General features: G+C 52.4%; 411 protein-coding genes, 6 tRNA genes, 1 other RNA gene, 8 pseudogenes and 1 other annotated feature (1 of these 427 only partly in view). Of the genes and pseudogenes, 178 read left to right on the plus strand and 248 right to left on the minus strand.

Annotation, left to right across the window (positions count from 1 at the left end):
* Positions 1-282 precede the first annotated feature (282 nt).
* Positions 283-762: a GNAT family N-acetyltransferase gene (locus FY046_RS00005; RefSeq protein WP_133841993.1), complete on the minus strand. Its 480-nt coding sequence runs from the start codon at positions 760-762 to the stop codon at positions 283-285.
* A gap of 93 nt (positions 763-855) precedes the next feature.
* Here FY046_RS00005 and FY046_RS00010 point away from each other — a divergent pair, with 93 nt between their 5' ends.
* Entirely contained in the window at positions 856-1773 is a 918-nt protein-coding gene (locus FY046_RS00010; protein WP_244874652.1) for a LysR family transcriptional regulator, read from the plus strand.
* Here FY046_RS00010 and FY046_RS00015 read toward each other — a convergent pair.
* A complete protein-coding gene (locus tag FY046_RS00015; protein ID WP_133841992.1) occupies positions 1770-3107 on the minus strand; it encodes an LLM class flavin-dependent oxidoreductase in 1338 nt (445 codons plus the stop codon). The two genes, FY046_RS00010 and FY046_RS00015, sit on opposite strands and share 4 nt — an antisense overlap.
* Positions 3108-3334: 227 nt before the next feature.
* On the opposite strand from FY046_RS00015, the gene FY046_RS00020 reads away from it, so the two are divergent.
* The gene (locus FY046_RS00020) at positions 3335-4252 is read left to right on the plus strand and encodes a bestrophin family protein (protein WP_133842155.1); all 918 of its coding nucleotides are present in this window, start codon (positions 3335-3337) and stop codon (positions 4250-4252) included.
* A 115-nt stretch (positions 4253-4367) separates the two neighbouring features.
* Positions 4368-5396 (plus strand): Gfo/Idh/MocA family protein, encoded by a 1029-nt coding sequence (locus FY046_RS00025; RefSeq protein ID WP_446185571.1) that lies wholly within the window; start codon positions 4368-4370, stop codon positions 5394-5396.
* A gap of 106 nt (positions 5397-5502) precedes the next feature.
* Here the strand turns inward: FY046_RS00025 and FY046_RS00030 are convergent, their stop codons facing one another.
* Positions 5503-6507 (minus strand): Gfo/Idh/MocA family oxidoreductase, encoded by a 1005-nt coding sequence (locus FY046_RS00030; protein WP_446185572.1) that lies wholly within the window; start codon positions 6505-6507, stop codon positions 5503-5505.
* Between the two features lie 111 nt (positions 6508-6618).
* Between FY046_RS00030 and FY046_RS00035 the strand changes: the two genes are divergently transcribed.
* The gene (locus tag FY046_RS00035; protein ID WP_133841989.1) at positions 6619-7650 is read left to right on the plus strand and encodes a LacI family DNA-binding transcriptional regulator; all 1032 of its coding nucleotides are present in this window, start codon (positions 6619-6621) and stop codon (positions 7648-7650) included.
* Between the two features lie 16 nt (positions 7651-7666).
* Here the strand turns inward: FY046_RS00035 and FY046_RS00040 are convergent, their stop codons facing one another.
* A complete protein-coding gene (locus tag FY046_RS00040; RefSeq protein ID WP_133841988.1) occupies positions 7667-8044 on the minus strand; it encodes a hypothetical protein in 378 nt (125 codons plus the stop codon).
* 243 nt (positions 8045-8287) lie between these two features.
* Positions 8288-9172, minus strand: coding sequence for a LysR family transcriptional regulator (locus tag FY046_RS00045; RefSeq protein WP_133842154.1), 885 nt, complete (start codon positions 9170-9172; stop codon positions 8288-8290).
* Positions 9173-9276: 104 nt separating this feature from the next.
* Here FY046_RS00045 and FY046_RS00050 point away from each other — a divergent pair, with 104 nt between their 5' ends.
* Positions 9277-9783, plus strand: a complete 507-nt coding sequence (locus FY046_RS00050; RefSeq protein ID WP_446185573.1) for a phenolic acid decarboxylase — start codon at positions 9277-9279, stop codon at positions 9781-9783.
* 112 nt (positions 9784-9895) lie between these two features.
* Here the strand turns inward: FY046_RS00050 and FY046_RS00055 are convergent, their stop codons facing one another.
* The 3 genes from FY046_RS00055 to FY046_RS00065 form a co-directional block, all read right to left on the minus strand.
* Positions 9896-10453 (minus strand): hypothetical protein, encoded by a 558-nt coding sequence (locus FY046_RS00055; protein WP_446185574.1) that lies wholly within the window; start codon positions 10451-10453, stop codon positions 9896-9898.
* A gap of 184 nt (positions 10454-10637) precedes the next feature.
* Positions 10638-11837 (minus strand): enoyl-ACP reductase FabV, encoded by a 1200-nt coding sequence (gene fabV, locus FY046_RS00060; protein ID WP_446185575.1) that lies wholly within the window; start codon positions 11835-11837, stop codon positions 10638-10640.
* A 164-nt stretch (positions 11838-12001) separates the two neighbouring features.
* Positions 12002-13342 (minus strand): D-serine ammonia-lyase, encoded by a 1341-nt coding sequence (locus FY046_RS00065; RefSeq protein WP_227534537.1) that lies wholly within the window; start codon positions 13340-13342, stop codon positions 12002-12004.
* A gap of 400 nt (positions 13343-13742) precedes the next feature.
* On the opposite strand from FY046_RS00065, the gene FY046_RS00070 reads away from it, so the two are divergent.
* Complete coding sequence (locus FY046_RS00070; protein WP_159336605.1) at positions 13743-15017, plus strand: Glu/Leu/Phe/Val family dehydrogenase; 1275 nt, start codon at positions 13743-13745, stop codon at positions 15015-15017.
* 716 nt (positions 15018-15733) lie between these two features.
* Here the strand turns inward: FY046_RS00070 and FY046_RS00075 are convergent.
* The 3 genes from FY046_RS00075 to FY046_RS00085 all read right to left on the minus strand — a co-directional run bounded on the left by FY046_RS00075 (position 15734) and on the right by FY046_RS00085 (position 17650).
* Positions 15734-16159 carry a hypothetical protein gene (locus FY046_RS00075; RefSeq protein ID WP_133841981.1) on the minus strand — a complete coding sequence of 142 codons (426 nt, stop codon included), beginning with the start codon at positions 16157-16159 and terminating at the stop codon, positions 15734-15736.
* A 48-nt stretch (positions 16160-16207) separates the two neighbouring features.
* Positions 16208-16654 carry a DUF441 domain-containing protein gene (locus FY046_RS00080; RefSeq protein WP_212815436.1) on the minus strand — a complete coding sequence of 149 codons (447 nt, stop codon included), beginning with the start codon at positions 16652-16654 and terminating at the stop codon, positions 16208-16210.
* A gap of 69 nt (positions 16655-16723) precedes the next feature.
* Entirely contained in the window at positions 16724-17650 is a 927-nt protein-coding gene (locus tag FY046_RS00085) for a helix-turn-helix domain-containing protein (RefSeq protein ID WP_421504468.1), read from the minus strand.
* A 120-nt stretch (positions 17651-17770) separates the two neighbouring features.
* On the opposite strand from FY046_RS00085, the gene FY046_RS00090 reads away from it, so the two are divergent.
* The 3 genes from FY046_RS00090 to FY046_RS00100 are packed head-to-tail and all read left to right on the plus strand — an operon-like array spanning position 17771 to position 21923.
* Positions 17771-19753 (plus strand): TonB-dependent receptor, encoded by a 1983-nt coding sequence (locus FY046_RS00090; protein WP_446185576.1) that lies wholly within the window; start codon positions 17771-17773, stop codon positions 19751-19753.
* The gene (locus FY046_RS00095) at positions 19750-20742 is read left to right on the plus strand and encodes a methyltransferase (protein ID WP_167863830.1); all 993 of its coding nucleotides are present in this window, start codon (positions 19750-19752) and stop codon (positions 20740-20742) included. The genes FY046_RS00090 and FY046_RS00095 overlap by 4 nt, the downstream gene beginning before the upstream one ends.
* The gene (locus tag FY046_RS00100) at positions 20739-21923 is read left to right on the plus strand and encodes an MFS transporter (protein WP_133841976.1); all 1185 of its coding nucleotides are present in this window, start codon (positions 20739-20741) and stop codon (positions 21921-21923) included. Before FY046_RS00095 ends, FY046_RS00100 begins: the two co-directional genes overlap by 4 nt.
* Here FY046_RS00100 and FY046_RS00105 read toward each other — a convergent pair.
* The gene (locus FY046_RS00105) at positions 21915-22547 is read right to left on the minus strand and encodes a hypothetical protein (RefSeq protein ID WP_167863829.1); all 633 of its coding nucleotides are present in this window, start codon (positions 22545-22547) and stop codon (positions 21915-21917) included. The two genes, FY046_RS00100 and FY046_RS00105, sit on opposite strands and share 9 nt — an antisense overlap.
* Positions 22548-22800: 253 nt before the next feature.
* Here FY046_RS00105 and hpxO point away from each other — a divergent pair, with 253 nt between their 5' ends.
* Complete coding sequence (gene hpxO / locus FY046_RS00110; RefSeq protein WP_133841974.1) at positions 22801-23958, plus strand: FAD-dependent urate hydroxylase HpxO; 1158 nt, start codon at positions 22801-22803, stop codon at positions 23956-23958.
* A gap of 763 nt (positions 23959-24721) precedes the next feature.
* Here hpxO and rhaM read toward each other — a convergent pair.
* From rhaM to rhaB, 4 genes are read right to left on the minus strand one after another with little or no spacing between them, the layout of a single operon-like run.
* Complete coding sequence (gene rhaM, locus FY046_RS00115) at positions 24722-25036, minus strand: L-rhamnose mutarotase (protein WP_167863827.1); 315 nt, start codon at positions 25034-25036, stop codon at positions 24722-24724.
* Positions 25026-25868 carry a rhamnulose-1-phosphate aldolase gene (gene rhaD / locus FY046_RS00120; RefSeq protein ID WP_133841972.1) on the minus strand — a complete coding sequence of 281 codons (843 nt, stop codon included), beginning with the start codon at positions 25866-25868 and terminating at the stop codon, positions 25026-25028. Before rhaD ends, rhaM begins: the two co-directional genes overlap by 11 nt.
* A 9-nt stretch (positions 25869-25877) precedes the next feature.
* Positions 25878-27134, minus strand: coding sequence for an L-rhamnose isomerase (locus tag FY046_RS00125; RefSeq protein WP_133841971.1), 1257 nt, complete (start codon positions 27132-27134; stop codon positions 25878-25880).
* Entirely contained in the window at positions 27131-28603 is a 1473-nt protein-coding gene (gene rhaB / locus FY046_RS00130; RefSeq protein WP_167863826.1) for a rhamnulokinase, read from the minus strand. Before rhaB ends, FY046_RS00125 begins: the two co-directional genes overlap by 4 nt.
* Before the next feature lie 298 nt (positions 28604-28901).
* On the opposite strand from rhaB, the gene rhaS reads away from it, so the two are divergent.
* Positions 28902-29723, plus strand: a complete 822-nt coding sequence (gene rhaS, locus FY046_RS00135; protein WP_133841969.1) for an HTH-type transcriptional activator RhaS — start codon at positions 28902-28904, stop codon at positions 29721-29723.
* Between the two features lie 11 nt (positions 29724-29734).
* Complete coding sequence (gene rhaR, locus FY046_RS00140; protein WP_133841968.1) at positions 29735-30598, plus strand: HTH-type transcriptional activator RhaR; 864 nt, start codon at positions 29735-29737, stop codon at positions 30596-30598.
* Positions 30599-31369: 771 nt separating this feature from the next.
* Here the strand turns inward: rhaR and rhaT are convergent.
* A complete protein-coding gene (gene rhaT, locus FY046_RS00145) occupies positions 31370-32404 on the minus strand; it encodes an L-rhamnose/proton symporter RhaT (RefSeq protein WP_133841967.1) in 1035 nt (344 codons plus the stop codon).
* A 137-nt stretch (positions 32405-32541) separates the two neighbouring features.
* Complete coding sequence (locus tag FY046_RS00150; protein ID WP_167863825.1) at positions 32542-32712, minus strand: hypothetical protein; 171 nt, start codon at positions 32710-32712, stop codon at positions 32542-32544.
* A gap of 73 nt (positions 32713-32785) precedes the next feature.
* On the opposite strand from FY046_RS00150, the gene aldA reads away from it, so the two are divergent.
* On the plus strand, positions 32786-34225 hold the full coding sequence (aldA, locus tag FY046_RS00155; RefSeq protein WP_167863824.1) for an aldehyde dehydrogenase: 1440 nt from the start codon (positions 32786-32788) through the stop codon (positions 34223-34225).
* A gap of 160 nt (positions 34226-34385) precedes the next feature.
* Positions 34386-35336 (plus strand): sulfonate ABC transporter substrate-binding protein, encoded by a 951-nt coding sequence (locus tag FY046_RS00160; RefSeq protein WP_167863823.1) that lies wholly within the window; start codon positions 34386-34388, stop codon positions 35334-35336.
* Positions 35337-35426: 90 nt separating this feature from the next.
* On the opposite strand, the gene FY046_RS00165 is transcribed toward FY046_RS00160, so the two are convergent.
* Both FY046_RS00165 and FY046_RS00170 read right to left on the minus strand, forming a co-directional pair.
* A complete protein-coding gene (locus tag FY046_RS00165) occupies positions 35427-36632 on the minus strand; it encodes an acyl-CoA dehydrogenase family protein (RefSeq protein WP_167863822.1) in 1206 nt (401 codons plus the stop codon).
* On the minus strand, positions 36625-38088 hold the full coding sequence (locus tag FY046_RS00170; RefSeq protein ID WP_133841963.1) for an MFS transporter: 1464 nt from the start codon (positions 38086-38088) through the stop codon (positions 36625-36627). The genes FY046_RS00165 and FY046_RS00170 overlap by 8 nt, the downstream gene beginning before the upstream one ends.
* A gap of 245 nt (positions 38089-38333) precedes the next feature.
* On the opposite strand from FY046_RS00170, the gene FY046_RS00175 reads away from it, so the two are divergent.
* Complete coding sequence (locus FY046_RS00175; protein WP_159336590.1) at positions 38334-38702, plus strand: hypothetical protein; 369 nt, start codon at positions 38334-38336, stop codon at positions 38700-38702.
* A gap of 45 nt (positions 38703-38747) precedes the next feature.
* On the opposite strand, the pseudogene FY046_RS00180 reads toward FY046_RS00175, so the two are convergent.
* Positions 38748-39050: pseudogene (locus FY046_RS00180) on the minus strand (MetQ/NlpA family ABC transporter substrate-binding protein); the annotation flags it as partial.
* A 94-nt stretch (positions 39051-39144) separates the two neighbouring features.
* Here FY046_RS00180 and FY046_RS00185 point away from each other — a divergent pair.
* Both FY046_RS00185 and FY046_RS00190 read left to right on the plus strand, forming a co-directional pair.
* A pseudogene (locus tag FY046_RS00185) lies at positions 39145-39513 on the plus strand (CHAP domain-containing protein).
* A complete protein-coding gene (locus FY046_RS00190) occupies positions 39513-39974 on the plus strand; it encodes a YbjP/YqhG family protein (RefSeq protein WP_167863820.1) in 462 nt (153 codons plus the stop codon). The pseudogene FY046_RS00185 and the gene FY046_RS00190 overlap by 1 nt, the downstream one beginning before the upstream one ends.
* Positions 39975-40015: 41 nt before the next feature.
* Here FY046_RS00190 and FY046_RS00195 read toward each other — a convergent pair whose 3' ends face one another.
* The 7 genes from FY046_RS00195 to ssuD form a co-directional block, all read right to left on the minus strand.
* A complete protein-coding gene (locus tag FY046_RS00195) occupies positions 40016-40891 on the minus strand; it encodes a MetQ/NlpA family ABC transporter substrate-binding protein (RefSeq protein WP_133841960.1) in 876 nt (291 codons plus the stop codon).
* The gene (locus tag FY046_RS00200; protein WP_171148429.1) at positions 40888-41592 is read right to left on the minus strand and encodes a methionine ABC transporter permease; all 705 of its coding nucleotides are present in this window, start codon (positions 41590-41592) and stop codon (positions 40888-40890) included. Before FY046_RS00200 ends, FY046_RS00195 begins: the two co-directional genes overlap by 4 nt.
* Entirely contained in the window at positions 41589-42602 is a 1014-nt protein-coding gene (locus FY046_RS00205; protein WP_133841958.1) for a methionine ABC transporter ATP-binding protein, read from the minus strand. The genes FY046_RS00200 and FY046_RS00205 overlap by 4 nt, the downstream gene beginning before the upstream one ends.
* Complete coding sequence (locus FY046_RS00210; protein ID WP_446185577.1) at positions 42599-44008, minus strand: LLM class flavin-dependent oxidoreductase; 1410 nt, start codon at positions 44006-44008, stop codon at positions 42599-42601. Before FY046_RS00210 ends, FY046_RS00205 begins: the two co-directional genes overlap by 4 nt.
* 193 nt (positions 44009-44201) lie before the next feature.
* A complete protein-coding gene (locus FY046_RS00215; RefSeq protein ID WP_446185578.1) occupies positions 44202-45593 on the minus strand; it encodes an FAD/NAD(P)-binding protein in 1392 nt (463 codons plus the stop codon).
* On the minus strand, positions 45586-46677 hold the full coding sequence (gene sfnG / locus FY046_RS00220) for a dimethylsulfone monooxygenase SfnG (protein ID WP_133841955.1): 1092 nt from the start codon (positions 46675-46677) through the stop codon (positions 45586-45588). The genes FY046_RS00215 and sfnG overlap by 8 nt, the downstream gene beginning before the upstream one ends.
* A gap of 10 nt (positions 46678-46687) precedes the next feature.
* Complete coding sequence (gene ssuD / locus FY046_RS00225; RefSeq protein ID WP_167863815.1) at positions 46688-47860, minus strand: FMNH2-dependent alkanesulfonate monooxygenase; 1173 nt, start codon at positions 47858-47860, stop codon at positions 46688-46690.
* Positions 47861-48134: 274 nt separating this feature from the next.
* On the opposite strand from ssuD, the gene FY046_RS00230 reads away from it, so the two are divergent.
* Positions 48135-50024 carry a sigma-54-dependent Fis family transcriptional regulator gene (locus tag FY046_RS00230; protein WP_213202056.1) on the plus strand — a complete coding sequence of 630 codons (1890 nt, stop codon included), beginning with the start codon at positions 48135-48137 and terminating at the stop codon, positions 50022-50024.
* A gap of 476 nt (positions 50025-50500) precedes the next feature.
* Positions 50501-51541, plus strand: a complete 1041-nt coding sequence (locus tag FY046_RS00235) for an acyltransferase family protein (protein WP_133841953.1) — start codon at positions 50501-50503, stop codon at positions 51539-51541.
* Between the two features lie 35 nt (positions 51542-51576).
* Here the strand turns inward: FY046_RS00235 and FY046_RS00240 are convergent, their stop codons facing one another.
* Entirely contained in the window at positions 51577-52848 is a 1272-nt protein-coding gene (locus FY046_RS00240; protein ID WP_171148426.1) for an MFS transporter, read from the minus strand.
* Positions 52845-54269, minus strand: coding sequence for a M20 family metallopeptidase (locus FY046_RS00245; protein WP_133841951.1), 1425 nt, complete (start codon positions 54267-54269; stop codon positions 52845-52847). The genes FY046_RS00240 and FY046_RS00245 overlap by 4 nt, the downstream gene beginning before the upstream one ends.
* A 160-nt stretch (positions 54270-54429) precedes the next feature.
* Here FY046_RS00245 and FY046_RS00250 point away from each other — a divergent pair, with 160 nt between their 5' ends.
* Positions 54430-55353, plus strand: a complete 924-nt coding sequence (locus FY046_RS00250) for a LysR family transcriptional regulator (RefSeq protein ID WP_159336580.1) — start codon at positions 54430-54432, stop codon at positions 55351-55353.
* A gap of 586 nt (positions 55354-55939) precedes the next feature.
* On the opposite strand, the gene FY046_RS00255 is transcribed toward FY046_RS00250, so the two are convergent.
* A complete protein-coding gene (locus FY046_RS00255; protein WP_133841949.1) occupies positions 55940-57532 on the minus strand; it encodes an ABC transporter substrate-binding protein in 1593 nt (530 codons plus the stop codon).
* Positions 57533-57659: 127 nt separating this feature from the next.
* On the opposite strand from FY046_RS00255, the gene pepT reads away from it, so the two are divergent.
* Positions 57660-58892, plus strand: a complete 1233-nt coding sequence (gene pepT / locus FY046_RS00260) for a peptidase T (RefSeq protein ID WP_167863813.1) — start codon at positions 57660-57662, stop codon at positions 58890-58892.
* Positions 58893-59283: 391 nt separating this feature from the next.
* Here the strand turns inward: pepT and FY046_RS00265 are convergent, their stop codons facing one another.
* The 4 genes from FY046_RS00265 to FY046_RS00280 form a co-directional block, all read right to left on the minus strand.
* Positions 59284-59652: a VOC family protein gene (locus tag FY046_RS00265; protein WP_133841947.1), complete on the minus strand. Its 369-nt coding sequence runs from the start codon at positions 59650-59652 to the stop codon at positions 59284-59286.
* Positions 59653-59714: 62 nt separating this feature from the next.
* Positions 59715-60416: a helix-turn-helix transcriptional regulator gene (locus FY046_RS00270; protein ID WP_133841946.1), complete on the minus strand. Its 702-nt coding sequence runs from the start codon at positions 60414-60416 to the stop codon at positions 59715-59717.
* A gap of 70 nt (positions 60417-60486) precedes the next feature.
* The gene (locus FY046_RS00275) at positions 60487-61263 is read right to left on the minus strand and encodes a transporter substrate-binding domain-containing protein (protein WP_133841945.1); all 777 of its coding nucleotides are present in this window, start codon (positions 61261-61263) and stop codon (positions 60487-60489) included.
* 24 nt (positions 61264-61287) lie between these two features.
* Positions 61288-62457, minus strand: coding sequence for a pyridoxal phosphate-dependent aminotransferase (locus tag FY046_RS00280; RefSeq protein WP_212815442.1), 1170 nt, complete (start codon positions 62455-62457; stop codon positions 61288-61290).
* 132 nt (positions 62458-62589) lie between these two features.
* On the opposite strand from FY046_RS00280, the gene FY046_RS00285 reads away from it, so the two are divergent.
* The 4 genes from FY046_RS00285 (at position 62590) to FY046_RS00300 (ending at position 64973) form a co-directional block, all read left to right on the plus strand.
* The gene (locus FY046_RS00285) at positions 62590-63441 is read left to right on the plus strand and encodes a LysR family transcriptional regulator (protein WP_133841943.1); all 852 of its coding nucleotides are present in this window, start codon (positions 62590-62592) and stop codon (positions 63439-63441) included.
* A gap of 238 nt (positions 63442-63679) precedes the next feature.
* The gene (locus tag FY046_RS00290; protein WP_446185579.1) at positions 63680-64510 is read left to right on the plus strand and encodes an RNase A-like domain-containing protein; all 831 of its coding nucleotides are present in this window, start codon (positions 63680-63682) and stop codon (positions 64508-64510) included.
* A gap of 4 nt (positions 64511-64514) precedes the next feature.
* Positions 64515-64802, plus strand: coding sequence for a contact-dependent growth inhibition system immunity protein (locus FY046_RS00295; RefSeq protein WP_167863810.1), 288 nt, complete (start codon positions 64515-64517; stop codon positions 64800-64802).
* A 48-nt stretch (positions 64803-64850) separates the two neighbouring features.
* Positions 64851-64973, plus strand: a complete 123-nt coding sequence (locus FY046_RS00300; RefSeq protein WP_277950370.1) for a hypothetical protein — start codon at positions 64851-64853, stop codon at positions 64971-64973.
* On the opposite strand, the gene FY046_RS00305 is transcribed toward FY046_RS00300, so the two are convergent.
* Positions 64970-66622: a methyl-accepting chemotaxis protein gene (locus FY046_RS00305; protein WP_446185580.1), complete on the minus strand. Its 1653-nt coding sequence runs from the start codon at positions 66620-66622 to the stop codon at positions 64970-64972. The genes FY046_RS00300 and FY046_RS00305 overlap by 4 nt on opposite strands.
* Before the next feature lie 234 nt (positions 66623-66856).
* A complete protein-coding gene (locus FY046_RS00310) occupies positions 66857-68386 on the minus strand; it encodes a carboxylesterase/lipase family protein (protein ID WP_446185581.1) in 1530 nt (509 codons plus the stop codon).
* A 165-nt stretch (positions 68387-68551) separates the two neighbouring features.
* On the opposite strand from FY046_RS00310, the gene FY046_RS00315 reads away from it, so the two are divergent.
* Together FY046_RS00315 and FY046_RS00320 are read left to right on the plus strand one after the other, a co-directional pair.
* Complete coding sequence (locus FY046_RS00315) at positions 68552-68986, plus strand: DoxX family protein (RefSeq protein WP_159336720.1); 435 nt, start codon at positions 68552-68554, stop codon at positions 68984-68986.
* A gap of 89 nt (positions 68987-69075) precedes the next feature.
* Entirely contained in the window at positions 69076-69366 is a 291-nt protein-coding gene (locus FY046_RS00320) for a hypothetical protein (RefSeq protein ID WP_446185582.1), read from the plus strand.
* A gap of 281 nt (positions 69367-69647) precedes the next feature.
* Here the strand turns inward: FY046_RS00320 and FY046_RS00325 are convergent, their stop codons facing one another.
* Positions 69648-70973, minus strand: coding sequence for an MFS transporter (locus tag FY046_RS00325; protein ID WP_133841940.1), 1326 nt, complete (start codon positions 70971-70973; stop codon positions 69648-69650).
* A 346-nt stretch (positions 70974-71319) separates the two neighbouring features.
* Between FY046_RS00325 and FY046_RS00330 the strand changes: the two genes are divergently transcribed.
* Positions 71320-72243, plus strand: a complete 924-nt coding sequence (locus tag FY046_RS00330) for a LysR substrate-binding domain-containing protein (RefSeq protein ID WP_446185583.1) — start codon at positions 71320-71322, stop codon at positions 72241-72243.
* Between the two features lie 4 nt (positions 72244-72247).
* On the opposite strand, the gene smrA is transcribed toward FY046_RS00330, so the two are convergent.
* A complete protein-coding gene (smrA, locus tag FY046_RS00335) occupies positions 72248-72814 on the minus strand; it encodes a DNA endonuclease SmrA (protein ID WP_133841938.1) in 567 nt (188 codons plus the stop codon).
* 356 nt (positions 72815-73170) lie between these two features.
* On the opposite strand from smrA, the gene FY046_RS00340 reads away from it, so the two are divergent.
* Together FY046_RS00340 and uspE are read left to right on the plus strand one after the other, a co-directional pair.
* Positions 73171-73926 (plus strand): FNR family transcription factor, encoded by a 756-nt coding sequence (locus tag FY046_RS00340; protein WP_133841937.1) that lies wholly within the window; start codon positions 73171-73173, stop codon positions 73924-73926.
* Positions 73927-74042: 116 nt separating this feature from the next.
* Positions 74043-74993, plus strand: a complete 951-nt coding sequence (gene uspE, locus FY046_RS00345; RefSeq protein WP_133841936.1) for a universal stress protein UspE — start codon at positions 74043-74045, stop codon at positions 74991-74993.
* Between the two features lie 48 nt (positions 74994-75041).
* Here uspE and FY046_RS00350 read toward each other — a convergent pair whose 3' ends face one another.
* Positions 75042-76448 (minus strand): PTS fructose transporter subunit IIC, encoded by a 1407-nt coding sequence (locus FY046_RS00350; protein WP_133841935.1) that lies wholly within the window; start codon positions 76446-76448, stop codon positions 75042-75044.
* Between the two features lie 279 nt (positions 76449-76727).
* Between FY046_RS00350 and FY046_RS00355 the strand changes: the two genes are divergently transcribed.
* Positions 76728-77225, plus strand: coding sequence for a DUF2946 domain-containing protein (locus FY046_RS00355; RefSeq protein ID WP_446185584.1), 498 nt, complete (start codon positions 76728-76730; stop codon positions 77223-77225).
* A 181-nt stretch (positions 77226-77406) separates the two neighbouring features.
* Positions 77407-77673 (plus strand): DUF2534 family protein, encoded by a 267-nt coding sequence (locus tag FY046_RS00360; RefSeq protein ID WP_133841934.1) that lies wholly within the window; start codon positions 77407-77409, stop codon positions 77671-77673.
* A gap of 86 nt (positions 77674-77759) precedes the next feature.
* Here the strand turns inward: FY046_RS00360 and pntB are convergent, their stop codons facing one another.
* Both pntB and pntA read right to left on the minus strand, forming a co-directional pair.
* A complete protein-coding gene (gene pntB / locus FY046_RS00365; protein ID WP_133841933.1) occupies positions 77760-79148 on the minus strand; it encodes a Re/Si-specific NAD(P)(+) transhydrogenase subunit beta in 1389 nt (462 codons plus the stop codon).
* 10 nt (positions 79149-79158) lie between these two features.
* The gene (pntA, locus tag FY046_RS00370) at positions 79159-80688 is read right to left on the minus strand and encodes a Re/Si-specific NAD(P)(+) transhydrogenase subunit alpha (RefSeq protein ID WP_167863807.1); all 1530 of its coding nucleotides are present in this window, start codon (positions 80686-80688) and stop codon (positions 79159-79161) included.
* A gap of 518 nt (positions 80689-81206) precedes the next feature.
* On the opposite strand from pntA, the gene ydgH reads away from it, so the two are divergent.
* Positions 81207-82157, plus strand: coding sequence for a DUF1471 family protein YdgH (gene ydgH / locus FY046_RS00375; RefSeq protein ID WP_133841931.1), 951 nt, complete (start codon positions 81207-81209; stop codon positions 82155-82157).
* A 210-nt stretch (positions 82158-82367) separates the two neighbouring features.
* Positions 82368-83759, plus strand: coding sequence for an amino acid permease (locus FY046_RS00380; protein WP_133841930.1), 1392 nt, complete (start codon positions 82368-82370; stop codon positions 83757-83759).
* 3 nt (positions 83760-83762) lie between these two features.
* Here FY046_RS00380 and FY046_RS00385 read toward each other — a convergent pair whose 3' ends face one another.
* Positions 83763-84194, minus strand: coding sequence for a hypothetical protein (locus FY046_RS00385; RefSeq protein ID WP_133841929.1), 432 nt, complete (start codon positions 84192-84194; stop codon positions 83763-83765).
* A 177-nt stretch (positions 84195-84371) separates the two neighbouring features.
* Between FY046_RS00385 and rstA the strand changes: the two genes are divergently transcribed.
* The 6 genes from rstA (at position 84372) to FY046_RS00415 (ending at position 90961) form a co-directional block, all read left to right on the plus strand.
* Positions 84372-85100: a two-component system response regulator RstA gene (rstA, locus tag FY046_RS00390; RefSeq protein ID WP_133841928.1), complete on the plus strand. Its 729-nt coding sequence runs from the start codon at positions 84372-84374 to the stop codon at positions 85098-85100.
* A complete protein-coding gene (gene rstB, locus FY046_RS00395) occupies positions 85097-86386 on the plus strand; it encodes a two-component system sensor histidine kinase RstB (RefSeq protein ID WP_133841927.1) in 1290 nt (429 codons plus the stop codon). Before rstA ends, rstB begins: the two co-directional genes overlap by 4 nt.
* Before the next feature lie 19 nt (positions 86387-86405).
* A complete protein-coding gene (locus tag FY046_RS00400) occupies positions 86406-87890 on the plus strand; it encodes a carboxypeptidase M32 (RefSeq protein ID WP_167863806.1) in 1485 nt (494 codons plus the stop codon).
* Between the two features lie 441 nt (positions 87891-88331).
* The gene (asr, locus tag FY046_RS00405) at positions 88332-88853 is read left to right on the plus strand and encodes an acid resistance repetitive basic protein Asr (RefSeq protein ID WP_133841925.1); all 522 of its coding nucleotides are present in this window, start codon (positions 88332-88334) and stop codon (positions 88851-88853) included.
* A 289-nt stretch (positions 88854-89142) separates the two neighbouring features.
* Positions 89143-89949: a trypsin-like serine peptidase gene (locus FY046_RS00410; RefSeq protein WP_159336566.1), complete on the plus strand. Its 807-nt coding sequence runs from the start codon at positions 89143-89145 to the stop codon at positions 89947-89949.
* 121 nt (positions 89950-90070) lie between these two features.
* Positions 90071-90961 carry an N-acetylmuramoyl-L-alanine amidase gene (locus FY046_RS00415; protein WP_212812813.1) on the plus strand — a complete coding sequence of 297 codons (891 nt, stop codon included), beginning with the start codon at positions 90071-90073 and terminating at the stop codon, positions 90959-90961.
* Positions 90962-91016: 55 nt separating this feature from the next.
* On the opposite strand, the gene hrpA is transcribed toward FY046_RS00415, so the two are convergent.
* The gene (gene hrpA / locus FY046_RS00420) at positions 91017-94916 is read right to left on the minus strand and encodes an ATP-dependent RNA helicase HrpA (RefSeq protein WP_446185585.1); all 3900 of its coding nucleotides are present in this window, start codon (positions 94914-94916) and stop codon (positions 91017-91019) included.
* A gap of 237 nt (positions 94917-95153) precedes the next feature.
* On the opposite strand from hrpA, the gene FY046_RS00425 reads away from it, so the two are divergent.
* Positions 95154-95759, plus strand: coding sequence for an FMN-dependent NADH-azoreductase (locus tag FY046_RS00425; protein WP_133841921.1), 606 nt, complete (start codon positions 95154-95156; stop codon positions 95757-95759).
* Between the two features lie 67 nt (positions 95760-95826).
* Here FY046_RS00425 and FY046_RS00430 read toward each other — a convergent pair whose 3' ends face one another.
* The 3 genes from FY046_RS00430 to FY046_RS00440 are packed head-to-tail and all read right to left on the minus strand — an operon-like array spanning position 95827 to position 98967.
* On the minus strand, positions 95827-96150 hold the full coding sequence (locus FY046_RS00430) for a YdbL family protein (protein WP_446185586.1): 324 nt from the start codon (positions 96148-96150) through the stop codon (positions 95827-95829).
* Between the two features lie 11 nt (positions 96151-96161).
* The gene (locus tag FY046_RS00435; RefSeq protein WP_133841919.1) at positions 96162-96353 is read right to left on the minus strand and encodes a YnbE family lipoprotein; all 192 of its coding nucleotides are present in this window, start codon (positions 96351-96353) and stop codon (positions 96162-96164) included.
* On the minus strand, positions 96337-98967 hold the full coding sequence (locus FY046_RS00440) for a YdbH family protein (protein WP_159336562.1): 2631 nt from the start codon (positions 98965-98967) through the stop codon (positions 96337-96339). Before FY046_RS00440 ends, FY046_RS00435 begins: the two co-directional genes overlap by 17 nt.
* 190 nt (positions 98968-99157) lie before the next feature.
* Here FY046_RS00440 and FY046_RS00445 point away from each other — a divergent pair, with 190 nt between their 5' ends.
* The gene (locus FY046_RS00445) at positions 99158-100150 is read left to right on the plus strand and encodes a 2-hydroxyacid dehydrogenase (RefSeq protein WP_133841917.1); all 993 of its coding nucleotides are present in this window, start codon (positions 99158-99160) and stop codon (positions 100148-100150) included.
* Between the two features lie 169 nt (positions 100151-100319).
* On the opposite strand, the gene lapB is transcribed toward FY046_RS00445, so the two are convergent.
* The 3 genes from lapB to pgpB form a co-directional block, all read right to left on the minus strand.
* Positions 100320-101489, minus strand: coding sequence for a lipopolysaccharide assembly protein LapB (lapB, locus tag FY046_RS00450; protein ID WP_133841916.1), 1170 nt, complete (start codon positions 101487-101489; stop codon positions 100320-100322).
* A 6-nt stretch (positions 101490-101495) separates the two neighbouring features.
* Complete coding sequence (locus FY046_RS00455) at positions 101496-101804, minus strand: LapA family protein (RefSeq protein ID WP_446185587.1); 309 nt, start codon at positions 101802-101804, stop codon at positions 101496-101498.
* 176 nt (positions 101805-101980) lie between these two features.
* Positions 101981-102748, minus strand: coding sequence for a phosphatidylglycerophosphatase B (gene pgpB, locus FY046_RS00460; RefSeq protein ID WP_133841914.1), 768 nt, complete (start codon positions 102746-102748; stop codon positions 101981-101983).
* A 228-nt stretch (positions 102749-102976) separates the two neighbouring features.
* Here pgpB and ribA point away from each other — a divergent pair, with 228 nt between their 5' ends.
* Positions 102977-103567 (plus strand): GTP cyclohydrolase II, encoded by a 591-nt coding sequence (ribA, locus tag FY046_RS00465; protein ID WP_159336561.1) that lies wholly within the window; start codon positions 102977-102979, stop codon positions 103565-103567.
* 63 nt (positions 103568-103630) lie between these two features.
* Here the strand turns inward: ribA and acnA are convergent, their stop codons facing one another.
* The 5 genes from acnA to topA all read right to left on the minus strand — a co-directional run bounded on the left by acnA (position 103631) and on the right by topA (position 111513).
* Complete coding sequence (gene acnA, locus FY046_RS00470; RefSeq protein ID WP_171148412.1) at positions 103631-106312, minus strand: aconitate hydratase AcnA; 2682 nt, start codon at positions 106310-106312, stop codon at positions 103631-103633.
* Positions 106313-106857: 545 nt separating this feature from the next.
* Positions 106858-107025: an AraC family transcriptional regulator gene (locus FY046_RS00475; protein WP_133841911.1), complete on the minus strand. Its 168-nt coding sequence runs from the start codon at positions 107023-107025 to the stop codon at positions 106858-106860.
* Between the two features lie 2 nt (positions 107026-107027).
* Complete coding sequence (locus FY046_RS00480) at positions 107028-107186, minus strand: YmiA family putative membrane protein (protein WP_133841910.1); 159 nt, start codon at positions 107184-107186, stop codon at positions 107028-107030.
* Positions 107187-107687: 501 nt separating this feature from the next.
* Positions 107688-108662 (minus strand): HTH-type transcriptional regulator CysB, encoded by a 975-nt coding sequence (gene cysB / locus FY046_RS00485; protein WP_062743153.1) that lies wholly within the window; start codon positions 108660-108662, stop codon positions 107688-107690.
* Positions 108663-108915: 253 nt separating this feature from the next.
* Positions 108916-111513 carry a type I DNA topoisomerase gene (gene topA / locus FY046_RS00490; protein WP_133841908.1) on the minus strand — a complete coding sequence of 866 codons (2598 nt, stop codon included), beginning with the start codon at positions 111511-111513 and terminating at the stop codon, positions 108916-108918.
* A 613-nt stretch (positions 111514-112126) separates the two neighbouring features.
* Here topA and FY046_RS00495 point away from each other — a divergent pair.
* The 5 genes from FY046_RS00495 to FY046_RS00515 are packed head-to-tail and all read left to right on the plus strand — an operon-like array spanning position 112127 to position 122569.
* Positions 112127-115945, plus strand: coding sequence for a DUF4132 domain-containing protein (locus FY046_RS00495; protein ID WP_446185588.1), 3819 nt, complete (start codon positions 112127-112129; stop codon positions 115943-115945).
* A 29-nt stretch (positions 115946-115974) separates the two neighbouring features.
* The gene (locus tag FY046_RS00500; protein WP_133841906.1) at positions 115975-117054 is read left to right on the plus strand and encodes an ATP-binding protein; all 1080 of its coding nucleotides are present in this window, start codon (positions 115975-115977) and stop codon (positions 117052-117054) included.
* 32 nt (positions 117055-117086) lie between these two features.
* The gene (locus tag FY046_RS00505) at positions 117087-119399 is read left to right on the plus strand and encodes a DUF5682 family protein (RefSeq protein WP_446185786.1); all 2313 of its coding nucleotides are present in this window, start codon (positions 117087-117089) and stop codon (positions 119397-119399) included.
* 9 nt (positions 119400-119408) lie between these two features.
* Positions 119409-120545 (plus strand): vWA domain-containing protein, encoded by a 1137-nt coding sequence (locus tag FY046_RS00510; RefSeq protein WP_167863802.1) that lies wholly within the window; start codon positions 119409-119411, stop codon positions 120543-120545.
* A gap of 5 nt (positions 120546-120550) precedes the next feature.
* Positions 120551-122569 carry an SWIM zinc finger family protein gene (locus FY046_RS00515; protein ID WP_446185787.1) on the plus strand — a complete coding sequence of 673 codons (2019 nt, stop codon included), beginning with the start codon at positions 120551-120553 and terminating at the stop codon, positions 122567-122569.
* A gap of 35 nt (positions 122570-122604) precedes the next feature.
* On the opposite strand, the gene sohB is transcribed toward FY046_RS00515, so the two are convergent.
* Positions 122605-123654: a protease SohB gene (gene sohB / locus FY046_RS00520; RefSeq protein WP_133841904.1), complete on the minus strand. Its 1050-nt coding sequence runs from the start codon at positions 123652-123654 to the stop codon at positions 122605-122607.
* A gap of 220 nt (positions 123655-123874) precedes the next feature.
* On the opposite strand from sohB, the gene FY046_RS00525 reads away from it, so the two are divergent.
* Together FY046_RS00525 and cobO are read left to right on the plus strand one after the other, a co-directional pair.
* Positions 123875-124636: a YciK family oxidoreductase gene (locus tag FY046_RS00525; protein ID WP_133841903.1), complete on the plus strand. Its 762-nt coding sequence runs from the start codon at positions 123875-123877 to the stop codon at positions 124634-124636.
* Positions 124636-125229 carry a cob(I)yrinic acid a,c-diamide adenosyltransferase gene (gene cobO / locus FY046_RS00530; RefSeq protein WP_133841902.1) on the plus strand — a complete coding sequence of 198 codons (594 nt, stop codon included), beginning with the start codon at positions 124636-124638 and terminating at the stop codon, positions 125227-125229. The genes FY046_RS00525 and cobO overlap by 1 nt, the downstream gene beginning before the upstream one ends.
* 62 nt (positions 125230-125291) lie before the next feature.
* Here cobO and rluB read toward each other — a convergent pair whose 3' ends face one another.
* From rluB to FY046_RS00550, 4 genes are all read right to left on the minus strand, one after another.
* Complete coding sequence (gene rluB, locus FY046_RS00535) at positions 125292-126185, minus strand: 23S rRNA pseudouridine(2605) synthase RluB (protein WP_159336557.1); 894 nt, start codon at positions 126183-126185, stop codon at positions 125292-125294.
* 203 nt (positions 126186-126388) lie between these two features.
* A complete protein-coding gene (gene arsC, locus FY046_RS00540; protein WP_133842147.1) occupies positions 126389-126814 on the minus strand; it encodes a glutaredoxin-dependent arsenate reductase in 426 nt (141 codons plus the stop codon).
* Positions 126815-126827: 13 nt separating this feature from the next.
* Positions 126828-128117 (minus strand): arsenic transporter, encoded by a 1290-nt coding sequence (locus FY046_RS00545; protein WP_446185589.1) that lies wholly within the window; start codon positions 128115-128117, stop codon positions 126828-126830.
* A gap of 54 nt (positions 128118-128171) precedes the next feature.
* Positions 128172-128495, minus strand: a complete 324-nt coding sequence (locus FY046_RS00550) for a metalloregulator ArsR/SmtB family transcription factor (protein WP_272952604.1) — start codon at positions 128493-128495, stop codon at positions 128172-128174.
* Between the two features lie 85 nt (positions 128496-128580).
* Here FY046_RS00550 and FY046_RS00555 point away from each other — a divergent pair, with 85 nt between their 5' ends.
* A complete protein-coding gene (locus FY046_RS00555; RefSeq protein WP_272952599.1) occupies positions 128581-128706 on the plus strand; it encodes a hypothetical protein in 126 nt (41 codons plus the stop codon).
* Between the two features lie 711 nt (positions 128707-129417).
* Complete coding sequence (locus tag FY046_RS00560; protein ID WP_159336556.1) at positions 129418-130044, plus strand: serine protease; 627 nt, start codon at positions 129418-129420, stop codon at positions 130042-130044.
* 56 nt (positions 130045-130100) lie between these two features.
* Here FY046_RS00560 and FY046_RS00565 read toward each other — a convergent pair whose 3' ends face one another.
* Both FY046_RS00565 and rnm read right to left on the minus strand, forming a co-directional pair.
* The gene (locus FY046_RS00565; protein WP_133841897.1) at positions 130101-130721 is read right to left on the minus strand and encodes an L-threonylcarbamoyladenylate synthase; all 621 of its coding nucleotides are present in this window, start codon (positions 130719-130721) and stop codon (positions 130101-130103) included.
* On the minus strand, positions 130721-131632 hold the full coding sequence (gene rnm, locus FY046_RS00570; RefSeq protein WP_133841896.1) for an RNase RNM: 912 nt from the start codon (positions 131630-131632) through the stop codon (positions 130721-130723). The genes FY046_RS00565 and rnm overlap by 1 nt, the downstream gene beginning before the upstream one ends.
* Positions 131633-131788: 156 nt before the next feature.
* Positions 131789-131887: a sequence feature (Trp leader region), on the plus strand.
* Positions 131888-131910: 23 nt separating this feature from the next.
* Here rnm and FY046_RS00575 point away from each other — a divergent pair.
* The 6 genes and pseudogenes from FY046_RS00575 to FY046_RS00600 all read left to right on the plus strand — a co-directional run bounded on the left by FY046_RS00575 (position 131911) and on the right by FY046_RS00600 (position 138905).
* Positions 131911-133473, plus strand: coding sequence for an anthranilate synthase component 1 (locus FY046_RS00575; protein WP_167863800.1), 1563 nt, complete (start codon positions 131911-131913; stop codon positions 133471-133473).
* Positions 133473-135064 (plus strand): annotated as a pseudogene (trpD, locus tag FY046_RS00580) (bifunctional anthranilate synthase glutamate amidotransferase component TrpG/anthranilate phosphoribosyltransferase TrpD). The gene FY046_RS00575 and the pseudogene trpD overlap by 1 nt, the downstream one beginning before the upstream one ends.
* Before the next feature lie 2 nt (positions 135065-135066).
* Entirely contained in the window at positions 135067-136428 is a 1362-nt protein-coding gene (gene trpCF / locus FY046_RS00585) for a bifunctional indole-3-glycerol-phosphate synthase TrpC/phosphoribosylanthranilate isomerase TrpF (protein WP_159336554.1), read from the plus strand.
* 14 nt (positions 136429-136442) lie between these two features.
* Positions 136443-137633, plus strand: a complete 1191-nt coding sequence (trpB, locus tag FY046_RS00590; protein ID WP_133841891.1) for a tryptophan synthase subunit beta — start codon at positions 136443-136445, stop codon at positions 137631-137633.
* Positions 137633-138439, plus strand: coding sequence for a tryptophan synthase subunit alpha (gene trpA / locus FY046_RS00595; RefSeq protein WP_133841890.1), 807 nt, complete (start codon positions 137633-137635; stop codon positions 138437-138439). The genes trpB and trpA overlap by 1 nt, the downstream gene beginning before the upstream one ends.
* A gap of 151 nt (positions 138440-138590) precedes the next feature.
* Positions 138591-138905: a BON domain-containing protein gene (locus FY046_RS00600; RefSeq protein WP_133841889.1), complete on the plus strand. Its 315-nt coding sequence runs from the start codon at positions 138591-138593 to the stop codon at positions 138903-138905.
* Positions 138906-138967: 62 nt separating this feature from the next.
* On the opposite strand, the gene ompW is transcribed toward FY046_RS00600, so the two are convergent.
* Positions 138968-139603: an outer membrane protein OmpW gene (ompW, locus tag FY046_RS00605; protein WP_446185590.1), complete on the minus strand. Its 636-nt coding sequence runs from the start codon at positions 139601-139603 to the stop codon at positions 138968-138970.
* 370 nt (positions 139604-139973) lie between these two features.
* Here ompW and FY046_RS00610 point away from each other — a divergent pair, with 370 nt between their 5' ends.
* The 3 genes from FY046_RS00610 (at position 139974) to yciA (ending at position 141827) form a co-directional block, all read left to right on the plus strand.
* The gene (locus FY046_RS00610; protein ID WP_446185591.1) at positions 139974-140711 is read left to right on the plus strand and encodes a YciC family protein; all 738 of its coding nucleotides are present in this window, start codon (positions 139974-139976) and stop codon (positions 140709-140711) included.
* Positions 140712-140785: 74 nt separating this feature from the next.
* Positions 140786-141325 carry a septation protein A gene (locus FY046_RS00615; RefSeq protein WP_159336551.1) on the plus strand — a complete coding sequence of 180 codons (540 nt, stop codon included), beginning with the start codon at positions 140786-140788 and terminating at the stop codon, positions 141323-141325.
* Positions 141326-141398: 73 nt separating this feature from the next.
* Positions 141399-141827 carry an acyl-CoA thioester hydrolase YciA gene (yciA, locus tag FY046_RS00620; RefSeq protein ID WP_133841885.1) on the plus strand — a complete coding sequence of 143 codons (429 nt, stop codon included), beginning with the start codon at positions 141399-141401 and terminating at the stop codon, positions 141825-141827.
* Positions 141828-141991: 164 nt separating this feature from the next.
* Here the strand turns inward: yciA and tonB are convergent, their stop codons facing one another.
* Positions 141992-142717 carry a TonB system transport protein TonB gene (gene tonB / locus FY046_RS00625; RefSeq protein WP_446185592.1) on the minus strand — a complete coding sequence of 242 codons (726 nt, stop codon included), beginning with the start codon at positions 142715-142717 and terminating at the stop codon, positions 141992-141994.
* Positions 142718-142919: 202 nt separating this feature from the next.
* Here tonB and FY046_RS00630 point away from each other — a divergent pair, with 202 nt between their 5' ends.
* Positions 142920-143216: a YciI family protein gene (locus FY046_RS00630; protein WP_133841884.1), complete on the plus strand. Its 297-nt coding sequence runs from the start codon at positions 142920-142922 to the stop codon at positions 143214-143216.
* Between the two features lie 43 nt (positions 143217-143259).
* On the opposite strand, the gene FY046_RS00635 is transcribed toward FY046_RS00630, so the two are convergent.
* Entirely contained in the window at positions 143260-143433 is a 174-nt protein-coding gene (locus FY046_RS00635) for a YciY family protein (RefSeq protein ID WP_133841883.1), read from the minus strand.
* Between the two features lie 171 nt (positions 143434-143604).
* Between FY046_RS00635 and cls the strand changes: the two genes are divergently transcribed.
* Together cls and FY046_RS00645 are read left to right on the plus strand one after the other, a co-directional pair.
* Positions 143605-145065, plus strand: a complete 1461-nt coding sequence (gene cls / locus FY046_RS00640) for a cardiolipin synthase (RefSeq protein WP_133841882.1) — start codon at positions 143605-143607, stop codon at positions 145063-145065.
* Between the two features lie 45 nt (positions 145066-145110).
* A complete protein-coding gene (locus FY046_RS00645) occupies positions 145111-145434 on the plus strand; it encodes an HI1450 family dsDNA-mimic protein (protein WP_048915935.1) in 324 nt (107 codons plus the stop codon).
* A gap of 25 nt (positions 145435-145459) precedes the next feature.
* Here the strand turns inward: FY046_RS00645 and FY046_RS00650 are convergent, their stop codons facing one another.
* From FY046_RS00650 to FY046_RS00680, 7 genes are all read right to left on the minus strand, one after another.
* Positions 145460-146317, minus strand: a complete 858-nt coding sequence (locus tag FY046_RS00650; RefSeq protein ID WP_133841881.1) for an ion transporter — start codon at positions 146315-146317, stop codon at positions 145460-145462.
* 141 nt (positions 146318-146458) lie between these two features.
* A complete protein-coding gene (gene oppF / locus FY046_RS00655; protein ID WP_133841880.1) occupies positions 146459-147460 on the minus strand; it encodes a murein tripeptide/oligopeptide ABC transporter ATP binding protein OppF in 1002 nt (333 codons plus the stop codon).
* Positions 147457-148473, minus strand: coding sequence for an oligopeptide ABC transporter ATP-binding protein OppD (oppD, locus tag FY046_RS00660; protein ID WP_446185593.1), 1017 nt, complete (start codon positions 148471-148473; stop codon positions 147457-147459). The genes oppF and oppD overlap by 4 nt, the downstream gene beginning before the upstream one ends.
* A gap of 11 nt (positions 148474-148484) precedes the next feature.
* Positions 148485-149393: an oligopeptide ABC transporter permease OppC gene (gene oppC / locus FY046_RS00665; RefSeq protein ID WP_133841878.1), complete on the minus strand. Its 909-nt coding sequence runs from the start codon at positions 149391-149393 to the stop codon at positions 148485-148487.
* 14 nt (positions 149394-149407) lie between these two features.
* On the minus strand, positions 149408-150328 hold the full coding sequence (gene oppB, locus FY046_RS00670) for an oligopeptide ABC transporter permease OppB (protein ID WP_062743122.1): 921 nt from the start codon (positions 150326-150328) through the stop codon (positions 149408-149410).
* A gap of 83 nt (positions 150329-150411) precedes the next feature.
* Entirely contained in the window at positions 150412-152049 is a 1638-nt protein-coding gene (oppA, locus tag FY046_RS00675; RefSeq protein WP_133841877.1) for an oligopeptide ABC transporter substrate-binding protein OppA, read from the minus strand.
* A gap of 786 nt (positions 152050-152835) precedes the next feature.
* Positions 152836-153483: a YchE family NAAT transporter gene (locus FY046_RS00680; protein WP_133841876.1), complete on the minus strand. Its 648-nt coding sequence runs from the start codon at positions 153481-153483 to the stop codon at positions 152836-152838.
* Positions 153484-153957: 474 nt separating this feature from the next.
* Between FY046_RS00680 and adhE the strand changes: the two genes are divergently transcribed.
* Positions 153958-156648: a bifunctional acetaldehyde-CoA/alcohol dehydrogenase gene (gene adhE / locus FY046_RS00685; RefSeq protein WP_446185594.1), complete on the plus strand. Its 2691-nt coding sequence runs from the start codon at positions 153958-153960 to the stop codon at positions 156646-156648.
* Between the two features lie 129 nt (positions 156649-156777).
* On the opposite strand, the gene tdk is transcribed toward adhE, so the two are convergent.
* On the minus strand, positions 156778-157404 hold the full coding sequence (gene tdk, locus FY046_RS00690) for a thymidine kinase (RefSeq protein WP_133842145.1): 627 nt from the start codon (positions 157402-157404) through the stop codon (positions 156778-156780).
* A 361-nt stretch (positions 157405-157765) separates the two neighbouring features.
* Between tdk and hns the strand changes: the two genes are divergently transcribed.
* The gene (gene hns / locus FY046_RS00695) at positions 157766-158173 is read left to right on the plus strand and encodes a histone-like nucleoid-structuring protein H-NS (RefSeq protein ID WP_133842144.1); all 408 of its coding nucleotides are present in this window, start codon (positions 157766-157768) and stop codon (positions 158171-158173) included.
* 135 nt (positions 158174-158308) lie between these two features.
* Here hns and FY046_RS00700 read toward each other — a convergent pair whose 3' ends face one another.
* The 5 genes from FY046_RS00700 to rssA all read right to left on the minus strand — a co-directional run bounded on the left by FY046_RS00700 (position 158309) and on the right by rssA (position 163819).
* Positions 158309-159316: an NAD-dependent epimerase gene (locus tag FY046_RS00700; protein WP_133841874.1), complete on the minus strand. Its 1008-nt coding sequence runs from the start codon at positions 159314-159316 to the stop codon at positions 158309-158311.
* 15 nt (positions 159317-159331) lie between these two features.
* Positions 159332-160672 carry a UDP-glucose dehydrogenase family protein gene (locus tag FY046_RS00705; protein ID WP_133841873.1) on the minus strand — a complete coding sequence of 447 codons (1341 nt, stop codon included), beginning with the start codon at positions 160670-160672 and terminating at the stop codon, positions 159332-159334.
* A 26-nt stretch (positions 160673-160698) separates the two neighbouring features.
* Positions 160699-161607, minus strand: a complete 909-nt coding sequence (galU, locus tag FY046_RS00710) for a UTP--glucose-1-phosphate uridylyltransferase GalU (protein WP_133841872.1) — start codon at positions 161605-161607, stop codon at positions 160699-160701.
* A gap of 194 nt (positions 161608-161801) precedes the next feature.
* Positions 161802-162815 carry a two-component system response regulator RssB gene (rssB, locus tag FY046_RS00715; protein WP_133841871.1) on the minus strand — a complete coding sequence of 338 codons (1014 nt, stop codon included), beginning with the start codon at positions 162813-162815 and terminating at the stop codon, positions 161802-161804.
* Positions 162816-162910: 95 nt separating this feature from the next.
* Entirely contained in the window at positions 162911-163819 is a 909-nt protein-coding gene (rssA, locus tag FY046_RS00720) for a patatin-like phospholipase RssA (protein WP_159336549.1), read from the minus strand.
* A 106-nt stretch (positions 163820-163925) separates the two neighbouring features.
* Here rssA and FY046_RS00725 point away from each other — a divergent pair, with 106 nt between their 5' ends.
* From FY046_RS00725 to xthA, 6 genes are all read left to right on the plus strand, one after another.
* Positions 163926-164387, plus strand: coding sequence for a YchJ family protein (locus tag FY046_RS00725; RefSeq protein ID WP_133841869.1), 462 nt, complete (start codon positions 163926-163928; stop codon positions 164385-164387).
* A gap of 39 nt (positions 164388-164426) precedes the next feature.
* Entirely contained in the window at positions 164427-165275 is an 849-nt protein-coding gene (purU, locus tag FY046_RS00730) for a formyltetrahydrofolate deformylase (RefSeq protein WP_133841868.1), read from the plus strand.
* 144 nt (positions 165276-165419) lie between these two features.
* Positions 165420-165504, plus strand: a tRNA-Tyr gene (locus FY046_RS00735).
* A 71-nt stretch (positions 165505-165575) separates the two neighbouring features.
* Positions 165576-165660: transfer RNA gene (locus FY046_RS00740), tRNA-Tyr, on the plus strand.
* 40 nt (positions 165661-165700) lie between these two features.
* Positions 165701-165829, plus strand: a non-coding RNA gene (locus tag FY046_RS00745) — RtT sRNA.
* Positions 165830-165963: 134 nt separating this feature from the next.
* Positions 165964-166767 (plus strand): exodeoxyribonuclease III, encoded by an 804-nt coding sequence (gene xthA / locus FY046_RS00750; RefSeq protein ID WP_133841867.1) that lies wholly within the window; start codon positions 165964-165966, stop codon positions 166765-166767.
* A 67-nt stretch (positions 166768-166834) separates the two neighbouring features.
* On the opposite strand, the gene FY046_RS00755 is transcribed toward xthA, so the two are convergent.
* Genes FY046_RS00755 through FY046_RS00770 form a run of 4 tightly spaced genes read right to left on the minus strand, consistent with a single transcriptional unit; the run spans position 166835 to position 170700 of the window.
* The gene (locus FY046_RS00755) at positions 166835-167152 is read right to left on the minus strand and encodes a YnjH family protein (RefSeq protein WP_133842143.1); all 318 of its coding nucleotides are present in this window, start codon (positions 167150-167152) and stop codon (positions 166835-166837) included.
* A complete protein-coding gene (locus tag FY046_RS00760; protein WP_133841866.1) occupies positions 167152-169074 on the minus strand; it encodes a DNA topoisomerase III in 1923 nt (640 codons plus the stop codon). Before FY046_RS00760 ends, FY046_RS00755 begins: the two co-directional genes overlap by 1 nt.
* Before the next feature lie 18 nt (positions 169075-169092).
* Complete coding sequence (gene selD / locus FY046_RS00765) at positions 169093-170139, minus strand: selenide, water dikinase SelD (RefSeq protein ID WP_166653689.1); 1047 nt, start codon at positions 170137-170139, stop codon at positions 169093-169095.
* Between the two features lie 9 nt (positions 170140-170148).
* Positions 170149-170700: an NAD(P)H nitroreductase gene (locus FY046_RS00770; RefSeq protein ID WP_446185595.1), complete on the minus strand. Its 552-nt coding sequence runs from the start codon at positions 170698-170700 to the stop codon at positions 170149-170151.
* A gap of 193 nt (positions 170701-170893) precedes the next feature.
* Here FY046_RS00770 and sppA point away from each other — a divergent pair, with 193 nt between their 5' ends.
* From sppA to pncA, 3 genes are all read left to right on the plus strand, one after another.
* The gene (gene sppA / locus FY046_RS00775; protein WP_446185596.1) at positions 170894-172750 is read left to right on the plus strand and encodes a signal peptide peptidase SppA; all 1857 of its coding nucleotides are present in this window, start codon (positions 170894-170896) and stop codon (positions 172748-172750) included.
* A gap of 102 nt (positions 172751-172852) precedes the next feature.
* The gene (gene ansA / locus FY046_RS00780) at positions 172853-173866 is read left to right on the plus strand and encodes an asparaginase (RefSeq protein WP_133841863.1); all 1014 of its coding nucleotides are present in this window, start codon (positions 172853-172855) and stop codon (positions 173864-173866) included.
* 16 nt (positions 173867-173882) lie between these two features.
* The gene (gene pncA / locus FY046_RS00785; protein ID WP_446185597.1) at positions 173883-174497 is read left to right on the plus strand and encodes a bifunctional nicotinamidase/pyrazinamidase; all 615 of its coding nucleotides are present in this window, start codon (positions 173883-173885) and stop codon (positions 174495-174497) included.
* A 76-nt stretch (positions 174498-174573) separates the two neighbouring features.
* Here pncA and FY046_RS00790 read toward each other — a convergent pair whose 3' ends face one another.
* Positions 174574-174852, minus strand: a complete 279-nt coding sequence (locus FY046_RS00790) for a YeaC family protein (RefSeq protein ID WP_133841861.1) — start codon at positions 174850-174852, stop codon at positions 174574-174576.
* 8 nt (positions 174853-174860) lie between these two features.
* Positions 174861-175271 (minus strand): peptide-methionine (R)-S-oxide reductase MsrB, encoded by a 411-nt coding sequence (gene msrB / locus FY046_RS00795; protein WP_159336546.1) that lies wholly within the window; start codon positions 175269-175271, stop codon positions 174861-174863.
* Positions 175272-175612: 341 nt separating this feature from the next.
* On the opposite strand from msrB, the gene gapA reads away from it, so the two are divergent.
* Complete coding sequence (gene gapA / locus FY046_RS00800; protein ID WP_166653688.1) at positions 175613-176608, plus strand: glyceraldehyde-3-phosphate dehydrogenase; 996 nt, start codon at positions 175613-175615, stop codon at positions 176606-176608.
* Between the two features lie 70 nt (positions 176609-176678).
* A complete protein-coding gene (locus FY046_RS00805; protein ID WP_446185598.1) occupies positions 176679-177557 on the plus strand; it encodes a D-hexose-6-phosphate mutarotase in 879 nt (292 codons plus the stop codon).
* A 53-nt stretch (positions 177558-177610) separates the two neighbouring features.
* Here the strand turns inward: FY046_RS00805 and FY046_RS00810 are convergent, their stop codons facing one another.
* Positions 177611-178462, minus strand: a complete 852-nt coding sequence (locus FY046_RS00810) for an aldo/keto reductase (protein ID WP_446185599.1) — start codon at positions 178460-178462, stop codon at positions 177611-177613.
* Positions 178463-178544: 82 nt separating this feature from the next.
* Positions 178545-179294 (minus strand): MipA/OmpV family protein, encoded by a 750-nt coding sequence (locus FY046_RS00815; protein ID WP_133841856.1) that lies wholly within the window; start codon positions 179292-179294, stop codon positions 178545-178547.
* A 432-nt stretch (positions 179295-179726) separates the two neighbouring features.
* Between FY046_RS00815 and yeaG the strand changes: the two genes are divergently transcribed.
* The 5 genes from yeaG (at position 179727) to FY046_RS00840 (ending at position 188289) form a co-directional block, all read left to right on the plus strand.
* Positions 179727-181661 carry a protein kinase YeaG gene (gene yeaG / locus FY046_RS00820; protein WP_133841855.1) on the plus strand — a complete coding sequence of 645 codons (1935 nt, stop codon included), beginning with the start codon at positions 179727-179729 and terminating at the stop codon, positions 181659-181661.
* A gap of 70 nt (positions 181662-181731) precedes the next feature.
* Positions 181732-183012: a YeaH/YhbH family protein gene (locus FY046_RS00825; protein WP_133841854.1), complete on the plus strand. Its 1281-nt coding sequence runs from the start codon at positions 181732-181734 to the stop codon at positions 183010-183012.
* A 309-nt stretch (positions 183013-183321) separates the two neighbouring features.
* A complete protein-coding gene (locus FY046_RS00830; protein WP_133841853.1) occupies positions 183322-185049 on the plus strand; it encodes a potassium/proton antiporter in 1728 nt (575 codons plus the stop codon).
* A 428-nt stretch (positions 185050-185477) separates the two neighbouring features.
* Positions 185478-186947 (plus strand): undecaprenyl-phosphate galactose phosphotransferase WbaP, encoded by a 1470-nt coding sequence (gene wbaP, locus FY046_RS00835; protein WP_133841852.1) that lies wholly within the window; start codon positions 185478-185480, stop codon positions 186945-186947.
* 151 nt (positions 186948-187098) lie between these two features.
* Positions 187099-188289 (plus strand): multidrug effflux MFS transporter, encoded by a 1191-nt coding sequence (locus tag FY046_RS00840; RefSeq protein ID WP_446185600.1) that lies wholly within the window; start codon positions 187099-187101, stop codon positions 188287-188289.
* Positions 188290-188291: 2 nt separating this feature from the next.
* Here FY046_RS00840 and dadX read toward each other — a convergent pair whose 3' ends face one another.
* Both dadX and FY046_RS00850 read right to left on the minus strand, forming a co-directional pair.
* Positions 188292-189362: a catabolic alanine racemase DadX gene (dadX, locus tag FY046_RS00845; protein WP_133841850.1), complete on the minus strand. Its 1071-nt coding sequence runs from the start codon at positions 189360-189362 to the stop codon at positions 188292-188294.
* A 29-nt stretch (positions 189363-189391) separates the two neighbouring features.
* Entirely contained in the window at positions 189392-190693 is a 1302-nt protein-coding gene (locus FY046_RS00850) for a D-amino acid dehydrogenase (protein ID WP_133841849.1), read from the minus strand.
* 509 nt (positions 190694-191202) lie between these two features.
* Between FY046_RS00850 and FY046_RS00855 the strand changes: the two genes are divergently transcribed.
* The gene (locus FY046_RS00855) at positions 191203-192741 is read left to right on the plus strand and encodes a SpoVR family protein (protein ID WP_133841848.1); all 1539 of its coding nucleotides are present in this window, start codon (positions 191203-191205) and stop codon (positions 192739-192741) included.
* Between the two features lie 104 nt (positions 192742-192845).
* Here FY046_RS00855 and fadR read toward each other — a convergent pair whose 3' ends face one another.
* Positions 192846-193565: a fatty acid metabolism transcriptional regulator FadR gene (gene fadR / locus FY046_RS00860; RefSeq protein WP_133841847.1), complete on the minus strand. Its 720-nt coding sequence runs from the start codon at positions 193563-193565 to the stop codon at positions 192846-192848.
* 285 nt (positions 193566-193850) lie between these two features.
* Between fadR and dsbB the strand changes: the two genes are divergently transcribed.
* A complete protein-coding gene (dsbB, locus tag FY046_RS00865; protein WP_446185601.1) occupies positions 193851-194381 on the plus strand; it encodes a disulfide bond formation protein DsbB in 531 nt (176 codons plus the stop codon).
* Between the two features lie 54 nt (positions 194382-194435).
* Here the strand turns inward: dsbB and FY046_RS00870 are convergent, their stop codons facing one another.
* The 4 genes from FY046_RS00870 to FY046_RS00885 form a co-directional block, all read right to left on the minus strand.
* Positions 194436-194885 carry a YcgN family cysteine cluster protein gene (locus tag FY046_RS00870; protein ID WP_446185602.1) on the minus strand — a complete coding sequence of 150 codons (450 nt, stop codon included), beginning with the start codon at positions 194883-194885 and terminating at the stop codon, positions 194436-194438.
* 64 nt (positions 194886-194949) lie between these two features.
* Complete coding sequence (locus FY046_RS00875; protein WP_133841844.1) at positions 194950-195609, minus strand: fumarylacetoacetate hydrolase family protein; 660 nt, start codon at positions 195607-195609, stop codon at positions 194950-194952.
* A 69-nt stretch (positions 195610-195678) separates the two neighbouring features.
* Positions 195679-196719 (minus strand): lytic murein transglycosylase, encoded by a 1041-nt coding sequence (locus FY046_RS00880; protein WP_167863792.1) that lies wholly within the window; start codon positions 196717-196719, stop codon positions 195679-195681.
* Positions 196720-196809: 90 nt separating this feature from the next.
* The gene (locus FY046_RS00885; RefSeq protein ID WP_133841842.1) at positions 196810-197085 is read right to left on the minus strand and encodes a YcgL domain-containing protein; all 276 of its coding nucleotides are present in this window, start codon (positions 197083-197085) and stop codon (positions 196810-196812) included.
* A 156-nt stretch (positions 197086-197241) separates the two neighbouring features.
* Between FY046_RS00885 and minC the strand changes: the two genes are divergently transcribed.
* From minC to minE, 3 genes are read left to right on the plus strand one after another with little or no spacing between them, the layout of a single operon-like run.
* Complete coding sequence (gene minC, locus FY046_RS00890; RefSeq protein ID WP_133841841.1) at positions 197242-197937, plus strand: septum site-determining protein MinC; 696 nt, start codon at positions 197242-197244, stop codon at positions 197935-197937.
* Positions 197938-197979: 42 nt separating this feature from the next.
* A complete protein-coding gene (minD, locus tag FY046_RS00895; protein WP_062746173.1) occupies positions 197980-198792 on the plus strand; it encodes a septum site-determining protein MinD in 813 nt (270 codons plus the stop codon).
* A gap of 3 nt (positions 198793-198795) precedes the next feature.
* Complete coding sequence (gene minE / locus FY046_RS00900) at positions 198796-199071, plus strand: cell division topological specificity factor MinE (RefSeq protein ID WP_133841840.1); 276 nt, start codon at positions 198796-198798, stop codon at positions 199069-199071.
* 54 nt (positions 199072-199125) lie between these two features.
* Here the strand turns inward: minE and rnd are convergent, their stop codons facing one another.
* The 5 genes from rnd to FY046_RS00925 all read right to left on the minus strand — a co-directional run bounded on the left by rnd (position 199126) and on the right by FY046_RS00925 (position 205583).
* Entirely contained in the window at positions 199126-200235 is a 1110-nt protein-coding gene (rnd, locus tag FY046_RS00905; RefSeq protein WP_133842141.1) for a ribonuclease D, read from the minus strand.
* A gap of 120 nt (positions 200236-200355) precedes the next feature.
* A complete protein-coding gene (fadD, locus tag FY046_RS00910) occupies positions 200356-202041 on the minus strand; it encodes a long-chain-fatty-acid--CoA ligase FadD (RefSeq protein ID WP_446185603.1) in 1686 nt (561 codons plus the stop codon).
* Between the two features lie 216 nt (positions 202042-202257).
* A complete protein-coding gene (locus FY046_RS00915) occupies positions 202258-202854 on the minus strand; it encodes a Slp family lipoprotein (RefSeq protein ID WP_133841838.1) in 597 nt (198 codons plus the stop codon).
* 58 nt (positions 202855-202912) lie between these two features.
* Positions 202913-203614: a tRNA (adenosine(37)-N6)-threonylcarbamoyltransferase complex dimerization subunit type 1 TsaB gene (gene tsaB, locus FY046_RS00920; RefSeq protein WP_133841837.1), complete on the minus strand. Its 702-nt coding sequence runs from the start codon at positions 203612-203614 to the stop codon at positions 202913-202915.
* Between the two features lie 49 nt (positions 203615-203663).
* Positions 203664-205583 (minus strand): ATP-dependent DNA helicase, encoded by a 1920-nt coding sequence (locus FY046_RS00925; RefSeq protein WP_159336542.1) that lies wholly within the window; start codon positions 205581-205583, stop codon positions 203664-203666.
* 132 nt (positions 205584-205715) lie between these two features.
* Here FY046_RS00925 and FY046_RS00930 point away from each other — a divergent pair, with 132 nt between their 5' ends.
* Positions 205716-206060 carry a RidA family protein gene (locus FY046_RS00930; protein WP_133841835.1) on the plus strand — a complete coding sequence of 115 codons (345 nt, stop codon included), beginning with the start codon at positions 205716-205718 and terminating at the stop codon, positions 206058-206060.
* Between the two features lie 36 nt (positions 206061-206096).
* Here FY046_RS00930 and FY046_RS00935 read toward each other — a convergent pair whose 3' ends face one another.
* Positions 206097-206327: a YoaH family protein gene (locus tag FY046_RS00935; RefSeq protein ID WP_133841834.1), complete on the minus strand. Its 231-nt coding sequence runs from the start codon at positions 206325-206327 to the stop codon at positions 206097-206099.
* A 116-nt stretch (positions 206328-206443) separates the two neighbouring features.
* Between FY046_RS00935 and pabB the strand changes: the two genes are divergently transcribed.
* From pabB to FY046_RS00955, 4 genes are all read left to right on the plus strand, one after another.
* Complete coding sequence (pabB, locus tag FY046_RS00940) at positions 206444-207811, plus strand: aminodeoxychorismate synthase component 1 (protein WP_446185604.1); 1368 nt, start codon at positions 206444-206446, stop codon at positions 207809-207811.
* Positions 207801-208373 (plus strand): CoA pyrophosphatase, encoded by a 573-nt coding sequence (locus FY046_RS00945; protein WP_133841832.1) that lies wholly within the window; start codon positions 207801-207803, stop codon positions 208371-208373. The genes pabB and FY046_RS00945 overlap by 11 nt, the downstream gene beginning before the upstream one ends.
* Before the next feature lie 192 nt (positions 208374-208565).
* On the plus strand, positions 208566-209930 hold the full coding sequence (locus FY046_RS00950; protein ID WP_133841831.1) for an L-serine ammonia-lyase: 1365 nt from the start codon (positions 208566-208568) through the stop codon (positions 209928-209930).
* Positions 209931-210170: 240 nt separating this feature from the next.
* A complete protein-coding gene (locus FY046_RS00955) occupies positions 210171-211733 on the plus strand; it encodes an EAL domain-containing protein (protein WP_133841830.1) in 1563 nt (520 codons plus the stop codon).
* A gap of 81 nt (positions 211734-211814) precedes the next feature.
* On the opposite strand, the gene FY046_RS00960 is transcribed toward FY046_RS00955, so the two are convergent.
* Positions 211815-213377: a TerC family protein gene (locus FY046_RS00960; protein ID WP_159336538.1), complete on the minus strand. Its 1563-nt coding sequence runs from the start codon at positions 213375-213377 to the stop codon at positions 211815-211817.
* 517 nt (positions 213378-213894) lie between these two features.
* On the opposite strand from FY046_RS00960, the gene manX reads away from it, so the two are divergent.
* From manX to FY046_RS00980, 4 genes are all read left to right on the plus strand, one after another.
* On the plus strand, positions 213895-214854 hold the full coding sequence (manX, locus tag FY046_RS00965; protein ID WP_167863789.1) for a PTS mannose transporter subunit IIAB: 960 nt from the start codon (positions 213895-213897) through the stop codon (positions 214852-214854).
* 57 nt (positions 214855-214911) lie between these two features.
* Positions 214912-215712, plus strand: a complete 801-nt coding sequence (locus FY046_RS00970) for a PTS mannose/fructose/sorbose transporter subunit IIC (RefSeq protein ID WP_133841827.1) — start codon at positions 214912-214914, stop codon at positions 215710-215712.
* 15 nt (positions 215713-215727) lie between these two features.
* The gene (locus FY046_RS00975) at positions 215728-216576 is read left to right on the plus strand and encodes a PTS mannose transporter subunit IID (RefSeq protein ID WP_133841826.1); all 849 of its coding nucleotides are present in this window, start codon (positions 215728-215730) and stop codon (positions 216574-216576) included.
* A 118-nt stretch (positions 216577-216694) separates the two neighbouring features.
* On the plus strand, positions 216695-217153 hold the full coding sequence (locus tag FY046_RS00980; protein ID WP_133841825.1) for a DUF986 family protein: 459 nt from the start codon (positions 216695-216697) through the stop codon (positions 217151-217153).
* Here the strand turns inward: FY046_RS00980 and rlmA are convergent.
* The 5 genes and pseudogenes from rlmA to FY046_RS01005 all read right to left on the minus strand — a co-directional run bounded on the left by rlmA (position 217134) and on the right by FY046_RS01005 (position 220360).
* A complete protein-coding gene (gene rlmA / locus FY046_RS00985) occupies positions 217134-217991 on the minus strand; it encodes a 23S rRNA (guanine(745)-N(1))-methyltransferase (protein WP_159336536.1) in 858 nt (285 codons plus the stop codon). The genes FY046_RS00980 and rlmA overlap by 20 nt on opposite strands.
* Before the next feature lie 163 nt (positions 217992-218154).
* The gene (gene cspE, locus FY046_RS00990) at positions 218155-218364 is read right to left on the minus strand and encodes a transcription antiterminator/RNA stability regulator CspE (protein ID WP_001062678.1); all 210 of its coding nucleotides are present in this window, start codon (positions 218362-218364) and stop codon (positions 218155-218157) included.
* An 88-nt stretch (positions 218365-218452) separates the two neighbouring features.
* A pseudogene (locus FY046_RS00995) lies at positions 218453-218521 on the minus strand (DUF2627 domain-containing protein); the annotation flags it as partial.
* Positions 218522-219060: 539 nt separating this feature from the next.
* Positions 219061-220065 carry an MBL fold metallo-hydrolase gene (locus FY046_RS01000; protein ID WP_133841823.1) on the minus strand — a complete coding sequence of 335 codons (1005 nt, stop codon included), beginning with the start codon at positions 220063-220065 and terminating at the stop codon, positions 219061-219063.
* A 19-nt stretch (positions 220066-220084) separates the two neighbouring features.
* A complete protein-coding gene (locus FY046_RS01005; RefSeq protein ID WP_133841822.1) occupies positions 220085-220360 on the minus strand; it encodes a YebO family protein in 276 nt (91 codons plus the stop codon).
* 230 nt (positions 220361-220590) lie between these two features.
* Between FY046_RS01005 and FY046_RS01010 the strand changes: the two genes are divergently transcribed.
* Complete coding sequence (locus FY046_RS01010) at positions 220591-220827, plus strand: YobH family protein (RefSeq protein ID WP_133841821.1); 237 nt, start codon at positions 220591-220593, stop codon at positions 220825-220827.
* 38 nt (positions 220828-220865) lie between these two features.
* Here the strand turns inward: FY046_RS01010 and kdgR are convergent, their stop codons facing one another.
* Positions 220866-221657 carry a DNA-binding transcriptional regulator KdgR gene (kdgR, locus tag FY046_RS01015; protein WP_133841820.1) on the minus strand — a complete coding sequence of 264 codons (792 nt, stop codon included), beginning with the start codon at positions 221655-221657 and terminating at the stop codon, positions 220866-220868.
* Between the two features lie 188 nt (positions 221658-221845).
* On the opposite strand from kdgR, the gene FY046_RS01020 reads away from it, so the two are divergent.
* Positions 221846-223219 carry an MFS transporter gene (locus FY046_RS01020; protein WP_446185605.1) on the plus strand — a complete coding sequence of 458 codons (1374 nt, stop codon included), beginning with the start codon at positions 221846-221848 and terminating at the stop codon, positions 223217-223219.
* A 51-nt stretch (positions 223220-223270) separates the two neighbouring features.
* Here FY046_RS01020 and htpX read toward each other — a convergent pair whose 3' ends face one another.
* The 4 genes from htpX to FY046_RS01040 all read right to left on the minus strand — a co-directional run bounded on the left by htpX (position 223271) and on the right by FY046_RS01040 (position 227692).
* Positions 223271-224152, minus strand: coding sequence for a protease HtpX (gene htpX / locus FY046_RS01025; protein WP_133841818.1), 882 nt, complete (start codon positions 224150-224152; stop codon positions 223271-223273).
* A 185-nt stretch (positions 224153-224337) separates the two neighbouring features.
* Positions 224338-226383, minus strand: a complete 2046-nt coding sequence (gene prc, locus FY046_RS01030; RefSeq protein ID WP_167863786.1) for a carboxy terminal-processing peptidase — start codon at positions 226381-226383, stop codon at positions 224338-224340.
* 19 nt (positions 226384-226402) lie between these two features.
* The gene (gene proQ / locus FY046_RS01035) at positions 226403-227095 is read right to left on the minus strand and encodes an RNA chaperone ProQ (RefSeq protein WP_133841816.1); all 693 of its coding nucleotides are present in this window, start codon (positions 227093-227095) and stop codon (positions 226403-226405) included.
* Between the two features lie 96 nt (positions 227096-227191).
* A complete protein-coding gene (locus tag FY046_RS01040) occupies positions 227192-227692 on the minus strand; it encodes a GAF domain-containing protein (protein WP_133841815.1) in 501 nt (166 codons plus the stop codon).
* Positions 227693-227915: 223 nt separating this feature from the next.
* On the opposite strand from FY046_RS01040, the gene yebS reads away from it, so the two are divergent.
* The 3 genes from yebS to rsmF all read left to right on the plus strand — a co-directional run bounded on the left by yebS (position 227916) and on the right by rsmF (position 233366).
* Entirely contained in the window at positions 227916-229160 is a 1245-nt protein-coding gene (yebS, locus tag FY046_RS01045; protein ID WP_133841814.1) for a membrane integrity lipid transport subunit YebS, read from the plus strand.
* The gene (locus FY046_RS01050; protein WP_159336532.1) at positions 229129-231762 is read left to right on the plus strand and encodes a PqiB family protein; all 2634 of its coding nucleotides are present in this window, start codon (positions 229129-229131) and stop codon (positions 231760-231762) included. The genes yebS and FY046_RS01050 overlap by 32 nt, the downstream gene beginning before the upstream one ends.
* Positions 231763-231929: 167 nt before the next feature.
* Positions 231930-233366 (plus strand): 16S rRNA (cytosine(1407)-C(5))-methyltransferase RsmF, encoded by a 1437-nt coding sequence (gene rsmF, locus FY046_RS01055; RefSeq protein ID WP_446185606.1) that lies wholly within the window; start codon positions 231930-231932, stop codon positions 233364-233366.
* Positions 233367-233650: 284 nt separating this feature from the next.
* Here the strand turns inward: rsmF and FY046_RS01060 are convergent, their stop codons facing one another.
* On the minus strand, positions 233651-233944 hold the full coding sequence (locus tag FY046_RS01060) for a hypothetical protein (RefSeq protein ID WP_133841811.1): 294 nt from the start codon (positions 233942-233944) through the stop codon (positions 233651-233653).
* Positions 233945-234246: 302 nt separating this feature from the next.
* Here FY046_RS01060 and FY046_RS01065 point away from each other — a divergent pair, with 302 nt between their 5' ends.
* Together FY046_RS01065 and FY046_RS01070 are read left to right on the plus strand one after the other, a co-directional pair.
* Positions 234247-235041 carry a spermidine synthase gene (locus tag FY046_RS01065; protein ID WP_159336531.1) on the plus strand — a complete coding sequence of 265 codons (795 nt, stop codon included), beginning with the start codon at positions 234247-234249 and terminating at the stop codon, positions 235039-235041.
* Positions 235042-235167: 126 nt separating this feature from the next.
* Positions 235168-236298 (plus strand): AI-2E family transporter, encoded by a 1131-nt coding sequence (locus tag FY046_RS01070; protein ID WP_446185607.1) that lies wholly within the window; start codon positions 235168-235170, stop codon positions 236296-236298.
* Positions 236299-236451: 153 nt separating this feature from the next.
* Here the strand turns inward: FY046_RS01070 and FY046_RS01075 are convergent, their stop codons facing one another.
* The 5 genes from FY046_RS01075 to copC form a co-directional block, all read right to left on the minus strand.
* Positions 236452-236811 carry a bleomycin resistance protein gene (locus FY046_RS01075; protein ID WP_212812869.1) on the minus strand — a complete coding sequence of 120 codons (360 nt, stop codon included), beginning with the start codon at positions 236809-236811 and terminating at the stop codon, positions 236452-236454.
* 67 nt (positions 236812-236878) lie between these two features.
* On the minus strand, positions 236879-237133 hold the full coding sequence (locus tag FY046_RS01080) for a hypothetical protein (protein ID WP_421504430.1): 255 nt from the start codon (positions 237131-237133) through the stop codon (positions 236879-236881).
* A gap of 463 nt (positions 237134-237596) precedes the next feature.
* Positions 237597-237935, minus strand: a complete 339-nt coding sequence (locus FY046_RS01085; RefSeq protein ID WP_133841807.1) for a YebY family protein — start codon at positions 237933-237935, stop codon at positions 237597-237599.
* Between the two features lie 62 nt (positions 237936-237997).
* Positions 237998-238888 carry a copper homeostasis membrane protein CopD gene (copD, locus tag FY046_RS01090; protein WP_446185608.1) on the minus strand — a complete coding sequence of 297 codons (891 nt, stop codon included), beginning with the start codon at positions 238886-238888 and terminating at the stop codon, positions 237998-238000.
* Position 238889: 1 nt separating this feature from the next.
* Complete coding sequence (gene copC, locus FY046_RS01095) at positions 238890-239252, minus strand: copper homeostasis periplasmic binding protein CopC (protein ID WP_167863775.1); 363 nt, start codon at positions 239250-239252, stop codon at positions 238890-238892.
* Positions 239253-239419: 167 nt separating this feature from the next.
* Here copC and FY046_RS01100 point away from each other — a divergent pair, with 167 nt between their 5' ends.
* The 3 genes from FY046_RS01100 (at position 239420) to exoX (ending at position 241155) form a co-directional block, all read left to right on the plus strand.
* Entirely contained in the window at positions 239420-239650 is a 231-nt protein-coding gene (locus tag FY046_RS01100) for a DNA polymerase III subunit theta (protein ID WP_133841804.1), read from the plus strand.
* 68 nt (positions 239651-239718) lie between these two features.
* Positions 239719-240477, plus strand: a complete 759-nt coding sequence (locus FY046_RS01105) for a carbon-nitrogen hydrolase family protein (protein ID WP_167863774.1) — start codon at positions 239719-239721, stop codon at positions 240475-240477.
* 12 nt (positions 240478-240489) lie between these two features.
* Positions 240490-241155, plus strand: coding sequence for an exodeoxyribonuclease X (exoX, locus tag FY046_RS01110; RefSeq protein WP_133841802.1), 666 nt, complete (start codon positions 240490-240492; stop codon positions 241153-241155).
* On the opposite strand, the gene FY046_RS01115 is transcribed toward exoX, so the two are convergent.
* Positions 241152-243212 (minus strand): S9 family peptidase, encoded by a 2061-nt coding sequence (locus tag FY046_RS01115; protein WP_446185609.1) that lies wholly within the window; start codon positions 243210-243212, stop codon positions 241152-241154. The two genes, exoX and FY046_RS01115, sit on opposite strands and share 4 nt — an antisense overlap.
* 144 nt (positions 243213-243356) lie before the next feature.
* Positions 243357-244010, minus strand: coding sequence for a tellurite resistance TerB family protein (locus FY046_RS01120; RefSeq protein WP_159336498.1), 654 nt, complete (start codon positions 244008-244010; stop codon positions 243357-243359).
* Positions 244011-244210: 200 nt separating this feature from the next.
* Between FY046_RS01120 and FY046_RS01125 the strand changes: the two genes are divergently transcribed.
* Entirely contained in the window at positions 244211-245029 is an 819-nt protein-coding gene (locus tag FY046_RS01125) for a sugar phosphate isomerase/epimerase family protein (RefSeq protein ID WP_167863771.1), read from the plus strand.
* 48 nt (positions 245030-245077) lie between these two features.
* On the opposite strand, the gene FY046_RS01130 is transcribed toward FY046_RS01125, so the two are convergent.
* Positions 245078-245374: a YebG family protein gene (locus FY046_RS01130; protein ID WP_133841798.1), complete on the minus strand. Its 297-nt coding sequence runs from the start codon at positions 245372-245374 to the stop codon at positions 245078-245080.
* Positions 245375-245512: 138 nt separating this feature from the next.
* Here FY046_RS01130 and purT point away from each other — a divergent pair, with 138 nt between their 5' ends.
* Entirely contained in the window at positions 245513-246691 is a 1179-nt protein-coding gene (purT, locus tag FY046_RS01135; RefSeq protein ID WP_446185610.1) for a formate-dependent phosphoribosylglycinamide formyltransferase, read from the plus strand.
* A gap of 46 nt (positions 246692-246737) precedes the next feature.
* On the opposite strand, the gene FY046_RS01140 is transcribed toward purT, so the two are convergent.
* On the minus strand, positions 246738-247376 hold the full coding sequence (locus FY046_RS01140) for a bifunctional 4-hydroxy-2-oxoglutarate aldolase/2-dehydro-3-deoxy-phosphogluconate aldolase (protein WP_446185611.1): 639 nt from the start codon (positions 247374-247376) through the stop codon (positions 246738-246740).
* Between the two features lie 223 nt (positions 247377-247599).
* Entirely contained in the window at positions 247600-249075 is a 1476-nt protein-coding gene (zwf, locus tag FY046_RS01145) for a glucose-6-phosphate dehydrogenase (protein ID WP_133841795.1), read from the minus strand.
* A 386-nt stretch (positions 249076-249461) separates the two neighbouring features.
* Between zwf and FY046_RS01150 the strand changes: the two genes are divergently transcribed.
* Together FY046_RS01150 and FY046_RS01155 are read left to right on the plus strand one after the other, a co-directional pair.
* Positions 249462-250334 carry a MurR/RpiR family transcriptional regulator gene (locus tag FY046_RS01150; protein WP_133841794.1) on the plus strand — a complete coding sequence of 291 codons (873 nt, stop codon included), beginning with the start codon at positions 249462-249464 and terminating at the stop codon, positions 250332-250334.
* A 616-nt stretch (positions 250335-250950) separates the two neighbouring features.
* On the plus strand, positions 250951-252894 hold the full coding sequence (locus FY046_RS01155) for a methyl-accepting chemotaxis protein (RefSeq protein ID WP_133841793.1): 1944 nt from the start codon (positions 250951-250953) through the stop codon (positions 252892-252894).
* Positions 252895-253608: 714 nt separating this feature from the next.
* Here FY046_RS01155 and FY046_RS01160 read toward each other — a convergent pair.
* Positions 253609-254196, minus strand: a complete 588-nt coding sequence (locus tag FY046_RS01160; RefSeq protein ID WP_446185612.1) for a hypothetical protein — start codon at positions 254194-254196, stop codon at positions 253609-253611.
* Between the two features lie 672 nt (positions 254197-254868).
* Positions 254869-255285 (minus strand): hypothetical protein, encoded by a 417-nt coding sequence (locus FY046_RS01165; RefSeq protein WP_446185613.1) that lies wholly within the window; start codon positions 255283-255285, stop codon positions 254869-254871.
* Between the two features lie 185 nt (positions 255286-255470).
* On the opposite strand from FY046_RS01165, the gene FY046_RS01170 reads away from it, so the two are divergent.
* Complete coding sequence (locus FY046_RS01170; RefSeq protein WP_446185614.1) at positions 255471-256556, plus strand: DUF4297 domain-containing protein; 1086 nt, start codon at positions 255471-255473, stop codon at positions 256554-256556.
* A gap of 59 nt (positions 256557-256615) precedes the next feature.
* The gene (locus FY046_RS01175; RefSeq protein ID WP_446185615.1) at positions 256616-258340 is read left to right on the plus strand and encodes a hypothetical protein; all 1725 of its coding nucleotides are present in this window, start codon (positions 256616-256618) and stop codon (positions 258338-258340) included.
* 211 nt (positions 258341-258551) lie between these two features.
* Here FY046_RS01175 and FY046_RS01180 read toward each other — a convergent pair whose 3' ends face one another.
* The 8 genes from FY046_RS01180 to FY046_RS01215 all read right to left on the minus strand — a co-directional run bounded on the left by FY046_RS01180 (position 258552) and on the right by FY046_RS01215 (position 265523).
* The gene (locus FY046_RS01180; protein WP_446185788.1) at positions 258552-258797 is read right to left on the minus strand and encodes a phage protein; all 246 of its coding nucleotides are present in this window, start codon (positions 258795-258797) and stop codon (positions 258552-258554) included.
* 299 nt (positions 258798-259096) lie between these two features.
* A complete protein-coding gene (locus FY046_RS01185) occupies positions 259097-260293 on the minus strand; it encodes a hypothetical protein (protein WP_446185616.1) in 1197 nt (398 codons plus the stop codon).
* A 100-nt stretch (positions 260294-260393) separates the two neighbouring features.
* Positions 260394-260831, minus strand: a complete 438-nt coding sequence (locus FY046_RS01190; RefSeq protein ID WP_446185617.1) for a DUF6971 family protein — start codon at positions 260829-260831, stop codon at positions 260394-260396.
* 38 nt (positions 260832-260869) lie between these two features.
* The gene (locus tag FY046_RS01195) at positions 260870-261052 is read right to left on the minus strand and encodes a hypothetical protein (protein ID WP_311976501.1); all 183 of its coding nucleotides are present in this window, start codon (positions 261050-261052) and stop codon (positions 260870-260872) included.
* A gap of 5 nt (positions 261053-261057) precedes the next feature.
* The gene (locus FY046_RS01200; RefSeq protein ID WP_446185618.1) at positions 261058-261366 is read right to left on the minus strand and encodes a hypothetical protein; all 309 of its coding nucleotides are present in this window, start codon (positions 261364-261366) and stop codon (positions 261058-261060) included.
* A gap of 675 nt (positions 261367-262041) precedes the next feature.
* Positions 262042-262632 carry a BRO-N domain-containing protein gene (locus tag FY046_RS01205; RefSeq protein ID WP_446185619.1) on the minus strand — a complete coding sequence of 197 codons (591 nt, stop codon included), beginning with the start codon at positions 262630-262632 and terminating at the stop codon, positions 262042-262044.
* A gap of 914 nt (positions 262633-263546) precedes the next feature.
* Positions 263547-264824, minus strand: a complete 1278-nt coding sequence (locus FY046_RS01210; protein ID WP_446185620.1) for a tyrosine-type recombinase/integrase — start codon at positions 264822-264824, stop codon at positions 263547-263549.
* 369 nt (positions 264825-265193) lie between these two features.
* Entirely contained in the window at positions 265194-265523 is a 330-nt protein-coding gene (locus FY046_RS01215; RefSeq protein WP_446185621.1) for a hypothetical protein, read from the minus strand.
* 161 nt (positions 265524-265684) lie between these two features.
* On the opposite strand from FY046_RS01215, the gene pyk reads away from it, so the two are divergent.
* Both pyk and FY046_RS01225 read left to right on the plus strand, forming a co-directional pair.
* Complete coding sequence (gene pyk, locus FY046_RS01220) at positions 265685-267166, plus strand: pyruvate kinase (protein WP_446185622.1); 1482 nt, start codon at positions 265685-265687, stop codon at positions 267164-267166.
* Between the two features lie 238 nt (positions 267167-267404).
* Positions 267405-268631 (plus strand): MFS transporter, encoded by a 1227-nt coding sequence (locus tag FY046_RS01225; RefSeq protein ID WP_133841791.1) that lies wholly within the window; start codon positions 267405-267407, stop codon positions 268629-268631.
* 43 nt (positions 268632-268674) lie between these two features.
* Here FY046_RS01225 and lpxM read toward each other — a convergent pair whose 3' ends face one another.
* The 3 genes from lpxM to znuA form a co-directional block, all read right to left on the minus strand.
* Positions 268675-269646: a lauroyl-Kdo(2)-lipid IV(A) myristoyltransferase gene (gene lpxM / locus FY046_RS01230; protein ID WP_133841790.1), complete on the minus strand. Its 972-nt coding sequence runs from the start codon at positions 269644-269646 to the stop codon at positions 268675-268677.
* 135 nt (positions 269647-269781) lie between these two features.
* Positions 269782-271107, minus strand: coding sequence for a murein DD-endopeptidase MepM (gene mepM / locus FY046_RS01235; protein ID WP_133841789.1), 1326 nt, complete (start codon positions 271105-271107; stop codon positions 269782-269784).
* A gap of 12 nt (positions 271108-271119) precedes the next feature.
* The gene (gene znuA / locus FY046_RS01240; RefSeq protein WP_133841788.1) at positions 271120-272079 is read right to left on the minus strand and encodes a zinc ABC transporter substrate-binding protein ZnuA; all 960 of its coding nucleotides are present in this window, start codon (positions 272077-272079) and stop codon (positions 271120-271122) included.
* Between the two features lie 77 nt (positions 272080-272156).
* Here znuA and znuC point away from each other — a divergent pair, with 77 nt between their 5' ends.
* Both znuC and znuB read left to right on the plus strand, forming a co-directional pair.
* Positions 272157-272915 carry a zinc ABC transporter ATP-binding protein ZnuC gene (znuC, locus tag FY046_RS01245; protein WP_133841787.1) on the plus strand — a complete coding sequence of 253 codons (759 nt, stop codon included), beginning with the start codon at positions 272157-272159 and terminating at the stop codon, positions 272913-272915.
* Complete coding sequence (gene znuB, locus FY046_RS01250; RefSeq protein ID WP_133841786.1) at positions 272908-273693, plus strand: zinc ABC transporter permease subunit ZnuB; 786 nt, start codon at positions 272908-272910, stop codon at positions 273691-273693. Before znuC ends, znuB begins: the two co-directional genes overlap by 8 nt.
* Positions 273694-273736: 43 nt before the next feature.
* Here znuB and ruvB read toward each other — a convergent pair whose 3' ends face one another.
* The 6 genes from ruvB to aspS all read right to left on the minus strand — a co-directional run bounded on the left by ruvB (position 273737) and on the right by aspS (position 279171).
* Positions 273737-274747: a Holliday junction branch migration DNA helicase RuvB gene (gene ruvB, locus FY046_RS01255; RefSeq protein ID WP_133841785.1), complete on the minus strand. Its 1011-nt coding sequence runs from the start codon at positions 274745-274747 to the stop codon at positions 273737-273739.
* Positions 274748-274760: 13 nt separating this feature from the next.
* Entirely contained in the window at positions 274761-275375 is a 615-nt protein-coding gene (gene ruvA / locus FY046_RS01260; protein WP_133841784.1) for a Holliday junction branch migration protein RuvA, read from the minus strand.
* A gap of 96 nt (positions 275376-275471) precedes the next feature.
* Complete coding sequence (ruvC, locus tag FY046_RS01265; RefSeq protein WP_133841783.1) at positions 275472-275993, minus strand: crossover junction endodeoxyribonuclease RuvC; 522 nt, start codon at positions 275991-275993, stop codon at positions 275472-275474.
* Between the two features lie 31 nt (positions 275994-276024).
* The gene (locus FY046_RS01270) at positions 276025-276768 is read right to left on the minus strand and encodes a YebC/PmpR family DNA-binding transcriptional regulator (protein ID WP_133841782.1); all 744 of its coding nucleotides are present in this window, start codon (positions 276766-276768) and stop codon (positions 276025-276027) included.
* Between the two features lie 181 nt (positions 276769-276949).
* Positions 276950-277384, minus strand: coding sequence for a dihydroneopterin triphosphate diphosphatase (gene nudB, locus FY046_RS01275; protein WP_259150499.1), 435 nt, complete (start codon positions 277382-277384; stop codon positions 276950-276952).
* Positions 277384-279171, minus strand: coding sequence for an aspartate--tRNA ligase (aspS, locus tag FY046_RS01280; protein ID WP_171148390.1), 1788 nt, complete (start codon positions 279169-279171; stop codon positions 277384-277386). Before aspS ends, nudB begins: the two co-directional genes overlap by 1 nt.
* A 311-nt stretch (positions 279172-279482) precedes the next feature.
* Between aspS and FY046_RS01285 the strand changes: the two genes are divergently transcribed.
* From FY046_RS01285 to FY046_RS01310, 6 genes are all read left to right on the plus strand, one after another.
* Entirely contained in the window at positions 279483-280052 is a 570-nt protein-coding gene (locus FY046_RS01285; protein ID WP_159336490.1) for a hydrolase, read from the plus strand.
* A 106-nt stretch (positions 280053-280158) separates the two neighbouring features.
* Complete coding sequence (locus FY046_RS01290; protein ID WP_133841778.1) at positions 280159-280983, plus strand: DUF72 domain-containing protein; 825 nt, start codon at positions 280159-280161, stop codon at positions 280981-280983.
* Positions 280984-281069: 86 nt separating this feature from the next.
* Positions 281070-281465: an MAPEG family protein gene (locus FY046_RS01295; protein WP_133841777.1), complete on the plus strand. Its 396-nt coding sequence runs from the start codon at positions 281070-281072 to the stop codon at positions 281463-281465.
* 84 nt (positions 281466-281549) lie between these two features.
* Positions 281550-282290 carry a carboxy-S-adenosyl-L-methionine synthase CmoA gene (cmoA, locus tag FY046_RS01300; protein ID WP_133841776.1) on the plus strand — a complete coding sequence of 247 codons (741 nt, stop codon included), beginning with the start codon at positions 281550-281552 and terminating at the stop codon, positions 282288-282290.
* Positions 282287-283255: a tRNA 5-methoxyuridine(34)/uridine 5-oxyacetic acid(34) synthase CmoB gene (gene cmoB / locus FY046_RS01305; RefSeq protein ID WP_133841775.1), complete on the plus strand. Its 969-nt coding sequence runs from the start codon at positions 282287-282289 to the stop codon at positions 283253-283255. The genes cmoA and cmoB overlap by 4 nt, the downstream gene beginning before the upstream one ends.
* A 211-nt stretch (positions 283256-283466) precedes the next feature.
* The gene (locus tag FY046_RS01310) at positions 283467-284564 is read left to right on the plus strand and encodes a glycerol dehydrogenase (RefSeq protein ID WP_339457901.1); all 1098 of its coding nucleotides are present in this window, start codon (positions 283467-283469) and stop codon (positions 284562-284564) included.
* Positions 284565-284619: 55 nt separating this feature from the next.
* Here FY046_RS01310 and FY046_RS01315 read toward each other — a convergent pair whose 3' ends face one another.
* Positions 284620-285456 carry a hypothetical protein gene (locus FY046_RS01315; RefSeq protein WP_234472326.1) on the minus strand — a complete coding sequence of 279 codons (837 nt, stop codon included), beginning with the start codon at positions 285454-285456 and terminating at the stop codon, positions 284620-284622.
* A gap of 192 nt (positions 285457-285648) precedes the next feature.
* On the minus strand, positions 285649-286404 hold the full coding sequence (cutC, locus tag FY046_RS01320) for a copper homeostasis protein CutC (RefSeq protein WP_200642379.1): 756 nt from the start codon (positions 286402-286404) through the stop codon (positions 285649-285651).
* A gap of 99 nt (positions 286405-286503) precedes the next feature.
* On the opposite strand from cutC, the gene FY046_RS01325 reads away from it, so the two are divergent.
* The gene (locus FY046_RS01325) at positions 286504-287649 is read left to right on the plus strand and encodes a MalY/PatB family protein (protein WP_446185623.1); all 1146 of its coding nucleotides are present in this window, start codon (positions 286504-286506) and stop codon (positions 287647-287649) included.
* Positions 287650-287651: 2 nt separating this feature from the next.
* On the opposite strand, the gene FY046_RS01330 is transcribed toward FY046_RS01325, so the two are convergent.
* On the minus strand, positions 287652-288218 hold the full coding sequence (locus FY046_RS01330; protein WP_446185624.1) for a VOC family protein: 567 nt from the start codon (positions 288216-288218) through the stop codon (positions 287652-287654).
* Positions 288219-288880: 662 nt separating this feature from the next.
* On the opposite strand from FY046_RS01330, the gene argS reads away from it, so the two are divergent.
* Positions 288881-290611 (plus strand): arginine--tRNA ligase, encoded by a 1731-nt coding sequence (gene argS / locus FY046_RS01335; protein WP_421506192.1) that lies wholly within the window; start codon positions 288881-288883, stop codon positions 290609-290611.
* A 160-nt stretch (positions 290612-290771) separates the two neighbouring features.
* Here argS and flhE read toward each other — a convergent pair whose 3' ends face one another.
* The 11 genes and pseudogenes from flhE to FY046_RS01390 form a co-directional block, all read right to left on the minus strand.
* Positions 290772-291164, minus strand: a complete 393-nt coding sequence (gene flhE / locus FY046_RS01340; RefSeq protein WP_159336488.1) for a flagellar protein FlhE — start codon at positions 291162-291164, stop codon at positions 290772-290774.
* Positions 291164-293254, minus strand: a complete 2091-nt coding sequence (gene flhA / locus FY046_RS01345) for a flagellar biosynthesis protein FlhA (RefSeq protein ID WP_133841767.1) — start codon at positions 293252-293254, stop codon at positions 291164-291166. The genes flhE and flhA overlap by 1 nt, the downstream gene beginning before the upstream one ends.
* The gene (gene flhB / locus FY046_RS01350; protein ID WP_446185625.1) at positions 293247-294398 is read right to left on the minus strand and encodes a flagellar biosynthesis protein FlhB; all 1152 of its coding nucleotides are present in this window, start codon (positions 294396-294398) and stop codon (positions 293247-293249) included. Before flhB ends, flhA begins: the two co-directional genes overlap by 8 nt.
* A gap of 176 nt (positions 294399-294574) precedes the next feature.
* Positions 294575-295219, minus strand: a complete 645-nt coding sequence (cheZ, locus tag FY046_RS01355; protein ID WP_200642372.1) for a protein phosphatase CheZ — start codon at positions 295217-295219, stop codon at positions 294575-294577.
* A gap of 9 nt (positions 295220-295228) precedes the next feature.
* Entirely contained in the window at positions 295229-295618 is a 390-nt protein-coding gene (gene cheY, locus FY046_RS01360; protein ID WP_133841764.1) for a chemotaxis response regulator CheY, read from the minus strand.
* Positions 295619-295654: 36 nt separating this feature from the next.
* Positions 295655-296704, minus strand: coding sequence for a protein-glutamate methylesterase/protein-glutamine glutaminase (locus tag FY046_RS01365; RefSeq protein ID WP_446185626.1), 1050 nt, complete (start codon positions 296702-296704; stop codon positions 295655-295657).
* On the minus strand, positions 296704-297576 hold the full coding sequence (cheR, locus tag FY046_RS01370; RefSeq protein WP_133841763.1) for a protein-glutamate O-methyltransferase CheR: 873 nt from the start codon (positions 297574-297576) through the stop codon (positions 296704-296706). Before cheR ends, FY046_RS01365 begins: the two co-directional genes overlap by 1 nt.
* 80 nt (positions 297577-297656) lie before the next feature.
* On the minus strand, positions 297657-299213 hold the full coding sequence (locus FY046_RS01375) for a methyl-accepting chemotaxis protein (protein WP_159336487.1): 1557 nt from the start codon (positions 299211-299213) through the stop codon (positions 297657-297659).
* Between the two features lie 106 nt (positions 299214-299319).
* Positions 299320-300999 carry a methyl-accepting chemotaxis protein gene (locus tag FY046_RS01380; protein WP_133841761.1) on the minus strand — a complete coding sequence of 560 codons (1680 nt, stop codon included), beginning with the start codon at positions 300997-300999 and terminating at the stop codon, positions 299320-299322.
* A gap of 205 nt (positions 301000-301204) precedes the next feature.
* Complete coding sequence (locus FY046_RS01385) at positions 301205-302872, minus strand: methyl-accepting chemotaxis protein (protein WP_133842138.1); 1668 nt, start codon at positions 302870-302872, stop codon at positions 301205-301207.
* 293 nt (positions 302873-303165) lie between these two features.
* A pseudogene (locus tag FY046_RS01390) lies at positions 303166-303327 on the minus strand (IS5/IS1182 family transposase); the annotation flags it as partial.
* 1829 nt (positions 303328-305156) lie between these two features.
* Here FY046_RS01390 and FY046_RS01395 point away from each other — a divergent pair.
* From FY046_RS01395 to FY046_RS01470, 16 genes and pseudogenes are all read left to right on the plus strand, one after another.
* On the plus strand, positions 305157-305648 hold the full coding sequence (locus FY046_RS01395) for a LuxR C-terminal-related transcriptional regulator (protein WP_159336484.1): 492 nt from the start codon (positions 305157-305159) through the stop codon (positions 305646-305648).
* Positions 305649-305739: 91 nt separating this feature from the next.
* Positions 305740-306870, plus strand: coding sequence for a polysaccharide export protein (locus tag FY046_RS01400; protein WP_159336712.1), 1131 nt, complete (start codon positions 305740-305742; stop codon positions 306868-306870).
* Positions 306871-306978: 108 nt separating this feature from the next.
* Entirely contained in the window at positions 306979-309135 is a 2157-nt protein-coding gene (locus FY046_RS01405) for a polysaccharide biosynthesis tyrosine autokinase (RefSeq protein WP_167863764.1), read from the plus strand.
* A gap of 110 nt (positions 309136-309245) precedes the next feature.
* Entirely contained in the window at positions 309246-310292 is a 1047-nt protein-coding gene (locus tag FY046_RS01410) for an EpsG family protein (RefSeq protein ID WP_159336482.1), read from the plus strand.
* 74 nt (positions 310293-310366) lie between these two features.
* Positions 310367-311473, plus strand: a complete 1107-nt coding sequence (locus FY046_RS01415) for a glycosyltransferase (RefSeq protein WP_167863763.1) — start codon at positions 310367-310369, stop codon at positions 311471-311473.
* A gap of 3 nt (positions 311474-311476) precedes the next feature.
* Positions 311477-312352 (plus strand): glycosyltransferase, encoded by an 876-nt coding sequence (locus FY046_RS01420; protein ID WP_159336480.1) that lies wholly within the window; start codon positions 311477-311479, stop codon positions 312350-312352.
* Between the two features lie 32 nt (positions 312353-312384).
* On the plus strand, positions 312385-313371 hold the full coding sequence (locus tag FY046_RS01425) for a cellulase family glycosylhydrolase (RefSeq protein WP_446185627.1): 987 nt from the start codon (positions 312385-312387) through the stop codon (positions 313369-313371).
* 16 nt (positions 313372-313387) lie between these two features.
* Complete coding sequence (locus tag FY046_RS01430) at positions 313388-314245, plus strand: hypothetical protein (RefSeq protein WP_192933164.1); 858 nt, start codon at positions 313388-313390, stop codon at positions 314243-314245.
* A gap of 44 nt (positions 314246-314289) precedes the next feature.
* Positions 314290-315324, plus strand: a complete 1035-nt coding sequence (rfbB, locus tag FY046_RS01435) for a dTDP-glucose 4,6-dehydratase (RefSeq protein ID WP_159336711.1) — start codon at positions 314290-314292, stop codon at positions 315322-315324.
* Between the two features lie 38 nt (positions 315325-315362).
* Entirely contained in the window at positions 315363-316244 is an 882-nt protein-coding gene (gene rfbA, locus FY046_RS01440) for a glucose-1-phosphate thymidylyltransferase RfbA (RefSeq protein WP_167863762.1), read from the plus strand.
* On the plus strand, positions 316231-316767 hold the full coding sequence (gene rfbC, locus FY046_RS01445) for a dTDP-4-dehydrorhamnose 3,5-epimerase (RefSeq protein WP_159336477.1): 537 nt from the start codon (positions 316231-316233) through the stop codon (positions 316765-316767). The genes rfbA and rfbC overlap by 14 nt, the downstream gene beginning before the upstream one ends.
* A complete protein-coding gene (rfbD, locus tag FY046_RS01450) occupies positions 316764-317612 on the plus strand; it encodes a dTDP-4-dehydrorhamnose reductase (protein WP_159336476.1) in 849 nt (282 codons plus the stop codon). Before rfbC ends, rfbD begins: the two co-directional genes overlap by 4 nt.
* Entirely contained in the window at positions 317609-319090 is a 1482-nt protein-coding gene (locus tag FY046_RS01455; protein WP_446185628.1) for a lipopolysaccharide biosynthesis protein, read from the plus strand. The genes rfbD and FY046_RS01455 overlap by 4 nt, the downstream gene beginning before the upstream one ends.
* 66 nt (positions 319091-319156) lie before the next feature.
* Complete coding sequence (wbaP, locus tag FY046_RS01460) at positions 319157-320614, plus strand: undecaprenyl-phosphate galactose phosphotransferase WbaP (protein WP_167863760.1); 1458 nt, start codon at positions 319157-319159, stop codon at positions 320612-320614.
* 83 nt (positions 320615-320697) lie between these two features.
* The gene (locus FY046_RS01465) at positions 320698-321213 is read left to right on the plus strand and encodes a hypothetical protein (RefSeq protein WP_159336473.1); all 516 of its coding nucleotides are present in this window, start codon (positions 320698-320700) and stop codon (positions 321211-321213) included.
* Between the two features lie 39 nt (positions 321214-321252).
* Positions 321253-321402, plus strand: a pseudogene (locus FY046_RS01470) (IS5/IS1182 family transposase); the annotation flags it as partial.
* A 70-nt stretch (positions 321403-321472) separates the two neighbouring features.
* Here FY046_RS01470 and FY046_RS01475 read toward each other — a convergent pair.
* From FY046_RS01475 to FY046_RS01520, 10 genes are all read right to left on the minus strand, one after another.
* Positions 321473-323143, minus strand: coding sequence for a methyl-accepting chemotaxis protein (locus FY046_RS01475; protein ID WP_133841760.1), 1671 nt, complete (start codon positions 323141-323143; stop codon positions 321473-321475).
* A gap of 143 nt (positions 323144-323286) precedes the next feature.
* Positions 323287-323784, minus strand: coding sequence for a chemotaxis protein CheW (cheW, locus tag FY046_RS01480; RefSeq protein ID WP_133841759.1), 498 nt, complete (start codon positions 323782-323784; stop codon positions 323287-323289).
* A gap of 24 nt (positions 323785-323808) precedes the next feature.
* Positions 323809-325815 carry a chemotaxis protein CheA gene (gene cheA / locus FY046_RS01485; protein ID WP_133842137.1) on the minus strand — a complete coding sequence of 669 codons (2007 nt, stop codon included), beginning with the start codon at positions 325813-325815 and terminating at the stop codon, positions 323809-323811.
* Between the two features lie 10 nt (positions 325816-325825).
* Positions 325826-326857, minus strand: coding sequence for a flagellar motor protein MotB (motB, locus tag FY046_RS01490; RefSeq protein ID WP_133841758.1), 1032 nt, complete (start codon positions 326855-326857; stop codon positions 325826-325828).
* Complete coding sequence (gene motA, locus FY046_RS01495) at positions 326854-327738, minus strand: flagellar motor stator protein MotA (RefSeq protein WP_133841757.1); 885 nt, start codon at positions 327736-327738, stop codon at positions 326854-326856. Before motA ends, motB begins: the two co-directional genes overlap by 4 nt.
* Positions 327739-327868: 130 nt before the next feature.
* Positions 327869-328447, minus strand: coding sequence for a flagellar transcriptional regulator FlhC (gene flhC, locus FY046_RS01500; RefSeq protein WP_133841756.1), 579 nt, complete (start codon positions 328445-328447; stop codon positions 327869-327871).
* Entirely contained in the window at positions 328447-328800 is a 354-nt protein-coding gene (flhD, locus tag FY046_RS01505) for a flagellar transcriptional regulator FlhD (protein ID WP_133841755.1), read from the minus strand. Before flhD ends, flhC begins: the two co-directional genes overlap by 1 nt.
* Before the next feature lie 964 nt (positions 328801-329764).
* Complete coding sequence (gene otsA, locus FY046_RS01510) at positions 329765-331195, minus strand: alpha,alpha-trehalose-phosphate synthase (RefSeq protein ID WP_133841754.1); 1431 nt, start codon at positions 331193-331195, stop codon at positions 329765-329767.
* A 4-nt stretch (positions 331196-331199) separates the two neighbouring features.
* Positions 331200-331979, minus strand: a complete 780-nt coding sequence (gene otsB, locus FY046_RS01515; protein WP_446185629.1) for a trehalose-phosphatase — start codon at positions 331977-331979, stop codon at positions 331200-331202.
* 185 nt (positions 331980-332164) lie between these two features.
* Positions 332165-333388 carry an HD-GYP domain-containing protein gene (locus FY046_RS01520; RefSeq protein WP_133841752.1) on the minus strand — a complete coding sequence of 408 codons (1224 nt, stop codon included), beginning with the start codon at positions 333386-333388 and terminating at the stop codon, positions 332165-332167.
* Positions 333389-333758: 370 nt separating this feature from the next.
* Here FY046_RS01520 and FY046_RS01525 point away from each other — a divergent pair, with 370 nt between their 5' ends.
* The 4 genes from FY046_RS01525 (at position 333759) to FY046_RS01540 (ending at position 339288) form a co-directional block, all read left to right on the plus strand.
* On the plus strand, positions 333759-334490 hold the full coding sequence (locus tag FY046_RS01525; RefSeq protein ID WP_133841751.1) for a YoaK family protein: 732 nt from the start codon (positions 333759-333761) through the stop codon (positions 334488-334490).
* 218 nt (positions 334491-334708) lie between these two features.
* Positions 334709-336208, plus strand: coding sequence for a PTS transporter subunit EIIC (locus FY046_RS01530; protein ID WP_133841750.1), 1500 nt, complete (start codon positions 334709-334711; stop codon positions 336206-336208).
* 59 nt (positions 336209-336267) lie between these two features.
* Positions 336268-337284, plus strand: a complete 1017-nt coding sequence (gene malI, locus FY046_RS01535) for a Mal regulon transcriptional regulator MalI (protein ID WP_133841749.1) — start codon at positions 336268-336270, stop codon at positions 337282-337284.
* 528 nt (positions 337285-337812) lie between these two features.
* A complete protein-coding gene (locus FY046_RS01540) occupies positions 337813-339288 on the plus strand; it encodes a sugar porter family MFS transporter (protein ID WP_133841748.1) in 1476 nt (491 codons plus the stop codon).
* 40 nt (positions 339289-339328) lie between these two features.
* Here the strand turns inward: FY046_RS01540 and FY046_RS01545 are convergent, their stop codons facing one another.
* The 3 genes from FY046_RS01545 to FY046_RS01555 are packed head-to-tail and all read right to left on the minus strand — an operon-like array spanning position 339329 to position 343942.
* On the minus strand, positions 339329-340915 hold the full coding sequence (locus FY046_RS01545) for a carbohydrate porin (protein WP_167863757.1): 1587 nt from the start codon (positions 340913-340915) through the stop codon (positions 339329-339331).
* Between the two features lie 23 nt (positions 340916-340938).
* Positions 340939-342333, minus strand: a complete 1395-nt coding sequence (locus tag FY046_RS01550) for an MFS transporter (protein ID WP_159336471.1) — start codon at positions 342331-342333, stop codon at positions 340939-340941.
* Between the two features lie 34 nt (positions 342334-342367).
* Entirely contained in the window at positions 342368-343942 is a 1575-nt protein-coding gene (locus FY046_RS01555; protein WP_446185630.1) for an alpha-L-rhamnosidase-related protein, read from the minus strand.
* A gap of 206 nt (positions 343943-344148) precedes the next feature.
* On the opposite strand from FY046_RS01555, the gene FY046_RS01560 reads away from it, so the two are divergent.
* Together FY046_RS01560 and FY046_RS01565 are read left to right on the plus strand one after the other, a co-directional pair.
* A complete protein-coding gene (locus FY046_RS01560; RefSeq protein ID WP_133841745.1) occupies positions 344149-344973 on the plus strand; it encodes a helix-turn-helix domain-containing protein in 825 nt (274 codons plus the stop codon).
* Positions 344974-345046: 73 nt separating this feature from the next.
* Positions 345047-345349 carry an EthD family reductase gene (locus tag FY046_RS01565; protein WP_133841744.1) on the plus strand — a complete coding sequence of 101 codons (303 nt, stop codon included), beginning with the start codon at positions 345047-345049 and terminating at the stop codon, positions 345347-345349.
* A gap of 40 nt (positions 345350-345389) precedes the next feature.
* On the opposite strand, the gene hemB is transcribed toward FY046_RS01565, so the two are convergent.
* Positions 345390-346370, minus strand: coding sequence for a porphobilinogen synthase (gene hemB, locus FY046_RS01570; RefSeq protein ID WP_133841743.1), 981 nt, complete (start codon positions 346368-346370; stop codon positions 345390-345392).
* 225 nt (positions 346371-346595) lie between these two features.
* Between hemB and FY046_RS01575 the strand changes: the two genes are divergently transcribed.
* Both FY046_RS01575 and FY046_RS01580 read left to right on the plus strand, forming a co-directional pair.
* Positions 346596-347156 carry an NADPH-dependent FMN reductase gene (locus FY046_RS01575; protein WP_133842135.1) on the plus strand — a complete coding sequence of 187 codons (561 nt, stop codon included), beginning with the start codon at positions 346596-346598 and terminating at the stop codon, positions 347154-347156.
* Positions 347157-347265: 109 nt separating this feature from the next.
* The gene (locus FY046_RS01580; protein WP_446185631.1) at positions 347266-348600 is read left to right on the plus strand and encodes a cation:proton antiporter; all 1335 of its coding nucleotides are present in this window, start codon (positions 347266-347268) and stop codon (positions 348598-348600) included.
* Between the two features lie 8 nt (positions 348601-348608).
* Here FY046_RS01580 and FY046_RS01585 read toward each other — a convergent pair whose 3' ends face one another.
* Positions 348609-349907: a flippase gene (locus tag FY046_RS01585; protein WP_133841741.1), complete on the minus strand. Its 1299-nt coding sequence runs from the start codon at positions 349905-349907 to the stop codon at positions 348609-348611.
* 28 nt (positions 349908-349935) lie between these two features.
* Entirely contained in the window at positions 349936-350907 is a 972-nt protein-coding gene (locus FY046_RS01590) for a glycosyltransferase family 2 protein (protein ID WP_159336709.1), read from the minus strand.
* Between the two features lie 940 nt (positions 350908-351847).
* Between FY046_RS01590 and FY046_RS01595 the strand changes: the two genes are divergently transcribed.
* Entirely contained in the window at positions 351848-354028 is a 2181-nt protein-coding gene (locus FY046_RS01595; protein ID WP_242462125.1) for a putative bifunctional diguanylate cyclase/phosphodiesterase, read from the plus strand.
* A gap of 57 nt (positions 354029-354085) precedes the next feature.
* Here FY046_RS01595 and exaC read toward each other — a convergent pair whose 3' ends face one another.
* Positions 354086-355606: an acetaldehyde dehydrogenase ExaC gene (gene exaC / locus FY046_RS01600; RefSeq protein ID WP_167863853.1), complete on the minus strand. Its 1521-nt coding sequence runs from the start codon at positions 355604-355606 to the stop codon at positions 354086-354088.
* Positions 355607-355845: 239 nt separating this feature from the next.
* Complete coding sequence (locus tag FY046_RS01605; RefSeq protein ID WP_446185632.1) at positions 355846-356568, minus strand: glutamine amidotransferase; 723 nt, start codon at positions 356566-356568, stop codon at positions 355846-355848.
* A 238-nt stretch (positions 356569-356806) separates the two neighbouring features.
* Between FY046_RS01605 and FY046_RS01610 the strand changes: the two genes are divergently transcribed.
* Entirely contained in the window at positions 356807-357718 is a 912-nt protein-coding gene (locus FY046_RS01610; RefSeq protein WP_133841738.1) for a DMT family transporter, read from the plus strand.
* Between the two features lie 20 nt (positions 357719-357738).
* On the plus strand, positions 357739-359139 hold the full coding sequence (locus tag FY046_RS01615; protein ID WP_446185633.1) for a CoA transferase: 1401 nt from the start codon (positions 357739-357741) through the stop codon (positions 359137-359139).
* Between the two features lie 204 nt (positions 359140-359343).
* Here FY046_RS01615 and FY046_RS01620 read toward each other — a convergent pair whose 3' ends face one another.
* The 40 genes and pseudogenes from FY046_RS01620 to ghrA all read right to left on the minus strand — a co-directional run bounded on the left by FY046_RS01620 (position 359344) and on the right by ghrA (position 394778).
* Positions 359344-359895: a TorD/DmsD family molecular chaperone gene (locus tag FY046_RS01620; RefSeq protein ID WP_446185634.1), complete on the minus strand. Its 552-nt coding sequence runs from the start codon at positions 359893-359895 to the stop codon at positions 359344-359346.
* Between the two features lie 36 nt (positions 359896-359931).
* A pseudogene (locus FY046_RS01625) lies at positions 359932-360279 on the minus strand (phosphatase); the annotation flags it as partial.
* 348 nt (positions 360280-360627) lie between these two features.
* A complete protein-coding gene (locus tag FY046_RS01630) occupies positions 360628-360921 on the minus strand; it encodes a hypothetical protein (RefSeq protein ID WP_446185635.1) in 294 nt (97 codons plus the stop codon).
* Positions 360918-361229, minus strand: coding sequence for a hypothetical protein (locus FY046_RS01635; protein WP_446185636.1), 312 nt, complete (start codon positions 361227-361229; stop codon positions 360918-360920). Before FY046_RS01635 ends, FY046_RS01630 begins: the two co-directional genes overlap by 4 nt.
* Position 361230: 1 nt before the next feature.
* On the minus strand, positions 361231-361794 hold the full coding sequence (locus FY046_RS01640; RefSeq protein ID WP_446185637.1) for a hypothetical protein: 564 nt from the start codon (positions 361792-361794) through the stop codon (positions 361231-361233).
* Entirely contained in the window at positions 361791-362222 is a 432-nt protein-coding gene (locus FY046_RS01645) for a hypothetical protein (protein ID WP_446185638.1), read from the minus strand. The genes FY046_RS01640 and FY046_RS01645 overlap by 4 nt, the downstream gene beginning before the upstream one ends.
* Entirely contained in the window at positions 362215-362667 is a 453-nt protein-coding gene (locus FY046_RS01650; protein ID WP_446185639.1) for a glycoside hydrolase family protein, read from the minus strand. The genes FY046_RS01645 and FY046_RS01650 overlap by 8 nt, the downstream gene beginning before the upstream one ends.
* 57 nt (positions 362668-362724) lie before the next feature.
* Positions 362725-362985 carry a hypothetical protein gene (locus FY046_RS01655; RefSeq protein WP_446185640.1) on the minus strand — a complete coding sequence of 87 codons (261 nt, stop codon included), beginning with the start codon at positions 362983-362985 and terminating at the stop codon, positions 362725-362727.
* Between the two features lie 34 nt (positions 362986-363019).
* Positions 363020-363676, minus strand: a complete 657-nt coding sequence (locus FY046_RS01660; RefSeq protein ID WP_171149337.1) for a hypothetical protein — start codon at positions 363674-363676, stop codon at positions 363020-363022.
* Positions 363677-363970, minus strand: coding sequence for a hypothetical protein (locus tag FY046_RS01665; protein ID WP_171149336.1), 294 nt, complete (start codon positions 363968-363970; stop codon positions 363677-363679).
* Between the two features lie 18 nt (positions 363971-363988).
* The gene (locus FY046_RS01670; RefSeq protein WP_446185641.1) at positions 363989-367192 is read right to left on the minus strand and encodes a phage tail tip fiber protein; all 3204 of its coding nucleotides are present in this window, start codon (positions 367190-367192) and stop codon (positions 363989-363991) included.
* Complete coding sequence (locus FY046_RS01675) at positions 367176-367577, minus strand: DUF6950 family protein (RefSeq protein WP_171148700.1); 402 nt, start codon at positions 367575-367577, stop codon at positions 367176-367178. The genes FY046_RS01670 and FY046_RS01675 overlap by 17 nt, the downstream gene beginning before the upstream one ends.
* Positions 367577-368200, minus strand: coding sequence for a DUF2163 domain-containing protein (locus tag FY046_RS01680; RefSeq protein ID WP_171148701.1), 624 nt, complete (start codon positions 368198-368200; stop codon positions 367577-367579). The genes FY046_RS01675 and FY046_RS01680 overlap by 1 nt, the downstream gene beginning before the upstream one ends.
* On the minus strand, positions 368200-368757 hold the full coding sequence (locus FY046_RS01685; protein ID WP_171148702.1) for a hypothetical protein: 558 nt from the start codon (positions 368755-368757) through the stop codon (positions 368200-368202). Before FY046_RS01685 ends, FY046_RS01680 begins: the two co-directional genes overlap by 1 nt.
* Positions 368758-368829: 72 nt before the next feature.
* The gene (locus FY046_RS01690; protein WP_446185642.1) at positions 368830-371283 is read right to left on the minus strand and encodes a hypothetical protein; all 2454 of its coding nucleotides are present in this window, start codon (positions 371281-371283) and stop codon (positions 368830-368832) included.
* A complete protein-coding gene (locus FY046_RS01695; protein WP_446185643.1) occupies positions 371270-371629 on the minus strand; it encodes a hypothetical protein in 360 nt (119 codons plus the stop codon). Before FY046_RS01695 ends, FY046_RS01690 begins: the two co-directional genes overlap by 14 nt.
* Before the next feature lie 32 nt (positions 371630-371661).
* Positions 371662-371958, minus strand: a complete 297-nt coding sequence (locus FY046_RS01700; protein WP_446185644.1) for a hypothetical protein — start codon at positions 371956-371958, stop codon at positions 371662-371664.
* A gap of 52 nt (positions 371959-372010) precedes the next feature.
* Entirely contained in the window at positions 372011-372469 is a 459-nt protein-coding gene (locus FY046_RS01705) for a hypothetical protein (RefSeq protein WP_446185645.1), read from the minus strand.
* A 54-nt stretch (positions 372470-372523) separates the two neighbouring features.
* Positions 372524-372973: a tail fiber assembly protein gene (locus FY046_RS01710; RefSeq protein WP_446185646.1), complete on the minus strand. Its 450-nt coding sequence runs from the start codon at positions 372971-372973 to the stop codon at positions 372524-372526.
* A complete protein-coding gene (locus FY046_RS01715; protein ID WP_446185647.1) occupies positions 372973-376437 on the minus strand; it encodes a beta strand repeat-containing protein in 3465 nt (1154 codons plus the stop codon). Before FY046_RS01715 ends, FY046_RS01710 begins: the two co-directional genes overlap by 1 nt.
* Positions 376438-376446: 9 nt before the next feature.
* Positions 376447-376839 carry a hypothetical protein gene (locus FY046_RS01720; protein WP_446185648.1) on the minus strand — a complete coding sequence of 131 codons (393 nt, stop codon included), beginning with the start codon at positions 376837-376839 and terminating at the stop codon, positions 376447-376449.
* A complete protein-coding gene (locus FY046_RS01725; RefSeq protein WP_171148710.1) occupies positions 376839-377162 on the minus strand; it encodes a hypothetical protein in 324 nt (107 codons plus the stop codon). Before FY046_RS01725 ends, FY046_RS01720 begins: the two co-directional genes overlap by 1 nt.
* A 6-nt stretch (positions 377163-377168) precedes the next feature.
* On the minus strand, positions 377169-379043 hold the full coding sequence (locus tag FY046_RS01730; RefSeq protein ID WP_446185649.1) for a phage major capsid family protein: 1875 nt from the start codon (positions 379041-379043) through the stop codon (positions 377169-377171).
* Positions 378982-380496: a phage portal protein gene (locus tag FY046_RS01735; protein WP_446185650.1), complete on the minus strand. Its 1515-nt coding sequence runs from the start codon at positions 380494-380496 to the stop codon at positions 378982-378984. The genes FY046_RS01730 and FY046_RS01735 overlap by 62 nt, the downstream gene beginning before the upstream one ends.
* Entirely contained in the window at positions 380496-381044 is a 549-nt protein-coding gene (locus FY046_RS01740) for a hypothetical protein (protein ID WP_446185651.1), read from the minus strand. Before FY046_RS01740 ends, FY046_RS01735 begins: the two co-directional genes overlap by 1 nt.
* Positions 381045-381055: 11 nt before the next feature.
* On the minus strand, positions 381056-382852 hold the full coding sequence (locus tag FY046_RS01745) for a terminase gpA endonuclease subunit (RefSeq protein ID WP_446185652.1): 1797 nt from the start codon (positions 382850-382852) through the stop codon (positions 381056-381058).
* On the minus strand, positions 382839-383429 hold the full coding sequence (locus FY046_RS01750) for a hypothetical protein (protein ID WP_446185653.1): 591 nt from the start codon (positions 383427-383429) through the stop codon (positions 382839-382841). Before FY046_RS01750 ends, FY046_RS01745 begins: the two co-directional genes overlap by 14 nt.
* Positions 383430-383677: 248 nt before the next feature.
* Entirely contained in the window at positions 383678-384043 is a 366-nt protein-coding gene (locus tag FY046_RS01755; RefSeq protein WP_446185654.1) for a hypothetical protein, read from the minus strand.
* A gap of 548 nt (positions 384044-384591) precedes the next feature.
* Complete coding sequence (locus FY046_RS01760; protein WP_446185655.1) at positions 384592-385167, minus strand: hypothetical protein; 576 nt, start codon at positions 385165-385167, stop codon at positions 384592-384594.
* 337 nt (positions 385168-385504) lie between these two features.
* The gene (locus tag FY046_RS01765) at positions 385505-385747 is read right to left on the minus strand and encodes a hypothetical protein (RefSeq protein WP_446185656.1); all 243 of its coding nucleotides are present in this window, start codon (positions 385745-385747) and stop codon (positions 385505-385507) included.
* A 119-nt stretch (positions 385748-385866) separates the two neighbouring features.
* Positions 385867-386121, minus strand: coding sequence for a hypothetical protein (locus FY046_RS01770; protein WP_446185657.1), 255 nt, complete (start codon positions 386119-386121; stop codon positions 385867-385869).
* A 4-nt stretch (positions 386122-386125) separates the two neighbouring features.
* A complete protein-coding gene (locus tag FY046_RS01775) occupies positions 386126-386323 on the minus strand; it encodes a hypothetical protein (RefSeq protein ID WP_446185658.1) in 198 nt (65 codons plus the stop codon).
* 421 nt (positions 386324-386744) lie between these two features.
* Positions 386745-387107 (minus strand): hypothetical protein, encoded by a 363-nt coding sequence (locus FY046_RS01780; protein WP_446185659.1) that lies wholly within the window; start codon positions 387105-387107, stop codon positions 386745-386747.
* Positions 387104-387322 (minus strand): hypothetical protein, encoded by a 219-nt coding sequence (locus tag FY046_RS01785; RefSeq protein ID WP_446185660.1) that lies wholly within the window; start codon positions 387320-387322, stop codon positions 387104-387106. The genes FY046_RS01780 and FY046_RS01785 overlap by 4 nt, the downstream gene beginning before the upstream one ends.
* 283 nt (positions 387323-387605) lie before the next feature.
* Complete coding sequence (locus FY046_RS01790; RefSeq protein ID WP_446185661.1) at positions 387606-390473, minus strand: DEAD/DEAH box helicase family protein; 2868 nt, start codon at positions 390471-390473, stop codon at positions 387606-387608.
* Between the two features lie 24 nt (positions 390474-390497).
* On the minus strand, positions 390498-390734 hold the full coding sequence (locus FY046_RS01795; RefSeq protein WP_446185662.1) for a hypothetical protein: 237 nt from the start codon (positions 390732-390734) through the stop codon (positions 390498-390500).
* Complete coding sequence (locus FY046_RS01800) at positions 390734-390886, minus strand: hypothetical protein (protein ID WP_446185663.1); 153 nt, start codon at positions 390884-390886, stop codon at positions 390734-390736. The genes FY046_RS01795 and FY046_RS01800 overlap by 1 nt, the downstream gene beginning before the upstream one ends.
* Before the next feature lie 685 nt (positions 390887-391571).
* Positions 391572-393362: a recombinase family protein gene (locus FY046_RS01805; protein WP_446185664.1), complete on the minus strand. Its 1791-nt coding sequence runs from the start codon at positions 393360-393362 to the stop codon at positions 391572-391574.
* 52 nt (positions 393363-393414) lie between these two features.
* A pseudogene (locus tag FY046_RS01810) lies at positions 393415-393822 on the minus strand (PHP domain-containing protein); the annotation flags it as partial.
* Between the two features lie 17 nt (positions 393823-393839).
* Complete coding sequence (ghrA, locus tag FY046_RS01815; RefSeq protein WP_446185665.1) at positions 393840-394778, minus strand: glyoxylate/hydroxypyruvate reductase GhrA; 939 nt, start codon at positions 394776-394778, stop codon at positions 393840-393842.
* Positions 394779-395060: 282 nt separating this feature from the next.
* On the opposite strand from ghrA, the gene FY046_RS01820 reads away from it, so the two are divergent.
* A tRNA-Ser gene (locus FY046_RS01820) sits at positions 395061-395148 on the plus strand.
* Positions 395149-395486: 338 nt separating this feature from the next.
* Here FY046_RS01820 and FY046_RS01825 read toward each other — a convergent pair.
* A complete protein-coding gene (locus tag FY046_RS01825; RefSeq protein WP_421506217.1) occupies positions 395487-396641 on the minus strand; it encodes a low temperature requirement protein A in 1155 nt (384 codons plus the stop codon).
* 113 nt (positions 396642-396754) lie between these two features.
* Between FY046_RS01825 and FY046_RS01830 the strand changes: the two genes are divergently transcribed.
* Positions 396755-397747 carry a hypothetical protein gene (locus FY046_RS01830; RefSeq protein ID WP_446185666.1) on the plus strand — a complete coding sequence of 331 codons (993 nt, stop codon included), beginning with the start codon at positions 396755-396757 and terminating at the stop codon, positions 397745-397747.
* Between the two features lie 48 nt (positions 397748-397795).
* Here FY046_RS01830 and phoA read toward each other — a convergent pair whose 3' ends face one another.
* Complete coding sequence (gene phoA, locus FY046_RS01835) at positions 397796-399199, minus strand: alkaline phosphatase (protein WP_133841731.1); 1404 nt, start codon at positions 399197-399199, stop codon at positions 397796-397798.
* 247 nt (positions 399200-399446) lie between these two features.
* Here phoA and FY046_RS01840 point away from each other — a divergent pair.
* Together FY046_RS01840 and FY046_RS01845 are read left to right on the plus strand one after the other, a co-directional pair.
* Positions 399447-399534: transfer RNA gene (locus tag FY046_RS01840), tRNA-Ser, on the plus strand.
* Between the two features lie 488 nt (positions 399535-400022).
* Positions 400023-400763 (plus strand): NADPH-dependent oxidoreductase, encoded by a 741-nt coding sequence (locus tag FY046_RS01845; protein WP_133841730.1) that lies wholly within the window; start codon positions 400023-400025, stop codon positions 400761-400763.
* 73 nt (positions 400764-400836) lie between these two features.
* Here FY046_RS01845 and phoH read toward each other — a convergent pair whose 3' ends face one another.
* The 5 genes from phoH to putP all read right to left on the minus strand — a co-directional run bounded on the left by phoH (position 400837) and on the right by putP (position 407249).
* The gene (gene phoH / locus FY046_RS01850; RefSeq protein ID WP_133841729.1) at positions 400837-401625 is read right to left on the minus strand and encodes a phosphate starvation-inducible protein PhoH; all 789 of its coding nucleotides are present in this window, start codon (positions 401623-401625) and stop codon (positions 400837-400839) included.
* Between the two features lie 548 nt (positions 401626-402173).
* Complete coding sequence (gene efeB, locus FY046_RS01855; protein WP_446185667.1) at positions 402174-403457, minus strand: iron uptake transporter deferrochelatase/peroxidase subunit; 1284 nt, start codon at positions 403455-403457, stop codon at positions 402174-402176.
* A gap of 6 nt (positions 403458-403463) precedes the next feature.
* Positions 403464-404591, minus strand: a complete 1128-nt coding sequence (efeO, locus tag FY046_RS01860) for an iron uptake system protein EfeO (protein WP_159336462.1) — start codon at positions 404589-404591, stop codon at positions 403464-403466.
* Between the two features lie 56 nt (positions 404592-404647).
* Positions 404648-405481: an iron uptake transporter permease EfeU gene (efeU, locus tag FY046_RS01865; protein ID WP_133841726.1), complete on the minus strand. Its 834-nt coding sequence runs from the start codon at positions 405479-405481 to the stop codon at positions 404648-404650.
* Positions 405482-405764: 283 nt separating this feature from the next.
* Complete coding sequence (gene putP / locus FY046_RS01870; RefSeq protein ID WP_133841725.1) at positions 405765-407249, minus strand: sodium/proline symporter PutP; 1485 nt, start codon at positions 407247-407249, stop codon at positions 405765-405767.
* A 442-nt stretch (positions 407250-407691) separates the two neighbouring features.
* Between putP and putA the strand changes: the two genes are divergently transcribed.
* Entirely contained in the window at positions 407692-411639 is a 3948-nt protein-coding gene (gene putA, locus FY046_RS01875; protein ID WP_446185668.1) for a trifunctional transcriptional regulator/proline dehydrogenase/L-glutamate gamma-semialdehyde dehydrogenase, read from the plus strand.
* Between the two features lie 52 nt (positions 411640-411691).
* Here putA and FY046_RS01880 read toward each other — a convergent pair whose 3' ends face one another.
* From FY046_RS01880 to FY046_RS01910, 7 genes are all read right to left on the minus strand, one after another.
* On the minus strand, positions 411692-412765 hold the full coding sequence (locus FY046_RS01880) for an acyltransferase family protein (protein WP_446185669.1): 1074 nt from the start codon (positions 412763-412765) through the stop codon (positions 411692-411694).
* Between the two features lie 168 nt (positions 412766-412933).
* Positions 412934-414028, minus strand: a complete 1095-nt coding sequence (locus FY046_RS01885; RefSeq protein WP_446185670.1) for an acyltransferase family protein — start codon at positions 414026-414028, stop codon at positions 412934-412936.
* A gap of 186 nt (positions 414029-414214) precedes the next feature.
* Positions 414215-415195: a D-cysteine desulfhydrase gene (locus tag FY046_RS01890; RefSeq protein WP_446185671.1), complete on the minus strand. Its 981-nt coding sequence runs from the start codon at positions 415193-415195 to the stop codon at positions 414215-414217.
* 84 nt (positions 415196-415279) lie between these two features.
* Positions 415280-415783, minus strand: coding sequence for a flagella biosynthesis regulatory protein FliZ (gene fliZ / locus FY046_RS01895; RefSeq protein WP_062742545.1), 504 nt, complete (start codon positions 415781-415783; stop codon positions 415280-415282).
* A 43-nt stretch (positions 415784-415826) separates the two neighbouring features.
* Positions 415827-416549 (minus strand): RNA polymerase sigma factor FliA, encoded by a 723-nt coding sequence (locus tag FY046_RS01900; RefSeq protein ID WP_062742546.1) that lies wholly within the window; start codon positions 416547-416549, stop codon positions 415827-415829.
* Between the two features lie 167 nt (positions 416550-416716).
* The gene (locus tag FY046_RS01905) at positions 416717-417685 is read right to left on the minus strand and encodes an HNH endonuclease signature motif containing protein (protein ID WP_446185672.1); all 969 of its coding nucleotides are present in this window, start codon (positions 417683-417685) and stop codon (positions 416717-416719) included.
* 72 nt (positions 417686-417757) lie between these two features.
* Complete coding sequence (locus FY046_RS01910) at positions 417758-419434, minus strand: FliC/FljB family flagellin (RefSeq protein ID WP_446185673.1); 1677 nt, start codon at positions 419432-419434, stop codon at positions 417758-417760.
* Positions 419435-419713: 279 nt separating this feature from the next.
* On the opposite strand from FY046_RS01910, the gene fliD reads away from it, so the two are divergent.
* The 4 genes from fliD (at position 419714) to amyA (ending at position 423533) form a co-directional block, all read left to right on the plus strand.
* Positions 419714-421120, plus strand: coding sequence for a flagellar filament capping protein FliD (gene fliD / locus FY046_RS01915; RefSeq protein ID WP_446185674.1), 1407 nt, complete (start codon positions 419714-419716; stop codon positions 421118-421120).
* A 16-nt stretch (positions 421121-421136) separates the two neighbouring features.
* Positions 421137-421535: a flagellar export chaperone FliS gene (gene fliS, locus FY046_RS01920; protein WP_167863745.1), complete on the plus strand. Its 399-nt coding sequence runs from the start codon at positions 421137-421139 to the stop codon at positions 421533-421535.
* Positions 421536-421547: 12 nt separating this feature from the next.
* Positions 421548-421913 (plus strand): flagella biosynthesis regulatory protein FliT, encoded by a 366-nt coding sequence (gene fliT, locus FY046_RS01925; RefSeq protein ID WP_167863744.1) that lies wholly within the window; start codon positions 421548-421550, stop codon positions 421911-421913.
* 141 nt (positions 421914-422054) lie between these two features.
* Positions 422055-423533 (plus strand): alpha-amylase, encoded by a 1479-nt coding sequence (gene amyA / locus FY046_RS01930; RefSeq protein WP_167863743.1) that lies wholly within the window; start codon positions 422055-422057, stop codon positions 423531-423533.
* A 35-nt stretch (positions 423534-423568) separates the two neighbouring features.
* On the opposite strand, the gene yedD is transcribed toward amyA, so the two are convergent.
* Positions 423569-424054, minus strand: a complete 486-nt coding sequence (gene yedD / locus FY046_RS01935) for a lipoprotein YedD (protein ID WP_446185675.1) — start codon at positions 424052-424054, stop codon at positions 423569-423571.
* Between the two features lie 254 nt (positions 424055-424308).
* Here yedD and FY046_RS01940 point away from each other — a divergent pair, with 254 nt between their 5' ends.
* The 3 genes from FY046_RS01940 to FY046_RS01950 all read left to right on the plus strand — a co-directional run bounded on the left by FY046_RS01940 (position 424309) and on the right by FY046_RS01950 (position 427613).
* Complete coding sequence (locus tag FY046_RS01940) at positions 424309-425874, plus strand: methyl-accepting chemotaxis protein (protein ID WP_446185676.1); 1566 nt, start codon at positions 424309-424311, stop codon at positions 425872-425874.
* A gap of 13 nt (positions 425875-425887) precedes the next feature.
* Positions 425888-427189, plus strand: a complete 1302-nt coding sequence (locus FY046_RS01945; RefSeq protein WP_238337012.1) for an ABC transporter substrate-binding protein — start codon at positions 425888-425890, stop codon at positions 427187-427189.
* A 100-nt stretch (positions 427190-427289) separates the two neighbouring features.
* The gene (locus tag FY046_RS01950; RefSeq protein WP_133841712.1) at positions 427290-427613 is read left to right on the plus strand and encodes a DUF6388 family protein; all 324 of its coding nucleotides are present in this window, start codon (positions 427290-427292) and stop codon (positions 427611-427613) included.
* A 92-nt stretch (positions 427614-427705) separates the two neighbouring features.
* Here FY046_RS01950 and FY046_RS01955 read toward each other — a convergent pair whose 3' ends face one another.
* The 4 genes from FY046_RS01955 to FY046_RS01970 all read right to left on the minus strand — a co-directional run bounded on the left by FY046_RS01955 (position 427706) and on the right by FY046_RS01970 (position 429445).
* A complete protein-coding gene (locus tag FY046_RS01955; protein ID WP_133841711.1) occupies positions 427706-427885 on the minus strand; it encodes a YodC family protein in 180 nt (59 codons plus the stop codon).
* Between the two features lie 192 nt (positions 427886-428077).
* Positions 428078-428212 carry a hypothetical protein gene (locus FY046_RS01960; RefSeq protein ID WP_259151748.1) on the minus strand — a complete coding sequence of 45 codons (135 nt, stop codon included), beginning with the start codon at positions 428210-428212 and terminating at the stop codon, positions 428078-428080.
* Between the two features lie 34 nt (positions 428213-428246).
* On the minus strand, positions 428247-429158 hold the full coding sequence (locus FY046_RS01965; RefSeq protein WP_133841710.1) for a DUF808 family protein: 912 nt from the start codon (positions 429156-429158) through the stop codon (positions 428247-428249).
* Positions 429159-429169: 11 nt separating this feature from the next.
* Positions 429170-429445 carry a hypothetical protein gene (locus FY046_RS01970; protein ID WP_133841709.1) on the minus strand — a complete coding sequence of 92 codons (276 nt, stop codon included), beginning with the start codon at positions 429443-429445 and terminating at the stop codon, positions 429170-429172.
* A gap of 166 nt (positions 429446-429611) precedes the next feature.
* Between FY046_RS01970 and yedA the strand changes: the two genes are divergently transcribed.
* Entirely contained in the window at positions 429612-430532 is a 921-nt protein-coding gene (yedA, locus tag FY046_RS01975) for a drug/metabolite exporter YedA (protein WP_133841708.1), read from the plus strand.
* Positions 430533-430723: 191 nt separating this feature from the next.
* On the opposite strand, the gene FY046_RS01980 is transcribed toward yedA, so the two are convergent.
* Both FY046_RS01980 and FY046_RS01985 read right to left on the minus strand, forming a co-directional pair.
* Positions 430724-431194: a very short patch repair endonuclease gene (locus FY046_RS01980; RefSeq protein WP_446185677.1), complete on the minus strand. Its 471-nt coding sequence runs from the start codon at positions 431192-431194 to the stop codon at positions 430724-430726.
* 72 nt (positions 431195-431266) lie between these two features.
* The gene (locus tag FY046_RS01985) at positions 431267-432676 is read right to left on the minus strand and encodes a DNA cytosine methyltransferase (RefSeq protein ID WP_446185678.1); all 1410 of its coding nucleotides are present in this window, start codon (positions 432674-432676) and stop codon (positions 431267-431269) included.
* Between the two features lie 156 nt (positions 432677-432832).
* On the opposite strand from FY046_RS01985, the gene FY046_RS01990 reads away from it, so the two are divergent.
* A complete protein-coding gene (locus tag FY046_RS01990; protein WP_159336454.1) occupies positions 432833-433489 on the plus strand; it encodes an epoxyqueuosine reductase QueH in 657 nt (218 codons plus the stop codon).
* Positions 433490-433615: 126 nt separating this feature from the next.
* A complete protein-coding gene (locus FY046_RS01995) occupies positions 433616-435217 on the plus strand; it encodes a methyl-accepting chemotaxis protein (RefSeq protein ID WP_212812925.1) in 1602 nt (533 codons plus the stop codon).
* A gap of 49 nt (positions 435218-435266) precedes the next feature.
* Here FY046_RS01995 and FY046_RS02000 read toward each other — a convergent pair whose 3' ends face one another.
* Complete coding sequence (locus tag FY046_RS02000; protein ID WP_133841703.1) at positions 435267-435515, minus strand: hypothetical protein; 249 nt, start codon at positions 435513-435515, stop codon at positions 435267-435269.
* 63 nt (positions 435516-435578) lie between these two features.
* Entirely contained in the window at positions 435579-436292 is a 714-nt protein-coding gene (locus FY046_RS02005) for a phosphohydrolase (protein WP_133841702.1), read from the minus strand.
* 593 nt (positions 436293-436885) lie between these two features.
* On the opposite strand from FY046_RS02005, the gene FY046_RS02010 reads away from it, so the two are divergent.
* The 3 genes from FY046_RS02010 (at position 436886) to FY046_RS02020 (ending at position 438648) form a co-directional block, all read left to right on the plus strand.
* Entirely contained in the window at positions 436886-437542 is a 657-nt protein-coding gene (locus tag FY046_RS02010; RefSeq protein WP_133841701.1) for a hypothetical protein, read from the plus strand.
* Positions 437543-437678: 136 nt separating this feature from the next.
* Positions 437679-438473, plus strand: a complete 795-nt coding sequence (mtfA, locus tag FY046_RS02015) for a DgsA anti-repressor MtfA (RefSeq protein WP_446185679.1) — start codon at positions 437679-437681, stop codon at positions 438471-438473.
* A gap of 99 nt (positions 438474-438572) precedes the next feature.
* Positions 438573-438648 (plus strand) — tRNA-Asn (locus FY046_RS02020).
* A gap of 116 nt (positions 438649-438764) precedes the next feature.
* On the opposite strand, the gene FY046_RS02025 is transcribed toward FY046_RS02020, so the two are convergent.
* The 4 genes from FY046_RS02025 to FY046_RS02040 form a co-directional block, all read right to left on the minus strand.
* Positions 438765-439010, minus strand: coding sequence for a YmjA family protein (locus FY046_RS02025; protein ID WP_133841689.1), 246 nt, complete (start codon positions 439008-439010; stop codon positions 438765-438767).
* 146 nt (positions 439011-439156) lie between these two features.
* Entirely contained in the window at positions 439157-439753 is a 597-nt protein-coding gene (locus tag FY046_RS02030; protein ID WP_446185680.1) for a hypothetical protein, read from the minus strand.
* Between the two features lie 124 nt (positions 439754-439877).
* On the minus strand, positions 439878-440648 hold the full coding sequence (locus tag FY046_RS02035; RefSeq protein ID WP_446185681.1) for a VOC family protein: 771 nt from the start codon (positions 440646-440648) through the stop codon (positions 439878-439880).
* A 270-nt stretch (positions 440649-440918) separates the two neighbouring features.
* On the minus strand, positions 440919-442379 hold the full coding sequence (locus FY046_RS02040) for a methyl-accepting chemotaxis protein (RefSeq protein ID WP_167863738.1): 1461 nt from the start codon (positions 442377-442379) through the stop codon (positions 440919-440921).
* 650 nt (positions 442380-443029) lie between these two features.
* Here FY046_RS02040 and FY046_RS02045 point away from each other — a divergent pair.
* Genes FY046_RS02045 through FY046_RS02060 form a run of 4 tightly spaced genes read left to right on the plus strand, consistent with a single transcriptional unit; the run spans position 443030 to position 446431 of the window.
* On the plus strand, positions 443030-443941 hold the full coding sequence (locus tag FY046_RS02045; RefSeq protein WP_200643305.1) for a metal ABC transporter substrate-binding protein: 912 nt from the start codon (positions 443030-443032) through the stop codon (positions 443939-443941).
* Positions 443938-444741: a manganese/iron ABC transporter ATP-binding protein gene (locus FY046_RS02050; protein ID WP_446185682.1), complete on the plus strand. Its 804-nt coding sequence runs from the start codon at positions 443938-443940 to the stop codon at positions 444739-444741. The genes FY046_RS02045 and FY046_RS02050 overlap by 4 nt, the downstream gene beginning before the upstream one ends.
* The gene (gene sitC, locus FY046_RS02055) at positions 444741-445595 is read left to right on the plus strand and encodes an iron/manganese ABC transporter permease subunit SitC (RefSeq protein WP_259151216.1); all 855 of its coding nucleotides are present in this window, start codon (positions 444741-444743) and stop codon (positions 445593-445595) included. The genes FY046_RS02050 and sitC overlap by 1 nt, the downstream gene beginning before the upstream one ends.
* Positions 445595-446431: a metal ABC transporter permease gene (locus FY046_RS02060; RefSeq protein ID WP_167863850.1), complete on the plus strand. Its 837-nt coding sequence runs from the start codon at positions 445595-445597 to the stop codon at positions 446429-446431. The genes sitC and FY046_RS02060 overlap by 1 nt, the downstream gene beginning before the upstream one ends.
* 45 nt (positions 446432-446476) lie before the next feature.
* Here FY046_RS02060 and FY046_RS02065 read toward each other — a convergent pair whose 3' ends face one another.
* The gene (locus FY046_RS02065; RefSeq protein ID WP_200643307.1) at positions 446477-447913 is read right to left on the minus strand and encodes a glycoside hydrolase family 1 protein; all 1437 of its coding nucleotides are present in this window, start codon (positions 447911-447913) and stop codon (positions 446477-446479) included.
* 362 nt (positions 447914-448275) lie between these two features.
* Between FY046_RS02065 and FY046_RS02070 the strand changes: the two genes are divergently transcribed.
* A tRNA-Asn gene (locus FY046_RS02070) sits at positions 448276-448351 on the plus strand.
* 348 nt (positions 448352-448699) lie between these two features.
* Here the strand turns inward: FY046_RS02070 and FY046_RS02075 are convergent.
* Positions 448700-448951: a hypothetical protein gene (locus tag FY046_RS02075; protein WP_159336428.1), complete on the minus strand. Its 252-nt coding sequence runs from the start codon at positions 448949-448951 to the stop codon at positions 448700-448702.
* A gap of 137 nt (positions 448952-449088) precedes the next feature.
* On the opposite strand from FY046_RS02075, the gene ccdA reads away from it, so the two are divergent.
* Positions 449089-449307: a type II toxin-antitoxin system antitoxin CcdA gene (gene ccdA, locus FY046_RS02080; RefSeq protein ID WP_133841674.1), complete on the plus strand. Its 219-nt coding sequence runs from the start codon at positions 449089-449091 to the stop codon at positions 449305-449307.
* A gap of 2 nt (positions 449308-449309) precedes the next feature.
* Entirely contained in the window at positions 449310-449615 is a 306-nt protein-coding gene (ccdB, locus tag FY046_RS02085) for a type II toxin-antitoxin system toxin CcdB (RefSeq protein WP_133841673.1), read from the plus strand.
* 156 nt (positions 449616-449771) lie between these two features.
* Here the strand turns inward: ccdB and FY046_RS02090 are convergent, their stop codons facing one another.
* Genes FY046_RS02090 through FY046_RS02100 form a run of 3 tightly spaced genes read right to left on the minus strand, consistent with a single transcriptional unit; the run spans position 449772 to position 452325 of the window.
* A complete protein-coding gene (locus tag FY046_RS02090) occupies positions 449772-450209 on the minus strand; it encodes a hypothetical protein (protein WP_133841672.1) in 438 nt (145 codons plus the stop codon).
* 50 nt (positions 450210-450259) lie between these two features.
* The gene (locus FY046_RS02095) at positions 450260-451648 is read right to left on the minus strand and encodes a sensor histidine kinase (protein ID WP_133841671.1); all 1389 of its coding nucleotides are present in this window, start codon (positions 451646-451648) and stop codon (positions 450260-450262) included.
* Positions 451648-452325, minus strand: a complete 678-nt coding sequence (locus FY046_RS02100; RefSeq protein WP_227534686.1) for a response regulator — start codon at positions 452323-452325, stop codon at positions 451648-451650. The genes FY046_RS02095 and FY046_RS02100 overlap by 1 nt, the downstream gene beginning before the upstream one ends.
* 204 nt (positions 452326-452529) lie before the next feature.
* Between FY046_RS02100 and FY046_RS02105 the strand changes: the two genes are divergently transcribed.
* Positions 452530-453366 carry a MipA/OmpV family protein gene (locus FY046_RS02105; RefSeq protein ID WP_421506251.1) on the plus strand — a complete coding sequence of 279 codons (837 nt, stop codon included), beginning with the start codon at positions 452530-452532 and terminating at the stop codon, positions 453364-453366.
* Between the two features lie 140 nt (positions 453367-453506).
* Here the strand turns inward: FY046_RS02105 and FY046_RS02110 are convergent, their stop codons facing one another.
* Both FY046_RS02110 and FY046_RS02115 read right to left on the minus strand, forming a co-directional pair.
* Entirely contained in the window at positions 453507-454772 is a 1266-nt protein-coding gene (locus FY046_RS02110) for an MFS transporter (protein ID WP_213202071.1), read from the minus strand.
* Between the two features lie 53 nt (positions 454773-454825).
* Entirely contained in the window at positions 454826-457933 is a 3108-nt protein-coding gene (locus FY046_RS02115) for a beta-galactosidase (RefSeq protein ID WP_446185683.1), read from the minus strand.
* 205 nt (positions 457934-458138) lie between these two features.
* Here FY046_RS02115 and FY046_RS02120 point away from each other — a divergent pair, with 205 nt between their 5' ends.
* Entirely contained in the window at positions 458139-459209 is a 1071-nt protein-coding gene (locus FY046_RS02120; RefSeq protein ID WP_133841665.1) for a LacI family DNA-binding transcriptional regulator, read from the plus strand.
* 32 nt (positions 459210-459241) lie between these two features.
* Here FY046_RS02120 and FY046_RS02125 read toward each other — a convergent pair whose 3' ends face one another.
* Positions 459242-460900 carry a glycoside hydrolase family 13 protein gene (locus tag FY046_RS02125; RefSeq protein WP_446185684.1) on the minus strand — a complete coding sequence of 553 codons (1659 nt, stop codon included), beginning with the start codon at positions 460898-460900 and terminating at the stop codon, positions 459242-459244.
* Positions 460900-461373: the final stretch of a glycoside hydrolase family 13 protein gene (locus FY046_RS02130; RefSeq protein ID WP_446185789.1), read on the minus strand. The gene runs 1173 nt beyond the window's last position; only the last 474 of its 1647 coding nucleotides appear in the window; its start codon lies off the right edge, out of view; its stop codon occupies positions 460900-460902. The genes FY046_RS02125 and FY046_RS02130 overlap by 1 nt, the downstream gene beginning before the upstream one ends.

The raw sequence follows: 461373 nt of genomic DNA on the forward strand, positions 1-461373 counted from the left end.
TGCGCTGAGGAAGTGATGTGAACCAGGATGAACCGCTAGGACGGCGGTGAAAGCTCGGGCCGGCACAGGGAAGTGCCGTCACGAGCGGTCCGTCGGTGAACGGAACTGACGAAGGCACCCGTGAAACGGGCGCGGCGCCTGCCGCAAGCCCGGGGTCAAGGGGCGGCGGCGACTGGCCGCCCCTTGTCGCTCAGCCCGCGACAGCGGGAAAGCGAAACGCCCTTGACCTGGAACTTGACCTTAACGCAAAGCGTTAAGCGTAAAGCGCAGAGCGCAAAAAACTCAGGATTCAGCAAAATCCGTCAATACCTGCCCTTCCATCCGGTAACGCACCCACTCATCCTGCGGCGCAGCCCCAATGCTTTTATAAAAGTCGATGGCAGGCTGATTCCAGTCCAGCACGCTCCATTCCAGGCGGCCGCAGCCGCGCGCCACCGCAAGTTGTGCAATATAGCGCAGCAGCGTTTTACCGGCTTTCTGACCGCGAAAACGCGGGCTGACATACAGATCCTCCAGGTAAATACCGTTTTTCCCCAGCCACGTAGAGTAGCTGGTAAAGAACACCGCGTAGCCCGCTGCAACACCATCCACTTCACAAATCAGCGCTTCACTGGTGGAATCATCAGCAAACAGTGACGTTTCAATATCCTGCTGACTGGCGACCACTTCGTGCAGCGCTTTCTCATATTCAGCCAGTTCGGCGATCATCGCGAGGATCAGTTTGGCGTCCTGGCGTTCGGCGCGGCGGATAACGGTATTCATAATCATTCCCTGGAGCAGACAGTTGATGGTCGCCAGCATAACCGCTAATCTCTGCTGAATGAAGTGCATTATCCTCAGCGAATAGTGAATACCATGCATCTTAATCTTCGTTCCCTCGACCTGAATCTGCTGCTGGTGTTTGATGCGGTGTACCGCCATCAATCGGTGACGCGTGCTGCCAGCGAACTGGCACTCAGCAACTCGGCAATAAGCCATGCGCTGGGCCGCCTGCGCCGCTACTGCGACGATGAGCTGTTCTACCGCGTCGGCCATCAGATGCAGCCTACCCTGTTCGCCAGCGACCTGGCCGTGACGGTACACGACAGCCTGCACCTGCTGAATCAGGGCGTACAGAAACGCCCGCGCTTTGACCCGGCCAGCAGTCAGCACAGCTTTACCTTTGCCGTGACCGATTTTACCGCCTTCAGCCTGTTCCCGCGGCTGATCGGTCACTTACAGCACGTGGCTCCGGGGCTGCGTTTTCAACTGGTTCACAGCCAGCAGAAAGTGGCCCTGCATGAGCTGATGTCGGGCCGCGTGGATTTTGCGCTGGGATTCAGTGAGAATCACGACCGAAAATGGCCGGAAATTGATGAGCTGGACTGGCTGGAGGATGAGTATGTCACCATAGCCAATCCGGCGTTTTTTCCCGCTGACCCGCCGCTGACTCAGCAGCAGTATATCGCTGCACGTCATCTGGTGATCACCCCGTGGAATGAGGAATCCGGGTATATCGATAGTGAACTGGCCGCCATCGGTCTGAAGCGCGAGGTGGCGCTCAGGATGCCCTCAATGCTGGGCGCGCCGTTTATTATTGCCCAAAGCCCGCTGCTGCTGACGCTACCGCGCCACGCCGCGCAGACGCTGAATGCCAGCGCGGACTATGTGATCCACCCCCTGCCGTTCCGCATCCCTCCGTTCAGGGTGAAGGTCTACAGCTGGCAGAAAAACAGCCAGCGCGAGGCCTGCCACTGGCTGCTGGCGCGTCTGCGTGAACTGAAAATGGCTTAACCCGCCTCGCGCAGATGCTCGCGGGCCTGGCTGTAACGGTTCGGCCGCGCCGGAATATCCAGGCGCTCACGCAGCGTACTGCTGTCATCCTGATGCCAGTAACCCCGCGCTTCGAGGATCGGCAGCACATAGCGCACCACATCCTCCAGCGCTTCATTCAGCACCGGGCCACAGATAATAAAGCCGCTGGCACCGCCCTGTTCCACCCAGCGAATAAAGGTATCGGCCACCTGTTCCGGAGTGCCGAAGAACTCGCCTTTTGGCAGTGTGGTACGGAAAGCCACTTCGCGCAGCGTCAGCTTTTCTTCTACCGCCAGGCGTTTGATCTGATCGGTGGTGGAGCGGAAACTGTTCTCCCCCAGGTTACCCAGCTCAGGGAACGGGCCGTCAGGATCGTACTGGCTGAAGTCGTGATGGTCGAAGAAGCGGCCAAGGTAGTTCAGCGCCTGCTCCAGTGATAACAACGACAGCAGATAGCGGTATTTCTCTTCCGCTTCCTGCGCTGTGGCACCGACAATCGGGCTGATGCCGGGGAAGATCCCCACCGGTTCGCGTCCCTGCTGCTTCACCTGTTGATTCAACTGGGCCGCATAGGTTTGCGCCTCTTCCAGCGAACGCGCATTGGTAAACACGGCATCCGCCGAGGCCGCCGCCAGACGAATACCTGATTCTGAAGCGCCCGCCTGGAAGATCACCGGCTGGCCCTGCGAGGAGCGCTGAATATTCAGCGGACCTTCTACCGAGAAGTGTTCGCCCTGATGATTGAGTTTATGCAGTTTCTGCGCGTCAAAGAACTCGCCGCTCTGCTGGTCACGAATAAACGCGCCCTCTTCCCAGGAGTCCCACAAGCCCTGCACCACCTCGATATACTCACGGGCAATCTGATAACGCTGCCCGTGTTCAGGGTGATCTTTACCAAAGTTACGCGCCGATCCCGCCAGCGGTGAGGTCACCACATTCCAGCCCGCACGACCGTTACTTAACAGATCGAGTGATGCCAGCTGCCGTGCCACGGTAAAGGGATCGCTGTAAGAGGTCGAGATGGTTCCCGCCAGCCCGATACGCCGGGTCACCGCCGCCAGTGACGACAGCAGTGCAACCGGCTCAAAGCGGTTCAGAAAGTGCGGCAGTGATTTTTCGTTAATGTGCAGACCGTCGGCAACGAACAGAAAATCCAGACCGGCCTCTTCCGCCTGATGTGCTAACTGGTGATACCAGTTGACGTTAACACTGGCGTCGGCGGGAACGCTGCGGTGCCGCCAGGCATTCATAAAGCCGCCTGCGCCCTGTAACATCAGGCCGAGTTTAATCCGTTGTGGGGTTTTCTGGCTCATGTGTGCTGCTCCCTGTTCGATGGAATATGACCTCAGATTTTCATAAAACCCCGATGGAATTAAATACCAATATCGGCTTTGTAATGCCGCTTTGTGGCAAACCCCGTGACGGTGGGTCGCGCGTGTGGAAAGAGGTTCCCATTTTCCTGACCCGGCCAGAGGCGTATGATGCTGCACTTTGGTTATACAAATGTTGTTTGCCTGCACCTTATTCGGATACCTTCGCTATGATCGTTCGCCCCCATCAACACTGGTTCCCGCGCCTTTTCTCCTGGCACGGTGCGGTGTTATCAAAAATTCTGTTCCGCCTCAGCCTGAATCTGATGATGGCCATCTTCGCGGTGATCTGCTTTCAGTGGTATGAAACGCTGGGCATTCGTCTGACGACAGCACCTTTCAGCCTGCTGGGCGTGGCGATTGCTATCTTCCTCGGGTTTCGCAACAGCGCCAGCTATGGCCGTTTTGTTGAAGCGCGCACCCTGTGGGGCGGGCTGCTGGTGGCGCAGCGTTCGTTGCTGCGCCAGGCGAAGGGGGCTTTGCGCCGCGACCCGGCAGCGGTACGCGAGTTTGGCGGCTTGCTTATGGCCTTTAGCTGGAGCCTGAAACATCAGCTACGCGGCACCGATGCCAGTGACGATATCCGCCGTCTGGCACCGAAAAGTGTGCAGGATGAGGTGCTGGCCAGCCCGTTTCGCGCCAACCGTCTGCTGCTCTGTATGGGACGCTGGCTGGCGGATAGACGGGAAGAAGGGGCGATTTCCGACCTGCTGTATAACGGTATGGACGGCAACCTCAATGAACTGGCGCATATTCTTAGCGGCTGCGAACGCATCAGTACCACACCGATTCCTTTTGCCTACAGCCTGATTGTGCACCGTACCGTATATCTGTTCTGTACCCTGCTGCCGTTCGCGCTGGTGGCAGACCTGCACTACATGACACCGCTGGTGTCGGTGTTTATCTCTTACACCTTTCTGTCGCTGGAATCGCTGGCTGAAGAGCTGGAAGATCCGTTCGGCACGGCGGCTAACGATCTGCCGCTGGATGCTATCTGTAACACCATTGAACGCATCCTCAGCGAAATGAACGATTTGACGCCGCTGCCCGCCGCCCATCAGCCGGACGCGCGTTTCAATCTCATTTGATGGCTTTCCATCATCAAAGCGTTTTCCCCTGCCATTCTGGCTATTTATAGTGAAAGGATCGCCGCCGGGCATGACCCGGCGGTGGCCCTACTCTCTATAATAATCAGGAGCCTCCATGTTTCCGTCACAGTTACCTCAACCGCGTATCCTTGACCCCAAGGCTGTCCCTGTCCTGCGCTGGGGCATTATCGGACCTGGCTGGATTGCTGAACGTTTTGCCAAAGCGCTAAAAGAAGGCACCTCGCAACGGCTGGTGGCGATCGCGTCACGATCACAGGAACGCGCCGCTGCATTTGCCGATAAAATGGGTATCCCACAGGCCTTTGGTAGCGCTGCTGAACTGCTGGCACAGCCGGATATCGATGCGGTGTATATCGCCACGCCGCATAATCATCACTACCCGGACGGGCTGCAGGCATTGCAGGCCGGCAAGCATGTACTCATTGAGAAACCGCTGGCACTCAACGCGCAACAAGGCCAGGCGCTGGCCGAGCTGGCGCAGGCGAAAGGATTGCTGTGTATGGAGGCAATGTGGTGTGATTTCCTGCCAAAATACGATGTGATCAGCCAGTTGCTGGAAGATGGCGTGTTGGGGGACCTGCATACGCTGCTGGCCGACCACGGCGAGTTTTTCACATCCGATCACCGTATTTTTAATGCCGACCTCGCCGGTGGCCCGATGCTGGATCTTGGCAGCTACCTGATTGGCTTCAGCATCAAGGTCGCCGGTGCGCCTGCCTCGATTTATGCCGCCGGGCAGCAGGTCCCTGGCGGGGTTAACGGCCAGGCATCGATGCTGCTGACGCATCACAACGGCATGCATTCCGTGCTGAATACCACCCTGTTCAGCAACACACCGGGAGGCGCAGTGATTGCCGGAAGCGATGCGTCACTGAATATTGCCGGATCATTCTATGCGCCGGGGCCATTTACACTGACGGCCAGCCAGGGTGGCAACGTGCTGCATTTCGACGAACCGCGCAACCGTTATGACCAGCTGTTCCACGAGGCGGTACATTTTGCCTGGTGTGTCGGTCAGGGGAAAACCGAGTCGCCGGTACGTCCGTTGTCGGCCTCGCTGGCAACGTTAAGTGCGATGGATGAAGTGCGGCGACAGATTGGCCAGGTGTTCAATGAGGAGTAGCCGTTAACCCGACGTGGCCGACCTTTTGTTTCGGTCGGCCTGTCAGGTGCCTGCTTCGGCATGGGACGACCGAAAAAAGGGTCGTCCCCGACGATAAAGCGATCGGTTACAACCTCTGAACCTGACAAAAACGCCCCGTCTCCAGCGATTTCACCGCAGCCTCAGCAATTGCCTGCGCCTGCAAACCATCCTGTAACCCCGGCACAGACACTGACTCACCGTTCAGCGAACGCACAAACGCATCCAGATGCAGGTAATACGTCTCTTTCACCCGGTTAAACCAGTCGGCATACAGCGCAGGACGGGTAATGCCCTCAGTGGTATATAACGTGGCGCCCGCAGGGCTTTGCGCACCGGACTCTGACATCCCTTTCGCCCCCAACAGCGTAATCCGCTCCTCGTAGCCGTAACCAGTACGACGTGTGTTATCGAGCTGTGCCAGTGCCCCGCTGTGCATCTTCATGATCAGCACCGAGGTATCCACATCGCCAAACTGAGTGATCTCCGGCATCGCCAACGCCGAACCCAGCGCACCAATGGTGTCGACTTCATCCCCGGTGAGCCAGCGCAGCAGATCGAAGAAATGGATCGCCTGGTCGCGCATCTGCCCGCCCGAGGTTTGCAGATAGCTTAGCGGGGGCAATTCAGACGCGCGGCACACCATCTGAATCAGTTCGGCTTTGCCCAACAATCCCTGCTGAAAATGCTGTTTCAACTGATTGTGGCTGGGATCAAAGCGCCGGTTAAATCCGACGGTGACGGCAGCCTGATAACGTGACACTTCATCCACGACTCTGCGTGCTTTATCCAGCGACAGATCAATCGGCTTTTCGCAGTACACCGCCTTGCCTGCGGCCACGGCGGCCGTCAGAAACTCGGCATGAGACGGCGTGGAAGTGGCGATCAGCACGCTATCTATCGCATCGCTGTTGATAGCGTCCAGCACGCTGCCCACCCGGGCGCCGTAGCGGGTGGCAATCTCATCCGCACGAGCGCTGTCCTGATCCGCCACCATTACCAGCTCACTATCCGGATGTGCCGCCAGGTTTTTTGCATGGACCTGACCAATGAATCCTGTGCCCAGCAGGGCAAACTGTCTTTTCTGTGCCATTGTTGCGACGCCTGTATCGGTTGAATGTTAACGTTTCGTTGCCAGGATAGCGTTCGCGAATATACTTGCTGAAACGACATTTTGATGGAAAGCCATCATGCGGAGTAAAAAGTGAAGAAGATCACGCTGGAAGCGGTGGCCAAACAAGCTGGCGTGGGCGTCGCCACCGTTGACAGAGTCATGAACGAACGCGGAGGCGTTTCCCCTGCCACCACCCGACGGGTATTGCAGGCAGCAAAGGACGCGGGGCTGAAGCGCCTGCTACCGGACGAACATCGCCAGCCGTGGAAAATTGAGCTGCTCCTCAGCAGTAGCGATGCCTTTTTTTTCCACCAGCTTTCTCAGGATTTCAGCCAGCTCGCCGGGCACCTCGGTTACGGCCACATCACACTGCACCGCACGCTGATTGCCGAAGCAGAACCCGAAAAATTGGCGGCGCAGATCCTCAAGGCTGCCGCACAGCGCGATGGCATCATCATTTTTGCCCATGAGCATCCGGCCATTTTTGCCGCGCTGGAACAGTGCCAACAGCAGCAAGTTCCGGTGATTACCCTGGTCACCGATCTGCCCGGCGCGCCGCGTTTGTGTCATGTGGGCATTAACCAGCGCCAGGCCGGGCGCACCGCCGGGTTACTGATGGGCAATATGCTGAATTCGCCTGGCGATATCATCATTATCAGCGGGCGTTTTGACTATCTGGCACACCGCCAGCGGGTGGAAGGTTTTAGCGAAGTGATCGCCAGCAAATTTCCGCATCTGCGCGTCCACAAAGTGCTGGCGGCGCTCGACGAGCGTCAGCAGGTCGGCCGCCTGCTGGAGGAGCAGATCTATCAGAACCGTAAGTTGCACGGCATCTATAACACCGGGCTGGGCAACAGGGAGATCGCTGACGTCCTGGCGCGCCATCGTCTGCTGAAAAAATCGGTATTTATCACCCACGAACTCTACCCCACCACGCGTCAATTGCTGGCGGAAGAGGCGGTGGTACTGACGCTGGATCAAAATACCCGGGAACATGCACAGCGCGCGCTGACACTGATGCTGGAAAAACTGGAATGGCAAAAGAGGCCTGATGAATATCAGGACGGGAAAGTCGAGTTTATGCTTTATACGCGGGAGAATATGTCACCAGGGCCGGAATAACCGGCCCTGACGGGAATCACACTTCTTTGATGATCAACTGCATCAGCGTACTGCGAATTTCTTCACACACACGGCGCACGTTGTACTGATATTTAGGTGTGGCGATTTCATCAATTTCACTGCCCACCTTGTCCTGGATTTCACGATATTTTTCCAGTTGACCATTCGCTCGCAGGAAACGTTGGTTGTATTGCTCGAATACCGTGACGTTATAAGCCTGCATCACCTGCAATTCTTTGCGGCACTGTTCGACGCGTGCGTCAAAGCTGGACAGAGACTTCTGCTCAGACACGACAGGTGGCGGTGGTGGATTATGAGATGGAGCACGTTCAGGAGGCATGGCACAACCCGTTGCCAGCAATGCGGCAATCAATACCGGTGCAAATTTCGTCATTATATCACCCGAGTTAGGGTCCTGCTTTTGGCAGGATATAGTTACGTTCTCAGGGAATAGTAGCAAATTATATCGCGTGATTACCACTTAGCTGTTTAGCACACATAAAATTTTATTTTTAATACCTTGGCGATATTTTAACCTGACGCTAACGCCAGTGGCACCGACAGGCAAGTCCCGATACCGCCAAACCGGCAGCCTGTCAGCCTGGCAGTCCCCCGCCCGCGTAACTGGCGTACCCGGTCAGCCCGTGCCCTGACTCAGCGCACGGAATAGCGTCAGCAACGTGGCAATCTCCCCCTCACCCGTCTGCACGCTATCGTCGGTCATCATACAAAGTGAACTGGTGCGCCGTTGCCCGCTGGTGAGTGGCAGGCGTTGCAGTTCACCGCTCTCCAGCCACGGTGTGATTTGCACTTCCGGCAGCCAGCCGTAACCCACCTGATGCAACACCGCTTCCAGCGCCGCCTCAATGCTGGTGAATGTCCAGTTTTCTGCCGCCGCAGGCTGGCCATCCTGCTGCTGCTGGCGGTCAAGGATTTCAATCAGCGGATAGCCGGCCAGCACGGAACGCGTAAGAGGAGCCGGGAGGGCTAACAGAGGATGATCGCGCTGGGCGACGGCAACGAAATCAATATTCAGCAGACCTTCGGCCTGACGCTGACCACAGCTTTCTCGCGTCAGGATCAGAATATCGGCCTGGCGCTGCGCACGTTGCTGTGCGCTTTCACCGCGTAACACTTCAGTCAGGTGCACCTGCGTGGCCGGATACTGTTGCTGGAACTGACGCAGCACATTAAACAAGGGCCCGCGTGGGAAAATACTGTCCACGATCAGGTCTATGCGCGCCCGACTGCCCGCTTTTAACGAGGCAGCACGGTTCTCCAGCTGCTGGAATGCGCTGAGGAGTGGTCGCGCCTGTGCCAGCAGAATCTGTCCTTCCGGCGTTAACTCTGCCCGCCGACCTACCGGTGTGAGCAGTGTGATCCCCAGTCGCTCCTGCATCAGCCCCAGCTGATAGCTGATCGCCGACTGGCTGCGGTTCACCCGCATGCCAGCGCGCGCAAAGCTGCCGCACGCCACCACTTCCTCTAATAACGCCCATTGCTCAAGACTGGTTTTGCTCAAAATGGCTAACTCATCGAATTTTTCCATTAATTTGACGCAAAATTAGCGTTATTCATCGAAAAAATCCAGCGTTACAGTAGTGGCATACCTAATTGAGGAGAACAATGATGGCGCGTTTTAATCAGCATGATCTGAGTGAATTTGTCGGTAAACATCTGGTGTATACCTACGACAACGGCTGGAATTATGAAATCTACGTGAAAAATGGCACAACGCTGGATTATCGTATCCACAGTGGGATTGTTGCCAATCGCTGGGTGAAAGATCAGCAGGCATATATTGTTCGCGTGGCCGCAGAGGTATACAAAATTTCCTGGACTGAGCCAACCGGAACCGATGTCAGCCTGATCGTAAATCTGGCAGATAAGATTTTCCACGGCACCATTTTCTTCCCACGCTGGGTGATCAATAACCCTGAGCATACCGTCTGTTTCCAGAACGATCATATTGCGCAGATGGAGCGCTATAGTGATGCAGGCCCGGCTTACCCAACAGAAGTGATTGATGAGTTTGCTACGCTGACGTTTATTCGTGACTGCGGGGAGAATAACGAAACGGTGATTAACTGTCCGGCCAGTGAATTGCCAGCAGATTTTCCTTTAGGACTGTAGGGGGATCTTTTTTCCGGTCAGCCATCAGTACCGGCCTGACCTTAACGCACATAAACAACACGGGGCGACCGGAAAAAAGGTCGCCCCGACAGGGTTCATGACGCGATAGTGGTTACTTCGCGAGAATGTTATTCACCGCAGCAGCGTGGCCCACTTTGTCTTTAGAACCGGAGATCACCTGAATGACGGTAAATTTATTATCAGCGGCCGATAACAGCGTGGCCTGCTGGACATCCTTGCTGTCCATTTTGTCGGTTGCTTCAATGTGATAAACCTCAAGGCCTTTCACCTTCTCCGTCTTCTCACTGATCACCGTATAGTCCGGCGAAGCCTGCTTCTGTTTGTCTTTGATGGATTTCATGCCATCAATAAAATCAGCATCGGTTGCACCACGGGCCACAACCGGGATGGCATCTTCACCGATCAGCAGCACGCGTTTTTCCGCTTTGCTGACGTACATATTACCCGGGCCGCCGCCAGGGACAGGCTGCATCTCATAACCTTTGAGATTAAATGCCAGGTGCCCGCCAAGTAAGGAGACTTTCTCTGCCGCCGCCGCATTAGCCACGGGTGCTTTAGCTTCTGCCGCTACAGCCATATTTGCTGCACTGCTTAATGCCATCGCCATACACAGTGATCCTGCCAGAGTCATTGATTTTGATAATTTCATTATTCGAGCTTCCTTCTTCAAATTAAGATTCATTGTATTAATATTGTTATTCAATCAACCATCAGATTACTCTCGATCCTTATTTTTATTCTGTTTACCCTGATATCGCAGGACAAATGACAGTGTGATGAAGATAAAAAAAGGGCGACCCGTGGCCGCCCTTAAATAATATCCGTAACAGAAATTACATCTGTACCAGATTTTTGATTTTCACATCGGGATTAACATCAGCAGCGTAATCTACGCCGTCCAGACCGAAGCCGAACAGGTGCATAAACTCGGTTTTGTAGCCAGCGAAGTCAGAAACCTCGTTCAGGGTTTCGTCGGTCACGGTCTGCCACAGACGGGCGACTTCGTCCTGCACTTCTGGCTGCAACTCTTTGTAGTCAGCGCGCAGACGGCCAGCGTCATCCAGAATCGGTGAGGTGTTGTACAGGCTGTCTTTAAACAGACCGTACACCTGCTCGATGCAACCTTCGTGGGTGCCCTTCTCTTTCATCACTTTAAACAGCAGTGACAGATACAGTGGCATCACAGGAATCGCAGAGCTTGCCTGGGTCACAACCGCTTTCAGTACAGAAACACGTGCGTCACCGTTACCGTGAGCGGCCAGGGTGTCACGAATGGTCAGAACGCGCTTGTCCAGATCCTTTTTCGCTTCGCCGATAGAACCGTTCCAGTAGATGTCGTGGGTGATTTTCTCGCCCAGGTAGGTGAACGCAGTGGTCTTCGCGCCATCCGCCAGCACACCGGCTTCCAGCAGCGCATCAATCCACATCTGCCAGTCTTCGCCGCCCATTACCGCGACGGTACCGTCGATCTCTTCCTGGGAAGCAGGCTCCAGCGACACGTCAGTCAGCGTTTCTTTATCGGTGTTCAGGCCACGCGTGGTCAGCGGTTTACCGATCGGTTTCAGGGTTGAGTTGAACACTTCACCGGTTTTCGGATGGGTACGACGTGGCGCAGCCAGGCTGTAAACCACCAGATCAATCTGACCCAGATCTTCTTTGATCAGTTCAATGGTTTTCTGCTTAACCGCATCGGAATATGCGTCGCCATTGATGCTTTTTGCATACAGGCCTTTTTCAGTCGCGAACTCTTCAAATGCAGCAGAGTTGTACCAGCCAGCGGTGGCCGGTTTGGTCTCTTCGCCTGCACGCTCGAAGAACACACCCAGTGTGTCAGCGCCGCAACCAAATGCCGCAGAGATACGGGCAGCAAGGCCGTAACCGGTAGAGGCACCAATCACCAGCACTTTTTTCGGACCGGAGGCAATCGCGCCCTGAGCGGTGACGTACTCGATCTGTTTTTCTACGTTAGCTTTACAGCCTTCTGGATGGGCAGTAACACAGATGAAGCCACGGATGCGTGGTTTAATAATCATATTGACCTCAGTAATTGTAACTATACCCGTCATACTTCACGTTGCCGGGTATATTTCATCGTCTTTTTCATGAAATTAGCGCGTTAGAATACCGCGTATGCCGGTTCAGGCAAAGTGCCGAAACATTCTTATCGTTATCCCGTCACGTTATCACCACGCTTTGCTCAGGGAGTGAGCACCCTCTGAGCCTGCGCGAGGTAGTGCGCCATTTCGCTTTCCGGCACCATACCGCCGCCTGTTGCCCACACCAGATGTGTGGCACGGGCAAGCGATGAGGCGCTGATGCCCTGCTTTGCCAGGTGCTGCGGTTCAGCGCTGATGCGCCACGGCCCGCACATTCCGGCCAGTGCCGAAGGTTCTAATGCCAGCGACTCATGCTGCTGCAATAACCCCAACAGAGCGTACATTTCCTCGTCGCTCAGCGTATAAAAGGCGCTGAGCAGCCGCGCCATGGCACGCCCGACAAAACCGGAAGCGCGCCCCACGGCCAGGCCATCGGCTGCCGTGCGATTATCAATGCCCAGATCCTGCACCGAGATCGCATCGTGCAGCCCGGTGTGGACCCCCAGCAGCATGCAGGGAGAATGCGTCGGTTCGGCAAAAACACAATGCACGTGATCGCCAAAAGCCAGCTTCAGGCCGAAGGCCACGCCACCGGGGCCGCCCCCCACGCCACAGGGCAGATAAACAAACAGCGGATGGTCGGCATCCACGGTTATATTCTCAGCGGCAAACTGCTGTTTCAGCCGTTCTCCGGCCACCGCATAGCCGAGGAAAAGATTGTGCGAGTTCTCATCATCAACGAAGAAACAGTGTGGATCGGATGCCGCCTGACGACGCCCTTCGGCCACCGCCACGCCGTAGTCCTGCTGGTATTCCACCACGTTCACGCCATGATCGCGCAGTTTCTGCTTCTTCCAGGCACGCGCGTCGGCCGACATATGCACGGTGACATCAAACCCCAGGCTGGCACTGATGATGCCAATCGACAGACCAAGATTGCCGGTTGAACCAACGGCAATCCGCTGCTGGCGGAAAAGTGCACGACAGTCAGGCGATGCAAGACGACGGTAATCTTCGTCCAGCGTCAAGAGTCCGGCGGATAGCGCCAACTGCTCGGCATGGGCCAGCACTTCATAAATGCCGCCGCGCGCTTTGATCGACCCCGATACCGGCAGATGGCTGTCTTTTTTCAGCCACAGTTTACCTGCAAGCACTTGCCCGTAACGAGCATCCAGCATCGGCTGCAGCCGTGGAAGCGCACAGATATCAGACTCGATAATCCCCTGCCGCGCTCGCGTTTCCGGAAATGCCTCCATCAGCCAGGGGGCAAAACGCTGTAATCGTGCGCTGGCATCGGCAACCTGTTCACGTGTCAATCCGACATGGGGATAGCCTTCGGTCAGCGATGTGGTGGCGGGATTGAACCAGGTGAGCGGTTGTAAGGCGCATAGCGTGTTAAGCAGTGGAAAGTTCCGTTTGAGATGTTCGACGTCCGGTAACATGGTGACTTCTCCTGTCTTTCAACATAATCGGGGATACGACCGGCGATTGCCGCAGGCATGCGCGTTAAAACCCAAAGTTTGATCGCATTCAAATTTCTGAAAAATATAAAGAAAATTCTGATATGCATTTTATCTGCATAATTACCGCCTGCCAACGGGCAGCGTAACAGGCCAATGCGATATGACCTGCTAACTATGCATTTACACCCTGAAAAATGCCTCATCAACATAGAATTTCACAATGTTTTAAAAACTTGGAAACCTTTTTTTGATGTTAAGTTAGGGGCAACTCAGTGAGATGCACTGAGCCATCCACGGTATTACAGTATTTATAACTAAGCGCCACCCGCCCGCTATGTCATACGCCAAACGGACAGGCGCTAAACAAAAAAGGTTTGTTATGGAAAAGCTCTCTTACGTTTCTGAAGGCAGCAAAACGGCCTGGTCAACTTACTTACAACAGATCGATCGTGTCGCACCTTATCTCGGTGACCTGTCGCGCTGGGTGGATACCCTGCGTCACCCTAAACGTTCCCTGATTGTTGATATTCCCCTGCAAATGGACGATGGCAGCATTCGCCACTTTGAAGGCTTCCGCGTGCAGCACAACCTGTCGCGCGGCCCGGGCAAAGGCGGTGTGCGTTACCATCCTAACGTCGATTTGAACGAAGTGATGGCGCTCTCTGCCTGGATGACGATCAAATGTGCAGCGGTCAACCTGCCGTACGGCGGGGCGAAAGGCGGGATTCGTGTTGATCCGTTTAGCCTGTCAGAAGGTGAGCTTGAACGCCTGACTCGCCGCTATACCAGCGAAATTGGTCTGATTATCGGCCCGCAAAAAGATATTCCTGCGCCGGACGTGGGCACCAATGCCAAAGTGATGGCATGGATGATGGATACCTATTCCATGAACCAGGGCACCACGATCACGGGCGTGGTCACGGGCAAACCGATTCACCTTGGCGGTTCTCTGGGCCGTGAAAAAGCGACCGGACGCGGGGTGTTTATTACCGGGCGCGAAGTGGCACGCCGCAGCGGTATCGAGATTGAAGGGGCGAAAGTCGCCGTGCAGGGTTTCGGTAACGTGGGTAGCGAAGCGGCGCGGCTGTTTAATGAGGCAGGCGCCCGCGTGATCGTTATTCAGGATCATACCGCCACCCTGTATAACCCGGCGGGGATTGACCTGGTGGCACTGAGCGAATGGCAGTTGGCCAACAAGAAGATTGCCGGGTTCAGCGGTGCGCAGGTGATTGATGATGAGGCCTTCTGGGACGTTGAAATGGATATCCTGATCCCGGCAGCGCTGGAAGGTCAGATCACCCGTCAGCGCGCGGAAAAACTGCACTGCCGTCTGGTGCTGGAAGGCGCTAACGGCCCCACCTTCCCGGAAGCCGATGATGTGCTGGCGGAACGCGGCATTACCGTGGTGCCGGATGTGGTCTGTAACGCAGGCGGCGTGACCGTCAGTTACTTTGAGTGGGTTCAGGATATGGCCAGCTTCTTCTGGAGCGAAGATGAAATCAATGAGCGCATGGATAAGATCATGACCGAAGCGATGGTCCACGTCTGGGATAAATCCCGAGAGAAAACCTGCAGCCTGCGCACAGCGGCCTACATTGTGGCCTGCGAACGCATCCTGATGGCGCGTAAAGATCGCGGCATCTACCCTGGATGATCCCCAACGGGGTGGTCTCCACCACCCCGCTTTTACCCGCTTCCCCCAGCGCTCCTGACCTCCTTGAGTGGATGATAATTTCTATCAAACCTATCATTGACCGATATTTCCCTCTGTTAACTTTGACACACTTCAAAGAATTTATATTTCATTGTGACAATAAATAGAATTTAAATTCCTTTTCACTTAGTCTGAGCCCCTCCACAACAGACAGTTTCGCCTCAGCGTGAGCATTAAACCGTTAAGGAACGATAGTTTTCTATCATTAATACTGATAGTTCTGAGTACATGTTGCACCCGGGTGAGGCCTGGGACGAACGCGTAAAGCGCAACTAAGATAACTCTATGACCGGGCGCGCAGACGCAGCTAACGCCGTTGCAGCTCAAAGTATGAAGAATAGTTAGCCGAAATAATTTGAGTTGCAACAAGGCGGCAAGGCTGTAAGTCCCCGGGAGCATAGATAACTCTATGACCGGGGCGCGCAGCCACAGCCAACGCCGTTGCAGCTGAAAGTATCAAGAATAGTTAGCCGAAATAATTTGAGTTGCAACAAGGCGGCAAGGCTGTAAGTCCCCGGGAGCATAGATAACTATGTGACCGGGGCGCGCAGCCGCAGCCAACGCCGTTGCAGCTCAAAGTATGAAGGCTAGAAGGATAAATTGAAGTAGGGTTGGCAGGATGACTAGGCAGGCACCGTAGGGCGCCTGCCCTTTTTTTAGGCTTCTTTGATACCGGCTTCCACTTCTGCCTGCTGATAACGCTGCTTAAAGGCCTCGTTCTCTTCGACCAGACGCAGTGCCGCTTCCACCAGTTCGTTCTGCACCAGAGTGGTTGCACCCTCGCTGGTTTTCCAGTGAATGTACATCACGCACAATGCCGCAACCTGGAGCTTATCGCCCTCGTCATTGCTGCCATCAAACTGATACTCGGCCCGCGACCAGTGATACACCGGCACGACAAACGGCATATCGCCGCTTTCATCCAGCTCCGGCAGCGTGGCAAACAGTTCTACCATCTCTGGCGTCGCTTCATAGTTCTGGCGACCGATGGCATCCATCTGGCGACCGTGGGCGCGGGTTTTATTGGCCTGTTTCTGCTTCAGTTTGGCGCGTTTATTACGTTTATCTTGTTTAGTGCTCACACTGTTTCTCTGTCAGATAAAATTCTGGCGGCAGGATAACATATTTGCTCAGGATTTCCCGATCATCAGTGAGACCAGGCCAGCGGCAATCAGCGGACCAACCGGAACGCCACGGAATAACGAAACGCCAATAATCGTCCCAATCAGCAACCCCCCGACCACGGTAGGCTGGCTGCTCATTAATGCCACGCCGCGCCCGCCAACCCAGGAAACAAAAATGCCCACCGCAATCGCCAGCAGTGATTTCCAGTTCAGGAAGGAGTGCATCAGGGTGGTGGAAGGCAGCGTTCCGCTGGCAATGGGTGCCATGACGCCGATGGTCAGAATAATGATCCCGACCGTTACCCCCTGCTTTTCAATCCACGGGAACGTTTGTTGCAGCGGCGTCATGCGGATGGCGACCAGCACTAACAGGGCAATGGTGACAGTGAGGTTGTGGCTGAAATAACTCAAAGCGGCAAGAAACAGCAGAATAATGAGGGTCAGATCGAACATTTTTCTCTTCCTGAAATAACAGTTACATAACATCTTGTGCTAACAGCATAAGCATTTTCCGTATCGACTCTACTGTTTTTTTCCCATCACCGCGCTGGCATGACGGCCAAAATAGCGATGAAACGCCACGCTGAAGTTATTCGCATGGCGATAACCCACCTGCCAGCCCGCCTGCGCCACCTGATATCCCTGCTCCAGCAGGCGGTGCGCCTGTTCCATGCGCAGCTGTAACAGCATCTGTCCCGGCGTCGTATGAAAACGCTGATGAAAACCCTGCTTAAGTTTGTAATCACTCAACCCTACCGCCATCGCCAGCGTGCTGAGGGAGAACGGCTCGGCCAGATGCGCCAGCATCCATTCCCGCGCCTGCTCCAGCCGCCGATCGTCCTGGGGGTGCAGCGGCCGGTTCCCCGCAGACAGGAGCAAATGCCGGTAAAGCGCCAGCAGATTCAGCGCATGGATCTGCTGCATCAGCGGATCATGGCGGCTGGCTTCCAGCTGTGCCAGTAGCGTTTCCGTTGCCGGGTTAAACGGCGTCCAGGCGTGGTGGGTCAGTATGGGCTGCCGGAACAGGCATTCACACACCTCTTCACCAAAATAGTGTTTCACGCCGCTGGCCCCAATCAGCAGACGCAGCTGACTGACCGTTTCGCATGCACGATAGTGCCGCTCGCCCACGCTGCCGTTGAAGCTGGTCATGGTCAGATAGTGCTGGCTGAAGCGGGTTTCCTGCCCTTCGCGCCCCTGATAAACCGAATGGCCTGCCAGGCCGAAGGTCAGCACCAGCATCGGCTGTGCATGAGGATTGCAGGTTTCTTCAATCAGCGGCCGCTGAGGTTGATACAACGAGCGCACCAGCGTCATGCCGTCCGCAAGCGTGGTGAAATGCGAACGACAGTCACCGACCGTTGGCGGTAATGCGCGGATGGCACCCGTCACCTGCGCATCAGCGGCGCTGACGCGATAGCTTTGTGTGCCCTGAAAAGGCTGGATCATCAGGTTCACCGTTTCCCAGAGTAAAATCACCGCCTCGCAGACAAACGAGGATAATAAGCATTCTCATTTATAGATAGCATAGTTGGCGTTTCTGCGCTATCGACAACAATGAGGATCACCATGAGTACAGGTTACTGGGGGCTATTGCTGGCCCTGCCCGGCATCGCTGCTGCCGCCACCGATACCACTATTCACACCGCCGCCGATGAGATGGTAGTGACCGCCACCAAAACGGCCCTGCCTGCCGTCGAGGTGCCTGCCTCACTGTCCGTACTGTATGGCGAGGATCTGGAGGCACAACGGGTGGAGGAGATAAGCCAGCTGGCGGCACGCACGCCTGGCCTGGTGTTTCAACCCTGGGGACAGTCGGGTACCAACCTGCCCGTGATGCGCGGCCTGAGCGGCAGTGCGACCGGCTTCTCCTCCTCCGTATTACTGACCGAAGACGGTGTGCCGCAGCTGACCAATCAGGGGTTTGATAATGCCTTTATGGACGTGGAGCGCGTGGAGATCCTGCGTGGGCCACAATCCTCGCTCTATGGCCGTAACGCCGAGGCCGGGGTGATCAATGTGGTGACCCGCACCCCGGACAACCTGCAACGCGGCAGGATCGACGCGATCTATGGCAGTCGTAACCGTCAGCAGCTGCGCGGGAGTTTCAGCACGCCGCTGGTTGAGGATCGGCTGTATATGGCCGTTGCCGGGGAGTGGAAATCCCAGGATGGCGACATTGATAATGCCCTGCGCGGCGGCAAAGCCGATGACCGTGAGCGTGATAACCAGCGGCTGCAACTGCGCTGGACGCCCACCGATGCCGACGATCTCCGGCTGCGTTACAGCCATAAGAACTATCACGACGGCGGTTCACAGTGGGGCCCGGTCGCCAGCCGTGACCGGGTGGTCAACAGCGGCACCGATTCCTGGAACCATTCCCGTGCCAGCGTGATCTCCCTCGACTATCGCCATCTGCTGGAGAACGGCTGGCAGTTTCGTTCCATCAGTGCGCAGAGCGACTTCTGGGATCGGGTGCAGCAGGACACCGACTTTATCGCTGCCGACCGTCTGCACCTGCAACGCGACTACCATCTGACCACCCGTTCGCAGGAGTTCCGCTTGCAGGGCGAAGGCGACCGCCACCGCTGGCTGGCCGGGCTCTATTTTGACGCCGACGATCATCATTTCCGCTATCAGCAGAAACTGCCGCTGATGCTGACTGAGCAACGCATTGCGCAGCGCGGTAACACGCAGGCGGTGTTTGGCGAATGGACACAGACGCTGAGCGGGCCGTGGAGCCTGACGCTGGGCGGTCGCGCCGAACGCAGCGCTGTCAGCGTCACGCCTTCAACAGTGGACAAACGCGAAGCCAGCTGGCACAGCCTGTCACCGAAAATCGCCCTGCAATACCAGTGGCGGCCTGACGTCCAGACGTACGCCAGCTACAGCCAGGGTTTCCGTGCCGGAGGTTTCAACCTGTTCTCCCCGGCCACGCAGTATGCCCCCTACAACCCGGAGAAAGTGAAATCCTGGGAGCTGGGGATCAAAGGGCTGTCCGACGATAAACGCCTGCGCTACAGCAGCTCCATCTATCTGATGGATATCAGCGATATGCAGGTGCAGCAGATCGTTCAGGCGGGCGTGGTGTACATCGGCAATGCCGCCAAAGCCCGCTCGACGGGCTGGGAGCTGGAGGCAGATTACGCCTTGCTGCCAGAGCTGCGCGTGCAGGGCTCGCTGGGCCTTAACCATACGCGCTTTGACCGTTATCAGGACGGCGCGAATAACTATGCCCGGAACCATAACCCCTTCGCCCCGGATGCCACCGCCAGCCTTGGTCTGCGTTACGACCACAAGAGCGGCGCTTACAGCCAGCTGCAATGGCACGGCGTAGGCCGCAGCTTCCTCGATGCCGCTAATCAATATCAGCAGGCAGGCTACGGTGTTCTGGATATGACCATCGGCTATGCCTGGCGCGACCTCGATGTGTCGCTGTACGTCGATAATCTGACGGACAAAGAGTACGACGCAGTGGGCTACATCAACGGCACCGTACGTGTTTACAGCCCGGCGCGTGAAATGGGCCTCAAAGTGAGCTATCAACTATGAATACTGTACTCAAACACCTGGACCGGCTGGCTGCCAGTAGCGTGATGGCCGATGCGTTAGCGGTGGCCCTCGACCATCGCCTGTTCCATCATTTGCAACAGCCGCAAACGGCGGCACAGCTGGCTGCCCGGCTGAGCTGGCACCCGGACCCCACGGCCCCGCTGCTGGAGCTGCTGTGGAGTGACGGGTGGCTGAACCGCGAAGGCGATCGTTATCGGGTAACGGAGGCGGTACACGCGTTGCTCTGCCCGCAGGGGGATCGCTATGTGGGTGATGCCTGGCGTTATCGTCTGCGTTCACTGCGTGCTTTAGGCCAGCAGCTTCCGACGCGGGTCACTCAACCGCTGCCCGGCTTTAGCGCACAGCTGGCGCAGGATGCGGCCTGGGCCGAAGCCGCCAGCACGCAGATTGCTCAGGAACAGCGTGCGCTGACAGCGGATACGGCCTGCGCCATTGCCGCCACGCTACCGCACTTTACCCGCCCGGCAACCCTGCTCGATATGGGGGGTGGCCCCGGTCTGGTGAGCGCAGCGCTGGGGCAGCGCTATCCTCAGCTGCACGGCGTGGTACAGGACCTGCCATTAACCGCCGCCGTTGCCCAAAAGAATCTCAGCGCCGCCGGGCTGGATGGCCGCTTTAGCGCGCGCAGTGAGCTGACAGCAGAGGAGCGTTTCGACATTATCTGGTGCTCGTCGTTCCTGCATTTTGTCGCTGATCCACTGGAAACATTACGCCAGCTGCGGGCACGGCTGCGCCCCGGTGGCGTGTTGATCGCCGCCCATGCCGAAATTGGCCCACAGCCCGACCAGGCGCGCGAAGTGCTGCCCTTCTTCCTGCCGCTGATACTGCGCGGGAAACATGTGTTCCATCACGGCGAGATGACGCAGATGCTGGCTGGTGCCGGATTCAGCGGTATCCGCTGCCAGTCGTATCCGTTCCCGATGGCACCGCTGATGGTGCATGTGGCGTTTCAGGACGCCACACCATGAGGCGCGCTGGATTACAGCTGCTGTTTTTCTGGTTTAATTTCAGCCTGACGCTGCCCGTCACCTGGCTGATGCTCGGGCTGCCGCTGATCCTGCACCAGCAGGGCTGGAGCGGCAGTGAACTGGGGCTGTTTCAGCTGGCCGCCCTGCCCGCCGTGATCAAGCTGTGGCTGGCCTTTCCGGTGCAGCGCAGCCGTCTGTTTCGCCAGCGCTATAAAGACTGGGGCAGCCTCCTTTGGCTGTTGCTGGCGGCACTGTTTGCGCTGCTGAGCCAGATATCGTTGCAGCAGGATAAAACCGTGCTGTTTATGCTGCTGCTCGCGGGCAGCCTGCTGTTGGCCTGGTGCGATGTGCCGGTGAATGCGCTGGCCATCGCGCTGTTTCATGACGGCGAGCAACCCCGGGCGGGCAGCGTACGTGCGGCGGCGCTGTTTGCCGGTGCGGTGGGGGGCAGCGGCGTTATGCTGCTGCTATGGCAGCACTATGGCTGGGCGCTTCCCTGCTGGCTGATGAGTGCGGCGGCGTTGAGCAGCGCACTGCTATTACGTCTGCTGCCGGAACCGGCCCGGGGTGACCATCCTGCCGTGGCGGTACGGGGTTTCCTGCACCAGCCTGGCGGTAAAAGCTGGTTGCCGATCTGCCTGCTGGCCTTTCCCTTCCTCGGCTGCGGCTGGCTGTGGCTGAAACCCCTGCTGCTGGATGCCGGGCTACCGCTGCAACAGGTGATCCTTTGGGTCGGTGTTGGTGGCAGTGCACTGGGAGCGGTGGTGAGTTTACTCAGCGCCCGCTGGCTGACGCGCCGCAATGCGGCGGCGGCACTGCCGGGCTGGCTGGCCTTTGCCAGCCTCTCGCTGGCCGTGATGGCGCTGGGTGTGATTGGGCAACTGCCTGCCCGTTATCTGCTGGCAATTTCAACGCTGATGGCGGCGGCGATTGGCGGACTGTCAGCACTGATGTTTATGCTGATGATGGCATTCAGCCGTGCGGAAAATCGGGCGGTGGATTACGGTTTGCAGGCCAGTCTGTTTACGCTGTCGCGCCTGACGGTGCCGCTGTTCAGCGGGCTGCTGCTGGACCGGTTGGGCGCTGGAGCCATGCTCTCCACGCTAGCGCTGCTGACGCTGCTGGTGGCGATATATGCCTGGCACCAGCGCCAGGCCATCGGTCAGCGCCTGTTAGTGTAGGAGATCGAGAGCGGCCTGCAAACTGACCTGCGGGCCACTCAGTACCGCCAGCGTGCTGTTCACGCGTTTCTCTGCTCCGCTCATCGACGCCTGCGCCAGTACAATACAGCCCAGTGCGCATTCCGGTCGTTGCTGAATATAATCGGCAATTTGCTGATGATAACCGTCGATGTCGCCCTGGTTAAACCAGGCCCAGGCACGGGGCACCAGCTCGACATACAGACGATCGCCGGGGATAAACGCGCTGAACAACTGCGTGGTCGACTCCAGCGTCGACTGAGCGGTACACAGCACCAGGATCGTGCCGTGATAACGAGAGGCGATTTTGGCCAGCGTGGCATCCACCCGCAGTACGGGTTTACTGAACTCGGCTTCCCACACCGCCACACCCAATGTGGTACAGGTGACAATGACCGCATCGGCCTGCTGGCACAACTCTTCAATCGCACGGCGCGTAGCGGCCACAATTTCGGGAGTCATGCCCTGTTCGCCCTGCGTTTGTGCAAACAGCTCACTCTCTACACGATGCAGCAGTTCAACCTCGTCGTAATCCAGCGTGGTTAACGCCTGCTCAAACACCTCGATATTGCTTCTGGCTGCATGCAGGCAGGCAATGATGGTCATAACCGCATCTCTTTTAAGGGGCAGAAGGTTACTTTGGCAAAAATAACAGAAATTGCCAGCGAAACTATTCACACCCGAACGAAAGTTTCACTATCACAGCACCATAAGCGTGCACTGCATCATTATTGCGCCGCACATCGTTGCAACCTTTGTTTCATTCTTGCATCGGTGGCCCGCAGCGCAGCATGCAGTGTGCCATGAGAGGCTGGTATGGAAATTGCTTCCTGTACATATAGATCGAGAGGAGGAACGGATGAAAGCAATTATCATAGGTGCCGGTATTGGTGGGATGTGTACAGCGATTGCGCTGAAGCGCTGCGGGATCGACAGCGAAGTGTATGAAGCGGTGAAAGAGATTAAGCCGGTCGGCGCGGCTATTTCCATCTGGCCCAACGGTGTGAAATGCCTTAACTATCTTGGGATGAAAGATGCCCTGCGCGCCATTGGCGGCCCGATGCATTATATGGCGTATAAAGATTATCAGAGCGCGGAAACCCTGACGCAGTTCAGCCTTGATGCGCTGGTACAGGATTCTGGCGAGCGCCCTTACCCGGTGGCGCGTTCCGAACTCCAGTCGATGCTACTGAATACCTGGGGCTTTGATAACGTGCAGTTCGGTAAACGCGTGAGTCGCGTTGAACAACAAAGTGACGGCGTCACGGCTTTCTTTGAAGATGGCAGTGAAGCACAGGGGGATCTGCTGATTGCCTGTGATGGCACCCACTCGGTAGTGCGCGAGTCCGTGCTGGGTTACGCCACCGAGCGCCGATATGCGGGGTATGTGAACTGGAACGGGCTGGTCGAGATTGATGAGTCCCTGGCCCCGGCCAACCAGTGGACGACCTTTGTGGGTGAAGGTAAACGTGTTTCGCTGATGCCAATTGCGGGGAATCGCTTTTACTTCTTCTTCGACGTGCCGTTGCCGAAGGGGTTAGCGGAAGATCGCATCAGTCTGCGCGATGATTTATCCCGTTACTTCGCAGGCTGGGCAGCGCCGGTGCAGCAGCTTATTGCGCAGCTGAATCCGGAAACCACCAACCGCGTGGAGATCCACGACATTGAGCCCTTCGCTCAGTTGGTTAAAGGCCGTGTGGCGCTGCTGGGGGATGCGGCACACAGTACCACGCCGGATATCGGCCAGGGCGGCTGTGCGGCGATGGAAGATGCGGTGGTTCTGGCGATGACGCTGCACAGTAACTCGCTGGGGATTGAGGATGCCCTGCTGCGTTATCAGCATAAGCGAGCCGATCGGGTGAAGGATCTGGTGCTGAAAGCACGTAAGCGCTGCGATGTGACCCATGCGAAGGACCCGGCGTTAACCGCGGAGTGGTACGCCGGGCTGAGGCAGGAATCCGGGGAACGCATTATCAGTGGGATGTGTGAGACGATTCAGGGTGGGCCATTAGCGTAACCTTCTATTTCGGTCGACCCGAAAGGCCGGTTCAACGTCTTAAGGTCAAGGTCTACGGCCAGGTCAAGGTCAAGGGCGTTTCGCTTTCCCGCTGCGCGGGCTGAGCGACAAGGGGCGGCCAGTCGCCGCCGCCCCTTGACCCCGGGTTTGCGGCAGCCGCATCGCCCGCTAAAGCGGGTTCCCTCAGTCGATCGGTTTTCCCGCCGGACCGGGCGTGACGGGACATCCCTGTCCCGGCTCACCCTCTCGCCGCCGTCCTGGCGGCTCGTCCTGGAAATCCGCCCTCCTTCGGCGAGGCTTAATTGCCGCTCAAAAGGTCAACGGCCAGGTCAAAAGAACAATCAAAGACAAGTCAGACAAACCAGACAAACCAGACACAAAAAGCCTTTTTGGGCTTTTGGTCATTTTATTTTTTTAAATTTGGGTTTTAGGGTTTGACCTGGGTTTTGATGTTGAGGCGGCAATTAAGCTGCGCTGAGGAAGCGATGTGAACCAGGATGAACCGCCAGGACGGCGGTGAAAGCTCGGGCCGGCACAAGGATGTGCCGTCACGAGCGGTCCGTCGGTGAGCAACGCTTGCGAAGGCACCCGCTGAAAGCGGGCGCGGCGCCTGCCGCAAGCCCGGGTCCCCAGGGCGGCGGCGACTGGCCGCCCTGGGTCGCTTCGCCCGCGATAGCGGGAAAGCGAAACGCCCTTGACGTTGACGTTGACGTTGACCTTAAGACATTGACCTGGCCCTGGGCTTAGCCGAGAACCGGCCCCCTCACGCCAGATAAAACACCGACGTTAACTCTGCACTCACTGGACTATGATCCGCATTCGACGGCATCAACTCACACATCGATTGCCACCAGAGCTGGCACACCTCCGTCTCAGCCACAGCATTCCAACGTTCTTCTGACTCCACCTCCACCACCGCAAACAGCAGATTGCGCGGCGCATCCAGAAAAATACTGTAATGGTGCGCGCCGTGATCCTTCAGCGTCTGCGCCAGCTCCGGCCAGATCGGATTATGTCGCTGCTGATACTCCTGGTGCTTATCAGGATGCACCTGCATCACAAACGCTTTACGCAACATGGTTATGCTTCGCCTCCAGCGCCGCGCGCCAGGGTTGCACACCGAAACGTTCACCCAGCGCCACCAGTTCTTCAGTCGTTATGCTCTGCTTCATACCGCCCATCGACAGCACTTTCACCACCACTTCGGATGACTTCTCAGCGGTATCAATCAGGCCAAAGGTTTCGTCGAGGGTCGGTCCCGCACCAAAAATACCGTGGAACGGCCACATCACCAACGTATGTGACTGCATTTTCTCAGCCGTTGCACGGCCAATCCCATCGGTGCCCGGCACCATCCACGGCACAATCCCTACACCATCCGGGAACACCACCAGACACTCGGTGCTGCCTTCCCATAACAGGCGAGTGAAGCTGGCTGAATCCAAATCCACCACATAGCTTAACGCCATAAAGTGGGTGGCATGGCAGTGCATAATCACACGATCCGCGCCGTTGGTCAGTTGCTTACGCACACTGTGCGACTGGAAGTGTGATGCCAGCTCAGAGGTAGGAACACCACCGTTGGTCAGGCCCCAGTGGATGGTAAAGGCGCGGCCATCTTCGCTGACGCGCAGCAGTACCAGACAGTCAGCCGGATCGAGCTGCACATTGCGGAAAAACTTGCCCGAACCGGTCACCAGGAACCAGTCATTGGCCAGCTGAGGTGCAGGCTGGCTCAGTTCCAGCGTACGCGGCTGACGGTCAAAGTCTGCCGCAAACGGCTGAACTTCTTCGTCCAGCAGGCGCAGCGAGACGTTACCGCCGTTACGTTCATCCCAGCCCTTCAGCCACATATCCGTAGTCGCTTTGACCATTCCCTGGACAAACCAGGCGTTGATAATTTTTTGCATGTCATACCCTTAACGTTGGCTGAGAATCTGTTGTTCGTAATGACGGACGTCGTTTAACCAGCTGGCACCCGCCGGGACATCGTGGCGCAGACACCAGGTTTCCCACACGGCCTGCCAGGGCAGGGATTTTTGCTCTTCCAGCAGCGCCAGACGCGCCGTGTAATCCCCGTCGTTTTCCAGCGTTTTCAGCATATCGACCGGTTCCAGCAGTGCACGCAGCAGCGCTTTTTTGGCATTGCGCGTGCCGATCACCCAGGCCGCAATACGGTTGATGGAGGCATCAAAGAAGTCGAGGCCGATGTGCACCTTATCAAACAGACGCTGACGCACGATTTCGCTGGCAATCGCCTGGGTTTCATCATCCAGCAGCACCACGTGGTCGCTGTCCCAGCGTACCGGGCGGCTGACATGCAGCAGCAGGCGTGGCACATACAGCATCGCGGTAGAGATCTTATCGGAGATCACTTCGGTCGGATGGAAGTGACCGGCATCCAGCGTCAGCGCGATCTGGCGGCTGGCGGCATAACCGAGGCAAAACTCGTTCGAACCCACGGTGTAGCTCTCGGCGCCAATGCCGAACAGCTTGCTTTCGACGGCATCAATATGGTGAGCCGGGTTGAGTTTTTCGCCGATCACTTCATCCAGGGATTCCATCAGGCGCTGACGTGGCGCAAGGCGATCCACGGTCAGATCTTTCATGCCATCCGGCACCCAAATATTCATCACTGAGGGCGTACCGAGCTGCTCCCCCAGGTAAGCCGACACCTTGCGGCTCGCCTGACAGTGCTCAATCCAGAACTGACGGATTTCGGCATTGTTGTGCGCCAGGGTAAAGCCATCAGCACTCAGCTCATGCGAAAAGCAGCTGGGATTAAAATCCAGCCCCAGCTGGCGATCGCGCGCCCACGCGACCCACCCGGCAAAATGCTGTGGTTTGATTTCATTGCGTTTGACGGCCTGCTCGCTTTCCAGATAGATCGCGTGCAGGTTGAGACGTTTCGGGCCGGGGATCAGCGCCATCGCCTGGTCAAGGTCCGAACGCAACTCTTCCACATTACGTGCGCGGCCAGGATAGTTGCCCGTGGCCTGAATACCGCCCGTCAGTGCGCCCTGCGGGTTTTCAAAACCGCGCACATCGTCGCCCTGCCAGCAGTGCATGGAAACGGGCAGTTGGTCGAGCTGTGACAGTGCGGCTTCTACATCCACACCGATATCGGCGAAACGCTGTTTCGCCAGGACGAAAGCCTGCTCGATGGCCTGGGTCATATACATAGCTCCTTTGCTGAAGAGGTGAGTGACACGAAACGCGCCAGATTGCGGCGAAACACATCACTCCCGTGAGAGTCAAAACGGATAAGAGGGAAATGCTGGCCAAGCTGCTGGCGGAAAGCCGTGACATCGGCCACCGCACCGGCGGTAATCAGCTGGCAGCCGATATTGCCCAACGTGGAGGCCTCCACCGGGCCAGCGAACACCGGAATGCCACAGGCATCGGCACATAGCTGATTAAGAAATGGATTCTGGCAGCCGCCGCCGACAATATGCAGCTGGCTGAAGCGCGCACCGCGCAGCTGTTCCAGCTCCTGCAACACCTGGCGGTAGCAGAATGCCAGGCTGTCAAAGATGCAACGCGCCAGCTCAGCTGGGGTGCCCGGCACCGGCATTCGCTGCCCGGCGCAGGCGTCCTGAATTTCACGTACCATGCTGGGTGGGTTAATAAAGCGATCGTCATTCGGGTTAATCAGCCACTGACAGGCTGGCTGCTGCTCCGCATCCGCAATCAACTGACAGAGATCGGTGATGGCCAGCTCGCTACACACACGCTGGAGCAGCCAAAGACCCATAATGTTTTTCAACACCCGGAAGCGCCCTTCGGCCCCGCCTTCGTTGGTGATATTGGCATCCTGGGCAGCCTGACAGGTAAAGGGCAGACGGCTTTCAAAGCCCATTAATGACCAGGTGCCGGAACTGAGGTAAGCCGCATTGTCACCCGCCAGCGGCGTCGCCAGTACGGCACTGGCGGTGTCGTGGGTGGCAACGGCCACCACCGGGATCACCTTGCCTGACGGGCTGGTCCAGCCCCCGACGCGTTTACCTGGCTGTGACGGTTTGCCAAACCATGACGGGTTCGCCCCGCTCCAGCGCAGCAGATCCGCGTCCCACTCACCGCTGGTGATGTTCAGCATTTGCGTGGTGGTGGCGTTGGTGTATTCCCAGTTAAGTTCACCCGTCAGGCGGTAATGCAGGTAGTCAGGGATCATCAGTGCATGTGCCACCTGCGCCAGTTCTGGCGCGGCATCACGGCACAGTGCACGCAGTTGATACAGGGTGTTAAACGGCAGGAACTGGATGCCGGTGCGCTGATAAATACGGTCATGGCCGAGTTCACGGCAGGCCTGTGCCATCACGCCCTGGGTACGGTCATCGCGATAGGCCACGGGTAGACCCACCCGGTTCCCCTGCGCATCCAGCAGCACATAGTCGACCGCCCAGGTATCAATCCCGATGCTTTCGGGCACGATGCCCTGGCGGTCGATTTTTTCCAGTGCGTCAGTAATAAACTGTTCCAGTGCATCAAGATCCCAGCACTGATGGTCATCAACGGTGACCAGCTGGTTTACGCAGCGGCTGACTTCATTCAGCGTCATCGCACCGCTTTCTGAGTCGTGACGGGCCAGCATAACGCGGCCGCTGGACGCGCCAAGATCGATGGCGACAAAGTGACGAAGGCTCATGTGTTCGCTTCCTGATGATTCAATGTCACCAGTGTAAAAGAGCCTGATTTTGCCACCTTCTCGCTACTGCCAGCCGGATCTGACCGCTGGCAGCCTGGCAAAGATGAACGTGAAGCAGATCACAATTTGATTACTGGCACGCAGAATCACGGGATGTGACCCTGCCCTCATTTCTCACTCTTTCCCCCACTTTCTTAAAAATATCACCGGGATAGTCGCTTTCGCTGTCAAAAATTCAAGGTGGGCTGCCATCACGCTGCGTAGACTCTGTTGCTGATATGTTAAAGAGGAAACGATCATGACCGTGTTACACAGCGCTGATTTCTTCCCGACAGGGCATTTCCCGGTCGCCATTGAACCCCGTGCGCCACAAGGGGTGTTCCCGGAGCATTATCATGATGATTTTCATGAAATTGTCATTGTTGAACAGGGGGCAGGTATTCATGTTTTTAACGGCCAGTCACAGCCTTTATGCAGCGGCTGCGTCTGCTTTGTACGCAGCCATGATCGCCATCTGTATGAGCAAACGGAAAATCTGTGCCTGACCAACGTGCTCTATCGCGGGCCGGAATCCTTTCGTTTTCTCTCCGGCCTGCAGCATCTGCTACCGCAGGAGCAGGACGGAAACTACCCCTCGCACTGGCGTATCGGCAACAAGGTGCTGGCCCAGGCCAGGCAGTTAATCGAGCAGTTAGAGCAGCCACCGCTCAGTGACAGCCTGGCCTGCCAGGCAGAGCAGGAGATGCATTTTATGCGTCTGCTGTTGCTGTTACGCCAGGGGGGCAGCGCCAGCAACGACGATCAGGACAGTCGCCTGCGTGGTCTGCTGGACTGGCTGGCGGATCACTACAGTGAGGATGTGGACTGGGAAAATCTTGCCGACCGTTTTTCGCTGTCGCTGCGCACGCTCCACCGCCAGTTGAAACAGCAGACCGGCAGCACACCTCAACGTTACCTTAATCGGCTGCGATTGCTGGAAGCACGCCACCTGCTGCGTCACAGTGAAATGCGGGTGACAGATATTGCGTTTCACTGCGGTTTTGGTGACAGCAATCACTTTTCTACGCTGTTCAAGCGTGAATTTGGCCTTTCTCCACGTACACTGCGACAAAATGACTGATGAGGTGACCCGTGACCGCTCCCCTGCGACTGGCAAAAGCTGACTACTTCCCTTCTGAACAGATGCCTGTCGCGGTGGCTGAACGCACCTCTCAACCCTCATTCCCGCCTCACGTCCACGAATTCAATGAGATTGTGCTGGTCTGGCGCGGTAATGGCCTGCACGTGATGAATGACCGCCCCTGGCTGATCACCTGCGGTGATATTTTCTATCTGAATGCCAATGACTGCCACAGCTATGAATCGGTCAATGAACTGGCGCTGGATAATATTCTTTACTGCCCGGAGCGTTTTCAACTGAGCCTCGACTGGCAGCAACTTATTCCCCCGCGTGAATCCGCCGCCTGGCGTTTAACCACACGCGGCATGGCGTTGGCGCGTGGCGTGATCCAGCAGCTTGAACAGGAAAGCAGGAAGAGTGATGTGCTGTCACGTCAGCTGACGGAGGCGCTGTTTTTACAGCTGGCCTTAGTGTTGCAACGCCATCGTTATGCGTCCGATCGGGCCTGGCAGATGCCGGAGGGAGAACAGCTCGATCTGCTGATGGCCGCGATTCAGGGGCAGATTGCTGTCCCCTTTGACCTTGCCACCTTTTGTGGCCAGCACCAATTGTCAGAGCGTGCGCTGAAACAACTCTTCCGTCAGCAAACTGGCATGACTATCGGGCACTATTTACGTCAGTTGCAGCTATGCCAGGCGAAGCACCTGTTGCGTACCAGCGAATGTCTGATCGGTGAAGTGGCCGCACGTTGCGGCTTTGATGACAGTAATTACTTTTCCGTGGTGTTCACCCGTGATACCGGGCTGACCCCCAGCGCCTGGCGCCAGCGATTTGTGCGTCCTTCCGCTTTGCACGTTCGGCCGGAAAAGGCCTGATGGCCATGGAGGGTTGACCTTTGAGGCATAAGGTCAGGGGCTTGAGCTTGAGCCAAGGCCAGGTCAAGCCCAGGTCAAGGTCTTAAGGTCAAGGGCGTTTCGCTTTCCCACTTCGTGGGCGAAGCGACCTAAGGACGGCAGTCGCCCCGCCCTTAGGAATCCGGGCTGCGGCAGGCGCATCGCCCGCTTGACGCGGGTTCCCTCAGTCGGTCGGCTTTCCCGCCGGACCGGGCGTGACGGGACATCCCTGTCCCGGCTAACCCTCTCGCCGACGTCCTGTCGGCTCGTCCTGGAAATCCGCCCTCCTTCGGCGAGGCTTAATTGCCGCTCAAAAGGTCAACATCCACGTCAAAAGAATAATCAAAGACAAGTCAGACAGACCAGACACAAAAAGCCTTTCTGGGCTTTTGGTCATTTTGTTTTTTTTAAAATTTGGGTTTTAGGGTTTGACCTGGGTTTTGATGTTGAGGCGGCAATTAAGCTGCGCTGAGGAAGTGATGTGAACCAGGATGAACCGCCAGGACGGCGGTGAAAGCTCGGGCCGGCACAGGGAAGTGCCGTCACGAGCGGTCCGTCGGTGAACGGAACTGACGAAGGTACCCGTGAAACGGGCGCGGCGCCTGCCGCAAGCCCGGGGTCAAGGGGCGGCGGCGACTGGCCGCCCCTTGTCGCTTCGCCCGCGCAGCGGGAAAGCGAAACGCCCTTGACCTTGACCTTGACCTTGACCTTAAACTGACAGCAAGCCAGAGAGTCCCAGGGCTCTCTCCCAGATCAGGAAACCATACCCAGACCAACAATGTTGGCGGCAATAATAATCACGAAGCATCCCACGCTAAGGACCCGCACCGGCTTACGCCCCACGTTATTCCACTCTTTCAGAACCAGACCCACCAGACCACCACACAAGACGTAGAAGCTCATGTGCAGCATCCAGCTGACAAAGTCATACTGCGCCGGAATGCGTGCATGGCCCCAGGCATAGAAGAAGAACTGCAGATACCACATGATGCCGCCGAGCAGTGACAGACAAACGTTGGCAATCAGCAATGATTTCGCCACAGAGAAGTCCGCTTTCACTGACAGGTTTGATTTGGTCGCCAGACGGATAAAACAGAAACCAAGGTTAACCAGCGCACCACCGCCCATAATCACCACGTAACTCGGTAACGCCACGTATAGCGGATCGATACCCAGCGCCGCTGCCGCTTCATGCATCGGTTTGGCGGCGTCCATGGCAAAGGACATCCCGGCCGAGAAAATCCCACACATCACCGCCAGTACCAGCCCTTTTTTCAGGTTGAACTCTTCCGCAGTGATGCCCATTGCCCGTTCTTTTAACAACCCGGCACGGGAGACGATCGCCACGCCTGCAAGAGCAACCAGCACGCCCAGCAGCGTCAATCGTCCACCGGCAGAACTGAACAGCTCCACAAAGCGCCCCTGAAGCAGCGGCGTCATTAACGTTCCGACCACCAAAGTGATGCCGATGGCAATACCAATGCCCATCGACATACCGAGATAACGCATGGTCAGACCGTAGTTAATGTTACCAATCCCCCACATCGCGCCGAACAGGAAGACAGGCATCAACTGTTCAAGCGAGAACGCGCTGTAGTAGGCCCAGAAGTTGGGCAGCAGGATCGCACTGACGGCCCAGGGGAGCACGATCCACGACATGATCCCCCCCACCGACCACATGGTTTCCCATGACCAGTTGCGCACTTTTTTGAACGGTGCATAAAAGCAGGCAGCACTTGCGGCCCCGACCAGATGCCACAAAATACCGGAGACAATGGCTTCACTCATTTTTTAATCCTTCGTTGTTGTTTGCCCTGATGACGAAGGAGTCTACGGAGAAGGTCAGGTGCTCAACCTTAGGCTGGTTGCCCCTCTGGCACCAAACCTGGCAAAATTGAGCACCTTCTCCCCTCCGCTGTCACAAATCAATCATCTGATTCGCTGCAACGTGCTAAATCGTGATTTTTTCCTAAGCCACTCATATTCATCACTAAATATAAATAATGCCAGCGCAGGCATGGGGTTCTTGCCGTTTTTGCCAGCCAGCTCTCATTGATGGCAGCCACATCAAGGTGATTCACCGCCAGCTGTTGCACCTTCTCAGACCTGCAACAGTTTTTGCGCTGTTAATTAACAACCCTATAAAAAGTGTGTCACGGAGAATCAGCCATGAACCCAGTTCAGCAACACATGTATATCAATGGTGAGTTTGTCGAAAATCGCGCCGATCGCTGGATAGAAGTGATCAATCCGGCAACCGAAGCCGTGCTGTCGCGCATTCCTGAAGGCAGCGCAGAAGATGCGCAGCGTGCTATTGATGCGGCAGAGGCGGCCCAGCCCGCCTGGGAAGCGCTGCCCGCTATTGAGCGCGGTAACTGGTTGCAAAAAATCGCCCAGGGTGTGCGCCAGCGTGCCGCAGATCTGACCGCCACCATCGTTGCCGAAGGGGGAAAAACCCAGGAGCTCGCCGAAACGGAAGTGTTCTTTACCGCGGACTATCTGGACTATATGGCCGGATGGGCGCGCCGCTATGAAGGTGAGATCGTGCAAAGCGATCGCCCGCAGGAGAACATCCTGGTATTTAAGAAAGCGATTGGCGTCACGACAGGGATTCTGCCGTGGAACTTCCCGTTTTTCCTGATTGCCCGTAAAGCCGCGCCGGCCCTGTTAACGGGCAACACCATCGTGGTCAAACCGAGTGAACTGACCCCGAACAACGCGATTATCTTTGCGCAGATTGTTGATGAGATTGGTCTGCCTGCCGGGGTGTTTAACCTGGTTACCGGCTACGGCCCGGTGGTCGGTCACGAACTGGCCGCAAACCCGAAGGTCGGACTGGTCAGCCTGACCGGCAGCGTGGGTGCCGGGATCGCCACCATGCAGGCGGCGGCAAAGAACATTACCAGGGTCTCGCTGGAGTTGGGTGGCAAAGCCCCGGCCATCATTATGAACGACGCCGATCTCGATCTGGCGGTAAAAGCGATTGTGGCATCACGCATGATCAATACCGGGCAGGTGTGTAACTGCGCAGAACGCCTCTACGTGCAGGATGGGGTATATGACGAGGTGGTTGAACGTCTCAGTGCTGCCTTTAAGCAGGTCACCTGGGGCGACCCGGCCAGCCAAAAAGGTCTGGACATGGGGCCACTGATCACGGCGGCAGCACTGCAACGCGTGGAAAAAAAAGTGGCGGATGCGGTGGCTGCCGGGGCAAAGGTGGTGACAGGCGGCAAGCGTTCAGGCAACACCGGTTTCTTCTTCGAACCCACCTTGCTGACCCATGTCGGGCAAAAGATGAATATCATGCAGGAAGAGACCTTTGGCCCGGTGCTGCCGGTGATGAAGTTCAGCACGCTGGATGAAGCCATTGCGCTGGCCAACGACAGTGAATATGGTCTCACCTCCTCCATTTTTACCCAGAATCTGAACACCGCGATGCTGGCCCTGAAGCAGCTTAAGTTTGGTGAAACCTATATCAACCGCGAGCACTTCGAAGCCATGCAGGGCTTCCACGCGGGCTGGCGTAAGTCCGGCATCGGTGGGGCCGATGGCCGTCATGGTCTGGAGGAATATCTGCAAACCCACGTCGCGTATCTGCAATACCAGTAACCCATATTGCTGGCGTATTCACCGTAGGGGGCGATCATTTTTTCCGATCGCCCTCTGTCCTTATCTATCCTGCACATATCGTTATCACAACTACTCGTTAAGCCCGCTTCATGCATTTTGTTATGTTTTTCCCATAGCGCTTATTACCTGGGGAAATAACATGAATAAAGCATTACTGAGCGGACTGATTGCCGGGATCGTTATTGGCTCGACCTTTTCCGCCACCGCCGCTGAAACCGCACCAAAAACCATCAATATCGGCTACCAAAAAGCCAATATCTTCGCGTTGCTGAAGTATCGCGGCACGCTGGACGAGCAGTTTAAAAAACAGGGTATCGCCGTACGCTGGGTTGAATTCCCAGCCGGGCCCCAGATGCTGGAAGGCCTGAACGTCGGCAGCATCGACCTTGCGGCTACGGGTGATGCCCCGCCGACCTTTGCTCAGGCAGCCCAGGCCGATCTGGTTTATCTCGCCCACTCCCCGGCAAACCCGAAAACAGAAGCGATTGTGGTACCGGAGAACTCACCGATCAAAACCGTCGCGGACCTGAAAGGCAAGCGCGTGGCGCTGAACAAAGGCTCTGACGTAAACTATCTACTGGTCAGCGCCCTCGAAGATGCCGGCCTGAACTATAAAGACATTACCCCGGTTTATCTGCCTCCGGCCGATGCCCGCGCCGCATTCCAGCGCGGCGCGGTGGACGCCTGGGTGATTTGGGACCCGTACTACGCCGAAGTGGAAACCAACGCCAAAGCGCGTCTGGTGAAAGATGCCGAAGGTCTGGTACCGCACTACACCTTCTATCTCGCCAGCCGCAAGTTTGCCGATACCTATCCGCAGACGGCGAAACAGGTGGTCGATGAGCTGGGAACCCTGAGTACCTGGGCTAACGCCCACCCGGATGACGCCGCGAAGATCCTTTCAACCTCGACCGGCCTGCCTCAGCCCATCTGGCAGCGTGCACTGGCGAGAATGCCCTACGGTGCAGAGCGCATGACACCGGAAGTGTTTAAGCAGCAGCAGGCACTGGCGGATAAGTTTACCCAGATTGGATTATTGCCAGTGAAGGTGGATGTCAGTTCGGCGACGTGGTCGCTGGATAAGAAATAATTTCGGCCTGAATTCCACCCCATCCAAATCGCGGGTCGACCAGAAAAGGTCGACCCGCTGCTAAGAGTGAAGAGTGGGTAGGTTTGGGTGTTACTCCCCTTCGCCAATCTGCCAGATAAACGTCGGTTCCTTACCGTTCACCTCCCAGTCGCCCACATTACGGATCTTATAAATCACCGGATTATGCGACGACACGGTACGCGCATTACGCCAGTGGCGATCCAGCGCTTTACTGATGCGAGTATCTGATGCCCCCAGTGCATTAAACAGCTCGGTTGCGGCACGCGGGATCAGCTCCGTGGCAATCACCTGCGCCTGTGCTGACGCCAGTTCCGCCAGCACATTGGCCTGCTGGATCAATGCCTCATCCCCGCTGTTATGGACCTCATAAGCACCTTGCAGCGCATGCGTTGCCTGCTGAACGGCGGCGTCCACCGCATAGACCCAGCTGGAGATCTGCCCCACTACCTGCAACACCTGTACATCGTTTTTCACCTGCGTGGCATTGCCGTGGCTGTAGACGCGTTTACGGCTGGCAACGCCTGCCGCCGCATCGCGTTTCACGGCTCGGCCAATTCCCGCCAGCGTCGACAGTAAAACATGCTGATAAAACGCGGTCTGATAGCGAAAACGCTCGGTGAAATCATAGACATGCGCCTGCTCAACCTCTGCCTGATGAAAACGGGTGGTCCCACTGCCGCTCAGACGCTGGCCGAAGCCGTCCCAGTCATCTTCACGCTCCACGCCCTGCTGATGGGTATTGACCAGCGCAATCACATCACGACCGTTATCGTTGCGCTGGGCATAAACATCAATCCAGTCGGCGTACAGCGTGCCGGTGCTGTAAAACTTCTCGCCGGAGATCAACCAGCCCTTCTCTGACGGGGTGACGCGGGTGATTACCTCACCCAGCTTGAGATTGCCGATTTCCGTCCAGCCACTGCCCACCAGCTCGCCATCATGGAAGCGGCGGAACCAGCGCTGACGCTCTTCACTGTCAGGCTGATTCAGGCGATCTTCCACAAAAGCGAAATGGGCGCGCAGCGCCTGCGGCAGGTTAGAGTCGGCTTCCGCCAGCTCCGTCAGCAGCTGGAACAGCTGCGGCAAGGTGGCGCCAAAACCGCCCTCCGCCTGCGGGATACGCAGGGTGCCGAACCCGGCTTCTTTCAACCAACGTATCGGCTCCAGCGGAAGTGTACGCGTCACTTCACGTTCGGCAGCACCTGCAGCAATGCGGGCAAATACCGGGCGAAAACGGGCCGCCAGCGCGGCGTAATCAGCAACAGATTCAGACATAGGATTCTTCCTTTTCGGATGGGTCATCAATGTCCTGCTTCGTCGGTTCAAAACGGATCACCAGCAGGAAAATAATCGGGATAATCGCGGCCAGCGAGACAATCCAGAACATATTAGTGCCAAAAGAGGCCTGTAAAATGGGCAGGATAAACAGCGCCAGCGCACTGCCGACGCCGGACAGGGAGCGGCCAAAGCCGACGCCGGTGGCTCGGATATGCGTTGGATAAGAGAGTGCCGGGTAGATCATCATCTGCGCGCCAGGGCCGAAACCTTCAGCAAACAGCCACAGACCCAACATCAGGATGGCGAACACCACACCCATCGTGGCACTTGGGTGACCAATCAGCGCCAGCGAGATCAACGCGATAAATTGCAGGGCAAAACCGGCAATCGCCACATGACGTGATGGGAATTTCCATGCCAGACGCATGCCCAGCAGACCGCCGGTAAAGGCAAACAGCGCATTCAGCCCCAGTGAAGCAGAGATGGTTTCAAACACGCCTGCCCCCAGGAACTGCGCAAGAATTGACGGCAGGAAGAAGGCAATCGCGGTGTATTCAAACGAGATACAGATATTCATGACCGCCGTCACAATGGTGCGTTCGCGGTACGGTTTCTGAAACAGCACACGGAAACTCACCTTCGGGGGGGCCTTCTTCACGGGCTCTCTTTCATCGGGTTCGGCGGCATGCGCCGTAATGCCATAGGAGTCACGCAGAATACGCGCCGCCCCTTCCAGGTCACCCTGATTAGCGGCCCACAGCGGGGATTCATTCATAAACTTGCTGCGCACGGCGATGATCAAGAGCGCAGGCACCGCACCAAACAGCAGCGAGGCGCGCCACAGCCAGTCGGCGTGTTCGGCAGGCAGCAGGAAGTAGAGCGCAAAGATAATAAAGAAACAGGCGGACGAAGCGGCGTACCACATCGGGCACCAGGCCGCCAGCCGGGCGGCTTTGTTGCCTTTGCCCGCAAACTTCGAGAATTCAGCCAGATAGGCCATCGCCACGGGCAAATCGATGCCAACGCCAATGCCCATCAGGAAACGGGCACCGATCAGCACCCAAACGTTCGGCGCTAATCCGGCAGCAATCGCGGAGACCACAAAGAACAGCATATCGGCCATAAAGACGGAGTAGCGGCCATATTTATCGGTCAGCCAGCCACCCAGCAGGTTGCCCACTATGGTGCCGATCATGATCGATGACGTCACCAGCCCGGTGATCGCCGGCGTTAAGCCAAACTCTTTCACCACATCGTCAATGCCGTAGGAGAGCGTGGTCAGATCGTAGGCATCGAGAAACACGCCGCCCAGAGCCAGAAAGACTATCCAGCGTGCGTAACTATTTTTACTGGTACGGGTGTTAATCAGCTGCGCCACATCACTGACGGATCGAACCGGTGTTGAATGGGATGGCGATATTGCAATGCCATCGTCAATATTAATTGAACTCATAGTATCCCCATATATCTATTATTTTATTTGCAGGTTCACCCGTTATTTTCGGGTGCCACACTACTTTTATAGAGAGGAAACCTTGCAATAACAAACAAGGAAAAATTATTTGAATGTGCGACAAAGTCATAATGCACGTAAAATAAATCACTTAAATGTCATAATAAATGCAAATAGCACAATTAGCTTAGCAAGAAGCATGCCAAATTCATTAGAGTACGCGATTGTTTTAAAAGGAGAACGACATGAAATGGAACAGAGATAAAGCATTAAAACACTTGCGAAGTCGTGCAAAACCAGCATCCCAAAATAGTTGTGCCGAATTTACCAAACAGGCAATAGAAGCAGGTGGAATCACTCTGCACCGAACCAATAATGCAAAAAACTTTAGCGCATCATTATCACGTGCAGGGTTTGCCGAGTTGCCTGCTGACTCAATAATAATTGCTGGTGATATTGTTGTTATTCAACCACATAGTGAAGATGACCTGATCGGTCACATGGCCATGTTCGATGGTTCAATCTGGATTTCAGATTTCAGGCAGCGCGCAATGTATCCCGACCTCGCCTATCGACAAGCTCAACCTTTATTTACCCTTTACAGAATGCCTTGATGTTAAAAAAGCCCGGATTATCATTCCGGGCTTTTTTAATTTTTCCGAAACAGGCACCAGCACACCCTGCACCAGCGGATCGGTGGTTTCCTTTAACCACTGCTGCACACGGGGATCGGCAAACGCTTTTTTCAGCTTGATAATATTTTCATCGTTTAAATAAGGCGTACCAATCACCAACTGTGAGGAAAAGGTTTGTGGCGCAGGCGGGAATAATATGCCTTTGTCGCGAGAAACTTTTCCTGCATCAAACTGGGAAACATACCCAATCGCCGCACCCACAGAATTTAATGCCCGTGGAATAGTTAACAGGCCCAGCTCCTTAAAATTAAATTTTTTCGGATTTTCTTTAAAATCCCTACACTATAAAGAATAGCATTTTTTGCCTTGCACGTGATAAGGCATAGTTATTAACGTACTCAGCACTTAAAAGGAGACGTCTATGACATGGAACAGAGACCGGGCATTACAACATTTAAGAAGCCGTGCTAATGCAGAATCCCAAAATCGTTGCGCTGAATTTACCAGGCACGCAATCGAAGCTGGTGGCCTCACTCTCAATCGAACAAGTAATGCAAAAAATTATGGCACGTCATTATCTCGTGCAGGGTTTCGTGAATTACCTCCTGGTTCAACGATAAATGCTGGTGATATTGTGGTTATCCAACCTTATAGTGGAGGAAACCCAGCCGGGCATATGGCAATGTTTGATGGCTCAATATGAATCTCAGATTTCAGGCAGCGCACAATGTATCCCGGCCCTGGCTATCGGCATTCTCAACCTTCTTTTAAAATTTACAGGATGCCTTGATGCGTATTGGGATGATTTTAATTGCTTCTTTTCTCTCAGCGTGCTGTGTTGCAAATAGACAGGATTCACGCACTCAAGCATACGATTTTTATAAATCCTACCTCACATCATTCTCTTCATCAGCCTCTGAAAATCGACCTCAGTGGCTCAATCAGTATGTCTCCACAGATACGTTAAATCGTCTTGAAAACATTGCCAAAATTCCTGAGCAGGAAATCGTTAATTCTGACTATTTTACCTACACTCAGGACTATGACCCTGCATGGATCCCAGCTCTGAAGGTGGGAAAACCACAGGCAATGATGAGCAGTGAAGTGGTTGATGTTTGGCTGGGAGTCGAAGATGATCAATCGCTTCATCTCCAGGCCTGGTTGCGAGAAGAAAATGGACGTTGGAAGATTTACCGCGTACGCGATATTACTGACAATTTTGAACATCGTATATTCAGTTACAGCAAATAACACATCATTAATAAAGCCCGGACGATTCCGGGCTGAACATTTTATTTTTCCGAAACAGGCACCAACACACCCTGTACCAGCGGATCGGTGGTTTCCTTTAACCACTGCTGCACACGGGGATCGGCAAACGCTTTTTTCAGCTTGATAATATTTTCATCGTTTAAATAAGGCGTTCCAATCACCAACTGTGAGGCAAAGGTTTGTGGCGCAGGCGGGAATAATATGCCTTTGTCGCGCGAAACTTTTCCTGCATCAAACTGGGAAACATACCCAATCGCCGCATCCACAGAATTTAATGCCCGTGGCATGGTTAACAGATCGAGTTCTTTAAAATTAAACTTATGTGGATTCTCTTTAATATCTTTTAATTTCGCCGTACGCGGTTCTACCGCCGGATCCAAACCAATCAGACCAATACGCTGTAACAGCCACAGCGCCTGCCCCTGATTAGCACCGTCATTCGGTACCACGATTTCCGCGCCTTGCGGCAGGTCAGCAATGGTCTTGTAACGGTCAGAGTAGATGCCGAATGCCCACTGGAATACCGGCAGGGTCGAGGTCAGTTCAAACTTGTTGGCATCCACCACCTGCTTCAGCCACCACTGGTGCTGATAGATGGTTGCCGCATACTGGCCTTCCGCCACCGCACGGTCAGCCTGCACCGGGTCCTGCAACCCTACCGCTTCCAGCTTGATGCCATAATCTGGCGCAATATTCTGCGCGACATATTCGATCAGGCGCTGCTCTCCGGCCATCGCCGGTTCAAAATGCACTTTCAGCGTGGTGCCGAAAGTCACGCTGTGACGCTGCTGGGCAGTGAAGTACCAGCCCAGTCCGGCGATCAGCACAATAGCCACGATGGCGACCTGCCACGGCCAGGTTTTCTTCTTTTTCAGTTCAAAATTCTGCTGCGTCATGATGAGTGTGTACCCTGTGAGTGTTGAAGTGCGGCAACCACGCGGTCGCCAATAAACTGAATCAGTTGGATGGTCACAATCAGCACCACAATGGTGGCGATCATGATGTGGTTATCAAAACGCTGGTAGCCATACACCACGGCCAGATAGCCGATGCCCCCGGCACCAATGGTGCCCGCAATGGCGGAGTATTCGATCATCGAGATGACGTTCAGGGTGATCGCAGCGACGATGGCGGGGAGCGCCTCACTGAGCTGCGCCCCGGTGATCACCTGCCAGCGCGAACCGCCGGACACCAGTCCGACCGCCGTCACTTCCGGCGGCAGTTCACGCAGTGCGTTCTCCACCAGGCGGGCGAAAAACGGCGTCCCGGCAACAATCATTGGGATCACAGCCGCCGGAATGCCGATGGTGGTACCGGTCAGCCAGAAGGTGAACGGAATAATCGCCGCCATCAGCACCAGAAACGGCAGTGAACGACCAATATTTACCAACCCGCTCAGGCTACGGTTCAGCCCCGCTTGCGGAAATAGTCCGGCGCGCGAGGTGTTAAACAACACCACGCCCAGCGTTCCGCCGAGAGTGACAACAAACAGCATCACAATGCCGACCATCAGCCAGGTTTCACCGTAGGCAGGCAGCATCAGTTCATGGATCTGGTTCCAGGGGGTATCCTGGCTGGTAACGTCAACGGGTTTCATCCGGCCTCCTGCAAGCGCGGGCGCGCCTCGATGATTTGTGCCTTCATGCCCAGCTGTGCCAGAGCAGTAATCAGCGCCTCTGGTGACAGCGGGCGCTGGTTAAAACGCACCGCAATCTGCATCCGTCCGGCGAGTTGCCCCGCCACCTCTTCCACATGCGCCGCCAGCAGATCAACCTGCACGTTGTGCTGCACGCTGAGCCGGCTGATCCAGTCGGTGGCCAGCGGCGGCGCGCAGGTCAGACGCAGCAGCAGGTCGCCGCTGGCGGTAACCGGACGCAGCGGGAACAGCTGTGCGGCCAGCGCCGAATCCGGGGTGCTGAGCAACTGCTGTAATGGCCCCTGCTGCACCAGTTGACCGTCGCGGATTTCTGCCACGGCATCGGCGGTGCTGCGCACCACGTCCATCTCGTGGGTAATCAGGATGATCGACAACCCAAACTGCTGACGAAGTTGTTTCAGCAACAGCAGAATGGCATCGGTGGCCTGTGGGTCCAGCCCGGAGGTCGCTTCATCGGCCAGCAATACGGAGGGTTTCAGCGCCAGGGCGCGGGCAATACCGACGCGTTGACGCTGACCGCCGGAGAGCTGAGCCGGGTAGTACCCCGCTTTGTCCGACAACCCCACGCTGTCCAGCAGCTGACCAACGTGGCGTTTGATTTCCCCAGGCACCACACCCAGCCACTCCAGCGGCAGCGCGACGTTTTCCCAGGCGGTTTTGCGTTGCAGCAGCGCGGACGACTGAAAGACGGTGCCAATGGCACGCCGTTCACGCCGCAGCGCGACACCGGACAGGCGAGAGAGATCTTCGCCGTTGACCCGGATACTGCCGGAGCTGGGCCGCTCCAGCAGGCTGATGCACTTTGCCAGCGTCGACTTCCCGGCACCGCTCGGGCCAACCACTGCCGTGATCGACGCGGCGGGCACCGTCAGTGAAATGCCTTTCAGCACTTCAACCGTGCGGCCCCCTGCCGCCGTGTAGTGTTTACGCAGGCCGTCGATTTCAATCATGGAGTGACCTCATCTTCTGCCACGACCGCAGTCTGTGATTCCCGGCGGTAGCCCGCGCCCGGATGTGGTTCGCCCAGACGAGCGCCCTGGTGAAAGAGTTTTTCGCGCAGGGTGCCGGGCTGGTACTCTTTCTTGTACACGCCACGTTTTTGCAGTTCCGGGATCAGGTGTTCCACCACATCGCTGAAGGTTTCATGCGTTACCGCATACGCGAGGTTAAATCCGTCAACATCCGTTTCTTCCACCCAGCTTTGCAGCTCATCGGCCACCGTTTGCGCACTGCCGACCAGCAACGGACCAAAGCCGCCAATGCCCACCCAGTCCGCCAGCGCCTGCACCGTCCACTGGCGATCAGGGTCGGCGGTAGAGAAGGTTTCTACAGCTGACTGAATCGCATTGGTGTGCAGGTGTTTTAGCACCTGGTCAGGCTGATACTGGCCGAAATCGATGCCCGTCCAGCCGGAGATCAGCGCCAGCGCGCCCTCGTAACTGACGTAGCTTTTGTACTCCTGCCATTTGGCCTGTGCCGCCTGGTCCGTCTCATCGACGATCACCGTTTGCAGGTTGAAAATCAGGATGCTGCGCGGGTCGCGTCCGGCTTCGGCTGCGCGGCGGCGAATATCCGCCACGGTTTTCTTCAGCAGCACTTTGGACGGTGCGGCGACAAACACGCATTCAGCATGTTCGGCAGCAAACTGTTTGCCACGGCTGGACGCACCGGCCTGATACAGCACGGGGGTGCGCTGCGGCGAAGGCTCACACAGGTGGATGCCCGGCACCTGGAAGAAGGTGCCCTGATGGTTAATTGGATGAATTTTGCTCGGGTCGCTGAAGATGCGGCGCTCACGATCGCGCAGGATTGCTCCCTCTTCCCAGCTCCCTTCCAGCAGTTTGTAGATCACCTGAAGATATTCATCGGCATAGTCATAGCGGGCATCGTGATCGGTCTGCGACTGATGGCCGATGTTGCGTGCGCCGCTCTCCAGATAGGAGGTAACGATGTTCCAGCCAATGCGCCCTTTGGTCAGGTGATCGAGCGTTGAGATACGGCGGGCAAACGGATACGGATGTTCAAACGACAGCGAGGCAGTGAGGCCAAACCCGAGATGTTCGGTCACCAGCGCCATCGGGGTGATCAGCGCCAGCGGATCGTTGACCGGCACCTGGGTGGCATTACGAATCGCGGCCTGGTTATCGCCGTTCAACACGTCGTAAACCCCCAGCACATCCGCAATAAACAGACCATCGAACTTGCCGCGCTCCAGCAGACGCGCCAGATCGGTCCAGTAGCTTAAATCTTTGTACTGCCAGGAGCGGTCACGCGGGTGCGCCCACAGGCCCGGCGACTGGTGACCGACACAGTTCATATCAAAGGCATTCAGGCGAATTTCACGTTGTTGAGACATAGATAGCACACTCCAGATTCCAGACAGCCGACACCCGTCATACTTCAAGCTCCAGGTGCGTTGGCTGCGCCCGATCACCCCAGTCACATAGTTATCTATGCTCCTGGGGACTCTCGGGCTTGCCGCCTTCCTTCAGCTCGAATTATTTAGGGTCTCGAATTATTTAGGTTATTTTTTTCGGTGAGTTAACGCGTCAGACGGGACATCGCTCCGCATCCAGCCCCAGCAGCTGCCGGGCAACGCTTTCCGCATGTTCTGCCACCTGCGGCAACCCCATTAGTTCACCGAAGCGGGCGCGCGCCGCCGGGCCGGCAACATAAAGATGTGGATTGGCGCTACCGTCAGCACGTTCCGTCTGCGAACGCGCATTAACCTGGATCCCCAGCGCCAGCGGATCGGCCTGTATTACGCCCGTCGCGGCCAGCTGATGCAGCAACACATCGCTTTGCAGTAGCCCGCCGTGCGCAGGTCCGGTGGTGATAATCAGCCGATCCACGTTCAGGCTCTGCGCTTCACCGCTGCGCGGTTGCAGCCGCAGGGTGATGTCGGCACCTGCTGCGGTAACCGCTGCCAGACGCGCAGCCTGAACCGTTAACTGGCCGCGCTGCTGCAGCTGTTCCAGTACCGCGCTGACCTGTGGCGCAATGCGATAGCGATGCACATCCCACCACGGGCGCAGATGCCGCAGGAACCGGCGTTGTTCATTGAGGGACAGCTGCTGCCACAGGCGCTGTCCGTTAACGCGAATATCATCGAGGACCAGCTGCCACGGCAGTTGCTGCAGAGCGGCAGCAGCCACTTCCTGGCGAATACGGTGCAGCCACGCGCGCGCCGAGGCGTGTTGCGGCTGCTGGTAGTCCAGTGGACGCGGTTCAAACGGGCCACTGAGGTTCGGGCGAGGCAGCAGCCCCCGGCGCGAAAACGCCACAATCGGCCCGCGATGTCCGTGACGGTGTAACGTTGCCACCACATCCGACATACTCAGGCCACTGCCCATAATGGCGACCCGTTCATCAGGGGCAATCGTGGTCAGCGCATCATGACGCCAGGGATCGGCAATCAGCCCCGGATGCCCTTCCAGCGCCAGTGCCACCGCACGCGGCAGCGCCGGAGGCGGATGACTGATCGCCAGTACCACATCATCGGCCTGAAGCTTTTTACCCAACGCGGTACGCAGCGTTCCCTGCTCCAGCGCCACCCCCCGGTCACAGAGATGGTGCAGTTTGACCGGAGAGTGCAGCTGTGCGCGGGCAAACTGTTCGGCGATATACGCGCCAAACTGACCGCGCTGTGGATAAACCTTGCCATCGTGCCAGCGTGCGTCCGGGTCCATCTGGTAAGCCGGTGAGGCGCGGAACCAGCGATCAAAATCCCCCTGTTCCGCCCCCGAAAGCTGCATGCGGTCAGCGGGGACATTAATGCGGTGCGCCGGATCGCGGGTACCATAGGCCACTCCGCGTGCCAGCTGTGAACGCGGCTCCACCACCGTTACCGTCAGCCCGGCGTCACCGAGCCTTGCCAGATGGATGGCCACTGCGGTGCCGGTAAAGCCGCCGCCGACGATAACGATATGACGCTCAGCCATGACTGTGCTCTCGCTGCTGTTGACGTTCCAGCTCACGCACCAGAGGAATCACCTCGCGGCCAAAGAATTCGACCTCCTCCTGAAAATGCAGAAACCCCAGCAACATCAGACTGACCCCGGCCTCTTTCAGCGCGATGATACGTTGAGCAATCTGCAACGGCGTGCCGATCAGGTTGGTTTTGAAGCCATCGTTATACTGCACCAGATCTTCCAGCGTCGATTTCGCCCAGTTACCTTCGCCTTCGGGTGAAGCGCTACCCGCATTTTTGACCTCATGCTGGAAGCCTTTTACCGCATCCGGGTTGGCATGGTCGAGGATCGCCTGTAGCGCCTGCTGGGCTTCCTGCTCTGTATCACGGGCGATGACGAAGCCGTTAACACCGATTTTGACCTGATGCTGGTTCTCTTCCGCTTTCTGGCGGATATCATCTACCTGCTGGCGGATACCTTCGACGGTGTTGCCGTTGGTGAAGTACCAGTCAGATACCCGTGCCGCCATATCCCGGGCGGCGCGTGAACTCCCCCCCTGGAATATTTCCGGCAATGGATCGAGCGGTTTTGGCTTCATCGAATAGTCGCGATAGCGATAGAAATCGCCGGAAAAGTTGAAGACATCCTGTTGCCAGATACCACGCAGGCAGCGAATAAACTCTTCTGAACGCAGATAGCGCTCTTCATGATCCAGCCACGGCTCACCAATCGCCTTGAACTCCCCACGAAACCAGCCGCTGACCACATTCACGGCAATACGCGCATTCGACAGATGACTGATCGTCGCAATTTGTTTCGCAGCCAGCGTGGGATTCCACGGTCCGGGCAGCAAGGCGGCGATGACTTTCAGTTTTTCAGTCGCGCCGAGCAATGCCTGCGAGAAGCTGACCGACTCATGCTGATTATCTGCACCGTATCCGGCCGTAAAACGTATCTGGGTCAGCGCATAGTCAAAACCGGCTTTTTCCGCGATTTGTGCCAGCTTGCGGTTATAGTCAAAATCCCAGCCAGTACGCTGGGGAATGTTACTGATCACCAGCCCGCCAGAAACGTTAGGCACCCAGTAAGCAAACTGTATTGGTTGATGACTCATCGTTCTCTCCTCAGCTGGCGCTGCTGTTTTTCGCCGGACGGCGGTCGCCGCCGATCGTTTCACCAAATGGACCGGTATTGACCGTACGCTGACGTTTTTCCGCATTCGATGCCAGTGGCAGCAGCGGCATCACCAGTTCGGCAAAACGGTGGGCTTCTTCCAGATGCGGATAGCCCGACAGAATAAAGTTCTCAATGCCCAGCGCCTGATATTCGCGGATGCGGTCCGCCACCTGCTGCGGACTGCCCACCAGCGCCGTGCCTGCACCGCCACGGACCAGGCCAACACCGGCCCACAGGTTCGGGCCAATCACTAAGTCATCACGCGAACCGCTGTGCAGCGCACTCATGCGGGCCTGGCCGGTGGAGTCCATACGGGCAAAAATCTTTTGAGCCGCAGCGATGGTGTCTTCATCCAGATGAGAAATCAGACGGTCAGCGGCAGCCCAGGCCTCTTCTTCCGTTTCCCGCACAATGACGTGCAGACGGATGCCGTAGCTCAACTGGCGGCCTCGCTCTTCTGCACGTTTCCGTACTACCGCCAGCTTTTCAGCCACCTGCGCCACGGGCTCACCCCATGTGAGGTAGGTATCGATCTGGCTGGCGGCAACATCAATCGCCTCATCGGAAGATCCCCCAAAGTAGAGCGGCGGACCATCTTCCTGCACGGGCGGGAACAGGATCTCCGCCCCTTCCACGCGAATATGATCACCGTGGAAATCGACCTTTTCACCCTTCAGCAGGCGTGAATAGACTTCAAGGAATTCGCGCGTCACCTGGTAGCGGTCCGCATGGCTGAGGAAGATGCCGTCACCTTTATTCTCAACCGGATCCCCCCCGGTCACCACGTTGATCAGCAAGCGCCCCTCGGACAGTCGGTCCAGCGTGGCGGCCATTCGTGCGGCAAGGCTGGGTGGTTGCAGGCCTGGACGCACTGCAACCAGGTAGCGCAGTCGTTTGGTGATCGGTGCCAGCGCAGCAGCGACCAGCCAGGAGTCTTCACAGCTTTTTCCGGTCGGGATCAGCACGCCGTAATAGCCGAGGTTGTCGGCGGCCAGCGCCACCTGTTGCAGATACGGCAGGTCGACGGGACGCCCGCCTTCGGTGGTGCCGAGATAGCGGCCGTCTCCGTGGGTCGGGAGAAACCAAAATACGTTGATATTGTCCTGCGCTGACTCGCTCATTATCTGTTTCCTATATAACTATATCTGAATTTATTCGATACAAAGTTACGCTTTGGTTATAAAACCATTAGCAGGAAGTGTGCCAACTGTTATCGGTGTAAAAATCGTTATTTATCATCGTATTGCCGTTCATAAAAATCGGCTTTCTCTGCTGCAAATGCAGCAGTCACTGACGGAAGTCTGTTGCATTTGCAGCAATCATGCCGGTTACCCCCTCGCCCCGGATGGCGCGCCAGGATACTCTTTTCCTCTCTTCTCTCGTCAGGAATACAGCATGTCGCATCCCGGCCCGTTACTGATTGATCCCGCCTCCATTGCGTTTCAAAGCGTACTGGATCGGCTGGCACCCACCGACGCCACGGTGCTGATTGTTGGTGAAACTGGCACCGGCAAAGAAGTGGTGGCGCGCTATCTGCACCATCACAGCCTGCGTCAGTCACAGCCCTTTGTGGCGGTGAACTGCGGGGCGTTGACCGAGAGCCTGGCGGAGTCGGAACTGTTCGGCCATGAGAAAGGGGCATTTACCGGGGCGACTGAACGTCATCAGGGCTGGTTTGAAGCGGCTGAGGGCGGCACGCTGTTGCTGGATGAGATCGGTGAGCTGAGCCTGCCGTTGCAGGTCAAACTGCTGCGTGTTTTGCAGGAGCGGGAGGTCACGCGCGTGGGTTCACGCCGCCCGGTGAAGGTCAACGTTCGGGTGATTGCTGCCACGCATGTCGACCTTGCCCATGCCATTCGCGAGCGCCGTTTCCGTGAAGACCTGTTTTATCGTCTTAATGTGGCAGCGGTGACGTTGCCCCCGCTGCGTCAGCGACGCGAAGATATTCCCCTGCTGGCCGACCACTTTCTGACGCTGTATGCCCGCCGTCTGGGGCGTCCGCAGCTGCGGCTGAGTGAAGAGAGCATCGCCACGTTGATGGACTATGCCTGGCCGGGCAATGTGCGTGAGCTGGAAAATACCCTGCATAACGCCGTACTACTGAGTAAAGAGTCGATTATCTCGCCGCATCAGCTCCGGCTGAACACCGAAAGACTCGAACCGCACCCCGTCAGCGAACAGGCGCTGGATACGTTTCTGCGCCAGCAGTTACAGGGCGATGGCGGCCCCTTGTATCAACGGGTACTGGATGCGCTGGTGCGTAATGCGTTTGAACTGAGCGGCGAAAATCAGCTTCAGGCCGCTGCGTTACTGGGGATCAGCCGTAATACCCTGCGCACTCACTTAGGCCATCTTGGCCTGATTAAAGCCCGCCGTAGCCTGGTCAGCACAGCACGGCACGATGCCTCACGCCAGGGCCACCAGGATCGTGAACTGCGTATCGGCTATCAGAAGTTTGGCAATCTCGGCATCCTGAAAGCGCGCCAGAGCCTGGAAGCTGAATTTACCCAGCGGGGGATCAGCGTGCTGTGGAGCGAGTTTCCCGCCGGGCCACAGCTGTTACATGCGCTGGATAATCGCGAAATTGACTTTGGTACCACGGGTGAAGTGCCGCCTGTTTTTGCCCAGGCGGGCAACAGCCCGCTGCTGTACGTTGCCTGGGAACCTGCTGCACCGCAGAGCGTCGCCCTGCTGGTGACACCGGACAGCCCAATCCAGACGATTGCCGATCTGCGCGGTAAGCGCATTGCGGTGAATAAAGGGTCTAATGTGCATTACCTGCTGGTGCAGATGCTGGATGAAGCAGGTATGACGTTGAATGATGTCCGTGTGCTGTACGCACCGCCCAAATATCCTCTGACCCCCAGCGATCATCATGCCGTTGATGCCTGGATGATGTGGGACCCGCTGCTGAGCGATGCGGAACTGAGCGGTCAGCTGCGCGTGATTGCCGATGGACGCGGGCGGGTGAACAACCATCAGTTCTATCTGGCGCATCGTGATTTTGCCGCCCACTCCGCAGATTTGTTGCATCAGCTGCTGGCGGCGCTGGTACAAACTGGCAGCTACATTGATGCCCATCGCCCGGAGGCGGCCGCCCTGCTCTCTGCTGAGCTCGGCCTCTCCCCGCAGGCGGTGTCACATGCTTTACAGCGCCGCAGCCATCAAACCCGCCGCATGGATTTGTCGGTGATCCGCGCCCAGCAGGCGATTGCTGACCGTTTCTTTGCGCTGGGGTTACTGCCGAAAGCGGTGAATGTACGTGATGCCGTGTGGCGTGGATAAGGCCAATGATTAGCAAAGCTTACTTGTCACAAAATTTGTCTGAATAATTTCAACTTTCTGATAATGTTTCCAATGGTAACCGATAGCTTTATGTAAGGTTATCGTTATAAATCAGAAAGATAATAATCGCCATTTCGGCGAGAAAACATCAAATAAACTGATAAATTAGTCATACCAGGCTAATGAGTTTATTCCGCCACCCTGCGAGTTATTCCTAAATACTTCCTGACAATAGTTTACCTTTGGAATTCATCTCCCTGTTGGAGTAAAGTTTATTCGCCGTAGCCTGTCAGATCGCCATGATCCGAGATGATATGCGGTTGCGCAATAACACCAGGGAATCGTTCCTCCATAGCAGACTTATAGAATTGGCTGTTATTAGCCCTCTTTTGCCTTAATTTTATTTAAGAAGATTAAATTTTACATCCTTGCTATTGAGTGGTTCCTGGAAATTTAAAAATCCGAGGGGGTTGTCGGTGAAAACAAATATCCTGTCGATTACTTATCTACGGGCCATTGCCTGTATGCTGGTAGTCGTTTGTCATGCTGAAAGTTTTTCTGCCAAACTGAGTCCGGCTTATTTTTCCGGTCTGTTTGGTTACGGCGGCGCCGTGGGGAAACTCGGCGTATACCTGTTCTTTATGATCAGCGGTTACCTGATGGCCTGCGTGCACTGGGAGGACTTTGGTAAGGGCAAGATGGGGTTGTTTGTCAAAAAACGTCTCGTGCGTATTTTGCCAATGTACTATCTGTTCACCCTGCTGACGATTGTGGCCTGGGTCATTAATCCGGGTTGGTTCCCGTCGACGGTATTAACGCCGCTGGATGATATTCTCTCCTTGCTGTTTATTCCCTCTGTATATATTAAAGAACTGGACACACTGACACCGGTATTATCAGTAGGCTGGACATTGTGTTATGAAATGCTGTTCTATCTGGTATTTGCGATTGGTATGTTATTCAATCGCCGCAGTGGAATGTGGTTTATTTTCATCACTATTTTCGCCTTCATTGCGATCGGATCATTCGGCGATTCACAGCGGCCCTATTTCCAGTTCTATACCGATGAGATCATGCTTTATTTCCTCAGCGGCATTGTCTGTTTTATGCTGCAAAAACGATTCAGTCAACGTTATGCCCATAATGTTTTATCTCTTGCCGTGATTACTGGATTACTGGCGGTATCGACGCTGTGGTTGCAAGGCTATCCCCAGTTACTGCTGCTGTCGCTCAGTTTCTTTATGCTCACCGGGATGGAATTCGCCTCGCAACGTCAGACCCACTTTACGCGTGTCGTCACCGGCATTGGCCTGGCTTCTTACTCTATCTATCTCTGCCACCGTCTGTTTATGGGCGCACTGCAGAAAGTGCTGCATGTGCTGTTACCCACCCCCAGTACCGCCACGATGTATCTGGCGATGGTGATCCTCAGCGTGGCGTCTGCCGTTGTCGGTTATCTGATTTACTGGATGATTGAGAAGCGCGCCACAATGACCTTCCGCGTCAAAACCAGCTAAAGCAAAAGGGCCGGATAATCCGGCCCTTTTTCCGCTTAACGCCCTACCCGGTACTGACTTTTAAACAATGCCACCGCACTGAACACCGCCAGCAGCATCAGATAATAGCTCGGTGCCAGACTGGACCCCGTCATGCTAATCAACAGCGTACAAATCAGCGGGGCAAAACCACCAAACACCGTCACCGCAACGTTGTAGCTGATGGCCATGCCGCTTGCGCGGGTCGACATCGGGAACAGGTCAGCCATCATCGACGGCACGGTAGAGAAGTAGACCGATTTCAGTAAGGCCATCCAGCCAACCAGCAGGATCAACGTTGTCGGCGTGGTGTTATCTGCCACCATCTTAAAGGCAGGATAAATGGTCAGCGCCAGCAGAATAAGCGATCCCCACATCAGCGGCACGCGCCCCACTTTCTCGGCCCACAGCCCCATCAGCGGCGTGACCACCGTCAGAATAATCCCGGCGACCAGCGTGGCGGTAAAGGCCACTGAACCTGGCAGATGCAGCGTTTTCGTTGCATACGTTGGCACATAGTTCAGCATGTAGTTAACGCCCGTTGAGATCACCATCAGCCCGATGGCCAGCAGCAGCAATGTTTTCTGGCGCCCCATCAGGTCCTTCAGCGGGGCATGTGATTTAGGCTGGGCAACAAAGCTGGCTGGCTCATGCACATGACGGCGAATATACAGACCCACCGGACCAATCAGCAGACCAAACGCGAACGGAATGCGCCATCCCCAGTCCTGGATCTGCGCCTCTGTCAGCCAGGCGGTCAGCCCCAGGCCAAACGCCGACGCCATCAGGGTACTGGCACCCTGGGTAGCAAACTGCCAGCTGGCAATAAATGCGCGACGTTCCGGGAAATGCTCCACCAGGAAAGCCGTCGAACTGCCGAATTCCCCACCGGCGGAGAAACCCTGAATCAGACGCGCCAGCAGGATCATGATCGGTGCCAGCAGGCCAATACTTTCATATGACGGCATCACGGTAATCATCAGACCACCCAACATCATCAGGGTGATCGACATCAGCAACGCTTTTTTACGTCCGACTCTGTCCGCATACGCCCCCAGCACAACGGCCCCCAGAGGACGGATCAGGAACGCGACACCAAAGCTGCCGAAGGTCAGCAGCATGGAGACTGAGGCGTCCTCCGTCGGGAAAAAGGCGTGGGAAATATAATTGGCAAAAAAACCGTATACCGCGATATCAAACCACTCCAGCGCGTTACCGACGCAGGTGGCAAACAGGGTTTTATACAGGTTCGGTGTGACCGCCTGTTGTTGCTGTACGATAGTGCTCACTGGCATTCCCCCTGTGCGCGATGCGCACGATGACGGGCCAGCAACGTGCCGCCCTGTTCGCCTAAATCCCAGAACAGCCGGGTCATGATTTGTAATCCTTCGCGGGCAATGGATTTCAGCATATGTTCATCCACCGCATGCTGGCCGCAGGCCGGATAGGAGTGCGGGATCCACAACGTCGGTAATCCCAGCGCGTGGGCGAAGACATCATTCGGCAGTGAACCGCCAAGATTCGGCAGCAGCGCCGGTTTTTTGCCACTGGTGTTGGCAATCACCTCCAGCGCCCAGTCCACCAGCGGGTCGCTCGGGTCAAGACGTGTCGCCGGGGAACCGCGCAGCACCTCCACCGTCACCTGCGGAAAACCGTGCGCATCCAGATGGTTGCGCAGATGCGTGGCAATATTTTGCCAGTCGGTGTCCACCACAAAACGCAGCTGGCAGACGGCGGTCGCTTTGCCGGGAATGGCATTCATTGGTCGTGCCGGATTTCCGGCGAGGAATGAGAGTACCTCAAGCGTGTTCCAGCCATACAGGCGCTCTGTTGGCGTCAGACCGGCTTCGCCCCAGTTCGGATCAATCTGCGGGCCATTTTCATCGCCCACTTCAATGTCGCTGAGGATCGCTTTGACCGCCGCGCTGATCGCGGGCGGCTTCAGCGCTGACACCTGCAACTGGCCGTGCTGATTGACCAGGCAGGCCAGCGCACTGGCCAGTTGGGTGCCGGGGTTGGTCAGCAGGCCGCCCCAGTTGCCTGAGTGGTAGTCACGGTCGCGGGCCTGAATGCTGAGGCGGAAGTTCACCGCTCCCCGTGAGCCAAGGAACAGCGTGGGACGCACGGCGTTCAGGCGCGGGCCATCGGAGGCGATAAAGATATCAGCTTTCAACTGCTCGCCGTGGCGCTGGCAAAGCTCCATCAGGCCTGGGGAGCTGATCTCTTCGCCCATTTCAAACAGGAATTTACAGTTAAAGCCCAGCGTGCCGCCGCGCGCGGCTGCAACCTGCTCCAGCGCGGCGATATTCACCGAATGCTGGCCTTTATTATCCGCGCTGCCACGTCCGTACCAGCGGTCGCCCTCTTCCACCAGTTCCCAGGGCGTCAGGCCGCTGCGCCAGTTTTCATCATCACCAAACACCACGTCACCGTGGCCGTAGCAGAGCACGGTCGGCAGTTCCGGGTCTTCTATGCGGGTTGCCAACAGGAAAGGCCGTAACGGTGCCTGCGGGTTCGCCAGCTGTTCCGTGGTGAAGCCCAGCGCCTGCATCACTGGCGCCATCTCTTCATCAAGATAGCGCTGGATCACCTCATCGCGATCGTCACGCTGGCTTTCGCTGCGCAGGGCGACGCGGCGTGCCAGCACCTGTTTGAATTTGCCACTGTCAAAGTACGCCGTGGCCTGCGCTACCGCCTGTTCACCTGTCATATATCGGTCCGTTTTTATTGTGTTTACTTTTTGTGTTTGCCCCTCCGTTTTAAGCTAGAATCGCTCTTTGCCACAATCATCAAATAATCAAGTTAGCGTTGCTTTAAAAGCAATGCTGTTCTGCACGATCAGTGAACATGCACCATAACGAGGCAGCCCGATGCACAGCAGTGAAATTCGCTATTTTCTTGCCGTCGCCAACAGTGGATCGCTGAGTGCCGCCAGTCAGCAGCTGTTTGTTGCGGTGTCGGCAATCAGCCGCCAGATCCAGCGCCTGGAGGCGCGGGTCGGCGCTCCGCTGTTTGAACGGCATGCACGGGGCATGGTGCTGAATGATGCCGGGCAGATTTTCGAAAACCACGTGCGCAAGAGCATGATGGATATGGAACATGCCATCGCCGAGATCAAAGGACTGAAAGCCATTCGCCGCACCGCGCTGCGGGTGGCCTGCACTGACGGCATGGCGTTCAGCCTGCTGCCTGTGCTGTGCACCCAGTTTCGTCAGTTGCATCCCGGCGTTAGTTTTCATCTGACGGTCGCCAGTGCCCTGGAGGTGGCCGAGATCATGCGGCGTGGGGAATGTGACGTGGCGTTTCAGTTCAGTCTTCACCCGGAACGCGGCGTGGAGGTGGTGGCCGCCTGGCCTGCCCCGGTGTTGCTGGTGATGCATGAAAGTCACCCGCTGGCGCAACAGCAGATACAGCTCAGTGACCTGATGGCGTACCCGCTGGCATTACCGGATGCGGGAACCACGGTACGCCAGCTGTTTGACCTCTCCTGCCGTATGAGCGGGACGTTTGTTGAACCTGTGCTGACCTGCAATAACTTCAGCACGCTGTATACGTTCCTGTTACAGACCCCCACGGCAATCACCATTTGCAGCCAGTTCACGGTGATGTACCAGGCGGTTGAACACGGATTGATGCTGAAATCGGTCGGTGCTGAGCAGCTCAGCCAGCGCTCATTGCAGGTTCAGACCGCCATTGGCCGTAAACCGGGGACGGCGCTGACGCTGTTTCTGGAATTTGTGCGGCATGAGTTGAAGCAGAAGGATGAGAGTATCCGGGCGGCGTTTGATTTTTAGGGGGTATGGGGTGACCGGAAACAGGGTCGCACCCTGAGGGCTTCCCAGTCATTTTTGTCGCTGACAGTTTAGCTTCAGGTCCGGGGCCAGTTTGAGCACGCCGGATCGGCAAAACACGCCTCCCTGCGGGCCTCGGCACGCGACGTCCTGTCGCGTGACGTCCGGCTTACCTCAAACTGGCCCCATCCCCGCAAAAACTGTGCTCGCTGTGGGTTTTAAAATAGCGACAACATGATAATTTCTGTGGATTAATTTGAATTTGGTTTTGACCTGGGTTTTGACGTTGAGGCGGCATTCAGCAGCGCTGAGGAAGCGCAGTGAACCAGGACGAACCGCCAGGACGGCGGTGAGAGGGAGAGCCGGCACAGGGAGGTGCCGTCACGACCGTTCCGTCGGTGAGCGGCGCTTGCGAAGGCACCCGCTGAAAGCGGGCGATGCGCCTGCCGCAAAGCCCGGATTCCAAAGGGCGGGGCGACTGCCGCCCTTTGGTCGCTTCGCCCGCGCAGCGGGAAAGCGAAACGCCCTTGACGTTGACGTTGACGTTGACGTTAACCTGGACAATCGCGCAGATCAGCATCACTGCGTTTTATTTCACATCCACCTGATAGAAGATGTGTTTGCCAAACGGGTCCACTTCATAACCCGTCACTTCTTTGCGTACCGGTTCAAAGATGGTCGAGTGGGCAATCATCACCGCTGGCGCCTGATCGTGCATAATCTGCTGCGCTTCGCGGTACATCACTACCCGCTTGTCGTGATCCTGTTCGGCACGCGCCTTGGTAATCAGCTGATCAAACGGCGCATAGCACCACTTCGCTGAGTTGGAACCGCCGTTGGCAGAGGTGCAACTGAACAGCGGGCCGAAGAAGTTATCCGGGTCGCCCGTTGCCGTGGTCCAGCCCATCAGTGCCGCCTGATGTTCGCCGTTTTTCACCCTTGAGAGATATTCGCCCCACTCAAAGCTGACGATATTGGCTTTGATGCCGACCTTCGCCCAGTCCGCCTGGATCATCTCCGCCATACGCCGTGCATTCGGGTTGTAAGGCCGCTGAACCGGCATCGCCCACAGGTCAATGGTGGTACCCGGTGCAATGCCCGCCTCTTTCAGCAAAGCCTTCGCCTGATCTGGCGCATAGTCGTAATCTTTCAGATCTTTATCCGCGCTCCATACGCCCGGCGGCAGCAGGTTTTTTGCTGCGGTGCCCGTCCCCTGGAATACCGCCTCGATAATCGCAGATTTGTTAATCGCCATGCTGAGTGCCTGACGCACTTTGACATTATCCAGCGGGGCTTTTTGCGTATTGAACGCGAGGAATCCGGTGTTCAGCCCTGCTTTTTGCATCATGGTGATATTCGGGTTTTCCTCCAGGCGCTTCAGATCGGCCGGATTCGGGAACGGCATCACCTGACACTCGTTTTTCTCCAGCTTGGCCGCGCGTACTGAGGCATCCGGCGTAATAGTGAAGATCAGACGGTCCAGCTTCGCCTTGCCCTGCCAGTATTGCGGGAACGCACGGTACAGGATGCGCGAATCTTTCTGGTACTGCGCCAGTTCAAAGGGCCCGGTGCCGATCGGCTCACGATCCACTTTTTCCGGCGTGCCCGCTTTCAGCATCGCATCGGCATATTCGGCCGAGAGAATCGAGGCAAAGTACCAGCCGAGATCGGCGAGGAATGGCGCCTCCGCATGGGCAAGCGTAAAGCGCACGGTGTGATCGTCAATCTTATCGATGCCTTTCAGCAAGGTGCCGAACTCCAGGCTTTCGAAGTTGGTGTAACTGCCGTTAGACACCTTGTGATAAGGGTTGGCGGGATCTTTCTGGCGCATAAACGAGAAGATGACATCGTCGGCGTTAAAATCACGCGTTGGTTTGTAGTTTTTATTACTATGGAATTTCACGCCCTTACGCAAATGGAAGGTGTAAACCGTGCCGTCCGGGCTGATATCCCAGCTTTCGGCCAGCGAGGGGATCAACTGGGTGGTGCCGGGGGTAAAATCGACAAGCCGGTTATAAATCGGCACCGCGCTGGCATCCACGCTGGTGCCTGAGGTGTACAGCTGCGGGTTAAAGTTTTCTGGCGATCCCTCAGAGCAGAACACCAGCGTTTTTGCCGAAACCGCTGAAGTGACGGTCAGCGCCAGAGCCGCCAGAACCGTGCGTAATACCGCTTTCTTCATCTCCATCCTCGCTTTTTATTTGACATTATCAGGGGGTGGTGCGTAAACCTGTAAATAACCTGTTCATGAATAACATGATTTTGCACATTACCGAAATCATACCGCTCGAGACAAATAAGGAAAGCTTATGACTGATTTACTGGCACGTCAGCTGACTCAACGTTTTTACCGCTATCTGGCGGTCACCAGCCAGAGTGACGCCGCGTCCACCGTGCTGCCCAGCACGCCTGAACAACATGATATGGCACGGCTGCTGGCGGATGAACTGCGTCAGCTGGGGTTACACAACGTGGTGATTGATGAATTCGCCACCGTGACCGCCGTGAAACCCGGTAATCGCCCTGGCGCCCCGCGCATCGGTTTTATTACGCATATTGATACCGTGGATGTCGGCCTCTCGCCGCATATTCACCCGCAGACCCTGCGCTTCGAGGGCGAAGATCTGTGCCTGAATGCAGAACAGGATATCTGGCTGCGCCAGGCGCAACACCCGGAGATCGCCGCTTATCACGGGCAGGACATTATTTTCAGCGATGGTACCAGCGTGCTGGGTGCCGACAATAAAGCCGCCGTGACGGTGGTGATGACGCTGATGGAAAACCTGAACGATGCGCAGCCGCACGGCGATATTGTGGTGGCGTTTGTGCCGGATGAAGAGATCGGCCTGCGCGGCGCGAAAGCACTGGATCTGAAGACGCGCTTTGATGTGGACTTTGCTTATACCATCGACTGCTGCGAACTGGGCGAAGTGGTGTATGAGAACTTCAATGCCGCCGCCGCTGAGATCATCCTGACGGGCGTTACCGCCCACCCGATGTCAGGCAAAGGCGTACTGGTGAACCCGCTGCTGATGGCCTGGGACTTTATCGGCCACTTTGATCGCCAGCAGACGCCGGAACATACTGCCGGACGTGAAGGTTACACCTGGTTTAATGATATGCAGGCCAACGCCAGCGAAACGCGCCTGAAGGCCTCGATTCGTGATTTCGATCTGGCAAGCTTTGAGCAACGTAAACAGCAGATGCATCAGGTGGCGGAAATCATTCGCCAGGCGTATCCAACAGGCAAGGTGGAGGTCAGTATTTCGGATACCTACAGCAATATCAGCAACGCGATTGGCGCCGATAAGCGCCCGATTGACCTGATTTTTGCCGCGATGAAACAGCTGGATATTGAACCGAAGGTGATCCCGATGCGCGGCGGCACGGATGGTGCAGCGCTGTCTGCAAAAGGGTTATTAACGCCGAACTTCTTTACTGGCGCGCATAATTTCCACTCAAAGTTTGAGTTCCTGCCGATCCCGTCCTTTGTGAAGTCTTACCAGCTGGCTGAGAAAATCTGCCTGCTGGCAGCGGAGTAATTTCTAGTGGGCTTACCGGGAAATACGACCTTCCGTGGGGCTGAAGGATCACCTTGTTTTTTGTGGCTGACAGTTTAGCTTCAGGTCTGAGGCCAGTTTGAGCACGCCGGATCGGCAAAGTCCGCATCCCTGCGGGCCTCGGCACGCGACGTCCTGTCGCGTGACGTCCGGCTTACCTCAAACTGGCCCCATCCCCGCAGCACCGTTGCACGCTGTCGGTTTTAAAACCGGCAACCCGATGTGCCGTCAACAACCGGTGCGTCGGTGAACGAAGCTGACGAAGGGATTCGCTGCAAGTGTACGATGTGCCTGACGCAAGCCCTCGACCGCTCAGCCCAGTTCGGGTGAAAGCGAAACACCCTTGACGTTGACCTGCACCCGCGAGTACGCCTCACTCCTCATAAACATACACACGCAGACGATGCCCGTCCGGGTCACAGGCGGTAAAGGTATACCCGAAATCCAGCGTTGCTGGCGGGTCGAGGATCTCAACGCCCCACGCCTGCCATTGGCTGAAGAGACTATCCACTTCGTCACGACTCTCTGCGGTAAACACAATCTCCGACTGGCTGGCTCCGGCACTCACCGGCGGCATCACCCCGGAGGCTATCCACAGCCCGAGACGACCGCCGGAAGGCAGGATAAACATCGCAAAGGTGGGTGAAAATTCGACGGCATCAACGTTCAGTATCCGCTGGTAAAAAGCGGCGCTGTTAGCCGGGCTGGCAACATACAGAATGGTGAAATCAAGTGCTTTCATTTGGGGTTTCCCGTTTAGTGACTGGACGGGAACAGACTAGGCGATGCGACTGACAGTTTTTGTCAGTAGCCAAATCCCTGAGCAGAAATATTATGGCGTTCCCGCCACGCTTTCATCAGCTGTGTGCGAGCACGTGGATACCGCTGCGCGGTGACCTGCAGGTGGGTGAAACGATCAAGGCGAAAATGGCGGTAATCATCGCGTGTTTCGCACCAGGCCACGAGCACCTGCACAGAGTCAAAAAAACCAATCGCAATGGGCCAGACTCTGCGCCGGGAGCTAACGTCTTTCAGATCAAGGTAGTCAATCTCTATGATGTTCTGCCGGCTGATAGCCTGACGTAATGCGCCAACATCAATACTGATAGCCAACTCCGCCTTCGCCGGGCCGACCATCAGCGGCGATAACTCCAGCTGCGAACGCAGTTCGGGTGGCAAAACGTCGGCAATCTTGCTTAATGCAGAGTGCGCCGCTGCGGCGAGTTCGTTATCGGTCCGGCGCGCAACCCAACGGGAACCGAGTACCAGCGCCGCAATTTCCGCGGTGTTAAACATTAACGGCGGCAGGGTAAAGCCGGGTCTTAATACATAGCCCAATCCGGGTTCACCCACGATATCCGCCCCTTGTTGCTGCAAAGTGGCAATATCACGGTAAAGCGTTCGTGTACTGACACGCAATTCGCTGGCAAGTTGCTCAGCCGTAATGGGGAAACGGTGGTTACGCAAAAGTTGCAGCAGATCGAGCAGACGTTGAGCACGTGACATAGTGGCTTTCGGCGGTTTGGGGAGGATGTCAGGGACGGCCAGCAGGGCTGGCCGCCGGAGTGGCGTAACGTTATTTCACTGCCACATCAATACCTGGGAAGAACTTCGCGGCCAGTTTGGTGACGGTGCCATCGTTCTGCACTTTCACAATGGCGGCATCCAGCGCTTCTTTCAATTTGGCATCGTCTTTACGCAGACCAAAACCAATGCCGACACCGAGTACCACCGGATCTTCCACGGCCTTACCGGCAAAGCTAAATTCTTTACCCTGCGGTTTTTCCAGGAAGCCAGACTGCCCGGCAGCCGACATCACCAGCGTACCGTCAAGGCGGCCCGCGACCATGTCGTTGTAAACCTGGTTCTGATCCTGGTAAGGCGTCACAGTCACACCCTGTGGCTCCCAGTGTTTTTTGGCGAAGGTTTCCTGAACGGAGCCCTGCAGCACACCAATGCTCTTGCCTTTCAGGCTGTCAACGGTTGGCAGCAGGCCGGAGCCGGTTTTCGCAATCAGCATGCTCGGGATACGGTAAATAGGATTGGTGAAACCGATGCTTTTCATACGCGCTTCGGTGATGTTCATCGCCGAGTTGATGGCATCGAATTTCTTCGCGGCCAGCGCCGGGATCAGGGCATCAAAACTGCTTTCCACCCAGCTGCATTTGAAATTTCCCACCTGGCAAATCGCTTTGCCCAGTTCGATATCAAACCCTTCCAGCTCGCCTGAGGCGTTGCGGCTTTCAAACGGTGGGTACTGTGACTCCAGACCGTAACGCAGTGTGTCCTGCGCCAGCGCTGACATGGACGTCAGCAACCCTACTGCCACAAACAACGCATTCAGTTTTTTCATTCATTTACCCTCAGAGTGGTGCTGTTAGCGAGGCTTGACCTGACAGAGTGCGCGCGCGCCCGCCTGCAAGGTGGCTTCGTCTTTTGCGAAAGAAAGACGGATTAATTTATTGTCGGTGCCATCGGTATAAAACGCCGACAGCGGAATGGTGGCCACACCGTGATCAACAATCAAACGTTTTACCATTTCACTGTCAGTCTCGTCACTGAAATCTGCATAACTGGCTAACATAAAGAACGATCCGGCCGAAGGCAGCAGCGTAAACGGTGAATCTTTGAGCAGGCTGGCCAGCGTATCGCGTTTACGCTGGTAAAATTCCCCCAGGCCCAGATAGTTAGCGGGCTGATGCAGATAGTCGGCAAACGCCACCTGCATGGGGGTGTCGGCGGAGAACATCATAAACTGATGCACTTTCACCACTTCATCCATCAACTCAGCCGGGGCCAGCAGATAACCGACGCGCCAGCCGGTCACATGGAAGGTTTTTCCAAAGGACGAAACAATCACACTGCGCTGCGCCAGCTCAGAGTGGGTTGCCATTCCGTGGTGTTGACGGCCATCAAACAGAATATGCTCATAGACTTCATCCGACAGCACCACGATATCCGTGTTGCGGGTCAGTAATGCCAGACGGTCAAGATCGTCACGGCTGAGGACCTGTGAACTCGGGTTATGCGGGGTATTGATAATGATCATGCGCGTTTTCGGCGTGATCGCCGCACTGACTTCATCCCAGTTGATGGCGAAATCAGGTACCTGTAATTTCAGGCCGATGGGCGTTGCACCTTGCAGACGCACAATAGGCGCATAGCTGTCGAACGCTGGTTCGAAGAAAATCACTTCATCACCCGGATGAACCAACCCGGCAATGGCCGAGTACAGCCCTTCGCTGGCGCTGGCGGTGATCAGCACTTCGCTGGCAACGTCATACTTCTGGCCGTACAGCGTTTCAACTTTGTTTGCCAGCACCTCACGCAGCGCCGCCAGGCCGGTCATCGGGGCGTACTGGTTATGACCCTGCTGCATGGCGCGGGTCACACCGTTCACCAACTGAGGATCACACGGGAAGTTAGGGGCGCCCTGCGACAGGTTAATCGCGTTGTACTGTGCAGAGAGCTGGCCGATCACCGAAAAAATCGTGGTACCGACATCGGGTAATTTAGAACGTTGCTGCACCGAAGAGGTGATGGTCATGGAAGCTCCAGGTCAGGACATTAGCCAAACAGGGTAAAATTCGTTAGCCCTATTCAACGCGGCGGCACTTGAGGCGACAAGCGAATTGTTGTCATAATAGCCATGACGTTTAATCATAGCTCAGAGAACCCCATGCCTCAGCGCCCGCTGCCGTTAAATGCCATCCATGCTTTTATTGTGACCGCCCGTCATCTCAATCTGACGCGTGCCGCCAGCGAACTCTGTATTACCCAGGGTGCCGTGAGCCGTAAAATTGCCGCGCTGGAAGCCTGGCTGGGTTTTGCGCTATTTGACCGCCATGCACGCGGTCTGACGCTGACCCCGCAGGGCGCCAGCCTGCTGCCCGCGCTGCAAAGTGGCTATCAGCAGATGCACGAAGCGGCGCAACAGGCCAGCAGGCAGAATGCGATGATCCGTCTGAAAGCCCCGACCTGCGCGATGCGCTGGCTGGTGCCAAAGCTGGTGGCGCTGGAGAAAGCACGTCCGGAACTGCACGTCTCCCTGACCACGACCGTGGATCACAGCAGCCAGCTGGATAACTTTGATGCGGCCATTCTGTATGGCAGCAGCCCGCGCAACAGCGTGTTGTTGTTTGAAGAGGCGCTGACACCGGTCATGGCCGCCTCCCTGCTCCCCGACGGGCCTGCAACGGCGACATCCCTGGCAGACATGACGTTTTTGCATCCCACTGCCGACAACCGCGACTGGCAGCTGTGGTTACAGGCACAGCAACAACCGCTGGCGATGAAACGGAATCAGCATTTTTCAACGATGGATTTGGCGATTAGCGCAGCCATTCAGGGGTTTGGCGTGACCGTGGCCGATGTCACACTGATAGCGGAAGATCTGACGATGCAGCGTCTGGTCGCGCCCTTTGCGGGCAGTGTAAAAACGGGCGCGGTCTACAGCCTGATCCGTCGCCCGCCTTCAGTATCGCCACCGCTGCTGGATGAGCTGGTGGCGTGGTTATGTGAACAGCCTTAGAAAGACACCCACTCGTCAGCAGAGGCGGCGCGGGTTGCGTTGCCAGCGACATGCAGGGTGATGTTACCCCCGGAAATCCAGGTACCCATCAGAGAAATGGCGTATTTATTGGTGACATGCCAGCTTAGTGCAAAGCTAGTGTTTTTATGAAAAAGCCGATGATGAACAGGATAATATTTACCCGTTAATCCCACTCCTTTACCATCCGTACTGGATTATTAAATAACAAGGAAATGTTATGGAAAACGGTTTTAGTATTGCATTAACCCCGGTCCAGCTGGCAGCCGTCATGGCAGATGAATCTGTGCTCACTGAGCGTATCTGGGGCAGCATCGGGTTTCTCGGTAGTGTGCTCGAGCTTGCCAGTGCCACTGCACTTTGTCTGGTCCCTGAGCCTACTGGGGTAACGAAAGCGGGATGCATCATTGTTGGGGCACACAGCCTGGACGGGATGAGTGCCTCGGCTTACCAGGTCTATTCAGGCAAACCAACGGCTTCAATGACTGCACGCGCTACGGCAGGAATAGCAAAAGATTTAGGCGTGGATAAGCCCACCGCTGACCAGATTGGTATCGCTGTGGATGTTGTTATTCCATTCTCAATTGCCGGGGTAGCACGTGTAGCCTCTGTCAGGATGGGACAGATTAGTCTGATGAAACATGAAGCAGTGAAAGGGACTAAGGGAGGCGGACATACGATTAAAAAACACATTGGTCAGTCTGAGTCGGAAATGAGGGATAAAATAAAAAGAGGCCTGCAATCAGGATCTCTAAACCCTTTTAGTGGCGCCACCAGTTCATTCTATAACTTAAATATTGCTGAGAAGGCTCTTAGCAAAGCAATCAAAGCAAATCGGAGCCGGATCCGAATCTGGGCCAAGAGTACTTCACCTGATCGTACAGGAAACTATTTAGAGCTTAGCTACACTCACAGTAGCCCGGTAGGGAGCGTTATCGCAGTGCGGTCAGGTAAGATGATTGAAACAAATAAAATTGAATTTGTTCTTTCAAAAAAACAATATAATGACAAACCTTATTATATTTTAACTGCGTTTCCAATTTTGGGTTAACACGATGAAAAAATACGAATCGATAAGGATTTTTTTTCGGTTTTTTTTTGGCCCCGACTGGGGAGACAGTTATCAAGAAATCGTGGATGCATATATTGACGATCAGGATGAGGTTGATAATAACTTGATTGAGGAAATTGACGACTTTCTAAAACACTATCCTGATGATGACTCTGCAAACCGCGCCCTGGAGCAAGTGTGCAGTGTGAGTATGGCTTTTTTACGCCCCTCCCCGGTAGCGTTCCTGTCCTGGTTATCTCACTATCTAAAACAGCAACGCGACAGCCGCTGACAAAGAAGCGAAATTAACATTTTCGACGAAATATCTGGCGATTAGCACATGGTCACGCTGTTTGCGAACAATGTAAAAACGGGCGCGGTCTATAGCCTGAGCCGTCGCCCGTCGTCAGTATCGCCACCGCTGCTGGATGAGCGGGTGGCGTGGTTATGTGAACAGCCTTAGAAAGACACCCACTCGTCAGCAGAGGCGGCGCGGGTTTTTGGCGCACCCAGGGCTTTCAGCGGGCTTTTCAACGCTGCCGGTGCAGCGGCAGAATGACTGGCAGGGGCACTGTTGGCGGAAAGGCGGAACTTCGACACCGACAGCGTCAGCTCTTCCGTCTGGCGCTCCAGCGCGCTGGCTGCCGCAGAAACCTGTTCAACCAGCGAGGCGTTCTGCTGGGTGACGCTGTCCATTTCTGAAATCGCGGTGCCCACCTGAGAAATGCCTTTGCTCTGCTCTTCGGAAGCTGACGCGATCTGCTTCATGATTTCGGTGACTTCCGCCACCGATGTCAGGATGTCGCCCATCGTGCTTCCGGCTTCACCGACCAGTTTCGAACCGGTATCGACGCGGGAAACAGAGTCCGCAATCAGCGTTTCGATCTCTTTCGCTGCACCGGCACTACGCTGTGCCAGGTTGCGCACTTCGCTGGCCACCACGGCAAAACCGCGCCCCTGCTCTCCGGCGCGGGCGGCTTCTACCGCTGCGTTCAGTGCAAGGATATTGGTCTGGAAGGCAATGCTGTTAATGACCGTGGTAATTTCGGCAATTTTCTTCGAGCTGCCGGCAATTCCCTGCATGGTGTTAACCACTTCATTGACCAGCTTGCCGCCTTTGCTGGCCGTTACAGAGGCAGTATCCGCCAGTGAGCTGGCCTGACGCGCGTTGTCGGCATTGAATTTCACCGTGGCGGTCAGCTGCTCCATGCTCGCTGCCGTCTGCTCCAGCGCCGAGGCCTGCTCTTCAGTACGCGAGGACAGATCGTTGTTGCCGGAGGAGATTTCTGCCGCTCCACGATGAATATTTTCCGTACCGCTGCGAATAGCGCTGACGGCGTCACGCAGGCTGTCCTGCATCGCCCGCAGCAGTGGCACCAGTTTGCCGACACAGTTACGGCCAAAGTCGTTAACCGGTTGGGTCAGATCCCCTTCGGCAATCACACGGAAGTGCTCGCGGATGGTGTCCAGCGGACGCACCAGCATCACCACCAGATAGCGGTCGGTAAACACCAGAATCAACAATCCGGCAATCACCGCCAGTACCAGCACGGTTTTGGTGACGTGGGTCAGATGGTCGACCGTAACACGAGTCGCATCGAGTTTAGCCGCCGCCGCCGCGTTGAATTTCTCCACGCTGGCGCCAAAATCACGGCTCAGGGCTGGCGTAATGCTGGCGGCATGGCGACGGTAGTCATCCGGTGACCCCTGCTGTGCCAGGCGAACCTGCGGTTTAACACCGTCATCCAGCAGCTTCTGCCAGCTGTCAATGGCACCGGAAGCGTACTGCTGATCCAGCGGGCCCGGCGACTGTTGTTTGAAATCAGCCAGCAGCGTGGCCATGTTATCCAGTGCTTTCTGCACCGACGCCATGTCTTCCGGTTTTTTGGAATCTATCGCACGCGTTAAACGGGTGATCACGCGGAAATACTGATCGTTACCTTTGCTTAATGTGCTCATCTGTCCGACCAGATGGCGATCGACGGCATTTCCGTCACTCAGTTGATCCAGTGAATACACGCTGTACGTACCGACAGCGCCCCAGAGCAGGCAGAAAAAGCCTAAGATCCACAGCAAAACTGCGCGGATGGTATAATTTTTTAATAATTTCATAATGACTCCGTGACCTGGTGATACCGATAAAAGTGTTGTTATCTAGGGCTATCAGGCAAGTTATCGGCACGGAGACTTTAAAAAATTAAGAAATTAACACGATTTATATTGCTGCGTTTTATTCCTCATACTTTCCATGGTAAATCATAAGTTATTGCTATGATGCCGTTTTCTGACGATTTAGGTCATTTAAAATACAGCAGTAAAAATTAACTATCCCCTGAGCAACCCTAATTAATCGTGTCTGAGATGCACAAATGCCCGCATCAGCAGACGAAACACCTGCATTCTGCGTCGCATAAAGCGTTTTTCAGGGGCAATACAGGCCAGGCCGTGACGACCAAAGCACAGCGTGATGTCACTCCAGGGATGCCAGGCGGGCCAGTCGGTTTCCCCGTTTATCTGATGCGAGAATACCGTCGCATCGCGGGCAAAACGCAGCCAGTATTCGCTGACACGTTGGGAAAAATCATGGTCTCCCTCAGTGAAAGATCGTGCGGTGTCAACGGGATCTAACTGGCCCAGCGTGTTGAGGACGTACGGAATTTCATTGCCATGCCAGGTGCCATGAGGATAGAGATCATGCGCGTTTTCAGAGACATAATCAAAATAGTAGCGCCAGCCCGGCACACCAGCACGGTGCTGCGCCAGGGCGACAATGTACCCCTGCGTGGTGAAGGTCATGTCACGCGCCACCTGCCTGCCGAGTTCGCCATCATCCCAGACGTCCGGGTACAGCAGCTTGATCAGTCGGAGCGCCAGCGGATGCTTGCGGCGGATATCGGCAATCACCTTAGCCGCATCCACACCAAAATAGGCCAGTACGCTGGCTTCATCACTGTTGCTGCCAATCATCAGCGGCAGGCGCTGCTGTCTGGCTGCGGTAAACACGCTGAGCATCGGCTGCGGCAGCACGCGGTCGCCGTGAATCGCCACAGGACCAATACTCAGCGCACGATCCAGTGGCCAGAATGATTCAGCGGGTAAGGCACGTAGCTGTTCCGCGCTGGCATCAGGCAGATTAAAATGGCTGGCCAGCGCCTGCCCTTTTTTGAGTGCCTCTGCACGTGACACATCCGGCACACCGTAGGCGCTCTGGACAATCCCTTTATGGAATAACCCCTCGGCCAGCGGTGAAGCAAACAGCGAGAGTACGCTGCGGGCACCGGAGGATTCCCCCATCAGCGTGACGTTTTTCGGGTTTCCACCAAAGGCACGGATATTGCGCTGTACCCACTGCAAGGCCGCAATCTGGTCGAGTAAGGCGAAGTTATTGACCACTTCACCATCGGCATATTCGCGGTCCAGCGCCGGGTGAGCAAAAAAGCCCAGTTGGCCCAGGCGATAGTTTATCGTCACGATCACCGCACCACGCTGCGCCAGCGGTTCCCCCAGATACGGGGTTAATCCACCGGAGCCAACGGCGTAGCCGCCACCGTGAATCCACACCATGACCGGCAGCGGTGTTGCCGGGGCGATATCCGGGGTCCAGACGTTGAGGTACAGGCAGTCTTCATGAAAACGGCCGGGGTCGCCGCCGCCTACCGCCAGGCAATACTCCCGACTCTGCCAGCTGGCCGGTCCCCAGTCTGTGGCGTCTCTATCTCCCTGCCAGGCATTCAGTGGTTTCGGCGCCTTCCAGCGAAGTTCGCCCACGGGCGGTGCCGCATAAGGAATCCCTTTGAAGACGAAAATCCCCTCTTCCACACTCCCAAGCAGGCTGCCTTCCGCCGTCATAATCCGTAATGATCGTTCGTTTCTCATAGGTTTTTCCACATCATCTCTGGGTTAATTATTTGCAGACGAAGGGAGAAAGTCCATCACGGCTTTTGATTTGCAGATTATGCTGATATGACGCGTGTTTTACTCAGTGCGATGATCGACACACCGCTTCATGCGCATTCCGCCTTTACCTTCAAGGATTACGTTATGTTTACCGCGATTAATAATGGATTTTCCCGCCTCAGCGATCATCCGGATTTGGGCAAGCTGGTTTTACGCGTTTCGCTTGGTGCACTGCTGCTGTTTCATGGCGTGTTTAAAGTTCAGCATGGCGTTGGCTGGATAGCCAGACTGCTGCATGCGCATGGCATCCCCGGCTTTGTGGCTTATGGTGCTTATCTTGGGGAAGTGGTGGCACCGTTGATGATCATCATTGGCCTGATGACGCGCCCGGCGGCGTTTGTGATCGTCGTGAATCTGGCGGTGGCCACCCTGCTGGTGAAAACAGGCGCAGTGTGGGACCGCACTGGCGTGGGGGCCTGGGCACTGGAAGGGGAAGCGCTCTATTTCTTCGGCGCGCTGGCCGTGATGTTTCTGGGCGCGGGCCGTTTTACTGTGATCAGTAATAGTCAGTTGCAATAGTATGCCTGGCGGGTTGGTGATCAGTTAATTTTCATGTTTTAAGGTCAAGGGCATTTCGCTTTCCCGCTACGCGGGCTGAGCGACCCAGGGTGGACAATCGCCACCACCCTGGGGACCCGGGCTTGCGGCAGGCGCATCGCCCACTTCGTGGGTTCCCTCAGTCGGTCGGTTTTCCCGCCGGACCGGGCGTGACGTCCTGTCGGCTCTCCTGGAAATCCGCTCTCCCTCGGCGAGGCTTAATTGCTGCTCAAAAGGTCAACGGCCGGGTCAAAATAAAAAGAAAAACCAATCAAATAGACCAGACACAAAAAGCCTTTTTGGTTTTATTTAATCTTTTAGATTTTGGTTTTGATGTTGAGGCGGCAATTAAGCTGCGCTGAGGAAGTGATGTGAACCAGGATGAACCGCCTGGACGGCGGTGAAAGCTCGGGCCGGCACAGGGAAGTGCCGTCACGAGTGGTCCGTCGGTGAACGGAACTGACGAAGGCATCCGTGAAACGGGCGCGGCGCCTGCCGCAAGCCCGGGGTCAAGGGGCGGCGGCGACTGGCCGCTCCTTGTCGCTTCGCCCGCGCAGTGGGAAAGCGAAACGCCCTTGACCTTAAGACGTTGACCTTATGACCTTGACCTTAAGACCCTGGCCTTTCGGGTCGACCGCATACATCACGCCTCACGCTGATAACCATAACGGTATTTCGCCACCAGCATCAGAGTCGTCAGCACGGCCGGAATCGCCAGGAAAGAGAAAACATCCGTGATATTCCAGCCGAGCGAGAGCATTTGTGCACCCGCGAACGCACTCAGGATGGCCCCGATACGCCCCACGCCGTGCATCCAACTGGAACCCGTGGCACGGGCATGGGTAGGATAGTAACTGGCTGACAGTGCATTCATGCCAGTATTCGCCCCGTTCAGACAAAAACCGCTGCAAAAGGCCACTGACCCCAGTACCCATACATCCGCTGGCGCATAGCCAATGCACACCGTGGCAATTGAGCCAGTGAAATAGATCGCCGCCAACGCCAGATTGGCGTTAAAACGATCCATCATCCAGCCCGCAAACAACGACCCTACGGTGCCACCCGCCTGATACATCGCCGTAACCAGCGCCGCCTGCGTCACCGTCATACCGACATCCTTCACCAGCGACGGCAGCCAGGAACCAATCAGATAGACCAGAAACAGCCCCATAAAATAACTGCCCCATAGCATCATGCTGCCGAAGAAGTAACGGCGCGACAGCACCACTTTTACCGCACCTTCACTGGTGGCGGCTTCGCTGCGCGTGAAGATGCACGCTTCTCCTATACTGCCGGGATGCATCTTCTCAACGATTTGCCGGATCTGCGCCGCCGGGGCGTTACGGGTGATCATAAAACGCACGGATTCCGGCAGCCAGCGCAGCAGCAAGGGCACCATCAGCAGCGGCAGAATACCGCCCATCACCAGCACCGCATGCCAGCCTAAGTTCGGGATTAACCATGAGGCGGCGAACCCACCGCTGGCGGCACCAAAGGTAAAGCCGCAGAACACCACGGTGATGAGAAAGGCACGTTTTCGTTCAGGAGAGTATTCCGCTACCAGCGTGCCGACATTGGGCATGGCAGCGCCCAGCCCAAGCCCCGTCAGAAAGCGGAACAACATGATCTGGTCAAGGTTTTGCGAGAAGGCAGTGGCCAGCGTCCATAAGCCAAAGAAGAACACGCTGCAAATGATGATCACCCGGCGGCCAAAGCGATCGGCCAGCGGCCCGGCAAACATCGCGCCTAGCGCCAGCCCGATCAGCGCGGCACTGATGACGGCACCTAACTGATGGTTCGTCACTCCCCATGCGCTTTTCAACGCCGGGGCAATGAAACCCATCAGGGCAATATCCATACCATCCATTGCCACCACGGCAAAACTCAGGGCGATGATGCGTTTTTGATAACGACTCAACGACCCCTGATTAATCAACGTACGGATATCGATCGCTGCGGTACTGTCCACTTCGCGCTCCATAACAGGCCAGTGTTAACCCCGCCCGGATGACAACGTTGCAGAGGTTTACAGAAAAAGTGCCGGCTATCATAACGGATTGTTATGGAATTCTCCTGGGAAAATATGTCCGTTTTATCCTGAAATGTGACAGAAATGATCTCAATACGGTATTCAGGTATTCGCTCACTTTTTCAAAGGATTAATAATCTCTGCAATACCCTTTCGCTCTGTAGTCATACCAGAAGTAATGGATAACGTCGGAAAAGCGGTAAATGTTAATTAAATTTTGCAATAAGGTTAACAAAATACTCAGAGAAAACTTGCCAGTTTATCCGGGCCGTTATTATTCTGCGTAATGGACAAAAAATATCAGTTTAATCAGCGTATTCGTCTGCGCCATTTACATACCTTCGTCGCCGTTGCACAGCAAGGGACGCTGGGACGTGCCGCCGAAACGTTGTCACTCAGCCAGCCCGCTCTTTCGAAGACACTGAACGAGCTGGAGGATTTGGCGGGTGTGCGGCTGTTTGAACGCGGGCGTTTGGGTGCACAGCTAACCACAATGGGAGAACAGTTTCTCACGCACGCGGTACGTGTTCTTGATGCACTTAATCATGCCGGGCAGTCGTTTACATTACCGCACGAAAAATCCCCTGAAGTGATGCGCCTTGGCGTGCTGACCACTGTGGCGCTGGGAATGTTGCCGTCAATTCTCGATCGCTTTCACCAGCAACAGCCACAGGCAATTGTGCAAGTGGCAACGCTGCACAACAATGTACTGATCGCTGCGCTTAAAGCCGGAGAATTTGACGTTGGGATTGGGCGCATGGCCGATCCCGATTTGATGGCCGGGTTGACCTACGAACTGCTTTTTCTGGAGTCCTTGCGCCTGGTGGTACGGCCAGATCATCCACTATTAAGTGACAATGTCACGCTTTCTAAAGCGCTCTCCTGGCCCGTGGTCATTTCACCGGAGGGCACCGCCCCGCGTCGCATTGCCGAAGCCATGCTGAAAGAACAAGGTTGCACGTTGCCAGGCACCCTGGTGGAGACATCCTCAACGTCGCTGGCCCGCCAACTGGCGTTGCGTTACAACTATGTGTGGTTTGTGCCATCGGGCGCGATTAAAGAAGACTTGCTGCATAATGCGCTGGCTGCGCTGCCGATTGCCTCATATGGCCCCGGCGAAGCGGTCGGCATCATGACCCGCTCTGGTGCGCCTCTGACACTGAGTGCCGAGATCCTGCTGGCCACGATCCGAAAATCCCATTCAGGCTGACATATCATCGACTGCGTTTGGCATGACGTTCACGGTTTTCCAGCCGTGCCTGTTCATTCTTACGCAACCCAACGTAGCAGGCCCCCGTGCCGCCATCCTGTGACCGGGCGCAGCAAAATGCCTGTACATCCTCAAACTGCGGCAGCCAGCGCATCAGATAGCTGCGCACGATATTGGCATGTGAGGCATCATCACGCCCTTTTCCATGCACGATCAACACATTGCGCAGACCATCCTGTACGCACTGCAACATAAACAGATACAGGGCCTGACGGCACTGTTCGACGGTGTAACGAATGAGATTCAGCGTGGCCTGCGGCGGGTATTTTCCCTGAAAGAGTTTGTCCAGCACGCCCTGTTGAATTCCTTCCGCTTTGTATTCCAGCGGCGTGGTCAACGGGACGATATCCAGCAGGCCAGTGGTCAGCGGATTATCCAGCTGTGGATCGAGCACCTGGCGCACTTTATTTTGTGAAGAAGGTAACCATAAGGTGCTGGAACAGGCTTTCAGTGGCTTAACGTCTCCCATCGCCTGTTTAAACAGCTCCAGCTCATCAGCGTTGTTGCTCATCACGTTATCCCCGATCAATACGCGCCCTGCGCGCGTTTTCTGCATTTTTCTACAGCTGTGAGTTTAGCAAAAAACGGACAGGCTTCATCCGGGTTGTGTTTGTCCGCTTATTGATACGGATCATGGAGGTGGATTCTGTGGTGAGCTTAACTAAAAAAATCGGATATCAAGCCTATTTGGCGGAGGTTAGCCTGCGAATCATCTGATTACAGATTGTTTTTCACACAACTTTTACAGAGATGACGATTATTAATAACGTCCACATATTTATTGTGCCTAAAACTGCTCAGATGAGTTCCCTTGTGTGCGGGAAAAATGGTAAATTGATGTCAGTCAATTATCATCGAGCGTACATTATGATTCCGGAAAAGCGAATTATCACTAGACGCATACAATCGGGTGGTTGCGCCATTCACTGCCAGGATTGCAGCATCAGTCAGCTTTGTATTCCCTTCACGCTTAACGAGCATGAGCTGGACCAGCTTGATAACATCATCGAGCGTAAAAAACCGATTCAGAAAGGACAAACGCTGTTTAAAGCGGGTGACGAACTGCGTTCCCTGTACGCGATTCGCTCCGGGACCATTAAAAGCTACACCATCACCGAACAGGGTGATGAGCAGATTACCGGCTTCCATCTGGCGGGTGATCTGGTCGGCTTTGATGCCATCAGCGGTAACCAGCATCCCAGCTTCGCTCAGGCGTTAGAAACCGCCATGGTGTGCGAAATTCCTTTCGAAACCCTCGACGATCTTTCCGGTAAAATGCCCAGCCTGCGTCAGCAGATGATGCGCCTGATGAGCGGCGAAATTAAGGGCGACCAGGAAATGATCCTGCTGCTGTCGAAGAAAAATGCGGAAGAACGTCTGGCCGCCTTTATTTACGGTCTGTCGCGCCGCTTCGGCCAGCGTGGTTTCTCACAGCGTGAATTCCGTCTGACCATGACCCGTGGTGATATTGGTAACTATCTTGGATTGACGGTAGAAACCATCAGCCGTCTGCTCGGTCGCTTCCAGAAAAGCGGCATGCTGGCGGTGAAAGGAAAATACATCACCATCGAAAATCATGAAATTCTGTCAGAACTGGCAGGCCAGAGCCGTGCCATCGCCTGACCCGCGCCGGATCGATATTTCTTATTTTATTGATCCGGCAACAACTTTTCCCCTTCTTCCTTTGCCTCGATTGGGCTATCTTTAAGCTGACACGCTCAGTGTAAGGAGAAACCGTTATGGCTCAATATCAAAACATTCTGGTGGCGATCGATCCACAACAGGACGACCAGCCCGCACTTCGTCGCGCTGTTTACCTTAATCAGCGGCTTGGCGGTAAGATTACCTGTTTTCTTCCCATTTACGACTTCTCCTATGAGATGACCACGCTGCTTTCACCCGATGAACGCGTCACCATGCGTAAAGGGGTGATCAGCCAACGCACTGAGTGGATCCGTGAACAGGCGCAGGCCTATCTTGCGGCCGGCGTGCAGATTGATATCAAGGTGATTTGGCATAATCGTCCGTTCGAAGCGATTATCCAGGAAGTGCTGAACAGCAAACACGATCTGGTGATTAAGATGGCCCACCAGCATGACCGCTTACAGGCGGTGGTGTTTACCCCAACCGACTGGCACCTGCTGCGCAAATGCCCGTGCCCGGTCTGGATGGTGAAAGATCAGGCCTGGCCAGAAGGCGGCAAGGCGGTAGTCGCAGTAAACCTCGCCAGCGAAGAGCCACATCACGATCCGTTAAACAGCAAGCTGGTCAGAGAAACGCTGGAGCTGGCCGAACGGGTTAACCATACCGAAGTGCATCTGGTCGGCGCTTACCCTGTTACACCAATCAATATCGCCATTGAGCTGCCAGACTTTGATCCGAGCGTTTATAACGATGCCATCCGTGGTCAGCATCTGGTGGCGATGAAGGCGCTGCGTCAGTCATTCTCCATTGATGAGAAGTTCACCCATGTGGAGAAAGGGCTGCCTGAAGAGGTGATACCAGAGCTGGCCGCACACCTTGATGCCGGTGTGGTGGTGCTCGGCACTATCGGCCGTACCGGGCTATCGGCAGCGTTCCTTGGGAATACCGCCGAGCAGGTTATTGACCACCTGCGCTGTGACCTGCTGGCGATCAAGCCTGACGGTTTCGCCTCTCCGGTCGAACTGGATGATGACGAAGACGATTAATGACCACGGGCGAGCCTGATCCCAGGCTCGCCCTCTCCCTTCCCTCCGCTATGATGACGTTGCCGTTTCCACCACGTCCTTTTTCAGGAACCACAGAATTAACGCCGTCAGCAGTGACCCTGCAGCAATAGCCAGCAGATACGCGGCCAGATTAGCGATCACATTCGGAATAAACATCACAAAAATACCGCCATGAGGTGCACGCGATGCACAACCCAGCGCCATCGATAACGCACCGGCCAGCCCAGAGCCCGCCACAATCGCCGGGATCACCCGTAGCGGATCGGACACCGCATAGGGAATAGCCCCTTCAGTAATAAACGACAGCCCCAGCACCCACGTCACTTTGCCCGTCTCACGTTCGCTGCGGCTGAATTTACGCCGGAACAGCACTGTGGCGAGCGCTATCCCCAGCGGCGGCACCATTCCGGCAGCCATACAAGCGGCAATCGGCCCGTAAATGCCGCTGGACATCAGGCCGATGGCAAACATACACACGGTTTTATTCAATGGCCCGCCCATATCAAAGGCTACCATCATGCCAAACAGCAGGCCAAGAATGGCCGAGTTGGTGTGCCCCAATGCATTGAGGAAGTCCGTCAACCAGCCAAGCAGTAATTTAATCGGCTCGCCAATCAGCCACACCATCAGCGCCCCGGTAATCAGCACGCTCAGTAACGGCACAATCAAAATCGGCTTCAGCCCGGCAATCACCTCTGGCAGACGAATGTAGCGGACAATCATCAGCGTGACGTAACCCGCCAAAAAACCCGCCAGCAGTGCGCCCAGAAAGCCCGACCCGGTGTGAATGGCCATCATGCCGCCCACCGCACCGGAGACAATCCCCATTTTCCCGCTGATGGACTGGCTGATTCCCAGTGACAGGATCGGCAGCATCAGGGCAAATGCCGATCCCCCGCCGATATCGGACAGCATTTTCGCCAGCGGACTGAAGTTGGCATCACCCGGCGTGGCAGCGGTGATCCCAAATGAGAAACTGAGAGCAATCAGTATCCCTCCGGCAACCACGAATGGGATCATCAGATTGACCCCGGTAATAAGGTGGACATAGATGCTGGAATACCAGCTGTTGCCACTGACAACGGGCACCACATCACCCTCTTCGCTGGCAATCTCCAGCCGGTGTGGGGCTAATTCCCCGGCGGTGATGGCATTGAGCAGCCCTTCGGCGTCTCTTGCTGCCCGGGCTACCGGGACTTCGACGATGTTCTTGTTCTGAAAACGCGCCATATCAACTTTTTTATCGGCGGCGATCAGAACAATATCTGCGGCAGAAATATCATCAGGGCTGAGGATGTACTTGCTCTCAATAGCACCCTGAGTCTCCACTCGCAGGGAAAGGCCCAGCTTTCTGGCGGCTTTTTTCAAATTACTTTCGGCCAGATAAGTGTGGGCCACCCCGGTGGGACAGGCGGTGATGGCGATAATATTCATGGGTGTTCTCCGGTAACAATAAAATAACTGTCGGTTCCGGCCGGAGTCTTATCTAAACAGAGCCCGATGGGAAAAACACTACCAAACACTGTCCCACTGGCGGGACAAACCCTGTACTGTCACTCAACAGCACAGGCTATTTATCGCGGGTATTCACCCTGTAATGAGATTCATTAAAAAATAAAACAGCAAGAAGATGATTAATTAAATTTCCCATTAACATCGGGAATAAAAATCGCTACACTTCATCTATCTTTTCACTCTGCTATAGGTTGACTGTTGGTTTCTTTTTATCGCCTGTCGCAGCGTCGAATACCGGCATTTATCGCTATTATGGCGATCCTGCTGCTGTTCATTGCACCGGATGTCTCTAAAAGTCTGGAACATCAGCGTGTATCAACACCGGATGCCTCTGCCCGTGAAGATCACTCATCGATGGTGTCGATGCATCATGGAGACATGAGCGGCATGACGATGGATGAGATGGCTACCCTGCACTCAGCGCCACCGTCGATGGCAACAACGCCCCCGTCCGATTACGCTCAGCATCATGCGATGCCTGCCGGTATGGGTATGATGGATGACGTTGCCTGCGGTTATTGCCAGCTGCTGGCACATTTCTCCGTACTGCTCATCGTCTTTATCCCGCTAGTTTGGCTGCTGTACCGTCTGACGTTACGGATGCCACCCTCACGCTATGAATCCTGGCTCCCCTCCGCCTTCTTCCCGGGTATTGTACAACCGCGCGCACCGCCTGTTTTTTCATTCTCTTTCTAAGGTTGTTATTTTTATTTTAGTCACTGCTTACGCCTGAAATGAATATGCGACACTCGCAGGAATGTAATTTCAGCGCTTTCGGCCCGCGTGGAAGAAACGCTACAATGTCCACATCAGTCGGGCGGGTAACGTTGATGCCACTTGACGTTAAATTTTAGAAAACAGTAAAGGAGTACACATCATGTCATTATTCCCTCCGGGCAAAAAACGCCGGAATTTCTTTATCGCACAGGCCTGCCTGTGGGTGTGCGCCGCTATCGTGATGACCAAAGCGATCATCGGTGGTGCCATCGATGAATATAATATGCCCTTCTCTACCTGGCCGGTGGAGCTGTATGTTTCTGAGTTCTTTATGATCCTGATATACAGCTCGGTGTTTACCGTGCTGCTGTCTATCCCGCTGTGGTACTGGTTTATCGGCGAGCAGAACCCGGATAGCCGGGGCTAGATCACCGGCAAAAAAAAGAGCTGACCCGTATCAAGGGTCAGCTCTTGTTGTAGGGGGCCACGCTGGTTCTGACGCCCCACGGTTTGTTACAGCGCTTTCAGAATCGCTTCTACCGTTGCTTTCGCATCACCGAACAGCATCTGGGTGTTCTCTTTGAAGAACAGCGGGTTCTGCACACCGGCATAGCCGGTATTCATCGAACGCTTAAACACCACCACATTCTGCGCTTTCCACACCTCCAGCACGGGCATACCCGCGATTGGGCTGCGTGGGTCTTCCTGCGCCGCCGGGTTTACGGTGTCATTGGCGCCGATAACCAGTACGGTATCCGTATCGCTGAAATCATCGTTGATCTCATCCATTTCCAGCACGATGTCATACGGCACTTTGGCTTCGGCCAGCAGGACGTTCATGTGACCAGGCAGACGACCCGCTACCGGGTGAATACCGAAACGCACCTTGATGCCGCGCTCACGCAGTTTGGCGGTGATTTCTGCCACCGGATACTGAGCCTGCGCCACCGCCATGCCGTAGCCTGGGGTGATAACCACCGTGGTGGAGTTTTTCAGCAGTTCAGCGGTGCCCGCGGCATCGATTTCGCGATACTCGCCCATCTCTTCGCCTTCACCGGTTGAGCTGCTGTCAGTACCAAACCCGCCTGCAATCACGCTAAAGAATGAACGGTTCATCGCCTTACACATAATGTAAGAGAGGATGGCACCGCTCGAACCGACCAGCGCTCCGGTGACGATCAGCAGGTCGTTGCTGAGCATAAAGCCCGCCGCCGCTGCCGCCCAACCCGAGTAGGAGTTCAGCATGGAGACCACGACAGGCATATCCGCACCGCCGATAGACGCCACCAGATGCCAGCCGAACGCCAGAGCGATCAGCGTCATTACCACCAGCGCAAAGGCCTGGGTTCCGGTGCTGTCACTGCGCACAAACATAATCAACAGCGCCAGTGAAACCACCAGTGCCAGCAGGTTGAGCTTATGACGATGTGGCAACGCCAGCGGGCGGGAAGAAATTTTGCCGCACAGCTTACCAAAGGCCACGATAGAACCGGTAAAGGTCACCGCACCGATAAAGATACCGATGAAGATCTCGGTCAGATGGATGTTTTCCATCACCGGAAGCAGGCCCGGGCCGTGGTCCAGGTAGCTGTTAACACCGACCAACACGGCAGCCAGCCCCACAAAGCTGTGCAGCATGGCCACCAGCTCTGGCATTTCGGTCATTTCGACTTTCTTCGCCAGACGAATACCGATAGCACCACCGATCACCATCGCCAGCAGGATCCAGGCAACGTTGCCCGTATCCGGACCGAAGATGGTTACCACCAGCGCCAGCGCCATTCCGCTTACGCCAAAAATATTCCCCTGCTTCGAGGTCTCATGTTTAGACAACCCGGCAAGGCTGCAAATAAACAGGATCGCAGCGATGATATAAGCTGCTGTCACTAATCCGCCAGACATGGACTTCCCCTCAGTTTTTACGGAACATTTTCAGCATGCGCTGGGTGACGGTAAAGCCACCAAAGATATTGATGCTGGCAATCAGCACCGCAACGAAGGACAGGAAGCTGACCCAGCCGCCATGACCAATCTGCAACACGGCACCGACGACGATAATGCCTGAAATGGCATTGGTCACCGACATCAGCGGCGTATGCAGAGCATGACTGACGTTCCACACCACGTAGTAACCCACCACGCAGGAGAGCGCAAAGACGGTGAAGTGCGAAAGGAACTCAGGTGGAGCCACATTGGCCAGCCAGCCAAACAGCACAATCGCCAGCACCAGCAGCCCGTATTTACGCAGCGGTGAGACAGGTTTTTCCACCGGTTTTTCGATCGGGGTTTCCACTTTGGCCGCTTTCGGCGCAGCAGACACCTGAATTGGCGGTGCAGGCCAGGTGATTTCGCCATCACGGATCACGGTCACACCGCGGATCACCACATCGTCAAAGTCGATGGTGATTTCACCGTTCTTCTCTTTGCACAGCAGCTTCATCAGGTTCACCAGATTGGTGCCATAAAGCTGAGAAGACTGAGTCGGCAGACGACTTGGCAGATCGGTGTAACCGATGATTTTCACCCCGTTCGGGCTGGTGGTGATGGTATCGGCCACGGTCAACTCACAGTTACCGCCGTTTTGCGCAGCCAGATCGACGATCACGCTGCCCGGTTTCATGGAGGCAACCATTTCTGCGGTGATCAGCGTCGGTGCCGGTTTGCCCGGGATCAGCGCGGTGGTGACAATGATGTCCACTTCTTCCGCCTGAGCCGCAAACAGCGCCATTTCGGCCTTAATAAAGGCTTCCGACATGACTTTGGCATAACCATCACCGCTGCCCGCTTCTTCCTCAAAATCAAGTTCGAGGAACTCCGCGCCCATACTCTGGACCTGCTCTTTCACTTCAGGGCGAGTATCAAAGGCACGTACGATAGCGCCCAGGCTGCGGCCTGCGCCGATAGCGGCCAGACCGGCCACTCCGGCACCAATCACCATCACTTTCGCAGGTGGCACTTTACCGGCGGCGGTAATCTGCCCGGTAAAGAATCGGCCAAATTCATGCGCAGCCTCAACAATCGCACGATAACCGGCGATGTTTGCCATCGAACTGAGCGCATCAAGAGACTGCGCACGCGAGATACGCGGCACGGCATCCATAGACATCACGGTGACGTTACGCGCGGCCAGTTTTGCCAGCAGTTCCGGGTTTTGCGCAGGCCAGATAAAGCTCACCAGCGTGCTTCCGGCACGCGTCAGAGCAATCTCTTCGTCGGTCGGCGCATTCACTTTTAATACGATATCGGACTGCCAGACATTCACCGAATCGGTAATGGTTGCGCCAGCCGCTTCAAAGGCCGCGTCTTCAAAACTGGCGAGTTTACCCGCGCCGCTTTCTACAGCGACGCTAAAACCCAGAGCTAATAACTGTTCAACCGTTTTTGGTGTCGCAGCAGCACGGGCTTCGTTGGGCAACCGCTCTTTGGTAATACCAATAAGCATAATCTTCCCTTTTCTTCAGAGAGTACGATGGTTTGTTCTCATCGTCCCGGCCCTTATGACCGAAACGTAACAGGTTCAAACTGGTTATAACCTACTGAAAATAAGTGTTCCGATCCACCCACAGTCAGTGTCTGGTGATGACTAACCGATAAAAAAGCAGTACAGACCCCCTCCAGCGATATATTGAGCCTGAATCAGGATGTAAAGAACGCATTATCTGCTACGATAAAATTTAACATTTACCGACAAACGTTATCAAAAAACATTGATTAACAATGTGTTAACGATATAAGTGTTAACAATTACCAGCTTAAGTGGTTAATGTTTGAAAAATGACACGATTCAGCCAGCTTTCTTCATTATTCTGAAAACGGGAATTGTACTGACATCAAATCCCCACAAAATGGCTGAGACAGCGAACATTATTACATGCAATAATCATCCGCTAATCTGTTACACATCAAGAGTCCAGCACGTTTTTGTACTCATTTTTTGCGTAAGGCGAAGGATTAATTTTTATGAAGCTGAAGAATACCATTCTGGCATCAGCCCTGTTGTCACTCACAGCATTGACCGCCCATGCGGCGCAGGAACTGACGCCGGAGAAAGCCGCTGCGCTGAAACCGTTTGATCGGATCACCATTAGCGGGCGTTTTAATGCCATCTACGAGGCCAGCGATGCCGTATCAAAACGTGCTGATGCGCTTGGTGCAGCCTCTTACTATATTCAGGGTATCAACGATACCAACGGCAACGGCGGCAACTGGAATGTGACGGCCGATCTCTATCATGCCGATGCGCCTGTTGCGCCGAAAAATAAAGATCGCATCATTAATGGCGTACGTGAGCTGACCAAAGCAGAAGCGTTTACTATTGAGCCTTACGACACCGTCAGCGCCAGCGGCTTTTTCCGCAGCCAGCCTGATGTCAATGATGCCATTACCCGTGCAGCAAAAGAGAAAGGCGCAGAGTCTTTCTTTATCGTGCGTCAGATCGACACCAACAGCGGTGGCAATCAGATTATCACGGCTTACATCTATAAAGCCGATGCGCCTAAGCGTCAGGTGCAGTCTCCTAACCTGATCCCGGCGGATTCCGAAGCAGGTAAAGCCGCGCTGGCAGCGGGCGGTGCGGCAGCGAAAACGGTTGAACTACCGGGTGTGGCATCCAATGAAACCCCAAGCAACAAAGTGGGCCGTTTCTATGAAACCCAAAGCTCAACCGGTAAGCGTTACACCGTGACTCGCCCGGATGGCAAAAGTGTACAGGAAGTGAATGCCATTACTGCGGCGCAGATGCAGCCGTACGATAGCGTGACCTTCACCGGCCACTACAGCACCCCGACTGAAGTGTCTGAAGAAGTGGGTCGCCGTGCGATCGCTAAAGGTGCCAAGTATTATCACGTCACCCGTCAGTGGTCGAATCAGAGCGGCGGTAACCTGACCGTCTCTGCGGATCTCTTTAAGTAACGTCTCTTTGCGGGGCAACTGCCTGGTTGCCCCGTCGTTATGAATAATTCCCGTCTCTTTTTGCATAGTAAGTCATTGCATCCTGCCGCCGCTATCCGTAAAATCCCCCGCCACTTTCAGGCGTTTCGTTGCTTTTTCCGGCCTCACATCCTGAGTTAAAACCAACATGGTCGTTACAACTGGTGTTTTATTCTGTAACCGGAGTTTTTCTTGGACAAAAAGTTAGGTCTCACCGCGCTGACGGCGCTGGTACTCAGTTCTATGTTAGGCGCGGGCGTGTTTAGCCTGCCACAAAATATGGCGGCGGTCGCCAGCCCGGCTGCCCTGCTGATTGGCTGGGCCATCACCGGTGTGGGGATCGTGCTACTGGCGCTGGCCATGCTGCTGCTGAGCCGCTTGAAACCCGAGTTAGATGGCGGCATTTTCACTTATGCAAAGGCGGGATTTGGCGAACTGATTGGCTTCTGTTCTGCCTGGGGTTACTGGCTGTGTGCCGTGATTGCCAATGTGTCCTACCTGGTGATCGTTTTCTCCGCCATGAGCTTCTTTACTGACTCTCCCGGCCATATCATTTTTGGCGATGGCAACACCTGGCAGGCCATGCTTGCAGCCTCAATCCTGCTGTGGCTGGTGCATGCGCTGGTGCTGCGCGGTGTGCAGACGGCGGCCAGCATTAATCTGATCGCAACGTTGGGCAAACTGCTGCCGTTGGGCTTATTTGTCCTGCTGGCCATTGCCGCGTTCCATTACGATCGTTTTCGCTTCGATTTCAGCGGCGTCGCACTGGGGAAACCGGTCTGGCAGCAGGTGAAAGACACCATGCTGATTACGCTGTGGGTATTTATCGGTATTGAAGGTGCGGTGGTCGTTTCATCGCGTGCGCGAAACCGTCGTGACGTGGGACGTGCCACGCTGCTGGCGGTCACGGCGGCGCTGGCGATCTACCTGCTAGTGACGCTGCTGTCACTCGGGATCGTCCCGCGTGCCGAACTGGCTGAAATGCGCAATCCCTCAATGGCCGGATTGATGACCGCCCTGATCGGCCCCTGGGGCAACCTGGTGATTGTCAGCGGCCTGATTGTTTCTGTCTGCGGAGCTTATCTGAGCTGGACCATCATGGCAGCGGAAGTGCCGCTGGTGGCGGCACAGCATGGCGCGTTCCCACGCGGTCTGAGTCGGCAGAATGTACGGGGAGCTCCTTCTGCATCGCTGTGGCTGACCAATGGCTGTGTGCAGGTGTGTCTGATCCTGATCTGGCTGACCGGCTCCGATTACAACACATTGCTGACCATTGCTTCTGAGATGATTCTGGTGCCCTATCTGCTGGTCGGCGCTTATCTGTTTAAGGTCGCGCGTGAATCAAATAAACCCGGGGCGATGATGGTGGCGCTGGGTGCCAGCGTCTATGGTGTGTGGCTGCTGTACGCGTCGGGCCCGATGCATCTGCTGCTGTCGGTAGTGCTGTACGCGCCGGGGATGGTGTTGTTTCTGTTTGCCCGCCGTGGCGGCCGCGCCGGGACGTCATTGCACCGCGTTGAAAAATCGATCATGGTGCTGCTGGTGATCACCGCCCTGCCTGCCGTCTGGATGCTGACCCGTTAAGGGTCAGTGTGTCAGCTGCGGGAGTATCACGCTAAGGCGATCGTCGAGCTGCTCAAGCTTGAGCGGCCTGGCGTACTCCTGGCGAATAGCAACCAGCTGTGATTCGGACAAGGGGTAAGGCATCAGGATATCAAACTGCCCAATGTGCTGCTGTTGTGCCAGGGTGATCAGACGGGCGATATTGATTTCATCGCTGACCTGGGTCGAGATGATTTGCAGCGCGAGGTCTTTCAGCGGTTCGGATGATGAAGGCGGGCTGGTGGCTGACTTGCGGGTAATCATGCCAAAAAAAGGGATCACACCATAGATGGCGTCAACAAAGCTCCAGCGTTTTTTACAGGATGCGGAGAGGAAATCGATATAGTTGAGGCAGATACGATCACTGTACTCTGCTGCAGCCAGCTTCTCTTCTGACACTCTTATCTCCTTATCCATTTCGACGCAAGAACAGCCCTGACCGGGCTCGACACCGCACACCCTTTCAGGCGCAGGATATAATGACATATTCGACTGAGTTTGTACTACATTCCCCCTAACATTTAGCGCTGATTAATGGTCGTTGCGACCAGGAAAGGATAAGCTACGATTTCCAATAGCCTGATACCCGGCCCTATGAACAAAATTGTATTTGTCGAAGATGATAAAGATGTTGGTGAACTGATTGCTGCCTATCTGGGCCGGCATGACATTGACGTTATTGTAGAAAGCCGTGGCGATCGCGCGGAAGAGACTATTGCTGCCGCGAATCCTGACCTGGTGATGCTGGACATTATGCTGCCAGGCAAAGATGGCATGACGCTGTGCCGCGATTTGCGTACGCGTCACAGCTGGTCAGGCCCTATCGTGCTGCTGACGTCGCTGGACAGCGATATGAATCATATTCTGTCGCTGGAGATGGGGGCAAACGACTATATTCTCAAGACCACGCCGCCTGCGGTGCTCCTTGCACGTCTGCGGCTGCATCTGCGCCAGGCAGGGATCAATAGCCAGCATGAAGAGATAGCCCCTGGGATTGCGGGTCAGAAAGCCCTGCGGTTTGGCACCTTAAGCATCGATCCGATTAACCGTCAGGTCACGCTTTCCGATGAGATTGTCGCCCTCTCCACCGCCGATTTCGATCTGCTCTGGGAGCTGGCAACCCATGCAGGCACCATTCTTAATCGTGATGCGCTGCTAAAAACGCTGCGCGGCGTCAGTTATGACGGTATGGACCGCAGCATTGATGTAGCGATTTCTCGCCTGCGTAAGAAGCTGCTGGACAGCGCCACCGAGCCTTACCGGATTAAAACCATCCGTAATAAAGGCTATCTGTTTGCGCCGCACGCCTGGGATGCACAATGAAAAAACTGTTTATTCAGTTTTACCTGCTGCTGTTTGTCTGTTTCCTGGTGATGGCAATGCTGGTTGGGCTGGTGTACAAATTTACCGCCGAGCGCGCCGGGCGACAGTCGATGGACGATCTGATGAAAAGTTCGCTGTACCTGATGCGCAGTGAGCTGAGGGAGATCCCCCCACGCGACTGGAACAAAACCATCGACAACCTCGACCTCAATTTGTCATTTAAGCTGCATATTGAGCCAATGAGCAAATACCAGCTCGACCCCGGGACGCTGCGCCGCCTGCGTTCGGGTGAAATCGTGGCGCTGGACGATGAATACACCTTCTTACAGCATATTCCGCGCAGCCACTATGTACTGGCCGTCGGCCCGATCCCCTATCTGTTTTACCTGCATGAGATGCGCATTCTGGATATCGCACTGCTGGCGTTTATCGGTATTTCACTGGCGTTGCCCGTGTTTATCTGGATGCGACCGCACTGGCAGGACATGTTAAAGCTGGAGAATGCCGCGCAACGCTTTGGTCAAGGGCACCTAGAGGAACGTATTCATTTTGACAGCACCTCCAGCCTGCTGCGCCTTGGCGTGGCATTTAACCAGATGGCCGATAATATCAATACACTGGTCACCAGTAAGAAACAGCTGATTGACGGCATCGCGCATGAATTACGCACCCCGCTGGTTCGCCTGCGTTACCGCCTGGAAATGAGTGATAACCTGACGGAAGCCGAGTCTGCGGCGCTTAATCGCGATATCGGCCAGCTGGAGTCACTGATCGAGGAGCTGTTGACGTATGCCCGTCTGGACCGTCCGCAGGTTAACCTGAATCTGCAAACGCTCGATCTGGCCCAGTGGCTGCATGAACGACTGGACGATATCCGTTCGGTGAAGCCGGCGTTTGATATTGCGCTGGATACGCCGCAGCGCGAGAATATTGGCGTTGCCGATACCCGTCTGATGGAGCGCGTGCTCGATAATCTGGTGAATAATGCCCTGCGTTATGCCGATCAACGTCTGCGGGTCGGCCTGTGGTTTGATGGCGATATGGCGTTCTTGCAGGTTGAGGATGACGGTCCGGGGATCCCACTGGACGAACGTCAGCGGGTCTTTGAACCCTTTGTACGCCTTGATCCCAGCCGCGACCGCGCGACCGGAGGCTGTGGACTTGGCCTGGCCATTGTCCACTCGATCGCCCAGGCTTTTGGCGGCTATGTCATCATCGACAGCAGTCCGCTTGGGGGCGCCAGCGTGCGTTTTTGCTGGCCAGTGACCCCCACTCTGCACTCTTAAACTCTCAATAAGGAAATCTATGTCTTCTTCCTATGCACACCTGACACGTACCTTCCAGCGCCTTTCCCGCTTCGGCCATCTGTCGGCCATTGCAGGCTGGGATATGATGACCATGATGCCCGCGGGCGGCAGCCGCGCGCGCGGTGAAGCGCTGGCGGAGCTGAGCGTCCTGCGCCATGAAATCCTCACCGCGAAAGAGGTGGGTGTCTGGCTGCAACAGGCACAGCAGGAAGATCTGGATGATGTGGCACAGGCCAACCTGGCTGAAATGCAGCGCGCCTGGCAGCAGGCCTCGTTGCTGCCGGCTTCATTGGTAGAAGCCAAGTCTATTGTGGGATCGCGCTGTGAACATGCCTGGCGCCAGCAGCGTCCGGCCAATGACTGGACCGGGTTTTCCGCCAATCTGAAAGAAGTGGTAAAGCTGAGCCGTGAGGAGGCTGAAATCCGCGCTCAGGCCAGTGGAAAATCGCGTTACGATGCCCTGCTGGATGTGTTCGAACCCGGTATGACCAGCGCCAAACTGGATAAAACCTTTGGTGACCTGAAGCAGTGGCTGCCGAATCTGTTACAGCAGATCGTTGAACAGCAGGCTGGCGAAATTGTCGATCGCCCTGAAGGGCCTTTCCCCCAGGCATCACAGCAACAGCTGGGTCTGGCGATTATGCAACAGTTGGGTTTTGATTTTAACGCCGGGCGCCTTGATATCAGTGCGCATCCCTTCTGTGGTGGCGTACCCGAGGATGTCCGTATCACCACGCGCTATAACGAAGCCGAGTTTATCAGCGCCATGATGGGAGTTATCCATGAAACCGGGCACGCGCGCTACGAGCAAAATCTGCCTAAGCAGTGGGCCAATCAACCCGTGGCGCTGGCGCGATCAACCGCCATTCACGAATCGCAAAGCCTGTTCTTTGAAAAGCAGCTCGGCCGCAGCCCTGAATTCCTCAGCCTGATCCGCCCGCAGGTACAGTTGCTGCTGGGCGACCGCCCGGAACTCAATGAAGCGAACTTTATTGCTCTGAACCAGCGTGTGAAGCCTGGGTTGATCCGCGTGGATGCCGATGAGGTCAGCTATCCGGCACACATTATTCTGCGCTATGAAATTGAACGTGCCCTCATTAGCGGCGAGATTGAAGTCGAGGATATCCCGGCGCTGTGGGACGAGAAAATGCTGGCCTGGCTGGGCCTGGATACGCGTGGCAATTACCGTGACGGTTGTATGCAGGATATTCACTGGACGGACGGTGCATTCGGTTACTTCCCAACGTATACACTGGGCGCGATGTATGCTGCACAGTTGTTCCAGGCCGTGAAGCGGGCGATCCCGCAGGTTGATGAACAGATCCGTCAGGGTGACCTCCAGCCGGTGTTTGACTGGTTACAGCAGAATATCTGGCAGCATGGCAGCCGTTTCAGCACCCGCCAGTTGATTGAAAATGCCACTGGGGAAGATCTGAATCCGCACTATTTCCGCCAGCACCTGGAAAGCCGTTATTTGAAGTAACCTGCCTGTGGGTCAGGCGTGCCTGACCCCTACACGTTCCTGCCCCTGGCCGAGGCATGCCTGACCCCTACACGTTTCTACCCCTGGTCGAGGCGTGCCTGACCCCTACACGTTTCTGCCCCTGGTCGAGGCGTGCCTGACCCCTACACGTTCCTGCCCCTGGCCGAGGCATGCCTGACCCCTACACGTTTCTACCCCTGGTCGAGGCGTGCCTGACCCCTACACGTTTCTGCCCCTGGTCGAGGCATGCCTGACCCCTGCGCGTTTCTACCCCTGGTCGAGGCGTGCCTCGACCTTTTTCTGCGTATCGCCCCTCTTGTACAATCGGTTACACGCCGATACCAATCACTCACGGAAAGCCCTCACTGATTCCCTTATAGTCTTTTCACCGGCCCCAGAGTGGGCTGACACCTGAACTAAAAACACCTTGAGGGTTTTGCAATGAAAAAATTATTTGCTCTGGTTGTCGCTGCTACAATGGGTCTGTCTTCTGTTGCTTTCGCGGCTGAAACAACGGCTGCTCCAGCTACCACCGCTGCACCGACTGTGGCTGCTGCTACCAACACCACCGCTGCTCCAGCACCAGTGAAAGCGTCTGTTAAGCATGTGAAAAAACACAAGAAAGCGGCTGTGCAGAAAGCCCAGGCCGCTAAAAAGCACCACAAAGCGAAAAAAGCAGCTGCACAGAAAGCTCAGGCGGCTAAAAAGCACCACAAAGCGGCTAAAAAACCTGTAGCTCAGAAAGCTCAGGCTGCTAAAAAACACCACAAAGCAGCAACCAAACCTGTAGCTCAGAAAGCCCAGGCTGCTAAAAAACACCACAAAGCAGCAACCAAACCTGTAGCTCAGAAAGCTCAGGCTGCTAAAAAGCACCATAAAGCAGCAACCAAACCTGCTGCTCAGAAAGCCCAGGCTGCTAAAAAACACCACAAAGCAGTGAAGAAAGCCGCTCCTAAAGCGTAATGACTGACGGCCGGGGTGTTATACCTCACGTACATTAGTTCACTCAAACACCCGGTTCTACCGGGTGTTTCTTTAAGGAGTTTCGGATGATGGTTCGTCGCTATTTATTCGAAATCATTCTGGCTGTGATGATCTTATGTGGCCTGGTAGCCGCCAGCTTTTACCTGTAATCAGGGTTGCTGTAGCGTGCTGATATTCCAAATTAATCTCCCTTTTCCAGCACTATCCGTCTATAGTTACTGCACTAGCATAATCACTGATATCAACGTTTTTCCAGCCTGAGAAAAATATGCGTCTGACCGCTGTGTTATTGATAGGTTTCCTTACCGTGTCCTGTTACACCCATGCCGAAGATCCCGAGCGGAGCGACGCTGACACGCAAACACTGTTTTTTGGTAAAGATGACCGCCAGCCCGTCAGCGAGACAGCTTCTGTACCCTGGGAAGCCATTGGCCAGCTGGAAACTGAAAGCGGCAACCTGTGCAGCGCGACGCTGATTGCTCCTCATCTTGCGCTGACCGCCGGACACTGCCTGCTTGCCCCACCGGGAAAACCCGACAAAGCCGTTGCCCTGCGTTTTATCTCCAGTGATAACGGCAGCTGGCGTTATGAGATCCACGATATTGAAGCGCGTGTTGATCCGGCCCTGGGGAAAAAACTGAAGGCTGATGGTGATGGCTGGATTGTCCCGGCTTCCGCTGCGCCTTATGATTTTGGCTTGATTATTCTGCGTAATCCCCCTTCCGGGATTGTCCCTATTCCATTGTTTTCCGGGTCGCGCAAAGATCTCACTGCCGCGTTAAAAATGACAGGTCGCCGCGTCACACAGGCGGGTTATCCGGAAGACCATCTCGATACGCTCTACTCTCACAACGACTGTCTGATCACCGGTTGGGCGCAAAAAAATGTGCTTTCACATCAGTGTGATACGTTACCGGGTGACAGCGGTTCACCGTTATTGTTAAAGGTTGATGGCAACTGGCAGCTGATCGCGGTGCAGAGTTCGGCCCCGGCGCCCAAAGATCGTTATCTGGCGGATAACCGGGCCATTGCTGTGACCGCATTTCGTGACAGCCTGGAAGCACTGGCACAATAAGGATGACACGGTAAAAAATGCGCTGGCATAGCATCGCCGTTTTTATCGCTATTTAGTGGATATTTCTATTTAAGTCCCTCGTCGATAATGTCACTGACTTTTCAGTGTTCAAGGATGAGGTATGAAAAAAATAGCGTTGATGAGCCTGATTTTCTTCATCGCAGGCTGCACCAAAAACCAAAGTCTTCCGCAATCAGGTAATCCGCTCCAACGGACGGGTTATCTGGTTAACATACAACACCCTTCCCAAAGCCAGAATGAGCGTGTGCGATTTCTGATCCTGCATTACACCGCCGCCAATGATACTGACTCAATGCGTCTGCTCACCCAGGGTAATGTCAGTGCACATTATCTCGTGCCCTCTGCCAACAACCCGCTACTGAGCAAAAATACGATTTATCAATTGGTTGCCGAAGATAAGCGCGCATGGCATGCCGGTGTCAGCGCCTGGAATGGTCGCACGAACCTGAATGACAGCTCTATTGGCGTCGAAAATGTGAATCTGGGCTATGAACAGAATTTAATGGAGCGGGAATGGTATGCGTGGGATGCCAGGCAAATCAAACTGCTTGCCCGCCTCGCCAGCGATATCATCAAACGCTATGATATTACGCCGGATAACGTGCTCGGTCACAGCGATGTGGCCCCCACACGAAAAGTTGATCCTGGCCCACTCTTTCCGTGGAAACAGTTAGCCGATGAAGGTATCGGTGCCTGGCCGGACAGCAGCACCGTACAGCAGTTTCTGGCGGGCCGTGCACCCAGTGATACCGGTTCACCCGTTAAAATTCAGGCTTATCTGGCCCGTTATGGTTATTCAATCCCACAAACGGGCGTCATGGATGCCACTACCCGACAGGTCATTGCGGTGTTTCAGATGCACTTTCGTCCGTCTGATTACAGCGGCATCGCCGATGCAGAAACCGAGGCCATTGCCGCTGCGCTGGTGGAAAAATATCGCGGCGATACGCAACGTATCGCTTCCCAGCAGGAGAGTAATACCGATTTATAACGCTGCCCCTGCCAGCCTGAACCGGCTGGCAGGGTAATGATTACTCAACACCTCGTTACAACGTCACTTGTTCCATCGCCTGTAGGATACGTTTTTCCGAGATAGGGAAAGGCGTCCCTAACTGTTGAGCAAAGAAGCTGACACGCAGCTCTTCAATCATCCAGCGGATATCCTGCACTTCCTCATCATCTTTACGTTCCGGCGGCAGCTTGTTGAACCACTGTGTCCACGCCTGCTGAACGGATTCGACTTTAAGCATACGCGCACGATCGCTGTGCGGATCAACCGCCAGCTTTTCCATACGGCGTTCAATCGCCTGTAAATAACGTAAGGTATCTGCCAGGCGCTTCCAGCCGTTGCCCGTCACGAAGCCGCGATACACCAGGCCACTCATTTGCGCTTTGATATCCGACAGCGCCAGCGCCATCGTGATATCGACGCGCCCTTTCAGACGTTTATTGATATTGAATACCGAGGTCAGGATCTGCTCGACCTTTTTGGCGATGGCTACTACTGTGTCGTTCAGTTCAGCACGCACTTTATCATGCAGCTTCGCGTATCCCTGTTCCTGCCAGCTTGGGCCACCCGACTCAGCGATCAGTTTATCGACCCCACAGGCAATACAGTCATCAATTAAATCCAGCACCTTACCGTAAGGGTTAAAATACAGCCCCAGCTTGGCTTTATTCGGTAATTTTTCGTGCAGATACTTAATCGGTGAGGGAATATTCAGCAGCAGTAAACGCCGCTGCCCGCGCCACATCGCTTTTTGCTGTTCATGCTGAGAGTCAAACAGGCGGATCGCCACGCTGTCTTTCTCATCCACCAGCGCAGGCCAGGCTTTCACACTGTAATTGCCGCGCTTCTGCTCGAAATGGTCCGGCAGATCGCCAAAGCTCCAGATATGCAGCCCACTCTGTTCCAGTCCGTCATCGGCCACTTTAGACAGCGTTTCCTGAACCTTACCTTTGAGATGCAGTTTCAGCGCAGAGAGATCTTTGCCTTCGGCCAGCTTGTGGTTATTTTCGTCAATAATGCGGAAGGTAATTTTAAGATGATCGGGCACCTGTTCCCATTGCCAGGCTTCGCGATCCAGCGTGACGCCCGACATGCGGCGGAACTCACGTTCCATCGACTCCAGCAGCGGCAGCTCCAGCGGTGTGGCACGTCCGAGAAACGCTTCAGCGTAATTGGGCGCCGGGACAAAGTTACGACGCAGCGGTTTAGGCAGTGATTTGATCAGCGCAATCACCAGTTCCCGACGCACGCCCGGGATCTGCCACTCAAAGCCCTTCTCTTCAACCTGATTGAGCAGCGGCAGCGGAACATAAACCGTGACGCCATCCGCGTCGGCACCCGGTTCAAACTGATAGCTCAGACGCAGCTTCAGGTTGCCCTGATGCCAGAAGTTCGGATAGTCGAGCTTACTGACGTTCTCCGCGCCCTGCTTGATCAACATCTCGCGGGCAAAATTAAGGCGGTCCGGCTCTTCGCGACTGACGGTTCGCCACCAGCTGTCAAAATGCCGGGCAGAGACCACCTCGTGGCTAATGCGCTGGTCGTAAAAATCAAACAGCGTTTCGTCGTCAACCAGAATGTCGCGGCGGCGGGATTTGTGCTCCAGCTCTTCCACTTCCGTGCGCAGCTTGAGGTTGGCCTTGAAGAACGCATGGCGCGTTTGCCAGTCGCCTTCGACCAGCGCATGACGGATAAACAGCTCACGCGACAGCACCGGATCAATCTGGCCGTAATTCACCTTGCGCGCCGCGACAATCGGCAGCCCGTAAAGCGTCACTTTTTCATTGGCCATCACCGCGCCCTGGCCTTTTTCCCAGTGCGGTTCACTGTAGCTGCGTTTGAGCAGATGCTGTGCCACCGGCTCTATCCACTCCGGCTCAATACGGGCAGCAATGCGCCCCCACAGGCGGCTGGTTTCTACCAGTTCGGCCACCATCGTCCACTTGGGCGGCTTCTTAAACAGGCCAGAGCCAGGGAAAATGGCGAAACGCGCATTACGCGCACCGGTAAACTCCTGTTTATCAGCGTCTTTCTGGCCAATATGAGACAGTAATCCGGTGAGTAGCGCAGTATGGATCTCGCGAATTTCAGCGGGAGCACTGTTCACTGGCAGCCCCAGTTCACGCACCACCTGACGCAGTTGCGTGTAGATGTCCTGCCATTCGCGCACCCGCAGGTAGTTCAGGTAGTCCGTTTTACACTGACGACGGAAATGGCTGGAAGACAGCGCTTTCTGCTGCTCCTGCACGTAGTTCCACAGGTTAACAAAGGCGATGAAATCAGAGTCTTTATCGGCAAATCGCTGGTGCTTTTCGTCTGATGCCTGCTTTTTCTCGGCCGGCCGTTCACGCGGGTCCTGAATCGACAGCGCGGCGGTAATGATCATCACTTCACGCACGCAGCCATATTTCTGGGCTTCCAGCACCATTTTTGCCAGACGCGGGTCAACCGGGAGTTGGGCCAGCGCACGACCCGACGTCGTCAGCTGATAGTGCTGGCTCTCATTCAGAGTGATCGCACCCAGCTCTTCCAGCAGGCGCACACCGTCCTGAATATTGCGTTGGTCAGGGGCTTCCACAAACGGGAAGGCGGCAATATCACCCAGCCCCAGCGCAGTCATTTGCAGGATGACGGAGGCCAGGTTGGTACGCAGAATTTCCGGATCGGTGAAGGCCGGACGGCTGAGGAAATCATTTTCATCATACAGACGAATACAGATCCCTTCGGATACGCGCCCGCAACGCCCTTTACGCTGATTGGCTGACGCCTGTGATATCGGCTCAATCGGCAAGCGCTGCACTTTAGTACGGAAGCTATAGCGGCTAATACGCGCCGTACCCGGGTCAATCACATATTTAATGCCCGGCACCGTCAGTGACGTTTCGGCTACGTTAGTGGCCAGCACAATGCGCCGTCCAACGTGGGACTGGAACACACGGTTCTGTTCTGCATTCGACAGACGCGCGTAGAGCGGTAATACCTCAGTGTGCGGCAGGTCGCGTTTCATCAGGGCATCAGCGGTGTCGCGAATTTCGCGTTCGCCGCTCATGAAAATCAGGATATCGCCACGACTCTCTCTGCCCAGTTCATCCACCGCATCAAAAATAGCCTGAAGCTGATCGCGGTCAGTATCGTCAGCATCTTCCACCACCGGGCGGTAGCGTACTTCCACCGGGTAAGTGCGGCCAGAAACTTCAATCACGGGTGCGTTGTGGAAATGTCGGGAAAAACGCTGCGGGTCGATGGTCGCTGACGTGATGATCACTTTCAGATCAGGGCGTTTTGGCAGCAACTCGCGCAGATAGCCCAACAGAAAATCGATATTCAGGCTGCGCTCGTGCGCTTCATCGATGATGATGGTGTCGTACTGCATCAGCAGGCGATCCTGCTGAATTTCAGCCAGCAGTATGCCGTCGGTCATCAGTTTGACCTGCGTGGTGTCGCCAACCTGATCGTTGAATCGCACCTTGTAACCCACACAGCCACCCAGCGAGGTTTCCAGTTCGGCGGCGATACGATCGGCCACGGTACGCGCTGCCAGGCGGCGCGGCTGGGTGTGACCAATCAGCCCGCGAATACCGCGTCCCAACTCCATGCAAATCTTCGGCAACTGCGTGGTTTTACCTGAACCGGTTTCCCCCGCCACAATCACCACCTGGTGATCGCGGATCGCGTCAGCAATATCCTGTTTCTTCTGGCTAACGGGTAAATTTTCCGGGTAGCGGATAGTTGGCCTGGCGGCAAGACGTGCACTGACCCGCAATTCTGAGGCCGCAATATCGCCACTCAGTTCCTCAATCAGCGCATTCAGCGCCGTTGGATTTTTAATTTTTTTTGCCCCCTGAAGGCGGCGCTGCAGACGCTGGCGGTCACGCAGCATCAGCGAATCCAGCCGCGAATAAAGAGGCGTCAGGGCAGATTGTGGCGTATCAGACATGGTAGTAAAGCTCGCTTTGTCGCCGTGACATCGGGCGACATGGATTAAACAGGGGATAAGAATTTTGCGTAGTGTAACACAGACAAGCACTTAGGGTTTTAATTGCCCGGCGCGTCTTATTCAATATTTTCGAACATTGATATCGAAAACTCGCACTTACACTGTCGGCAATTTATCCGTAAAGTGTTCCTTATTGAGCGGTATGTGATCCGCGTGACAAAACAGGAAAAAAGAACCATGAGCAAAGTATTAGTACTGAAATCAAGTATTCTTGCTGGTTATTCACAGTCTGGCCAGCTGGCAGACCACCTGGTTTCCGAATGGAAAGCGGCCCACCCTGGCGATGAAGTGACCGAGCGCGATCTGGCCGCTAACCCAATCCCGGTACTGGACGGTGAGCTGGTTGGCGCACTGCGTCCATCCGATGCCGCACTGACCCCGCGTCAGCAGGAAGCGCTGGATCTGTCCAACGAACTGATTGCTGAACTGCAGGCCCATGACACCATCGTGATCACGGCGCCAATGTACAACTTCAATATCCCCACTCAGCTGAAGAACTACTTCGACCTGGTGGCCCGTGCTGGCGTGACGTTCCGTTACACCGAACAGGGTCCTGAAGGCCTGATCAAAGGCAAAAAAGTCGTGGTTCTGTCAAGCCGTGGTGGTATCCATAAAGACACCCCAAGCGACCTGCTGACCCCTTACCTGACCCTGTTCCTTGGCTTCCTGGGTCTGACTGACGTGCAGTTCGTGTTTGCGGAAGGTATCGGTTACGGTCCTGAAGTGGCAGCGAAAGCCGCCAGCGATGCGAAAGCGGTGATTTCTCAGATCGTGACTGCCTGATTACCCGAAAAAACAGGTTGAGCTAACCCTCCTCAACCTGCGCGGTGGCACTGTGTCGGTGCCGCCGCTACTTCTTCAACCACTGACCGTTTATTCCTCGTACATATTCCCCTGATTTCGCTCTCTCAACCAGTTTGGAACCCGCAATACTGGCAACGTCGCGCGTGGTCATATTATTTTGCTGCGCCAGCATCTGATATTGACGTGTACGCCCCTCATTAATCTGTTTAACCAGCGTGAGGGTTTCCGCATCCTGCTGAACCGCCGCAATGTAGCCATTCAGCGTTTCACCCACACGTCCCTGTTGGCGGGCTTCATCCAGCGTCAGCGCCATCACAGCAGGTGACAGCAGCAAACAACCCAGCAATATACCGCAGTTAAGTCGTTTCATATGCCCCGTCCTCAGAACAGACCACTCTGGGTTTTTAATAACGCTTCAACGTCCTTATCCACTTTGATATGAATTTCATGCTCGATTTTTACATTCATATTAATGGTGATCGGCTCTTTTGGGGCGGCCACTTCAATGCGCGGGATACACCCGCAAAGCAGCATCGTTCCACCCGTTATCCAAAGGCTACTGAGGGGTTTCATCACTGTTTTCCTTTTGCGACGGCAAGGTGGCATTCTGTTCCACCCAAGATTGCAGGTTATCGCCAAAGCGCAGACTGCGCCACAGTTGGAACAAATTTTCCTGCTGGCTGTAGTTCAGCGATACGCGTTGATTTCTGTTGCTGAAACGGCTGGTGCCATCGACTTTAGCGGTCATGTTCATCACGCCTAAATTATCGAGATCGATTGTTGCCCAGCTTCGGGAAATTTCCATATAACGCAGCCAGTCGATGGCAGCCCCGGCGGCAAAATTATTACGACTGATGGCATCGGCCATGTCTTTATCCATACGCACGGTGAGTGGCCCGCTGTTAGCAACCCAGCCCTCTTTCACCAGCCAGTGTGAATTATTCAGCCACAGCGGCAACGCACCGTTGATGTAGCCCGACATCGCCAGCTGTTTAAGCTTCATGGTGGTGACCAGTTCGGACAAGCTCAGATGCGTGACATGGATCGTGGCTGCCTCCGTTTGTGGCATCTGCAAGCTGGCCATACTCAACTGCCCGCCGAGCAGCTCAAGGTTCACGTTACTCAGTGTGAGCGGCTGCCTGTCACTCCAGGGATACCAGCCCTGAAGATCGGCCGTGACATTGTGCATCGCAAACTGGTTGTTAATCTTTTTTATCCGTAATGATACGGGCCCGTGAGCGCCGAAATACCAGCGATGAGATTCCAGGCGGAAAGGTAGCGAGAAGTCGATACCCTCAAATTCATTATCCGGCAGTAGCACGCTGCCATTGCTCACCAGCCAGTGACCACCGGCTTTCAGCCCCTGATCGCTGGCCGCAGAGAAAGCCACCTGAGCTTTTAACATGCCCCCCTGAATCGCCAGTTTCAGCTCCGGACTGATCAGCGGCTGAAACACGTTTAATGGCTGTTCCGGCCACCACATTTGACCACGCAGACGTTCTCCATCCCAGCGGCCCCGTACCTGAACCGGGCCAATTTTCTTCGCCTGCAAACTCCCCTTGTACAGAAACGCCTCCGGGTCGCGCCCTTTGACAGTCAGTGTCAGGGTCGATGGGGGCAAATAGCCGCCGCTACTGAAGTGCGTCTCCCTGGCGTTCAGGCTTAATTGCCCGTTGAATGAGGGTGACTCAGGGTCACGTTGCCAGCGAACAGGCTGGTCCAGCGTTAATCGTGGGGCATCCATCGTGACGCTGCCATAGGCAAGATGATCAAACCCGGTCGACAGCGAGGTTAATTCAATCAACCGATCCTGCCAGCGTCCCTGACCTTTGACATCCCATTTTGCGTTCAGCGGGGCCAGATAACCATCCCCCCAGTAACGCCATAACCACGTGCCTTTGTCCGGCCAGAAGTCACTGGCCCGTCCGTCCAGATGCAGGCGAAACCGCCCCATTTCGCGATCATGAGCACTGAGGATCGCCTGTAGGCGCCCATCAATACCGGCAGAAGAAAGCGAGACGCCCGCCAGCGGCCAGCGTGCTTCATCCACTTCCAGGGTGGAGAGCAACCGCCCTTTCATACGCAGTAATGCACCCGGCCGCATCACTATCTGTGGGTCAAGCATCGGCCCACGTAACTCTCCCGGCAAGCCGGCAAAGAATTGCAGGCTGTCGAGTTTGGTCTCTCCTGTCAGCCGGAACGGCAGCTGACTGTTCTGCCAGTCCAGATTTCCCGGTCCCAGCGTTAATACCACATTACCTTTCCCGCCACGTCCCTCGGTCAGCATATTAAAGCGGCCGTTTAGTTCCGTGGCGGGTAACCCCTGCTGCCAGCCTTTTGCCGTCAGCGCGAAACCACCAGAAAGCGGTTGCACCGCCCAGGGCCAGTTCCACTGCCCCTGTTGCACCACGATGTTCTCACGAGTGATGTTCCAGGGCAGCGTTAACAGCGGTTGTTTTTGATCCTTCGCGGTCACGACCAACGTGCCGACCTGCTGCTGCCAGTCAAGGCGCAGATGCAGCGGTTCAGGGACACTATCCAGCGCCAAATCGCCCTGTAATGCACCACCTTCAGGTAAGGAGTCAGGGATGCGCGGTAACGTCAGCGTGCCGCTCAGGCTCACGGGCTTCGGCACGCCAGGTGCCTGAATGTTCAATGATGTGAGCGTCAGCTGCTGTCCGTTGAGTTCGGCATCCAGTGACAGGTTTTTTCCCTGATAGTGCAGGTGCTGACGTTGAGGGTCGAGATTAAGCTGAAGCTGCCCGGCCCAGTTCTGCCAGGGCGTAATCGTGAGTTGCCGGAGAGTGACGTTGGCGGCGGGAAGCATCTGCTGCCATTCTGCCAACGTACGTGGTGCATCGTGATTGTCGGCACTGGTAAGGTTAGCTGCGCATGAAGTATCCACGGTGGCGTCATCGACAATCAGTTGCCAGCGGCTCTGGTGGTAACTGAGCGCCACGCCTTTTACGCTCGCCAGCTCGCAGTCTCCCACCCGATAATGCACACCCGGCAGGCGTAACGCGCCCTGATGCCAGCCGGGGTTACCGTCAAGGACGACGGAAGTTTTTGCGGGCAGCCAGAGGCCGGCCAGTCGCGGCAGCCACTGGGTAACAGTAAGAAGTATGCCGGTCAGCAGCAGGATAACTGCCATCAGCACAGCAAGCGCTATTTTCCAGCCCCGATTCATGGCGGTGACATCCTGTTCATTCCGTGATTATCCCTGAATGATGGCATGGAATCCCTGAAGGGTGAAGTTTTTCGCCTGTAATCAATCGATTCGCTGCTTTTAACACCAGCTAAACAGCGGTCCTCTCCCGCGTAGGGATAAATTATTGTTACACTGCTTTATCACTGACGCACGGCGAAAGGAAAAGGCGATGAAACTTGCGGTATATAGCACCAAGCAGTATGACCGGAAATACCTCACACAGGTCAATGAGGACTTTGGTTTTGAACTGGAGTTTTTCGACTTTTTGTTGAGTGAACGTACGGCGAAAAACGCCGTGGGCTGCGATGGCGTTTGCATTTTCGTCAACGATGACGGCAGCCGCAAGGTGTTAGAGGAGCTGGCCGAACTGGGCGTGAAGTTTGTTGCGCTGCGCTGCGCGGGTTTCAATAACGTCGATCTCGACGCGGCGCGTGAACTGGGTATTCAGGTGGTACGTGTTCCTGCCTACTCACCGGAAGCGGTGGCTGAACATGCGGTCGGCATGATGATGACCCTGAACCGCCGTATTCATCGCGCCTACCAGCGTACGCGTGATGCGAACTTCTCCCTCGAAGGGCTGATTGGTTTCAACATGCACGGACGTACCGCCGGGGTGATCGGCACCGGGAAAATTGGTATCGCTGCGATGCGTATTCTGAAAGGCTTCGGTATGCGTCTGCTGGCGTTCGACCCTTATCCAAGCCCGCAGGCACTGGAGCTGGGTGCGGAATATGTCGACATTAAAACGCTGTTTAGCCAGTCCGATGTCATCACCCTGCACTGTCCACTGACGGCGGATAATCATCACCTGCTGAACAGCAGTGCGTTTGCACAGATGAAAGATGGCGTCATGGTGATCAACACCAGCCGGGGTGCTCTGATTGATTCCCAGGCAGCCATTGAGGCGCTGAAGCAGCAAAAAATCGGCGCACTGGGCATGGATGTTTACGAAAACGAACGTGATTTGTTCTTTGAGGATAAATCTAACGACGTGATCCAAGATGATGTGTTCCGTCGTTTATCAGCCTGCCATAACGTCCTGTTTACCGGCCACCAGGCTTTCCTGACTGCGGAGGCCCTGACCAGTATTTCTGAGACCACGCTGGAAAATCTGCGCCGCCTTGAGAAAGGTGAACCTTGTGACAATGTGCTGACCGTGTAATCCACACGCGTACCCTGCACAACCCCGGCATAGCCAACCTCCCCGGCTATGCCTTTTCGCCTTTTATCCTGTAGAAAAAAAAGAGCTCGGTGGTGCTGGCATCGTTTTTTTTCGCGCCATTAGTATGTTGTAACTAATGCGGGGTGAAGCAAGCCGTAACGCCCACGTATTACTGGCCGTCAAGACCACGAATAGGTTTAACGGAGGACCAGGCACGGCACGACGGGCAATGCCAGTAAAGCGCATGAGCCGTAAAGCCGCACTTGTGGCACCGATAACGAGGTTTGGTTCGGATCTGCTCGCCGACCATATCGCGCAGCACCATCAGGCTATCTTTCGCACGGCCATCCTCGGCTTCCTGCAAGTTGAAATCCATCAGCCGATGGAAAACACGCATCGTTGGATGGCGCTGAAGCTGGCGGGTAATATAAGTTTGTGCAACCTCGGCGCCCTCTTCACGGTCAAGGATCCCCGCCAGGTAGAGTTCGGCTGCAGCACCGGTATTTTCTTCCACGCAGCGTTTAAGGTATTCGGACCAGGCCTGAGGCTGATTAAGATGTTCATAACAGCCTTCCAGCATCTCAAGCGTTTCACTGACCAACTCTTTATCCTGTTCGATTACCCGCTGCAAATGCACCACGGCTTTGGCAAACTCATTCTTCGCCATATGGATGCGGCCCATCATAATGGAGACGCGGGCACTGTTGCGGTCGGCTGACTCCCCTTTCTTCAGCAGATTCATGGCACGATCGAGATCATCACTGCTGATAGCCTGCAAGGCCAGCTCACAGTAGAAATGCGCGATTTCCATCTTCAGGCGATCTTTGCCCTGTTTCACCAGTCGTTCAGCCACTTCAATGGCATTCGGCCAGTCACTGGTGGCCTGGTGGATAATCAGCAGTTGCTGCAAGGCGCTGATGCGGAAATCCGTTTCGTCCACCAGCTGACCGAACATCTGTTCAGCGCGATCGTAGAACCCCGCAGCCATATAATCGCGGCCCAGCTGTTGGATCGCCAGCAGGCGCTGGTCGTAAGTGAGGGAGGCGCTTTCCATCAGTGCCTGGTGAATGCGTATAGCGCGATCGACTTCACCTCGGGAGCGGAACAGATTGCCCAGTGTCAGGTGCGCTTCCACCGTGCCACTGTCCTCTTTTAACATATCGAGAAACAGGTCGACGGCTTTGTCCTGCTGGTTAGAGAGCAGGAAGTTCACCCCGGTCACATAGTCACGCGACAGGCGGCTGGCTTCCTGTTGCTTATCCTGTTGCGCACTTCTGCGCCCCATATACCAGCCATAGGCGGCAGCAATGGGAAGTAACAGAAACAGCAGTTCTAACATAAATGATTATTCCTTGACGGCAGGTGCCTGTGACGCTGTCACGGATGCCTCTGTCTGCCCCAGTTGCTGCTGAAGACGTTTAAGTTTACGTTGCGTATGTGCCAGTGATACCCGCACACGCAGCCAGAACAATCCACAAATCGCCCAGCCCAGTAAAAATCCAGCGGCAAACAGTGAAGCCAGCAACGTTGAAACACGGAACTCACCCTGCGCCAGCAGATAGTTAAACTTCACTACCTGGTCGTTGTGCGCGCCCAGCGTGACTGAAATGACGAAAATCGCCAGGACCACTAAAAAAATCAGCAAATATTTCACAGTTCATCCCATACCCTGGTGTTAACCAGATGAATTATGCCAAAAAAATCGGTCTGATGCTTGCATTGATGTCACGTGTTATTCCTCGCCCCATCACTTTTCCCTGCACTTCCTGCCATCAGGCAGCCATAAAAGAGCCGAACAAAAGATATGGGGACAGGATACCGTCTTTACAATCAGGAGGCCTCATTTTCCCGCTGCGCTATCTCCTGCTGCTCCTGCGGAGGCACCGTTAGAGGCCCACAGAACCGCTGAGCCAGCCAGGTTGCGAGGGTAATGAATAACCAGCTGATAAGCGTAGCGAAAACCAAATCACGCGGCCAGTGCATCCCCAGCACCAGGCGGCTACCCATTACCGCTATCGCCCAGCTCATCAGCAACACGATAGTGACGTAGCGCCTGCGTGGCCACAGCAGCCCCACGCCGAGCAACGCCCAACTGGCGGCAAACATGGTATGCCCCGAGGGGAAAGCAAAACCGGTTTCAAATGCCCAGTGTTTTTTTAGCCAGTCAGGTAACTGGCTATTCTCCGCAACGGCGGCGCTGACCATCTCACTGCGCTGTTTGCGTTTCTGGTCATAGAATTGCTGCTCATTAATACCGTACGTTTTCTCCAGCCACAGAACATAGGGGCGCGGCTCCTGTACATGTTCTTTAATCAGGCTTTTGGTGTACTGCCCGGAGAGCAGTGTGGCAATAATGATCCCCAGAAGAAATACCGCGGGTTTCCAGCGAAAGCGCAGGCACCAGAGGAACCAGCCGCAAAGAATAGCACTGGTCAGCGTCCCCCAGGGGCTGGTGACTGTTTCGGTAAACCAGAAGAGCAGCTTGTGCCCCCATCCCATTGACACAGGCTGCCAGTGCCAGCCTGACAGCATCACCCCGAGTGGCATCATCAACAATACCAGCATGCCCAGGGTGGTACGTTTGAGGATCTCTGCCATTTATCTTCCTTTCGAACCGTTATGTTCACGAGTTTGTTATAAGATTATCTTAAAAAATAATAACATAAGGATTGTTATAGTGATAATTCTGCGTTATTAAAACAATCGCTCTAACGTGTTAACTGCCACGCGATATGTTGTGGCAAAATAGGCACAATTGTTTGCGTCAGGCAACTGACACAGCGATATCTGATGATAGCGCAACACCTGAAGTTTCTGGAGAGTCACATGCAGCTTAAACGGGTAGCAGAAGCCAATCTGCCCACGCCTTGGGGGGATTTCCTCATGGTTGGTTTTGAAGAACTCGCCACCGGGCACGATCATGTCGCCCTGGTGTTTGGCGATATTTCCGACAGCAAACCTGTGCTGTCACGCGTCCATTCTGAGTGTTTGACGGGCGATGCATTGTTCAGCCTGCGTTGCGATTGCGGGTTCCAACTTGAAGCCGCCCTGGCGCAGATTGCTGAGCAGGGGCGCGGTATTCTGCTGTATCACCGTCAGGAAGGCCGTAATATCGGTCTGCTGAACAAGATCCGCGCTTATGCGCTGCAGGATAAAGGCTTTGATACGGTTGAAGCCAACAACCAGTTAGGTTTTGCGGCTGATGAGCGCGACTTCACCCTCTGCGCCGATATGTTCAAATTGCTGGGCATCCACGAAGTCCGCCTGCTGACCAATAACCCGCGCAAGGTTGAGATCCTCACTGAGGCGGGTATCAATATTGTTGAGCGCGTACCACTGATTGTGGGAAGAAACCCTAGCAATGCGCATTACCTGGATACGAAAGCCGCGAAAATGGGCCATCTGTTATCCAAATAGCCCTTCCGGGTTGACACTCTGGCGACCGGCATCATGCAGGTCGCCAGGGAAACACAGCGTGGGTTATTGCAACATATTGCGGATCACATAATGCAAGATGCCGTCATTCTGGTAGTACGTCAGCTCATTACCGGTATCGATACGGCAACGCGCTTCCATCACTTCCTGACGCCCATCAATGCGCGTCAACGTCACCTTCACCACGCATCCCGGTGTTAACTGCTTCAGATCCTGCACATCAATCTGCTCATCCCCGGTCAGCCCCAGCGTTTTACGCGTGACGCCTGATGGAAACTCCAGCGGCAAGATCCCCATACCAATAAGATTCGAGCGGTGAATACGTTCAAAGGATTCGGCAATCACCACCCTAACCCCTTGCAGACGTGGACCTTTCGCGGCCCAGTCGCGGCTGGAGCCCGAGCCGTACTCTTTCCCGGCGATCACCGCCAGCGGAATGCCAGCCTGCTGATAACGCATGGCGGCATCATAGATCGCCATCTGCTCATCGCCAGGAATGTAACGCGTCATTCCCCCTTCCACGCCCGGTACCATTTCGTTACGAATACGGATATTGGCAAAGGTGCCGCGCATCATCACTTCATGGTTACCACGGCGTGAGCCATAAGAGTTGAAATCCGTTCGCTCGACGCCGTGCTCCAGCAGGTAACGTCCGGCCGGACTGTCGGCTTTAATGCTCCCTGCCGGTGAGATATGGTCTGTGGTCACCGAATCACCGAGCATCGCCAGAATGCGTGCACCCTGAATGTCCTGAACTGGCTTCGGTTCTCTTTCCATATCATCGAAGAAAGGCGACAGCCGGATGTAGGTCGAACTGCCATCCCAGTCATAGGTCGCGGCTTCACTGACCTTGATCTGCTGCCATTCCGGGGTGCCCTCGAAGACTTCGGCATACTCTTTATGGAACATATCGGTAGAAACCATCTGCACGGCTTCGGCGATCTCTTCCGGCGAAGGCCAGATATCCTTGAGATACACTGGATGACCTGCTGCATCTTCGCCAAGTGGCTCCGTTTGCAGATTCAGGGTCATATTACCTGCCAGCGCATAGGCCACGACCAGCGGCGGTGACGCCAGCCAGTTGGTCTTCACATAGGGATGGATGCGTCCTTCGAAGTTTCGGTTTCCCGACAGCACCGCGCCGACGGTCAGATCGCCCTGTTTGATCGCGGATTCGATCTCATCCGGCAGCGGGCCGGAGTTACCGATACACGTCGTGCAACCATAACCGACCAGGTTAAAACCGAGTTTATCGAGATAAGGCGTCAGGCGCGCAGCGGCAAGATAGTCAGACACCACTTTGGAACCTGGCGCAAGAGACGCCTTTACCCAGGGCTTAGGAGCAAGCCCCAGATCCACCGCTTTTTTCGCCAGCAGACCCGCCGCCATTAATACACTGGGGTTGGAGGTATTGGTACAGGAGGTGATCGCGGCAATCACCACCGCGCCGTCATCCAGCTGATACTGTTGATGGGTTTTACTGTCCAGGTAGCTGACGGTTTTGTGGGCTTTCTGCGCGTGATTCACTTCCAGTTCATTACTGGCGCGGAAGGCCGCCGGGACGTCGCCCAGTGCGACACGGTCCTGCGGGCGCTTCGGCCCGGCCAGGCTGGATTCGACTTCCCCCATATCCAACGCCAGCGTGCTGGTAAAGACCGGTTCATCACCGGTATTGCGCCATAATCCCTGCGCTTTACTGTAAGCCTCAACAAGCGCTACCTGCTGCGTGCTGCGCCCGGTCAGTTTCATATAGCCCAGCGTTACGGCATCCACCGGGAAGAACCCGCAGGTCGCACCGTACTCCGGGGCCATATTGGCAATGGTGGCACGGTCGGCCAGCGGCAGATCATCCAGCCCGTCGCCGTAGAATTCAACAAATTTACCCACTACGCCGTGCTTACGCAGCATCTGCGTTACGGTCAGCACCAGGTCAGTGGCGGTGATACCCGCTTTCAGCTTACCGGTCAGTTTGAACCCGACCACATCCGGGATCAGCATTGACACCGGCTGTCCCAGCATCGCGGCTTCCGCTTCAATCCCGCCAACGCCCCAACCCAGCACGCCCAGCGCATTAATCATTGTGGTGTGTGAATCGGTCCCCACCAGCGTATCGGGGTAAGCCACCTCTTTTCCATCTTGTTCTTCATGCCAGACGGCCTGACCCAGGTACTCCAGATTAACCTGGTGACAAATACCCGTCCCCGGTGGCACCACGCTAAAACGATTAAAGGCCTTCTGCCCCCAGCGCAGGAAGACGTAACGTTCATGGTTACGCTCCATTTCCAGACGCACGTTTTCTTCAAACGCATCGTCATCACCAAAGTGGTCAACCGTTACCGAGTGGTCAATGACCAGATCAACCGGCGACAGCGGGTTCACCCGGGCGACATCGCCACCCAGCCGTTTCACCGCCTCACGCATGGCGGCAAGATCAACCACAGCAGGCACGCCGGTAAAGTCCTGCATCAGGACACGTGCCGGGCGATAGGCAATTTCGCGGTCAGCATGCGCATTTTTCAGCCAGCCGGCCAGTGCATGGATGTCCTCATCGGTTACAGAGTCACCGTCCTGCCAGCGCAGTAGGTTTTCCAGCAACACTTTCATTGATTTCGGCAGGCGTGAAATATCGCCCAGTTCAGCCTCAGCCAGGTGAAGACTGTAATACTGGTAACGTTGCTCGTGGACAGACAGTACATCCTGACTGAGTTGGCGTAGGGTCGTCGACATTGCTCCTCCATTGCGTATTATTTTAACATTTACCTTAAGTCACCGGAGCCGTGCTGCGGGGATAAAAGGTAAAACCTTAGTAAGCACAAGGTTTGTTTAAACATAGCACAAGCGAATCGCAACGATTTGATAACAACACTAATTGACAACAGCTGAAACAAACTGAAATTAAAATACAAAAACGCCCCGCTGTACTGGCCAGCGAGGCGTTATTTGTTATTACGCGGGTGATGATTAAATAGTGCGATTAACGCACCATCATTCCAATCCATACCGCGCTGGTCCAGAACAATGCTGAGAATGTCCAGGTGCTGAACCAGGTAATTTGGGTTAAGTTCATGTTTATACTCCTGCAGGCCATCTCTGACCAAAACGTACCACATTAAACACTCTGCATTTAAAGCGAGGGTTTTACCGTTAAATGATGGGTTTAGCATCAAAAATGGGCGTCAAGATGCCCTGGCCAGTGAGTCGGCCTGAATGATAATTAACGCTGTTTTAATTTTGATTCTCAGCAAAACGCCGAGTGAATTTTAATAACTGCTTTATTTAACTTTCTTCTCTTCGAACATTGACTCAATAAAATTGCGCTGCAGGTCATTCAAATCCCATGATGCCGGAATGGCGTCCTGAGCCTTGTTCTTGCCCTTACAGAAACGATCGTTCGTTTTGCGGACTTGCTGTGCTTTTTGCTCTGGCTGTCTCAGGTACATTGTTATCCCCATATACGCCATACGAATAAGCCAACCACTCCCCAAAACAGGGCTGAAGCAGCGAATACCGTCATCCAGGCTTTGCGTTTCAGATTGCTGTTACGCTCAACCTTGATGGTTTTGTCCCCGAAGCCGGGTTGTACAGATAATCTAGTAGCCATAGTTTTTGATAATCACTCTCATTAAAACGATTGTTTGAACCAATCAGAAATTAGGATGAATCCTAAACATTCTCTGTTGCAAAATCCAGTAATTTTTATTGAACAAAACGATTAACAGGATTAATCATCCATGAAGAAGATTAATTAAAAATGCTCACTCAACTCAGTCTCATTAATTATCACTTAACACAAATTAAGAACACCGAGTTCCATTACAGGTCCATTCTAAATTAGAGTTTTCTTTACTCCTCCTTTCGTTGCAGCTGTTCTCACCTGCTTTTAACTAGAGTATGAGAATCATCCTAACTGAGCGCAAAGGGGGACAATGAAAACTGTGTACTGTTTCTCATTTAAGAAATAACAATAGGAGAACATGTGATACATCTTTCATTTACGAAAAAATAATCAAAGGACATTAACGAATGGGGTGCCAGCTGGCATCAATGGAAAAAAAAAGAGCCGCAAAGCGGCTCCGGACAGGTTTTTTCATCACCTGAGTGATTATTTTGCGGGCAATTTTATATCTTTAAACATCGCTTCAATATCTTCATTCGAACGCAAACCTACAGCAGTATCAACAACATCGCGCGTCAGATGTGGGGCAAAACGTTGAATAAAGTCATACATATAGCTGCGCAGGAATGTGCTGCGACGGAAACCGATTTTGGTCGTACTGAAGCTGAATACATCGGTTGCTTCGATACGCACCAGGTCCGGATCGGACACCGGATCGACCGCCATGCTGGCAATCACCCCAACGCCCAGTCCCAGCCGGACGTAGGTTTTGATCACGTCGGCATCGGTCGCAGTAAAGACAATACGCGGGGTCAGCCCGGCACGGTTGAATGCGGTATCCAGTTCTGAGCGGCCCGTAAAGCCGAAGGTGTAGGTCACTAATGGGTATTCTGCAAGTTCCTCAATGGAGACTTTGCTCTTCGCTGCGAGGGGATGATCGGGCGTGACGACGATGGCACGGTTCCAGTGGTAACACGGTAACATGATCAAATCGTCGTAAAGGTGCAGCGCTTCGGTGGCAATCGCGAAGTCGGCATTGCCTTTTGAAACCGCCTCTGCGATCTGCGTAGGCGATCCCTGATGCATATGCAGGGAGACGCGCGGATAGCGCTCAATAAACCCTTTAATCACATTGGGCAAAGCGTAACGTGCCTGCGTATGCGTAGTGGCAACGTACAGAGAACCCTTATCTGGCCAGGTGTGCTCTCCGGCGACAGATTTAATCGCATCCACTTTCGATAACACTTCTCGTGCAATGCGGATGATCTCCTGCCCGGCAGGCGTCACCTGAGTCAGATGTTTGCCACTACGGGCAAAAATCTGAATGCCAAGCTCATCCTCCAGCATACGTACTTGCTTACTGATGCCCGGTTGCGAGGTATACAGCCCTTCGGCCGTTGAAGAGACGTTGAGATTGTGATTCACCACTTCAACGATGTAGCGCAGCTGCTGCAATTTCATTTTTCGTTCCATCCAGGGTTTGAAACAATGCGCCGAAAACCGAGCAACAGTGTTCAACTCTGTGGCTGGCGCTCTAATCAGGCAATCGCTCTAATGCAATTAGATAATAAGAAAGGGGTTATCTATAACAACTATATCAAAAATGTGGGATATGTATAGCACAGCCAGGGGAATTCATCAGCGGGAACAGAAGAAAAGAAGGTGCGGGGGCAGCGATGACAGGCCGCCCCCGACGGGGATAATTCACGCAACGTTACTTCTTGGTGACTTCCCATTTACCATCAACAAAGAAAGCAGACCAGCCAGTGGCTTTTCCGTCTTTTTCTGTGCTGACGTACTGCTGTTTTGTTTTGCGACTGAAACGCACGACGGCTTTGTTACCTTCTTCATCGGTCGCTGGCGCATCGGCCAGGTAACGCAGTTTTTCCGGCAAACGGTCGCGGAAGCGTTGCAGCTCTTCCACCTGCGGCGCGCGGGTCTCACGCGATTTAGGGAACGTATTGGCCGCGAGGAATACACCAGCAGCACCATCACGTAGAACGAAATAAGCGTCTGACTTCTCACACGGCAACTCAGGTAACGGCACCGGATCTTCTTTCGGTGGCGCGACTTCGCCGCTGCGCAGAATTTTACGCGTATTTTTGCAATCGTCATTGGTGCAGGACATGTACTTACCAAAGCGACCCATTTTCAGGTGCATTTCGGAACCACATTTCTCACACTCAACGATCGGACCGTCATAACCTTTGATGCGGAACTCGCCCTGCTCGATCTCATAACCATCACATTCTGGGTTGTTACCACAGACGTGCAGCTTACGCTGAGGGTCGATCAGATAGCTGTCCATCGCAGTGCCACATTTCTGGCAGCGGCGACGGGCGCGCAGTGCGTTCGTTTCCGCGTCATCACCTTCGAGAATATTCAGTACTTCATTCTCAGGAATCAGGTTAATGGTCTGCTTACAACGCTCTTTCGGCGGCAACGCATAGCCAGAGCACCCGAGGAATACCCCGGTGCTGGCAGTACGGATACCCATCTGGCGGCTACAGGTTGGGCAGTCAATTGAAGTCAGGACCATCTGATTAGGCTGCATACCGCCTTCTTCAGGATCTTTCTCTGCCTGCGCCAGTTGATCGCTGAACTCACTGAAGAACTTATCCAGCACGGCTTTCCACTGGGCCTCATTCTTCGCGACTTTGTCGAGGTTGTCTTCCATGTGCGCGGTGAAGTCATAGTTCATCAGCTCACGGAAGTTCTCTTCCAGACGGTCGGTAACGATCTCACCCATTTTTTCCGCATAGAATCGACGGCTTTCTACCTTCACATATCCACGATCCTGAATGGTCGAGATAATAGAGGCATAGGTAGAAGGACGGCCGATACCGCGTTTTTCCAGCTCACGAACCAGCGAGGCTTCGCTGAAGCGGGCCGGTGGTTTGGTGAAGTGCTGGCTTGGCACCAGTTGCTGGAGACTGAGCTCACTCCCCACTTCCACAGCAGGCAGCACGCGATCTTCATCACCTTTACGCAGCGCAGCCATCACACGCGTCCAGCCGTCAAAGCGCAACGTGCGCCCTTTCGCCTTCAGTTTGAAATCGCCCGCTTCCACCGTCAGCGTGGTGGAATCGTATTGCGCCGGCATCATCTGGCAGGCAACAAATTGACGCCAGATCAGCTGATACAGCTTCTGCGCGTCGGTTTCCATATCTTTTAGCTGCTCAGACTGCACTTTCACATCCGATGGACGGATGGCTTCATGCGCTTCCTGGGAATTCTCTTTGCTGCTGTAGACGTTGGCGGCTTTCGGCAGGTATTTCGCGCCGAACTCATCTTCGATGTAGCCGCGCACCATGCCGACAGCATCCTGGCTCAGGTTGGTTGAGTCAGTACGCATATAGGTGATATGACCGGCTTCATACAGACGCTGGGCCATCATCATGGTTTTCTTCACGCCAAAGCCAAGACGGGTACTGGCCGCCTGCTGCAGCGTAGAGGTAATAAACGGTGCGCCGGGCTTGCTGCTGGTGGGCTTATCTTCACGATCGGCAACCACATAGCGGGCTTTCTCCAGCAGGCTGACAGCGGCGTAGGTCTGCTCGCGGTTTACCGGACGGAACGGTTTATCGCCCTGATGCGTCACCTGCATCGGCAAATCCACCCCTTTCGGCGTGGTCAGGTCCGCATTCAGATCCCAGTATTCTTCCGGAACAAACGCTTTGATTTCGCGCTCACGCTCAACCACCAGTCGAACGGCGACCGACTGAACACGGCCAGCGGAAAGACCACGTGCCACTTTTTTCCACAGCAGTGGAGACACCATGTAACCCACAACGCGGTCCATAAAGCGGCGCGCCTGCTGGGCATTAACACGGTCAATATTCAGTTCACCCGGCTTTTCAAATGCCTGGCGAATCGCATTCTTGGTGATTTCGTTAAACACCACGCGGCTGTAGCGCGATTCATCGCCACCGATCACTTCCCGCAGGTGCCAGGCAATGGCTTCCCCTTCGCGGTCAAGGTCCGTTGCGAGATAGATATGGTCAGCTTTCTCAGCCAGCGCCTTGAGTTCAGCGACAACTTTTTCCTTGCCCGGCAGGATCTGATAATTCGCATCCCAGCCGTGATAAGGGTCGACGCCCATACGGTTAACTAACGCCGTCTTTTCGTCTTTTTTGACCTTTTTGGTTGTTTTACTGGTTGTAGAGTCAGCGCTCTTTTTAACTGTTGATCCACTGGTCGGCAAATCACGGATATGGCCTACGCTGGATTTCACCACGAAGTCATTACCGAGATATTTATTGATCGTTTTGGCTTTTGCCGGGGACTCAACTATTACGAGAGCTTTTCCCATAGTTACCTTTACCTGATTAAAACATCCGAGAGTAAGTGTGCCGTTTTGCACTCGTCACATCGCGCACTAACGATAGGGTTATCGGGATAACAGATTCAACCCGGTTAACTTTTTATCCATTCCAACATAATAACGCACGTTGCAACCAGTTGATTAACGGTACTTTTTACAACCTGTTAAGCGAATCTCTAACAGAGCGTAAAGTCTGTTTTACGCCCGGAACCCGAAACGCCCACACTCTACCTGATAAAATCTGTTACGCAACTTAATTAGCATCAAGCCCCCATTTACGCCAGGAAAGGCAGCAAAAAGAGATAAATTTGTGCTATTCGCCGCAACGCCCGGGCACCACGAAGCACAGCATTTGTTCACTGAGACGACTGCCTTATAAAGGAAGAAAAAAACGATTTGCCTGCGGATATGATATTTGGATAATCAACCGATTGATAAAAGCGAGATTTTTCCGCTTGAACCCCTTTCTGGCGTTGATTACATTGACCCACCGGTCTACCGCCGCTGCTGCAAAAAAAAAGTGACCGGAGGCAGAGAATCGCTTCTCTTTTACGGATATCGCTGCGCTATCGATGTCCTGTTCAACACAAATGGAAACCACATGACCACCTTGATTTATCAGGATGAAAAATCCCACAAATTCTGGACCATTGTACAAAAACAACAGGAACTCCATCTCAGTTGGGGACGTGTGGGAACTCAGGGGCAAAGCCAGATAAAAAGCTTTGATGATGATGAACAGGCCAGAAAAGCGTGCGAGAAGCTCATTAAAGAGAAGAGCCGCAAAGGCTATCTGGCAGCAGGTGAAGATAAACAACAGAGCATCGCTTCTGCTGGCAGTGCAGCCTCAGTCCAGGCCGTGCCACCCGCAGCCGTGGCGCCAGCCAGTCCGAAAAAAACACCGTCCGCCGCGCCAACGGCTGACGAGCCTCTCACCGCTTCCCCCGTAGCCGCTCCCCTCAGCGCCGTCGTCAACCCTGCGGCACCGCTGTGGCTGACAGAAGATGATGCCATTACGCTGCCGCAGAAGCTGTCGGTACTGGCACTCAGCCACCGTGACAGGCCACTCCCGGCCATCGGTAAAGTCGAAGAACCCGCAGAACAGTTACGTCGTCTGAAGGTCTTGAGCCAGGAAACCAAAAAGAACGGCGGCATGGTCCTGGACGGCAGTCGCTGCGATAGCAGCTGGCAGCAGGCGTTCGCCATCGCGCAGGCCTGCCTCGCCGAGGCAAAACCGCTGCCGCAGGACTCCCCGATGGCCGCTGCGGCCCTGATGAAAATCAATCAGACCTATGCGGGGCGCGACACTTCGCTGCTGATCGATGCCATCGTGGCCAGCTATGGCCTGGAGTATGCCGTCGAGATGATCATCGCCAGCCTGCAGATTGGTCTCGACCGGGATTACCGCTCGCGCAACATCTCGTTTTATCCGGCGGATAACCCACCTGCGGGTTACCAGCAGAATATCGTTGATTATGAAATGCGTCTGCGCTGGCACCTCTCTGCGGCACAGCCAGACCTGTGGCAACGCTGCGCAGACCGCCTGGTCGCCGCCCTGCCGCTGATCCCACTCTGGCGTCAGCCGCTGGTGTCATTGCTGCTGCCTGAGCGGCCCGAACTGGCCGATGAAATCACCCTGCGTGCAGGACGCAACCGGGATCTGACGGCGCTGGAGTGGCTGAAAATGACCGCGACGGATGAGGATACCCTGCATGTACTGGAGTATTACCAGGCGTTAGAACTGTTTGATAGCTGGTATTACGGCGAAATACTGACCAGCACTGTGCTGCTGGAGCAGGGTGTGCGCGCGCTACCGCGCCTGGCGCCCTATGCTCACGGCGATCGCTGTGGCGAAGTGCTGATGCACATCAACCATCCGCAGGCACTCATGATGTTAATTGACGCTGCCGGTAAGGGAAAACGCAGCTATGAGCGCGCAGCAAAAGCCAGTAAACGCTTCCCTCACGCCGCGTTCGCGGCCCTGGTTCGTCTGCTGAACGGTAAAGAGGATGCGCTGTGGCGTAGTCAGCTTCATGCCCTGCTGCACACTCAACCGCAGCTGGCTGCTGAGGTTGCCCCCTGGCTCTCCGCAGAGGAACGCGCTTTGGTGGAGAGCAGTCTTGCGCAGCTGAACGTTAAAACCGACTGCGCCAGCGCGGAGATGTTACCGGCGATCCTCGTGTCACCGCCGTGGACCGTCAAAAAACAGGTCGGCACCATTCCGCAGTTGACGTTATCGGTGCAGCCTGTCGCGCCACAGTTCGACGGCGTGCCAGAAGACCAGCTGTCGATGTGGTCGAATCATCGTAAGCTCAAGGTGGAGGGTCTGAAGACAGAAGAGATCCTCGCGCGTTTTGGCTTCAATTCATGGAACCAGTCATTGCCAGACACAGCGGTGCAGGCCTATGACGAGGATAATTACAGTCAGCTTATTGCCGACTGGGCGACCAACCACTCGCATTACGCCAGTGACTGGAATCTCACTATTTTACCCGGGTTGCCGCGTGAAAAAGGCCTCAACCTGTGGAATGCGCTCAGTACGGAGCATCACACCGGTATTGCGCTGGTCATGGCACATTTCGGCCTGGACGGGCTGCCCGGCTTTATCAACAGTGTTGGCCGCCAGCCGCAGGAAGCGCTACCCGTCGCACTCTGCGTGGGTAGCACCGACCTCGCACCGCTGGTTTCACGGGCGTTTTCCAAACTGAAAACCCTGCGTGCAGAGGCGCGTAACTGGCTGCTGAAGTATCCGGAACATGCGGTAGCTGGCCTGCTGCCGGTGGCTTTCGGCAAAGCCGGAGAAGCGCAGGATCACGCGCGTCTGGCGCTGCGTCTGCTGCTGGATAACGGCTATCAGGAACTGCTGGAAGCGGTGGCTGGACGCTATGCGCAACCCGAGGTGCTGGCAGCGGTCAATGCCCTGGTGCAGCTTGACCCACTGGACGATTTCCCGGCGAAGCGCCCTGCATTGCCGGACTTCTGGCAACCCGTGCTGTGGACACGTCCTCTGCTCCATAACGGTAAAGCCCTGCCGGAGGATGCCCTGATGCACCTCGGCACCATGCTACGATTCCCGACGGAAAATGGCCTGTATCCGGGGCTGGTCCAGGTCAAAGAAGCCTGTACGCCGGACTCACTGGCGGCGTTTGCCTGGGATCTGTACACCGCGTGGATGGCCGCTTCAGCGCCATCAAAAGAGGGCTGGGCGTTCAGCACGCTCGGGCTGTTCGGCAACGATGATATCGCCCGTCAGTTAACCCCGCTGATCCGCAGCTGGCCGGGTGAATCCCAGCATAAACGTGCCGTTGCGGGTCTGGATATTCTGGCGGATATTGGCTCGGATATCGCGCTGATGCAGCTCAACGGCATTGCACAGAAGCTGAAGTTCAAAGCGCTGCAGGAGCGGGCGCGTGAAAAAATCAGCCAGATTGCTGAAAAGCGCGAACTAAGTGTCGCAGAGCTGGAAGACCGTCTGGCACCAGACCTGGGGCTGGATGACAATGGCTCATTGTTGCTTGATTTCGGTCCGCGCCAGTTCAGCGTCAGTTTTGATGAGTCGCTCAAACCTTTCGTACGCGACAGCAGCGGCAGCCGCCTGAAAGACCTGCCAAAACCGAACAAGAGTGACGATGCTGCGCTGGCGACGGATGCGGTGAATCGCTTCAAATTACTGAAAAAAGATGCGCGCACCATCGCCAGCCAGCAGATCGCCCGTCTGGAAAGCGCAATGTGCCTGCGCCGCCGCTGGACGGAAGCCCAGTTCATCCAGTTCCTGGTGGGTCATCCGCTGGTCGGTCACCTGACCCGCCGCCTGGTGTGGGGTGCCTATGATGCCGATAACCAGTTGCTGAGCTGCTTCCGCGTCGCGGAAGACAACAGTTACAGCACCGCAGACGATGACCTGTTCACACTGCCGCACAACGCTGTTGAAATCGGTATTCCGCATATTCTGGAAATGCCGCCCGAAGATGCCGCCGCCTTTGGTCAGCTGTTTGCGGATTATGAGCTGCTGCCCCCCTTCCGCCAGTTGGATCGTAACCGCTATCTGCTGACCGATGAAGAGCGTGAAGCCACCGATTTACAACGCTGGCAGGGCAGGCTCTGCCCAAGTGGACGTCTGGCCGGACTGACCAGCAAAGGCTGGCTGCGTGGCGTGCCACAGGATGCAGGATGGATCTGCTGGATGTTAAAACCCCTGGGGAACCTGACACTGGTACTGGAAATGGGTGAAGGCCTGGGCGTTGGCATGGCACCGGATGAATTTAACAAGGAGCAGTCGCTGGCAAGCATCTGGCTGTGGCACGGCGATGCCCACCAGTATGGCTGGGGCCAGCAGCACCCGCAAAAGCATCCGTTCTCACAACTGCATCCGATTACCGCCAGCGAGATGCTAAGTGATATTGATGCGCTGTTTGATTAATGCCTGAATCCGTTTGTTAAGGAAAGACCATGTCTGATGTATTGCAGCGGCCCCCGGCCGCGGTCCTTTACGCTGCGGAACTGGCGCGGCTTAAGCAGGATGACAGCGGCCCCCTGCCCCCCGGCTGGCAACTCAGTCTGCCGGCAGCACGGGCATTTATCCTGGGCGATGATGCCCGGGATATCAGTGCAAAAGTCGTCACGTCGATCGCCAGCGTTGAGCGCATGCTGGTGACGCTGGCCACCGGGCGCGGTCTGATGCTGGTCGGTGAACCCGGCACCGCAAAATCGCTGCTGTCAGAGCTGCTGGCAACCGCCATCAGCGGTGATGCCGGGCTGACCATTCAGGGCGGCGCATCGGTGACAGAAGATCAGATTAAATACGCCTGGAATTATGCCTTACTGATTAACCAGGGGCCATCAACTGATGCCCTGGTCCCGGCCCCGCTTTATCAGGGCATGCGTGAGGGTAAAATCGTACGTTTCGAAGAGATCACCCGCGCACCGCTCGAAGTGCAGGACTGCCTGCTTGGGATGCTGTCTGACCGCGTGATGACCGTGCCGGAACTGAGCGGTGATGACAGCCAGCTGTATGCCCGTGAAGGCTTCAATATTATCGCCACCGCCAACACCCGCGATCGTGGCGTTAACGAGATGAGTGCCGCGCTGAAACGCCGCTTTGACTTCGAAACCGTGTTCCCGATTATGAATTTCGAGCAGGAGCTGGCGCTGGTCTCTTCTGCGTCTGCACGTCTGCTGACGCACAGCGGCATCCCGCATAAAGTGCCGGATGACGTGCTGGAACTGCTGGTGCAAACCTTCCGCGATCTGCGCAGCGGTGGAGAGAAAAAAAGCGCGATGGACAGCCTGAACGCCATTATGTCGACGGCTGAAGCGGTCAATGTGGCACATGCGGTGGGCGTGCGCGCCTGGTTCCTGCAACAGCGCGCCGGTGAACCGGCTGACCTGGTTGACTGCATTGGTGGCACCATCGTCAAAGATAATGAAGACGATCGCGCACGCCTGCAACGCTACTTTGAGCAGCGCGTCGGTAACCGTAAAGAAGCGCACTGGCAGGCGTATTACCAGGCGCGTCACCGGCTGCCATGACCCTCCCGGCAACAGATCGTCCTCCAGTCACGATGCCCCCGGCCGGTGAACCGCTCATCCTCGGCATCCGCCACCACAGCCCGGCCTGCGCCAGGTGGGTTAAGCACAGCATCGAACAGCTACGCCCGGCCTGGGTATTGATTGAAGGCCCGGCGGATTTTAACCCCCGACTCGATGAACTGCGGCTGGCGCATCAGTTGCCGATCGCGATTTACGGTTACTGCCAGTTTCAGGATCACGATACGCCCGGTATCGGTGCCTGGACACCGTTTGCCGAATGGTCACCTGAATGGCAGGCACTGCTGGCCGCACAACGGCTGAAGGCCGAAACGCGTTTTATCGATGTGCCGATCTGGGCGCAGACAACCGACGATGACGAAGACGACAGCGACAGCGACAGCCAGCACTATCATCAGCGCCAGCAGGCGATGATGGCGGCCTGCGGGATGGAGAGCAGCGATGCGTTATGGGACCATCTGTTCGAAGATGACGATCAGCATAACGAACTCCCCCGCACGCTGGATCGGTGGTTTCAGCAACTGCGTGACGGTTGCCCTGGCAGCCCGCAGGATCGGCAGCGCGAAGCTTATATGGCTCGCTGGATCGCCTGGGCGATGGCACAGGATAACGGCCCGGTGCTGGTGGTCTGCGGAGGCTGGCATGCTCCAGTCCTTGCCCGTCTGTGGCGCAGCGTTTCAGATACCAGGGAACCCGGGCTGCCTGACCCACCCCTTACCGGTGCCGTCACCGGCAGCTATCTGACCCCCTACAGTGAAAAGCGGCTGGATGTGCTGGCAGGCTATCTCTCCGGGATGCCCGCGCCGGTGTGGCAGCACTGGTGTTGGCAATACGGGCTGCAACAGGCCGGGCAGCGTCTGCTGGAAACCGTTCTGACCCATCTGCGCCGCCAGCATCTGCCCGCCTCAACCGCGGATATGACCAATGTCGTCTCCATGGCGCGGGGGCTGGCGGCACTGCGCGGGCACCGGCTACCGCTGCGCAACGACTGGCTGGATGCGCTGGCGGGCAGTCTGATCAAAGAAGCCCTGCATACACCATTACCGTGGAGCTATCGCGGTCAGTTACAGGCGGGCACGGATCCGATTCTGATCACCCTGGTAGACGTGCTGGCAGGACATCGCTTTGGCGAACTGGCCGCCGACACACCACAACCCCCCTTACCCCAGGATGTGATACGCGAGCTTGCGCACGCCAGCATTACGCTCCCGTCCACCCTGACCCTTAACCGCTTTGATGCGGAAGGATTAGGGCAAAGTCAGGTGCTGCATCGCCTTGCGGTGCTGGATATCCCCGGCATTCTCTGCCAGCAGGGCCACACGCTGGCGCTTTCCGGTGACGGTGAAGAGCAGTGGACGCTGACCCGGCCGTTGCAGCAACATGCCGCCCTGATCGAAGCCGCACGCTATGGCGCCACGCTGATCGAGGCCGCGCGCAACCGTCTGGAATCCGCGATGGCCGGGGCCGATGACATTGCGTCACTGGCCGCCTGGCTGCAACGCGCCGCCCTCGCCGGGCTGTCCACATTCAGCCTGCAACTGCTCTCCCGGCTGGAGCAGCAGATCGCGCTGGAGAGTCAGTTTGAGCAGATGGGCCCCGCGATGGAGATCCTCTACGCGCTGTGGCGCCACGACACCTTCAACGGAATGCGCGACGCCGCCATCCTGCACACCACTCTACGGGCAGCGATAGACCGCACATTGTGGCTGGCGGAGTCGACCGGGCTGATTGATGCCACGCAGATCAATGCCCATCTGCACAGCTGGCAGGCACTGTGCCATATTTTGCGCGATGAGCAGAGTCACCCGCAGCCCGATCGCGCTCTGGTGCTGTTGCCGCGTGCGCTTGCCGTGCTGGAACGCCGCTGCCGTGCAGCGGAGGCGAGTGCGCTCAGTCGCGGCGCGGCGCTGGGTGCGTTAATTCGTCTTGAACATCCCAGCGCCGATGCAGAGGCGGCACTGGCGCTGCTGGCGGCACTGCCTCCGGCACGGCTGGGCGAGGCGCTGCACGGACTCATCGCGCTGGCACGCCACCAGTTGGCATCACATCCGGCCTTTGTGGCCGGGTTTAATCAGCAACTGATGCAGCTGGCGGACGATCAGTTTATCGCCGCCCTGCCCGATCTGCGTGCCGCACTGGCGTGGCTACCGCCGCGCGAACGGGCAGCGCTTGCACGTCAGGTGCTGGCGCATTACCAGCTCTCCCACTTGCCAGAACATCTGTTACAAACGCCGCTGCCGGATGCCTGTGCACCTGCCGATTTTCTTCGTCACCAGCAGCAGGAGCAGCGCGCCGTCGATGCGCTCCGCGCCTGGGGCATACTGTGAGGACCCCGGATGCCTGAACTCTCCGATATGTTAACCAGCACTGAGCTACAACGCTGGCGGCTGATGCTCGGTGAGGCTGCGGAAAGCAGTCTCGGCGGGCTTGATGAACATGCCCGCGCGGTGGATAACGCCCTGGAGTGGCTGTACGGTCGCGATCCGCAGCGCCTGCAACGCGGTGAGCGCCACGGCGGCAGCGAGGGATCGCAGCTCACCACCCCGCAATGGATCAACGCCATCCATCAACTGTTCCCTGCAGAGGTGATTGAACGGCTGGAAAGTGACGCCGTATTGCGCTTCGGCATCGATGATGTGGTCACCAACATTGAGGTACTGGAACGCATCGCCCCCTCTGAGGGCCTGCTGCGCGCGGTGTTGCACACCAAACACCTGATGAATCCACAGGTGTTACAGGCCGCCCGACGTCTGGTGCGTCAGGTGGTGGAACAGATTATGGCGCGGCTGGCGACTGAGGTCCGGCAGGCGTTTTCCGGCACCCGCGACCGCCGACGCCGATCGCCGGTGGCCATTGCCCGTAACTTCGATTTTAAAGGCACACTGCGTGATAACCTGCACCGCTGGGACCCACAGCGCGGACGGCTGTTTATTGAATCCCCGGTCTTTATGAGTCGGGTAAAACGCCACAGCGAGAAATGGCAGCTCATTTTGCTGGTCGATCAGAGCGGATCGATGGTGGATTCGGTGATCCACTCCGCCGTGATGGCCGCCTGTCTCTGGCAGCTACCGGGGATCCGTACCCATCTGGTGGCATTCGACACCAGCGTAGTGGATCTGACGGCTGACGTGCAGGACCCGGTTGACCTGCTGATGAAAGTTCAGTTGGGTGGCGGCACCGATATTGGTAAAGCCGTGCAGTATGCGCGGCAGCTGATCGAACAGCCGCAAAAAAGCGCGATTGTACTGGTCAGCGATTTCTTCGAGGGCGGATCGCCCTCACTGTTGGTCAACCAGGTCAGGCAGTGTGTGCAGAGCGGCAGCAAAGTGCTGGGACTGGCCGCACTCGACAGTAAAGCCGCCCCCAGCTATGACCGTGATATGGCCCAACGGCTGGTCAATGCCGGGGCACAGATTGCAGCCATGACGCCGGGTGAACTGGCGGCCTGGCTGGCGGAGAACCTGCAATCATGAGTGAGATGCTACGCAGCGAGCTGCTCGAACTGACCCCGCAGGCGTTAATCGCCCTCAGCAATGCGGGTTTCGTTAAACGCAGCCAGAAAGAGATCGCCGCCGGAAATCTGCCCTCGTTCAGCGATAAGGACGGCGTGCTGACAGCGCAGTTTAGCGATGGCATCCAGACCCGGTTGAGCCAGGGTCAGGCATTGAAAGAAGCACAGTGTAGCTGTGGGGCCAGCAACATGTGCCGCCATCGGGTTATGCTGGTGCTCGGCTATCAACAACGGTGTGCCACTGAAGCGCCAGTCCCCGCCGCCTCTGTCCGCTGGCAGCCCGGCGAGTGGCTGGCGGAACTACGCTCACTGCCTGCAGCAACGCTAAAACGCGCACAGCAACTGGCTGATAAAGGGCTGGTGATAGAACTCCAGTGCGAACCCGGAAAGGTGCCCGCAGCGAAACTGCCGATGAGCGATGTGCGTTTTTTTTCACGCAGCAGCATGCAGTTTGCCCGTTGCGACTGCGTTGAAGGCACGCTGTGCGAACATATCATTCTCGCGGTGCAGGCCTTTGCCGCGGCCGAAGCACAGCATCCGGGTTTTGAACACCTCGTCTGGCAATTACAGGGCGAACGGCAGGATGATGTGACTGACCTGGCGGAGAGTGAAGGCAATCTGGCAGAGCTTTGTCACCTGAGCCACCAGCTATGGAGCCGTGGGCTCAGCCAGCCTTCTGTCACCTTTGCTCCGCTACTGACTCAGGCACAACGCAGCGCTCAGCAGGCAAACTGGCGCTGGGTGACACTGTCACTCCAGCAGATTGCAGAGGGCATCGACCACTTTCATCAGCGCGCATCCCATTATCGCGCCGGGCTGTTTCTCAGCCAGTTCGCCGGGTTAACAGCTCGTGTGCTGGCTGCCCGCGAGATGGTACGCGTGGCCTCGGAGGGCAAAACGCCCGCACAACCCTGGCGCAACATTGTCGGCCTCGGGATTCAGGATCGGGTCAGACTCGACCATCTGCGGCTGGTGTCGCTGGGCATGGAATGCTGGCAGGACGACCAGCATTACGCGGTACGCATCTGGTTTACCGATCCGGATACGGGCAGCGTTCTGCATCTGTCCCGCCAGTGGCCGCTGGCTGAACAGCAAAATGCACCCGGCTGGCAGCGCCGTATTGCGGTTTTCCAGGCTTCAATCCTGGCAGGTGGGCAAATCATCTCGCAGGCGGCACAGCGCGATGCGCGCGGGGAATTACACCTGGCGGCGCGCGATCGTCTGACTAGCGTCGCGCCCCTGACGCCCTCGGCATGGGAGATGCCCGAGTTTCCCCTTTGCCAGCCGGGTGTCGAAGCCCTGCGGCACCATCTGCAACAACGCCCGCCCGCTTTCACCCGACCACTTAGCCACAGTGATAGCCTGTTTATCCTGCCGCTGGGTGAATGTCTGGATATCCGCTGGGATGCCGGGCGACAAACGCTGGAAGCTGATGTTATCAGCGGTGCAGGTGAAGAAAATGTTCTGCGGTTATCACTGAGTGCATCGCCTTCGGCCCCACGCGCCATTGACTGTCTGACGGCCCTGCTGCAACAGCAGGATGATCCGCCCTGCAAGGTCTCCGGTCGGGTATCGGTGGTGGACGGTGTTCTGGTGCTGGAACCGCTGGTGATCATGACGCGCCAGCGTGCCTGGGTGCTGAATGCCGGGAACCCGCCATCTCAGGCGCTGCCCGCCAGCGCATCTCCTCCGGCATTACCGCTGCCTCTGGCCCTGCTACAGCAGTGCCAGCAGATGCTGATCCAGTGGCTACACAACGGGTTGTGCCACCAGGAACAGCGTGCCTGTCGTGAAGCGGAAACGCTGGCGCAGGCGCTGGATGGATGCGGCTTTGAACGGCTGGCACGTCTGCTGCGTCATCTGCCTGCATTACTGGCGGGTACGGATCATGAGCGGCTGGTGAATACGCTGAACGCGATTGTGTTGCTGCGGGATGAACTGGAACAACAGTGTCTACTGACGCCGCAGGATGCGAACGCCCGTTAAAAGTATCACGCCCGCAGACGCGGGCGTGATGAGGATTACAGCAGCGGTTTATCACCACGCTGCCAGAGACGCAGCAGCAGACGTTCAACACTCCCCGTCGCGCTATCGGTAAAGCGGCTCATCACCCCTTTGCGGCGCGCATAACGCACCCCAATCACCTGGTGTTTCTCCATCTGAGCGATAATCAGATCATCACTGGTGCTGATGGCATCAACCAGGCCTTTATCCAGCGCCTGCGTCCCGTACCAGTGCTCCCCGGTCGCGACACTGTCAATATCCAGCGAAGGACGCATCTGGTGTACAAACTGCTTAAACAGCAGGTGCGTTTCATTCAGGTCCTCACGGAATTTCTCGCGTCCCTGCTCGGTATTCTCACCAAACAGCGTCAGCGTACGTTTGTATTCCCCGGCCGTGTGCAGCTCAACGTCAATCTCATTGCGCTTCAGCAGACGGTTAAAGTTAGGGATTTGCGCCACCACGCCAATGGATCCGATGATCGAGAACGGAGCGGCAACGATACGATCCGCCACACAGGCCATCATATAACCGCCGCTCGCCGCCACTTTATCAACGGCCACCGTCAGCGGGATTTTCTTCTCACGCAGGCGCTGAAGCTGAGAGGCTGCCAGGCCGTAACCATGCACCACGCCGCCAGGGCTTTCCAGACGCAGCAGGACTTCATCCCCGGCCGTCGCCACCGCCATGACCGCCGACACCTCCTCACGCAGCGAGGAGACTTCACCGGCATCCATGCTGCCTTTGAAATCGATCACATACAGCGTGGGTTTCGTCGCTGCCGGTGGACGCCCCAGCTTCGCCTGCTGTTTGGCGGTTTTTGCCTCCAGCTTCTCTTTTTTCTTCTGCTCTTTGTGCCACAGTTTTTGCTGTAACGGCTTCATCTTCGCCAGCCGCATCGTATCCTGCATTTCCGTGTAGCGTTCATCCAGGTGGGTCAGTTTTAGCTGGCCGCTCTGGGCGCGTTTCCGCATGGCAAGATTAGCGATCACCACGGCGATGGCCACAATCGCCACCACAACGGTGACGGTTTTTGCCAGAAAAAGTCCATAATAAGAGAGTAAGTCCACTCAAACCGCCTTGATTTACATTATGTTAGAGATTGACTTATTGTAGCGGAGTCGCGCTCAGGAGTCGCCTGCTGACGTGACTTCACCGTAAATCCGGGCAGCGCGATTGAACTCATCACCGTTTTCAGGCATAAATCACTTTATTCAATCCGTGCAAAGGCTTACGTCAGCCAGGACCATTAGCCCGCGGATATCATCCCCATCGCCAGAGGATCTTTACGTGCATTATCAACCGAAAAGCGATCTGCTTAATCACCGAATTATTCTTGTGACCGGCGCCAGCGATGGCATCGGGCGCGAGGCCGCCCTCTCCTATGCCCGCTACGGCGCGCAGGTGGTGCTACTGGGCCGCAATGCCGAAAAACTGCAACGGGTCTGTGATGAAGTGAATCAGCACAGCAAAGCCCCGGCGTTGTGGTTTACTCTCGATCTGGAAACTGCGACGCCGGAAAGCTGCCATCAGCTGGCACAGTCGGTAGCAGCAGAGGTGCCGCGCCTGGACGGCGTGCTGCATAACGCCGGGTTGTTAGGTGACGTCGTACCGATGGATCAGCAGGACCCGGCGACCTGGCAGCAGGTAATGCGCGTCAATATCGACGGCACGTTTTTCCTGACCCAGGCCCTGCTGCCGCTGCTGCTGAAGTCCGATGCTGCTTCGCTGGTATTCACCTCTTCCAGCGTTGGCCGCCAGGGGCGTGCAGGCTGGGGTGCCTATTCGGTGTCGAAGTTTGCCACCGAAGGCATGATGCAGGTGCTTGCCGAAGAGTACGATGCACGTCAGCTACGGGTGAACTGCATAAATCCCGGAGGCACTCGCACCAAAATGCGCGCCAGTGCCTTCCCACAGGAAGATGCCAATAAGCTGAAAACCCCTGCCGACATTATGCCGCTTTATCTCTGGCTGATGGGTGATGACAGTAAACGTAAAACCGGGATCAGCTTTGATGCGCAGCCTGGACGTAAACCAGGAGCAGCAGAATAATGGCCGCAGAAGATCGTCATCAACAGCGCCAGCAGCGACTGAAAGAGCAGGTGGACGCGCGCATTGCGGCGGCGACCGATGTTCGCGGTATTCTGATGGTATTTACTGGTAACGGTAAAGGAAAAACCACGGCGGCGTTTGGCACCGCCACGCGTGCCGTCGGGCATCAGAAGCGTGTCGGCGTCATCCAGTTTATCAAAGGCGAATGGCCCAACGGTGAGCGTAACCTGCTGGAGCCTCATGGCGTAGAGTTTCAGGTGATGTCCACCGGATTTACCTGGGACACGCAAAACCGTGAAACGGACACCGCCGCCTGCCTGAGCGTGTGGCAGCATGGCAAACGCATGTTGCAGGATCCCACGCTGGACCTGGTGGTGCTGGATGAACTGACCTATATGGTGAGTTTTGACTATCTGCCGCTGGAAGAGGTGCTTGAGGCATTGCAACAACGCCCTGTTCATCAGAGTGTGATTATCACTGGCCGCGGCTGTCATCGGGAGATTCTGGAGCAGGCGGATACCGTCAGTGAAATGCGCCCGGTTAAGCATGCCTTTGATGCCGGGATCCAGGCACAGCAGGGCATAGACTGGTAAGCGCTATAACGCAAAAGGGACCCGAAGGTCCCTTTTGACATCACACACTGCATCACGCAACGTTAGCCTTGCTGACGCTTAGACGAGCGGCGATTGCTGCCCGGCTTGCTGGCTTTCGTGGTCGTGGTGGTATGACGCTTGACCGCACGGCGGATCTGGTTCGCTTTAGTACGGCGGCGATCTTTTTCCACGGCGACTTTGGTGACCGTTTCCGGCGCCAGACCGACCAGCTCACGCAGGTAGTTGGTCGGCTGGAGTTCCAGCTCTGTCCAGCCGCCACGCGGCAGACCTTTCGGCAGGTCGATATCGCCATAGCGGATACGGATCAGACGGCTCACCTGCACGCCGACCGCTTCCCACAGACGACGAACTTCACGGTTGCGCCCTTCGGTCAGCGTGACGTTATACCACTGGTTGATCCCTTCCCCCCCCGTAAACTTCAGGGTTTTAAAGGCTGCCGGGCCGTCTTCTAACTGCACGCCACGGCTCAGCTGTTTGATCTTCTCGTCATCGACGGCACCAAATACGCGGACGGCATATTCGCGCTCAACTTCACGGCTCGGGTGCATCAGGCGGTTTGCCAGTTCACCATCGGTAGTGAACAACAGCAGACCACAGGTGTTCACATCCAGACGGCCAACGGCCACCCAGCGTGCACCGCGCAGCTTCGGCAGACGGTCAAATACCGTTGGACGGCCTTCCGGGTCATTACGGGTACAAAGCTCGCCTTCCGGCTTGTAATACGCCAGAACCCGGCAGACTTCGGCAATGGATTCACTGACAGGAACAATATGGCCGTCAACACGGATCTTCATTGAGGCACTTGGCTCAACACGGTCACCCAGTGTGGCCAGCTTGCCATCAACGCTGACGCGTCCGGCAGAGATCAGGGTTTCGATTTCACGACGGGAACCGTGCCCGGCGCGTGCTAAAACTTTTTGTAATTTCTCGCTCATGGAGCTACCTCTGTGTCGCCTTCCCAGGCGTCATGGTGAAAACAGAATTTCTTTTGTTTTCAATAACTTAAAGTGTGTATCGCGTGTCATTATACAGCCTTTTTACTGCGGTGTAACCTTCTTACACCGCGCAGGCCCAAAAAAAGCCCTACACCTCGTCCCCATAACCCGTGCGACCCATTGAAAGAGTGAGCATTGTTGGACTACACCAGCCGCTTTCCTTGTTTATCGATCAGTTTTTCACCCCCTTCCTTGCTGAATTCGCCCTGCTGCGGGTCTGGCAATATTTCAAGAACGATTTCTGACGGCCTGCATAACCGCGTGCCAATCGGTGTGACAACAATCGGGCGATTAATCAGGATCGGATATGTCAGCATGGATGCAATCAATTCATCATCGCTGAAGCGCTCTTCGGCTAATCCCAGTTGCTCGTAAGGTTCCACGTTCTGACGAAGCAATGCACGGGGGCTAATCTGCATTGCAGTGATCAACTGTACGAGCTTATCGCGATCGGGCGGTGTCTCCAGATAGAGAATAATTGTTGGTTCAACACCGCTATTACGAATCAGCGCCAGCGTGTTACGTGATGTTCCACAGGCCGGATTATGGTAGAGGGTAATATCTGTCATGTTCATTCTCATCTCATTGGGTCAGCGCCAGACGCAAAGCCAGCGCACTCAGGGTGACAAGCAACACGGGCAGTGTCATCACCACGCCAACCCGGAAGTAGTAACCCCAGCTAATCTTGATGTTTTTCCGGTCGAGTACATGCAGCCAAAGTAACGTCGCCAGACTTCCAATCGGTGTAATTTTCGGCCCCAGATCGCAGCCAATAATGTTGGCGTAAATCATAGCTTCTTTGATGACACCTTCCGCCGCGCTTGCGTCGATTGAGAGCGCACCGATCAAAACAGTCGGCATATTGTTCATCACTGATGAAAGCATCGCCGTGACCAGCCCAGTACCAAAGGTGGCACTCCACAACCCCCCGTTTGCGAAGGTATTTAACAGTGAGGTGAGATACTGGGTGAGGCCCGCATTTTTCAGACCGTAGACAACCAAGTACATCCCCAGTGAGAAAATAACAATCTGCCACGGTGCACCGCGTAGCACTTTCCCGGTGTTAATGGCATGGCCGCGTTTAGCCACAACAAACAGAATGAGCGCACCAGACGCAGCTATAGCACTCACGGGAATGCCGAGCGGCTCAAGCAGGAAGAAGCCAACCAACAGCAGAACCAACACCAGCCAGCCCATTTTGAATGTCGCTGGGTCTTTGATGGCATTCGCAGGAGATTTCAACAGTGAAAGATCGTAGGTAGCGGGAATGTCTTTACGGAAGAAAAGATGAAGGACAATCAGCGTGGCAATGATAGCGGCGAGATCAACCGGCACCATGACTGACGCATAGTCACTAAACCCCAGTTGGAAAAAATCTGCAGAAACGATATTAACGAGATTGGAGACTATCAGCGGCACACTGGCTGTGTCAGCGATAAACCCGGCTGCCATAACGAAAGCCAGTGTTGTTCCTTTGCTAAAACCTAATGCCAGCAGCATAGCGATAACAATGGGTGTCAGAATGAGCGCAGCACCATCATTAGCAAATAGCGCGGCCACCGCAGCACCTAACAGCACAATATACGTAAAAAGCAACCGCCCTCGCCCGTTACCCCATTTGGCAACATGCAACGCACACCATTCAAAAAATCCTGATTCGTCCAACAGCAGGCTGATGATGATTACTGCGATAAATGCAGCCGTTGCGTTCCAGACGATATGCCAGACAGCCGGAATGTCATTCAACTGAATGACTCCGGTCACCAACGCAAGCACTGCACCTATTGACGCTGTCCAGCCAATGCTAAGCCCGCGAGGCTGCCAGATAACCAACACGATGGTCAGGATAAATATTGCGCCTGCGAGTAACATTGAAATCTCCCACCTCGAAAAAATACATACGTTTTTGTGAATGCGTTTTTGCGATCAGCTGCACACATTAGCGTTAGCGTTTTTGAGTGATTCACGTACTTCCTCACGCTGACTGCTCCATGCGGTATCAATAATCGAGGCAGCCCATGCCGGCATATGAGGTGAAAGACGATAATGAACCCATTTGCCCTCACGGCGATCCAGCACTAATCCTGCATCACGTAACAGGGCAATATGCCTGGAAATTTTCGGCTGCGACTGGTTTGTCACTGCGCAAAGGTCGCACACACACAACTCTCCCGCTTCCCGTAACAGCAAAATAATGGTTGTCCGCGTTTCGTCGGCAAGCAATTTGAAAAGTTGAACAGGATGCATAATCAAACGTTCCAGTGAAAACAAGACAAATATGATAATTCATATATGTTAAAAGTAAAAGTGGATTTCAATCACTGGAAAATTTCCTATGCCAGCATTTCCAGCCCTTGATGCTGAACACGTTGATCTGTTCTTCTCAGGGAAAAATGCTGGCAGTGACGCAGTTTGCGGCGGGTCGCCGTCGTTCAACGCCGTCAATCAGGCAAAGATTTGATTGCGCCCCGTGCCATTGGTCATCAAACCCAAAGGACGCAGTGCGTGACCGCGCCATTTTCATTACATTTAAAAGACTTAACAGTTACCCACCTGAATGAAAGTATAAATACTTATCATTTAGCGTATTTTTCATTCATTCGTTAAAAAATGAATTAACCGAAATAACAGCAGGTTACTGCCTTACACTCCCCTTATTTGTTGAACCTTTCAGCCCGCACCAGGCCTGGCGCCAGCCCGAAAATCCCGTATCTACGCGTGAACACCAGCCCGCCACTCCAGTTTTTTTGATTTTTTTAGTTTCAAATACCAGACTGAAACTATTTTACATTATATCATGCTGCCATAATCACTATCAGCCGAGGATACAGGAGAATAAATACCAAATATTCAGTTAATTTACACAGCAGGTTGGGTTAATTCTGGATTATCCGGCATATTAAGATTAAGGCTCAGATATTAATTTGCTCAACTTATAAGTTTGTGTAGAATTCACTCAGGCAGAAGAGCGCCATATAAATAGATAGTTAAATAGATATTATAAATACACGTTTAACGTGAACATAAAAACTTCGTTTTTCTTTTCGTTGTTAGCAGTAAACGGGAGTGAATGCTCCTGAAAAAATACGCTGAGTCACACTCGGCATCGGCATTACACGTCATTACTCCTCACCAGGGATTTTACTGACGTGTCCGACAAAATGTGATTATTATGAAAATTAAAAACACCCTGCCGGCGTTGGCATTGCTAATGCTGACCGGCTGCTCTGTAGGCAAATATGACTACAGCAGCGAAGCTATGAAACGCGTAGATATGAACTTTACCGGCATTCCGACCATTCTCGGCATCGGCGCGCTGGGCACCAGTATCCCTATCACCCCGGAGTACAGCCTGACTGCAGCGCATGTGGCAAAGCTTTCCGTACAGAAAGTGAAGGCCTATCACCCTTACTGCGACCTGGCGATCATCTACCACAAGAACGACATCAAAACGCTGCCGAAATTTCGCGACGGTGCCATTGGCGAGTCAGTGAAAATGTACGGTTACAGCTTTATTTCCGCCATGCCCGTTGAATCAGCAGGCGTCAATCTGGCTCTGACGGGAATCCGCAATGAATGGAATAAACGACCTTGCGTAGCGATGGCATCCAATGCTGGCGTGGTAAAAGGCATGTCGGGGGGGGCGGTTTATAATAGCGATGACACCATTGGTGGCGTCATTGTTGGCTTTACTAGCGAAATAAAAAGACCGCGTAAATCTCCAGTTCCGCTTAAGGATGTTTCACTGTATATCCCGTATAAGGATTTTAAAGAGTGGCTGGGCAAATCAACATCGTAATAACAATGAATGAGAATAAATAACAGGCCCATTCTCAGCGGCCTGTTATTTAACGCTTAGAGAAAGGGTTGAATATCGCCCACACCCTCGCGGATCACTTCCGGGGTATTTTCCGTTAAATCAATGACGGTGGTTGGCTGCTGCCCGAGATACCCGCCATGAATAATCAAGTCCACCAGCTTGCCAATTTCATCCTGGATCGCTTCCGGATCGGACTCGGTAAAGTCATTTCCCGGCAGCATCAGTGACGTCGACATCATCGGCTCATTCAGTGCTTCCAGCAGTTCCAGCGCAATCGGGTTTGAGGGGACACGCAGACCGATCGTCTTACGTTTCTCGCTCATCAGACGGCGTGGCACCTCTTTGGTTGCCTTCAGAATAAACGTGTAGTTCCCCGGCGTGTTGTTCTTGATCAGGCGAAATGCGGTGTTGTCTACGTGCGCATAGGTCGACAGCTCTGAGAGATCACGACACATCAGGGTAAAGTTATGGTTCCCATCCAGCTGACGAATGCGACAGATACGCTCCATCGCACTTTTATCTTCCAGCTTACAGCCCAGTGCATAGCCAGAATCCGTCGGATAGACAATCACACTGCCCTTGTTGAGCATTTCAACCGCCTGCTTGATCAGACGCGGCTGGGGATTATCCGGATGAATATAGAAAAATTGACTCATTACACACCTCTTGTTTGCGCTTCACTGCCACAAACCTGATTGACAATTTCAGGAAAACGGTGCCATACCGCTTCGACACCGCCCGGCAGCCACAATTTTTTTCCCAGTTCAATCCAGGGACAGGCCTGATGGAAGTCAGAACCCTGCGAGGCCGCTAACTGGTAGTCCTGCGCATAGCGTGCCAGCTGCTGACGCTCATTGGGCGCCTGCTGACACTGAGCCACTTCCATCGCCTCGCCGCCCTGCTCACTGAAGTGAGCCAGCAGACGTTTCAGCCATTTTGCCGACAGACCGTAGCGGCCGGGATGGGCTACCACGGCACGGCCACCTGAATGATGAATGGCATCAATAGCTTGTTTAATTGTACACCACTGTGGCGGGGCATAACCGGTTTTGCCACGTGCCAGATAATTTTTGAACACCTGCTGCATGGTGTCCGCTTTACCGGCGTTAATCAGAAAGCGGGCAAAATGCCCGCGCGTCACGGCACCGCCTTCTGCCAGCGCCAGCGCGCCCGCTAATGCGCCGGGAATATGCGCTTTTTCCAGCCGTTCAGCGATCAGTTCTGCACGCGCCAGACGGCGCTGCCCCTGTTCAGCCAGGAAGGCCACCATCTGTGGGTGGTCAATATCAATACCCAGGCCAACGATATGGATTTCATGGTTCTCCCACAGCGTTGAGATCTCCACGCCATTGATCAACTGCAACGGCAATGCATGACGTGCAATCGCTTCACGCGCGGGTTTAATACCGTCCGTTGTATCGTGGTCGGTGATGGCCAGCACGCCCACGCGCTGTTCCACCGCACGCAGGACCAGTTGCTCCGGCGTCAGTAACCCGTCGGAAGCCCGCGTGTGGCTGTGAAGATCGTAGATAGGAAAAGCGCTGAGTGAGGCGGCAACTGCGGTCAAAACGACTCCGGGAAAGACAGAAAAATATCGCAGCATGATACCGACATTTTGCCCTAAGGGAAAAAGAGTATTGACTTTTCTCCCGCGAACCAGTTAACTAGTACGCAAGTTCACAAGCAAGGTATCTGTATCATGACGTATTCATTCTCTCTGATGACTGGTTGGTGGCGTACTTCTCCCTGAACGGGCGAGGTTGTCATGCACGGTCAATACGTAGTGCAGATACTCAAGCCCGCCTGATGCGGGCTTTTTTTTGAGCAAAAAACAGAGAACATCACATGCAAAATGCCAAACCTACAGTGAAGTTGATTACCGGCAACGCACCTTACCGCGAAGATCCGGCCGCTGTTTTTCATCAGCTGTGTGCCGCCCGTTCCGAGACTCTGCTGCTGGAATCTGCGGACGTTGACAGCAAGCGCAACCTGAAAAGCCTGCTGATTGTGGATAGCGCCCTGCGCATTAGCGCCCTCGATAACCGGGTACAGGTGCAGGCACTGTCTGAGAATGGTCGCGCACTCCTGCCGCTGCTGGATGCCGCGCTGCCCGAATCGGTTGAGAACAGCGTGCGCCCGGATGGCCGCGAACTGGTGTTCCCGATTAATCACGCTTTCCTCGATGAGGACGCCAATCTTCGTGCGCTGTCGGTCTTTGATGCATTACGCCTGATCCCACAGCTGGTTAATGCCCCGGCAGAAGAGCGTGAAGCCGTGCTGCTCGGCGGCCTGTTTGCTTATGATCTGGTGGCAGGTTTTGAGTCACTGCCGGAATTAAAGAATGAACAGCGCTGCCCGGATTACTGCTTCTATCTGGCAGAAACGCTGCTGGTGATTGACCATCAGACGCAAAGCGCGCGACTGCAGGCCAGCCTTTTCACCCATTCACCTTCAGAATTTATGCGCCTGCAAAGCCGCATTGAGCAGCTGCACGGTCAGATGCTGCAGCCTGCCAGCGCACTGCCGGTGAAGACCGTCGAAAGTATGACGCTCAGCGTCAGCCAGAGCGATGAGGATTACTGCCAGGTGGTGCGCCAGATGCAGGATGCGATCCGCATCGGCGAAATCTTCCAGGTGGTGCCATCCCGTCGCTTCTCACTGCCCTGCCCGTCGCCGCTGGCCGCCTATGACACGCTGAAGAACAGTAACCCAAGCCCGTATATGTTCTTTATGCAGGATCGCGAGTTCAGCCTGTTTGGCGCTTCGCCGGAAAGCTCACTCAAGTATGACGCCATCAGCAACCAGATTGAAATCTACCCAATTGCCGGCACCCGCCCACGCGGCCGCCATGCGGATGGCTCACTGGATCGCGACCTCGACAGCCGCATCGAGCTGGAAATGCGCACTGACCATAAAGAGATGGCCGAGCATCTGATGCTGGTTGACCTCGCCCGTAACGATCTGGCGCGTATCTGCGAGCCGGGAACGCGTTATGTGGCAGACCTGACCAAAGTTGACCGTTACACCTTTGTCATGCATCTGGTCTCCCGCGTGGTCGGCCAGCTGCGTGCGGATATTGACGTGCTGCACGCTTACCGTGCCTGCATGAACATGGGCACTCTGAGCGGCGCACCAAAAGTCCGCGCTATGCAGCTGATTGCCAAAGCCGAAGGCACCCGTCGCGGCAGCTACGGTGGTGCCGTTGGTTACTTCACCGCCAGCGGCGATCTGGATACCTGCATTGTGATTCGCTCTGCCTACGTCGAAGACGGCGTGGCAACGGTTCAGGCCGGTGCCGGGGTGGTTCTGGATTCCAATCCGCAGGCGGAAGCGGATGAAAGCCGTAATAAGGCGCGCGCGGTTCTGCGTGCCATCGCGACAGCGCACCACAGCAAGGAGATGTTCTGATGGCCGATATTCTGCTGCTCGATAACTTCGACTCATTTACCTACAACCTCGTCGACCAGTTACGTGCCTTTGGCCATAACGTGGTGATTTACCGTAACAACGTCCCGGCGGACCAGCTGATTGCCCGTTTGCAGCAGATGGAAAATCCGGTCCTGATGCTTTCTCCCGGTCCGGGCGCACCGTCAGAAGCGGGCTGTATGCCAGCGCTGTTACAGGCCTTACGCGGCCAGTTGCCGATTATCGGTATCTGCCTCGGCCATCAGGCGATTGTTGAAGCCTATGGCGGTCACGTGGGTCAGGCGGGCGAAATCCTGCACGGCAAAGCCTCTGCGATTGATCATGACGATCAGGGCATGTTTGCCGGGCTGAACAACCCGTTACCGGTAGCACGCTACCACTCGCTGGTCGGCAGCAATATTCCCGATGGATTAACGGTTAACGCCACCTATAACGGCATGGTGATGGCCGTCCGTGATGACGCCAACCGTGTCTGTGGCTTCCAGTTCCATCCGGAATCTATTCTTACCAGCCAGGGCGCACGCCTGCTGGAACAAACTCTTGCCTGGGCGCTGGCGTGATCAAGGAGACAGCAATGAACATTATTCTGGAAAAATTATACCAGGCCGAGATCCTGACGCAGGCAGAAAGCCACCAGCTGTTTTCGGCGATTATTACCGGGCAGCTGGAGCCAACCCAGCTGGCGGGAGCGCTGATCGCCATGAAAATCCGTGGTGAACGTCCTCAGGAGATTGCCGGGGCAGCCACCGCCTTGTTAGAAGACGCTAAACCTTTCCCGCGCCCGGACTATCCGTTTGCGGATATTGTCGGGACCGGCGGTGACGGCAGTAACAGCATTAATATTTCCACCGCCAGCGCATTTGTTGCCGCCGCGTGCGGATTGAAGGTGGCGAAGCACGGTAACCGCAGTGTTTCCAGTAAATCGGGTTCGTCAGATTTGCTGGCCGCTTTCGGTATCAGCCTGGATTTACCCGCAATGCAGGCACGCCAGGCACTGGATGATTTAAACGTGTGTTTCCTGTTTGCCCCTCAGTATCACAGCGGTTTTCGCCATGCGATGCCGGTGCGTAAAGAACTGAAGACGCGTACCATCTTTAACGTGCTCGGCCCGTTGATTAACCCGGCACGTCCGCCGCTGGCAGTGATCGGTGTTTACAGCCCGGAGCTGGTGCTGCCGATTGCTCAGACGTTGAAAGTGCTGGGTTACCAGCGTGCGGCAGTCGTGCATGGCGGGGGGATGGATGAAGTGGCTCTGCACAGCGCCACTCATGTGGCCGAACTGCGTGACGGCGAGATCACCAGCTATCAGTTAACGGCTGAAGATTTTGGCCTGAGCTACCATCCGCAAGAGGCGCTGGCCGGGGGTTCACCGGAAGAAAACCGTGACATTTTAACCCGTTTACTCCAGGGTAATGGCGAGCTGGCGCACGAAGAAGCCGTCGCGGCAAACGTCGCCCTGTTGCTGAAAATTTTTGGTCATGAAGACTTACGACACAATGCCCAACAGGCGCTGAAAACCATTCGCAGCGGCAAAGCCTACGAGCACGTGGTCGCACTGGCAGCAAGAGGATAATCATGCAGGAAACCGTACTCACTAAAATCGTTCAGGATAAAGCAATCTGGCTGGCAGAACGTCAGCAGCAGCAGCCGCTGGCCACCTTTCAGAACGACATCACACCCTCCACGCGCAGCTTTTACGATGCGCTGAAAGGTGCGCGCACCGTCTTTATTCTGGAATGTAAGAAGGCTTCGCCCTCAAAGGGCGTGATCCGTGAAGACTTTGACCCGGCGGTGATTGCCGGCGTGTATAAGCATTATGCCTCTGCCATTTCGGTGCTGACGGATGAGAAATACTTCCAGGGAAGCTTCGATTTTCTGCCGATCGTCAGCAGTATTGTCACCCAGCCGGTACTGTGCAAAGACTTTATTATTGACCCGTATCAGATCTACCTGGCGCGCCATTACCAGGCCGATGCCATCCTGCTGATGCTCTCCGTGCTGAACGACGATCAGTATCGCCAGCTGGCTGCCGTGGCGCACAGCCTGAACATGGGCGTTTTGACGGAAGTGATCAGCGATGAAGAGCTGGAACGCGCCACCGCGCTGGGTGCCAAAGTGGTCGGCATTAATAACCGTGACCTGCGCGATCTCTCCATCGATCTGGACCGCACCCGCCGCCTGGCACCGAAAGTGGCGCATGGCGTCACGGTGATCAGCGAGTCCGGCATCAACAATTATGCGCAAGTGCGCGAACTGAGCCACTTTGCTAACGGCTTCCTGATTGGCTCGGCGCTGATGTCAGAAGATGACCTGGCTGCCGCCGTGCGTCGGGTGATTATCGGCGATAACAAAGTCTGCGGCCTGACGCGTGCCGAAGATGCCCGCAACGCGCTGGAGGCAGGTGCACTGTATGGCGGCCTGATCTTCGCCGAGGGTTCCCCTCGCCAGCTCAGTATCGAACAGGCTCTGCAGATTATCCCTGCCGCTGCACTGAAGTATGTCGGCGTGTTCCGTAACAATGTCATCAGTGACGTTGTCACCTGTGCGCAGCAGCTGAATCTCTCCGCCGTACAATTGCACGGCGACGAAGACCGCGACTACGTCAGCCAGTTACGCAGCCAGCTACCGGAAACGGTAAAAATCTGGAAAGCGTTCAGCATCAGCGACAGCCTGCCTGACCGTGACTGGGCTGGCGTTGACCGCTACGTCTTCGACCACGGAAACGGGGGCAGCGGTCAGGCGTTTGACTGGTCACTGCTTGCCAACCAGTCGCTGGACAATGTGCTGCTGGCCGGTGGTCTGGGTGCAGAAAATTGCGTACAGGCGGCACAGCTTGGCTGTGCGGGCCTCGACTTTAACTCCGGCGTGGAAAGTGCCCCTGGAGTGAAAGATGCCGGTAAAATTGCTTCCGTGTTTCAGACACTGAAAGCCTACTGATAAAGAGAAACGACATGACCCGATTAAATCCGTATTTTGGTGAGTTTGGCGGCATGTATGTGCCGCAGATCCTGATGCCTGCACTGCTCCAACTGGAAGATGCCTTTATCAGCGCTCAGAGCGACCCGGCGTTCCAGGCGGAATTTACCGACCTGCTGAAAAACTATGCTGGCCGCCCTACCGCACTTACGCTGTGCAAAAACCTGACGGCAGGCACCAAAACCCGCCTGTATCTTAAGCGTGAAGACCTGCTGCACGGCGGCGCGCACAAAACTAACCAGGTGTTGGGCCAGGCACTGCTGGCGAAACGCATGGGGAAAAAGGAGATTATCGCTGAGACGGGTGCCGGTCAGCATGGCGTGGCGTCTGCCCTTGCCAGCGCACTGCTTGGCCTGAAATGCCGCATCTATATGGGCGCGAAAGATATCGAACGCCAGTCTCCTAACGTATTCCGTATGAAGCTGATGGGTGCGGAAGTGATCCCGGTTCACAGCGGTTCCTCAACGCTGAAAGATGCCTGTAACGAAGCGCTGCGCGACTGGTCGGGCAGCTATGAAACCGCCCACTATATGCTGGGTACCGCAGCGGGCCCGCATCCGTTCCCGACCATCGTGCGTGAGTTCCAGCGCATGATTGGTGAAGAGACCAAAGCGCAGATTCTGGAAAAAGAGGGTCGCCTGCCGGATGCGTTGATTGCCTGTGTGGGTGGCGGCTCTAACGCCATCGGTATGTTTGCTGATTTTATTGATGACACCAGCGTTGGCCTGATTGGCGTTGAACCGGCGGGGCACGGGATTGAAAGCGGCGAGCACGGCGCGCCACTGAAGCATGGCCGCGTGGGCATCTATTTCGGGATGAAAGCGCCCATGATGCAAACCCACGATGGCCAGATTGAAGAGTCTTACTCTATCTCTGCCGGTCTCGACTTCCCGTCCGTCGGCCCTCAGCACGCCTATCTCAACAGCATTGGCCGCGCTGATTACGTTTCTATTACGGATGACGAAGCGCTGGATGCCTTTAAAACACTGTGCCGCAGCGAAGGGATTATCCCTGCGCTGGAATCGTCACACGCGCTGGCCCATGCCCTGAAAATGATGCGTGAAAACCCTGAGAAAGAGCAACTGCTGGTGGTGAATCTTTCCGGCCGTGGTGACAAAGACATCTTCACCGTGCATGACATCTTTACCGCTAAGGGAGAAATCTGATGGAACGTTACGACCTCTGTTTTAAACGCCTGGCAGAACGTAAAGAAGGCGCTTTCGTGCCTTTCGTTACCCTCGGTGACCCGAATCCTGAGCTGTCATTGCAGATTATTGATGCGCTGGTGGCCGGAGGCGCGGACGCCCTTGAACTCGGCATCCCCTTCTCCGATCCGCTGGCAGATGGCCCGACCATTCAGAATGCCAATCTGCGCGCCTTCGCCTCCGGTGTGACGCCATCACAATGCTTCGAGATGCTGGCCGCCATTCGCCAGAAATACCCGGAACTGCCGATTGGCCTGCTGATGTACGCGAACCTGGTGTTCTCAAACGGCATCGATAATTTCTATGCACGCTGCCAGCAGGCGGGTGTTGATTCGGTGCTGATTGCGGATGTGCCGGTGGAGGAGTCCGCCCCCTTCCGTCAGGCGGCGATGCGCCATAACGTGGCCCCGATCTTTATCTGCCCGCCGAACGCCAGCGACGATCTGCTGCGTGAAATCGCCTCGCACGGCCGGGGGTATACCTACCTGCTGTCACGTGCTGGCGTCACCGGCTCCGAAACCCGTGCCAATCTGCCGTTGAAACATCTGGTCGATAAGCTGCGCGAATACCACGCTGCGCCTGCCTTGCAGGGCTTTGGCATTTCTGAACCTTCACAGGTTAAAGAAGCGATCGCGTCCGGTGCCGCCGGGGCGATTTCAGGCTCGGCAATTGTCAAAATCATTGAGCGGAACGCCTCCCACCCCGACGTGATGCTGAAAGAGCTGACTGCCTTTGCCAGCTCACTGAAGGCCGCCACCCGCAGCTAATCTCTGTTAATGCCTTATTCCTGTGATAAGGCATTATTTTCTTTCTGTTTGTCACAATCCTGATTTGCTTTCTTTCCTTCTGTGAACAACTATTATTGTGAACCGCAATCACGCGGATGACTGCCTTTTGATGATGACAGGGAGAGATGCAATGAAATTGTTTAAAGTCTTATCGGGTATGGTTATTGCCGCTGTTGTGGCACTGTCCGTCAGCGCCTGCGCGCCTACGGCAACCAAAGAAGGTACTGGCGGGTATATTGACGATACGGTAGTAACGACTAAGGTGAAAGCCGGGTTGCTGAATGATAAATCACTGAAGTCCACGGAAATCAACGTTGAGACCTTTAAAGGCCGCGTGCAGTTAAGTGGTTTTGTCAGTTCACCGCAGGCGGCAAACCGCGCCGTACAGGTCACACGTGGTGTGGCGGGTGTGAAATCGGTGGTAAACAATATGCAGATTAAGTAACGAACTGTATAAAAGAAAAAGGCGCGAACTTCGCGCCTTTCTTGTTTCTGGCCCAGACAGGCTTAGAAACGGTAACCCGCCCCGAAGAAGAACACGAACGGATTAATGTGTGTATCAATACTCTGATGACCTGCCGTCTGAGAGTCGAAACTGACTTTAGTATTAATATCCATGTACCACAGTGACGCATTCAGCATCCAGTCAGGCGTTAATTGATAATCCAGGCCTAACTGCCCCGCCACGCCCCAGGAGTTTTTCACTTTCAGGTTACTCAGCCCTGCCGCTCGCCCGGTGTCGTTAAAGTCCGTGTCATAGAACATGGTGTAGTTAACACCGATACCGGCATAAGGCTGCCATTTGCTGGTATTGCCCATGAAGTACCACTGTGCCATTAACGTTGGCGGCAGTTGATGAACCGTTGCCAGTGTTCCGGTGGCCTGGAGTCCAACGTGATGTTTGAACGGTGTGGCACCCAGCAACTCAACACCAATGTTGTCCGTCGCCATATAGGTAAAAGTCAGACCAAGCTGGGTATTGTTATCAATATCGAACTCCCCCAGCCCCATCACATTATCTGAGCCACCGGTCGGGCGCACAGTCGCTGAACCGGCGCGCATAAAGAAGTCCCCGGCTTCGTGGGCGGAGGCAACAGCAGGCAGTAGGGTAACAAGAGCCAGTGCCAGTGCTTTCAGTTTCATAACCATTCCTTTTGTCGAATTGTTGTCAGCATGTGGCCTGCTACGAGGCCTTAGTGCGAAATCACGAACATATTTACGCTTATTTACGCAAAAGGTCATGTGAATCAATCCGTATAAACTTGATAAAAAACATAGGGTTGATTTAGATCAATTTTGCCCAATTAACCCCGGGATTAATCTTAGTGATCCAGAGAGGGAAAATGAGAAATGTCGCAACGTCAGCTCAGACGCAGGGAAATGTCACGCAGCAGCGCGTGAAAGCTGCGGTAATACCTTCTTAAATCGAAAGTTATGTCAATCTGAGTGCCAGCACCCCATGAGAGCATGTACAATCGCCGGGTCTATAACACCGGCCTTTCAAGGAGAGTACATGTCTATCACGGCGGGTTCGCTATACCGTGACACGGGGAATTTTTTCCGTCATCAGTTGGTTACCATTACACTGATGGCACTACTGACCTCATTTATCACCATGATGCTCGGCAAGGCTTTTACGCCTGATGCCGATCAGATGCAGATCCTGGGTGACGGTGCTGCAGGTTCGGCCGGCAGCCTGATGGAAATGATTCAAAACATGTCGCCGGAACAACAAAAGGTGCTGCTAAAAGCCTCCGCTGCGGGGACTTTTGCTTCACTGGTAGGGAATGTGCTGCTGCTGGGCGGCATGCTGTGCCTGATCCCGATGGTATCATCCGGTCAGCGTGTCAGTGCACTGCGGGCCATTGGTGCTTCAGCTCCGCTATTACCGCGCCTGCTGCTGCTGACGTTCCTGATGACGTTAGTGATCCAGCTTGGCTTTATGGTGCTGGTGGTGCCGGGTGTATTGCTGGCCGTGACGCTGGCGTTGTCACCAATCATCATGAACACAGAGAAAACCGGCGTTTTTGCGGCCATGCGCACCAGCGTTCGCCTCGGATGGAGCCAGATGAAACTGGTGGCACCGGCTGTTGTTCTGTGGATTGTGGCGAAACTGGTTGTGCTGCTGCTGGCATCTTCATTGCTGTGGTTGCCACCTGACGTCGCCTCCGTCCTGTTGAACGCCATTAGCAATCTGATTTCAGCCATACTGATTATCTATTTGTCACGCCTGTATATGCTGTTACGTTAATTCATCGGGAATGCCTCGACAGAGTCATTCCCGATTCATAATATTCCGGTTTAGTCTGTTATTTGGAAGCCGCTATGAAGCAGTTACTCGACTTTCTTCCGCTTGTAGTGTTTTTTGTTTTCTACAAGTTGTACGACATTTTTGTTGCCTCTGGTGCACTGATCGTTGCCTCAGGTCTGGCGCTGGTCGCCAGCTGGCTGCTGTATCGCAAGCTGGAAAAAATGTCGCTGATCACCTTCGCACTGGTGGCTATTTTTGGCACCCTGACGATTGCGTTGCATAACCCGGACTTTATCAAATGGAAAGTCACCATTATTTACGGTCTGTTTGCTGTCGCACTGCTGTTCAGCCAGTGGTTTATGAAACAACCTCTTATCCAGAAAATGCTGGGCAAGGAGATTCAACTGCCAGAATTTGCCTGGCGACGTCTGAATATCGCCTGGGCGCTCTTTTTCCTTGCCTGCGGACTGGCCAATATCTACGTGGCGTTCTGGCTTTCCCAGGACATCTGGATGAACTTTAAAGTCTTCGGTCTGAGTGCGTTAACGCTGCTGTTCACATTATTAAGCGGTGTCTATATTTACCGTCTGATGCCACAACAAGAAGAAAAATAAGCGTTAAATGCCCGACGGAACCCCCGATCGGGCAAGTGGGTTATTTGAAATCAGCAATGTCAGGAACATAACAATGAGCGAAGAACTAAGAACACCGCAGGGTGAGATGGTGCTGCGCACCCTCGCCATGCCAGCAGACACCAATGCCAACGGTGATATATTCGGTGGCTGGCTGATGTCGCAGATGGATATGGGCGGCGCTATTCTGGCCAAAGAGATTGCCGGGGGACGTGTGGTCACCGTGCGCGCTGACGGGATGACCTTTCTGAAGCCGGTCGCGGTGGGTGATGTCGTCACCTGCCATGCACGCTGCATTCGCACCGGCACCAGCTCCATCACCATTAATATTGAAGTGTGGATAAAGAAAGTGTCGTCAGAACCCATCGGGCAACGCTACTGCACCACCGAAGCCGTGTTTATTTACGTCGCCGTCGACCCGGACGGAAAACCGCGCTCCCTGCCGGATGATAAAATCAATTTCACGCTAGATATCCAGCAGTAACTCACTTTAAAAATTGATTTTTGGCAGAACACTTTAATTAGCGAGTAGATTTTGCATTAAAGCAAGGCGGCAATTGAGCTAATCCCCGGGAGCTTACATCAGTAAGTGACCGGGGTTAGCGAGAGCAGCCAACGCCGCTATGGTACAAAAGATGCTGGCTAATTTTATTCGATGCTGGTGCCGCCGTTAATCTTGAAGACAATATTCATCGTAATGTCCTTGCCGGGCTTGCCTGCTTCATAGCGCCATTTGCGCATCGCCAGCTTCACCTCCCGCTCAAACATGTTACGAGGTTCGGCAGACAGGATACGAATGTTATCGACCTGTCCTGAGCTATCGACGTCAAACTGCACGCGTACACGCCCTTCCACACGCAGCGCAAAGGCGCGTGACGGATAGGACGGCTTACCGACGGTCAGCGCCCGTGGGCCTGTTGAAACGGCCGTAGACGGCGCCTGAGAGGTCTTCGGTGCCGTGGATGGCTTTGTCTGCTCGGTCGGCCGGTTTTCCACCGGGGCAGCAGGACGCGGTTTCACTTCCTGCTTCGGCTTCACCACTTCTTTCTTCACCGGCTTCGGTTTAGGTTTAGGTTTAGGCTTCGGTTCCGGTTTCGGGATCGGCACGGGTTCAGGCTTGGGTGGCTCCGGGGCAGGTTCAGGCTCCACTACCGGCTCTGGTTCAGGTTCAACAACAGGGGGGGCGGGTTGCGGTTCCGGCTGCACCTCAGGTGCCACCATCGACACGCTAATCGGCTGAGACGCTTTGGGCATTTCGACCACCTGATGAAATGAGGCGTACAGCAGTGCCCCGATCACCGAACCATGCAGTACGATCGAGATCAGCAATGGCAAAGGTGAGCGGCGAGGTAGATCAGTTGTTAGCGTCGTCATAATCTTTCTGGTCAAAATGTGAAGGGGTGATTTTAAATGCAAATAGCAATCAATTTCAATAACCGCTCACGATCAATCGCGGATTTACGCTTTTAAGGGCAACAACCTGACCTTTATCAAGGGCAAATTATCTTTCATTTGCACAAATGTTAACGATCACTTAACGTGATGCCGAATCTCATCCCCGACAGGAGTTCTGAAGGTGCTCTACGTAATTTACGCTAAAGATAATGCTGACTCACTGGATAAACGCACCGCTGTGCGCCCTGCTCACCTTGCACGCCTGCAGTTACTGCGTGATGAAGGTCGTCTGATTATTGCTGGCCCAATGCCTGCGGTGGACAGTAATGAACCTGGCGTGGCGGGTTTTACCGGGTCGACGATTATCGCCGAGTTTCCTTCACTGGAAGCAGCACAATCCTGGGCTCAGGATGACCCTTATATCGCTGCTGGCGTGTACAAAAAGGTGGATGTTAAGCCTTTCAAACGCGCGTTTTAATCTCGGCCGGCGGTTCGGTGAACCGCCGGAAGCACGGCGAGCATCAGTGATGCTGAGTAATAAACAGAATTGAACGACGCTGCAGTTGGCTGACCAGATGTCGGAAAGAGTGCATGCGGCCATAACGACGTGACTGCCCTTCTAACCAACGTGCCCGGCGACGCTGAACCTGGCGACTCATGCGCCAGCGCGCAACTTCATTTCTGCTTCGTCTCATTACACCCTCAGTCTGTTGCTCTGTGTACGGTAAAAACTCGCGACGCATTATAGACCTTTCTTTTCCCTCACAAGGTCCGATGTCTTTAGGCTGATGATGGTTTAAAGGTTCCCAGCGTTGTCATCTGCACGTAAACTCCAAAGACTTTCGCGTGAACAGGACTTTCACTTAATGACCACTTTTTACACCGTGATGAGCTGGCTGCTGGTATTTGGTTACTGGTTACTGATTGCCAGTGTGACCTTGCGCATTCTGATGAAGCGCCGCGCGGTGCCCTCTGCCATGGCATGGCTGCTGATTATCTATATCCTGCCGCTGGTGGGTATTATCGCTTATCTCTCATTCGGTGAACTTCATCTGGGGAAACGCCGTGCAGAGCGCGCGCGCACCATGTGGCCTTCCACGGCCCGTTGGCTCGCCGAATTGAAATCCAGTCATCATATTTTTGCTGAAACCAACAGTGACGTTGCCCGTTCACTGTTTCAGCTGTGTGAGAACCGTCAGGGGATCGCCGGGGTAAAAGGCAATCAGCTGCAACTGCTGACCAGCACTGACGATACCCTGCGCACGCTGGTGCGTGATATCCAGCTGGCACGCCATAACATTGAAATGGTGTTCTATATCTGGCAGCCCGGCGGACAGGCCGATGAAGTGGCGGAAGCACTGATGGCAGCGGCACGCCGGGGTGTTCACTGTCGTTTAATGCTCGATTCCGCAGGCAGCGTCGACTTTTTCCGCAGTCCGTGGGCGGCCATGATGCGCAACGCCGGGGTCGATGTGGTGGAAGCGCTGAAAGTCAGCCTGCTGCGTGTTTTCCTGCGCCGTATGGACCTGCGCCAGCACCGGAAAGTCGTGTTAATCGATAACTATATTGCCTACACCGGCAGCATGAACCTGGTCGATCCGCGTTACTTTAAACAGGATGCGGGCGTCGGCCAGTGGGTGGATTTGATGGCGCGGATGGAAGGCCCGGTCGCCACCACAATGGGAATTATCTACTCCTGCGACTGGGAAATTGAAACCGGTAAGCGTATTTTACCGCCACCGCCCGATGATAATGTGATGCCGTTTGAAGCCGAGAGCGGCCACACCATTCAGGTGATCGCCTCAGGCCCCGGTTTCCCGGAAGATATGATCCATCAGGCGCTGCTCACTGCGGTCTACTCTGCGCGCGAACAGCTGATCATGACCACACCCTATTTCGTACCCAGTGACGATTTGCTGCATGCGATCTGTACGGCCGCGTACCGGGGCGTTGAAGTCAGCATTATTGTGCCACGGCACAATGACTCCGTACTGGTCGGCTGGGCCAGCCGAGCCTTCTTTGGCGAACTGCTGGACGCCGGTGTGAAAATCTATCAGTTCGAAGGCGGTCTGCTGCATACCAAAAGTATTCTGGTGGATGGGCAACTTAGCCTGGTGGGGACGGTAAACCTGGATATGCGCAGTCTGTGGCTGAATTTCGAGATTACTCTGGTGATCGATGATGACGGCTTTGGCAGCGATCTGGCACGCGTGCAGGATGATTATATCGCCCGTTCACGTCTGGTTGACGGAAAACGCTGGTCACGCCGTGCTTACTGGCAGCGCATCGTTGAACGACTGTTTTACTTCTTCAGTCCATTGCTGTAAAACGAGCGAAAATGCACAACCCCCCGGGGCACGACAGGACATATTATGGATTTGAACAACCGCCTTACCGAAGACGAGACGCTGGAACAGGCTTACGATATTTTCCTTGAGCTGGCGGTCGATAATCTCGATCCTGCCGACGTCATTCTGTTCAACCTCCAGTTTGAAGAACGCGGCGGCGCAGAGCTGTATGATCCTGCTGAAGACTGGGCAGAACATGTCGATTTCGACCTGAACCCTGACTTTTTCGCTGAAGTCGTGATTGGACTGGGCGAAGAAGACGGCGAACCGATTACCGACGTGTTTGCCCGCGTGCTTCTCTGCCGCGAGAAAGACCATAAACTCTGCCATATTTTGTGGAAAGAGTAAGCCCTCTTACGGCTATCAGGCCCGGTTAATCCGGGCCTTCTTTATTTTTATCGCCCAGTCTCCCCCCGCACCCTTTGCAGAAATGCGCATCATCCTCATGGCCCGTCTGCTTACACACGGTGCAGTGACGCCGGTGACGATTACGCTGCATTACCTCCGTCATATACGAGCTCATCACCCCAGTCGGTATAGCGATCAGTGAATAACCGAGCAAGATCAGTATTGATGAGATCATCCGGCCCAGCGGTGTATGTGGCGTAATGTCTCCATAACCGACCGTGGTCATTGTCACCACCGCCCAGTAGACGGCAACCGGCAGGCTGGTAAAGCCGTTCTCCGGCCCTTCAATGACATACATCAATCCGCCAAAAACGCAGAGCAATATCATTACCCCGCCGAAGAACAGCGAGAGCTTTTTCCGCGCACTGACCAGACTGTCCCACAGCACATTGGCAGAGCCCATATAGCGCAGTAGCTTTATCAGCCGAAGCAGGCGCAACACACGCAGCAGCCTTATCGCCATCATGTAACGTAGGGCGATATCCGGCCAGAGCCAGAAGATATACAACGGCAGCGTGGTGATCAGATCGACAATGCCAAAAAAACTGAAAACATACCGCATGGGGCGTTCCGTGGTCAGTAACCGCAGCACATATTCCAGACTGAAAAGCAGGGTAAAAGCATACTCAAGCAGGAGAAACACCGAGGCTTCTTTCAACTGCAGGGTTATTTTGTGTGGTTCCGCCGACTCAATAAACAGCGTCATCACACTGACCAGTGTCGTAATAACCCAGAAAATTTCAAACCGGCGACCCGCCGGGCTGCTCACATCAAACAAAAAAATATAGAGGCGCTGACGCCAGCTCCGATCCTGTTTAGCCATCTGCATGCCCTCCGGCCATCCTTTGCGAATCTGTATTACTAGAAGGGGCCAGACGGAAGATCAAGCAATATGCGGATAAACAAAAAAAACCCGCATTGAAAGCTCAATGCGGGAAGATAACGAGAGGGTTGTGACGAACGGTCAGAGCGGATCTACTTTCAGGCAGGAGACAGCGTGACGGAAACTGCCCTCCAGCAATGGCCGTGTTTTTGCGCACTCCGGCCCGGCAATCGGGCAACGTGTGCGGAACACGCACCCGGATGGCGGGTTGATCGGTGATGGCAGTTCCCCTTCCAGCAGTTGAATCACCTTCTGCTTTTCCAGATCGGGGTCGGGAATGGGTACCGCTGACATCAGCGCCCGCGTATAAGGATGCTGCGGATTCTGATACACCTCATCATAGGTGCCCAGCTCCACGGCATGCCCGAGATACATCACCAGCACGCGGTCAGAAATATGTTTTACGACAGCCAGATCGTGCGCGATAAAGATCAGCGACAGCCCCATCTCACGCTGCAACTTTTGCAGCAAATTCACCACCTGCGCCTGAATAGAAACATCCAGTGCCGATACCGGTTCATCACAGATAATCAGTTTGGGTTCGAGGATCAACGCGCGTGCAATACCGATACGCTGACACTGTCCACCCGAAAACTCATGAGGATAACGGTTGATCAGGTTAGGCAGCAGCCCCACCTTCAGCATCATCTCCTTCACGCGGTCTTTCACTTCCTGGCGCGGCATACGCGGGTGATAGGTGCGCAGCGGCTCCGCAATAATCTCTCCGATATTCATACGCGGATTCAGCGATGCCAGCGGGTCCTGGAAGATCATCTGGATATCGCTGCGCGCGGCACGCCATTCGTCTGCACTCTGCCCTAACAGATCGCGCCCCAGCCAGGCCACCCTGCCGTCTGTCGCTTTCACCAACCCGATAATCGCGCGCGCCAGCGTGGATTTACCGCAACCGGACTCTCCCACCACGCCCAGGGTTTCTCCCTCGTACAAACGCAGGCTGACGCCATCAACGGCTTTCAGCGTTTTTGGCGGTTGCCAGAACCACTGACGTCCGTCTTTGATATCAAAATGCACCTTCAAATCGGCGATTTCGAGCAACACTTTTTTCTCAGCAACCGTTGTCATACCAACGCCTCCACGGGCTTAGAGCAGGCACGCAGCCGTCCGTCACCGAACGCCTCAAGAGGCGGCGCGCTGGCACAGATATCCATCGCATGCGGGCAGCGTGGCTGGAACGGGCAGCCTTTCGGTAGGCGTGACAGATTTGGCGGATTACCAGGAATGGTCATCAGTGTGTCGCCCTCATCAGCATCCAGACGCGGGACTGCATTCAACAGGCCAATGGAGTAAGGGTGTGACGGATGATAGAAGACGTCACGCGCTTTTCCATACTCCATCGTACGCCCTGCGTACATCACCATCACCTGGTCACAGATCCCTGCAACCACACCCAGATCGTGGGTGATCATAATAATCGCGGTGTTAAATTCGCGCTTCAGTTCGTTCAGCAGGGTCATAATCTGCGCCTGCACCGTCACATCAAGCGCGGTCGTCGGCTCATCCGCAATCAGCAGCTTTGGCCGACACAGCAGCGCCATGGCGATCATCACACGCTGACGCATTCCCCCTGAGAATTCGTGGGGAAACATTTTCATGCGTTTGCGGGCTTCCGGCATTTTTACCGCATCGAGCATACGGACTGACTCTTCAAACGCCTGTGCCCCGCTCATGCCTTTATGCAGTTGCAGCACTTCCATCAGTTGCTCACCGACACGCATATACGGGTTCAGCGAGGTCATCGGGTCCTGGAAGATCATCGCAATTTGTTCGGCACGCAGCTTGTTGAGCTGTTTTTCCGGCAGATTAAGGATCTCACTACCGTTGAAACGTGCTGAACCACCGATGCGGCCGTTGCTGGCCAGCAGCCCCATCAGGGCAAATGCGGTCTGCGATTTTCCCGATCCGGACTCGCCGACAATGCCAAGGGTTTCACCCGCACTCAGGCTGAAATTCAAATCGTTCACTGCCGTGACATCGCCATCGGGAGTGCTGAACGTCACACGCAGATCTTTCACATCCAGCAGCCGTTCGCTTCCCTGGGTCTTTGCCATTGCTGGCTGAAGTTCAATTACGCTCATAGGGAAACTCCTTAACGGTCTTTCGGGTCGAGGGCATCACGCAGGCCATCGCCAATAAAGTTGAAACAAAACAGGGTAATCACCAGGAAACCGGCCGGATAAAGCAGCAGCCAGGGTGAAACCTCCATCGAGTTAGCACCGTCGCTGAGCAACGCACCCCAGCTGCTCAGCGGTTCCTGCGTGCCGAGGCCGAGGAAGCTCAGGAAGGATTCAAACAGGATCATGCTCGGCACCAGCAGTGAGGCATACACCACGACCACGCCCAGTACATTGGGAACGATATGGCGCAGCACGATATTCAGCGTCGACACGCCGCCCACTTCCGCCGCTTCAATAAACTCTTTACGTTTCAGGCTCAGGGTCTGTCCACGCACAATACGTGCCATATCCAACCACGACACCATACCGATGGCGACGAAAATCAGCAGAATATTTTGACCAAAGAAGGTGACCAGCAGGATAACGAAGAACATAAACGGGAAGGAGTTGAGGATCTCCAGAACACGCATCATCACGGAGTCGATTTTACCGCCCAGGTAGCCCGCCAGTGTGCCGTAAAGTGTTCCCAGCACCACCGCCACCAGCGCCGCAGCAATCCCCACCATTAAGGAGATACGCCCGCCAATGGCGACACGCACCAGCAGATCACGCCCTGACGAGTCGGTGCCCATATAGTGGCCCGAACTCATGTCTGGTGCCGCTGACATCATTGCCCAGTCGGTGTCGTCATAAGTAAACGCAGACAACATCGGAGCGAAAATGACAAACAGGGCGACCAGCAGCAGCACAAACAGGCTGGCGACCGCCGCACGGTTATGGATAAAACGGCGGCGCGCGTCCTGCCACAGGCTGCGTCCTTCGATCTCTAGCTTTTCACTGAAGTTATCCAGAGCTTCGCTGTTTTTCTTAACAAAAATCATCTCCAGCTCCTGGATCAGTAACGAATTTTTGGATCGATGACCGCATACAGCACGTCAACAATCGCATTGAACAGAATGGTCAGCGCCCCGACCAGGATCGTCAGGCTTAATACCAACGAATAATCTCGATTCAGCGCGCCGTTAACAAATAGCTGACCAATACCTGGCAGACCATAAATGGTTTCAATCACCATTGAACCGGTAATGATGCCGACAAAGGCCGGGCCAAGGTAAGACAGGACAGGCAACAGCGCGGGTTTCAGCGCGTGGCGCAAAACGATGCGGTGCATCGGCAGCCCTTTGGCGCGTGCGGTGCGAATAAAGTTGGAGTGCAGCACTTCGATCATCGAACCACGAGTAATACGCGCGATGCTGGCAATATAGGCCAGCGACAGCGCCACCATCGGCAGGATCATAAATTTCAGCGCCCCGCCATTCCAGCCTCCTCCGGGCAACCACTTCAAGGTAATGGAGAACAGCAACACCAAGAGCGGCGCGACCACGAAACTGGGGATGACGATCCCGGTCATTGCCACGCCCATAACGGCATAATCCCATTTGGTGTTTTGTTTCAGCGCGGCAATCACGCCAGCACTGACGCCCAGTACCAGGGCAAACAGAAACGCAGCCGCCCCCAGTTTGGCCGACACAGGGAATGACCCGGCCACCAGATCGTTGACCGTATAATCTTTGTATTTAAACGATGGACCAAAATCCCCGTGCGCAAGCTGCTTCAGATAACTGAAGTACTGCGTCAGGATCGGATCGTTTAAATGATATTTGGCTTCAATATTTGCCATGACTTCAGGTGACAGCGTGCGCTCGCCGGTAAACGGACTTCCGGGAGCCAGACGCATCATAAAAAAGGAGATGGTGATCAGAATAAATAACGTCGGGATCGCTTCAAGAAAACGACGAAAAATAAATTTTAACATTGCCCTACCTGCCCGGCTTACTGCCTCAGCACTGCTCTATAAAAGATCTGCCGGGGAGAGTTCCCCCTCCCCGGGAACGACCATTAATGTTTAATGATGTACAAGTTTTTATCGTAGACGTTATCCAGCGGATCTTTACCGGTATAGCCGCCGACGTAAGGTTTCACCAGACGGGCATTGACGTAGTAATAGACCGGCACGATGACGGAATCCTTATCGAGGATTTTCTCAGCATCGGCATAACGGGTAGCGCGGGTCGCTTCGTCCGGTGATGCCAGCGCGTCATCCATCGCCTTATCGAAGGCCTCACTCTTATAGTGGGAGGTGTTGTTGCTGCTGTTTGACTGCATGGTGCCTAAGAAGGTGGTCGGTTCGTTGTAGTCAGCGCACCAGCCTGCGCGAGCTACATCAAAGTTGCCCTGGTGACGGGTGTCGAGGAAGGTTTTCCACTCCTGATTCTCCAGTTTAACGTTCACACCCAGGTTTTTCTTCCAGATCGACGCAGCAGCAATAGCCAGCTTCTTATGCAGATCGGAGGTGTTATACAGCAGGTTGAAGGTCAGTGGTTTATCCGCTGTGTAACCGGCTTCAGCCAGTAATTTTTTCGCTTCTTCGTTACGTTTTTCCTGCGACCAGCCAAACCACTCTGGTGGCGTCAGCTTAATACCTTCGGTGTAAGGCGGAGTGTAGCTGTAGGCAGGCAGATCGCCCTGTCCTTTCACTTTGTTAACGATAATGTCGCGATCAATACCCAGTTTCAGAGCAGCACGAACGCGAGGATCGTTGAACGGAGCTTTCTGGTTATTGATTTCGTAGTAGTAAGTACAGAGATAAGGGTCAACATGCACTTCGGTCGGGATATCTTTTTTCAGCTTCTGGAATAACTCAATCGGCATGTTGTTGTAGGTCATATCGCTGCCGCCGCTGCGGTAGCGGTTAACATCGGTCACTTCAGAAGAGATCGGCAAGAAGGTGACTTTATCCAGTTTGGTTTCTGCGTTGTCCCAGTAATCGGTATTACGTACCAGAACAATACGTTCGTTCACTACCCACTCGGAGAGTTTGAAGGCGCCGTTGCCCACCCAGTTAGCGGGCTGAGTCCACTTATCACCAAATTTGTCTACTGCCGCTTTATTCACCGGAGACATGGAAGGATGGATCAGCAGCTTATAGAAATAAGGTACGGGTTCGCTCAATGTAACTTCCAGCGTATGCGCATCGATCGCCTTCACGCCCAGCGTGTCCGGGCTTTTTTTACCCGTAATGATATCGTCGATGTTCTCAAGATGGCCGTACTGCAGGTAACTGGCGTAAGGAGAAGCTGTTTTCGGATCGGAGAGGCGCTGCCAGCTGTAAACGAAGTCCTGTGCCGTTACCGGCTCACCATTGGACCATTTAGCATTATTGCGCAGGTGGAATGTCCACACCTTGCCATCTTTATTGTCCCAGCTCTCGGCCACGCCTGGAATCGGGTGCCCCTGCGGGTCACTGATAACCAGACCTTCAAGCAGGTCGCGGTTGACGTTAGATTCAGGCACGCCTTCTATTTTATGCGGGTCCAGCGACTGTAATTCAGCACCGTTACCTTTAACCAACTCCTGCTTAGCAGCCAGTTCGACTCCTGCTGGCACGGAGGCTGCAAACGCCTGCTGTGCTGTCATTGATCCCAGAGCCGCCATCACGCCAGCGGCGATCAGACTCTTCTTCGTGATGTTGATCATTTTTTACCTACTCCAGTTTTTATTAATACCAACGAGTGACAGGCACCGCGGTTACCCTATTTTCGGGAAAACTTAACCGGGCAGCGGAACGAGGCCGCCCGGCTTGTTTTTTTATACTTTGTACTGCTGAGAACTGCTGCTATCACCTTTCAACGCCCGGCGTTGCCGCACGTTGTTGTGTTCGTTCAATCATGGGATCTTAAACGCTTCAGAACGCTCCCCTTCGGATTGCATTTCCAGTGCCACTTTTTATCAAAGCCACTAAAAAATTATCAGAAGGACTCCATTTCCGCTAAAGCTAAATAGCAAAAATGTTAACCATTTCTCTTTTATCATGATCAAAAGCAGGGGCAAAGCGTTATTTATTATTGAAAAATAACAGGTAACTTGATGATAAATAAGAATAAAGACGAGTTACACCGTGAGAGTTTTCAAAAAAAGAACTTTTTTTGAGTGATTTTTAAACAAATATCGTAAAAATATGAGCAATAATTACATTAAAACTACCAACCAACGAAAAACCAGCATTAACAACCATAAAGATACAAAATCGCACTATGTTGTAATGTTAAAAAAATCACACCCCCTACAATTGCATGGATAATCATATTGTTTTCAGTAATTACATTAATAATCGATGCACCAATGTAAGAGAAATGAATAAATGCACCAAAATAATACACCAGAATGGTGTATTGCACTTTTATAGTGCATTGCAATGTAGGGATGTTTAAAAAAAGCGCATTAAATGCGCTTTATATTCACCAATTCAGAATTTTAACCGGGTTAATTTGTGAGCCCCGGAAACAGTGCGCGAATGCCTGTGACGACGAATTCAATCCCCAGCGCCATCAATAGTAAGCCCATAATACGTGTGACGACATTTATACCCGTTTGACCCAGTACTCTGACCATCAAAGGGGCTGCGCGGAATAACAGCCAACAGCAAAAAGCAAACAACGCAATCGCCAGGGTAAAGCCCAGTAAGTTTTGCCAGCTATGGTAGCGGGTGCTCCAGACAATGGTTGAGCTGATAGCGCCTGGCCCGGCCATCAGCGGCAGAGCCAGCGGCACGACGCCAATACTTTCACGGTTAGCGCTTTCTGACTTCTCCTGCTTGTTCTGTTTGTCCTCGCCCAGCTTCCCACTGATCATCGACATCGCGATAGTGACCACCAGAATGCCGCCCGCGATACGAAAAGAATCAATAGAAATGCCAAAAATATGCAGGATGCCGTCTCCGAGAAACAGCGCCGTCCACAGAATGATCGCCACTGACAGATTGGCCGTCAGATTGGTTTTATTCCTGGCTGCCGGAATCTGGTAGCTGGTCATACTGATAAACACCGGAATGATCCCAATGGGGTTGACCAGTGCAAACAGACCAACGAAAAATTTGATATAGCCAGAGAGATCTAAAAGTGCAGGATTCACATGCGCTCCTGTAGGGGGACGGTTGATGGCGGCTAATGTAATGGAAATTTCCGATAATGACTATCCCCTGAAGGCTGGAATATCACACCAAATTATCGGCATAAACCCAGCGATTCTGACTGCCTGAGAATCACATTCCAGCACAATAAAAAACAAAAATGCGCAGCTTTTTTGCGTAACAAAGCACTTTGCTTCAGAACAGATTATTCCTACAGCTGAATGGTATCAGCTTACATAATTAATGATCTAAATCATGTTTTCGCCCCTGCACAACCGCTATGCTCAAGGACATCAAAAGGAAGTGATAACGTACCGAAAGGGGTCTGTAATGACCTGTACCACAGACTCTTTTAGTAAACCTATTAGAACGTTTTTAGCCATTCGGCAAGTCCAGACGGGCAGTGTTCTCCGACATGACTATAATTGCTAATTCTGACTTGTTTACTAATAGAGTTTAACTTTCAGGAGAGCCACATGGCCGTTACTAATATCGCTGAACTTAATGCACTGGTTGAACGTGTTAAACAAGCACAGCGTGAATATGCCAACTTCACCCAAGAACAAGTAGACAAAATCTTCCGCGCCGCCGCGCTTGCCGCAGCAGATGCCCGTATCCCACTGGCTAAAATGGCCGTTGCCGAATCTGGCATGGGTATCGTTGAAGATAAAGTGATCAAAAACCACTTCGCTTCCGAATACATCTATAACGCCTACAAAGACGAAAAAACCTGCGGTATTCTCGCCACCGATGACACCTTCGGTACGATCACTATCGCAGAGCCCACCGGCATAATCTGCGGTATCGTCCCAACGACTAACCCAACCTCGACCGCTATCTTTAAAGCACTGATCAGCCTGAAGACCCGTAATGGGATCATCTTCTCGCCGCACCCACGTGCTAAAAACGCCACGAATAAAGCCGCAGATATTGTTCTGCAGGCCGCCATTGCTGCAGGTGCTCCAAAAGATATTATCGGCTGGATTGATGTCCCTTCTGTTGAGCTGTCCAATCAGTTGATGCATCACCCGGATATCAACCTGATTCTGGCAACCGGCGGTCCGGGTATGGTGAAAGCGGCCTACAGCTCGGGTAAACCTGCCATCGGCGTTGGTGCAGGTAATACCCCTGTCGTGATCGATGAAACTGCGGATATCAAACGTGCCGTAGCCTCTATTCTGATGTCAAAAACCTTCGATAACGGCGTTATCTGCGCCTCTGAGCAATCCGTTATTGTTGTCGACAGTGCTTATGAAGCCGTTCGTGAACGCTTCGCCAGCCACGGCGGTTATATGTTGCAGGGCAAAGAGTTGAAAGCCGTTCAGGACATCATTCTGAAAAATGGCGCACTGAATGCTGCCATCGTTGGACAGCCTGCGGTGAAAATTGCGGAAATGGCCGGCATCACCGTTCCGGGCACCACCAAGATTCTGATTGGTGAAGTGAAACTGGTCGATGAGTCAGAGCCTTTTGCCCACGAAAAACTGTCTCCGACACTGGCCATGTACCGTGCCAAAGATTTCAATGACGCGGTAAGCAAAGCAGAAAAACTGGTGGCAATGGGCGGTATCGGTCATACCTCTTGCCTGTACACCGACCAGGATAATGAACGTGAACGCGTGAACTACTTCGGCGATAAAATGAAGACCGCGCGTATTCTGATTAACACCCCTGCTTCTCAGGGGGGCATCGGTGACCTGTACAACTTCAAACTCGCCCCATCACTGACACTGGGCTGCGGCTCATGGGGTGGTAACTCGATTTCTGAAAACGTCGGACCAAAACATCTGATCAACAAGAAAACCGTGGCCAAGCGAGCAGAGAATATGTTGTGGCACAAGCTTCCTAAGTCTATTTACTTCCGCCGCGGTTCACTGCCTATTGCTCTGGACGAAGTGGCCACCGATGGGGCGAAACGTGCCTTTATCGTGACCGACCGCTTCCTGTTTAACAACGGCTATGCAGACCAGGTCGTTAACGTGTTGAAAGCACGTGGCGTTGAAACCGAAGTGTTCTTCGAAGTGGAAGCCGACCCGACGCTGAGTATCGTACGCAAAGGTGCTGAGCAGATGCTTTCGTTCAAACCTGACGTCATTATCGCCCTGGGCGGTGGTTCACCGATGGATGCAGCGAAAATCATGTGGGTCATGTACGAACACCCTGAAACCTCTTTCGAAGAACTGGCACTGCGCTTTATGGATATCCGTAAACGTATCTACAAGTTCCCGAAAATGGGCGTGAAAGCGAAAATGATCGCGGTGACCACCACCTCAGGGACCGGCTCAGAAGTGACACCGTTTGCGGTTGTTACCGACGATGCTACAGGCCAGAAATACCCACTGGCAGACTATGCGCTGACCCCGGACATGGCGATTGTCGATGCCAATCTGGTGATGGATATGCCGAAATCCCTGTGCGCCTTCGGTGGACTGGATGCCGTGACCCACGCACTGGAAGCCTACGTTTCTGTGCTGGCTAACGAATACTCTGACGGCCAGGCGCTTCAGGCGTTAAAACTGCTGCAGGAAAACCTGCCAGCCAGTTACAACGAAGGGGCGAAAAATCCGGTAGCACGTGAGCGCGTTCACAACGCCGCGACCATTGCAGGTATCGCCTTTGCCAACGCCTTCCTTGGGGTTTGTCACTCAATGGCCCATAAACTGGGTTCTGAATTCCACATCCCACACGGTCTGGCGAACTCGCTGTTGATTTGCAACGTCATCCGCTATAACGCTAACGACAACCCGACTAAACAGACCGCGTTCAGTCAGTATGACCGTCCTCAGGCGCGTCGTCGTTACGCCGAAATCGCCGATCACCTGCGTCTCAGCGCACCGGGCGACCGTACTGCGCAGAAAATCGAAAAACTGCTGGTCTGGCTGGATGGCATGAAAGCGGAACTGGGCATTCCTAAATCCATCCGCGAAGCGGGCGTCCAGGAAGCAGACTTCCTGGCAAAAGTCGACAAACTGGCCGATGATGCTTTCGATGACCAGTGTACCGGCGCTAACCCACGTTATCCGCTCATTGCTGAATTGAAACAGATTATGCTGGATAGCTTCTACGGCCGTGACTTTGTTGAGCCCTTCGCCAATTTGGCCGAAGCAGTAACAGCGACTGATTCTGTCGCCGACGTTAAGAAAACAGAACGTAAAGTGAAACGTTAAATCCATCGTGACACAAAAAAACCCGCCATCTGGCGGGTTTTTTTATACATAAAGGGGCATAAAATAGTAAGCAATACTTATAAACGGAATAACGCGTACTACCTAAACCTTTAACGTAAAAGAATACTGTCAGACACTGTCTTCAGAATGACGATGTCCATAGATAGCCACCAAAGAGCCACTGTCCAGCGCTTCATAGTAGTGTTTACGACACACTGAAACGTAACGCTCATTGCCGCCAATCTCTACCTGAGCCCCTTCTTTAAAGGGTTTTCCTGTTTCATTAAGACGCAATACCATGCTGGCTTTCCTGCCACAGTGGCAGATGGTTTTTAATTCAACCAGTTTATCTGACCAGGCCAGCAGATACTGACTGCCGATAAATAACTCGCCGCGAAAATCTGTACGCAAACCATAACAAAGTACAGGTATATCTAAATTATCAACAACATCAGATAATGCTTTCACCTGATCGCGTGTCAAAAACTGACTTTCATCCACAAGCACACAGTGAATCGGTTCGATCTGATGCTCTGCGTTTATCTCACTAAACAGCGACGTGCTGTTATTATACAATTTAGCCGGAGAAGAAAGCCCAATACGTGAACTCACCCGGGCTGCACCAAAGCGATTATCAATCTCTGCGGTATACACCAGCGTGCGCATGCCGCGCTCATGATAGTTATATGAGGACTGCAGCAATGCCGTTGACTTACCGGCGTTCATGGCCGAGTAATAGAAATAAAGTTGAGCCATGAGCTCCGCTCCGAATGTCACTTAAGATGGCCGGAGTGTAACATAAACACGGTTGTTCACGCCCTGCCACATGTAATAACCAGGGGGTAAATAGTAGCAAAGTGGTATGTATCGCACAGTCCGTGCAGGGTTTAACAATTAACAAATGTTAACGAGAGAGTGTTCCATCTGTGCAATCATCGACTAAAAAGCGCATTATTTAGCTAGCACATCATATTTTGGCTCTCATTTTTTAACTCAACATTATGCTTTATTAGCTCATTCAGCTTTCTTACAAAATTAACTATTGCAGTTCCGAATGGCGAACACTATTATTATCAGGCAGAAACATCCCTATCAATATAATTTAGAGAATTGGACAATGAGCGAAGCACTTAAAATTCTGAACAACATCCGTACACTGCGTGCTCAGGCAAGAGAATGTAGCCTGGAAACTCTGGAAGAAATGCTGGAAAAACTGGAAGTTGTCGTGAATGAACGTCGCGATGAAGATAACCAGGCGCAGGCAGAAGTTGAAGAACGTACACGTAAACTTCAGCAATACCGCGATATGCTGATCGCTGACGGTATTGATCCAAATGAATTACTGTCTACTCTGGCCGCGGCTAAAGCACCAGGTAAAGCTAAACGCGCTGCGCGTCCTGCTAAATATTCTTACATCGATGAGAATGGCGAAAGCAAAACCTGGACAGGTCAGGGTCGTACTCCAGCAGTTATCAAAAAAGCCATTGAAGAGCAAGGCAAAAAGCTGGAAGATTTTCTTCTGTAATTCTGCTCAGGGTCCTTTTCTACTACCCCATAATTAAATGGGGTTTTTTTGGTCCTATTTTTAGTCGTTATCACCGGGCACGGATAAAAAAAGGAAGCCGATGGCTTCCTTTTTCTTTAGTTACGCAAACCCAAATTAAACCGGGTAAAAGCCTTTGTACCAGTCGACAAAGCTCGCCACACCCTCTTCTACCGACGTTTTCGGCTTAAAGCCGATAACCTGATATAAAGCCGTGGTATCGGCACTGGTTTCCATCACATCACCGGGCTGCATCGGTAACATATTTTTCTCAGCCACCTGCCCCAGTGCTTTTTCCAGCGCTTCAATATACGCCATCAGCGTCACAGGCTGGCTGTTGCCGATATTATATACCCGGTAAGGTGCAGAGCTGGTTGCCGGGCTGCCGGTTTCCACCGTCCAGTCTTTATCTGCGTGCGGAATGACGTCCTGCAGGCGTACAACCGCCTCGGCAATATCATCAATATAGGTAAAGTCGCGGCGCATCTGTCCGTGGTTATAAACGTCGATTTTTTCACCCGCAAGAATAGCGCGGGTAAACTTAAACAGCGCCATATCCGGACGTCCCCAGGGACCATATACTGTAAAGAAGCGCAGCCCCGTGGTGGGAATACCGTAGAGATGAGAATAGGTATGCGACATCAGCTCATTCGCCTTCTTGGTCGCCGCATACAGCGATACAGGATGGTCAACGGAGTCATCCGTCGAGAATGGCATTTTACGATTGAGGCCATAGACTGAACTGGAAGAAGCATACAGCAGATGTTCCACTTTATTGTGGCGGCACCCTTCCAGAATATTAAGATGGCCAATGAGGTTAGCGTCTGCGTAGGCCAGTGGGTTTTCCAGTGAGTAACGGACACCTGCCTGTGCGGCAAGGTGGATAACGCGTTGGAAGCGCTGGTTGCGGAACAGTTCGGCTATCCCTTCACGGTCGGCAAGATCGCCTTTCACAAAGGTGAATTCGGGGTGAGTATTAATCAAATCAAGACGTGCCATCTTGAGATTAACATCATAATAATCATTCAGGTTGTCGAGCCCGACAACCTGGTGACCGGCGGCAAGCAGACGTTGCGTGACATGAAAGCCAATGAAGCCTGCTGCGCCGGTGACCAGATATTTCATACTACCCTCGTTTAATTATGCAATTTGTAGAGATGCTCCGCGGCCGATTGCATAATAAACAAAACCGCGTTTGCTGATTCTTTCTGGATCATACAGGTTACGACCATCAAAAATCACGGGTTCTTTCAGAGCATTTTTAATCACATCAAAATCAGGCGCACGGAAGTTTTGCCATTCAGTACAGATAACCAGGCCATCTGCTCCCTGAAGTGCCGCTTCTTTGGTTCCCATCAGCTTCAGATCGCTGCGGTGGCCATAGATGCGCTGTGCTTCGTCCATGGCTTCTGGATCAAAGGCCTGAACCGTTGCCCCTGCCTGCCATAATGCTTCCATCAGAACACGACTGGAGGCTTCACGCATGTCATCGGTGTTTGGCTTAAATGACAGCCCCCACACGGCAAAGGTTTTGCCCTGCAAATTTTCACCAAAATGACGCTTGATAAAGGTTGGCAGCTTATTTTTCTGCGAATCGTTAACGTCTTCCACGGCTTTCAACAGACGTGGCGTGTAGCCAATCTGCTCAGCGGTGCGAATCAGTGCCTGCACATCTTTCGGGAAGCAGGAACCACCGTAACCGCAGCCCGGATAGATGAACGAGTAGCCAATGCGCGAATCAGAACCAATTCCCTGACGGACTTTTTCAACATCTGCACCCAGGCGCTCGGCGAGGTTGGAGATTTCGTTCATAAAGCTGATTTTAGTCGCCAGCATGCAGTTTGCTGCATACTTGGTCAGTTCAGCACTACGAATATCCATCAAGATCATACGATCGTGATTACGATTGAACGGCTCGTACAGCTCACGCAGCAGCTCGACAACGTCATCATTGTCCGTACCAATAACGATACGTTCCGGGCGCATACAGTCGCTGACTGCCGCACCTTCTTTCAGGAATTCAGGGTTAGAGACCACATCAAAGGTCAGCGAAACGCCGCGCCCTTTCAGGGTTTCTTCCATGACCTGACGCACACGGTCAGCCGTACCGACTGGAACGGTTGACTTGTCCAGCACCACTTTGTGGTCTTTCATGTGCTGCGCGATAGTACGCGCAACCGCTGTAACATATTTCAGGTCAGCCGAACCATCTTCATCCGGAGGCGTACCAACAGCGATAAACTGCATAACACCATGGTTGACGCCATCTTCGGCGTTCGTGGAGAACTTCAGGCGACCCGCCTCATAGTTCTGCATAACCAGCGGCGTCAGGCCCGGTTCAAATATAGGAATGATCCCTTTCTTCAGATTCTCGACTTTGTTCTCGTCGACATCGATGCAAAGAACGTCATGTCCGACTTCGGCCAGAACTGCAGCCTGAACCAGACCAACATAGCCGATACCAAATACGGTGACTTTCATTGAATTGTCCCGGTTAGAAATTAAACTTACTTTTTATTACCGACGGTGGTTTCCAGCCAGGCTTTAAAATCGCTGCCCAGTGTGTTGTGACGCACACCGTACTCAACGAAAGCCTGCATGTAGCCCAGTTTGTTACCACAGTCGTGGCTCACACCTTTCAGGTGGTAAGCTTCTACGGTCTCTTTCTCCATCAGCATAGCGATAGAATCCGTCAACTGGATTTCATCACCCGCACCTGGAGGGGTTTTCGCCAGCAGTGGCCAGATATCCGCAGACAGAATGTAGCGACCTACAACCGCGAGGTTGGAAGGTGCTTTGTCCGCTTTTGGCTTCTCGACCACACCGACCATCGGGGCGCTGTCGCCTGGCTTCAGCTCTGCGCCCTGGCAATCAACAACGCCATAGGCCGTTACGTCCGCTACCGGCTCAACCATGATCTGGCTGTGACCGGTTTCGTCGAAGCGCTTCATCATCTCTGCCAGGTTTTCTTTAGACAGGTCAGATTCGTATTCGTCGATAATCACATCGGGCAGGATCACCGCAACAGGCTCATTACCAATCACCGGCCAGGCACACATGACAGCGTGGCCCAGGCCTTTTGCCAGACCCTGACGGACCTGCATGATGGTGACGTGCGGAGGGCAGATGGACTGGATCTCTTCCAACAGCTGACGCTTAACACGTTTTTCCAGCATCGCTTCCAGCTCAAAACTGGTGTCGAAGTGGTTTTCGATGGAGTTTTTGGAAGAGTGCGTAACCAGCACAATTTCATTAATTCCTGCGGCGATACATTCGTTTACGACATACTGAATCAGCGGCTTATCAACCAGCGGCAGCATCTCTTTTGGAATCGCTTTTGTGGCAGGTAACATACGCGTTCCCAAACCAGCAACCGGGATAACCGCTTTTTTTACTTTGGACTTATAGGCAGACATCAAAGTACCTCTCTTTAGGCCGTTCAAGTTATTACTTGATATGTCGAGTTAAAAAACGAAGTGAGTATACCAGTTGAACCCACGCGGATTTATCCTGGTTAGACCATTTCAGCGCAAATTAAGACTATTACCCAAGTGTAAAGCTTATCTTTGGCCCTGTCTGCCAGGGCCAGATGAAAATAGTCACGGGGTGGTCATTCTGTAGACAACATCAGGCGCAGCCGCCCTCCGGCGCCCCATACCTGACATTGCCAGGCATCACAACGCTGGCTAATTTGATTAAGATGTGTACCGCCGAGCGTGCCAAGAGGGACACCGTTGCTCAACTGAATTTGATGAGGATGAACATTGAGAGTGGCGTTTAAACCAGCAGAAACCAGAATCAGGTTCTTTAAACCCTGGTGGTAATAGCCAACCAGCAACGGAAATTGCCCTTTCAGGTTGGCCTGACGCAATAAAAGATTGACCTGTTTAAGTAATGCACCCAGTTCGGGTAAACGCGGTCCCTGCCCTGACAACTGTTCCTGCAACAGGCCATTAAACAGTGCCCGCAATAACAAGGCAGCCAGCACCCCGTTGTCGCCTGCCCGGGTGACATCCAGACAGTAGAAAGCCAGATCTTTCTCTGACAACGCTGCGACATCCAGCACCAGTCCTGGCTGTTCGGCCATGGTGAGCTGACGATAGTTCACCCGGCAGTGGGCAATCGTCTGTTGCACGGGGGGTTGCAGTTCTTTCAACAGTTTTGCGGCAGCCTTAGGATCGCTGACCAGCGCGTCCCAGTCCTGAAACAATTGCTCATCCTCTTCCACTTTAGAGGTAAACATTGAGGGATAGAGGCATTCAAAAACAGCTTCGCGCAGGCGCCCAAGGTCTTTTACAGGCTTAAGCAGGACATCCTGCACGCCCAGACGCAGAACATGCGCAATGTCCGACATGTTCTCCGTAGCTGAGATAACGAGGATAGGCAGTGTTCCGCCCTTGCTACGCACATGCTCAACCAGTTGAATGCCGCCCATGCGCGGCATGGCGAGGTCACAAATCATCAGGTCGGGAAGCGAATGCGTCATGGTTTCAAGAGCATGGACGCCGTCATCCGCCAGAGTGACAATAGCGCCCAATGCAGTGAGGAAATTATCCAGCAGGGACCGGAAAACGACTTCGTCCTCGACGATGAGAATATGTTTTCCGCTTAATGGCTTTTCCATTGTGTCCCCCTGCATGACAGATACCTCAATAGTGGTCTATAAACGCCTTTTGCGCCTCTCAGAATTGCCTGAAGTAGCATGCTTAATCGACCACGCTATTGTCTGTCACGCACCAGCGGTAACAGTTCGTCCATTTTTTTCTCAACGGATAATCTCCCCGCTTCAATCGCTTCCTCTGCCCGGTGAAAATCCAGAGTGGAGATTTGCGGACAGAGTGGTTGTATCAGTACATCAGGAGGATCCCCAGCCATGCGATTACGCTTAAGCCGGTTTTCCAGAACCTGAATAGAGGTGGACATGATCTCCATCGCGCCGGGCGTATACTGCATTTTACGCGACGTGATGCGCCCGATACGCTGGCGCAGTCTACCGCTCCAACTGTTTGGTGCAGGTAAGTGAGTATCGCCATCCGATTCTGGCGTTACGGAGAAAAGTTCCTGCTGCATAAGATGTGCATCATGCTGAAGGTCGACCGCAATAACGATATCTGCTCCCAACGCGCGCGTCAGAGAGATAGGAACAGGATTGACGACCGCACCATCCACCAGCCAGTAGCCATTCCAGCTCACCGGCGCCAGTAAGCCTGGCATACTACAGGAAGCACGTACGGCCTGATGCAGATCGCCTTCCGTCAGCCACAGCTCGCGCCCGGTGCTGAGGTTCGTCGCTACGGCACCAAAAGGCAGGTCGCACTGCTGGATAGTGTCGCAGTTTATCAAACTACGGACATGACTGAAGACGCGTTCGCCACGGATTAACCCGCCACGCTGCCAGGAGAAATCCATCAGGCGAATGACCTGCCAGTAGCTGAAAGAACGCACCCAGCGTTCCATCAGCGGCAGGCGCTGAGTGGCATAGGCAGCGCCCACCAGCGCGCCAACGGAGCATCCTGCTACCACGTCAATTCGAATTCCGGCACGTTCAAGGGCATTAATTACACCAATGTGCGCCCATCCTTTGGCTGCTCCCGATCCCAGCGCAAGCCCGATTTTTACCTGTCTCATTCCACCTCTGGCCAGTGCTCAACGAACAAAATGGCATCACCGCGTCTGCCCGGTTATCATGACGCCTGAAAATCTTCTTACCTGTTATAAAACTTCCGGAGTCAACGTGTCTGAACATTGTCCGTGCGGTAGCGGATTGCAGTATAGCCTATGTTGCGAATCGTATCTAAACGGGAACGCTCTCCCTGACACACCAGAAAGCCTGATGCGCTCGCGCTATAGTGCTTATGTGAAGCATGATACGGCTTATCTGGTGGCAACCTGGCATCCGTCGTGCCACGCAGAACGATTCTCAGCCAGTATTGAAGAGAGCTATGCTCACACTCACTGGCGGGGATTAACCATTCTTAGCAGTGAAATATTGCCGGATAAACCCCAGGGTTATGTGACATTTTTTGCCCGATTTACGGAAAATGGGCGTGAAAGTTTTATTCATGAACGTTCGCGCTTTCTTCGTGAGGAACAACGCTGGTACTATATTGACGGAACTTTCCCGCCAATCGGGCGTAATGACCAGTGCCCTTGTGGTTCTGGCAAAAAATACAAGAAATGCTGCGGTCAGTCGTGACCCGGATTTCCCTTTTGTATCGACAGGATTACCATCGCAATGCAAGCGCAAACACTGCAACGTAAAGTTCTACGCACTATCTGCCCTGATGCTAAAGGGTTGATCGCGAAAATCACCAATATTTGCTACAAACACGAACTGAACATTGTGCAAAACAATGAGTTTGTTGATCACCGCACCGGTCGCTTCTTTATGCGCACTGAGCTGGAAGGCATCTTTAACGACAGTACGCTGCTGGCCGATCTCGACAGCGCCCTGCCCGTGGGATCCGTGCGTGAGCTGCAACCCGCCGGTCGTCGCCGAATTGTCATTCTGGTGACGAAAGAAGCGCACTGCCTGGGCGACCTGCTGATGAAAAGCGCCTACGGTGGTCTGGATGTCGAAATTGCCGCCGTGATTGGTAACCATGACACGCTGCGCACGCTGGTTGAGCGTTTTGACATTCCCTTCGTTCTGGTCAGCCATGAAGGCTTAACCCGCGAAGAGCATGATAATAATATGGCTGCGGAAATTGACCGCTATCAGCCTGATTATGTTGTGCTGGCAAAATATATGCGCGTGCTGACGCCGGGCTTTGTGCAGCGTTATCCAAATCAGATTATCAATATCCACCACTCATTCTTGCCCGCCTTTATCGGTGCGCGCCCTTATCATCAGGCCTATGAGCGCGGTGTGAAGATCATTGGTGCAACGGCGCACTACGTGAATGACAATCTGGATGAAGGCCCGATCATTATGCAGGACGTGATCCATGTTGATCACACCTACACTGCTGAAGATATGATGCGTGCGGGTCGTGACGTTGAGAAAAATGCCCTGAGCCGTGCCCTCTATCAGGTACTGGCTCAGCGCGTGTTTGTTTACGGCAATCGCACCATCATTTTGTGAGCCGGATGATGCTGTTTTGTCTGACAAAACAGCATCCCGGGCAAAAAAACGGCAAACACGCTGTTTTATGCAAAACGGGGCTTTACAGCATCACTTCATTTGATATGATGCGCCCCGCTTAACAAGCACAGTAATCAGGCCAGTGGTGGGGTTCCCGAGCGGCCAAAGGGAGCAGACTGTAAATCTGCCGTCATCGACTTCGAAGGTTCGAATCCTTCCCCCACCACCATTTCTGGAGCGCGCAGCGACGCTGTTACGCTTCCCCAGCAAAGATACTGAACTTGTTAACACGCTTCCCCTGGTGGGGTTCCCGAGCGGCCAAAGGGAGCAGACTGTAAATCTGCCGTCATCGACTTCGAAGGTTCGAATCCTTCCCCCACCACCATCTTCAGATACCTAAACACCTCCAAACTTGTTCCACACTTTCATATCCCCGTTGGGGAAGAATGAGAAGCTTCGACCGAAGGTTTGCGTCGAACGCAGTGAGACAACGCCATTGATGGCGGCCCGAAGGGTGAGGAGCGAAGCGACGAATAATCCTTCCCCCACCACCATCTTCAGATACCTAAACACCTCCAAACTTGTTCCACACTTTCATATCCCCTTTATCAATCGCAGCAATATTTCTTTCTGCTGGCAAAACCTGCTACCATTCCGCCCACTTTTTCCACGCAAAATGGCCTGTGCTATGAAATTTCTTTCTTTTAATATCAATGGGCTGCGTGCACGCCCTCATCAGTTACAAGCAATCGTTGAGCAGCATCAGCCGGATGTCATCGGCCTGCAAGAAACGAAAGTTCACGACGATATGTTCCCCCTCGAAGAGGTCGCTAAACTCGGCTACCACGTGTTTTACCACGGGCAGAAAGGCCACTACGGCGTAGCGCTGATGACCAAAGCAGAGCCACTGGCCGTGCGCCGTGGCTTTGACGGTGATGATGAAGATGCTCAGCGTCGTATGATCATGGCCGATATCCCGACCGCATCCGGCATTGTGACCGTGCTGAATGGTTATTTCCCTCAGGGCGAAAGCCGTGACCATGCGACCAAATTCCCGGCAAAAGAGAAATTCTATCGCGACCTGCAAAGCTATCTCGAGCAGCAAAGCACCGACAATCAGATTCTGATCATGGGCGATATGAATATCAGCAGCACCGACCTGGATATCGGCATCGGTGAAGAGAACCGCAAGCGCTGGTTACGCACCGGCAAGTGCTCTTTCCTGCCGGAAGAACGTGAATGGATGGATCGTCTGATGAACTGGGGGCTGGTTGATACATGGCGTGCGCAGAATCCGGACGCTAACGACCGTTTCTCATGGTTCGACTACCGTTCTAAGGGTTTTGATGACAACCGCGGATTGCGTATTGATCTGGTGCTGGCCAGCAAACCACTGGCGGAGCGCTGCATCGCAACCGGGATTGATTATGATATTCGTGGGATGGAAAAACCGTCAGACCATGCGCCGATTTGGGCAGAGTTTTCACTGTAATTCATCGTACTGATGTCATGTTGCAGGGCGGCGGTCCATCGCCCTGCAACATCAACAATGATGCCTGTTACTTCACAATACGCCAGATAAGATTGTTTGTTCCCAGCGATTGCTCATCACGCACACACTGCAACAGCACCCCTTCACTTTTCAGTACTGCCCCCTCGGTATAGCTCTGGTTCTCATAGATACAGCAGCGTTGACACGGAGGTTGACTGTTGCGGCTACCCTGAGTCCAGACTTCCGGTGGCATATCGACCACGACGTCAGCATTTCCGCCACCGTTATTGCCATTATTATTACCATGACCGTTACTGATGTAACGTTCAGCCATCGTTGGGGCGCTGATAGCAAGCAGCAGTAACATAGCCAGACGCAATTTCATCACTCGCTCTCCTTCTCTTTTGCCGCCTTACGGCGCGGTTTTTTCGCTTTGTTCGTCGACGGTGCCGGTAAGCCCCGGAAGGCATGCGCAGCGGGTTGCTGCCGCGCCTGATGGATAAGACTGTGCAATGTCTCTACCAGCGGGAACATAAAGTCCTGATAGCGGCACTGCTTCTCACTGATTTTAGTCAGCGTTGACTCCCACTGCGCGGTCATATCCGGCCGCGCGGCCATCTCCGGCAGTGAATGGATTAACGCGCGTCCCGCCGGGCTGGAGTGGATATAACGCCCTTTCTTAAATAAGAACGTGCGTTTAAACAACAGCTCGATAATGCCGGCGCGCGTAGCTTCCGTTCCTAAACCATCGGTCGCACGTAGCACTTTCTTGAGATCTTTATCCTGAACAAAGCGTGCAATGCCCGTCATCGCCGACAGTAACGTGGCATCGGTAAAGGGGCGCGGCGGCTGGGTTTGCTTATCGATCACTTCCCCGCGCTCGCACAGCAGCTCATCGCCCTTCGCCACCACGGGCAGCGGCGTGCCATCGTTCTCTTCATCACGCTCTTTGCTGCCCAGCAGCGCACGCCAGCCCGCTTCAGCAAGGAAACGCGCCTTCGCCACAAACTTGCCGCCTGCGATATCCAGCTCGATCACGCACTTACGATAGACCGCATCCGGGCAGAACTGCATCAGATACTGGGTGGCGATCAGCCGGTAGATCTGCTGTTCGTTCTCCGTCAAAGAGACCCGGCTGCTGCGTGCTGTTGGGACAATGGCGTGGTGAGCATCTACCTTTTTATCATCCCAGCAGCGATTTTTTTGATCGCTGTTGAAATCAGCGGGTGGTGTCAGATCGGGCTGATGGGCATTGATGGCATTCAGTACCGCCTGACGCCCGGCAAAGTGCTCGTCGGGCAGATAGCGGCTGTCAGAACGCGGGTAAGTGATCAGCTTATGGGTTTCATACAGACGCTGACAGGTATCGAGAACAACCTGCGCGCTCAGCCCAAAACGTTTACCCGCTTCAATCTGTAATGCCGACAATGAGAACGGCAACGGTGCAGTATCGTTCTCACGCTTGTCGTTATAGCTGGTGACCAGCGCGGGCTGGCCATCAATACGCGCCACTACATGGTCCGCCAACGGGCGATGCAGCAAACGCCCCTCTTCATCCTGATAAGGCTCACAGGAGTCACTGGGCTGCCACAACGCGACAAATCGTTCATCCTTTGGCGTGACGATATGCGCTTTCACTTCAAAAAAATCTTTCGCCACGAAGTTTTCAATTTCTTCATCACGGCGGACCACCAGCCCGAGCACGGGTGTCTGGACACGCCCCACGGACAGTACGCCATCGTAGCCTGCATTACGCCCCAGCAGGGTATAGGCGCGCGTCATATTGATGCCGTACAGCCAGTCGGCGCGTGAACGCGCCAGCGCAGAAACGCACAGAGGAATAAATTCGCGGTTTTCGCGTAGTCGCGTAATGGCTCTTTCCACCGCCTGCGGGTTGAGATCGTTAATCAGGCAGCGTTGTACCTTTGCCCGCTTTTCTACCGGCATGGTGAGGTAGTCCAGCACTTCATCGACCAGGAGCTGACCTTCACGGTCCGGGTCCCCCGCATGAACCACTTCACTGGCCTGCTCCAGCAAGCCTTTAATCACATTGAGCTGTTTGGCGACGGATGGTCGCGGCTTCAACTGCCACTTCTCCGGCACAATAGGCAGATCCGCCAGCGACCAGCGGGCGAACCGGCTGTTATAACTGTCAGGTTGCGCCTGTTCTAACAGATGCCCCACGCACCAGGTCACCACCTGGTCGGGGCCACAGGCAATATAACCATCACCACGGCGATGTGGTTTCGGCAGGACATCCGCAATAGCACGGGCAAGGCTGGGTTTTTCGGCAATAAACAAACGCATCCGGGGGTGAATTCCTGCTCAGGGTTTGACTTCAATAACGGCCCTTCCGGCCTGCGCCGTCAGGAGTTCGCCAATCGGTGTTAGCGAAATAGCATGTGCGGTCGCCATCGCCTCAACGACGGCTTCCGCGCCCGGTAAAACGGCGAGTAACAGGCCACCCGAGGTTTGCGGGTCGCACAACAGATGACGCTGCATATCGCTCATGGGCCCCACCAACTGACCGTAGCTGGCAAAGTTACGCCCGGTGCCACCAGGCACACATCCCAGGGAAATATACTCTTCAACGCCCGGCAAACGCGGGATCGCGTGGAACCACAGATCGGCATGCAATCCGGCACCCTGACACATCTCGCTCAGATGTCCCAGTAAACCAAAGCCGGTCACATCCGTCATGGCACTGACCCCCGCTTCAGCCGCGAAGGCCGCACCGATCTGATTAAGCTGGCACATGGTGGCCGTCGCAAGGCCCTGGTGCTCCTGACGCAGCAACGATTTCTTCTCTGCGGTGGTCAGGATACCAATCCCTAAGGGTTTGGTGAGATAAAGGCGGCAGCCCGGCAAGGCTTCGCTGTTACGTTTTACCTGGTCGGTATTGACAATGCCCGTGACAGCCAGGCCGAAGATTGGCTCCGGCGCATCAATAGAGTGCCCCCCCGCCAGGCTGATCCCCGCCTGTTCACAGACGCTGCGCCCACCTTCTATCACTCTACGCGCAATTTCCGGTGCCAGTACGTTAACCGGCCAGCCCAGAATGGCAATCGCCATAATCGGTTTGCCGCCCATCGCCCAGATATCACTGATGGCGTTAGTCGCAGCAATACGTCCGAAATCGTAGGGATCGTCGACGATTGGCATGAAAAAATCGGTGGTGCTGACCACTGAGGTGCCGTTACCCAGGTCGTACACGGCCGCATCATCGCGGGTTTCATTTCCCACCAGCAAATTGGGATCTTTGCGCAGCGGGTGATCGCTGTGCAGAATACGATCCAGCACCGCCGGGGAAATTTTACATCCGCAGCCTGCTCCATGGCTGTACTGCGTCAGACGAATCGTGTTCTCGTTCATCTGCATCACTCAGAAATAGCTGACGAATGGCGCGCTGTCTGGCGACTGGATAGTGGTAGAGGATTTCAACTGCGGCGTACCCAGATAGAGGAAACCGACTATCGCATCCTGTGCACGGCAACCAAATGCCTGGCGTACCGCTTCGTCTTCTGTCCAGGCACCACTGCGCCAGATGCCGTTAAAACCCTGTGCCGCTGCGGCCATCTGCATTGCCATCACGGCGCAGCCAGCAGAAACCACCTGCTCCCAGTGCGGGACTTTGGGGTGCTCTTCACAGTGAGCCACCACGGTAATAATCATCGGAGCACGGAACGGCGCCTGCTGCGCTTTTTCAATGGATTTATCATCCAGCTGTGCATCACGCGAGACGTTTTCCAGCAGCGCACTGAAGCGATCGCGCCCTTCATTTTCAATGATGATAAAACGCCACGGCTGTAAGGTGCCGTGATCGGGAGCACGCATACCTGCCTGCAGAATGTTTTCCAGCGCTTCACCTGTCGGAGCTGGCGCAGCCAGACGGGATGCAGAGCGGCGGTTAACCAGTAATTCCAGAGCGTCCATAACTTCCTCCTGATAATAATTTGTATCCCGCAGAAACTAGCACAGGATGATGTTTTGTTACAGCATTGCGCTTTTTCCTGCTGACAATTACGCCACTGCTAATTAGGATGTGAGCTATTACGGCCCGGTTTAGCGGTTACGCTGTCATCGACATCACGCGTATCGGGTATTTCATTGCGATTATGGAGAGTTTATGCGCGTCTTGTGGCGAATTATCGCTAATTTTTTTAAGTGGACTTGGCGGGTGCTGAATTTCGTACGCGAATTTATTCTCAACCTTTTCCTTATTCTACTGATCCTGGTGGGCGCGGGTCTCTGGTTCCAGTTTAACAGCGCCAGTACGCCTGCCGATGTTCAGAAAGGCGCACTGACCGTCGACCTCAGCGGTGTGGTGGTCGACAAACCGTCTGTCAGCAACACCATGAGTAAACTGGGCCGCCAGCTGCTGGGTGCCAGCAGCGATCGCCTGAAAGAAAACTCACTGTTTGACGTGGTGGATGCGATTCGCCAGGCCAAAGGCGATGCCAAAATTACCGGCATGGTACTGGATCTGCGCAATTTTGCGGGCGCTGACCAGCCGTCACTGCAATATATTGGTAAGGCACTGCGCGAGTTCCGCGACAGCGGCAAACCGATCTACGCTACCGGCGACAGCTACAGCCAGGCACAATATTATCTCGCCAGTTTTGCGAATAAGATTTACCTCTCCCCACAGGGTACGGTCGATCTGCATGGCTTTGCCACCAATGGTCTCTACTACAAAACGCTGCTGGATAAACTGAAAGTCAGTTCCCATGTCTTCCGCGTCGGGACCTATAAATCAGCGGTTGAGCCTTTCCTGCGTGATGATATGTCACCTGCGGCACGCGATGCCGACAGCCGCTGGGTCGGTGAGCTGTGGCAAAACTATGTGAATACGCTGGCGGCCAACCGTCAGATCACCGCAGATCAGGTCTTCCCGGGTGCACAGGGCGTGCTGGATGGCCTGCAGAAAGTCGGTGGCGATACCGCTCAGTATGCCAAAGACGCCAAACTGGTGGATGAACTGGCCTCTCCGTCCACCGTGGATCAGCAACTGGTGAAAACATTCGGCTGGGATAAACAGGCGAAAGACTATAACGGCACCAGTATTTATGACTATCCGCTGAAAAATGCCCCAACCACCGATGGCAACATCGCGGTGATCATGGCTAATGGCGCGATTATGGATGGCGAAGAGACACCAGGCAGCGTGGGCGGTGAAACCACTGCAATGGAAATCCGTGATGCCCGCCTTGATCCGAAAATCAAAGCTATCGTCTTCCGCGTGAACAGCCCGGGCGGCAGCGTGACGGCCTCTGAAACTATCCGTGAGGAGCTGGCAGCTGCGAAGGCAGCCGGTAAGCCGGTAGTCGTTTCGATGGGCGGTATGGCAGCCTCAGGCGGTTACTGGGTCTCTACACCGGCTAACTACATCATTGCCAGTCCGAATACGCTGACCGGCTCCATCGGCATTTTCGGCGTGATCAACACCGTTGAGAACTCGCTGGATGCTATTGGCGTGCACACGGACGGCGTAGCGACCTCACCGCTGGCTGATATTGCCAGCACCAAGGCGCTGCCGACGGAAGTGCAGCAGTTGATGCAGTTAAGCATCGAGAACGGCTATAAAAACTTCCTTAACCTGGTGGCAACGTCACGCAACAAAACACCGGAACAGATTGACCAGATTGCACAGGGCCATGTCTGGACCGGCAGTGACGCGAAAGCGAACGGACTGGTCGATGCCCTGGGTGACTTTGACGATGCCGTCGCCAAAGCTGCAGAGCTGGCTAAACTCACGCAGCCGCAGCTCAGCTGGTATCAGAATGACCCCAGCCTGATTGAGGTGCTGTTCAGCCAGGTCGATGCCTCTGCACATGCGGCGTTACCTGAAACGCTGAAAGCCTGGCTGCCCGCTCCAATGATGGATGTGATGAATGCCATGAAGGATCAGCCAGGACTGATGAACGATCTGAATGATCCTCAGAACCGTTACGCATTCTGTCTGAGCTGCGGTAACGTCAAATAGCGGTGACCGCGATCACTATTCAGCCCGACGCCATCTGGTCGGGCTGCTTTTCCTCTCCTTTCCCCTTATACTGCGCTTTTTTGGCAAGTCTTGAGTTTACTAATGCAAAAGAAATCCATTTACGTCGCCTATACGGGCGGTACGATCGGTATGCAGCGCTCTGAACACGGCTTTATTCCGGTCTCCGGCCATCTGCAACGTCAGCTGGCCAATATGCCGGAGTTTCACCGCCCGGAGATGCCTGATTTCACCATCCATGAATACCAGCCGCTGATTGACTCCTCGGATATGACTCCGCAGGACTGGCAATCGATTGCGGATGACATTCGTCAGAATTATGACAATTACGATGGCTTTGTCATTTTGCACGGCACCGACACCATGGCCTTTACGGCCTCTGCGCTGTCGTTCATGCTGGAAAACCTGGCCAAGCCGGTGATTGTGACAGGCTCACAGATCCCACTGGAGCAACTGCGCTCCGACGGCCAGCAAAATCTGCTGAACTCACTGTTTGTCGCCGCAAATTATCCGATTAACGAAGTGACGTTATTCTTCAATAACACGCTTTATCGCGGTAACCGCACCACCAAAGCGCACGCTGACGGTTTCAATGCGTTTGATTCGCCAAACCTCGCCCCGCTGCTGGAAGCCGGTATCCATATTCGTCGTCTGAATACCCCTGCCGCACCTGCAGGCCAGGGAGCGCTGATCGTGCATCCGATTACACCGCAGCCGATTGGCGTGGTGACAATCTATCCGGGCATTTCTGCTGCCGTGGTGCGTAACTTCCTGCAACAGCCGGTAAAAGCACTGATCCTGCGTTCTTATGGCGTCGGGAATGCTCCGCAGAACAAAGAGTTCCTGCAGGAGCTGAAAGAGGCTTCCGATCGCGGCATTGTGGTCGTTAACCTCACGCAGTGCATGTCCGGTAAGGTCAATATGGGGGGTTACGCCACCGGAAACGCTCTGGCCCTGGCTGGCGTGGTGAGTGGTGCCGACCTGACCGTTGAGGCTACACTGACCAAACTGCACTTCCTTCTGAGCCAGGACCTGACCAGCGACGAAATTCGTCAGCTGATGAAACAAAACCTGCGTGGTGAACTCACCCCGGACTAATCCAACGGAGTAACTGATGCGTGACCGCCAGGCGTTGTTGTTGATTGATCTGCAAAATGACTTTTGTTCTGGTGGCGCGCTGGCTGTCAGTGACGGCGATCAGACGATTGCGGTGGGAAACCGCCTCGCTGCCGAGTTCCACCAGCGCGGTGAGCCGGTGATTGCCACGCTGGACTGGCATCCGGCTGGGCACGGTAGTTTTGCCAGCAGCGCTGGCACGCAGCCTGGGACCCTCGGTGAGCTTCACGGCCTGCCGCAAGTGTGGTGGCCGGATCATTGCGTGCAGCACAGCCACGGCGCGCAGTTGCACCCTCAGCTTAACCAAGCGCTGCTGACACTGCAGGTATGCAAAGGTGAGAATCCGGATATCGACAGCTACAGTGCGTTTTATGATAACGGCCAGCGTCACCAGACGCCGTTACATGCCTGGCTCCAGGCGAACGGCATCACGGCGCTGACGGTCATGGGGCTGGCAACAGATTACTGTGTTAAATACAACGTGCTGGATGCACTGGCGCTGGGCTATCAGGTCACTCTGGTGAGCGCCGGATGCCGTGGGGTCAATTTGCAGGCTGATGACAGCCAGAAAGCCCTGGCCGAAATGGCCCTGGCGGGCGCGAAAATTATCTAAAGGCTACAAAATGACCGGGCGGGACTGAGGCCCACCCGGTCATACCACCAGGACGAATTATTCCGGAAGGAATAATTTACTGGAGTTTTATTCGCGTGATCGCATCGTCGCTGATCCCGAACTCTTCTTTGAGCTGTTTCTTACTTTTCATCACGATTTCCCCGCCTTTCGCGACACTCATATGTTGCGGGTTTTCATTGTGACGCGCCTGCCACAGCAAGACTAATTGTAAGCTGTTCTCTTTCTGCTCCGGCGTCAGTGCCACGCCATCAGCCCACTTGCCAGTCTCTACCGCCGTCACCAGTCGCTGATACACGTCTGGTGTCATACTGGCAATCATTTCATCCAGTTCCATCGCGACTCCTAGCCCTGAGTACTGTTGCCGTCTTCGTCAGTAAAACTCAACGAAGCGGAGTTGACGCAGAAGCGCTCACCCGTCGGCTGTGGGCCATCCGGGAACACATGACCAAGGTGAGAATCACAGCTTCCGCACCGGATTTCAATGCGTTGCATGCCATGAGTGTCATCTTCCAGATAGCGAATCGCATCATCACTGTAGGGCTCATAGAAGCTGGGCCAGCCGCAGCCTGAATCATATTTTGATCCGGACAGAAACAACGGTGCCTGGCAAACCAGGCAGTGATAAATGCCTTCGTGCTTGTTATGCAGCAATTTGCCGGAATACGGCGGTTCTGTGCCGCGCTGCTGTGTCACGTAGCGCTGCATCTCGGTTAACACATTTTCGGGTGAGAAAGGTGTATCATCTTTAGCCATGTTAGACTCTCTGGCAGTGTTATTCTGAAATTATCGGCTAGTATTCTAACAAATACTTAACAAGAGCAGGTGAATTTTTCGTATCGGGTGCACAAGGTGATCCAGTGAGCGTTGAATTTGTGACGCAGATCACCCTTTGGATCCATCACCCCTTTATATCCGGGCAACTTGCCCCAAGATCAATGGTGTTCATGCGTCAAGAAATAGGTTTTGTGTTGAATAATTCCTGGTCGACAGTTTGATTTGTCGCAACAATTGACACGATTCCGCTTGACGCCTGGTATGGTTTTTGTAATTTTACAGCCAACCTTTTATTCACTATCAACAAGCTGGTGGAATATATGACTATCAAAGTAGGTATCAACGGTTTTGGCCGTATCGGTCGCATCGTTTTCCGTGCTGCTCAGGAACGTTCTGATGTAGAAATCGTTGCAATCAACGATCTGCTGGACGCAGAGTACATGGCTTACATGCTGAAATACGACTCAACTCACGGCCGTTTCAAAGGCACCGTGGAAGTCAAAGACGGCCATCTGGTTGTTAACGGCAAAACCATCCGTGTTACCGCTGAGCGTGACCCGGCTAACCTGAAGTGGGATGCAGTAGGCGTCGATGTGGTTGCAGAAGCGACCGGTATCTTCCTGACTGACGAAACTGCACGTAAACACATCGAAGCTGGCGCGAAGAAAGTTGTACTGACTGGCCCATCTAAAGATGACACCCCAATGTTCGTTATGGGTGTAAACCACAAGTCATATGCTGGACAGGATATCGTTTCTAACGCGTCCTGTACCACCAACTGCCTGGCACCACTGGCTAAAGTGATCAACGACAACTTCGGTATCGTTGAAGCACTGATGACCACTGTTCACGCAACTACCGCGACTCAGAAAACCGTTGATGGCCCGTCTCACAAAGACTGGCGCGGCGGCCGCGGCGCATCTCAGAACATCATCCCTTCTTCTACCGGTGCTGCTAAAGCGGTAGGTAAAGTGATTCCTGAGCTGAACGGCAAACTGACCGGCATGGCGTTCCGCGTTCCTACTCCTAACGTTTCTGTTGTTGACCTGACTGCACGTCTGGCTAAACCAGCATCTTACAAAGAAATTTGTGCTGTGATTAAAGCGGCTGCCGAAGGCGAGATGAAAGGCGTTCTGGGTTACACCGAAGACGAAGTAGTTTCTACCGATTTCAACGGTGAAACACTGACTTCTATCTTCGATGCGAAAGCGGGTATCGCACTGAGCGATACTTTCGTTAAACTGGTTTCCTGGTACGATAACGAAACTGGTTACTCCAACAAGGTCCTGGACCTGGTTGCTCACATCGCTAAATAAGCGACGTGAATGAGACTGAGGGCGACGGAAGTCGCCCTTTTTTTATGGTTAAATTTCAGAAGGCTGACTCATGAACGAGAAACTCTTTTCACTGCCCGTGATTAACCAGATTACCCCTTACCTCTCTCAGCGTCAGGTTGGCGAATTACCCGTTGTCGTCGTGGCGCATCCTAAAGTGCGTGCTGCCGTGACGTTACAGGGTGCCCAGCTGATTGCCTGGCAACCTGCCGGTGAAAAACCGGTGATCTGGTTAAGCGATAAAACCGCCTGGAATGTGGGTAAAGCTATCCGCGGTGGTGTGCCGATCTGCTGGCCGTGGTTTGGCCCGGCTGGCGAACCTGCGCATGGCTTTGCCCGTATCCTGCCGTGGACGCTGACCGCTCACGATGAAAATGAAAACAGCGTGATGCTGACCTTCGAATTAAAAAGCAGTGAACAAACGAAGAAATTCTGGCCGCACGATTTTACGCTGTTTGCCCGTTTCCGCTTCAGCGATCGCTGTGAGATTGAACTGGAAGCCCACGGTGACTTCGATGCCACCGCCGCACTGCACAGCTACTTTGAAGTGGCTGACATCGCCGGCGTTAAAGTCAGCGGCCTCGGTCCGAGTTATATCGACAAGGTCAACAACGGAGTCACCGGCACCTCAGCGGAAGGTAAGCAAACCTACCCGCAACGCATTGACCGCATCTATACCCAACCGGCAGATTGCAGCGTGATTGACGATAAGACGGGTCAGCGTGTAATTGAGGTTTACCACCATCATCAAAGTGACGTTGTCACATGGAATCCCGGCGCGGAGCTGTCATGCAGTATGAGTGATATGGCTAACGAAGGTTTTAAGACCATGGTGTGCGTGGAAACGGCCCATGTCAGTCAGCCGATGAAAAGCGCGGGTGAACAACCTGCCCGCCTGGCGACCACCTTCCGGGTGCGCAGTAAGCGTTAAGAATAGACCGGAGTGACCCTTTTCGGGCCGCCCCTGCTCTGCCTGCCCCGGACTCAGACCACATCCAGCGGTTGCTTTGTTTCTGGCGGTGGGAATGCCTGATTGATCAGTGCCAGTTCCTCGCTGGTCAGTACCACCCCGAGCGCCGCAGCATTGTCATCAACATGCGCAATGCTGCTCGCTTTCGGGATCGCCATCACTCCTTCTTTACGGATCACCCATGCCAGCAGCAGCTGCGCCATGCTGATGCCCTTTTGTTGTGCAATTCGGGTCAGCGTCGGGTGACTCATCAGCTCTGTGCGTAATCGACCCGCCTGCGCCAGGGGGCAATAAGCCATCAGCGGCATCGCCAGCTGCTGACAGTCAGGCAGCAAATCATACTCAATTCCACGGGATGCCAGATGGTAAAGCACCTGGTTAGTAGCGCACTGCCCGCCGCCTTCTTCAGCAAGTAACTCGTGGAGATCATCGCTGTCAAAATTAGACACCCCCCAGCGGCGAATTTTTCCCTGTTGTTGCAGTGTTTGCATCGCACGTAGCGTCTCTTCCAGCGGAATATTTCCCCGCCAGTGCAGAAGATAGAGATCGAGATAATCGGTGTTCAAGCGTGTCAGGCTGCGCTCACAGGCATCAACAGCATCCACCTCACTGGCATTCCACGGATAAACTTTGGAGACCAGATACGCCTGGTCACGACGCCCGCGCAAGGCCTCACCCACCACCCTTTCAGCGCCGCCATCGGCATACATCTCGGCGGTATCGATCAGCTTCAGACCCCGCTCCAGCCCGGCTTGCAAAGCAGCGACCTCCTGATGATGTTGAGCAGCGTCTTCCCCCATAAACCATGTACCCTGACCTATCGCAGGCAGCTCGGTGCCATCGGCAAACGTGACGACTCGGTTCATCTTTCTCTCCATGCACTTTTTTAGGGCGCCACCATGGTAAAAAAGGGCGCAGAGCGCCCTTTTTTAGTGCAGAGTGATGGCATCAGAAGGTATAGCTTACCCCGGTCCACAACAACATCTGTGAATCTCTGTCCACCATCGGGCTGTCTTTAATTTCATCAGCAAGACGGCTGTAACGACCTGAAAGGGTCGCATTCCAGTTCTGACTGATGGCCCAGCCTGCGGTCAACTCAACGTACGGGCTCCAGCTGCTGTCCGGATCGTAACGATCCAGCCCGCTGCGGCGGGATTCCGCTGACGAGATACCATAATAATACCCGTTCTGGTTTGAGCTGTTCCATAACGCGCCGATACCCGGTGTCAGGTTAAACTGGCCGAATTCAAAGCGATACAGGTAGGTCAGGTCCCAGATAATGCCGTTACTGTTGTCCAGCATGTCACCCACCAGCGTGGTGCGCACGATGCCCCAGTCGGCTGAGTGACGATACGCCAGGCCACCCATCAGGGTCATATGGCGCTTATTCAGCGATTTCATATCCCCGTCATCGACATCATCCGGATCATAGTTCTGCGGCGAACCCAGAACGGTCAGAGACAGCTGGTCCTGCTGGTCTTTCCACAGGAAATACCCGGCCTGAAGGCTACGGATATAGAAGCTGTCGCCCTCATAATTGATGATGGGAACCGGATAGTAACGGTCCTGACCGCTTTTATAAGGGCTCTGGCTATAGAGCAGCGACGCGCCCAACGTTAACGGATTGGCTTGTGCGAGAGGCGCAGCAAAACAGACAGGTAAAAGTGCAGTAAGCGCTGTAAGTTTGAATTGGTTCACAATTTATTCAGTCCATTAATATAACAATCGGTCATTAGTCTAAACAGTATGGTCGTATTGAGTCATACATTTACATTATTAGTAGCACATATAATCAATAACCCGAAAGAATGCGGTTGCAGATGCCAGTTGTTGAGGTTTACAAAAACCCGTCAGCCCGCATCCACTAAGGGGATGGTATAGCTGGTTTATAACTTTGTTATTGAAATTTCATTGAAAATGCTCAGCAAATCAGGAAATTTCCTAAATGCGATCTACGCTTATTTATAAGACGCTAAATTCCAACGAGCAGAGTGACCAGCATTTTTGTGTTTCCCGATAAAAAAAGTCAGGTTGGCATAAGGGTTGCTGTACTCACTGTAAGTTCCTTCAGGGGCTGACCAAACTTAGGCTCCTGGTACCTGTGCTAAAAACGAAAGGACGGGCATCGCCATGAATATATTCGATCACTACCGTCAGCGCTATGAAGCTGCCAAGGACGAAGAGTTCACACTGCAGGAATTTCTTACGGTTTGCCGGCAAGATCGCAGTGCATACGCCAATGCGGCGGAACGACTGTTAATGGCTATTGGTGAGCCAGTAATGGTGGATACCGCGCTGGAGCCACGCCTTTCCCGCCTGTTCTCTAATCGTGTTGTTGCGCGCTATCCTGCATTCGAAGAGTTTTATGGTATGGAGGATGCGATTGAGCAAATCGTTTCCTACCTGAAACATGCGGCACAGGGCCTGGAAGAGAAAAAACAGATCCTGTATCTGCTGGGCCCGGTCGGTGGCGGGAAATCCTCTCTGGCCGAACGTCTGAAATCACTGATGCAGCGTGTGCCCATCTATGTGCTCACGGCAGATGGCGAACGCAGCCCGGTGAATGACCATCCGCTGTGCCTGTTTAATCCGCAGGAAGATGCCAACATTCTTGAAAAAGAATACGGCGTTCCACGTCGTTACCTTGGCACCATCATGTCGCCGTGGGCCGCCAAACGCCTGCACGATTTCGGTGGTGATATCACCCGCTTCAAGGTCGTGAAGGTCTGGCCGTCGATTCTTGAACAGGTCGCGATTGCCAAAACCGAACCTGGCGATGAAAACAACCAGGATATTTCGGCGCTGGTGGGTAAAGTGGATATCCGTAAACTGGAAAACCACGCGCAAAACGATCCTGATGCTTATGGTTATTCCGGAGCGTTATGCCGGGCGAACCAGGGGATTATGGAGTTCGTTGAAATGTTTAAAGCGCCTATTAAGGTGCTGCATCCGCTGCTGACGGCCACCCAGGAAGGGAACTATAACGGGACTGAAGGGATCTCTGCCCTGCCGTTTAACGGGATAATCCTCGCGCACTCCAACGAATCTGAGTGGGTGACATTCCGTAACAACAAGAATAACGAGGCGTTCCTTGACCGTGTTTACATTGTCAAAGTGCCTTACTGCCTGCGCGTGTCGGAAGAGATCAAGATCTACGACAAGCTGCTGGTTAACAGTGAACTGACCCACGCACCTTGCGCGCCGGGTACGCTGGAAACACTGGCTCGCTTCTCGATTCTCTCGCGCCTGAAAGAGCCGGAAAACTCCAGTACCTATTCGAAAATGCGCGTCTACGACGGTGAAAGCCTGAAGGATACCGATCCTAAGTCGAAATCCTACCAGGAATACCGCGATTACGCAGGTGTGGACGAAGGGATGAACGGGTTATCTACCCGCTTCGCCTTCAAAATTCTCTCCCGTGTGTTCAACTTCGACCATGCTGAGGTCGCAGCTAACCCGGTGCACCTGTTCTATGTACTGGAACAGCAGATCGATCGTGAGCAGTTCCCGCAGGAACAGGCTGAGAAATACCTTGAACACCTGAAAGGCTACCTGATCCCGAAATATGCCGAGTTTATTGGTAAAGAAATTCAGACGGCGTACCTGGAATCTTACTCTGAATATGGTCAGAACATCTTCGACCGCTATGTGACCTACGCTGACTTCTGGATTCAGGATCAGGAGTATCGTGATCCGGATACCGGGCAGTTGTTTGACCGTGAGTCCCTGAACGCAGAGCTGGAAAAAATTGAGAAGCCGGCCGGGATCAGCAACCCGAAAGACTTCCGTAATGAGATCGTCAACTTTGTTCTGCGCGCCCGTGCTCATAATAATGGCCGTAATCCGAACTGGACCAGCTATGAGAAGCTGCGCACCGTGATCGAGAAGAAAATGTTCTCGAACACCGAAGAGCTGCTCCCGGTCATTTCGTTTAACGCTAAAACATCCACCGACGAACAGAAAAAACACGACGATTTTGTCGACCGTATGATGGAAAAAGGCTACACCCGCAAACAGGTTCGCCTGCTGTGCGAATGGTATTTGCGCGTAAGAAAATCGTCCTGATTCGGAAGTCGCATCCATTCGGGTCAGGGCTGATGCCCTGACCCGTCTGGCAACACTGTTTGGGGGAGCTATGGCCTATTTTATCGATCGGCGTCTTAACGGTAAAAACAAAAGCGCGGTCAATCGTCAGCGCTTTTTGCGCCGCTATAAATCGCAAATCAAACAGTCGATCTCCGAGGCCATTAATAAGCGTTCGGTTACCGACGTTGAGAGCGGTGAATCCGTCTCTATTCCAATTGAAGATATTAACGAACCGAGTTTCCATCAGGGACGCGGCGGCCAGCGCCATCGCGTTCATCCAGGTAATGACCACTTCGTCCAGAATGACCGCGTGGAGCGCCCACAGGGCGGTGGCGGAGGGAGCGGCAGTGGTCAGGGTAATGCCGGAAAGGATGGTGAAGGCCAGGATGAGTTTGTCTTCAATATCTCGAAAGATGAATATCTCGATTTGCTGTTTGAAGATCTCGCATTGCCGAATCTGAAAAAGAATCAGCATCGTCAGCTCAATGAGTATAAAACCCACCGTGCGGGCTATACCGCTAACGGTGTACCGGCCAATATCAGCGTGGTGCGCTCATTACAAAATTCGCTGGCGCGGCGTACCGCCATGACGGCGGGGAAACGGCGTCTGCTGGCCGAACTGGAAGAATCGCTGTTGCTGGTTGAAAACAGTGAGCCGGCTCAGTTGCTGGAAGAAGACCGGCTGCGGAAAGAAATTGAAGAGCTGCGTGCCCGCATCAAACGCGTGCCCTTTATTGATACCTTTGACCTGCGCTATAAAAACTTCGAAAAACGCCCGGAGCCATCCAGCCAGGCCGTGATGTTCTGTCTGATGGACGTGTCGGGTTCAATGGACCAGGCCACTAAAGATATGGCTAAACGTTTTTATATTCTGCTGTATCTGTTCCTCAGCAGGACCTATAAAAACGTCGATGTGGTGTATATACGTCACCACACTCAGGCAAAAGAAGTCGATGAGCAGGAATTTTTCTACTCACAGGAAACAGGTGGGACGATCGTGTCCAGCGCACTAAAACTGATGGATGAAGTCGTGAAAGAACGTTACGACCCGACCCAGTGGAATATCTATGCCGCACAGGCTTCCGATGGCGATAACTGGGCCGACGACTCACCGCTGTGTCACGAAATCCTGGCAAAAAATATTCTGCCCGTGGTGCGTTACTACAGCTATATCGAAATCACCCGGCGCGCTCACCAGACCTTGTGGCGTGAATATGAACATCTGCAATCGACCTTCGATAACTTTGCCATACAGCACATCCGTGAACCGGAAGATATCTATCCGGTGTTCCGTGCTCTGTTCCACAAACAGGCAGAAGAGAATTACTGATGTCTGTCCTCAGCCGACGTCTGCCGTCGGCTGAGAAATTTTGTATATAGTCCATTCCCCGCTTTTAACCCGTGTCATACTGCCCTCCTGCCAGGCTTTTATCTGGCTTTCACGCCTTTTTTTCGAGTCTGCATCGCTAATGCGTCAAATAAAGCCCATTTTGGTCGCACTCAGCGGCATTTACTTCTGGCTGTTTTGCGATATTTTATTCTGACTGACCTTTTCTTCTGTCCGTAAATGAATTGCGTACAGATTTTGTACCCTTCACACCGTGAAGTGGTTTTTTACTCATCACAGGAGAGATGCCCATTGGAAGCCAGCGCGATTTATAGTTTGTTCATTATTGGTTCTGTGCTGGTTGCGTCGAGCATTTTACTCAGCTCTTTTTCATCGAAACTGGGTATCCCGATTCTGGTTATCTTCCTGGCGCTCGGTATGCTGGCGGGTGTGGACGGTATTGGGGGGATCGCCTTTGACAACTACCCCGCGGCCTATCTGATCAGTAACCTGGCACTGGCAGTGATCCTGCTGGATGGCGGTATGCGCACCCAGGCCAGTTCGTTTAAAGTGGCGCTCGGTCCGGCGCTGTCGCTGGCAACGGTGGGCGTACTGATCACCGCGGGACTGACAGGTCTTGCCGCCGCCTGGCTGTTTGATCTCAACCTGATGAACGGTTTTCTGGTGGGGGCCATTATCGGTTCCACCGATGCCGCTGCGGTGTTTTCACTGCTGGGCGGTAAAGGCCTGAATGAGCGCGTCAGCGCCACGCTGGAAATTGAGTCCGGCAGTAACGACCCCATGGCCGTATTCCTGACCATCACCCTGATTGAGATGATTCAGCAGGGCCAGAGCGGATTAAGCTGGATGTTTGTGGTGCACCTGGTGCAGCAGTTTGGACTGGGCATTGTGCTTGGGCTCGGCGGCGGCTGGGCCTTACTGCAATTGATTAACCGTGTCTCTCTGGCCAGCGGTCTCTATCCACTGCTTGCCGTCAGCGGAGGCATTCTGGTCTTCGCCCTCACCACCGTTCTGGAAGGCAGTGGCATCCTCGCCGTCTACCTGTGCGGCTTTGTGCTCGGTAACCGCCCTATTCGCAACCGTCATGGCATTTTGCAAACCTTTGACGGCATGGCGTGGCTAAGTCAGATCGGCATGTTCCTTGTGCTCGGCCTGCTGGTCAATCCCATCGATCTCTGGCACATCGCTATTCCGGCCACGTTGTTATCACTCTGCCTGATTCTGGTCGCACGCCCGCTGTCGATAATGATTGGGCTGTTGCCGTTTCGCGGTTTCAATATTCGTGAAAGGATTTTTATTAGCTGGGTCGGGCTCAGAGGTGCCGTGCCGATTATTCTGGCCGTCTTCCCGATGATGGCCGGGCTGCCACATGCCTCCCTGTTCTTTAACATTGCTTTCTTTGTGGTGCTGGTGTCACTGATGGTTCAGGGCACGTCACTGGGCTGGGCAGCACGCAAAGCCAGGGTTGTCGTTCCGCCGATGGCTTCGCCTATTTCCCGCATCGGTCTGGATATTCACCCGGAGAATCCCTGGGAGCAGTTTGTTTATCAGCTCAGTGCCGACAAATGGTGTGTGGGTGCCGCGCTGCGTGACCTCAGAATGCCGCGAGAAACGCGTATTGCCGCGTTGTTCCGCGATAACCTGCTGTTACACCCGTCCGGCAGCACCCGCCTGAGAGAGAATGATGTGCTGTGCGTCATTGGCCGTGAGCGTGACCTGCCCGCACTCGGCAAGCTGTTCAGCCAGTCCCCGCCGGTGTCGCTGGATCAACGCTTCTTTGGTGACTTCATTTTGCAAGCCGATGCGCGCTTGCACGATGTCTCCGAGATTTACGGTATTGAACTGGATGCGGGCTCTGATACTCAGCAAACGCTGGGACAGCTGGTGCTGGGGATGATTGGCGGCGCACCCGTGGTCGGTGACCAGGTGGAATGGAAAAACATGGTCTGGACCGTGGCTGAGAAAGAGGCTAACGAGATCGTCAAAATCGGCGTCAGGGTTCAGGAAGAAAGGGAATAATTTTTCCTGATTTCATTCAGAACACGAATCCCACTCCACAAGATTTATCTGAAACCGTCATATTTAACCCTGGCGGTTTCAGATTCATCAAATAGTGATTTTTTGTTTATCGTATTGTCATATTTTTTATTTATATCTTTCATTTAGCATCAAAGCTTAAGATTAATCCCCTGTTTGATTTTTCATCTTCTTTTAGGATTATCCCGTATTAACTAACTCAAATAACTCCTGCATACTTATCACTTCATTATGTGACGGATATAGCGTGGTTATCTCATCTCCCACCGCTCCGCTGCCCTGAACACAGTTACGATAATGGCAATACCGACGTCAGTCTGATAAACCCAGAAGGTTTACTAAAGAGACTCCTGGACGCGTGCTTTATCCTCGTCAGGTCATTGATTTCTCATGATAAGAGAGCAGGCATTATGGCAAGTACTCTGGTACTGAATGAAAGTCGCCGGACATTCAGCGGCACACGAAAAAACATTATTGCGAAAGTTGCGTTAAGTTTCTCAGATTTACTCTCCATCAATCTGGCACTGTTTTTATCCGCAGCGACGCTGCAGGGTATTTGGGGTAATCTGGATATTTTTATCCCGCCGCAAGAAGTTGAAGTCCGCTTTATCGCGCAATTCATTATGTCAGTATTATGTACCGCATGGTTCTGGATGCGCCTGCGCCACTATACCTACCGCAAACCCTTCTGGTTTGAATTAAAAGACATTATTAAAACGCTGGTGATCTTTTCACTGTTAGACCTGGCACTGATTGCGTTTTCCAAATGGGATTTCTCCCGCATGCTCTGGAGTTTCACCTGGCTGTATGCCTTGATTCTGGTGCCTCTCCTGCGCTCATGCGTTAAGAATGCCATCCTGAAAGCGGGACAGTGGCAGAAACACACCATCATCATTGGTTCCGGTAAAAATGCCCGTGAAGCCTATGCCGCGCTGCAAAGCGAAGAGCTGCTGGGCTACGACGTGAAAGCCTTCGTTGCCCCGAGCGGTGAAAAGAACGGCGCTGATAGTTTCAATGGCATCCCGGTGATCACACACAAAGATATTGTCTGGGAGACTGTCGACCTCGATAACACCCAGTTTATTGTAGCGATGGAGAACGACCAGCGCGCCATTCGCGATAAATGGCTGAAACTGCTGTCGAAGAAAAAGTGCCGCTCAGTCTCCGTGGTCCCAACGCTACGTGGCGTGCCGCTGTACGGTACGGATATGTCCTTTATCTTTAGCCATGAAGTGATGCTGCTGCGCGTCAGCAATAATCTGGCGAAGCGCTCTTCACGCTTCCTCAAGCGCACCTTTGACGTTGTGGTGGCCTCACTGCTGTTGCTGTTCCTTGCTCCGGCATTTGGTTTGATCTGCTGGATGGTCAGCCGTGATGGCGGCAGCCCGATCTACGGTCACGAGCGCGTTGGTCAGGATGGGAAGAAGTTTAAATGCCTGAAATTCCGTTCGATGGTGATGAACTCGAAGGAAGTGTTGGAAACCCTGTTGGCCACCAGTGAAGAAGCACGCGCAGAGTGGGACAAAGACTTTAAACTGAAGAACGATCCCCGTGTCACCAAAATTGGCTCATTTCTGCGTAAGACCAGCCTGGATGAACTGCCGCAGCTGTGGAACGTCATTCGTGGTGAGATGAGTCTGGTGGGCCCACGTCCGGTGATTGAAGCAGAACTGGAGCGTTATGCCGGTGACGTGGATTACTACCTGATGGCTAAACCGGGTATGACAGGACTGTGGCAGGTGAGCGGTCGTAACGATATCGACTATGACACCCGTGTTTACTTCGACTCCTGGTATGTCAAAAACTGGGCGTTGTGGACCGATATCGCCATTCTGTTCAAAACAGCCGGTGTGGTACTGCGCCGCGACGGCGCGTACTAACCTGAGCTGAACAGTGCCAGCCATCGTCATTGCCGGCATCCGGCAATGACGATGGCCACATCCCCGAGCGCTTTTATCACTTTCTCCTTTTCTTTTCCCTCTGTTATCTCTACCCTGTCCGGCTTGCTTTAATCTGGACGCCACACCTGCTATGCAAAAATTTACGCTACTGTTACTCAGCCTGGTGCTGCTTGCACCGTTAGGCATTGACCTCTATTTGCCCACGCTGCCCGATATTGCTCTCGGTCTGAATACGCCCGTTTCTGCCATCCAGACAACGATCCCTTTGTTTTTACTGGTGATGGGCCTGGGGCAAATTATCGCCGGACCGCTGGTGGATAATCTGGGCCGTAAACCCATCGCGCTGATTGGTCTTCTGCTGTATGTCACCGGAAGCATCCTGGCCGCCACCGCCACCGGCTGGCCGCAGTTCCTCAGCGCCCGTGTCATTCAGGGCTGTGCCGTGTGCTGTACCGCCGTCGTGGCGTTCAGCGGCGTACGCGACCGTCTTAATGGTGAAGAAGCGGCGCGTGCTTATGGATTCTTAAACGGCGCGTTAAATATCGTCCCGGCCCTGGCACCGATGCTGGGTGGCTTCCTGGCCGATGCATTTGGCTGGCGGGCGAACTTTTGGTTCCTGACCGGTTATGCGCTGTTTATTGCCGTACTGGTGATGCTGTTCCTGCCGGAAACCCGCCCTGCTGATACGCAAAAGGTGAAAGGTTTACCCGTGCGTCAGTACTGGCAAATTCTGCGTCAGCCGCGTTTCCTCGCCTTTGCTTTTGCCAACGCGGGCGCACTGGGTATGGTGCTGACCTATGTTTCTCTGGCTCCGCAGGTTTTGATGACCGAAGGCAAACTCAGCGCACTGCAATTCTCCATCGCGTTTGGTGCTAACGGCTTCTGGATTATGCTGGTCAGCGTGCTGGTGAATAAGATGATCCGAAAACTGGGTCGCCCGATTTGTCTGGCAATTGGCGCACTGGCGATGACAATTGGTGCGATAACGTTAATGGGCGGTGTGATACTGTTCCCGGCGGCCATGCAGACACACTGGGCGCTGTATATGCTGCCCGTTGCTATCTCCGTTGCCGGACTGGCCTTCACCGTGGGACCTGCAACCAGCTACGCACTGGAGCCTTATCAGCAGCAGGCCGGTGTCGCCTCTGCACTGGCAGGTTTTATTCAGATGGCGGGAGGATCGTCGGCGGGTCTGTTAGTGATGGCGCTACCGATTGCGGAGAAATCCGCGCTGGCACTGATGATGGCGGCCGGTGCGCTGCTGGCACTGACCGCCTGGCGTATCAGTAAAAATGTGCGCGGTACGCTGACCTCGCTCTGAGGTTATTCAACGATCACCGGCACCCGGGGGGCGAGCGCGCACATCAGCTCATAGCCAACGGTGCCGGCGGCGGCGGCCACATCATCAATTTTGACGTTGTTGCCCCACAGCTCAACCTGGCTGCCTATGCCCGCCTGAGGGCACGGGGTTAAATCGACAGTGATCATATCCATTGAGACCCGCCCGACCGTCTGCGTCATCACACCATCAACCAAAATCGGCGTTCCGGTCGGCGCATGACGGGGATAACCATCAGCATAGCCGCAAGCGACCACTCCGATACGCTGTTCACCTGATGCACGGTACTGGCCGCCGTATCCCACAGCAGAACCCGCCGTCAGCTGCTGAATGCCGATCACTTCGCTGGTCAATGTCATCACGGGTTGCAAACCACTGCTGGCAATGTCCTGCCACTGGCCGCTGGGGGATGCGCCATACAGGATAATACCGGGACGTACCCAGTCATGATGCGTTTGCGGATGCCACAACGTAGCCGCGGAGTTCGCCAGCGAACGCGCACAATTCAGCCCTTCAGCCGCCTGCTCAATGCGCTGCAAGGGTCCGGCAATACCTTCACTGGTTTCAGCGTCAGCAAAGTGGGCCATCAGCGTCATTTCACCAACGTTATCCAGGGAACGTAATTTTTGCCACGCGTTATGCACCTGATCGGGCTGGAAGCCCAGTCGGTTCATACCGCTGTTCATTTTGAGATAAATATCCAGTGGCGCCGAGAGCCTGGCTTTTGCCAGCGCCTGAATTTGCCAGTTACTGTGAACGCTGGTGGTCAGGCGATACTGGTCAATAATCGCCAGTTCATCCTGATGGAAGAAGCCCTCCAGCAGCAGGATCGGTTTTTTCCAGCCCTGTTCGCGTAACAGAATAGCCTCTTCCAGGTTGAGCAAGGCGAAACCATCCGTTTCCACCAGACTCTGCCAGACTCGCGCAATACCGTGTCCGTAGGCATTCGCCTTCACGACTGACCACAGGCGCGAACCACCCGCCGCCTGGCGCGCTACTGCCAGATTTTGCCTCAGCGCAGCGAGATTAATCGTTGCGAGAATAGGACGAGACATACTCTCTCCTTGTAAAAAAATACGATGAGTTAGCGAACATTGGCACTGTGCAGTGAGCGAGCCGGCGCCGGAATAAAACCTGGCAGATAGCGCATGACAGACAGATCGTCAGCGGAAATCGCGGGTGTCACACCGCTAATAATATCCGCAAGAAGCTGCCCTGAACCACAGGCCATTGTCCAGCCAAGAGTACCATGTCCGGTATTAAGGAACAGGTTTTTCAACGGGGTACGACCTACAATTGGCGTGCCGTCGGGTGTCATTGGGCGTAAACCACTCCAGAAAACCGACTGCTCAATATACCCACCTTGCGGGAAGAGATCGCCGACAACCATTTCCAGCGTGCGACGGCGTGCCGGTAACAGTTTGGTGTTAAATCCGACAATTTCTGCCATTCCCCCCACACGAATACGATCGTCAAAACGGGTGATCGCCACTTTATAGGTTTCATCCAGCACCGTTGAAATCGGTGCCGCAGCCGCATCTTTGATCGGTATCGTCAGTGAATACCCTTTTAGGGGGTAAACAGGCACCTTAACAATATCCTCTAACAGCGCCGTCGAGAATGACCCGAATGCCACCACATAAGCATCCGCAGTCACCATCTCGCCGCCACATTTGACGCCGCTGATGCGATTACCATCCTGTACCAGAGCATCGACAGAGGTATTGAAACGGAAGGTGACTCCCGCGTCTGCCGCCATCGCCGCCAGACGCTGGGTAAACAACTGGCAATCACCGGTTTCATCATTGGGCAAGCGTAAACCGCCCGTCAACTTGTGCTGGGTTGCCGCCAGTGCCGGTTCTGCCTGCAACAGCTGCGTGGCCTCCAGCAGCTCGTAGGGGACTCCGGCTTCTTTCAGGACCGCGATATCCTTCGCTGCACTGTCAAACTGCTGCGCGGTGCGGAATAACTGCAATGTTCCTCCCTGACGCCCTTCATAGGCAATGCCCGTTTCCTGGCGCAATGCTTTGAGGCAGTCACGGCTGTATTCCGCAATTCGCACCATGCGGCTTTTATTCTGCTGGTAATGGCGCATATCGCAGTTACGCAACATCTGCCACATCCATTCCAACTGGAAGCGGCTGCCATCAAGGCGGATCGCGAGTGGAGCATGGCGCTGGAACATCCATTTTACGGCTTTAAACGGCACACCCGGTGCCGCCCAGGGGGCGGCATATCCGGGTGATATCTGCCCTGCATTCGCCGCACTGGTTTCCAGTGCTACTGCGGGCTGACGATCGATTACCGTCACCTCATGTCCGGCCTGCGCCAGATACCACGCACTTGCCACACCCACCACGCCACTACCCAGAATGACAACTCGCATACCCACCTCATAGAGACACATTATAGAATTATGCACTGGACATTCGACATCAACATGGATGAAAACACCAGTGATAACACTCACATTACGCTGACATATTTCACATCTTTTTTACCCTCCAGGTAAATAAAAACAAGATGCCCAGCTTAATTCAGTCAAAACCTCTGGTTTAATACATTAAGTAGCAGATAATAATTTAATCACAGCATATATGCGCAAACACCAGAACAATCCCACTCTGTCATAACTTAATGCTATAAACAGGATATTATCCTGAAAAATGCATGTTTTTATGAATTTATTGTTACGTAAAAATCTTTTTTTAAACAGCACTGGATTTTGTATCGAAGATTTCAATTGTTTTAACGAGAGGGATACGAGACAGTGAACTATCATTGAGATATTGGCTTTAATTCCAGGCTTATCAGCGCCTCATTTGTGCGGGTGAGCCGAGATGAAAACGGACATTCTGCCGTAAGGTAATCCGGTTTTATAAAAAGGGGTGCGCTATGACCACGATCTTTGACGATCCGATTAAGGACAGCAAACGACTCGATGATGGACCAGACTGGACCTTCGACCTGCTTGATGTGTATCTCAAGGAGATCGACCGCGTCGCTAAATCCTACCGACTGGATACCTACCCGCATCAGATTGAGGTCATCACCTCCGAACAGATGATGGATGCTTATTCCAGTGTCGGGATGCCAATCAACTATGCACACTGGTCATTCGGTAAGAAATTTATCGAGACAGAACAGCGCTATAAGCACGGCCAGCAAGGCCTGGCCTATGAAATCGTCATCAACTCCAATCCGTGTATTGCCTATCTGATGGAAGAAAATACCATGACGATGCAGGCGCTGGTGATGGCGCATGCCTGTTATGGTCACAACTCCTTCTTCAAGAATAACTATCTGTTCCGCAGTTGGACGGATGCCAGCTCCATCGTCGACTACCTGATCTTCGCCCGTAACTACATTACGCAGTGTGAGGAGCGCTACGGAGTGGAAAACGTGGAACGGCTGCTCGACTCCTGCCATGCGCTGATGAATTATGGCGTTGACCGCTACAAACGTCCGCAAAAAATCTCCTTGCAGGAAGAGAAAGCGCGGCAACAGAGCCGTGAAGAGTACCTGCAAAGCCAGGTGAACATGCTGTGGCGCACCTTGCCACGGCGTGAGCGCGAGGAAGCGCAATTCGCCAACACGCGCTACCCATCCGAACCACAGGAAAACCTGCTGTACTTTATGGAGAAGAATGCGCCGCTGCTGGAACCCTGGCAGCGTGAATGTCTGCGCATTGTCAGAAAGGTCAGCCAGTATTTCTACCCGCAAAAACAGACTCAGGTGATGAATGAGGGATGGGCTACGTTCTGGCACTACACCATTCTTAATCACCTGTATGACGAAGGGAAAGTTTCTGAGCGCTTTATGCTGGAGTTCCTGCATAGCCACACCAATGTGGTCTTCCAACCCCCTTACAACAGCCAGTGGTATAACGGTATCAACCCGTATGCGCTTGGCTTTGCGATGTTCCAGGATATTAAGCGCATCTGCGAGGAGCCAACGGAAGAAGATCGTCACTGGTTCCCGGATATTGCCGGTTCTAACTGGCTGGATACCCTACACTTTGCGATGAAGGAGTTTAAGGACGAGAGTTTTATCAGCCAGTTCCTTTCACCGAAGATCATGCGCGATTTCCGCCTGTTCACGGTGATGGATGACGATCGCAATAATTTCCTCGAAATTGCGGCCATTCATGATGAAGCGGGCTACCGGGCGATCCGTCAGCAGCTCTCCGCTCAATATAATTTGAGCAATCTCGAACCGAATATACAGGTTTATGACGTGGATCTGCGTGGGGACCGATCGCTGACCTTACGCTATGTTCCGCATAACCGCGCACCGCTGGATAAGAGTCGTCGGGAAGTGTTGAAGCATGTACATCGTCTGTGGGGCTTTGACATCAATCTGGAACAACAGAACGATGATGGCACAGTGGAGATCCTCGAACGCTGCCCGCCCCGCCCGGGCACCACTATCTGATCTGAGGTCAGCCTCAATGTGAAGAGGGCGACCCGCCAATGGGTCGCCCTCTTTTTCTGTTTCTTCGGGCTGACCGCATAAAGAGGTCAGCCCTTTTTATCGACTTAACGGCGAGCAGGCGGCAGATCGGTTGGCATACTGGTCTGCATGGCATGCCAGATTTCCCCGCTGCGACGACCATAGTCGCGCACGCTGTCTACAATCAGGTCATATTGCTGGGTATGAAGGATATTCAGCAGTTGCTGATAGAAAGCCTGTGCCAGACGTCGCGCTTCCGGGTTGGAGAAATAGTGACGCCCAACGCGCGTATACAGTCCTTTCAATCCATTGATGATCAAACCGTAAATAGGATTACCCGAGGCGAACGCCAGCCCACGGAAGATGCTGTAATCGAGATTGGTATAGGCTTCCGCCTGGTCGTCCACGTGGCTTGCGGTTTCCAGCACTTCACGCGCTTTATCCGGGTAAGTACGGATAGCACGACGAATAAAGATAGACGAAATATTGGTGCGAACTGACAGCAGGTTATCCACTAACTGCGGTACGCTGTCATGATCGAGACGGGCCAGTGTTTCCAGAATACTTAATCCGGAGGTTTCCCAGAAATTATTCACTTTGGTCGGTTTGCCGTGCTGAATGGTCAGCCAGCCATCGCGCGCCAGGCGCTGTAAGACTTCTCGTAGTGTGGTTCGGGTGACACCTATCAGTTCGGAGAGTTCGCGTTCAGCGGGCAGAATTGAACCCGGAGGGAAACGGTTATTCCAGATACTTTCAATGATGTACTCTTCCGCGAAACCCGCAGGGCTCTGCGCCTTAATAACCATAGCGTTCTTCTTCCGTTGCGTTCATTACGTCAAAAATTCGGCTCATCATACCAGAGGCACCAGGCATCACCTAGCCTGGCTGCCAGGGAAAAGACGATCGTCTGCAAAAAATATGACATTGCCGTCCTGGCAGCGAAACCACAATACAGCCTGTCCACAGACCTTCGTTTATCATCGGAAACATTATTTTAAGTCACTTTCCTGCTTAAATTTTTCCCTCCTGGCTGGATTGCAGACGCTTTTCGTTTACACTGCCGTCTAAATGTATTCCAGACGGATAAACTAATGTTGAGATACCTGAATAGCTGCTCCCGTGGCCGGGGCGCCTGGTTGCTGATGGCACTGACCGCTTTCGCTCTTGAGATGACCGCGCTCTATTTTCAGCATGTGATGCTGCTGAAGCCGTGTGTGATGTGTATTTATGAACGCTGTGCCCTGTTCGGCATTATGGGGGCGGGTATCGTCGGCGCTATCGCACCGAAATCACCTTTGCGCTGGGCCGTTATTCTGATCTGGTTATACAGCGCATGGGAAGGCCTGCGACTGGCGTGGGAACATACCATGATTCAGTTGCATCCCTCTCCGTTTGCGACCTGTGATTTTGCCGCCCGCTTTCCGTCCTGGCTGCCGCTGGATAAATGGTTACCTTCCGTGTTTGTCGCCAGCGGCGACTGTGCAGAGAAGTCCTGGTCATTTCTGACCCTGGGTATGCCGCAGTGGCTGGTAGGCATCTTTGCCGCATACCTGGTTGTTGGTGTGCTGGTGCTGATAGGTCAGCCCTGCAAACCTAAAAGACGCGACCTGTTCTCACGTTAAAAAAAAGCTCCGCCTTCGCGGAGCTTTTCTGCTTATCATACCCACTCTGAACGTCTATTTACCGTACCAGCGCGGGCGGTTGATAATATGCTCTTCCCAGTCAACCACTTCACTTTCATGCACGGCAATATGCCGTACCGAAATACGCGCAGCATGCATAGTTGCACGTGAACCACTTCGCAGCGGATGCCAGGGTGGCAGAGTTTTCCCTTCAGCCAGCACACGGTACGCGCAACTTGGCGGTAACCATTGAAAGGTGGGCAGATTTTCGCGCGTCAGCTTAATACAGTCCTCTTCCAGTTCGAAGCGGCGCTCATAGTTACGGCATTGGCAGCTTTTGATATTCAGCTGATTACAGGCAACGTTGGTGAAATAGATTTCATCGGTGTCGGCGTCCTGTAACTTATTCAGGCAACACTGGCCACAGCCATCACATAAGGACTCCCATTCCTCGTCGCTCATTTGTTCCAGCGTTTTACGCTGCCAGAAAGGGGTATCAGTCATGTTGGGTGTCCGGTAAAAGTAAAAGCCCGCACCTTATAGAGGGTTTAGGCTTTAGTTGCAAGTTTTACAGCACGCGCGTGGCAACACCGTGGCCGCCGAGCGACACTTCAAGACGATCGCCTGAGACCATCGGCCCCACACCTTCCGGTGTCCCGGTCAGGATCACATCGCCCGCGCGCAGGGTAAAGAACTGGCTCATATACGCAATCAACGGCAAGATTTTATGGATCATGTCAGCAGTCGTTCCCTGCTGGCGGACCTCTCCGTTGACGATCAATTTCAGCTCGACATCCTGAGGGTCGTGTTTGAATTCACTCACCGGAATAAAACCGGACAGCGGGCAGGAATTATCGAATCCCTTGGCTTTTTCCCAAGGCTGTCCGGCTTTCTTACAGCCTGCCTGAACATCGCGTAAGGTTAAATCCAACGCAACACCATACCCGGCAATCGCCTGCGCGACGTGTTCTTCGGTCGCATGCTTGAGTGTCGCGCCAATCAGTATCGCCAGCTCGACCTCGTGATGCACGGCACCGAGGTTTTTTGGAATAGAGAGCGGCTGGCGGATATCACACAGCGCAGTTTCCGGTTTAATAAACAGTACGGGTTCCGTAGGTGTCGCGCTGCCCATCTCTTTAATGTGGTTTGCGTAGTTACTCCCAACGCAAACCACTTTGCTGACCGGAAAATCTAACAATGCGCCCTGCCAGTTATGGTGCTGATACATGCTTTTCCCCTGCTTCGTTAGAGTGGCTGCGCCGACATCATGCCGCCGCATATCTGCTGACTGTTCTTTTTACTGCGCTGCGATGGCATCGGCCATCATGCCAATACTGATAGCGAAATAATAAGACCGATTCCAGTGCATCAACGTTCGGAAATTGTCATAAACCATGAATGAACGACCGTCACCGTCCTGTGGCGTGATGATCCAGGCGCGCTGGCTGCTGCTGTTCTGTTCGGGATGCAGTAGCTGTACGCCTGACTGCTGCCACTGCGCCGGGGTTTTGGCCTGTGCCGTTTTTAATCCCGCCAGTTGCGCATTAAAATCAGCCGGCAACGTCACTTCCACGCCCCACCCCTGCCCGGCTCGCCAGCCTTCACGTTGTAAATAGTTCGCTGTGGAGGCAAAGACATCATCCAGATTGTTCCAGATATCAATTTTGCCGTCACCATCACCATCCTTTCCGTAATTCAGGAAGGAGCTGGGCATAAACTGGCTCTGACCCATCGCCCCTGCCCACGATCCTTTCAGCTCAGCGGCTGTCATCTGTTGGCGTTGGATGATTCGTAGCGCTGCCATCAGTTCTTTCGTGAAGAAGGCTTCTCTCCGGCCTTCAAAGGCCAGCGTGGCCAGAGCAGAGACCACCTCCTCCTTGCCCTGAATCCTGCCGAAGTGACTCTCAAGCGCCCACAGCGCGACAATATATTGTGTCTGAACGCCGGAGGCATCGGCTATCGGTTGCAGCTGGTTGTGGTATTGCTGCCAATATTCCCGGGCCTGAGCGATCTTTTCTGGCGTGATCACGCGGGTCAGATAATCGTTGAGGGTGACTTTGTTTTCCAGCTGTCCGCGATCGGATTTAATGACCCGGTCAACAAAATGCACGCCGGTAAACGCCGTCTCGATAGTCGCATCATCATAACCCTGCTGACGGGCCTGTGCTTTGAGCTGCTCAACGAAAGCAGGAAATTGTGCCGGGTCGCGGCCCTGCTGTGCCAGCGTGGTGTCTGACGTGTTTGTGCTGTTACCGGAGTTTAGGAAGGCGGCGTGGCTGGCAGAGCTCCCCACCAGAAAGAGAGAAAATACGAAGAAATTTCGGGCTGAGAGCTTCATGCGGGCATCCTTTTATCGCTATCTACACCGGTAATTTAAAATAAAAAGCGATCCCTGACCGGCGAAGATATATTTGCAGATGATTCCGAATTAATCTTTTTTAACATCGTTAAGATGCATCTTAAGCAGACTTTCCAGCGGCGGAGGCAATTGTAAATAAAACCCCTCATCGCGCAGCGCGGTTTTCACTTTTTCAATATCCGCCCCCACCAACTTCTTGCTGCCGTCCAACGGAAGCAACATCGCCAGTTTCGGCTTGCCAAAGCCCTTCAGCAACGCTTCAGGGACGCGTGAGAAATCGTCTTTTTTTTCAACATAAAGATAAGTCTGGTCACGCTGGGGACTTCTGTAGATCACACAAAACATATTTTTTACTCGAATTAACCTGGATGGTGACTTGCCTGAATATTACAGTAACTATAACATGCTTGCAGAACTTCGGAATATTGCCTGTCTTGATTTAACGCCTGAAAGTGGCGTTGATTTAGCCAGGATAGGAAATAACAGGACTGAGCGGGACAGATGTCACAATCGCCAATCGAGTTAAAGGGCAGCAGTTTTACGCTGTCAGTCGTTCATTTGCATCACACCGACCCTGAAACGGTGCGTAAAGCCATTCAGGAAAAAGTCAGTCAGGCTCCAGCTTTTCTGAAAAATGCCCCGGTGGTGATCAACGTATCCTCGTTAACCCGAGAGGTGAACTGGCGACAAATGCAGCAGGCAATCGCCGAAACGGGTCTGCACATTGTGGGTATCAGCGGCTGCAAAGATGAGCAGTTGAAACGCATGATTGCCCGGTCCGGCCTGCCGGTGTTGAGCGAAGGCAAAGAACAGAAGTTCAGCGCTGAGAGTGCACCGCCTGTGGCCATTCCTGTCGAACAACCCGCCATAAAAACCCGGCTTATCAGTACCCCGGTGCGTTCCGGTCAGCAGATTTATGCCAAAAACTGCGACCTGATCGTCACCAGCAGCGTCAGCGCGGGTGCCGAGCTGATTGCCGATGGCAATATCCACATTTATGGCATGATGCGCGGCCGCGCGCTGGCTGGCGCGTCTGGCGACAAGCAGTCTCAGATTTTTTGCACCAGTTTATCTGCAGAGTTGGTATCCATTGCTGGAAATTACTGGCTTATGGATCAAATCCCTGCTGAATTTTTCGGAAAAGCGTCTCGTCTTTGTCTCAAGGACGGCGCATTGACTATACAGACACTGAACTGAGCCAGGCTCTCGAGCCCTTTCTTTTCTTAAGGAAATTATTTTATGGCACGCATTATTGTTGTTACATCGGGTAAGGGAGGCGTGGGTAAAACCACGTCCAGCGCGGCCATCGCTACCGGTTTGGCGCAGAAAGGGAAAAAAACTGTCGTTATCGACTTTGATATCGGCCTGCGTAATCTGGATTTAATCATGGGCTGTGAGCGCCGCGTGGTGTATGACTTCGTTAACGTCATCCAGGGTGATGCCACGCTGAACCAGGCGTTAATCAAAGACAAACGCACTGAAAATCTGTTTATCCTGCCAGCCTCTCAGACGCGTGATAAAGATGCGCTGACCCGCGAAGGCGTGGAAAAAGTGCTGGATGACCTGGCGACCATGGATTTTGAGTTCATTGTCTGTGATTCACCGGCGGGCATCGAAACCGGTGCGCTGATGGCGCTCTATTTCGCCGATGAAGCGATTATTACCACCAACCCGGAAGTCTCTTCTGTACGTGACTCCGACCGTATTCTCGGCATTCTGTCCTCTAAATCACGCCGCGCTGAAAGAGGCCAGGATGCAATTAAAGAACACCTGCTGCTGACCCGCTACAATCCGGGACGCGTGAATCGTGGTGATATGCTGAGCATGGAAGACGTGCTTGAGATTCTGCGTATTCCTCTGGCCGGCGTTATCCCGGAAGATCAGTCAGTACTGCGTGCCTCGAACCAGGGTGAGCCCGTGATCCTGGATGCCGAATCCGACGCAGGTAAAGCCTATGCTGATACTGTTGACCGCCTGCTCGGAGAAGAACGCCCCTTCCGCTTCATTGAAGAAGAGAAGAAGGGTTTCCTGAAACGCCTGTTTGGGGGATAAACCATGGCCTTACTCGATTTCTTTTTATCCCGTAAAAAGAGCACAGCCAATATTGCCAAGGAACGGCTACAGATTATTGTGGCGGAGCGCAGAAGGGGCGATAGCGAGCCCCACTATCTGCCACAGTTGAAAAGGGATATTCTGGAAGTGATCTGTAAATACGTGAAAATTGATCCGGAGATGCTGACTGTGAAGCTGGATCAAAAAGATGATGATATTTCTATTCTCGAACTGAACGTAACGTTACCGGAAACGGAAACGGAAGAAGCACCGAAATGATCTTCTCCTGCTCATGATTTTCCCCTGCTATGGTGCAGGGGAAAATTGCAGGATTTAGTGTGCCGCTAAAATGTCAGCAATCCCGTCTTCAAGTAATGTCCCCCGCCAGCCATCTACCAACTCCGGTTTACCGGCCTGTGGCTTCAATTTCCAGTGCCAGTTCAGCAACTGATTAATCTGACGACGCGATGCCAGCAACTCCTGGCTGACGCCATGCTGCTCCGCCGTTTCTGCCACCAGGGCTTTCAGACTTTTGAACACCTGCTTGTAGTTCGGGTAATCGATGAGATTCGGCACCGCTTCCGGCAGCTCATCTTCCCCGAGCGCATTCGCTTCAGCGACCATCGCCACCAGCGCCTTACCGTGGAAACGGATCTCCTGCCCCGGCAACCCCAGATGATCAAGCTCGCCAAGGGAACCCGGCATATAGCGTGCGACCTTCCACAGGTTCTCTTCACGCACCACAAAATTCACTGCCATATCTTTTTCGCGGGCCAGCGTCAGACGCCATGCCGCCAGCAGGCGCAATGCAGCAAGCTGACGCGGACGCAGTTGCCACGCATTGGCGATCTCGCGATACGCTTCCTGCGGGTCAACCACGGTGGTACGGCGCTGGCACAGCAGACGACACTCATCCAGTGCAGCGGCCATTTGCCCGGCGTCTTCCGTTTCTGCCACCAGCTTGACGGCAATCGGTAGCAGATAGAAAACATCGGCTGCAGCATAAACGCACTGCTTTTCCGTCAATGGACGCGCGAGCCAGTCAGTGCGTGATTCGCTTTTATCCAGCGCGATCCCGGTGAAGGACTCTACGATGGTTGCAAAACCGCAGGAGAGCGGGCGGCCGCTGAACGCGGCGAGGATCTGTGTATCAATCATCGGCTGCGGCAACACCCCAAACTCATGCTGGAAGACTTCAAGATCTTCACTGCCGGCATGCAGATATTTGACGACCTGCTGGTCCATCAGGAGGTCACGGAACGGCGTCCAGTCGGTAATCGGCAAAGGGTCAATCAGCGAGATGGTTTCACCGTCAAACAGTTGTATCAGACCCAGTCGCGGGTAATAGGTGCGGGTGCGAACAAATTCAGTATCCAGCGCCAGAGCAGGAACCTGGCGGGCACGCAGACAAACCTCAGCCAGCGCGTCATTAGTGGTGATCATGATGTAATTCAAAATAGCGTTCTCTCGCCACTGGCGGATGATGCCGGTGGTCAACTGTAATGGCGCAATAAAAATGCCGGGTAACCCGGCATGATAGATATCGGCAAAAAGCAACGCCCCTCAGTCTAAAGGGGGTTGGGCTTTTATCGCTTCCTCGCGCAGTTCACGGCGCAGGATTTTGCCGACGTTGGTTTTCGGAAGCTCATCCCGAAACTCAACAATTCTGGGTATTTTATAGCCTGTCAGATGCCGCTTGCAGTGGATGATAAGCTCTTCTTTGGTCAGTGAATCATCTTTTTTCACCACACAAACTTTCACCGTTTCGCCCGCCACATCATTTGGAACACCGATGGCGGCGGCTTCACGTACTTTCGGGTGCAGCATCAGGACATCTTCAATCTCATTAGGATAAACATTGAAACCGGAAACCAGAATCATATCCTTTTTACGATCGATAATACGCAGGAAACCTTCGTGATCAACGGTAACAATATCACCGCTGCGAAGCCATCCATTTTTTAAAACTTCATCGGTCGCATCCGGGTGCTGCCAGTAGCCCAGCATGACCTGCGGCCCTTTTATGCACAACTCACCCGGCTCCCCTTCTGGCACTTCATTACCGTTATCATCCACCAGCATAATATCAGTAGAGGGAACCGGCAGGCCAATGCTGCCGTTGTGGCACTGAATATCATACGGGTTCACTGAAACCAGTGGGGAACATTCGGTCAGACCGTATCCTTCCAGCAGATAGTGACCTGTCAGCTTTTCCCAGCGTTCGGCAACCGCTTTTTGTACCGCCATCCCGCCGCCTGCGGATAACGTCAGCGTGGAGAAATCCAGCTTATTAAAGGCATCATCATTGAGCAGCGCATTAAACAAAGTATTCACCCCCGTAATAGCGGTGAAAGGATGTTTACTCAGTTCTTTGACCAGCCCCGGAATATCACGCGGATTGGTGATAAGCAGGTTAGCCCCCCCCAGTTCGATAAACAGCAGGCAGTTCACTGTGAGGGCGAAGATATGATACAGCGGCAATGCCGTTACCACGGTTTCTTCACCCGCTTTCAACAGCGAGCCGTAGGTGGCTTTTGTTTGTTCGAGGTTTGCCTGCATATTCCGGTGGGTCAGCATTGCCCCTTTCGCCACCCCGGTGGTCCCACCGGTATATTGCAGGAAAGCGAGATCGTCATTAATGATCGTCGGTTTGACATACTCCATCTGCGCACCGTTTTGCAGCGCCTGACGGAAAGATATCGCACCGGGAAGATAGTATTTCGGCACCATCTTTTTAATATACTTCACCACGAAGTTAACCAATGTCCCCTTCGCAGGCGAAAGCTGGTCACCCAGGCGGGTGAGGATTACATGCTTCACTGTTGTCTTCGCCACCACTTTTTCCAGCGTATGGGCGAAGTTAGAGACAATCACAATAGCGCTGGCACCGCTGTCATTGAGCTGATGTTCCAGTTCTCGCGGGGTATAAAGCGGATTGACGTTAACCACGATCATTCCGGCACGAAGAATGCCAAACAGCGCGATCGGATATTGCAGCAGATTGGGCATCATCAGTGCGATACGGTCGCCTTTCTTTAGCCCTAATCCCTGTTGTAAATAGGCCGCAAAGGCCCGACTGCGGTCATCGAGCTGCTGGAAAGTAAGACTCTTCCCCATATTGATAAACGCCGTTTGCGTAGCGTAACGCAATACCGCGTGTTCAAACAGATCGATTAAAGAGCCATAACGATCAGGATTAATCTCCGCCGGAACATCCGCCGGATAACGGTTTAACCAAACCTTATGCAAGGAATCACCTCGAAAATGATAATTTGTCGTCATCGCAGCCTCAACCTTTCAGCGCCTGTTAACATTATTTTAACTCAGCGTACCAGTTTGCTCAGGTCTCTATTGAGAGGTTGCGAAGCCCATCACTAAATTTCTCTCATCCTGAGAGAATCAATTAAAAAAGGCCTATCCGCTGATATCCAGCGGATCTGCCGTGTCTCTTTTATACGATACGAATTATGGGGTAAGAATGGTCTGCACCTGAGCGGGACCGGGATTGTAGTAACCCCAGGGAGCGGGGCCCCAGTAGCCTCCGCGATGGCGGCCATAGCCTGGACCGTACCAGATCCACGGATCAATTGGCTGCGGCGGGGTAACGATCTGCTGGGACATATGCCAGCGCTGATAGCCTGTGACCTTGATGACCACAAAGTTATACTGCGCATCACCAATTTTGCCTTTCTCAGTCCCGCTAATAGTGCCGACAACGGTGACCATCTGCTGATTAAAATCGACCGGATCGACAAAGCCGTTCACATCGGCAAAAATGCGGCCAATAGACGGTGAACCCAGCGTCGGCCTGGCGCCTTCATCGAGGGGCATTGCGGCAATCTCCAGGCGTGTCATCCCGTTACGATTGTCCACCTTGAGGACCTTACCGCCAAAACGTGACTCCTGGCCAATAAACAGCTCAGGAGCATTCAGCACTCGCGCCAGATCCTGTTGCGGGGTCTCTGAATGCCCTTTTATCGAATCAGGCACGGTAACACAGCCGCTTAATACCAGCGATGCTAAGAACAGAACACTGCACTGCCAGACACTGGATTTACGCATAGAAACTCCCCCATTGTTATGCTACTTCGACTGCTACCGATTCAAATAGTTGCTGCCACTACTCGCGGCCCGGTAATTTTTTCCATGTCACTTCATTACGCAGATAGGTCGGTTCAGCATGTTCGGGGGCGACGGTCATACCGGCTGCCAGCGCCTGTTGTGCCAGCGGCAGCATATCTTCGGCGCAGGGCAGCGTCACATCTGATAACGTCAATGCCAGCGCGCTGTTTTCTGCCAGCTGCGGCCAGGCTTGCCAGCCGGTGCCCACACAGGCCCACTGCCCGCTCAGCGCTGCCATCCGCGCCGCTGCGGCATCGGGTTTCAGCACGGCTTCTGTTTCTTCACCCTGCCAGTTGCCCTGCTCATCACGCTGATATTCGGCCCAATACACTTCGCCCATCCGCGCATCAATCGCCGCCAGAACACGGCTGGCACCGTGCAGACGCCAGGCGCTCTGCGCCATGGTTTTCAGTGTCGACACGCCGATTAACGGCAAGTTTGCCCCCAGCGATAACCCCTGAGCAATGCCGATGCCAATACGCACACCGGTAAAACTGCCGGGCCCGCGGCCAAAGGCCAGCGCATCCAGGTCCTTCAGCGCAACGCCGCCTTCCTGCAAAATTTGCTGCACCAGCGGCAGGATGCGTTGCGTATGTTCCCGGGCACAAAGTTCAAAATGTGCCAGCAACCGATCTTCATTCAGTAGTGCGACCGAACAGGCTTCCGTTGCCGTATCAATGGCTAAAATTCGCGTGGACATACTAACCTCAGGGGAGAAAATTTTCGGCGCGCATCATAGCACATCGCCGTTAGATTAATGACTGCTGCGTCGTTGACTGGAGAAAGTCCACGGCTTTTTGCAGATCGCGCGTGCGCGGCGTTGGCGGCAGGCTGTTAAGAAATACCGCCCCGTAAGGGCGCATCACCAGACGATTATCACAGATCACCAGCACGCCACGGTCGTCAACGTCACGAATCAAACGTCCCACACCCTGTTTAAGCGCGATCACCGCATCGGGCAGTTGGACGTCGTCAAACGGTTCACCGCCCCGGACTTTACAGTCTTCCATGCGGGCTTTCAGCAACGGATCCTCTGGCGAGGTAAACGGCAGCTTATCGATAATCACCAGTGATAATGCATCGCCACGCACGTCCACCCCTTCCCAGAAACTGTTCGTCGCCACCAGCAGTGCATTGCCTGCCGCAACAAACTGCTTGAGGATCTGTCCTTTGCTGGTTTCCCCCTGGAGCAAAACAGGAAGCGTCATGGAGGCGCGGAACTCGGCCGCCAGCTCACGCATCACCTGGTGTGACGTACAGAGGAAGAAGCAACGGCCATTATTGGCTTCAATCAGCGGTTTCATCATTCTGGCCAACTGGCGGGCACCGCCAGGCTGATTGGGTGAAGGCAGGTTACGCGGCACACAGAGGAGCGCCTGGCGGGCGAAATCAAACGGGCTGTTGAGGATCAACGTCTCCGCCTTCCCCACGCCAAGCCGTTCAACAAAGTGTGTCATCTGTTCATTCACCGCCAGCGTCGCTGAGGTAAATATCCAGCTCGCCGGGCGTTCATCCATCACTTCACGGAAACGGTCGGAAACGGAGAGCGGGGTCAACGCCAGTACAAAATTACGCGCGTTACATTCATACCAGTAGCTGAAACCGGGCTGCGTGGTGTCTTTCAGGCGTTTCAGGCGCCCGCGATAAAGTGACGCACGTTCGAATGCCGCATCCAATAACGCAGAGCGCCCCAGTGAGAGTTTCGCCACGTCGTAACACAGTTCAAGTGCATCATCCAACAGCAGCAGGGCACGCTGGATCTGCGGGTTGCTCAGCAGCTCTCGCAGGTTACCGCGAAAACCGGGATCGCCTAATGACAGACGAAAATCCTGAGTGCTTTGCGCCAGGCGATCGGCCGACTTCTGGAGCTGCTGCATATCACGGACTTCGGTGCGGTAGGCAATGGTGATGTCTTTCGCCAGATCGAGCAGCTGGCGGCTGGAAAGTTGTTGCCCGAAATACTGGCTGGCGATATCCGGAACCTGATGTGCTTCATCGAAAATCATCACGTCGGCATCGGGGATCAGCTCGGCAAAGCCACTCTCCTTCACCACCATATCGGCCAGGAACAGATGATGATTGACCACCACCACATCAGCATCCATCGCTTTACGTCGCGCTTTCACCACAAAACAGTCTTTATACTGCGGGCAGTCACTGCCCAGACAGTTATCGTTGGTGCTGGTGACCAGCGGCCAGATGGTGCTGTCTTCCGCTACGCCACCGCAGGTGCTGATATCACCATCCACCGTTTCGTTTGACCAGCCGCGGAGATGAACGAGATCGCTCATTGCCTGCACCGCCAGCTCGCCCCCGGCCATCGACTGCTGCTCCAGTCGCTCCAGGCAGAGATAGTTGGACCGCCCTTTCAGCAGCGCCATGATGCCTTTGAATTTGAGCGCCTTCGCCACCGTTGGCAGATCGCGGCTGTAGAGCTGATCCTGCAACGCTTTTGATCCGGTCGAGACGATCACTTTTTTTCCCGAACGCAGCGCCGGGGCCAGATAGGCATAGGTTTTCCCCGTACCGGTTCCGGCTTCCACGACCAGCTCACTTTTGCTGTCAATGGCACGCGCTACCGCAGCCGCCATCTCACGCTGAGGTTCACGTGGCCTGAAGCCGGGAATCGCCTGCGCCAGAGCGCCATCTGCTGCAAAATCGTCTACCACATACCCTCACCACCTGGTTAAAACGACAGTGATTATGGCAGTATCCGCCAGCGCACTCCACCCTTTAGATGACAGGCACCGCTAATCTGTGCCAGTCTGTCGCGGTTTTGAGTGCATTTAAAAGGAGCCAGCATGACCATTGAACGTATTGATCCTGAACATCGTATGTCCGAAGCCGTTATACATAACGATACGGTGTATTACACCAGCGTGCCGGAAAATCTGGATGACGATGCTGAAGCGCAGACGGCGAATGCCCTGGCGGTGATCGATAAACTACTGACTCGCGTCGGTTCAGACAAAAGTAAGATTCTGGATGCCACCATTTTTCTGGTGAATAAATCGGATTTTGCGGCGATGAATCGCGCGTGGGATGCGTGGGTGTCTCCAGGTAACGCACCGGTGCGCTGCACAGTGCAGGCCAACCTGATGAACCCGAAATATCTGGTCGAAATTAAAGTGATTGCTGCCAGGTAATGCTTTCCCCCTGCCGGGCTGGCAGGGGTTAACCACTTATTCGTCGTACTCTTCTTCTTCGTCGTCGTGGTTGTTGTCACCCATGTAATCTTCTTCATCTTCATCGAACATCACCGGAACATTGCCGCCAGTGTGGTTCTCACGGATTTCAGCTGCCACCAGGCCAATCGCCTCGCCGCTGCTCATTCCCTCTGACATCAGCTTATGAATGCGTTCAACCGCGTCCTGCTGCTGTTCGTGTGATAACGCGGGTAATCCTGTAGACATAGTGACTCCTGGGGTGATTTGCGGTGCGGATTATTCCACGGGCGACAAAGAGATGCCAGCAGCATAAAAATATGTCACGCTTGGCGTCTCATTGAAATTTTCTCTGCTGAAGAACCATGTCGCCTGTTTATCATCTTCTTAAGTATACGCCAGATGCCGTTGAGCATCATTTTGCCCGCCTGTCCCATCGGCCCTGGGCGATGCTGCTGCATTCCGGTTTCGCCGATCACAGTGATAACCGATTCGATATTATGGTCGCTGACCCCCGGGTGACGCTGACCACGCGCGGTATGCAGACCGTGATTGAACAGGATAGCACCCGCCGCGTTAGCGAAGACGACCCGCTGGCGCTGCTCCAGCAGCAGTTAACAGCCTGCGGATTACAGGCGCAGCAGCATGATGACCTGCCTTTTCAGGGTGGCGCACTTGGCCTGTTTGGTTATGATCTGGGCCGCCGTTTTGAGCGAATACCCACGACGGCCGAGCAACAGCTGACCACACCGGATATGGCGGTGGGCATCTATGACTGGGCGTTAATCGCCGATCATCACAAGAAGACGCTAACGTTGGTGGTTCAGGGCGACCTCGCAGCGCGTCTGGCGTGGCTGGATGCCGGGCAGACAATACCAGCGGAACCTTTCCAGCTCACCAGCGCGTGGCAGGCAAATATGACGCGTGAGCAATACGGCGAAAAATTTCGTCAGGTGCAACAGTGGTTACTGTCCGGTGACTGCTATCAGGTCAATCTGGCGCAGCGCTTCGCCGCCCGCTATTGCGGTGATGAATGGCAGGCCTTTTTACTGCTGTGCCGTGCTAACCGCGCGCCGTTTAGCGCCTTTATCCGTTTGCCAGGCAGCGTGCTCCTCAGTCTTTCTCCGGAACGGTTTATTAAACTGCGCCACCGGCAGATTGAAACCCGCCCGATTAAAGGCACACTCCCCCGCCTCGCGGACCCGGTTGCCGATCGCCTGCAAGGCGAGAAGCTGGCGCAGTCGCCGAAGGATCGCAGCGAGAATCTGATGATTGTGGATCTGCTGCGCAATGATATCGGTCGGGTAGCAACGCCGGGCAGTGTCAACGTCCCTGAGTTATTTGTCGTCGAGCCTTTCCCGGCAGTACATCATCTTGTCAGCACCATTACCGCCGTGCTGAAGCATGAGCTGACCGCCTGTGATTTACTGCGCGCCTGTTTCCCCGGCGGCTCCATTACCGGCGCACCAAAAGTACGGGCGATGGAAATTATTGAAACGCTGGAACCTCAACGGCGTAATGCCTGGTGTGGCAGTATCGGCTATATCAGCGTCTGCGGGCGGATGGATACCAGCATCACCATTCGCACCCTGATTGCTGAAGACAGTACGCTATATTGTGCTGCCGGCGGCGGTATTGTCGCCGACAGCGATGAAGCCTCTGAGTATCAGGAGACGTTTGATAAAGTGAATCGCATTTTGCCCTGCCTGGAGTCACCGCCTGATGAACGCTGAGCATCCATCACTCACGCGCTTTCTGACGCGTTTCATGCTGCAACCGCCAGAGGCAGGCCAGCGCAATTTGCCTCGTCGACAGGCTGCAGTCCTGGTGCCGATTATTGCGCATCCTGAACCGACGTTACTGCTGACACGTCGCGCCGCGTCACTGCGCAAGCATGCGGGCCAGGTGGCTTTCCCCGGAGGCATGATGGACAGCAGCGATGCTTCTCTGGTGGCTACCGCCCTGCGTGAAGCGCAGGAAGAAGTCGCCATACCGCCCGATGCTGTGCGGGTTATTGGCGTGCTGCCCCCGGTGACCAGCAGCACCGGTTTTCAGGTCACGCCAGTGGTTGGCGTGCTGCCGCCGGGTCTTAACTGGCATGCAAATGAAGATGAAGTGGAATCGGTATTTGAGATGCCGTTGCGTGAAGCGCTGCGTCTCGGGCGTTATGCGCCGTTGGATATCCAGCGCTCAGGACAGATGCACCGCGTCTGGCTTTCATGGTTCGATGACTACTTTATCTGGGGTATGACCGCCGGAATTATTCGCCAGTTGAGCCTGCAAGTGGCTAAATAACGATAAACAGGCTAAAATACAGCCATTAGTTGCTTCAAAAAGCGCCTTTACATTATTTTTCACCAGATTATTGCCACATGGCGATCCAAATCACTGCAATACGGCGTTTTTTCATTTATATTTCACGCAAATTGTGGGTACCCGAAATCTTCTCCCACTGCGTGATTAAAAATCCTCCAAGGAGCGTACAACGTGATTAGCGTTTTCGACATGTTTAAGATCGGCATTGGCCCGTCAAGTTCTCATACGGTTGGCCCAATGAAAGCCGGCAAACAGTTCGTCGACGATCTGGTGAACAATCGCCAGCTCTCTTCGGTGACGCGTATTGCTGTCGATGTCTATGGTTCTCTGTCCCTGACGGGCAAAGGCCACCATACCGATATCGCCATTATTATGGGGCTGTCTGGCGCCTCGCCGGAAAGCGTTGATATCGATGCTATCCCTGCCTTTATCCGTGATGTCGAAGAGCGCCAGCGCCTGCTGCTGGCCAGCGGTGCCCACGAAGTTGATTTCCCACGTGAAGGCGGCATGGTGTTCCGCAGCGATAACCTGTCGCTGCATGAGAATGGCATGACCATTCACGCTTTTGCTGGCGACCTGCGTATCTACAGCAAAACCTACTATTCTGTTGGCGGCGGCTTTATTGTTGACGAAGAGAACTTCGGTAAATCGGTGGTGAATGAAGTCGCCGTTCCTTATCCGTTCAACTCGGCAAAAGAGATGCTGGCCCACTGCCAGATGACCGGACTGTCGCTCTCCGGCATGATCATGAAGAACGAACAGGCCGTGCACAGCCGTGCCGATATCGAGCGCTATTTCACCGATATCTGGCAGACGATGCGTGAATGTATCGATCGCGGGTTGAACACTGAAGGCGTGCTGCCAGGCCCACTGCGTGTACCGCGCCGTGCTTCGGCGCTGCGCCGCCTGCTGGTGTCCTCTGATAAAATGTCCAGTGACCCGATGATTGTCATCGACTGGGTCAATATGTTTGCTCTCGCGGTGAATGAAGAGAATGCGGCCGGTGGCCGTGTTGTGACGGCACCGACTAACGGCGCATGCGGCATCGTCCCTGCGGTACTGGCTTACTATGACCACTTTATTGAGCCCGTCACCCCTGAAATCTTTACCCGTTACTTTATGGCCTCTGGCGCCATTGGCATTCTGTATAAAATGAACGCCTCTATCTCCGGCGCGGAAGTCGGTTGCCAGGGTGAAGTGGGCGTTGCCTGCTCCATGGCGGCGGCGGGTCTGGCAGAACTGCTGGGGGCTAGCCCGGAGCAGGTCTGTGTGGCGGCGGAAATCGGCATGGAGCACAATCTGGGGCTGACCTGTGACCCGGTTGCCGGACAGGTGCAGGTGCCGTGCATTGAACGTAATGCGATTGCCTCGGTAAAAGCGATTAACTCCGCCCGTATGGCGATGCGCCGTACCAGCGAAGCGCGCGTCTCACTCGATAAAGTGATCGAGACCATGTACGAGACGGGCAAGGATATGAATGCTAAATACCGCGAGACATCGCGCGGTGGACTGGCGATAAAAGTCCAGTGTGATTGATTCATCAACGCCACCTCCCCGGTGGCGTTTCTTTTTGCGCCATTCAGCAAAAATAGTTTAGCTCCCGGCTATCGCCAACAGCAGGAAATAGCTAAAGTGTTTTGGCGTGTCTTGTGAGAGTAAGTTCCTGTTTTTGAGCCATTCAGCTTTTCTCTTCAACACTACTAAACTTAATGCCTCAGTTGCCGATAATTGGTATTCGGTCTCTATATACGCGTCTTGATCTAAGGGTGGTTACTGATGCAAATGTCCCAGGAAGTATTCGGACAGTTTCGCCGTAAGCGGTTACTCATCGCTGCGGTTGTTGCCGCGTTGGTGCTCATTCTCACATTAACCTTCCGTTTTATGGAAGAGAAAGGCCGAATAGAGCAGCAGTCGCGCACATTTGCCGATAATGCCATCCAGCGTTTTGATCGCATGTTTTCGCCACTGGATGTGGCGGCGAATAACACCATTGGTCTGGTAGGGCTCACCTGTGGTGAAATCCGTTTCCCACTGATTGAGAAACTGGCGTCATTACAGACGGTCAGATCCATTTTATTGGTCGATGAAGACCGGATTTATTGTTCGAGCATTTATGGCAGTTCGGATATTCCATTTACTGATAACTACCCTGAACTGGCGGTGAATAACCAGCGAATGCTGCTGGCGGTGGATGAGCATCTGATTAAGGGGTCTCCGGTATTATTGTTCTGGACACCGCGTTCGCTGGATAACCGTTCAGGTATTATTCAGATCATCAACATTGAGCTGATGACCAACTATCTGTTGGAGCCAACGCTCCCCTGGGTAGAACGCGCCATTTTCAATGTCGGAGGGAAGAGTCTCGAATACGGCAACCCAATGATCGAAACGGCGGTGCCATCGGAAGATGAAGTCAGCTACGAAGAATCGTCGTTACGTTACCCGTTCTCTATTACACTTTTTGGGCCATCCCCTTCCCGTCTGGCATTGATGACGGTACCTTCGCAACTGCCACTGGCGCTGCTGTTAAGTTTACTGATGGGATACATTGTCTGGCTGGCAACCGCCAACCGCATGAGTTTGTCCTGGCAAATCAGCTATGGCATTACCGCACGTGAGTTTATGGTTTACTGTCAGCCGCTGATCAACGCTCGCAGCGGCGCCTGCGACGGTATTGAACTGCTGTTACGCTGGCATAATCCCCGTCAGGGATGGATACCGCCGGATGTGTTTATCCCGCTGGCTGAACGGCAGAATCTGATTGCTCCGCTGACACGTTTTGTTATCAGCGAGGTGGTTCGCCATCTGCCCGATTTGCCTGGCTGTAAGTCGTTCCATATTGCTATCAACGTTGCAGCTAGTCACTTCCACGATCGGGCGATTATTGATGATTTACAGCGTCTGTGGTGGCCGGCAAACCCGAAACCTCAGCTTATTGTTGAGCTGACAGAGCGTGATTCACTGCCGGTTGTTGATCAGCGCGTCGTCTCCCATCTGCATAAGATTGGGGTCAAACTGGCTATTGATGACTTTGGTACGGGGCACAGTTCGCTCTCCTACCTGAAGACACTCAGCCCGGACGTGCTCAAAATCGATAAGGTGTTCACAGCGGCGATTGGAACAGATGCGATTAATGCGACGGTGACCGACATGGTGATCTCGCTGGCGCAACGGCTGAATATCAGCCTGGTAGCCGAAGGGGTGGAAACCGCAGAGCAGGCGGCTTATCTACGTGAGAAAGGCGTGGATGTGTTGCAGGGTTACTTCTATGCCCGCCCGATGCCATTAGGGGATTTCCCTGACTGGTTGGTGAATCATGAAGAAACACTGGATGCCTGATCGAAAACGGGCAGACCTTTGCAGGTTCTGCCCGTAACAATATTGTTAAGGGGCGCCCGGTGAAGACCTGGCGCCCTTTTTTTATTGTTCGTCTTCGTCGTGCTCATCGCGCTGTTTCGTCACACGAACCAGGTCAATGCGATAATCAGTGGCTTCGATAATCTGAAAGCGCAGTGGCAGTAGCTCAATGACTTCACCAGGCTTAGGTAACTGCCCTTTCTGCTCAATCAACAGACCCGCCAGCGATGCATGATCGTCTTCCGGCCTTACCAGTTCCTGCGTATCCAGCAACTGCTGCAGCGAGTGCAGATCCGTACCGCCTTTCACCAGCCATCCATCACCATCTGCGATAATATCCGGGGTTTCATCTTCGTCGGGGAATTCACCCGCAATCGCTTCCAGCACATCCAGCGGCGTAATCAACCCCTGCACCACACCGAACTCATTGGTCACGACCACAAAGCTGCCTTTGGCGCGGCGCAGCACGCCCAGCAGATTCAGCGGGTCAAGCGTCTCCGGCACGATAATCGGCGGTGTGCCCGAGGCAAAGCTGGCAACATCAATACCATGATCGAGGGCAACCAGCAGCTCTTTGGCACGCACCACGCCGATGATTTCATCCAGCTCTCCACGACAGACCGGGAATAAGCTGTGCGGCGTGTCCAGAAGCTGGAGGCGAATTTCGTCCATCGGGCGCGTTGCATCCACCCAGGAGATCTCACCGCGTGGCGTCATAATGCTGCGTACGGAGCGTGAAGCCAGCGTCAGTACGCCATTAATCATGTAACGCTCTTCGTCTTTAAACGCTTCCTGCGGCATGATCGCGGCAACTTCGCTACTCTCACTGTTGTGATTTTCGCTCTGGCGGCGGCCCCCCATCAGGCGCTGAATCGCCTCAGCGGTACGCTCACGCATTGGTCGTCTTTCCTGATGGCGCATAAAGTTATGGCGCGCAATCTGGTTGAACAACTCAATCAGGATTGAGAAGCCAATCGCGGCATACAGGTAACCTTTTGGTATATGGAAACCAAAGCCTTCTGCCACCAGGCTGAGACCAATCATCAGCAGGAAGCTCAGACACAGCACCACTACCGTTGGGTGCGCGTTGACGAAGTTTGTCAGCGGCTTAGACGCCAGCAACATCACACCCATCGCGATCACCACGGCCGTCATCATAATCGCCAGGTTGTTTACCATCCCGACCGCTGTGATCACGGCATCAAGCGAGAACACGGCATCAAGAATAACGATCTGCACCACTACTGCCCAGAAACTGGCATAACCTTTATTCCCGCCGGCGTTCATGTCGCGGTTTTCCAACCGTTCATGGAGTTCCATCGTGGCTTTGAACAACAGGAAAAGTCCCCCGAGCAGCAGAATAAGGTCGCGTCCGGAGAAGCTGAACTCGCCAATGCTAAACAGCGGGGTGGTTAACGTCACAATCCATGAAATCAGCGACAGCAGTCCCAGACGCATAATCAGCGCCAGCGACAGGCCAATAAGACGCGCTTTATCGCGCTGCTTCGGTGGCAGTTTGTCAGCGAGGATGGCAATAAAGACCAGGTTATCAATACCCAGCACGATCTCAAGAACGATGAGCGTGAAGAGACCTGCCCAGATTGAGGGGTCTAAGAGAAATTCCATGACAGACTCCGGAAAAAGGAACGGCAATACGCAGCAGACGTTCGAATGAGCGTGCAGCAGGGATGACAACAAGAGGAATGTACGGTTACGTCAGGAGACGTTAAAAGCGGTACCGGAAAGCCCGGCGGCATCATTGAGCGACTTCGGTGACAGTCCATAGGGAGGGCTGAGGCCCGTTACTCCTGTATTGAAAAAGGATCCCTACTCTATCAGGTGAAACATGCGCGTCAAAATAATTTCTTACACTCCCGCGGCGTGCTGCACATTTCTGGATAATGTTTCATCAACGTTCCAGAAATCGCGATTAACGTCTAAATAGCTGAGCACCGTCACATAATTTATTTTTTCGCGTACTAAAATAATTCCCGTTACTACGCTGTGTGTTTAAAGGCGCTGATACATTCTCACCGCGCTGCACTAAAAGTTGGACCTCAATCATACTGGATGCAACAGGATTCAGGTGAACCTCGCGCGGCTTGCAGACAAAGCCGTTGCCAACTGATACAGGAGGTAGCAAGTGACTATTGCTATTATGATTGGCACGCACGGCTGGGCAGCAGAGCAACTGCTGAAAACCGCCGAAATGCTGTTAGGGGAACAGGAAAATGTCGGCTGGATCGACTTTGTCCCCGGGGAAAACGCCGAAACGCTGATGGAGAAATACCAGGCGCGGCTGGCTGAGATGGACAGTACGCAGGGCGTGCTGTTTCTGGTTGATACATGGGGAGGCAGCCCGTTTAACGCCGCCAGCCGCCTTGTTGTCGATAAACCAGGTTATGACGTTGTCGCCGGGGTCAATATTCCGATGCTGGTCGAAGTGCTGATGGCACGTGACGATAACCCCACGTTCGATGAACTGGTCGCACTGGCCGTTGAAACCGGGCGCGAGGGCGTCAAAGCACTGAAAGCCAAAGTTCCTGAAGCCACGCCTGCCGCTATAACGAAAGCCCCTGCCGCTCCGCAGGCTCCTCTTCAGCCCGGTGAGCATATGAAAATCGGGCTGGCACGTATCGATGACCGCTTGATCCACGGGCAAGTTGCCACACGCTGGACCAAAGAAACTAACGTCACACGTATTATTGTCGTCAGTGATGAAGTCGCCGCCGACAACGTCCGTAAAACGCTTCTCACTCAGGTTGCCCCACCCGGCGTTACCGCTCATGTGGTGGATGTCGCCAAGATGATCCGTGTGTGGAATAACCCAAAATATGGCAAAGACAAAGTCATGTTGTTATTTACCAATCCCACCGACGTTGTTCGCCTGGTCGAAGAAGGTGTGACGATCCCCTCAGTGAATATTGGTGGTATGGCATTTCGTCAGGGGAAAACCCAGGTGAATAATGCTGTCTCGGTCGATGCCAAAGATATTGAGGCGTTTAAAAAACTCAACGAACGCGGTATCGAGCTGGAAGTGCGCAAAGTCTCCAGCGATCAGAAACTGAAAATGATGGACCTGATCGGCAAAATAGCTCAGTAGCCCGTGGCCTGATGTTTCAGGTTGAACTCCGTTCTGGCATTAAAGAGGAAAAGTGTAATGGAGATTACCACGCTGCAAATTGTTCTGATTTTTATCGTCGCCTGTATTGCAGGTATGGGATCAATCCTCGATGAATTTCAGTTCCACAGGCCATTAGTGGCCTGTACGTTAATTGGCGCCGTTCTCGGCGATATGAAAACAGGCATTATCATCGGTGGTACGCTGGAGATGATCGCGCTGGGCTGGATGAATATCGGTGCCGCCGTGGCCCCGGATGCCGCACTGGCGTCTATCATCTCGACCATTCTGGTTATTGCGGGTGGGCAGAGCGTGGGTGCTGGTATTGCCCTTGCTATCCCGCTGGCAGCAGCTGGTCAGGTGCTGACCATCATCGTGCGTACCATCACCGTTGCCTTCCAGCATGCGGCCGATAAGGCAGCCGAAAAAGGTAATTTAACCGCTATCTCATGGATCCACGTCTCTGCGCTGGTATTGCAGGCGATGCGTATCGCCATCCCGGCACTGATTGTTGGCGTCTCTGTGGGCACCCACATCGTGCAGGAACTGCTGAACTCGATCCCAGACGTGGTCACTAACGGCCTGAATATTGCCGGTGGCATGATCGTGGTGGTGGGTTACGCGATGGTGATTAACATGATGCGTGCCGGTTATCTGATGCCGTTCTTCTACCTCGGTTTCGTGACCGCGGCATTCACCAGCTTCAACCTGGTTGCGCTGGGCGTGATTGGTGTGGTGATGGCCATCCTGTACATCCAGCTGGCACCGAAATATAACCGTGTTGCTGGTGCGCAGGCCTCAGGCCCGGCGAATAATGACCTTGATAACGAACTCGATTAAGGAAAGGTGAGAGAAATGGTTGATACAACTACCACTACGCAGAAGAAATTAACACCAGGCGACATCCGCGGTGTGTTCTTACGCTCAAACCTGTTCCAGGGTTCGTGGAACTTCGAACGTATGCAGGCGCTGGGATTCTGTTATTCCATGGTGCCGGTGATCCGCCGTCTGTATCCGGAGAACAACGACGACCGTAAACAGGCGATCAAACGCCATCTGGAATTCTTTAATACCCATCCCTACGTTGCCGCACCCGTGCTCGGCGTAACGATGGCGATGGAAGAGCAGCGTGCGAACGGTGCCGCCATCGATGATGCCGCGATTAACGGTATCAAGGTGGGCCTGATGGGGCCGCTGGCCGGCGTGGGTGACCCGATCTTCTGGGGAACCGTGCGCCCGGTATTTGCGGCACTGGGTGCGGGTATCGCCATGAGTGGCAGCCTGCTGGGCCCACTGCTGTTCTTCGTACTGTTTAACCTGGTGCGTTTACTGGTACGTTATTACGGCGTGGCTTATGGCTACCGCAAAGGGGTGGATATCGTCAGTGATATGGGCGGCGGCTTCCTGCAAAAACTGACTGAGGGGGCGTCCATTCTCGGCCTCTTTGTGATGGGGGCGCTGGTCAACAAATGGACCCACGTTAACGTGCCGCTGGTGGTATCGAGGATCACTGACCAGACCGGAAAAACTACGGTCACCACTGTGCAATCCATTCTTGATCAGTTGATGCCGGGCTTAATTCCGCTGCTGTTGACCTTCGGGTGTATGTGGCTGCTGCGTCGCAAAGTCAACGCATTGTGGATTATCATGGGGTTCTTCGTGATTGGTATTTTCGGTTACTGGGTCGGCCTGCTGGGCGTTTAACAACGTATCACTAAACGCTAAATCATTCGAGCCCCCTCCTGGGGGCTTGAACCAGGATGTGTTCATCACATATTCTCTCAGGGGCCAGCACAGTCTGGCCCTTTTTTTGGACGCTGATATGTTTTTGACTGATTACCTGATTATTCTGTTTATTGTTTTGATTTTTCTTTATGGGCTTTACGACGAACTGATCATGGACCGTTTGCAGGGTCCAACGCGGCTGAAAGTCCTGTTGCAACGGCGTAATAAGCTCGACAGCCTGATTTTCATCGTCCTGCTGGGTATTCTCTTATACAAGAATGTGAGTGACCAGGGTCCGCAGATCACCACTCTGTTGCTCATGGCGCTGGGTGCGTTGACGGCGTGGTTATTCTGGATACGCGCACCGAAGCTGCTGCTAAAGCAGCATGGTTTTTTCTACGCTAACGTTTTTATCCCCTGGGGGCGTATCAGCGCCATCAACCTGTCTGAAGATGGCGTGCTGGTGATTGCACTGGAAAACCGTCGTTTACTGATCCATGTGCGTCAGCTCGACGATCTGGAGAAGATTTATCAGGTTATGCTGGAGAGTCGCTAACATCCATCGCGATGACAGAAGCGCTGTCGCGCTGCCACAGACGCAGGGTGAAGTCGGTCTCACAGGAGAACTGTTCGGTGGTGGCAAGAATTCCCCACACTTCAGGGCGCGCACGCCAGGCGAAAGGCGTCATCTGCAACAAGGCGCCAGACTCTTCGCTGTTCAATGTCATGGGATAGCTTAGCTGCTGCTCTTCGACCAGCGTAAAGCCAGGCATCTCTTCAGGCGTGGTATCGTGCAACTGCACATCCTGGTAAATCAGCGCTTTAAACTGCATCAGATGGCGTGGACCGGGCGTCACTGTCAACACGTAGCCCTGAGGTCTGACTACGCGTGCCAACTCCTCAGCCTTGCAGGGTGCGTAGATGCGCAGCACGGCATCAAACTGATTATCACTGAACGGCAGACGATGGCTGGAAGCCACGCAGAACTCAACGTTGCCATAACGCTTTGCCCCGGCACGAACGGCAATCTTCGCCACATCCAGACCGTAGACTTTCGCCTCCCCCTGCGCTTCCAGGCGGTTGGCCACTTCATGGGTGTAATACCCCTCCCCACAGCCAATATCCAGCACGCTGACAGGCGGCTGTGGCAAAACACGCACCAGTAAATCACAGACCTGTTGTTGCAGCGGCTGGTAGTGCCCGGCATCCAGGAAGTTGCGTCTTGCCTGCATCATGTCAGCGCTGTCACCCGGCTGTTTAGAGCGTTTATGCTGTACCGGCAACAAATTGACGTAGCCCTCTTTCGCCTGATCAAACTGATGATGATTTGAGCAGCTGTAAATACGCTGATTAAACAGCAGCGGTTGCTGGCAGAGAGGACACTGGTACGACATAACAACACTCCATAAACAGATGACGCGGCAGTTTACTGTAAACCCCGATGAAAATCCCGCAGACAATGACGCAAAAAAGCCCCGTCATTTCTGACGAGGCTTTAGTATTCAGATTTCAGCCTGGATTACACGCAGGGCGGCAATGACAGGCTCAGATCGAAAATTAGATAGCGGTGACGTTCACAGCAGCAGGGCCTTTCTGGCCGTCCTGAATTTCGAACTCAACGTTCTGGCCTTCAGCCAGAGTTTTGAAGCCATTACCCTGGATTGCAGAGAAATGTACGAATACATCTTTGCTGCCGTCAGCAGGAGTGATGAAACCAAAACCTTTAGACTCGTTGAACCACTTAACCTGACCTTTAATCTTTGCCATTTTGCAAATTCCTTAGAGTGTTTATTCGCCCGTGGGCTTTACTTACAGAAAAACCAGAGACATAACTGCATGAGGCACTAAATTAAAGATCGGCAAGGAAGTGGAATTCAACGTCAACGTCTTTACTCAGAACTTCTTTACTGAAGATGCCATACATAAACAGAACTGTACCTCGTTTTACCCGAATGTTTTATCACATATCCGTTAATTAATGGCAAGTCATTTTTAAACAGAGATAGTGATGTCGCACACATTTGAAACGATAGCCGATACAGATTGCACGTACATGCATGACGCTTCATCAACGATGAACACCTCATTCCCCTGCTGCCCCCTTTCACTGCCTGCTCAGGCTGAGCGATATTTTAAACCGCAGATGCCATGAAGTCTATGCTGATAAGGTGTAAACCTTATATTTTGCGCGAAAATTATTGCATAAATATGGCAAAGCATTGACGAAAGTTATCGTTGATAAACACACAATAACGGGAGTAAGGCCACCTCCACTTGTACAAAAATCCGGCATTAGCGCCAGTGTATATTTGTATTGCACCAAAATCATGAAAGTCGCTAACTCATTGCCCCATTTAAAAGCATTGATCTGACCCCGCGTATTATCACAATCAAATCACTCTATTTGCATTATTAGATCCGGGTTCTTAATTTTCACTGCGATATAAGAAAACAGAGTTAAGGTCAATCCGAATCGATATTATCCAGCAGCATTTTACCTCCGATTATCCACGGCTTAAAACGGGTCAAATCCAGCCCTGCGGACAGCATTGCCTGCTCCAGTACCTGAGGGGGTTCATCCAGTGATTCATCGGCAAGCTCAAATACCCCCCAGTGGATCGGGATCGTCACAGGCTCACCTATTGCCTGATGGAGCGAGACGGCCTGGTCAGGGTCCATATGCTGAGACTGCATGAACCATTTTGGTGCATAAGCACCGACCGGCAAGGCAGCAAGTGTAAACGGCCCTAACCGTCTTGGGATCTCCAGTAACCCCTCCCAATAACCGCTGTCGCCGCTAAACCAGAAATTAAGCGTCTGACTTTTTATGACCCAGCCGCACCACAATGAACGATTTCGGTCCCACAGCGTACGCATACTCCAGTGGCGTGCAGGCACTGCGTGAAAGGTTAACCCGTACGCCTGAGTCTGCTGCCACCAGTCGAGCGGCACGACCTGACGTGCACCGCGATGCTTAAACCACGTTTCCAATCCTAGCGGCACCACAAAGGTGACCTGCGGAAAACGACGTAGAATTTTTTTTATCGTTGGACGATCAAGGTGGTCGTAATGATTGTGGGAGATCAGCACCACATCCAGCCTGGGTAAATCCTCAATCGCCAGCGCAGACGGCGTTTGACGCTGTGGACCATAAAAACTAAGGGGGGAAGCGCGTAATGAGAGCGCAGGATCGATCAGGGTATAATGTCCGGCGGTACGTAGCAGCATGCAGGCATGACCCAGCCACCAGACGGCATCCTGTTCACCGCTAAGATCGGCGGGCTGCCACCATTGCCTGATGAACTGTTCATAGCCTTGCGCCGGGGGCCGGGGTAATCCCTGCTGCTTACGTTCTTGCCGCCAGCGTTTGAGATCGCCGTTCTGGCGCAAATCTGGCTCCAGGTTACGAAACCCCTCCGGGGTATGGTGAGGTTTTTCAGGGTCGTACCAGGGATTCTGCCAGGCCATTGACGGCTCCTTGATGAAATTAACGCTCCGGAATCAGACGGGTAAAATCTTTGTTCTCAGCGGTATCCGTGGTTTTTTCTGCCTGCTCTTTACCCGCAACCGAATCGGTCAGACGGCGCAGCAACACATTTTGTTTTTTCTGCTCTTCCAGCAGCGCTTCCAGCAACTGAATTTGCTGATTTGCCCTGACGCTGGCCCGATTAACAAAAAACCAGACTACCAGCCCAATAATGACCAGGACAGTCACCACACCCATTGATGCGATATCCATCGCACCTGTCGTCATTTCGTTCATACATGCCTCAAAACTGAAAATGGGCTACCGAAGTACGTTAGCGCCGCCGAGATGATTTTACCTGCTCGGGCGTTAATTGATAGCTGCATCACAAAATACTCAACGTACTGCGACAGAAATGTTCCGCGCTTTCAGTATCCTCTTATCGTTTTTAGTACCAGTAACCTGCATGGTGCTATGCTTAGCGCGGGCAGTGAGGACACCGCCTGAACAATAATAAGGGGATACACATGAAATTTTTGCTACGGATCGTTGCATTGCTGGTCATCATCTGGCTGGCAATGCTATTGACAGGCTATGGCGTTCTGACAGGCAGCAACAAAAATGTCGCGGGAATGGGGCTTCAGTGCCAGTATCTGACAGCACGCGGCATGGTGATTGCGCAGTATCTGCATACTGATAGCGGGATCATCGGCGTGACAGACTGTCCTCTGCTGAGGAAGAGCTCGGAAGTGGTCGACAACTGACAGACAATCGGGCCAGCGCACTGCTGGCCCATTCCGTATCAGAAAGGATAGTCGTGGTAGCCCATCTGCTCGGAGATGTTTTTCGCCGCCTGATGCAGCATCGCGACGTATCCTTTTTTATGTTCTTCTGAGAAACGAATGGTCGGGAATGAAATACTCAGACCAGCAATCACCACGCCGAAGCGATCAAAGACTGGCACCGCAATACAGCGTAGACCTTCTTCCTGCTCTTCATTATCCTCACCAAAGCCCTGAGAACGCACCTGGTCCAGCGCAGGTAACAGTGCTGCAGCGCTGTCGAGCGTCCTTGACGTGCTGCGGGTAAACTCGACACCCGTCAGAATCTCCTCGACTTCTGCGCGGTCTCGCCAGGCCAGCAGCACTTTACCAATTGCCGTGCTGTGGAGTGGATTACGACGACCAATACGGGAATACATACGCAGGTTGTATAATGAATCCACCTTATGGATGTAAACAATACTGTCTTCTTCCAGGGCCCCAAGGTGGATCGTTTCTTTCGTCTGACGCGAAATATCACGCATCTGTACATCGGCACTGCGGATCAGATCGACATTCTGTAATGCTTTTGCGCCCAGCTCGAACAGTTTAAGGGTCAGCGCATACTTCTCAGACTCCCCTTCCTGTGAGACGTAGCCCAGGGTTTTCATGGTCTGCAGAAAACGGTAAACGGTACTTTTCGACATCATCACCCGCTGCGAAAGCTCGGTGATTCCATTTTCACGTTCCTCGCCCAGCGCCTGCAAAATGCCAAACACTTTCATGACCGAAGAGACGGAGTCTGGTTGTTTATCTGAATCGGCACTGATCATGTTTTACCTTTAAGTGTTTTATAAAAAATGGAACGCTATTTCCATTATACGGCCCGCACCCTGAGTGTGCAACGACCTGCGTGTGATGACGGACACATCCGGTGATAGTTTTCAGCCAGTTACAGACTGGAAAAAATCGTAAAAACCATTAGCATGGTGATATTCGCCCCTCTGACTATTTCATCACCATGCCGCCTGAATCACCGACTGACGGTTTACCGTTACCCCAACGCTACGGGGCCATTGTGGCCATTGCGCTCGGCATTACTGTCGCTGTGCTTGATGGTGCCATTGCCAACGTCGCACTACCGACCATCGCCCGCGAGCTTCATGCCAGCCCGGCACAGTCCATCTGGATTGTGAATGCCTACCAGCTGGCGATTATTGTCTCGTTGCTGTCGCTCTCTTTTCTGGGTGATATGCTGGGTTATCGCCGCGTTTACCAGTGCGGCCTGGTGCTGTTTACCTGCACGTCATTATTCTGCGCGCTTTCTGACTCACTGAGCATGTTAACCTTCGCCCGCGTGTTGCAAGGGTTCGGCGGCGCAGCGCTGATGAGCGTCAACACCGCACTGATACGTATTATCTATCCCCAGCGCCACCTCGGGCGCGGTATGGGAATTAATTCGCTGATTGTCGCCGTCTCCAGCGCCGCGGGGCCAACGGTGGCCGCTGCGATACTGTCTTTCGCCTCCTGGCAGTGGCTGTTTCTGATCAATATCCCGGTCGGCATTGCCGCACTGTATCTCGCCCTGCGTTTCCTGCCAGACAATCAGCAGAAGTCTCAGGGGCAGCGTTTTGACGTCGCCAGCGGTGTGATGAACGCTCTCACCTTCGGCCTGCTTATCTCGCTGCTGAGTGGGTTCGCCCAGGGGGTGGATGGCAGGCTACTGTTGGCAGAGCTGTTGTTGCTCCTGGTTGTTGGCACCCTGTTTATTCGCCGTCAGCTTAGAATGACATTTCCGCTGCTGCCGGTGGATCTTTTCCGCATCCCGGTCTTTGCATTGTCAATTGGCACATCGGTCTGTTCTTTCTGTGCGCAGATGCTGGCGATGGTTTCACTGCCGTTCTTTTTGCAAAGCGCACTGGGGCGGAGCGAGGTCGCCACGGGGCTGCTGCTAACGCCGTGGCCGCTGGCCACCATGGTGATGGCACCGATTGCTGGCAGGCTGATTGAACGCGTTCACACCGGGCTATTGGGCGCTATTGGGCTGGCAATGTTTGCCAGCGGGTTATTTGCTCTGGCTTTGTTGCCTGCCAGCCCGGCTGACGGCGATATTATCTGGCGAATGATACTGTGCGGTGCCGGATTTGGTCTGTTCCAGTCGCCCAACAACCACACAATTATCTCTTCTGCCCCGCGCCATCGTAGCGGGGGTGCCAGCGGGATGCTGGGTACGGCAAGACTGCTGGGTCAGGCCAGCGGTGCTGCGTTGGTGGCACTGATGTTTAACCTCTTTGCCACCCAGGGTACTCATCTTTCGCTGCTACTGGCAGGCAGCTTCGCCACCGTAGCCGCGCTGGTCAGCGCCCTGCGCATCACTCAACCACGTAACGTTTGAGCATAAAAAAACCCGCCAGAAGGCGGGTTTTTTACTTAAAAAGGTGGGTGGTTACTTCAGGTATTCACCACTACGCAGCGCTTCAATACGTTTGTCCAGCGGCGGGTGAGACATAAACAGCTCACTCAGCGACTTAGACTTCCCGTTGATGCAGAACGCCATCATGCTGCTGGCTTCCTGTGGCTCATAACTGGTTTTAAGGCGTTGCAGCGCGGCAATCATCTTCTCACGGCCGGCCAGACGTGCAGCCCCCGCGTCCGCATGGAACTCACGGTGACGTGAGAACCACATGGTGATGATGCTGGCAACAATACCAAAGACCAGCTCCAGTACCATTGAAACCACAAAATACACCATCGGGTTACCGTTGCTGCCCCCTTCTTCATCGCGGTTGCCAGACATAAAGCCTGCCGCCAGCTGCGCTAAAATACGCGAGATGAAGATCACAAAGGTGTTCACAATACCCTGAATCAGCGTCATGGTGACCATGTCACCGTTAGCGATATGGCTAATTTCATGTGCCAGCACCGCTTCTGCTTCATCACGGCTCATGTTCTGCAACAGGCCGGTTGATACCGCGACCAGTGAAGCATCACGACGCGCACCCGTTGCAAAAGCATTGATATCGGGCGCATGGTACACAGCCACCTGCGGCATCGCGATGCCTGCCTGCTGTGCCTGGCGGCCTACGGTTTCCATCAGCCAGCGTTCGGTTTCATTACGCGGCTGTTCAATCACTTCACCGCCGACGGAACGTAACGCCATCCATTTCGACATCAGCAGTGAAACAAACGCACCGCCGAAGCCAAACAGACCCGCCATGATCATCAGGCCCATAACACTGCTTGACTGGATCCCTGTCAGGCTGAGGATCAGCCCGAACACCACCATAACCCCAAGGTTGGTTAACAGGAAAAGAGCAATACGCATCATAAAATTTATTCTTCCTCAGTTATTCCGCTATTCGCGTAACACCATCGTAAGGTCAATACTGTGCATTTCAAGCACTCTTAATCTTTAAGTGCTTAAAAAGACATAACTTTACACTTTGTCTTACTTTTTACGCACCACGCCAGGAGGGAATAAAAAAGGCACAGCGAATGCTGTGCCTGTTGGGCTTATTTCGCCGCGGCTGGGGTCGCTGGCGGCTGCTGTTTTTCCAGCTGCGCCAAGTCTTCAGCAATCTTCACCGTTTCATCGAGATACGGGTCAGGCTCTTTATAATCTTTCGGCAAATCGTCCAGTTTCACCAGGGCCTTTTTGCCTTCTGCTTTCAGACGCGCATTGATGCGTTCCAGACGCAGAGCATCATCTTCCCGGTTCTCTTTTTCACGCTCGGCCAGATTGAGCGAGATGATATTGCGCTTCTCTTTATTCGCATTGAAACGAGCAATATCTTTGATGATGTACTGGAACTCTGCATCTTTCGCGATGCGATCCTGATGTTGCTGGATCAGTTTCGGTTCCAGCGGCTTGAGGTCACCCATTTTCACGTAGGTCGCGGCTTTAACGCTGTCCCACGGCAAGGCATTGTCCTCAAACTTCTCGCCGGTTTCCACCGCTTCCACGCCGGTCGGCATCAGCAGATCAGGGGTCACCCCTTTCCGTTGTGTGCTGCCGCCGTTGATACGATAGAACTTCTGAATGGTGTACTGTACAGATCCCAACGCTGGCCACTCAGGGCGCAACATCTGATCGTAGATACGGTTCAGTGAGCGATACTGCTGCACGGTGCCTTTACCGAACGTCGGTTCACCGACAATCAGCGCACGGCCATAATCCTGCATTGCAGCGGCAAAGATTTCAGACGCTGAAGCACTGAAGCGGTCAACCAGCACCACCAGCGCACCTTTGTAATAGGTCACACCGTCGTTGTCGCTATCCTGACGAATTTTGCCGTTATTATCACGCACCTGCACAACAGGGCCGCCCGGGATAAACAGACCAGAAAGCGATACCGCTTCCGTCAGAGCCCCACCGCCGTTAGTACGCAGGTCGATAACAATACTGTCAACATTCTGCTTTTGCAGTTTCTGCAACTGCACTTTCACGTCATCGGTCAGACCAACATAGAAGCCGGGGATATCCAGCACGCCGACTTTCTGTTTGCCAACGTTATGCACGGTCATTTTCACCGCGCGATCTTCCAGACGGATTTTTTCACGCGTCAGCGTGACGGTACGGGTTTTGGTTCCTTTACCGGCAGGCAGGATCTCCAGGCGAACTTTGCTGCCTTTTGGCCCTTTAATCTGCGCAACCACATCGTCCAGACGCCAGCCGATCACATCGACCACCGGCTTACCTGGCTGGCCAACACCGACAATGCGATCGCCAACGGTGATCGTTTTGCTCTTGGCTGCAGGGCCACCCGCCACCATGGAATTGATCACGGTGTAGTCATCATCCATTTGCAGCACCGCACCAATACCTTCCAGAGACAGGCTCATTTCGGTATTGAACTGCTCGGTGTTACGTGGAGAGAGGTAGTTGGTATGCGGATCAATTTCGTGCGCAAATGCCGTCATTGCCAGCTGGAAGACGTCCTCGCTATTGCTTTGCGCCAGACGGCGTACCGCGAACTGATAACGTTTAGTCAGAACTTCACGGATCTCTTTCTCATCTTTACCGGCCAGCTTGAGGCTCAGCTCATCATATTTGACCTTCGCGTCCCACAGGGCGTTGAGCTCTGCGGTGCTTTTAGGCCATGGCGCTTTGCTGCGGTCGATATCAATGGTGTCATTGCCGGTGAAAACCATCGGCTTATTCAGCACGGAGAGTGCGTACTGATAACGTTCAAAACGGCGTTTCTGTGTCAGATTGTAGAGATCATAAAACGCCGAAAGCTGGCCGGTTTTTAACTCGTCGCCCAGCGTCGTTTTCTTGTCCGCATATTGCGTAATATCCGACTCCAGCAACACATTGTGGCTGTAGTCGAGCAAGTTCAGATAGCGCTCAAAGATTTTAACGGAAAAATCTTTGTCGAGATCGAACTGGCGATAATGGGAACGGGTGAAACGGGAGGTCACACGCTCACTGACAGTGGCATGCTGTGCTTCCTGATGTAACTGCGGGATTTGATCGGCGCGCGAGATATTGTCAGCCGCAAAAACATTGCCTGCGATAAACAGGCCCGCAATGATGGTGCTTTTAAAAAGAGTGTTCATGCCCTGATTAGCCTCCGTATCAGAACTGCAAGTGTTCTGCGCGTACTATCATTGCCAGGCCGGAAGCTAACTGCACCCGAACGCCATCTTTTGAAATTTCCAAAATAGTGGCATCCATTGCACTTTTACCTGCGGTAACTTTAATGCTCTGGCCAACTTGCAACGCTGATGTGTCGGTAACCGGTTTGCGTGGCTCCGGCTGAGTTTCTACACGAGGTGCGGAAGAGCCTGATTCGACCTGAGGACGAGCGGGTTTGCTGCGCACTTTACGTGGCTGCTCACCTTCTGCCGCAGGTTTACGAACAGGTTTGCGCGGACGACGCGGTGTGGTTTCTTCACCCGCTTCACGCTTTTTCGCCTGCTGCTGTTCGCGTTGTGCCTGCACACGCGCTTTGGCTTCTTCAAGCTGTTTACGCGCATGTTCAACATGCTGTTCGTCCAGTTGGCCACAGGCATTACCATCAAGGTCAACACGCGCTGCGCCAGCTTTGATGCCATAAAGATAGCGCCAGCTGGAAGTGTAAAGACGCAGTGCTGAACGAAGCTGAGTTTTGCTCAAGTTCATTTCGCCCTGCACGCGGTCGACTAAATCCTGAAAGATGCCGATTTTAAGTGGTCGTGCTTCCCCTTCTGCGCTAAAGCATTGTGGAAAACGCTCTGCCAGAAAGGCGATGACTTCTTTGGTGCTATTCAACTTAGGTTGATTTTCCATGAAATTTCCTGATTACAACGGGTTTGCCAATCAGCGCGGGCATGAACAGGCGTCATTATAATGACACCATCAGCAATTGCTACGTGATCCAGCGCTTTAGGTGCGTTTCATGTGAATAAATTTTTCCACATCCGATCCGGCAAGCACCTCACAAAGCCCGTCCGTCAACGCTTTTAGCCCCGCTTCATCCTCACTGTCAAAGCGGTTATATTCCACACTATCAATGTCCAAAACACCAATAACACTGCCATTAACCACCAGCGGCAACACAATTTCTGCATTACTGGCGGCATCACAAGCGATATGTCCGGGGAATGCGTGCACATCATCAACGCGCTGAACGGTATTCTCTGCCACGGCCGTTCCACAGACACCACGCCCCACAGGAATACGCACACAGGCGATTTTCCCCTGGAATGGCCCCAGAACCAGCGTTTTTTCTTCCGTTAACAAATAAAAACCTGCCCAGTTAACCCCATCAAGACGTTCGTATAAAAGCGCGCTACAATTGCCCATCACCGCCAGAAAGCTGGTTTCGCCACTGAGTAAGGCACGCATATCACGATTGAGGTCGGTATAAAATTCTGCTTTTGTCATTGTTTAACCATTGTAGAAACGAAGACGACACCGTCAGGCTGCATCGCCCGAAAAATTAAGCATTAAAAAACCAGCGGATCAGATGAATCATTCTGTTAGTTACTATAACCTTAGAATTATCCGAATACTGAAGCATGGCTATACTGAGTCTTGCTCTCATGGCGTTAATCAGCCTAACCCTGCCCTGCACCTGCGCTGTTTGGGCTAAAGCACGATCGGGAATATGAAAATACACGCCATCAGTCATGCTCTGCCACAGGCACGTTATCAGCGATGTCCCCAATGTGATACCCTTTTTTCCTTACCAGATGTGAAATCACGCCAGTCAGCACACTGCCCGCGTTGCAATGCGCTTATCCTTAATGGACGTGACTGGTCAATGACGCGTCTGGCGGCCATGGCCGTCACCATGATGTTGCTGATGCCGTTCGCATTTAATGAATCGTTAATGTCGGTGCGTCTGCTGGGAACCAATATTTATGCCAGCCTGCTGGGCGGCATCATGCAGATGGCGCAACAGGGCGATGTGATCACCGCTGCGATGGTGGCGTTCTGTACCATTGGTGCACCGGTGACGCTGGTCGCCTCCATTGCTTACCTCTATTTTGGTGAAAAACTGGGCATGAACCTGCGCCCGGTGCTCCTGATGCTCGACCGCTTAAAAGAGTGGGTGATGCTGGATATTTATCTGGTGGGCGTCGCCATTGCCTCCATCAAGGTTCAGGACTATGCGGCGATTACGCCAGGCATTGGGCTGATTGCTTTCATTATATTGACGCTACTGAGCCTGCTGACGTTAATTCACCTGAATGTTGAACAGCTGTGGCATCGTTTTTATCCGCAGCCAAACCCCAATGTCCCCCTCGTACAATTGCAGGTTTGTCTGAGCTGCCACCACACCGGGGTCGCCGATGATCGTGGACGTTGCACACGCTGCCACACTCCACTGCGTTTTCGCCGTCACTTCAGCCTGCAAAAATCCTGGGCATCACTGATTGCCTCCATCGTGTTGCTGATCCCGGCAAACCTGCTGCCGATCTCAATCATCTATTTGAACGGCGCGCGTCAGGAAGACACGATTCTTTCCGGGATACTTTCGCTGGCCTCCGGTAATATTCCGGTGGCCGCCGTGGTGTTTATTGCCAGTATCCTGGTGCCCTTCACTAAGGTCATCGTGTTACTGACGCTGTTAATCAGCATTCACTTTAATTGCGAACAGGGGCTGAAAACCCGCATACGCCTGTTGCGCGTGGTGAAATGGGTTGGCCGCTGGTCAATGCTCGATCTCTTCGTTATTTCGTTAACCATGTCGCTGGTCAATCGCGACCAGCTTCTGGCTTTTACAATGGGACCCGCTGCGTTCTACTTCGGATCGGCGGTCATACTTACTATCCTTGCCGTTGAGTGGCTGGATAGCCGTTTACTTTGGGATGCTCATGCAACAGGAAACGCCGACTACACCGACTAGCGCACGCATCAAAAATCGGCGCAAAATATCGCCGTTCTGGTTGCTGCCCTTTATTGCGCTGCTGATTGCCGGCTGGCTGATCTGGACCAATTACCAGGAGCGCGGCACCACGGTCACCATCGATTTCGCTACCGCCGACGGTATTGTGCCCGGCCGCACGCCAGTGCGTTACCAGGGGGTGGAAGTCGGTCTGGTGCAGGGCATCAGCATGACTGACGATCTGCGCACCATTAAGATCAAGGCCAGTATTAAAAGCGATATGAAGGATGCGCTGCGTGAAGATACGCAGTTCTGGCTGGTCACGCCCAAAGCCTCACTGGCCGGTGTTTCCGGCCTGGATGCGCTGGTTGGCGGGAACTACATCGGGATGATGCCCGGTAAAGGCGAACCGCGCGAGAACTTTGTTGCGCTGGATACTCAGCCGAAATACCGCGTCAATACGGGTGAAATGATGATCCACTTGCATGCCCCGGATCTCGGTGCATTGAACAGCGGATCGCTGGTCTATTTCCGCAAAATCCCGGTCGGACGCGTCTACGACTATAGCCTGAATTCGGGCAACAAGGGCGTGACCATCGACGTACTGATTGAACGGCGTTTCACTAATCTGGTGAAAAAAGAGAGCCGCTTCTGGAATGTTTCAGGCGTGAAAGCTGATGTCGGCCTCAGCGGTGCAAAAGTGCAGCTGGAAAGCCTGGCCGCGCTGGTCAATGGCGCTATTGCTTTCGATTCACCAGAAACATCGGAGGCCGCGAAATCCGACGACACCTATGCCCTCTACCCTGACCTGGCGCAAAGCCAGCGCGGCGTGATGATTTCGCTCGATCTGCCAGATGGTAAGAATTTGAAAGAAGGCAGTACTCCGCTGATGTATCAGGGACTGGAGGTCGGCACGCTGACAAAAATGACGCTGCTGGACAGCGGCAAAGTCAGCGGTGAACTGACCCTCGACCCGTCCGTGACCAGCCTGATGCGCACGGGAACCCGCATTGAAATGCGTAGCCCGAAAATTAGCCTGAGCGATACCAGCCTCAGCAGCCTGCTGACAGGCAATACGCTTGAGCTGATCCCGGGTGACGGTGAGCCACAAAATCATTATACGGTCTTGCCAAGCAATGAATCGCTGTTACAGCAACCCAACGCGCTTGAGCTGACGCTCAATGCCCCGGAAAGCTACGGCATTGATGCCGGGCAGCCGCTGATGCTGCACGGAATGCGCATTGGACAGGTGATCAAGCGTACCCTGAATGAAAAAGGCGTAACCTTTAATGTTGCCGTGGCGGCCGAGTACCGCCATCTGGTGCATGGTGACAGCAAATTTATCATTAACAGCCGCCTGGATGTGAAGCTCGGCATAGACGGAATGGAAGTGCTGGGCGCCAGCGCCCGCGAGTGGGTCGACGGGGGCATTCGCCTCGATCCGGGTAACAAAGGCGCGGTGAAAACCCGTTATCCGCTGTATGCCAACAGCGAGAAAGCGGAGGAAGGCATTCTCGGTGACACTCTGCCCACCACCCTCACCCTGACCGCCAGCAGTCTGCCCGACATCCAGGCAGGTTCTGTGGTGCTTTTCCGTAAGTTCCAGGTGGGTGAGATTGTCAGCGTGAACCCGCGCTCCGATGCTTTCGACGTCAACGTACATATCAAGCCGGAGTACCGACGCCTGCTGACACAAAGCAGCGTCTTCTGGGCCGAAGGCGGTGCACGCGTGCAGTTGAACGGTAGCGGCCTGACCGTGCAGGCCTCACCGTTGAATCGTGCACTGAAGGGCGCCATCAGCTTTGATAATTTATCCGGTGCGGGCGTCGGTTTAACCCGTCAGGATAAACGCGTTCTGTATGACTCAGAGACCACAGCCCGCGCCGTGGGCAGCCAGATCACCCTGCGGACTTATGATGCCAGTAAGCTGTCAGCGGGTATGCCGATTCGTTATCTCGGCATCACCATTGGGCAGTTAGAATCACTGGCACTGGGGGCCGATAATAATCAGGTGATCGCCAAAGCGGTGCTCTACCCTGAATACGTGCAGGATTTCGCCCGTCTTGGCACCCGCTTCTCCGTGGTATCGCCGCAGATTTCGGCTGCCGGCGTTAACCACCTGGAAACCTTGCTTCAGCCTTATATCAACGTAGACCCAGGCAAAGGCCGTGCTCAGCGCACCTTTGAGCTCCAGGAATCCACCATCACCGATGCGCGTTATCTTGACGGACTGAATGTGGTGATGGACGCACCGGAAGGCGGTTCACTGTCGGTCGGTACGCCAGTGCTGTTCCGCGGCGTGGAAGTCGGTACGGTGACAGGGACATCACTGGGAGCAATGGCCGACCGCGTACAGATTACGCTGCGCATCAGTAAGAAATATCAACACCTCGTGCGTAATAACTCGGTGTTCTGGCTGGCATCGGGCTACAACCTGAAATTTGGGCTGATCGGTGGGGTGGTGAAAACCGGAACCTTCCAGCAGTTCATTCAGGGTGGTATCGCCTTCGCCACACCACCAACCGTGCCGCTGGCTCCGCAAGCCTCTTCCGGTAAACACTTCCTGCTGGAGGAAGAGGAACCGAAAGAGTGGCGCAAATGGGGTACCGCACTGCCACAGTAGTGGTGTAAACAGGGCAAAACACAGCGGGGCCTTATGTCGCAACATAAGGCCCCGCTCTTTATCCGCGACATTTTATAGGAAAAAAACAGATTTTTTTGGCTTCTTATTTTTTACCACTGTCATGACCATGCTAAACTGCAAGCACTTATTTCCCCTGGATTCAGCCTGTGTCTCACTCTTCCCGCGTCTATTTTCCGCAAGCCTTTCTCGATCAAATGCAGCAGTTACTGCCAGATAACACCGAATACGAACGTTTTCTCGCCATCAGTGAGCAACCTCTTCGCCGCAGCCTTCGCGTCAATACGTTAAAAATCAGCGTGGCGGACTTTCTCGTACAGGTGGCGCCGTATCAGTGGGCATTAACGCCGATTCCCTGGTGTGCAGAAGGATTCTGGATCAGCCGTGACGATGCCGACACGCTGCCGCTGGGCAGCACCGCTGAACACCTCGCCGGGCTATTCTACATCCAGGAAGCCAGCTCGATGCTACCGGTCAGTGCACTGTTTTCCGGTGATACCTCTCCTGAGCGGATTATGGATATGGCGGCAGCGCCAGGTTCAAAAACCACGCAGATTGCTGCCAGGATGAAGAATCATGGCGCCATCCTTGCCAATGAATTCTCCGCCAGCCGCGTGAAAGTGCTGCACGCTAACCTTAGCCGCTGCGGCGTGAGCAATACCGCAATGACCCATTTCGATGGACGCGTCTTCGGCCCGGCGCTACCCGAGTGCTTTGACGCTATTCTGCTGGATGCCCCCTGCTCGGGTGAAGGTGTCATCCGCAAAGATGCGGACGCCCTGCGTAACTGGTCTGAAGCCAGCACCGCCGAGATTGCCGCCACGCAGCAAGATTTGATCAACAGTGCGTTTCATGCCCTGCGCCCGGGTGGCACGCTGGTTTACTCCACCTGCACCCTGAACCGCAGTGAAAATCAGCAGGTCATTACCTGGTTGCAGGAACAGTACCCGAATGCCGTAGAGATTGAACCCCTGAACTCGCTGTTCGAGGGAGCGGAAAAGGCGGCCACGCCGGAGGGTTTCCTCCATGTGTTCCCGCACATTTTCGACAGCGAAGGCTTCTTTGTTGCACGTCTGCGCAAAACGGCAAGCGTGCCTCCTCTGCCGGTGCCCGGCTATAAAGTGGGGAAACCGCCCTTCAGCCCGCTCAATCGTAAACAGCAGGAAGAGGTGATCGCCGCGGCGGCAAAATCGGGACTGCGCTGGGAAGATGACATGGCGCTGTGGCAGCGTGACAAAGAGCTGTGGCTGTTCCCGCGCGCGATAGAAGCATTGCTGGGCCGCGTACGTTTCTCTCGAATCGGCCTGAAGCTGGCAGAAACATTCCCGAAAGGTTACCGCTGGCAGCATGAAGCCGCTATCGCGTTGGCTGATCCGGCGGCACCTCATGCTGTTGAATTGAGCAGCAGTGAAGCGGAAGAGTGGTATCGTGGGCGGGATATCTATCCTGAGCATGAACTGCCGGGTGATGAGCTGATCATTTGTTATCAGCAGCAGCCGATTGGTATAGCCAAAAAGGTCGGTAGCCGCATTAAAAATAGCTACCCCCGAGAACTGGTACGCGACGGCAAGCTGTTCAGCGTGTAACTCACTGGCGGTTTTTCGGAGCCGCCATTGACGTTATGGCACGGCCAATTGGCACGATATTGAGGCATGGTTTATCGCAATTGCTTTAAAATGATGTCTTTCTGACCTTCACGGATTTCACAGAGATGAGCAAACGCAGGCAGTTTTATCTGACGCTGGCCCTGATTACCACAGGCAGTTTATTAATTATTGAGGTGCTGGCGCGACTGGTACATTTGATTATCGTGGGATAGGCGAGATAAGCAGACAGGAATACAAGGGCCATCACAGCCCCGATAACAGAATTATTTCAGTGCGCGCGGATTTTTACGCAGTGAACCACTCCAGCTAAAATCTTTCACTTCGCTCTCTTTTGCCGCAGACGGTTTACGTGGTTTCTTAGCCAGTACCACTTTGCTGCTTTCGCGCACAACGCGCTCTTTCATCACTAACCGCTTGGCCTCTTTGAGGATTTCTTTCTCTTCTTTCTTACTGGCGACGTGACTGAGTTTATCGGTCAACGTTTTAACCCGCTGCTCCACCAATACTTTTTCATCATCCGTAAACTGGTCGATGGAAATTTCTTTCTCGCTTTTCATGCAACAGGCTCCTGGCCAGTCATCAGTGTTACGGTTATCCGCAGCACCGGGCCACCTGACATCGTAGAGTGCCGGGCGATGATGCACAAGCCATGATGGCAGAAAGTGGGGTTGAATCGTCCTTATTTCATCATGAAACCCTCATGCTACGATATTTTGCGTGATTTCTTGCGGGTAAAAACCATCGGGGGCTGCCTTTATGCGAACAACACGCATTGCTCTGCCCTGCGGTTAAATGTAAACATAGTATAAAAATGATCATCAAGGACTCGGCTCCGGCTGAGCGCCACGGAATCACCATCATGTCTGACAACGATGTTTACACTTCTTCCATGCTGTTTCGCATTCGGGGCGACATTGTGGCCACCGCTGAGGATGCACACGGTGAGGTCACCGTGATCGATAACAAGGTCTACCGCCTTCTGAGCTTTGACCGGGTTTTCGAGCAAAGCAAAATGCAGAAAAGCAACCCGATGATCCCCGTACATAAATACATTTGTGCCATGTTGATGGCTACGGCGCTGACTCCCGCGAACCGCATTCTGGTGCTGGGTCTGGGTGGCGGATGCCTGATACGACCGCTGTTTGCAGGTAACCCACAGATCGTCATTGATGCCGTGGAGCTGCGTCAGGTGGTGCTGGATGTTGCCCTGGCGCATTTTCACCTGCCGGTAACCCCAGATATTCACTATCGGGTGGAAGATGCCGCCGATTTCATGGCGCAGGCAGACCCTGCCCGCTACTCACTGATTTTTTCTGACCTGTATTCCGCCAGCGCCATTGTGCCCCTGCAGTCGTCACGTGAGTTTTTGCGTCAATGCGCGCAAACGTTACAGCCCAACGGTTGGCTGGTACTGAACCATCCTCAGGCCCCGGATGAAGACTCCGCGTTTTCCGATGCACTCACAACCCTGTTTCGCACTGTGCTCTATTGCACCACGCCCAGTGGCAATGTGGTGATCTATGCCAGCGTCGGGCATTGCAGCACGCCGCTGACGCAACTGCGCGCCATGATGAAAGCCAGCGGCGAAGGGTATCAATCTGATTTCTCCCTGCTGGCGCATAAAATTTATCGCTGGCCTGGCCAACAGACCTGATACCGTTGCTTAGACTTCATTTCCTTTAAATTTTCCGGCGAACATTGCTGGTAACCGGAGCGTGGTCTATTTTTAGCGATCAAAGGGAATACGTTCATTACCGAGACCATAAACAGAGACAATAAAATGATCATTCAGGGCATTAGTAAGGGATTCTTTATCTTTATACTGGCGGCAACCACGCTGGCTTTTTTTCACATCCTGGGGCCTTATTTTTCGGCGATCCTCTGGGCCGCCATTCTGGCGATTATTTTCCATCCACTTAAAACCAAAATCAGAAAACATCTTGGCGATAAAAACGGCCTGGCATCGCTGCTGACGTTGTTGGTGATCTGCCTGATTGTATTTATCCCACTGGCCGTGGTCGCCTCCTCACTGGCGGTAGAGTTCAACGCCCTCTACAACCGTTTGCAGGGTAACCAGACCGAACTCACCACGGTGGCAGCAAGCGTTATCAATCATTTACCCGAATGGTTGCGTCACTTCCTGCAAGAAAACAACATGAACGATGCCAGTGCCATTCAGGAAAAGCTGTCTGGTGTGGCGATGAAAGGCGGCCAGTTCTTTGCGGGTAGCCTGATGATGATTGGTAAAAGCACCTTCAGCTTTGCCATCGGCTTTGGTGTGATGCTGTATCTGCTGTTCTTCCTTCTGAAAGATGGAGCCTATCTTGTCGGCCTGGCGCTGGATGCCATTCCGCTGTCGCAGTTTGTTAAACAACATCTGTTTGTGAAGTTTGCGGCGGTATCACGCGCAACGGTTAAAGGCACCATCGTCGTAGCTGCAGTACAGGGTGCGCTGGGTGGCATTGCATTCTGGTTTGCGGATATTCAGGGCAGTATTTTATGGGGGTCGCTGATGGCCTTCCTGTCACTGATCCCGGCGGTTGGTTCAGCGATTATCTGGCTGCCTGTGGTGCTGTATTTCTTCTTCACCGGTGCGATGGTGAAAGGTCTGGCACTGACGTTCTTCTTTGTGGTGGTCATCGGTCTTATCGATAACATCCTGCGCCCACTGCTGGTGGGGAAAGACACCAAGATGCCGGACTACCTGATTCTCATTTCGACCCTCGGTGGTATGGAAATCTATGGTCTCAATGGCTTCGTGATTGGTCCCTTGATTGCCGCGCTGTTTATCTCCTGCTGGAACCTGTTGTCCGGTAAGGACCATAAAGGCAATACCGATGGGATTGATCCTGACTTTATCGAGGAAGGACAGACACATCAGGAAGGTCTGGAAAAAGAGAACGAATCATAAAATTACGGGGCTGATACAGGCCCCGTTTTTTATAGAGAAAAGCCCCACTTTGACGTTAAATCAAAATGAGTCCGATCCTAATGCAAGACAAGATCTGGTTAGCCTCTTACCTGCCGGAAGGCAATAAGGAGACGGAACCAGCACCCTCCTGACTCAATTGCTAATCAGTCGGATCAACGTTCCATCATGGTCCACCAGCGCCCCCACTCTCAATCCCCAGGGCTGTTCGCGGGGTGGATGAATACGCGGGAAATCTTCGCACTTCTCCTCAATACCGGCGTCCTGCAACACCGCATAAAACCCATCGAGATCATCCAGCCGCAGACAGCAGCTAAACCAGCTACTGTAAGGGTCAAGATCCTTATGCGGGAAGAACTCCAGCGTCAGATCCCCACGTAGCATAATCAACCAGTGCTCATCTTTATATTGCGTGGTAAAACCAATCTGACGATAAAAATGTTCTGTCTCAGTGAAATTCCGCGAGGGCAGATTAGGCGTGGCGCGATCGGTCATCCGAGGCTCCTTAAGAGGCAGCGAGCATCATTCCCCTGCAACATCATTGCTGGGGCAAAATGTTGGCTTACTCAGCGTTGGTGGGATTTTCTTTATAGACACGATTTCCGTACCACACCACCGCCGCCCCAATCAGCATCGCAATGATAACGTAGGGGATCTTGTCCTCTTCCGTGCCCCCTATTCCGCCTGCCGAGAGAAAATACAGCCCGGCAATCAGCGCAAGGATCACCTTCTTCACATTGTTAATGGGTTTCATACAGATACTGCGTACCGCCCATGCACCCAACATCAATCCCAGCAGCCCCAACATGGTTCCCATTGCAATACCCTTTTGTACATGTGATTTATTGATATCGGGCATCGGAACCCGTGGCAGCGTAACGCCGCAGTGCAAGTTGCCCATGTAGCGGCAAGCCGTTGAAGATACTGCGTTATGTTAGGGGGAAAAGCAAACGGAGGTGGGGATGTTGGGATTGGGGGCACGGTTATAGCGTCGATACAAAATCGCTTCCAAAAAAAGACCAAAGACGATTCCTGTCTTTGGTCCAGGGAAAGGGCTCTTTTCAGAGCCGTGCGCTAAAAGTTGGCATTATTGCAGGCGATTCGCCTTGCACTTTAAAAGATAGACCAGTTGTGGGGGTTTACCAGCCAGTTGTAAACAACGTAATAACTGATTGTTAGCATTGTGATCGCGGCGGCAGAAACGGGCGGGCTGCGCTTTTCAGCGAGAGTGGAATGGGAAATAACTGGCGCACCGAAAGGTATGCGCCAGCGTCGTGCAATCAGTTACAGAGCTTTTCGGCGCGCGCGATAATCGGGGCCAGGCTCTTCTTCTGGCCCGGGTTGGCCGGGTCGTCAGCCAGAATCTTACTGATTGGGAATCCGGCCTTTATCTGGCCCGCTTTGACTTTGGCTTCCGCCGCATCATTCAGCGGATATTGCACCAGCGTGCCATCGTTAATGGCGAGCAGCACGTTGCCTTTTTCACAGCTTAACATCATCTCTTCACGCACAAACGGCCAGTTCTCTTTGCCCATATCGAAACGGCTCACGGTTTCGATGCCAGCCATTGCACTGCTGCTGATGCCCAGTGCGACGCAAAATAATGCCAACTTTTTCATCTTGTTAGTACCTCAAACGATAAAACATAAACTGAATCGGGATAAGCGAAAACAGGTGTTGATCAGGCAGGTTCGAGTGTGGCAAAAATGCCCACCACCAGCAGTACCACCGCCGCCAGAGCGATCTCCACCAGCGTACTGGTGATAAACGACTGCTGCGCCCCTGCCCCGCTATGCTGAAAACGCGGTACCAGCCAGTAGCGGTTAAACAGAGCAATGCCCATCATTACGCCAACCAGCAGGGATTTCAGCACCAGCAGCTGGCTGTAGAGGCGGAAACTGGCAGGCGGCCAGCCGAGCAGCAGCAACGCATTGATCACCCCGCTGATGACCACCAGCATGACGGCCAGATGACCGTAGCGAGAAAAACGCATCATGGTGCTAATGGCATCGTAACGATGCTCGGGGCTCCGCGCTGCGCGCATCAGGTAAACGACAGGAAGCAGGCCACCCGCCCAGAATGCCGCGCTCAGCAGATGCACTGTCTGATTGGCGCGCTGGAATACACCGCTCCAGCCATCCAGCATCGCAGCATGTCCGGTAAAGGCCAGCCCGCAGAGCTGCAATACGGCTAACAGCAACACCGTCTGCTGGCACAACTGCCCACTCAGTCGTCTGCGAAAGCACAGCACCAGACAACACAGTACGGCCAGCGCCAGTTGCCACTGCCATGCGCGGCCAAACTGCGTCTGTAGCACCGCCAGCCAGATATCACCTTCAAGCGTATCCTGCCAGCCGTCCCCCATCTGTCCTGTCTGTGCCGCGAGCAACAGTAGCGCACTCAGCAGCGTCAGCCCTGTACTCACCCGGATTAACGGCATCAGCCGCCGGGTAAGATCGGCGCGATAACGTGCCGGAGCCAGCAACGTCGTGGTGACTCCGGCCCCGACCAGCGACATCAGTGCGCAGAAATGCAGCCAGCGGCACAGAATATAGAAGCCCGTGAGTGACATATCACTTCACGTTGAAGGTGTAGTTCCCTTTGGTCTTATGGCCGTCTACTGACAGCACATGCCATGTCACCTTGTACTCACCACTGCTCAGCGGCTGTTTAAACTGTACCCGCAGGGTATTGTGCTGTTTCGGGTCAAGGGCGGCTTTGATCTGATCGACCGGCTTGTTGTCCGTACGGCTGACGACCACGCCGCTAAATGCTGGCTCGATATCCTCGCTGAAGGAGATGGTCAGTGACTCAGGCCATTCGCTACCGGCGGGATTAACCGCGGTATACTGGCTTTTAAGGTGGGCATGAGCGGAAACCTGTTGGGTAAACAGTGCGGCGAGTAAGAAGCCGGAAACCCTGAAGAAATGTCGCATATGTCGCAATGATCCTTAGCAAATCGCAGCGCCTTGCTGCCTGAGGGCGAAAGAATACTCCGCTTAAAAACGGGTGTCGAGGTGATAGCGACTATCAATGGGCCGTCAGACTTGCTAATCCGTGCCTTCTGCATTATTTTCTGCCACACACTAAGGGGGGGAATACCATGAGCTACAATCTGGCCACATTGCCGCAGACAGATAAAGACAAAATCAACGTTGATCTGGCCGCTGCCGGGGTGGCGTTTAAAGAACGCTATAACATGCCGGTTATTGCCGAAATGGTGCTGCGTGAGCAACCGCCAGCGCTACAGGAGTGGTTCCGTGAGCGTCTGACTCACTACCGCCAGGCCTCCCTGTCACTCTCGCGTCTGCCGTACGAACCTAAACAAAAATAGTGGCTTGTTTTTTGCTCCCGCTTCGGTTGAGATGAAGGCCTTACTTTACTCTTCAGGGTGGTTTTTTTATGTCCAGCTGGACTATCGCGGCAGCACAGTCAGGTTCCCGTCCGGGCGATATCGCCTGGAATATTCACCACCACCTCGAATTTATCCAGCAGGCCGCGTCGCTGCGCGTTGAACTGCTGATGTTCCCTGAACTTTCGCTGACCGGTTATGAGCTTCCGCTGATGGCTGAACTGGCGCTCTCGCTGGACGACGAACGGCTGCAACCCTTTGCCCACGCGGCGCAGCAGCATCAGATGGGCATCAGCATCGGTCTGCCATTAAAGGCGGACAATAATGTTCGCCTATCCGCACTGACATTCCTGCCGGACGGTACGCGCATCGCCTACAGTAAGCGCAATTTGTACGGTCAGGAAAAAGAGATTTTCGCGGCAGGTAATACGGTGCCGTTATTTGGATATCAGCGTCATCAGGTGGCGCTGGCCATTTGTGCCGATATCAGCGTGGAAGCCTTTGCCCGTGATGCCTCCGTTCGCGGTGCCGATCTCTATGCCACCAGCGTGCTGGTTTCCGAGCAGGGATATGAAACCGACTGCAGCTACCTCGCCCGCTGGTCGCGTGATTATCAAATGGCCGTGGTGATGGCGAATCACGCCTGGCCCACGGGCGGCTACCAGTGTGCGGGTAAAAGTGCTTTCTGGGACGCGACCGGACGCCAGGTCATACGCGGGGGCGAAGGCGAGCAACTGATTATTGCCCGTCGTAGCGGTAATCATTGGCAAGGAGAGGCGCATTCGTTACCCTGCCCGTCAGTTCTGTAAACGGGAGAAGCTATGTTACGCGTGATAGACACGGAAACCTGCGGCCTGCAGGGTGGTATTGTCGAAGTGGCATCGGTGGATGTGATTGACGGACAAATCGTCAATCCAATGAGCGACCTGATCTCACCCGACCGCCCTATCAGCCATCAAGCCATGGCCATCCATAAAATTACCGAGGCCATGGTGCGGGGGAAACCCACCATTGAGCAGGCGATCGGCCGCTATCACGGCAGCCCTTATTATGTGGCGCACAATGCCAGCTTTGACCGCCGTATGCTGCCAGAGATGCCCGGTGAATGGATCTGCACAATGGCGCTTTCGCGCCGCCTGTGGCCGGGCCTGAAATACAGTAATCTGGCGCTGCGCGAATCCTTACAGCTGGAGGTGACGCCGCCGGAAAATTTACATGCCCACCGTGCGCTATATGACTGCTACATCACTGCGGCGCTGCTGATCCGTATTATGTCGTTCAGCGGCTGGGATGCGCCAGAGATGATCCGTCGGATGCAGGTGCAGGGATCGTTTAATACCTTCCCGTTCGGTAAGTATCGCGGGCAGAAAGTGGATGATGTGGCGAAGAAAGATCCGGGATATTTAAAGTGGATGCTAAAAAATATCACGGATCTGAAGCCCGACTTACGCAGTGCCATGCAGCGGGCGTTGAGTGCGACGGATTAAGCCGCGGGTGTGGTCAGCAGGCCGCTGGCCAGCCCGATAAGAAATGCATACTCCAGCGCCACCCCTTCATAGGCTTTAAAACGGCCTGACTTTCCGCCATGACCAGAGTCCATATCCGTTTGCAGCAACAGTAGATGATTATCGGTTTTCAGCTCACGTAGCTTAGCCACCCATTTTGCTGGCTCCCAGTACTGAACCTGGGAGTCATGCAGACCGGTGGTGATCAACAGATGCGGATAATCCTGCGCCTTAATGTTGTCATACGGGCTGTACTGTTTGATGTAGTGATAATACTGCTCCTCAGCCGGATTGCCCCACTCGTCATATTCGCCAGTGGTAAGCGGAATGGTTTCATCCAGCATCGTCGTCACCACATCCACGAACGGCACCTGCGCGACGACCCCCTTGAAACGCTCCGGGGCCATATTAATGACGGTGCCCATCAGCAACCCACCGGCACTTCCGCCCATCGCATAGAGTTTTTCCGCATCGCCGTACTTTTTCTCCACCAGCGCATCGGTGATATCGATAAAGTCATGGAAGGTGTTCATTTTATTCAGCAGACGTCCATCGTCGTACCACTGCTGACCCATCTCACCGCCGCCACGAATATGCGTCAGGGAAAAGACAAACCCGCGATCCAACAGGCTGAGACGACTGGCGCTGAAATCAGCATCCATACTGCTGCCGTAAGAACCATAACCGTAAACCAGCAACGGGTTGGTTCCCGGCTGGTAGCTGTCTTTACGGTACACCAGTGAAACGGGGACCTCGACGCCATCACGCATGGTGATCCAGTGGCGTTCGCTGCGATAGCGCGCCGCATCAAACCCTTTCACTTCCGTCTGCTTAAGGACTTCACGCTCACCGGTGTCCAGGTCCAGTTCAAACAGCGTATCCGGCGTGGTCATGGATGAGTAGCCGTAGCGAACTTTGCTGCTGTCCGGCGTCGGGTTATGGCCAATCCAGGTCACATAGGCCGGATCGTCGAAGGCAATGCTGGTGCTCTCACCGCTTTGCCAGTTTATCTGACGCAGGCTGGTCAGCCCCTGCTGACGCTCTTCCACCACCAGCCAGTCGCGGAACAGCGTATAGCCTTCCAGCACAGTCGTATCCCGTGGCGCAATCAGCGGCTGCCACTGCTGCTCATCTGCACTGTCGCTGCGGTACAACCCGAAGTTCTTGCCATCCCGGTTGGAACGCACATAGAACTGCCCCTGATAATGGTCCACGCTGTACTCATGATCTTTACGCCGCGCAGAGAACAGCTGGGGCTGAGCATCGGCATCAGCGGCATCCAGCAACAGGATCTCACTGGTGGTGCTGCTGCCGAGAGCAATCGCCACAAACTCTTCGGACGTGGTTTTGTAAACGCTGACGTAGAAGGTGTCATCTTCCTCTTCATACACCAACTGATCCTGCTGCTGCGGCGTGCCCAGCGTATGCCGCCATACCTGATACGGCAGCAGCGTCTTTTTATCTTTCAGCACATAGTAGAGGGTTCGCGAATCACTGGCCCACGTCATCGCGGAGGAGACGCCTTCCAGCACTTCCGGGTACCACTCGCCGTTCTCAAGGTTGCACAGACGAATGCCGTACACCCGGCGTGACAGGAAGTCTTCTGCCACGGCCATTTTCTGGTTATCCGGGCTGATCGCCACGCCGCCCAGGGTATAAAACTCATGGTCAGCAGCACGCTGATTGCCATCCAGCAGCGTATCCCAGTGGTCCGGCGTCTTCGTGTCGGCGGGCTGACGGGCGTAAATCGTGTATTCATTCCCCTCTTCATAGCGGCTCTGATAACGATATCCCCGCTTCACATAAGGCACCGAATGGTCACGGGCAGGAATGCGGTCGATGATCTCCTGCAACAGCTCCGCCTGTAAGGCCTGCTGCGGCAGCAACTGTTGCTGACAGTAGTCGTTCTCAGCCCGCAGATAAGCAAGCACCTCTGGCGCTTCGCGCTCGTCGTCGCGCAGCCAGTAATAATTATCGATACGGGTATCACCGTGCAGGGTCATCTGATGGGGAATTTTATTCGCTTTAGGAGGTGTCATAGTCTCTTCGCAGTTGCTGTGCCTGTGTGTAAGGTTGGCAGCAACCAGACTGATTAACAAGCCGTTATCAGTGCAACAACGTGCTTTTCAGGGGATTTTTTTGCGCGGGTGACAGTGTTCACCCGCGAAGGATTAACTGATCTATCAGGCAGGGAGCTTCTGCTTCTCGGCACGAATGTCGGTTTCAATCGACTGACGCACGTCCTGTGGGATTTTCAAGGCATCGCCCAGCGCCTGCAAATAGCTGCGCTCCATAAAGTGGTCAACATCGATGACAAGGTTGCTGAGGAAATAGACCTCCAGCGCTTCTTCTTCGTTTTTCACATCGGCCGCCAGCTTCTGCGGATCAAGCGGAGAGTCAATGGCACGCTGCACCAGCTGCTCGCCCTGCGCACCTAAACCAGACTGGCGAATATGTTCATCAATGGCTTTACGCTCATCGTTGTCGATATGGCCGTCACTTTTGGCCGCAAAGACCAGCGCTTCAATCAGACGCTCGGCGCGACGGTCGACCGGGGAGCTCTGCTGACCAAACTCAGGCTGATCCTGATGGGTTTCACTGACACGCTGTTTGTACTTATTCCACAACAGGGCACCCGCAGCAGCACCGCCGCCGATGATTACGGCGTTCTTCCCGTACTTCATCAACAGGTTGCGGGAAGATTTACTGGCAATCAGCAATCCCGCCAGGCCACCGAGTGCACCGGGGGCCAGCATTTTGCTCAGCCCTTCTCCGCCAGAGGAGGATTTGCCTGCCTTGCCTAATACCGTCTGAATCTGTTGCAGCCAGTTGCTCATAGTCAGTCCTTCATTACCCGAAAACACCACAATAAAGCAGCACACGTCAGGAAACGTCAAACGATGAAAAGGCTGTAAAATTTCCCGTTGTTTCCAGCGGCAGATGGACAGATATCCTGCAGTCAGTCGTGGATAAGTTGTTGGATGGTTGCATTGCCTCTACCCTGAAAAGGAAATTACGCAGAGGAGAATCGATACAAATGGCATTTTCGGCGAACCCATTGTTTATCAATACCATCCTGCTCGGTGGCAGCAGTGAAGAGAAACTGCGTGCAGCTGCAGCGGCGGGTTTCAGTCAGGTGGAATTGTGGCAGCAGGATGTGAGTGAAGCCGTGGGCGATGCCGCCGCGCTGGCCGATCTCTGCCAGCAGCTTTCCCTCGGGCTGACGGATTACCAGGTGCTGCTGGATTTTGATGGGGCGCCAGAGAGCCTGCGTGAGGATAAACGGCATGAAGCCTTACAGATGATGGCAACGGCGCAACGCCTTGGCGCATCAACGCTGTTGGTGCCGGCATCCACTCATCCGCACTGTTGCACAGAACGTATCGAAGCGGATTTACGCTGGCTGGTGCAGCAGGCGGCAGATCATGGCCTGCGCGTAGCGTATGAGGCGATGGCCTGGAGCCAGCATATTAATAACACCGCCCAGGCATGGCAGCTTATCCAGCAAATTGACGCACCCAATCTGGGGCTGGTGGTGGATGCTTTTCATATTTTTGTACGCCAGAGAACGCTGGAAGACCTGGCCGGTATTCCGGCAGAGAGGATTTTTCTGGTGCAGTTGTCCGATCTGAATGAGCAGCCGGATGCAAAGCATCTGGTCGATACGGCCCGGCATCACCGATTGTTACCCGGTGAGGGCCAATACCCACTGAAGGCGCTGTTAGCGCATTTGCAGCAGATCGGTTACGAGGGGCCAATAGGCCTGGAAGTATTTAACGATCAACGCCACGCTGCTGACCCGCTGGCAACGGCACAGGCAGCGATGGCGTCATTGCGCAGTGTGCTGAGCACATAATGATCTGAACGGCTGATCAGAAAAAAGATCAGCCACAGCAGGGGCGGGTTACACCGCGCGCAGTTTGCCTTCATCAGATGCGTCGCTGTTATCAGCCGCACTGCTCTCTTCAGGCAGTTTACCGGTGCGGAGGATCTGTTGCAGCGCGTCTTTATTTTCCGCCATAAACAGCCCCAGCGCTTCACCCTGCTGTTCTTCCATTTCCAGCGGGCTGGCGGTCAGCCAGTCGGCAAAGACTTCCGCCAGGTCGAGCATCTTGTCGTAAGCATCGGCTTCTTTCTTGCTGGCAAATGTCATCTTTTCCTCACCTTTTCTGACGACAACGTATTTGATTTCAACAGCCATGATTTTCGTCCTGTTTAACTGTATTTTTATACAGTGTAGCAGCGTCGCTTTTTTCACTCAAGCGTAAAGTGCGGATGATTACGCAAACGTTTTCGTTTATACTTCGCGCGTTTTTTTCAATCCATTCAGGTAGAGATTATGACAACTCTTGGAACTGCGCTGCGCCCTAATGCAACCCGTGTAATGCTGCTGGGATCCGGTGAACTGGGCAAAGAAGTAGCGCTGGAATGCCAGCGTCTGGGTGTGGAGGTGATCGCCGTGGATCGCTATGCCGATGCCCCTGCGATGCACATTGCCCACCGCAGCCATGTGATCAATATGCTGGATGGCGCAGCCCTGGCCGCACTGGTCGCGCAGGAAAAGCCGGACTTCGTGGTGCCGGAAATTGAAGCGATCGCCACCGATATGCTGATCGAACTGGAAAAACAGGGACAGCACGTAGTGCCGACCGCACGCGCCGCGAAACTGACCATGAACCGTGAAGGTATTCGCCGCCTTGCTGCGGAAGATCTGGCGTTGCCGACGTCATCCTACCGCTTTGCCGACAGCCGCGAGGCTTTCCTGGCCGCCGCTGATGAGATCGGTTTCCCGTGCATCGTAAAACCCGTGATGAGTTCTTCCGGTAAAGGGCAGAGTTTTATCCGTGAAGCCGCACAGCTGGATGCTGCATGGGAATATGCACAACAGGGTGGCCGTGCCGGTGCCGGTCGGGTGATCGTTGAAGGCGTGGTGAAGTTTGATTTCGAAATTACCCTGCTGACCATCAATGCTGTCGACGGCATTCACTTCTGCGCGCCTATCGGACATCGTCAGGAAGATGGCGACTATCGCGAATCCTGGCAGCCGCAGCAGATGAGCGAGCTCGCACTGAAACGTGCGCAGGAGATTGCTGAAAAAGTGGTGAATGCACTGGGTGGACGCGGTCTGTTTGGCGTTGAGCTGTTTGTTTGCGGTGATGAGGTGGTGTTCAGTGAAGTGTCGCCACGCCCGCATGATACCGGCATGGTCACGCTGATTTCTCAGGACGTCTCCGAGTTCGCGCTGCATGTGCGCGCGTTCCTCGGTCTGCCCATTGGCGGCATCCGTCAGTACGGTCCGGCGGCATCAGCAGTGATCCTGCCAGAGCTGGACAGCAACAATGTGCAGTTCGCCAACCTGTCTGCTGCACTGGGCGCCGGGCTGCAACTGCGCCTGTTTGGCAAGCCAGAAATTCAGGGCAAACGCCGTCTTGGTGTGGCACTGGCAACGGGCAATGACGTGGAAGAGGCGGTGCAGCGTGCCATCAGTGCCGCTGCCAGCGTAAAAGTCAGCGGCTGACAGACCTGCGGATTATTCAAGGGGCGGAATTCCGCCCCTTGTGGTTTTATCGCGCCCCGGCAACGGCTTCCTGCGCCAGGCGGGTAATACGGTCATAATCCCCCGCTTCCAGCGCATCCGCTGGCACCAGCCACGACCCACCAATACATAGCACACTTTTCAGCGCCAGGTAGTCGCGGTAGTTAGCCGGCGAGATGCCGCCCGTCGGGCAAAAACGTACTTGTGGGAAAGGCCCGCCAATCGCCTGTAAGGCTTTCACGCCGCCGTTAGCTTCCGCCGGGAAGAATTTAAACTCACGCAGACCATAATCAAGACCGGTCATCAATTCAGACACGGTGCTGATTCCCGGGATCAACGGCACTGGGCCGTCTACAGCGGCTCTGAGCAACGGCTCGGTCAGGCCCGGGCTGATGATAAACTGCGCGCCCGCATCGGTGACTTCTTTCAACTGCTGCGCGTTCAACACGGTGCCTGCCCCAACAATCGCTTCAGGCACTTCTCTCACCATGGCCTTCAGGGCATCCATCGCGCAGGGCGTGCGCAGCGTCACTTCCAGCACACGCACACCACCCGCTACCAATGCTTTCGCCATCGGAACAGCATGCTCAAGCTTGTTCACCACGATCACCGGCACAACCGGGCCTGTTTTCAGAATCTGTTCAGCGCTTGTTTTCCAGTTACTCATCAACGACGTTCTCCTGTCTGGCCTGCCTTCCGTCCTGGTGGATCGTAGCAGGCAAAAGTGACGCTCGCGGCGTCAGGAAGTGATTATGCGATCTACCATACAGGAGAAGCACCGCGAGCGTCTACGCGATCGTTGTGTTTTTAAAATGCAGGTTCATTTTTTATGAAGCCGTATTTTGCCCACAAAAAAGCCCGCCGAAGCGGGCTTAACCTGTCAGGACAGATTACTCGAATTCATTCCACGACCGACCATCACGGGTAATCATGGCCACGGAAGCCACAGGCCCCCATGTTCCCGCCTGATAAGGCTTAGGTGCTTCTTTATCGGAAGACCAGGCATCCATAATGGAGTCAACCCATTTCCAGGCTTCCTCAACTTCGTCACGACGCACGAACAGGGCCTGGATACCGCGCATGGTTTCCAGCAGCAGGCGCTCATAGGCATCCGCCAGATGCGACTGATTGAAGGTTTCTGAGAAGCTCAGATCCAGCTTGGTGGTTTGCAGGTTATGTTTGTGATCCAGCCCTGGCACTTTGTTCAGGATCTGAATATCCATGCCTTCATCCGGCTGCAGACGAATGGTCAGTTTGTTCTGTGGCAGTTCCTGCCAGGTGTCTTTAAACAGGTTAAGTGCCGGGTTTTTGAAATACACCACCACTTCTGAACACTTTGTTGGCAGACGCTTGCCGGTACGCAGATAGAACGGAACACCAGCCCAGCGCCAGTCGTCGATGTCCACGCGGATGGAAACAAAGCTTTCGGTGGTGCTGGATTTGTTCGCCCCCTCTTCTTCCAGATAGCCAGGGACTTTTTTGCCCTGTACAAAACCGGAGGTGTACTGACCGCGTACGGTTTTTTCACGCACGTTGGTGTGATCGATACGACGAAGGGAGCGCAGAACTTTCACTTTTTCGTCGCGAATGCGATCCGCAGAGAGATCGGCTGGCGGCGACATGGCCACCATGGTCAGCACCTGTAACAGATGGTTCTGGATCATATCGCGCATCTGGCCCGCTTTATCGAAGTAACCCCAGCGGCCCTCGATCCCCACTTCTTCCGCCACGGTGATCTGCACGTGATCGATGGTACGGTTATCCCAGTTAGAGGCAAACAGGGAGTTAGCAAAACGCAGCGCCAGCAGGTTGAGTACCGTCTCTTTACCGAGATAGTGGTCAATGCGGAACACCTGGTTCTCTTCGAAGTATTCACCCACCTGGTCGTTAATCTCGCGCGATGTTGCCAGAGACGTACCCAGTGGTTTTTCCATCACAACGCGTGCAGGTTGCGCATTCAGCTTCGCTTCACCCAGGCCCTTACAGATGGCTCCGAAGGTGCTTGGCGGCATCGCGAAGTAGTTAATGGTGACGCGTTTTTTCTGGTCGAGCATTTTTCCCAGACGAGGGAAATGGCTGCGGTCATCCACATCCAGGTTGCAGAAATCGAGACGGCTGCTGAGTTTATCCCACAGCGCTTCGTCGATCTTCTCCTTCATAAAGGTTTCCAGTGCCTCACGCACCACCTTGGTATAAGCAGCCTTATCCCATTCCGCACGGCCAACGCCGATAATGCGTGAATCTTCATGGATCTGACCGGCTTTTTCCAATTGATACAGAGAGGGCAACAGTTTCCGGCGCGCAAGATCGCCTTTGGCACCGAAAATTACCAGATCGCATGCCTGGGCTGTTTGTGTAACCGCCATTTCATTCTCCTCGTTGCAGGATTAGCCTGTCCCTGAGATTCCGTAGTCGGACAGACTCTTATTGTAATTTTGTTTCAATACAATGTACTGCTTTTGCCTGCTCCTCGTAAACCAGGGGAGGCCACTGCGGCACAATGTATTCAATCAATGCTTAATTTAGTGGCAACCTTCGGAGGCCTACCATCAGATTGTGCGTAATTTTTCGTCATTTTTGTTACTGTTCTTACCATTCTGAAAATCAGACACAGCTCAAACTCTGGCAAAAAATGTAAATTAATGTCGTTATGCTACTGCCACCGAGGCTGTAGCGCATTGTATATTCTCTACAAAATGACATCGATTTCTCCTTTGATTGAAATCGTCAGAATGTATGAACGGGTAGCACTATGAATATGCTGGAAAAAATTCAATCACAGCTGGAAAATCTGAGCAAATCAGAGCGCAAAGTTGCCGAAGTCATTCTCGATTCTCCCACCACTGCCATGCATTCGAGCATTGCCCTGCTGGCTCGCGCGGCGGGCGTAAGCGAACCGACGGTGAATCGCTTTTGCCACCGGCTGAAAACCAAAGGTTTCCCTGACTTCAAATTGCAGCTGGCACAAAGCCTGGCCAGCGGAACGCCCTATGTCAGCCGTAACGTTGAACAGGACGACAGCGTTGAGTCTTACTCAGGGAAAATTTTCGAGTCCGCGATGGCCGGGCTGGATCGGGTGAAACAAAGTCTGGATGTCGGTGCCGTTAACCGTGCCGTCGATCTGCTGACCCAGTCAAAGAAAATTGCCTTCTTTGGTCTGGGGGCTTCTGCTGCCGTGGCACACGATGCAATGAATAAATTTTTCCGCTTCAATGTGCCGGTGATCTATTCCGATGACATTGTGATGCAGCGCATGAGCTGCATGAACAGCGGTGAAGGCGATGTGATGGTGCTGATCTCCCATACCGGCCGCACCAAAAATATGGTTGAGCTGGCGATGATGGCGCGGGAAAACGATGCCACGGTACTGGCCATCACCTCTCCCGGGTCGCCACTGGCGCGCGAGGCCACGCTGGCCCTGACGCTGGATGTTCCTGAAGATACCGATATTTATATGCCGATGGTGTCGCGCCTGGCGCAATTAACGCTGATTGATGTGCTGGCCACCGGCTTCACCCTGCGGCGCGGAGCAAAATTCCGCGATAATCTTAAGCGGGTTAAAGAGGCGCTCAGAGAATCCCGATTCGACAAAGACAGCACTGATTCTGTGCTGAAAGCGCATTGAGTGAGCCATTTTTATCGCGTCATCGCGTGGGGGACATTCATCTGGCCCCACGCTGGCTGCTATGAAACAAAAAAATGTCCTACCCTCAGAATGTAATCAACAGAGCAGATTGATACTGCCACTGTGTCGATGTATCCGCTCCCCCCACAGCGATAAGAACAGGTAATAATTTACTCATTTCACCTAATAATAAGATACGTATCTCAAAAAACCGCTTATCGGCATTATTGAGCAAAACTTAAATCTTTTTTTCAAACCATAAGAAATACGTATGATCGATCAAAACCATCGTGACCATATAAACAGCTAAATTTAAAAATAACGATAAAAATCAACTTACTGATAATGAATTGGATTCAAAAGTCACGTTAATAAATATCATCTATTTACCTCGTGGACAATCGCGAATCCCTACCTATAATTCATAAAAATTAATCGACCAATTGGTAAAAACAACTTATTGCCCGTCATGGCATGAAAATGCTTTTAAAAAAATTCAGTTTATTCATTTTCGTTAATCACTACATTTTGGCTCTGACAAAAAATACAAACTGAGCACAATGCATTAACAGCACATTTTTAGTACTAAAATTTCACCTGTGGAAATAAATACAAAATGAAAAAGATACTGAATAATATCAACCTGCCTGCAAAATTCATGCTCCTTGCTTTCTTTGCACTGATACTTTTTGCTGTACCTACCGCCTTATTTATTGATGAGGGAAATCAGCAGATCAGTGCAAAAGAGTTAGAACTACAGGGCATCCCCGTTGAAAAACAGATGCTGGTACTGCTGAATCTTATGCAGCGCCATCGTGCAGAAGCCGCCATCGCTATCGCTCAAAACACGCCCGATGCACCGGCAAGGCTGGCATTGAAAGAACAGATCAACGTATTAAGCGATGCCATTCAGGGCACATTGCGCTCCTCGGCCAGTGAAAGTGCTGCCCTGCAAAGTTTTAGCAGGCTGACCGGCCTTTGGCGTCAACTACAAACTGATATAGATAACCGAAATTTAACCCTGGCAACCAGTTTAACGCACCATGCCCAGCTGATACGTACATTGCTCGATACCAATATGCAGGTCGTCGATTTCTACGGATTATCACTGGATCCTGATTTAAATACTTATCAGTTTATCATCAGCACTTTTAACCGGTTGCCGGAATTGACTGAAACACTCGGGCAGATCCGTGCCCGGGGTACCTCATTACTGGCAAGTAAGGAAGGTATTAACGACAGCGACTATGCCCGCATGGAGTTTCAGATACTGAATGGCAGAAATGCCCTGCGTCTTTATAATGACAATCTGCTGAAATCATTCGAGACCGATCATTCTTTGCGCACAAAATTCAGTACTCGCACGAGCAATGCTTTTAAACAAACCGATGAAGCATTGAAAATGGCAGAAGCTGTCTTTGTGAATCGTAGTCTGAATAATCTCAAACCGACCGAATTTGTTGCTGTTTTCACCAATGCTATCAATCAGTACTCTACCTTCGCCAATGAAGCAGCGGATGAATTAGATAACATGCTGTCGGCGCAGATAAGTGAACATAGATATAATCAATATGAACTGTTAGGCGTGCTGGCAACGATTATGCTTATCGTTGTGACACTGGCGATTTATATCATCCGTTCCATCACTGATCCGCTGCGTGATGTGGCACACGTTGCCAGAGAGGTTGCCTCGGGTAATTTGACGTCTCAGGTTCAGGTTAACGGCACCAATGAAATGGCGGCGCTAATTCACTCCTTAATGCAAATGCGTCACCGCCTCTCGGAACTGGTTGCCGATATAAAAAATAATGCGACAACCATCGCCACCTCCTCTGAAGAGATAGCACAGGGAAATGGCGATCTCTCAGCACGCACAGAAGAACAGGCCGCCTCTCTCGCTCAAACTGCTGCCAGCATGGAACAACTTTCATCGATTATTTTGCAGAATGCGGATAACACCCGCCACGCTGCCGGCATGGCCAGTTCAGCAACCGATGCTGCGCTGCTGGGCGGGGAAGCCATGGAGTCCGTTCTGGAGTCAATGCAAAAGATCAGCTCCAGTGCCGGTCAGATTGAAGAAATTATCCGTGTGATCGACAGTATCGCGTTTCAGACCAACATTCTGGCACTGAACGCTGCCGTTGAGGCCGCACGTGCGGGTGAACATGGAAAAGGGTTCGCGGTTGTGGCGGCCGAAGTCAGAGCGCTGGCTCAGCGCTCCGCCAGTGCAGCTAAAGAGGTCAAGCAGTTGATCACCCACTCGGTTGAAAATGCTCGTCAGGGTATTTCTATGGCGCAGGATGCAGGGGACAAAGTGAAGCAAAGTGTCTCAGCGATTGAGCAGACGGCCCAGTTGGTTAACGACATTGCCTCCTCCTCACAGGAACAGAGTGCGGGTGTTGCGCAGATCAATATTGCGGTCAATCAGATGGATCAGGTCACCCAGCAGAACGCCGTTCTGGTTGAACAATCAGCGTCGTCGGCAGACGAGCTTGCCGCGCGTGCGAATCAATTACGCGAGCTGGTGGCGGTGTTCCGCACGGAGGAGAATCGGCTTTAGTCACATCAACACCTTTAGGCGCGCTCTTCTTTATCCTCGCGCGGCGTCAAGGTTATAGCAGGTTCCTGCACCACCAAGGTCATTCTTAAGGGAATGTCTTACGATAGGAGTGACTTTGGCGGGTTGTGTCAGTATTGTATCAGTCGAGGCCTTCACACTACGCCAGCCTTATTCGAATGCAGAAGAAGGCTGGCGTACGAGAATGAATAACTAAACCGTACATCTGAATAGATAATCATCTTTAGACCTCTTAAGTGAATACTCTACACATCACTTTAGGTCTCCCTAGCTAAGGAAACTCTATGTCTCGTCGTCTCAGAAGAACGAAACATGAGGTGTGACTAAGTGGAGGACCCTCAGTAGATCATGAGGTTAGGCATTGCGTCAAGCCCCCTTGTGTCACTTCTTGTGCTCACCTTGTGTCACTCGCAAAATCATTAAGGCTCACGTAATGTTATAGCGTAACACTAAAAGAAACCCTCAGAGACCAGCAGAGAGCGCTAGGGGCCTATGGGGGTACTTTGGGAAGTTGCTCTATTAGATACTGACAGAAATTTTTGTGACTACTTTTAAGGGCCTAAGGGACTCCTAACGATCACAGCTTATCGAGCATCCATAAGAGAACTGAGAGCATCATGAGTACGTCCCGAAGGTCTACGCTTGGCAGACTCATAGGACGCCTCCTTGTTGTTCTAACTAATTAATTGACTTGGTTCATGCCTCAAAGGCGAGCACTCTTTTATACCAAACGGATGTAGTAGAGATCATCTCTAAGGCTAGCTCCTTGGTCACGTTACCGCGCTTAAAGGCCTCGTAGATACGGGCTGGCTGTTGACCATCGACCCGGCTAGAGATTGCCTTGAGTTCTCCCATAGCGTAGCGGTGAGCGTCTTTCTGGCGCTCTATGAGTTCAGCTTCTTTGTTGTAGCCTAGCTCTACCATCTTATTGGCTACCACTGTGGCAACTTCTGGCATCTCTAGGATAGCTTCAAAGGCTGCATAAACAGTGTCTTCAAAATCCTCTGATATCCAGCCAGCGTATTTGAGAGTGGCTTGCTTATCGGCTGCTTTATATTCATGACCGTTGGCATAACGAGCCGCCCGCATTTTTACCTGTCGGGTTAATCTCTGAGCAGATTTGGTCTTCCACTCAGATGGGGCCTTACCTTTCGGTAACTTCAAGGTCTGCCAGATCTCTGTAAGATTCCACATACCGTCAGCGTTAGCTTTAAAGGCGTGGTCTTCAATAATAATGATATGGTCAGTGTGCTTGTGGTTCTTTGAATTAGATGAGTTGGACATGTTGTATTTCCTTTTGTTTGCATTCTCAGAGTCGCACCCTCCGCTGGCCTACACAGTCCCACAACATAAAGGGGACCAGCAGAGGCACTGAGAGTGCAAACAGAATGACTGTGTATGTGTGATATATAATGGAGCCTTGCGAGGGCTTAGGGTGTACTACAGGAGGTCTAACAGGGTGTGATCAAATAGTGATCCGCTTGATTACATCGAAGCGGATAGGTCAGAGTGATCCTAATAATCATTAAGTGGGATGGTTGCTATCGCATGATGACCATCTATCTAAAAGTTAATCTTAAAGTTACTCAAAGAGTTTTATCTTTTAATTAAATCAATGCTTTTAAACTGAAAGTATCTCAAGTGTCTTTAAGTCTCTTGAAGTTAAATCAAAAGAATAACTTTAAGTAAGGTGTCGGCTATCGCCAGATAATCACCATCACGCATCGGTCACTCTTTGTACTTCTTAGAGTTTCCACCCCTGTGACATTGTTGTCATAAGCTCATAGTCTCTCACCAGCCAATAGCTAAGAAGCAGTCTTACAGACCGCGAAGCGTACCAATGTGCTCACCCCTGAAAAAACAGCGAGACTACAAGCGGGTCCAGACGTGACTCTTTAGTGTCTGTTCCCTTTAGTGAGGGTTTAATCATAACCATTGATTCATAAGGTTTTTATTTCACTTTCCGAGCTTAGTGCTCTCACTACGTCGCCCTGAAGTATTAACCCATTGGGTATGAGTGTTTGCCAATACTCGTCCTTGCTGAGCAGCTTTCAGCATCTCAATGGCACGCTGAACGGTCACACGGTAGCCCTTGATGACTAACGAGGTGTCACCCTCCTTGCGCCCTGCTGGTTCACCTGCCGCACGATGAGAAACTAAATGGCGCTTGTTGTGATTCTCTTTGGCCCACGAGATGCCTGTAGGTGACTCAGCGTCTAATGTCAGGAACTCTGTGACAACTGACTGAACCTCAGGGCCTCCTATGAAGGTAGTGATGCGTGCCCTATTAGATTTGGTAGTTGAGGATGCTTTAGGCTTGGTGATGTACTTGGGGCCGCTTAAGGGCCACTTTGGGTTGGTTATGTAGGACATTGTGTCCTCCTTTAGATTATTGGTACACGCCTTAAACTTCAGCACTCCTCCACGCTCGCGGAACTCAGGCTTTTATAGTCTTACGCCTACAAGATTTTGTAGACTTTGAAGCCGCCATAAATTAAATTAGTAAGAAAATTTAATGGTTCCATTTGTCATTTCCATAACAAAGGATGGGCTTATTGATGGAGAGAAACGTTCTAGGTCATGCCCAAAGAGAAACTTCTGGGGCTTCAACATTTGGGAAGTATAATTTCCAATATCATTGGGCCTTGTGTAAAATAATTGAAAAGCACAAATCCAATTCAGATTACGCATTGTTAATTGAATATCATGAGGATGTAGTTATAGCAGACTCGCTATTTGGAAGTACTGCAAACTTCGAGTTTTTCCAAGTTAAGAATACTGGCAATCCCTATACCTCTGATGCTTTAACAAAACGAGAAAATGGTGCTAATGGGCCTAAAAGCTCTATATTAGGTAAACTTTTAAGTTCTTGTGTCGGTAATGATTATGAAACACGCATTACGGAGATAGGTTTAGTTTCTTCAAGTGGATTCTCATTTGAACAGAAAGATAAAAAATTAAAGTTAGATGTTATAAGCTCAGGAGATCTCAGTGAGAATTGCCTGTCGGGATTAAAATCAAAATTAAAGGCCGAATTAGGTATCGAGGTCATACCAGAAAACTTAAAGTTTATTGTCCCAAAGATAAAGCTAGAGAATCAAAGAGAGTTTGTTATCGCTAGGTTCGCCGAACTTGTCACAGACATCTTTCCCAATAGTCACTGTAACGCAGTAAATATTTACAGAGCAATCATTGATGAGATTCATCGTAAAGGTCAGAATACTTACGACTTTACTGTTTGGGAAAAATTGGTCGAAGATAAATCCCTCACATCTCATAAAGTTAAAGATGTAATAGCAGTAAATACTATAAGTCCTAAGTTTGAAGAGTTTCAGAAAGATTTTGATTATCTAGCTAAAAACGACTTAGAATGGAATATTCTTACTTACCGAAGGATTAGTAAAAAAATAAAACAAATTTTCTTGCGCCGTGTTGCTCATGTTTCAGCTTTTGATATGAATGTAATGCGGATTACTGAGCAGGCCATAAGTTTCATTTCTGAAGAAGACTTCCCTAAAACAAGTGATTACATTGAGGCCGTTGCTGAAAAAGCTAAAGAACTCAAGATTGGAAATCAGATATCAGATCATGAAGATATACTTTGCGAGATAATTTATTTCTTATTAAAGGTGATACATGAATGATGTAAAAAATAAAAAGGAACGATATAAACTTTTAATACGAAACTTAAGGAATAAGAAAAATGAGCAGCTTGAAATTTCAACGATTGGTTCTGATCTCAGATTCGAAAAGACTTGCGAATCAGTTCACGTTCCCGAAGAGATTGAATCTAATTACAGGAGAAGACAATAGTATTGGCAAGTCTACTCTAGCTAAGAGCTTGCTTTGGTCTTTAGGTTGCGATCCTGTTTTCGATGAAGAATGGAAATCAAATGATATAAAATCAATTTTATATTTTACCGTTAACAATAAAGAGTATTTTTCCTGCCGTGGAAGTCATTCCACAATTTTAGGTTTGGTCGGTGGCGAAGCTAAAAGATACACAAAGATAACGGGTGATTTTTCAAGAGACTTTTCTAATCTCGTCAATTTTAAAATGAAGCTTCCTAATCGTGATGATGGGAGATTAGAAACTCCCCCGCCTGCCTATTATTTCTTGCCATTCTATATTGATCAGGTTGAAAGTTGGAGTACTCCTTGGGATTCATTTCAATACCTTGGGCAATATCTTAATTGGAAAAGACCTCTGATAAACTACTTCACTGGTTATATTAAACCAGAGCACTTTGAAATTGAAGAGAACATTTACGAATATAGCGAACGCAAGAAGAATTCCGAAAGGAAAATAGAGAAATTCCATAGTGCTGTTGAAGTCATCGAAGATAATTCAGCAGACTCCTCTATCGCCTTAAATAGTGATGAGTTTAGTGCAATCCAAGCGGAAATAAACGTCGAACTTCATGGAATGATTCAATACCAAACTCGACTTTATGAGGCGCAAGCCTTAATAAACTCAAATATTTATGATTTAGAACGACAATACGAGTTAGCAACGACCTCTGCGAGCGAACTGGAAGATGACTATAAGTTTGCGGTTGAGTCTATTCCTACCGACAATTTGGAATGCCCTCTGTGCGGGACCCTACACGATAATTCATTACCAAGTAGGGCTATGTTACTTTCAGAAAAAGATTCTCTTCTTGAAGAAGCAAATCTGATAAACTCGAAAATAGAAGACCTTAAGTTATCATTAACAGAATTAAATGATGATCTTCAGCATGTATCCGCAGATATTGAAAGAATAAATCAAAAGTATATCAGCCAAGATAATAAAGATGAACTTATTTCACAAGTTATAGACGCTATATCCACAACAAACGTCTCAAAAAATATTCAAGTGAAAATAGATAACGAAGACCTCAACATAAGTAGAGCCAATAGTTCAATAAAAGATTTAAAAAGTGACCAAAAAAAGCTCCTTTCAACTAAAGATAAAGAAGCTTTGAACACTTCATTTATGGAAAAATTACTAATTAACATTGACTCGTTAGGCTCTAAAGGTGTCAATCTTAGTAAAGTAAACTCACCCACTGATTATAAAAAGCTGCTTGGGGGTGGGGCTGCTGAAGCAGCGCGAGGTTTACTTGCTTATCAACTCTCAATTTTACAACAGATACGCGGTGCCGGAACCTGTATAGTCCCCCCTTTCGTCATTGATACTCCAAATCAGCAGGAGCAAGCAGAACATCGTTATGAGACTGTCATTAAAGAGCTAATGAAAAGTGTCCCATTAGATTATCAGATAATACTTTGCGCAATGGAAAATGATGCACTGAAAAAATTCAAAACCGAAGCTCATGTAATTAAACTTGATACGGATAGATTACTTAAGTCTTCACAATACGAATCATTAAGATCCGAGTATAGTGCCATTCAAGCGGCAATTGCAGGTCAGCATGACGATTGATGACTGATTGGTAACAATGGTAGCAAGTTGAAACATTAATTTCTTTATATCTGGATATTATTTAGCGTTACCTGTAATTTTAGGGTAGCGCTGAGCTCCCATTACCTGCCACTTCCCTCGATTCGTATTATTCTATTAGACCACCTTCGAAATTGGATAATAAAATTAAATCCTCATCACCTAAGAGAGTCCTACGGGTTTCCAATTTGTCTCATCGAATAGACGCCGTTGCGAAGCCTTGAACGACTCCTGATATGAGTGATTCTGAGTGATCCTCTATTCTCAACTTCTTTAGCAATCCAGATTGACGCAGGTAAGTGTAGCCGAAAGACGCCTGTAAGTGCTCTCTGAGCTGGCGAGGGGGGACATCAGGTAAATCCTGTGCGTTGCCGATAAGGTGTTTGATTGGCTTAAGAATGAGATGACTCCTTGTCTTTATCGGGTTGCCTTCAGAAATGACTCTCGGACCGTGGGAGCTTGCGCTAAGAGTTCGCTTTGTGTGTACTCTGGCAGAGCTTTAAAAAGTGAGATCTTACCATGTAATAGCAGGTCTTCCACAGCAAGTGCCACGAGCACAGCCATAGAGGTTTCTTGATAGTTAGCCATGATATTTAGAGATGGCGCTACGTAAATTCTGAGAGTTGACCAGAGGTATTATCCTGCAAAATTCACGTAGAGACGCATGATTGATATAATTAAAAGGCCCACCAATAGAATTAACTAAGGGTGAGCCTACAGGTTTGCTGAGTGTGGTTATTACTTGGTGAAGGTAATGCGATGCACCAGAGGAAACGAAGCGTCAGCCTCAACTTCCATGTGTGCACTCTCTTTGACACGCACAGTGCCGGAAGCCAATACGTCAATCACAGAGACCAACTCAAGGTTGTAACCTGCACGACCAGAGTCACGGGATACGATTACTCGCACTGCGTCACCTTCCTGAGTGGTACGGAAAGAGATAGACGCAAACAGTTTAGGCAGTAGATAAACGCCAGTGTCCTCACCCACGTAAGGGCATACAGTACAACCCAGCAGGTCGGAAAGGTCTTCATGACCAGCACGTTGAGCAGCACGCTCTAGGACGGCCTCAAGTTTCGCAGGGACCATCAAGGCGAACTGGTCCAAAGAACCACCCAGATGCACAGGAAGATTCAACGCGAGAGCATCGAGAACGTCCTCAGCTTGGTCAGCGGGTTTACCTGTGAGTTTGCTGTAAGTCGATGTCTGTAGGTCAGGGGTTGCAGCGAGAACCTCCGCAACTTTACCGAACATCAGGCGGTTATATTGGTCAATCATGTTATCGACTGACTGCACCAGAGCGCCGTGAGTATAACCACCCATCATCTCAAAGTCAGACACGAAGGTTGCCGCAGAGATAAACGCGCCAGTGTTCTGAGCGTTGTCCTCATTAGGGACCAACAGTGGTGAGACCATCACAGCGGAGCCTTTAATTGCCTTAGCGGTCGGTGCGTCCTCAGCCGGGTTAAACAAGCCGTTCTTCTTCAAGATAACGCTGCGATCTTCAAGTGTATGGGTACGCAATGGAGTAGGCTTGGTGCCATATGGACGAAACTCACAAGGGAAAATGTGCTCACGTACAGCAGCCTCAAATTCACCATCGTTAAACGTAGCATTGAGTGATTCTTCCAGAGCCTGAATGTATGCGGTCGAGTCATTACCACCCGGCAGACCCTTACCGTTCAGGTCCGTACCGTTCACCTGTAGAATCTCAGCGGTGCCGTCAAGCATCTTAATGACCTCACTGTTTTCTAAATCAGCGTCACGGCCTTGGAATGGCTTTCGGGTCACCTGCGCATCATTATTGCGAGCCATTGGTGATGCATAGTCAGCGGTGTTGATAACGCCTGTGGTCTTGCCGTTGTCAGTAGGTGCGTTACGGTTAGCAATACTGTAGTCGAGTGCGTGGAAACCGGAATTAGACATGTTACTCATGGTGTATACCTTCTCTTAATTGGATTTGAATAAAATTGCACTTAATGTGCATAGCGGGTCCACGGAATTGCAGACCCATTGGTTGACTTGCGGAGTGAAATTAACCACCGAATGCGGCACGATGGCCGTGCTCACCGAACTTACGGGCGATCTCTTCTTCACGCTGTTTGCGTTCAGCCACGGCCTTAGCGATTTCAGTAGGTGTCGCCATGATTGCAGCCATGCGCTCATTGTGTTCACGCACTTCACGCTCACGCTGTGCCTGTTCTTCTCGACGAGAGACAACCACGTTGGCCCATGCGTCTGTGTACTTACCGTAACCACGCAGGGAGAAGCCGTTAGCGTTCATCTCAGAGAGCAGTTCAAAGGCACTCGCAGACCCGGCACCATAGAAGGCCAGCAGGCTAGGCACAGTGGCTTTCACAAAGTGCACGGTAGGTATCTCTTGCCCTGCGTACAGCACAGACGACAGGTCAGGACTCAGTGTCAGCTTCTCTTTGGTCAAGCCGGGGACGGGTAAATTAGGATTGATACTCATGGGGTGTTCCTTCTTAATTGATTTGATAAATAAATTGGTCACATGAAGTCGCGCATAGTCAGACCCGCAGCTACCGCCATGTGGCACAGAGCGGCCTTGGTGAGCTTCTCGCGGTCCTCAAGTGGTCCCAGCCCTAAGGCATCAATCAGGTCCTGAGTCTTCACGTCACGCAGCCTGAGAGCTTTACGGCCCTCTGGGGTCGATGTGTTGAAGGTTGTCATAGTTATCAGTCCTTTTGATTTGAATAGAGGTCAGCGAGGGTCTCGACTACATCGAAACTTATCGCGGTGTTATAGCCAGCCAGTAGCATCAGCAAGTCATTCCCGGTAAGAATCTCAGCGGTCCCCTCGGGTTGACCACGGCGTGCTCTCATGGCTTTTACGTCTCGTTTGACGTGTCGTTTATGCTTCCCGGTAATCGTTGCGATTTCCTCAATGGAAACTTGGTAATCGGTAGGGTCTGCAAGCCACGCCGTTAAGTGTTCTCGGAGTGCAAGCAGGTTGACCCCGGATGATTTCTTATTAGGTGTGGTCATGGTGATTTGTCCTGAGTGAATGTCCAGAATTGGGCAAAATAAAGAACCACTGAAAGGTTCCATAGATGTGTTTGTTTAATTAAGAAGTAAATCAGTCAGCCGCCTTAATGGTCGCTACCAGACTCCTGCCGATACTCAGGGATAACAACTTAAAGATAGGAGTCTAATGTTAAATACCCACAGTCAATCAACGCATGAAGGATATGAACTTATTAGTATTAAATTTAGAATTTTCTTTATTGAATGAGTCGTCTGGTGTTTGTATCGGTTAAGCCCTATTGAGGCGGCCGTCTGATTTACTTTAGAGGTAGAGAGAATATAAATGGGTGCCCCCTGAGAGGGTTGAGTTCTCTGGTGAGTTACCAATAAGCGGATGAAGCCTATTAGCTCCAGACCTCTCGTTGGGTCATCGCACATATTAAATATAATGGAGTTCGAATAAAATGCTTAATATACTTGAAGAGGTAACACTCATCACACAGTTCATTGGAATATGAGCATAGTCATAAAGAGCCGATGTGTGTGTGATGGCAAGACAGTGTTTGTCCTCTCCCGATAGTGAGTCTTAATGCAAATAACAGGGGAGACCCTCAACCACCCCAAATCTGGGGGCGTTAAGTCTTCCTTAGCGGAGTGCATTTTTTGCATTCGGGTTAAGCTCTACGTGCTTCCTTCTTAGAAATCCTCTAGCGCAGACATACCGTCAAACAACATGGCCTCTACAAGTGAAGCAGGGACGCCGTGGCGCTTACTTAGAGCATCGCTTAGGTTCAGCACCTCATGACGCTTAGGGTTGCCGTACAGGACGTGCCTGTCTATGTCCGCTAACAGGTCCTTACCCTTACGGGCGAACTCAGCGGTGATCTCTTGGCGTAGCTTGGAGTCAATCGAATGGTTATCCGATACGCCAGCGATGAAAGCGCCAGACTTACGGATTGACGGTAAGACTTCCTCGGTGACCCAATCTTCAAAGCGTTCAGCACTCTTGAGCCGAGACCGCATAATCAGTCGATATACATCTGACTCAGGGATTGCATTCGCGGATGGATTACCAGCAGAAATAATACCCCGTCCAGTAGACGCCCCCTCCAAGTCTCGCAAATCGATTAACTTAACTCGCTTGCAGTTCTTACGGATTGCCTGAGTGGTATCTTTATATCCGAGCGCCTCAGCTACATCCTTAGCGATGAACCACGGGTCACCCTCAATGATGACAGCGCGAACATTGAAAGACTCGAATACGTTATTAATAATTGAAGTAGACATGTTGTATTTCCTTTTGATTGCATTCTCAGAGTCGCACCCTCAAGCAGCCACACAGTCCCACAACACAAGGGAACCGCAAGAGGCAATGAGAGTGCAATCAGAATGACTGTGTTTAATATATGGGTGCGCTGCGAAACGCGACGGTATTTAAAGCAGGAGAACGATGTGTCATCTCTCCCGTTAGTGAGTCGTAATACATGTGGGCAATAAGTCAGCGCTGCTGGAATCTAATAAAAGGAAATTTTCCTCTTTAGATTTAACTGATCTGCATACACGGTCATTGTAAAATCGTTTAGCGTCCTTGGTTCGCCATTCAGACGGAGCCTTTAGCCGAAATTTGGGCTGAAGCAATTAGAGATTTCTAAAAGCCCCATTTCAGGGTTTTACAATAGTCACATGGCGGGATTACTAGCGAGGATAACGAGCCGTGTCGGTATGTCTCCCATTAGTGGGTGTTGAACAGGAAGTGACCATTATGTGGAGGATGGTTGCTATCGCATGATGACCATCTTTCAACAGGGCACAACAAGGCATCTCATAGAGTACCAAGTGAGTTACCCTTACAGTAACTTAAAGTTATTATCTTTAATTAAATCAATTCATTTAAAACTATCAGTGCTCTAAGTTTCTTTGGGTTTTAACTAAAAGATAACTTAATGTAAGGTGTCAGTTATCGCTAGATAATCACCATAACTTACAGTCTCTTAGAGTTTCCACCCCTATGACCTGAGTCAATAAAATAACTGGTCCCATCAGCCAATAGTCAGAGACCGCGCAAGCGCAGATGACGTACTAATGTTGCCCACCCCTAAGAAGCATGGACCAGCTAGGTTCAGACTTTATTGAGTCCTCTCCCGATAGTGAGTCTTAATGGCAAGACCAATCATTATCACCAAACCAATAAGTCCAGCCTATCAAGATTCTAACAGTGCCTTAGCGAGACCCTCAGCCATCTGGTCAACTGCCTTAGCGCGACCATACAGACCAAACGTAATGCCCTGCCCTGAGTGTCCCAGAACGTCACCAGCAAGGCTCTCAGCGACTCCCGCTTGTTTGAATAGGGTAGCCATAGTGTGACGCAGAGAGTGCAACACAAGATCAACTGTGCGGTCTGGCAGTGCTTGCGGTAGGACCTCCCTGTTAAACCACTGTGACGCTATGTCTCTGGACATACCGAACACAAGGGAATCACTGGACGGCAAAGCAGCGACCCACTCCCGGAACTCGGTCAGTGAGAAACCCATAGCGCCATCTGTCAGCGGGACCAGACGAGCACTTGCAGCGTTCTTAATGCTCTTGTCTCCATTCTCGTTAATGTCGATACAGAGATGACCAGCTTCCTCTACTACATCACCCTTAGTTAGCTGTGTGAGTTCCCCGGCGCGTGCTCCTGTGATAGTAGCGACCAGACCAAAGAGGCGCTTATGTGGTTCACGTTCAGTGGTCACCCGGTCAACCACCTTGGACAATTCGTCGGCAGTATAGGCACGGCGTACACTCTTGACGCCCTTAACCTTGAGACCCTTTGTGTAGTCGTGCTTGATGTGTCCATTCTGAAACGCCCAATTCATAACAGCGCACAGTTTAGCCATCATCTTATTAACCGTAGCGTCTGCGTATCGCCCTGAGCCCCTCATTGAGTCACGCATAGCGGACACCTCGGCCCTTGTGTGGGTCCTCCAGTCAATCCCTACAGTGAACAACTTGAGCGCCTTATGTGCTGACTGAATGTCTCTCACTGAGGCTGGCTTGAGGTTGACCGCGTGTTCCTTGAAATACATTTCTGATAATGACTCAAACGTTAGAGGCTCCTGTGTAGATTCTTTAGGGCTAGGCCCTTGGTCACCTTCCAGATTGCGCACTGAGTCATCTTTTGCACTATCTAACTGGTCCATTACAGATAACAGTTCAGCACCATGACCTTGATTGACCCGCGCTTGTGCTGCCTTGAGTACCTCCAGTGCTTTCACAATGTGCACCTGCTGATTAATATTCAGTTCACCTTGAGCTAGCGTCCTGAGGTCTGCCGCTGCGTCTCCTAACTGGTCCACTTCGAGACCGTGCCAATAGTCCTGGACTTGTTGAGTCAGGAAAGATAACGCAATGCCCCGTAGATGTTCGTTTAGTTCGCTGCTTGTAGCTGTCGGGCTATCCAGTAAGAAAGCCTTTGCTGTCATCGCTAAATGATTCATTCGTCGTGTCGCCTCATGTCTGTTGGTTGTCCGTAATCCGATACTGACCAGAGATGACATTGAGCCTATCTCGCGTAATCGCATCACATAGCGGCCTGACTTGGTGCGTCTGACCAATTGAGGGACAGCCAGCCTAGATAAGCTAATACTTGATTGAGCCAATGAGAGGACGCCTGAGCGCCCTGCTGTTCCCCTGTAGTGAGGGTTAATTGGAATATCCATATCAATCAATGGTTTGCTCACCGTCTAACTCGAAGTCCTCAGGACGGTAATCAGGAGCCGTAACGCAGCACCATATGAACACCCCTAATGAAACACACCAGACAGCAAGCACAGATAGAGCAAAGAAAGTAAGGATGATCGTCAGCATCACAGGGCCTCCTTCGCAGTGTGAGCCTTGAAGCCCAGCTCAACGGTTATCCCGTGGTGCATCAGGTAGCCGCAACTGACCAGCCCATAGCGGACTTGATACAGGGCTGTAAGAGGACCAGCAGTACGATAATCAACAATTGACCATACAGCTAAGTCAGTACCAATTGAGAGCGCCATGAGTTGACTCATTGTCATCTTTCTGGCGGTTGGTCCTGTCAGGTAGATGTGTATTCCTTTCTCGTCACTGTGAGTGTTAACCGAGTCAGCTTTACGGATGGCGTGAGTGAATATGGGGCGGTCGCAGGCAGTCTTCTTTACGTGAAACATTTGGTGTACCTTAGGTGTAAGCGCTTTACCTTGTGTCACTCTGTTATCACTTCTTGTGTCACTCGTGGTGAGGACCCTAGGAGCACTAAACAGATAGCAACGGACAGAAGCGCATATTTAATCTAAGAACCTGACTAACTATTCACTTAATGGGTCTCTCAATGAATAACCAGCCGATTCCATCTGTCATCCCTAGGTCCACCTCTCGACGTCTCAGAAGAACCAAGATTGTAACCACCTTGGGCCCCGCTACCGATCGCGATAATAACCTCGAAAAAGTCATCGCTGCCGGCGCCAACGTCGTTCGTCTTAACTTCTCACATGGCACGCCAGAAGATCACCAAATGCGCGCCGACAAAGTGCGCGAGATTGCCGCTAAACTGGGACGGCATGTCGCGATTCTGGGTGACCTTCAGGGGCCGAAAATCCGCGTTTCTACCTTTAAAGAAGGCAAGGTTTTCCTGAATATCGGGGAAAAATTCCTGCTGGATGCCAGCATGGGCAAAGGCGAAGGCGACAGAGAGAAAGTGGGGATCGATTATAAAGGTCTGCCTGCCGATGTGGTACCGGGCGATATCCTGCTGCTGGATGATGGCCGTGTACAGTTGAAGGTACTGGAAGTCCAGGGCATGAAAGTCTTCACCGAAGTGACCGTTGGTGGGCCACTGTCGAACAATAAAGGCATCAACAAACTCGGTGGTGGCCTGTCAGCCGAAGCGCTCACGGAAAAAGACAAAGCCGATATCCTGACCGCCGCCAAAATTGGCGTCGACTACCTGGCCGTGTCCTTCCCCCGCTGTGGTGAAGATCTCAACTATGCACGTCGTCTGGCACGTGAAGCCGGCTGTGATGCAAAAATCGTCTCCAAAGTGGAACGTGCTGAAGCCGTTGCCAGCCAGGAAGCGATGGATGACATCATTCTTGCCTCGGATGTCGTGATGGTGGCCAGGGGCGATCTGGGCGTTGAGATTGGTGATCCGGAGCTGGTCGGTATTCAGAAGGCCCTGATCCGTCGTGCTCGCCAGTTAAACCGTTCTGTGATCACTGCCACCCAGATGATGGAATCGATGATCACTAACCCGATGCCGACGCGTGCAGAGGTCATGGACGTGGCTAACGCCGTGCTCGACGGCACCGATGCCGTCATGCTGTCTGCAGAAACGGCAGCAGGCCAGTACCCGGCAGAAACCGTTTCAGCGATGGCGAAAGTCTGCCTGGGCGCAGAAAAAATCCCAAGCATTAACGTCTCCAAACACCGTCTTGATGTGCAGTTCGATAACATCGAAGAAGCCATTGCGATGTCGGCGATGTATGCAGCGAACCATCTGCAGGGCGTCACGGCCATTATCACCATGACCGAGTCAGGCCGTACTGCGCTGATGACCTCACGTATCACCTCAGGTCTGCCAATTTTCGCGATGTCGCGCCATGAGCGCACGCTGAATCTGACCGCGCTGTATCGTGGTGTCACCCCGGTCTTCTTCGACAGCAATAATGATGGCGTTGTCGCTGCGCATGACGCTATCAATCTGCTGCGTGAAAAAGGCTTCCTGATGTCAGGTGACCTGGTTATCGTTACCCAGGGCGATGTGATGAGCACCACCGGAACCACCAATACCAGCCGTGTGCTGCGCGTTGAGTAATTCCGCCTGAATATATTGGGCCGCAAGGCCCAATATATTCCACTCCCACTTCGTGCTCGCTTTAGACTCACTCTGCAAAGCGTATTACCCCTCAACTCTCCATCATGTGATGCCGTTAAATGGCCACCTACCTCACCTTCATATTTATGCATTGTGATCGGGCGAGAATGCGTTATGTTAGCGCGGTTCCGAAAGCTGACACGCTGCTGCATTACACCACCCCCTGGAGGGAGCCAGAATGGCGTCATTTGTTCCACTGTCGAACCTGACCCGTCGACACCTGATATTCCCATTGTCATTAGTCCTCTTCGAGTTTGCGACCTATATCGCCCACGATATGATTCAGCCCGGTATGTTGCTGGTCACTCAGGAATTTAACGTTGGGCCAGAATGGGTATCAGCCTCTCTGACGGCCTATCTGATTGGCGGCATTGTGTTGCAGTGGTTGCTGGGCCCCCTGTCGGACAAGCTGGGTCGGCGCCCGGTGATGCTCGCCGGAGTTACCTTCTTCATGCTGACCTGTATGGCGACCCATTGGGTGCAGAGCATCGAGCAATTTATCCTGCTGCGTTTCCTGCAGGGAATCAGCCTGTGCTTCATTGGCGCCGTGGGGTATGCCGCGATACAGGAAGCCTTCGATGAAGCCCTTAGCGTGCGTATCATGGCGTTAATGGCCAACGTTGCGCTGCTGGCTCCGCTCGCGGGTCCGCTGGCCGGGGCTGCATTTCTGGAAATCAGTGACTGGCGTACCATGTTCTGGCTGTTTGGTGCCGTCACGGCCATTGCCCTTCTGGGCCTGTGGCGTACCATGCCGGAAACGGCCGGTGACCCGCAGATGTCGCTGTCACTTCCCTCTCTGGGCAAAGGGTATCTGGCCCTGCTGAAAGACCGTCAGGTGATGAGTGGTTCACTGGCAATAGGCCTGGTGACCATCCCGTGCCTGGCCTGGGTGGCGCTGTCGCCCGTGATCCTGATCCACGATGAGGGGCTGACACGGCTGGATTACGCGCTGTTGCAGCTTCCCGTATTCGTCGCCATGATTGCCGGGAACCTGACCCTGGGCAAGCTTGCCTCTCGCGTGCCTATCGATCAACCGCTGCGCCTGGGCGCCTGGCCGATTTTACTGGGCCTTGGGATCGCCGCACTGGCCTCCGTTATCGACAAGCACAGCTACCTGTGGCTGACTGCCGGGCTCAGTCTCTACGGTTTTGGCACCGGACTGGTGAACGCGGGTCTGTACCGTTTGACGTTGTTTTCCAGCCAGGCAGGCAAAGGCAGTGTCGCCGCAATGCTCGGCATGGTGAGTATTCTGGTGTTTGCGTTGGGGATTGAGCTGGCGAAGTTTGCTTACTTTAGCGACGGTGCCCGCGCTTTCAGCCTGGCGAATCTGGCCTGCGGTCTGGTGTGGTGCGTGTTAGTACGGGCATTTCTGCGGGAATGGAAGCGTCGTTCCTCACTGAACTGATCGGCCAGGGGACAACAACATAGCGCGTTGTCCCCTGCCAGTATTACTTCTTTGGATAAAGTTCTTTGCGATCGTAAGGTTCTTTCTCACCGGGTTTGCGTGTTTTCAGCAACTTGAGTATCCAGGTGTACTGCTCCGGATGCGGACGCACAAAATCTTCCACTTCTTTATTCAACCGGCGAGCCTGTGAAGCATCATCAGAATCCGGCAGATCGTCCATCGGCGGACGTAGATAAATATCCAGACAGTGGCGTTTGCTGTCATACACCGGGAAGAGCGGTACCACTTTCGCCCGGCAGACTTTCATCATACGCCCTACCGCGGGTAGCGTAGCTTTGTAAGTATCGAAGAAATCAACGAATTCACTCTGCTCTGCACCGTGATCCTGATCCGGCAGATAATAGCCCCAGTATCCCTGACGGATAGACAGGACAAACGGTTTGATGCCGTCGTTACGCGCATGCATACGACCGCCAAAACGGCGTCTTACCCGGTTCCAGACGTAATCCATTACCGGATTGCTCTGGTTATGGAACATCGCCGCCATCGGCTGCCCTTCAGACGCCAGCACCATCGCCGGCAGGTCGACGGCCCAGGCGTGGGGTACCAGGAAAATGACATTCTGCCCGTTATTCTGCAAATCATCGATAATCTCACGTCCGTGCCAGCGAATACGCTTCTTTGCGTTCTTCGGCCGCAGGGCGAGTTCGGCCATCATCGCCATCGACTGCGGGGCAACGGCAAACATCTCGTCGATGATCGCTTCGCGTTCTTGCTCTGACTTATCCGTCATGCAGTACAACAGGTTAATCTGTGCACGACGGCGCGCACTGCGGGCAAATTTCCCTGCCAGACGACCTAATGCACCCAGTAACGGGTCACGCAGACGTGGGGTCACCAGCGTCAGACTGGCAAATGCGCCAACACCCAGCCAGCTTCCCCAATAGCGTGGCAATAAGAAACTTTTGTTAAACGTGGGAATGAACTCAATTTGATTATTTTTTCTGTTTTCCATGCACTGGCCTCGAACAATAACGGGCTTATGATAGTGCTGACGGAAGATTTTGCAAAGTTATTGCCGTGAATGCGCCTGTTTAGGCTAAAAAAAAGCCGATGGCATCCACCATCGGCTTTTTTATGTGCAGCAATCTTACTTGAAGCGAAGTTGAGGCACGACTTCGCGCACTTTCGCCAGGTAATCGCGACGGTCTTTACCGGTCAACCCTTCCATACGCGGAAGTTTGGCCGTCAACGGGTTCACTGCCTGATTGTTAATCCAGATTTCAAAGTGCAGGTGTGGCCCCGTAGAACGCCCCGTATTACCGGAAAGCGCGATGCGATCGCCACGCTTCACTTTCTGACCGGGTTTCACCAGCAGCTTCTTCAGATGCATATAGCGCGTCATATACTGACGTCCATGGCGAACGGCAACGTAGTTACCCGCCCCACCGCTGCGTTTAGCAACGATAACCTCACCATCACCGACAGCCAGCACTGGCGTCCCCACTGGCAGAGCAAAGTCCACGCCTTTGTGTGGCGCAACACGCCCGGTTACCGGATTTAAACGACGCGGGTTAAAGTTCGATGACACGCGATACTGTTTCACGGTTGGGAAACGCATAAAACCACGCGCCAGGCCGGAACCGTTACGGTCATAGAACTTACCGTCTGCCCCACGGATCGCGTAATAATCTTTGTCACCACTGTTCAGGCGCACGCCAGCCAGTTCACTCTGCTCGCTTTTACCATTCAGCATTTCGCGCGACATCAGTACGGAGAACTTGTCGCCGTTACGCAGCTTGCGGAAATCCATCTGCCATTGCAGGGATTTAATCACCGCGCTGATTTCACTGCTGGACAGCCCCGCTTTCCTGGCACTGCTGACAAAACTGCCGTTGACCACACCGCTTAATACGCTGTTTTGCCACTCTCCCTTCTGAATGGCAGAAGAGGGTTTGAAGCCGTCACCGGAGCGGTCGTAAGTGCGCGTTTCACGGCGGGACACTTCCCAGGTAATGCGCTGTAAATCACCATTGTCGTTCAGCGACCATGAGAGTTGCTGCCCGACTTGCAGGTTGCGCAAATCTTTATCGCTTTTCACCAGCATGTTGATTTCCGACATATCAATGCCGTACTGGTTTAACACGCTGCTGAGGGTATCACCTGTTGAAACAACGTAATCGTGCGTGCCGCTTTCATCCGGAACGTCTTCATCGATTTCATCTTTCGGGGCATCGTCAGCCGGGGATGGGGTGTCCTGATCTATCGGCTCACTGGCTTCAGGAAGCAAGGTACGTAGTTGATTTTTATCGAGCTCGACGGTTTTAACAATCGGGCTTTCGTTACCCGGATGATAAACGTAAGGCCGCCACAGCGTGACGGCCAGCGTTACAACGGTCAGCGACCCCAACATAATGCGGTGGGGCCGGGGTAAATTATTAAACGCCATGGCGACAGCGCGGGATATCTGCTGCACTTAAATGTTCCTCTATTCTCCTTTCAGGCAGCTCTCATACTGGCTGGACAACTGTGAGAGGAATGTCACATAGCTGTCTTTACCTGGGGTGATGTCCGTCCCGAGTGGATCCAGTGTGCCCGAACGCACGGTGGTCCCTCTGGCAACGGCCTCTATCACGGCTGGCCTGAATTGTGGTTCAGCAAAAACGCAGGCTGCTTTTTGCTCAACCAACTGTGTTCGTATTTGATGTAAACGCTGCGCACCGGGTTGGATCTCAGGGTTGACGGTAAAATGACCTAATGGGGTCAGACCGAAGTGTTTTTCAAAGTAAGTGTAAGCATCATGAAAAACGAAATACCCTTTGCCTTTAACCGGGGCCAACTGTTTACTGATTTTCGCATCGGCTGACGCCAATTCTGCCTCAAAGTGCTGCAGGTTTGCGTCTAGTTTGTCCTTGCTTTGCGGCATAAGTTCCAACAATTTTCCATGGATTGCAATCGCCGTTTGCTTTGAGATCTCCGGAGACATCCACAGATGCATATTATACTCACCATGATGGTGGTGATCGTGGCTGTCAGCAGCCTCATGCGAATGCCCCGCATGTGCTTCATGCTCTTCTTCTTCTTCGTCTTCGCCGCCCTTCAGCAGCAAGCCTTTCACACCTGGGAGGGCACTCATTTCGACGTTCTTTTGTGCGGGCAAACTGGCGGCAGATTTGGTCATAAACGCTTCCATTTCCGGGCCAACCCAGACCACTAAATCCGCGCTTTTTAAGCGTTTAATGTCGGAAGGACGCAAGGCATAATCATGCTCTGAGGCACCATCGGGCAGCAAAACATTCACCGGTGTGACGCCATCCGCAATCGCGGCAGCGATAAATCCAACAGGTTTAACGGAGGCAACAACGTCTGCATGGGCAGGAAGCACAAGCGAAGCGGCAATGCTCATGCCTGCGAGCATTGATAAGGCACGTGTTTTTTTGTGTAACATAATGATTCAATCCATCGTGAAGAGCTGATGGATTGTGATATTATAACATTCGTAATTTTCTGCAACCAGTAATCGACATGTCATCTTTGATCACCCTTGAAAAAATTTCTGTGAGCTTTGGACAGCGCCGTGTCCTGTCCGATGTGTCACTTTCGCTGCAACCTGGCCGAATTCTGACCCTGCTCGGGCCGAACGGGGCCGGTAAATCAACGCTGGTGCGCGTGGTGCTCGGGCTGATTGCCCCCACCGCCGGTACCCTGCTGCGCCCGGCGCAACTGCGTATTGGTTACGTGCCGCAAAAAATCCATCTTGATGTCACCCTGCCCCTCACGGTTGCGCGCTTTATGCGTCTGCGACCTGGGGTAAAGTCAGACGATATTCTGCCCGCGCTGAAACGCGTGCAGGCGGCTCATCTGCTGGAATACCCGCTACAAAAACTCTCCGGTGGCGAAATGCAGCGTGTGCTGCTGGCACGAGCACTGCTCAACCAGCCGCAGCTACTGGTGCTTGATGAACCCACGCAGGGCGTTGACGTCAACGGTCAGGTGGCGCTGTATGACCTGATCGACCAGCTGCGCCGCGAACTCAACTGCGGCGTGCTGATGGTCTCCCACGACCTGCATCTGGTGATGGCGAAAACCGACGAGGTCTTGTGCCTCAATCACCATATCTGCTGTTCGGGTACGCCAGAAGCGGTGTCCAAACACCCTGAATTTATCTCGATGTTCGGCCAACGCGGTGCTGAACAGCTGGCGATTTATCGCCACCATCACAACCATCGTCACGATCTCCAGGGACGAATTATTTTGCGCAAAGGGACCGGCCGTCATGATTGAATTATTATTACCCGGCTGGTTAGCAGGCGTATTACTGGCGCTGGCAGCCGGGCCGCTGGGTTCCTTTGTGGTGTGGCGTCGCATGTCCTATTTTGGCGACACGCTGGCACATGCCTCCTTGCTGGGCGTAGCTTTTGGCCTGCTGCTTAATGTCAGTCCGTTTTATGCAGTGATCGTAGTCACTCTGCTGTTGTCGCTGGTGCTGGTGTGGCTGGAGCGTCGTCCGCATCTGGCGATTGATACCCTGCTGGGCATTATGGCGCACAGTGCGCTGTCGCTGGGCATGGTGGTGGTCAGCCTGATGTCTGACGTGCGTGTGGATCTGATGGCCTATCTGTTTGGTGACCTGCTGGCCGTGACACCAACCGATCTGTGGACGATTGTCGCGGGTGTGGCGGTGGTTCTGCTTCTGCTGGCGTGGCAATGGCGTGCCCTGCTGTCAATCACCATCAGCCCTGAGCTGGCGCAGGTGGATGGCGTCAATATTCAGCGGACCAAAATGATTCTGATGCTGATCACGGCGCTGACGATTGGGGTAGCGATGAAATTTGTCGGGGCGTTGATCATCACCTCACTGCTGATTATCCCTGCCGCCACCGCCCGTCGTTTTGCCCGCTCACCGGAGCAGATGGCGGCACTGGCGGTGGTCATTGGCATTCTGGCCGTGACCATCGGTCTGACCTTCTCTGCCTTCTACGATACGCCAGCCGGCCCTTCTGTGGTGCTGGGGGCAGCGGTGATGTTCATGCTGAGTATGGTGAAGAAACCGGCGGTGTAACCCGCCGTTTTTGCACGGGCAAGGAAGCATCCCTCGCCCCTACTTACTGTGATTCTGGTCGGTCGATGCCGAAGTGCTTGTAAGCATGCTGGGTGGCCATACGGCCACGCGGCGTGCGTTGAATAAAGCCCTGCTGGATCAGATACGGTTCCAGCACGTCCTCGATGGTTTCGCGCTCTTCACCGATTGCCGCCGCCAGGTTATCCAGCCCGACCGGGCCACCCATAAATTTATCGATAATCGCCAGCAGTAGTTTGCGGTCCATATAGTCGAAACCTTCGGTATCCACACTCAGCATATCCAGTGCTTTTGAGGTCACGTCACCGCTCATACTGCCGTTCGCACGCACCTCGGCAAAGTCACGCACGCGGCGCAGCAGTCGGTTAGCGATACGCGGCGTACCGCGAGCACGGCGGGCGATTTCCAGCGCGCCATCCTCACTCAATGGCAAACCGAGGCAGGACGCACTACGGGCAACGATATGCTGTAAGTCTTCTACCCGGTAAAACTCCAGACGTTGCACGATGCCGAAACGGTCACGCAACGGTGACGTCAGTGAGCCCGCGCGCGTGGTGGCGCCAATCAGGGTAAACGGCGGCAGGTCGAGTTTAATCGAACGCGCGCCCGGGCCTTCCCCGATCATAATATCCAGCTGATAGTCTTCCATCGCCGGGTACAGCACTTCTTCCACCACGGGCGACAGTCGGTGGATCTCATCAATAAACAGGACATCATGAGGTTCGAGGTTGGTCAGCATCGCCGCCAGATCGCCTGCTTTCTCCAGCACCGGGCCGGATGTAGTACGCAGGTTAACGCCCATCTCGTTAGCAACAATATTTGCCAGCGTGGTTTTTCCCAGGCCTGGCGGGCCAAAGATCAACAGATGGTCGAGCGCATCACCGCGATTCTTAGCGGCTTCGATGAAGATTTCCATCTGTTCACGCACCACCGGCTGACCAACGTACTCTGCCAGCATTTTCGGGCGGATAGCGCGGTCGATAACTTCTTCTTCGGTGATGACCCCGGCGGAGACCAGGCGGTCGGCTTCAATCATGCTCTACCTCAAATCAAATAGCGGCGCGCAGGGCTTCGCGAATCAATGTTTCGCAGTCGGCGTTCGGTTTACCCACTTTGCTGACCATGCGGCTGGCTTCCTGAGGTTTATACCCCAGCGCCACCAGGGCAGAAACGGCTTCGCTTTCGGCATCGTTGGCGGCTTCTGTCGGCATTTCACTGGTCAGTGCAAACGGTGCATCGGTGGCAAACAGATCGCCGTGCATCCCTTTGAAGCGGTCTTTCATTTCCACCACTAAGCGCTCAGCGGTTTTCTTACCCACGCCTGGCAGTTTCACCAGCACAGCAATCTCTTCACGTTCAACGGCGGTGACGAACTGCTGCGCTGACATACCGGACAAAATGGCCAGTGCCAGCTTAGGCCCGATGCCGTTAACCTTGATCAGTTCACGGAACAGCGCCCGCTCCGGCTTGCTGTTAAAACCAAACAGCAACTGCGCATCTTCGCGCACCACAAAGTGAGTAAAGATAATCGCTTCATGGTTGATGTCGGGAAGCTCATAAAAACAGGTCATTGGCATTTGCACCTCATAACCCACGCCGCTGGCTTCCAGTAACACCACGGGCGGCTGTTTTTCCAGGATAATGCCTCTCAGACGACCTATCACATTCGCTTCCTTCTGATAACAATTTAGAGGGGAGTTTATAGCATAAAAAAGGCTGGATGAATATCCAGCCTGTTGAGATTAGCGGGCCATTGTCCATTAACTCAGACGACCACGAGCGAGGTTAAGCTTGCCCTCACCGATACGATTGACGTTCTGGCTCAGGTGACAATGCGTGATGGCAATCGCCAGCGCATCGGCGGCATCCGCCTGGGGGTTCGCTGGCAGTTTGAGCAAGGTACGCACCATATGCTGTACCTGGCTTTTCTCTGCACTACCGATGCCCACAACGGTCTGCTTCACCTGCCGCGCCGCATACTCAAACACTGGCAGATCCTGGTTCACGGCAGCAACAATGGCCGCACCGCGCGCCTGGCCCAGTTTCAGGGCTGAGTCGGCGTTCTTCGCCATAAAGACCTGCTCAATCGCGAAAAACTCAGGCTGAAACTGAGTAATAATCTCGCTAACACCCGCATAAATCAGCTTCAGGCGCGACGGCAGGTCAGCCACACTGGTGCGGATACATCCACTGCCCAGATACGTTAACTGCCGCCCCACCTGCCGAATCACACCGTAACCGGTGATGCGCGAACCGGGGTCGATCCCCAAAATAATAGCCATTACGCGCTCACCCGATGTGATGGACGGAGTGTCACAGGGTTTCCGCCACCTCGTCAGAAATTTCACCGTTATGGTAAACCTCCTGCACGTCGTCGCAGTCTTCCAGCATATCGATCAAACGCAGCAGTTTTGGTGCGGTCTCCACATCCATATCGGCTTTGGTCGATGGGATCATGGTGACTTCGGCACTTTCTGCCTTCAGACCCGCCGCGTCCAGCGCGTCTTTAACGGCCCCCAGGCTTTCCCATGCGGTGAATACGTCGATGGTGCCATCGTCCCAGGTCATCACATCGTCAGCACCGGCTTCCAGCGCCGCATCCATCACCTGGTCTTCTTCCAGGCCCGGTGCGAAGGTGATCACGCCTTTTTTGGTGAACAGGTAGGCCACAGAACCATCCGTCCCAAGGTTACCACCGGTTTTGGTGAAGGCATGACGCACTTCTGACACGGTACGGTTACGGTTATCACTCAGGCACTCCACCATCACAGCGGTGCCACCTGGGCCGTAACCTTCATAAATGATGGTTTCCATATTGCTGTCATCATCACCGCCCACGCCGCGTGCAATCGCACGGTTCATGGTGTCACGGGTCATGTTGTTTGACAGTGCTTTGTCCATCGCCGCACGCAGACGCGGGTTGGAGTTAGCATCACCACCGCCCAGTTTGGCAGCAGTCACCAGCTCACGAATGATTTTGGTGAAGATTTTACCGCGTTTGGAATCCTGAGCAGCCTTGCGGTGCTTGGTATTCGCCCATTTACTATGTCCCGCCATTTACACTGAGTCTCCAGATTGCCTATTGCACAGGCTATCTTGCTTGCTATTTTGCACCCGGGCAGTGCTCGCAATCCTCACATACATAAGTATGCTGCGGTTGCTCCGCGCTGGCCGTGCGCAAACTATCTGCGCCGATAACGCCTGAACGTTTAGCTAAGTTCAAAAGATAAAATAAAAATTACAGTACGAATTCTTCAATTGCCTGGCGGTTACTCCAGGACTTGGTGAGCGCGGCGGCGGCCGGGGCATCCAGCCACTGAAAAGCCAGATGCTCGCTCAATGTGATGCTGCACTCCGCAGGGAGCATGAGGCTAAACCAGTGTTCCCGATTATGGGTGGTGCCCGGTGCGTAACGATGAAGAAAGTGCGTAAAGATTTCGAATTCTATATTACGCTGGCAGTCCACTAATGTGAGCTGCCCGGCGTTTATATCAATGCCAATCTCTTCCATCACTTCCCGCTGCGCGGTCTGCGCCAGGCTTTCGCCCGGCTCCTGGCTGCCGGTCACCGACTGCCAGAAATCCACATCATCGCGTCGCTGCAACATCAGCACCCGCCGGGTATCCTGGGCATAAATCACCACCAGAACCGACACCGGATGCTTATACGCCATCAGTTATTCTCTGACGGCTGATCTTTCACTTTCTTGACCACTTCAATGCCCAGCTCGGCCAGTGAGGCCGGGTTAGCAAAGTTTGGCGCTTCGGTCATCAGACAGGCCGCAGCGGTGGTTTTCGGGAAGGCAATCACGTCACGAATGTTATCCGTGCCGGTCAGCAGCATGACAAGGCGATCAAGACCAAAGGCCAGACCCGCATGCGGTGGCGTACCGTATTTCAGCGCATCCAGCAGGAAGCCAAACTTCTCACGCTGTTCGTGCTCTTCAATACCCAGAATGCCGAACACCGTCTGCTGCATCTGACCGTTGTGAATACGCACGGAACCGCCACCCACTTCATAGCCATTGATGACCATATCGTAGGCGTTAGCAATCGCGGTTTCCGGTGCGTTCTTCAGTTCTTCCGGCGTCATCTCTTTCGGCGCGGTAAACGGATGGTGCATCGCGGTCAGACCGCCTTCGCCATCGTCTTCAAACATCGGGAAGTCCACGACCCACAGCGGCGCCCAGGAGGCCTCGTTGGTGATCTTAAGGTCACGACCCAGTTTCAGACGCAAAGCACCCAGGGCATCGGCCACGACTTTCGCGCTGCCCGCACCGAAGAAGATCATATCGCCATCGGCGGCGCCGTTACGTGCCAGAATCTCTTCAACGATTTCTGCATTAAGGAATTTCGCTACCGGGCTGGTGATCCCTTCCAGGCCTTTAACACGCTCGTTGACCTTGATGTAAGCCAGGCCCTTCGCGCCATAAATTTCGATAAATTTGCCGTAGTCGTCAATCTGCTTACGGCTCAGCGTCGCGCCACCCGGCACACGCAGTGTCGCAACACGGCCTTTGGCATCGTTAGCCGGGCCAGCAAAGACGTTGAACTCAACGTTTTTCACCAGGTCTGCGACGTCAACCAGCTCCATTGGGTTACGCAGGTCTGGCTTATCGGAACCAAAACGACGCATCGCTTCGGCGAAGGTCATGGTTGGGAAGTCACCCAGTTCAACAGACTTCACATCAACCCACAGATTGCGGACCAGACGTTCCATGATTTCACGCACCTGAGCGGCGGTCATGAACGAGGTTTCAACGTCGATCTGGGTAAATTCAGGCTGACGGTCAGCACGCAGATCCTCGTCACGGAAACATTTGACGATCTGATAGTAACGGTCAAAACCGGACATCATCAGCAACTGTTTGAACAGCTGTGGCGACTGTGGCAAGGCGTAGAATTTGCCTTTATGCACGCGGCTTGGCACCAGATAGTCACGGGCACCTTCCGGCGTGGCTTTGGTCAGCATCGGGGTTTCGATATCGAGGAAACCGTGCTCATCCATAAAGCGGCGCACAAAGCTGGTAATTTTCGCACGAGCTTTCAGGCGGTTCGCCATATCAGGGCGACGCAGGTCAAGATAGCGATACTTCAGACGCGCTTCTTCGCTGTTCGCCATATTGGAGTCTAACGGCAGCGGTTCTGAGCGGTTGATGATGGTCAGGTCGGTGGCGAACACTTCGATCTCACCGGTGGCCATATCTTTGTTTTTGTTCTTCTCATCACGCGGACGCACGGTGCCGGTGATCTGGATGCAGAACTCGTTACGCAGTTCAGACGCCAGATCGAAAGCCGCCTGACGGTCCGGGTCGAAGAACACCTGCACGATGCCTTCACGGTCACGCATATCAATAAAGATCAGGCTGCCCAGATCGCGACGGCGATTAACCCAACCGCACAGTGTCACTTGCTGGCCTACATGAGACAGATTGATCTGCCCACAATACTCAGTACGCATAACGATATCCTTTTAACTTCAGCGCTGCTGCCGCAGCTTTATAATCACTATCCTGCTCTGAGGAGCGCTGCTGCCGCGAAAAATGGCTGCCATTATAATGGAAAATGGCTCACAGGATAAGTGCTGTCATCAGGGGAAAGTGGCAGAAAAACGCTGCGATGTGCTGCCACCGGACGCTGTGGTTAACAAAACATCATCACCACGACATAACCGCTAACAAATCTCAGCGCTTTACCCACATTATTTTCATCGCCTCGTTTAACTGTTCCTTTGTATTCTCAATGGTTTTCCCCCTTATCCCGGAGAAACGCATGCTCAATCTCAATCCCCAGACCACCGCACTGGTGCTGATCGACTTACAGGAAGGCATTCTGCCGTTTGGCAAGGCACCACACGCGGCCAGTGATGTCGTGCCACGTGCCGCGAAACTGGCCGACCACTTTCGTGCACACAACGCCCCGGTCGTGCTGGTACGTGTAGGCTGGTCAGCGGATTTTGCCGATGCGCCAAAACAACCGGTTGATGCCGCCCATGCCGGAGGCGCACTGCCGGATAACTGGTGGGTCTACCCTGAAGCGCTGGGTGTTCAGGAGAGCGATCTGCACGTCATCAAACGCCAGTGGGGGGCATTCCACGGTACCGATCTGGAACTGCAACTGCGCCGTCGTGGCATTGACACCCTTGTGCTGGGTGGCATCGCCACCAACATTGGCGTTGAGTCCACCGCACGTAACGCCTGGGAACTGGGTTTCAATCTGGTGATTGCCGAAGATATCTGTAGCACCGCCAGCACTGAGCAGCATCAGGCCAGCGTCGAGTGGATCTTCCCACGTATTGCCCGCGTGCGTCAGTCAGATGACGTCATCGCCGCGCTGTCTTAACCTGCGCATGACCGGAGGGAACCGGTCTTTCTCCCCACTGCCTGCCTTGCACTCCCCTGTATCCACACGGTAAAGTTGCCCGCAACTGACTGAATGTGGATAAACAATGAAGCCGTTGTATCTTGGCCTGCCACAGTGGCAGCACCCGCAATGGAAAAAACTGGGGATGACCACCCTGGAAGATTATGCCCGTCACTTTAACTGTGTCGAAGGCAATACCACGCTGTATGCACTGCCGCGCCCGGAAGTGGTACAGCGCTGGCGGGCAATGACGCACGATGACTTCCGCTTCTGTTTTAAATTTCCGGCGACCATCAGCCATCAGGCCGCGCTGCGCCAGTGCGGCGATCTCAGCGCAGAGTTTTTTGATCTGCTCTCTCCGCTGGCCGATCGCATCGGACAGTTCTGGTTACAGCTTCCCGCGGCTTTTTCGCCTGCTGACCTGCCTGCTCTCTGGCAGTTTCTCGATAACCTGCCCACGGAATTCCGCTACGGTGTGGAAGTGCGGCATCCGGAGTTTTTTGCCAAAGGCGAGGCCGAGCAGGCGCTGAATCGCGGATTGCATCAGCGCCGCGTCAACCGGGTGATCCTCGATACCCGCGGCGTGCACAGTGCCCATCCTTCAACGGCCGCGATTATTGAGGCACAACGCAAAAAACCTAAACTGCCAGTCCATGCGGTGATGACCGCAGACGCCCCGATGATCCGTTTTATCGGCGGCGACAACGTCGAGGCTAACCTGAGCTGGTTCAACGCCTGGCGAGATCGGTTACCGCAGTGGTGCGAAACGGCCCAGCCGTGGCTGTTTATACATACCCCGGATGTCGGCTTCGCGCCGGATTTGGTGCGCGCGCTGTGGCCCGGATTACAGCAGGTGCTCCCGCATATCGGTGATGCCCCTGAATGGCCGCAGCAGGAGATGTTATTCTGAACCGGTTCATGCTGATGCCTGGCGACAGTGTCAGCATTGTTCGATACCCTACTCAATAAGATCATTATTACATCATGGAGTGAGTCATGGTCAGTGCGCTTTACGTGGTACTTGGTACGCTTTTTATCCTGAAGTTTTTACTCGACGTGGTGCGCTTACGTCGTCAGTACCGGGTCTCGATCGGTGATGGTGGGGTGTCTGATTTACAGCTGGCCATTCGCATCCACGGTAATGCGGTCGAAAATATCCCCATCGCACTCTTTCTGCTGGTAATGATGGAGATGAACGGTGCCGATATCTGGATGCTGCATCTGCTCGGGCTGTTTTTCTTTTTCGGCCGTCTGATGCATGCGTATGGTTTACGCAGCCGCACCGTGCTGTGGCGCCGTAACGGCATGCTCCTGACGCTGCTTTCGCTCTTCGGCATGGTGGTCGTCAATCTGCTGTTCCTGCCCTGGGACCTGGTTCTCGGCACTTCCTGACCGTTCTACTGGCAGAAAAGGTGCAGCCCGCCGCGCTTTCTGCCAGAATATGCCCTTTCCGTTAGCTTCCCCGGACTTACCACTATGTCTAACCGCGATACGCTGTTCTCCGCGCCAATTGCCAAGCTGGGCGACTGGACGTTTGATGAGCGCGTGGCTGAAGTCTTCCCCGACATGATTCAGCGTTCTGTGCCCGGCTATTCCAACATTATTTCCATGATTGGCATGTTAGCCGAGCGCTTTGTCCAGCCCGACTCCCGTGTTTACGATCTCGGCTGTTCGCTGGGCGCGGCCACGCTGTCAGTGCGCCGCAATATTACTGCCGCTGGCTGCAAGATTATTGCCGTTGATAACTCACCCGCCATGGTTGAGCGCTGCCGCCGCCACATTGATGCCTTCCGTGCCGATACGCCGGTCGAGGTGATTGAAGCGGACATCCGCCAGATCCCGATTGAGAATGCCTCCCTGGTGGTACTGAACTTCACGTTACAGTTTCTGGCACCGGAAGAGCGTCAGCAGTTGCTGAATACCATTTATCAGGGACTGAAACCCGGTGGTGCGCTGGTGCTTTCTGAAAAATTCAGCTTTGCTGACTCTGACGTGGGTGAACTGTTGTTCAACATGCATCACGACTTTAAACGCGCGAACGGTTACAGCGAACTGGAGATCAGCCAGAAGCGCAGCATGCTGGAAAATGTCATGCTGACCGACAGCGTGGAAACCCATAAACAGCGTCTGCACAATGCCGGTTTCCAGCATGCAGAACTGTGGTTCCAGTGTTTTAACTTTGGCTCTCTGGTGGCCTTAAAAGCAGGTCATCCCTGATGGATTTCGGAAATTTTTATCAACTCATTGCCAAAAGCCCGCTGTCTCACTGGCTGGAAACCCTGCCTGCGCAGATCGCGGCCTGGCAACGCGAGTCACTGCACGGTCACTTTAAAAACTGGGACCGTTCCGTTGAACACCTTCCCGCACTGACCCCGGAGACGCTGGATTTACTGCACAGCGTCACCGCCGACAGCAGCCATCTCTCCGCACGCCAGCGTGACGGCATTGAAAAACTGCTGCGTAATCTGATGCCATGGCGTAAAGGGCCGTTCTCACTGTACGGCGTGACTATCGATACAGAATGGCGTTCTGACTGGAAGTGGGAGCGGGTGCTGCCGCATATTTCCTCACTGGCCGGACGTACGGTGCTGGATGTCGGTTGTGGCAGCGGCTACCACATGTGGCGCATGCTGGGCGCGGGTGCCAACCTCGTGGTCGGCATCGACCCGATGCAGCTGTTCCTGTGCCAGTTTGAAGCCGTGCGTAAACTGCTGGGCAACGATCAGCGTGCGCACCTGCTGCCGCTGGGCATCGAGCAACTGCCCGAGCTGAAGGCGTTCGACACCGTATTTTCAATGGGCGTGCTGTATCATCGCCGCTCCCCGCTCGACCACCTTTTCCAGTTGAAAAATCAGCTGGTCAGCGGCGGCGAACTGGTGCTGGAAACCCTGGTGGTCGAAGGCGATGACCTACAGGTACTGGTGCCGGGTGAACGCTATGCGCAGATGCGTAACGTCTACTTCATCCCGTCAACCGGGGCGCTGAAAAACTGGCTGGAGAAGTGTGGATTTGTTGACGTCCGTATTGCTGATTACTCGGTCACCAGCACGGATGAACAGCGTCGTACCAGCTGGATGACCAGCGAGTCCCTGGCCGAGTTCCTCGACCCGAACGACCCAACGAAAACCGTCGAAGGTTATCCTGCCCCCCTGCGTGCCGTGCTGGTGGCGACCAAGCCATAAGTCGAACAGGGTTGGCCGCCGGCTGGCCCTGTATTCCCCCTGTGTTATTCCCCAGCGCCTTCCTGCGCTTAACGTGCGGAACAAAATCCTGATCTCTGTCATTGAGAATGATAATTCTTCTTAAATCACTCTTTTTGATCAAATGGCCTAATACTTACGGGTTAGTGTGGGATCAGTTGTGCGTTAAATTCACCTGAAAGGAGTATCTGGTATGAGTAAATTTGTTTTTTCATCACCACGGAAATACATTCAGGGCGCGGGTCAGCTAGCCCACCTGGGCGAGCATCTGGCCGAACTGGGCAGCAATGCGTTCCTCGTTGCTGACAAGATTGTCTGGGGGCTGATCGGAAAAGACGTTAAAGCCTCCCTGATCGCGAACAAGGTCGAATTCCACTACGAAGAGTTTAACGGTGAAGCCTCCAGCAATGAGATCACCCGCCTGGCTAAACTGGCGAAAGCCAACGGAACAAGTATTGTGGTCGGACTCGGTGGCGGTAAAACCCTGGACACTGTAAAAGCGGTTGCCGATGAGTTGAAACACCCCGTTGCCGTCGTGCCCACTATCGCCTCTACCGATGCCCCCTGCAGTGCGCTGTCAGTGATCTACTCGGATACCGGCGTGTTCGAAAGCTACCGTTTCTACAGTAAAAACCCGGATCTGGTGCTGGTGGATACGCAGGTCTGCGTGCGCGCGCCGGTGCGTCTGTTTGCCTCCGGTATTGCGGATGGCCTGGCGACCTATGTTGAAGCGCAGGCGGTGAAACGTTCACACAGCAAATCGATGGTCAACGGTGACCCGACCATTGCCGGAATGGCGATCGCCGAAGCCTGTGAAAAAACACTCCTGACCTGGGGGCTGAGTGCCTATCAGGCCGTGGAGAAACAGCTGGTGACACCCGCGGTGGAAGCCGTGGTGGAAGCCAATACGCTGCTTTCAGGGCTGGGGTTCGAAAACGCCGGTCTGGCCGGTGCCCACGCTATCCACAACGGTTTTACTGCGATTGAGGGCGATATTCACCACCTGACGCACGGTGAAAAAGTGGCTTACGGCACCCTGACCCAGATGGTACTGGAGCAGCGGCCTGATGAGGAGATCGCACGCTACGTGCGTTTCTACCGCGCCATCAAGATGCCGACCACGCTGAAAGAGTTGCATCTGGACAAGGTGAGTTGGGAGGATCTTGTTAAAATTGGCGCGCTGGCCAACAACGAAGGGGACACGTTGAAAAACCTGAACCCGGGCCTGAGCGCAGAGGATGTGGCGAACGCCATTCTGGCCGTAGATGCCTTTAGTCTGTCAGTGAAATAACCATTGTATGATGTAGGCCGATCCGGGCGATCGGCCTTTTACTTTCTGTCGCTGTTTATTCCCAATATTCGTAGCGGTAAGCCGCCGTAATATTGCGCCGGATAATCCCGGTGGGAAACACGTCCATTTCACGCGTATAACTCAACGTACAGTTCCCCTGCTCATCCCACAGCTGGCACTCCTCCAGCGTCGTCATGCTGCTCATCGCGTTATCCGAGCGGCTGCTCAGACGTAGCTCACGCTGATCCCGGTCGTATTCCAGCGTCATTTTTTCTCGCTCAGAGTCTGAGGCCACCAGCAGGTTCTGTTTGTTCCAGCGGTAGGTGAATTTACCGTTACTGTTGCTATCCGACCCCCGCGCCACGCTGCTAATCAGCCGCGACTGGCGGTCAAAATGGTGGGTGGTTTCCGTGAAGCCTTTTTCACCATTCAGGACAAAGGTATCCGATGAGCTGATGATATTACCGCGGCTTCCCTTCTGATAATGTGTGGTGCCGCGTTTCTCATTGATCACCACCGGCTGGCCACGACCTAATTCAGCCACGGTCATTTCATAGCTTGAAAGCCAGCCATCCCTGACATGTTCAATACTCTGCACCAGTGAGATCTGGAGCTTGCCTTCCTGTTTATCGAAGCGCAAATCGGCACGTTTCAGTGTTCCGCAGCGATCAAACTCGCCAATCATACGTTTTTGCTGATTGACGTCCTTACCAAATTCGCCGAGGACAAACTGTTTAATCGGGCCTCTGGCCATTCCCCCCAGCATCACAATGCTGTTATTGCTGGCCACCTGCTGAAAGCCCGGCGCACAGTCTTTTGCCGCCTGCGCAGCCGGGGTGAGCAAAAAGGCCAGCGTCATCATCAGCGTACAACCCGTAAACGGAATCTTCATCACAGCTCTTATGGCAGATTAAGGCGATGACTCAGTGTAGTTTTTTTTGGGTACAACACGCATTACAAACCCGCACCTGGAGCAAAAAAAACCCCAACAAAAGGCGCTGGGGTCTGGTACTTGCAAACATCACGTCAGAGAACGGCGTGCTGCGCGGCAAAATCGGCACGTTACCGCCAGGCGGCAACGGGTCTAGGCAACGTGAAGCGGCGCGCCGAGGGACATCACGCTTTTCATTGCGGCCACCACATCACCATCAACGCAGGTGCGGGTAAATTCGTCATTTTCTGCATCGGAACACATAGAAACACCGGCTTTACGGTAGCGCATTGATGAAGCGATACGCTGGCTGGCAGAGCTGTGCAACTCAAGCAGGCCAGCATCGATAAACTTTTGCACATTGCTCAGGCGCACACCCGCGCCTGCCATCACTTTTAGCCCCTTCGCCATGCGGGTCAGCTCCCTTAACAGGGGTAAACCGCTTTCTGCGCTCTGCTGCTGACCAGAAGTAAGAATGCGCGCCACGCCTAAATCGGTGAGTTGCTTGAGTGCTATGACCGGGCTGTGGCACAAATCGAAGGCGCGATGAAAAGTCACTTCCATCCCCTGGCACAGCTGCATGACGTAGCGCATACGCGGCAAATCAATATGCCCGTCCACATCCAGCAACCCGATCACCAGCCCCGGAAACCCCTGCTCCCGGATAAACGCAATATCTGACTTCATCTGCTCAAATTCGATATCGCTGTAACAAAAATCTCCCCCCCTGGGACGCACAATCGGATGGACCGGGATCGCGACACGACGACGAGCTGACATCAATGTCCCCGCCGATGGTGTTAATCCCCCTTCCGTTGGCGCAGCACATAACTCCACACGATCGGCTCCCGCTCGTTCTGCCGTCACGGCACATTCCACTCCGTAGCAGCATATTTCCAGTTTTCGCATCCCATCCTCCGGTTATCACTGCTGTCTGGTTGTTTATTTTCATGCCGATGATTAGTCTGATCGACATTACTGGTATTTATCTTAACGGGAATCATCAGCATGGCATTCAATTTTGACCAACGGATAGACCGCCGTCACAGCGATAGCCTGAAATGGCAAAAATATGGTGATCGGGATATCCTTCCGTTGTGGATCGCAGACACGGATTTTCGCGTAGCTGATTGTATTACTGAAGCATTGCAGACTCGCATCTCACATGGCATCTTCGGTTATGGCGTTCCACCGCAGGCCTTTATTGAGGTGGTCATTGAGCGCATGAACTCACGTTTCGGCTGGAAAATTCAACCCGAGTGGCTGGTTTTTTTACCGGGTGTCGTTACCGGGCTTAATCTGTGCGTACGTGCTTTTACCGAGGCGCATCAGGGCACCATTGCACCCATACCGATTTATCCTCCTTTCCGCCTGGCAGCAAAGCTGGCCGGACGCACGCAGGTCAGCGCCCCGTTACAGCTTCAGGACCAGCGCTGGGTGCTGGATCTGGATGCTCTGGAGCCTGAGCTTAAGGGCAACGAAAAACTGCTGCTGCTGTGTAACCCGCAGAATCCGGGTGGTACCGTCTATCGCCGTGAGGAACTGGAAGCACAGCTGCGCTTTGCCCAGCGACATGACCTGATAGTGTGCTCTGATGAAATTCACTGCGACCTGCTGCTGGAGCCGGGCGTTGAACATATCCCGTTTGCCAGCCTGAGCGAAGATGCCGCCCAGCGATCCATTACCCTGCTGTCTCCGTCGAAAAGCTTCAACATTGCCGGCCTGGGAGCGTCTGTGGCGATCATTCCTGATCGCGAACTCCGTGACCGTTTTAACCGGGAACGCAAAGGCATGGTGCCGGATGTCGATGTCCTGTCCTATGTCGCCGCGACGGCCGCCTGGCAGGACGGACAACCCTGGCTGGATGCGCAGGTGGAATACCTGCGCAGCAACCGTGACGCACTAACGCAGCACGTAAATGCGCTACCGGGACTGAGCATGGTGGCACCAGAGGGCAGCTATCTGGGCTGGATTGATGCCAGCAAACTGAAGGTTGCCAGCCCGGCCCTGTTTTTTGAAAAACACGGGCTGGGCTTTTCACCGGGGCGTGACTTTGGTGATGATAAGTTTATCCGTTTCAACTTTGGCTGCCAGCGTGCGATGTTAGACGAAGCCTTGCGCCGCATGACGCTGGCGCTGGCTATCGGCTACTAGGTTTAGCGCGCCACTTCACTGGCGACGATCTCTTTCAGGCTCCACGGATGGAACTTGATGGTCACCTGCCCGTCAGTTACCGCCAGCGTTGGGTTAGGCAGGCGTTCGCCGTCACCCTTTGGTGCACTGGTTTTAATCGAAATCCCCTGCTGTGTCAGGCCTTCGTCACCCATCAACGCCAGAGCACGTGCGCCGAGCGTCTCTTCGTCGCCGCGCAGAACCACTTCGACATGTTCCCAGCCTTCATGGCGATAAAGCCGCTGCCCTGGCCAGGGGAGCTCAACCACGCCGATCTTCCACGGACCCACTTCAAGCGCTGTAGCCAGCTCAAACAGGGCGACGGGACGTCCGGCAATCTCTTTTTCCGAAAACAGCGAACCGCAACGCAGAAACCCCTGTTTCCACCGCGCTGCGGTGGTGTTCTGGTGACATCTGACCGCAATGTGATCAACCTCAAGAACATCAAGATCAAGGCCTAATCGCTCAGCCAATTGGTAAAGGGATTGTAAAAAACGCGGTAAATCATTAGCTAAATCGCTTAATTCTTCTGCATTGTTTATGGATAACATCTCAAAACCCTTCATTTACAGTAATTTCACTTATCATTTTCACTTAAAGCATATGATTTTACAGACCAGATAATGGAATAGAAATTTAGCATTTCATCGGAATTATTCATATAAATTGCCCGCTTAGAAAACATTTCATCCAGCATCTGGTGGTTCAGTACCAGTGTTTTTTTTAGAAAATGGCCTTTAACTTTATGTTTTAGTTTAGTTAAATTTATACAATGCGACAATTCCTAAATCACCAGGGGTGCATTGTAGGCTATTCTGCTTTCTTATAGATTTGTCCCGACCATCAACACAAGGAAAAGCTAAATGCTTATGTTATTACTTGTCGCCCTGCTGATCGCGATGATGGGATTGGCGATTGTACGCCACTGGAAGGTACGGAACGGAAAAACGACGGTGGCAAGTCCCCACCGCCCGCAACGTCGCCGCTAATCTGACTTTCCGTGGAAGACAGCCTCACAGCACTGTTTTCCCGCGCACAAAACACAAGTTATCCAGGAGCTCAGGTTCCTGGATAACTTGCTCCTAAATGCAGTATACTTTTCCCCTTCTTTTTTAGGCGCTGCCACCCTGGGTGAATGTCCCCCGGAATGCGGCGGCGTCAAGACCATGGCCTGCACCTCTGCGTGTGGGTTTAAAAAAATTAAGGTAACTCGTTGAATATTCAGGCCCTTCTCTCAGAAAAAGTCAGTCAGGCGATGATCGCAGTGGGTGCACCCGCAGATTGCGAGCCTCAGGTGCGTCAGTCGGCAAAAGTGCAGTTTGGTGATTATCAGGCCAACGGCATGATGGCCGTGGCCAAAAGCCTGGGTATGCCACCACGACAACTGGCCGAAAAAGTGCTGGAGCAGCTGGATCTCACAGGGATTGCCAAAAAAGTTGAGATCGCCGGGCCGGGCTTTATCAATATCTTCCTGGCACCTGAATGGCTGTCTGCACAAATCGACAGCGTGCTGGCCGCCCCGAAACTGGGTGTGGCCGCCGTTGAACCCCAGACCGTGGTAGTTGACTACTCTGCACCGAACGTGGCGAAAGAGATGCACGTGGGTCACGTGCGCTCCACCATCATCGGGGATGCGGCAGTGCGTACGCTGGAGTTCCTCGGCCATAATGTGATCCGTGCCAACCACGTTGGCGACTGGGGCACTCAGTTCGGTATGCTGATCGCGTTCCTTGAGAAGCAGCAGAATGAGAACCACGAAGAGATCGCGCTGGCAGACCTGGAAGTTTTCTACCGTGAAGCCAAACGCACCTACGACGAAGACCCGGCCTTTGCCGAGCGCGCACGCGGTTATGTCGTTAAGCTGCAAGGCGGTGACGAATACTGCCGTAAGATGTGGAAGCGGCTGGTCGACATCACCATGGCACAGAATCAGCTGATTTATGACCGCATGAACGTCACCCTGACGCGTGACGATGTGATGGGCGAGAGCCTGTATAACGATATGCTGCCTGGCATCGTTGCTGACCTGAAAGCCAAAGGTCTGGCGGTAGAGAGCGAAGGCGCCACCGTCGTGTTCCTTGATGAGTATAAAAACAAGGAAGGCGAACCGATGGGCGTGATCATCCAGAAAAAGGATGGCGGCTATCTTTACACCACGACGGATATTGCCTGCGCGAAATATCGCTACGAGACGCTGAAAGCGGACCGCGTGCTGTATTACATCGATTCACGTCAGCATCAGCACCTGATGCAGGCCTGGACTATCGTGCGCAAAGCGGGCTATGTACCGGCGTCCCTGCCACTGGAACACCACATGTTCGGCATGATGCTGGGTAAAGACGGTAAGCCGTTTAAAACCCGTGCCGGTGGCACCATCAAGCTGTCTGACCTTCTGGATGAAGCCATTGAACGTGCGACAGCGCTGGTTGCCGGTAAAAACCCGGATATGCCTGCCGATGAGCTGAAAGCACTGGCCAACATCGTCGGTATCGGTGCCGTCAAGTACGCCGACCTGTCGAAAAGCCGTACCACCGATTACATCTTCGACTGGGACAACATGCTGGCGTTTGAAGGTAACACCGCACCGTATATGCAGTATGCCTATACGCGTGTGCTGTCCGTCTTCCGTAAAGCGGGTATCGATGAGCACGGCATCTCTGGGGCAACAGCGATCGTTGAAGATCGTGAAGCCGCCCTGGCAGTACGCCTGTTGCAGTTTGAAGAAACCATTACTCAGGTTGCGCGTGACGGGATGCCACACGTGATGTGTGCGTATCTTTACGATCTGGCAGGTCTGTTCTCAGGCTTCTACGAACACTGCCCTATCCTGACCGCCGACGATGACGCAACAAAACAGAGCCGTCTGCGTCTGGCGCTGTTAACGGCGAAAACCCTGAAGCAGGGTCTGGATACGCTGGGGATTGAAACCGTAGAGCGGATGTAAGTCTTTTCGGGCGGGGCGTGCCTCGCCCCTACGCAAACCCTTGTAGGGGTCGGGCATGCCCGACCCTGCATAGGCAGGTGAACCTTTCGGGCGAGGCGTGCCTCGCCCCTACGTAAATCCTTGTAGGGGTCGGGCATGCCCGACCCTTTTGTTTTGGTGATTACTGGTAATTCACCATCACTTCATTACTCAGGACATGCAGCACCGGAAACACCCGCCCTTTACCTTCAACCTGATAAATAAAGCGTAATGTCTCTCCAGCGGCCACATTGGTCAGGCCCTGAGTACTGCCGCTGCCCCCTTCCACAGGCACGCAACGACTTTCTGAACACAGACGAACCTGCAGCCCCGCGGGTGCGGGAGCCGTGAGCGTATAGCGCCATATTACCGTACTCATGACGCCGGTCACCGGTTCTGGTGGCGTGAGCGGGCGTGATGACGCCTGCACTCCACGATTAGAGAGCGACGGACCTGTGGCGCTGGCATGCCAGCCGCCCTCAGCCGCCATCGACAGGCCGGGCAACGTCAGCAGCAACCACAGCATCACTTTCATCAATGGCCACCAATTGTTGACGTCATACGAATATTACGGTTGTCCGTCAGTTCCATATTGGAAATCACCATCAGCTGCGGCAGCGAACGACGCAGGAAGCGCGCCAGCAGTGCACGCAGCGGATGGTTCACCAGCAGCACCGGCGGTGCACCCAACCCTTCCTGATGCTGCAATGCCGTCTGCGCCTGCGCCAGCAGACGGTCAGCCAGACCCGGCTCCAGACCGCCACCGCCCTGCAATGCCTGCAACAGCAGACGTTCCAGCGTGGTATCCAGCCCGATAACCTGCACTTCGCCATTACCCGGGAACCATTGCTGCGTAATGGCACGCCCTAATGCTACACGGACCACTGAGGTGAGCTCCTGCGGATCGGTCTGCACCGCCGCATGCTCCGCCAGCGTCTCAATAATCGTCCGCATATCGCGGATAGAGACACGTTCAGCCAGCAGGTTCTGCAACACTTTATGCAGGGTGGTCAAGGTAATCACGCCTGGGATCAGGTCTTCGGTCAGCTTCGGCATCTCCTGGGTCACGCGATCCAGCAACTGCTGCGCTTCCTGGCGACCGAACAGCTCACTGGCGTACTGACCAATCAGATGGTTAAGGTGGGTGGCTACCACAGTACTGGCTTCCACCACGGTGAAGCCCTGGATTTGCGCCTGCTCTTTCAGCGCACTGTCAATCCAGATCGCTTCCAGCCCGAAGGCCGGGTCAACGGTCACTTCACCTGGCAACGAACCCGCTGCCGTCCCCGGGTTGATCGCCATCCAGCGGCCCGGATAAGCATCACCACTGCCAATCTCTACCCCTTTCATCAGAATACGGTAGCGTGCCGGGGTCAGATCCATGTTGTCACGAATATGTACCACCGGTGGCAGGAAGCCCATTTCCTGGGCAAATTTCTTACGGATACTGCGGATGCGGCCAAGCAACTCGCCATCCTGTGCGCTGTCCACCATCGGGATCAGGCGATAGCCTACTTCCATCCCCAGTGAATCTTCCAGCTGCACATCACCCCAGGTGGCTTCGACGCTGGCCGCACTTTCCGGCTGTTTGGTCATGGACATCTGCGGCGCCGCAGCGCTTTTCGGCTTCATCTCTTTACCGCGTATCCACCATGCCAGGCCCAGCAGTGCAGCAGTAAACAGCAGGAACACCAGATTTGGCATACCCGGCACCAGGCCCAGCAGGCCGAGAACGCCGGCACTCAGCATCATCACGCGCGGGTTATTAAACAGCTGGCTAACCATCTGCTCGCCGACGTCCTGGTCGGTGCCAACGCGGGTCACAATCACACCCGCCGCGGTGGAGATCACCAGCGCCGGAATCTGAGCAACCAGACCGTCACCGATGGTGAGCAGCGTATAGGTTTCGGCTGCATGACCGGCATCCATACCGTGCTGGAGAATCCCCACCAGCAGGCCGCCGATCACGTTGATAATCATGATCATGATACCGGCGACGGCATCACCACGAACAAACTTACTGGCACCGTCCATCGACCCGTAGAAGTCGGCTTCCTGGGTCACATCAGAACGGCGTTTTTTCGCTTCCTCTTCACCAATCAGCCCGGCATTCAGGTCAGCATCGATCGCCATCTGTTTACCCGGCATCCCGTCGAGGACAAAGCGCGCGCCCACTTCCGCAATACGCCCGGCACCCTTGGTGATAACCATAAAGTTGATAATGACGAGGATGACAAACACCACGATACCGATGGCGAAGTTACCGCCGACGAGGAAGTGGCCAAAGGCTTCAACAACCTGACCCGCAGCAGCCGCACCGGTATGGCCGTCCATCAAAATAACACGCGTCGAGGCCACGTTCAGGGCCAGGCGTAGTAACGTGGAGAACAGCAGAATAGTCGGGAAGGCGGCGAAATCCAGCGTGCGCTGGGTAAACATCGCCACCAACAGCACCATAATCGACAGGGCAATGTTAAAGGTAAACAACAGATCGAGGATAAACGGTGGTAACGGCAGCACCATCATCGACAGGATCAGCAAGATCAGTATCGGTCCGGCAAGGACTTTCCACTGTGTATCTTTCATGTTGCCCGGTAAGCGCAGTTTAGCGGCCAGATTAGCCATCAGATTTTTGTTCTCCAGCAAAGTCCAGCGCGTCCGGCACTGGCAATTTAACAGGTCTCTTCGGGATCAGCCCCCCTTCCACTTTCCAGCGGCGGAGTTGCCAGACCCAGGCCAGCACTTCAGCAACCGCTGCGTACAATGTCCCGGGAATATGCTGACCAATTTCACTGTGGCGATAGAGCGCACGTGCCAGCGGTGGCGCTTCTAAAATCGGGATACGGTGCTGTTTCCCCATTTCACGAATACGCAGGGCAATCTCCCCTGCGCCTTTTGCCAGCACTTTCGGTGCACTCATTTTTTTCTCGTCGTACTGCAACGCGACCGCATAATGGGTCGGGTTGGTCACAATCACGTCAGCCTTCGGAACATCAGACATCATGCGGCGGCGTGCGGCGGCGCGCATTTGCTGGCGGATACGCCCTTTAACATGCGGGTCACCCTCCTGCTGCTTATGTTCGTCCGTAATATCCTGACGCGACATGCGTAAATTTTTAAAATAACTGTAGAGCTGGAAGAAGACGTCAAAGCCCACCATCGGCGACAACCCCAGCACGATGAGGATGCTGCACATGGCAATCATATTCAGCGAGCCCGCCAGGGCTGTCACGGGTGATTCGCTGATCAAATGCAGCATCTCAGCCCAGTGGTTATGGATATATATCCAGGCGACCACGCCAACCAGCACCGCTTTCAGCACGGCTTTCAACAGCTCAGCGGCTGACTGGGCAGAAATCATCTTTCCCAGCCCTTTAATCGGGTTCATTTTGCCAACATCAAACTTGATGGCTTTCCCGCTGATCACCAGGCCACCCAACAACATCGGTGCCGCAATCGCCATCACCACCAGACCAAACATCATCGGCAGAATAGCCATCACCGCCTGCATCAGCAGATCGCTGATCTGACGCAGCATCTGACTGGTATCACTGACCACGGAATGATTGAAGACCAGCCCATCCGCGACCAGTGCACCCAGCTTACGTCCCATCCATTCCCCACCCGCCCATAAAATACTCAGGCCGGTCACCAGCATCAAAATAGACGTCAGTTCGCGCGAACGCGGGATTTGCCCTTCTTCTCGTGCTTTTTCAAGTCGATGGGCCGTGGGGGACTCTGTTTTTTCCTCATCGCTATCCTGAGACACGGTAGCAAACCTTCAATACGGAATGACTGAGGGTAGAATGCCAAATTCGCGCAGGGGTAATGCCACGAGTAAACGTGTAAATAGGGGGTTATTTACGGAATGGAGAAAAGACAGTGCCCGCACAGGATGGCGGGACACCGTTTGAAGGCAGGGGCAGAAAGGCTCTGCCCCTGATATCAGAAGCCGAGGCTGTCCAACAGATCGTCAACCTGATCCTGACTTGCCACCACATTGGGGGCCGCCGCATTAATCTGCGGGCCGTTCAACAGGCTGTCAGCATCTTTCTTAACACGCATGCTCTGGTCTGGAATGTTTTCCATGAGGACCGACAATAACTGACGCTCAATTTCCTGGATCACATCCATCATACGTTTAATCACCTGCCCGGTGAGGTCCTGGAAATCCTGGGCCATCATGATTTCCATCAACTGAGCATTGGTGAAGCCAGTATGTTCCGGTACCGCGTCGAGATAACCACGAGTATCCGAAACCAGAGAGCGGGCATCTGACAGTTCGATAGGATTCTCGAACCATTCGTCCCAGCGAACTTTCAGTGCTTTCGCTCCACTCTCCATCACTGTCTGACGGGGCTGCGCAGCCTCGACGCAGTTTAACGCACGTTCTGCCGCCTGGCCGGTCATTTGAATCACATAATCAAGGCGATCGCGGGCATCCGGGATCGCCTCTGCCGCTTCTGCGATGGCCTGATCAAGACCTAACTCACGCAGGCTGTCGCGCAACATACGCGTCAGTGAACCAATTTTAGAGATAATGTCCTGCGCTGAAGCTGCATCAACATTTGGTTTCGGAATAGTGCTCATCTCAGCTCCTTACATACCCAGTTTTTCGAAGATCTTGCCTAACTTCTCTTCGAGGGTAGCCGCTGTGAATGGTTTAACCACATAGCCGCTGGCACCCGCCTGCGCAGCCGCAATAATGTTCTCTTTCTTGGCTTCTGCCGTCACCATCAGTACGGGTAACTTACTCAGCGCACCGTCTGCACGGATGGTTTGCAACAGTTGCAAACCATCCATATTCGGCATGTTCCAGTCAGACACCACGAAGTCGAAACCGCCTGCACGCAGCTTGTTCAGCGCGTCCACACCATCCTCTGCTTCTTCAACGTTGTTGAAACCCAACTCTTTCAGCAGGTTACGGACGATACGACGCATTGTGTTGAAGTCGTCGACCACCAGAAACCGCATATTTTTATCTACCATACTTACTCCCGTAATGTGTAGCCCGCGAGGACCGCGTTAGATACGCAACGCCTGTCCGGCGCTAATTTTTGCCAGCATGTGCTGGCTGATTTGGTGAAGATCCACCACCTCACTGGCTCCCCCGAGGGCAATAGCCTCTCGTGGCATGCCAAATACGACACAGCTCGCTTCGTTCTGGGCAATGGTCCAGGCACCGGCTTTATTCATCGCCAGCAGTCCGGCAGCACCATCGCTACCCATGCCGGTCAGGATAACGCCGACGGCGTTACGACCGGCAAACTGCGCCACTGAGTTAAACAACACATCGACCGACGGTTTGTGACGATTAACCGGCGGTCCATCATTCAGTTTGACCTGATAGTTCGCGCCGCTGCGCGTCAGTTCCATATGCATCGCTCCCGGTGCGATGTAAGCATGTCCGGGCAGGATGCGCTCACCGTCTTCCGCTTCTTTCACCGTAATCTGGCACAGCTTGTTCAGACGTTCGGCAAACGATTTGGTGAATCCCGGTGGCATATGCTGCGTAATCAACAGCGCCGGGCTGGTCGCCGGCAACGGTTGCAGCACATGTCGAATCGCTTCGGTTCCGCCGGTAGAGGCACCAATGGCAATCAGTTTTTCACTGCTCAGCAACGGTCCGGCTTTCAGCATCACCGGGGCCGGCTGTGGCCCACGCGTATGCAGACGAGCACGGGAAGCGGCGCGTACCTTGTCAGCAATCATCTGACTGTAGGCCAGCATCCCTTCGCGAATACCCAACGAGGGTTTAGTCACAAAGTCGACAGCCCCCAGTTCCAGCGCCCGTAGCGTAATTTCAGAGCCTTTCCCGGTCAGTGAGGAAACCATCACCACCGGCATCGGGCGCAGACGCATCAGCTTTTCCAGAAAATCGAGGCCATCCATGCGCGGCATCTCGACATCCAGCGTCAACACATCCGGGTTAAACTGTTTAATTAAATCCCGCGCGACCAATGGGTCCGGCGCCGAGGCCACCATCTCCATATCGGAATGACTGTTGATAATTTCGGTCATCAACTGGCGCATTAACGCTGAATCATCAACGCATAAAACTCTGATTTTACTCATTATCTTTCCTTAGTCAGTCCATAGACCGTCTGGCCACGCAGATAAAATTCTTTGCTAATCTGGCTGAAGTTTTCTGAGTGACCGGCAAACAGTAAGCCGCCAGGTTTCAGTAACGGAACAAAGCGTCGTAAAATCTTCTCCTGCGTTTCTTTATCGAAGTAGATCATCACGTTACGGCAAAAAATCACATCAAACTGTCCCGGTAACGCCCAGTCGTTGGCCAGCAGATTAAGCTGGGCAAAGGTGACCATATTGGCCAGCTCCGGGCGCGCACGCACCATGCCCTCATGAGGACCGGTGCCACGCAGGAAATAGCGTTGCAGCTGCTGAGGCGAAAGCGTACGCAGCTCTTCCTGGCGGTACACACCCGCCAGCGCTTTTTCCAGCACCTGCGTATCAATGTCGCTGGCGTGGATCTGGAATTTACCCGGACCGGTACCCAGCGTTTCGGCCAGCGTCATGGCGATTGAGTAAGGCTCTTCCCCTGTCGAGGCGGCCGCACACCATACGCTGTAATTGCCAGTACGGCGTTTCGCATGCTCTGCCAGGATCGGAAAGTGATGCGCCTCGCGGAAAAAGGCGGTCAGGTTAGTGGTCAGGGCATTCACAAACGCCTGCCATTCAGCGCTGTTAGGATCATTTTCCAGCAACGCCATATAACGACCAAAATCATCGATATTCAGCGTGCGCAGCCTGCGGACCAGGCGGTTATAAACCATTTCCCGCTTATGATCGGCGAGCACTATGCCAGCTCGCTGATAAATCAGCTGACTGATACGCTTAAAATGCGTATCGGATAACGGCAAGCGCTGTACCATCTGCGACAGCAGCGTTGCGTTTTCCGGTGGAGCTAACAACGTCGATTTCTTCATGTAGCCATCCTGCAAAGCGCGGATAAAGATATTAATAGGGTGTCTCGTTCCCGCCAGCCTGAAGGCCTGAGGATCGCTCTTTACTCTGTACGCTCATCCAGCGCGAAACGGCTGACTGCCGCCGTCAGATATTCTGCCTGTGATTCCAGTGCGCCTGTTGCCGCTGCGCCCTCTTCGACCAGCGCGGCGTTCTGCTGGGTCACCTGGTCCATCTGGCTGACAGCCAGTGCAACCTGTTCAATACCGCGTCGCTGCTCATCGCTGGCGGCGGCGATTTCGCCCATAATCCCGTTGACCCGGTTCACCGACTGGACAATCTCATCCATCGTTTCCCCGGCGGAGGCCACCTGCTTCGCCCCCTGATCGACCCGGCTTACCGACTCTTCAATCAAGGACTTAATCTCTTTTGCAGCCTGTGCACTGCGTTGAGCCAGGTTACGCACTTCCCCCGCTACCACGGCAAAACCACGTCCCTGTTCCCCGGCTCGGGCGGCTTCTACCGCGGCGTTCAGGGCCAGGATGTTGGTCTGGAAAGCGATGCCATCAATCACGCTGGTGATATCAGCGATTTTCTTCGAACTGCCCGCAATCGCGTTCATCGTCGTGACTACATTGCCCGTCAGCGAACCGCCTTTATGGGCGGTGCCTGAGGCTTCACGGGCAAGATCTGACGCCTGACGCGCGTTATCGGCGTTAGCCGAGACCGTCGCCGTCAGCTGTTCCATACTGGCCGCCGTCTGCGCCAGCGATGCCGCCTGCTGTTCAGTGCGGGCTGACAGATCATCGTTTCCGGCCGCAATTTCTTGAATGCCGGTCTGCATGGCACGACTACCATCGCGTACATCACGCACGGTGGACGCCAGCGCCTGCTGCATATGCTGGAGGCTGGTAAAGAGCTGGCCCAGCTCATTGCTACCGCCGGTCTCCACTTTTCCGTTCAGATCGCCTGAAGCGATACGTTCAAAATGGCTACGCATGCGGGCCAGAGGGGCAATCAGCCCCTGCTTCGCCCACCACAGTCCGGCCAGCGTCACCAGCAGTGACAGCGCGACCGCGACCACGAAAATCACCTTCGACTGTGAGTAGAAGCCTTTACTGGCGTCCCCTGCATGGTCACGCAACGCATCAATATGTTTCATCCAGAGGCTGTACTGCACCTGGAATTTATCCTGTTTACCCTGAGTGGGTGAATCGAGAAACGCCTGCAATTGATTGTTTTGCAGGTAAGCGATCAACTGCGCCAGCTCGCTGTAATAAACGTCATAGGTGGCAACGATCTCTTTTTCTAACGCCTGCCCTTCCGGTGTCACGGCGGGGATGGCTTTGAATGTTTTAAACGCTTTGTCGGCCAGATCGAGGTCGCTTTGCGCTTTGGTCATCAGGCTGACGACCTGTTCGCGGGGCAGATTAAGTGCTGCACGCGTTCCTGCACGGCTTAATGTCACCCGGGCACTGAGCAGTGCCGCCCAGCTTTCACCCAGCGCATCACGCTGGTCACCGCTAATCTCGACCTGATGAATGTTGTTTGCATCCAGACGAAACGAGTTGAAGGACAACCCACTGGCAATAATCTGCATCAGGCAAAAAAGTCCGAGCAGAGCGATAATCGTGCCAGAAATACGTAAACGACTTAACATTGCACACTCCCCGGGAAGGTCACCTGATACAGGCAACAAAAAATCTTTTTATCGGGCCGCCCGTTTAACGGGCTGGCCCTTTATCACATCACTTCATGTAAACGGCTTAAAAGGTTTCCCAGTTATCGTCTGAGTTGCCCGGCGGCAGCGCTTTACGCGCGGCTGGCGGCGGTGTCAGCAGAGGAGAAACCTTGCCCCTGTTGTTATTAACGGCCGCGATGACATTTTCTTTACGGATTCGGAACACAGCAACGGCCTGAGTCAGACGACTTGCCTGATCTTCGAGCGATGCAGCGGCAGAAGCAGACTGTTCTACCAGTGCAGCGTTCTGCTGGGTGACACGGTCCATTTCGTTCACGGCGGTGCCCACCTGGTCAATACCACGGCTCTGCTCGTCGCTCGCGGAGGCGATCTCCCCCATGATATCGGTCACGCGGGTCACCGCGCTGACGATGTCATTCATGGTTTCCCCGGCGCTTTCTACCAGCACAGAGCCGGTATCCACACGGGCGACAGAGTCCTCAATCAACCCTTTAATTTCTTTCGCTGCCTGCGCACTGCGCTGGGCCAGGTTACGCACTTCACCCGCTACCACGGCAAAACCACGCCCCTGTTCACCGGCGCGTGCGGCTTCCACTGCGGCGTTCAGTGCCAGGATATTGGTCTGGAAGGCAATACCGTCAATCACGCTGATAATGTCGGCAATCTTCTTCGAACTGCCGGCGATGTCGTTCATGGTTTTCACCACACCATCCACCACCTTGCCGCCCTTCTGCGCGGTTTCTGACGCGCTGAGCGCCAGTTGCGATGCCTGACGGGCATTCTCGGCGTTCTGTTTCACCGTTGACGTTAACTGCTCCATACTGGCCGCGGTTTCCTGCAACGCGGAGGCCTGCTCTTCGGTACGCGAGGAGAGATCATTATTCCCCGCCGCGATTTCGCTGGCCCCGGTGTAGATAGCATCTGAGCCATCACGCACAACGCTCACGGTCTTGATCAGTTCCTGCTGCATATGCTGGAGGCTGATCGCCAGTTGTGCCATTTCATTACGCCCTTCCACATCGATTTGCTGCGTCAGATCGCCGCTGGCAATATGACGAATATGGTCGATGCTGGATTTCAGCGGACGTAACAGGATCTGATGAATACCTGTCCAGACGGTCGCGATGATCACCACAGAGATGAGCAAAATTGCCAGCAACACCCAGATAGCGCGCTGATAGGCACTCTCATTCTGTGCCGAACCCGCTGCGAGCATTGAGTCGGTATGGGCTAACCAGACGTCATAGGCTTTTTCGAAACCGTTCTGGAAACCGGTGGTGGGCTGGTCAACGAAACCTTTAAAGTCTCCGCTGGTCAGCATCTGGATCAGCTCGACTAACGCGCCGTGCAGGATCTTGTAGTTCTCGTTCACACCTTGCACATGCGGCAGGTTGAGCACATCCGGTGGCAGCTCTTTGTTATATTCACTGAACTGCTGTTCTGCGGTTGCCAGCTGCGTTTTTGCCAGCGCGACGAGGTCAGTGACGGTGGAACCGCTGCCCTGCCCTTTATCGTCCAGCAAATAGCGCGTTGCTGCGCGATTGAGTGTATTACGTGTTTGTACCAGAGCTATCCATGCAGAGGTGAGATTGGCCTGTTCCCGGCGAATCTGTTGTGTCAGGCTGAAGTTTTCTTTATCCCCTTTCAGAGACTGGAAAAATAAGCCACCAGAAATCAACTGCAATGAACCAAAAATGACCAGGACCAACACCAGGCTGGTCACGACTTTCATACGCTTAAACATACCTTTCCCCAATTGGATAGCTACTGCTGAGAGATTTATCGGCAATTACACGGGGATCTTTATCAGCGAATGCAGATAAACGGGGAAAGAAGCGGGCGGGTCATGACCCGCCCCTACAAAATGTACGGGTCGGGCATGCCCGACCCGTATTAACAACGGTCATCAATCGGGTATGCCCGACCTGCTGTTCAGGTTGATCAGATTATCAGAAGGTTTCCCAGTGACTGTCGCCGGAAGAAGGCGCGGTCAGCTTAGGCTGTTTTGCTGTAGCGGTCAGCGCTGGCCGTTTCAGCACCACGGAGGGTGCACTGCTCTGACGGCTGATGCGGAACACCGCCACCGCCTGCGTCAGACGGCTTGCCTGATCCTCCAGTGACGCAGCCGCCGATGCAGACTGCTCCACCAGCGCCGCGTTCTGCTGGGTAACGCGGTCCATTTCGTTCACGGCGGTGCCGACCTGGTCAATGCCCCGGCTCTGCTCGTCGCTCGCGGAGGCGATTTCACCCATGATATCGGTCACGCGGGTCACCGCGCTGACGATGTCATTCATGGTTTCCCCGGCGCTTTCTACTAGCACAGAGCCGGTATCCACACGGGACACCGAATCCTCAATCAGCCCTTTAATTTCTTTCGCTGCCTGCGCACTGCGCTGCGCCAGGTTACGCACTTCCCCGGCCACCACGGCAAAACCACGCCCCTGTTCACCAGCACGCGCCGCTTCCACTGCCGCATTCAGTGCCAGAATATTGGTCTGGAAGGCAATACCGTCAATCACGCTGATAATGTCGGCAATCTTCTTCGAACTGCCGGCGATGTCATTCATGGTTTTAACCACGCCATCCACCACTTTGCCACCCTTCTGCGCGGTTTCTGACGCGCTGAGTGCCAGCTGAGAGGCCTGACGGGCGTTTTCGGCGTTCTGTTTCACCGTTGACGTTAACTGCTCCATACTGGCCGCGGTTTCCTGCAATGCCGAAGCCTGCTGCTCAGTACGGGATGAGAGGTCGTTGTTACCGGCAGCGATTTCGCTGGCCCCGGTGTAGATGGCATCCGATCCGTCGCGCACCACGCTGACGGTTTTGACCAGCTCGTCCTGCATATGTTGCAGGCTGGAAGCCAGCTGCGCCATTTCGTTACGCCCTTCCACCGCGATCGGACGTGTCAAATCACCACTGGCGATACGACGAATATGGTCAATGCTGGTCTGTAGCGGACGCAACAAAATATGGCGGATACCGGTCCAGACGCTGAAAATGATCAGCAGGGAGAGGATCAGCACACTGCCGAGGACCCACACCGCCTGACCGTATGCGCGCAGATTTTCATCTGCCCCGGCTGCCGCCTGTGCATCATTTTTCGTCAGCCACGTGTTATAGGCATGAGCGAATCCGTCCTGATAACCCTGGGTTGGCTGGTCGAAGAATTCGTTAATTTTTCCGGCATTCATCAACTGGATGAGTTCGCTCAGTGCGTCATGCAAAATCTGATAATTCTGCTGAATGGCCTGCACGTTCTCGGCGGTTTTCCCTTCTTCTGACAGGCGGGAGTTCCAAAGCGCATAGTTCTGTTCAGCAAGGGTTAACTGCCCCTGCGCATCGGCCAGCAGCTGTTTAACGCCATCGCTGATGCCTTCACGGTTAGCATCCAGCGTGTAACGGATACCCGAACGATTGAGGGTGTTACGCGCCTGAATCAGCGCGATCCAGGACTGGTTGAGGGCAGACTGTTGCAGACGAAGCTGTTGGGAGACGGCGAAGTTATCCTTATCGCCTTTGAGAGCCTGGAAGAACAAACCGCCAGTGATTAACTGCAATGAACCAAAAAACACCAGAACCAGAATCAGGCTGGTGACGACCTTCATACGCTTAAACATAATGTTCCTTATTAGCCAGTTGACGCTGCTGTTATCGGCAGGGGCATTCAGATCTTTATGTTGCAAAGACATCAGAAAACCAGTCAGTCATATGGCTGTCGAGTTAATCATCACGATGAAACGTTTTATTATCGTTGCGGAGATAAACTATTAACATGTTTGGCGATTTGCATGACGGGTTGATCGAAAAAAAGCCTCCCTACAGAGGCTAATCATGCTGAGAGTGGAAGGTATGGTTGTGGCGGGTAGTGGCCGACTCTTTATTTCGGTCGGCCAGAAGTTTTGTTGAATAAATAAACTGAATGCCATTTCCAGTAAGCATTGCTCCCGGTAAGGAGTTGCCTCGCCACCGCCTGATTTCTGTTGGCATACTCCACCGGTCAATAACCGGCGCATTCTCACGGCAGGATCAGTGCCCTGATTTTCCTGTGCGTCTGACGGATAAGTCCCGGGAAGAGGGTTTGGGGTCGTCGTACCAATCCTGAATGGCCTGCTCATCCAGCCACAATTCAGTGAACCCCGATTGACAAGAACCTTACTGAAGATAGCCCGGTTGGTGATGTTGAACTTTTTTGCTACGCGATATCGTTACAGGGCCAGGTACATAGTGATCGGATCCTGATTGCATCTAAGGGCTCGATTTATTCATCAAAGCCTCGGCATCGTTTCCGTTTCACGGAGGCTTAGCCTGCCAAATTTCTATTTATCCATGGAACATCTCTGCAGGTTTAGAGCGGTATTGTTATAACGCAAATCTGATCAATACCAATTTTTTTACAATAACATATTGATTTTAATCACATTACTACATTGAATGGTTATATTTATGATTTTTTTAACTTAATTCCACACACATACACCGTAATGATAAATATTTTTAGAATTTTATGCTTTTTATTTGATTTGAGTAAGATTTTAACGATCAAATTATTTTGTTTAATAGGTTAAAACATAGGTATACCCAATCATAACTTGTTTATTAATTGGTTAAATTGATCATAAAATAGGACCAGTCTGATGCAGGAAGTCGATGGTATGGTCCGTGAAGCTATGTGAGATTGTAAAAAAAGGATGAGGAGTGGCTTGACAGCAGCTCCCATCGTCGAAATGTCGGGAAAGGTACTGGCCGTAAAAATTGGCACAGAAGGGGTCTCACCAGGGAAGCTTCTATCTTCTGATATCACCAAACTTAAAAAAACAGAAAAAAAGGTTGCTTGAAGAACAGATTAATCAAGAGAAAACAAAAAATCTTTCTTTATACAGAACACTATTCTTTGCTCCATTGATATCGATTTCGATATGGCATCTATGCTTATCCATGACGACGATATTGTTGAATTGGCACGGCTGAAACCTTTTTTAAGATTGATATTATCAGAAAGATTTCCGAATATTTCTGATGGAATAAAAATCCGTTGTTAAAATCTTTGTCGGAAAGTTATACGTTGTGGCTGGGAGATCTTGGTTCAGGTGAGGCTAACCTCAAGGCGTTACAAGATAACCTTTTTGAGAGCGTGAAAATTGATAATAATCTTCAGCGTATATGTAAAAACACTGAAATGTGGTTAAGCGTTCTTAAGAACGTTATGCACTTCTGTGATTTCATTATCCTTGAGGAAATGATTTTTATTTATAAAAAAATAGCTTAACTAAAAAATAAACACATTGAAAATAGATTACTCAAAAGCGATTCCACTTACGGAGGTAGATTCAATCAAGCATTACATTACGACGAATATGGGCACTGCAACCCGTTAAAGAAAACACAATTAAAAATATTCTAGATATAAATTTTTAGAATACTCCTTGGTATTTTCTTTTTATTTTTTATCATTAATGGACCCGGAATTTGGCGCCAGGAAGCTAATGGCGGTAGCGTGGCAGAAGGCAAGAAGAGTTTCAATGTTAGATTTAAATAAATATTTTTATAATCGCAACATTTGATAACACAGGTAAGACATGAAGATAAACAGGGTAATAATACTTCTATTCGCTGGCATGCTCAGCGGTAATGCAACAGCGGAAAATGAAATAAATCAAAAGCCCCTGCCCGCCACGACTCCGCATACAGGTGTTGCTGCAGGCGATACTGCGACAAGTTATGCGACGGGCAACAGTCTGGCTACAGATGACTTATCGGCAACAGCATTAGCTGGGGTAGCCCTAGACACATCATTACCAGACGGAGGGAAAACCTCGACAGCATCGCCGGATACAACAAGTACTCACGAAAAAAAATAGTTATTTTACAACCATGGGGGACACCAACTGGTGTCAAATAACGATGAGGATAATATCCGATGATTACTATTTTAAGTTTGGATTAAAAGATGTTTTGAAAATTCACGGAGATGATCTCAATGATATAACCATTGCAACAAGTTATGATATGCAAACCATCCGGTTATATAAAGGAATTAGTATTAATTCTAATGAGCGACTCTTTTTTGGAGACTGTCTCAACACCTTTGTTCTGAGCTGTCAGCTTCGCAATGGTTTAACTCCGCTGCGATATAGCATCTATAAGTTAATCGCCGAAAGGAAATCGGTTTTTTTAACACCACGAGAGATTAGTGTTTTAGGTGGGTTATTAAAAGGTGAGTCGCTAACCGGATTATCACGAACCTCCGGACTAAGTCCTAAAACAATCAGCGCCCAAAAAAACTCGGCATTGAAGAAACTTGAAGTAAAAAACCTACAGGTATTACATAAAGACATATCGTCATTCAGAGAACTTTTTTATAGAGAGCAAAATAAATCATGGAATGATTCGTGAGAGATGAATAACAATTCACTCAACACATCTCTTTGTTATTTTCAAAGGGCTTTATTTTCTACAATTTAACAGGGTTATAATCCTCACTATGATGATGAAGCCAACATTAAAAACATCCGTCGTCATTACACTCTCTTTTTTACTTTCAGCTTGCGTTTTAGCACCAGGTCAGTCACTGACGACTGGGAATAAAAACGTCATAGAAGAATCGGACTCAAATACAGATATCGATAAATTTGTCACCGTTTATCCTTTGACGCCAAAACTGGTCGAAATACTTCAGCCGAAGTCGATTATCTCCAGCCAGAATACATTGCTGGAAGAAGAAATTAAAAAGTACCAATACCATGTTGGTATTGGCGATGTTCTGATGGTGACAGTGTGGGACCATCCTGAGTTAACCACACCTGCCGGACAGTACCGCAGCGCCAGCGATACAGGTAACTGGGTGAACACTGACGGCAGTATCTTCTACCCTTATATTGGCAAAGTGCAAGTAGCAGGCCGCACGATAGAAGAAGTCCGTACGGAAATTACCGCTCGTTTGAAGACCTATATCGAAAGCCCACAGGTTGATGTCAGTATCGCGGCCTTTCGTTCGCAAAAAGCTTATGTCACTGGTGAAGTGATGCGTTCGGGGCAGCAGGCAATTAGCAATATTCCGCTGACAATAATGGACGCTATTAACGCCGCAGGTGGCTTAGCGCCTGATGCAGACTGGCGCAATGTGGTGCTGACACATAAAGGGAAGGACAGCCTGATCTCATTGCAGGCACTGATGCAGCAGGGTGACTTAAGACAAAACAGATTGCTAACACCCGGCGATATTTTGTTTGTTCCACGCAACGATGCTCTAAAAGTCTTCGTCATGGGTGAGGTAAATAAACAGTCTACTCTGAAGATGGACCGTAGCGGTATGACCCTTGCTGAAGCTCTTGGTAATGCTGAAGGACTCAGCCAGGAAATGGCCGATGCATCAGGCATTTTTGTTATTCGCGCATTGCGTGGTGGTGAAGGCAACAGCAAGCTGGCCAACATCTATCAGCTGAATGCAAAAGATGCCGCCGCAATGGTCATGAGCACCGTCTTCCAGTTACAACCCTATGACATCGTCTATGTTACCACCGCCCCAGTGGTGCGCTGGAACCGTGTTATCTCGCAGCTCGTTCCCACCATCGGCGGAGTGCACGACATTATTGAAGCCACGAATTACATTCGGTAATGGTGATACGGGAAAGTGAACCGGCCTTTGAGGATGTGTTCAATTCTATCAACATGACTCGCTCTCCATGGGGCAAAAAACGTAGTGGTAACCTTTCAGGGAAAAACGATGACGAAATTAATAGCCAATAAACAGAAATCTGCCGGACCAGATGATGAAGGAGCGGGCCGTTATATTGCTGAGATTATGGATAATAGAAAACTGATCATCATCATCACAACCAGCTTTCTAATTATTGCCATACTGTATTCCTTTCTTGCAACGCCAGTTTATCAGGCCGATGCATTGATCCAGGTTGAACAGAAACAGGGTAATGCGGTACTGGATAGTCTCAATCAAATCCTGCCTGATTCACAGCCTATTTCAGCCCCAGAAATCGCACTATTGCAGTCAAGAATGGTGGTAGGGAAAACAGTCGATGACTTAAATCTGCAAATCAGCGTACAGAAAATAAACTTCCCCATTATTGGTAAAGGTCTTGCGAGGCTGCTAGGCAATGATGCTGGTTCCATATCAGTGACAAGACTGAATATCCCTACCACAAGGGATGAGAAACCCGGAAAGATAACGTTAAAAATCATCGATGATAAACGTTTTAGCATCGATTATGGCAACACCAGTGCGCTGGGTGAAGTGGGTAAGTTATTACAGAAAGATCGGTTAACGCTATTGGTTAGCGAGAGCCATGCCAAACCGGGTGAAGAATTCGAGATACTACAATACACCCGGCTAGCTGCGATTGACCGACTGTTACAAAACCTGGTGGTCGCAGATCAGGGTAAAGATACCGGTATGCTGGAGCTTAAACAGACTGGCGAAGACAAAAAACAGATAACCGCGATCCTGGATAACATCAGCTATCACTACGTTACACAGAATATTGACCGTCAGGCGGCACAAGACGCCAAGAGTTTGGAGTTTTTAAACCAGCAACTGCCAAAGGTCAGAAGCGAACTCGATAGCTCGGAAAATAAATTAAATACCTATCGTAGACAAAAAGACTCGGTAGATCTGTCACTTGAAGCCAAGTCAGTTCTTGAGCAAGTGGTGAACGTCGACAACCAGCTCAACGAGTTGACGTTCCGGGAAGCTGAAGTCTCGCAACTGTTTACGAAGGAACATCCCACCTATAAAGCTTTATTAGCCAAAAGAGGAACGCTACAGCAGGAGCGGGAGAAATTAAACAAGCAGGTCTCCTCGATGCCGTCAACCCAGCAGGAAGTTCTTCGGCTCAGCCGGGACGTTGAAGCCGGGCGCGCAGTGTATATGCAGTTGCTCAATCGCCAACAGGAACTTAGCATCGCAAAATCAAGTGCGATTGGTAATGTGCGCATCGTCGATAACGCAGTCACCGTGCCAAAAGCAGTACGACCACAAAAAGTGATCCTGATTCTTGCAAGCATCATTGCTGGTTTGATTTTTTCCGCCAGCCTGATCCTCATCAGGGTATTTTTCCATCGTGGCATCGATTCAACCGAGCAGCTGGAACAGGCAGGACTCAGTGTTTACGCCAGTATCCCCAAATCAGACTGGATGGTCCGGCACACCCGCAGTAAAACGTCTAAAGCGCATTTACTCGCAGTCGAAAATCCAGCAGATTTAGCCATAGAGGCAATACGCAATTTACGTACCAGCCTGCACTTCAACATGCTGAATGCGAAAAAAAATGTGCTGATGATTTCAGGCGCGACGTCTGAAGCAGGAAAAACCTTCATTAGCACGAATCTGGCCGCCATTATCTCGATAGCAGGGAAAAAGATTCTGTTTATCGATGCGGATATGCGCAGAGGCAGGGCACATGAAATATTCCATATCAGCAATGATGTAGGGCTGGCGGACGTGCTCACCCATAAAGTGGGGGTGGCAGATGCGATTAAAAAAGTGCAGCAGGGAAAATATAATTTTGACTTTATGTCACGAGGAAAAGCGCCTGATAACCCGGCTGAATTGCTGATGGGTGAAAATTTACTCTCGCTGCTGGACTGGGCGAAAGCCAGATATGACCTGGTGATTATCGATACACCTCCGGTTTTGGCAGTGTCGGATGCGGTGCTGATTGGCAAGTATGCTGGAACGTTGTTGCTGGTAGCACGTTATCAGACCAATACGGTGAGGGAAATTGAGACAAGCATCAATCGCTTCACCCAATGTGATATACACGTTCAGGCGTGCATTTTGAATATGGTAGAAAACAGCTTCAGAAGTTATTACACCTACGGTTACCGTCATAATACATACGCCTACGATGACAAAAAAATTAAATAATCCCTAAATCCTAAAAATGACCTGCCTCACATCATGTAATCGATGCCAAGCAGGATATTAGAAATAACAGACATTATACCCCTGAACGGTAACAATTAAAGAGATAAACCATGTTGCCATACTTAATTGTAGCCCTGCTTAGTGTTTTCTTTGTTTACATCCAGGAGGAGTCACTTAAATCAAGAGGAGTGATCCTGCCACTCTTTCTTTTGGCGTTAATGGCATCCATACGGGATTACACCATCGGGACTGACTCATATGTCTACACGCGATACTTCAGGTTTCCATTTAGCCATTACCCGTTAACATTTGACCCTGATATTGAGCGGGGTTATCAGTTACTGGTTATGATTACCCGTGATATTTATAGTGAATATTTTTTCTATTTTATTATTATGGCACTGGTCTGCATAATTCCTGTGCTTTTGACGTTAAAGATGCGTTCGGTTAACTATTCGTTATCCCTCTATATTTACGTGACGTTTGGCCTGTACTTTGCTCTTTATAATCAGGTGCGCCAAACCATCGCTATGGGGATCTGTTTCCTGTCAATGCGGTTTCTGGTAGAAAAACGTTTTCTGACTTATGCATTATTAATTTTATTTGCCAGCCAGTTTCATATCAGTGCAGTTCTGATGCTGGCATTTTACTTCCTTTGTCACTGGACAGTTCGCATCGAATATAAAGTCATCTCAACTTTCCTGACAGGATTGATTGCCACTCCCTTGATTATTGCGCATATGGCAGCGAATAACGTTCGATATGAACATTACACTGAGGGATCGGCAAATGGAAAAAATGGACTGATGACGGTTACACTCTATGTACTGATTGCCATGGCGGTCTATGTGCTAGGAAAAAAAATCAGAAAAGAGAATCGTGAATACAGTTGTATCGAGTGTATCTATCTTTGTGGCATAGCAGCACTACTTCCGGTGACAATGCTAGGGACCGACCCAGCAGGACCGCAGCGAGTTGCTCAGTATTTTGTTTATTACCTGATGTTAATCATCCCATTAATACTTGATAAGATTAACAATAAAATGGTCACGATTATGTTTTGTTTTTTTGCATTCACTTATTTTATATTGATGATTTACAGTAACTTGGGTGGAATTTATCCATTCAAAATTAATGATGTTTTTAATGTATTTTAATTTTTAACACAAAGAGTGAGATCTAATTAAAGAAATAATAGAAATATAAAATAAATTAAACGAAGGAATAAGACATGAGAGTATTGCACGCAGCTGAGACGATTAAAGGCGGTGTCGCTACTGTACTTGATAGTTTGGTACAGCATCAACTAGAGAGCCGTGAGATCTCGGAAATTAAAATTATCGCCCCTGAGCAGCAGAGCGCAGAGTTAGAAAAAAATCTGTTGCCGAATATCGTTACGTTCAGCAGAAAGAACAGAGGGATAGTGGCTCTTTATGCTTTTGCTCGCTGTTTTCATTATCAGGTTCACACCTTCAGACCTGATATAATTCATTTACACAGCACTTTTGCTGGTTTCATTGGTCGATTGATATTAATAATCTTTTTTTGGCGTCAAAAACCGCAGGTCATCTACTGTCCTCATGGTTTTTCATTCCTTGTGAAAACCTCATTCATTAAGCTCACTCTTTTCACGGCCTGTGAACGTCTGCTATCACGATTTACACAAAGTATCATTTGTGTAGGTGAGTATGAGTATCTTAAATCACTCGAAAAGGGATTCTCCGAAGAAAAACTCTGTCTGATCAGTAATGGTGTTGATCTTCCTGAGAAAAAAAACACAAATACACACAATAAATTAAATGAATACACCCTGCTTTATGTTGGCCGATTTGACCGCCAGAAAGGCACGGATACGTTACTTGATGCTCTTAGAACCTTAGACGATAAAACGTTAGAATTTTCAATAAAAGTGATTATGATTGGTTCTGCCATTAACAAGACCCATTCGGCAGAAAAAATACATCTGAAAAATATTAATATAGAATATACTGGTTGGCTAAAAAAAGAAGATATCGGTAAGTATTATCGCAAAGCAAACTGTTTAATCATTCCTTCACGCTGGGAGGGTTTTGCCATGGTTCCTCTGGAAGCAATAAGCTATAACCTGCCAGTTATCACCAGCGACATCACTGCATTTAAGGAACTAAACAAAGTCAGCAAATTATTTTTCAACTGCGGTAACAGTTCATCTCTTGCCAGCCTTCTTTCCGGTATTAATACCTACGACCTCGACAGTATAAAGGAAAAGTTGATGACAAAGGTGACCGAGTCCTACACCAGAGAAAAGATGAATGACATGACGATGAAACTATATTCTCATTCTTTACAAGGTAAATAATAAATGAATGACACGCCGTTAGTTTCTATCTATATTCCCACTTTTAACCGACTTCAGTTACTCACACGTGCACTGGATTCTGTTCGTAATCAGAGTTACAAAAATATTGAAGTTATTGTTGTTGACGATCACTCTTCCGATGGCACACAGGATTACCTGGCTGAAGTCGCGTTAATTGACCAGCGTGTAAAATACATTTTGAAAGAAGTTAATTCTGGTGCTTGTGCCAGTCGAAATCTGGCTATTGATAAAGCCATGGGTGTATATATCACTGGGCTTGACGACGACGATTATTTTTTAGATGGTAGGATATCTTATTTTATTGAAAATAGGCAACTATTGGAAAAATATAGTTTTCTGTACACTAACTATCTGACATTAAACAAGAAGGGTAAATATAATAAAACCAGACACCTTAATATGTTATTACCACGAGAAATCACATCCAAAGATATTTTATTTAAAAACATCATTGGTAACCAATGTTTTACCTATACAAAGAGAATGAAAGATGCAGGGAAGTTCACTGCCGATATGCCAGCATGGCAAGATATAGATCTTTTTTATAGGCTATTAACAAGAACCAGTCATAACCATGCAAAGCTATTGAGCAAATCACTTTATGTACAAGATACTTCTCACGACCTAAACCGCATCACATTAGGCAACAAAAATAAGATTCTCAATGCTTATAATTTATTTTGCCAAAAAAATAACATAACTGGAAAACACAAAAAAATACTTGAGGCACAGCTTGTTAGCTATGGATTAAAAGTTAATTGCTCTATATTTTTCACCCGTCTCAAGTCACACACAAGGCTATACTTTTATATTGTCGATATCTTTCTTTTTATAAAAAACAATAATAACAAACTCTAAGAACCACTACCGATAATAATTATGGAGTTCATATGGTTAACTTTAGAGCTTTCGCGTTGTTTTTACTTATAGCCACAAGTTCTGGAAATGCAACCGCCGCTTTCCTGACCGGTGTGTGCTTCCATCCAGACCGGATGAAGATATCTGCCAGTGAAACACTCCAGAAATTGCATAAATATCAATTTTCCTCCTACAGAACAGATTTACGATGGCGAGAGATTGAAAAAAAAGAAGGTGTTTATAAACTGCCCTACGAGAATTTGAAATTTATTATTGATGGTTCACTCAAAGTGGGTATTATACCTATCGTTATCCTGGGCAGTGCAAACCCGCTGTATGGCGATAGCAAACCCGTCACTGATGAGCAGGTACATGCTTTTACTCGTTATGTCGAGTGGGTGGTCAATCAATACCCCCATGAGAATATTATTTATGAAATATACAATGAATGGTGGCACGATGATTTTAAAAGTCACCCAGAAAGTAACGATGCCCTATCAGCAAAAAAATACGCACGGCTAATAAAAGAAGTCTCAGCCGTCATCAGAAAAAACAACCCTAGAGCTACCATTATTGCGGGAAGCCTCAACCCATTAGCGCTACGGCAGGTAAAGTGGATGGATTCCATGATTAAGGATGGTATTCTGACGGCTATTGACGGAATATCAATACATCCTTATTCAACGAATTTTCCGATTATGGATTTTTCAGCCATTGATCTATTCTCTCAACATTTGACAGCAATGAATGACGGTAAGCAGGTCAATATATTTATTACTGAAATGGGATATTCAAATTCTTTGCGTGGCAAGCTATCACCCAGCCAACAGGAAAACTACACACAGCAATACTTCAAAATGGCGAGCGAAAGAGATTATATCAAAGGGCTTTGGTGGTATTCACTGACGGATGAGAAAAGTACCGATACCTATGAGTCAAATTTTGGCTTATTGGATAATAACGGTATTGAAAAAGACATCATCCATGGCTATCTCTCATGGTTGAACAGTAAAAAATAACCTCAAGGGTTTATTTATGCGCAAAACAATATTGACTGTAATCCTATACGACAAAACATTCAAAGAGTCGCTTACACTCAACTGCCTCATGAATAAAACGTATGTTGATATCGACCTGTTAATTATTAACAATGGACCTAAACCTCTTGAATTTGATAAAAGATTTATTCATACGCTTGGCTTTTTCGTTAACAGCATTAAAAACAAAGAGTTCCTTGATAACAGGCCATTGAGTTGGATATATAACGGTGTAATCAATGAGTATCATGACTATGACCGTTTTATTTTTTTAGATGATGACAGTATTTTAACGAAAGAGTACATCAAAAAACTTGATCAATACGATCCCAGTGGCATTGACCTACAAATACCGAACATCAGGGAGCGAACTAACGGTATGATTTACTACCCGCTGATCAATAAAAAGGTAAAAAAATTCAGAGATGGTGACAACATACCCCCTCAGAGCAGCGTACTGTCGATTGGATCTGGACTGGTGATTCATCGTTCACTCGTTGATAAATTTTCAGAAATGAATATGGAAGTTTTTGATAGCCGGTTCGCACTTTATGGCGTCGATTATAGTTTTTTTAACCGTATTGAATTATTAAAAAAGCACAATTTTGATGTCACTATTCAGGTCGTCGGAACGCTTGACCATTCGCTATCAAGAGTCGACGAGCCCTACAATCAATGGCGGACCACTGAGCGACTTTACGATAGCGTGTTATCAGTAAAATATTATTCTGGCAGCAAAGTCATCATTTTAATGCGAATGATTAAACTATTCTGCAAGCAGCTAATTAAATTAAGACCATCCTATCTCGTCTTAATCATAAAGACATTCATCAAGGGTAAGCATCCACGCTGCTAAGTGCTCATCCTGTTTTACATTTATTTTCACAGCATCTAAGGTTTATTATGAAAATCATCGTTACGGGTGGCGCAGGATTTATTGGTTCTGCAGTAGTCAGATATATTATTGAGCATACTCAAGACGAGGTGGTGGTGGTTGATAGCCTGACCTATGCCGGGAATATGGCCTCGCTGTCGCCGGTCATTGATAGTAAAAGGTTTACCTTTGAACTCGCTGATATCTGTGATGACAACCTCGTCGCTGAGATTTTTAACCGCTACCAGCCCGATGCCGTGATGCATCTTGCGGCGGAAAGCCATGTTGATCGTTCAATAGATGGGCCAGGCACATTTATCCAGACCAATATTGTTGGCACCTATACATTGCTGGAAAGTGCAAGGGCTTACTGGTCTGGCCTGAGCCCATCGCGCAGCAATGCTTTTCGTTTCCACCATATTTCAACTGATGAGGTTTACGGCGATCTCGATGGCACCGATGCGCTGTTCACTGAAACCACCTCTTATGCTCCCAGCAGCCCGTACTCTGCATCAAAAGCGGCCAGTGACCATTTAGTACGCGCCTGGCTGCGTACCTACGGTATGCCGACCATCGTGACAAACTGTTCCAACAACTATGGCGCCTACCATTGCCCGGAAAAGCTGATCCCTTTAGTTATTTCCAACGCCCTGTGCGGCAAACCTCTACCGGTCTATGGTGATGGCAAACAAGTTCGCGACTGGTTATATGTTGACGATCATGCAAGAGCACTATACCGGGTAGTTACCGCTGGCGTACCCGGGGAAACCTACAATATTGGTGGCTATAACGAGAGAAAAAATATCGACGTCATCATTACGATTTGTCACTTACTGGATGAATTAGCACCGATAAACCATGAAACTTTTAGCAGCTATGCCGAGTTAATCACCTTCGTGAAAGATCGCCAGGGACATGACCTGCGTTATGCCATTGATGCGAAAAAAATCGGCCAGGAACTTGGCTGGTATCCACAAGAAACGTTTGAAACTGGACTGCGAAAAACCGTTTCCTGGTTCTTAGATAATGAGAGCTGGTGGCGAAATACGCAGCATAAATAATTTCTCCATTACTTCACATTAAATATCAGGGTGACATCATGAAAGGTATTGTACTGGCAGGTGGTTCAGGGACGCGTTTATATCCATTAACCCAAGGAGCATCAAAACAACTGATGCCAATTTACGATAAGCCTATGGTTTATTACCCTATCTCGGTATTGATGCTTGCAGGCATCAGAGACATTCTTATTATTTCCACCCCTGAAGACATGCCTGGTTTTAAACGTTTATTAGGAACGGGGAGTCAGTTTGGCGTGTCGTTTACCTATGCCATCCAGCCCAGCCCAGATGGCCTTGCCCAGGCATTTATTATTGGTGAGGAGTTTATTGCAGGTGAGCGCTGTGCTTTGGTTCTGGGTGATAACATCTATTTTGGCGAAAGTTTCGGCCGTAAACTGGAACACGTGGTGGCTCGGGAACAAGGAGCGACCGTGTTCGGTTATGAAGTAATGGATCCTCAACGTTTTGGTGTCGTCGAGTTTGATAAAAATCAGCGTGCAATATCAATTGAAGAGAAACCAGAAAACCCAAAATCAAATTGGGCAATAACCGGACTCTATTTCTATGACCATCAGGTTGTCGAGATGGCAAAACGGGTACGCCCGTCCGTTCGGGGAGAATTAGAAATTACCACCCTCAACCAAATGTACCTGGATCAGGGGAATCTGACGGTGGAATTACTTGGCCGTGGTTTTGCCTGGCTTGATACCGGAACACATGAAAGCCTGCTTGAAGCATCACAGTTCATTCATACCATTGAACAACGCCAACGCTTCAAAGTCGCCTGTCTGGAAGAGATAGGTTATCGCAAAGGATGGCTCAATAAGGAGCAGGTTGCAGAACAGGCAAGAAAACTGCAAAAAACCCAATACGGCCGATATCTATCCTTATTGACGGAGGCGATTGATGAAAGTTACTAACACTGACCTTCCCGGCCTGAAAATAATCCAACCGAGTGTGTTTGGCGATCCGCGAGGATTTTTTCTTGAAACCTTTGAGAGGGATCGTTACCAAAAAATGCTGGAAATTGACCTTGATTTTGTCCAGGACAACCATTCCCGTTCATCAAAGTCGGTGCTGCGTGGCTTACATATTCAGTCCCAGCGACCACAGGGTAAATTGGTTCGCGTAGTTCGTGGGGCGGTTTTTGATGTTGCTGTTGACCTCCGACAGGGCTCAGCCACTTATGGTGGTTGGCATGGGGTGCTACTGTCAGAAGATAATCATACGCAGTTTTGGATCCCACCAGGCTTTGCACACGGCTTTCTGGTGTTATCTGACATTGCAGATTTTGAATATAAATGCACCGACTATTATTTCCCGGAGCATGAAGAGTGCCTGCTATGGAATGACCCTGAGATCAATATTACCTGGCCAGAAGACACTCCGTTGCTCTCTCTTAAAGATCAAAATGGTCAGTCGCTAAAGGGGTACAGAAAATGAAAGTTCTGCTAACAGGTGCCAAAGGACAACTGGGGCGGTGTTTTTCAGACTGCGCCCCTGAGAGCTGGAAAATTTATAGTCTGAGTTCTGCTGAGCTGGATATTACTAATGGCAGAAAAGTCGAAGCTATCATCCGTGCATTAAAACCCAATTTCGTTGTCAATGCGGCAGGTTATACCCAGGTTGATCAAGCTGAGTCACAGCAGTTTTTAGCCAATGCCGTGAATCGTACAGGACCAGAGAATCTCGCGCGTGGTGCCAATAGTATTGGTGCAAGATTAGTCCATGTCTCTACCGACTATGTTTTTGATGGCAAGTCACAGCGTCCTTATCTTGAAGACGACAAGACCGCCCCGCTCAACGTCTATGGCAAGACGAAACTAGAGGGAGAAGCTGCCGTGTTGTTGCGTCAGCCTGAAGCCATTGTGTTACGAACCTCTTGGGTTTTCAGTGAGTATGGTAATAATTTCGTCAAAACCATGCTGCGGTTAGCCGCCACAAGGAAAATTCTGCGAGTAGTCGGTGATCAGCTTGGTTGTCCAACCGATGCACGCGATATTGCCATGGCCATCATCATGCTGCTCAAAGCACAGGCTCCCGGCGGGATATATCATTTTTCGGGAAGTACGATGATGAGCTGGTACGATTTTGCCAGGCAGATTATTGACATGGCCGCCAAGAATGAACTCCTGAACACCTGTCCGGAGTTGGTGCCTATCGCCACATCTGAATATCCATTTCAAGCGGTCAGGCCACTCTATTCCGTTTTAGACACTCATAAGATAGCCCCTTTTTATCATCCGTCGACCTTTGATGAATCATTGAGAAGGGTGATTTTTAGATGAGCCTTTTGTCTAATGCAAAGTGGAATGCCCTGTCACAATTTTTTAAGATATTTGTCCAGGCGGTCAATCTTATTTATCTGGCCAAAATCATTCCACCGGATCAATACGGCATCATGGTCATGGCAGTGGTGGTGATCAACCTCGGGATTCTGCTCAGGGATCTCGGAACATCAGCGGCAATTATTCAAAAGAAATCACTCAGCCACGATTTGATCAACTCCATTTTCTGGCTTAATGTGACACTCGGTGTTGTCTTATGCGGGGTTATCACGCTACTGGCTAAGCCATTGGCTATGCTGTACGGGCATCCTGAACTGACTACGATACTGATGATGCTTGCCATGACGTTCCCGTTATCCAGTTGTGCCGCGACGCATCTCGCCTTACTGGAAAGGGATTCGCGCTTCAAAAGCATCGCCAGGATCGAAGTGACATCGGCGCTGGTGTCAGTGGTTGTCGCGGTTACAATGGCCAACCTTGGTTATGGCGTGTTTAGCCTGGTTGCTCAGGCCATTACGTTGAATCTGATGTCTGCCGTGCAGTTCTGGGTGGTTTCCCACTGGAGACCTTCCGTCAAACGGCTCATCCAATTGCGTGATATTAAAGAGATTTTTTCGTTCAGCACACATCTCTCTTTATTCAACCTGATCAACTATTTTTCGCGTAATGCTGACAGTTTCATTATAGGGAAATTTATGTCAGCAGCAATTTTGGGCCAATATAATCTGGCCTACCGCATCATGCTTTTCCCCTTACAGAGCCTGACCTTTGTCGCCACTCGTTCGCTTTATCCTATTTTAAGCAAATATCAGGATGAAAATGGGAAAATTCTTAACACTTATATCAATACTGTTTTTGTTATTCTTGCGTTAACTTCACCGCTAATGACAATTATAGGATTTTACAGTTTCCCATTGATCGCTACTTTTTTTGGTGAACAATGGCTAAAAACGGCTGAAATTCTCAAATGGCTGGCACCCACAGCCATTATACAGTCGGTTTTGAGCACCACAGGTTCGGTATTTATGGCAAAAGGAAGAACCGACATATTGATGCGCCTGGGTATATTAGGGGCATTTCTCCAGTTGACTGCTTTTATCCTTGGCGTTCAGTTTGACATTAACACATTTGCTAAGTTTTACTTAATTGCAAACGTGCTTAATTTCGCCCCTGTCATGTACTGTCTGATGAAAATCATTGGCGGTGATATATCCACCTTGTTTTTTAAAACATATCCAATTGCAATCTCTGTGATGAGCATGATTTTCTTTATGTTGCTTATCGACCACCAACTTCCTAATAGGGAGATAAAAGAGATATCACCTCTGATATTGATTTTTTTCAGCAACCTTTTATTTTATTTTCTTTGTCTTCTTGCCATATCAAAAGGTTCGAGAAAATTCATATATGGAAAAGTAGTCACACGAGCAGACGGATTTTTATCCACTAATCGACACAAGCGATCTATTGATAAATAGACACACAGCCATTAAACAAAATCACCCTTATAAATATCAACTTCTTCATTAATTAGGTTTATTCTCATGAATACACTGCCGCATCACGTAAATATTAGCGCCAACATTTCTTATAAAAACACAATTAATAAATTCACACTCATATTTTCGGATCTTGTTTTTTTCAATGCGGCATTATTTATCACTCTGCAATTAATTAGTTCACATTCACTGCTCAGTCTTTCTGCTATTTCCACAACCAATTTTCAGATACATATCGCCACACATATTGTTTTATCCGTGGCTTGTATTGGTTGGTTCTGGATGCGCTTGAATCATTTCACCTACAGAAAACCCTTCTGGTTTGAGTTGAAAGAGATTTTCCGCACCATTCTTATTTTTTCAGTGATCGATCTGTCCATTACCGCACTCTCACAGTGGCAAATGTCCCATTCTGTCTGGCTCTTAACTTGGCTACTTACCCTGGTCATGGTCCCTTTAGGTCGTGCGATTTCCCGACGTTTACTGAACCATTTTGGACTGTGGAAAAAGCAGACAATTATCATTGGTAGTAACAAAAATGCCAAGGAAGCCTCGCAGGCATTACAGAGTGAAAATGTACTGGGGCTGGATATCATCGCCTTCTACGATGTCGACGGCAGCAGCCCACAAGCCAGTATCAACGGCATACCGGTACTGCATTATGAGCAGGAGCTGTGGCGGCTGACGGACAGCGAGACCCAGTTCATCGTGGCGGTGGAGTTTGAGCAGAGCCAGCACCGTGATCTCTGGCTGAAAATGCTGGCAACGCAAAACTGCCAATCCGTATCGGTTATTCCTTCCTTACGCGGCGTCCCACTTTATGGTACCAACATGGCTTATATTTTCAGCCATGAGGTGATGATTCTGCGGGTTAAAAACAACCTGGCGAAGCGGACATCACGCTGTCTGAAACGTACCTTCGATATCGTTGGTGCCCTCGGAATCATCATTTTGCTGTTACCGGTATTGCTGTTGCTAGGCTTTATGGTCGCACGCGACGGCGGCCTGCCAATTTACGGTCACGAGCGTGTGGGCATTAATGGGCGCAAGTTTAAGTGTCTGAAATTCCGGTCTATGGTGATTAATTCTAAAGAGGTGCTGGCAGAAGTGCTGCGCACTGACCCGGTAGCCCGCGCCGAATGGGATAAGGATTTCAAAATCAAGAACGATCCTCGTATTACTAAAGTGGGTCAATTCATCCGCAGAACCAGCCTGGATGAGCTGCCACAGTTGTGGAACGTGGTGCGGGGCGAGATGAGCCTCGTAGGCCCGCGCCCGGTGGTTGAAGATGAACTCAGTCGTTATGCCGGTGATGTTGACTATTACCTGATGGCAAAACCCGGGATGACGGGATTATGGCAGGTCAGCGGTCGCAATGACGTTGACTACGAAATACGTGTTTATTTAGATTCGTGGTATGTCAAAAACTGGTCACTGTGGCATGACATCGTGATTTTGTTTAAGACGGTCGCTGTGGTGCTAAAACGTGACGGTGCTTATTAATAACCAGACAGCGCTAAAAAAACGCTCATCTTTATTACCCAATCGACATTTCCACTCAATCTATGAGGTTTATGTGATAGCAAATGACCAGAATTGTCACCCAACTGCAAAATAAATTTATTATGCATGCGATAAAAAACTTATCTCATGAAAACCTTATTAAAAATAGCAGCTATTTTATTTGCGATGCTCAGTATTTCTTACTGGCATTAACCAAAAAAAATAACCATTTAAGCATGAAAAATATCGTTCTTATTTTCAATAATGAATTGGAGGTTTTTATTTTTCAATCAATCTGTAATGTGCCATTTTTTGCGCTGGATGTTCGCAGCCAGGATGTATTTACCTTCTTCAAAAAAAACAAATTATTTAAAAAAATCAAACCATTGAAAAAAAATAATGACAGCATCAGAATGCGTGTTTTTCTTCTTATTCTTCGCCATTTTGATGATGAAGCTATTTGCCAGTCACTATTCATCAGCATGAAAAGATTGAAAGAGATTAAGTCGCAACTGACCTGGATTTTCTTCGAGAAAAGAAGAAACCTGTTCTATCTTACCTTGAATGTATTAATCAACCATCACAGACTGGCTGCATGAACAACCGGAGTCTGGGTTGAATAAATCTAACTGTTGAGCGTAATCAGGCGGGCCAGCTCCGTCAGCATACAGTGCAAAAAAACCACGCACGGTGAAATTGCACATCGGGTTATCGACTCCAATGGCTTAACACTTTTCGGTGAGGGTGAGTGGAAGGTGAAAAAACACCGTAAGGAAAAGCGTCGCGTCTGACGGGGAGTGGCCGACCCTCTGTTTCGGTCGGCCAGCACGGGGCAATCGAAAAATCACCCCGGTAAAATCAGAACGTTTCCCAGTTTGAATCAGACACGGGTGCGGCTACGGCAGGTGCCTTGCGCGCTGGAGTGCCCTTCAATGCCGGTCGCTTCAACGGTGCAGGTGCCACACTGCCCTGACGGGCAATACGGAACACGGCAACAGCCTGCGTCAGACGGCTGGCCTGATCTTCCAGTGAGGCCGCCGCCGAAGCAGACTCTTCCACCAGTGCGGCGTTCTGCTGCGTCACACGATCCATCTCTGTCACTGCCGTGCCGACCTGATCAATACCGCGACTCTGTTCATCACTGGCTGAGGCAATCTCACCCATAATGTCAGTCACACGGCTCACTGCATTGACGATATCCGTCATGGTTTCCCCGGCGGTACCCACCAGCGCAGAGCCGCTGTCCACCCGAGAAACAGAATCTTCAATCAGCCCTTTAATTTCTTTCGCTGCCTGCGCACTGCGCTGGGCCAGATTACGCACTTCTCCTGCCACCACGGCAAAACCACGGCCCTGCTCACCGGCACGTGCCGCTTCCACTGCCGCGTTCAGTGCAAGGATATTGGTCTGGAAGGCAATACCGTCAATCACGCTGATAATGTCGGCAATCTTCTTCGAACTGCCGGCGATGTCATTCATGGTTTTCACCACGCCGTCCACCACTTTACCGCCCTTCTGCGCGGTTTCTGATGCGCTGAGCGCCAGCTGAGAGGCCTGACGGGCGTTCTCGGCATTCTGTTTCACGGTCGCCGTCAACTGCTCCATGCTGGCCGCCGTTTCCTGCAACGCGGAGGCCTGCTGCTCAGTGCGCGATGACAGGTCATTGTTTCCGGCAGCGATTTCGCTGGCACCGGTGTAAATAGCATCAGAACCGTCACGCACCACGCTGACCGTTTTCACCAGCGACTGCTGCATATCATGCAGACTGGACGCCAGCTGGGCCATCTCATTGCGCCCTTCTGACACAATTTTCTGCGTCAGATCGCCCGATGCGATACTGCGGATGTGGGCAATCGTCGCCTGCAACGGACGAATCAAAATATTACGCAGACCAAACCAGCACAGCACAATCAGTGCGATCACCAGCGCCATCACGGCGGCGATGGTCCACAGCATATGCTCATAGGCTTCCTGGTTCTGCACGGCACCCTGTGCGCTCAGCTGGTTCTGCACCTTACGCCATTCGGTATATACCGCCTGCATGGCAATCTGCTTCTTTTCAATGTTCTGTTTGAACATCGCATCCAGCTGTTTGTTTTCCATCTGCTGCGTCATCGCGACAAGCGCAGTGACGTAATCGCTGTAGCGCTGCTTAAGACGTTCGGTCAGATCAACATCCACACCTGGTGTTGCGGGCGTCGCCAGGAAGGCATCATAAGATTGTTGTGCGGTAACCAGCTGCTGTTTTGCCTGCGCACTGAGCGTAGACAGAGAGGCGCTGCTGCCGCTGTTCGCCGCTTCACTCTGAATGCGCAACATCCCGCGGTTCAGGGTGATACGTGTCTGGTTTAGCGTGACCCACGCATCGGTAAATAATGAGACGTTATCATTCGCCGTTTGAGAAACCGCAAAACTATTTTTGTCGTGTGTGAGCGCGTTGATAAACAAGCCGCCCGCCGCCAGTTGTAAAAATCCGAAGATAAATAGCACCAGAATCAGGCTGGTGACGACTTTAATACGCGTGAACATAAGTGAACCCTTGGTGAAATAAATGGAATAACAGTGGATGTATCGGTTACCAGGCGGGGATCTTTATGTTGCTGGGAGTTTAGTAACTAAAAGAGGCGAATCACCGATTCGCCTCTTTTTATAACACGCGGAAAAACACGCTATTACGCGCTACGCAGCGTATCCATCAGCGCCATCTCTTCACTGCTTAACAGCTTCTCGATGTCGACCAGAATCAGCATACGCTCACCCAGTGCACCCAGACCTGTCAGATACTCTGTCGACATGGTGACCGCGAATTCCGGGGAAGGACGAATTTGGTCCTGCGTCAGAGACAGCACGTCAGACACGCCGTCAACGACGATACCCACCACGCGCTGTTCCAGATTCAGAACGATCACCACGGTATTGTCGTTGTACTCGACATCGGGCTGCGCGAACTTGATGCGCAGATCGATAATCGGAACAATAACGCCACGCAGGTTAGTCACACCTTTAATAAACGCCGGGGTGTTGGCGATACGCGTCACCTGGTCGTACCCACGGATTTCCTGAACTTTCAGGATATCAATTCCGTACTCTTCGTCACCCAGCGTAAACACCAGGAACTCCTGACCCACGGTTTCGCCGGCGAGTTTAGTGACAGTGGCCATTCCAGTCATAATTCTACCCTTAATCAGTTATTGTCAGGCTGCGGCTCCCGCCACACGCTTTTCACGGTTCAGAGACTGCAGTGCTGAGACATCGACGATCAGCGCTACACTGCCATCGCCAAGGATGGTGGCAGCAGAGATGCCCGGCACTTTGCGATAGTTGCTTTCCAGGTTTTTCACTACCACCTGGTGCTGACCAATCAGTTGATCAACCAGCAGCGCGTAACGTTTTCCGGCGCTTTGCAGGATGACAACAATCCCCTGCGTGGCTTCGGTTTTGGCCCCCTGGACCTCAAAGACGTTCCACAGCTCAACCAGTGGCAGATACTCGCCACGCACTTCCAGCACGCGTTCGCCGCCTGCCAGTGCTTTCAGGTCGTCTGCCAGCGGTTGCAGTGATTCCATGACCGCATTCAGCGGCAGGATAAACACTTCGTTCGCCACGCGCACTGACATCCCATCGAGGATAGCCAGCGTCAGTGGCAGCAGGATACGGATTGTGGTGCCCTTGCCCTGTTTAGACGAAATTTCAACGTGTCCACCCATTTCCTGGATATTACGTTTCACCACGTCCATACCAACGCCACGGCCGGAAACATCCGTCACCTGCTCAGCGGTTGAGAAGCCTGGGGCGAAGATCAGCATGCCGACTTCTTCGTCGCTCATGGATTCGCTGACCGGCAGGCCAGAAGACAAGGCTTTCGCCAGAATACGTTCACGGTTGAGACCGGCACCATCATCGGTGACTTCGATGCAGATGTTGCCGCCCTGATGTTCCGCAGACAGCGTCAGGTTACCGATCGCATGTTTGCCTACCGCCTGGCGTTTGTCAGGGGTTTCGATACCGTGGTCAAGGCTGTTACGCACCAGGTGCGTTAACGGGTCAATGATACGTTCGATCAGGCTCTTATCCAGTTCGGTCGAGCTGCCCATCAGGGTCAGTTCAACTTCTTTACCCAGCTTACTGGCCAGGTCACGCACCAGGCGTGGGAAGCGGCTGAAGACGTATTCCATCGGCATCATACGAATCGACATCACCGACTCTTGCAAGTCACGGGCGTTACGTTCCAACTGCCCCATGCTGTTGAGCAGGTCGCCGTGGTTAACCGGGTCAAGTTCACCGGAGCGCTGGGCCAGCATTGACTGGGTAATCACCAGTTCGCCAACCAGGTTGATCAACTGATCGACCTTCTCTACCGCCACACGGATACTGGTGGATTCGTTAACTTTTGGATTAGCGACTTTTTTCGCCGGCTCACGCTTCAACTGCACAATGTCGCTGACACTGGCCAGTTCAGGCTCTGCAGCGACGTCAGCTTCAGCATCCGCCACGGCCTCAACCACAGGCGCTTCCGTCATGGCGCTGGCAATATCCACCACATCAGCCTGCGGGAAGTGGATCTGCGACTCGTCGATAACGAAGCACAACACGGCAACGATATCGTCTTTACCAACAGAGGAGTCGAGTGTGGCTTCCAGTGAATCATCACCTTTTACCGCATCGGAAACCGTGCCCAGGTTACCCAGCTCTTCCAGCATCAGATCGGCTTCGTTGGTTTTCAACCCGGTCAGTTTAATGCGCAGACCGCTGGCCACTACGGAAGGCGTACCGCCCGCTGCAACAGGTGCGATGTCGGTGACCGGTGCTTCGCCTTTGGCTTCCAGCGCGAGCTGACGTAAGGCCTGACAAATGTATGCAAACGTCGCGGCGTCGGGTTCCGAGGCGGTTTTATACGCATCTAGCTGTTCCTGCATAATATCTTTGGTTTCCAAAAACAGGTTGATGATATCGGTACTGAGCTGCATTTCGCCGCGGCGCGCACCGTCGAGAATATTTTCCAGAATATGCGTGGTTTCCTGTAAAACAGTGAAACCAAAAGTACCCGCCCCGCCTTTAATCGAATGGGCAGCCCGGAAGATAGCATTAAGCTGTTCCGAATCTGGTTCCTGCGGGTCAAGACCCAACAGGTGTTGTTCCATGTCCGCCAACAATTCGTCGGCTTCATCAAAGAACGTCTGGTAAAAGTCGCTGATATCCATGCTCACGGTATCACCTCGGCTGTGAGTCGCGATCGGTCTGGGTCGTCGGTGCCGGAGCAGCAGGTAACGAAGTTACCGGCGCCTGGGTACTGACAGACTCAGCCTGTGGGTGTTGAGGGTCTTGGTTTTTGGTGGCTGTGGAAGGAACTTCCGGCGCCGCTATCTCTTTAAGGCTACTTGCATCGTTAATCTGCACCGCATCACTTTCGGCGTTTTCACGCTCGATCTGCGTTTCGGTGTCATGATTTAACACCAGCAGACTGATACGTCGATTCACCGAATCGTTTCCGCCGCGATTCTTTAGTTTCATGGTGTCAGACATGCCCACCACGCGCAGCATCTTGCCACCGTCCAGTCCTCCCAGTACCAGCTCACGCCGTGATGCATTGGCGCGGTCGGCAGAGAGTTCCCAGTTACTGTAGCCACGGTCGCCCCCGGCATACTGGAAATCATCGGTATGGCCCGCCAGGCTGATCCGGTTCGGAATATCATTCAGAATCGGGGCAATAGCGCGCAAAATATCGCGCATATAAGGTTCAACCTCAGCGCTACCGGTTTTAAACATGGGTCGATTCTGGCTGTCGATGATCTGAATACGCAGCCCCTCTTCCACCATGTTAATAATCAGGTGCGGACGCAGAGCACGCAGTCGCGGGTCAGCTTCAATCAGCTGGTCCAGCTTCTCCCGCAGGCGGTTCAGACGAATCTCTTCCAGCTTGCGTTTCTGCGCATCCATATCCACCACTTTATGGACTTCACCGATTTTTTCCGTCGGGTCCTGGCCACCGCCAGGAATCGGGCTTGAGCTATCGCTGCTGCGCTGCCCGCCGGTTAACGCCACTTTCAGCGGCGTTTTAAAGTAATCGGCAATCTGAATCAATTGTTGAGGACTCGAGATTGAAATCAGCCACATCACCATAAAAAAGGCCATCATTGCCGTCATAAAGTCGGCGTAGGCGATTTTCCATGAACCGTGCGAGCCGGCATGCTTATTCGACTTTTTCCGCTTTACCAGCACAATGGGGTGATTGTTATGCTTCATGCGTCTTGGTCCGAAGTCTGCTTATTGGATTTAGCATTACGCACATGCTCTTCCAGCTCGGTAAACGACGGTCGGTCGGTTGAGTACAACGTCTTACGACCAAACTCCACCGCAATCTGCGGGGCATAACCGTTGAGGCTGGAAAGCAGCGTAACTTTAATGCACTGCATCATCTTGGTGTTCTCTGCACACTTCTGGCGTAATACACCCGCCAGTGGAGAGATAAAACCGTACGCTAACAAAATACCGAGGAAGGTTCCCACCATCGCGTTGGCGATCAGCGCACCCAGTTCCGCCGCAGGTCGGTCTGCAGAAGCCAGGGTATGAATAACCCCCATTACCGCTGCAACGATACCGAATGCCGGAAGTGAGTCACCCATCGTCGCCAGTGCCGTTGCCGGGACATCACACTCGTGTTCGTAGGTTTCAATCTCTTCGTCCATCAACGCTTCGATCTCAAAGGCATTCATATTGCCGCTGACCATCAGGCGTAAATAGTCGGTAATAAAATCCACTAATCTTTTATCGGCAAGAATGCGCGGGTAATTAGCAAAAATCTCACTTTCCTGCGGATTTTCGATATCGCGCTCCAGCGACAGCATCCCCTGCTGGCGCGATTTAGCCATCAGGCGATACAGCAGTGCCATCAAATCCATATAAACGGCTTTATTGTATTTCGCGCCACGCATCAGCAACGGTAGCGATTTCAATGTCGCTTTAATCGCCTTACCGTTGTTACCAACGATAAACGCACCGACACCGGAACCGACAATAATCAGCACTTCTGAGGGTTGGTATAATGCGCCAAGATGGCCGCCAACCATTGCGAAGCCGCCTAACACCGACCCGAGGACAAGGATGTAACCCAATATAATCAGCACAAATAATCCTTACGCTGCAAACGTGTGGGTGGAAGGGAGCCAGAATAAACAGGGGGAACACCAGACGTGGGGCAAAAAAAAAGCAGCGGTCAAAGACCGCTGCTGGATTCACTCCACGTGGCGAACACTATTAAACGGCTTGTTTAACCTGTTCATCCAGCAGTTGTGAATTGTTATCGGCAACTTCTGCGATAAGTTTACGTCTTTTTACCGCTCGAGATGGCGGTTGGCACAGGCTGCAAGTGAAGCTACCCACGGGCTGATGCGCATGGTTAATAAAGCTTCCGCCGCAGCATTTGCAACCGGTTAATTCCAGCATGCCACTTTCAACAAACCGGACCAGGGTCCAGGCGCGTGTCAGCGCCAACAGCGGGCCCTCGTCCTGTTGCGGGCACTGTTCGAGATAGAGACGGTAAGCTTTGATCACCGCTTCCACACCCGTACACAACCCGCTTTTCACCATAAACTGCCAGGCATTACAAAACATGGAAGCATGGATATTCTGCTCCCAGGTCATGAACCAATCGGTAGAAAACGGCAGCATGCCTTTTGGCGGTGGGCTACCGCGCAACTCTTTATACAACTTAATTAAGCGACCGCGACTCAGCTGCGTTTCGCTTTCTAACATTTGTAAGCGTGCACCCAGAGTGATGAGTTCCATCGCCAGCTGAATATCGCGCGCTTCCTGAACAATACTTTTCTCAGCCATTAGCTCGCCACTCTCTTTTTCGGTGTCTCATCATCTTTCGAGACATCACGTAATAAACGACTAGATAACAAGATGCCTGTATGGATCTGTTGTAAGTCGTCCACGCGAGATTCCTGAGTGAGACGGCTGATTGACTTGTGATCGTTGAAACGGAACTGACACACCAATTGATTGGTTTCGGCCAGCTTAACCATTTCGGGCAATGTTAATCCTGCAAGCGCATCGGCCATTGGCTCATCGATGCCCAGACGGAACATTGCTGAAGCTTTTTCCTGGTTAATTAAACGTTGTGCGAGCAATAAATATGACAAGTTGATGTCGTAAATATGTTTGAGTAATTCTGATGTACCCATTTTTTTTCCATCCTGACTGACACTACTTTTAACGTGTGCGGCTGAGGCCGCTACCATGGTTGCTGGTTGGTAAATCTAAAGATGGCAAAAAATTTAGTGGCAAACGCCAAACGTATAAATAAGCTGTCTTGTTTTTCGGCAAACCAAGCCAGGAAATAATCATGAATTCATTTTGCCAGTGGCCTTTCCTGAGCCCTCTCTTCCCTGACCCCGTCCGTGACTTCTTGTTACATTCTTTTAAGACTATTCCGAAAACAAGGCAACTCTATCCCCTCTATTCGTGGGATACAACGAGAAGCCAGCCTAATTTTAGATAAAGTGTGACGCAGATCACACTTTTAAGGCAAATACTTCCCAAAAACCCATCAGCAATACTGTTGATTAGCTCACTAACTAACCATTTCGGTCATTTTTTGTAAATTTCACACCGTGAGTAACCATCACCAGTCCTAAAGCGGACTAATTGGTATATTAAAGCGAACCGGCTGAGACGAAGCGGCAAGTACCGAGTATTAATATCGCAATAAATAAAATAAACAGGATTTAATGCTAAAAAAGACAGTGAAGCAGACGAGTATGGCTAGTTACTCACGGTGAATATCTGACCGCTACATGAAGTCAAAAATGTGACATAGCGCAGGTTTTTTACAGGAAGTGATAATGCTTTGTAAGCAGTCAACCCCTTACGTTCAGCCTGTGACAGCAGATGTAAACAAGCGTTACATAAGTGATATGAATGTTTTGGCGGGAGTTTTAGGAATTACCCTATGAGTATCGACAAAAGACCAACTTTCTTTAGTGAAAAGTGGATTTTTTTTAGTTTCTATGGGCCGGATGGGTGTTTTTTCCACAATTAACCGCATAAATAGCGATGTGGTGATCGGGAATGGTTAAGCGGGGGCCATAAAATCAGGGGGCATCGCCCCCTGTTACGAACCGTTCTTATTTAGGCTGGACCGTCTTATCAGGCGAGTTTGGGAAAGGCGGCCACATTACTCTCCTTTTCCTGCACCCGCCCTTCCTGCGGCAACGCCCGCAGATCTTTCAGGTAGCTCTCACGCCAGTGGGTGATGTCGTTTTGGCGCAGTACAGTCATCATGTCGTTGTAGCGCGATATTCGCTCCGTCCGCGACATGGTCATCGCCTGATTCAGTGCGGCAGCAACCTCATCCCGATCGTAAGGATTGACGATCAGGGCTGATGTGAGTTCATTGGCCGCCCCGGCGAAGCGTGACAGCACCAGCACGCCGGGATCATCCGGGTCCTGTGCCGCCACATATTCTTTCGCCACCAGGTTCATGCCATCACGCAACGGCGTCACGAGGCCGATATCCGTCAGACGGAATATCTTCATCAGCAGTCGGCGGTCAAAATGCTGGTTCAGGTAGTAGAGAGGCGTCCAGCCCAGCGTGCCATACTTACCATTGATGCGCCCTGCTTCCGTTTCCAGCTGGTGGCGAATATCCTGATAGGCCTGCACATCACCGCGCGAAGTCGGCGCAATCTGTGAGTAGCGGATTTTCCCATGATGCTGTGGGTAGTTTTCCAGCAGCGCCTCATAGGCGAGAAAACGCTCCGGCAATCCTTTCGAATAGTCGAGCCGCTCACAGGCAATGATGTTCTGCGCATCACCTAAATCTTTTTTCATGGCCACCATTTTCGGTGGTAGCGGGCCTTCAGCCATCTCTTTGATACTGTCTGGCTCAATCCCTATCGGATAAACTTCGGTGGAGAACCGGTTACCAAACGCACGATGCGATTTCCCCTGGGTGGACAGCGGAGTCAGCAGTGACACACACTCCAGAAACGCGATGCGGTCGCTTTCTGTCTGGAAGCCCAGCAGATCGTAATCGCACATCATCTCCAGCAAATCGGCATGAGGGGGCAGCGCGTTGAAGATTTCCGGCGTTGGGAACGGGATATGCAGGAAGAAACCAATGCGATTATTAATGCCCAGCTTACGCAGCTCAGCGGCAAACGGCAGCAGATGGTAATCATGGATCCACAGCACATCGTCTTCTTTCAATAGCGGCTTTAAACGCTGCGCCAGCTGAGTGTTCACGCGACGATAACCCTCCCACGCTTCGCGCTGGAAATTCACCAGGTCAAGGCGGTAATGAAAGGCAGGCCACAGTACGGCATTCGAGAACTGAAGGTAATAAAGGTCATAATCGTTCTGGTTCAGACCAAAGGAGGCGTAAGTGATGCCATCCTGCTCAAGCATGTTGAGTTCGTCATCATCCTCACCGATTTCATTAATGTCTCCATTCCAGCCATACCAGACGCCTCCTGTGGATTTCAGCGCATCGACAATCCCGACGGTGAGCCCCCCTGCACTGGCCTTACTGCCATCCGGGATGGCAATACGGTTAGATACAACAACTAAGCGACTCATAACCTTAACTCCTTTCTGACGTTAAAACGTCTTCATCTAGTTTTAATCGTGCCTGTTCCAGCCAGACATAAACGGCAGCAACATCACTGAGATGTCCCCGCGCGTTGCTGGGGCCGGCACCAACTTTAATGGAAATGCCGTCCAGGGCATTGACCGTGGTAAACCCTGCCTCATCGGTCAAATCATCTCCGAGAAACACCGGGACACGCCCGGCGAACGGAGGCTGCTGCATAAAATCATCAATGGCGGCGCCTTTGTTTACGCCCCGGGGTTTCAGCTCCACCACACACTTGCCGGGTTGCTGCACCAGTTCCGGGAAGCGCGCAACACAGGCTTCCGCCAACTGTTCCACCGCCTGCTGATGCTCTGCTGCCTGACGATAGTGCAGGGCAAACGCCATGCCTTTACTTTCCAGCGTGGTGCCTGGCAGTGCGGCGAGCGCCGAGGTCAGTTCATGATTGAGCGTCCTGACGGTGTCGGGGTCGAGAGAGATGCGCGTGATATGCCCTTCGCTGTCACGTCGTTCCGCGCCGTGTACGCCAGCCATCGGCAACACGAGCGGAGACGCCAGCGCATCCAGTTGATCAATTGGCCGACCGGAGATCAGTGCCACGGCCCCCTCGCAGCGATGTGCCAGCCGTTTGAGATCGTCCAGCGCCTGCGCCGGAATAGAAACCTCATCGGGCCGCGGCTTAATCGCTGCCAGGGTGCCGTCCACATCAAAGAAAAAGGCGTAGCGGGTATCTGCCTGGAGTGGGGGAACGAAATCTGTTTGCGTTGTCACACATTCCTCCTGAGTTAGGGTTTCAGAAGATGCTGCTGACAATGAGGGGGACAGCGTAGCCTGACGAACGGGGTAAACGGGACCTGTCGTCAGACGTGGTCGAGGGCAGGAAATCTCATGCGTCGGCCCTCAGTGCAGACAACATCAGACTAAAGTATAGCGGGGTTTCCAGATCCCGCCAGAAATCAGGCGCTAACAGGCTGCTGCCACAGAGAATTCACATCTAACTCCGGCCAGCGGTTTACCTCTTCGGGTCCCACGATGTTGTCTTCACAGTGCAGACTGGCCAGGTCAATGACGTGCGGCGTCAGTCGTTTTCCGCTATTCAGTGAGAAGAAAACGCAGACTTTGGGTTGCAGCAGCGAATGGTCTCCGGGTTCAATCACCACCCCAAGACGCCCTGACGACAGGCGCACCAGTGAGCCAACGGGATAGATGCCCACCGCTTTGACAAAGGCATACAGCAGTTTGCGGTCGAAGTGCCCAGGCCAGTTCGCCATCTGGTGCATCGCACTGGCCGGGTTCCAGCCTGCTTTATAAGGACGTTCGGAAGTGACGGCATCGTAGACATCACAGATGGCCGCCATACGCGATAACAACGAGATGCCATTGGCGCGCAGCCCGTGCGGATAACCGCTGCCATTCACTTTCTCGTGATGGTGTAATGCCACATCCTGCAAATCGTCATCGGCTCCGCTCAGACGCAGGATCTCCGCCCCCGCCACCGGATGGAATTTCATGATATCGAACTCTTCATCCGTCAGCTTGCCAGGTTTGTTGAGGATCGCCAGCGGTATCGCCGCTTTGCCCACATCATGCAGCAGCCCCGCCATCCCGGCGCGTTTCGCCTGCGCCTCGTCCAGCTCCAGCTGTGATGCCAGCGACAGCATCAGTGCACAGACAGCCACGGAGTGAAGATACGTGTAATCATCATGGGATTTCAGACGCACCACGCTGAGCAATGCCGCCGGATGGCGGTTGAGCGATCCGGCGATATCATTCACCAGCGGGACGGTACTCTCAGCATCAATGGTTTTACCCAACCGCGCATCGCTGAACATCGCCATCACCGGGCCTTTTGCCGCGAGGCAGATTTTATTTGCCTGTGCCATTTCACTCTGCATCGTCACGACGGCATCTTCAGCAACAGACTGCGGTTCGTAAACAGCGGGAACCTCTGCAATCGGTTGTGTCAACGGTGCCCCTTCGCGGATTTTCACCTCAGGGCCTCGGCCACGGGACAGATCGATCCACACCTCACGAACATCGCTTTGCTGGATGGCATGGATGTGTACGGCGTCAGACAGCAGCATCTCATTATGTACCAACGGGTGCTTAAGCCAGAACACATCCAGCTTGTATAAATACATCCCCGTTTGCAGTTCATTCACCGCAATACTGATGATCATCCGGCCTCCCCCTGACAATGTGAATTCCATTCCTTCATTACTATCGGCAGATCAACAAAAAATCTGCAGGGCTGGCGGACAAATCAGCGGGAATTTTACCGGAGATTACGCCAGATGTGTCCCTGCTCACAGCCGATCGCCCTGTGCGAGAGTGCAGAATTAAGAATAGGATTCTTCCACCAAAATACCGGGGTTTTATTGACAGAAATTGAACTAAGTATGGGTAACCACAGAATCAGCATCAGACCTGTCTGGAATATCAGGCAGCGGGTTCATCCTGCCAACACATTCCACACCAATGCGCTACATTGCCTTAATTACCCGGCCATCAGTCAGACTGAAGCGCCAGCATGCAGAATAAGGGGCGATAATGTTAAACATGATGATCAAACGAAAGCGTGAACGCCGTCACACGGAAGACCGCTATCTGGCCCTGGTGCTGGCCACCAGCGCCGGGCTACTCAATGCCATGGCACTGGGCGCGTTCGGCGTCTTCCCTTCGCACATGTCCGGTAACACCTCCCAGCTCTCGACTGAAATCTCCCGCGTTGATATCCGCGACCTGACCTTTCTCCTCGCCATCATTACTGCTTTTGTGACCGGCTGCGTCACCGCCCGCATGATGGTGATCGTCGGTATCAGAAATAATATCCGCACCATCTTCAGCCTTATCCTGCTGACTGAAGGGGTATTGTTGATGATGATGTCGGCGTTTGAACTGTTGTTCTACTCTTCCGGCAATAACCGTGAGGTGCTGGTGTTTCTCGGCTTTTTAATGGGGATCCACAACGCCACCTCTACGCAGCTATCAAATGGCCGTGTGCGCTCAACGCATATCACCGGCACGCTGACGGACGCTGGCATTGCGCTGGGTTCTTTGCTGGCAACCCTGTTTCGTCGCGACCCGTCAAAAGAGGTCAACGTTCAGCGCAAACAGTTTATTACCCACCTGATCACCATCCTCTCATTCCTGTCGGGCGGCATCGCCGGCTTGCTGCTATTTAACCAGTTTGGCTTTAGTTCAATGATTGCGGTGGGGGGCTTTCTGGTGGTGATCGCCCTCAGTTCGATTGCCATCGCTGTACAGATGGCCCGACGCTAACGCCGTTTCCTTTCCTGATAATGTCCTTTTGCCTCCTGCCTGACGCAGCAGCTTTCAGAGCTGCGTCATAAAATAACAATTTGATCTGACCCGGTGTGACATTTTCGTTGCGGAAATAAACACACTACATAACTATAGGTAGAACGTTCTACTAAAACGTTCTACTGATTTTAATTACGCACACTCATACTTAAAACTCTGTCCCAGCAGGAGACACCATGCGTTTTTTTACCGGGTTCGTTAAATCGCTTTCAAAACTGTCGATGATAGGCCGCGCGCTGATGCTGCCCATTTCACTGCTGCCCGCAGCAGGGTTGTTACTGGCCTTCGGGGATAAATTCCATCTGCCGCTGATGATGAATGCCGGTGGGGTCATCTTCGATAACTTACCGCTACTGTTTGCGGTCGGTTCGGCTGTCGGTCTGGCTTCTGAATCCGGTATCGCGGCGCTGGCCGCCACCGTTTCCGTGCTGATTACCAATATGACGATTGGTACCGTGATGCACATTACACCGGAAATGGCCGCCAGTGGCGGTAAGTACGCGATGGTGATCGGCATCCCGACATTACAGATGGGGGTGTTCGGCGGCCTGATATGCGGCGTCCTCGCGGCATGGTGCTTCAACCGTTTTCACACCTTACAACTGCCTGAATTTCTCGGTTTCTTCTCCGGCAAGCGTTTTGTCGCTATCGCCACCGCGTTCCTCTCTTTCCTGCTCGGCCTGGTCTTGCCGTATATCTGGCAACATATCCAGGCGGGCATTGATGCCCTGTCGATTGTGGTCAATGGGGATAATCAGGCGCTGTCGACCTTTATCTTTGGTCTGGTTGAGCGTGCGCTGATCCCACTGGGACTGCACCATATCTGGTATCCGTCTTTCTGGTACTCCTTTGGGGACTACACCACCCAGGCCGGGCAGCTTATCCACGGCGATCAGACCATCTGGTTCAAGATGCTGGAAGAAGGCACCAAGTCCTTTAGCAGCGACAGCTATCAGAACGCCGGTAAGTTTATGCAGGGGGAATTCCCGCTGATGCTGTTCGCTCTGCCCGCCGCCTGTCTGGCGATGTACCATGAAGCGAATACCAAAAACAAAAAAATTGCCGCCGGTATTCTGTTCTCTGCCGCCCTGACCTGCTTCCTGACCGGCATTACCGAACCGGTAGAATTTACCTTTATCTTCGTCGCCCCGATCCTCTATGTGTTTAACGCCGTTATGGCGGGCCTTTCTTATATGTGTATGTACCTGCTGCACGCACATATCGCCAAATCGTTCTCGGCCGGGCTGATTGACTATATCTCATTCGGTATTCTGCCTTCCTTTAATGGCTTCCAGACCAACTTCCTCAGCGCCGTGATCGTCGGTGTGCCGATGGCAGTGATCTACTACGTGGTGTTCCGTTTTGTTATCCGCCGTCTGGACGTTAAAACACCGGGCCGCGCCGATATCACCGCTAACGCCGGAGATAAAAGCGATATCGAGCTGGCGACAGAGATCGTCGGTCTGCTGGGAGGCAACAAAAATATTGGCAGCGTGGGTGCCTGTATCACACGACTGCGACTGGAAGTTGAAGACAGCGAACTGGTTGATAAAGACGGGCTGTATCATCTGGGCGCACGCGGCGTGGTGTTCGTCGGGGATAACGGCATTCAGGTTATCTTTGGTGCCCGGGCGCAGTTTATCGCTCAGCAAATGACGCAGCTGACCGGGCGGTAACTGGCACAAATCGTCGTCTCCTGTATGCTACGGGAGACGCGTTTTTTACAAGGATTGCAATGAAGAAGGTCAGCATCATTGATGTGGCAAAACTGGCGGGAGTTTCCGTCTCCACGGTGTCGCTGGTACTCCGTCAAAAAGGGAAGATTTCAGCGCAAACCATTGAAAAGGTAAAAGAGGCCATCACTGAACTGGGCTACGTACATAACGTTGCCGCCGCTAACCTGCGCTCTAATACCTCAAATCTGATTGGTCTGATCGTGCGTGACTTTAGTGATACCTTTAACCTTAAGGTGATCACCAGCATTGTACAGGCGCTGGAGCAGCAGGGTTATATGGTGTTTCTTGCTCATCCTCAGGATGATGAAGATCGCCTGGTCCAGTGTCTGTTGTCCTTCAGCCGCCAGGGGGTGGCAGGTGTTATTTATCTCACGAATGATGCCACGCGGCTCACCTTACCGGGTCCCATTCGCCACTGCTCACTGCCGCTGGTCACCGTTTCTCAGGCAATGATCGAAGGTCAGTACGATCTGGTGATGCGGGACAACCGCCAGGCCGCGGCCCAGGCCACACGCTATCTGATTGAGCGTGGGCATCGTAATATTGCGTATATTGGCGGGGAAGAGCGCTGTCAGATCCGCGCTCAGCGTCTGGCCGGTTACCGCATGGCGTTGCAGCATTACGGCTTACCTTATAAAGAAGAATTGACGCCTTCCTGCCTGGAAGAGACGAATGCGGCCCGCCTGGCCACCCGGCGCTTGCTGGAAAGCAATAATAAGATCACCGCCCTGCTGTGCCACTCATCACATGCCATTATTGGCTGCCTGAACGGCATCCATCAGGTGGGTCGTACCGTCGGGAAAGATGTATTTCTGACTCAGCAGGTGTCGCTGCTAGGCTTTGAAGATATGTTGCAGATTAACCTCAGCTCCCCCTCCTTTACTTACGTCTCTTCTGCCAGTGATGAAACAGGCCGACAGGCCGCTGCGCTGATCCTGCGTAAAATCCAGCAAAGCGACCTGCCGCCTCAGCGTATTGTCGTTTCGGGCGAACTGGTGCTCAGAGAATCCGGCTGATCGCGCCTACCCCTGTCCTGTATTCACCCGCTTGCCGATATTTTTCCATGGTCATTGAGAGCACACTAACCGCCCTCGGGATCCATACCGGCTTAGATCAACAATTAGAATGTAAATTCCATGCAGTACGAAAAAAACCCTTATTTGAAAAATTCAATCCGTTAAATGGGCCGTTTTGATCGTATTTCCACTGAAAAAAAACGGTTTACCCCCTCCCCAACGCGCCGATTTTGTCATAATACCCATCCAACGCCATTTTTCATATCACTGATTAAATTCAGTTTTTACTTTTCACCCGCCACCATTTCATAACCAGGGGTAATGAAACCTGTTTATCTCACACCAAAATCACCGCTCAGTGCAACAATCGCTTAAATAGTTTTAACCCGCTCACAGATTTCGAAATATTCAATTCAATACGTACCGAATAGAACATACATTCCACTGAGTTAACAAATAAAACGAGATGGGAATCGCAGTCCCATCGTGACAGGCCGCTCTGTGGCCAGCTTTGAAAAGGGTTAAAAAATGGATACCAGGCAAACGCGTTATAATATGAAGTACGTAATGCTCTGTTGCACGGTGGCGGCATTTGGTGGGCTGCTTTTGGGGTATGACTCCTCGGTGATCTCCGGTGCTATCGAACCACTGAGTGACTATTTCCAACTCTCCCCCAGCGAAACCGGCTGGGCGGTGTCAAACATTCTGCTCGGCAGCCTGATCGGTTGTTTCATCGCCCCTAAACTCAGCGATAAGCTGGGCCGCAAAAACTCACTGGCGATCACCGCCTTTATCTTCACCGTGTCGGTGGCAGGCACCGTGGTGGCGCACAACTTCACTACCTTCGTGATTATGCGCATGCTGGGCGGGCTGGCGATTGGGCTGGCATCGGTGATCTCCCCTATCTATCTGGCCGAGCTGTCACCGTCAAAGTTTCGCGGACGCACCTCAGCGCTCTACGCTGTCTGCTGTGTTGGCGGCCAGTCCGTCGTGCTGTTAACCAACTTCTTTATTAATAAATCCATGGCGCCGGAAGCGATGATCGATATGGGCTGGCGCTACATCCTCGCCACGGCGCTGATCCCCTGCGCGCTGTTCCTGTTCTGCATTCTGTTTATTCCTGAGTCACCGCGCTGGAACGTGCTGAAAGGACGCGATAAAGCCGCCCTGGACACACTGACTAAAATCTCGAATAAAGAACATGCTGAAACCGTGTTTAGTGAGATCAAACGCTCCTTCAGCCACCAGGCAGCGAATCAGCATAAAACCAAATTCCGTCTTGATAAAACCACGGTGCCTTTACTGGTGATCGGTATCGGTCTGGCCATTGGTAATCAGATTAGCGGTATTAACGTGATCCAGTACTTTGGCCCGTCCCTGCTGAAAAACGTCTCGTCCAGCACCGACAGTGCGCTGCTGGTGACCTTCTGGCTGTCCGTTTGTCAACTGGTCGGGGTGTTGATCGGGATGTCATTGATTGACCGGGTGGGACGCCGCAAGCTGCTGCTGATGGGTGCCATCGCCTCCAGCGTGTTTCTGACCTACTCGTTTGTCGCCTTCTATTATCAGTTGCCTGGCCTGCTGGCCGTGGTCGGTCTGTTCGCTTACATGGTGTTCTTCGGTATTTCATGGGGCCAGATCGTCTGGACCGTGCTGGGTGAGATTTTCCCGACGGAAATCCGTTCGGTGTGCGTCGGTATCTCCATCTGCATGATGTCGATGGCTAACTTTATCATCAGCACCACCTTCCCGATTTTAAACAGTAACGCCTTCTTGCTGGACGTGTTCCACGGTGGCTTCCCGCTGCTGCTGTTCGCGATTTTCTCGCTGGGTATGTACTTCTTTACCTTCCGCTATCTGCCAGAGACGGCTGGCGTGTCGCTGGAGAAAATTCACGGTCTGGTCCTGAAACAGTTCAATGTCAACGTGGATGAATCAGAACTGCTGGGCACTAAGGCAGGTGATAAAAACACCGAGTCGTTTAATGTCCCGATGGGGCACTGATTACCCTGGCGGTCCGCATTCTGCGGACCGCCAGCCTCACTCAGAACCAGATTTCACTCTGCACGCCAAAACTCCAGTTCCCTCCTGCACTAAACCCGGCGCTGCCAAAATCATCATTCACTGCATACCGATCCAGATCCTTCGACCAGTTCATATACGTCACGAAGAAACGGATTTCCGGCCGTGCCTTAATATCAAACACCTCCCCCACCTTAAAGGTCGGGGCAAACGTCAGCTTGTAAAAGTCCCCTTTCACAGCCTGGTATTGATTCAGCGCGCCATCACTGCGATAGCTTCTGCCATTAGGGTCGAGATCCATATACTGCCAGGACGCTTCATACAGCAGCGCAACGTTGCGGCTGATAGCCTGTGAAGCACGCAGATTGAACGTTGCCCAGTCATAGCGATCCCCCTCGCGATAACGGTCTTCACTGTGCTGGGCAATCACTGACGGTGCCAGTTCCCAGCGTTCACTCAGCGGCACAATACCGTAAGAGGCGAAGCGCAGAGACTGTGCATTCCGCGTCAAATCTCCATCACTTCCCGGTTGCCGTGCTTCAGCCCCCAGGCCGCGACCATATTGCAACGCACTCTCTGATGTGCCGGGCAGCAGACCATAAAAACGCTGTTTATCATGCCAGGCCAGCATGGTATAGGCACCATTTTTGGCCGTGTTATCGCTGCGGGTGGCATAGCTGCCGGTGGTCGAGGTGTTGTCTTGCAGGTCATCGTTGCCTTGCGCACTCATTCCCGTCAGCATCCATTGCAGATTGCCCCAGTAGTTGTTGGCCGTCAGCATCACGTTCTGCACATCGTTGTCGTTGTAACGGTCGCTGCCGAGATCGCCAAAATTACGCGCATACAGTGAGAAATTACTGTGGAAGCCCGGCGTCCACTGCACGTCATTTATCCCACCGCCCGTGCCCCCCAGAAAGACAATATCGCTGTCGGTAAAGTGGATATCGAAATTATCGCGATCGAAGCGTTTACCGGCCCACAGCGTGGCATTTTTTAGCGGGCCACCGAAATCGGCAAGGCTACCCATTTCCACATACAGCTGACGAATATTCAGATGGTGGCTGTCATTATCCTGTACCCACGGATCGGGATTATTCGCGCCGTCGGCCAGCATGGTTTTAAATCTGGCCCAGGAGCCATCGTTAAACGTCAGGTTCTTAATGAAACTCAGCTCAACATAGTTGTCTTTCTCGTTGCCCAGACGGCCAATATGCGCGTCGCCGCCGATAGAACTGGCGGGAGAAACTCCCGGCCCACCGTGAGCACCGCGTCCGCTGCCGCTCAGCAATGCGCCGGAACGGGCATAGCCGGAAAACTCAAACCCATTGTCTTTCTCAGTGGCCGCTACCGCTGGGGCAGCAGGCGATGCTGCCGGCTGTGCCGCTGCCAGCTGACGCTCTGCACGCACGGCGCGCGCCTCAGCCTGGGCCATTTTTTCACTCGCCTGCTGCGCGCTGAGGCGTGCACTGCTGGCCTCTGCTTCCGTTTTTTCCAGCCGCTGCTCCAGCAGTGCCAGGCGTTGTTCTATGGTCAATCCTGTGGCGCCTTGAGCCATCGGGCAGCTCAATAGCGCGCAGCAGAGCGCCACGTAAAGAGGACTTTTACGCATTATCCGTTCCTGTTTGAAGGTGATCAGTGCTGCGGGGTTGGCAGCGAATCCGGGTCTGAAGGTGAGGTCTCAGTGGCAGACGAGGCTTTACGGCGCGCTAATTCCGCGCGGATATTCTCGTAGTCGTTGTCCAGTCGGTAATATTTCCCCATCCAGATCATCGACAGAATAATCAGCACCAGCGGGATATACAGATAGCAGGTTTTAATCGCCAGCAGCGCCTCTGTGCTCTGCGCATGGTTGGCATGGTAGCCACCCAGTGACAACAGGATACCCGTTATCGCTCCGGCGCCCGCCATCGCCACTTTGCCGAGGAAGCCGTTCACGGAGGTGAGTATCCCGGCGGTATTAATCCCGGTTTTCCATTCACCGTAATCCACCGGATCGGCCTGCATGGAGAAGTAGATAGCGGTTCGCTGCCCGGCGCCAATGGAGAGGATGGTGGCCCCCATCAGCAGACCCGTGACATGCGTATCTGCCACGATCATCACCAGCATTCCCAGTACATTGATGGCACTGGACAGCAGATAGACGTGACATTTTTTCATCCGCGCAGCGAGTAACGGCACGGTCAACGTCCCCAGCAACGGTACAAACGTAGAGATCCCGGCAGCCACTGCCGTGATATTGACGTCCCCCACGTAGTAGTTAAAGAAATAGACCAGCGCCCCGGTCTGGAAGAAGAACGCCCCCCACATCAGGAAGATATTCACGGCAAATACCGCCCACGGTCGGTTACTTTTCAGCCCCTGCCAGGCACGCGGTAGCGTCATACGCTCCTGTTGAACCTGAATTCGCTCCTCCACGCTGCGAAAACTGAGCAGCAGGAAAAAGGCCGCAATGCCGCCAAAAATCATCGCCGTATACAGAAAACCCTGCGCCTGATCCCCCTGCCCGAGGCTTTTCACCAGCGGCAACGTCAGCACCGCGACCAGCGTGGATCCCAGCGATCCCATCACAATGCGCACCGCCGACAGCGTGGTGCGCTCCCGGGAGTCACTGGTGATAAACGGCAGCATCGCGCTGTAGGGAATATTCACGAACGTATAAAGGAATGACAGACACAGATAGGTGACGAAGGCATAGAATAAACGCCCGGTCGTGGAGAGCTCCGGCGAATAAAAGGCCAGCATACACAGCAGCCCGAACGGGATCGCCCCCAGCAATAAATAGGGGCGACAACGTCCCCAGCGGGTCGTCGTATTATCAATCACCAGCCCCATCAGCACATCGGCGACGCCATCCACCAGCCGCGTCACCAGGAACATCAGCCCGGCGTAATAAGCAGGCAACCCCATAATATCGGTATAGAAAAACATCAGGTACAACGAAATTAACTGCCAGACCAGGTTACAGGATAGATCGGCTACCCCGTAGCCCAGCCGCTGACGCCATAGAGCAAAAAGTGAAGTTGGCATAATCATCTCTCAGAATTTATAGGTTATTTGTTGTTCAGAGTTCAAAGTGACGAATCAGCCATGCCGGGGTACAACTCCAGGCATGGCAGTAGCTGTTAATTAATTTGCTGCCGTAGGGTGAATAGTCGGGATTATCCGGGTCATATAACTCCCAGAAGGTCTCCGCCCCGGCCTGCACCATGCCGCCCCAATAGCGTTTAATTTCAGCAACAGCCTGCTCACGTTCACCGTGAGTGAGCAGCGCTTCAATAAAGTGGTGCATCATATAAGGCGTGTGCATTTTTATCACCGGGGGATGACGCTGTAAGCGGGCTAACAGCTGGCGACGAAATGCCACGTCACCCACTTCGCCGAGGATCAACCAGACTTGCGCAGCCCAGGAAACCTGCCGCGCTTCCCCGCTGACAAAAAAGCCCTGCTCGTCATCCCACAGATGGGTCAGTGCCGCCTGGCTGACGCGTTCAAGCGTGGTTTCCAGCCAGGCGATGTTGGCTTTATCACAGCGCCGGGCCAGCTGTATCCCTTTACGCAGGGCATAGATCAGCACGCCCTGTGCGGCAGCCTGTTTGTTGAGCTGTTCATGCCAGTCGATAAACGCCCACCAGTCTTCGCTATCACGCAGAATATGGCGATCGTCCAGACGTTGCAGCGACAGCTCAATCTGGCGCCGCGCCGTCGGCCACAGATCGTCCAGCGTTGCCCGGTCACCCGTTGCAGCCACGTAGTCTTCCAGCGTGGCGACAAACAGCAGCGCATAATCGAACAGGAAAGTATCGTCGGCGATCACCTGCGGCTGCATAAACAGATTGGAGGAGACCATACCGTCTTCGCGCGTTACCCCGGCGAACAGGTAGAGGCAGCGTTTAACCAGGTCGTTGTGCGCATAGGTGGGATAGTTGACCAGCGCCTGTAAGCGCAGGTCGCCCAGCCACAGCCGTCGATCGCGCTTCGGGCCATCTTCGAAGACATCCTGCATACAGTTTTTGAGCGTACGCACGCTGATCTCATCGATCTCCCGCAATAAGGGATCGGCAATCTGTACCTGTTGCAGGGTACTGTCACTGGCGGAGCTGACGGTGTCGAGATGGAAAGTGGGGAAACGCAGACCGTATTTCGGTGACGTCGAAACCACCCGCACTTTGACATAGCGACAGCAGTAGCGGCGCGGCAGGGTCATCTCCACGGGCAGAACATCCAGATAACTGTCCTCCTGTTGCAGCCAGCTGCGACTGAGCCAGCCATCGTATTGGGAGAACGGCTCTGCGACCTCCGCACTGATTTCGCCGAAGATAAATTGCAGGTGCGCGGGGGCATCCGGGGGACTGCCTGCCGCCTCACAGCGCAGCGAGAGATACCCCACGCAATGCTGACCAAAATCCACAATAAATTCATCACCGCTGGCAAACGTTTGTTGGCTCAGTTGCTCTGGTGTAAAGCGCGCTTCACTGCGCCAGCCGTGAATAGTCAGCGCATCGGGTATCATGGTGACGACAGAAATCGGCATGACCCGCTGACGATAAAGCGCCGGCCGCATGGCATCGGCCTGGGTAAGAAACGCCGCATGAGTGCGGGTGCGTAATTCGCTATGTTTTTGCATGGCAGCGACCACAAAAGACTCCTTTAACCGGTTCAAGAGTCAGCGAGTGTAGAGCCACGGTTGGCGGGCGATCTATTCTGAAACCGCCAGGTAAAACGCGGGACTGGCGCTGCGGGAAAGGTGTCCCCGATAGCGATCACAAAATGATAAACCCGACTCGCCCACCGTTGAGAAATCCCTTAAGTTGAACGGATATCAGTGAGTGAGATGTGTGAAAGATGAATAACCTGCGGCTTGACCAGTATTTCAGCTCGGCGCGTGACCAGTTTTCCCTCTATACCAGTGACCCGGAAGATAACAATTGTGAGCACCGCCATGAGTTTAATGAGCTGGTGATCGTTGAGAGCGGGCATGGTCTGCATGTGATTAACGGCAAACCTCATTTTATCCAGGAGGGCGACGTTTTCTTTGTTAAGGATGGTGACTGCCATTTCTATGATGAGCTGGGCACACTGCGCCTGATCAATGTGCTGATCAACCGCCAGCAGCCGTTTCAGTGGCTGAACAATGTCGGGGCGTTACTGGCGCGTTTTGATGCAACCCAGCCGGGCAGTTATCACTGGCTGCTGCCGCAAACCAAAGCGCAGTGTAAACAGATGATCGGGCAGCTTTTTAGCGGTCAACAAACCCGCCACGAGGAGACGAACAGCGGCTGGCGGGAAGCCTGCTTCTTTCAGTTGCTGATGAATATGGCCTGCCAGCAGGATGAACACACCAAAAGCCAGACCAAATACAAGTTGCACAAACTGCTGGGTTTCCTGCAACAACACTGTTTTGAAGAGATTGACTGGGAGGCGTTAAGCGATCGGTTCTATCTGAGTAAGCGCACACTGCAACGCCAGATTAAAGAGACCACCGGACTCACGCCCGACAATTACATTAAACGTTTGCGGCTGGTTTCGGCGCGGGAAAAGATCATCAATACGGAGGAGAGCATTACCTATATTGCCTATCTGTGTGGCTTTGCCAACAGCAATCACTTCTCCACCTGCTATAAGCAGGTGTTTGGGCAAACACCCAGCCAGCAGCGCTCAATGCGCTAACCCGCTTCGCCCATCACTGGTTATAATCTTTTTCTTAGCATCCTATGTGGCTGCTTAACCAGAGGAGAAACCTGTGATCAAATTCAGCGTACTTTACCCACGTCAGGCCGATGCCCATTTCGACCATGATTATTACCGCGATGTGCACCTGCCGCTGATCAAATCACGGATGGGTGAACGTTGTCTGAGCTATGAAATTGATACGCCGCTGGATAACAACGCGCCGTTTATTGCGGCCTGCCATATTTACTGTGCGGATATCGAGACGTTTGAACAGGTGATTGCTGAACATGGCGAGGAGTTTGTCGCTGATGTGGCGAATTTTTCTAACATTGAGTCAGTGAAGCTGGTTTCCGACGTTTTGCGCGTCGAATAAGCGATAATAAGGGGGCCAGCAGATCGCTGGCCCCGTTAAATCAGGAGAGGATTTTCTTCTCGGCCAGATCCAGCGCGAAGTAGCTGAAGATAATATCGGCACCGGCGCGTTTGATGGCACCCAGGCTTTCGAGCGTCACGTCAAGCTCATTGATCGCCCCCGCCTGCGCACCAAATTTAATCATCGCGTACTCACCGCTGACCTGATAAGCCGCCAGCGGCAATTGCGTACGCTCACGCACGTCGCGCAGGATATCCAGATAGGCGCCTGCCGGTTTCACCATCAGCGCATCAGCACCTTCACTTTCGTCAAGCAGTGACTCACGAATCGCTTCACGGCGATTCATCGGGTTCATCTGGTAGGTTTTACGATCGCCTTTCAGCGATGTACCTGCCGCTTCACGGAACGGGCCGTAGAAAGAAGAAGCAAACTTGGTGGAGTAAGACATGATGGCAGTGTCAGTAAAGCCTGCAGCATCCAGCGCGTGGCGAATCGCTGCCACCTGCCCGTCCATTGCCGCCGAAGGCGCGATAAAATCCGCACCCGCCGCCGCGGCAACCACGGCCTGCTTGCCGAGGTTAATCAGCGTGGCATCATTATCCACGCCGTGGTCGTGCAGCACGCCGCAGTGGCCGTGGCTGGTATATTCACAGAAGCAGGTATCGGACATCACGATCATTTCCGGCACGGTCTGCTTGCAGATACGTGACATACGCGCCACCAGTCCGTTCTCATTCCAGGTATCACTGCCGTCCGCATCCGTATGATGCGAAATCCCAAAGGTCATGATCGACCGCACTCCCGCTTTCGCAATGCGTTCAATTTCATACGCCAGACGTTTTTCAGGAATACGCATCACGCCTGGCATGGCGGCAATGGGTTTGTAGTCATCAAGACCTTCCTCAACGAAGATCGGCAGAGCCAGATCATTCAGGCTGAGGGTATTTTCCTGGAACAAAGTGCGAAGAGAAGCAGACTGACGCAAGCGTCTTGGGCGCTGGGCTGGAGAATAGCTGGACAAAACAACCTCGGTTTAGCGGGTCACGCAACGGTAATATTCACCGATGGTGATAAACATGAATAGTGTGTTAACACTATACCTCCGGGCGCGTGATGACAATCCTTGCGCCGTTACCCGGCACAGAATGATTCATTTTATTGACCCCGCATCGCCGTAAACCCGAAAAGATCGGGCACGATGGCGCTGTGTGATTCACGGTTCTTACACTGACTAAAGGAAAATATGATGTCTGAAGACGCCAAACTGACGTTTGTCACCCTGCTGGGCAGCCTGCGTAAAGCCTCACTGAATGCCGTTGTGGCACGCAACCTGCCTGCGCTGGCTCCGGTTGGGGTTGAGATTCACGCACTCGGTTCGATTGCCGACTTACCGCACTATGACGCCGATATTCAGGATGAAGGCATCCCGGCAGCAGTACTGGAAATGGGTAAAGCAATTGCCGCCGCCGATGGCGTGGTGATCGTGACGCCGGAATATAACTATTCGGTGCCGGGCGCGCTAAAAAACGCCATCGACTGGCTGTCCCGCCTTCCGGAGAATCCGTTTGCCAACAAACCGGTGGCGATCCAGAGTGCCTCGCCGGGGATGATTGGCGGCGCACGTGCGCAGTATCATCTGCGTCAGAGCATGGTCTTTCTTAACGCCCAGGTGCTGAATAAACCGGAAATTATGATCGGCCAGGCCACCAGCCGTATTGATGCCGCGAGCGATACCATCACCGATGAAAGCACCCGCCAGCATCTGACCGCACAGCTGGCAGCGCTGGCGCAGGCAGCACGTCGCTAATCGCTGTCCCCTCTTTCCGTTACGCACACGCTTTTCCTGGCAAAACCAGGAAAAGCTCTATCCTGTATAGAGCACATTGGCACAATGAAGTATCGCAAGCGGAGAAAAGATGGGATTTATTGGATGGACCGCGGCCACAGGCGGGTTGTTATTATTGATGTCGCTCGCCTCTGGCTGGATAAGCCGGGGCCCGGTGACGGCTTTTGCTCTCTATTTAATCGCCGGGGTCCTGTGTGGCCCCTGGGTACTGAATCTGCTACAGATTGATATTGCTGCCCACGCCCACCTCGCAAAAAATCTGACTGAAATCGCGATGGCCGCCTCACTGTTTATCACCGGACTGAAACTGCGTCTGCCGCTGAACAGTCCCGGATGGCGGATGGGGCTGCGACTGGCTTTCCCCGGGATGTTACTCACGGTGGCAGGCGTCACGCTGGCAGCACACTGGCTGGCCGGATTCTCATGGCCGCTGGCGCTGGCGTTTGGTGCTATCGTGGCCCCCACCGATCCGGTGCTCGCCAGCCTGATCTCCGTGAATGATGCGCGCGATGACGATAATCTGCGCGTCTCGCTCTCCAGTGAAGCCGGGCTGAATGATGGCACAGCCCTGCCATTGCTGATGCTGGCAGTATTGCTGCTCACCGGCAGCGGCGAGCTATCCTGGACGTTATTCAGCCACTGGGCGCTGGTGGATGTTCTCTGGGCGGTGGTGGGGGGAAGCCTGATCGGCTTTGTGCTCGGTCGGCTGATTGGGCAGTATGCCTCGCACCTGCGCCATACCCATCAGGATGTCGCCCCCAATGATTTTCTCGCGCTGGCGCTGATTGCGCTCAGCTATGCGATTGCACAGTCGCTGGATGCCTCCGGCTTTCTGTCAGCCTTTGCTGCCGGGGTCGGTTTACGCCGCGCCGAGATGCGCGTGGTGCGGCACTTTCCAACGGAAGCGTTTCAGGAGAGTGATTACCATCCGCCTGCGGAGGAGCTGGTCAATCCTAATGCTCGCCACCAGGGGGAACAGACCAACCCGGTCGGTTCAGCCGGACTGGTGGTCAGCGATGCGCTGTCGTTTGGCGATACGATTGAACGCCTGTTTGCCGCGGCCATTATTATTGTTCTGGGTGTCACACTGGCGCAGCACTGGAACGTCACCGGCATCCTGCTGGCCGCCCTGCTGTTTTTCGCCATCCGCCCGCTCTCGGTCTGGATTGCCACGCTGGGTGTTGATACTCCGGCGTTACAACGCGCCACCATCGGCTGGCTGGGCATACGCGGCATTGGCAGTATCAACTATATTGCCTGGGCCTATACGCATGGGCTTGATGGCCCGGAGGCCGCACGCATGGCGGATATGGCATTCACGCTTATCGTTGCCAGCGTGGTGGTGCATGGCATTTCCGTCACACCGTTACTGAACTGGCGTCAGTCACGCCTTCGCCGCGACTAACGCCTGATTCAGGCCTGTTCATTGCCTGGCTGCTTAAATGCCGCTGGCCGGGCAAGATAGACCTTCAGAATATCGTGCTTGACCATAATGCGCAGGATACCAACAAACACCAGGAACTCTGAGAGCACCAGTGAACTGGCCGCGCCGATGGCACCATATTGCCATGCCAGCAGGCAGCAGATCGGGATGTTAATCAGCCCGACAATAAACATCACATGCATACGCTGTTTCGCCAGGCCGTACGGGATAAGGATTTGCAGTCCGGCCGGGTAACTGATATTGCCAAAAATAAAGCCGCACACCACCACGCGCAGCACATTGGCTGAGTCATGAAACGCCGCCCCCAACAGGATCCGCACCACATAATCCGCAAAAAAGAAGGTGAACACCACGATAAACAGACTGATCAGAAACGACAGAGTGATGCTTTTCCGCGTTGCGGCAATCGCGGCAGCACGATCTTTATGAAACAGGTGACTGACGCGCGGAAAAAACGCATTGCCTATCTGTTCCGGCACTGAGTTAGCGGCTTTCTTCAGGCGGTCGGCACCGTTATACAGCCCCACCATATAGGTGCTGGTCATACTGGCGAGGATCAGCACGTTAATGTTATTGAATAAATTGGCACCAAAGATCGCCAAAAACACATGCAGGCTGTCTTTGATGCGTTGCATTATTTCGCGTGGTTCAAAGCGGTAGAAACCAATAACCCGCATCTGCACTACCAGACTCAGGGTGATGATGGCAGTAATAAAGGCCACTACACCCGGGATCAACGCCGCCAGCCAGGTGTCTTCTGGCGTCTTCACCAGCAGAAACGTCAGGGGGATGGAACAGAACTGCCCGACGGTGGAAATAATCGAGGTTTTACCCAGTTTTTCAAACCCCTGCATCAGCCAGCCAAAAGAGAGCAACTGGCCAAACAACACCGTAGAGTTCGCCAGCACGATATAGAACAGCGCGTGCCACGCCGGGTTAAACCAGGTCAGCAGCAGCAGGATCGCCAGCGTTGAGCAGCCCAGGATCAACTTAGCATTAAACGTCGACCAGAATAGCTGCGTCACTCGCTGCTTATCGTCGCGATGTTGAGCAATGTCCTTGGTGGTGTAGACATTGAACCCCCAGTCGGAAATCGTGCTGCAGTACATCACGCACGCCAGACCCAGCGCCAGCAGCCCCATATGCTCAACGCCAAGAATGCGCGCCAGATACGGCAGGGTAACCAGCGGGAAGATAAAGGACGTCCCGCGATAGGCCAGCAATGACAGCACGTTAATTAACAGACTTTTATCGATTACTTTAGCCATCAGTCTCTGACCTTATGTGAGATTCCATTCATGCTTTACGCAGACTCCGCTTTATCCTGATCAGATGAGAATATAATTCGGGTTGTCTTAACAGCAGCCAGTTGACCGCACCTTCCGGCTTTAGTGTTTTCCCGAAATAATAAATCGCATTCATGACATAATCGGGCACCCGCTGTCCACTGGCCAGGGAGAGATGGATCATTAATCTGAAGGAGTGAATAAGATAAAGACGACGAAGCTCGGCCTTTTCACTCACACCATCGGTCAGTTTAACTAATTTTTCATACGAGCCGAGAAAGGCGTCATAACGTTGGCGAAAAAAACTGTCACTTTTATGACTGTTGGTCAGTGAGCCACTGCGAATACGTTGCCGATAGTAAAGGTGCCGACTCACCCAGGCAATACGACAGCGCATAAATGCCTCTACGGTAAAACTATGATCTTCATGCAGCCGGGTAATGTATTTCAAATGAAACCGGTCTATGATCTCTTTTTTAAGAACGTAATTCCAGGTAGCCGATGTATACGCGCCACTATTAAGCAGACCCTGGAAAATATCCTGCGCACGCAACAAGCCAAATTGGTGGTGCTGTACTTTGGGGTAGATACGTTCCGGATCATTGTCTTCAAACATGAGTGAATTAAAACAGAAGAGTTCCAGCTCTGGATAAAGCGTAGTAATCTGGCTTAATTCCTCATAAAACCCCTCACAAACGACATCATCAGGATCACAGCAGAAGATGTATTTACCCTGTGCCAGCGCAATGCCGTAGTCGCGCGCCTGACCCAATCCGCCATTAGGGATGGTGAAGATACGGACCTGCTCTTCGCGGGCATAGTGTTGTTCTATTCGTTCCAGGGTGTCATCCGTCGAACCGTCATTAATGATAATTAATTCATTCGGCGCAGGGATTTGCGCCAGTAAAGAATCAATGCACTCGACAATATAATTCGCCACGTTATACGCAGGGATAATCACCGACAGATTTTTTTGTGTCATCACATTTGTCTCACCGTTTTGGGAACCTGTTTAATTAACACCAGAAAACGATAAAGATCAACGCACCTTCAGGGCGGGACAAGGGTTTAGGAAAATACCTGGAACATTATTAGAATCACATAAGAAAAACCCAAACAAAAGGTAAACAAGATACGGGGAATCATTAATTAATCTATTTATAAACGATTCATAAACAGCTAATCAATTAAGTCACATATTAAAATATTCATTAATACATAATTAATGAATTACTCATGGGTCCATTCCGTAAAAAAATGCCATTGCAACAGTATCAACCTCCTGTAAACCTTGATGCTCTTCAGGATAAATCTCAGGCACTCACTGTTTCATGGAGTAACGCTGAAATGAGGATTATCTTAGCAACGAATCAATACACCGTGTTTTTCTTACCCTGTTTCCTATTAAAATCGTCATGTTAGCCCTATAAAGGCCATGACGTCGTCGGGCACCAGACCAAACTGATGAAAGGGTTGTTTACACTTTCTACCGTCAGGGGACGTCAAAAACGCTCAGGCAGAAAGATAACAAAACCGATCGCAACACTACGCAAAGCAGACAAATCTGATTGAAACACCCTTAAACCCCATTAACTAAACCCTCCATAGCGAGGAGGCGAATTTGTGTTAAGGCTCATACTGACATTATTATCGGTAAAGAGACGCTTCCGGATAAGCTTTTCGCCACACCTCTCATCCTTCAAATGCCCTGTCAGTGAGGCATCAGCCTCGCGCCAACGCCCGCATTAACGCAAAACTGATAAATTTGTTTTATTACTTAACACAAACTGAACAAATAATCGTTTGAAAAATCAATCTCGCGTCAAATCCCCGAGGCACTGAAGCCGCGCACGTTGTCATTTATGCTAGCCTCAATTAAGCGCTTTCGGCCACACCCAAGAGCAACCTGGATGGTTAAAATCATGAAGATCTCTGACAATTTTCGTCAGCATTTCATTAAAGATGTGCTGATCCCTTTGATTGTCGTTTTACTTATCACCTTTAGTGCTGGCATTTTTACCTTGAACTGGGCGAGCACACGCACCAATAACGACGCAGCCATTCAGCAGCAGCAAATTATTCAGACCACGATGTCGCAAAGCCTGAGCGATATGCTCAAACAACAACGCAGTCTGACGCAGTGGCAGCCGTTGGCCGATCGCCTGGCGCAGGGTACGCACAACCTGCAATGGCTCAATGAGAATGTCGGTGCCTGGCTCTCCACCATGTTTGATCATCAAGTCATCTCCCTGCTGGATGCTTCGGGCAATCCGGTTTATCTGTGGGAGAATGGACGTAATGCGCCGGTGGAGCAGTTCGGCCATATTGCCTGGCCCGTGCGTCCGTTTCAGCAAAGTCTGCTGCATGCGAACAGCCCAAACAGCGGACGCCGTGATCGGGTGGGCTTCGCGCTGATCGATAATGCCCCGGCGATTGTCGCTATCGGGCAGATCAGCGGAGATGCCGCCGACAGCGGTCAATATTCCATGCTGAGTATTCGCCGTCTCGACAGCGCCTGGCTGGAGACACTGGCCCAGCGGAGCCTGTTGCACGGCCTGCATTTTACCGACGGTCTTACGCCCGTCACCGAGAGCGGCCATTATGCGCTGACCTCTCTCGACGGGGTCCCGATTGGCAACCTGCAATGGCAGGCTGACCGCCCCGGATCACGTATGCTGAAGGTGATTACACCGCTGGTGCTGCTGGTATCGCTGGTGATCACCCTGATTTGTATTCTGATGATACGTCGGCTGTGGGTGTCATCGATGCGCCTCTCAGATTCCCTCCTCCAGCTGGGTGCCAGCGAAGCGCAGGCACAGCATCTGGCATTTCATGATGTGCTGACCGGTCTGCCTAATCGGGCACTGGTGGAAGAACGCATGACCCAGGCTCTGGTGCGCGTCTCCCGGCAGAAGGATAAGGTGGCGGTGCTGCTGCTCGATCTCGATCGTTTTAAAATCATCAATGACACCTATGGGCATCAGGCCGGTGATGAACTGATTATTGAGGTCGCCCATCGTCTGAACGGACTGGTGCGTCATATCGACACCGTGGGTCGCCTGGGGGGTGATGAATTTGTCATTATTCAAAAAGACATCACCTCAACGCAGGAGGCCACTGCACTATGCCAGCGAATTCTCGACGTGATGAGACATCCCTTTACTCTACTGGGAAATGAAACCTGGGTGGGTATCAGCATTGGCGTGGTACTGGCGCCTGACGATGCTACGGAACGGATGGAGATAATGCGCAAAGCGGATATCGCGCTGTATGAAGCGAAAAATCAGGGACGCGGACAGTACCGCCTGTTTGAAAGGTCGATGGATGAGTCCCTCAAAACTCGCCAACAGATCGGCGCTGACCTGCGGCATGCGTTGAAGACCAAAGACGGTCTGAACGTCTATTACCAGCCTCTGATGGATATCAGTGGGGAAAAAGTCGTGGGGCTGGAGGCACTGATGCGCTGGCAACATCCGGTTCACGGTATGATCTCGCCGACGGAGTTTATCCCGATAGCGGAAGATATTGGGCTGATCACCCAGCTCGGAGAGTGGGTGCTGCGTGAAGCCTGCCGCGTTGCCCGCCTGTGGCCGGATTTAACCCTTGCTGTCAATGTGTCCCCGTTGCAGTTTCGATCGCTGGGCTTTGTCGACCGCATCAAGGCTATCGTCAGGAAAGAGCAGATTTCCCCGTCAAACATCGAGCTGGAGATCACCGAAGGCGTGCTGATTGACGATGAAAAAATGGCGAAGGCGATTATCGATGAGCTGCGCGAAGCCGGGTTCCGCATTGCCCTTGATGACTTCGGCACGGGTTATTCCAGCCTCAACTACCTCAGTCATTTTGCCGTGGACAAAATCAAAATTGACCGCTCGTTCACCCAGTCGCTCGGCGTGACCAGTAATTCCAGCGCCATCATCGAATCCGTGGTGAAGTTGGGCCATGCAATGGGATTGATCGTAACCGCTGAAGGCGTGGAAACATCCGGGCAGATGAATGCGCTGGCCCGCGCGGGCTGTAACCAGCTGCAGGGTTTTCTGTTCTCTGAAGCAGTGCCTAAAGAGCAGATCCCACAGTTAATTAATCAGCGTCACGCCAGCTAGTGGTTGATGAAGGAAGGAAGCAAACGGAGATGACCGGGGGGGCCCCGGCCAGGACACTCAGAAGAAACCCAGCGGTTGAATGCTGTAACTGATCAGCAGGTTTTTGGTCTGCTGGTAGTGATCGAGCATCATTTTATGCGTCTCGCGGCCAATACCCGATTTCTTATACCCACCAAACGCAGCATGTGCCGGATAGAGGTGGTAACAGTTGGTCCACACGCGCCCGGCCTTAATCGCCCGCCCTACGCGGTAAGCACGGTTGATATCACGCGTCCAGACCCCCGCGCCAAGGCCGTAAATAGAATCATTGGCAATCGCAATCGCCTCAGCCTCATCTTTAAAGGTGGTAATCCCGACCACCGGTCCGAAGATCTCCTCCTGGAAGACACGCATGCTGTTGTCCCCCTTGAGTAAGGTTGGCTGAATGTAGTAACCGGTGGCAAGATCGCCCTCCAGTTTTTCCACCCCGCCGCCCGCCAAAATTTCAGCGCCCTCTTTCTGAGCAATCTCCAGGTAAGAGAGGATTTTATCGAACTGCTGCTGTGAAGCCTGCGCACCAACCATGGTATCGGTATCCATCGGGTCACCGCGTTTGATGGTTTTCACCCGTTTCATCACCGCGGCCATAAAGGGTTCGTAAATCGACTCCTGTACCAGAGCACGTGACGGACAGGTACAGACCTCGCCCTGGTTGAGGAAGCCCAGCACCACCCCTTCTGCGGCTTTCTCAATAAAGGACGGTTCGGCCTGCATAATGTCTTCAAAGAAGATGTTCGGCGATTTACCGCCCAACTCCACGGTGGACGGGATCAGGTTTTTCGCCGCCAGTTCAAGAATATGTCCGCCTGTGGCGGTTGAGCCGGTAAAAGCGACTTTGGCGATACGCGGGTTGGACGCCAGCGCTTCACCCGCTTCGCGGCCAAATCCGTGGATCACATTCAGCACGCCTTTGGGCAGCAGGTCGCCTATCAGTTCAACAAACAAGGTGATCGACAATGGCGTCTGCTCAGCCGGTTTCAGCACCACGCAGTTGCCCGCCGCCAGCGCGGGTGCCAGTTTCCACGCCGCCATCAGCAAGGGGAAATTCCACGGGATGATTTGCGCCACCACGCCCAGCGGTTCATGGAAATGGTAGGCCGCAGTAAATTCATCAATCTCTGCCGCTGTGCCCTCCTGAGCGCGCAGGCATCCGGCGAAATAGCGGAAATGATCCACCGCCAGCGGCAGGTCAGCGGCCAGCGTCTCACGGACTGGTTTGCCGTTATCCCAGGTTTCATTCACGGCCAGGGTTTCCAGATGCTGTTCCAGACGATCGGCAATTTTCAACAACGTCAGAGAGCGCGACTGCACCGATGTTTTTCCCCAGGCATCGGCAGCGGCGTGCGCCGCATCCAGAGCTTTTTCAACGTCGTCTTTGTCAGACCGGGGAAATTCGCCAATCACCGATCCATTGACCGGGGAGGTATTCGTGAAGTAAGCACCGTTCACGGGCGCGGAGAATTCCCCGTTGATGTAATTGCCATACTGCGGCTTCAGGGTAATCAGTGACTCTTTACTGCCCGGATATGCATAGCGCATCATCGCTCTCCTGTAGAAAGATATCGCCGTAGCGACTTCGCCGTTAACAATAAAATAACTCATTATTAACATTATCGACAAAAGTGAGCTTGTCAGATTGCCCGGCAATAAACTGTGACGGCATCGAAAGGAAATCAGGATTTTAGCAAGGCGGTGTGAGGTAGCGCACAGGGTGTTCATGATGACTGAAAGCGCACGAACTTCCGCCGGGTAGAGGCTATCCCGGCGGCTTTAGCGGGTCAGGCGCGTTTTGCCACTGGCAGGCCCTGCTGCCAAAAATCGCGCAGTAACTGACGCGGCCACTCCGGCTCCGCTCGCGCAGGCACCAGGTGGTCGATCTCGGTATCTTTCAGACTGTTTTTGAGACAGGCCGTCATGATCTCTGCGGTGAATTCCGGGTGAAACTGCACCGATAATGCCTGCGCCGAGTAGCGAATAATCTGGCAACCGTCCTGCGCGGATGCCGCCAGCACCTGGGCACCCGGCGGCGGCGTCAGCACCGACTGACGGTGCGACAGCCAGGCCGAGAACTGCGTTGGCAACGATGCCAGAAGCGGATCGTGATGGCTCTCCGCACGCGCTTCCAGTGCCGTCAGGCCGCGTTCCCAACCATTAGGGTTATCGCCGACTTCACCGCCCAGCGCATAAGACATCAGCTGATGTCCGTAACAGACACCCAGCAGCGGTAACTGTTCTGCCACCGCATGGCGTACCCAGGCGGCGGTACGCTCACTCCATTCAGCATGATCGGTGACCATCGCCCAGGAGCCACTGAGAATGGCCGCAGAAATCGTCTCCAGCGCCGGTAAAGGTTCGCCCAGGTCCGGGCGCACCACAATATAGTCCTCCCCGGACAGATTCAGCGCATCAACGAACCATTGCTTCTGCTCCCCGACAAGGGTGCTGACCGCCTGCGGCGGTGTTTCAAGCTGGATAATGGCTAACGGAAGTCTCACGGTCATCTTGCTCAATCCTCGAATCTCGGCGGAGTCGCTCACCCCGGTGATTATCATGGCAGCTTGTCACGAACCTGTCTCATAACATTTTCTGGCATTCTTTAAACAAAGCATCGGGTTAAGCCCTTCGATTTTCGCCTGGTTTGCGCCACAGGCTGCTAAAAAAACTACGGAGTTCAGCGCCTCATTTGGTGCATTTCATGCCATGATTATCGTGACTACTTCGTTTGCTAAGGACTGTGCAGTGGCTCTGCGTCATTTTTTGCTGATTTTGCTGGTGGTGTCCATTTGGGCATTTAATAACATCGCCATTAAATGGGGGCTGCTCGACCTGCCGCCTCTGTTGATGATTACCATGCGCTTTGTGGTGGTGGCATTAATCCTGGTGCCTTTTACCCGCGTCACCCGTCAGCAGCTGCTTTATCTTGTGCCGCTCGGCTTTACGTTCGGCTTTATGCATTTCGCCCTGCTGTTTGTCAGCCTGAGCTATACCGATGCCGGAACGGCGGCGGTGATCGTGCAGTTGGGTACGCCGATCGCCATGTTGCTGGCGATGGTGTTGCTGAAAGAAAAACTGCGGTTGGTGCAACTGTTGGGCATTGCTCTGTCACTCAGCGGCGTTGTGGTGCTGGCCGGCAGCCCGACCATCCCCAACGGGTGGGTGCTGCTGCTGCTGTTACTTAGCGCCTTCGGCTGGGCCATCAGCAATATGATCGTGAAAAAATCCCCGGCCATCAGCCCGCTGACGCTGACCGGCTGGCTCTCCTTTTTTGCCATCCCGCTGGTGGGATGTGCCTCCTGGGTGGTCGAATCTGACCAACTCAATCTGCTGCTACACTCTTCATGGCGGGGTTGGTTTGGCATTCTTTTCAGTGCGATTGGCTCCTCCATTGTGGCCTACTCGCTGTGGTACAGCCTGCTGAAGCATTACAACGTCAACCTGATTATGCCGTACTCACTGCTGACGCCGGTGCTGGCGGTGATTATGGGCGTGGTGGTACTGGGCGACAGCATGAACAGTTTTAAGGCGATGGGTGGCGTGCTGGTGATTGTCGGCACGGCGATTGCGGTGATTAACCTGCGTAACCTGAAAATGCATGCACGCTTGCCGCGCTTTCGTTATGACCGCCACAGGAAAAACCGTACCCGGCCCTGAAACCCTGTAAGGAGAGTCAGATGGATAACCGCCTGAGCGATGCGCTATGGCAACAGCTGTGGCACGGACTGCGTAACAACAGTTCACCGCTGCCCTCACTCACGATCCGCGGCGATCGGGCGCTGGTATCGGCTTATCCGGTCAGCGAGCTCGCCGCCACCAGTATCGGGCTGGCCGCTCAGGCCGCAGCAAGCCTGACGGGAAACCCGTCTTCGCTGGAGGTGGACGGGATGCTGGCTTCACGCTGGTTCCAGCATGCCCTTCGCCCGGTCAATCGTCAGATGCCGCCACTGTGGGATCCCTTCGCCGGGGATTACGCCACAGAGAACGGCTGGATCCGCCTGCACACCAACGCCCCGCATCACCGGGCCGCGATGGAAAAGGTGCTGGGGAAACACGCCGAACGTCAGACGCTGGCGGCAGCCGTCGCGCAATGGACAGGCAGCGATCTTGAGCAGGCCGTGGTGGATGCCGGAGGCTGCGCCGCTGCCCTGCGCAGTTTCAGCGAATGGCAGCAGCATGCTCAGGGCCAGAGCGTCAGCCGGGAAGCGCTTATCGAACAAACCCTTCAGGCCTGTGGCCCGGCACCAACCTGGCGTCTGCTTCCCGCCCGTCCGCTGCTCGGCGTACGCGTACTCGACCTGACGCGCATCATTGCCGGGCCGGTGGCCACTCGCTTTCTCGCCGGGCTGGGCGCAGAGGTCCTGCGCATTGACCCACCCGGCTGGCAGGAACCGTCGCTGGAAGAAGAGATCAGCCTGGGAAAACGCTGCGCACGGCTTGACCTGAAATCCAGCGAAGGGCGACAGCAGTTTGAAAAATTGCTCAGCCAGAGCGATGTACTGGTGCACGGTTACCGCGCCGATGCGCTCAGCAATCTGGGCTATGACACGGAAACGCTGCAACGTATCAGGCCGGGGCTGGTCGATGTCAGCCTGAATGCCTGGGGCTGGACCGGGCCGTGGCGCAATCGCCGTGGATTTGACAGTCTGGTACAGATGGCCTGCGGCATCGCCGAGCGCGGCCGCCTGTGGCAGGGCAGCGATGCGCCGGTGCCGTTACCCGTGCAGGCACTGGACCACGCCACCGGCTATATAATGGCAGCCGCTGTACTGGAAGGATTACGCCAGCGCCTGCTGCATAACACCGGGTTCACTGCCCGTCTGTCACTGGCGCGCACCGCCTGCCTGCTGACGGATGCGCCCTATCCACAGGATGCGCAGCCCGCAGGGCTTGGACCGCGACAGGTTCAGGACGACGATGCCGAAGCCGTTATTTCTCAATGGGGGGTAGCTTACCGTCTGCGTTCACCCTTCTGGCTGCCGGGGATGCCGCTGAACTGGTCAAAAGCCCCTTCACCGTTCGGTTCGGCAGCGGCGGAGTGGACCCGCACGGGTCAGGCATGCCTGACCCCTACATGATTATCACCCTCGCCGTAGGGTCGGGGCATGCCTGACCCCTACAGGGTTATTACCCTCGCCGTAGGGTCGGGGCATGAATGCCTGACCCCTGCATGGTTATTACCCTCGCCGTAGGGTCGGGGCATGAATGCCTGCCCCCTGCATGGTTATCACCCTCTCCGTAGGGTCGAGGCACGCCTCGACCGGGATCACGATGCCCGACGCTTACGCCTGCTCGTCTTCCAGTTCATCACGCATCGCCTGCAACGCTTCGCGGCTGATGGCCGCCAGCGTGCGGTAAAATGCGCTGCCCGCATGTGCCTCCACTTTTCCGAGGAAAGCACCGACCCACGGCATCAGGAACTCATCAAACAGCTGGATCTGCGCCTGGTACTCATCGACCTCAGACTGATCTTCCAGCCAGGACGATGCCAGCAGCAAGGCACCAATATGATCGGCAGGCGCATCAGTTAGCGGCATCCCACGCTGGCTGAGAAACGCCCGCACTTCGGCTTCCTGCGGGCCATTTTCCCACTGAGAACCGTACGGTGACACCTTGCATTCCGGGCCTACAAACAGCGCATTATAGTCAGACGCCAGCAGCGCGGGATCGCAGTTCTGCTGTAAGCGGGTTAACAGTTCGTCCTGCTCCAGCGGCCAGTACTGCTGCAGTTTGCCTTCGCGCAGCAGGGTAAACAGAGGGACCAGCAGCGGGTCCTGAGGCTGACGATTATACAGCGAGCCCAGGATGCGGCAGATGATGGAAAACTCATTCATGTGTTTCAGTTCCGTTAAAGGTAATATGTGACACCGTCACAAATCAGCGAATTCAGCAATTTCCCTGCCGGTGCGCTGTTGTAAAAAGTCCAGCAGGCGGCGTGGCGTGACATTTAACACGCGATCCTCTGGAAAATCCACCTCGCGCATAATGCGCAGGCAGTGGTCGAAGTGACCAAGGGTAAACGCGGTATGCGAATCCGACCCCAGCGCCAGACGGCCACCGGCATCACGCACAGCGGCGGCTACGGCACGACAGTTAGGTTCACTGCCCACGCGGGAGGTGGTAAACGAGGAGTTATTCAGCTCCAGTGCAACATCATACTTCGCTGCCGCTTCGGCAACGGCCCGAATATCGATGGGATATTTCGGGTTCCCTAAATGCATTTCTACACACTAAAACTGACTATATCATTTCACAGCCGTACAAGTAAAATAAAGAATCTATACATGGAGATAGAGACTATGACGAATGAAGAATTCGAGAAAAAGTATCCACGCGAAAAGTACAAATATGTCCAAACCAGAAGACGTGAGAAAGGTCATATGGGTCAGACTGAAATCTATTCATATGACATCGTAGAGATTGCGACTGATGAAATCGTATACAAAGCGACTTATACGGAACATATGAACGTCAAAGGATTCGCAACCACTGAGTACTGGGAATAGAAAAAAGCCAGATTTACTCAGGCACAAAAAAACCCGTACATTCACATATACGGGTTTTGCTTAACTTCCACCAACCATGATTAGTAAGATTTGGAACAACTGTCCCAATGGTACTTGAATCAGTACTACACCAAAATAGTCCATTACAGGTACTATGATCCAGTTGTAGGCGATAACCGCCGTGAGAACGAAACCAAGAGCATTACGCCAGTGAAAACCAGTCTTATTAATTTCCTGTTTGTTTAGTTCTATCTGTCCATCTTCTTTTGTTACTTTTACTTCCTGTTCGATGGTTTTAGTCTTAACGAAAAAATCCATACCTTGTTTTAATAAACCTAAAATTATCCCTATCATTCAATTATCCCTACACAATAAGCCCATATTAATTTACCCTTAACAAATAGTTTTGTTGAGCCAATTACATAAACTTGCATTACTTCATCTCGTAACACCCATTTCAGTACTTGCCCATCTTCAAACTTTTGTTCTCTTTCAAAACACACATTCATATAACACTCACAAACAATTTCTGATTTCTTTAGTATCTTACTAAATTTCTTTGTAAGAAACATTTTATGAGTTGCCATACTATTAGCATAAGGTGTTACACCATCTAAAGTAATGTATGGTGTTTTTTCTTCATAATGCTGTTCAAAATTCATATTATCCCTTCTTAATTGTAAAAGTACCTTTAATGTCTTTAATTATTAACATTGCACCCTTTTCACCATTCCTATAGAAGTCATAAACCATCTTACGGCGTTTCTCTTCTCGTAGTCCGATTACACGCTTTGTCTTCTTCTTTGCATTAGTATCGATAAGGCGTTCTTTAGTACCTTGTTTAACTACTTTATAACGTCCATTTGAAAGGTTACGTTTCAATCCTGCTATGTTACCAAAACGGTCAAGACGTGCGGCACTTGTTGGTACAATCTTATCAATCGATTCTGGTTTAACTATAATCTCATATAAGTACTTGGCCTGAATATCCTTAATCATAATAGTGTTCTTCACACCATTATTTGTTTTAGAATAGTAAAACAGTACAGCACGCTTAGTGAACGTAACTGGACCTTTATCGATGGCAGTACTCATATCATCTTGCATCTTAACTGATAATGCCCTACTTTGATCAATGATTGATTGGACAACATCCTTAGTAATACGTTGTCCTTCTTTATTGATAAACTTAGTAGCATCCTTTGTATTGATTACTATTCGTTTCACATTAACACCTCTATTAACCTCTGAAGTATTTTAAAAGTTTCACCATTGTCTTTTGGTAGACGTGCTTTAACCATTACTGCTTTATTCAGGAAATCATGACGAGTACCGAAAATTGCGATTAATGCTGCCTCAACTAATGCCGCCTGATTGACAGTTTTAAAACACCATAGAATCTGTTTAGTATATGGTTCACCATCATCAATCATCTGCTTTACTGACCTTGATGAACTGGTGTAACCCATCCAGTTAGATTCAATTGAAGTACTTCTAAGTTTCTTCCAATCCTTTATGCCCTTATAAACCTGTTTAACACCGATGTATGATTCACCAGTGTTTTCAAATTGAATGAGATAAACAAAACCAGCGTAATTAACTACTTCATCAAGTTCCCATTCATCCTTGAAAAACATCGTCCATGTATTAGCCATTCAATACCGCCTGTATCATCGCATTCAAGCGATTAGGAGTCTGGCGATACCAGTTTGAGTCCTTCACTTCGACAATAGCAGTGGCATAGTTCCCCGCCTTTAGTGCTGCTAAGAACTTCTTAAACTGGCGAGTTTTGGTCAATCCAAGTTGAAAGACCATGAGTACCATAAAGTCATTCCAGTTTGATTCCTTCGGTAGGTTAAGACCTAACGACAGTACATCACGTCTTGCGATAGCAATATCGAAGTCTAATAGCCTGTCTGCTTCCGCTTCTGTAAGACCATTGGTGAAGTCTTCACCTTTCAGTACTAAATGCCCATAACCAATTGTCGCAAATCCAAGACTATCCTTATAGGTCCAGAATTTACCATTCTTGAAGTATCCAAGTTTTGATTGATATTGTTTAGTACCTTCATAAATTTTTAATTGTTCTTTCATATCCATTTGAAATTCCTTTTTCATTGATATTGTATTTAGTACTGACGAAAAAAAAGTGCCCGTTTAAGGCACTCTTTTACGTTCTTCTAATAATACTAATGCAACTCTTAGATCTTGTTTGATATCACTAATATCATCCCGAAGCTCTTTGATTTCAACTACGTCACCTTCAATTGTTTCTACCTTTTGTTCAAGAATTAAAACTCTGTTAGCCAGTGCTATTAATCTTGCTTCTTTTTCTTGTGTATCTCTTTGGTAGTTCCTGAAGATTTTATAACAAAGTCCCGCTACTGGTATTAATAGTGAACCTATTATCCATTCCATAATGATTCCTATTATTTCTTTATTGTATTAGTATTTAGTACCCCGTAAAGCTCGCTAATGCTATCTGGAATCCATTATTCCCCATTGCTTGCCTATATGTTCTTTGATACTGATTAATATATTGCATACTAAAAGAAGTAGAACTATTTCGTCTAATAACCAAACCAGAATAACCAAGTACCTGACCATCATCAGATACGTTCCCCGGACATTGACTAAAGCAAAACCAAGGATCAGCAAACGGCACTGTCACCGTTAGAGCATTAGATAGATCAGCGGTAGCGGGGGCAGTTAGAAACCCCCTGATACGTGGCATTGTGCCAGCACTTGCAGCAGACCAAATCAATTGCCCTGCCGGATTGCGAACATCAAGGTAACCACTAACAGGATTAGCTGTATGGGTTGAAGTCATGAACCTACCGATGTTCCTCTGAAACAGAAATGCCCCAGGGAAACACCAGCCCCCGTTAGTTTGGATCTGAAACCAGTACTGTGTGGTATTCATATTAACAACTACATTTGCATTTAATGATCCAAGTTGACCACCATCACCAAAAGCAGTTTTAATACCTGTGTAATACCCAAAACTTTCAAGGTTCCCCATTGCCTTAACACCACCAGTCATGATGGATTTGTTTGTACTGTCAATGGTTAAGGCACCATTAACATTGTATAATTCAAAACCTGGCATTTACACCGCCCATTTATATACATTGAACGAGTAAGTACCCAATACAGAATTACCCAGTAAATTGTTTACCGTCATTGTTCCATTATTACAAATACAATAATAATCATTTGAATATTCATTATATGCATTCGCTTTATGAGCGAACCAGCCTGTACTTCTCATAGCTGGAATATTGAATGTAAATGAAGCCGGAGGATTGGTAATTGTATATGTCCCCATATACCGTATATTGTAATCCCCTAAATCTACGACGAGTACCCCCGCCGCATTCCAACACTGTAATCCTTGTGCCATATATTATTCCCTTATCTGTTACCATAGACCTAAACGAACACGTAGTGTGCCGTTAGCATCGTATATTTGTATTAAGTTATTTGTTTGTACCATTCTTCCAGTTGTACCATTACCATTCATTTGGAATGAACCAGACTTATCAATACGCCAGCCAGTACTACTATCAACAAAATTATCACTCTGAATAGTATTTCCTATTTTGGCATTAGTAATAGCACCATCAATGATGTTCGCAGTATTAATAGCAGCCTGACCAATCTTAGCATTAGTGATAGCTGCATCGGCGATATACGCCTCACCTATACTTGCCTGTTGAATCATTGCCGTTTGAAGGTACGTATTACCATTGATGATTGCGAATGGTGCCGCACCACCAACTACTGCCGAATCACTACCAGATACAATGAACTTATCAGCCGCGAAATAGATGGCTGAGTTATTAGCTGCACCAGAAGAAGCAACAAGACGAATACCCGAAACAGTACCATTAGCTGCTACTGATAGTGAGTATTCAGAGTTAACATTAGCGGTATCTGCTTTAGTAATCATTTGTTGGTTAACAGTGGCGATGTTATCATCTACTTCAGATTTTAACTGCGTGATTGCAGTAGTCTGAGCACTGTCCATATCAACTACTGTCTGATTTAATTCAGTGATTTTCGCCGTGTTACCATTCACAGTATTACGTAATGTATCAACCTGTGTAGTGGTATATGCCGAACTTTCATTAACTGCTTCTGCTATAGCATCATCCAGACGTTTATCCAAATCAAGAATATCATTAATTTCTGCTGAATCTTCTGGAGTGAATTGATACTTAGAATTGATACTTATAGTTTGTTCTGGAGTGTATAGTACGTTATCAGTACCGAATACATCAAAGAAACCAACCTTAACTTTATACTCACCATCAGTAATGTTAGGTACTGAATCAAATTCTGGTTTGTTTGAAATATAAGTTGATACTGTAGTCGAACTTGTCATGTAAATCACACAACCAGCATAATCACGTTCTGTTGACGGAACCCATGAAGCGAATAAGTTACCAAATCCACCACCAAGTTTAAGACCAGTTGCCATACGACATTGTTTGTTCTCAACTGAGATTTTAACTTCCTGACTGTAAGTACCCGAAGAATAACCCTGTGCGATAATACCAATACTTGGATTACGCAATTTAGTTTCATTCAATGCTAAGGTAAAGTTGAAAGAACTATTCTGAGTATAGAAAGTTCTAATTACTGTAGGACCATCATAAATGTTGATCGTATAGTATTTAAAGAAATCAGAGAACACACCATTCTGTACTTTTAGGTTGTTCTGGTTATCCCATTGTAATTGGAAATCACCCGAATCCGTGACATAAAGGCCATCTGTTGCGTTAGCAAGGATCAAACCTGTGACCGATGGCATTGTAAAGTTAAAGGATGGAATCAAACCATTAATCGTTAGTCTACTTGATTGTAATCCAAGATTATTATATGCTACAACTGAGAAATCATATTCTTCTGTATCTGATAATCCAAATAAATCATAGTCTGTTTTTAATGGTGATGTACTTCCCGCATATGTCCAATTTGTAGCTGTAGATAACTTGTAATAGACATAATAACCACGTAGATATGGGTCGACCGAAGCAGTCCATGACATGGATACTGCACTACCAGTTGAAGTAGTACCATAACGCGTCACATCCAGATCTGTTGGTGGGATTACGGTTAGTTCTGGTAATCCGATAGTACCGCCCGGTGACCATACACCCTCGTCGTCAGTATCGTCATAAATCCCATTAGGGGCTTCAACAGCAGTGATAGTTACATATCCTGCATTTTCTTGATCTGTTGATACATCTTTTGAAAGTACTTTAAACTTACCACTAATGGATAATTCATCATTGGATACTGTGATAGTATCCCATACCTTCACATCCCACCCTTCGGATGTAGTGAAGCTAATAGTACGAAGTGCATATTTTGCCTTACGTATTTCAGTATTAACTAAGCGAGTCACCGTGGCTTGATCATAGCACCATGAATAATCACGACTAAGAGTAATCACCTGACCATCAGATCGGATCACTTCATCCTGTGAAATGTCACTTGGAATACGAAGAATATCAGTTGTGTACATACTTTCAGTTGCCGTATACTTGGCATCAATAGTATTGAAATAATCAGTACTACCAGAGGTTGATAACTGAACTGCACCAAACATATTACTTTCATTATATGAATGTACTGATAATGTCTTTCTGTCGGTTGTCATGCATATTTGACCAGCATGAACATACATAATACCACCGAAGGATTGAAGTACACCTTCTATATTCTCTTTATAAGTACTTTGATAACCCATTGAACCGTTTGCATAGTATCCATATTCTTTACAGTATTCAGCAACAGTACGGAATGTATCGATATTAATCAAACCAGGATCAATTGACATACCATAAATGCCATTGGTCAAATAATCATAAATGATACTTGGTGGATTGGAAGTAGCGAATTTAGTACCAGTACTTAAATCATCAATCACTTGACCTTTCATTTCACATGTCAATGTGAATTCATCATTAACAAGTCTGTTTTTTTCTAATGATTCCTGAGTCTTTTTGATTACAACAGAGATACTAACAACACCCTTTCCAAGAAATCTATTAGTCCATTTACCGCCTGCATATTGTGCCGCAAGTGATTTAGTTGAGGTATAGTTCCCACCGAATCGTACTTCAAGTTGAAGATTATCACGATATATCCCCGCTATATTATTAAGCGGTACAACACCATCAGCAGTGATAGGACCATTTAGTACTGGTTCATTGTCTATGTAAATCTGATTGATGTACTTCTGTACACCCGTATAAGCTACTGCCTGTTCACTGAATAGATATTGTGAAGAACCACCTGGTATGTTGTACCAACCATTGATTGAACCTGACAGTACGAATGAACCACCACTAACACCATTTTTATGTGGTAGCTGACCACCGTAAATTACTGGCAATCCAGTGTTTGGGGATACCGAACGTGTAGCACTTGTAGATACGTCCTGACTTGCCGATAAGCCAATTTGACTCAACATGCTGGACGCTACTAATGATACCGCACCCGCCGCAGCCCCCCAACCAACAGCAGCCAATGCCGTACCGCCAGAGAAGTATACCGCAACTGCTACAATTACTGCTGTTACTATTGCACCTAATACATTACCCAGTTTTCCCATGATGTTTCCTTACTCTATAATATCTTCCATTTGTTGGTAATCTTTGTAGTTCAAATCCATCATGTGTTTCATTTACACCAAGAATCCGTTCACTAACTACTACTGCCATCACTAATGGATTATCTGGACATAACCAGATATCCCCATCGATAGGCACTTCTACGGGGTCACAGTACGCTTCAACTATCTCGCCCGTATGATTCCATCCTTCTTTTTTAAGCCCTGCTAATCCTTGTTTAATTGTCTTATACTTACGATCCGCAATAGTAGTACCTGCAAATAAATCAATTACTTTCATGACAGTTAAGTTACAATCATTAGTACCGTTTTCATGTGGTGTTTCTAATGACCATTCGATGATTTTGATAAGTTCTTTATGTTTCATTACTTGTATTTCCATTCTTGTGATTGGTTAACCTGACCAAGTAGACTGAAGTACTGGTCACCTTTGTAATAAGATTGATAAACTGAATTAGCTGCTAACAGTGGCGGTTGTCGGTCAAGTTTCTTATAAACACTATTGACATATATCACCATCTCATTTGTTTTTTCATTTGGATTAGCAGTTGCCTGTACATAGTCAATGAACCCAGAAAAGACCAACATCGAATCAAGTACTGAACTATCCCAGGGATTTAAAATTACTAAGCGTATATTCATCTTGGCATCTTTGAAGAAACCCCCAAGAGCAAGTGATCGTACTGCCTGATTCACGTTAGATACTTTGAAGTTCACAGAATCATTATTGATATTTTTCACTTCTGAAAATGTAGGTAATGAGTCGTTTATGATTTCTGGAAAACTGATATAGGGATTACCGTTTAATTGAATATCAACAAGTCCATCAGTCCAGTAAAAAGCATTTGAACCATTCGGTATTACATCAAAACATGAAACATGAACACCAAGACTCATTACCTCAGTTTCGGTTAAACTTGTCTTAGAAGTACCCCTAACTAATTCCCAGTACTTTAATAAATCACTATTTGTTAATAATGCACTATTCATTAGATGATGTTCTCCGTTGCTTTAAGTTGGATTGACATTACCTTTTGAACACCCAATGTATAATCATTATCAGGATCTAATACGGCTTCAATCATAAGGTTGTTGTATTTGATTGGTTCACTCACTTGTATTGTGTTCTGTAGTGCGGGGAATAGTGTTAATGTGGTATCAGTACGGTCGATAATTCGATATAGTTTATTGTGATTTGAAAATTGAATCATTTCTCCAACTGCCATTGAGTTATTATCAGTAGTGATTAAACGCGTCCCTTTGGCGGCTGTTGCGGCACTTGTCAATGCACCAACCTGTGAACCTCTATACGTTGATATGTGCCCTAAACTAAGGGTGAAAGGCTTACCCTGTGAATACTGAGCTATAAAGTTATTGTATTCACTAATATCTTCAACATTAAAAGCCAATTGAAACTGAATCTGAAAGTACTGAATGCCAGTACTACGCATGATACGTTGTCCTGTCCATGTCTGGTTTGAATAAATTGGTTCAACACTTTTCAATTGAAAGTTTGAAACCTTAATGTTTTTTGAAAAAACTGTCATAAAAAGAGTCCTCTTAATTTATATTGTATTTATACGAGAAAAGGACTATACCCATAAGATATAGCCCTTCTATTATGAATTGCGTTTCTGACTGCTTCGCAATGCCTGAGTTACTGAGTTAGAGTGTTTCTTAAGCATTTCATTGAACTTGGCATCATCACCAGCAATATCGCCCTGTATGATTAGGGGGGCATTAACCGTGATATCACCTGCTGTGGATTGACCACTATTCTGTTTATCAAGGAAAGCGGTTAGCTTTTTGTTAGCGGCTGGCTGTACTACACGCTCTCCGGCTTTAAGTATGAATGATTTGTTATCATAACTACTTGGCAATTCATCAACACCACCGTGGAACTGACCTGATGATGCACCTTTGGCAGTACTGATAATCGACATACCCAATGTTGCCACCTTCGCATACGCGGCCAGGCTGGCCGGGAACGGTGTTGCCAGTGCCTGAGCAAGAGCTGACTGAATAGACAAGATTGTCTGAGCCATCGTAATACCCTTGCTGATAGCGAATGCCGCCTGAGCTGCACCAGAGGATTCACCAAAAGCCGCAGTCATACCAGCCGTTAAACTGGTCGCCGCATCAGAGAAGATCTGTAGTTGTGCCTGGCTGTTTTGATTACTAATCGTGATTGCCTGTGCGTTGTACTTGGCCGTGATCTCTGCCTTGCGTTTCTCGTAGTCTTCATGCCCTTTAAGTAGTAAATCATTCTGAGCAAGTTCAGCATTCATCGCGGCAGTATTGTTCTGTTGATCTAATGCCTGTTGATCACTGGCAGCACTACTAAATGGATTATCACCACTAATACGCTGGTTCTGTTGGTTAGCAAGAAATGACTTTTGACCATCATTTAAGTTACCAGATGCGATTAGACTATTAGTGTCTTTGATGCCCTGATTTGGGTCTGAATAACCAATCATCGAATTAGTCATATCAAGACGTTTTGCCGCACCACTTGCCAGTTGATCGTTTAGTAGACCAGAAAGTTTATCATCTGAAAGTCCAAGAGTTTTGGCTGACTTCTTAATTGAATTAACAAGTTCCATTTGCTGACGGTCGAATTCTGCCAACTGACGGGCATTAGAACCGATGGTCATGTCACTAATGGCTTTGTTGAGTGAGGCTTGTGCTGTTAAACGATCTGACGCTATCTTCTTATTGAGTGCTTCTGCTTTCTTTGCTTCTGCTTCGGCAGTTTTAGAACGTTTCTCAGAGGCTTTATCTTCATCAGCAGTAAGCTTTTTGACTAAATCTTCACGATTTGATTTATAACCCTGGGTAAGAGTATCTAAATCTTTTTGCATCTTATTCTGGTCATTGCCATATGCCCGTACTACTGACTTTTCAATAGCCTCTTTTGTCTGTTTGTATTGGACGTCAAGAGCATCAATCTTTGCCTGTGTCTTTTGCTTTTCAGTTTGGAATGTCTTCATTGAAGCGGTGATAGTACTTTTATCAATACCTTCATTATATTGCTTATTCAAGGTTTTGATATCGTCTTGCATCTTTGTAGCCATATCAATAGAACTGGAAATATTATCCTGAAATGCTTTCTGATCTGCTTTCTGTTGATCTACTATCTGTTTTCCGTATATAGAACTATTAGATAGAAATTCCTGTTGTGATTCCTGTTGGTACTGTTTAACGAGGTCGATACCTTGTTGACTCGCAGCCGTAGCAGCCCCCGCAACAGGTTTACTGTTCAGGATCTGTGTGATTAGGTCGAGAATACCCGCTAAACGTTCGGCAACTGGTGCCAGTGCTGCGTTGTTCCAACTCTCCCATGCGTTACTGAGTGCTAATGTTGATTTGCGATATTCTGCGAATTGGTCTGATTGTTGTTCAGTTAACTGTACCGATTGACCAGCAAGTGTATTTTGATAGTCCTGTTCATTGTTAAAATCCTTGAGTACTGTCAAACGTTTAGCAGCGTCATTACCCATCGTTTCGAACATGTTGACCATTTGAGATGTACTAAGTCCCTGTGATTTTGCCGCAAAGTAAATCTTCGCATAGACATCATCACCGGCATCTGCCATCTTTTGTAATTCAAGGATGTTCAACTTTAGCGGCTGGATTACATCCGTATACATACTGCCTGCCTGATTAGTCAGGGCATCCCCAATACGATCTTTGATATCCTTTTGATGGTCAGCAATCTGCTCCATTGTAAGCCCGACTGAGGCATACATGTTTGCCATTTTCTGTACTTGAGTGATACCCATCTGAGATAATGAGGCATTCTGGAATACTTCAAACGCCCGTTCCGCACGATTCTGTACAGCAGTAAACGTACCAGCAATGGCAAGTCCCGCAATCCCAACAGCACCAGCAAGACCAGTAACGGCCATCCCTGCTTTGGACATACCACCACTAAATTTACTGGCTACGTCACCTACTACACCACCAGTACTTTTACCAAAATCATCAACCGACTTGGCACCACTGTCTAATGCTGTTTGTAAGGGCTTTGCATCACCATCAATTGTTATTTTAATACTATTATTTTTTGCCATTACTTCCCCCGGCCATTTGTTTAATCATCTTCCCTAATTCAGAAACACTATTAGATTGTTTTTCGAGTTTTTCAGCTTCACGCTTTTCATGTTTTTCATGTGCGGTCAATTCTGGATTCTTGAGAATATCCATGAAGTCAAAATCAATCGGTTTAAGTGTCTTTCGCATTTCGGTTGTTAAGTTAGAATTATTAATTGTCGTGTTATATAAACTTTGGGTATGAAAATGCATGTCATACATGATACCGCTTGGTTCAATAAACTGATCGAAAACCATTAAGTATTCAAATAGACCATCGGGTAATGCGTCGAATTCTACTGGAGTAAGGCCGCGTTTGTTGATCATCTTTAGTACATAATAAAGTTCTCGATCAGACCTTACTTTTTTTCAATATCACCAATATCATTTTTAATAACAAGATTTGAAATCGCTTCATATAGTTGGTTCTGATATACATAATCGATTGAACCAATATTAATACGACCTTCAATGTCTTCATCTGCGAAAATTGGATCACCATTCTCATCTTTAGTACAAAGAATTACGGTACTTGCCATATCAGTACATTTTGCTAAATCACGACCAGTGGGACGATGAATGTAGAGTTTAGTACCTTCAAGATCTACTTCAATAAGCTTAGGTTTTAGTTTGTTCTTTAGTTCATTAATGTTCATTATTCACTTCCAAAAAAGGGGGCTTTCACCCCCTTGTTAGTTATTATTATAATTATGGTACTACTGGTAGTACGCCAGATTTAACTGCACCACCATCTACAGCAAGTGTAAATGCCTTAGTTACAACGGCGTCTTTATCACCTGCGATAGTTGTACTTGATACGAAGCATTGATATACAACGTAGAAGCCAGTTGTATGGGTAGCATCTTCGTAATAACTTAGACGTACTTGACAGCGTTTTTGTTCATCAGCAAGAGTTTCCATTTTCTGATGTACTTCATTATCTGCCAAATAGTTAACTTGAAGTTCAATATCAGGGATAGACTTAGTACCTAATAGTTTACGATTAAATGCACTGTTAAATGTAACAACATCGATAACAGTACTTTCAAAACCACTGGTAGTGAATGCTGCCACTTCGGGTACAATTTCGAAATCGGTTGCTAATGTAGTTCCGGCGGTTCCTACTTCAACAGTAAGATTAGCACCAGACATGATATCCATAGCCATGTTTTTATTTCCTTATATAAGAGGGGGAATCCTTTCCCCCATTGGTATTATTATTTATAGTGGTGAGACAGGCCATTCAATATCAGGGGCTGTAGTTAAATCTAATTGATCTAAAGCATCCATATAATCCAGTACTGCATTGTACGATGACTTGTCTTTCTCACTTAGCCGACCAAGTGCTAACTTACTCGGCCATTGTTTTGAGTTGATGAAGCTAAGAGCATCATCATATAGTTGATCCTTTTTAACTGTTACTAAATCAACTTCATATTGGTGTTCTTTTACTGCGTCAATGGTAATTTCAATACTACCATCTTCAAGTTCATTGATAACCCACAATGATTGTGGGCGTTGTGTTGGTAAAAGTACTTCATCAACAATCCAATATTTAATATCATTTGGTACTGCTTTTACTGCTACTTCTTCAATAGTTAATCCACTTTGTTCAAAAGGTGTTGGTGTAACTATTGAAATATTATTATTACTTTCGAATATAATAACCATTAAACACCTCCTGTGCATATTAATGTTACTTCAGATGGATCAAAAGCACCTGCTGTAGTTGCGGTCGCAAATGCGGTTCTTACTACAATTTGTGAGGTTGTTTTCGTATCTGATAAAGAGCTATATAGATTATGAGGTACTAATGCTGCTCCTGGTGATCTCGCACTACCCGACCAACCATAGTTGGCATTTGCCATGTTTGTACTGAATGTAATAGTAAAAGTACCGACAGCCGAACGTGTAACACTTGATACGTTATAACTATCAGTGATAGTAATCGCAAAAGTTGTAGGATTTACAGTGAAAGCAACCCATGAAGACATAAGTTGAGGTTTCATCGCAGTATCACGACTTACTGAATTGGTATTTACTTGCTCAATTCTATTAGCTAAAGCAAGTGCATCAATACTACCTGCATTATTAGCTACACCAGCATATTGAATGATATAACAACCTACGATACTATTCATTCTAACTTCTGTAGTACTATCACGACCGTAAGCAGCATTTGAACGGGAAGCATCAATAAACACATCCGTATACGTCGATGTTGCTGTACCTGCTGTGTTCTGCGTGGATGCCCCCGATGATGAAAACGCACCAGTAGGACCAGCCCCAGAAGCACGCCACGCACCACCAATAGCACCAGTGATGTTAGGAGCAGCGTTCTGTTGTGCTGTACCATCAACTAATCCACCATCCCCACGTAATACTGGGGCAGCAATTGAACCACTTTGTGTACCATTATAATCTGGTAGACGGAAAGTACTTGCCCCATCGCCTGTTGAATAGAAACCACGCTTAGTAGGATCTGCAAGCCATACAGCATCAGTGACACTTGGTAATCTACCTGCATTCACTTCAGCCCACAAATCACCATATATACCCAAACGGTCGACAACTTGACCATCACCAGCAACTAAACCACCCGGAATACTTGAACGTAAGGGATGCCATGTAGTTTTACCAAGATATGAAGTAATAGTAACTTTTTGTACTTGAGTTGCGATTGTTTCAATTCGGTTTGATAGGGCTAAAGCATCAATACTGCCAGAGTTGTTAGCAACTCCTGCATATTGAATAATATAACAACCTACAATGCTGTTACTGCGTACTTCTGTAGTACTGTCTCGTCCATAAGATAAACTTGATTTACTCGCATCAATACCAAACTGGTGAGCATACGAAACGTTAGAGTTTGATGTTCCAATGGCCGAATATGTGTAGCCGGGACTCGGTATTGCTGTCGCCCCCCTCGCCAAAGTCATTGCCCCTAGAATTGTTGGATTAGTATTTTCCTCCACCATTGAAGCGATAGCATTATATGAACGATACGACCCAGTAATGTTAGGTGCGGCGTTCATCTGAATAGTACCGTCAGTCAGACCACCGTCACCACGCCAAACTGGGGCAGCAATTGAACCACTTTGAGTACCGTTGTAGTCAGGAAATCTGAAGGTTGTTGAACCATCGCCTGTTGAGTAATAGCCGCGTTTTGTGGGATCTGCTAACCAAACTGCCTCAGTGACACTTGGTAGACGTCCGGCACTTACCTCAGCCCATACACTGGCATATGTTCCAGTACGGTTTACGGTTTGACCATCTGCGACGACTTGACCACCTGGTACGCTCGAACGTAATGGATGCCATGAGGGCTTACCGACATAACCACCAGAATTAGCATTTACTCGGTCATCAACATACTGTTTAGTGGTGGCGTGCATATTATCTACTGGTGATGCCACTAATGGTAATGGTAATGCATTTTGTAAATTGATTAATGCCTGTGCTGCTGTGGTAGCACCAGTACCACCTTTTGCGATTAGTACTGTACCTGTTACATTACTTGCGGTTCCAGAAATGTTACCAGTAATTGTATTAGTAAAGGTCTGTACTCCTGCCCAAGTATTGGCAGTACTCAATAGTGGTATTACTGATCCAGATGTACCAGTATTCACTGTTGCTGCTGTACCTAACCCAAGATTAGTACGAGCTGTTGCTACATTAGCAAGATCACTTAGATTATTTGCCTTTAGTAGTGAATCAGTACTAACTCCGATATCAGCGGCAGTAAGAACGATATTACCTGATAGTGGTTTGCCGTTTACAGTAGTAGTCTTTGGCACGTAATCAGTTTTTATGTTTATAATGTCAGTACTATTCGCTGTTACATTCGCATTGGTAGTAGTGAACTTACCATCGACTTCTGTTTTTGAATATACACTTAGATTACTTCTTGCGGTTGCAACATTATCAAGATCACTAAGGTTATTAGCCTTTAGAAGGGTATCAGAACTTACACCAATATCTGCTGCTGTTAGTACAATATTACCTGATAGTGGTTTGCCGTTTACGGTTGTTGCCTTTGGTACATAATCAGTTTTTATTGCTGTGATATCATTGGTATTGGTTGTAATGTTAGTTGCATTAGTAGAAATATCAGTTGTATTCTGTGCAATCTTAGTAGTGCTATCGCTGATATTATTTGTGTTGGCAGTTATGGCTGTAGTATTTGAATCGATATTGCTTTGTAAAGTACTAACATCACTATCAACTTGATCTATAGAATATACCCCAAGATTAATACGAGCTGTTGCTACATCACTAAGATCACTTAGATTACTTGCTATTTTCAATTGTGGAGCGTTGACTACATCACCAAGTCCAATATCATGATTGGTTAGTACTATATTATCCGTTAATGGTTTAGCATTGATAGTACGGGTTAGTGGTACATATCGACCATCAATCTGTGTTGCTGTGTAGATGCGAGTCCATGCGGTACTACCATTCTTGACGAACACCGCTAATGAACCGGTTTTGCTAATTGCTAAACCTGAGATAGTATCATCATCAACAAGTCCAATACCCATCATATCAGCAGCCAGTGGATTCCCCGCCTGACTTGCTGGTACTTTGATAAAAGAGTTACCTGATGGCGTAGCAGTATCATATTGTGGGATCAAAGAACCATTAGAGCCAACCCCATAATCACCCTGATATAGTGGTGCTAATAGGTTAATAGAAGTACTTCTTTGTACTAACTCAGTTGGTGTAAATTGGTATGTCTTGGACAGTACCGCATCTTTATCACCAGCAACAGCAGCACCAGTAATGACACCATTAAGAATTGCGTACTGGATGGTTTCGCCATCTTCCTTGTAAATCAATACAAGTTGAAATTCATCCTGTGAATCAGATTGTGAATCAAGAAATGTATGTGTTTGTGAATCTGGTAGATAATTAACAACAATCTCAATTGTATTGATGTTAAATTCTGCCAGTAGTTTTTGTTGGTAATCATCATCGTATGTTTCAATATTAGAAACACTGCTATCGATAGTTAGTACCGGGAATGCTGCTAATTCTTCAACCGTAATATTACCAGAACTTTGTGGGGAACGATTTCCCGTGTCTGTGTTGTATGCTACTTTGAAATTAGTCCCTGTGAAAATCCCTGTCATTTGTTATCCTTATCTTGTTTTCTCCGTCACTCGAATATTTATACTAAAAGCAAGTGATACTGTTCCCGTAATAGGATCAGTTACGATATCGCTATCTTCATATGAGTATGAAATAAGTATTAGGCCCGAATCTACGAATGCTAATGCTTTTGCTTCATCAAAGGATGTAATGATCTGGTCATAGCTTATTGATGGTGCGGTATTAGTACTTTCTGGTTTTGGAGAGACTACATATTGAATAGTGAAGTTACCAACCTGACGTTGTACACCGAATGTAATACTTTCCATATTGTAATTAAATGCTGATTCAACAAAGATATCCGCATCACGTCCTGTGGTTAAGTTCTTGGTAGCACCAATTAGTGTTTTCATGGTTTTTCGAACTTTGTTTACTATTTCCATTAGTAATCCTCTGCGAATGATTGCCCTTCTTTAGTACGGAAATATGCGTTTACCATCCCTGATAAGTCATCAACGATGTTATAGATTTCATATTCAATAGTTTCGATTACTATTTCAGTACCTATGTGTATTTGATTAGGTATCAAATCGACCGTTTTAAATGTGATGTAATTCTCAATACCTTCGACATAACCACCACCAGTATCAATAGAAACGGGAACGGCCTCTACAATTGCTGTAAATTCCGCTCCCGTTGAGGTTTTAATAGTTTGTCCGAAGGCTTTTAAGAATGTATCACCCTGTGATGTACTAAAAGCCCTCATAGGTCATTACGCCAATTTAACTACGTAGAATGCTTCTGCGTGTGCGACTGCGTGGTCAATGTATGCGAAGGTACGTAGAATAATGCCCTGTGAAGCACGTAGAGTTGTGTCGTCACGATCTACGGTTAGACCACCCCAAGATGCCAATACGACATTAGAGAAGTCACCAAGAACGATTGAGCCAGCAGCAACCTGAGTACTCTCGATTACGCGTACTGAATCAGCTAACCAAGCGTCAAAGCGGAAACCTTCGATCATGTACTTAGCCGCTGTATTTGCCCCTACGAGTGTGCTGCGTAGTACAGCAGCGGTAGCAGGATGTACGATTGCCACAACATCAGAGATACGAACGTTAGCGGTAGCAAGTACAGCCAATGCTTCCTGAATGTCTTCCTGAGTAGGAGCAGCAGTTAGGGTAGTACTTGGAGCAGCAGTAACGATTTGAGTCAAGATTTCCTTCTCAAGTCTCAAACCAGCACCGCGTACCATTGCATCCTGGGTATAGCGTTCTGCTGTATCCGCAGATTTGATTAGAGTACGGGTCAATGGCACAGAACCAGAGAAAGTCTTAGGAGCAAGTACGATCTTTTCGTATGACGCATCAACTAATGGACTATCAGCACCTTCAGCAATGAAAGCGAACATTTGAGTAAAGTCGCTGGAAAGTTTTGGTAGTACTAAATTACCTTCACCTTCAAGACCAGAATAGGTTTGAATAGGTAGTTGTGCGAAGATAGAATTTGCACGTAGTACATCGATATAAGAATCTACATATACTTCTTTAACTAATGCAGCACCGCCAACGGTAGTTGAAGTACGTACTAATTGATTTACTGGTACTTCAAGACGAGCACCTTCGAATGGTTTACCTTCAGCGGCAGCACGGATTAGACCATTGATTACAGATTTTTCCATTTTGTTATCCTTAACGTTATTGGATTTATTTGAATTTAATGAACGTTTAAAATCAGAAATTGAAATTCCTTTTTCAATTGCCTCTGACACGTCGATTTTTAATACTACACCAATAGAATTTAGTTCCCGTTTGCGTTCAGTTTCTTCTTCACTTTCGCGTTGATCTTCAATTTCACTTGGTTCTTCTTTATTTAGGGTTTCTACTTCCACCCCTTGTTGTAGTTTCTTCATTAAGTCTGGACGTTTAGAGATCATCTCTTCTAATCCATCACTTAATTCAATATTTGCTACACCACCTTCTTCATCATTGACAACTTCAAGAGTTTCTTTAATGTCATATGCTTCTTCATCAAGGCGGGTTTCATCCATTTCTGGTTGTTCTTCCATGAGATGTTCCCCATCATTAGTATCTTCTGTACTATTTATGGATTCATCTTCATGTGCTTCTGAGAGTTCTTCGGCGAAATCATCATCGCGACCTTCAGAACGACCAATAGAACAATTAACATCGGCGGGAACAGTAACTAAACTAATTTCTGATGGTTCCCAACGAGTAACATAAATGTTGTTACCATCCATGCGGTAATCGTAAATGTTATAACCTACGGATACATGACTTAGAATTCCTTCTTCAATCATTGCCCACATAGTACTTCCAAGTCCTACATTACTAATTTTTAGTACAGCACGGCATACTTTATCAGCATCGATTGAAGTACTTACTACTGTTCCTAATAGTTTGTCTCTGTCATGATTGAATAGTACTGCACCTTTATTATTAATTCGTGATAGGTCTACTGATAGATCATCACATAATAGAATTTCATAATATAGTTGTTCATCTATTTCACGACTAACGGGGGTTTCGGTTGCGAATGCTACTTCAATAGTACGGTTGTCAATATTAATCGCCGTTACTGGTAGGTTCATCTCCCGCTTCTGGTTCTTCTTTAGATTCAAATCCATTTGATTCTATTTCCTTATTTTGGTTTTTCTCTTTTTCTATTTCCTCTAAAGTAATTCGAGGGTCGCCACCCATTTCACTAATGATCTGTGTCTTTGATTTAAGTCCGGCATCAAGTAGCATAATCTCAGCCTCGATATCCTTTACCGGGTCTAATGAGATTGGTTTCACTGGTATGTAACGAGCACAAATCAATTCATCAAAATCTGAGAAAGAAAGATTAAGATCATTGTTTGTAAGCATTTCATTCTTTAACCATGCAATGTAAATCGGCTTCAGTACTTTATTAATTAGGGTACTAGTACGAGTACGGAAAGTTGTAGCCTGTAGTCGTTCTGCCAATTTAGCAGCACTGAATGAAGCATCTGCTGTACTTCCCATTAGTGACTGCTTGGTTACGTTCAATCCCATACTGATCTGATCCATTAGTTCACTGGTGAATTCACTGATCTTATCAACACCATTTGATGGGTTTACGGTTTTAATGTCTTGGTCATTTGAAAGTTCAAAGACAGCACCCGGTTCTAAGTACTCGGTATAGGTGGCAGTTACATTAGATTCACCAGCGGTTAGTTGTACTTCATCAGATTGACTGTTACTGTTCGTGATAAACGCCGTGGTACTGGCTGCTACACGTTTGGCTATCAATGCTGCTTCAGTGAAGTTCTTCAAGTCTTCCATCGTTTTACTTGTACTAATCATATCTGGTATACCGCGTTCCTGACCTGCTTGATCGGGGATGAAGTAATGATAGATTTCACTTGCTGGTACTACATCAAATGCGGTTGCATCGTATGTATAGGTGATCGGATTGTAGATACAGAAGTTATAATTCACTGGTCGGTGATATTGATCATATTCAATGCCGTTGCTGATGTAGTTGCCATTATCTAACCATTGGTTATTAAGTTGCGTTAATCTTGCGGCGTCCATTATTTCAAGTTTAATTGTGCCATTGATATTATGTATTCTGATAAAACATTCACCGTCTTGTACGCGGATCTTTTCTACTGTCTGTTGGAATATATCGAACTGCATTGAACCATCAAGACTAAAACGGTCAGCATCATATGCCCAACGGTCAAACCGCTTTTCGAGTTTCTGTGATAGTTTGTGTAGTTCTTCCTGGTCAATGTCTAGTTCTGGGTTTGGTTTTACGTAAACCCCTTCTGCCCCAACAACACCATCAACAGACAAGGACATATACTTACGTCCAATTGGATTCTTAATGATTGCTTCGCGGCTGGTGTTTCGCCAGTCACTCAAGAACCAACGAATTAAGTTATTAAGGTTTTGGGAACCAGTACCAGAAGTAAAACCGAAGTTGATTACTGGTGTACTCATACCACGTACTGCTTGTAAGTCACGCTTTAGTGTTTGTTGTGGATTATTCACATAACGCTTTTGAGCTGATGGTTTATTATGAGGGTTAAGGCTCATTTTACGTTGTCTCATTATCGTGTACCCCATCGATTAGGATAATTAGGATCACGAAACACCGTTACACTTTTGAAAGGTTTACCGTTCCCATTTACTGGTTCATCATTCATACTGGCCCATAAGGCATTAGCTCGTTTGATATAACGGATACGCATATTTTCAAGATTAGTTAATGTTTCACTTACTAATGTTTTATTATTGATTGTCATGCTGTATACACCACCACCTTTGATACGTACTGCTATCACTTCTTCAATCTCACTTATAAGTTGAATTAGTTGTGAATACTCAGTAGTAAATTTAGTAGGGTCGATTAGTTCAGAGACAAAGTTTGATGTAGTACCGTTAGCGTTATTCAATAGAATACAAAACATCTTGTCATTACTACCCGTAATTTCAAAGGTGATTAGTGTTGCTTCGGTTGTTGTCTTGAAGTTCTCGATTGTTGTACTCTTACCGTTAGAAAGGTAATTAACGATTAGAGTACTATGTGGTGGCATGTTTACGTAAAAATCATATGGGTTATTGGTCATATAGATTTTTTCTGGTAATAGGTTCGCCATTTATTATTCCTTTATTTGCCGAACCAGTTATTTCTACTTCTCCGTGGTTGTTTAACTGGAGTTGCTTTCTTTACTTCTGTTTCGACTTTGGTTTCTGTAGTATTTATAGTTACCGTTTCACGTTCTGTTGCTCGGTGTTCTCTTAACTTTCTATATGGTTGTACCGTACCAAGCTTGCTAACTGCGTATTCGCGGGCTATCAATGCATAGCAAAGACAGTCAAGAGCTTCGTTTCTTTTGATACCTTGTTTAAGTCTCCACTGTAATTTACCACCACGCGGTTTTAGTTCTTCGGCGGTTAACTGTTCAAAGTAATCCTGTGGTAATGAAGAACTGAAATGTAGTTGTGTCGGTGCAAGTTCTGGTTCATCTGATAGTTTATGGTTTAGTAGTTTACGAATTGCTAACTTACCTTCATGTACATTTAGTATCTGTAGTTTGTATCCTGCTTCGGTTGACTTCTTAAACAATGGTGAAGTAGTCGAACTTGATCCTTTGATCGGATGATACTTAACCCAACGGTTTGTGAAGCGTTTAACTGTTTCAGTGGCGTTACCATTACTACTATCCACAAACACGGCTAAGGTGGGTATGGTGCGTCCTGATGGGGTATTGAACTGTTGTCTACAGAACTTATCCAAGTTTGCCCATGCTGGTGATTCAATTTTAGTACAGTCATGTCCATAGACGAATTCATGAGCGATCACCCATGCATTTTTTTCATCGAATGCGAGTACTGTTGCTTCAAGTCGGTCTAATTGCTGGTCTACTGCGATTACAATACCTAAACTTTCTTCTGGGATATTATGAAGGTTGATTGAATCATCACGACTCTGTTCAAGTGCGATTACATCAAGTTCCTTTTCATACTCGTTTTCATAAATTTCACCCAATTCGTTATTGAAGAAGGTTTGTAAATTGAAGGTATAAAGAGCATCAGCATAACGTGATACCATTTCTTCGATGGTTCCAAGTGGTGAATACATACGGCTGATCTGATAACCAACTACACCTTTTTCACCATCTGGATTAGTTGCGATCCAACGTCCCGCATTAACCATTTGATGCCGTGTGTGTTCATCAATTTCTTGATTACAATGAGGACATAATAGTTTAGTAGTAGCAGAATCTGGTATTGCTCGGTTGTTTTCTATTTGCTTGAACTTGAAACTTACCTGTTCCCATTCGAATGTGTATTCATGACCGCATGTATGTGTTACGTGCCATCGACGCTGATCACTTAGATTGTATTCAGCATTAATTAAATCGTTCTTGTATAGTGGAGTACTGGCAACTACAACTAACGCATCGTCACCAAATGTACTGGTACGTGCCTCAGCCAGTTTAATTGGGTTTCCTTGTTCACCAATTTCAACGTTTGATACTTCATCAAGTAGTACTACGCGTGTCGTAATACCGCGAAGGTTTCCGGGCGTGTTCAGGTTCAACCAATAGATAAACGTGCCCATTTTGGTTTCTGTTTGTTTGGCATTATTGGCAGCGTTCTTATCTGCCTTGTCCGTAATCAATTGTGAAAGTACTGGACTCATTTCAACGGCTGGCATGAACTTACCAAGACGGAACTTTTTGATTTCATCAGCACTTGAAGATGCAAAGGCAAAGTTAGCCGGATCATTGGCAAGTATGTTAAAAGAAATGGCAGTTAGTACCTGTGTCTTTAGGAGCTGGGAACAAGCCTGTAGTACAATTTTCTTTGTACTACGTTCCTGTGCTATGTCCATTGGTTCGCGTTGAAAAGCAAATGGGATGAATGGCATCCCCATACCGGGACCATCAATTAGTTTCACTATCCCCGTCGAGATCCAATCTGAGGTTTTCTGGATCTTCGGTGGCTTGATCGTCGGTACTACTTTCTTCAGTAGTGTTGTCAGTTTCTTCTTGTTCTGGTTCATCTAAGATATCCATATCGTCGGGTAGTTCGAATTCCATTTCGCCCAAGTCAAATAGTGTTTGGTCGATTTCTTGTTTTAATCTATCCCTTAGATCTTTGGCATCTGTCATTGCGAATAACTCAAGGTAGGTTTTATTAGGGATAGTTCTTAATGTTGTTTTGATTTGATGAAGGTATGCGGTCAGTACTGTTTCAACATATCCAATGTCGATAATCAGTCCTTCCTTTTCTTTCAATTCAATCTGAGTTAATGCGGTTTCGGCTGTAATCTTCTCAAGACGTTTATTTTCAATCTGTTCTTTAACATCCGTATTACGCAATGGGTCCATTATGTTAGTACGAATCCACATATAGATTTCTGCTTCGGATTTAGTACAATCCAATCCGCGAGCTACCCATTCACGGCTAATCTGTGATACATCGTACCCGTAGCGGCGGGAAAGTTCGGAATAGTTTATTGTTAGTTTTGCCATCAGTATCTTCCTTGTACTTTATGCACTATTTATGCACTTATTGTTATGTTGTAACATTATTTTTCACATATATTTAAAATAAAGCGTGGCCGAAAACTCGCGATCAAGCCAAAACTCAGGGGGACCCAAAAAATAAATCGTTGAAAATCAATGAGTTACGTCATTTGTTAACATATTGCTCCACTTTGGTGCATCAGCACCAGCCTTTGACATTATGCACTCAAAGTGAATTTATATTCATTTCGTTATCATTCATTGTACTGGGTGAGTACTGTACTCAGCTTCCAATCATTGATCGGTACGCTGTCTATTGAGTGATGGTGTATCAGTTCTTCAAGAAGTCCGTGCATGTTAGCCAGGTGTTTATGCTCTGGACTACTACCCATCGCGGATAGTGGATAACGCCAGCGGCCCACGGTGAAGTACTTACCATGTCTTATGTGAATGTATTTATATCTAATCGAAATGCCATGTGGATCTAAATCAATGGTGTAGTCTTGGTGTTTGATTGTTATTGCTTGGAAGGATTCAGTACGTTTGGGTTCATAGCCGTGATGGTCGCCATCAGGTGTGATGTGTAGTGTGCCGTTCTTGAAGTGTTTGTATATGTCCATGTCAATACCTCGCGTTTGTTTGGTATTTAGTGGTTTAGGTGGCAAATAATCGTGTATTTCTTCTATATAAAAAACGGATTATTTGCCACCTAAATGGGCTATCCCTTTTTTTAATGCCAAAAAAAAGCAGCCTTGGAGGCTGCTATTCGATCTCCCCTTGATAGGGCTGGCTGTGTTGTTTCTTGCCGGGGCGTGCTTTGTGGTCCCTGTAGGATACTAAATCACTAATCCTACTCTCCCGTATGTAACAGGTAGTTGAGGTATTGTCCGTTTGGAAGATGCCAGTGTACGGGCAGTCTGTATCAAACTGTGGCTTGTAGAAGTGAATGCCATTGCGTGTACCTGCATCCCTGAGCACGATTGCTTTTGAATCCACATAACCTACATAGGCGTTCTTCATGTAGTCATGTGTAGTTGAACAGCCTGTAGTGAATAACACTAAGACCAAAAATAGTTTTTTCATGATCGATTTTCTTTTTGTTAACGATCATTATTTTTGATCGTTCAGGTTAAAAAAATGCCCCCGAAGGGGCTTGTGTGTACTTCTATTACGATACTTTAAATTCTTCAATGAACGCTAGTTTATCGGCCCGATGAATGTTAATCGCATAAGTGATATTGTTGTCAGCGAACAACTTGGTGATCTCTGCATCACTGAGCTGATGATCGCCTTTGTACATATATTTGTTTAGTTTACCAAGTCCCCCACCATGAACCTGATAGACCTGACCACCGATCCGTACTTCATCAATTGTGTCTGTACGTGGCTTACGTGTGGGTGTGGTGGCCTGTGCGGTTACGGTTGAAGGTAGATACCCTTTCGCGATGAACTCTTCAATAAGAGCCTTACGGGAAGCCTCAGTGAATCCTTCAACCTCAGTAAGGATTGCGTTCTTCTTCTGTTCGTCCATCTGCTGTTTGAACACGAGGGCGATGCTTTCAAGGTTCTTTGATACCTGGAGGAAATGTTCAATTGCTTCCGCTTCATAACCTTTGAAGATTCGATTAATTACGGCTTCTTTGCTCTGGTAGTCAAAGTTAGCAGAAATACAGGCATCCAGAAGATCACGGTACTCGCTATTGTCTGCTGCTTTTAAGTCAAAAGGTTTTGCTACTTTGCTCATTTTATATCCCTCATTATGGTTTGTACTGACTATAAGATAATGTTAAGACTATTACAACTTAAACTATGCGGCTGCGTATTGGTACTGCCCATCTTCAAGTACTGTACTATTCAGTATGCGATAGATTAACTCACGGTAGATCATGCTATCCGCACTTATTACCATTGTATTACCATTAGTAACGTACATGAGTTGCTTACCAGATTCGATGATGCGTGTGTCTTCTGCCAGTTCATATACAGTAGTATCAGAACCTAAAGTAATGATACTAATTGGATATCCCTTATAACTTAGATTGCGTACTTGTAACACTGGAACATACAGCATGATTAGTACCTCAGATTAGTTTTTTAATAGCCTTCTTAACTTCAACCTCAGTACCTTGGACCAGTACTTTACCATTGATAGTAGTAAGTTCTACATAATCAAAGAAAACCCTAACGAAGTATGAAGGTTCTGAATTACCATCAGTTTCAATACCCCAGTATTCTAATGCTTCACATTCACTATCTTTAACATCCATGTAATCCACAAGGGAATCATTCCCAAATAGTTTCTTTATCAGGGTAGTAAGCTTCATTACTATCGCTCAGTAGTGGTTGATGTAAGTAGTATCTACTGTAGTTCTAATTAGATCAAGTACTATTACTAATTAGTTATACTATTATTATAAATGCTATATGTTTCAGTGTGATAAAACTACAGGTTAGGGTTTAGTTCATTCCAGTATTGTTGTGCGATATCTTCCATCTGTTCGATCAAGTTTGCATGTACTAACCATTGGTAACGCCCTTCCCACTCTTCATTCCCCATGCTTCCCATGAAGCCTAAGCCATCAAGAATGATCTTAATTTCAAGTTCTTCACAAGTTACAATGGCATCGTAGTTGTCGTTGGATAGGGTTAGTTCATAGTCATGTGTATATGTTGCTGTTACTTGTTGTGTGAGTTCCATTGTCTTATCCTTTTAGTAGTTCGATTGCTAATGCTAATGGTGTTCCTGGCTGTGCGGGGTCAAGGGTACGTAGTTCTTCTTTCAAGTATCGTGCCACGAGATAAGATTCATGCCATTGCCAGTAGGGATTGTAAACACTTTCCCATACGTGGATTTCTTCCCCGTCTTCATACAGTCGGTACTGCTTTTGTTCGCTGTTCATTGTAGTTCTTCTGATCGGCGGCACTGTTGAAGTACATAGCGTTTTTGTAATACCGTGATATCATCCGATTCCGGGACCACTATTTCAGAATGTATGATTGTGTATGTTCGGTTTAGATATTCGAATGGTAGTCCGTTTTCGGCCAGGCGATCTAAGGTGTGTTTGTGTTCTGTGTATACGTAGTTCACTACCAAATCGATCTGTAATGCTGCTATTTCTTTTATATGTTTGATGCTTTCCATGCGGTTTTGCTCCATTTTCGTTTTTTTTGCTGTTTTTCGTCAAAAAGACAGGGTATTTACCCTTAATTTTTTAATAATTCATAACTCATTGATTTATAAGGACTTTTTTAAAACTAAAAATAATATAATATCTATATAAATCAATGACTTAAGTTTGTTTTTGTTTTGAAATACCCTTTTTACTTGTCTTCATTCATGTAAATTCGACCGTTCTGGTAGTGTTCATCGAACAATTCATCATCACTAAGATTGTGGTAGTTCCAGAGGGCATCCATGTAATCGTAGTTCGTCATGGCGTCTTCAATGTACCATTCTGGCGGATCACCAATCACACGTAGACCGAAGTAGTCCTGTTGAGTGATCTTCCACTCTCCCCATACACTTAGTATGGTGAATGTATCAACTTGCCATTCATAGATAACGTTTGAGGTACTGAATAGTATGAGTCTGCCGTCTTTGAGTATCTGTGTCATGGATGCGGGGATTTTACTTCCATCATATACGTGTTCTATTTCAGTTTTTATTGTTCTTATGTCCTTCATACTGTCACCGTGATAGTAAAATCTTCCCGGTCAAGGTCTACTTTAGATGGTAGGGGTAATGGTACGTGTCCTGTGAATGTCATACCATCGATTAACCCTGTTAGTCGTGCTGCTGTTTCATCAACAGTAACATTAAATGTATAGGTTCCAGTGATACCATGTTGTTTTAGTGCTTCTACTGTACTGTTAGTTAATACTGTTTCTAAAAAATTCATATTCAATCCTTACTTGTGTATTTTGTTTATTTAGTTTTATTGGTGATATTTAGACGTCGAACCGTCCATTTTGAATGGTCTTCTTATCAGGCGAGAAACACAGCCCTTTTTTGGTTTAGGTGGCAAATAATCGTGTATTTCTTCTATATAAAAAACGCAAAAGATGCCACAAAAGTGTGAGGGTGTGTAATCCCGAGATGGCAAGTCCGTCCACTTAGTTGTGGTTTGTGGCATCTTTTCGTGTATTTCTTCTATATAAAAAACGCAAAAGATGCCACGATTACTACAATCCAGTACGACTAAAGTTGACTCCACGAGCACCACGAGTGGACGCACTGACTTTGAAGGACTCATAGCAGACGAACAATTTTAGGAATGAATCAGCAGACTGACGCGATTTTAAATGACCTTGATCATCAACAAACTGTCCATACTGCCCCCCGGCCATGTGTAGTTGATCCTCATATCGTCCAGTACGGATCATGCGTAGTACTGACTCAGCGATGATTTCTTTCTCATTGTTCAAGATGAAATCACGACCATTGGCAATCTGTACCCATAGCCTTTGTATCTCGCTTGTTATCAAGTTACCATTAAGTTTATTGTGTACATCAAACTTGACATTACTAAGAAACTTCAATGGGTTATTTGATTTTGGTAGTTCACTCATAACGAAATCATTAACAATATCACGTACCCCGATTGCTAATAGTTCTTGAATCATTTTGCGTAGTTTCTTTTCTTCATTTGTATATGATAGTGAATCATCGAAACGTCCAGTACTTGTATCGTACTTATCCACAATAGTTTCCTGTGCGTTCTTCATTGCCTGTTTCTTTGCTTCACGTTGTGCTGCTTTCTCTTCACGTATATCAAGGTTATATGCGTATGTAGTATCACAGAACTGAAAACCGTAACATTCAAGTTCAAACATATACATTTGTAAATCAAGTTGTTCGTTACTTCTGCGAATGTCATACATACGATAATCAATCAATTGATAGTCTGGTACATACTGATTAAAAGTAGTATCAAAACGAATCATTTCACTAAAGCATGTATTATGGTAGGTGTTCCTGAATGCCTGCTTATCCATTGACTTTGATAATTTACGATTGGCTATCTCTGCGTTCTCATGTGCCACGCGTATGAAGTCGTCAGTAGTTAATGATCCCTCTGAGAAATCAATCTCACTTGTTTCATCAATGTCAATACCATGTCTGAATACGTAGGTATTGATCTTTTCTGCGTTCCTCCAACGGTTAGTTACCTGTTCAATCTGTTCGGTACTAAAAACAGTACGATCAGTGTGGATAATGAACACATTAACTTCTGGAAAGTTATCAGCGAAGTTTAATCCTTCTACTACTGATATAGTACCGATAATGTAGTCACTACCATCTACCGTACTACGTTTGATCATATCTTTGATAATCGCATCAGATTTAGTATCTGCTGTTATTTCTTTGAATTTAATATCAGAGTACTTCTTAATGATATCTTCAATATCTTCTTTATTATTAACAAGGATGATACCTGGTACTGTTGATTGTTGAATCAATGAATACGCAAGGCCATAAACATTATGGTGATCAAAGATGCTTATCTTCTTCGTAAACGGGTAGTGCTTACATACGCGAATCACTTTGTTGAATGTAACATTACTAAAGTACTCAGGACGTGCCGTACCACTCATAAAGATTACACGCTTGAATAACTTCATGATTGCGAAAACCGAACGTATTGCTTTACGGCGAAAGTTACTTGAATTGTACAGTACATGGCATTCATCAATAACAAGTGTCATTGTACTGTAATCATAGTTCAATGCTTCTTTGTTCTTCTTACCACCTGATAAATGATCAGTGAGTAACTTGTCTGCCTGGTCATAGGTGGCACTTCCATAGAAGATATCATTCATCGGATAGAGATTACCATCACCATCACTTTTTGTAGTTTGTTCAGCCAACAATGTGTACGGACTTAGTACAATACACATGGGATCATTCATCATGGTATGGGATTTGCCAGTACCACAATCACTAATCAAAAAGTTTATACCATCAACATAATCAACCTTACCATGAATCTCACCATACCGCCCGGTGAGGGGTAACTCATAGTACGACCAGCCCTTTTCGGTTGCTTCTTTCTTGGCTTGTTCAAAACGATCAAAGGTACTATCAAATTTAAAGGTTTCGGCTGGCGGGGCATGTCTGATCCAGAAATCCTCTGGTAAGTGTTTACCATAAAAACCCATATGATAGTTGTTACCGCAGTAGTTCATGAAAGATCTACTTGCGTTGACCATGTGAGCTATAGCACGTTCATATGTAGTCTTATTGGCATCATAACGTAACACACGCTCAACATACTGGGGATCATTGATACCATTAGCAACACACCAGCAAGCGAACGTGAAAGCCTTAGAACGTTCTAAGGTGCCTTGTAGGGCGATGCTCACGCAATCGACATAATCAAGGATCGTATCATCAGAATAGGCAGTACGTTGATATGTCTTGAACTGGTCAATGACAAGATCACGTTTAAGTACTTTGGGGATAGTTTCAAGACTAAAGAACACACCCTGATTACGTTTGCTGAATGCCATATGTTTCTTACCCGTTGGGAAGCATGGCATGATCTGGCCCTGTGATAGAGTGAAGCAACTGGTATCCTGTACGATAGGACTAAAGAATGCTTTCATATCACTCTGGCGTTCTTTCCATTCATCTGCCTTTACGTCATCAAGTAATGGTAACATCACACGGAAACGCGGGTATTCTGGAGTATTACTGTAAGTACTGTAGACAAAGTAATCATAGCCATCTAAGAACTTATCAACATCTTCCATCGTCGTGAGTACTTCACCTTCTTGATTGTCAATATCAAGAATGAACATACTTCGAAACACGGTATTAGCATCATTCCTTTTGGTGTAACAAGCACCACCAAGAAACATCGTATGTTGAAGTTTCCCATTTTTATCAAGCTCGGACCAATTATCGACATTCCCCCAGTGGTTACAAAATGTATCCCACTCTTGACTATATGAGTTCTGTACCTTCTGTCCAGTGTTACGTACTTCTTGCGTGTAACGGTCGATGTACTTCACTGATTCAGTACGGGTGATTGTAATTGTTCTGTTCATATAATATCCCTCCCTGGATATGTGTTAATCCGCATTACTTCTTAGTAGTATTTTTAATGTGGGTAAGTCGATTTTTCCAAACATGTGACCAATGTTAAATTCTTTACAAAGTGCCCTTAAATCCTTCCAGAACTTAGAACCTATTACTACACGACTCCATAATAATTCATCGAGATAATACACATCACATACAATGGTATCCTCGTCTTCTCCCCCGGTCGGGTTTATATCTTTAAATGAAAATGATATGATGTTTAACATTATATCGCCCCTTTGATTCCATATAAGTTGATTAGATATTGAATTGCCTGGCTTGTGTTCTTCGCCAGCCCCGCGTTTATAATCGCAGTGAGTATATTTTCCTGCGTGTCATTGATACGTAGACAGACAGTTTTTTCTTTTTTTTCTTTCATTTGAAAATTCCTTTTAGTGGTTTTGTGGCATCTTTTGCGTTTTTTATATAGAAGAAATACACGAAAAGATGCCACAAACTGTTTTTTTGTATTACTTACTTGGTCTTCTTTTTGATAAAAAAGTACCCCAATGTCACATGGGGTAACTTTAGTAAGGAGAGATATGTTTTACTACTACTTTATTTATCATACTAACAGTACGAATGTCAGTTACTAATGATTATACCAGCTATTTTTTTGTCGTTCCAAAAATTTTCAAGATTTCGTAAACAAGCATCGCGAATAGTACTACGAACCACGCATAGGCGATTACTACTATGAAGCCCGAAACCATTACCCAAACACCGATAACTAACATAATCATTACCACTAAAAAATCAATCATAACTACTCCTATACTCTATAGAAGTATTTAGTAATTAATCTCAAGAATAGAGTGAAATGATATTGAGGATAGTGAGTTCCAGTAACCCCTTATAGCCTCTTATAAAAATGTGTCATGGTAATGTTACCATGACACACTGCCCCAAGTTGGAATGGAAGGGCAAAAACGAAAATGCCATACTACAGACGCAAGCAAGCCTAAGCACTCAAATTGAGTTCTTATGGCTGTCTTTTCTTTTTGACCTAATTATTATACATGTGGGATTTGATGTGGCAAGCACTTTCGTACTTGCCGGGGGATTTATTTTTTAGGCCAGAATAATTTACCGCTAAGTTCAGGATAATTAACTGTTTTTAGAAGTTCATGAGCAGTACTGAGCAGTTGCATTGTGGCCTCATAGACCGCACTGAAAGCCCGTACACGCGTTTTAACTGCCTCACTGAGTTCTACAGTCTCTTCTTGTATGTCCTCACCCAGTAGCACTGGAGAGCCGTAGTAGAAAATATAGTTATAGGGTTCATCACCTGCGGAAAATGTGTAGTACTCATGATCACCCTTTATCTGGAAACTTATCATCAATCTACGCTCAACTTTCCAGGCTAAAACCTCACCTATGGAACTATAGACGATATCCCGCAACTTACTTCGGTATTCATGTACTGGATCTTGAAGTACTCCATACTGAGCATAGTTAAAGAAGTTCATTAGAAGATCTTCAAAGGTAGTATCCTGTGCTAAAAGTTGTTTACGTTGAAGCACATCAATCTCAAGAGTAAGTTGATTCTTTTTTGCCTTTAGATCCTGTAACTCTTGGATTACTTCATCAACATCATCCAGACCAGCAAGTACTAACTTTGTACCTCTACTGATACGTTCACTTATCTGACTGATCAATACTTCCGTATTAGCTATCTGCTGTGAATAATCTACCTTATCAATACCCCCCTTACGTTGCATATTGATATAGGCAATTGTAGTAACGAGCATCAATGTATGTTCAACCAACATACCAGGCATTGACCAAGTTTTACAATCATGATGATACCCCCTTCCCTTTTCACAAAGATAACGGATAGTTTGCCCATGACGCATTGCCATCATCGTTCCCCGACAATGACCACATCTGAATATCTCCATTCCAGAAAGAAGATTTATGTTGTTCTTTTCGGCAATTACTTTTTCATTACCATCAGCATCAGTAACTATTCTCCCCTTCCCAACTTTACCAATGTACTTTGTAGTTTCCCTGATACTTTCAAGTCTTAGAAATTGACCTTCCGTAATCAGTGCTGGGAAGTAATTAGGTAGTGTATAGTCCCTACCATCTACATTGACCTTTCTCACACCATACACGGCTTCATTAAAACGCAACTTACGTACATTAGCCATCCTCCATGCCTTGTTTTTATATGCATGGGGGTACTTCTCATTTAGTATCTGTGTAACCTTAAAGACACTCTTACCATCAAGAAACATATTAATTGCATCTTGAGCTGGTATCCATAACTGAGGATGTGGCTTAACTGATTCAGTACTTTTACCAGAAGCATCAATCCACCAGGGATGTGATCCAATAGATTTGATTGTAGTAGGTTCACCACTTTGAAAACGACGGATCATGGCTAAGGCATGGCCATTAGTACGCATCTGTTTTGTTTTACTTTCTTCATGTGCTCTACTGAAAAGCAACATACTTTGAAGTAAATCCATTGAGTTTTCATTAACTGAATCCTCAGTATAAACCTTACCATCCGATCCAGTAACAATAGTAATACCCAGTTCTAATAAATCATTGAATAGTCCTAATGCTTTTAGGATCTTATTTCTTGAAATACGGTCGAGGCTTTCAACATAGAGAATACTATTAGGTTCAATATAACCATCTTCAACTGCCTTGATAAACGCCGCCAGCCCTCCCTTACGGGCATTCACACCCTTGAATGCTGACACCCCAGCATCGATGATCTCTACCAGTTCCAGATCATGATCTTCGGCGTACTTCACCGCCGCCGCCGATTGCCTGTCTTTAGTAGTACCTTCTGCCTGTACCGCACTACTCCAACGTTGATAACTGTATAATTTTTGTGCCATTTCTACACTTTTCCTTATAAAACATATGATTACCTTAATGTGTAGAAGCACGTTTCGGGTTGCCCGGATGACTGATGATATGCACCAGTCCGTTCGCCATCGTGGCGATCATCGCTTCGGTATTGCTCGCTTTATCCTGCGGGGCCAGCACCGGTTCGTGAAAACCGGCTACGATAATATCAATCGAGTCGAGCATCGGCCCGCTGCAATCAATCTCACCCTGATTATTTTTGATGTTCGCTTCTATCCCGCGCAGTATGCCCACGCCATCAATCACCCGTGGCCAGACCTTCATATTTACGAAGTGCCAGTAGTGCGGCGCATCGGCCATATCCGGGCCGTGGTCGGTGATCGCCAGCAGTTTGACGCCACAGGTTTGTGCCTGTAACACGTAGTCACGCAGCGTACTGTAGGCATGAGTGCTGGCAACAGTGTGCATATGCAGGTCAACTGGATACATCGGTTTTCTCCTTTATATTAATAGCCGCGGCTGATATCAACGCGCCCTTCTGGCATCTCGCCATTCTCACGTCGCAGTATAGCCTGTGCAATGTAGTCCATAGCTTCGTCTGGTAAGGTTACAGCCGCATTATGGGGCGTAATCGCAATATCAGGATGCGACCAGAAAGCATGTTCGGCCGGCAGCGGTTCGTGATTAAACACGTCCAGTGCGGCAGCGCTCACCTCGCCCGCTTCCATTGCGGCGAGCAGATCGGCTTCCACCAGATGCGCACCGCGTGCAAGGTTCAGCAAAAACGCGCCGGGTTTGAGCTGGCTGAGCAACTGGCGATTGAGGATCCCTTCGGTCTGTGGCGTATTGGGCAGCAGATTGATCAGTACCTGAGTAGAAGAGAGGAAGTCGCCTAACTGCTGCTCGCCATGGAAACTGCTAACCCCGTCGATCTGTTTCGGTGAGCGGCTCCAGCAACTGACCGGAAAATCCCATGCCAGCAGGCTTTGCGCGACGCTGCGGCCCAATACGCCAGCACCGAGGATGCCGACAGAGAACTCATCGCGCTTACGGTTACGCAGGTGATGCCAGAGCGTTTCGGTTTTCTGTTTCTGATATTCAGGAAAGCGGCGGAACCAGCCGAGCACGTGATACACCGCGTACTCCTGCATCTGACGCCCCATTCCGGTATCTTCCAGGCGGAACAGCGGCACGCCCGGGGCCAGCATCTCAGGGTGCTCGCGCAGCTGCCCCAGGATATCGTCAACGCCCGCGCCCAGCGCAAACGCCCCCTTCAGCTCGCGCCCCTGAAGCATTTCAACGGGCGGCTGGCGCACCAGCGCATAATCAGCCGGGCCATTATCGTCCGCCTGCCATTGACGAATGCGGGCATGAGGCAGACGTTGCTGCAATCCGTTGATCCAGGTCTCTGCCTTGAAAAAGGGATGGTAAAAAATGATATCCACGTTTTTTCTCCTGTTTTTTGCTTAAGCTCGTGGAAAATGCGACGGCTGGCAAGTGAAACTTTAGCCGGGCGTCCGTCCGGTGGCCTGCACAGTGTGAAATTATCAGGCCATGATCCGCGCGTAACCCGCTTAACAGCGGATGAAGTCCTCCCACTGCCGTTTTAAGCAGCAAAGTGATTTAAAACTGACTAAACGCACGCATATTTCGGGAATCAGTGTTGACCGCAACCGCAGTTTTCCCTACATTAGCGCCCGTCAGCAACCCGGTTGTGACAACAATATGGTGAGGTGTCCGAGTGGCTGAAGGAGCACGCCTGGAAAGTGTGTATACGGCAACGTATCGAGGGTTCGAACCCCTCTCTCACCACCATATTCTAAGAGAATGCCTGAACGAAAGTTCAGGCATTTTTTTTGCCTGTCCGACCCGGGCGAGGCATGCCTCGCCCCTACATCAGGGAGGGTACGAGTCTCGCCCTATTCAAGAATAATGCCTGTACGTAGGGGTCGGGCATGCCCGACCCGGGACGAAGCATGCCTCGCCCCTACATCAGAGAGGGTACGAGTCTCACCCTATTCAAGAATAATGCCTGTACGTAGGGGTCGGGCATGCCCGACCCGCAACAAGGCATCAGGAATGATCCCGTCAAAACAATAAATGTGCTCTTCCATGCAAACGAGCGACATGATTTGCAGACCACGCCCATGCCACTAACCCGACCGCCGTGAAACGCTCTCCCATCCGGCGACCACGATCATAATCACCGTGGTGAGACCATTCACCATCAACCTGTCGGTGATAAACACCACAGGAATTAATCCGGCCAGCGCCACCAGCCCGACAATATGCGACAGCGGAAACCGGCCGTAGACCATCAGTTTATAAATCGCATTGGCCAGCAGATAGACCGCCGGGCCAAGCAGCAGAACGGCTGCTGCCGCCGTATCGATATGTCCATCGGGATGGGCGATCACCAGCTCATTGGCTACGGCGCAGACAATAATCGCGCCGACCAGCACCACATGAACATAATGGAAGCAGGCACCCATCTGTCCCGGATTATCCGCATGTTGTATAGCATGACTGCCTGCCTTGCTGCTGGTATCGAAATAGACCCACCACATTGCCAGGCTGCCGATAAAAGCCACCAGCGAGGCAATAATGATCGGCGCATCCCACACGTCGGTTTCACTGAGCGTTGCGCCAGTAATCAGAATGGTTTCCCCCAGTGCGACAATAACAAACAGCTGACAACGCTCCGCCAGATGGTGCCCTTCTATGGTCCATTCACTGCTGCTGTCTGAACGGCCCAGGCCCGGCAGTGGGAAACCGAACATCGGTGAGAAGTAGGTACAGGCGACAGCTATCCCCCACAGCACAAGGCGTTCCGGCCCTTCTGCAATGCCACCCCACAGCCAGAACACCCCAGAAATACACATCCAGCCGAGGATGCGCTGGAAATTACGCCGCAGCAAATGCCCGGCGGGCAGTAACCATAATGTGACAGCGCTGCGCCCAACCTGCATCGCAACGTAAAACAGGGCAAATATCCAGCCACGGTCACCGAATGCCTGCGGCAGTGCTGAAGAGGCAAACAGGCCCAACAGCATCACACCAAACAGCAGCAGGCGAATTTGTCGGGTTTCAGGATCGAACCAGTTGGTGACCCACGCGGTATACTGCCAGGCGAGCCAGACGGCAAACCACAGCAGCAGGGTTTCCAGTGCGCCAGTGAGCGTCAAATGATGCAGAAGATAATGGGAAAGTTGAGTGACCGCGAAAACGTAAATCAGGTCGAAAAGAAGTTCAGAAAATGACACCGTTGCGCCGTGGCCATCACGTACGCGAAGCAGAGTTAGCGCCATGGAAATGTTCCTGAAAAGGGGGCATTACATTGATAATAGCGAGACGCCCGAAACAGGAACATGTTTTATTGATGTCGGGCAGCGCCTTATTGGCATGATAAAGAGGGAATACGATGTTTTTAACATCTTCAGATTATCAACAGGCGGTTACATCGCTGGCAGCAGACGAAGAAGAACTGCTTGCGGCAGTGGCATTTTGGGGAAAAGGGGCAGACACGATGATCTGCCCACGCGTCGGTCAGCGCGCCAGGCTGATTTGTAATGTAGACAGCGGCGCCACCAATCCCCAGGTGATCAAAGCGCTGCGTGATAGGCCGGGCGTGACAATACGCCAGTCGGACAAACTGCATGCCAAAGTCATCGCCGGGGCGAAACAGGCGCTGGTCGGTTCGGCCAATTTTTCCGCTAACGGATTAAATCTTGAAGGCAGCGAGCAGTCCTGGTGGGATGAAGCCGGACTGTTAACCGAGGACCCCGGGCAGATCGCAGCTATCCATCAATGGTTTGCCGCGCAGTGGGAAGCATCACGCGACATTAGCGATAAAGACCTGCAACTGGCCCAGCTGCGATGGTCACAGCGGCGAGCCAACCGAACCGCATCGGCACCGATTCACGCATTTGAACGCCTGCGCCCCACCGATGCTGAAGACAGGGAAATCTACCTGGTGATTTATAATGAGGCGATGTCGCAGGACGGTGAAAAGGCCTTCCAGGAAGAGCAGAAAAAACGGACCTGTCAGCCACAAACGGATATCACTGTGTTACCGCCCCTGTATGAAGGCTGGCCAGATTTGCCAACGAACACCTTGCTGATAGACCTGTATTACGAGGAAGGGAGGAAGATGGAGTGCGCGGGCATTTTTACGCGTACCCTGCAGGATATCAATTTCACCTATTCCGATGGCAGTGCGGGCCATCTGGCGTTGTGCGTTCAGGAAGACAAGGTCATGGGTTATCTGTTTGATGATAAAGAGGCCAGATTGTTCGTGAAGCAAATCCGGCCTTTTATAAAGAAAATCCTGCAACACGCTACAGGTTCAGAGAAGAGTCGCTCTGTGTGCATCCCTTTTTCAGAGGTACTCCACATCTGCCAGCAGTCACGTTAACCAGCATCAGGATGGGGACGACGCACAGTTCGTCGCCCCACCTTATCGTTACTTGATCGCCAGAGCAGCCTTGATGGTATAGAACAGATCGGTTTGATCGGTCAGACCGACCACATTCGCCGCATGAGGACCATATGCCGCAATGCGCAGTTGCGTGCCGGTGTGGCCCTGAGAATCTTCTTCCGAATTGCCGTAGCTGATGGTCATCGGGCTGCCATCTTTAGTGATCAGCGTCTGCGTCAGGCCCGGTGCCTTGCTGTCATTGGCAATGATCTGGCTGGAGTGCGCATGGTCAGCGGTGACAATCACCAGTGTGTTGCCGTCCTTACGCGCAAATTCCAGCGCCTTTTGTACCGCTTCATCCAGATCGACCGTTTCACCAATCTGGCCGCACGGATTAGCCGCATGATCCTGCTTATCAATAGATGCCCCTTCCACCTGAAGGAAGAAGCCCTGCGGCTTGCTGCTTAGCAGTGAGATGGCTTTATCGGTCATCTGGGCCAGGGTTGGCGTTGATGCCGGACGTTCCGCATTCACTTCACAGGTGATCGGTTTCCCGTCCAGGTTACCGTGATAAGTGGCTTTCGGCCCTTTCCAGCGCACCGGCATATTGCCGTCAGCAAACAGCCCCAGTACCGGCTTATCGTCGCCCGCTTCGCTCAGGCCGTTCATCCCCTCGAGATCGCTCACCAGCTGATAGCCGCGCAGCTTCGCCTGCTCTTGCAGAGTTTTGCCCTGCCATTCGCCCGCTTTCGCCGTCTCACTGAAGGTTTTCCCACCGCCGCCGAAAGTGACGTCCGCGCGGGCATTCAGCAATTGCTCAGCGATGGAACCTTTACCGCCCTTTTCCAGCGCGTTGGTGGCACAGAGTTCGCTGGTTTTCACCGGGCCATAGCATTTACGTGAGGTAACATGGGCAATCTGCGCGGCCGGGGTGGCATCTTCCAGTTCGGCGGTAGATACGTTACCCGTGGCTTTACCGGCGGCTTTAGCCAGTTCCAGCAGTGAAGGATAATCTTTACCGTTCACATCCACGCCGATGGCGCCATTATAGGATTTTACCCCGGTGGCCCAGGCGGTGGCAGAAGCCGCAGAATCGGTGACGTAGTCGGGTTTATGGCTTTTTTTATCCAGCGAGTAATGGGTGTACTGACCGGTCAGCGGCAGTGCATCAATACCTTTAAAGAAACCGCCCGCACCTTCTGCATAGTTACGCGCTGCCGTGATTTCAGAGTCACCCATGCCATCGCCGATCAGCAAAATGACATTTTTCGCCGTGGTATTGTTTAACGAGGCTTTAATTGCCTCGGTCTGATCACCGGTCAGGCGGCGTGCACCACCGGGCTGGGTGATATCCCCCTGTGCGGCACGATTCCAGGTGGCAATATCCGCCACGGCAGAGGAGCAAATCAGCGAGGTCAGCAGGGAAAGAGCAAAGGCTTTGTGTTTCATTGTTGGCGATCTCCATGAATAAATTTAACTTAATGTTTCTGCGCCACAGTCTGCGATACAACTATTTCATTTTCGTGTCAGCCACGTGACAGGGAGATTTCATCGCCGGGTATGCTGATGATGGAATTTTGCGACTGCTCATGAGTTAAGCGAATAGAACCATAGGGAAAAATACTACTTGACCCATTAACGGCGACTGCCTATAGTACCGCCCCGTTACCCCCTGTGGGTGACGGCAGTAAAATATGGTGAGGTGTCCGAGTGGCTGAAGGAGCACGCCTGGAAAGTGTGTATACGGCAACGTATCGAGGGTTCGAACCCCTCTCTCACCACCATATTCTGAGAGAATGCCTGAACGAAAGTTCAGGCATTTTTTTTGCCTGTCATTCCGTGGAGAGAGGGAGTGAAGAACCCTCGCCAGGGTTCGACAAAACGGCAGGATAGCCGTTTTGCACAGCCGCAGGCTGCCCGTAGGGCGAGCGCCAGGGATGGCGCGAGTGATCCCCCTCTCTCACCACCATATTCTAAGAGAATGCCTGAACGAAAGTTCAGGCATTTTTTTTGCCTGTACGTAGGGGTCGGGCATGCCCGACCTGGACGAGGCATGCCTCGCCCCTACATCAGGGAAGGTACGAGTCTCGCCCTATTCAAGAATAATGCCTGTACGTAGGGGGCGGGCATGCCCGACCCGGGACGAGGTATCAGGGATGACCCCATCAAAACAATAAATGTGATCTGCCGCACAAACGGACTACTCGAATATCCTCCACATTTATTATCTTGACCCCCTTTATTCTCACCTCTTATAACAGCCAGGTATCCCATGAATGATATTACCCAACTGCTGAAAAGCCATCGCAGCGATCGTAGCTACCTTGATAAACCTGTCGCCGACAGCATTATTGATGACATTGTTGAAGCAGCGTGGCTTGCACCGACCTCCGTCAACTCGCAGCAGGTATCACTGGTTGTTGTACGCGATGCCGCTACCCGCGCCCGCATTGCCGAAATCGCCGGTGGCCAACCGTGGATCGCAAAAGCACCGGTATTTATCACCTTCGTGCTGGATATGTACAAAAGCCAGCAGGGTATTGCCGCAGAAGGTAAAACGCAGATTGCGCATGAAAGCCTGGAAAGCCTGATCTCTGGATCGACTGATATTGGTATCGCGCTGGGTGCGGTGATGACGGCGGCCCGTTCACACGGGCTGGGCGTCGTGCCGATTGGCGGGATCCGCCGTGAACCAGAAGCCATGATTGAGCTGCTGAATCTGCCTGAACTGACCTTCCCGGTGGCGGGCGTGGTGCTGGGCTATGTCGATGAACCCGCCGTGCAGAAGCCCCGCATGTCGCTGGCAGGCTTCCGTCACGAAGAACGTTATGACAGCACCTCATTGCCAGACGTGATTAAAGCTTACAACGAAGTTCTGGTGGCACACTGGAACAGTACCGGGCGTACCGATGGTGATAACTGGGGCAACAACACCGCCAGCTATTATCAGAATATCTATTTCCCGAACGTTCAGCCGGCTATCCTGAAACAGGGTTTCGGCATCAATAAATAAACAAAAAAAGCCCGGCACTGCCGGGCTTTGATTCGTACAGGGCGATCGCAGACCGCCCCGCTTTCATCTCTGATTAACTGTAAGCAAGCAGTGCTCGTTGGCAAAGCTCTGAACGCACACAGTCCTCTTTATCAAAACGTACCACGCCAATCATCTCGTCTTCCTCGAAGCGCGCCATCGCGTCGCTGAGGCCAGACTTCACATGAGCCGGCAAGTCACACTGGGTGATATCACCGTTAACGATGACCGTGACGTTTTCTCCAAGGCGAGTTAAGAACATTTTCATTTGGGCTGCGGTGACATTCTGCGCCTCATCCAAAATAACCACCGCGTTCTCGAAGGTACGACCGCGCATATAGGCAAAAGGCGCAATTTCCACTTTGCCTATTTCGGGGCGCAGGCAGTACTGCATAAAGGACGATCCCAGACGTTTAACCAGAACGTCATATACTGGCCGGAAGTACGGGGCAAATTTCTCGGAGATATCTCCGGGCAGGAATCCCAAATCCTCATCTGCCTGAAGGACCGGACGAGTCACTATGATCCTGTCGACATCCTTATGTATCAGGGCCTCGGCTGCTTTCGCAGCGCTGATCCAGGTTTTACCGCATCCGGCTTCGCCGGTGGCAAAGATCAGCTTTTTGTTTTCTATGGCGTGGAGATAGTGCGCCTGAGCTTCATTTCTGGCTTCAATCGGTGAATGGTCGCGGGTATCGCGAGCCATACCAATGGAATCCAGCCCACCCATCTGCACCAGCGAGGTGACCGATTCTTCTTCACGCTGACGATGACTGCGTGAATCGCTACGAAGCACACGTTTTGCTTCACGACGCGCTTTGATCACTGCTTTCTGTCTTCCCATAGTGGCACCTTACAGTTGGTTTCATTTCCCGCATCGGTATATCGATGCGATTACGTGAACGCTTTAGAGGTCGTGGCTTCCTTTTAAGCCTTGTCTGGCCGTTGAAACAAATGCACAGCAGAAATCATGCCCGCCATGCACCGGTAAGGGTTAAAGGAATTGAGTAGCCGTTGAGTTGTGAAAGAAGAGAAAGCTGAAGAGGAAATGTTTTCCTCGCAAATATTCGCGATATGAGACTTTTTGACGACTGGCCCGGTAAAGGACTTCTGCATTCGCTATCTCCAGAGTGGAAAACTATATGCGAAAATCAACAGCAATTTCATATTCTTCATATTAGCGAAGAAATGCAACACTTTTTTTAACGTTATTATGACATTCAGATGAATGCATTTAAAATCATGAAGTTATAATTATATGTTTATTAACAATGGCGAGGTGGCGAAGATGGGTTGTGTGATTTTTAATCAGTTTGATTTTATTGATGCTAAGAATCATCCCAGCATAACGAGCTTAGAATTAGCGGATTAAGATTAATCCGCTAATTAAGATTAAGCCTCCAGCAATCCCTGTGCCAGATAGTGCTGGGCATCGGCAACGCCGGGAAGAACGAAGAAATACCCCCCGCCGATCGGTTTTATATATTCTTCCAGCGCTTCGCCATTAAGTCGTTTTTGCACGGCCAGAAAACCTTTTTCTAAATCGTGCTGATAACAAACAAATAACAGCCCCATTTCCAACTGTCCGGCGTTAGAGACACCCAGAGAATAGCTGTAACCACGGCGCAGCATCAGGCTGCTTTGCGTTTCCGGCGTACGCGGGTTCGCCAGACGGATATGCGCGTCCATCGGGATGACATCCCCGTTGGGATCACTCGCATAATCCGGCACATCGTGCTCTTTGTGCATACCCAGTGGCGCACCGCTGTGCTTTTCACGACCAAAGATGGTTTGCTGTTCACGTAACGGCGTACGGTCCCAGAACTCCACATGGAACTGAATGATACGTGCCGCCTGATAGCTGCCGCCCAGCGTCCACGCCGGTTCGCCCTGCGCTTTGCTGACCCACAGAATATTATCCATCAGACTGTTATCGGTGCTGTCCGGGTTAGCCGTACCGTCCTTGAAGCCCAGCAGATTAATCGGCGTCTCTTTGCCTTTGCTGCGCGCTGCGTGGTCGGAGATAAACCCTTCACGCCGCCAGCGTACGCTCAGCAGATCCGGCGAATGCTTGATAATATCGCGCAGCGCGTGGATGACCGTATCATTGGTATTGGCGCAAATCTGCAACAGCACATCGCCGTGGCACAGGCTGGCATTAAGCGAATCGTTAGGGAAGCGCGTCATCCGCTGTAATTTCAGCGGCTTCAACGCTTGCAGGCCAAAGCGCTCGTCGAACAAAGAGGTACCAACAGAAACGGTAATGGTGAGGTTATCCGGGTAGATGTCCTCCCCCAGAATGCCAGAGTCCATCGGTGGCAGCTGCGGGTTGGTCACCAGCGGTGCTTTACCTCCGGTGGTCAGAAACGCAATGCGGTCGGTTAACAGCCTGAACAGACGCACCAGATCGGCTTTGTCCGTGGCCAGCACATCAAACGCCACCAGCATCATGGCCGCCTGCTGCGGCGTGGTGATCCCCGCCTGATGCGCACCATAGAACGGCTGACGTTCCTGGCGGGCGCCAGGTGACAGCGTTCCGGGTGATGAGGTTTTCTCGTCACTGGCCGCATGAACCGGACAACCGCCCGCCACTACCAGGGCACCACTGAGGATGCCCATTCCTTTCAGTAAACGACGACGTGACGCTAACGCCACACCGTCAACAGGTTTTGCCATTTCTGATTAATCCAGACCGAGCGTACCACGCAGCAGGGAAAGGTCTTCGGCCAGCGCCGTAATAGGACCTTTCAGTGCCGTGCGATCGGCATCAGTCAATTTCTCGTAAGATTCATAGCCGTCTTTGGTACGGTACTTCGCCAGAATGGTATCGACTTTTTTGAAGTTACCGTCCACTTTCGCCAGCAGTTCAGGGTCAGATTTCTGCACCAGCGGACGCAGCAGGTTGACGATCTTCTGCGCGCCATCAACGTTGGCCTGGAAATCCCACAGGTCAGTACGGCTGTAGCGGTCTTCTTCACCCGAAATTTTGCTGGAAGCGACTTCCTCAATCAGACCCGCAGCACCGCCAACCACTTTGCCCGGAGGGAAAGCCAGTTCACTGATACGGGTCTGCAGATCCAGCACATCTTTGTACAGCTGGTCGGCGAATTTATCCATACCTTTGGTGGTGTTATCGGCAAATAACACTTTTTCCAGACGGTGGAAGCCGGTGAAATTAGGGTCCTCTGCTTTCTTCTCGAAATCATCTTCGCGGGCATCAATCCGGCCATCAAGATCGGAGAACAGCTCAGCAATCGGCTCAATACGCTCGTAGTGCTGACGGGTTGGCGCAAACAGGGCTTTCGCTTTCGCCAGATCGCCCGCTTTCACGGCATCAGTGAAAGCTTTGGTGCCGGTGACCAGCTGGGCCACTTCCTGAGTGACATACAGCTTATAATCAGCAATCGGCCCAACCAGTTGCAGTACATCCGGCTTGCCGTCGTTCACTTTACTGCCGTTCGCTTTCACGATCAGCTTGCCTTTCGGGTTGCTCAGCAGGCCGCAGGTAATATCGTACTCACCCGCTTCCAGATTCGCGGTCAGCTTCTGGGTGAAGGATGGCGCGATATTTTCACGCTCTTCCACCACCATTACGCCTTTCAGAATCTCCCACTCCAGCGCTTTCTGGCTGTTGTTCTTAATGATGAACTGCGTTTTGCCTGCATCCACGGTCAGTGTCATCGGTTCACACTGTTTATCGGTCACGCTGACGTTAACCTGTGGGATATCGGCAGCCAGCGCTGCGCCGGATGAAGTCAGGGCGGCCAGCAGGGCAGCATTCAGTGCGTGGCGGCGAAAGTGTGTGGTCATTGAGTCATCCCAGTCAAAGTGTTGTTAACGGCAGACCATCAGCCTGCCAGACAGATTCAGCGCGTGGTACGCGCAGAGGTCGATACAGAGCGCGCAGGCAGTGCAAACAGCAGCAACGCAGGAATCAGATAGATAAACCACACCGCGACTTCACTGACGCTTGGCGCTTCCTGATAGCCCAGCAGGCCCTCCAGTAAGGTGCCAACAACGCTGTGGGTGGTCAGGGTGTTACTCAAATCAAACGCCACGTCCTGGAAGTGATTCCATAACCCGGCTTCATGAAAGGCACGGATCGCCCCTGCGGCCAGTCCGGCAGCGACGAAAATAATGAACAGGCTGGTCCATTTAAAGAAGCTGGCCAGGTTAAGGCGCACCCCACCCCAGTAAATCAGCATACCCAGCACCACCGCAGTGCCAAGGCCGAGCATCGCACCCAACGGTGGCGCATAACCTACATCCTGCTGGAACGCGGCCAGCAGGAAAAAGACGGATTCCAGCCCTTCACGCGCCACGGCAAGGAACACCATCATGATCAGCGCCCAGCCGCTGCTGTTGCCCTTCTGTAACGCGCTATCAACAGCCTCTTCCAGCTGTGCCTTTACGTTACGTGAGACTTTACGCATCCAGAACACCATCCAGGTGAGGATCACCACGGCAACGGCGGCAACCAGGCCTTCAAACAGCTCCTGCTCTTTCTGCGGGAACTCGCCCGTGGTTTCATTGATAAACCAGCCGAGTGCAAGGCACAGCGCGGCAGCAACAAACACCCCAATCCACATGGCACCAAACCACTGACTGCGCTGGGTGCGTTTCAGGTAACTGGCGATCAGGCTGACAATCAGCGCCGCTTCCAATCCTTCGCGTAACATAATAAGAAACGGGACAAACATGCCATACACCTCAAAGCGTGAAATTAGGTCAAAACCAGTAAAGATAAGTAAAATAAAAACGATATTGATTATCATTATCGGGCGACTAATTACAAGATGGCGGAACGATATTTTCGTGTTTTGCGAGATGGGAAAAATTAAGCAAATGTAACGATGACGACAGGGCTTTCTCCCGCTCGTTCCCGACGGACAGACAGGAGCGAGGGCATAAAACGGGAAAGCGAGCTGAATTGCAGAGGGGGAAGATTCGCTGGTACCGGGCGGCACCAGCGAAGAGGAGAGCTTAGTCGGCCTGATATTCGGCTTCAGCGGCATCAAAACGCTGCTCAGCAGCGGCAGATGGCCCTTTGCCCAGCAGGCTGAAGACCACAATCGCGATACTGCCGAACAGGAAGCCTGGAATAATCTCGTAGAGGTCAAACCATTCGTATTGTTTCCATACCAGCACGGTCGCCGCACCGACGATCATCCCGGCCAGTGCACCGTTACGCGTCATACGTCTCCAGACAAGAGAGAGCAGAACCACCGGACCAAATGCCGCACCGAAGCCAGCCCAGGCATAGCTCACCAGACCCAGTACACGGTTGTCCGGATTCGCGGCCAGCGCAATAGCAATTGCCGCCACCAGCAGCACCATCAAGCGCCCCACCCACACCAGCTCACGCTGGCTGGCCCCTTTACGCAGGAAGTTCTTATACAGATCTTCCGTCAGTGCGCTGGAGCACACCAGCAGCTGGCAACTGAGCGTTGACATCACCGCCGCCAGAATCGCGGACAGCAGGATCCCGGCAATCCATGGGTTAAACAAAATGCGCGCCAGTTCAATAAAGATACGCTCACTATTCTGCGAAACCTCGCCCGCCAGTGCAGGGTTGTTCTGGAAGTAGGCGATACCAAAGAAGCCCACGGCGACAGCACCCGCCAGGCACAGAATCATCCAGATCATCCCGATACGACGTGCGGTACGAATAGAACGGTGAGAATCCGCCGCCATAAAACGCGCCAGAATATGCGGTTGGCCGAAGTAGCCCAGCCCCCAGCCCAGCAGGGAGATAATCGCCACAAAGTTGAGATTTTTCAGCATATCGACATTGGCAAGGCTCTTGGCTTTGATCACGACCATCGCATCGTCCAGACCACCGACCGCAAGAATGACCATCACCGGCGTCAGGATCAGGGCAAAAATCATCAGGCTGGCCTGCACCGTGTCAGTCCAGCTGACCGCGAGGAAACCGCCGACGAACGTATAAACGATAGTCGCAGCAGCACCGGCCCACAGGGCTGTCTGGTAACTCATACCGAAGGTACTTTCGAACAGTCGCGCACCCGCCACCACGCCAGAAGCGCAGTAGATGGTGAAGAAGATCAGGATGACCACGGCGGAGATCACGCGCAATAGCTTGCTGGTGTCTTCAAAACGGCTGGAGAAGTAGTCCGGCAACGTCAGGGCATTGCCGTGATGCTCAGTCTGCACGCGCAAACGGCCCGCGACAATTTTCCAGTTCAGATACGCCCCCAGGGTCAGGCCAATGGCGATCCAGCTTTTTGAAATCCCGGCAAGGAAGATAGCGCCCGGCAGGCCCATCAGCAGCCAGCCGCTCATATCGGACGCACCGGCAGAGAGTGCCGTCACAACAGCACCTAAACTACGACCACCGAGAATATAGTCATCAAAGTTTTTCGTTGAACGGTATGCGATGAAACCAATCAGCACCATGCCAAGAATATAAACACAAAATGTCACCATCATGGGTGTACTTACAGTCATTTAAGTTCTCCACTTATTATTCGTTTCCACAGCGGGAGGCTGCATATGCGTCATCTGCCGGAACGAAGCAGACCGGCGCACGGGGGGGGCATCCAGCCGGGGGGCGGTATCCTGCCGTAAACGGCTGTGTGGCACAAACGATTTAACACAGCTCGTACATCCATTTCACCAGGTTGTTACTATTAAATGCCAGCAGGTTGCACTCCATCACACTTCACCGGGTTGCACCCGCACAGCAACCCCATAAAAACCAGGCTTAACGGCGCTTTCACGAACCTGGCGAGTTTCTTGCAGCAATATCCATGCCGCTTTTTTTACGTTAACAAAAAGCCCATTTTTAAGTTTGAGGAGAGGGTCACATTTAACGAGGTTGCACAAAGTTGCAACATCAGTGATATTGCACCCTATCATTTGTTATCTACTGATTCAGGAGCTGTAAGGCATGGGCACAACTACCATGGGTGTGAAACTGGACGATGCAACACGCGACCGGATTAAACAGGCTGCGCTACAGATTGACCGCACCCCGCACTGGCTGATCAAGCAGGCCATTTTCAACTATCTGCAACAGATCGAACAAGGCACCACGCTGGCCGAGCTCCCCACCAGCACCCTCGTTGTCGAGAGCGATGTACGCCCGTCGGAAGAGACGCACCAGCCCTTCCTGGATTTTGCCGAGCAGATCCTGCCGCAGTCGGTCGCCCGTGCCGCCATCACTTCTGCCTGGCGCCGCCCGGAAACCGAAGCAGTGCCCATGCTGCTGGAACAGGCGCGTTTACCGCAGCCTCTGGCAGAGTCCACCCATCGCCTGGCTTATCAGCTGGCGGACAAGCTCCGGCACCAAAAAGGGGCAGGCGGACGCGCCGGAATGGTGCAAAGTCTGCTCCAGGAGTTCTCACTTTCCTCCCAGGAAGGCGTGGCGTTGATGTGCCTGGCCGAAGCCTTACTGCGTATTCCTGACAAACCGACCCGTGATGCCCTGATCCGCGATAAAATCAGCAACGGTAACTGGCATTCTCACCTGGGGCGCAGCCCGTCGATGTTCGTCAATGCCGCTACCTGGGGGCTGCTGTTTACGGGCCGTCTGGTGTCGACCCATAATGAAGCGAATCTGTCACGCTCGCTCAACCGGATTATTGGTAAAAGCGGTGAACCCTTGATTCGTAAAGGGGTTGATATGGCGATGCGCCTGATGGGCGAACAGTTCGTCACCGGGGAAACCATCGCCGAAGCGCTGGCCAATGCCCGTAAGCTGGAAGAGACCGGTTTCCGCTACTCCTACGATATGCTAGGTGAAGCAGCGCTGACGGCGCAGGACGCCAAAGCTTATCTGCTCTCCTATCAGCAGGCGATCCATGCCATCGGCAAAGCATCCAACGGTCGTGGCATTTATGAAGGCCCGGGGATCTCCATCAAGCTTTCTGCGCTGCACCCACGTTACAGCCGCGCGCAATATGAACGCGTGATGGAAGAGCTGTACCCGATCCTGAAATCACTGACGCTGCTGGCACGCAGCTACGATATCGGTATCAATATCGATGCTGAAGAAGCCGACCGCCTTGAGCTGTCGCTCGACCTGTTGGAAAAACTCTGCTTTGAACCGGAGCTGGAAGGCTGGAACGGCATTGGTTTTGTGATCCAGGCCTATATGAAACGCTGCCCGATGGTGATCGACTATCTGACCGACCTGGCACAACGCAGCCGTCGCCGTCTGATGATCCGTCTGGTAAAAGGGGCCTACTGGGACAGCGAAATCAAACGCGCCCAGACGGACGGACTGGAAGGCTACCCGGTCTACACGCGCAAGGTGTATACCGATATCTCCTACCTTGCCTGTGCCCGCAAACTGCTGGCGGTGCCGAACCTGATTTACCCGCAGTTCGCCACCCATAACGCCCATACTCTGGCGGCAATCTATCAGCTGGCAGGCAACAACTACTATCCTGGCCAGTATGAGTTCCAGTGTCTGCATGGCATGGGAGAACCACTGTACGAGCAGGTGGTAGGGAAAGTCGCCGATGGCAAACTCAACCGCCCTTGCCGCATTTATGCCCCGGTCGGGACACACGAAACGCTGCTGGCCTACCTGGTGCGCCGCCTGCTGGAAAACGGCGCGAATACCTCCTTCGTTAACCGCATTGCCGATGCCACCCTGCCGCTGGACGAACTGGTGGCCGACCCGGTGTCTGCCGTGGAAGCTCTGGCACGCAGCGAAGGTGCGGTCGGTCTGCCCCACCCGAAAATCCCTTTACCGCGCGAGCTGTATGGCGAACACCGTCAGAACTCGTCCGGGCTGGACCTCGCCAACGAACATCGTCTGGCGTCACTGTCGAGCGCACTGCTGAACAGCGCCAGCCAGACCTGGCAGGTGCAACCGCTGATTGATGGCCCGCTGGCCGCTGGCGACAGTATTCCGGTGATCAACCCGGCAGAACCGCTGGATGTGGTGGGCTATGTGCGCAGTGCGACCCCGGAAGACGTTTCCGCCGCGCTGGATGCCGCCACCCGCGTTGGGCCTATCTGGTTCGCCACTCCGCCGCAGGAACGCGCCGCCATTCTGGAACGCGCCGCCGTCATGATGGAGGGCCAGATGCAGCGCCTGATCGGCATTCTGGTGCGTGAAGCGGGTAAAACCTTCAATAATGCCATTGCCGAAGTGCGTGAAGCCGTGGACTTCCTGCACTATTACGCAGGTCAGGTGCGCGACGATTTCGATAATGAAACCCACCGCCCGCTTGGCCCGGTGGTCTGCATCAGTCCGTGGAACTTCCCGCTGGCGATCTTCAGCGGCCAGATTGCCGCTGCTCTGGCCGCCGGCAACAGCGTGCTGGCCAAACCGGCAGAACAGACGCCCCTGATTGCGGCTCAGGCCGTTGCCATTCTGCATGAAGCCGGCGTACCGCCAGGGGCACTGCAACTGCTGCCCGGCAGCGGTGAGACCGTGGGGGCGCAGCTGGTGCAGGACGACCGCGTACGCGGCGTGATGTTTACCGGCTCAACCGCCGTTGCCACCCTGCTTCAGCGTAATCTGGCCGGTCGTCTGGATCCGCAGGGCCGCCCGACGCCGCTGGTGGCGGAAACCGGTGGAATGAATGCGATGATCGTCGACTCCTCAGCCCTGACCGAGCAGGTGGTGACCGATATTGTCGCTTCTGCCTTCGACAGCGCAGGACAGCGTTGCTCCGCCCTGCGCCTGCTGTGCGTGCAGGACGATGTAGCAGAACATACGTTAACCATGCTACGGGGCGCGATGGCTGAATGCCGTATGGGCAACCCGGAACGTTTCTCCACCGACATTGGTCCGGTGATTGATGCCGATGCCAAAGCGGGCATTGAGCAACATATTGAGGCGATGCGCAGCAAAGGCTTTACCGTGTTCCAGGCGGCACAACCGCAGTCAGCGGGCCGCCGCGAGTGGCAGACCGGCACCTTCGTGATGCCTACGCTGATTGAGTTAAACAAGGTGGAAGATCTGACCCGCGAGATCTTCGGCCCGGTACTGCACGTGGTGCGTTATGCGCGCAGCACCCTGCCGCAGGTGATTGAGCAGATCAATGCCTCGGGTTACGGGCTGACGCTGGGTGTGCATACGCGCATCGATGAGACGATCCATCAGGTGGTGCAGAAGGCGCATGTGGGCAACCTCTACGTTAACCGTAATATGGTCGGTGCGGTGGTGGGTGTGCAACCCTTTGGTGGCGAGGGCCTGTCCGGCACCGGGCCGAAAGCCGGTGGTCCGCTCTACCTTTATCGTCTGCTCTCCTCCCGCCCGGATGATGCGCTGTCCGTCACCCTCAATCGTCAGGACAAAGAGCGCCCGGTGGATGCCGCACTGCGTCCGGCACTGCTGGCGGCCCATGACGCACTGAGTAAATGGGCAGCCGACCGCACCCCTCTGGCGGCCTGCTGCGCACGCTTTGCCGAGCTGGGCCAGGGCGGGACGATCCGCCTGCTGCCAGGACCTACGGGTGAACGCAATACCTTTGCGTTACTGCCGCGTGAGCAGGTGTTGTGTCTGGCAGACAACGAGCAAGATGCGCTGGTGCAACTGGCGGCCGTGACAGCCGTGGGCAGCCGTGCGCTGTGGACGGAAGATGACCTCCATCGCAGCCTGTGGCAGCAGCTGCCATCCGCGGTACAGCAGCGCATTGATTTCGCAGCACAGCCACTGGCGAGCCAAACCATTGATGCGGTGATTTACCACGGTGATGCCGACCAGTTACGTGACCTGTGCCAGGCCGTGGCAGCCCGCGACGGTGCGATTATTACCGTACAGGGCTTTGCCCGTGGGGAAACCAATCTGCTGCTGGAGCGCCTGCTGCTGGAGCGTTCGCTGAGTGTGAATACGGCAGCAGCCGGGGGGAATGCCAGCCTGATGACCATCGGTTAACGCCTCATCTCATGACACGGGGCGACCGGAAAAAATGGCCGCCCCTCTCTTCTCACCCCTCAAATTTCATCCGCAGTAGCTTCGGGTAGATAAACAGCGACTGGCCCCAGCCGCGATTCAGCAGCGTCCACACGCCAACCGAACACCCTACGCACAGCAACACCATCAGCGGCGGGAAACCCACGGCCCACAGCAGCGAAAATGCCTGGCTGGCAAACAGCTGGTGACCCACGGCATACAGGATCGCTGACAGACCGAAGAACTCAATAAAGATGCGGTGCAGCACGTAGATCTGCAATGTGTTCTTCCCCACCCAGTTGAGCCAGTGCATCGAAAACATTCGGTTCAGTGCGCGGCAGAACGCAATACTGCCGAGGATCGCCAGCACGCACAGGAACAGGCTTTGTTCCAGGCCCAGCAGGCTGTGCGCGGTTGTCAGTACCAGCAGCAGTGCCCAGGGCAGCAGGTTATCCCGTCGCCATTCGCTCCAGCGGATCAGGACCTCGCTGTAAAATGCACCAAACAGGAAGAAGACAAAGTATTGCGACAGGCTTTCCGGCCCCCAGCCGGGGATGATGCCGGTGACCGCCGCATAGTTGAGTCCTGCCGCCAGCAGCAGGATCAGCGGCTTATGCTGGCGAAACAGTTTCGCAAACAGGAAGAACAGCGCCAGGGCGTAAAGATACCAGGAGGAGCTCATCGCCAGCAGCATCAGCTTGAGAAACTGCCACGGCGAATCGGCCCAGGCGGCATTGATATTGCCAGAGAGATGCTCACCCATCATGCCGACCGATACGCCATTAATCATCAGCCACTGAATCAATCCCCAGAGAAAATAGAGGTAAAACAGGTTGGTTACGCGGCTGGTGAATACCTGTTTCCACGGACGATTCAGAATGGCATTGGCCGCCAGCAGGCCAGAAACAAAGAAAAACGCGGGCATACGTAACGGGGAAAGCTGGTTATTAAACGCCAGCCAGAGTTTGGCCGGTAACTGCCCGGCGGTCAGTAAAGGGGCAATATCGGCATAACCGGGAAGTACAACGTGATAAAGCACTACAAGTAAAATACAGCCGCCTTTCAGGGTATTAACCCAGGCGATATCTTTTTTGGTCGTCATATTCATGACAATACTCCTGCTGTGAGCATCTGATGTTGATAAAAAGGGAAAAGCATCCTCCGTCACGGTCGTTTTTATATTTTTTATTGGTATTGATAAAAATATACCCGTCATACTTATCTGCATGGCGGGTATAAAAAATGGCCGATATTATTATCGGCCAGATTTGAAAACTCAGCCGTTGTTAGCGACTTTCTCCACAGGGCGCGGTTTACGCAGCAGCCTTGGGTACATAAAGAGTGCTTTGCCCGGCCCGCGATTCAGCAGGTTCCAGGCCACCAGTGAAATACAGGTGGTGATGGTTACCGCGAAAATCGGCAGCACCAGCGCCCAGGCCAGCGAGAAGCCCTGGTTGTCGAACAGACCGTATTTCACGGCCAGCGTCAGCATGGTCAGGCCCAGCAGTTCGATAAAGATACGGTGCAATACGTAGATTTGCAGCGTATTGCGGCCAATCCAGTTCAGCCACCCCATATTGAAGCGGTTGTTCAGCGCCCGGCACAGCACAATCCCGGCGACAATCGCCACGATGCAGTAGAACGGGTTTTTCATCATCCCGGCGGCATGATGCGCCACCCCAACCAGCACCATTGCCGCTAACAGAGCCAGATGACGGCGCGACAGCTGGCTAATTTCCACCAGCGTGTGGCTGAAGAACGCCCCCAGAACGAAGTAAACAAAGTTCTGCACCACGCCGTTAGGCCCCCAGCCCGGCACCAGATGGAACTGCGTGGCGTAGTTGAGCAGGACAGCGCCCACCAGCAGCAGCACCTTCTGGCGATGGAACAGCTTCGCCGCGATAAAATAGCCCGCCAGCGCATACAGATACCACAAGCTGGTCATCGACAGCGTCAGCAGCTTAACGAACTCCAGCGGCGAACTGGCATATGCAGCATTGACGGCGGTAGAGAGTTTCTGGCCGATCAGGTTGGCGGAAATATTGTAGATACTCGCCCACTGAATCACACCCCAGAGAATATAGAGGTAGAGAATATTGGTGAATTTCTTAGTAAATACCTCGCTCCAGCTCTTTTTACTGATGGCACTGGCCGCCAGCAGACCCGAGACGAAAAAGAAGGCCGGCATACGCAGCGGCGAAAGGTATTTATTAAACACAACCCACATTTCAGCCGGTATCATTCCGGCGGTGAGATACTGCAAAGAGGGAATGAAGGTGGTAATTATGGTGTGATGCAGTACCACCAGTAATATGCACCCGCCCTTGAGGGTATTAATCCACAGGACTTCTTGCTTGCCAGCAACAGACATAATAATAAAACCCGATCTCATCATATTATTCCGAAAGTATCCCTTGATACTCTACGGATCACTATGAGGATCGTCTGAAAGCGTTGCGAATGCTTTCAATTCCTTAACGTTTTCCCTGCCCTCATCCGCAATATGCTCTGATTTCAGGCAGGTAACATAAAACTTTAAGAATAACCTTATTAAAGTTTATTGATGATAGGCAAACAGCGCGGGCGCCCCCCCGGTGTGAATAAACACAATCGGCCCTTCACGACGAAAACGCTTCTGCGCAATCCCATCGATCAGCCCCGCCATCGCCTTGCCGGTGTATACCGGGTCGAGGAAGATCCCTTCCAGGCGTGCCAGCAGTTTTACCGCTTCCATGCCCTCTTCATTCGGCTCGCCGTAGCGGGGTGCAAAGTAGTCATCCCATAAGGTGATCGGGGCTGAGCTTACCATCTCCAGCGAGCGGGCAAGTTCCTGACGGATTTTCTCCACCTTCGGTAACTGGTCAGCCGCTTTGCGCGACACGGTAATGCCTACCAGCTCCGTCTCAGGCAACAGATGTTCCAGCCCGACGGCCAGCCCGGCATGGGTGCCTGCGCTGCCTGAAGCCACCACCACCGCAGCAAAGTCGACCACTCCTTCACTCTGATGGGCAATTTCCTGTGCGCAGTCAACGTAGCCCAGCGCACCCAGCGCATTCGAGCCGCCCACCGGGACGATATACGGACGGAAGCCCTGCGCCTCCAGCAGCGTGGCCTGCTGTTCAAGCTGCGCATCCGGGGCGTGCAACGCATCAACCATCACAATCTCGGTGCTCATCAGCTCCAGCAGCAGTCGGTTACCGTTACTCAGGTAGTTTTCAGCCGTGGTGCCAATCGGGTTTTCCAGCAGCGCCACGCACTTCAGGCCCAGTTTCGCTGCAACGGCGGCCGTCTGGCGCACATGGTTGGACTGAATCGCACCCGCGGTCAGCAGCACATCCGCCCCGGCACGCAGTGCATCGGCAGCAAGAAACTCCAGCTTTCTGAGTTTGTTACCGCCCAGGGCTACCGGCGTGACATCGTCACGTTTAATAAAAATATCGCGTCCGAGATAATCAGACAGACGGGGAAGATGCTCTAAAGGCGTGGGCGAACCCAGCAGTTCAAGGCGGGGAAAATTAGCAATATTGTGTAAGGACAACGCGGCCTCCATAGCAGGCGTTCAGGTTATCCTTACAGTGTTGCAGAAGATGACCTGATGGTCATCTTCTTATCATCGGCACCGTTAATTTCGTTGCCAGCCGAGGAATTGATCGTACTTGCGTAATGCAATGCGGTAGTTGTTATTCCCCGCATCCGGTAAATCATTTTCGAGGCATTCATGCCAGCTTGGGCCACTCAGGCGCTCTGCCGGGAAGCCTCGTGCTGAAAGCATATCGTCAAGACGACGCAGGCGAACAACGTATTCGCGAATGGTACTGTGGCTCATTTCAGTCTGCTCGAACAGGTACTGTTTGAACGCCATGATGTCAAAGTAAGTCGGATGTGTGTTGCAATAAATGTCGCTACAAAAACGGCACAACGCCGTAAGCTCATTCTGTAATTTTAACCAGACCTGATCGTCGATCAGCTGATCCATCCGGGCGATGGCCTCTTTGTTAATGATCTGACCACGAAAAACCAGTGCCATGCGGTCTAACACTTTCCCGCAATGCGAGCAGTTGCTCTGGCTGTGCTTGTAGTCTTTCAAATAACGGCTCAACGGCCTCATTTTAGTTTTGGATCCCATTCGAGATTCCCCGGTTGGTGTTGAGAGTGCAAAACTGACTTCGTCAGCGCGCCCCCGTTAACCGGGCGCGCAGGCGTTTTATCGCCTGACTGTGCAGTTGGCTGACACGGGACTCGCCCACCTCAAGCACTGCGCCAATCTCTTTCAAATTCAGCTCTTCCTGGTAATAGAGCGTTAGTACCATTTTTTCGCGATCGGGCAGTGCCTCGATGGCTTCTATGACTCGCTCACGCAGACTCCCTTCCATAAGCTGATGCAGCGGATTGGCTTCTTCATGGCCGTCCGTCACCAGCTCTGCGCTGTCACCGTGTTCTTCACGATATTCGTCGTAGGAGAACAACTGGCTATTATTGGTATCCAGCAGGATCTGCCGGTACTCCTCCAGCGAGACATCCAACTGCGAAGCCACTTCCTGCTCGGTGGCTGAGCGCCCCAGCGCCTGCTCCACCTGATGCATGGCCCCCGCCACTTCGCGCGCATTACGGCGTACGCTGCGTGGTGCCCAGTCGCGGCTGCGAAGTTCATCGAGCATCGCCCCACGGATACGCTGTACGGCGTATGTCGTGAACGCAGTGCCTTGTAGTGCGTCGTAACGCTCTACGGCATTCAGTAGCCCGATGCCTCCCGCTTGTAAAAGGTCATCCAGTTCTACGCTGGCTGGCAGACGAACCTGCAAGCGCAACGCTTCATGGCGAACCAGCGGTATGTATCGCTGCCACAGAGAATGTTTGTCCATCACGCCATCGGCGGTATATAGATCGTTCACTCTGACCTACCCTGCTGTAATTAAGTTATCGGCACGATTATCTGTTTCTGTAGGGCAGATTGATTGGGGGAATAGCGGTGAAAAAGGCGGGTTATTTCATTTTTGTGGACCTGAACGATCCCGGCGACGCGATTTTTCGACGCGGGGATCCCTCAGCATAGAACGGGTCAAACTTTACGCAGTAGACGCTGGCGCGTGTTCTCCGGCACTTGCTGCCACAGCGCACACACTTTCCCCTCCAGTTCCTGATAAAACGGCAACAGGGTCTGATCTTCCTGCAACGTACGGCGAAAATGCACCGTGCCGTTTAACGGGTCGATGGTCATTCTGCGGCTGGTAAACAGACGTTGCAGATCGCTGCGCAGGAACAGACCATTATCCGCGCTGTTATCCAGCAGGAAGCCCTGTTCGTTCTCACGCATATCGATATGGCAGGCTTCCACCCAGGGCCACGCATGCTCGTCCGTCAGCAGCGTGCCGGTAATCACACAGGCACCGTAACGCTCACGTACCGCGTGACTGAACTCATGATGACTGGCCCGATGCCACAGCCGGGCTTTCACCCGTCGCCCGACCTGCGTACCCTGGATGACACCGGCTGGCGGCGGCAACAGCGGTGAGGTCAGCACCACGATAAACTGTAGCTGACGCGAATACTCAAAGCATGGCTGCGACTGGCGGTCATACAGCTGCCAGTATTCGTCATCTTCATCGCTGCGTAACAGCGTCAGGGTGTAACCCCGCTGCTGTAACAGGCTCTGCGCCATGATCGACGCCGGGTCCAGCATCGCCAGCACTTTGCTTTCGCCCATCACCTTCCAGGTATTCCAGGGGGTGGGTTCCAGCGGACGACGAAAATAGAGAAAACTCTCCTGACGCTGCAAATAGTGCTCGAAGCGCTGAAGGTAATTTTTACGTTCGTTATCGTTAGTAATAAACAGCAGGTCTTCCAGCGGAATATGGCTGTCTTTGCTGGCAAAGATAGCGCGGATAGTCCAGTTTTTGCTGGAGGTTGACGGACTCAGCAACCCTCTGGTCGTCAACGATTTATCGTCGGGGTACTTTCTGCTGTAGCGGTCGTTTATCTCCTCAAACGGCAGCAGCTCCCCAGGTAACAAGTCATAATTGAAGCGCATAGCACACTCCAGAGAAAAAAAACCCCGCGAGAGCGGGGTTTTAAAGGGTTCAAGTTGGCGTTAAGTCGCCGATTAGCCCTGCAGCAGAGACAGAACCTGCTGTGGAACCTGGTTAGCTTTAGCCAACACTGAGTTACCAGCCTGCTGAACGATCTGAGCTTTAGACAGGTTAGAAACTTCAACCGCGTAGTCAGCATCCTGGATACGGGACTGAGCTGAAGACAGGTTAGTAGTAGTGTTGTTCAGGTTAGTTACTGCAGAACCCAGACGGTTCTGGATAGCACCCAAGCTTGAACGGAATTTATCGATTGACGCGATTGCTGCATCCAGTGCTGCCAGTGGATCTTTAGTCGCAGTACCTACGCTGGTGGTATCAGTGGTAAGTTTGCCAGTAGAGCTAACGAACGCCTGTGCACCTACGTTTGGAGCATATTTATCAGTACCAGTACCGCCAGTAACAGTCACTTGACCGTTATCTTTGTCAACAGAGTAAGTAGTGGTGTAAGAATCCACTGAAGTCAGAGCACCATCGCTGTCGGTGTAGGTCAGGGCGGATTCACCTGAAGTCAGGAGAGCAGTAGCAGTCAGACCGTTCTGGTTGAACTTGATGCTAACGTCATCAGCAGTAGAGTTAGCTTTAACAGATGCCAACAGTGCGTCAGAAGATACTTTATCATCAAATTTCACGCCGCCAGCGGAACCAGCAAACTTGTAAGTTTTGCTATCGAAGGTAACTGAAGATGCACCAGCAGTGTTCGCATCAGCAGCAGTGAACAAGTCACTCATTTTTGCGCCAGTTGTTGCAGCATTTGAGTTGTTAGTCGTTAATGCACCAGCAACGAGGTACGCAGTCTGGCCACCGATGGTGATGTTGCCTGAAGCATCAGTGTTGAAGTCAACTTTACCGGTAGTAGAGGTATAAGTACCCGCTTTAGTCTGGCCAGCAGCAGCTTTCAGTTTCGCGCCTTCAGTACCCGCATCAGCAGTAGCAATGTCTTTGGTAGTGGTGAAGTTTTTCGCGGTAGCATCGTAAGTGTAGGTACCAGCATCAGCACCAGTAGCAACAGTAACTGTGTCGCCAGTCTGCAGTTTAGAAAACGCTTTGTCGGCAGTCAGCTTGTCGAAGGTGGTGGTTGCAGTGTAAACACCGGCTGCTTCAGTTGCGCCAGCAGCAGTCAGGTCACTTACGGTCGCGGCTTTGTTAGTGATAGTGCCGGTGCCGTTAACGTTGAAGCCGTTCAGACCCAGAGTAGAAGAGTCGATTTTTTTCAGGTCGATAGAGATAGTCTGGCCATCGTTCGCGCCAACCTGAATTTTCATGGTGCCGTCTTTAGCCAGCACGTTCACGCCGTTGAACTGAGTCTGACCCGATACGCGGTCAATTTCGTCCAGACGTGATTTGATTTCGTCCTGGATTGAATCCAGGTCAGAGCTTGAGTTGGTGCCGGTAGTTGCCTGAACACTCAGTTCACGAACGCGCTGTAAGTTGTTGTTGATTTCTGACAGTGCGCCTTCAGTAGTCTGTGCAACAGAGATACCGTCGTTGGCGTTACGGGCAGCCTGAGTCAGGCCCTTGATGTTAGAGGTGAAGCGGTTAGCAATTGCCTGGCCAGCAGCGTCATCTTTCGCGCTGTTGATACGCAGGCCAGAAGACAGGCGCTCCATAGAAGTAGACAGAGCAGACTGGTTCTTGTTGATGTTGTTCTGGGTGATCAGCGAGAGGCTGTTGGTATTGATTACTTGTGCCATGATAAAGTTTCCTGTTAAATCATTTCGGGTTAAGTGGTTGGGCTTGTATGCCCCCCGGCTTCATCGCCGTCAAAGTTGTTATCGTCTGTCCCCCAATAACCTTTAGAATTTTTTTACCCTCTCCCCATTTTTTTTTCGTTTTCACTTACTGGCCGAAATACCCCTCTTTATTACCGCTATTCGTTTTATTGCTGTTGCGCAAATAATCGTAAACTTTATGCATCAGTCGCCGATAACCTCGGTATTCATACTCCGTCCTGATTAAATAAAGGAAACATCATGGCTAGTATCTCTACTTTAGGTATCGGCTCCGGCCTTAAGCTCGCTGACATTCTTGACAGCATGCAGTCGGCTGAAAAGGCAGCATTGGTGCCTATTACCACCCAGCAAAGCGCTTTTTCTTCCAAGCTGAGCGCTTACAGCACCATGAGCAGTGCGATCGAGACCTTCCAGACCGCTAACACCAAGTTAAATAATGCCGACCTGTTCAGCGCCTTTAAGACGGTGAGTTCGTCAACCGCCTTTAGCGCCACCGGAACTACAGGCGCGGTCGCCGGTAAATACAGCATCAGCGTCACCGCCCTGGCCAAAGCGCAGACGTTGACCACGGCAACTCAGACCAGCAACACCACCGCACTGGCAACCACCGACAGCACGCTGACCATTCAGGCCGCTGCTGATGGCAGTAAGCCGATTGAAGTGAAAATTTCAGCAGCGGACTCCTCACTGACCGGCGTGCGCGATGCGATCAATAAAGCCAATGCTGGTGTGACTGCCAGCGTAATCAAAACCGGTGATGGCAGCTACCGCTTGTCATTGACCGCCGATAAAACCGGTTCCGATAATGCCGTGACGTTGAGCGTCGATGGCGATAACGTCATGAAAGACCTGCTGAACTATGGCGGCGCCGGGGCCAGCAACGTCGTACAAAGCGTGACCGCACAAAATGCCGAGTTGACGGTTAACAATGTGAAGATTGTTAACAGCAGCAACACCATCAGCGATGCGCTGGAAGGTATTACGCTGAATCTGAACGATGTGACCACCGGTGAACAGTCGCTGACCATCACTAAAGACACCAGCAGTGCCTCCACCGCTCTGACGGAGTGGGTCACCGCCTACAATACGTTGCAGGATGCCTTCTCCAGCCTGACCAAATATACCGCGGTAGATACCAACGCCACTGCTCAGGACACCAGTAATGGCGCCCTGGTGGGCGACAGTACGCTTCGAACTATACAGCAGGAAATGAAATCACTGCTGAATAACACCGCCAGCTCCTCGACGTTTAAAACGCTGTCACAGATTGGCATCACCACCAACCCGACCACCGGGCAGCTGGAAACCGATAAAACCAAACTGGATGCGGCGCTGGCGAAAGACCCAGCCGGTATTAAAGCGATGATTATTGGCGATGGCAAAACCACCGGTATTACCACCACCCTGGCCACCAGGATGACCGACTGGTTGTCCAGTAAAGGAAATATTCAGTCGGCGAAAGATGGTGTCAGCAAAACGCTGAACAATCTGACTAAACAGTACAACGCGGCCAACGAGCGCATTAACGACACCATTGCCCGTTTAAAAACCCAGTTTACCGCACTGGATTTGTTGGTCGCTAAACTGAATACCACCGGTGACTACCTCACGGCACAGTTCGAAACGACCAAATCCACCAATTCTTAATGAGTCAGGAGCCATAATGTATAGCGCAAACGGTACCCAAGCCTATGCAAAAGTCGGCGTGGAAAGTGCAGTGATGAGTGCCAGCAATGACCAGCTGATCACGCTGCTGTTCGATGGGGCAATCAGCTCCCTCGTTCGCGCACGCCTCTTTTTGCTGGAGGGCAATATCGTCAAAAAAGGCGAATCGCTCTCCAAAGCCATTAACATTATTGATAATGGTCTAAAACTCGGACTGGAAGAGACCAGTGAAGATGATTTAACCCGCAATCTGGCGTCTCTGTATCGTTATATGGTGCACCGCCTGTTGCGCGCCAATATCGATAACGATGCCGACGGCATCGAAGAAGTTGAGAAGTTACTGCGCAATATCGCCGACGCCTGGAAAGAGGTTTCAGGCACAACCGCTCTGGTTTAGGACTCTGTAGACATGAACATTGCCCCACATCTGCTCGCGATTTATCAGGAAATTTTGACTCACAGTCAGTCTATGCTGCGTCTGGCTGGCGAAGGACAGTGGGATGCACTGATTGATATGGAAGTTAACTATCTTAGCGCCGTGGAAAAACTGGCGAAAGCAACCCAGAACGAGCCGGTTCCAAGCCATACCCAGGAACAGCTGCGTCCGGTACTGCGTCATATCCTCGATAATGAATCGGAACTTAAAGTCCTGTTGAAGAACCGTCAGGATGAGATCTCCGGTCTGATACAGCAGGCCGGGCGTCAGAAATCGGTCAATAATGCCTACACGAAAATGTCCGGTGTGGTGTTGTTTCCTACTGGAGCCAATGGATAAACCAGACCTTTAAATTTTTATGCTTTTACTCAGCACCTTCTGTGGGCCAGAGTGGAATAAATAATTCCCTTCTGGCCCGCACTTTTTCTCCCCGCCTCGCTCATACTTCATTTTCCCGTCTGGCGAAAATGGACCCACTACATGCGCAATCCCACACTGTTGCAGTTTTTTCACTGGTATTACCCCACAGGCGGCAAACTCTGGCCGGAAGCGGCAGAACGCGCGCAGTGGCTGGCTGAAACGGGCATCACTGACGTCTGGCTGCCCCCGGTTTATAAAGGGGAATCCGGCGGCTATTCGGTTGGCTACGACAGCTACGATCTGTTTGACCTCGGTGAATTTGACCAGAAAGGCTCGCGTGCCACTAAATACGGTGACAAAGAGCAGCTGCTTGCCGCCGTTGAAGCGTTAAAATCGCACGGCGTGGGGGTGATCCTCGACGTGGTGCTCAACCATAAAATGGGCGCCGACGAAAAAGAACAGGTGCAGGTCAACCGCGTTAATCCGGACAACCGCGATGAGATCGACCCGGAAGTGCTCACCGCAGAAGCCTGGACGCGCTTTACCTTCCCGGTGCGTGCCGGGCAGTACTCGCAGTTCGTCTGGGACTACAAATGCTTCAGTGGCGTCGACCATATCGAAAATCCCGATGAAAACGGCGTATTCAAAATCGTTAACGACTACACCGGGGAGGGCTGGAACGACCAGGTGGATGACGAGCTGGGCAATTTTGACTATCTGATGGGTGCCAATATCGATTTCCGTAACCACGCGGTGACCGAAGAGCTGAAATACTGGGCGCGCTGGGTCATGGATGAAGTGCATTGCCGCGGTTTTCGTCTGGATGCGGTGAAGCATATTCCCGCCTGGTTCTATAAAGAGTGGATTGAACACGTACAGGAAGTGGCACCCGAACCCCTGTTTATTGTGGCGGAATACTGGTCGCACGAAGTGGATAAGCTGCAACAGTACATCCACCAGGTCGATGGCAAAAGCCTGCTGTTTGACGCCCCGCTGCAAATGAACTTCCACAATGCGTCCAAACAGGGTGCGGGGTACGACCTCAGCCAGATCTTCACCGGTACCCTGGTGGCTGCCGATCCCTGGCATGCGGTCACCCTTGTGGCTAACCATGACACACAGCCGCTACAAGCGCTGGAAGCCCCGGTGGAACCCTGGTTCAAACCGCTGGCCTACGCGCTGATCCTGCTGCGTGAAAACGGCGTGCCGGTGCTGTTCTACCCGGACCTGTTCGGCGCGCGCTATCAAGATGAAGGCGGTGACGGCGAACAGTATGACATTGAGATCCCGGTCATCGCCGAGCTGGAAACCCTGGTACGTGCCCGCCAGCAGTACGCCCACGGAGAACAACGTGAGTGGTTTGATCACCCTAACTGCATTGCCTTTGCACGCAGTGGGACGGAAGAGATGCCAGGCTGCGTGGTGATCATGTCAAACGGTGAAGCCGGTGAGAAAACGCTGGATTTAGGGGAGAACTACGCCGGGAAGCGCTGGCACGATCTGCTGGGGCACATCAGTGAAGAGGTCGGGAGCGACGAACAGGGCAACGCGGTGTTTCGTTGTCCGGCGGGCAGCGTCAGCGTCTGGGTGCTGAACTAAGGAGGATCGTGGCCACGACGGCCACGACAACCTGATTACTTCTCGGTGTAGATCATCTTATTGTGTTTTTTGGGCTGCTCTGTGGCGGCGCTGGCAGGCTGTTCACCCTTCGTTTCCTGGGGTTTCGCCTGATCGGCCAGCGCCTTCTGGCACTCCATGGTGGGTTGCGACACTTTCTGCAGCGTCAGTTTATCGTAGTGCAGCTCGGTGCCTTCCAGCTCCAGCGGCATCACGCGCACCTCGTTGTTTACATTCACCCACTCGCCGTCAAAATGCGTCACTTTACCCGGCTTGGCAATCACGCGCTGCCACTGACGGCAGTCCAGCGTATCGCCTTCGGCGGTGATTATCAGGCTGGCTTTAGCCTCCTTACTAATCAGGCCTTTCTGCGGGCCGAAGGTTTGCCAGTTTCCTACCAGCGCGGCCGGTGGCGGCGTTTTCACCGCACTGGCGTAATCGGTTAACTGCGCACAACCACTTAAGGTCACCACCGCTGCGGCTACAACAATCCACTTTTTCATTTTTCTCATCCTGATTTTCTCAATTAGGCGATACGTTATAATTTTTCCCTGCCCCGCCGCAAGCCCGGCGCGCCCTGCCGCTGTGCTTTCTGATTTTTCATGTCTTTTCTGATAGTTACTTTGCAGCATAATTAAGCAAATCGTTAAAGTTTGCCTTATGTGCTGCCGATAGCAGTTTAATGAGGGAACCCGCCGCACAGAGAACAACCACCCTCCCGGACTATTGAATTGTCAATTCAGGGGAAACAACTGCTATGCGATTAACCATTCGCGCCCGCTTAATCGGGATCGTGGGCCTGCTGTGCATACTGCTGATTATCGCCGCAGTATGGGGAATTATCGGGCTTCGTGCTGCTGACCAGCGCGCCGCCGCCACCTACCAAACCGAATTGCTCCCGTTACAAAGTTCTTCCCGCCTTTATCGCCTGGCCCAGCTGCAATCCGCCACGCTGTTTGAAGCGCTGCGTTACTGGACCGACGCCGGAGAAGTGGATAAACGTCTTGCCATTATCCAACAGTATGCCAGCCAGATTGAACAGGTTCGCGGACAGTACCAGAGCCTGGCACAGATCCCCGGAACCGAAAACCTCAGTAAACAATTTGTCGCAGACCTCACTCAGTGGCAGCAAGCGTTGAAAGACGCGGGTGCGCTGCTGAAAACCGGCAATCCTTCTGCGGCGTTGGTGATCATCGAAACCCGCCTGCGCACCGGCAGCCTCGCACTGCAACAGGGCATTGACCAGCTTGATCTCCTGATGCGCGAACATGCAGAACGTAACTACCAGCAGAGTGCGCAATCTTACCAGCTGGCACGTAACAGCCTGATCGGCATTCTGACGGTTGGCCTGCTGCTGGCACTGGTGGCGGGGATAATGCTGGTGCGCTCCATCAGCCATTCGGTGGGTAAAGCCCGTCGGCTGGCTGAAGCGATCGCCAACGGCAAGCTCGATCACCATATCGAACGTTTCGCCCCTGATGAACTGGGCGAACTGATGCGTGCGCTGGCCAGTATGGACCATCGCCTCTCCGGCATCGTGCGTGAAGTGGGCGACAGCGCCGTGGCATTGAATGATGCCGCCCACCAGATGGCAGAAGGCAATCAGGATCTCTCCGGTCGCACCCATGCCCAGGCCAGCTCGCTGGAGCAAACGGCCGCCAGCATGGAACAGATGACCGCCACCGTAAAACACAACGCGGATAACGCCGCACAGGCGAACGAACTGGCGATGACGGTGCGTGAACAGGCGCTGCGCGGCAGCAAGGTGCTGGAGGATGCCATCGGTGCGATGCGGGAAATCGAAAGTTCCAGCAAGCAGATTGGCGATATTAACCGGGTGATCGATGAGATTGCTTTCCAGACCAACCTGCTGGCCCTGAATGCGGCAGTGGAAGCCGCGCGTGCGGGCGAAATGGGCCGTGGCTTTGCGGTGGTGGCGTCAGAAGTTCGTCAGCTGGCCCAGCGTTCGGCGCAGGCAGCCCAGCAGATTAAAACCCTGATCCAGGCCAGCGTCAGTAAAGTCGATACCGGCAGCTCGCTGGTGATGCGCTCTGGCGAGATGCTGCAGGAGATCAACGGTGGCGTGGCGCGAGTGGTGGCTATCGTCGGTGAAATCGCCGTGGCCAGCCGTCAGCAATCCAGCGGCATTGAGCAGGTCAACCTGGCGGTGATCCAGATGGACAGCGCCACCCAACAAAATGCCGCACTGGTCCAGCAGGCGAGTAGCGCCAGCCAGACGGTGAATCAGCATGCCGGGTTGCTGGTTGAAAAAATGGCCTTCTTCCGTTTTCGCGGTGACCGCCCCCGTTCCCCTTCGCTGTAAATCAGGAGCGACTATGCGTAGCAAACTGACCGCCGCCCTGCTGCTGATGCTGGCTGCGGGCGCTGCCCGGGCTGACACCACTCTGACCATTGCCACCATCGCCAACGGTGACATGACCATTATGCAGCAGCTTTCCGGCACCTTTGAGCAGGCGCACCCTGGCATTCACCTGCGCTGGCAGGTGATGGATGATGCAGAACTGCGTAAACAGGTGCTGGCGGCGATGAACAGCGGCCAGCCGACTTTTGATGTGATTACCGTCGGCACCTATGAAGCACCGCTGTGGGGCAAGCGCGGCTGGTTAACCCCGCTGGATGCCCTGCCCGCTGATTATCAGGTGGATGACCTGCTGAAGCCCGTGCGTAAAGCCCTCTCCTGGCAGGATAAACTCTTTGCCCTGCCGTTTTACGGCGAAAGCAGCATGACCTATTACCGTAAAGATCTGTTTGCTGCCCGTGGTCTGACGATGCCTGAAGAGGTCAACTGGAGTGATATTAAACGCCTGGCGGCGAAGCTGACGGACAAAGCGAACGGCGTTTATGGCCTGTGCCTGCGCGGCCGTCCGGGCTGGGGGGATAACGTGGCGTTTGTCACCACCATGGCCAACGGCTACGGTGCACAGTGGTTCGATCTCGACTGGAAACCCACGCTGGACAGCCCGGAGTGGCGGGAAGTGCTCAGCGACTATGTGCAGATGGTGCACGACTACGGCCCGCCGGACAGCGCTGAGAACAGTTTTGGTCAAATCCTTAAGCTGTTTGCCGAAGGCAAGTGCGCTATGTGGGTCGACAGCACCGTGGCTGCCGGTCTGCTGATTAACCCGCAGATCTCCCGTGTGGCCGACAAAATTGATTTTGCCCCGGCCCCCGGTGAACTGACGCGCAATGGCTCTAACTGGCTGTGGTCCTGGGCACTGGCCGTCCCCACCAGTGCGGCGAACAAAGCGGCCGCACAGGAATTTATAAGCTGGGCAACCTCACCCGCCTACATTCAGCAGGTGGCGCAAACGGTCGGCTGGGGGGCCGTGCCGCCAGGCAGCCGCTACTCAACCTACCAGCAGGCGAGCTATCAGCGCCTGGCACCCTATGCAAAACGGGTACAGGCCGCCATGGAAAGCGCCACGGTGGAACAGCCGACCCTCGGCCCGGTGCCGTATCAGGGCGTGCAGTACGTCAGCATTCCCGGCTTCGACCAGATGGGCAATGCCGTGGGTGAGAATATCGCCGCGCTGTTACAGGGCAAACTGACGCTGGACGAAACCCTGACGCGAAACCAGCAGGTCGTGACCGAGATTTACACAAAGACCCATCCATAAACGGGTGGCGGGCAGCGCTGCTGCCCGGCTTTCCCCGACCAATCCAGCCGTGTACACTAGCGCCAGTCAATTTTCCTGCATGAATCCGGGCATTATCGTTATGAAAACCGTTGAAGAATATTACGCCATCGCCAAAGATCTGTTTCTTGAGGCCCACCCGACGCTGAAAGCCGGTATTGAAAATCTGACGGCAGACCAGGCCGCCACGCTCGGAATGACGGTGGAGCAGCTGCAATCCATGCAGAAAGATCGCGCCTATGCCGCGTATGTACGTGAAAAGAAACTGGACGGCATGCTGTTTGCCATTCAACTGGCTGAGCCGGATAAAGCGGTGATGGTGAATGCGATTGAAGCGTATCTGCACACCCATGCCGAAGCGCTGGGGATGAGCTGGGAAGAGTTTTGTATTAAAAACGAGTTGTAATCGTATTCACGGGCCGATCGGGAAAAATGATCGGCCCATGGGCACAGGGCAAACCTCTTTATCGGCCCACCCCGTCACATAAAACAGTGGAACTACCCCGCTAATCGCGCTGCGGACGATAATGATGACAGCTCTTCTTCGCGAAACGCCTCGCGCTTCACACTGAAACCATCGTACCAACGACACTCGACCATACCGCTGGCCACTCCCGTCACAATCATTGCCGGGCCACCATCCTTATGTTGCACTTCATCACTGACAATAAAGCTCATACAAAGTACCTCCCTATCTGGTTATCACTGGTTATGAAACGTCAAATAGTTATAGCATCTGAATATAAACCGTGCTGTTAACGCCAGGTAAAGTATTTGTTAAATTCAAATAAGCAGTTAAAAACACTAAATATAAAAAAAGCGTGTAGTTTTACTACACGCTTTTTATGTGAAACTCGTCGCATTTTGCGATTAGATTTTGCAGCCTTCGCAGTCGGCTTCATCGCCTAAGTCAGCCGGTACTTCGGCCGCTTTCTTCTGGGCATTGGCTTCTGCCTGCTCAAGTTGAGCATCAATATCAAATTCAAACATATCGTCGTTCATCATTAACCCCTGGATATTTACTGATTTCAGCCCGTCTTTATACTGATGACGGGCGCATTTTGGCAATCAAATTTACCGCGCACAGCACAATCGACCCCACAATAAAGCCGATGATGAGGTTAGCAACATTGCTCAACAGCATCGCCAGCAGGCCATGCAGGCCTGCGCTAACGCCTTCAATAAGATGGTGCAGTAATGGCACGCCGTGCACGATAATCCCACCGCCGACCAGGAACATCGCCAGGGTGCCCACCACCGTCAGGATTTTCATCAGCCACGGTGCCGCCACCAGCAGCACGCCGCCCACCGCTTTCGCTGCCGCCGAAGATTTCTGCTGCAGCCACAGGCCGAGATCGTCAATCTTCACGATACCCGCAACAATCCCGTACACACCAACGGTGACCGCAATCGCCACGCCAGCCAGAACGATCACCTGATTCAGCAGCGGTGCTTCAGACACGATACCCAGGGTAATCGCCACAATCTCCGCCGAGAGAATAAAGTCCGTGCGTACCGCCCCTTTTACTTTTTTCTGCTCAAACTCCGCCGGGTTCTGCTCGGCCGCTTTCAGCAAACGCGCTTCGCGAGCCTGCGGCGTTTCCTGGCTTTTATCTTTATGCAGACTGTGCAGTACTTTCTCCACGCCCTCAAAGCACAGGTATGCGCCACCCACCATCAGCAGCGGGGTGATCGCCCAGGGGGCAAACGCGCTGATCAGCAGCGCCAGCGGCACCAGAATCAGTTTGTTAAGGAACGACCCTTTCGCCACGCTCCACACCACCGGCAGTTCACGGTTGGCTTTTACCCCGCTGACCTGCTGCGCATTCAGCGACAAATCGTCGCCCAATACACCGGCGGTTTTCTTTGCCGCCACTTTGCCCATCACGGCGACGTCATCCAGCAGTGTGGCAATATCGTCCAGTAAGGTCAGTAAACTACTTCCGGCCAAAATCAGATTCCTTATTCATGTCCATCATGTTGACAACAGGGGCACAGCTCCATTTCGGTCACCGCCATATCGGCAATGCCATCACAGTCCCACTCAACGCGCACTGGCTGCCCCTGCGTTTCCGCATGGTGCAGATACTTACTCACCGGGCTTTCAGTCATCCCGCTGATCTCTTCCGTGGCAATCAGGCGATCGCCCACGAAAATACGCGCCGTCGCCTGAGTATTGACCATGCGCTCGCCGCTGAGTTTATACAGACGTCTTACCGTCAGTTTGACACTGGCCATGGCTCACCCCTGGCTGGCTGTATTAAAGAGGGAACAGATCTAAGCAATTATGGGCATGGAGTGCAAATTTTGTAAAAAAATAACGCCCGCCGGGGATAATTAGTGGCAGAATCGGGTCCTTATAACATTTTCACAACCTGATATAACTTTAGGAAGAGTCTCTGACATGACGTTACGCCGTGCCCCCGCCCTGCTGCCCCTGCTGGCCGCGCTCTTTTCTCTCTACTTTATCTGGGGTTCCACCTACCTGGTGATCCGTATTGGTGTGGAAAGCTGGCCGCCGATGATGCTGGCCGGGTTGCGCTTCTTACTCGCGGGCGTGGTGCTGCTGGCATTCCTCCTGATGCGAGGGGAAAAATTGCCTTCCTGGCGTGAAGCCGGTAACGCGGCGATCATCGGTGTCCTGCTGCTGGCAATGGGTAATGGCGCAGTCACCGTTGCAGAACATCAGCATGTGCCTTCCGGGCTGGCTGCCGTGATGGTGGCGACCGTTCCCCTGTTTGCTATGTGCTTTAGCCGTATGTTCGGCATTACCACGCGCTGGATTGAGTGGCTGGGCATTGGCGTCGGCCTGGTGGGGATTATTTTACTTAACAGCGGCGGCCATCTGGCAGGGAATCCGTGGGGTGCCCTGATGATTTTGGGCGGATCGCTGACCTGGGCCTTTGGCTCGGTATGGGGGTCACGTATTGCGCTACCGCACGGCATGATGGCCGGAGCTGTCGAGATGCTGGCCGCCGGGGTGGTGTTGCTGACCGCCAGCCAGTTGACGGGTGAACATCTGGTTCAGAAACCCTCACTGGCGGGCTTCTTCTCGCTGGGTTATCTCAGCCTGTTTGGTTCGGTGATTGCCATCAATGCCTATATGTTCCTGATCCGCAACGTCACACCCGCTATCGCCACCAGCTACGCCTATGTCAATCCGGTGGTTGCCGTGCTGCTGGGCATCGCTTTTGCCGGTGAAAGCCTGTCAGGACGTGAATGGCTGGCGCTGGGCATTATTGTGCTGGCGGTGGTGCTGGTCACGCTGGGTAAATACCTCTTCCCGGCAAAACCGGTGGTGAAACCCTGCTCGCCGACTGATTAAATCCTCAGCGTGTGCAGCATGACCTCTAAGGTATACCCACAAAAATGAATGGCTTCCCGTCTGGCGTCAGGTCCGGGGCCAGTTTGAGCACGCCGGAGCGGCAAAAGACGCATCCCTGCGGGCCTCGGCACGCGCAGCGGGAAAGCGAAACGCCCTTGACGTTGACCTGGCCAGCGTCACTGACAGAGGGTTTACGGTAGTACGCGAATCCCTTGTTCATCGATCTCACCGTTGTTTTTCGCGGCGCAAATCCACTCCTCCAGCCGCGTGCGCAATGCCTCTTCCTCCAGTCGCGTTTTCCCGCGTAGCGCACATTCCCACACCAGCAACACGCGCCAGCCGCTGGCCGTCAGCTCCTCGACATAACGTTTATCACGCGCCACATTACTGTCTATTTTGCCCTGCCAGAACGCCGTGCGTGTTGCCGGCATCTTGAACAGATGACAGTGATGACGATGCCAGAAACAGCCGTGAACAAAGATAATGGCCTGATAGTCTGCCAGAACAAAGTCGGGACGACCGGGCAACGATTTATCCTGCACCCGATAACTCAGGCCCAGTTCAACCAGCAGTTCTGCCAGCCGCTTTTCAATTGCCGTATCGCGGGTACGAATAGCGCGCATATTCTTACTGCGCACGTCGGAAGAGTGAACGTCGGCCATCTTGATATTCCTTTAACGAAGACCTTAAGTGTAGCTAAAAGCGGCCCTGCCGTGGGGGCACCGGGCCACATTTCACCGGCGCTGTTGTACCGCCTGTAGGATCCAGGGGCGCAGGAGTTTGGCAACCGCCGCGAAGGCAGGCACCACCACCGAGTTACCAAACTGGCGATAGGCCTGGGTATCCGATACCGGAATATGGAACGCCTCCTCGCCGGGCTGTTCAAAGCCCATCAGTCGGGCGCACTCGCGCGGTGTCAGACGACGCGGTCGGTTCTGCTGATTGTCCGCGTTATCGAAGTCCTCCTCACCCAGCGCTTTGTCCCAGCCGCGATCGATCAGGATCTCCGAACCATCTTTGTAATAACGCGCCGACAACGTCCGAACCACTCCCTGCTCAAGCGCCGGATCAACCAGCCCGTAGCCAAAGCCGTTACCGCGTGCCTGGTGCTTCTTCGCATAGAGGTAGAGATACTTCCATAGCGTTGGCGTCAAAATATATTTCGCATCAACGACCGGGTCGAGTAAGGCCTTGAGTGGCGTGCGCTGCGGCGGGTAGAGCGCAGATAACGCGCTCAGGCTAAAAGCGGGCAGCGCCAGATCGCGACGGAACCCTACCAGCACAATGCGTTCACGGTGCTGCGGCAGGAAATGCTTGCCGTCGATAATTTTCGGGTCCGGCGAACCGGTGACCGCCGCATCCGCCACGTCATAGCCCAGCTCGTCCAGTGTCGACATAATAATGCGGAAAGTATTGCCCTTATCGTGGCTTTTCAGGTTTTTGACGTTTTCGAGGACAAAGATCGCCGGTTTTTTGGCCGTGATGATGCGTGCCACATCAAAGAACAGCGTCCCCTGCGCTTCATCTTCAAAACCATGTTTACGGCCCAGGGCATTTTTCTTCGACACACCCGCCAGTGAGAAAGGCTGACAAGGGAATCCCGCCAGCAGCACATCATGGTCCGGCACCTGCTGGCGAATGTGCTGATACGCCTGCTCTTCGTTCACCTGGGTATCACCGCTCAAAGTGACATCGCGGATATCCTGATTAAAGCGGTGCTGCTGTTCATCGCAGTACCAGTTGGCTTTATAGGTGCGCACCGCATGTTTGTTCCACTCACTGGTAAACACGCACTGGCCGCCAATCGCTTCAAAGCCGCTGCGGATGCCGCCAATACCCGCAAAGAGATCAATAAAACGGAAAGCATAATCGGGATGATGTGCCGGAGGCGCAGGTAACATACTGTGCAGCAAACTGACTTCGGCTTCATTCAGCGTTTTGCGGCTATTGCCCTTCACCCAGCGATTAACCGACTCCCGCGTCCACTCCTGCTGACTGACCTTTCGCAGGGTCGCCGCGACCGTTTTCTGGTCATAAATCTCCAGCACCCGCAGCAGCAGCTCACGATCCTGCTGTTCTTTATGCCGGGCATCTTCTCGTGCCTGTTCAGCCAGTTCTGCGGCCACGCGGTCAAAATCGCTCATATTTACTCAGTTAACAGGGGATAAACGGGTGTCAGTCTATCACTTAGTTGACCCAGCGCCAGGCGGAAATTGGCCGCAGCGAGGGCAATTAATGACAGCGCGTCATGCTGCCTCTACACTGATGCGGTTTTACTGTTAACAATGGAGCTATTACCGATGAACGCCACCCAACGCGAGCTGCTTAGCCTTCCCGATGGCGCTAAAAAACTGCTGCTGCACTCCTGCTGCGCCCCCTGCTCCGGGGAAGTGATGGAAGCCTTGCAGGCATCAGGCATTGATTACACCATTTTCTTCTACAATCCAAATATTCACCCGCAGAAAGAGTATCTGCTGCGTAAAGAAGAGAATATCCGCTTTGCGGAACAGCACGGCATCCCGTTTGTCGATGCTGACTACGATACCGATAACTGGTTTGCCCGCGCGAAGGGCATGGAGTGGGAGCCAGAGCGTGGCGTGCGCTGCACCATGTGCTTTGATATGCGCTTTGAACGCACCGCACTGTATGCCTATGAAAATGACTTTCCGGTGATTTCCAGCTCTTTGGGTATTTCGCGCTGGAAGAATATGCAGCAGATTAACGACTGTGGCGATCGGGCGGCCGCGCCCTACCCCGGCATCCAGTACTGGGATTATAACTGGCGCAAAAAAGGCGGGTCGGCGCGCATGATTGAGATCAGCAAACGTGAGCGTTTCTATCAGCAGGAATATTGCGGCTGCGTGTATTCGTTGCGCGACAGCAATTTGCATCGCAAAAGTCAGGGCCGGCCATTAATCAAGCTCGGCGTACTCTATTACGGTGATGAAGAACAATAACGCTGAAAAACAGCGGGGTAATTTGTCTTATCAGCGGATAATCCCCTGTTTCTTTTTTCTATTTTATCGCGGTAACACAAGTGACATAAAAGCGGCGAATACTCCCTTTTATTTTAAGGGAAGCTTATGTCACTGATCACGATTTTACCCTTACGCGCCCTGCTGCGCCGTCCACGTTTTGCCTTGTTGATGACCGGTTGGGGCTGGCTACGCAGCCTGCGGGGTGGCTTCATCCTGTTTCTGCTGGTCTTCTCGCTGCTGCAGTGTGCCAGCGTGCTGCTACTGACCCGCCTCGTTTCCAGCACGGGTGACAATATTTCCGAGATCCATACCCTGTCTGGCCGCCAGGCGCTGTTGGATAAAGCCCGTATGGAACTGCTCACCGCCAGCGACAACAGCCACCGCGCCGGGATCTACCTGATGCAGGATAACCAGACCGGCTCCGTCGACAGCTGGAAAAGCCTGGCCGAAACGGCTCAGACCTCACTGCAAAATGCGCGAAAACTGTTTGGACAGTATCCGGTGGCGCAGGACAGTCCGCTGAAACAGAACTTCGATATGCTGGCCGACGGATTGCAGGAGCAGTTAAAAGGGCTGAATGCGAAAGATATTGATGCCTTTTTTATGGTGCCAATGCAGGCCTTTCAGCAGCAGTTTAATGACACCTACTATCAGGTGCTGACGCAGGCCAATCACCAGGCCGACGATCTCAACCTCTCTACGCTCTCATCGCTGACCACCAGCCGCAATCTTTCCCTGGGTATCTCTGCCCTGCTGGGCGGACTGCTGTTACTGAGCGGCGGGTTACTGCTGATGGGGGTGATCCAGCCGATGGAACGCGTGTCGCGCTGGCTGGCACAGATCGCAACGGGCGATATCTCGCAGCAGGCGTATCAGAGCCGTTACCAGTCAACGGAGATCAGCCAGCTGATACAGAATGTGGACGGGATGCAGCAAGGTTTACGGCATATCGTGGGCGAGATTAACGCCATCTCCGGTGCGGTGCGTGGCAGCGCAGACCGCATGGCACAACAAAATGATGAGTTTAGTGCCCACAATCAGCAGCAAAGCAGCGCGTTTGAGCACATCAGCCAGCGTCTGAACCGGGTGGCAGAGGAAGTGGGCCACAGCGTGACGTTTACCCATCATGCGACGCAGCAGGTACAGGCCGCCGATGAACTGACCCGCCGCTGCGGCACCGTGGTGACCGCTGTTGATGCGCAGATGCGCCAGATTGTTGACGCTTCCGGTGAGATTGCCGGGATTGTTACCCTGCTGGAGGGCATTTCGCTGCAAACACGGCTGGTGGCACTGAATGCCGCTATCGAATCAGCCCATGCCGGCGTTTATGGGCGCAGCTTCTCCATTGTGGCAAAAGAAATCGGCCTGCTGTCGGAGAAGAGCAGTGCCTCGACGCGGTTGATTGACGGGCTGATCGGCTCAACTCATCAACATATTGATAGCGGCTTTAGTCAGGTACAGACGCTGGAGGGATTGTATCGGGAAATTACGCATGCCGTATCCGGCGTGGTTACCCTACTGAGCGAGTTGCAACACAATGCGGATGCGCAGAGTAAAAGGGTCAATGCGATAGCGCTGGAGATTACTCGCCTGAATCAGCAGGTCAAAGAGAGCGAGCAACTGACACGTCGCAGCGCAGGGACATCGGAAGCGTTGGTGGATCATGCGCAACGGCTCTCGCACAGCGTGAGTCAGTTTGTTATGTAAGAGGGGTTGAAAGCGTCTCTCAGAACGAGAGACGCTGGATAAGACGGGCTTACTTTTTCTTCTTCGACTTTTTCAGCAGTGCGCGAACTTGTTTCAGTTCTGCCTGGCTCAATTGTTCGGCCGTCTCTTCTTCCGTATGGGTACTATCTACCGCATCAGGTGCCTGAGCAGAAAAACTCTTCACCAGATGCTGGGTAACCAATTCGCTAAGCGAAATCTCACTATCCAGAGCAAGTGTTTTAATCGTTTCTTTTAAGGCGGGATCGATCTTTATTGTTAAGCTAACTTTGTCGGTCATTGCCTGATTCTCCTGAGAATTGTCCCAACAACGTAACCTGTAACGTACGATTTAACCATACTGTCATAAAAATTTAATATTTGACGATCCCGGGCTGAATTCTTCCAGTACGGTTTGATCCAACGCGCAAAAATCCCCCTTCAATTCAGCGCACAGCTTCGCCATATAGGTCACGAGAAAGCGGGCATTAAATTCCGCCAGGCGTCGCCCTTCTGCCGTTTGCATCGTTTCAGGCAATTTCAGTAACTTTTTCTGGAAATGGTCCAGCGCCCATTCAGCATCATCCAGAGGGCGTTCGCGCCCCAGCGGATCGCGACTGTCAAACAGAGAACGCCCTAATGCGCCAGAGACATAAAACACCCGCGCCAGACCAATAGCGCCCAGTGATTCCAGACGGTCGGCGTCCTGCACGATCTTAGCTTCAAGGGTTTCTGCCGTTACGCCAGCACTGAAGCTGTGCGCGTGAACCGCGTGGGCCACTGCTTCAATTTTATCGCTGGGGAAATCCGTAAAGACCTGTTGTAACGCGCGCCGGGTCTCGTCAGCTGCCTGCGCGGAAGCCAGATGGCGCTCAGGGTGATTTTTAGGCAGGTTGACAATGTCATGGAAGTAGCACCCGGCCAGCACCACCAGCTCATCGGCCCCGGTGCCCACCATAATGCGCTGTGCAGACTGCCAGACGCGCGTCAGGTGCGCCACATCATGGGCTTTATCATCATGTTGCCAGGTGTCGTGCAGCCACTTTTCAAAACGTAATTGCCAGTCAGTCAGAGTCATAGACTTCTCCTTAATTGTTTGAACTTTTTGAGATGTCAGTGGTGGTCACCCACTGCAACGGGTTAACCATTTCTGCTTAAAAATGAGATCCACATCAAACTTATAGCGGCTGTTACGCGCTGGTGACAGCATTTTTCCCATTTTCAGTTTTTTCCGGCTCACTTTTAACTGGCTGCTTTTTGATCTAAATGATAAACAATAGTTATGATCAGATGCAGGTAATGGCCCCTCAAACAACAACACAGGTGCTGTACATGCCCGGTCTGTCAGTGATCATGAGGAACAGGCGATCGCCACGGTTAGAGGGCATCGTCGGTAAGCATTCGTCACACTAACACATTGTAATATGGTAAAATGTCAATTTGGTTACGGCATGACGACCCCGTGATGACGACGCGGGACGCACCAGACGATTGCGTCCGGCAGATGTGCAAATTTGCCCCAAGTCATTTTTTTATTGGTTTTTCTGAAGTTTAGTAAAATAAACGTGCTGAAACGTTTTTTTGAGCTAAGGTTAGGAATTATCTGTATTGTGTTTCTACTTTGCTTATGAACCAGGAACTGGTCAAGAAAGTCATACTAGAGGTTAAACCATGAAAGAACGCCCGATTCTATTTAGCGATCAACGGGTGCGCGCCCTGCTCTCAGGCCAACAAAAACAGACACGGCGCATCATGAAATCCCAACTGTTTGGGCCAGGCCAGGACAATCATGAAGGTTGTTACGGCATTGATGTCCTGAGCAACAATTTGCAAGGTAACCGTGTTCTGGGCATGGAAAACCTGAGTTATCACTGCCCTTACGGGCAGCCGGGCGATCGCCTGTGGGTGCGCGAAACCTGGCGCGGCCCTGTGGTGCCCGCAGAAGAGATGACGAAATATCAGACCTCTCCTGCACAGTTTAAAAATATTGACTACTGTCAGTACCGTGCCGACTCCAGCATCTATACCTCTGACGAAGAAGAGACCAACTTTGGCTGGCAGGCCGGTATTCATATGCCGCGCTGGGCCAGCCGTATCGACCTGACCATCACGGCTATCCGGGTCGAGCGCATCCAGGATATCAGTGACGATGACGTGCTGGCGGAAGGCGTGCAGGTAGACTCTCATTTTCTCAATAACTTTTTCACCCTGCATAGCGAAGCCGTTTCCGCTAAAGATGCTTATCGCAAGCAGTGGGCCATTCAGTACGGTGGCACCAGCTGGGAAGTGAATCCCTGGGTCTGGGTGATTGAATTCGCGCGTATCTGACCCTCGCAAATCGACGCGGCGCTGACTTTTTTCAGCGCCGTTTGCGTTTCGTCACAGACAATCTGCATTATAACTGATTGAATCTTCCCCTTATTCAGCGGCATTAACGCCATCATCAGGCAGGAGTGACAACAGCATGATCAAATGGCCGTGGAAAGGCGGTGATGACGCGGTGGAAAGTGGCTTGCCCTGGCAACAGGCGCTGGAGATCCCGCTGCTGACAGCCTTAAGTCCTGCTGAACAACAGGCGATCTGCCAGCTTGCGACCCGTTTTCTGCGCCAGAAACGTCTGGTGCCTTTACAGGGTTTCGAACTGGACGATCTCAAAAGCTGCCGACTGGCTCTGCTGTTTTGCCTGCCGGTTCTCAGCCTCGGCTACGACTGGCTCGACGGTTTTCATGAAGTGCTGATCTACCCTTCCCCATTTATGGTCGATGATGAGTGGCAGGATGAGTTCGGCCTGGTGCATCGTGAACAAATGGTGCACGCAGGGCAAAGCTGGCAGCAGGGTCCGATTGTCCTGAACTGGCTGGATGTGCAGGACTCATTCGATCTCTCCGGTTATAACCTGGTGATCCATGAGGTCGCGCACAAACTTGATGCGCGCGGCAGCGGTGAAGCTAACGGTGTACCGGCCATTCCCCTGCGCGAAGTGGTGGGCTGGGAGCGCGATCTGCGTGCGGCAATGAGTGCAATACAGGATGAAATTGACCAGGTGGGTGAAAACGCCACCAGCATTGATGCCTACGCCGCCAGCGAACCCGCGGAATGCTTCGCGGTATTGTCAGAGTATTTTTTCAGTGCGCCTGAGCTGCTGATCGCCCGTTTTCCGGCGCTTTATCAACGGTTCCGCCAGTTTTATCGCCAGGATCCCCATCAGCGCCTGGAGCAGCAGCAGTTACACCATAATGCGGGTGGAATTGTTCACTAATCGGGCGGGTTGATTCAAACGCAGCCAGTTGAAAGCTAAAATGTTTTTTGCTGTTGACAGTCTGAGGGCGTATCGCTACTATTCGCCTCGTTCCACAATTCCTCTGTAGTTCAGTCGGTAGAACGGCGGACTGTTAATCCGTATGTCACTGGTTCGAGTCCAGTCAGAGGAGCCAAATTGAGAAAAGCCCGCTTAAGGAAACTTAAGCGGGCTTTTTGCTTTTCGTGTTTTTTGAGGGACAGGATACCCGGCAGAAAACATGCCCGGGCATCAAAAACCTATCAGAGGGTGCTACTCATTGCCCCATTGATTCAGAAACGTCGCGATATCATCAATACGCAACGCGTGGATACCAGCTTCAGTGGCCATCTCTTTCTGCTGTTCTTCGCTGATTTCTTCGTTATTGGTTAAATGCGTCATCAGCAACTCGAAATAACGCGCCAGAGGGCTGCGCTCTGATTCGGTTACCGGCTGTGCGGCTTCCGTCGCATACTCATCTACGAAGTCATAATACTTAAGGGGGATGTCATTGCTCATCAGTCGTTTCCTGAAGGTAGTGCCAGTTTTTTCAGCGGGTGCAGGTTAATCAGGCTTAGCGTCTGATATCGGCCTGATATATCCCGCTTGTCAACCAGTGGATAATGCGGGGAATTATACCTGTAATTTGGCAGGCTGTACCCTGTTTAACCGAACAGTTTCCCCAGCCGTTCTTTTGCCTCAGCGGGAGGCAGTAACTGAATATGCAGCCCCTGAGCATCCAGCGTAAAAAAGCCTTTGCACTCATCCGGCATCGCATCATATTGCGCATTGAGCTGTTCTGATGCCTGTATAAAACAGGCATAGCCATAGTGCGCCACTAAATAAGGCAGCCCAAATTGAGATCGTAACATCTCATATTCCTGGTAAGGATAGCGTGTATGCGCGGGGAGCTTTTTGATGATATCGGAAAGTTTAGTCATCAGCGGAATCACCTCTTCTTCAGAGGCATAGTGCGTATAACCGCGCAGGGCGACTAATCGCATATCGACATGACGTTCTTTTTTGAATGCCGCCAGGAAAAAATCTTTCAGGTCCCTGTCCGGACAAGTTAAGACGAATGCATACAATATCTGATTACGGCTGAAAACATCTTTTGATGTGAGGTAGTGCGCCTCAAAAAAAGCCACATCGTCATCCGTGAAGGTCTCAAAACGCATCTGTATCATGGCCTCACGATACACAGGGTTATCCTTGTACCCTCTTTTGCCCACTACACCCCTGACTGTGTCGATATTCGTCATACTTTATCCAAATATACCCCTTGAGCGATAATTCTAGCACGATGTGAAATTTGACAGGGCAGATCTGCCGTTCTGCCCTCTCCTCTCTGCCAGGCGCCGATAACATGACCTGTGTTATCGCCGGTTATCCCTGCGCGAAAACATACTCGCCATGCCCCACCGACCAGCGCTTGCCGTGTAACGCAGGCTCACCGGCCGTCAACACCAGTTCCACCAGTCGGTTGTCCGCACCGGGGCGGAAAATAAACTGCTGATCACCCAGGTCCAGCCCTTCCTGCGTGGCATCCGCTAATGGGGCAAAGCCAAACAGCGCCTGCCAGTGAGCGCGCACCGCCTGCGGGTCCTGCACGTCAAACACCGCACGCGTCAGCGCCACCTCTCCGGCAGGATGCGGGCTGTCCAGCCCCTGTGCCCGTAACCGCGCCAGGCGGGCATCATCATCTTCCCCCCATTGCAGAACAAAGGGATAAGGCAAACCGTTAACGTCGCCATCAATGGTAAAAATACGCCAGCTGATCACGTTGCCCTGCGGATCGTTGCGCTGGCCGTCCGCAATCGCCGACACCTGTAAGCCTTTGCGGTGCAGGTCCTCGTGCGTCTGCACAATATCGTCGCTGCGCAGGGCCACCCGATACAGTGCCTGGTTTTCCGGCAGTAACTGCGCCGCATCGCGCGACAGCAGGAACCTGTGTGCGGCAGTCTCCAGCTCTGCCTGGTCAGCAATCGCGAGAAACTCGATATAGGTCAGGCCGAAGTAACTCAGCGCATTCCGGGTGCCCCACCCCGGATGGCGCCCGCCCGGTATGGCGTTCAGCTGCTGTGCGGCGAAAATCTGAATCGCCTCTTCGGGATGATTGACAAACTGAACCGCGTGATCCCACTTTAGTGTTGCCATCCTGCCTCCTGAATCTGTTGGTAAAGATGGATGGCTGGCATCATTATCTTTTGGCCGAATAATGCCTCTTTTGCCTGTATCGCACCGCGATAGAGGGTTCTGGTGGCAACTATATTGCCGCGACGAGGGCAAAAACAAACAATAAAATAATCTATCCAAAGTCGTAAAAATCGCTTCCCTCATGAAGGATAAAACCAATAATCCATTTATTAAAAAGCCCGCTCAGGCAAACCTGAGCGGGCTTTTTTGTGCCTGAGTGGCAGTCAGCGATTAATGCGACGCAACGGGGTCCACTTTGAACACATCCACCATCACCATCAGATCGCGCGCCTGTTCCTGCATCGATGCAGCGGCAGCGGCAGACTGCTCCACTAAGGCGGCATTTTGCTGGGTTGCATCATCAATGTGATTCATGGTGTTGTTGATCTGCGCCAGACCATCGCTCTGCTCATGGCTTGATCCTGCAATATCACTCATCAGGCTCGCCATACTGGTAATGTTCTGCACCATATCCTGCATCGCTACATCGGCTTTCCCCACCAGCTCACGACCTTCATCAATCTGGCCAACAGAACGATCAATCAGCTCACGGATCTCCTTCGCGGCGGTGGCACTGCGCCCTGCCAGCGTGCGCACTTCGCCCGCCACCACCGCAAAACCGCGCCCGGATTCTCCGGCACGGGCTGCTTCGACGGCGGCATTCAGCGCCAGAATGTTGGTCTGAAAAGCGATGCTGTCGATCACCTGAATAATATCGGCCATCCGGGAAGACGAATCATGGATGCCCTGCATACGGTGAGTGACGGAGCGCATCAGCTCCCCGTTATGCCTGACAATCCCGCCCGCTTTGGTCGCCAGCTGATGTGCCTGCCCGGTGTGCCCGGCCGTCTGGCTGAGCGTGCTGGTCAACTGGCTGAGCGTGGCTGCCGTTTGCTCAACGCTGGCCGACTGCTCTTCGGTTCGCGCCGACAGGTTGCTGTTGCCGGAGGAGATTTCATCCGCAGCATTGACGATTTCACTGGTGCGCACCTGGATGCGGTGAACAATCTGGTTAAGCTGCGCCTTCATGCCCGCCATGCTCTGCAATAACTGGCCGATTTCATCCTGACGATCGCTATTCAGCGTGCCTGTCAGGTCACCATGAGTAATACGGTTGGCCTCCTGTAGGGCTTCATTCAGCGGTGGAACGATCTGCCGGTGAATACTGACGGCAACGATCACGCCCACCAGCATCGCGACAATACCGAGAACACCCAGCAGCCAGCGATTCCAGGCCAGCAGCTCAGCGGAGTGCGACTCTTCAGCCCCGTAGATTTTATTGATGTCTTCCAGCAGGCCCGAGATCCGCACCTGGGTGGACTTATCATTGCGGGCCGCGGTGCTTTGCAGATCGGTACGGAGGGCGTCGATATCTTGCTGTATGGTGTCGGCTAAGGGCGCGTACTGGGCTGGCCAGTCGCCTTCGCGGATCAGTGAGTGGATTTTGTCGAGTTCGGTGCTGACCGCAGCCAGCTTCGTCATCGCGACGGCAGGGTTCTCCTGCAAGCCATCCTTGACGGCACCGGCATTATCATACAGTGCGCCGACCACCGATAAACGTGCCGATGAATCTTCCGCCGTGCTGAAACCACTAAAGCCGCAGTAACAAATGGCGGCGACAAAAAAAAGTAATACACCGAAACCTGCCGTCAGTTTTCGGCCAACCTTCATGTTCCTGAGCAGTTGCAGCATCAACATCCTCCGTGAGACAGCATGAGTGGGATTTTTATTTAAGATGACCTGATCAGTTACGGCATGTTGGCGCCGATCTTTATAGTGTTTCTATTTTTCAGGCAGTTAAATATAAAAGAAGAGAGGCATTCACCCGGAGTGGCTGACCATCTGTTCCGGTCAGCCAGCAAAGCTGACCTGATCCCTGGAACACTCCATCAGCACGGCTCGTTCGGAAAAGATGATCGCCCCCTGAGGGATCCCCACAAAAATTAATGGCTTCCCGTCCGGATTCAGGTCCGGGGCCAGTTTGAGCACGCCGGAGCGGCAAAATCCGCATCCCTGCGGGCCTCGTCACGCGACGTCCTGTCGCGTGACGTCCGGCTTACCTCAATCTGGCCCCCTCCCCGCAAGATAGCGCTCGCTGTGGGTTTTAAAACAGCGACGACGTGACTGACTCTGCTGATTGATTTGGTTTTTTGACCTGGGTTTTGACGTTGAGGCGGCATTCAGCAGCGCTGACGAGGGCATCCACGCAGTGGACGCAGCGCCAGGATTGTCAAAGAGTGTAATCCCACACAAAAAACATTCACACGGAGATATAGCCTGTGCTATACCTTATAGCAACTGCTAATTACGTCGTATTTTTAAGCGCTTTCTGGGAGATTTCTATGCGTTTTCAGTTCCGGTTAAAAAGGTGGATCTGCGCCACTCTGCTCGCCACCTTGCCGCTGGCACCCGCGCTGGCACAGGAAAAATTCAAGGTCATCACCACCTTCACAGTGATTGCCGATATGGCCAAAAATGTGGCGGGTGACGCCGCAGACGTAGCCTCCATCACCAAAGCCGGGGCAGAAATCCACGAATATCAACCCACGCCGGGGGATATCAAACGCGCCCAGGGCGCACAGCTGATCCTCGCCAATGGCCTGAACCTGGAGCTGTGGTTCCAGCGTTTTTATCAACACCTTTCCGGCGTGCCGGAAGTGGTGGTGTCTGACGGCATTGTGCCTATGGGCATCAGCGAGGGGCCTTACAGCGGTAAACCCAATCCTCATGCCTGGATGTCACCCAAAAATGCCCTGATCTACGTTGATAACATCCGCGATGCGCTGGTGAAACACGATCCGGCCAATGCCGATATCTATCGTAAAAATGCCGCCGCTTACAAAGAAAAAATCAGCGCCACGGTGGCCCCGGTGCAGCAGGCACTGGCGAGTATCCCGGCCGATAAGCGCTGGCTGGTGACCAGTGAAGGCGCCTTCTCCTATCTGACGCGTGATTTCGGGCTGAAAGAGCTGTACCTGTGGCCGATCAACGCCGACCAGCAGGGCACCCCGCAGCAGGTACGTAAAGTGATCGATAAAGTGAAGCAGGAGAAGATCCCGGCGGTGTTCAGCGAAAGCACGGTTTCCGATAAAGCCGCCCGCCAGGTGGCGCGTGAAACCGGCAGTCATTACGGCGGCGTGCTGTACGTTGACTCCCTCAGCGCCGCCGATGGGCCGGTGCCGACCTATCTCGATTTACTGCGCGTCACCAGCGACACCATCGTTAAAGGCATTCAGCAGGGGCTGGCAAAATGAACACTATCCTGGCGGCACCCGACGGCATTCGGGTTAACGATTTGACGGTCACCTATCGTAACGGGCATACCGCCCTGCGCGATGCCACCTTACAGGTACCCGGCAGCAGCATCGCCGCTCTGGTGGGGATTAACGGTTCGGGTAAGTCCACGCTGTTTAAAGCCATTATGGGCTTTGTGCCGCTCTCGCGTGGATCGATTACCCTGCTGGGCCAGCCCGCACACAAGGCACTGAAGCAGAATATGGTGTCTTATGTGCCGCAGTCTGAAGAGGTTGACTGGTCCTTCCCGGTACTGGTGGAAGATGTGGTGATGATGGGCCGCTACGGCCATATGGGAATGCTGCGCATTGCGCGTGCGGAAGATAAACGCCTGGTGACAGAAGCCCTGGAGCGCGTCGGCATGGCGGAGTTTCGTCAGCGTCAGATTGGCGAGCTTTCCGGCGGGCAGAAGAAACGCGTATTCCTGGCGCGTGCCATCGCCCAGCGCGGCCAGGTGATCCTGCTGGATGAACCCTTTACCGGCGTCGACGTCAACACCGAACGCCAGATCATCAGCCTGCTGCATGAGCTGCGCGAGGAAGGCCGCACCCTGCTGGTCTCCACCCATAATCTGGCCTCGGTCAGTGAATACTGCGACCACACGGTGATTGTGAAAGGCACCGTGCTGGCCTGCGGCCCGACGGCCACCACCTTTACCCGCGCCAATCTTGAAAACGCCTTTAGCGGCGCACTGCGCGACGTGGTGTTCGGCGACGGCGATGCGCGTCCTGCGCTTTCCATGGTGCAGGGGGATCGCTAATGGCGTGGCTGGCGGAACCGTTCCACTATCAATATATGCTGAATGCCATGTGGGTATCGGCGCTGGTGGGCGGCGTGTGTGCGTTTCTCTCCTGCTATCTGATGCTCAAGGGCTGGTCCCTGATTGGTGATGCGCTGTCACACTCCATCGTGCCGGGCGTGGCCGGGGCATATATGCTCGGGCTGCCTTTCGCCCTGGGCGCGTTTCTCTCCGGCGGGCTGGCGGCGGGCAGTATGCTGTTTTTAAATCAGCGCACCCGGCTGAAAGAGGACGCGATTATCGGGCTGATCTTCTCCTCCTTCTTTGGCCTTGGGCTGTTTATGGTGTCGCTCAACCCCACGTCGGTGAACATTCAGACCATCGTGCTGGGCAATATCCTGGCGATTGCCCCGGAAGATATCATTCAGCTGGCGCTGATTGGCTTTACCTCGCTACTGATCCTGCTGATCAAATGGAAGGATCTGATGGTGACCTTCTTTGACGAGAACCATGCGCGCTCCGTCGGGCTCAACCCCACGCGGCTGAAACTGCTGTTTTTCACCCTGCTGGCCGCCTGTACCATTGCCGCGTTGCAGACCGTGGGGGCATTCCTGGTCATCTGCCTGGTGGTCACGCCGGGTGCTACCGCCTATCTGCTCACCGACCGTTTCCCGCGCCTGCTGATGATTGCCGTCGCTATCGGCAGCACTACCAGCTTCTTCGGTGCGTGGATCAGCTACTACCTGGATGGCGCCACGGGCGGCATTATTGTCGTGGCACAGACGCTGGTGTTTCTCACCGCCTTTGTGTTTGCCCCTAAACACGGACTGCTGGCCCGCCGCCGTCGCGCAGCCGCCCCGCAGCAGGAGGCATGATGAACCTGACAGAACTGCTGTTAAGCCCATTTGAATTTGATTTTATGAACACGGCGCTGACCATCTCGGTGATTGTCGCCATCCCCTGCGCCCTGCTCTCCAGCTTTATGGTGATCAAGGGCTGGTCGCTGATGGGCGATGCCATGAGCCATGCGGTGTTCCCCGGTGTGGTGATCGCCTGGATTGTCGGCATTCCGCTCGCCATCGGGGCCTTTTGCGCCGGACTGTTCTGCGCGCTGGCCACCGGTTATCTGAAAGAGAACAGCCGCATCAAGCAGGATACGGTGATGGGGATTGTCTTCTCCGGGATGTTTGCCGCAGGGTTGATCCTCTACATCTCGATTCAGTCCGAGGTGCATCTCGACCATATTCTGTTTGGCGATATGCTGGGGATCTCCACCAGCGATCTGCTGCAAAGCGGCGGCATTGCCTGCGTGATTGCGGTGATTATCGGGGTGAAATGGCGCGACCTGGTGCTGCATGCGTTTGACCCGCATCAGGCGAAAGCCAGCGGGCTGAACACCACCCTGCTGCACTACGGCCTGCTGAGTATGATTGCCCTGACGATTGTGGCGACGTTAAAAGCGGTGGGGATTGTGCTGTCGATTGCCCTGCTGATTGCACCGGGTGCGATTGCCATTCTGCTGATGCGTCGCTTCTCCAGCGTGATGATCTGCGCGGTGCTGTTGTCGGTGGTGGTGTGCTTTAGTGGAACCTATCTTTCTTTCTTCCTCGACAGCGCCCCCGGCCCGACCATTGTCGTGCTGTTCGCCCTGCTTTTTATCGCGGCCTTTATCTGGTCGGTGCGCCGCGAGCGCCGGGTGGTACTCTCCTGACCGATAAGAAAAACGGCGTCTGCACAGGACGCCGTTTTTGTCGGTTTAGCTGATATCCTGGCCGTTGGTGGCGATCACTTTCTGATACCAGTGGAAGGATTTCTTCTTGTAGCGGTTGCCGGTACCGCTGATCTTGTCGTCCAGATCAACATAGATAAAGCCGTAACGCTTGCTCATCTCCCCCGTCGACATGCTCACCAGATCGATGCACCCCCACGGGGTGTAACCCATCAGCTCAACGCCATCGTCAATCGCTTCTGCCATTGCATCAATGTGCTTACGCAGGTAGTTAATGCGGTAGTCATCGGCGATGTTGAAGCTTTCATCGGGCTCATCCACCGCGCCCAGACCGTTTTCAACAATAAACAGCGGCTTCTCATAGCGGTCGTACAGCTGGTTCAGCGCAATGCGCAGGCCAACCGGATCAATCTCCCAGCCCCAGGCACTGGCTTCGAGGAACGGGTTACGCGCCCCGCCCAGCAGGTTGCCGCTGGCGGCTGCCGCATCCGGGTCGGTGGCATAAGTGGTGGAGGACATGTAGTAGCTGAAACCGATGTAGTCCACGGTGTGCTGCTTAATCAGTTCCAGATCGCCCGGCTGGATATCCAGCGTCACGCCCAGCGACTGCCACAGTTTTTTGGCGTAGTACGGATATTTCCCGCCCGCCTGCACATCAGCACAGTAGAAGTTAAACGCCTGAGTCTCTTTCAACGAGGCCAGCTGGTTGAGCGGATTACAGTCGTACGCGTAGTTGGTGGCAAACAGGATCATGCAGCCCATCTGGATCTGCGCGTTGGTTTCGTGGGCAATTTTCACCGCCAGGCTGCTGGCAACAAACTGGTTATGCCAGCCCTGGAATTTCGCCTGCGCTTCCAGCGCGCCGGTTTTCACCGTCAGCCCCTGGCTCATCATCGGGAAGTGCGCGGCACTGTTGATCTCGTTAAAGGTCATCCAGTACTTCACTTTGTCGCCGAATCGCTCCAGCACCGTGCGGGCAAAGCGCTCAAAGTGGCCGATCACCTCACGGTTTTTCCAGCCACCGAACACGGTCGCCAGGTGCAGCGGCATTTCGTAGTGGGAAATGGTGATAACTGGTTCAATGCCGTGCGCAATACAGGCATCAATCACCTGGTCGTAATGGCTGAGGCCCGCCTCATTCGGCTGCTGTTCAATGCCGTTCGGGTAGATGCGCGTCCAGGCAATCGAGAAGCGATAGCATTTGAAACCCATCTCAGCAAACAGCGCGATATCTTCGCGGAAGCGATGATAGTGGTCGATGCCTTTGTGGTTGGGATAGGTGTAGCGGGTTTCATCCAGCGTAAAGTCGAACTCTGGTGCGGCCACAATGCTCAGGCGCTGTTTGCCGCCCGGGATGGCATCGACAATCGACAGGCCTTTGCCGTCGACGTCGTATGCTCCTTCAACCTGATTAGCAGCCGTTGCGCCGCCCCACATAAAGCCCTGCGGAAACCTGTCTTTCATGCCACTTTTCCTTAAATGATACGGAGAGTTAGCGGCGCCGCAGCGCGAACGCACTGCCCTGACCCGACGTCAGCACCGCCTGAACGGCAGAAATAGTAGAGCAAAATCGGTGGAGTGAACAGCACCATGAAACCGATTGCAGAAATGAACCATATAATGAAACTTACCCTCTCCCGCCCACTGCGCTTTGGCACGAATAACTTTCGCAGCATGCCCTTTGGCTGAAGTTACTGACGATAAGGCACGATAAATGTTTAGTAAATCATCAGGTTGCTGCAAACATCAGCAGTTGGTTGCCCATCGTAACTTTTGCCGTTGACACCCAGGGTCGGGATCATTAATATGCGCCTCGTTCACACGATTCCTCTGTAGTTCAGTCGGTAGAACGGCGGACTGTTAATCCGTATGTCACTGGTTCGAGTCCAGTCAGAGGAGCCAAATTTAGAGAAGCCCGCTCAGGGAAACCTGAGCGGGCTTTTTGGTTTTTGCTGGATGAAACTGGGCGGCAGGTTTGGCCTGCGGGCTGACCATTTTTTCCGGTCAGCCCGCAGGCACAGGTGCTAACTTTTCACTCGAAGCGGCTGAAAGGTTGGTGACAGGCCCGGGGCCAGTTCGGGCACACCGGATCGGCAAAATCCGCTTCCCTGCGGGCCTCGGCACGCGACGTCCTGTCGCGTGACGTCCGGCTTACCCCGAACTGGCCCCCTGCCCGCAAGAATAGTGCTCGCTGTCGGTTCTAACACCCGCAACAGCATCACGATCTGGGATGGGGGTTTACCTGACGTTTTAACCATTCTGCTTTTGTTTCAAATATCCTAACAACCATTGCAAAAATTCAATCGCTGATGGATGGAGAAAAGACAGATCGCCAACTTCCATCCTGGTTATGTCATTCAGAGAGCAAGCCGCAGATTCATTGTCTGGATACTCTTCAATGAAAATAGAAAGTTCATCAACAAGGTCATCCACCAAACCAGAAAGAAGCGTTGTTGCTGTATCGACAATTTCACTATAGCTGTCGCTGTAAGTATCCATCACTAACAGACTCGACCAACCAACTCGAGAGCGCTGTTTTTGTGCAGCAGGCTACGAATCCTTACACCTGTTGCAGGATTGATTGATGAATAATTACGCAAAGTATATACTTCAGGTATGCACACAAGAGGAGCACGGCCATGAAACACAGAGTCAGCGTGACTGTAGACAAAGAGAACTATCTGGTTCTGAATGCTGCGGGCGTCAATATTTCTGGTCTGGTGAATGATGTCATCGGCAAGGAAGCTCGTCGTATAAAGGCAGAAGAGTGGAAAGACCAGAACCGTGAAGGGATGGAGGAAGTCGCCAGCTTTATCGCAAAGAATGGCTCTTTCGCCGATGAAAACAGGAACTGGTGATTATGCAATTTATTGTTTATCAATATAAACGCACCAGCCATTACAAAATTTTTGTCGATGTGCAAAGTGATATTGTCGATACCCCTGGGCGACGCATGGTTATCCCGCTCATTGAATCGCACCATCTTTCTGAGAAAGTGAATAAAACCTTGTTCCCGCTGATCCTCATCGAGGGAAAAAATCACCGATTGATGACCACGGAACTTTCTAGTGTCCCTGTCGAGGTTATCGGTGATGCAGTAGTGGATATCACCCGGTGTCAGGATGATATCAAAAATGCCATCAACCTCATGTTTTGGGGTATTTGAAAAAGCATTCACGGTGCGTGCCGTACGGCTTACCCCAAACTGGCCCCTCCCCACAACACTGTGCTGGCTGTCGGTTCTAACACCCGCAGCAGCATCACGATGCTGGCATGGGGATTATCTAATCCTGGGAGCACGTCAGTATGGCTAAGTGTTACACTAGCAGGCTCTATCGCCGTCAGTCCATCGCTTGATATCACTTATATTTGGCGACCTGATGCCCGTACTCAAAATATTCTTGGTTGTGTACAGGCTGATCTTAGCTTTGTCACCATCATGACTTTCTATCTCAATGAGTGTGTTGTTGATCAACAGTCCCTCTGAAACCAGCTTTTGAGTGATCTCACCTTCTTTACGCTCACCGTCAAACTCGCTAAATACGATGACCGGATTTCCTGAATATGACTCATATTCCAGACACTGCCTTGCAATGTGCCTTAGGGTTCGATAAGTATCGGAGGACCCCGTCTTGCTAATGAAACTGCCGTCTAAGGATGATTTACTGTTTTTTAAATCGCTGACGGTTATGGCACATCCGCTCAGTGATATAGAAAATAATAGTGTAGCCAGGGCCAAATATTTCAATTTATGCTCCATTATTCTGGTAAATGTCCTGGGCAGGATGGGGACTAAAATTGCGTTCTCTTTCAGACGGAGTGGTGATTTGGGATATCAACAATAACCATAAGCCCGCCTTCTGCAGACGTACTTAGAAAAACACTGCTGTTGTGTTGCTGCGCAACCGCTTTGACTATTGCCAGCCCCAATCCACTCCCGCTTTGTATCTGATTGGGATCACGAAAAAATCTGTCGAATACCCGCTCCCTCAATTCAACCATGATTCCGGGCCCTGCATCTGAGATACGCAATTGGGTGGATTTATCTAACAATCGGACTTCTACCTCAACCCGCCCGCCCTCAGGACTGTACTTCACAGCATTTTCAATTAAGTTGTCGATTAGCGACATCAGGCGTTCCCTGACCCCTGTAATCCAGACTTCATCATGAAAGTAGAATTCAAGCTCAATTTGGCTCTCAGCAGCTAGCGGTGATAACTCAGCCATTCGCTCTTGGATGAGCGTCGTCAGCGGCACAGGCTCCATAACAGTGTCAATGCGCGCTTCACTGTGCATCAGCAGCAGCAACTGATTGACGAGTCGAGCAGCACGGCTATTGCTACGAATAATCCCTGCAAGCAATTCCTGTTGACGAACGTTGCTGACATCGGACTGCAAAGCCTCAACATTGACTCGCATTGCAGCCAGCGGAGTACGCAACTCGTGAGCGGCATCTGCAATGAACGTCCGTTCCCTTTCAGTGCTCTCTCGTACCCTGGCAAGGAATATATTAATCGCGTCCACTATTTGGCGCAGCTCCTTGTGCTTTGGAACTGCTTTTAAGGGAGAAAGATCTTCTGGTGTTCGTAAGGAAACTTCATTTGCCACCTTGTTCCAGGGACGCATGGCAATGCGGATTGAAAGCCACGCAGGAAACAAAAGAAAAGGAATGCATACCAGCAGCGGTAATATGTAGTATCCGCGCGAGTTCAGGTATATGAAGAAGTTCCAACCGCCAGCAGGAGTGAGCAGTGTTACCTCTGTGTCGGAGTTCCCGGACTTCAGAGTACGGCTCGTCCAGGTGCGGCCGTGACTCTGAATACTCTGAATCATCCCATAACCGGTGTTTGTCACTCCTGCCGGAGCGCCATCAGATGCGTAAATTATCTCTTTATTCTTCCGAACGATTAGGCTGATTGACATTTTGGGGTCTTCACCTCCGCCATAGCCTTCCCGCAATGCCTTGCTGAATTTTTCCAGCACATCGGTGAGATCGTGCGGACGATCCCCCATACGATCCACCAATGTCAGAATGGTTTCATAGGTTTTGCTGCCTGATAGCATTGGAGGGTTACGTAAGTTATCCCATAAAATGTAGGTCAGAAAAATACACCAAAGCAGCGTCAGTAATAGCATCTGGGCGATCATCATTCGCCGTACGAGCGTTGGGATTCTCAGATAGCGCCAAAAATTACGCATCAACCTGCCCCCTTCTGAATGGGTACGGTATCAATGACAAACCCCACTCCTCTCACCGTTCGCACATAGCCGTCACCGATTTTGCGACGTAAATTTCCCATATGTACATCGAGCGCATTACTCATATTTTCTTTTGCACCGAAGATTTTTTCTTCCAGAAAACTACGTGTCATAACACGGTCAGCACGCAACATTAACGTTTCAAGCAGCGCGTATTCACTTGCCGTCAAATCAACATGCCTTTCGCTCACTGTCACGCGACGAGTCGGCACATGGAGCGATAGCCCTCGAATCTCTATCACCTCATTCTGAAAACCGTAACTGCGCCGCACAAGTGCCCTCACCCTGGCCAATAACTCGGCGAGAACAAAAGGTTTGACGAGATAGTCGTCTGCACCGGCATCCAGCCCAGTCAAGCGATCTTGCAGAGTGCCCCGGGCAGTCAGGATGATGACGGGGATCCCCTTGAACTGCTGACGCAGACGCGCCATCAGGCTCATGCCATCACCGTCGGGCAGGCCGAGGTCGAGCAAGACAAGTTCTGGCACGCATACATCAAGTTGATGCAAAGCATCCACTTTTCGGCGAACCCATATGACATCTAATCCCTGGTCTGTAAGGGCAATACGTACGCCGTTGCCGAGATCGATGTCGTCTTCAATTAGGAGAATTTTCACAATAGTGACTTTATCAACAGTGAATGAAGAACGTCTGAAGAAAAAACGGTATCCGTAAATCTATCAGGTTTGCAGAACGGGTACTTACTTCAGTATTTCTTCATTTTGGGCTCATGAGAACTTCAGGGTCAGCATTCAAACTGAGCGTTCTGGCGTTTAAAACCGCTTGCATCGTCGTCAGTTGAACCCACAAGGACTTCCTTAATGAGAAACATCGAACTGAGTCATAAGTTCCTCCCTTCACTCTCGGGGCAACCCCTGGGAAAATTGTTGTCAGGATTTGTCCTCGCGTTACTGGCAACCCCAATACTGGCAGCAGAACAGAAACAGGGCAACGAGTTGACCCTGGGAGGAGGTGTGGATGTTGCGCCACGTTATTCTGGTTCGGATGAAAGCCGAGTCACGACGGCCCTGGTGATTGATTACTCTATGCTAAATGGTTTCTTCGTCAGCTCCACGCGTGGTATCGGTTACGGTAACAACATCGGTAAATTTGATTACAGCGCTGCGCTGAGTTATCGCGCAGGCAGAAAGGATCGTGACGTGGACAGCGACTCGCTCAGCTACGGTAGCGACGACTTGCGAGGTATGGGTGACGTTAAAGGCTCAGCTATCGTGGTGCCTGGCCTGGGATACGAGGTGACCGACTGGCTTAATTTGCAATTGCAGGCTGAGGTGCCGGTTTCTCAGCGAAGCAATGGTGAGGCCCTGCATTTCAGCATTGTCAGCCCGCTCTATACGTCATCGAAAAACGCTGTGACGCTGGCGCTGACCAGTAGTTGGGGGACCAGCAAGTATATGCAGACTTACTACGGGGTAAGTGCATCACAGTCGGCCGCATCGGGGTTTACTCGATATGATGCCAGGTCGGGAATTTATGCCTACTCACTGAATATGGACTGGACGCACAAGCTTAATCAAGACTGGAGCGTAGTTGCCGCAGCAGGTTTTACGCAGTTGGCTGGTGATGCACGCAACAGCCCAATTGTTCAACGAAAAACATCGCCCACTGGCAGCCTGAAGGTGACATATAGCTTCTGATCGTTGTTCGACGTGTGCTTCCCGGTAGCCTGTGGCTATGCACTGTCAATAAATACACATTCGCCCCACCCTATTTCAGATGATGGGGCGCTTGTAAGTATCCCGCTTAAGTGCCCGTTATGTGAGACGGGCATTTCGTATCAGGTTGCGTTGTTATATTCGGATGTCGAGAGCAGTGTTTTACTTCCTTTCAAGGTAAACAGTGAAATAAGGGTAAAGCTCAGTGTGATACAGCCTAAAACAAGATAAGCCTGATGGAAGCCTACGGTGTCATACATCCGGCCTACCCATGTCGACAGTACGACGCCCGAAAGTTGCTTTGATAAATTAAAACCAATCAGGAACAAGGTTGCCGAAAGTTTTGGGTTAAATGCGGAGGAGATATATTTAAAGGTGCCAACCAGGAGGAACGGCAGTTCAAACATATGGAGCATTTTTAAGATAACCACTTCTGTCGCTGAAGAGGCAAAAGAAGAACCCAAAATACGCGCCGACATAATGACGCCTGCGGCCAGGAGGGCGTTCTTCGCCCCAATGCGGTTAACGATGGCAGGGGCAAAAAACATAATCGTTGCATTGAGTATTTCCCCACCGGTAGTGACAAAACCAAACACTTCGGTCCCGCGTTGTGGGCTGGAGAAAAAGCCTTTGAAGAAGTTAGCAAACTGCTGGTCGAATACGTCATAGACACTGGCGACGCCTACAACGTAAATAATAAATCCCCAGAAGCGTGGCATCCGCAATAGCTCGGCGGCGGTGCGCATAGAAAAAGCCTGGCGGTTGGCACCAAGCGCGTCGATAACCCGCTCGCTGTTGCTCCCTTCCGGGCGTGACATCCATAACAGTACGGCAAGCGCCAGGGCAAAACCGGAGGCAATCCAGAATGTAATATTAGGGTCGATGCTAAATAAAATACCGGTGATTGATGCACATAACGCCCAGCCAATACAGCCGGAAACGCGAACCTTGCCGTACTCAAAACGGTTAGCCCGACTTACGCGTTCAATATAGGCTTCTACCGCTCCGGAGCCACTGGAGAAGACGACGCCCAGATAGATCCCGCCAGCAAGTGCACCAGCAAAAATATTCATCTGCAGCAGAGGGGACAGAACAAAAATAAAGAATGGCGCAAATAAAATCAGTAAGACCGTGATAATCCAGAGCAAGTGTTTGCGTAATCCCAGTTTATCGGAGAGCAGTCCAAACACCGGCTGGAAAATAATTGCAAACAGTGAGATAGATGAAAAAACAATCCCTGTTTCTGTTTTGGTTAAGTGGTTAACTTCTGCCAGCCAGACCGGAAAGAAAGGAAAGTAGGCCGACATAATGAAATAATAGAAGAAAAAGAACAACATAAAGTAAATGAAGTTATGTCGTTCTCTTGGTGCGAGTTCAGAGAGTTTCATTTTGACTGTTCCATCTGGTTATGCCGGTAAGCCCGGGGCTCACGCTTCGATTATTATTGGAAATGAATCGTTAACTGATATTTCCATTGTGTTTCAAGCAATAGCCATTGCTGCAGTACGCTGGGCGTCCAGGAGTCATCACCGCCGACGCCCATGTGCTGCCCATCAAGGGTTATCCAGACGCCACTTTCCGGCTGCATCCAGTGCCAGTGGTCGGTCTTCATTAATTGCTCGGTGCCGTAAGGCTGTAGGGAAAAGTGGAAATCGCCCACCACGTGCCAGCGCCCCCAGTCCAGTGCTTTGTTATCACAACGCAGGCCATTCTCGGTGGGGAATATGTACGGTGTCGTCATCTCGTCCAGCGGCAGCTCCCAGCGGGAGAAACAGGCGCTGGTGCGACGATCCGGGTAGTTCTCATGCGGGCCGAATCCCAGCCATGAGACCGGTTTGTTCTGATCCAGTACCTGGAAATTCAGCCCGATGCGTGGCAGCGGCGGCAGGGTGCCAGCACGTTCGCCGTCAATGGCCAGGTGCAATTTGCCCTGCGCGTCAAAGGTCATCTGCCAGTGGCTGACGATCATAACCTCGTCCCCGTTCAGGTAATGCCAGCGGCTATCTACCACAACGCTGCTGTTCAGACGCTGCGCGTCACACTGCACGCAGCGGGTAGTGAGGTTGTACAGGCCAGCACTTTTCCAGCGTTCAACCCAGGCGTTGGGATCGATGCGCTCCACTTCACTCACACCAATATCATTATCCAGTGGTGCGCGTACAAACTGGTCGCGCAACGGGGTCAGCAGTTGCTCCACGCCGTCCACCTGCCAGTGTGTCAACAGTCCGCTTTGACGGTCGATCACCCACTGCTGCGAGCCGCTGCGCACCGCCCATGCACTGTCACTCACCTCAAGCTCAGGCGCATTTCCTGCTGACAAAGGCGCCCGAAGCACCAGCGGTGCTGCGAGGGCAAACTGCTGCCAGGCGACGCGATGCCCGGCATCGGACCATTTCGTGGCCTGCGGCTGGATAACCTCCAGCGTGAGCCATACCTCTTTGGCCCCGGCAGGCAGTGTTAATGTCCCCGACAGCGTCAGCTCGCGCTGTCCTTCAGGGCGAAGCTCAAGTGTTAAGCTGCCGCTGGCAACCGTTTCTCCCGCAGCCTGGACCTGCCAGTGCAACTCCTCGTTATCCGTTGTGCGAAACAGGTACTCACTGGTGATGCTAATGCAAAGCGGAGTTTGCGACAGCAGGGTAAACTGGAAGTATTGCTGTGCATGTTTGGCTTCAATTAATGACGGATGAGGGCTACGGTCGGGGAAGACAAGACCGTTCATACAGAACTGGCGATCGTTGGGTTTATCGCCAAAATCACCGCCATATGCCCAGCCGACGCTGCCATCATCGAACGTTTTAGTGATGGCCTGATCGGCCCAGTCCCAGATAAAGCCCCCCTGCAGGCGCGGATAATCACGGAATGCCTGCCAGTAATCGGCAAAATTTCCCAGGCTGTTGCCCATTGCGTGAGCGTATTCGCAAAGGATTAACGGGCGCTGCTCGCCAGGCAGGCTGATCCACTTTTTAATCCCCCATTTCGGTACCGCAGGGATAAGCTGATCGCTGTCTACGCGGGCATACATCGGGCAGAGAATATCGGTGGTCGTGCTGTTAGCGCCGCCGCCTTCATACTGCACCGGGCGTGACGGGTCGTTACGCTTGAGCCAGTGGTACATAGCTTCGTGATTGCCCCCCACGCCGGACTCGTTGCCCAGCGACCAGATAATAATCGACGGGTGGTTGCGATTGTTTTGCACCATCCGTGTGACGCGGGCGCTCCATGCCGCTAACCAGGAGGGATCGTCGGAAAGACGGCTCATTGGCACCATGCCGTGGGTTTCGATATTAGCCTCATCGACCACGTACAGGCCATAGTGGTTACAGAGTTCGTACCAGCGTGGCGCGTTAGGATAGTGAGAGCAGCGAGCCGCGTTAAAGTTATTCTGCTTCATCAGCAGAATGTCCTGCACCATATCGTCTTCGGTAACAACCTGACCGCGCTGATGGTGGTGCTCATGACGGTTTACCCCCCGGATCAACAGCGGTTTACCATTCAACTTCAACAGGCCATTATCGATTTCAACCCGGCGAAACCCGATATCCCAGGCTTCGGCTTCAATCAGTTCATCGCCGCGCCACAGTGAGACGACTGCCCGGTAGCAGTTCGGTGTTTCCGCGCTCCACAGTGCCGGACGTTCCACAGGGAAACGTATCACGGTGCGTTCAGCATAATTGCCGCGTTCATCCGTGACGGGTGAGCCGAGCGACTGCTGATGTCTGGCGACCCGTTGCGTGTCATTCCACAGCTCAACGGCCACCGTCAGTTTTTCCAGCAACGGTGTCGGGGCGGCGACGGTGGCATTGACCTCCAGTTCGGCATCGCGATAAAGCGCATCGAGTTGCGGAGTGAGGTGGACATCGCTCAGGTGCAGCGTCGGTTTATTCAGCAGCCAGACGGAACGGAAGATCCCGCTCATACGCCACATATCCTGATCTTCAAGCCAGGTGCCTGCGCTCCAGCGCATCACCATGACGCAGAGGCGGTTCTCGCCCGCCTGTAGGAACGCACTGAGATCGAAGACCGCGGGCAGGCGACTGTCCTGCGAGTAACCGACCCATTCGCCGTTGCACCATAAGTGGAATGCGGAGTTCACGCCATCGAAGATAATCTGCGTCTGGCCCTCAGCCAGCCAGTCTTTCTCCACGCTAAACGAGAGTGAATAGCAGCCGGTCGGGTTTTCGTCTGGTACGCGTGGCGGCGTCGTATCGATGGGGTAACGCACGTTGGTATAGATTGGCGCGTCATACCCCTCCATTTGCCAGTTCGAGGGGACCGGTGTACTGCGGCTGCCCGCCAAATCGTTTTCCAGCCAGCTGGCGTCCACCTCAAACGGGCTGCGGGCATAAGAAAATTGCCACTGACCATCCAGCAGGCGGCGCTGTGCAGAGAGCTGATTCTCCCTTGCCGAGCGAAGATCGCGCCAGCTGGCAAAGGTCGGATGGGCCGGTAAACGGTTCAGGTGCGTAATGGTCTGGTTTTGCCAGTCTTCACGGGCAAGTACGTCATGAAACAGAGGACCACCGGAGAGGTGGCAATCGCGATGTCGCATAGGTCTACCTGTAGGATCAATGTAAAATGTCATTCGCCAGACAAGATAGAATGAGTTATCAGATATTTTGTTAAAAGCGGCAATCATGTTGAAGTTGAAACTCACGGACGATCACGAAACAAGGCTAAAGCGATAATGTATTGTCGTCTTTCTGACATAAAATGTTAGCGAACGACATTATTGTTAACGGGTAAAGGAGAAGACAATGGAGCGCCGTACGGCAACCTTAGAAGATGTGGCTCGCGAGGCCGGGGTATCCCAGCAGACGGTCTCACGCGTGCTGAATAAACCTGATGTGGTGGCTGAGCGTACCCGCGATAACGTCATTCGTGCAATGCAGGCACTGCACTATGTACCGAACCGCTCAGCACAATTGCTGGCGGGGAAGTCGGCACCGTCTATAGGGTTGATTACCGCGTCGTTGACCCTGCACGCGCCCTCGCAAATCGCTGCTGCGATAAAAAGTCACGCAGGTACACATCAACTGGAGGTCGCTATCGCGATGCCGGTGATGGCTGACTATGCCTCACTTCAGGCGCGGCTGAATGAATTTCGCGCACAAAATATCCGGGGCGCGGTGATTAATCTGCCCCTTGAGGATCACATTGCGGAAAAACTGGTGAATGAGAACCCGGATATTTGCTGTCTGTTTTTAGATGTTTCGCCGGAAACGGATGTCTGCTGCGTACGGTTTGATCACCTTAATGGCTGCGGAGCATGCATCCGTCATCTCTGGGAACTGGGGCATCGTGAGTTCGGCCTGCTTGCAGGGCCAGAGAGTTCCGTTTCGGCGCGTATGCGATTGAGTAGCTGGCGTGAGACCTTGCACCGGCTTGGAGTGAGTAATGCGGTTACGGTCTTTGGTGACTGGAGTGCCGCCAGTGGCCGGAATAAGGCCCTTGAGCTGTTACATCAGTATCCGCGGATTAGCGCGATCGTCGTCGCGAACGATCAAATGGCGCTAGGGGTTTTGAGCGCCCTCGCGCAACTGAATCGCACCGGCAGCAGGATGGTTTCCGTCACCGGTTATGATGATACGGCGGACAGCCTCTATTTCCAGCCACCGCTCACCACCGTTGCGCAGGATTTCAACAAGCTGGGTAAGCGGGCCGTCGAGCTGTTAATCCAGCAGATGGCCGCCCCTCAGATTCACATCCGTGAATTGCTGCCGACACATTTGATTATCCGCCAGTCAACCTGTCCTTACGGTGGAGAAGAAGAGGATGAGAAAAAATCTGTCATTGCACAATTAAAATCACTGGTAGAAAAGCTGTGAAAATTATCAAATCCTCCCCGACAGGCCGAGGTTTACCGCTGATAAATTTGTGCCTCATAAGCCCGTAAGATTTGCCGTTTCCCCTGCTCCTGATAATTGCTCAGCAGCGGTTGCCAGCCGTCCAGTAACAGCTGTTGCGGATCTATCTCCTGCTGATGGGCACTGAAATTGACGATCACCAACACCTGCTGCTCATTCAGACGACGGGTATAAGCATAGATCTGCGGATGTGTCGGCAGCAGGAGTTGATAAGCCCCTTCAATCAGTACCGGCATCTTCCGCCGCAGGCGAATGAGCGCACGATAGAAGTTCAGCACGGAACCGCTGTCAGCGCGTTGGTCCGCCACGTTGATCTCAGGGTAATTACTGTTCGCAGGGAACCAGGGGGTGGCATTGCTGAAACCGCCGTGGGTACTCTGATCCCACTGCATCGGGGTGCGCGAGTTATCGCGCCCGGTGCGGCTGAGGAAGGCGAGGATCTCGGGCTCTTCCCTGCCCTGTCGGCGCATTTCAACGGCGAGTTTCTTCGCGGCAACGTCGTCAAAATCCTCCAGGCTGGCGAAATGCGTATTGGTCATGCCAAGTTCCTGCCCCTGATAAATAAACGGCGTACCTTTCATCAGGAAGAACATCGCCGCAATGGCGGTCGCGCTTTCACGTTGATAATTTTTATCGTCGCCCCAGCCCGATACCACACGGGGAAGATCATGATTTTCTACGTATAACGCGTTCCAGCCTTTGTTTTCCAGCAGTGTCTGCCAGCGCGTGAAAATCTCTTTTAAGCCGGGTAAATCGAGACTGGCCTCCTGGGTGTCCTTTTGCCCATCCTGCCACAGCTTCACGTGCTCAAACTGAAAGATCATATTCAGCCTGCCCCGCTGCTCGCCAACCCACTCTTCACCCTGTTCAGCGGAGGCACCGTTCATTTCGCCGATGGTCACAATGTCATAGTGACTGAACACCTGTTCGCACATGTCATCGACGTAATCAAGCAGGCCGTCGTAGTTGAGGTGGCGCTCGAATGACGGTACGTAAGGCAGCGCCAGGGGATTAGGCAAATCGCTGAAAGCTGGCTCTTTTTTCATATGGCAGATGGCATCAATGCGAAAACCATCTACCCCTTTGTCAAGCCACCAACGCATCATGGCATACACCGCCGAACGCACCTCGGGGTTTTCCCAGTTCAAATCTGGCTGCTTTTCGGAGAACAAATGCAGGAAATACTGCCCGGTCGCCGCGCTGTATTTCCAGGCAGAACCGTTGAAGATACTTTCCCAGTTGTTCGGCTCGGCGCCCGCTTTACCGTCGCGCCAGATGTACCAGTCGCGTTTCGGGTTATCCCGTGAGGCACTGGACGCTAAAAACCACGGATGCTCATCAGAAGTATGGTTCACCACTAAATCAATAATCAGGCGCATACCGCGCGCATGCACCTGTTCAAGCAGACGGTCAAAATCCTCCATCGTGCCAAACTCAGCCATGATTTTCTGGTAATCGCTGATGTCATAGCCGTTGTCATCATTGGGGGACTGATACATGGGGCAGATCCAAATCAGATCGATGCCCAAATCTTCCAGGTAATCGAGTTTTTCCGTGATGCCATTCAGGTCACCTATGCCATCGTTGTTGCTGTCGTTGAAGCTGCGCGGGTATATCTGATACGCCACGGCCTCTTTCCACCAGTTTGCCATCACAGCCTCTCAATAAGTAATGCAAAGGATTCATAAGGTTGCAGTTTCATAATCGGCTCCAGCCGCTCCCGTGGCGCGTAATTGTTGATGAGACAACGGCCCTTCTTGCTCTGCAGGTTGTCGGGGATCGCCAGCATCACGGCGTCTCGCGTGAAATTATTGATCACCACCAGCGTCTGCTCCCCCAGCGTGCGCAGCCAGGCAAACACCTGCGGATGGTCGACAACGATCTGCCTGAAGTCGCCGTGCACCAGCAGCGGCAGCTGCTTACGCAATGCCACCAGCTTCTGGTAGTGGTAAAAAACAGAGTCAGGATCGTCAAGCGCAGCCGCAACATTCACTGTCCTGAAGTTGGGATTAGCCTCAATCCAGGGCTGACCGGTGGTGAACCCCGCATGTGGACTGCTGTCCCACTGCATCGGCGTTCGCGCATTATCGCGCCCGTTGGCGTGGATACCGTGCATCATCGCTTC

It is taken from the genome of Erwinia sp. 1181_3 (assembly GCF_052824965.1).

What these genes read in the sequence shown, in the direction of transcription:
- minC (WP_133841841.1), top strand. Translation starts at nt 197,242, where the DNA reads ATGTCACAATCGCCAATCGAGTTAAAGGGCAGCAGTTTTACGCTGTCA.
- lpxM (WP_133841790.1), bottom strand. Translation starts at nt 269,646, where the DNA reads ATGGAAAACAGAAAAAATAATCAAATTGAGTTCATTCCCACGTTTAAC.
- FY046_RS01060 (WP_133841811.1), bottom strand. Translation starts at nt 233,944, where the DNA reads ATGAAAAGCGAGAAAGAAATTTCCATCGACCAGTTTACGGATGATGAA.
- FY046_RS00350 (WP_133841935.1), bottom strand. Translation starts at nt 76,448, where the DNA reads ATGAATATTATCGCCATCACCGCCTGTCCCACCGGGGTGGCCCACACT.
- FY046_RS01115 (WP_446185609.1), bottom strand. Translation starts at nt 243,212, where the DNA reads ATGACACCTCCTAAAGCGAATAAAATTCCCCATCAGATGACCCTGCAC.
- FY046_RS02095 (WP_133841671.1), bottom strand. Translation starts at nt 451,648, where the DNA reads ATGCGTAATTTTTGGCGCTATCTGAGAATCCCAACGCTCGTACGGCGA.
- znuB (WP_133841786.1), top strand. Translation starts at nt 272,908, where the DNA reads ATGATTGAATTATTATTACCCGGCTGGTTAGCAGGCGTATTACTGGCG.
- FY046_RS00415 (WP_212812813.1), top strand. Translation starts at nt 90,071, where the DNA reads ATGAAAAAAATAGCGTTGATGAGCCTGATTTTCTTCATCGCAGGCTGC.
- uspE (WP_133841936.1), top strand. Translation starts at nt 74,043, where the DNA reads ATGGCTCAATATCAAAACATTCTGGTGGCGATCGATCCACAACAGGAC.
- FY046_RS01775 (WP_446185658.1), bottom strand. Translation starts at nt 386,323, where the DNA reads ATGAACAGCGAACAAAAGCAGTACCGACTGTATGAAGACGGGGAAGAA.
- FY046_RS01615 (WP_446185633.1), top strand. Translation starts at nt 357,739, where the DNA reads ATGGATAACCGCCTGAGCGATGCGCTATGGCAACAGCTGTGGCACGGA.
- FY046_RS01960 (WP_259151748.1), bottom strand. Translation starts at nt 428,212, where the DNA reads ATGATGAACGACGATATGTTTGAATTTGATATTGATGCTCAACTTGAG.
- FY046_RS01330 (WP_446185624.1), bottom strand. Translation starts at nt 288,218, where the DNA reads ATGTTATCCATAAACAATGCAGAAGAATTAAGCGATTTAGCTAATGAT.
- FY046_RS00445 (WP_133841917.1), top strand. Translation starts at nt 99,158, where the DNA reads ATGAAACTTGCGGTATATAGCACCAAGCAGTATGACCGGAAATACCTC.
- FY046_RS01165 (WP_446185613.1), bottom strand. Translation starts at nt 255,285, where the DNA reads ATGTCCTACATAACCAACCCAAAGTGGCCCTTAAGCGGCCCCAAGTAC.
- FY046_RS00360 (WP_133841934.1), top strand. Translation starts at nt 77,407, where the DNA reads ATGTCATTATTCCCTCCGGGCAAAAAACGCCGGAATTTCTTTATCGCA.
- FY046_RS01155 (WP_133841793.1), top strand. Translation starts at nt 250,951, where the DNA reads ATGAAAAAGATACTGAATAATATCAACCTGCCTGCAAAATTCATGCTC.
- FY046_RS02060 (WP_167863850.1), top strand. Translation starts at nt 445,595, where the DNA reads ATGAACCTGACAGAACTGCTGTTAAGCCCATTTGAATTTGATTTTATG.
- FY046_RS01000 (WP_133841823.1), bottom strand. Translation starts at nt 220,065, where the DNA reads ATGGCCTGGCAGAATCCCTGGTACGACCCTGAAAAACCTCACCATACC.
- cheW (WP_133841759.1), bottom strand. Translation starts at nt 323,784, where the DNA reads ATGACTGGAATGGCCACTGTCACTAAACTCGCCGGCGAAACCGTGGGT.
- FY046_RS01380 (WP_133841761.1), bottom strand. Translation starts at nt 300,999, where the DNA reads ATGTTTAAGCGTATGAAAGTCGTGACCAGCCTGGTGTTGGTCCTGGTC.
- nudB (WP_259150499.1), bottom strand. Translation starts at nt 277,384, where the DNA reads ATGGCGTATAAGCATCCGGTGTCGGTTCTGGTGGTGATTTATGCCCAG.
- FY046_RS01315 (WP_234472326.1), bottom strand. Translation starts at nt 285,456, where the DNA reads ATGAAGATTCCGTTTACGGGTTGTACGCTGATGATGACGCTGGCCTTT.
- FY046_RS00975 (WP_133841826.1), top strand. Translation starts at nt 215,728, where the DNA reads ATGGTTGATACAACTACCACTACGCAGAAGAAATTAACACCAGGCGAC.
- FY046_RS00850 (WP_133841849.1), bottom strand. Translation starts at nt 190,693, where the DNA reads ATGCGAGTTGTCATTCTGGGTAGTGGCGTGGTGGGTGTGGCAAGTGCG.
- efeU (WP_133841726.1), bottom strand. Translation starts at nt 405,481, where the DNA reads ATGTTTGTCCCGTTTCTTATTATGTTACGCGAAGGATTGGAAGCGGCG.
- FY046_RS01310 (WP_339457901.1), top strand. Translation starts at nt 283,467, where the DNA reads ATGAGTAAATTTGTTTTTTCATCACCACGGAAATACATTCAGGGCGCG.
- FY046_RS00705 (WP_133841873.1), bottom strand. Translation starts at nt 160,672, where the DNA reads ATGAAAGTCACCGTATTTGGTATCGGCTATGTTGGTCTGGTTCAGGCT.
- FY046_RS01560 (WP_133841745.1), top strand. Translation starts at nt 344,149, where the DNA reads ATGAATAACCTGCGGCTTGACCAGTATTTCAGCTCGGCGCGTGACCAG.
- efeO (WP_159336462.1), bottom strand. Translation starts at nt 404,591, where the DNA reads ATGACCACACACTTTCGCCGCCACGCACTGAATGCTGCCCTGCTGGCC.
- FY046_RS01215 (WP_446185621.1), bottom strand. Translation starts at nt 265,523, where the DNA reads ATGTTTCACGTAAAGAAGACTGCCTGCGACCGCCCCATATTCACTCAC.
- FY046_RS01705 (WP_446185645.1), bottom strand. Translation starts at nt 372,469, where the DNA reads ATGGCTATGGATATCATGTCTGGTGCTAATCTTACTGTTGAAGTAGGA.
- FY046_RS02110 (WP_213202071.1), bottom strand. Translation starts at nt 454,772, where the DNA reads ATGAAACTCTCTGAACTCGCACCAAGAGAACGACATAACTTCATTTAC.
- pyk (WP_446185622.1), top strand. Translation starts at nt 265,685, where the DNA reads ATGAATAACCAGCCGATTCCATCTGTCATCCCTAGGTCCACCTCTCGA.
- pntA (WP_167863807.1), bottom strand. Translation starts at nt 80,688, where the DNA reads ATGCTTATTGGTATTACCAAAGAGCGGTTGCCCAACGAAGCCCGTGCT.
- amyA (WP_167863743.1), top strand. Translation starts at nt 422,055, where the DNA reads ATGCGCAATCCCACACTGTTGCAGTTTTTTCACTGGTATTACCCCACA.
- FY046_RS01150 (WP_133841794.1), top strand. Translation starts at nt 249,462, where the DNA reads ATGAATATGCTGGAAAAAATTCAATCACAGCTGGAAAATCTGAGCAAA.
- rhaT (WP_133841967.1), bottom strand. Translation starts at nt 32,404, where the DNA reads ATGAGTGAAGCCATTGTCTCCGGTATTTTGTGGCATCTGGTCGGGGCC.
- FY046_RS00435 (WP_133841919.1), bottom strand. Translation starts at nt 96,353, where the DNA reads ATGAAACCCCTCAGTAGCCTTTGGATAACGGGTGGAACGATGCTGCTT.
- FY046_RS01725 (WP_171148710.1), bottom strand. Translation starts at nt 377,162, where the DNA reads ATGAGGGCTTTTAGTACATCACAGGGTGATACATTCTTAAAAGCCTTC.
- FY046_RS00340 (WP_133841937.1), top strand. Translation starts at nt 73,171, where the DNA reads ATGATTCCGGAAAAGCGAATTATCACTAGACGCATACAATCGGGTGGT.
- FY046_RS02045 (WP_200643305.1), top strand. Translation starts at nt 443,030, where the DNA reads ATGCGTTTTCAGTTCCGGTTAAAAAGGTGGATCTGCGCCACTCTGCTC.
- FY046_RS02030 (WP_446185680.1), bottom strand. Translation starts at nt 439,753, where the DNA reads ATGACGAATATCGACACAGTCAGGGGTGTAGTGGGCAAAAGAGGGTAC.
- FY046_RS01755 (WP_446185654.1), bottom strand. Translation starts at nt 384,043, where the DNA reads ATGGACATATACAAACACTTCAAGAACGGCACACTACACATCACACCT.
- FY046_RS01020 (WP_446185605.1), top strand. Translation starts at nt 221,846, where the DNA reads ATGCCGCCTGAATCACCGACTGACGGTTTACCGTTACCCCAACGCTAC.
- rstA (WP_133841928.1), top strand. Translation starts at nt 84,372, where the DNA reads ATGAACAAAATTGTATTTGTCGAAGATGATAAAGATGTTGGTGAACTG.
- cheY (WP_133841764.1), bottom strand. Translation starts at nt 295,618, where the DNA reads ATGGTAGATAAAAATATGCGGTTTCTGGTGGTCGACGACTTCAACACA.
- FY046_RS01730 (WP_446185649.1), bottom strand. Translation starts at nt 379,043, where the DNA reads ATGGATTTGAATCTAAAGAAGAACCAGAAGCGGGAGATGAACCTACCA.
- FY046_RS01270 (WP_133841782.1), bottom strand. Translation starts at nt 276,768, where the DNA reads ATGGCGGGACATAGTAAATGGGCGAATACCAAGCACCGCAAGGCTGCT.
- FY046_RS00280 (WP_212815442.1), bottom strand. Translation starts at nt 62,457, where the DNA reads ATGACCATCACCTCTTCGGTGCAGCAACGTTCTAAATTACCCGATGTC.
- otsA (WP_133841754.1), bottom strand. Translation starts at nt 331,195, where the DNA reads ATGAGTCGCTTAGTTGTTGTATCTAACCGTATTGCCATCCCGGATGGC.
- cysB (WP_062743153.1), bottom strand. Translation starts at nt 108,662, where the DNA reads ATGAAATTGCAGCAGCTGCGCTACATCGTTGAAGTGGTGAATCACAAT.
- FY046_RS01710 (WP_446185646.1), bottom strand. Translation starts at nt 372,973, where the DNA reads ATGGTTATTATATTCGAAAGTAATAATAATATTTCAATAGTTACACCA.
- FY046_RS01605 (WP_446185632.1), bottom strand. Translation starts at nt 356,568, where the DNA reads ATGACCGTGAGACTTCCGTTAGCCATTATCCAGCTTGAAACACCGCCG.
- msrB (WP_159336546.1), bottom strand. Translation starts at nt 175,271, where the DNA reads ATGGCTAAAGATGATACACCTTTCTCACCCGAAAATGTGTTAACCGAG.
- fliD (WP_446185674.1), top strand. Translation starts at nt 419,714, where the DNA reads ATGGCTAGTATCTCTACTTTAGGTATCGGCTCCGGCCTTAAGCTCGCT.
- FY046_RS00315 (WP_159336720.1), top strand. Translation starts at nt 68,552, where the DNA reads ATGTTTACCGCGATTAATAATGGATTTTCCCGCCTCAGCGATCATCCG.
- prc (WP_167863786.1), bottom strand. Translation starts at nt 226,383, where the DNA reads ATGAACACTCTTTTTAAAAGCACCATCATTGCGGGCCTGTTTATCGCA.
- FY046_RS00285 (WP_133841943.1), top strand. Translation starts at nt 62,590, where the DNA reads ATGCCTCAGCGCCCGCTGCCGTTAAATGCCATCCATGCTTTTATTGTG.
- FY046_RS00030 (WP_446185572.1), bottom strand. Translation starts at nt 6,507, where the DNA reads ATGGCACAGAAAAGACAGTTTGCCCTGCTGGGCACAGGATTCATTGGT.
- rhaS (WP_133841969.1), top strand. Translation starts at nt 28,902, where the DNA reads ATGACCGTGTTACACAGCGCTGATTTCTTCCCGACAGGGCATTTCCCG.
- FY046_RS01695 (WP_446185643.1), bottom strand. Translation starts at nt 371,629, where the DNA reads ATGATCAACAAACGCGGCCTTACTCCAGTAGAATTCGACGCATTACCC.
- FY046_RS00500 (WP_133841906.1), top strand. Translation starts at nt 115,975, where the DNA reads ATGTCTGATGTATTGCAGCGGCCCCCGGCCGCGGTCCTTTACGCTGCG.
- FY046_RS00065 (WP_227534537.1), bottom strand. Translation starts at nt 13,342, where the DNA reads ATGTTACCGGACGTCGAACATCTCAAACGGAACTTTCCACTGCTTAAC.
- FY046_RS00970 (WP_133841827.1), top strand. Translation starts at nt 214,912, where the DNA reads ATGGAGATTACCACGCTGCAAATTGTTCTGATTTTTATCGTCGCCTGT.
- FY046_RS01455 (WP_446185628.1), top strand. Translation starts at nt 317,609, where the DNA reads ATGAGCCTTTTGTCTAATGCAAAGTGGAATGCCCTGTCACAATTTTTT.
- FY046_RS01585 (WP_133841741.1), bottom strand. Translation starts at nt 349,907, where the DNA reads ATGGCTAAAGTAATCGATAAAAGTCTGTTAATTAACGTGCTGTCATTG.
- fadR (WP_133841847.1), bottom strand. Translation starts at nt 193,565, where the DNA reads ATGGTTATTAAGGCGCAGAGCCCTGCGGGTTTCGCGGAAGAGTACATC.
- FY046_RS00430 (WP_446185586.1), bottom strand. Translation starts at nt 96,150, where the DNA reads ATGAAACGACTTAACTGCGGTATATTGCTGGGTTGTTTGCTGCTGTCA.
- FY046_RS01405 (WP_167863764.1), top strand. Translation starts at nt 306,979, where the DNA reads ATGACGAAATTAATAGCCAATAAACAGAAATCTGCCGGACCAGATGAT.
- FY046_RS01425 (WP_446185627.1), top strand. Translation starts at nt 312,385, where the DNA reads ATGGTTAACTTTAGAGCTTTCGCGTTGTTTTTACTTATAGCCACAAGT.
- FY046_RS01825 (WP_421506217.1), bottom strand. Translation starts at nt 396,641, where the DNA reads ATGGCGCTAACTCTGCTTCGCGTACGTGATGGCCACGGCGCAACGGTG.
- FY046_RS01595 (WP_242462125.1), top strand. Translation starts at nt 351,848, where the DNA reads ATGAAGATCTCTGACAATTTTCGTCAGCATTTCATTAAAGATGTGCTG.
- aldA (WP_167863824.1), top strand. Translation starts at nt 32,786, where the DNA reads ATGAACCCAGTTCAGCAACACATGTATATCAATGGTGAGTTTGTCGAA.
- FY046_RS01805 (WP_446185664.1), bottom strand. Translation starts at nt 393,362, where the DNA reads ATGGCACAAAAATTATACAGTTATCAACGTTGGAGTAGTGCGGTACAG.
- FY046_RS01210 (WP_446185620.1), bottom strand. Translation starts at nt 264,824, where the DNA reads ATGAATCATTTAGCGATGACAGCAAAGGCTTTCTTACTGGATAGCCCG.
- rfbC (WP_159336477.1), top strand. Translation starts at nt 316,231, where the DNA reads ATGAAAGTTACTAACACTGACCTTCCCGGCCTGAAAATAATCCAACCG.
- FY046_RS00555 (WP_272952599.1), top strand. Translation starts at nt 128,581, where the DNA reads ATGCCAGCATTTCCAGCCCTTGATGCTGAACACGTTGATCTGTTCTTC.
- FY046_RS01985 (WP_446185678.1), bottom strand. Translation starts at nt 432,676, where the DNA reads ATGAGCGATTTTGACCGCGTGGCCGCAGAACTGGCTGAACAGGCACGA.
- copD (WP_446185608.1), bottom strand. Translation starts at nt 238,888, where the DNA reads ATGTCACTCACGGGCTTCTATATTCTGTGCCGCTGGCTGCATTTCTGC.
- putP (WP_133841725.1), bottom strand. Translation starts at nt 407,249, where the DNA reads ATGACTGTAAGTACACCCATGATGGTGACATTTTGTGTTTATATTCTT.
- FY046_RS01715 (WP_446185647.1), bottom strand. Translation starts at nt 376,437, where the DNA reads ATGACAGGGATTTTCACAGGGACTAATTTCAAAGTAGCATACAACACA.
- copC (WP_167863775.1), bottom strand. Translation starts at nt 239,252, where the DNA reads ATGCGACATTTCTTCAGGGTTTCCGGCTTCTTACTCGCCGCACTGTTT.
- rstB (WP_133841927.1), top strand. Translation starts at nt 85,097, where the DNA reads ATGAAAAAACTGTTTATTCAGTTTTACCTGCTGCTGTTTGTCTGTTTC.
- FY046_RS00250 (WP_159336580.1), top strand. Translation starts at nt 54,430, where the DNA reads ATGCACAGCAGTGAAATTCGCTATTTTCTTGCCGTCGCCAACAGTGGA.
- FY046_RS00565 (WP_133841897.1), bottom strand. Translation starts at nt 130,721, where the DNA reads ATGAGTCAATTTTTCTATATTCATCCGGATAATCCCCAGCCGCGTCTG.
- FY046_RS00855 (WP_133841848.1), top strand. Translation starts at nt 191,203, where the DNA reads ATGACCACGATCTTTGACGATCCGATTAAGGACAGCAAACGACTCGAT.
- cobO (WP_133841902.1), top strand. Translation starts at nt 124,636, where the DNA reads ATGGCCGCAGAAGATCGTCATCAACAGCGCCAGCAGCGACTGAAAGAG.
- FY046_RS00945 (WP_133841832.1), top strand. Translation starts at nt 207,801, where the DNA reads ATGAACGCTGAGCATCCATCACTCACGCGCTTTCTGACGCGTTTCATG.
- oppC (WP_133841878.1), bottom strand. Translation starts at nt 149,393, where the DNA reads ATGATTTTTGTTAAGAAAAACAGCGAAGCTCTGGATAACTTCAGTGAA.
- FY046_RS00275 (WP_133841945.1), bottom strand. Translation starts at nt 61,263, where the DNA reads ATGAAAAAACTGAATGCGTTGTTTGTGGCAGTAGGGTTGCTGACGTCC.
- FY046_RS00575 (WP_167863800.1), top strand. Translation starts at nt 131,911, where the DNA reads ATGCAAAATGCCAAACCTACAGTGAAGTTGATTACCGGCAACGCACCT.
- FY046_RS01620 (WP_446185634.1), bottom strand. Translation starts at nt 359,895, where the DNA reads ATGAATGAGTTTTCCATCATCTGCCGCATCCTGGGCTCGCTGTATAAT.
- FY046_RS00070 (WP_159336605.1), top strand. Translation starts at nt 13,743, where the DNA reads ATGGAAAAGCTCTCTTACGTTTCTGAAGGCAGCAAAACGGCCTGGTCA.
- FY046_RS01200 (WP_446185618.1), bottom strand. Translation starts at nt 261,366, where the DNA reads ATGACCACACCTAATAAGAAATCATCCGGGGTCAACCTGCTTGCACTC.
- FY046_RS01395 (WP_159336484.1), top strand. Translation starts at nt 305,157, where the DNA reads ATGAGGATAATATCCGATGATTACTATTTTAAGTTTGGATTAAAAGAT.
- znuA (WP_133841788.1), bottom strand. Translation starts at nt 272,079, where the DNA reads ATGTTACACAAAAAAACACGTGCCTTATCAATGCTCGCAGGCATGAGC.
- cheA (WP_133842137.1), bottom strand. Translation starts at nt 325,815, where the DNA reads ATGGATATCAGCGACTTTTACCAGACGTTCTTTGATGAAGCCGACGAA.
- FY046_RS01520 (WP_133841752.1), bottom strand. Translation starts at nt 333,388, where the DNA reads ATGATCATCAGTATTGCGGTGAATGAACTGCAAACGGGGATGTATTTA.
- FY046_RS01955 (WP_133841711.1), bottom strand. Translation starts at nt 427,885, where the DNA reads ATGAGCTTTATTGTCAGTGATGAAGTGCAACATAAGGATGGTGGCCCG.
- FY046_RS01880 (WP_446185669.1), bottom strand. Translation starts at nt 412,765, where the DNA reads ATGAATATGACGACCAAAAAAGATATCGCCTGGGTTAATACCCTGAAA.
- FY046_RS01140 (WP_446185611.1), bottom strand. Translation starts at nt 247,376, where the DNA reads ATGAGTAACTGGAAAACAAGCGCTGAACAGATTCTGAAAACAGGCCCG.
- tonB (WP_446185592.1), bottom strand. Translation starts at nt 142,717, where the DNA reads ATGACGACGCTAACAACTGATCTACCTCGCCGCTCACCTTTGCCATTG.
- FY046_RS01630 (WP_446185635.1), bottom strand. Translation starts at nt 360,921, where the DNA reads ATGATAGGGATAATTTTAGGTTTATTAAAACAAGGTATGGATTTTTTC.
- ccdA (WP_133841674.1), top strand. Translation starts at nt 449,089, where the DNA reads ATGAAACACAGAGTCAGCGTGACTGTAGACAAAGAGAACTATCTGGTT.
- FY046_RS01325 (WP_446185623.1), top strand. Translation starts at nt 286,504, where the DNA reads ATGGCATTCAATTTTGACCAACGGATAGACCGCCGTCACAGCGATAGC.
- FY046_RS00600 (WP_133841889.1), top strand. Translation starts at nt 138,591, where the DNA reads ATGAAATTGTTTAAAGTCTTATCGGGTATGGTTATTGCCGCTGTTGTG.
- FY046_RS01040 (WP_133841815.1), bottom strand. Translation starts at nt 227,692, where the DNA reads ATGACAAAAGCAGAATTTTATACCGACCTCAATCGTGATATGCGTGCC.
- motB (WP_133841758.1), bottom strand. Translation starts at nt 326,857, where the DNA reads ATGAAGCATAACAATCACCCCATTGTGCTGGTAAAGCGGAAAAAGTCG.
- flhC (WP_133841756.1), bottom strand. Translation starts at nt 328,447, where the DNA reads ATGGCTGAGAAAAGTATTGTTCAGGAAGCGCGCGATATTCAGCTGGCG.
- FY046_RS01795 (WP_446185662.1), bottom strand. Translation starts at nt 390,734, where the DNA reads ATGTTAAACATCATATCATTTTCATTTAAAGATATAAACCCGACCGGG.
- lapB (WP_133841916.1), bottom strand. Translation starts at nt 101,489, where the DNA reads ATGTTAGAACTGCTGTTTCTGTTACTTCCCATTGCTGCCGCCTATGGC.
- pepT (WP_167863813.1), top strand. Translation starts at nt 57,660, where the DNA reads ATGACTGATTTACTGGCACGTCAGCTGACTCAACGTTTTTACCGCTAT.
- FY046_RS01800 (WP_446185663.1), bottom strand. Translation starts at nt 390,886, where the DNA reads ATGAAAGAAAAAAAAGAAAAAACTGTCTGTCTACGTATCAATGACACG.
- FY046_RS01675 (WP_171148700.1), bottom strand. Translation starts at nt 367,577, where the DNA reads ATGAAACATAAAGAACTTATCAAAATCATCGAATGGTCATTAGAAACA.
- FY046_RS00195 (WP_133841960.1), bottom strand. Translation starts at nt 40,891, where the DNA reads ATGACGCAGCAGAATTTTGAACTGAAAAAGAAGAAAACCTGGCCGTGG.
- hns (WP_133842144.1), top strand. Translation starts at nt 157,766, where the DNA reads ATGAGCGAAGCACTTAAAATTCTGAACAACATCCGTACACTGCGTGCT.
- cutC (WP_200642379.1), bottom strand. Translation starts at nt 286,404, where the DNA reads ATGCGAAAACTGGAAATATGCTGCTACGGAGTGGAATGTGCCGTGACG.
- FY046_RS00040 (WP_133841988.1), bottom strand. Translation starts at nt 8,044, where the DNA reads ATGACGAAATTTGCACCGGTATTGATTGCCGCATTGCTGGCAACGGGT.
- FY046_RS01080 (WP_421504430.1), bottom strand. Translation starts at nt 237,133, where the DNA reads ATGGGAACCATGTTGGGGCTGCTGGGATTGATGTTGGGTGCATGGGCG.
- FY046_RS00095 (WP_167863830.1), top strand. Translation starts at nt 19,750, where the DNA reads ATGAATACTGTACTCAAACACCTGGACCGGCTGGCTGCCAGTAGCGTG.
- FY046_RS00175 (WP_159336590.1), top strand. Translation starts at nt 38,334, where the DNA reads ATGAAATGGAACAGAGATAAAGCATTAAAACACTTGCGAAGTCGTGCA.
- selD (WP_166653689.1), bottom strand. Translation starts at nt 170,139, where the DNA reads ATGAACGAGAACACGATTCGTCTGACGCAGTACAGCCATGGAGCAGGC.
- sppA (WP_446185596.1), top strand. Translation starts at nt 170,894, where the DNA reads ATGCGCGTCTTGTGGCGAATTATCGCTAATTTTTTTAAGTGGACTTGG.
- FY046_RS01105 (WP_167863774.1), top strand. Translation starts at nt 239,719, where the DNA reads ATGTCCAGCTGGACTATCGCGGCAGCACAGTCAGGTTCCCGTCCGGGC.
- FY046_RS01190 (WP_446185617.1), bottom strand. Translation starts at nt 260,831, where the DNA reads ATGAGTATCAATCCTAATTTACCCGTCCCCGGCTTGACCAAAGAGAAG.
- kdgR (WP_133841820.1), bottom strand. Translation starts at nt 221,657, where the DNA reads ATGATCAGTGCCGATTCAGATAAACAACCAGACTCCGTCTCTTCGGTC.
- putA (WP_446185668.1), top strand. Translation starts at nt 407,692, where the DNA reads ATGGGCACAACTACCATGGGTGTGAAACTGGACGATGCAACACGCGAC.
- FY046_RS00980 (WP_133841825.1), top strand. Translation starts at nt 216,695, where the DNA reads ATGTTTTTGACTGATTACCTGATTATTCTGTTTATTGTTTTGATTTTT.
- adhE (WP_446185594.1), top strand. Translation starts at nt 153,958, where the DNA reads ATGGCCGTTACTAATATCGCTGAACTTAATGCACTGGTTGAACGTGTT.
- FY046_RS02105 (WP_421506251.1), top strand. Translation starts at nt 452,530, where the DNA reads ATGAGAAACATCGAACTGAGTCATAAGTTCCTCCCTTCACTCTCGGGG.
- FY046_RS01375 (WP_159336487.1), bottom strand. Translation starts at nt 299,213, where the DNA reads ATGTTAAGTCGTTTACGTATTTCTGGCACGATTATCGCTCTGCTCGGA.
- FY046_RS01125 (WP_167863771.1), top strand. Translation starts at nt 244,211, where the DNA reads ATGGCATTTTCGGCGAACCCATTGTTTATCAATACCATCCTGCTCGGT.
- FY046_RS01530 (WP_133841750.1), top strand. Translation starts at nt 334,709, where the DNA reads ATGCGTTTTTTTACCGGGTTCGTTAAATCGCTTTCAAAACTGTCGATG.
- FY046_RS01765 (WP_446185656.1), bottom strand. Translation starts at nt 385,747, where the DNA reads ATGAAGCTTACTACCCTGATAAAGAAACTATTTGGGAATGATTCCCTT.
- fliZ (WP_062742545.1), bottom strand. Translation starts at nt 415,783, where the DNA reads ATGGGATCCAAAACTAAAATGAGGCCGTTGAGCCGTTATTTGAAAGAC.
- FY046_RS02065 (WP_200643307.1), bottom strand. Translation starts at nt 447,913, where the DNA reads ATGAAAGACAGGTTTCCGCAGGGCTTTATGTGGGGCGGCGCAACGGCT.
- FY046_RS00880 (WP_167863792.1), bottom strand. Translation starts at nt 196,719, where the DNA reads ATGAAGCTCTCAGCCCGAAATTTCTTCGTATTTTCTCTCTTTCTGGTG.
- FY046_RS00190 (WP_167863820.1), top strand. Translation starts at nt 39,513, where the DNA reads ATGCGTATTGGGATGATTTTAATTGCTTCTTTTCTCTCAGCGTGCTGT.
- FY046_RS01430 (WP_192933164.1), top strand. Translation starts at nt 313,388, where the DNA reads ATGCGCAAAACAATATTGACTGTAATCCTATACGACAAAACATTCAAA.
- tdk (WP_133842145.1), bottom strand. Translation starts at nt 157,404, where the DNA reads ATGGCTCAACTTTATTTCTATTACTCGGCCATGAACGCCGGTAAGTCA.
- dsbB (WP_446185601.1), top strand. Translation starts at nt 193,851, where the DNA reads ATGTTGAGATACCTGAATAGCTGCTCCCGTGGCCGGGGCGCCTGGTTG.
- FY046_RS01830 (WP_446185666.1), top strand. Translation starts at nt 396,755, where the DNA reads ATGTTTTTAACATCTTCAGATTATCAACAGGCGGTTACATCGCTGGCA.
- FY046_RS02000 (WP_133841703.1), bottom strand. Translation starts at nt 435,515, where the DNA reads ATGACCGACAAAGTTAGCTTAACAATAAAGATCGATCCCGCCTTAAAA.
- FY046_RS01785 (WP_446185660.1), bottom strand. Translation starts at nt 387,322, where the DNA reads ATGAATTTTTTAGAAACAGTATTAACTAACAGTACAGTAGAAGCACTA.
- FY046_RS01995 (WP_212812925.1), top strand. Translation starts at nt 433,616, where the DNA reads ATGTCACTGATCACGATTTTACCCTTACGCGCCCTGCTGCGCCGTCCA.
- trpB (WP_133841891.1), top strand. Translation starts at nt 136,443, where the DNA reads ATGACCCGATTAAATCCGTATTTTGGTGAGTTTGGCGGCATGTATGTG.
- zwf (WP_133841795.1), bottom strand. Translation starts at nt 249,075, where the DNA reads ATGGCGGTTACACAAACAGCCCAGGCATGCGATCTGGTAATTTTCGGT.
- hrpA (WP_446185585.1), bottom strand. Translation starts at nt 94,916, where the DNA reads ATGTCTGATACGCCACAATCTGCCCTGACGCCTCTTTATTCGCGGCTG.
- xthA (WP_133841867.1), top strand. Translation starts at nt 165,964, where the DNA reads ATGAAATTTCTTTCTTTTAATATCAATGGGCTGCGTGCACGCCCTCAT.
- FY046_RS01740 (WP_446185651.1), bottom strand. Translation starts at nt 381,044, where the DNA reads ATGGCGAACCTATTACCAGAAAAAATCTATATGACCAATAACCCATAT.
- FY046_RS00230 (WP_213202056.1), top strand. Translation starts at nt 48,135, where the DNA reads ATGTCGCATCCCGGCCCGTTACTGATTGATCCCGCCTCCATTGCGTTT.
- FY046_RS01655 (WP_446185640.1), bottom strand. Translation starts at nt 362,985, where the DNA reads ATGGAATGGATAATAGGTTCACTATTAATACCAGTAGCGGGACTTTGT.
- FY046_RS01385 (WP_133842138.1), bottom strand. Translation starts at nt 302,872, where the DNA reads ATGTTTAAGCGTATGAAGGTCGTCACCAGCCTGATTCTGGTTCTGGTG.
- FY046_RS00290 (WP_446185579.1), top strand. Translation starts at nt 63,680, where the DNA reads ATGGAAAACGGTTTTAGTATTGCATTAACCCCGGTCCAGCTGGCAGCC.
- FY046_RS00440 (WP_159336562.1), bottom strand. Translation starts at nt 98,967, where the DNA reads ATGAATCGGGGCTGGAAAATAGCGCTTGCTGTGCTGATGGCAGTTATC.
- FY046_RS00025 (WP_446185571.1), top strand. Translation starts at nt 4,368, where the DNA reads ATGTTTCCGTCACAGTTACCTCAACCGCGTATCCTTGACCCCAAGGCT.
- FY046_RS00400 (WP_167863806.1), top strand. Translation starts at nt 86,406, where the DNA reads ATGTCTTCTTCCTATGCACACCTGACACGTACCTTCCAGCGCCTTTCC.
- FY046_RS00090 (WP_446185576.1), top strand. Translation starts at nt 17,771, where the DNA reads ATGAGTACAGGTTACTGGGGGCTATTGCTGGCCCTGCCCGGCATCGCT.
- htpX (WP_133841818.1), bottom strand. Translation starts at nt 224,152, where the DNA reads ATGATGCGTATTGCTCTTTTCCTGTTAACCAACCTTGGGGTTATGGTG.
- FY046_RS00165 (WP_167863822.1), bottom strand. Translation starts at nt 36,632, where the DNA reads ATGTCTGAATCTGTTGCTGATTACGCCGCGCTGGCGGCCCGTTTTCGC.
- oppB (WP_062743122.1), bottom strand. Translation starts at nt 150,328, where the DNA reads ATGTTAAAATTTATTTTTCGTCGTTTTCTTGAAGCGATCCCGACGTTA.
- wbaP (WP_133841852.1), top strand. Translation starts at nt 185,478, where the DNA reads ATGGCAAGTACTCTGGTACTGAATGAAAGTCGCCGGACATTCAGCGGC.
- FY046_RS00085 (WP_421504468.1), bottom strand. Translation starts at nt 17,650, where the DNA reads ATGATCCAGCCTTTTCAGGGCACACAAAGCTATCGCGTCAGCGCCGCT.
- FY046_RS00020 (WP_133842155.1), top strand. Translation starts at nt 3,335, where the DNA reads ATGATCGTTCGCCCCCATCAACACTGGTTCCCGCGCCTTTTCTCCTGG.
- FY046_RS01205 (WP_446185619.1), bottom strand. Translation starts at nt 262,632, where the DNA reads ATGTCTACTTCAATTATTAATAACGTATTCGAGTCTTTCAATGTTCGC.
- FY046_RS01065 (WP_159336531.1), top strand. Translation starts at nt 234,247, where the DNA reads ATGTCTGACAACGATGTTTACACTTCTTCCATGCTGTTTCGCATTCGG.
- FY046_RS01170 (WP_446185614.1), top strand. Translation starts at nt 255,471, where the DNA reads ATGGAGAGAAACGTTCTAGGTCATGCCCAAAGAGAAACTTCTGGGGCT.
- oppF (WP_133841880.1), bottom strand. Translation starts at nt 147,460, where the DNA reads ATGACAACGGTTGCTGAGAAAAAAGTGTTGCTCGAAATCGCCGATTTG.
- ansA (WP_133841863.1), top strand. Translation starts at nt 172,853, where the DNA reads ATGCAAAAGAAATCCATTTACGTCGCCTATACGGGCGGTACGATCGGT.
- FY046_RS00255 (WP_133841949.1), bottom strand. Translation starts at nt 57,532, where the DNA reads ATGAAGAAAGCGGTATTACGCACGGTTCTGGCGGCTCTGGCGCTGACC.
- FY046_RS02010 (WP_133841701.1), top strand. Translation starts at nt 436,886, where the DNA reads ATGAAAGAACGCCCGATTCTATTTAGCGATCAACGGGTGCGCGCCCTG.
- flhE (WP_159336488.1), bottom strand. Translation starts at nt 291,164, where the DNA reads ATGAAAGTGATGCTGTGGTTGCTGCTGACGTTGCCCGGCCTGTCGATG.
- rfbA (WP_167863762.1), top strand. Translation starts at nt 315,363, where the DNA reads ATGAAAGGTATTGTACTGGCAGGTGGTTCAGGGACGCGTTTATATCCA.
- FY046_RS01195 (WP_311976501.1), bottom strand. Translation starts at nt 261,052, where the DNA reads ATGACAACCTTCAACACATCGACCCCAGAGGGCCGTAAAGCTCTCAGG.
- yedD (WP_446185675.1), bottom strand. Translation starts at nt 424,054, where the DNA reads ATGAAAAAGTGGATTGTTGTAGCCGCAGCGGTGGTGACCTTAAGTGGT.
- acnA (WP_171148412.1), bottom strand. Translation starts at nt 106,312, where the DNA reads ATGTCGACGACCCTACGCCAACTCAGTCAGGATGTACTGTCTGTCCAC.
- FY046_RS00700 (WP_133841874.1), bottom strand. Translation starts at nt 159,316, where the DNA reads ATGAAATATCTGGTCACCGGCGCAGCAGGCTTCATTGGCTTTCATGTC.
- FY046_RS00510 (WP_167863802.1), top strand. Translation starts at nt 119,409, where the DNA reads ATGCCTGAACTCTCCGATATGTTAACCAGCACTGAGCTACAACGCTGG.
- FY046_RS01420 (WP_159336480.1), top strand. Translation starts at nt 311,477, where the DNA reads ATGAATGACACGCCGTTAGTTTCTATCTATATTCCCACTTTTAACCGA.
- pabB (WP_446185604.1), top strand. Translation starts at nt 206,444, where the DNA reads ATGTCGCCTGTTTATCATCTTCTTAAGTATACGCCAGATGCCGTTGAG.
- FY046_RS01970 (WP_133841709.1), bottom strand. Translation starts at nt 429,445, where the DNA reads ATGGCCAGTGTCAAACTGACGGTAAGACGTCTGTATAAACTCAGCGGC.
- FY046_RS01525 (WP_133841751.1), top strand. Translation starts at nt 333,759, where the DNA reads ATGTTAAACATGATGATCAAACGAAAGCGTGAACGCCGTCACACGGAA.
- FY046_RS00160 (WP_167863823.1), top strand. Translation starts at nt 34,386, where the DNA reads ATGAATAAAGCATTACTGAGCGGACTGATTGCCGGGATCGTTATTGGC.
- FY046_RS01735 (WP_446185650.1), bottom strand. Translation starts at nt 380,496, where the DNA reads ATGAGACAACGTAAAATGAGCCTTAACCCTCATAATAAACCATCAGCT.
- yciA (WP_133841885.1), top strand. Translation starts at nt 141,399, where the DNA reads ATGAGCGAAGAACTAAGAACACCGCAGGGTGAGATGGTGCTGCGCACC.
- FY046_RS00545 (WP_446185589.1), bottom strand. Translation starts at nt 128,117, where the DNA reads ATGTTACTCGCAGGCGCAATATTTATCCTGACCATCGTGTTGGTTATC.
- FY046_RS01690 (WP_446185642.1), bottom strand. Translation starts at nt 371,283, where the DNA reads ATGGCAAAAAATAATAGTATTAAAATAACAATTGATGGTGATGCAAAG.
- FY046_RS01295 (WP_133841777.1), top strand. Translation starts at nt 281,070, where the DNA reads ATGGTCAGTGCGCTTTACGTGGTACTTGGTACGCTTTTTATCCTGAAG.
- cheZ (WP_200642372.1), bottom strand. Translation starts at nt 295,219, where the DNA reads ATGAGCACTATTCCGAAACCAAATGTTGATGCAGCTTCAGCGCAGGAC.
- FY046_RS00650 (WP_133841881.1), bottom strand. Translation starts at nt 146,317, where the DNA reads ATGGCTAAACAGGATCGGAGCTGGCGTCAGCGCCTCTATATTTTTTTG.
- FY046_RS01160 (WP_446185612.1), bottom strand. Translation starts at nt 254,196, where the DNA reads ATGTCCAACTCATCTAATTCAAAGAACCACAAGCACACTGACCATATC.
- flhD (WP_133841755.1), bottom strand. Translation starts at nt 328,800, where the DNA reads ATGGGTACATCAGAATTACTCAAACATATTTACGACATCAACTTGTCA.
- oppD (WP_446185593.1), bottom strand. Translation starts at nt 148,473, where the DNA reads ATGAGCGTAATTGAACTTCAGCCAGCAATGGCAAAGACCCAGGGAAGC.
- pgpB (WP_133841914.1), bottom strand. Translation starts at nt 102,748, where the DNA reads ATGGCAGAGATCCTCAAACGTACCACCCTGGGCATGCTGGTATTGTTG.
- FY046_RS00810 (WP_446185599.1), bottom strand. Translation starts at nt 178,462, where the DNA reads ATGAACCGAGTCGTCACGTTTGCCGATGGCACCGAGCTGCCTGCGATA.
- FY046_RS00915 (WP_133841838.1), bottom strand. Translation starts at nt 202,854, where the DNA reads ATGCGTAAATCCAGTGTCTGGCAGTGCAGTGTTCTGTTCTTAGCATCG.
- yedA (WP_133841708.1), top strand. Translation starts at nt 429,612, where the DNA reads ATGACGTTACGCCGTGCCCCCGCCCTGCTGCCCCTGCTGGCCGCGCTC.
- FY046_RS01990 (WP_159336454.1), top strand. Translation starts at nt 432,833, where the DNA reads ATGAACGCCACCCAACGCGAGCTGCTTAGCCTTCCCGATGGCGCTAAA.
- FY046_RS00105 (WP_167863829.1), bottom strand. Translation starts at nt 22,547, where the DNA reads ATGACCATCATTGCCTGCCTGCATGCAGCCAGAAGCAATATCGAGGTG.
- mtfA (WP_446185679.1), top strand. Translation starts at nt 437,679, where the DNA reads ATGATCAAATGGCCGTGGAAAGGCGGTGATGACGCGGTGGAAAGTGGC.
- dadX (WP_133841850.1), bottom strand. Translation starts at nt 189,362, where the DNA reads ATGTCTCGTCCTATTCTCGCAACGATTAATCTCGCTGCGCTGAGGCAA.
- exaC (WP_167863853.1), bottom strand. Translation starts at nt 355,606, where the DNA reads ATGCGCTATGCATATCCGGGCAGTAAAGAGTCACTGATTACCCTGAAG.
- FY046_RS00015 (WP_133841992.1), bottom strand. Translation starts at nt 3,107, where the DNA reads ATGAGCCAGAAAACCCCACAACGGATTAAACTCGGCCTGATGTTACAG.
- FY046_RS00245 (WP_133841951.1), bottom strand. Translation starts at nt 54,269, where the DNA reads ATGACAGGTGAACAGGCGGTAGCGCAGGCCACGGCGTACTTTGACAGT.
- cspE (WP_001062678.1), bottom strand. Translation starts at nt 218,364, where the DNA reads ATGGCAAAGATTAAAGGTCAGGTTAAGTGGTTCAACGAGTCTAAAGGT.
- FY046_RS00205 (WP_133841958.1), bottom strand. Translation starts at nt 42,602, where the DNA reads ATGATTGAAATCGACGGCCTGCGTAAACACTACACGGCGGCAGGGGGC.
- FY046_RS01665 (WP_171149336.1), bottom strand. Translation starts at nt 363,970, where the DNA reads ATGGCACAAGGATTACAGTGTTGGAATGCGGCGGGGGTACTCGTCGTA.
- FY046_RS00825 (WP_133841854.1), top strand. Translation starts at nt 181,732, where the DNA reads ATGGCCTATTTTATCGATCGGCGTCTTAACGGTAAAAACAAAAGCGCG.
- galU (WP_133841872.1), bottom strand. Translation starts at nt 161,607, where the DNA reads ATGTCTGCCTATAAGTCCAAAGTAAAAAAAGCGGTTATCCCGGTTGCT.
- FY046_RS00215 (WP_446185578.1), bottom strand. Translation starts at nt 45,593, where the DNA reads ATGGCTGAGCGTCATATCGTTATCGTCGGCGGCGGCTTTACCGGCACC.
- trpA (WP_133841890.1), top strand. Translation starts at nt 137,633, where the DNA reads ATGGAACGTTACGACCTCTGTTTTAAACGCCTGGCAGAACGTAAAGAA.
- FY046_RS01540 (WP_133841748.1), top strand. Translation starts at nt 337,813, where the DNA reads ATGGATACCAGGCAAACGCGTTATAATATGAAGTACGTAATGCTCTGT.
- FY046_RS00755 (WP_133842143.1), bottom strand. Translation starts at nt 167,152, where the DNA reads ATGAAATTGCGTCTGGCTATGTTACTGCTGCTTGCTATCAGCGCCCCA.
- purT (WP_446185610.1), top strand. Translation starts at nt 245,513, where the DNA reads ATGACAACTCTTGGAACTGCGCTGCGCCCTAATGCAACCCGTGTAATG.
- FY046_RS00480 (WP_133841910.1), bottom strand. Translation starts at nt 107,186, where the DNA reads ATGGCTACTAGATTATCTGTACAACCCGGCTTCGGGGACAAAACCATC.
- FY046_RS00615 (WP_159336551.1), top strand. Translation starts at nt 140,786, where the DNA reads ATGAAGCAGTTACTCGACTTTCTTCCGCTTGTAGTGTTTTTTGTTTTC.
- FY046_RS00805 (WP_446185598.1), top strand. Translation starts at nt 176,679, where the DNA reads ATGAACGAGAAACTCTTTTCACTGCCCGTGATTAACCAGATTACCCCT.
- topA (WP_133841908.1), bottom strand. Translation starts at nt 111,513, where the DNA reads ATGGGAAAAGCTCTCGTAATAGTTGAGTCCCCGGCAAAAGCCAAAACG.
- ydgH (WP_133841931.1), top strand. Translation starts at nt 81,207, where the DNA reads ATGAAGCTGAAGAATACCATTCTGGCATCAGCCCTGTTGTCACTCACA.
- FY046_RS01680 (WP_171148701.1), bottom strand. Translation starts at nt 368,200, where the DNA reads ATGAATAGTGCATTATTAACAAATAGTGATTTATTAAAGTACTGGGAA.
- smrA (WP_133841938.1), bottom strand. Translation starts at nt 72,814, where the DNA reads ATGAGCAACAACGCTGATGAGCTGGAGCTGTTTAAACAGGCGATGGGA.
- FY046_RS00125 (WP_133841971.1), bottom strand. Translation starts at nt 27,134, where the DNA reads ATGACCCAGGCCATCGAGCAGGCTTTCGTCCTGGCGAAACAGCGTTTC.
- malI (WP_133841749.1), top strand. Translation starts at nt 336,268, where the DNA reads ATGAAGAAGGTCAGCATCATTGATGTGGCAAAACTGGCGGGAGTTTCC.
- FY046_RS01700 (WP_446185644.1), bottom strand. Translation starts at nt 371,958, where the DNA reads ATGAACATTAATGAACTAAAGAACAAACTAAAACCTAAGCTTATTGAA.
- FY046_RS01645 (WP_446185638.1), bottom strand. Translation starts at nt 362,222, where the DNA reads ATGGCTAATACATGGACGATGTTTTTCAAGGATGAATGGGAACTTGAT.
- FY046_RS00410 (WP_159336566.1), top strand. Translation starts at nt 89,143, where the DNA reads ATGCGTCTGACCGCTGTGTTATTGATAGGTTTCCTTACCGTGTCCTGT.
- cheR (WP_133841763.1), bottom strand. Translation starts at nt 297,576, where the DNA reads ATGAAGAAATCGACGTTGTTAGCTCCACCGGAAAACGCAACGCTGCTG.
- fliT (WP_167863744.1), top strand. Translation starts at nt 421,548, where the DNA reads ATGAACATTGCCCCACATCTGCTCGCGATTTATCAGGAAATTTTGACT.
- proQ (WP_133841816.1), bottom strand. Translation starts at nt 227,095, where the DNA reads ATGGAAAATCAACCTAAGTTGAATAGCACCAAAGAAGTCATCGCCTTT.
- FY046_RS01410 (WP_159336482.1), top strand. Translation starts at nt 309,246, where the DNA reads ATGTTGCCATACTTAATTGTAGCCCTGCTTAGTGTTTTCTTTGTTTAC.
- sfnG (WP_133841955.1), bottom strand. Translation starts at nt 46,677, where the DNA reads ATGAGTCATCAACCAATACAGTTTGCTTACTGGGTGCCTAACGTTTCT.
- FY046_RS00200 (WP_171148429.1), bottom strand. Translation starts at nt 41,592, where the DNA reads ATGAAACCCGTTGACGTTACCAGCCAGGATACCCCCTGGAACCAGATC.
- hpxO (WP_133841974.1), top strand. Translation starts at nt 22,801, where the DNA reads ATGAAAGCAATTATCATAGGTGCCGGTATTGGTGGGATGTGTACAGCG.
- FY046_RS01050 (WP_159336532.1), top strand. Translation starts at nt 229,129, where the DNA reads ATGCAACAGGAAACGCCGACTACACCGACTAGCGCACGCATCAAAAAT.
- rluB (WP_159336557.1), bottom strand. Translation starts at nt 126,185, where the DNA reads ATGAGCGAGAAATTACAAAAAGTTTTAGCACGCGCCGGGCACGGTTCC.
- pncA (WP_446185597.1), top strand. Translation starts at nt 173,883, where the DNA reads ATGCGTGACCGCCAGGCGTTGTTGTTGATTGATCTGCAAAATGACTTT.
- FY046_RS00505 (WP_446185786.1), top strand. Translation starts at nt 117,087, where the DNA reads ATGCCCCCGGCCGGTGAACCGCTCATCCTCGGCATCCGCCACCACAGC.
- FY046_RS01910 (WP_446185673.1), bottom strand. Translation starts at nt 419,434, where the DNA reads ATGGCACAAGTAATCAATACCAACAGCCTCTCGCTGATCACCCAGAAC.
- FY046_RS02120 (WP_133841665.1), top strand. Translation starts at nt 458,139, where the DNA reads ATGGAGCGCCGTACGGCAACCTTAGAAGATGTGGCTCGCGAGGCCGGG.
- yeaG (WP_133841855.1), top strand. Translation starts at nt 179,727, where the DNA reads ATGAATATATTCGATCACTACCGTCAGCGCTATGAAGCTGCCAAGGAC.
- FY046_RS01790 (WP_446185661.1), bottom strand. Translation starts at nt 390,473, where the DNA reads ATGAACAGAACAATTACAATCACCCGTACTGAATCAGTGAAGTACATC.
- FY046_RS01070 (WP_446185607.1), top strand. Translation starts at nt 235,168, where the DNA reads ATGATCATTCAGGGCATTAGTAAGGGATTCTTTATCTTTATACTGGCG.
- FY046_RS00210 (WP_446185577.1), bottom strand. Translation starts at nt 44,008, where the DNA reads ATGTCTCAACAACGTGAAATTCGCCTGAATGCCTTTGATATGAACTGT.
- FY046_RS00305 (WP_446185580.1), bottom strand. Translation starts at nt 66,622, where the DNA reads ATGAAATTATTAAAAAATTATACCATCCGCGCAGTTTTGCTGTGGATC.
- FY046_RS01635 (WP_446185636.1), bottom strand. Translation starts at nt 361,229, where the DNA reads ATGAATTTTGAACAGCATTATGAAGAAAAAACACCATACATTACTTTA.
- ccdB (WP_133841673.1), top strand. Translation starts at nt 449,310, where the DNA reads ATGCAATTTATTGTTTATCAATATAAACGCACCAGCCATTACAAAATT.
- FY046_RS01650 (WP_446185639.1), bottom strand. Translation starts at nt 362,667, where the DNA reads ATGGATATGAAAGAACAATTAAAAATTTATGAAGGTACTAAACAATAT.
- FY046_RS01950 (WP_133841712.1), top strand. Translation starts at nt 427,290, where the DNA reads ATGAAAACCGTTGAAGAATATTACGCCATCGCCAAAGATCTGTTTCTT.
- ssuD (WP_167863815.1), bottom strand. Translation starts at nt 47,860, where the DNA reads ATGAGCGAGTCAGCGCAGGACAATATCAACGTATTTTGGTTTCTCCCG.
- FY046_RS02125 (WP_446185684.1), bottom strand. Translation starts at nt 460,900, where the DNA reads ATGGCAAACTGGTGGAAAGAGGCCGTGGCGTATCAGATATACCCGCGC.
- FY046_RS01225 (WP_133841791.1), top strand. Translation starts at nt 267,405, where the DNA reads ATGGCGTCATTTGTTCCACTGTCGAACCTGACCCGTCGACACCTGATA.
- FY046_RS01415 (WP_167863763.1), top strand. Translation starts at nt 310,367, where the DNA reads ATGAGAGTATTGCACGCAGCTGAGACGATTAAAGGCGGTGTCGCTACT.
- FY046_RS02040 (WP_167863738.1), bottom strand. Translation starts at nt 442,379, where the DNA reads ATGCTGCAACTGCTCAGGAACATGAAGGTTGGCCGAAAACTGACGGCA.
- rfbD (WP_159336476.1), top strand. Translation starts at nt 316,764, where the DNA reads ATGAAAGTTCTGCTAACAGGTGCCAAAGGACAACTGGGGCGGTGTTTT.
- FY046_RS00300 (WP_277950370.1), top strand. Translation starts at nt 64,851, where the DNA reads ATGGTCACGCTGTTTGCGAACAATGTAAAAACGGGCGCGGTCTATAGC.
- FY046_RS01185 (WP_446185616.1), bottom strand. Translation starts at nt 260,293, where the DNA reads ATGAGTAACATGTCTAATTCCGGTTTCCACGCACTCGACTACAGTATT.
- FY046_RS01545 (WP_167863757.1), bottom strand. Translation starts at nt 340,915, where the DNA reads ATGCGTAAAAGTCCTCTTTACGTGGCGCTCTGCTGCGCGCTATTGAGC.
- efeB (WP_446185667.1), bottom strand. Translation starts at nt 403,457, where the DNA reads ATGGCAAAACCTGTTGACGGTGTGGCGTTAGCGTCACGTCGTCGTTTA.
- FY046_RS00840 (WP_446185600.1), top strand. Translation starts at nt 187,099, where the DNA reads ATGCAAAAATTTACGCTACTGTTACTCAGCCTGGTGCTGCTTGCACCG.
- FY046_RS00645 (WP_048915935.1), top strand. Translation starts at nt 145,111, where the DNA reads ATGGATTTGAACAACCGCCTTACCGAAGACGAGACGCTGGAACAGGCT.
- aspS (WP_171148390.1), bottom strand. Translation starts at nt 279,171, where the DNA reads ATGCGTACTGAGTATTGTGGGCAGATCAATCTGTCTCATGTAGGCCAG.
- arsC (WP_133842147.1), bottom strand. Translation starts at nt 126,814, where the DNA reads ATGACAGATATTACCCTCTACCATAATCCGGCCTGTGGAACATCACGT.
- fabV (WP_446185575.1), bottom strand. Translation starts at nt 11,837, where the DNA reads ATGATTATTAAACCACGCATCCGTGGCTTCATCTGTGTTACTGCCCAT.
- exoX (WP_133841802.1), top strand. Translation starts at nt 240,490, where the DNA reads ATGTTACGCGTGATAGACACGGAAACCTGCGGCCTGCAGGGTGGTATT.
- FY046_RS00385 (WP_133841929.1), bottom strand. Translation starts at nt 84,194, where the DNA reads ATGGATAAGGAGATAAGAGTGTCAGAAGAGAAGCTGGCTGCAGCAGAG.
- minD (WP_062746173.1), top strand. Translation starts at nt 197,980, where the DNA reads ATGGCACGCATTATTGTTGTTACATCGGGTAAGGGAGGCGTGGGTAAA.
- FY046_RS00055 (WP_446185574.1), bottom strand. Translation starts at nt 10,453, where the DNA reads ATGAAATTATCAAAATCAATGACTCTGGCAGGATCACTGTGTATGGCG.
- FY046_RS01770 (WP_446185657.1), bottom strand. Translation starts at nt 386,121, where the DNA reads ATGGAACTCACACAACAAGTAACAGCAACATATACACATGACTATGAA.
- FY046_RS01885 (WP_446185670.1), bottom strand. Translation starts at nt 414,028, where the DNA reads ATGTCTGTTGCTGGCAAGCAAGAAGTCCTGTGGATTAATACCCTCAAG.
- pntB (WP_133841933.1), bottom strand. Translation starts at nt 79,148, where the DNA reads ATGTCTGGCGGATTAGTGACAGCAGCTTATATCATCGCTGCGATCCTG.
- FY046_RS01580 (WP_446185631.1), top strand. Translation starts at nt 347,266, where the DNA reads ATGGGATTTATTGGATGGACCGCGGCCACAGGCGGGTTGTTATTATTG.
- FY046_RS01290 (WP_133841778.1), top strand. Translation starts at nt 280,159, where the DNA reads ATGAAGCCGTTGTATCTTGGCCTGCCACAGTGGCAGCACCCGCAATGG.
- FY046_RS00875 (WP_133841844.1), bottom strand. Translation starts at nt 195,609, where the DNA reads ATGTATCAGCACCATAACTGGCAGGGCGCATTGTTAGATTTTCCGGTC.
- FY046_RS00005 (WP_133841993.1), bottom strand. Translation starts at nt 762, where the DNA reads ATGAATACCGTTATCCGCCGCGCCGAACGCCAGGACGCCAAACTGATC.
- rnd (WP_133842141.1), bottom strand. Translation starts at nt 200,235, where the DNA reads ATGATCACCACTAATGACGCGCTGGCTGAGGTTTGTCTGCGTGCCCGC.
- FY046_RS00100 (WP_133841976.1), top strand. Translation starts at nt 20,739, where the DNA reads ATGAGGCGCGCTGGATTACAGCTGCTGTTTTTCTGGTTTAATTTCAGC.
- FY046_RS00610 (WP_446185591.1), top strand. Translation starts at nt 139,974, where the DNA reads ATGTCTATCACGGCGGGTTCGCTATACCGTGACACGGGGAATTTTTTC.
- FY046_RS01845 (WP_133841730.1), top strand. Translation starts at nt 400,023, where the DNA reads ATGAATGATATTACCCAACTGCTGAAAAGCCATCGCAGCGATCGTAGC.
- tsaB (WP_133841837.1), bottom strand. Translation starts at nt 203,614, where the DNA reads ATGTCCACGCGAATTTTAGCCATTGATACGGCAACGGAAGCCTGTTCG.
- FY046_RS00955 (WP_133841830.1), top strand. Translation starts at nt 210,171, where the DNA reads ATGCAAATGTCCCAGGAAGTATTCGGACAGTTTCGCCGTAAGCGGTTA.
- phoH (WP_133841729.1), bottom strand. Translation starts at nt 401,625, where the DNA reads ATGGGAAGACAGAAAGCAGTGATCAAAGCGCGTCGTGAAGCAAAACGT.
- FY046_RS01365 (WP_446185626.1), bottom strand. Translation starts at nt 296,704, where the DNA reads ATGAGTAAAATCAGAGTTTTATGCGTTGATGATTCAGCGTTAATGCGC.
- FY046_RS00080 (WP_212815436.1), bottom strand. Translation starts at nt 16,654, where the DNA reads ATGTTCGATCTGACCCTCATTATTCTGCTGTTTCTTGCCGCTTTGAGT.
- FY046_RS01400 (WP_159336712.1), top strand. Translation starts at nt 305,740, where the DNA reads ATGATGAAGCCAACATTAAAAACATCCGTCGTCATTACACTCTCTTTT.
- FY046_RS02115 (WP_446185683.1), bottom strand. Translation starts at nt 457,933, where the DNA reads ATGCGACATCGCGATTGCCACCTCTCCGGTGGTCCTCTGTTTCATGAC.
- FY046_RS01750 (WP_446185653.1), bottom strand. Translation starts at nt 383,429, where the DNA reads ATGGCAAAACTAACAATAAACTATTCCGAACTTTCCCGCCGCTACGGG.
- asr (WP_133841925.1), top strand. Translation starts at nt 88,332, where the DNA reads ATGAAAAAATTATTTGCTCTGGTTGTCGCTGCTACAATGGGTCTGTCT.
- rhaB (WP_167863826.1), bottom strand. Translation starts at nt 28,603, where the DNA reads ATGAGCCTTCGTCACTTTGTCGCCATCGATCTTGGCGCGTCCAGCGGC.
- FY046_RS00930 (WP_133841835.1), top strand. Translation starts at nt 205,716, where the DNA reads ATGACCATTGAACGTATTGATCCTGAACATCGTATGTCCGAAGCCGTT.
- rhaD (WP_133841972.1), bottom strand. Translation starts at nt 25,868, where the DNA reads ATGCAAAAAATTATCAACGCCTGGTTTGTCCAGGGAATGGTCAAAGCG.
- FY046_RS00330 (WP_446185583.1), top strand. Translation starts at nt 71,320, where the DNA reads ATGGACAAAAAATATCAGTTTAATCAGCGTATTCGTCTGCGCCATTTA.
- FY046_RS02090 (WP_133841672.1), bottom strand. Translation starts at nt 450,209, where the DNA reads ATGGAGCATAAATTGAAATATTTGGCCCTGGCTACACTATTATTTTCT.
- rlmA (WP_159336536.1), bottom strand. Translation starts at nt 217,991, where the DNA reads ATGTCGTACCAGTGTCCTCTCTGCCAGCAACCGCTGCTGTTTAATCAG.
- FY046_RS01980 (WP_446185677.1), bottom strand. Translation starts at nt 431,194, where the DNA reads ATGGCCGACGTTCACTCTTCCGACGTGCGCAGTAAGAATATGCGCGCT.
- FY046_RS00295 (WP_167863810.1), top strand. Translation starts at nt 64,515, where the DNA reads ATGAAAAAATACGAATCGATAAGGATTTTTTTTCGGTTTTTTTTTGGC.
- FY046_RS02005 (WP_133841702.1), bottom strand. Translation starts at nt 436,292, where the DNA reads ATGACTCTGACTGACTGGCAATTACGTTTTGAAAAGTGGCTGCACGAC.
- flhA (WP_133841767.1), bottom strand. Translation starts at nt 293,254, where the DNA reads ATGGCTAATCTGGCCGCTAAACTGCGCTTACCGGGCAACATGAAAGAT.
- FY046_RS00870 (WP_446185602.1), bottom strand. Translation starts at nt 194,885, where the DNA reads ATGACTGATACCCCTTTCTGGCAGCGTAAAACGCTGGAACAAATGAGC.
- oppA (WP_133841877.1), bottom strand. Translation starts at nt 152,049, where the DNA reads ATGATCAACATCACGAAGAAGAGTCTGATCGCCGCTGGCGTGATGGCG.
- wbaP (WP_167863760.1), top strand. Translation starts at nt 319,157, where the DNA reads ATGAATACACTGCCGCATCACGTAAATATTAGCGCCAACATTTCTTAT.
- FY046_RS01940 (WP_446185676.1), top strand. Translation starts at nt 424,309, where the DNA reads ATGCGATTAACCATTCGCGCCCGCTTAATCGGGATCGTGGGCCTGCTG.
- FY046_RS00560 (WP_159336556.1), top strand. Translation starts at nt 129,418, where the DNA reads ATGAAAATTAAAAACACCCTGCCGGCGTTGGCATTGCTAATGCTGACC.
- cmoA (WP_133841776.1), top strand. Translation starts at nt 281,550, where the DNA reads ATGTCTAACCGCGATACGCTGTTCTCCGCGCCAATTGCCAAGCTGGGC.
- FY046_RS00495 (WP_446185588.1), top strand. Translation starts at nt 112,127, where the DNA reads ATGACCACCTTGATTTATCAGGATGAAAAATCCCACAAATTCTGGACC.
- FY046_RS00050 (WP_446185573.1), top strand. Translation starts at nt 9,277, where the DNA reads ATGATGGCGCGTTTTAATCAGCATGATCTGAGTGAATTTGTCGGTAAA.
- FY046_RS00170 (WP_133841963.1), bottom strand. Translation starts at nt 38,088, where the DNA reads ATGAGTTCAATTAATATTGACGATGGCATTGCAATATCGCCATCCCAT.
- FY046_RS00265 (WP_133841947.1), bottom strand. Translation starts at nt 59,652, where the DNA reads ATGAAAGCACTTGATTTCACCATTCTGTATGTTGCCAGCCCGGCTAAC.
- yebS (WP_133841814.1), top strand. Translation starts at nt 227,916, where the DNA reads ATGAAAATACACGCCATCAGTCATGCTCTGCCACAGGCACGTTATCAG.
- FY046_RS00960 (WP_159336538.1), bottom strand. Translation starts at nt 213,377, where the DNA reads ATGGAATTTCTCTTAGACCCCTCAATCTGGGCAGGTCTCTTCACGCTC.
- minE (WP_133841840.1), top strand. Translation starts at nt 198,796, where the DNA reads ATGGCCTTACTCGATTTCTTTTTATCCCGTAAAAAGAGCACAGCCAAT.
- trpCF (WP_159336554.1), top strand. Translation starts at nt 135,067, where the DNA reads ATGCAGGAAACCGTACTCACTAAAATCGTTCAGGATAAAGCAATCTGG.
- FY046_RS01760 (WP_446185655.1), bottom strand. Translation starts at nt 385,167, where the DNA reads ATGAGCAAAGTAGCAAAACCTTTTGACTTAAAAGCAGCAGACAATAGC.
- FY046_RS01685 (WP_171148702.1), bottom strand. Translation starts at nt 368,757, where the DNA reads ATGACAGTTTTTTCAAAAAACATTAAGGTTTCAAACTTTCAATTGAAA.
- FY046_RS01100 (WP_133841804.1), top strand. Translation starts at nt 239,420, where the DNA reads ATGAGCTACAATCTGGCCACATTGCCGCAGACAGATAAAGACAAAATC.
- FY046_RS01905 (WP_446185672.1), bottom strand. Translation starts at nt 417,685, where the DNA reads ATGCGCTTCAATTATGACTTGTTACCTGGGGAGCTGCTGCCGTTTGAG.
- ruvB (WP_133841785.1), bottom strand. Translation starts at nt 274,747, where the DNA reads ATGATTGAAGCCGACCGCCTGGTCTCCGCCGGGGTCATCACCGAAGAA.
- cls (WP_133841882.1), top strand. Translation starts at nt 143,605, where the DNA reads ATGACCACTTTTTACACCGTGATGAGCTGGCTGCTGGTATTTGGTTAC.
- FY046_RS00270 (WP_133841946.1), bottom strand. Translation starts at nt 60,416, where the DNA reads ATGTCACGTGCTCAACGTCTGCTCGATCTGCTGCAACTTTTGCGTAAC.
- FY046_RS01590 (WP_159336709.1), bottom strand. Translation starts at nt 350,907, where the DNA reads ATGACACAAAAAAATCTGTCGGTGATTATCCCTGCGTATAACGTGGCG.
- rhaM (WP_167863827.1), bottom strand. Translation starts at nt 25,036, where the DNA reads ATGTTGCGTAAAGCGTTTGTGATGCAGGTGCATCCTGATAAGCACCAG.
- gapA (WP_166653688.1), top strand. Translation starts at nt 175,613, where the DNA reads ATGACTATCAAAGTAGGTATCAACGGTTTTGGCCGTATCGGTCGCATC.
- FY046_RS01575 (WP_133842135.1), top strand. Translation starts at nt 346,596, where the DNA reads ATGTCTGAAGACGCCAAACTGACGTTTGTCACCCTGCTGGGCAGCCTG.
- FY046_RS00935 (WP_133841834.1), bottom strand. Translation starts at nt 206,327, where the DNA reads ATGTCTACAGGATTACCCGCGTTATCACACGAACAGCAGCAGGACGCG.
- FY046_RS01285 (WP_159336490.1), top strand. Translation starts at nt 279,483, where the DNA reads ATGCTCAATCTCAATCCCCAGACCACCGCACTGGTGCTGATCGACTTA.
- FY046_RS01120 (WP_159336498.1), bottom strand. Translation starts at nt 244,010, where the DNA reads ATGAGCAACTGGCTGCAACAGATTCAGACGGTATTAGGCAAGGCAGGC.
- FY046_RS01780 (WP_446185659.1), bottom strand. Translation starts at nt 387,107, where the DNA reads ATGAAGGACATAAGAACAATAAAAACTGAAATAGAACACGTATATGAT.
- FY046_RS00425 (WP_133841921.1), top strand. Translation starts at nt 95,154, where the DNA reads ATGAGCAAAGTATTAGTACTGAAATCAAGTATTCTTGCTGGTTATTCA.
- FY046_RS01075 (WP_212812869.1), bottom strand. Translation starts at nt 236,811, where the DNA reads ATGACCGATCGCGCCACGCCTAATCTGCCCTCGCGGAATTTCACTGAG.
- FY046_RS02025 (WP_133841689.1), bottom strand. Translation starts at nt 439,010, where the DNA reads ATGAGCAATGACATCCCCCTTAAGTATTATGACTTCGTAGATGAGTAT.
- FY046_RS01005 (WP_133841822.1), bottom strand. Translation starts at nt 220,360, where the DNA reads ATGAACGAAATGACGACAGGTGCGATGGATATCGCATCAATGGGTGTG.
- rssB (WP_133841871.1), bottom strand. Translation starts at nt 162,815, where the DNA reads ATGGAAAAGCCATTAAGCGGAAAACATATTCTCATCGTCGAGGACGAA.
- ribA (WP_159336561.1), top strand. Translation starts at nt 102,977, where the DNA reads ATGCAGCTTAAACGGGTAGCAGAAGCCAATCTGCCCACGCCTTGGGGG.
- FY046_RS00010 (WP_244874652.1), top strand. Translation starts at nt 856, where the DNA reads ATGCATCTTAATCTTCGTTCCCTCGACCTGAATCTGCTGCTGGTGTTT.
- FY046_RS01660 (WP_171149337.1), bottom strand. Translation starts at nt 363,676, where the DNA reads ATGCCAGGTTTTGAATTATACAATGTTAATGGTGCCTTAACCATTGAC.
- FY046_RS01130 (WP_133841798.1), bottom strand. Translation starts at nt 245,374, where the DNA reads ATGGCTGTTGAAATCAAATACGTTGTCGTCAGAAAAGGTGAGGAAAAG.
- FY046_RS01720 (WP_446185648.1), bottom strand. Translation starts at nt 376,839, where the DNA reads ATGGAAATAGTAAACAAAGTTCGAAAAACCATGAAAACACTAATTGGT.
- purU (WP_133841868.1), top strand. Translation starts at nt 164,427, where the DNA reads ATGCAAGCGCAAACACTGCAACGTAAAGTTCTACGCACTATCTGCCCT.
- fliS (WP_167863745.1), top strand. Translation starts at nt 421,137, where the DNA reads ATGTATAGCGCAAACGGTACCCAAGCCTATGCAAAAGTCGGCGTGGAA.
- FY046_RS00770 (WP_446185595.1), bottom strand. Translation starts at nt 170,700, where the DNA reads ATGGACGCTCTGGAATTACTGGTTAACCGCCGCTCTGCATCCCGTCTG.
- FY046_RS01550 (WP_159336471.1), bottom strand. Translation starts at nt 342,333, where the DNA reads ATGCCAACTTCACTTTTTGCTCTATGGCGTCAGCGGCTGGGCTACGGG.
- ompW (WP_446185590.1), bottom strand. Translation starts at nt 139,603, where the DNA reads ATGAAACTGAAAGCACTGGCACTGGCTCTTGTTACCCTACTGCCTGCT.
- sitC (WP_259151216.1), top strand. Translation starts at nt 444,741, where the DNA reads ATGGCGTGGCTGGCGGAACCGTTCCACTATCAATATATGCTGAATGCC.
- FY046_RS01670 (WP_446185641.1), bottom strand. Translation starts at nt 367,192, where the DNA reads ATGGGAAAACTGGGTAATGTATTAGGTGCAATAGTAACAGCAGTAATT.
- znuC (WP_133841787.1), top strand. Translation starts at nt 272,157, where the DNA reads ATGTCATCTTTGATCACCCTTGAAAAAATTTCTGTGAGCTTTGGACAG.
- FY046_RS00515 (WP_446185787.1), top strand. Translation starts at nt 120,551, where the DNA reads ATGCTACGCAGCGAGCTGCTCGAACTGACCCCGCAGGCGTTAATCGCC.
- FY046_RS01085 (WP_133841807.1), bottom strand. Translation starts at nt 237,935, where the DNA reads ATGAAAAAGTTGGCATTATTTTGCGTCGCACTGGGCATCAGCAGCAGT.
- FY046_RS01465 (WP_159336473.1), top strand. Translation starts at nt 320,698, where the DNA reads ATGACCAGAATTGTCACCCAACTGCAAAATAAATTTATTATGCATGCG.
- FY046_RS01175 (WP_446185615.1), top strand. Translation starts at nt 256,616, where the DNA reads ATGAGCAGCTTGAAATTTCAACGATTGGTTCTGATCTCAGATTCGAAA.
- FY046_RS00635 (WP_133841883.1), bottom strand. Translation starts at nt 143,433, where the DNA reads ATGAGACGAAGCAGAAATGAAGTTGCGCGCTGGCGCATGAGTCGCCAG.
- FY046_RS00885 (WP_133841842.1), bottom strand. Translation starts at nt 197,085, where the DNA reads ATGTTTTGTGTGATCTACAGAAGTCCCCAGCGTGACCAGACTTATCTT.
- rssA (WP_159336549.1), bottom strand. Translation starts at nt 163,819, where the DNA reads ATGAGACAGGTAAAAATCGGGCTTGCGCTGGGATCGGGAGCAGCCAAA.
- FY046_RS02035 (WP_446185681.1), bottom strand. Translation starts at nt 440,648, where the DNA reads ATGGCAACACTAAAGTGGGATCACGCGGTTCAGTTTGTCAATCATCCC.
- FY046_RS02050 (WP_446185682.1), top strand. Translation starts at nt 443,938, where the DNA reads ATGAACACTATCCTGGCGGCACCCGACGGCATTCGGGTTAACGATTTG.
- phoA (WP_133841731.1), bottom strand. Translation starts at nt 399,199, where the DNA reads ATGAAACACAAAGCCTTTGCTCTTTCCCTGCTGACCTCGCTGATTTGC.
- FY046_RS01475 (WP_133841760.1), bottom strand. Translation starts at nt 323,143, where the DNA reads ATGTTCACGCGTATTAAAGTCGTCACCAGCCTGATTCTGGTGCTATTT.
- FY046_RS01945 (WP_238337012.1), top strand. Translation starts at nt 425,888, where the DNA reads ATGCGTAGCAAACTGACCGCCGCCCTGCTGCTGATGCTGGCTGCGGGC.
- FY046_RS00760 (WP_133841866.1), bottom strand. Translation starts at nt 169,074, where the DNA reads ATGCGTTTGTTTATTGCCGAAAAACCCAGCCTTGCCCGTGCTATTGCG.
- FY046_RS00475 (WP_133841911.1), bottom strand. Translation starts at nt 107,025, where the DNA reads ATGTACCTGAGACAGCCAGAGCAAAAAGCACAGCAAGTCCGCAAAACG.
- FY046_RS00310 (WP_446185581.1), bottom strand. Translation starts at nt 68,386, where the DNA reads ATGAGAAACGAACGATCATTACGGATTATGACGGCGGAAGGCAGCCTG.
- FY046_RS00790 (WP_133841861.1), bottom strand. Translation starts at nt 174,852, where the DNA reads ATGGAACTGGATGAAATGATTGCCAGTATGACACCAGACGTGTATCAG.
- FY046_RS01010 (WP_133841821.1), top strand. Translation starts at nt 220,591, where the DNA reads ATGAAATTTTTGCTACGGATCGTTGCATTGCTGGTCATCATCTGGCTG.
- ruvC (WP_133841783.1), bottom strand. Translation starts at nt 275,993, where the DNA reads ATGGCTATTATTTTGGGGATCGACCCCGGTTCGCGCATCACCGGTTAC.